Annotated in this window: 495 protein-coding genes, 8 tRNA genes, 1 other RNA gene, 38 pseudogenes and 1 riboswitch (1 of these 543 running past the window's edge); of the genes and pseudogenes, 388 read left to right on the forward strand and 154 right to left on the reverse strand. The window is 49.6% G+C overall.

Annotated elements, in window-relative coordinates:
- Both MKQ70_RS34515 and MKQ70_RS34520 read left to right on the forward strand, forming a co-directional pair.
- Window positions 1-467, forward strand: the final stretch of a protein-coding gene (locus MKQ70_RS34515; protein ID WP_248081842.1) for a thiamine pyrophosphate-dependent enzyme. Its footprint begins 1,204 nt before the window's first position; the window shows 467 of its 1,671 coding nt (coding positions 1,205-1,671); the start codon falls outside the window, past its left edge; the stop codon is at window positions 465-467.
- Window positions 468-476: 9 nt separating this feature from the next.
- Window positions 477-550 (forward strand) — tRNA-Met (locus MKQ70_RS34520).
- Between the two features lie 33 nt (window positions 551-583).
- On the opposite strand, the gene MKQ70_RS34525 is transcribed toward MKQ70_RS34520, so the two are convergent.
- The 5 genes from MKQ70_RS34525 to MKQ70_RS34545 all read right to left on the reverse strand — a co-directional run bounded on the left by MKQ70_RS34525 (window position 584) and on the right by MKQ70_RS34545 (window position 5,689).
- Complete coding sequence (locus MKQ70_RS34525; protein WP_248079847.1) at window positions 584-1,576, reverse strand: virulence RhuM family protein/type II toxin-antitoxin system death-on-curing family toxin; 993 nt, start codon at window positions 1,574-1,576, stop codon at window positions 584-586.
- Between the two features lie 211 nt (window positions 1,577-1,787).
- A complete protein-coding gene (locus MKQ70_RS34530; protein ID WP_248079849.1) occupies window positions 1,788-2,468 on the reverse strand; it encodes a hypothetical protein in 681 nt (226 codons plus the stop codon).
- Between the two features lie 537 nt (window positions 2,469-3,005).
- Window positions 3,006-3,665 (reverse strand): response regulator, encoded by a 660-nt coding sequence (locus MKQ70_RS34535; RefSeq protein WP_248079851.1) that lies wholly within the window; start codon window positions 3,663-3,665, stop codon window positions 3,006-3,008.
- Window positions 3,662-4,462, reverse strand: coding sequence for a sensor histidine kinase (locus MKQ70_RS34540; protein ID WP_248079853.1), 801 nt, complete (start codon window positions 4,460-4,462; stop codon window positions 3,662-3,664). Before MKQ70_RS34540 ends, MKQ70_RS34535 begins: the two co-directional genes overlap by 4 nt.
- 681 nt (window positions 4,463-5,143) lie before the next feature.
- On the reverse strand, window positions 5,144-5,689 hold the full coding sequence (locus MKQ70_RS34545; protein WP_248079855.1) for a hypothetical protein: 546 nt from the start codon (window positions 5,687-5,689) through the stop codon (window positions 5,144-5,146).
- Window positions 5,690-5,936: 247 nt separating this feature from the next.
- Here MKQ70_RS34545 and MKQ70_RS34550 point away from each other — a divergent pair, with 247 nt between their 5' ends.
- From MKQ70_RS34550 to MKQ70_RS34595, 10 genes are all read left to right on the forward strand, one after another.
- A complete protein-coding gene (locus MKQ70_RS34550) occupies window positions 5,937-6,512 on the forward strand; it encodes a caspase family protein (protein ID WP_248079857.1) in 576 nt (191 codons plus the stop codon).
- A 58-nt stretch (window positions 6,513-6,570) separates the two neighbouring features.
- Entirely contained in the window at window positions 6,571-6,876 is a 306-nt protein-coding gene (locus tag MKQ70_RS34555) for a hypothetical protein (RefSeq protein WP_248079859.1), read from the forward strand.
- 180 nt (window positions 6,877-7,056) lie between these two features.
- Window positions 7,057-7,491, forward strand: coding sequence for a toll/interleukin-1 receptor domain-containing protein (locus MKQ70_RS34560; protein ID WP_248079861.1), 435 nt, complete (start codon window positions 7,057-7,059; stop codon window positions 7,489-7,491).
- Between the two features lie 58 nt (window positions 7,492-7,549).
- Window positions 7,550-7,987 (forward strand): formylglycine-generating enzyme family protein, encoded by a 438-nt coding sequence (locus MKQ70_RS34565; protein WP_248081847.1) that lies wholly within the window; start codon window positions 7,550-7,552, stop codon window positions 7,985-7,987.
- Window positions 7,988-7,997: 10 nt separating this feature from the next.
- On the forward strand, window positions 7,998-8,240 hold the full coding sequence (locus MKQ70_RS34570; protein WP_248081900.1) for a YegP family protein: 243 nt from the start codon (window positions 7,998-8,000) through the stop codon (window positions 8,238-8,240).
- A complete protein-coding gene (locus MKQ70_RS34575) occupies window positions 8,167-8,328 on the forward strand; it encodes a YegP family protein (protein ID WP_248081849.1) in 162 nt (53 codons plus the stop codon). Before MKQ70_RS34570 ends, MKQ70_RS34575 begins: the two co-directional genes overlap by 74 nt.
- Window positions 8,329-8,431: 103 nt before the next feature.
- Window positions 8,432-8,815: a tellurite resistance TerB family protein gene (locus MKQ70_RS34580; RefSeq protein ID WP_248079863.1), complete on the forward strand. Its 384-nt coding sequence runs from the start codon at window positions 8,432-8,434 to the stop codon at window positions 8,813-8,815.
- Between the two features lie 134 nt (window positions 8,816-8,949).
- Entirely contained in the window at window positions 8,950-10,077 is a 1,128-nt protein-coding gene (locus MKQ70_RS34585; protein ID WP_248079865.1) for a hypothetical protein, read from the forward strand.
- The gene (locus tag MKQ70_RS34590; RefSeq protein ID WP_248079867.1) at window positions 10,077-10,976 is read left to right on the forward strand and encodes a hypothetical protein; all 900 of its coding nucleotides are present in this window, start codon (window positions 10,077-10,079) and stop codon (window positions 10,974-10,976) included. Before MKQ70_RS34585 ends, MKQ70_RS34590 begins: the two co-directional genes overlap by 1 nt.
- A gap of 27 nt (window positions 10,977-11,003) precedes the next feature.
- A complete protein-coding gene (locus MKQ70_RS34595) occupies window positions 11,004-11,183 on the forward strand; it encodes a hypothetical protein (protein ID WP_248079869.1) in 180 nt (59 codons plus the stop codon).
- Between the two features lie 36 nt (window positions 11,184-11,219).
- On the opposite strand, the gene MKQ70_RS34600 is transcribed toward MKQ70_RS34595, so the two are convergent.
- Both MKQ70_RS34600 and MKQ70_RS34605 read right to left on the reverse strand, forming a co-directional pair.
- Complete coding sequence (locus MKQ70_RS34600; protein ID WP_248079871.1) at window positions 11,220-11,426, reverse strand: helix-turn-helix transcriptional regulator; 207 nt, start codon at window positions 11,424-11,426, stop codon at window positions 11,220-11,222.
- 52 nt (window positions 11,427-11,478) lie between these two features.
- Complete coding sequence (locus MKQ70_RS34605; RefSeq protein ID WP_248079873.1) at window positions 11,479-11,820, reverse strand: hypothetical protein; 342 nt, start codon at window positions 11,818-11,820, stop codon at window positions 11,479-11,481.
- A 496-nt stretch (window positions 11,821-12,316) separates the two neighbouring features.
- Here MKQ70_RS34605 and MKQ70_RS34610 point away from each other — a divergent pair, with 496 nt between their 5' ends.
- Complete coding sequence (locus MKQ70_RS34610; RefSeq protein ID WP_248079875.1) at window positions 12,317-12,592, forward strand: hypothetical protein; 276 nt, start codon at window positions 12,317-12,319, stop codon at window positions 12,590-12,592.
- Here MKQ70_RS34610 and MKQ70_RS34620 read toward each other — a convergent pair.
- Window positions 12,589-13,016, reverse strand: a pseudogene (locus MKQ70_RS34620) (YqgE/AlgH family protein). The gene MKQ70_RS34610 and the pseudogene MKQ70_RS34620 overlap by 4 nt on opposite strands.
- A gap of 335 nt (window positions 13,017-13,351) precedes the next feature.
- On the opposite strand from MKQ70_RS34620, the pseudogene MKQ70_RS34625 reads away from it, so the two are divergent.
- A pseudogene (locus MKQ70_RS34625) lies at window positions 13,352-14,623 on the forward strand (IPT/TIG domain-containing protein); the annotation flags it as partial.
- Here MKQ70_RS34625 and MKQ70_RS34630 read toward each other — a convergent pair.
- From MKQ70_RS34630 to MKQ70_RS40525, 3 genes are read right to left on the reverse strand one after another with little or no spacing between them, the layout of a single operon-like run.
- Complete coding sequence (locus MKQ70_RS34630; RefSeq protein ID WP_248079883.1) at window positions 14,613-15,407, reverse strand: AraC family transcriptional regulator; 795 nt, start codon at window positions 15,405-15,407, stop codon at window positions 14,613-14,615. The pseudogene MKQ70_RS34625 and the gene MKQ70_RS34630 overlap by 11 nt on opposite strands.
- A gap of 24 nt (window positions 15,408-15,431) precedes the next feature.
- Window positions 15,432-16,394: an aldehyde dehydrogenase family protein gene (locus tag MKQ70_RS40520; RefSeq protein ID WP_308199593.1), complete on the reverse strand. Its 963-nt coding sequence runs from the start codon at window positions 16,392-16,394 to the stop codon at window positions 15,432-15,434.
- The gene (locus tag MKQ70_RS40525) at window positions 16,346-16,846 is read right to left on the reverse strand and encodes an aldehyde dehydrogenase family protein (protein ID WP_282456956.1); all 501 of its coding nucleotides are present in this window, start codon (window positions 16,844-16,846) and stop codon (window positions 16,346-16,348) included. The genes MKQ70_RS40520 and MKQ70_RS40525 overlap by 49 nt, the downstream gene beginning before the upstream one ends.
- 149 nt (window positions 16,847-16,995) lie before the next feature.
- On the opposite strand from MKQ70_RS40525, the gene MKQ70_RS34640 reads away from it, so the two are divergent.
- The 8 genes from MKQ70_RS34640 to MKQ70_RS34670 all read left to right on the forward strand — a co-directional run bounded on the left by MKQ70_RS34640 (window position 16,996) and on the right by MKQ70_RS34670 (window position 24,509).
- Window positions 16,996-17,415 (forward strand): DinB family protein, encoded by a 420-nt coding sequence (locus MKQ70_RS34640; RefSeq protein WP_282456957.1) that lies wholly within the window; start codon window positions 16,996-16,998, stop codon window positions 17,413-17,415.
- Window positions 17,409-17,522, forward strand: coding sequence for a DinB family protein (locus MKQ70_RS41760; protein WP_308199345.1), 114 nt, complete (start codon window positions 17,409-17,411; stop codon window positions 17,520-17,522). Before MKQ70_RS34640 ends, MKQ70_RS41760 begins: the two co-directional genes overlap by 7 nt.
- Before the next feature lie 190 nt (window positions 17,523-17,712).
- On the forward strand, window positions 17,713-18,237 hold the full coding sequence (locus MKQ70_RS34645) for a sigma-70 family RNA polymerase sigma factor (protein WP_248079885.1): 525 nt from the start codon (window positions 17,713-17,715) through the stop codon (window positions 18,235-18,237).
- Between the two features lie 54 nt (window positions 18,238-18,291).
- On the forward strand, window positions 18,292-19,257 hold the full coding sequence (locus MKQ70_RS34650) for a FecR family protein (RefSeq protein ID WP_248079887.1): 966 nt from the start codon (window positions 18,292-18,294) through the stop codon (window positions 19,255-19,257).
- Window positions 19,258-19,301: 44 nt separating this feature from the next.
- The gene (locus tag MKQ70_RS34655; RefSeq protein WP_248079889.1) at window positions 19,302-20,399 is read left to right on the forward strand and encodes a TonB-dependent receptor plug domain-containing protein; all 1,098 of its coding nucleotides are present in this window, start codon (window positions 19,302-19,304) and stop codon (window positions 20,397-20,399) included.
- Complete coding sequence (locus MKQ70_RS34660) at window positions 20,392-22,692, forward strand: SusC/RagA family TonB-linked outer membrane protein (RefSeq protein ID WP_248081851.1); 2,301 nt, start codon at window positions 20,392-20,394, stop codon at window positions 22,690-22,692. The genes MKQ70_RS34655 and MKQ70_RS34660 overlap by 8 nt, the downstream gene beginning before the upstream one ends.
- Before the next feature lie 12 nt (window positions 22,693-22,704).
- Window positions 22,705-23,724 carry a RagB/SusD family nutrient uptake outer membrane protein gene (locus MKQ70_RS34665; RefSeq protein ID WP_248079891.1) on the forward strand — a complete coding sequence of 340 codons (1,020 nt, stop codon included), beginning with the start codon at window positions 22,705-22,707 and terminating at the stop codon, window positions 23,722-23,724.
- Between the two features lie 14 nt (window positions 23,725-23,738).
- Window positions 23,739-24,509: a RagB/SusD family nutrient uptake outer membrane protein gene (locus tag MKQ70_RS34670; protein ID WP_248079893.1), complete on the forward strand. Its 771-nt coding sequence runs from the start codon at window positions 23,739-23,741 to the stop codon at window positions 24,507-24,509.
- 117 nt (window positions 24,510-24,626) lie between these two features.
- Here MKQ70_RS34670 and MKQ70_RS34675 read toward each other — a convergent pair whose 3' ends face one another.
- From MKQ70_RS34675 to MKQ70_RS34710, 8 genes are all read right to left on the reverse strand, one after another.
- The gene (locus MKQ70_RS34675) at window positions 24,627-25,598 is read right to left on the reverse strand and encodes a hypothetical protein (RefSeq protein ID WP_248079895.1); all 972 of its coding nucleotides are present in this window, start codon (window positions 25,596-25,598) and stop codon (window positions 24,627-24,629) included.
- Window positions 25,541-26,833 carry a hypothetical protein gene (locus tag MKQ70_RS34680; protein WP_248079897.1) on the reverse strand — a complete coding sequence of 431 codons (1,293 nt, stop codon included), beginning with the start codon at window positions 26,831-26,833 and terminating at the stop codon, window positions 25,541-25,543. The genes MKQ70_RS34675 and MKQ70_RS34680 overlap by 58 nt, the downstream gene beginning before the upstream one ends.
- Window positions 26,834-27,158: 325 nt before the next feature.
- The gene (locus MKQ70_RS34685) at window positions 27,159-28,094 is read right to left on the reverse strand and encodes an alpha/beta hydrolase family protein (protein WP_248079900.1); all 936 of its coding nucleotides are present in this window, start codon (window positions 28,092-28,094) and stop codon (window positions 27,159-27,161) included.
- On the reverse strand, window positions 28,076-28,975 hold the full coding sequence (locus tag MKQ70_RS34690; protein ID WP_248079902.1) for a TolB family protein: 900 nt from the start codon (window positions 28,973-28,975) through the stop codon (window positions 28,076-28,078). The genes MKQ70_RS34685 and MKQ70_RS34690 overlap by 19 nt, the downstream gene beginning before the upstream one ends.
- Window positions 28,976-29,100: 125 nt before the next feature.
- A complete protein-coding gene (locus MKQ70_RS34695; protein WP_248079905.1) occupies window positions 29,101-29,259 on the reverse strand; it encodes a hypothetical protein in 159 nt (52 codons plus the stop codon).
- A gap of 14 nt (window positions 29,260-29,273) precedes the next feature.
- Window positions 29,274-29,723: a hypothetical protein gene (locus MKQ70_RS34700; RefSeq protein WP_248079908.1), complete on the reverse strand. Its 450-nt coding sequence runs from the start codon at window positions 29,721-29,723 to the stop codon at window positions 29,274-29,276.
- Between the two features lie 58 nt (window positions 29,724-29,781).
- Window positions 29,782-30,123: a hypothetical protein gene (locus MKQ70_RS34705; RefSeq protein ID WP_248079911.1), complete on the reverse strand. Its 342-nt coding sequence runs from the start codon at window positions 30,121-30,123 to the stop codon at window positions 29,782-29,784.
- Window positions 30,124-30,172: 49 nt separating this feature from the next.
- Entirely contained in the window at window positions 30,173-30,442 is a 270-nt protein-coding gene (locus MKQ70_RS34710) for a hypothetical protein (protein WP_248079913.1), read from the reverse strand.
- Window positions 30,443-30,537: 95 nt separating this feature from the next.
- Here MKQ70_RS34710 and MKQ70_RS34715 point away from each other — a divergent pair, with 95 nt between their 5' ends.
- Entirely contained in the window at window positions 30,538-31,314 is a 777-nt protein-coding gene (locus MKQ70_RS34715) for an NIPSNAP family protein (RefSeq protein ID WP_248079915.1), read from the forward strand.
- Between the two features lie 282 nt (window positions 31,315-31,596).
- Here the strand turns inward: MKQ70_RS34715 and MKQ70_RS34720 are convergent, their stop codons facing one another.
- The 5 genes and pseudogenes from MKQ70_RS34720 to MKQ70_RS34740 all read right to left on the reverse strand — a co-directional run.
- Window positions 31,597-31,980 carry an RNA polymerase sigma factor gene (locus MKQ70_RS34720; protein ID WP_248079918.1) on the reverse strand — a complete coding sequence of 128 codons (384 nt, stop codon included), beginning with the start codon at window positions 31,978-31,980 and terminating at the stop codon, window positions 31,597-31,599.
- 369 nt (window positions 31,981-32,349) lie between these two features.
- Window positions 32,350-32,952 carry a DUF6250 domain-containing protein gene (locus MKQ70_RS34725; protein WP_248079920.1) on the reverse strand — a complete coding sequence of 201 codons (603 nt, stop codon included), beginning with the start codon at window positions 32,950-32,952 and terminating at the stop codon, window positions 32,350-32,352.
- 574 nt (window positions 32,953-33,526) lie between these two features.
- The gene (locus MKQ70_RS43070) at window positions 33,527-33,616 is read right to left on the reverse strand and encodes a hypothetical protein (RefSeq protein WP_372490059.1); all 90 of its coding nucleotides are present in this window, start codon (window positions 33,614-33,616) and stop codon (window positions 33,527-33,529) included.
- A gap of 31 nt (window positions 33,617-33,647) precedes the next feature.
- Window positions 33,648-34,741 (reverse strand): annotated as a pseudogene (locus MKQ70_RS40535) (exo-rhamnogalacturonan lyase family protein).
- 50 nt (window positions 34,742-34,791) lie between these two features.
- A pseudogene (locus tag MKQ70_RS34740) lies at window positions 34,792-36,206 on the reverse strand (exo-rhamnogalacturonan lyase family protein); the annotation flags it as partial.
- Between the two features lie 107 nt (window positions 36,207-36,313).
- Here MKQ70_RS34740 and MKQ70_RS34750 point away from each other — a divergent pair.
- Together MKQ70_RS34750 and MKQ70_RS34755 are read left to right on the forward strand one after the other, a co-directional pair.
- Complete coding sequence (locus MKQ70_RS34750; protein WP_248079928.1) at window positions 36,314-36,814, forward strand: DMP19 family protein; 501 nt, start codon at window positions 36,314-36,316, stop codon at window positions 36,812-36,814.
- A 16-nt stretch (window positions 36,815-36,830) separates the two neighbouring features.
- Window positions 36,831-37,208, forward strand: a complete 378-nt coding sequence (locus tag MKQ70_RS34755; protein ID WP_248079930.1) for a VOC family protein — start codon at window positions 36,831-36,833, stop codon at window positions 37,206-37,208.
- Window positions 37,209-37,218: 10 nt separating this feature from the next.
- Here MKQ70_RS34755 and MKQ70_RS34760 read toward each other — a convergent pair whose 3' ends face one another.
- The 4 genes from MKQ70_RS34760 to MKQ70_RS34775 form a co-directional block, all read right to left on the reverse strand.
- Window positions 37,219-38,298 (reverse strand): ABC1 kinase family protein, encoded by a 1,080-nt coding sequence (locus MKQ70_RS34760; protein ID WP_248079932.1) that lies wholly within the window; start codon window positions 38,296-38,298, stop codon window positions 37,219-37,221.
- A gap of 26 nt (window positions 38,299-38,324) precedes the next feature.
- The gene (locus MKQ70_RS34765; RefSeq protein ID WP_248079934.1) at window positions 38,325-38,516 is read right to left on the reverse strand and encodes a hypothetical protein; all 192 of its coding nucleotides are present in this window, start codon (window positions 38,514-38,516) and stop codon (window positions 38,325-38,327) included.
- Between the two features lie 5 nt (window positions 38,517-38,521).
- Entirely contained in the window at window positions 38,522-39,148 is a 627-nt protein-coding gene (locus MKQ70_RS34770; protein WP_248079936.1) for a TetR/AcrR family transcriptional regulator, read from the reverse strand.
- 338 nt (window positions 39,149-39,486) lie between these two features.
- Complete coding sequence (locus tag MKQ70_RS34775; RefSeq protein WP_248079938.1) at window positions 39,487-39,792, reverse strand: winged helix-turn-helix transcriptional regulator; 306 nt, start codon at window positions 39,790-39,792, stop codon at window positions 39,487-39,489.
- 150 nt (window positions 39,793-39,942) lie between these two features.
- Here MKQ70_RS34775 and MKQ70_RS34780 point away from each other — a divergent pair, with 150 nt between their 5' ends.
- From MKQ70_RS34780 to MKQ70_RS40540, 3 genes are all read left to right on the forward strand, one after another.
- Window positions 39,943-40,311: a DoxX family protein gene (locus MKQ70_RS34780; protein ID WP_248079940.1), complete on the forward strand. Its 369-nt coding sequence runs from the start codon at window positions 39,943-39,945 to the stop codon at window positions 40,309-40,311.
- 134 nt (window positions 40,312-40,445) lie between these two features.
- The gene (locus tag MKQ70_RS34785) at window positions 40,446-40,949 is read left to right on the forward strand and encodes a hemerythrin domain-containing protein (RefSeq protein ID WP_248079942.1); all 504 of its coding nucleotides are present in this window, start codon (window positions 40,446-40,448) and stop codon (window positions 40,947-40,949) included.
- Entirely contained in the window at window positions 40,946-41,077 is a 132-nt protein-coding gene (locus tag MKQ70_RS40540; protein WP_282456958.1) for a hypothetical protein, read from the forward strand. Before MKQ70_RS34785 ends, MKQ70_RS40540 begins: the two co-directional genes overlap by 4 nt.
- Window positions 41,078-41,150: 73 nt before the next feature.
- Here MKQ70_RS40540 and MKQ70_RS41765 read toward each other — a convergent pair whose 3' ends face one another.
- Complete coding sequence (locus MKQ70_RS41765; RefSeq protein WP_248079944.1) at window positions 41,151-42,371, reverse strand: DUF5074 domain-containing protein; 1,221 nt, start codon at window positions 42,369-42,371, stop codon at window positions 41,151-41,153.
- A gap of 253 nt (window positions 42,372-42,624) precedes the next feature.
- Window positions 42,625-42,846: riboswitch (cobalamin riboswitch) on the reverse strand.
- A 113-nt stretch (window positions 42,847-42,959) separates the two neighbouring features.
- On the opposite strand from MKQ70_RS41765, the gene MKQ70_RS34795 reads away from it, so the two are divergent.
- The 5 genes from MKQ70_RS34795 to MKQ70_RS34805 all read left to right on the forward strand — a co-directional run bounded on the left by MKQ70_RS34795 (window position 42,960) and on the right by MKQ70_RS34805 (window position 46,510).
- On the forward strand, window positions 42,960-43,385 hold the full coding sequence (locus MKQ70_RS34795) for a carboxypeptidase-like regulatory domain-containing protein (protein WP_248079946.1): 426 nt from the start codon (window positions 42,960-42,962) through the stop codon (window positions 43,383-43,385).
- Window positions 43,385-44,938: a TonB-dependent siderophore receptor gene (locus MKQ70_RS34800; protein WP_372490060.1), complete on the forward strand. Its 1,554-nt coding sequence runs from the start codon at window positions 43,385-43,387 to the stop codon at window positions 44,936-44,938. Before MKQ70_RS34795 ends, MKQ70_RS34800 begins: the two co-directional genes overlap by 1 nt.
- A 65-nt stretch (window positions 44,939-45,003) precedes the next feature.
- Window positions 45,004-45,348: a hypothetical protein gene (locus MKQ70_RS43075; RefSeq protein WP_372490061.1), complete on the forward strand. Its 345-nt coding sequence runs from the start codon at window positions 45,004-45,006 to the stop codon at window positions 45,346-45,348.
- Window positions 45,349-45,353: 5 nt separating this feature from the next.
- Window positions 45,354-45,689 (forward strand): PepSY domain-containing protein, encoded by a 336-nt coding sequence (locus MKQ70_RS40555; protein WP_282456959.1) that lies wholly within the window; start codon window positions 45,354-45,356, stop codon window positions 45,687-45,689.
- Window positions 45,659-46,510 (forward strand): PepSY-associated TM helix domain-containing protein, encoded by an 852-nt coding sequence (locus tag MKQ70_RS34805; RefSeq protein WP_308199347.1) that lies wholly within the window; start codon window positions 45,659-45,661, stop codon window positions 46,508-46,510. Before MKQ70_RS40555 ends, MKQ70_RS34805 begins: the two co-directional genes overlap by 31 nt.
- A gap of 36 nt (window positions 46,511-46,546) precedes the next feature.
- Here the strand turns inward: MKQ70_RS34805 and MKQ70_RS34810 are convergent, their stop codons facing one another.
- Together MKQ70_RS34810 and MKQ70_RS34815 are read right to left on the reverse strand one after the other, a co-directional pair.
- Window positions 46,547-46,729 carry a hypothetical protein gene (locus MKQ70_RS34810; protein WP_248079948.1) on the reverse strand — a complete coding sequence of 61 codons (183 nt, stop codon included), beginning with the start codon at window positions 46,727-46,729 and terminating at the stop codon, window positions 46,547-46,549.
- Window positions 46,730-47,115, reverse strand: a pseudogene (locus tag MKQ70_RS34815) (NADPH-dependent FMN reductase); the annotation flags it as partial. It abuts the gene before it with no gap.
- A gap of 113 nt (window positions 47,116-47,228) precedes the next feature.
- Between MKQ70_RS34815 and MKQ70_RS34820 the strand changes: the two are divergent.
- The gene (locus MKQ70_RS34820; RefSeq protein WP_248079951.1) at window positions 47,229-47,720 is read left to right on the forward strand and encodes a cupin domain-containing protein; all 492 of its coding nucleotides are present in this window, start codon (window positions 47,229-47,231) and stop codon (window positions 47,718-47,720) included.
- Here MKQ70_RS34820 and MKQ70_RS34825 read toward each other — a convergent pair whose 3' ends face one another.
- Complete coding sequence (locus MKQ70_RS34825; RefSeq protein WP_248079953.1) at window positions 47,721-48,200, reverse strand: glycosyltransferase family 4 protein; 480 nt, start codon at window positions 48,198-48,200, stop codon at window positions 47,721-47,723.
- 13 nt (window positions 48,201-48,213) lie between these two features.
- Window positions 48,214-48,783, reverse strand: coding sequence for a glycosyltransferase (locus MKQ70_RS34830; RefSeq protein ID WP_248079955.1), 570 nt, complete (start codon window positions 48,781-48,783; stop codon window positions 48,214-48,216).
- A gap of 158 nt (window positions 48,784-48,941) precedes the next feature.
- On the opposite strand from MKQ70_RS34830, the gene MKQ70_RS34835 reads away from it, so the two are divergent.
- Window positions 48,942-50,006: a glycosyltransferase gene (locus MKQ70_RS34835; protein ID WP_248079956.1), complete on the forward strand. Its 1,065-nt coding sequence runs from the start codon at window positions 48,942-48,944 to the stop codon at window positions 50,004-50,006.
- Between the two features lie 53 nt (window positions 50,007-50,059).
- Here the strand turns inward: MKQ70_RS34835 and MKQ70_RS34840 are convergent, their stop codons facing one another.
- The 4 genes from MKQ70_RS34840 to MKQ70_RS34855 all read right to left on the reverse strand — a co-directional run bounded on the left by MKQ70_RS34840 (window position 50,060) and on the right by MKQ70_RS34855 (window position 52,574).
- Window positions 50,060-50,236 carry a hypothetical protein gene (locus MKQ70_RS34840; RefSeq protein WP_248079958.1) on the reverse strand — a complete coding sequence of 59 codons (177 nt, stop codon included), beginning with the start codon at window positions 50,234-50,236 and terminating at the stop codon, window positions 50,060-50,062.
- Window positions 50,194-50,907 carry a ferritin-like domain-containing protein gene (locus MKQ70_RS34845; protein ID WP_248079960.1) on the reverse strand — a complete coding sequence of 238 codons (714 nt, stop codon included), beginning with the start codon at window positions 50,905-50,907 and terminating at the stop codon, window positions 50,194-50,196. The genes MKQ70_RS34840 and MKQ70_RS34845 overlap by 43 nt, the downstream gene beginning before the upstream one ends.
- A gap of 17 nt (window positions 50,908-50,924) precedes the next feature.
- Entirely contained in the window at window positions 50,925-51,623 is a 699-nt protein-coding gene (locus MKQ70_RS34850; protein WP_248079962.1) for a ferritin-like domain-containing protein, read from the reverse strand.
- A 261-nt stretch (window positions 51,624-51,884) separates the two neighbouring features.
- A complete protein-coding gene (locus MKQ70_RS34855) occupies window positions 51,885-52,574 on the reverse strand; it encodes a DsbA family oxidoreductase (RefSeq protein ID WP_248079964.1) in 690 nt (229 codons plus the stop codon).
- A gap of 216 nt (window positions 52,575-52,790) precedes the next feature.
- Here MKQ70_RS34855 and MKQ70_RS34860 point away from each other — a divergent pair, with 216 nt between their 5' ends.
- The 4 genes from MKQ70_RS34860 (at window position 52,791) to MKQ70_RS40560 (ending at window position 54,774) form a co-directional block, all read left to right on the forward strand.
- The gene (locus MKQ70_RS34860; RefSeq protein WP_248079966.1) at window positions 52,791-53,099 is read left to right on the forward strand and encodes a winged helix-turn-helix transcriptional regulator; all 309 of its coding nucleotides are present in this window, start codon (window positions 52,791-52,793) and stop codon (window positions 53,097-53,099) included.
- Window positions 53,100-53,107: 8 nt separating this feature from the next.
- Window positions 53,108-53,464 carry a PadR family transcriptional regulator gene (locus MKQ70_RS34865; RefSeq protein WP_248079968.1) on the forward strand — a complete coding sequence of 119 codons (357 nt, stop codon included), beginning with the start codon at window positions 53,108-53,110 and terminating at the stop codon, window positions 53,462-53,464.
- A gap of 5 nt (window positions 53,465-53,469) precedes the next feature.
- Window positions 53,470-54,252 carry an FGGY family carbohydrate kinase gene (locus tag MKQ70_RS34870; protein ID WP_248079970.1) on the forward strand — a complete coding sequence of 261 codons (783 nt, stop codon included), beginning with the start codon at window positions 53,470-53,472 and terminating at the stop codon, window positions 54,250-54,252.
- 243 nt (window positions 54,253-54,495) lie between these two features.
- Window positions 54,496-54,774, forward strand: coding sequence for an FGGY-family carbohydrate kinase (locus tag MKQ70_RS40560; protein WP_282456960.1), 279 nt, complete (start codon window positions 54,496-54,498; stop codon window positions 54,772-54,774).
- Between the two features lie 75 nt (window positions 54,775-54,849).
- Here MKQ70_RS40560 and MKQ70_RS34880 read toward each other — a convergent pair whose 3' ends face one another.
- On the reverse strand, window positions 54,850-55,410 hold the full coding sequence (locus MKQ70_RS34880; RefSeq protein WP_248079972.1) for an SRPBCC domain-containing protein: 561 nt from the start codon (window positions 55,408-55,410) through the stop codon (window positions 54,850-54,852).
- 430 nt (window positions 55,411-55,840) lie between these two features.
- On the opposite strand from MKQ70_RS34880, the gene MKQ70_RS34885 reads away from it, so the two are divergent.
- The 16 genes and pseudogenes from MKQ70_RS34885 to MKQ70_RS34955 all read left to right on the forward strand — a co-directional run bounded on the left by MKQ70_RS34885 (window position 55,841) and on the right by MKQ70_RS34955 (window position 70,492).
- Window positions 55,841-56,644, forward strand: a complete 804-nt coding sequence (locus tag MKQ70_RS34885; protein ID WP_248079973.1) for a glycerol-3-phosphate dehydrogenase/oxidase — start codon at window positions 55,841-55,843, stop codon at window positions 56,642-56,644.
- Window positions 56,605-57,414, forward strand: a complete 810-nt coding sequence (locus tag MKQ70_RS34890) for a glycerol-3-phosphate dehydrogenase/oxidase (protein ID WP_248079975.1) — start codon at window positions 56,605-56,607, stop codon at window positions 57,412-57,414. Before MKQ70_RS34885 ends, MKQ70_RS34890 begins: the two co-directional genes overlap by 40 nt.
- A gap of 206 nt (window positions 57,415-57,620) precedes the next feature.
- Complete coding sequence (locus MKQ70_RS34895; protein ID WP_248079977.1) at window positions 57,621-58,811, forward strand: carboxypeptidase-like regulatory domain-containing protein; 1,191 nt, start codon at window positions 57,621-57,623, stop codon at window positions 58,809-58,811.
- Window positions 58,812-58,834: 23 nt separating this feature from the next.
- The gene (locus MKQ70_RS34900) at window positions 58,835-59,440 is read left to right on the forward strand and encodes a hypothetical protein (protein WP_248079979.1); all 606 of its coding nucleotides are present in this window, start codon (window positions 58,835-58,837) and stop codon (window positions 59,438-59,440) included.
- A complete protein-coding gene (locus MKQ70_RS34905) occupies window positions 59,395-60,291 on the forward strand; it encodes a TonB-dependent receptor domain-containing protein (RefSeq protein WP_248079980.1) in 897 nt (298 codons plus the stop codon). The genes MKQ70_RS34900 and MKQ70_RS34905 overlap by 46 nt, the downstream gene beginning before the upstream one ends.
- Window positions 60,195-60,848, forward strand: a complete 654-nt coding sequence (locus tag MKQ70_RS34910) for a hypothetical protein (protein WP_248079982.1) — start codon at window positions 60,195-60,197, stop codon at window positions 60,846-60,848. The genes MKQ70_RS34905 and MKQ70_RS34910 overlap by 97 nt, the downstream gene beginning before the upstream one ends.
- Window positions 60,849-60,859: 11 nt before the next feature.
- Window positions 60,860-62,380: a SusD/RagB family nutrient-binding outer membrane lipoprotein gene (locus tag MKQ70_RS34915; RefSeq protein ID WP_248079984.1), complete on the forward strand. Its 1,521-nt coding sequence runs from the start codon at window positions 60,860-60,862 to the stop codon at window positions 62,378-62,380.
- A gap of 22 nt (window positions 62,381-62,402) precedes the next feature.
- The gene (locus tag MKQ70_RS34920; protein WP_248079986.1) at window positions 62,403-63,929 is read left to right on the forward strand and encodes a DUF5689 domain-containing protein; all 1,527 of its coding nucleotides are present in this window, start codon (window positions 62,403-62,405) and stop codon (window positions 63,927-63,929) included.
- A gap of 207 nt (window positions 63,930-64,136) precedes the next feature.
- Window positions 64,137-65,317, forward strand: a pseudogene (gene pgtP, locus MKQ70_RS34925) (phosphoglycerate transporter protein PgtP).
- 60 nt (window positions 65,318-65,377) lie between these two features.
- Window positions 65,378-66,880 (forward strand): calcineurin-like phosphoesterase C-terminal domain-containing protein, encoded by a 1,503-nt coding sequence (locus tag MKQ70_RS34930; RefSeq protein ID WP_248079988.1) that lies wholly within the window; start codon window positions 65,378-65,380, stop codon window positions 66,878-66,880.
- Window positions 66,877-67,209, forward strand: coding sequence for a glycerophosphodiester phosphodiesterase family protein (locus MKQ70_RS40565; RefSeq protein WP_282456961.1), 333 nt, complete (start codon window positions 66,877-66,879; stop codon window positions 67,207-67,209). Before MKQ70_RS34930 ends, MKQ70_RS40565 begins: the two co-directional genes overlap by 4 nt.
- A complete protein-coding gene (locus MKQ70_RS34935; protein WP_282456962.1) occupies window positions 67,206-67,796 on the forward strand; it encodes a glycerophosphodiester phosphodiesterase family protein in 591 nt (196 codons plus the stop codon). The genes MKQ70_RS40565 and MKQ70_RS34935 overlap by 4 nt, the downstream gene beginning before the upstream one ends.
- A gap of 446 nt (window positions 67,797-68,242) precedes the next feature.
- Window positions 68,243-68,389 carry a DUF4172 domain-containing protein gene (locus MKQ70_RS34940; protein ID WP_282457900.1) on the forward strand — a complete coding sequence of 49 codons (147 nt, stop codon included), beginning with the start codon at window positions 68,243-68,245 and terminating at the stop codon, window positions 68,387-68,389.
- Between the two features lie 52 nt (window positions 68,390-68,441).
- Complete coding sequence (locus MKQ70_RS34945; protein ID WP_248081855.1) at window positions 68,442-69,347, forward strand: Fic family protein; 906 nt, start codon at window positions 68,442-68,444, stop codon at window positions 69,345-69,347.
- 105 nt (window positions 69,348-69,452) lie between these two features.
- Window positions 69,453-70,097: a hypothetical protein gene (locus tag MKQ70_RS34950; RefSeq protein WP_248079989.1), complete on the forward strand. Its 645-nt coding sequence runs from the start codon at window positions 69,453-69,455 to the stop codon at window positions 70,095-70,097.
- Complete coding sequence (locus MKQ70_RS34955) at window positions 70,094-70,492, forward strand: hypothetical protein (protein ID WP_248079991.1); 399 nt, start codon at window positions 70,094-70,096, stop codon at window positions 70,490-70,492. Before MKQ70_RS34950 ends, MKQ70_RS34955 begins: the two co-directional genes overlap by 4 nt.
- On the opposite strand, the gene MKQ70_RS34960 is transcribed toward MKQ70_RS34955, so the two are convergent.
- Genes MKQ70_RS34960 through MKQ70_RS34975 form a run of 4 tightly spaced genes read right to left on the reverse strand, consistent with a single transcriptional unit; the run spans window position 70,423 to window position 72,534 of the window.
- Complete coding sequence (locus MKQ70_RS34960) at window positions 70,423-71,013, reverse strand: nitroreductase family protein (RefSeq protein ID WP_248079993.1); 591 nt, start codon at window positions 71,011-71,013, stop codon at window positions 70,423-70,425. The two genes, MKQ70_RS34955 and MKQ70_RS34960, sit on opposite strands and share 70 nt — an antisense overlap.
- A gap of 1 nt (window position 71,014) precedes the next feature.
- The gene (locus MKQ70_RS34965; protein ID WP_248079995.1) at window positions 71,015-71,446 is read right to left on the reverse strand and encodes an acyl-CoA thioesterase; all 432 of its coding nucleotides are present in this window, start codon (window positions 71,444-71,446) and stop codon (window positions 71,015-71,017) included.
- A 9-nt stretch (window positions 71,447-71,455) separates the two neighbouring features.
- Window positions 71,456-72,034, reverse strand: a complete 579-nt coding sequence (gene rdgB, locus MKQ70_RS34970; RefSeq protein WP_248079997.1) for an RdgB/HAM1 family non-canonical purine NTP pyrophosphatase — start codon at window positions 72,032-72,034, stop codon at window positions 71,456-71,458.
- A 2-nt stretch (window positions 72,035-72,036) separates the two neighbouring features.
- A complete protein-coding gene (locus tag MKQ70_RS34975) occupies window positions 72,037-72,534 on the reverse strand; it encodes a hypothetical protein (RefSeq protein WP_248079999.1) in 498 nt (165 codons plus the stop codon).
- Between the two features lie 121 nt (window positions 72,535-72,655).
- Between MKQ70_RS34975 and MKQ70_RS34980 the strand changes: the two genes are divergently transcribed.
- From MKQ70_RS34980 to rpsG, 4 genes and pseudogenes are all read left to right on the forward strand, one after another.
- On the forward strand, window positions 72,656-73,771 hold the full coding sequence (locus MKQ70_RS34980) for a branched-chain amino acid aminotransferase (protein ID WP_248080001.1): 1,116 nt from the start codon (window positions 72,656-72,658) through the stop codon (window positions 73,769-73,771).
- Window positions 73,772-74,086: 315 nt separating this feature from the next.
- Window positions 74,087-74,350 carry a hypothetical protein gene (locus tag MKQ70_RS34985; protein ID WP_248080003.1) on the forward strand — a complete coding sequence of 88 codons (264 nt, stop codon included), beginning with the start codon at window positions 74,087-74,089 and terminating at the stop codon, window positions 74,348-74,350.
- A gap of 148 nt (window positions 74,351-74,498) precedes the next feature.
- Entirely contained in the window at window positions 74,499-74,879 is a 381-nt protein-coding gene (rpsL, locus tag MKQ70_RS34990) for a 30S ribosomal protein S12 (RefSeq protein ID WP_248080005.1), read from the forward strand.
- 31 nt (window positions 74,880-74,910) lie between these two features.
- Window positions 74,911-75,377 (forward strand): annotated as a pseudogene (rpsG, locus tag MKQ70_RS34995) (30S ribosomal protein S7).
- Between the two features lie 256 nt (window positions 75,378-75,633).
- Here the strand turns inward: rpsG and MKQ70_RS35000 are convergent.
- From MKQ70_RS35000 to MKQ70_RS35015, 4 genes and pseudogenes are all read right to left on the reverse strand, one after another.
- Window positions 75,634-78,456, reverse strand: a pseudogene (locus MKQ70_RS35000) (beta strand repeat-containing protein); the annotation flags it as partial.
- A gap of 113 nt (window positions 78,457-78,569) precedes the next feature.
- Window positions 78,570-78,974, reverse strand: a complete 405-nt coding sequence (locus tag MKQ70_RS35005) for a hypothetical protein (RefSeq protein ID WP_248080009.1) — start codon at window positions 78,972-78,974, stop codon at window positions 78,570-78,572.
- A 28-nt stretch (window positions 78,975-79,002) separates the two neighbouring features.
- Complete coding sequence (gene porV / locus MKQ70_RS35010; RefSeq protein WP_248080011.1) at window positions 79,003-80,175, reverse strand: type IX secretion system outer membrane channel protein PorV; 1,173 nt, start codon at window positions 80,173-80,175, stop codon at window positions 79,003-79,005.
- Between the two features lie 19 nt (window positions 80,176-80,194).
- A complete protein-coding gene (locus MKQ70_RS35015) occupies window positions 80,195-80,695 on the reverse strand; it encodes a T9SS type A sorting domain-containing protein (RefSeq protein ID WP_248080013.1) in 501 nt (166 codons plus the stop codon).
- Between the two features lie 661 nt (window positions 80,696-81,356).
- Here MKQ70_RS35015 and fusA point away from each other — a divergent pair.
- The 9 genes from fusA to MKQ70_RS35055 all read left to right on the forward strand — a co-directional run bounded on the left by fusA (window position 81,357) and on the right by MKQ70_RS35055 (window position 87,066).
- On the forward strand, window positions 81,357-82,808 hold the full coding sequence (gene fusA, locus MKQ70_RS35020; RefSeq protein ID WP_443657866.1) for an elongation factor G: 1,452 nt from the start codon (window positions 81,357-81,359) through the stop codon (window positions 82,806-82,808).
- A 15-nt stretch (window positions 82,809-82,823) separates the two neighbouring features.
- Entirely contained in the window at window positions 82,824-83,501 is a 678-nt protein-coding gene (locus tag MKQ70_RS43565) for a translation factor GTPase family protein (RefSeq protein WP_443657867.1), read from the forward strand.
- 275 nt (window positions 83,502-83,776) lie between these two features.
- Window positions 83,777-84,088: a hypothetical protein gene (locus tag MKQ70_RS35025; RefSeq protein ID WP_248080015.1), complete on the forward strand. Its 312-nt coding sequence runs from the start codon at window positions 83,777-83,779 to the stop codon at window positions 84,086-84,088.
- Window positions 84,089-84,090: 2 nt separating this feature from the next.
- Window positions 84,091-84,309, forward strand: coding sequence for a hypothetical protein (locus MKQ70_RS35030; protein ID WP_248080016.1), 219 nt, complete (start codon window positions 84,091-84,093; stop codon window positions 84,307-84,309).
- 26 nt (window positions 84,310-84,335) lie between these two features.
- Window positions 84,336-84,695, forward strand: a complete 360-nt coding sequence (locus tag MKQ70_RS35035) for a hypothetical protein (protein ID WP_248080018.1) — start codon at window positions 84,336-84,338, stop codon at window positions 84,693-84,695.
- A gap of 116 nt (window positions 84,696-84,811) precedes the next feature.
- A complete protein-coding gene (locus MKQ70_RS35040; protein WP_248080020.1) occupies window positions 84,812-85,099 on the forward strand; it encodes a hypothetical protein in 288 nt (95 codons plus the stop codon).
- Window positions 85,080-85,388, forward strand: coding sequence for a hypothetical protein (locus tag MKQ70_RS35045; RefSeq protein ID WP_248080022.1), 309 nt, complete (start codon window positions 85,080-85,082; stop codon window positions 85,386-85,388). Before MKQ70_RS35040 ends, MKQ70_RS35045 begins: the two co-directional genes overlap by 20 nt.
- A gap of 43 nt (window positions 85,389-85,431) precedes the next feature.
- Window positions 85,432-85,830 (forward strand): hypothetical protein, encoded by a 399-nt coding sequence (locus MKQ70_RS35050; protein WP_248080023.1) that lies wholly within the window; start codon window positions 85,432-85,434, stop codon window positions 85,828-85,830.
- A 420-nt stretch (window positions 85,831-86,250) separates the two neighbouring features.
- Complete coding sequence (locus MKQ70_RS35055; protein ID WP_248080025.1) at window positions 86,251-87,066, forward strand: hypothetical protein; 816 nt, start codon at window positions 86,251-86,253, stop codon at window positions 87,064-87,066.
- A 75-nt stretch (window positions 87,067-87,141) separates the two neighbouring features.
- Here MKQ70_RS35055 and MKQ70_RS35060 read toward each other — a convergent pair whose 3' ends face one another.
- Window positions 87,142-88,275 carry a PQQ-dependent sugar dehydrogenase gene (locus tag MKQ70_RS35060; protein WP_248080027.1) on the reverse strand — a complete coding sequence of 378 codons (1,134 nt, stop codon included), beginning with the start codon at window positions 88,273-88,275 and terminating at the stop codon, window positions 87,142-87,144.
- A 209-nt stretch (window positions 88,276-88,484) separates the two neighbouring features.
- Between MKQ70_RS35060 and MKQ70_RS35065 the strand changes: the two genes are divergently transcribed.
- The 38 genes and pseudogenes from MKQ70_RS35065 to carA all read left to right on the forward strand — a co-directional run bounded on the left by MKQ70_RS35065 (window position 88,485) and on the right by carA (window position 108,633).
- Window positions 88,485-89,024, forward strand: coding sequence for an outer membrane beta-barrel protein (locus tag MKQ70_RS35065; RefSeq protein ID WP_248080029.1), 540 nt, complete (start codon window positions 88,485-88,487; stop codon window positions 89,022-89,024).
- 448 nt (window positions 89,025-89,472) lie between these two features.
- A complete protein-coding gene (rpsJ, locus tag MKQ70_RS35070) occupies window positions 89,473-89,778 on the forward strand; it encodes a 30S ribosomal protein S10 (RefSeq protein WP_248080031.1) in 306 nt (101 codons plus the stop codon).
- A gap of 163 nt (window positions 89,779-89,941) precedes the next feature.
- Complete coding sequence (locus MKQ70_RS43570) at window positions 89,942-90,178, forward strand: hypothetical protein (RefSeq protein WP_248080033.1); 237 nt, start codon at window positions 89,942-89,944, stop codon at window positions 90,176-90,178.
- A gap of 169 nt (window positions 90,179-90,347) precedes the next feature.
- Window positions 90,348-90,557 (forward strand): annotated as a pseudogene (locus tag MKQ70_RS43575) (50S ribosomal protein L3); the annotation flags it as partial.
- Between the two features lies 1 nt (window position 90,558).
- Window positions 90,559-91,164 carry a 50S ribosomal protein L4 gene (gene rplD / locus MKQ70_RS35085; protein ID WP_248080035.1) on the forward strand — a complete coding sequence of 202 codons (606 nt, stop codon included), beginning with the start codon at window positions 90,559-90,561 and terminating at the stop codon, window positions 91,162-91,164.
- Between the two features lie 222 nt (window positions 91,165-91,386).
- The gene (locus MKQ70_RS35090; protein WP_248080037.1) at window positions 91,387-91,560 is read left to right on the forward strand and encodes a 50S ribosomal protein L23; all 174 of its coding nucleotides are present in this window, start codon (window positions 91,387-91,389) and stop codon (window positions 91,558-91,560) included.
- Between the two features lie 93 nt (window positions 91,561-91,653).
- Window positions 91,654-92,484, forward strand: a complete 831-nt coding sequence (gene rplB / locus MKQ70_RS35095; protein WP_248080039.1) for a 50S ribosomal protein L2 — start codon at window positions 91,654-91,656, stop codon at window positions 92,482-92,484.
- A 78-nt stretch (window positions 92,485-92,562) separates the two neighbouring features.
- Window positions 92,563-92,829: a 30S ribosomal protein S19 gene (rpsS, locus tag MKQ70_RS35100; protein WP_248080041.1), complete on the forward strand. Its 267-nt coding sequence runs from the start codon at window positions 92,563-92,565 to the stop codon at window positions 92,827-92,829.
- A gap of 107 nt (window positions 92,830-92,936) precedes the next feature.
- Window positions 92,937-93,281, forward strand: coding sequence for a 50S ribosomal protein L22 (rplV, locus tag MKQ70_RS35105; protein WP_248080044.1), 345 nt, complete (start codon window positions 92,937-92,939; stop codon window positions 93,279-93,281).
- 187 nt (window positions 93,282-93,468) lie between these two features.
- A complete protein-coding gene (gene rpsC / locus MKQ70_RS35110) occupies window positions 93,469-94,131 on the forward strand; it encodes a 30S ribosomal protein S3 (RefSeq protein ID WP_248081857.1) in 663 nt (220 codons plus the stop codon).
- Window positions 94,132-94,212: 81 nt separating this feature from the next.
- Window positions 94,213-94,632, forward strand: a complete 420-nt coding sequence (gene rplP, locus MKQ70_RS35115; RefSeq protein ID WP_244837286.1) for a 50S ribosomal protein L16 — start codon at window positions 94,213-94,215, stop codon at window positions 94,630-94,632.
- 50 nt (window positions 94,633-94,682) lie between these two features.
- Window positions 94,683-94,883 carry a 50S ribosomal protein L29 gene (rpmC, locus tag MKQ70_RS35120; RefSeq protein ID WP_248080046.1) on the forward strand — a complete coding sequence of 67 codons (201 nt, stop codon included), beginning with the start codon at window positions 94,683-94,685 and terminating at the stop codon, window positions 94,881-94,883.
- 92 nt (window positions 94,884-94,975) lie between these two features.
- A complete protein-coding gene (gene rpsQ / locus MKQ70_RS35125; protein ID WP_248080048.1) occupies window positions 94,976-95,284 on the forward strand; it encodes a 30S ribosomal protein S17 in 309 nt (102 codons plus the stop codon).
- A 21-nt stretch (window positions 95,285-95,305) separates the two neighbouring features.
- Entirely contained in the window at window positions 95,306-95,674 is a 369-nt protein-coding gene (gene rplN, locus MKQ70_RS35130) for a 50S ribosomal protein L14 (protein WP_248080051.1), read from the forward strand.
- A 133-nt stretch (window positions 95,675-95,807) separates the two neighbouring features.
- Window positions 95,808-96,146 (forward strand): 50S ribosomal protein L24, encoded by a 339-nt coding sequence (rplX, locus tag MKQ70_RS35135; RefSeq protein WP_248080054.1) that lies wholly within the window; start codon window positions 95,808-95,810, stop codon window positions 96,144-96,146.
- A complete protein-coding gene (locus MKQ70_RS43580; protein WP_443657868.1) occupies window positions 96,146-96,313 on the forward strand; it encodes a hypothetical protein in 168 nt (55 codons plus the stop codon). Before rplX ends, MKQ70_RS43580 begins: the two co-directional genes overlap by 1 nt.
- Before the next feature lie 17 nt (window positions 96,314-96,330).
- Window positions 96,331-96,471, forward strand: coding sequence for a hypothetical protein (locus MKQ70_RS43585; RefSeq protein ID WP_443657869.1), 141 nt, complete (start codon window positions 96,331-96,333; stop codon window positions 96,469-96,471).
- Between the two features lie 38 nt (window positions 96,472-96,509).
- On the forward strand, window positions 96,510-96,719 hold the full coding sequence (locus tag MKQ70_RS43590) for a hypothetical protein (RefSeq protein WP_443657987.1): 210 nt from the start codon (window positions 96,510-96,512) through the stop codon (window positions 96,717-96,719).
- Between the two features lie 78 nt (window positions 96,720-96,797).
- Complete coding sequence (rpsN, locus tag MKQ70_RS35145) at window positions 96,798-97,067, forward strand: 30S ribosomal protein S14 (RefSeq protein ID WP_244837282.1); 270 nt, start codon at window positions 96,798-96,800, stop codon at window positions 97,065-97,067.
- 99 nt (window positions 97,068-97,166) lie between these two features.
- Window positions 97,167-97,565, forward strand: a complete 399-nt coding sequence (gene rpsH, locus MKQ70_RS35150; protein WP_248080056.1) for a 30S ribosomal protein S8 — start codon at window positions 97,167-97,169, stop codon at window positions 97,563-97,565.
- A 114-nt stretch (window positions 97,566-97,679) separates the two neighbouring features.
- Window positions 97,680-98,234 (forward strand): 50S ribosomal protein L6, encoded by a 555-nt coding sequence (gene rplF, locus MKQ70_RS35155; RefSeq protein ID WP_248080058.1) that lies wholly within the window; start codon window positions 97,680-97,682, stop codon window positions 98,232-98,234.
- Window positions 98,235-98,358: 124 nt separating this feature from the next.
- On the forward strand, window positions 98,359-98,712 hold the full coding sequence (gene rplR, locus MKQ70_RS35160) for a 50S ribosomal protein L18 (RefSeq protein WP_248080061.1): 354 nt from the start codon (window positions 98,359-98,361) through the stop codon (window positions 98,710-98,712).
- Between the two features lie 135 nt (window positions 98,713-98,847).
- Window positions 98,848-99,018, forward strand: coding sequence for an uS5 family small ribosomal subunit protein (locus tag MKQ70_RS43595; RefSeq protein WP_443657870.1), 171 nt, complete (start codon window positions 98,848-98,850; stop codon window positions 99,016-99,018).
- 14 nt (window positions 99,019-99,032) lie between these two features.
- On the forward strand, window positions 99,033-99,287 hold the full coding sequence (locus tag MKQ70_RS43600) for an uS5 family small ribosomal subunit protein (RefSeq protein WP_443657871.1): 255 nt from the start codon (window positions 99,033-99,035) through the stop codon (window positions 99,285-99,287).
- A gap of 98 nt (window positions 99,288-99,385) precedes the next feature.
- The gene (gene rpmD / locus MKQ70_RS35170; RefSeq protein ID WP_248080063.1) at window positions 99,386-99,571 is read left to right on the forward strand and encodes a 50S ribosomal protein L30; all 186 of its coding nucleotides are present in this window, start codon (window positions 99,386-99,388) and stop codon (window positions 99,569-99,571) included.
- A 120-nt stretch (window positions 99,572-99,691) separates the two neighbouring features.
- A complete protein-coding gene (gene rplO / locus MKQ70_RS35175) occupies window positions 99,692-100,138 on the forward strand; it encodes a 50S ribosomal protein L15 (protein WP_248080065.1) in 447 nt (148 codons plus the stop codon).
- Between the two features lie 78 nt (window positions 100,139-100,216).
- A complete protein-coding gene (gene secY / locus MKQ70_RS35180) occupies window positions 100,217-101,491 on the forward strand; it encodes a preprotein translocase subunit SecY (protein ID WP_248080068.1) in 1,275 nt (424 codons plus the stop codon).
- Between the two features lie 209 nt (window positions 101,492-101,700).
- Window positions 101,701-101,952, forward strand: coding sequence for a M24 family metallopeptidase (locus tag MKQ70_RS43080; RefSeq protein WP_372490062.1), 252 nt, complete (start codon window positions 101,701-101,703; stop codon window positions 101,950-101,952).
- Window positions 101,949-102,497 (forward strand): type I methionyl aminopeptidase, encoded by a 549-nt coding sequence (gene map, locus MKQ70_RS35185; protein ID WP_372490063.1) that lies wholly within the window; start codon window positions 101,949-101,951, stop codon window positions 102,495-102,497. Before MKQ70_RS43080 ends, map begins: the two co-directional genes overlap by 4 nt.
- A gap of 158 nt (window positions 102,498-102,655) precedes the next feature.
- Window positions 102,656-102,874: a translation initiation factor IF-1 gene (gene infA / locus MKQ70_RS35190; protein ID WP_248080070.1), complete on the forward strand. Its 219-nt coding sequence runs from the start codon at window positions 102,656-102,658 to the stop codon at window positions 102,872-102,874.
- A 67-nt stretch (window positions 102,875-102,941) separates the two neighbouring features.
- The gene (rpmJ, locus tag MKQ70_RS35195; RefSeq protein ID WP_072360626.1) at window positions 102,942-103,058 is read left to right on the forward strand and encodes a 50S ribosomal protein L36; all 117 of its coding nucleotides are present in this window, start codon (window positions 102,942-102,944) and stop codon (window positions 103,056-103,058) included.
- A gap of 66 nt (window positions 103,059-103,124) precedes the next feature.
- Window positions 103,125-103,505, forward strand: coding sequence for a 30S ribosomal protein S13 (gene rpsM / locus MKQ70_RS35200; RefSeq protein ID WP_248080073.1), 381 nt, complete (start codon window positions 103,125-103,127; stop codon window positions 103,503-103,505).
- A gap of 106 nt (window positions 103,506-103,611) precedes the next feature.
- Window positions 103,612-104,009 (forward strand): annotated as a pseudogene (gene rpsK / locus MKQ70_RS35205) (30S ribosomal protein S11).
- 174 nt (window positions 104,010-104,183) lie between these two features.
- A complete protein-coding gene (gene rpsD / locus MKQ70_RS35210) occupies window positions 104,184-104,789 on the forward strand; it encodes a 30S ribosomal protein S4 (RefSeq protein ID WP_248080075.1) in 606 nt (201 codons plus the stop codon).
- A 105-nt stretch (window positions 104,790-104,894) separates the two neighbouring features.
- Window positions 104,895-105,890 carry a DNA-directed RNA polymerase subunit alpha gene (locus MKQ70_RS35215; RefSeq protein ID WP_248080077.1) on the forward strand — a complete coding sequence of 332 codons (996 nt, stop codon included), beginning with the start codon at window positions 104,895-104,897 and terminating at the stop codon, window positions 105,888-105,890.
- A 155-nt stretch (window positions 105,891-106,045) separates the two neighbouring features.
- Window positions 106,046-106,416, forward strand: a pseudogene (gene rplQ, locus MKQ70_RS43960) (50S ribosomal protein L17).
- 256 nt (window positions 106,417-106,672) lie between these two features.
- Window positions 106,673-107,416, forward strand: coding sequence for a hypothetical protein (locus MKQ70_RS35230; protein ID WP_248080079.1), 744 nt, complete (start codon window positions 106,673-106,675; stop codon window positions 107,414-107,416).
- 148 nt (window positions 107,417-107,564) lie between these two features.
- Window positions 107,565-108,633, forward strand: a pseudogene (gene carA, locus MKQ70_RS35235) (glutamine-hydrolyzing carbamoyl-phosphate synthase small subunit).
- Between the two features lie 740 nt (window positions 108,634-109,373).
- On the opposite strand, the gene MKQ70_RS35245 reads toward carA, so the two are convergent.
- The 3 genes from MKQ70_RS35245 to MKQ70_RS35255 form a co-directional block, all read right to left on the reverse strand.
- The gene (locus MKQ70_RS35245) at window positions 109,374-110,321 is read right to left on the reverse strand and encodes a pyridoxal phosphate-dependent aminotransferase (RefSeq protein ID WP_308199595.1); all 948 of its coding nucleotides are present in this window, start codon (window positions 110,319-110,321) and stop codon (window positions 109,374-109,376) included.
- Entirely contained in the window at window positions 110,312-110,572 is a 261-nt protein-coding gene (locus MKQ70_RS35250) for a hypothetical protein (RefSeq protein WP_248080083.1), read from the reverse strand. Before MKQ70_RS35250 ends, MKQ70_RS35245 begins: the two co-directional genes overlap by 10 nt.
- Window positions 110,573-110,677: 105 nt before the next feature.
- The gene (locus MKQ70_RS35255) at window positions 110,678-111,079 is read right to left on the reverse strand and encodes a DUF1573 domain-containing protein (protein WP_248080085.1); all 402 of its coding nucleotides are present in this window, start codon (window positions 111,077-111,079) and stop codon (window positions 110,678-110,680) included.
- Between the two features lie 230 nt (window positions 111,080-111,309).
- Between MKQ70_RS35255 and MKQ70_RS35260 the strand changes: the two genes are divergently transcribed.
- The 4 genes from MKQ70_RS35260 to MKQ70_RS35275 all read left to right on the forward strand — a co-directional run bounded on the left by MKQ70_RS35260 (window position 111,310) and on the right by MKQ70_RS35275 (window position 115,493).
- A complete protein-coding gene (locus MKQ70_RS35260) occupies window positions 111,310-112,542 on the forward strand; it encodes a thiamine pyrophosphate-dependent dehydrogenase E1 component subunit alpha (protein ID WP_248080087.1) in 1,233 nt (410 codons plus the stop codon).
- A complete protein-coding gene (locus MKQ70_RS41770; protein ID WP_248080089.1) occupies window positions 112,482-113,006 on the forward strand; it encodes a hypothetical protein in 525 nt (174 codons plus the stop codon). Before MKQ70_RS35260 ends, MKQ70_RS41770 begins: the two co-directional genes overlap by 61 nt.
- The gene (locus MKQ70_RS35270) at window positions 113,003-113,590 is read left to right on the forward strand and encodes a transketolase C-terminal domain-containing protein (RefSeq protein ID WP_248080091.1); all 588 of its coding nucleotides are present in this window, start codon (window positions 113,003-113,005) and stop codon (window positions 113,588-113,590) included. Before MKQ70_RS41770 ends, MKQ70_RS35270 begins: the two co-directional genes overlap by 4 nt.
- A 949-nt stretch (window positions 113,591-114,539) precedes the next feature.
- Complete coding sequence (locus MKQ70_RS35275) at window positions 114,540-115,493, forward strand: D-2-hydroxyacid dehydrogenase (RefSeq protein ID WP_248080093.1); 954 nt, start codon at window positions 114,540-114,542, stop codon at window positions 115,491-115,493.
- A 68-nt stretch (window positions 115,494-115,561) separates the two neighbouring features.
- Here the strand turns inward: MKQ70_RS35275 and MKQ70_RS35280 are convergent, their stop codons facing one another.
- Window positions 115,562-116,275 carry a YebC/PmpR family DNA-binding transcriptional regulator gene (locus MKQ70_RS35280; protein ID WP_248080095.1) on the reverse strand — a complete coding sequence of 238 codons (714 nt, stop codon included), beginning with the start codon at window positions 116,273-116,275 and terminating at the stop codon, window positions 115,562-115,564.
- A 149-nt stretch (window positions 116,276-116,424) separates the two neighbouring features.
- The gene (locus MKQ70_RS35285; protein ID WP_248080097.1) at window positions 116,425-117,876 is read right to left on the reverse strand and encodes an amino acid permease; all 1,452 of its coding nucleotides are present in this window, start codon (window positions 117,874-117,876) and stop codon (window positions 116,425-116,427) included.
- A 283-nt stretch (window positions 117,877-118,159) separates the two neighbouring features.
- Here MKQ70_RS35285 and MKQ70_RS35290 point away from each other — a divergent pair.
- The 6 genes and pseudogenes from MKQ70_RS35290 to MKQ70_RS35315 all read left to right on the forward strand — a co-directional run bounded on the left by MKQ70_RS35290 (window position 118,160) and on the right by MKQ70_RS35315 (window position 121,486).
- Window positions 118,160-119,406: pseudogene (locus MKQ70_RS35290) on the forward strand (dicarboxylate/amino acid:cation symporter).
- Window positions 119,407-119,476: 70 nt separating this feature from the next.
- Entirely contained in the window at window positions 119,477-119,875 is a 399-nt protein-coding gene (locus MKQ70_RS35295; protein WP_248080099.1) for a DedA family protein, read from the forward strand.
- Window positions 119,848-119,976 carry a DedA family protein gene (locus MKQ70_RS35300; RefSeq protein WP_248080101.1) on the forward strand — a complete coding sequence of 43 codons (129 nt, stop codon included), beginning with the start codon at window positions 119,848-119,850 and terminating at the stop codon, window positions 119,974-119,976. Before MKQ70_RS35295 ends, MKQ70_RS35300 begins: the two co-directional genes overlap by 28 nt.
- On the forward strand, window positions 119,973-120,179 hold the full coding sequence (locus MKQ70_RS35305; RefSeq protein WP_248080103.1) for a hypothetical protein: 207 nt from the start codon (window positions 119,973-119,975) through the stop codon (window positions 120,177-120,179). The genes MKQ70_RS35300 and MKQ70_RS35305 overlap by 4 nt, the downstream gene beginning before the upstream one ends.
- Window positions 120,180-120,204: 25 nt before the next feature.
- Window positions 120,205-120,387 (forward strand): hypothetical protein, encoded by a 183-nt coding sequence (locus MKQ70_RS35310; protein WP_248080105.1) that lies wholly within the window; start codon window positions 120,205-120,207, stop codon window positions 120,385-120,387.
- Between the two features lie 115 nt (window positions 120,388-120,502).
- Window positions 120,503-121,486 (forward strand): MFS transporter, encoded by a 984-nt coding sequence (locus tag MKQ70_RS35315; protein ID WP_248080107.1) that lies wholly within the window; start codon window positions 120,503-120,505, stop codon window positions 121,484-121,486.
- Here the strand turns inward: MKQ70_RS35315 and MKQ70_RS35320 are convergent.
- The 6 genes and pseudogenes from MKQ70_RS35320 to MKQ70_RS35350 all read right to left on the reverse strand — a co-directional run bounded on the left by MKQ70_RS35320 (window position 121,483) and on the right by MKQ70_RS35350 (window position 124,564).
- Window positions 121,483-122,007: a MarR family winged helix-turn-helix transcriptional regulator gene (locus tag MKQ70_RS35320; protein WP_248080109.1), complete on the reverse strand. Its 525-nt coding sequence runs from the start codon at window positions 122,005-122,007 to the stop codon at window positions 121,483-121,485. The two genes, MKQ70_RS35315 and MKQ70_RS35320, sit on opposite strands and share 4 nt — an antisense overlap.
- A 41-nt stretch (window positions 122,008-122,048) precedes the next feature.
- A pseudogene (locus MKQ70_RS43095) lies at window positions 122,049-122,635 on the reverse strand (YceI family protein).
- A gap of 401 nt (window positions 122,636-123,036) precedes the next feature.
- Window positions 123,037-123,513 carry a Rossmann-fold NAD(P)-binding domain-containing protein gene (locus tag MKQ70_RS35335; RefSeq protein WP_248081860.1) on the reverse strand — a complete coding sequence of 159 codons (477 nt, stop codon included), beginning with the start codon at window positions 123,511-123,513 and terminating at the stop codon, window positions 123,037-123,039.
- Entirely contained in the window at window positions 123,465-123,977 is a 513-nt protein-coding gene (locus MKQ70_RS35340; protein WP_248080115.1) for a lactate/malate family dehydrogenase, read from the reverse strand. The genes MKQ70_RS35335 and MKQ70_RS35340 overlap by 49 nt, the downstream gene beginning before the upstream one ends.
- A 99-nt stretch (window positions 123,978-124,076) precedes the next feature.
- A complete protein-coding gene (locus MKQ70_RS35345) occupies window positions 124,077-124,394 on the reverse strand; it encodes a peroxiredoxin family protein (protein WP_248080117.1) in 318 nt (105 codons plus the stop codon).
- Window positions 124,385-124,564, reverse strand: a complete 180-nt coding sequence (locus tag MKQ70_RS35350) for a hypothetical protein (protein WP_248080119.1) — start codon at window positions 124,562-124,564, stop codon at window positions 124,385-124,387. The genes MKQ70_RS35345 and MKQ70_RS35350 overlap by 10 nt, the downstream gene beginning before the upstream one ends.
- Window positions 124,565-124,814: 250 nt before the next feature.
- Here MKQ70_RS35350 and MKQ70_RS35355 point away from each other — a divergent pair, with 250 nt between their 5' ends.
- From MKQ70_RS35355 to accC, 4 genes are all read left to right on the forward strand, one after another.
- On the forward strand, window positions 124,815-125,009 hold the full coding sequence (locus MKQ70_RS35355) for a hypothetical protein (protein WP_248080121.1): 195 nt from the start codon (window positions 124,815-124,817) through the stop codon (window positions 125,007-125,009).
- Window positions 125,010-125,059: 50 nt separating this feature from the next.
- Window positions 125,060-125,377 carry a hypothetical protein gene (locus MKQ70_RS35360; protein ID WP_248080123.1) on the forward strand — a complete coding sequence of 106 codons (318 nt, stop codon included), beginning with the start codon at window positions 125,060-125,062 and terminating at the stop codon, window positions 125,375-125,377.
- 68 nt (window positions 125,378-125,445) lie between these two features.
- Window positions 125,446-125,931 (forward strand): acetyl-CoA carboxylase biotin carboxyl carrier protein, encoded by a 486-nt coding sequence (accB, locus tag MKQ70_RS35365; RefSeq protein WP_248080124.1) that lies wholly within the window; start codon window positions 125,446-125,448, stop codon window positions 125,929-125,931.
- A gap of 84 nt (window positions 125,932-126,015) precedes the next feature.
- Window positions 126,016-127,353, forward strand: coding sequence for an acetyl-CoA carboxylase biotin carboxylase subunit (gene accC, locus MKQ70_RS35370; RefSeq protein ID WP_248080126.1), 1,338 nt, complete (start codon window positions 126,016-126,018; stop codon window positions 127,351-127,353).
- Window positions 127,354-127,559: 206 nt separating this feature from the next.
- Here accC and MKQ70_RS35375 read toward each other — a convergent pair whose 3' ends face one another.
- Window positions 127,560-127,733, reverse strand: a complete 174-nt coding sequence (locus MKQ70_RS35375; protein ID WP_248080128.1) for a hypothetical protein — start codon at window positions 127,731-127,733, stop codon at window positions 127,560-127,562.
- Window positions 127,734-127,759: 26 nt separating this feature from the next.
- On the opposite strand from MKQ70_RS35375, the gene MKQ70_RS35380 reads away from it, so the two are divergent.
- Window positions 127,760-128,479, forward strand: coding sequence for an AI-2E family transporter (locus tag MKQ70_RS35380; RefSeq protein WP_248080130.1), 720 nt, complete (start codon window positions 127,760-127,762; stop codon window positions 128,477-128,479).
- Between the two features lie 170 nt (window positions 128,480-128,649).
- Here the strand turns inward: MKQ70_RS35380 and MKQ70_RS35385 are convergent, their stop codons facing one another.
- From MKQ70_RS35385 to MKQ70_RS35400, 4 genes and pseudogenes are all read right to left on the reverse strand, one after another.
- Complete coding sequence (locus MKQ70_RS35385) at window positions 128,650-129,315, reverse strand: hypothetical protein (protein ID WP_248080132.1); 666 nt, start codon at window positions 129,313-129,315, stop codon at window positions 128,650-128,652.
- Window positions 129,316-129,696: 381 nt separating this feature from the next.
- Window positions 129,697-130,038, reverse strand: a complete 342-nt coding sequence (locus tag MKQ70_RS35390) for a hypothetical protein (protein ID WP_248080134.1) — start codon at window positions 130,036-130,038, stop codon at window positions 129,697-129,699.
- Window positions 130,039-130,324, reverse strand: a pseudogene (locus MKQ70_RS43100) (glutamine synthetase type III); the annotation flags it as partial.
- Window positions 130,296-131,888, reverse strand: coding sequence for a glutamine synthetase III domain-containing protein (locus MKQ70_RS35400; protein ID WP_248080136.1), 1,593 nt, complete (start codon window positions 131,886-131,888; stop codon window positions 130,296-130,298). The pseudogene MKQ70_RS43100 and the gene MKQ70_RS35400, both read right to left, overlap by 29 nt.
- 357 nt (window positions 131,889-132,245) lie before the next feature.
- Between MKQ70_RS35400 and purL the strand changes: the two genes are divergently transcribed.
- A complete protein-coding gene (gene purL, locus MKQ70_RS35405; RefSeq protein WP_248080138.1) occupies window positions 132,246-134,471 on the forward strand; it encodes a phosphoribosylformylglycinamidine synthase subunit PurL in 2,226 nt (741 codons plus the stop codon).
- A gap of 946 nt (window positions 134,472-135,417) precedes the next feature.
- Here the strand turns inward: purL and MKQ70_RS35410 are convergent.
- Window positions 135,418-136,444, reverse strand: a pseudogene (locus MKQ70_RS35410) (aminotransferase class I/II-fold pyridoxal phosphate-dependent enzyme).
- Window positions 136,445-136,800: 356 nt separating this feature from the next.
- On the opposite strand from MKQ70_RS35410, the gene MKQ70_RS35415 reads away from it, so the two are divergent.
- From MKQ70_RS35415 to MKQ70_RS35430, 4 genes are all read left to right on the forward strand, one after another.
- Window positions 136,801-138,183 carry an alkaline phosphatase family protein gene (locus MKQ70_RS35415; RefSeq protein WP_248080141.1) on the forward strand — a complete coding sequence of 461 codons (1,383 nt, stop codon included), beginning with the start codon at window positions 136,801-136,803 and terminating at the stop codon, window positions 138,181-138,183.
- Entirely contained in the window at window positions 138,177-138,452 is a 276-nt protein-coding gene (locus MKQ70_RS35420; RefSeq protein ID WP_248080143.1) for a hypothetical protein, read from the forward strand. Before MKQ70_RS35415 ends, MKQ70_RS35420 begins: the two co-directional genes overlap by 7 nt.
- Before the next feature lie 221 nt (window positions 138,453-138,673).
- Window positions 138,674-139,453, forward strand: coding sequence for an enoyl-CoA hydratase/isomerase family protein (locus MKQ70_RS35425; protein ID WP_248080145.1), 780 nt, complete (start codon window positions 138,674-138,676; stop codon window positions 139,451-139,453).
- Window positions 139,454-139,498: 45 nt separating this feature from the next.
- Window positions 139,499-140,155 carry a DUF4412 domain-containing protein gene (locus MKQ70_RS35430; protein ID WP_248080147.1) on the forward strand — a complete coding sequence of 219 codons (657 nt, stop codon included), beginning with the start codon at window positions 139,499-139,501 and terminating at the stop codon, window positions 140,153-140,155.
- 224 nt (window positions 140,156-140,379) lie between these two features.
- On the opposite strand, the gene MKQ70_RS35435 is transcribed toward MKQ70_RS35430, so the two are convergent.
- Window positions 140,380-140,703 carry a hypothetical protein gene (locus tag MKQ70_RS35435; protein WP_248080149.1) on the reverse strand — a complete coding sequence of 108 codons (324 nt, stop codon included), beginning with the start codon at window positions 140,701-140,703 and terminating at the stop codon, window positions 140,380-140,382.
- 222 nt (window positions 140,704-140,925) lie between these two features.
- Here MKQ70_RS35435 and MKQ70_RS35440 point away from each other — a divergent pair, with 222 nt between their 5' ends.
- From MKQ70_RS35440 to MKQ70_RS35450, 4 genes are all read left to right on the forward strand, one after another.
- The gene (locus MKQ70_RS35440) at window positions 140,926-142,356 is read left to right on the forward strand and encodes a tetratricopeptide repeat protein (RefSeq protein WP_248080151.1); all 1,431 of its coding nucleotides are present in this window, start codon (window positions 140,926-140,928) and stop codon (window positions 142,354-142,356) included.
- A gap of 159 nt (window positions 142,357-142,515) precedes the next feature.
- On the forward strand, window positions 142,516-143,181 hold the full coding sequence (locus tag MKQ70_RS35445; protein WP_308199355.1) for a phosphosulfolactate synthase: 666 nt from the start codon (window positions 142,516-142,518) through the stop codon (window positions 143,179-143,181).
- Entirely contained in the window at window positions 143,163-143,282 is a 120-nt protein-coding gene (locus tag MKQ70_RS41780; RefSeq protein WP_308199596.1) for a phosphosulfolactate synthase, read from the forward strand. The genes MKQ70_RS35445 and MKQ70_RS41780 overlap by 19 nt, the downstream gene beginning before the upstream one ends.
- A 201-nt stretch (window positions 143,283-143,483) precedes the next feature.
- Entirely contained in the window at window positions 143,484-144,095 is a 612-nt protein-coding gene (locus MKQ70_RS35450) for a shikimate dehydrogenase family protein (RefSeq protein ID WP_248081862.1), read from the forward strand.
- Here MKQ70_RS35450 and MKQ70_RS35455 read toward each other — a convergent pair.
- The 3 genes from MKQ70_RS35455 to MKQ70_RS35465 are packed head-to-tail and all read right to left on the reverse strand — an operon-like array spanning window position 144,092 to window position 144,890.
- On the reverse strand, window positions 144,092-144,313 hold the full coding sequence (locus MKQ70_RS35455) for a hypothetical protein (protein ID WP_248080153.1): 222 nt from the start codon (window positions 144,311-144,313) through the stop codon (window positions 144,092-144,094). The two genes, MKQ70_RS35450 and MKQ70_RS35455, sit on opposite strands and share 4 nt — an antisense overlap.
- Window positions 144,313-144,594, reverse strand: coding sequence for a class I SAM-dependent methyltransferase (locus MKQ70_RS35460; protein ID WP_248080155.1), 282 nt, complete (start codon window positions 144,592-144,594; stop codon window positions 144,313-144,315). The genes MKQ70_RS35455 and MKQ70_RS35460 overlap by 1 nt, the downstream gene beginning before the upstream one ends.
- 26 nt (window positions 144,595-144,620) lie before the next feature.
- Window positions 144,621-144,890, reverse strand: a complete 270-nt coding sequence (locus tag MKQ70_RS35465) for a class I SAM-dependent methyltransferase (protein ID WP_248080157.1) — start codon at window positions 144,888-144,890, stop codon at window positions 144,621-144,623.
- An 88-nt stretch (window positions 144,891-144,978) separates the two neighbouring features.
- Here MKQ70_RS35465 and MKQ70_RS35470 point away from each other — a divergent pair, with 88 nt between their 5' ends.
- From MKQ70_RS35470 to MKQ70_RS35495, 8 genes are all read left to right on the forward strand, one after another.
- Entirely contained in the window at window positions 144,979-145,683 is a 705-nt protein-coding gene (locus MKQ70_RS35470) for a hypothetical protein (RefSeq protein ID WP_248080159.1), read from the forward strand.
- Between the two features lie 96 nt (window positions 145,684-145,779).
- An RNA gene (gene ffs, locus MKQ70_RS35475) (signal recognition particle sRNA small type) lies at window positions 145,780-145,878 on the forward strand.
- A 152-nt stretch (window positions 145,879-146,030) separates the two neighbouring features.
- Window positions 146,031-146,744, forward strand: coding sequence for a fructose-6-phosphate aldolase (fsa, locus tag MKQ70_RS35480; RefSeq protein WP_248080161.1), 714 nt, complete (start codon window positions 146,031-146,033; stop codon window positions 146,742-146,744).
- A 202-nt stretch (window positions 146,745-146,946) separates the two neighbouring features.
- Entirely contained in the window at window positions 146,947-147,477 is a 531-nt protein-coding gene (locus MKQ70_RS43605) for an FGGY family carbohydrate kinase (RefSeq protein WP_282456963.1), read from the forward strand.
- The gene (locus tag MKQ70_RS43610; RefSeq protein ID WP_282456964.1) at window positions 147,387-147,707 is read left to right on the forward strand and encodes an FGGY family carbohydrate kinase; all 321 of its coding nucleotides are present in this window, start codon (window positions 147,387-147,389) and stop codon (window positions 147,705-147,707) included. Before MKQ70_RS43605 ends, MKQ70_RS43610 begins: the two co-directional genes overlap by 91 nt.
- 32 nt (window positions 147,708-147,739) lie before the next feature.
- The gene (locus MKQ70_RS43615) at window positions 147,740-148,432 is read left to right on the forward strand and encodes an FGGY family carbohydrate kinase (RefSeq protein ID WP_282457910.1); all 693 of its coding nucleotides are present in this window, start codon (window positions 147,740-147,742) and stop codon (window positions 148,430-148,432) included.
- Between the two features lie 14 nt (window positions 148,433-148,446).
- Window positions 148,447-149,154 (forward strand): MIP/aquaporin family protein, encoded by a 708-nt coding sequence (locus MKQ70_RS35490; protein WP_248080163.1) that lies wholly within the window; start codon window positions 148,447-148,449, stop codon window positions 149,152-149,154.
- 676 nt (window positions 149,155-149,830) lie between these two features.
- Window positions 149,831-151,081 carry an NAD(P)/FAD-dependent oxidoreductase gene (locus MKQ70_RS35495; protein WP_248080165.1) on the forward strand — a complete coding sequence of 417 codons (1,251 nt, stop codon included), beginning with the start codon at window positions 149,831-149,833 and terminating at the stop codon, window positions 151,079-151,081.
- 35 nt (window positions 151,082-151,116) lie between these two features.
- On the opposite strand, the gene MKQ70_RS35500 is transcribed toward MKQ70_RS35495, so the two are convergent.
- Together MKQ70_RS35500 and MKQ70_RS35505 are read right to left on the reverse strand one after the other, a co-directional pair.
- Window positions 151,117-152,403, reverse strand: a complete 1,287-nt coding sequence (locus MKQ70_RS35500) for a type IX secretion system plug protein (protein ID WP_248080172.1) — start codon at window positions 152,401-152,403, stop codon at window positions 151,117-151,119.
- Between the two features lie 77 nt (window positions 152,404-152,480).
- Complete coding sequence (locus MKQ70_RS35505; RefSeq protein ID WP_248080174.1) at window positions 152,481-154,019, reverse strand: serine hydrolase domain-containing protein; 1,539 nt, start codon at window positions 154,017-154,019, stop codon at window positions 152,481-152,483.
- A 45-nt stretch (window positions 154,020-154,064) separates the two neighbouring features.
- On the opposite strand from MKQ70_RS35505, the gene MKQ70_RS35510 reads away from it, so the two are divergent.
- Together MKQ70_RS35510 and MKQ70_RS35515 are read left to right on the forward strand one after the other, a co-directional pair.
- The gene (locus tag MKQ70_RS35510) at window positions 154,065-154,385 is read left to right on the forward strand and encodes a hypothetical protein (protein WP_248080176.1); all 321 of its coding nucleotides are present in this window, start codon (window positions 154,065-154,067) and stop codon (window positions 154,383-154,385) included.
- Window positions 154,336-155,316 (forward strand): ABC transporter permease, encoded by a 981-nt coding sequence (locus MKQ70_RS35515; RefSeq protein WP_248080178.1) that lies wholly within the window; start codon window positions 154,336-154,338, stop codon window positions 155,314-155,316. Before MKQ70_RS35510 ends, MKQ70_RS35515 begins: the two co-directional genes overlap by 50 nt.
- Here MKQ70_RS35515 and MKQ70_RS35520 read toward each other — a convergent pair.
- The gene (locus MKQ70_RS35520) at window positions 155,309-156,040 is read right to left on the reverse strand and encodes a TrmH family RNA methyltransferase (protein WP_282456965.1); all 732 of its coding nucleotides are present in this window, start codon (window positions 156,038-156,040) and stop codon (window positions 155,309-155,311) included. The two genes, MKQ70_RS35515 and MKQ70_RS35520, sit on opposite strands and share 8 nt — an antisense overlap.
- A gap of 91 nt (window positions 156,041-156,131) precedes the next feature.
- Here MKQ70_RS35520 and MKQ70_RS35525 point away from each other — a divergent pair, with 91 nt between their 5' ends.
- The 3 genes from MKQ70_RS35525 (at window position 156,132) to MKQ70_RS35535 (ending at window position 158,567) form a co-directional block, all read left to right on the forward strand.
- Window positions 156,132-157,406, forward strand: coding sequence for a POTRA domain-containing protein (locus MKQ70_RS35525; protein ID WP_248080182.1), 1,275 nt, complete (start codon window positions 156,132-156,134; stop codon window positions 157,404-157,406).
- A gap of 14 nt (window positions 157,407-157,420) precedes the next feature.
- Window positions 157,421-158,311, forward strand: coding sequence for a BamA/TamA family outer membrane protein (locus tag MKQ70_RS41785; RefSeq protein WP_248080184.1), 891 nt, complete (start codon window positions 157,421-157,423; stop codon window positions 158,309-158,311).
- 106 nt (window positions 158,312-158,417) lie between these two features.
- Window positions 158,418-158,567, forward strand: a complete 150-nt coding sequence (locus tag MKQ70_RS35535) for a hypothetical protein (protein WP_248080186.1) — start codon at window positions 158,418-158,420, stop codon at window positions 158,565-158,567.
- Window positions 158,568-158,594: 27 nt separating this feature from the next.
- On the opposite strand, the gene truB is transcribed toward MKQ70_RS35535, so the two are convergent.
- The 6 genes from truB to MKQ70_RS35565 all read right to left on the reverse strand — a co-directional run bounded on the left by truB (window position 158,595) and on the right by MKQ70_RS35565 (window position 162,350).
- Window positions 158,595-159,272: a tRNA pseudouridine(55) synthase TruB gene (gene truB, locus MKQ70_RS35540; RefSeq protein WP_248080188.1), complete on the reverse strand. Its 678-nt coding sequence runs from the start codon at window positions 159,270-159,272 to the stop codon at window positions 158,595-158,597.
- A 344-nt stretch (window positions 159,273-159,616) separates the two neighbouring features.
- Window positions 159,617-160,642 (reverse strand): MFS transporter, encoded by a 1,026-nt coding sequence (locus tag MKQ70_RS35545; protein ID WP_248080190.1) that lies wholly within the window; start codon window positions 160,640-160,642, stop codon window positions 159,617-159,619.
- 78 nt (window positions 160,643-160,720) lie between these two features.
- Window positions 160,721-160,906: a hypothetical protein gene (locus MKQ70_RS35550; RefSeq protein ID WP_248080192.1), complete on the reverse strand. Its 186-nt coding sequence runs from the start codon at window positions 160,904-160,906 to the stop codon at window positions 160,721-160,723.
- Window positions 160,882-161,430: an NAD(P)H-dependent flavin oxidoreductase gene (locus MKQ70_RS35555; RefSeq protein WP_248080200.1), complete on the reverse strand. Its 549-nt coding sequence runs from the start codon at window positions 161,428-161,430 to the stop codon at window positions 160,882-160,884. Before MKQ70_RS35555 ends, MKQ70_RS35550 begins: the two co-directional genes overlap by 25 nt.
- The gene (locus MKQ70_RS35560; protein ID WP_248080202.1) at window positions 161,388-161,714 is read right to left on the reverse strand and encodes a nitronate monooxygenase family protein; all 327 of its coding nucleotides are present in this window, start codon (window positions 161,712-161,714) and stop codon (window positions 161,388-161,390) included. Before MKQ70_RS35560 ends, MKQ70_RS35555 begins: the two co-directional genes overlap by 43 nt.
- Window positions 161,715-161,732: 18 nt before the next feature.
- A complete protein-coding gene (locus MKQ70_RS35565) occupies window positions 161,733-162,350 on the reverse strand; it encodes a riboflavin synthase (protein WP_248080204.1) in 618 nt (205 codons plus the stop codon).
- A 149-nt stretch (window positions 162,351-162,499) separates the two neighbouring features.
- On the opposite strand from MKQ70_RS35565, the gene rpsU reads away from it, so the two are divergent.
- The 35 genes and pseudogenes from rpsU (at window position 162,500) to MKQ70_RS40620 (ending at window position 186,324) form a co-directional block, all read left to right on the forward strand.
- Window positions 162,500-162,697: a 30S ribosomal protein S21 gene (gene rpsU, locus MKQ70_RS35570; RefSeq protein ID WP_248080206.1), complete on the forward strand. Its 198-nt coding sequence runs from the start codon at window positions 162,500-162,502 to the stop codon at window positions 162,695-162,697.
- Window positions 162,698-162,772: 75 nt separating this feature from the next.
- Window positions 162,773-163,705: a tyrosine-type recombinase/integrase gene (locus tag MKQ70_RS35575; RefSeq protein ID WP_248080208.1), complete on the forward strand. Its 933-nt coding sequence runs from the start codon at window positions 162,773-162,775 to the stop codon at window positions 163,703-163,705.
- A gap of 221 nt (window positions 163,706-163,926) precedes the next feature.
- On the forward strand, window positions 163,927-164,226 hold the full coding sequence (locus MKQ70_RS35580) for an HPF/RaiA family ribosome-associated protein (RefSeq protein ID WP_248080210.1): 300 nt from the start codon (window positions 163,927-163,929) through the stop codon (window positions 164,224-164,226).
- A 248-nt stretch (window positions 164,227-164,474) separates the two neighbouring features.
- Window positions 164,475-164,548, forward strand: a tRNA-Thr gene (locus MKQ70_RS35585).
- A gap of 84 nt (window positions 164,549-164,632) precedes the next feature.
- A tRNA-Tyr gene (locus tag MKQ70_RS35590) sits at window positions 164,633-164,715 on the forward strand.
- 111 nt (window positions 164,716-164,826) lie between these two features.
- Window positions 164,827-164,899: transfer RNA gene (locus tag MKQ70_RS35595), tRNA-Gly, on the forward strand.
- A 66-nt stretch (window positions 164,900-164,965) separates the two neighbouring features.
- Window positions 164,966-165,037, forward strand: a tRNA-Thr gene (locus MKQ70_RS35600).
- Between the two features lie 223 nt (window positions 165,038-165,260).
- Window positions 165,261-166,448 carry an elongation factor Tu gene (gene tuf, locus MKQ70_RS35605; protein WP_248080212.1) on the forward strand — a complete coding sequence of 396 codons (1,188 nt, stop codon included), beginning with the start codon at window positions 165,261-165,263 and terminating at the stop codon, window positions 166,446-166,448.
- 103 nt (window positions 166,449-166,551) lie between these two features.
- Window positions 166,552-166,622, forward strand: a tRNA-Trp gene (locus tag MKQ70_RS35610).
- 41 nt (window positions 166,623-166,663) lie between these two features.
- Window positions 166,664-166,855, forward strand: a complete 192-nt coding sequence (gene secE, locus MKQ70_RS35615) for a preprotein translocase subunit SecE (RefSeq protein WP_248080214.1) — start codon at window positions 166,664-166,666, stop codon at window positions 166,853-166,855.
- A 2-nt stretch (window positions 166,856-166,857) separates the two neighbouring features.
- Window positions 166,858-167,427, forward strand: coding sequence for a transcription termination/antitermination protein NusG (gene nusG / locus MKQ70_RS35620; RefSeq protein ID WP_248080215.1), 570 nt, complete (start codon window positions 166,858-166,860; stop codon window positions 167,425-167,427).
- Window positions 167,428-167,433: 6 nt separating this feature from the next.
- Window positions 167,434-167,691: a hypothetical protein gene (locus MKQ70_RS35625; protein ID WP_248080216.1), complete on the forward strand. Its 258-nt coding sequence runs from the start codon at window positions 167,434-167,436 to the stop codon at window positions 167,689-167,691.
- Window positions 167,692-167,747: 56 nt separating this feature from the next.
- The gene (locus tag MKQ70_RS35630; RefSeq protein WP_248080217.1) at window positions 167,748-168,365 is read left to right on the forward strand and encodes a hypothetical protein; all 618 of its coding nucleotides are present in this window, start codon (window positions 167,748-167,750) and stop codon (window positions 168,363-168,365) included.
- 82 nt (window positions 168,366-168,447) lie between these two features.
- Complete coding sequence (locus MKQ70_RS35635; RefSeq protein ID WP_248080218.1) at window positions 168,448-170,481, forward strand: hypothetical protein; 2,034 nt, start codon at window positions 168,448-168,450, stop codon at window positions 170,479-170,481.
- Window positions 170,478-170,957, forward strand: coding sequence for a hypothetical protein (locus MKQ70_RS35640; RefSeq protein WP_248080220.1), 480 nt, complete (start codon window positions 170,478-170,480; stop codon window positions 170,955-170,957). The genes MKQ70_RS35635 and MKQ70_RS35640 overlap by 4 nt, the downstream gene beginning before the upstream one ends.
- Window positions 170,951-171,862, forward strand: coding sequence for a hypothetical protein (locus MKQ70_RS35645; protein WP_248080222.1), 912 nt, complete (start codon window positions 170,951-170,953; stop codon window positions 171,860-171,862). Before MKQ70_RS35640 ends, MKQ70_RS35645 begins: the two co-directional genes overlap by 7 nt.
- A gap of 262 nt (window positions 171,863-172,124) precedes the next feature.
- A pseudogene (gene rplK, locus MKQ70_RS35650) lies at window positions 172,125-172,567 on the forward strand (50S ribosomal protein L11).
- A 28-nt stretch (window positions 172,568-172,595) separates the two neighbouring features.
- Window positions 172,596-173,285 (forward strand): 50S ribosomal protein L1, encoded by a 690-nt coding sequence (rplA, locus tag MKQ70_RS35655; RefSeq protein ID WP_248080224.1) that lies wholly within the window; start codon window positions 172,596-172,598, stop codon window positions 173,283-173,285.
- 77 nt (window positions 173,286-173,362) lie between these two features.
- A complete protein-coding gene (rplJ, locus tag MKQ70_RS35660) occupies window positions 173,363-173,902 on the forward strand; it encodes a 50S ribosomal protein L10 (RefSeq protein ID WP_248080226.1) in 540 nt (179 codons plus the stop codon).
- A gap of 112 nt (window positions 173,903-174,014) precedes the next feature.
- Window positions 174,015-174,389, forward strand: a complete 375-nt coding sequence (gene rplL, locus MKQ70_RS35665; protein WP_248080228.1) for a 50S ribosomal protein L7/L12 — start codon at window positions 174,015-174,017, stop codon at window positions 174,387-174,389.
- 299 nt (window positions 174,390-174,688) lie between these two features.
- Complete coding sequence (locus tag MKQ70_RS43620; protein ID WP_248080230.1) at window positions 174,689-175,486, forward strand: DNA-directed RNA polymerase subunit beta family protein; 798 nt, start codon at window positions 174,689-174,691, stop codon at window positions 175,484-175,486.
- Window positions 175,477-175,923, forward strand: a complete 447-nt coding sequence (locus MKQ70_RS43625) for a hypothetical protein (RefSeq protein ID WP_248080232.1) — start codon at window positions 175,477-175,479, stop codon at window positions 175,921-175,923. The genes MKQ70_RS43620 and MKQ70_RS43625 overlap by 10 nt, the downstream gene beginning before the upstream one ends.
- A complete protein-coding gene (locus MKQ70_RS43630) occupies window positions 175,889-176,107 on the forward strand; it encodes a hypothetical protein (protein ID WP_248080234.1) in 219 nt (72 codons plus the stop codon). The genes MKQ70_RS43625 and MKQ70_RS43630 overlap by 35 nt, the downstream gene beginning before the upstream one ends.
- Entirely contained in the window at window positions 176,080-176,853 is a 774-nt protein-coding gene (locus MKQ70_RS43635) for an RNA polymerDNA-directed RNA polymerase subunit B (RefSeq protein WP_248081863.1), read from the forward strand. The genes MKQ70_RS43630 and MKQ70_RS43635 overlap by 28 nt, the downstream gene beginning before the upstream one ends.
- A 62-nt stretch (window positions 176,854-176,915) precedes the next feature.
- A complete protein-coding gene (locus MKQ70_RS43640; protein ID WP_443657872.1) occupies window positions 176,916-177,287 on the forward strand; it encodes a hypothetical protein in 372 nt (123 codons plus the stop codon).
- Window positions 177,281-178,414 (forward strand): DNA-directed RNA polymerase subunit beta, encoded by a 1,134-nt coding sequence (locus MKQ70_RS43645; protein WP_443657873.1) that lies wholly within the window; start codon window positions 177,281-177,283, stop codon window positions 178,412-178,414. The genes MKQ70_RS43640 and MKQ70_RS43645 overlap by 7 nt, the downstream gene beginning before the upstream one ends.
- A 94-nt stretch (window positions 178,415-178,508) precedes the next feature.
- A complete protein-coding gene (locus MKQ70_RS43650; RefSeq protein WP_282456966.1) occupies window positions 178,509-178,931 on the forward strand; it encodes a hypothetical protein in 423 nt (140 codons plus the stop codon).
- A 103-nt stretch (window positions 178,932-179,034) separates the two neighbouring features.
- Entirely contained in the window at window positions 179,035-179,520 is a 486-nt protein-coding gene (locus MKQ70_RS43655) for a hypothetical protein (RefSeq protein ID WP_248080236.1), read from the forward strand.
- Between the two features lie 17 nt (window positions 179,521-179,537).
- The gene (rpoC, locus tag MKQ70_RS43660) at window positions 179,538-182,258 is read left to right on the forward strand and encodes a DNA-directed RNA polymerase subunit beta' (protein WP_308199597.1); all 2,721 of its coding nucleotides are present in this window, start codon (window positions 179,538-179,540) and stop codon (window positions 182,256-182,258) included.
- Complete coding sequence (locus MKQ70_RS43665) at window positions 182,209-182,802, forward strand: hypothetical protein (RefSeq protein ID WP_308199358.1); 594 nt, start codon at window positions 182,209-182,211, stop codon at window positions 182,800-182,802. Before rpoC ends, MKQ70_RS43665 begins: the two co-directional genes overlap by 50 nt.
- A 232-nt stretch (window positions 182,803-183,034) precedes the next feature.
- Window positions 183,035-183,757 carry a glycerophosphodiester phosphodiesterase gene (locus MKQ70_RS35715; RefSeq protein ID WP_282456968.1) on the forward strand — a complete coding sequence of 241 codons (723 nt, stop codon included), beginning with the start codon at window positions 183,035-183,037 and terminating at the stop codon, window positions 183,755-183,757.
- A complete protein-coding gene (locus MKQ70_RS40610) occupies window positions 183,727-183,993 on the forward strand; it encodes a glycerophosphodiester phosphodiesterase (RefSeq protein WP_282456969.1) in 267 nt (88 codons plus the stop codon). The genes MKQ70_RS35715 and MKQ70_RS40610 overlap by 31 nt, the downstream gene beginning before the upstream one ends.
- 177 nt (window positions 183,994-184,170) lie before the next feature.
- The gene (locus MKQ70_RS35725) at window positions 184,171-184,764 is read left to right on the forward strand and encodes an OmpH/Skp family outer membrane protein (RefSeq protein WP_248080238.1); all 594 of its coding nucleotides are present in this window, start codon (window positions 184,171-184,173) and stop codon (window positions 184,762-184,764) included.
- Window positions 184,765-184,895: 131 nt separating this feature from the next.
- Complete coding sequence (locus tag MKQ70_RS40615) at window positions 184,896-185,675, forward strand: amino acid permease (RefSeq protein WP_282456970.1); 780 nt, start codon at window positions 184,896-184,898, stop codon at window positions 185,673-185,675.
- Window positions 185,650-186,324, forward strand: coding sequence for an APC family permease (locus MKQ70_RS40620; RefSeq protein WP_308199359.1), 675 nt, complete (start codon window positions 185,650-185,652; stop codon window positions 186,322-186,324). The genes MKQ70_RS40615 and MKQ70_RS40620 overlap by 26 nt, the downstream gene beginning before the upstream one ends.
- Before the next feature lie 444 nt (window positions 186,325-186,768).
- On the opposite strand, the gene MKQ70_RS35735 is transcribed toward MKQ70_RS40620, so the two are convergent.
- Entirely contained in the window at window positions 186,769-187,383 is a 615-nt protein-coding gene (locus MKQ70_RS35735; protein WP_248080240.1) for a hypothetical protein, read from the reverse strand.
- A gap of 255 nt (window positions 187,384-187,638) precedes the next feature.
- On the opposite strand from MKQ70_RS35735, the gene MKQ70_RS35740 reads away from it, so the two are divergent.
- The 4 genes from MKQ70_RS35740 (at window position 187,639) to MKQ70_RS35755 (ending at window position 189,394) form a co-directional block, all read left to right on the forward strand.
- Window positions 187,639-188,241: a DUF4254 domain-containing protein gene (locus MKQ70_RS35740; protein WP_248080242.1), complete on the forward strand. Its 603-nt coding sequence runs from the start codon at window positions 187,639-187,641 to the stop codon at window positions 188,239-188,241.
- Window positions 188,241-188,648, forward strand: coding sequence for a glycosyltransferase family 9 protein (locus MKQ70_RS35745; RefSeq protein ID WP_248080250.1), 408 nt, complete (start codon window positions 188,241-188,243; stop codon window positions 188,646-188,648). The genes MKQ70_RS35740 and MKQ70_RS35745 overlap by 1 nt, the downstream gene beginning before the upstream one ends.
- Window positions 188,636-189,112: a glycosyltransferase family 9 protein gene (locus MKQ70_RS35750; RefSeq protein ID WP_248080252.1), complete on the forward strand. Its 477-nt coding sequence runs from the start codon at window positions 188,636-188,638 to the stop codon at window positions 189,110-189,112. Before MKQ70_RS35745 ends, MKQ70_RS35750 begins: the two co-directional genes overlap by 13 nt.
- Before the next feature lie 211 nt (window positions 189,113-189,323).
- Window positions 189,324-189,394 (forward strand) — tRNA-Gln (locus tag MKQ70_RS35755).
- Between the two features lie 64 nt (window positions 189,395-189,458).
- On the opposite strand, the gene MKQ70_RS35760 is transcribed toward MKQ70_RS35755, so the two are convergent.
- Entirely contained in the window at window positions 189,459-189,827 is a 369-nt protein-coding gene (locus tag MKQ70_RS35760; protein WP_248080254.1) for a hypothetical protein, read from the reverse strand.
- Window positions 189,828-190,172: 345 nt separating this feature from the next.
- Between MKQ70_RS35760 and MKQ70_RS35765 the strand changes: the two genes are divergently transcribed.
- The 5 genes from MKQ70_RS35765 to MKQ70_RS35785 all read left to right on the forward strand — a co-directional run bounded on the left by MKQ70_RS35765 (window position 190,173) and on the right by MKQ70_RS35785 (window position 193,430).
- On the forward strand, window positions 190,173-190,592 hold the full coding sequence (locus MKQ70_RS35765; RefSeq protein WP_248080256.1) for a hypothetical protein: 420 nt from the start codon (window positions 190,173-190,175) through the stop codon (window positions 190,590-190,592).
- The gene (locus MKQ70_RS35770) at window positions 190,571-191,110 is read left to right on the forward strand and encodes a helix-turn-helix domain-containing protein (RefSeq protein ID WP_248080258.1); all 540 of its coding nucleotides are present in this window, start codon (window positions 190,571-190,573) and stop codon (window positions 191,108-191,110) included. Before MKQ70_RS35765 ends, MKQ70_RS35770 begins: the two co-directional genes overlap by 22 nt.
- Window positions 191,111-191,423: 313 nt before the next feature.
- On the forward strand, window positions 191,424-191,771 hold the full coding sequence (locus MKQ70_RS35775) for a hypothetical protein (RefSeq protein WP_248080266.1): 348 nt from the start codon (window positions 191,424-191,426) through the stop codon (window positions 191,769-191,771).
- 36 nt (window positions 191,772-191,807) lie between these two features.
- Entirely contained in the window at window positions 191,808-193,163 is a 1,356-nt protein-coding gene (locus MKQ70_RS35780; protein ID WP_248080268.1) for a hypothetical protein, read from the forward strand.
- Window positions 193,164-193,178: 15 nt separating this feature from the next.
- On the forward strand, window positions 193,179-193,430 hold the full coding sequence (locus MKQ70_RS35785; RefSeq protein ID WP_248080270.1) for a hypothetical protein: 252 nt from the start codon (window positions 193,179-193,181) through the stop codon (window positions 193,428-193,430).
- A 273-nt stretch (window positions 193,431-193,703) separates the two neighbouring features.
- Here MKQ70_RS35785 and MKQ70_RS35790 read toward each other — a convergent pair whose 3' ends face one another.
- From MKQ70_RS35790 to MKQ70_RS40635, 8 genes and pseudogenes are all read right to left on the reverse strand, one after another.
- Complete coding sequence (locus tag MKQ70_RS35790; RefSeq protein ID WP_248080272.1) at window positions 193,704-194,033, reverse strand: hypothetical protein; 330 nt, start codon at window positions 194,031-194,033, stop codon at window positions 193,704-193,706.
- Window positions 194,020-194,241, reverse strand: coding sequence for a hypothetical protein (locus MKQ70_RS35795; RefSeq protein WP_248080274.1), 222 nt, complete (start codon window positions 194,239-194,241; stop codon window positions 194,020-194,022). Before MKQ70_RS35795 ends, MKQ70_RS35790 begins: the two co-directional genes overlap by 14 nt.
- Before the next feature lie 170 nt (window positions 194,242-194,411).
- Window positions 194,412-194,660 (reverse strand): DUF4861 family protein, encoded by a 249-nt coding sequence (locus MKQ70_RS35800; protein ID WP_308199362.1) that lies wholly within the window; start codon window positions 194,658-194,660, stop codon window positions 194,412-194,414.
- Complete coding sequence (locus MKQ70_RS35805) at window positions 194,606-194,767, reverse strand: hypothetical protein (RefSeq protein ID WP_248080278.1); 162 nt, start codon at window positions 194,765-194,767, stop codon at window positions 194,606-194,608. Before MKQ70_RS35805 ends, MKQ70_RS35800 begins: the two co-directional genes overlap by 55 nt.
- A pseudogene (locus tag MKQ70_RS43120) lies at window positions 194,764-196,151 on the reverse strand (DUF4861 family protein). The gene MKQ70_RS35805 and the pseudogene MKQ70_RS43120 overlap by 4 nt, the downstream one beginning before the upstream one ends.
- Before the next feature lie 44 nt (window positions 196,152-196,195).
- Window positions 196,196-197,017, reverse strand: coding sequence for a TolB-like translocation protein (locus MKQ70_RS35820; RefSeq protein ID WP_248080284.1), 822 nt, complete (start codon window positions 197,015-197,017; stop codon window positions 196,196-196,198).
- Window positions 197,018-197,022: 5 nt separating this feature from the next.
- Window positions 197,023-197,370 (reverse strand): glycoside hydrolase family 88 protein, encoded by a 348-nt coding sequence (locus MKQ70_RS40630; RefSeq protein ID WP_282456971.1) that lies wholly within the window; start codon window positions 197,368-197,370, stop codon window positions 197,023-197,025.
- Window positions 197,364-198,356, reverse strand: coding sequence for a glycoside hydrolase family 88/105 protein (locus tag MKQ70_RS40635; protein ID WP_282456972.1), 993 nt, complete (start codon window positions 198,354-198,356; stop codon window positions 197,364-197,366). The genes MKQ70_RS40630 and MKQ70_RS40635 overlap by 7 nt, the downstream gene beginning before the upstream one ends.
- Window positions 198,357-198,589: 233 nt before the next feature.
- Between MKQ70_RS40635 and MKQ70_RS35830 the strand changes: the two genes are divergently transcribed.
- The 6 genes from MKQ70_RS35830 to MKQ70_RS43965 all read left to right on the forward strand — a co-directional run bounded on the left by MKQ70_RS35830 (window position 198,590) and on the right by MKQ70_RS43965 (window position 203,847).
- Window positions 198,590-198,820: a carboxypeptidase-like regulatory domain-containing protein gene (locus MKQ70_RS35830; protein WP_248080286.1), complete on the forward strand. Its 231-nt coding sequence runs from the start codon at window positions 198,590-198,592 to the stop codon at window positions 198,818-198,820.
- Between the two features lie 59 nt (window positions 198,821-198,879).
- Window positions 198,880-199,272, forward strand: coding sequence for a TonB-dependent receptor plug domain-containing protein (locus MKQ70_RS35835; RefSeq protein ID WP_248080288.1), 393 nt, complete (start codon window positions 198,880-198,882; stop codon window positions 199,270-199,272).
- Window positions 199,273-199,382: 110 nt separating this feature from the next.
- Complete coding sequence (locus MKQ70_RS35840; RefSeq protein ID WP_248080290.1) at window positions 199,383-200,636, forward strand: SusC/RagA family TonB-linked outer membrane protein; 1,254 nt, start codon at window positions 199,383-199,385, stop codon at window positions 200,634-200,636.
- On the forward strand, window positions 200,521-201,798 hold the full coding sequence (locus MKQ70_RS35845) for a TonB-dependent receptor domain-containing protein (RefSeq protein ID WP_248080292.1): 1,278 nt from the start codon (window positions 200,521-200,523) through the stop codon (window positions 201,796-201,798). The genes MKQ70_RS35840 and MKQ70_RS35845 overlap by 116 nt, the downstream gene beginning before the upstream one ends.
- A 22-nt stretch (window positions 201,799-201,820) precedes the next feature.
- On the forward strand, window positions 201,821-203,503 hold the full coding sequence (locus MKQ70_RS35850; protein ID WP_504909642.1) for a RagB/SusD family nutrient uptake outer membrane protein: 1,683 nt from the start codon (window positions 201,821-201,823) through the stop codon (window positions 203,501-203,503).
- On the forward strand, window positions 203,419-203,847 hold the full coding sequence (locus tag MKQ70_RS43965) for a RagB/SusD family nutrient uptake outer membrane protein (protein ID WP_504909644.1): 429 nt from the start codon (window positions 203,419-203,421) through the stop codon (window positions 203,845-203,847). The genes MKQ70_RS35850 and MKQ70_RS43965 overlap by 85 nt, the downstream gene beginning before the upstream one ends.
- Before the next feature lie 56 nt (window positions 203,848-203,903).
- On the opposite strand, the gene MKQ70_RS35855 is transcribed toward MKQ70_RS43965, so the two are convergent.
- The 5 genes from MKQ70_RS35855 to MKQ70_RS35870 form a co-directional block, all read right to left on the reverse strand.
- Window positions 203,904-204,356, reverse strand: a complete 453-nt coding sequence (locus MKQ70_RS35855; RefSeq protein ID WP_308199598.1) for a TlpA family protein disulfide reductase — start codon at window positions 204,354-204,356, stop codon at window positions 203,904-203,906.
- Complete coding sequence (locus tag MKQ70_RS35860; protein WP_504909646.1) at window positions 204,329-204,757, reverse strand: hypothetical protein; 429 nt, start codon at window positions 204,755-204,757, stop codon at window positions 204,329-204,331. The genes MKQ70_RS35855 and MKQ70_RS35860 overlap by 28 nt, the downstream gene beginning before the upstream one ends.
- Window positions 204,758-204,836: 79 nt before the next feature.
- Entirely contained in the window at window positions 204,837-205,070 is a 234-nt protein-coding gene (locus MKQ70_RS43970; RefSeq protein ID WP_504909648.1) for a DUF4369 domain-containing protein, read from the reverse strand.
- 132 nt (window positions 205,071-205,202) lie between these two features.
- Window positions 205,203-206,573: an alkaline phosphatase family protein gene (locus MKQ70_RS35865; protein ID WP_308199599.1), complete on the reverse strand. Its 1,371-nt coding sequence runs from the start codon at window positions 206,571-206,573 to the stop codon at window positions 205,203-205,205.
- A 547-nt stretch (window positions 206,574-207,120) separates the two neighbouring features.
- A complete protein-coding gene (locus MKQ70_RS35870) occupies window positions 207,121-207,924 on the reverse strand; it encodes a hypothetical protein (protein WP_248080298.1) in 804 nt (267 codons plus the stop codon).
- 146 nt (window positions 207,925-208,070) lie between these two features.
- Between MKQ70_RS35870 and MKQ70_RS35875 the strand changes: the two genes are divergently transcribed.
- On the forward strand, window positions 208,071-208,484 hold the full coding sequence (locus MKQ70_RS35875; RefSeq protein ID WP_248080300.1) for a contact-dependent growth inhibition system immunity protein: 414 nt from the start codon (window positions 208,071-208,073) through the stop codon (window positions 208,482-208,484).
- Here the strand turns inward: MKQ70_RS35875 and MKQ70_RS35880 are convergent.
- A complete protein-coding gene (locus MKQ70_RS35880) occupies window positions 208,476-209,129 on the reverse strand; it encodes a hypothetical protein (RefSeq protein ID WP_248080302.1) in 654 nt (217 codons plus the stop codon). The genes MKQ70_RS35875 and MKQ70_RS35880 overlap by 9 nt on opposite strands.
- Window positions 209,130-209,163: 34 nt before the next feature.
- Entirely contained in the window at window positions 209,164-209,817 is a 654-nt protein-coding gene (locus tag MKQ70_RS35885) for an FAD-binding oxidoreductase (protein WP_248080304.1), read from the reverse strand.
- Window positions 209,818-209,950: 133 nt separating this feature from the next.
- Between MKQ70_RS35885 and MKQ70_RS35890 the strand changes: the two genes are divergently transcribed.
- The 6 genes from MKQ70_RS35890 to MKQ70_RS35910 all read left to right on the forward strand — a co-directional run bounded on the left by MKQ70_RS35890 (window position 209,951) and on the right by MKQ70_RS35910 (window position 212,687).
- A complete protein-coding gene (locus MKQ70_RS35890; protein ID WP_248080307.1) occupies window positions 209,951-210,352 on the forward strand; it encodes a response regulator in 402 nt (133 codons plus the stop codon).
- A 154-nt stretch (window positions 210,353-210,506) separates the two neighbouring features.
- Window positions 210,507-210,959 carry a hypothetical protein gene (locus tag MKQ70_RS35895; protein ID WP_248080309.1) on the forward strand — a complete coding sequence of 151 codons (453 nt, stop codon included), beginning with the start codon at window positions 210,507-210,509 and terminating at the stop codon, window positions 210,957-210,959.
- Between the two features lie 2 nt (window positions 210,960-210,961).
- Window positions 210,962-211,153: a hypothetical protein gene (locus MKQ70_RS35900; protein ID WP_248080311.1), complete on the forward strand. Its 192-nt coding sequence runs from the start codon at window positions 210,962-210,964 to the stop codon at window positions 211,151-211,153.
- A gap of 38 nt (window positions 211,154-211,191) precedes the next feature.
- Window positions 211,192-211,347: a helix-turn-helix domain-containing protein gene (locus MKQ70_RS43125; RefSeq protein WP_372490169.1), complete on the forward strand. Its 156-nt coding sequence runs from the start codon at window positions 211,192-211,194 to the stop codon at window positions 211,345-211,347.
- Window positions 211,348-211,371: 24 nt separating this feature from the next.
- A complete protein-coding gene (locus MKQ70_RS35905; protein WP_248080313.1) occupies window positions 211,372-212,187 on the forward strand; it encodes an AraC family transcriptional regulator in 816 nt (271 codons plus the stop codon).
- 122 nt (window positions 212,188-212,309) lie between these two features.
- A complete protein-coding gene (locus MKQ70_RS35910) occupies window positions 212,310-212,687 on the forward strand; it encodes a VOC family protein (protein WP_248080315.1) in 378 nt (125 codons plus the stop codon).
- Between the two features lie 35 nt (window positions 212,688-212,722).
- On the opposite strand, the gene MKQ70_RS35915 is transcribed toward MKQ70_RS35910, so the two are convergent.
- From MKQ70_RS35915 to MKQ70_RS35945, 8 genes are read right to left on the reverse strand one after another with little or no spacing between them, the layout of a single operon-like run.
- Window positions 212,723-213,397 (reverse strand): YoaK family protein, encoded by a 675-nt coding sequence (locus MKQ70_RS35915; RefSeq protein WP_248080317.1) that lies wholly within the window; start codon window positions 213,395-213,397, stop codon window positions 212,723-212,725.
- 6 nt (window positions 213,398-213,403) lie between these two features.
- Complete coding sequence (locus MKQ70_RS35920; protein WP_248080319.1) at window positions 213,404-213,877, reverse strand: Dps family protein; 474 nt, start codon at window positions 213,875-213,877, stop codon at window positions 213,404-213,406.
- A 12-nt stretch (window positions 213,878-213,889) separates the two neighbouring features.
- Entirely contained in the window at window positions 213,890-214,306 is a 417-nt protein-coding gene (locus tag MKQ70_RS35925; RefSeq protein WP_248080321.1) for a DoxX family protein, read from the reverse strand.
- A gap of 9 nt (window positions 214,307-214,315) precedes the next feature.
- Window positions 214,316-214,891, reverse strand: a complete 576-nt coding sequence (locus MKQ70_RS40645; RefSeq protein WP_308199364.1) for an amidohydrolase family protein — start codon at window positions 214,889-214,891, stop codon at window positions 214,316-214,318.
- A gap of 47 nt (window positions 214,892-214,938) precedes the next feature.
- A complete protein-coding gene (locus MKQ70_RS40650) occupies window positions 214,939-216,111 on the reverse strand; it encodes an amidohydrolase (protein ID WP_282456974.1) in 1,173 nt (390 codons plus the stop codon).
- Window positions 216,112-216,159: 48 nt separating this feature from the next.
- Window positions 216,160-216,852, reverse strand: a complete 693-nt coding sequence (locus tag MKQ70_RS35935) for a M17 family peptidase N-terminal domain-containing protein (RefSeq protein ID WP_248080323.1) — start codon at window positions 216,850-216,852, stop codon at window positions 216,160-216,162.
- A 9-nt stretch (window positions 216,853-216,861) separates the two neighbouring features.
- Complete coding sequence (locus tag MKQ70_RS35940; protein WP_248080325.1) at window positions 216,862-218,223, reverse strand: alginate export family protein; 1,362 nt, start codon at window positions 218,221-218,223, stop codon at window positions 216,862-216,864.
- Window positions 218,224-218,856, reverse strand: coding sequence for a hydrolase (locus tag MKQ70_RS35945; RefSeq protein WP_248080327.1), 633 nt, complete (start codon window positions 218,854-218,856; stop codon window positions 218,224-218,226).
- Window positions 218,857-219,069: 213 nt separating this feature from the next.
- Between MKQ70_RS35945 and MKQ70_RS35950 the strand changes: the two genes are divergently transcribed.
- From MKQ70_RS35950 to MKQ70_RS36000, 11 genes and pseudogenes are all read left to right on the forward strand, one after another.
- Window positions 219,070-219,552, forward strand: a complete 483-nt coding sequence (locus MKQ70_RS35950; protein ID WP_248080329.1) for a hypothetical protein — start codon at window positions 219,070-219,072, stop codon at window positions 219,550-219,552.
- 197 nt (window positions 219,553-219,749) lie between these two features.
- A tRNA-Gln gene (locus MKQ70_RS35955) sits at window positions 219,750-219,820 on the forward strand.
- Between the two features lie 591 nt (window positions 219,821-220,411).
- Entirely contained in the window at window positions 220,412-221,527 is a 1,116-nt protein-coding gene (locus tag MKQ70_RS35960; RefSeq protein ID WP_248080331.1) for a TonB-dependent receptor, read from the forward strand.
- The gene (locus MKQ70_RS35965; protein WP_248080333.1) at window positions 221,524-222,063 is read left to right on the forward strand and encodes a TonB-dependent receptor domain-containing protein; all 540 of its coding nucleotides are present in this window, start codon (window positions 221,524-221,526) and stop codon (window positions 222,061-222,063) included. The genes MKQ70_RS35960 and MKQ70_RS35965 overlap by 4 nt, the downstream gene beginning before the upstream one ends.
- Window positions 221,990-222,748, forward strand: coding sequence for a TonB-dependent siderophore receptor (locus MKQ70_RS35970; protein WP_248080335.1), 759 nt, complete (start codon window positions 221,990-221,992; stop codon window positions 222,746-222,748). Before MKQ70_RS35965 ends, MKQ70_RS35970 begins: the two co-directional genes overlap by 74 nt.
- Window positions 222,749-222,823: 75 nt before the next feature.
- Window positions 222,824-223,126 (forward strand): PepSY domain-containing protein, encoded by a 303-nt coding sequence (locus MKQ70_RS35975; RefSeq protein ID WP_248080337.1) that lies wholly within the window; start codon window positions 222,824-222,826, stop codon window positions 223,124-223,126.
- A gap of 17 nt (window positions 223,127-223,143) precedes the next feature.
- Window positions 223,144-223,976, forward strand: a pseudogene (locus tag MKQ70_RS35980) (PepSY-associated TM helix domain-containing protein).
- Window positions 223,977-224,256: 280 nt separating this feature from the next.
- Window positions 224,257-226,101 carry a beta-L-arabinofuranosidase domain-containing protein gene (locus MKQ70_RS35985; protein WP_248080339.1) on the forward strand — a complete coding sequence of 615 codons (1,845 nt, stop codon included), beginning with the start codon at window positions 224,257-224,259 and terminating at the stop codon, window positions 226,099-226,101.
- Window positions 226,102-226,333: 232 nt separating this feature from the next.
- Entirely contained in the window at window positions 226,334-226,846 is a 513-nt protein-coding gene (locus MKQ70_RS35990; RefSeq protein WP_248080341.1) for a hypothetical protein, read from the forward strand.
- A gap of 135 nt (window positions 226,847-226,981) precedes the next feature.
- The gene (locus MKQ70_RS35995; RefSeq protein ID WP_248080343.1) at window positions 226,982-227,443 is read left to right on the forward strand and encodes a hypothetical protein; all 462 of its coding nucleotides are present in this window, start codon (window positions 226,982-226,984) and stop codon (window positions 227,441-227,443) included.
- 219 nt (window positions 227,444-227,662) lie between these two features.
- Window positions 227,663-228,733: a S41 family peptidase gene (locus MKQ70_RS36000; RefSeq protein WP_248080345.1), complete on the forward strand. Its 1,071-nt coding sequence runs from the start codon at window positions 227,663-227,665 to the stop codon at window positions 228,731-228,733.
- A gap of 4 nt (window positions 228,734-228,737) precedes the next feature.
- Here MKQ70_RS36000 and MKQ70_RS36005 read toward each other — a convergent pair whose 3' ends face one another.
- The 3 genes from MKQ70_RS36005 to MKQ70_RS36015 all read right to left on the reverse strand — a co-directional run bounded on the left by MKQ70_RS36005 (window position 228,738) and on the right by MKQ70_RS36015 (window position 230,320).
- Window positions 228,738-229,271 (reverse strand): dihydrofolate reductase family protein, encoded by a 534-nt coding sequence (locus tag MKQ70_RS36005; protein ID WP_248080347.1) that lies wholly within the window; start codon window positions 229,269-229,271, stop codon window positions 228,738-228,740.
- Window positions 229,272-229,343: 72 nt separating this feature from the next.
- On the reverse strand, window positions 229,344-229,559 hold the full coding sequence (locus MKQ70_RS36010) for a helix-turn-helix domain-containing protein (protein WP_248080349.1): 216 nt from the start codon (window positions 229,557-229,559) through the stop codon (window positions 229,344-229,346).
- Window positions 229,463-230,320 (reverse strand): DUF6597 domain-containing transcriptional factor, encoded by an 858-nt coding sequence (locus MKQ70_RS36015; protein WP_248081902.1) that lies wholly within the window; start codon window positions 230,318-230,320, stop codon window positions 229,463-229,465. The genes MKQ70_RS36010 and MKQ70_RS36015 overlap by 97 nt, the downstream gene beginning before the upstream one ends.
- Window positions 230,321-230,384: 64 nt before the next feature.
- On the opposite strand from MKQ70_RS36015, the gene MKQ70_RS36020 reads away from it, so the two are divergent.
- Both MKQ70_RS36020 and MKQ70_RS36025 read left to right on the forward strand, forming a co-directional pair.
- Window positions 230,385-230,684: a hypothetical protein gene (locus tag MKQ70_RS36020; protein ID WP_248081903.1), complete on the forward strand. Its 300-nt coding sequence runs from the start codon at window positions 230,385-230,387 to the stop codon at window positions 230,682-230,684.
- 44 nt (window positions 230,685-230,728) lie between these two features.
- On the forward strand, window positions 230,729-231,466 hold the full coding sequence (locus tag MKQ70_RS36025; RefSeq protein WP_248080351.1) for a hypothetical protein: 738 nt from the start codon (window positions 230,729-230,731) through the stop codon (window positions 231,464-231,466).
- A 143-nt stretch (window positions 231,467-231,609) separates the two neighbouring features.
- Here MKQ70_RS36025 and MKQ70_RS36030 read toward each other — a convergent pair whose 3' ends face one another.
- Window positions 231,610-232,761, reverse strand: coding sequence for a metal-dependent hydrolase family protein (locus MKQ70_RS36030; protein ID WP_308199600.1), 1,152 nt, complete (start codon window positions 232,759-232,761; stop codon window positions 231,610-231,612).
- Window positions 232,762-233,595: 834 nt separating this feature from the next.
- Here MKQ70_RS36030 and MKQ70_RS36035 point away from each other — a divergent pair.
- The 4 genes from MKQ70_RS36035 to MKQ70_RS36050 are packed head-to-tail and all read left to right on the forward strand — an operon-like array spanning window position 233,596 to window position 238,301.
- Window positions 233,596-234,498: a carboxypeptidase-like regulatory domain-containing protein gene (locus MKQ70_RS36035; protein ID WP_248080355.1), complete on the forward strand. Its 903-nt coding sequence runs from the start codon at window positions 233,596-233,598 to the stop codon at window positions 234,496-234,498.
- A gap of 20 nt (window positions 234,499-234,518) precedes the next feature.
- The gene (locus tag MKQ70_RS36040) at window positions 234,519-236,591 is read left to right on the forward strand and encodes a TonB-dependent receptor domain-containing protein (protein ID WP_248080357.1); all 2,073 of its coding nucleotides are present in this window, start codon (window positions 234,519-234,521) and stop codon (window positions 236,589-236,591) included.
- 22 nt (window positions 236,592-236,613) lie between these two features.
- Complete coding sequence (locus MKQ70_RS36045; protein ID WP_248080359.1) at window positions 236,614-237,570, forward strand: RagB/SusD family nutrient uptake outer membrane protein; 957 nt, start codon at window positions 236,614-236,616, stop codon at window positions 237,568-237,570.
- The gene (locus tag MKQ70_RS36050) at window positions 237,474-238,301 is read left to right on the forward strand and encodes a RagB/SusD family nutrient uptake outer membrane protein (protein ID WP_248080361.1); all 828 of its coding nucleotides are present in this window, start codon (window positions 237,474-237,476) and stop codon (window positions 238,299-238,301) included. Before MKQ70_RS36045 ends, MKQ70_RS36050 begins: the two co-directional genes overlap by 97 nt.
- A gap of 143 nt (window positions 238,302-238,444) precedes the next feature.
- Here the strand turns inward: MKQ70_RS36050 and MKQ70_RS36055 are convergent.
- From MKQ70_RS36055 to MKQ70_RS36070, 4 genes and pseudogenes are all read right to left on the reverse strand, one after another.
- Window positions 238,445-238,831 (reverse strand): annotated as a pseudogene (locus MKQ70_RS36055) (sulfatase/phosphatase domain-containing protein); the annotation flags it as partial.
- A 102-nt stretch (window positions 238,832-238,933) separates the two neighbouring features.
- A complete protein-coding gene (locus MKQ70_RS43130) occupies window positions 238,934-239,110 on the reverse strand; it encodes a sulfatase-like hydrolase/transferase (RefSeq protein WP_372490069.1) in 177 nt (58 codons plus the stop codon).
- On the reverse strand, window positions 239,092-239,748 hold the full coding sequence (locus MKQ70_RS36065; RefSeq protein WP_248080364.1) for a sulfatase-like hydrolase/transferase: 657 nt from the start codon (window positions 239,746-239,748) through the stop codon (window positions 239,092-239,094). The genes MKQ70_RS43130 and MKQ70_RS36065 overlap by 19 nt, the downstream gene beginning before the upstream one ends.
- 9 nt (window positions 239,749-239,757) lie before the next feature.
- Window positions 239,758-240,177 carry a hypothetical protein gene (locus MKQ70_RS36070; protein WP_248080366.1) on the reverse strand — a complete coding sequence of 140 codons (420 nt, stop codon included), beginning with the start codon at window positions 240,175-240,177 and terminating at the stop codon, window positions 239,758-239,760.
- 561 nt (window positions 240,178-240,738) lie between these two features.
- On the opposite strand from MKQ70_RS36070, the gene MKQ70_RS36075 reads away from it, so the two are divergent.
- From MKQ70_RS36075 to MKQ70_RS36210, 29 genes and pseudogenes are all read left to right on the forward strand, one after another.
- On the forward strand, window positions 240,739-241,227 hold the full coding sequence (locus MKQ70_RS36075) for a sigma-70 family RNA polymerase sigma factor (RefSeq protein WP_248080368.1): 489 nt from the start codon (window positions 240,739-240,741) through the stop codon (window positions 241,225-241,227).
- A gap of 257 nt (window positions 241,228-241,484) precedes the next feature.
- Complete coding sequence (gene hisG / locus MKQ70_RS36080; RefSeq protein ID WP_248080370.1) at window positions 241,485-242,189, forward strand: ATP phosphoribosyltransferase; 705 nt, start codon at window positions 241,485-241,487, stop codon at window positions 242,187-242,189.
- Complete coding sequence (gene hisG, locus MKQ70_RS36085; RefSeq protein ID WP_248080372.1) at window positions 242,129-242,341, forward strand: ATP phosphoribosyltransferase; 213 nt, start codon at window positions 242,129-242,131, stop codon at window positions 242,339-242,341. Before hisG (MKQ70_RS36080) ends, hisG (MKQ70_RS36085) begins: the two co-directional genes overlap by 61 nt.
- Before the next feature lie 105 nt (window positions 242,342-242,446).
- Window positions 242,447-243,641 (forward strand): annotated as a pseudogene (hisD, locus tag MKQ70_RS36090) (histidinol dehydrogenase).
- A 10-nt stretch (window positions 243,642-243,651) separates the two neighbouring features.
- The gene (hisC, locus tag MKQ70_RS36095) at window positions 243,652-244,692 is read left to right on the forward strand and encodes a histidinol-phosphate transaminase (protein WP_248080374.1); all 1,041 of its coding nucleotides are present in this window, start codon (window positions 243,652-243,654) and stop codon (window positions 244,690-244,692) included.
- Window positions 244,689-245,825 carry a bifunctional histidinol-phosphatase/imidazoleglycerol-phosphate dehydratase HisB gene (hisB, locus tag MKQ70_RS36100; RefSeq protein ID WP_248080375.1) on the forward strand — a complete coding sequence of 379 codons (1,137 nt, stop codon included), beginning with the start codon at window positions 244,689-244,691 and terminating at the stop codon, window positions 245,823-245,825. The genes hisC and hisB overlap by 4 nt, the downstream gene beginning before the upstream one ends.
- 270 nt (window positions 245,826-246,095) lie before the next feature.
- Entirely contained in the window at window positions 246,096-247,505 is a 1,410-nt protein-coding gene (locus MKQ70_RS36105) for an anthranilate synthase component I family protein (protein ID WP_248080377.1), read from the forward strand.
- Window positions 247,506-247,507: 2 nt separating this feature from the next.
- A complete protein-coding gene (locus tag MKQ70_RS36110; RefSeq protein ID WP_248080378.1) occupies window positions 247,508-248,077 on the forward strand; it encodes an anthranilate synthase component II in 570 nt (189 codons plus the stop codon).
- A gap of 36 nt (window positions 248,078-248,113) precedes the next feature.
- Window positions 248,114-249,090 (forward strand): annotated as a pseudogene (trpD, locus tag MKQ70_RS36115) (anthranilate phosphoribosyltransferase).
- A gap of 23 nt (window positions 249,091-249,113) precedes the next feature.
- Complete coding sequence (trpC, locus tag MKQ70_RS36120) at window positions 249,114-249,917, forward strand: indole-3-glycerol phosphate synthase TrpC (protein ID WP_248080380.1); 804 nt, start codon at window positions 249,114-249,116, stop codon at window positions 249,915-249,917.
- On the forward strand, window positions 249,914-250,081 hold the full coding sequence (locus MKQ70_RS36125; protein ID WP_248080382.1) for a hypothetical protein: 168 nt from the start codon (window positions 249,914-249,916) through the stop codon (window positions 250,079-250,081). Before trpC ends, MKQ70_RS36125 begins: the two co-directional genes overlap by 4 nt.
- 29 nt (window positions 250,082-250,110) lie before the next feature.
- On the forward strand, window positions 250,111-250,548 hold the full coding sequence (locus MKQ70_RS36130; RefSeq protein ID WP_248080384.1) for a phosphoribosylanthranilate isomerase: 438 nt from the start codon (window positions 250,111-250,113) through the stop codon (window positions 250,546-250,548).
- Window positions 250,549-250,556: 8 nt separating this feature from the next.
- Window positions 250,557-251,681, forward strand: a complete 1,125-nt coding sequence (trpB, locus tag MKQ70_RS36135) for a tryptophan synthase subunit beta (RefSeq protein ID WP_248080386.1) — start codon at window positions 250,557-250,559, stop codon at window positions 251,679-251,681.
- A gap of 89 nt (window positions 251,682-251,770) precedes the next feature.
- Window positions 251,771-252,220 carry a tryptophan synthase subunit alpha gene (gene trpA, locus MKQ70_RS40655; protein ID WP_282456977.1) on the forward strand — a complete coding sequence of 150 codons (450 nt, stop codon included), beginning with the start codon at window positions 251,771-251,773 and terminating at the stop codon, window positions 252,218-252,220.
- 35 nt (window positions 252,221-252,255) lie between these two features.
- Complete coding sequence (locus tag MKQ70_RS40660) at window positions 252,256-252,540, forward strand: tryptophan synthase subunit alpha (protein ID WP_308199601.1); 285 nt, start codon at window positions 252,256-252,258, stop codon at window positions 252,538-252,540.
- Between the two features lie 7 nt (window positions 252,541-252,547).
- Window positions 252,548-253,141: an imidazole glycerol phosphate synthase subunit HisH gene (hisH, locus tag MKQ70_RS36145; protein WP_248080393.1), complete on the forward strand. Its 594-nt coding sequence runs from the start codon at window positions 252,548-252,550 to the stop codon at window positions 253,139-253,141.
- 1 nt (window position 253,142) lies between these two features.
- Complete coding sequence (hisA, locus tag MKQ70_RS36150) at window positions 253,143-253,868, forward strand: 1-(5-phosphoribosyl)-5-[(5-phosphoribosylamino)methylideneamino]imidazole-4-carboxamide isomerase (RefSeq protein ID WP_248080395.1); 726 nt, start codon at window positions 253,143-253,145, stop codon at window positions 253,866-253,868.
- A gap of 6 nt (window positions 253,869-253,874) precedes the next feature.
- Window positions 253,875-254,629, forward strand: a pseudogene (gene hisF / locus MKQ70_RS36155) (imidazole glycerol phosphate synthase subunit HisF).
- A 29-nt stretch (window positions 254,630-254,658) separates the two neighbouring features.
- Window positions 254,659-255,003, forward strand: a complete 345-nt coding sequence (gene hisI / locus MKQ70_RS36160; protein WP_248080405.1) for a phosphoribosyl-AMP cyclohydrolase — start codon at window positions 254,659-254,661, stop codon at window positions 255,001-255,003.
- Window positions 254,928-255,251, forward strand: a complete 324-nt coding sequence (hisE, locus tag MKQ70_RS36165; protein WP_248080407.1) for a phosphoribosyl-ATP diphosphatase — start codon at window positions 254,928-254,930, stop codon at window positions 255,249-255,251. The genes hisI and hisE overlap by 76 nt, the downstream gene beginning before the upstream one ends.
- A 7-nt stretch (window positions 255,252-255,258) precedes the next feature.
- Entirely contained in the window at window positions 255,259-256,344 is a 1,086-nt protein-coding gene (locus MKQ70_RS36170) for a TlpA disulfide reductase family protein (protein ID WP_248080409.1), read from the forward strand.
- A gap of 69 nt (window positions 256,345-256,413) precedes the next feature.
- Window positions 256,414-257,352 carry a TlpA disulfide reductase family protein gene (locus MKQ70_RS36175; protein ID WP_248080410.1) on the forward strand — a complete coding sequence of 313 codons (939 nt, stop codon included), beginning with the start codon at window positions 256,414-256,416 and terminating at the stop codon, window positions 257,350-257,352.
- A gap of 44 nt (window positions 257,353-257,396) precedes the next feature.
- Window positions 257,397-257,546, forward strand: a complete 150-nt coding sequence (locus MKQ70_RS36180; RefSeq protein ID WP_248080412.1) for a TlpA family protein disulfide reductase — start codon at window positions 257,397-257,399, stop codon at window positions 257,544-257,546.
- 218 nt (window positions 257,547-257,764) lie between these two features.
- On the forward strand, window positions 257,765-258,499 hold the full coding sequence (locus MKQ70_RS36185) for a carboxypeptidase-like regulatory domain-containing protein (RefSeq protein WP_248080414.1): 735 nt from the start codon (window positions 257,765-257,767) through the stop codon (window positions 258,497-258,499).
- Window positions 258,496-258,930, forward strand: coding sequence for a hypothetical protein (locus MKQ70_RS36190; protein WP_248080415.1), 435 nt, complete (start codon window positions 258,496-258,498; stop codon window positions 258,928-258,930). The genes MKQ70_RS36185 and MKQ70_RS36190 overlap by 4 nt, the downstream gene beginning before the upstream one ends.
- A gap of 266 nt (window positions 258,931-259,196) precedes the next feature.
- Entirely contained in the window at window positions 259,197-259,373 is a 177-nt protein-coding gene (locus MKQ70_RS36195; protein ID WP_248080423.1) for a BlaI/MecI/CopY family transcriptional regulator, read from the forward strand.
- 180 nt (window positions 259,374-259,553) lie between these two features.
- The gene (locus MKQ70_RS36200; RefSeq protein WP_248080425.1) at window positions 259,554-260,402 is read left to right on the forward strand and encodes a M56 family metallopeptidase; all 849 of its coding nucleotides are present in this window, start codon (window positions 259,554-259,556) and stop codon (window positions 260,400-260,402) included.
- Complete coding sequence (locus MKQ70_RS36205) at window positions 260,371-260,997, forward strand: hypothetical protein (protein ID WP_248080427.1); 627 nt, start codon at window positions 260,371-260,373, stop codon at window positions 260,995-260,997. The genes MKQ70_RS36200 and MKQ70_RS36205 overlap by 32 nt, the downstream gene beginning before the upstream one ends.
- Entirely contained in the window at window positions 260,997-261,722 is a 726-nt protein-coding gene (locus MKQ70_RS36210; RefSeq protein ID WP_248080428.1) for a T9SS type A sorting domain-containing protein, read from the forward strand. The genes MKQ70_RS36205 and MKQ70_RS36210 overlap by 1 nt, the downstream gene beginning before the upstream one ends.
- Here MKQ70_RS36210 and MKQ70_RS43135 read toward each other — a convergent pair.
- Window positions 261,607-262,712, reverse strand: a pseudogene (locus MKQ70_RS43135) (formylglycine-generating enzyme family protein). The gene MKQ70_RS36210 and the pseudogene MKQ70_RS43135 overlap by 116 nt on opposite strands.
- Window positions 262,713-262,797: 85 nt before the next feature.
- On the opposite strand from MKQ70_RS43135, the gene MKQ70_RS40665 reads away from it, so the two are divergent.
- Together MKQ70_RS40665 and MKQ70_RS36225 are read left to right on the forward strand one after the other, a co-directional pair.
- On the forward strand, window positions 262,798-263,256 hold the full coding sequence (locus MKQ70_RS40665) for a family 1 glycosylhydrolase (protein ID WP_282456979.1): 459 nt from the start codon (window positions 262,798-262,800) through the stop codon (window positions 263,254-263,256).
- The gene (locus MKQ70_RS36225; RefSeq protein WP_308199367.1) at window positions 263,217-264,251 is read left to right on the forward strand and encodes a glycoside hydrolase family 1 protein; all 1,035 of its coding nucleotides are present in this window, start codon (window positions 263,217-263,219) and stop codon (window positions 264,249-264,251) included. Before MKQ70_RS40665 ends, MKQ70_RS36225 begins: the two co-directional genes overlap by 40 nt.
- Here MKQ70_RS36225 and MKQ70_RS43975 read toward each other — a convergent pair.
- Genes MKQ70_RS43975 through MKQ70_RS36240 form a run of 4 tightly spaced genes read right to left on the reverse strand, consistent with a single transcriptional unit; the run spans window position 264,248 to window position 266,803 of the window.
- Window positions 264,248-264,358 carry a BamG-related protein gene (locus MKQ70_RS43975; protein WP_504909659.1) on the reverse strand — a complete coding sequence of 37 codons (111 nt, stop codon included), beginning with the start codon at window positions 264,356-264,358 and terminating at the stop codon, window positions 264,248-264,250. The genes MKQ70_RS36225 and MKQ70_RS43975 overlap by 4 nt on opposite strands.
- Window positions 264,325-265,326 carry a BamG family beta-barrel-assembly machinery protein gene (gene bamG, locus MKQ70_RS36230; protein WP_504909820.1) on the reverse strand — a complete coding sequence of 334 codons (1,002 nt, stop codon included), beginning with the start codon at window positions 265,324-265,326 and terminating at the stop codon, window positions 264,325-264,327. Before bamG ends, MKQ70_RS43975 begins: the two co-directional genes overlap by 34 nt.
- Window positions 265,327-265,337: 11 nt before the next feature.
- Window positions 265,338-265,490, reverse strand: coding sequence for a hypothetical protein (locus MKQ70_RS36235; RefSeq protein WP_248080436.1), 153 nt, complete (start codon window positions 265,488-265,490; stop codon window positions 265,338-265,340).
- A gap of 11 nt (window positions 265,491-265,501) precedes the next feature.
- On the reverse strand, window positions 265,502-266,803 hold the full coding sequence (locus MKQ70_RS36240) for a DUF4270 family protein (RefSeq protein WP_248080438.1): 1,302 nt from the start codon (window positions 266,801-266,803) through the stop codon (window positions 265,502-265,504).
- Between the two features lie 272 nt (window positions 266,804-267,075).
- Here MKQ70_RS36240 and MKQ70_RS36245 point away from each other — a divergent pair, with 272 nt between their 5' ends.
- From MKQ70_RS36245 to MKQ70_RS36260, 5 genes are all read left to right on the forward strand, one after another.
- The gene (locus MKQ70_RS36245) at window positions 267,076-268,107 is read left to right on the forward strand and encodes a Kelch repeat-containing protein (protein WP_248080440.1); all 1,032 of its coding nucleotides are present in this window, start codon (window positions 267,076-267,078) and stop codon (window positions 268,105-268,107) included.
- Window positions 268,094-268,447 carry a DUF4907 domain-containing protein gene (locus tag MKQ70_RS36250; RefSeq protein ID WP_248080442.1) on the forward strand — a complete coding sequence of 118 codons (354 nt, stop codon included), beginning with the start codon at window positions 268,094-268,096 and terminating at the stop codon, window positions 268,445-268,447. Before MKQ70_RS36245 ends, MKQ70_RS36250 begins: the two co-directional genes overlap by 14 nt.
- Before the next feature lie 438 nt (window positions 268,448-268,885).
- Entirely contained in the window at window positions 268,886-269,473 is a 588-nt protein-coding gene (locus MKQ70_RS40670) for a histidine kinase (RefSeq protein ID WP_308199369.1), read from the forward strand.
- The gene (locus MKQ70_RS36255; RefSeq protein ID WP_308199370.1) at window positions 269,427-269,900 is read left to right on the forward strand and encodes a sensor histidine kinase; all 474 of its coding nucleotides are present in this window, start codon (window positions 269,427-269,429) and stop codon (window positions 269,898-269,900) included. Before MKQ70_RS40670 ends, MKQ70_RS36255 begins: the two co-directional genes overlap by 47 nt.
- The gene (locus MKQ70_RS36260; RefSeq protein ID WP_248080444.1) at window positions 269,878-270,579 is read left to right on the forward strand and encodes a LytR/AlgR family response regulator transcription factor; all 702 of its coding nucleotides are present in this window, start codon (window positions 269,878-269,880) and stop codon (window positions 270,577-270,579) included. Before MKQ70_RS36255 ends, MKQ70_RS36260 begins: the two co-directional genes overlap by 23 nt.
- A gap of 34 nt (window positions 270,580-270,613) precedes the next feature.
- Here MKQ70_RS36260 and MKQ70_RS36265 read toward each other — a convergent pair whose 3' ends face one another.
- Entirely contained in the window at window positions 270,614-270,979 is a 366-nt protein-coding gene (locus tag MKQ70_RS36265) for a winged helix-turn-helix transcriptional regulator (protein ID WP_248080446.1), read from the reverse strand.
- 76 nt (window positions 270,980-271,055) lie between these two features.
- Between MKQ70_RS36265 and MKQ70_RS36270 the strand changes: the two genes are divergently transcribed.
- Window positions 271,056-271,934, forward strand: coding sequence for an NmrA family NAD(P)-binding protein (locus MKQ70_RS36270; protein WP_248080449.1), 879 nt, complete (start codon window positions 271,056-271,058; stop codon window positions 271,932-271,934).
- Window positions 271,935-271,967: 33 nt separating this feature from the next.
- Here the strand turns inward: MKQ70_RS36270 and MKQ70_RS36275 are convergent, their stop codons facing one another.
- The 6 genes from MKQ70_RS36275 to MKQ70_RS36300 form a co-directional block, all read right to left on the reverse strand.
- Window positions 271,968-272,249, reverse strand: a complete 282-nt coding sequence (locus MKQ70_RS36275) for an SGNH/GDSL hydrolase family protein (protein WP_248080451.1) — start codon at window positions 272,247-272,249, stop codon at window positions 271,968-271,970.
- Complete coding sequence (locus MKQ70_RS36280) at window positions 272,158-273,051, reverse strand: SGNH/GDSL hydrolase family protein (protein WP_248080455.1); 894 nt, start codon at window positions 273,049-273,051, stop codon at window positions 272,158-272,160. Before MKQ70_RS36280 ends, MKQ70_RS36275 begins: the two co-directional genes overlap by 92 nt.
- A gap of 202 nt (window positions 273,052-273,253) precedes the next feature.
- Entirely contained in the window at window positions 273,254-274,306 is a 1,053-nt protein-coding gene (locus MKQ70_RS36285) for a cysteine desulfurase family protein (protein WP_308199372.1), read from the reverse strand.
- Between the two features lie 594 nt (window positions 274,307-274,900).
- A complete protein-coding gene (gene glmM / locus MKQ70_RS36290; RefSeq protein ID WP_248080475.1) occupies window positions 274,901-276,145 on the reverse strand; it encodes a phosphoglucosamine mutase in 1,245 nt (414 codons plus the stop codon).
- Window positions 276,139-276,285 carry a hypothetical protein gene (locus MKQ70_RS36295; RefSeq protein WP_248080478.1) on the reverse strand — a complete coding sequence of 49 codons (147 nt, stop codon included), beginning with the start codon at window positions 276,283-276,285 and terminating at the stop codon, window positions 276,139-276,141. Before MKQ70_RS36295 ends, glmM begins: the two co-directional genes overlap by 7 nt.
- A 232-nt stretch (window positions 276,286-276,517) precedes the next feature.
- Window positions 276,518-276,850, reverse strand: coding sequence for a hypothetical protein (locus tag MKQ70_RS36300; protein WP_248080481.1), 333 nt, complete (start codon window positions 276,848-276,850; stop codon window positions 276,518-276,520).
- On the opposite strand from MKQ70_RS36300, the gene MKQ70_RS36305 reads away from it, so the two are divergent.
- The 47 genes and pseudogenes from MKQ70_RS36305 to flxY all read left to right on the forward strand — a co-directional run bounded on the left by MKQ70_RS36305 (window position 276,849) and on the right by flxY (window position 307,453).
- A complete protein-coding gene (locus MKQ70_RS36305; protein ID WP_248080483.1) occupies window positions 276,849-278,456 on the forward strand; it encodes an LTA synthase family protein in 1,608 nt (535 codons plus the stop codon). The two genes, MKQ70_RS36300 and MKQ70_RS36305, sit on opposite strands and share 2 nt — an antisense overlap.
- Window positions 278,453-278,803: a class I SAM-dependent methyltransferase gene (locus MKQ70_RS36310; protein WP_248080487.1), complete on the forward strand. Its 351-nt coding sequence runs from the start codon at window positions 278,453-278,455 to the stop codon at window positions 278,801-278,803. Before MKQ70_RS36305 ends, MKQ70_RS36310 begins: the two co-directional genes overlap by 4 nt.
- Before the next feature lie 115 nt (window positions 278,804-278,918).
- Entirely contained in the window at window positions 278,919-279,236 is a 318-nt protein-coding gene (locus tag MKQ70_RS36315) for a hypothetical protein (protein WP_248080489.1), read from the forward strand.
- A 10-nt stretch (window positions 279,237-279,246) separates the two neighbouring features.
- Window positions 279,247-279,825 carry a phosphatase PAP2 family protein gene (locus MKQ70_RS36320; RefSeq protein WP_248080493.1) on the forward strand — a complete coding sequence of 193 codons (579 nt, stop codon included), beginning with the start codon at window positions 279,247-279,249 and terminating at the stop codon, window positions 279,823-279,825.
- Window positions 279,822-280,121: a ZIP family transporter gene (locus tag MKQ70_RS36325; RefSeq protein ID WP_248080496.1), complete on the forward strand. Its 300-nt coding sequence runs from the start codon at window positions 279,822-279,824 to the stop codon at window positions 280,119-280,121. The genes MKQ70_RS36320 and MKQ70_RS36325 overlap by 4 nt, the downstream gene beginning before the upstream one ends.
- Window positions 280,067-280,558, forward strand: a complete 492-nt coding sequence (locus MKQ70_RS36330; RefSeq protein ID WP_248080499.1) for a ZIP family metal transporter — start codon at window positions 280,067-280,069, stop codon at window positions 280,556-280,558. The genes MKQ70_RS36325 and MKQ70_RS36330 overlap by 55 nt, the downstream gene beginning before the upstream one ends.
- A gap of 23 nt (window positions 280,559-280,581) precedes the next feature.
- The gene (locus MKQ70_RS40675) at window positions 280,582-280,881 is read left to right on the forward strand and encodes a CNNM domain-containing protein (RefSeq protein WP_282456981.1); all 300 of its coding nucleotides are present in this window, start codon (window positions 280,582-280,584) and stop codon (window positions 280,879-280,881) included.
- A 38-nt stretch (window positions 280,882-280,919) separates the two neighbouring features.
- Window positions 280,920-281,879 (forward strand): hemolysin family protein, encoded by a 960-nt coding sequence (locus MKQ70_RS40680; protein WP_282456982.1) that lies wholly within the window; start codon window positions 280,920-280,922, stop codon window positions 281,877-281,879.
- Window positions 281,880-282,061: 182 nt separating this feature from the next.
- Window positions 282,062-283,579, forward strand: a complete 1,518-nt coding sequence (gene flxA, locus MKQ70_RS36345) for a flexirubin biosynthesis tyrosine ammonia-lyase FlxA (RefSeq protein WP_248080501.1) — start codon at window positions 282,062-282,064, stop codon at window positions 283,577-283,579.
- Between the two features lie 26 nt (window positions 283,580-283,605).
- Entirely contained in the window at window positions 283,606-284,334 is a 729-nt protein-coding gene (gene flxB / locus MKQ70_RS36350) for a flexirubin biosynthesis SDR family reductase FlxB (protein WP_248080505.1), read from the forward strand.
- A gap of 171 nt (window positions 284,335-284,505) precedes the next feature.
- Window positions 284,506-284,709 carry a hypothetical protein gene (locus MKQ70_RS36355; RefSeq protein WP_248080508.1) on the forward strand — a complete coding sequence of 68 codons (204 nt, stop codon included), beginning with the start codon at window positions 284,506-284,508 and terminating at the stop codon, window positions 284,707-284,709.
- Window positions 284,666-285,661 carry a beta-ketoacyl-[acyl-carrier-protein] synthase family protein gene (locus tag MKQ70_RS36360; RefSeq protein WP_248080511.1) on the forward strand — a complete coding sequence of 332 codons (996 nt, stop codon included), beginning with the start codon at window positions 284,666-284,668 and terminating at the stop codon, window positions 285,659-285,661. Before MKQ70_RS36355 ends, MKQ70_RS36360 begins: the two co-directional genes overlap by 44 nt.
- Before the next feature lie 102 nt (window positions 285,662-285,763).
- On the forward strand, window positions 285,764-286,021 hold the full coding sequence (locus MKQ70_RS36365; RefSeq protein WP_248080514.1) for an acyl carrier protein: 258 nt from the start codon (window positions 285,764-285,766) through the stop codon (window positions 286,019-286,021).
- Window positions 286,021-286,929 (forward strand): lysophospholipid acyltransferase family protein, encoded by a 909-nt coding sequence (locus tag MKQ70_RS36370; RefSeq protein WP_248080517.1) that lies wholly within the window; start codon window positions 286,021-286,023, stop codon window positions 286,927-286,929. The genes MKQ70_RS36365 and MKQ70_RS36370 overlap by 1 nt, the downstream gene beginning before the upstream one ends.
- Before the next feature lie 101 nt (window positions 286,930-287,030).
- Window positions 287,031-287,453, forward strand: a complete 423-nt coding sequence (locus tag MKQ70_RS36375) for a hotdog family protein (RefSeq protein WP_248080520.1) — start codon at window positions 287,031-287,033, stop codon at window positions 287,451-287,453.
- A 12-nt stretch (window positions 287,454-287,465) separates the two neighbouring features.
- On the forward strand, window positions 287,466-288,116 hold the full coding sequence (locus MKQ70_RS36380; protein ID WP_248080523.1) for a hypothetical protein: 651 nt from the start codon (window positions 287,466-287,468) through the stop codon (window positions 288,114-288,116).
- A 221-nt stretch (window positions 288,117-288,337) separates the two neighbouring features.
- Window positions 288,338-288,565, forward strand: a complete 228-nt coding sequence (locus MKQ70_RS36385; RefSeq protein ID WP_372490171.1) for an acyl-CoA thioesterase — start codon at window positions 288,338-288,340, stop codon at window positions 288,563-288,565.
- A 78-nt stretch (window positions 288,566-288,643) separates the two neighbouring features.
- On the forward strand, window positions 288,644-289,726 hold the full coding sequence (locus MKQ70_RS36390; protein ID WP_248080529.1) for a beta-ketoacyl-[acyl-carrier-protein] synthase family protein: 1,083 nt from the start codon (window positions 288,644-288,646) through the stop codon (window positions 289,724-289,726).
- 7 nt (window positions 289,727-289,733) lie between these two features.
- Window positions 289,734-289,979 (forward strand): annotated as a pseudogene (locus tag MKQ70_RS43140) (SAM-dependent methyltransferase); the annotation flags it as partial.
- Between the two features lie 338 nt (window positions 289,980-290,317).
- Window positions 290,318-290,566 (forward strand): methyltransferase, encoded by a 249-nt coding sequence (locus MKQ70_RS36395; RefSeq protein WP_248080532.1) that lies wholly within the window; start codon window positions 290,318-290,320, stop codon window positions 290,564-290,566.
- Between the two features lie 47 nt (window positions 290,567-290,613).
- Complete coding sequence (locus MKQ70_RS40685; protein ID WP_282456983.1) at window positions 290,614-290,745, forward strand: hypothetical protein; 132 nt, start codon at window positions 290,614-290,616, stop codon at window positions 290,743-290,745.
- A 92-nt stretch (window positions 290,746-290,837) separates the two neighbouring features.
- Window positions 290,838-291,281: pseudogene (locus MKQ70_RS40690) on the forward strand (NAD(P)/FAD-dependent oxidoreductase); the annotation flags it as partial.
- Window positions 291,282-291,487: 206 nt separating this feature from the next.
- Window positions 291,488-291,808 carry an NAD(P)/FAD-dependent oxidoreductase gene (locus MKQ70_RS40695; RefSeq protein WP_308199602.1) on the forward strand — a complete coding sequence of 107 codons (321 nt, stop codon included), beginning with the start codon at window positions 291,488-291,490 and terminating at the stop codon, window positions 291,806-291,808.
- Between the two features lie 32 nt (window positions 291,809-291,840).
- A complete protein-coding gene (locus tag MKQ70_RS36405; protein ID WP_248080535.1) occupies window positions 291,841-292,092 on the forward strand; it encodes a hypothetical protein in 252 nt (83 codons plus the stop codon).
- A 72-nt stretch (window positions 292,093-292,164) separates the two neighbouring features.
- Window positions 292,165-292,506 carry a beta-ketoacyl-[acyl-carrier-protein] synthase family protein gene (locus MKQ70_RS36410; RefSeq protein ID WP_248080538.1) on the forward strand — a complete coding sequence of 114 codons (342 nt, stop codon included), beginning with the start codon at window positions 292,165-292,167 and terminating at the stop codon, window positions 292,504-292,506.
- Entirely contained in the window at window positions 292,503-292,682 is a 180-nt protein-coding gene (locus tag MKQ70_RS36415) for a hypothetical protein (protein WP_248080541.1), read from the forward strand. The genes MKQ70_RS36410 and MKQ70_RS36415 overlap by 4 nt, the downstream gene beginning before the upstream one ends.
- Window position 292,683: 1 nt before the next feature.
- A complete protein-coding gene (locus MKQ70_RS36420; protein WP_248080544.1) occupies window positions 292,684-292,941 on the forward strand; it encodes a phosphopantetheine-binding protein in 258 nt (85 codons plus the stop codon).
- Complete coding sequence (locus MKQ70_RS36425; protein WP_248080546.1) at window positions 292,941-293,759, forward strand: beta-ketoacyl synthase N-terminal-like domain-containing protein; 819 nt, start codon at window positions 292,941-292,943, stop codon at window positions 293,757-293,759. Before MKQ70_RS36420 ends, MKQ70_RS36425 begins: the two co-directional genes overlap by 1 nt.
- 14 nt (window positions 293,760-293,773) lie before the next feature.
- Window positions 293,774-293,869, forward strand: a pseudogene (locus tag MKQ70_RS36430) (hypothetical protein); the annotation flags it as partial.
- Window positions 293,870-293,873: 4 nt separating this feature from the next.
- The gene (locus tag MKQ70_RS36435) at window positions 293,874-294,137 is read left to right on the forward strand and encodes a hypothetical protein (RefSeq protein WP_248081908.1); all 264 of its coding nucleotides are present in this window, start codon (window positions 293,874-293,876) and stop codon (window positions 294,135-294,137) included.
- 5 nt (window positions 294,138-294,142) lie between these two features.
- Complete coding sequence (locus MKQ70_RS36440) at window positions 294,143-294,781, forward strand: beta-ketoacyl synthase N-terminal-like domain-containing protein (protein WP_248080549.1); 639 nt, start codon at window positions 294,143-294,145, stop codon at window positions 294,779-294,781.
- Window positions 294,775-295,188 (forward strand): hypothetical protein, encoded by a 414-nt coding sequence (locus MKQ70_RS36445; protein ID WP_248080552.1) that lies wholly within the window; start codon window positions 294,775-294,777, stop codon window positions 295,186-295,188. Before MKQ70_RS36440 ends, MKQ70_RS36445 begins: the two co-directional genes overlap by 7 nt.
- The gene (locus MKQ70_RS36450) at window positions 295,182-295,958 is read left to right on the forward strand and encodes a polysaccharide deacetylase family protein (protein ID WP_248080555.1); all 777 of its coding nucleotides are present in this window, start codon (window positions 295,182-295,184) and stop codon (window positions 295,956-295,958) included. Before MKQ70_RS36445 ends, MKQ70_RS36450 begins: the two co-directional genes overlap by 7 nt.
- Window positions 295,951-296,583 (forward strand): flexirubin biosynthesis/transport protein LolA2, encoded by a 633-nt coding sequence (gene lolA2 / locus MKQ70_RS36455; protein WP_248080558.1) that lies wholly within the window; start codon window positions 295,951-295,953, stop codon window positions 296,581-296,583. Before MKQ70_RS36450 ends, lolA2 begins: the two co-directional genes overlap by 8 nt.
- Window positions 296,561-297,174: pseudogene (gene lolB2 / locus MKQ70_RS36460) on the forward strand (flexirubin biosynthesis protein LolB2). The gene lolA2 and the pseudogene lolB2 overlap by 23 nt, the downstream one beginning before the upstream one ends.
- Window positions 297,174-297,545 (forward strand): ApeI family dehydratase, encoded by a 372-nt coding sequence (locus MKQ70_RS36465; RefSeq protein ID WP_248080563.1) that lies wholly within the window; start codon window positions 297,174-297,176, stop codon window positions 297,543-297,545. Before lolB2 ends, MKQ70_RS36465 begins: the two are co-directional and overlap by 1 nt.
- Entirely contained in the window at window positions 297,545-297,910 is a 366-nt protein-coding gene (locus tag MKQ70_RS36470) for a glycosyltransferase family 2 protein (RefSeq protein ID WP_248080566.1), read from the forward strand. The genes MKQ70_RS36465 and MKQ70_RS36470 overlap by 1 nt, the downstream gene beginning before the upstream one ends.
- A 32-nt stretch (window positions 297,911-297,942) precedes the next feature.
- Window positions 297,943-298,746: a DUF2062 domain-containing protein gene (locus tag MKQ70_RS36475; RefSeq protein ID WP_248080568.1), complete on the forward strand. Its 804-nt coding sequence runs from the start codon at window positions 297,943-297,945 to the stop codon at window positions 298,744-298,746.
- Between the two features lie 58 nt (window positions 298,747-298,804).
- Entirely contained in the window at window positions 298,805-299,302 is a 498-nt protein-coding gene (locus MKQ70_RS36480) for a hypothetical protein (protein WP_248080571.1), read from the forward strand.
- Window positions 299,299-302,604: a 1-acyl-sn-glycerol-3-phosphate acyltransferase gene (locus MKQ70_RS36485; RefSeq protein ID WP_248080574.1), complete on the forward strand. Its 3,306-nt coding sequence runs from the start codon at window positions 299,299-299,301 to the stop codon at window positions 302,602-302,604. The genes MKQ70_RS36480 and MKQ70_RS36485 overlap by 4 nt, the downstream gene beginning before the upstream one ends.
- Window positions 302,591-304,216 carry a phytoene desaturase family protein gene (locus tag MKQ70_RS36490; RefSeq protein ID WP_248080577.1) on the forward strand — a complete coding sequence of 542 codons (1,626 nt, stop codon included), beginning with the start codon at window positions 302,591-302,593 and terminating at the stop codon, window positions 304,214-304,216. The genes MKQ70_RS36485 and MKQ70_RS36490 overlap by 14 nt, the downstream gene beginning before the upstream one ends.
- On the forward strand, window positions 304,107-304,715 hold the full coding sequence (locus MKQ70_RS36495; protein WP_248080580.1) for a C45 family peptidase: 609 nt from the start codon (window positions 304,107-304,109) through the stop codon (window positions 304,713-304,715). Before MKQ70_RS36490 ends, MKQ70_RS36495 begins: the two co-directional genes overlap by 110 nt.
- Window positions 304,667-305,515, forward strand: a complete 849-nt coding sequence (locus tag MKQ70_RS36500) for a C45 family autoproteolytic acyltransferase/hydrolase (RefSeq protein WP_248080583.1) — start codon at window positions 304,667-304,669, stop codon at window positions 305,513-305,515. The genes MKQ70_RS36495 and MKQ70_RS36500 overlap by 49 nt, the downstream gene beginning before the upstream one ends.
- Window positions 305,509-305,775 (forward strand): hypothetical protein, encoded by a 267-nt coding sequence (locus tag MKQ70_RS36505; protein ID WP_248080586.1) that lies wholly within the window; start codon window positions 305,509-305,511, stop codon window positions 305,773-305,775. The genes MKQ70_RS36500 and MKQ70_RS36505 overlap by 7 nt, the downstream gene beginning before the upstream one ends.
- Complete coding sequence (locus tag MKQ70_RS36510) at window positions 305,772-306,152, forward strand: holo-ACP synthase (RefSeq protein ID WP_248080589.1); 381 nt, start codon at window positions 305,772-305,774, stop codon at window positions 306,150-306,152. The genes MKQ70_RS36505 and MKQ70_RS36510 overlap by 4 nt, the downstream gene beginning before the upstream one ends.
- Before the next feature lie 9 nt (window positions 306,153-306,161).
- The gene (locus tag MKQ70_RS36515; RefSeq protein ID WP_248080592.1) at window positions 306,162-306,449 is read left to right on the forward strand and encodes a hypothetical protein; all 288 of its coding nucleotides are present in this window, start codon (window positions 306,162-306,164) and stop codon (window positions 306,447-306,449) included.
- Window positions 306,404-307,453: a flexirubin biosynthesis putative acyl-CoA ligase FlxY gene (flxY, locus tag MKQ70_RS36520; protein WP_504909823.1), complete on the forward strand. Its 1,050-nt coding sequence runs from the start codon at window positions 306,404-306,406 to the stop codon at window positions 307,451-307,453. The genes MKQ70_RS36515 and flxY overlap by 46 nt, the downstream gene beginning before the upstream one ends.
- Before the next feature lie 68 nt (window positions 307,454-307,521).
- Here the strand turns inward: flxY and MKQ70_RS36525 are convergent.
- Window positions 307,522-308,000: pseudogene (locus MKQ70_RS36525) on the reverse strand (DUF6702 family protein).
- 67 nt (window positions 308,001-308,067) lie between these two features.
- On the opposite strand from MKQ70_RS36525, the gene MKQ70_RS36530 reads away from it, so the two are divergent.
- On the forward strand, window positions 308,068-308,658 hold the full coding sequence (locus tag MKQ70_RS36530) for a HupE/UreJ family protein (RefSeq protein ID WP_248080601.1): 591 nt from the start codon (window positions 308,068-308,070) through the stop codon (window positions 308,656-308,658).
- A 31-nt stretch (window positions 308,659-308,689) separates the two neighbouring features.
- The gene (locus MKQ70_RS36535; RefSeq protein WP_248080604.1) at window positions 308,690-311,011 is read left to right on the forward strand and encodes a M1 family metallopeptidase; all 2,322 of its coding nucleotides are present in this window, start codon (window positions 308,690-308,692) and stop codon (window positions 311,009-311,011) included.
- A gap of 181 nt (window positions 311,012-311,192) precedes the next feature.
- On the opposite strand, the gene MKQ70_RS36540 is transcribed toward MKQ70_RS36535, so the two are convergent.
- Both MKQ70_RS36540 and MKQ70_RS36545 read right to left on the reverse strand, forming a co-directional pair.
- Entirely contained in the window at window positions 311,193-311,369 is a 177-nt protein-coding gene (locus MKQ70_RS36540) for a type II toxin-antitoxin system antitoxin (protein ID WP_248080617.1), read from the reverse strand.
- 193 nt (window positions 311,370-311,562) lie between these two features.
- On the reverse strand, window positions 311,563-312,249 hold the full coding sequence (locus MKQ70_RS36545) for an SPFH domain-containing protein (RefSeq protein WP_248080619.1): 687 nt from the start codon (window positions 312,247-312,249) through the stop codon (window positions 311,563-311,565).
- Between the two features lie 266 nt (window positions 312,250-312,515).
- Between MKQ70_RS36545 and MKQ70_RS36550 the strand changes: the two genes are divergently transcribed.
- Window positions 312,516-312,851 (forward strand): alpha/beta hydrolase, encoded by a 336-nt coding sequence (locus MKQ70_RS36550; RefSeq protein ID WP_372490070.1) that lies wholly within the window; start codon window positions 312,516-312,518, stop codon window positions 312,849-312,851.
- 403 nt (window positions 312,852-313,254) lie between these two features.
- Here MKQ70_RS36550 and MKQ70_RS36555 read toward each other — a convergent pair whose 3' ends face one another.
- Together MKQ70_RS36555 and MKQ70_RS36560 are read right to left on the reverse strand one after the other, a co-directional pair.
- Window positions 313,255-313,566, reverse strand: a complete 312-nt coding sequence (locus tag MKQ70_RS36555; protein ID WP_248080622.1) for a helix-turn-helix domain-containing protein — start codon at window positions 313,564-313,566, stop codon at window positions 313,255-313,257.
- 92 nt (window positions 313,567-313,658) lie between these two features.
- A complete protein-coding gene (locus MKQ70_RS36560; RefSeq protein ID WP_248080625.1) occupies window positions 313,659-314,129 on the reverse strand; it encodes a cupin domain-containing protein in 471 nt (156 codons plus the stop codon).
- A gap of 370 nt (window positions 314,130-314,499) precedes the next feature.
- On the opposite strand from MKQ70_RS36560, the gene MKQ70_RS36565 reads away from it, so the two are divergent.
- The 10 genes from MKQ70_RS36565 (at window position 314,500) to MKQ70_RS36610 (ending at window position 323,200) form a co-directional block, all read left to right on the forward strand.
- Window positions 314,500-315,534, forward strand: a complete 1,035-nt coding sequence (locus tag MKQ70_RS36565) for a LacI family DNA-binding transcriptional regulator (RefSeq protein ID WP_248080628.1) — start codon at window positions 314,500-314,502, stop codon at window positions 315,532-315,534.
- A 633-nt stretch (window positions 315,535-316,167) separates the two neighbouring features.
- Window positions 316,168-316,545, forward strand: coding sequence for a carboxypeptidase-like regulatory domain-containing protein (locus MKQ70_RS36570; protein WP_248080631.1), 378 nt, complete (start codon window positions 316,168-316,170; stop codon window positions 316,543-316,545).
- The gene (locus MKQ70_RS36575) at window positions 316,542-316,931 is read left to right on the forward strand and encodes a TonB-dependent receptor plug domain-containing protein (RefSeq protein WP_248080634.1); all 390 of its coding nucleotides are present in this window, start codon (window positions 316,542-316,544) and stop codon (window positions 316,929-316,931) included. Before MKQ70_RS36570 ends, MKQ70_RS36575 begins: the two co-directional genes overlap by 4 nt.
- 113 nt (window positions 316,932-317,044) lie before the next feature.
- Complete coding sequence (locus MKQ70_RS36580) at window positions 317,045-317,623, forward strand: hypothetical protein (protein WP_248080637.1); 579 nt, start codon at window positions 317,045-317,047, stop codon at window positions 317,621-317,623.
- Window positions 317,620-317,910 (forward strand): hypothetical protein, encoded by a 291-nt coding sequence (locus tag MKQ70_RS36585; RefSeq protein WP_248080640.1) that lies wholly within the window; start codon window positions 317,620-317,622, stop codon window positions 317,908-317,910. Before MKQ70_RS36580 ends, MKQ70_RS36585 begins: the two co-directional genes overlap by 4 nt.
- 137 nt (window positions 317,911-318,047) lie before the next feature.
- Entirely contained in the window at window positions 318,048-319,511 is a 1,464-nt protein-coding gene (locus MKQ70_RS36590; RefSeq protein WP_248080643.1) for a SusC/RagA family TonB-linked outer membrane protein, read from the forward strand.
- Window positions 319,512-319,536: 25 nt separating this feature from the next.
- A complete protein-coding gene (locus tag MKQ70_RS36595) occupies window positions 319,537-321,261 on the forward strand; it encodes a SusD/RagB family nutrient-binding outer membrane lipoprotein (protein WP_248080646.1) in 1,725 nt (574 codons plus the stop codon).
- Window positions 321,262-321,333: 72 nt separating this feature from the next.
- Entirely contained in the window at window positions 321,334-321,669 is a 336-nt protein-coding gene (locus tag MKQ70_RS36600) for a hypothetical protein (protein WP_248080648.1), read from the forward strand.
- Window positions 321,657-321,890: a thioredoxin domain-containing protein gene (locus MKQ70_RS36605; protein WP_248080651.1), complete on the forward strand. Its 234-nt coding sequence runs from the start codon at window positions 321,657-321,659 to the stop codon at window positions 321,888-321,890. The genes MKQ70_RS36600 and MKQ70_RS36605 overlap by 13 nt, the downstream gene beginning before the upstream one ends.
- A 5-nt stretch (window positions 321,891-321,895) precedes the next feature.
- Window positions 321,896-323,200: a cytochrome c gene (locus tag MKQ70_RS36610; protein ID WP_248080654.1), complete on the forward strand. Its 1,305-nt coding sequence runs from the start codon at window positions 321,896-321,898 to the stop codon at window positions 323,198-323,200.
- Window positions 323,201-323,233: 33 nt separating this feature from the next.
- Here MKQ70_RS36610 and MKQ70_RS36615 read toward each other — a convergent pair whose 3' ends face one another.
- From MKQ70_RS36615 to MKQ70_RS43145, 3 genes and pseudogenes are all read right to left on the reverse strand, one after another.
- Window positions 323,234-323,983 carry a MutS-related protein gene (locus tag MKQ70_RS36615; RefSeq protein WP_248080657.1) on the reverse strand — a complete coding sequence of 250 codons (750 nt, stop codon included), beginning with the start codon at window positions 323,981-323,983 and terminating at the stop codon, window positions 323,234-323,236.
- Between the two features lie 20 nt (window positions 323,984-324,003).
- Complete coding sequence (locus MKQ70_RS36620; RefSeq protein ID WP_248080658.1) at window positions 324,004-325,488, reverse strand: MutS family DNA mismatch repair protein; 1,485 nt, start codon at window positions 325,486-325,488, stop codon at window positions 324,004-324,006.
- Window positions 325,489-325,543: 55 nt separating this feature from the next.
- Window positions 325,544-325,842: pseudogene (locus tag MKQ70_RS43145) on the reverse strand (MutS N-terminal domain-containing protein); the annotation flags it as partial.
- A gap of 56 nt (window positions 325,843-325,898) precedes the next feature.
- Here MKQ70_RS43145 and MKQ70_RS40700 point away from each other — a divergent pair.
- The 10 genes from MKQ70_RS40700 to MKQ70_RS36665 all read left to right on the forward strand — a co-directional run bounded on the left by MKQ70_RS40700 (window position 325,899) and on the right by MKQ70_RS36665 (window position 331,441).
- Window positions 325,899-326,177: a TrmH family RNA methyltransferase gene (locus tag MKQ70_RS40700; protein WP_282456984.1), complete on the forward strand. Its 279-nt coding sequence runs from the start codon at window positions 325,899-325,901 to the stop codon at window positions 326,175-326,177.
- Window positions 326,111-326,437, forward strand: coding sequence for a TrmH family RNA methyltransferase (locus MKQ70_RS40705; RefSeq protein ID WP_282456985.1), 327 nt, complete (start codon window positions 326,111-326,113; stop codon window positions 326,435-326,437). Before MKQ70_RS40700 ends, MKQ70_RS40705 begins: the two co-directional genes overlap by 67 nt.
- An 18-nt stretch (window positions 326,438-326,455) precedes the next feature.
- Window positions 326,456-327,334 carry a UbiA-like polyprenyltransferase gene (locus MKQ70_RS36635; RefSeq protein WP_248080661.1) on the forward strand — a complete coding sequence of 293 codons (879 nt, stop codon included), beginning with the start codon at window positions 326,456-326,458 and terminating at the stop codon, window positions 327,332-327,334.
- 28 nt (window positions 327,335-327,362) lie between these two features.
- Window positions 327,363-327,815 (forward strand): Holliday junction resolvase RuvX, encoded by a 453-nt coding sequence (gene ruvX / locus MKQ70_RS36640; protein ID WP_248080664.1) that lies wholly within the window; start codon window positions 327,363-327,365, stop codon window positions 327,813-327,815.
- 26 nt (window positions 327,816-327,841) lie between these two features.
- A complete protein-coding gene (locus MKQ70_RS40710) occupies window positions 327,842-328,135 on the forward strand; it encodes a peptide deformylase (protein WP_282456986.1) in 294 nt (97 codons plus the stop codon).
- On the forward strand, window positions 328,107-328,418 hold the full coding sequence (locus MKQ70_RS40715; RefSeq protein ID WP_282456987.1) for a peptide deformylase: 312 nt from the start codon (window positions 328,107-328,109) through the stop codon (window positions 328,416-328,418). The genes MKQ70_RS40710 and MKQ70_RS40715 overlap by 29 nt, the downstream gene beginning before the upstream one ends.
- A gap of 298 nt (window positions 328,419-328,716) precedes the next feature.
- Complete coding sequence (locus MKQ70_RS36650) at window positions 328,717-329,034, forward strand: sigma-70 family RNA polymerase sigma factor (RefSeq protein WP_248080667.1); 318 nt, start codon at window positions 328,717-328,719, stop codon at window positions 329,032-329,034.
- Between the two features lie 8 nt (window positions 329,035-329,042).
- Window positions 329,043-329,924 (forward strand): anti-sigma factor, encoded by an 882-nt coding sequence (locus MKQ70_RS36655; protein ID WP_248080670.1) that lies wholly within the window; start codon window positions 329,043-329,045, stop codon window positions 329,922-329,924.
- Between the two features lie 132 nt (window positions 329,925-330,056).
- On the forward strand, window positions 330,057-330,977 hold the full coding sequence (locus tag MKQ70_RS36660) for a hypothetical protein (RefSeq protein WP_248080672.1): 921 nt from the start codon (window positions 330,057-330,059) through the stop codon (window positions 330,975-330,977).
- An 8-nt stretch (window positions 330,978-330,985) separates the two neighbouring features.
- Window positions 330,986-331,441, forward strand: coding sequence for a hypothetical protein (locus MKQ70_RS36665; RefSeq protein WP_248080675.1), 456 nt, complete (start codon window positions 330,986-330,988; stop codon window positions 331,439-331,441).
- 30 nt (window positions 331,442-331,471) lie between these two features.
- On the opposite strand, the gene MKQ70_RS36670 is transcribed toward MKQ70_RS36665, so the two are convergent.
- The 4 genes from MKQ70_RS36670 to MKQ70_RS40720 form a co-directional block, all read right to left on the reverse strand.
- Window positions 331,472-332,353: a T9SS type B sorting domain-containing protein gene (locus MKQ70_RS36670; protein ID WP_248080678.1), complete on the reverse strand. Its 882-nt coding sequence runs from the start codon at window positions 332,351-332,353 to the stop codon at window positions 331,472-331,474.
- Entirely contained in the window at window positions 332,332-333,162 is an 831-nt protein-coding gene (locus tag MKQ70_RS36675; protein ID WP_248080691.1) for a PKD domain-containing protein, read from the reverse strand. Before MKQ70_RS36675 ends, MKQ70_RS36670 begins: the two co-directional genes overlap by 22 nt.
- A 177-nt stretch (window positions 333,163-333,339) precedes the next feature.
- Window positions 333,340-334,290, reverse strand: coding sequence for an RluA family pseudouridine synthase (locus MKQ70_RS36680; protein ID WP_248080694.1), 951 nt, complete (start codon window positions 334,288-334,290; stop codon window positions 333,340-333,342).
- A complete protein-coding gene (locus MKQ70_RS40720) occupies window positions 334,266-334,394 on the reverse strand; it encodes a hypothetical protein (protein ID WP_282456988.1) in 129 nt (42 codons plus the stop codon). The genes MKQ70_RS36680 and MKQ70_RS40720 overlap by 25 nt, the downstream gene beginning before the upstream one ends.
- 73 nt (window positions 334,395-334,467) lie before the next feature.
- On the opposite strand from MKQ70_RS40720, the gene MKQ70_RS36685 reads away from it, so the two are divergent.
- The 3 genes from MKQ70_RS36685 to MKQ70_RS36695 all read left to right on the forward strand — a co-directional run bounded on the left by MKQ70_RS36685 (window position 334,468) and on the right by MKQ70_RS36695 (window position 336,006).
- Window positions 334,468-334,605 (forward strand): hypothetical protein, encoded by a 138-nt coding sequence (locus tag MKQ70_RS36685; RefSeq protein ID WP_248080696.1) that lies wholly within the window; start codon window positions 334,468-334,470, stop codon window positions 334,603-334,605.
- A gap of 28 nt (window positions 334,606-334,633) precedes the next feature.
- On the forward strand, window positions 334,634-335,167 hold the full coding sequence (lipB, locus tag MKQ70_RS36690) for a lipoyl(octanoyl) transferase LipB (protein WP_248080698.1): 534 nt from the start codon (window positions 334,634-334,636) through the stop codon (window positions 335,165-335,167).
- 491 nt (window positions 335,168-335,658) lie between these two features.
- Complete coding sequence (locus MKQ70_RS36695) at window positions 335,659-336,006, forward strand: hypothetical protein (protein ID WP_248080700.1); 348 nt, start codon at window positions 335,659-335,661, stop codon at window positions 336,004-336,006.
- Between the two features lie 175 nt (window positions 336,007-336,181).
- Here the strand turns inward: MKQ70_RS36695 and MKQ70_RS36700 are convergent, their stop codons facing one another.
- The 6 genes from MKQ70_RS36700 to MKQ70_RS40740 all read right to left on the reverse strand — a co-directional run bounded on the left by MKQ70_RS36700 (window position 336,182) and on the right by MKQ70_RS40740 (window position 340,832).
- Window positions 336,182-337,252, reverse strand: coding sequence for a 1-aminocyclopropane-1-carboxylate deaminase/D-cysteine desulfhydrase (locus tag MKQ70_RS36700; RefSeq protein WP_248080703.1), 1,071 nt, complete (start codon window positions 337,250-337,252; stop codon window positions 336,182-336,184).
- 6 nt (window positions 337,253-337,258) lie between these two features.
- Complete coding sequence (locus MKQ70_RS41800; protein ID WP_248080706.1) at window positions 337,259-338,896, reverse strand: family 20 glycosylhydrolase; 1,638 nt, start codon at window positions 338,894-338,896, stop codon at window positions 337,259-337,261.
- On the reverse strand, window positions 338,853-339,497 hold the full coding sequence (locus tag MKQ70_RS36710; protein WP_248080709.1) for a glycoside hydrolase family 20 zincin-like fold domain-containing protein: 645 nt from the start codon (window positions 339,495-339,497) through the stop codon (window positions 338,853-338,855). The genes MKQ70_RS41800 and MKQ70_RS36710 overlap by 44 nt, the downstream gene beginning before the upstream one ends.
- 5 nt (window positions 339,498-339,502) lie before the next feature.
- On the reverse strand, window positions 339,503-339,880 hold the full coding sequence (locus MKQ70_RS36715) for a hypothetical protein (protein WP_248080722.1): 378 nt from the start codon (window positions 339,878-339,880) through the stop codon (window positions 339,503-339,505).
- A 2-nt stretch (window positions 339,881-339,882) separates the two neighbouring features.
- A complete protein-coding gene (locus MKQ70_RS40735; RefSeq protein WP_372490072.1) occupies window positions 339,883-340,263 on the reverse strand; it encodes an alpha-L-fucosidase in 381 nt (126 codons plus the stop codon).
- A 74-nt stretch (window positions 340,264-340,337) separates the two neighbouring features.
- Complete coding sequence (locus tag MKQ70_RS40740) at window positions 340,338-340,832, reverse strand: alpha-L-fucosidase (protein ID WP_282456991.1); 495 nt, start codon at window positions 340,830-340,832, stop codon at window positions 340,338-340,340.
- Between the two features lie 126 nt (window positions 340,833-340,958).
- Here MKQ70_RS40740 and MKQ70_RS36725 point away from each other — a divergent pair, with 126 nt between their 5' ends.
- From MKQ70_RS36725 to ilvA, 12 genes and pseudogenes are all read left to right on the forward strand, one after another.
- Window positions 340,959-341,861: a sugar phosphate nucleotidyltransferase gene (locus tag MKQ70_RS36725; RefSeq protein WP_248080726.1), complete on the forward strand. Its 903-nt coding sequence runs from the start codon at window positions 340,959-340,961 to the stop codon at window positions 341,859-341,861.
- A 15-nt stretch (window positions 341,862-341,876) separates the two neighbouring features.
- Window positions 341,877-342,581 carry a phosphotransferase enzyme family protein gene (locus MKQ70_RS36730; RefSeq protein WP_248080729.1) on the forward strand — a complete coding sequence of 235 codons (705 nt, stop codon included), beginning with the start codon at window positions 341,877-341,879 and terminating at the stop codon, window positions 342,579-342,581.
- Entirely contained in the window at window positions 342,548-342,940 is a 393-nt protein-coding gene (locus MKQ70_RS36735; RefSeq protein ID WP_248080732.1) for a hypothetical protein, read from the forward strand. Before MKQ70_RS36730 ends, MKQ70_RS36735 begins: the two co-directional genes overlap by 34 nt.
- Window positions 342,941-343,392: 452 nt before the next feature.
- Window positions 343,393-344,298: a branched-chain-amino-acid transaminase gene (ilvE, locus tag MKQ70_RS36740; RefSeq protein WP_248080735.1), complete on the forward strand. Its 906-nt coding sequence runs from the start codon at window positions 343,393-343,395 to the stop codon at window positions 344,296-344,298.
- Between the two features lie 321 nt (window positions 344,299-344,619).
- Window positions 344,620-345,378: a dihydroxy-acid dehydratase domain-containing protein gene (locus MKQ70_RS43980; RefSeq protein ID WP_504909680.1), complete on the forward strand. Its 759-nt coding sequence runs from the start codon at window positions 344,620-344,622 to the stop codon at window positions 345,376-345,378.
- Window positions 345,375-346,297, forward strand: a pseudogene (locus MKQ70_RS43985) (dihydroxy-acid dehydratase domain-containing protein). The gene MKQ70_RS43980 and the pseudogene MKQ70_RS43985 overlap by 4 nt, the downstream one beginning before the upstream one ends.
- Window positions 346,287-346,589 (forward strand): thiamine pyrophosphate-binding protein, encoded by a 303-nt coding sequence (locus MKQ70_RS41805; RefSeq protein WP_308199603.1) that lies wholly within the window; start codon window positions 346,287-346,289, stop codon window positions 346,587-346,589. The pseudogene MKQ70_RS43985 and the gene MKQ70_RS41805 overlap by 11 nt, the downstream one beginning before the upstream one ends.
- Entirely contained in the window at window positions 346,478-347,920 is a 1,443-nt protein-coding gene (gene ilvB / locus MKQ70_RS36750; RefSeq protein ID WP_308199375.1) for a biosynthetic-type acetolactate synthase large subunit, read from the forward strand. The genes MKQ70_RS41805 and ilvB overlap by 112 nt, the downstream gene beginning before the upstream one ends.
- A 141-nt stretch (window positions 347,921-348,061) precedes the next feature.
- On the forward strand, window positions 348,062-348,646 hold the full coding sequence (ilvN, locus tag MKQ70_RS36755; protein WP_248080737.1) for an acetolactate synthase small subunit: 585 nt from the start codon (window positions 348,062-348,064) through the stop codon (window positions 348,644-348,646).
- A gap of 143 nt (window positions 348,647-348,789) precedes the next feature.
- Window positions 348,790-349,376, forward strand: a pseudogene (locus MKQ70_RS40745) (NAD(P)-binding domain-containing protein).
- Complete coding sequence (locus MKQ70_RS40750; protein ID WP_282456992.1) at window positions 349,376-349,771, forward strand: ketol-acid reductoisomerase; 396 nt, start codon at window positions 349,376-349,378, stop codon at window positions 349,769-349,771. Before MKQ70_RS40745 ends, MKQ70_RS40750 begins: the two are co-directional and overlap by 1 nt.
- A gap of 67 nt (window positions 349,772-349,838) precedes the next feature.
- Complete coding sequence (gene ilvA, locus MKQ70_RS36765; RefSeq protein WP_248080739.1) at window positions 349,839-351,092, forward strand: threonine ammonia-lyase IlvA; 1,254 nt, start codon at window positions 349,839-349,841, stop codon at window positions 351,090-351,092.
- A gap of 32 nt (window positions 351,093-351,124) precedes the next feature.
- On the opposite strand, the gene MKQ70_RS36770 is transcribed toward ilvA, so the two are convergent.
- Together MKQ70_RS36770 and MKQ70_RS36775 are read right to left on the reverse strand one after the other, a co-directional pair.
- Entirely contained in the window at window positions 351,125-351,805 is a 681-nt protein-coding gene (locus MKQ70_RS36770; RefSeq protein ID WP_248080741.1) for a glycosyltransferase family protein, read from the reverse strand.
- Window positions 351,721-352,122 carry a glycosyltransferase gene (locus MKQ70_RS36775; RefSeq protein ID WP_248080743.1) on the reverse strand — a complete coding sequence of 134 codons (402 nt, stop codon included), beginning with the start codon at window positions 352,120-352,122 and terminating at the stop codon, window positions 351,721-351,723. The genes MKQ70_RS36770 and MKQ70_RS36775 overlap by 85 nt, the downstream gene beginning before the upstream one ends.
- A gap of 330 nt (window positions 352,123-352,452) precedes the next feature.
- Here MKQ70_RS36775 and MKQ70_RS40755 point away from each other — a divergent pair, with 330 nt between their 5' ends.
- The 19 genes and pseudogenes from MKQ70_RS40755 to MKQ70_RS36840 all read left to right on the forward strand — a co-directional run bounded on the left by MKQ70_RS40755 (window position 352,453) and on the right by MKQ70_RS36840 (window position 364,600).
- Window positions 352,453-352,578 (forward strand): hypothetical protein, encoded by a 126-nt coding sequence (locus MKQ70_RS40755; RefSeq protein ID WP_282456993.1) that lies wholly within the window; start codon window positions 352,453-352,455, stop codon window positions 352,576-352,578.
- Entirely contained in the window at window positions 352,536-353,600 is a 1,065-nt protein-coding gene (locus MKQ70_RS36780; RefSeq protein WP_248081871.1) for an NAD(P)/FAD-dependent oxidoreductase, read from the forward strand. Before MKQ70_RS40755 ends, MKQ70_RS36780 begins: the two co-directional genes overlap by 43 nt.
- Window positions 353,601-353,784: 184 nt before the next feature.
- Window positions 353,785-354,554 (forward strand): annotated as a pseudogene (locus MKQ70_RS36785) (glycoside hydrolase family 95 protein).
- Window positions 354,506-355,102, forward strand: a complete 597-nt coding sequence (locus tag MKQ70_RS36790; RefSeq protein WP_248081910.1) for a glycosyl hydrolase family 95 catalytic domain-containing protein — start codon at window positions 354,506-354,508, stop codon at window positions 355,100-355,102. Before MKQ70_RS36785 ends, MKQ70_RS36790 begins: the two are co-directional and overlap by 49 nt.
- A gap of 25 nt (window positions 355,103-355,127) precedes the next feature.
- Window positions 355,128-355,382, forward strand: coding sequence for a glycosyl hydrolase family 95 catalytic domain-containing protein (locus tag MKQ70_RS36795; protein WP_248080745.1), 255 nt, complete (start codon window positions 355,128-355,130; stop codon window positions 355,380-355,382).
- A complete protein-coding gene (locus MKQ70_RS36800) occupies window positions 355,358-356,035 on the forward strand; it encodes a glycosyl hydrolase family 95 catalytic domain-containing protein (protein WP_372490173.1) in 678 nt (225 codons plus the stop codon). The genes MKQ70_RS36795 and MKQ70_RS36800 overlap by 25 nt, the downstream gene beginning before the upstream one ends.
- 9 nt (window positions 356,036-356,044) lie before the next feature.
- Window positions 356,045-356,344: pseudogene (locus MKQ70_RS40760) on the forward strand (alpha-L-fucosidase); the annotation flags it as partial.
- Between the two features lie 95 nt (window positions 356,345-356,439).
- Window positions 356,440-357,063: an alpha-L-fucosidase gene (locus tag MKQ70_RS40765; RefSeq protein ID WP_308199376.1), complete on the forward strand. Its 624-nt coding sequence runs from the start codon at window positions 356,440-356,442 to the stop codon at window positions 357,061-357,063.
- Window positions 357,005-357,628, forward strand: coding sequence for an alpha-L-fucosidase (locus MKQ70_RS43670; protein WP_282456994.1), 624 nt, complete (start codon window positions 357,005-357,007; stop codon window positions 357,626-357,628). The genes MKQ70_RS40765 and MKQ70_RS43670 overlap by 59 nt, the downstream gene beginning before the upstream one ends.
- Before the next feature lie 39 nt (window positions 357,629-357,667).
- Window positions 357,668-358,243: a sodium:solute symporter family transporter gene (locus MKQ70_RS41810; protein WP_308199377.1), complete on the forward strand. Its 576-nt coding sequence runs from the start codon at window positions 357,668-357,670 to the stop codon at window positions 358,241-358,243.
- Window positions 358,231-359,025 carry a sodium:solute symporter family transporter gene (locus tag MKQ70_RS41815; RefSeq protein WP_308199378.1) on the forward strand — a complete coding sequence of 265 codons (795 nt, stop codon included), beginning with the start codon at window positions 358,231-358,233 and terminating at the stop codon, window positions 359,023-359,025. Before MKQ70_RS41810 ends, MKQ70_RS41815 begins: the two co-directional genes overlap by 13 nt.
- Entirely contained in the window at window positions 359,022-359,312 is a 291-nt protein-coding gene (locus MKQ70_RS41820) for a hypothetical protein (protein ID WP_308199379.1), read from the forward strand. The genes MKQ70_RS41815 and MKQ70_RS41820 overlap by 4 nt, the downstream gene beginning before the upstream one ends.
- Before the next feature lie 248 nt (window positions 359,313-359,560).
- Complete coding sequence (locus MKQ70_RS36815; protein WP_248081875.1) at window positions 359,561-360,928, forward strand: xylulokinase; 1,368 nt, start codon at window positions 359,561-359,563, stop codon at window positions 360,926-360,928.
- Window positions 360,929-360,974: 46 nt separating this feature from the next.
- Window positions 360,975-361,685: an apurinic/apyrimidinic endonuclease family protein gene (locus MKQ70_RS43160; RefSeq protein WP_248080749.1), complete on the forward strand. Its 711-nt coding sequence runs from the start codon at window positions 360,975-360,977 to the stop codon at window positions 361,683-361,685.
- A 109-nt stretch (window positions 361,686-361,794) separates the two neighbouring features.
- Window positions 361,795-362,199: an apurinic/apyrimidinic endonuclease family protein gene (locus MKQ70_RS43165; protein WP_248080751.1), complete on the forward strand. Its 405-nt coding sequence runs from the start codon at window positions 361,795-361,797 to the stop codon at window positions 362,197-362,199.
- Entirely contained in the window at window positions 362,196-362,300 is a 105-nt protein-coding gene (locus tag MKQ70_RS43990; protein WP_504909825.1) for a hypothetical protein, read from the forward strand. The genes MKQ70_RS43165 and MKQ70_RS43990 overlap by 4 nt, the downstream gene beginning before the upstream one ends.
- Window positions 362,301-362,549: 249 nt before the next feature.
- Complete coding sequence (locus tag MKQ70_RS36830) at window positions 362,550-363,482, forward strand: aldose 1-epimerase (protein ID WP_248080753.1); 933 nt, start codon at window positions 362,550-362,552, stop codon at window positions 363,480-363,482.
- Window positions 363,483-363,555: 73 nt separating this feature from the next.
- Complete coding sequence (locus tag MKQ70_RS36835) at window positions 363,556-363,741, forward strand: CsbD family protein (protein ID WP_248080755.1); 186 nt, start codon at window positions 363,556-363,558, stop codon at window positions 363,739-363,741.
- A 136-nt stretch (window positions 363,742-363,877) separates the two neighbouring features.
- Window positions 363,878-364,600 carry a peptidase associated/transthyretin-like domain-containing protein gene (locus MKQ70_RS36840; protein ID WP_248080758.1) on the forward strand — a complete coding sequence of 241 codons (723 nt, stop codon included), beginning with the start codon at window positions 363,878-363,880 and terminating at the stop codon, window positions 364,598-364,600.
- A gap of 276 nt (window positions 364,601-364,876) precedes the next feature.
- On the opposite strand, the gene MKQ70_RS36845 is transcribed toward MKQ70_RS36840, so the two are convergent.
- From MKQ70_RS36845 to MKQ70_RS36855, 4 genes and pseudogenes are all read right to left on the reverse strand, one after another.
- Complete coding sequence (locus MKQ70_RS36845; RefSeq protein ID WP_248080761.1) at window positions 364,877-365,017, reverse strand: hypothetical protein; 141 nt, start codon at window positions 365,015-365,017, stop codon at window positions 364,877-364,879.
- 138 nt (window positions 365,018-365,155) lie between these two features.
- Window positions 365,156-365,254: pseudogene (locus MKQ70_RS43170) on the reverse strand (hypothetical protein); the annotation flags it as partial.
- Window positions 365,255-365,313: 59 nt separating this feature from the next.
- Window positions 365,314-365,973: pseudogene (locus tag MKQ70_RS36850) on the reverse strand (trypsin-like peptidase domain-containing protein); the annotation flags it as partial.
- 20 nt (window positions 365,974-365,993) lie between these two features.
- Window positions 365,994-366,560, reverse strand: coding sequence for an RNA polymerase sigma factor (locus MKQ70_RS36855; protein WP_308199380.1), 567 nt, complete (start codon window positions 366,558-366,560; stop codon window positions 365,994-365,996).
- A 133-nt stretch (window positions 366,561-366,693) separates the two neighbouring features.
- On the opposite strand from MKQ70_RS36855, the gene MKQ70_RS36860 reads away from it, so the two are divergent.
- From MKQ70_RS36860 to MKQ70_RS40790, 12 genes and pseudogenes are all read left to right on the forward strand, one after another.
- Window positions 366,694-366,912, forward strand: coding sequence for a hypothetical protein (locus MKQ70_RS36860; RefSeq protein ID WP_248080767.1), 219 nt, complete (start codon window positions 366,694-366,696; stop codon window positions 366,910-366,912).
- Between the two features lie 635 nt (window positions 366,913-367,547).
- Complete coding sequence (locus MKQ70_RS36865) at window positions 367,548-368,363, forward strand: prephenate dehydratase (protein WP_248080769.1); 816 nt, start codon at window positions 367,548-367,550, stop codon at window positions 368,361-368,363.
- A 21-nt stretch (window positions 368,364-368,384) separates the two neighbouring features.
- Complete coding sequence (locus MKQ70_RS36870) at window positions 368,385-368,534, forward strand: hypothetical protein (protein ID WP_248080772.1); 150 nt, start codon at window positions 368,385-368,387, stop codon at window positions 368,532-368,534.
- Complete coding sequence (locus MKQ70_RS36875) at window positions 368,513-369,544, forward strand: pyridoxal phosphate-dependent aminotransferase (protein WP_372490175.1); 1,032 nt, start codon at window positions 368,513-368,515, stop codon at window positions 369,542-369,544. The genes MKQ70_RS36870 and MKQ70_RS36875 overlap by 22 nt, the downstream gene beginning before the upstream one ends.
- Window positions 369,545-369,555: 11 nt before the next feature.
- The gene (locus tag MKQ70_RS36880) at window positions 369,556-370,398 is read left to right on the forward strand and encodes a prephenate dehydrogenase (RefSeq protein WP_248080778.1); all 843 of its coding nucleotides are present in this window, start codon (window positions 369,556-369,558) and stop codon (window positions 370,396-370,398) included.
- 55 nt (window positions 370,399-370,453) lie between these two features.
- Window positions 370,454-371,154, forward strand: a pseudogene (locus MKQ70_RS36885) (3-deoxy-7-phosphoheptulonate synthase); the annotation flags it as partial.
- A 183-nt stretch (window positions 371,155-371,337) separates the two neighbouring features.
- Entirely contained in the window at window positions 371,338-371,541 is a 204-nt protein-coding gene (locus tag MKQ70_RS36890) for a chorismate mutase (RefSeq protein ID WP_248081878.1), read from the forward strand.
- A 6-nt stretch (window positions 371,542-371,547) separates the two neighbouring features.
- Window positions 371,548-372,573 carry a 3-dehydroquinate synthase gene (gene aroB / locus MKQ70_RS36895; RefSeq protein ID WP_248080780.1) on the forward strand — a complete coding sequence of 342 codons (1,026 nt, stop codon included), beginning with the start codon at window positions 371,548-371,550 and terminating at the stop codon, window positions 372,571-372,573.
- A gap of 24 nt (window positions 372,574-372,597) precedes the next feature.
- Complete coding sequence (locus tag MKQ70_RS41825) at window positions 372,598-372,915, forward strand: carboxyvinyltransferase (RefSeq protein WP_308199381.1); 318 nt, start codon at window positions 372,598-372,600, stop codon at window positions 372,913-372,915.
- The gene (gene aroA / locus MKQ70_RS36900; protein ID WP_308199382.1) at window positions 372,831-373,883 is read left to right on the forward strand and encodes a 3-phosphoshikimate 1-carboxyvinyltransferase; all 1,053 of its coding nucleotides are present in this window, start codon (window positions 372,831-372,833) and stop codon (window positions 373,881-373,883) included. The genes MKQ70_RS41825 and aroA overlap by 85 nt, the downstream gene beginning before the upstream one ends.
- 14 nt (window positions 373,884-373,897) lie before the next feature.
- Window positions 373,898-374,344, forward strand: coding sequence for a chorismate synthase (locus MKQ70_RS40785; RefSeq protein ID WP_282456995.1), 447 nt, complete (start codon window positions 373,898-373,900; stop codon window positions 374,342-374,344).
- Window positions 374,341-374,892, forward strand: a complete 552-nt coding sequence (locus MKQ70_RS40790; RefSeq protein ID WP_308199383.1) for a chorismate synthase — start codon at window positions 374,341-374,343, stop codon at window positions 374,890-374,892. The genes MKQ70_RS40785 and MKQ70_RS40790 overlap by 4 nt, the downstream gene beginning before the upstream one ends.
- A gap of 177 nt (window positions 374,893-375,069) precedes the next feature.
- On the opposite strand, the gene bamJ is transcribed toward MKQ70_RS40790, so the two are convergent.
- The 4 genes from bamJ to MKQ70_RS36930 form a co-directional block, all read right to left on the reverse strand.
- On the reverse strand, window positions 375,070-375,603 hold the full coding sequence (bamJ, locus tag MKQ70_RS36910; protein WP_372490073.1) for a BamJ family beta-barrel-assembly machinery protein: 534 nt from the start codon (window positions 375,601-375,603) through the stop codon (window positions 375,070-375,072).
- A 235-nt stretch (window positions 375,604-375,838) separates the two neighbouring features.
- Window positions 375,839-376,405, reverse strand: coding sequence for a DUF4488 domain-containing protein (locus MKQ70_RS36920; RefSeq protein ID WP_248080783.1), 567 nt, complete (start codon window positions 376,403-376,405; stop codon window positions 375,839-375,841).
- A complete protein-coding gene (locus MKQ70_RS36925) occupies window positions 376,377-376,559 on the reverse strand; it encodes a hypothetical protein (RefSeq protein WP_248080786.1) in 183 nt (60 codons plus the stop codon). Before MKQ70_RS36925 ends, MKQ70_RS36920 begins: the two co-directional genes overlap by 29 nt.
- A gap of 102 nt (window positions 376,560-376,661) precedes the next feature.
- Window positions 376,662-378,551: a CocE/NonD family hydrolase gene (locus MKQ70_RS36930; protein ID WP_248080800.1), complete on the reverse strand. Its 1,890-nt coding sequence runs from the start codon at window positions 378,549-378,551 to the stop codon at window positions 376,662-376,664.
- Window positions 378,552-378,678: 127 nt separating this feature from the next.
- Between MKQ70_RS36930 and MKQ70_RS36935 the strand changes: the two genes are divergently transcribed.
- Complete coding sequence (locus tag MKQ70_RS36935) at window positions 378,679-379,188, forward strand: DinB family protein (protein ID WP_248080803.1); 510 nt, start codon at window positions 378,679-378,681, stop codon at window positions 379,186-379,188.
- Window positions 379,189-379,252: 64 nt separating this feature from the next.
- Here MKQ70_RS36935 and MKQ70_RS36940 read toward each other — a convergent pair whose 3' ends face one another.
- Genes MKQ70_RS36940 through MKQ70_RS36950 form a run of 3 tightly spaced genes read right to left on the reverse strand, consistent with a single transcriptional unit; the run spans window position 379,253 to window position 382,100 of the window.
- A complete protein-coding gene (locus tag MKQ70_RS36940) occupies window positions 379,253-379,741 on the reverse strand; it encodes an outer membrane beta-barrel protein (protein WP_248080807.1) in 489 nt (162 codons plus the stop codon).
- Window positions 379,742-379,797: 56 nt separating this feature from the next.
- Window positions 379,798-380,937, reverse strand: coding sequence for an outer membrane beta-barrel protein (locus tag MKQ70_RS36945; RefSeq protein ID WP_248080810.1), 1,140 nt, complete (start codon window positions 380,935-380,937; stop codon window positions 379,798-379,800).
- Window positions 380,910-382,100, reverse strand: a complete 1,191-nt coding sequence (locus MKQ70_RS36950; protein WP_248080814.1) for a carboxypeptidase-like regulatory domain-containing protein — start codon at window positions 382,098-382,100, stop codon at window positions 380,910-380,912. Before MKQ70_RS36950 ends, MKQ70_RS36945 begins: the two co-directional genes overlap by 28 nt.
- A gap of 231 nt (window positions 382,101-382,331) precedes the next feature.
- Here MKQ70_RS36950 and MKQ70_RS36955 point away from each other — a divergent pair, with 231 nt between their 5' ends.
- The 8 genes from MKQ70_RS36955 to MKQ70_RS36990 all read left to right on the forward strand — a co-directional run bounded on the left by MKQ70_RS36955 (window position 382,332) and on the right by MKQ70_RS36990 (window position 391,642).
- A complete protein-coding gene (locus tag MKQ70_RS36955) occupies window positions 382,332-382,763 on the forward strand; it encodes a hypothetical protein (RefSeq protein ID WP_248080817.1) in 432 nt (143 codons plus the stop codon).
- Window positions 382,764-383,513 carry a hypothetical protein gene (locus MKQ70_RS36960; RefSeq protein WP_248080820.1) on the forward strand — a complete coding sequence of 250 codons (750 nt, stop codon included), beginning with the start codon at window positions 382,764-382,766 and terminating at the stop codon, window positions 383,511-383,513.
- A 362-nt stretch (window positions 383,514-383,875) separates the two neighbouring features.
- Window positions 383,876-384,838 (forward strand): hypothetical protein, encoded by a 963-nt coding sequence (locus MKQ70_RS36965; RefSeq protein WP_248080822.1) that lies wholly within the window; start codon window positions 383,876-383,878, stop codon window positions 384,836-384,838.
- A gap of 59 nt (window positions 384,839-384,897) precedes the next feature.
- Complete coding sequence (locus MKQ70_RS36970) at window positions 384,898-387,003, forward strand: hypothetical protein (RefSeq protein ID WP_248080825.1); 2,106 nt, start codon at window positions 384,898-384,900, stop codon at window positions 387,001-387,003.
- Window positions 387,004-387,022: 19 nt separating this feature from the next.
- Entirely contained in the window at window positions 387,023-390,082 is a 3,060-nt protein-coding gene (locus tag MKQ70_RS36975) for a DUF6443 domain-containing protein (RefSeq protein ID WP_248080828.1), read from the forward strand.
- Window positions 390,067-390,363: a hypothetical protein gene (locus tag MKQ70_RS36980; RefSeq protein WP_248080831.1), complete on the forward strand. Its 297-nt coding sequence runs from the start codon at window positions 390,067-390,069 to the stop codon at window positions 390,361-390,363. The genes MKQ70_RS36975 and MKQ70_RS36980 overlap by 16 nt, the downstream gene beginning before the upstream one ends.
- Window positions 390,354-390,716, forward strand: a complete 363-nt coding sequence (locus MKQ70_RS36985; protein ID WP_248080835.1) for an RHS repeat domain-containing protein — start codon at window positions 390,354-390,356, stop codon at window positions 390,714-390,716. The genes MKQ70_RS36980 and MKQ70_RS36985 overlap by 10 nt, the downstream gene beginning before the upstream one ends.
- Window positions 390,717-391,354: 638 nt before the next feature.
- Window positions 391,355-391,642, forward strand: coding sequence for a DUF1493 family protein (locus MKQ70_RS36990; RefSeq protein WP_248080839.1), 288 nt, complete (start codon window positions 391,355-391,357; stop codon window positions 391,640-391,642).
- A gap of 6 nt (window positions 391,643-391,648) precedes the next feature.
- Here MKQ70_RS36990 and MKQ70_RS36995 read toward each other — a convergent pair whose 3' ends face one another.
- Window positions 391,649-392,056 carry a helix-turn-helix domain-containing protein gene (locus tag MKQ70_RS36995; protein WP_248080842.1) on the reverse strand — a complete coding sequence of 136 codons (408 nt, stop codon included), beginning with the start codon at window positions 392,054-392,056 and terminating at the stop codon, window positions 391,649-391,651.
- A 156-nt stretch (window positions 392,057-392,212) separates the two neighbouring features.
- Here MKQ70_RS36995 and MKQ70_RS37000 point away from each other — a divergent pair, with 156 nt between their 5' ends.
- The 9 genes and pseudogenes from MKQ70_RS37000 (at window position 392,213) to MKQ70_RS37030 (ending at window position 396,659) form a co-directional block, all read left to right on the forward strand.
- On the forward strand, window positions 392,213-392,650 hold the full coding sequence (locus MKQ70_RS37000; RefSeq protein WP_248080846.1) for a hypothetical protein: 438 nt from the start codon (window positions 392,213-392,215) through the stop codon (window positions 392,648-392,650).
- Window positions 392,651-392,718: 68 nt separating this feature from the next.
- Complete coding sequence (locus tag MKQ70_RS37005) at window positions 392,719-393,825, forward strand: MTBMA_p00010-related P-loop-containing protein (RefSeq protein WP_248080849.1); 1,107 nt, start codon at window positions 392,719-392,721, stop codon at window positions 393,823-393,825.
- A gap of 62 nt (window positions 393,826-393,887) precedes the next feature.
- Entirely contained in the window at window positions 393,888-394,598 is a 711-nt protein-coding gene (locus tag MKQ70_RS40795) for a tyrosine-type recombinase/integrase (protein ID WP_282456996.1), read from the forward strand.
- On the forward strand, window positions 394,595-394,777 hold the full coding sequence (locus MKQ70_RS40800; protein ID WP_308199387.1) for a tyrosine-type recombinase/integrase: 183 nt from the start codon (window positions 394,595-394,597) through the stop codon (window positions 394,775-394,777). Before MKQ70_RS40795 ends, MKQ70_RS40800 begins: the two co-directional genes overlap by 4 nt.
- 12 nt (window positions 394,778-394,789) lie before the next feature.
- The gene (locus MKQ70_RS37015) at window positions 394,790-395,059 is read left to right on the forward strand and encodes a hypothetical protein (RefSeq protein WP_248080851.1); all 270 of its coding nucleotides are present in this window, start codon (window positions 394,790-394,792) and stop codon (window positions 395,057-395,059) included.
- A complete protein-coding gene (locus MKQ70_RS37020; RefSeq protein WP_248080853.1) occupies window positions 395,044-395,769 on the forward strand; it encodes a tyrosine-type recombinase/integrase in 726 nt (241 codons plus the stop codon). The genes MKQ70_RS37015 and MKQ70_RS37020 overlap by 16 nt, the downstream gene beginning before the upstream one ends.
- A gap of 16 nt (window positions 395,770-395,785) precedes the next feature.
- Window positions 395,786-396,187, forward strand: a pseudogene (locus tag MKQ70_RS37025) (JAB domain-containing protein); the annotation flags it as partial.
- Window positions 396,188-396,326: 139 nt separating this feature from the next.
- Window positions 396,327-396,410, forward strand: a complete 84-nt coding sequence (locus MKQ70_RS43995; protein WP_504909827.1) for a hypothetical protein — start codon at window positions 396,327-396,329, stop codon at window positions 396,408-396,410.
- A gap of 57 nt (window positions 396,411-396,467) precedes the next feature.
- Window positions 396,468-396,659, forward strand: a complete 192-nt coding sequence (locus tag MKQ70_RS37030) for a hypothetical protein (RefSeq protein ID WP_248080857.1) — start codon at window positions 396,468-396,470, stop codon at window positions 396,657-396,659.
- Window positions 396,660-396,958 lie beyond the last annotated feature (299 nt).

Consider the following 396,958-nt stretch of genomic DNA (forward strand, 5'->3'; position numbering starts at 1 on the left):
ACCTATTGCCACTAGGCAAAGGCGCCGTGGTGCAGGAAGGCGATGCGATGTGCATCATCACATACGGGATGGGCGTTTACTGGGCAAAAGCTGCGGCTGCGAAGTTCCCGGGAAAGGTGGAGATCATTGATTTGCGCACTTTATTTCCGCTGGATGAAGAACTTGTTTTCGCCACTGTCCGCAAATTCGGGAAGTGCCTGGTACTTACAGAAGAGCAGTTGAATAACTCGTTTGTGCAGGCGTTGGCGGCGCGAATTCAACAGCAGTGTTTCCGCTGGTTGGATGCGCCGGTGTATACATTTGGTGCGCTGGATCTACCGGCGGTACCATTGAATATGGAACTGGAGAAAGAGATGTTGCCGAATGCGGAGAAATTGGCGGCATTGATTGCAGAAATACTGAATTATTATTTTTTGAAAATCTCTTTTGGATTTAAAGAATTTGCCGTTATCTTTGCACTCCCTTAACAGGGAAATGGCGAGGTAGCTCAGGTGGTTAGAGCGTTGGATTCATAACCCAAAGGTCTCGGGTTCAACTCCCGATCTCGCTACTAAAAAAGGCTTTCAAAAATCTGAAAGCCTTTTTAATTATACCCATTAATAAGATTCACTACCACCTGCACAATAACATCCTTCTCATCCGGTTTGCTTTCTGCGATCATCAACGTCAAAGCAACCAACGCATTATCCGCAATGCGCTTTGATCCATCTTCCCGGTAAAGAATATTATTCTTTTCAAGGAACCAAACGAACAGAAACGCAGCAATCCGCTTGTTCCCATCCGAGAAGGAATGATTTTTAACAACGAAATACAAAAAATTGGCAGCTTTTTCCTCTATGCTGGGATAAAGTTCCTGTCCGCCAAACGACTGATAGATGGTAGCGATGGAACTTTGGAATGATTCATCCTTTTCATTTCCGAAAAGCCTGCTTCCTCCAAATTTGTCTTTCAATCCCTGGATAGCTTTCATAGATTCCTCATAAGTAGCAATGAAAGATTGTTCCGTATGAATGGCCTCTATTGTAAGTGTTCGATGATCATATTTATCCAGAATGTCCAACGCATAGGTATAATCGGTAATTACTTTTAACAGTCCATCTCTTTCATCGGAGGAAAGTGATGTAGCGTTAATCACATTACTCATTATTCGAACGGTCTGTTTGAGTGCATCAAACTGTTGGCTTTTTTCCTGCAGGCGTTTTTCGTTCAGGGAGTATCCCTGAGTGAGGTATTCTTTTAGAATCTTGTTTGCCCAGATACGGAACTGGGTACCGCGTTTTGATTTTACCCGGTACCCCACAGATATGATCACGTCAAGAGAGTACTGCTCTGCCTTGCGTTTAACCGTTCTTTTACCTTCTTTTTGAACTGTCAAGGATTCCTTGACAGTTGTTTCCCGGTCAAGCTCACCTTCTTTAAATATATTATTTAAGTGTAAACTGATGTTTTGTTTAGTACTTTTAAATAGTGCTGTCATCTGACTTTGCGTTAGCCAAACAGTATCCTGCTCAAGTGTAACATCTATCAATGTTTCACCATCTGGTGTCTGATAAATAACGATCTGATTATTTTCCATCTTGTTTTCTTATCGTTATAAAGTTAACGAATCAATACAGAGCAAATCGTTAAATGCTAGCAAACTATGTAATGATTGGTTCCAATTTTCTCCCGGTCCCGCTACGAAGGGGGAATCTCCAAAGATTTTGAGGACTGTTCAATCATAAGCAGCCCTGTTTTCTTTGAGTGCCATTTCGTTATGTATGAAAGCAGGATGTAGCCGGGGATTATTACAGAATGCTATTCATTTCCTCAACGTTCATCACCACTTTAAGCCCGAAGAGACGTTGGATTTCGTCTTTCGCTAACATAAAATCATGATCGAACGTTAAAAAGTTTTTGCATTCCAAATGTTTTGCTACCAGCAAATGCATAATGTCCGCAAGTCCGATTTGATACTGAGACAATGTAGTTATTGATCTCAGGTAACTGGAAGGTACGATGGAAAAGTTCTCAATAGCGCAGAGCGTTGTACCGCTTATCTCCAAGCTCCCGTTGTAATAATTGGGGTGAGGGTCGAATAAATCGTATTTTAGTTCATGCAACGGTGTTCCGAAATCACTCTCCATATTCCATATTTCATCAAAATCAAGTGAAATCGCTTTTAGAATTTTTCCTAGGTCTTTATTGCTGACTTTTCTAAGTGCACTTGCACCGATTGCCCGCCCAAGTAAATCTAATAGTTTGCCTCTGGTTATGACTTCAACGTATTCCATCACACATAAGGGGCTGTAAACCAAATTAAGACATTCTTCTTCGTAAATTCTGCGACTAAGGCTTAATAGTTTCCCGCTTTTAGAATTACTTTCAAAGTATTTTCTAAGTAACGCAAGCGTTTGATCCTCATTGTAATCTTCAGTCGCACAATAGTTAGCATAATATTCCATTTCAGACATCTGTAATTCTACCAAGAAGGATGTGTCGCAATACGACAAGGGGTATGCATCTAATATCATAACTATATTGGAAAAACGGCTTTTAACTTAGTTGAAAGCCGTTTTTTTTTCATAATAATTTTACAGAGTTGACCAAAATGACTGATGGTTTGCCTCTATCCATTCTTTGATCTTTATTTGTGACCGGATATCGCTTGGAACCTTTGTCCTAATTGCTTTTTCCAGTTTTCTGTAGCTTTCGGTTGAATTGCCGCTCCAATTCCATTTTTCTCCACATTTGTTTATAAAGTAAAGTATTTCCCATCCTTCTGTTCGATTCAAGAGCGTGCTGTCGGGTTCTCCAGTTATCTTAGGGTCGTCGTTCGTATACTTGGTACTCCAGGAGTAATCGTTGTATACCATTTGATTTTTTGCAAAACTCATATTTTATGTTTTAGAGGTTATCAAATACATGTAATTGTGTTTGTCCTATTAGAGCATATTGGAAATTTTTGTTTGACAATTTTTTCTCTTTTCTGATGAGAAGTATACTAATGATGGGAGACTTCTCCCTCACCCCGCAATCCCCTCCCTCACCGCCCACAACGCCAACGTCACCCGCGTTTTCACATTCAGCCGCTTAAATAAATCCTCCCGATACCCATCAATCGTCTTCACACTCAAATGCATCTTATCCGCAATCTGCTGATAGGTTAATTCCGTAGCCGCCAGCTTCAGAAATTCCCGCTCGTTCTCCGAAAGGCGAATGGTCGCACTTTTCTTGTTTGGGTTGGCCAGGTGCTCGTTCAGCACGCCCGTCACCACGTCCGAATAGTAAAATCCGTTGTTGGCTAACGCTTCCAACGCCATATGCATGTCCTCCACTTCAATGTCTTTCGATAGGTAGCCTTTTACGCCGAGTCGCAACATCCGCAGGATGGAATTCTCCAATTCCATCATCGTTATGACCAGTACCTTAATGTCTGCATGCGTGCGTTGCAGCCACTCTACGGCTTCAAATCCATCGCCGTCGGGCATATCAATATCCATCAGGATGATGTCCGGGAAGGGCGGTTGCTTCATTTTTTCTTTGAGGTCCAGGCCGTTTTCTGCTTCAAACAGGATGTTGTATTTATTGGCGACGTCGCCGAGCATAATAAGTTTAATCAGGCCTTTGCGGAAAAGGTTGTGATCGTCGACGAGCGCAATGTTTAGTTGGGTACTTGTTTTCATAATTGAGTAGGATGGGGAATGTTAATGTTAACGGCTGTACCTCTTCCTGGCTGACTGTTAATACCAAATTTAGCATGGATGAGGGATGCCCGCTTCCGGATATTCAGCAAGCCGGTGCTTTGTTTTTCTCCGCTCTGGTCCAGGGCTTCATCTACATTAAAACCCACACCATCATCGGCAACAGAAAGCAAAAGCTGGTTAGGCAAAAACGACAGTTGGGCCACAATAGAAGAGGCTTTCGAATATTTTACAACGTTATTAAGCACTTCCTGGCATAGTCGGAAAAGAATGATCTCATGTTCGGCCGAGAGCCTGTAGGCGTCGCCGGTTTGTGAAAAGGTTATCTTGAACTTTTTTCCCAATCGGTTTAATTCGTTTTCGAAGGCTTTGGCAAAGCCGATGTGTATAATATGATCGGTATTAAGGTTGGCGCTCAGCGCCTTCAGATCGGCCATGAGTTGTTTAGCCAATGATTTGGTTTCGAGTACATTGTCGCGCTGACTGTCCGGGATTTGCGGTAATATTTCAGAAAGGTTGATGTTGATCAGAGAAACAAGGTGACTGAAATTAGCGTGCAACTCCTTTGATATATGATCGAGCGTTTGCTCCTGGATGGCAAGTTTAGATTGAAATAGTGCCTGGTTGTAGGCTTCGCGTACTTCCATCAGTTCCTGTTGATGTCGGAATCGTTTTCGCTGGTAAAAGAATAAAAAGCAGATAATGGCCACACAAAGCGCGAACAATGTAAGGGTAGATACAACGATGGTTAATGCGGTAGCGTCGGTTGTGGGTTGCATATTGAGCTTATTAGGTAGAAAGAACACATTATAAGATTAAGGGTGTCGTTGATAGGTAAATACAATATCGATAAGTTAGAGTTTTGCATATTCAGGAAATTCAGCATAATCAAAAACGGTAATGATGCTGAATGATAAATGAACGTCCCGAGTATAAGCCATACCATCGGTTCTTTATGCAGCGCTATCATTTTGTCGGTGCCGAGCAACTGTCCGAAATAGCAAAGGCATAAGATGATAATAGGGACATGCGCAAAAATCACACTATAGGTATTGTATTGATGTGGCCCCTGTATAATGCTGTAGTTTATCAGGCCAAATACGAGCAGCAAAGGGCCTCCGTATAATATCATTTTCCGCACCCGTGTTGCCTCTATCAGCTGGTAAAAAAGGACTAACAGAATTCCCAGCCTGATGGTAACATATACGTTGTAAATCCAGAAGTTGTTTTTTTGATAAGCAGGATGAAACATTTCGAATAGGTACCATTTCCAGGCAATTGCAAAAAATTCTGTTATAAAGGAAGTGATCACCAGCAGGGCTAAAGTCCTGTATTGCTTAGGCCATTTCTGCCGCAACATACGCAGGCAAAAAATGGCGCTAAGCAACAAGGGCAGAAGATATACATATTCATATCCCAGGAGATAATGCAGCATCTTCTAATTTACAAAATGTTATTTACTAATTACCGCCGCCGCCTTCACCGCCTTCACCTCCTTCTCCACCTTCGCCGCCGGGGTCTCCACCACCATCATCATCGGGGTCGCCGCCGCCTTCGCAACGGGGCGGACAGGGAGAGCCAAGGTTAAAGTCGCGGATGTCAACGGTAGTGCCGTCACCGGGGAACAGGATGATTTCACGGGGCAGGGAGGAGCGGTCAATGAAATCGGGTTCGTTTTCCAGCACCACATCTTTGTGCGTAACTGTAGTACCTACGGTTTCTTCGCGGGTACTGTTGAACAGGAGGCACAACTGGCCGGCAAATTCATGTCCTTCTTCATACATGCCAAAGGATACGCGGATACCATCGCCGCCGGCAAATTCAATTTCTTCTACCAGTTTAACAAAGTGTTCTTTGGAGTACCAGATAGATCTGGTGTCGGGGCGGCCAAGGGACTGGCTGAGCAGGTTGTGTTTCTGGTTTTTAAAACGGCTGATACGGTCGGCCGATAATTGTTTTCCTACATAGAAAAAGGGAAGTGGTTTTACTGTAACATAACGTTGCATAATGCGTAAAGTTTTGTTGAAAAAATTGAGGTTTGAAATGTTTTACGCAGCGAAACTATCGATGTTTTTTCCTTTAAAAATCAAGCCAGATCAAATACCGGAAAAATCCCCCTTCGCGGAAAGGATATCTCCTGTGTGATGAAAAAGGGGATTTTTCCCCCTGGCTACAGGTTTTTTCCTTCAACATACCTTCTCATCTTTGTTGCGTAAACAGTAAACGCCGACACGTTCCCTAAAACAGTTTTTAATGAAAAAAGCACTCGTTGTAGGTATTAACAATTATCCCGGTGGCGCCCGATTGATGGGCTGTGTAAATGATGCGACCAAAGTAGCCGAGCTGCTAAACAGCAATGAAGATGGTTCCCCCAATTTTGATGTGATGTTATGTACTGATGTTAAGACCAAAACAGAGCTGCGTTCGCTGATCCTCGATGTATTTAAGATGGATGATGAAGTGAGTCTTTTTTATTTTTCCGGACATGGTTGTATTACCGATGCGGGCGGCTATATCGTTACGCCTGACTTCGCGAAGTATGATGAAGGCATTGCCATGGACGATGTGCTCAAGATGGTGAGTCTGTCTCCTGCGCGCCACAAGATCGTCATCCTCGATTGCTGCCATTCCGGCGCGATGGGTACACCGGCAATGACACAATACGGCCGCATACCTGGAGAAAGGGGTGATCGTACTGGCTTCCAGCAGAAGTACGGAGGCTGCGCTAGAAGTAGGCGGATATGGAGTGTTTACGAGTTTGTTGCTGGAAGCGCTCAGAGGCGGGGCTGCCGATATTGCGGGCGATGTAACAGCCGGCAGCATCTATAGCTATATAGAAAAAGCGTTAGGCGGATGGGCGCAGCGCCCGGTCTTCAAAGCGAATATTGTGCGGTCCGTCAGCCTGCGGAAAGTAATGCCGATTGTACCGCTGACGGGGCTTCGCCGTTTGACGAGTTTCTTCCCGACGGCGGATGCGGTGTTCGCGCTGGACCCCAGTTATGAATATACGGCCGACCAGCCCAACGAGACAAACATCAACATATTTAAGGTGCTGCGGCGTTTGCAGTTAATAGGGCTGGTAGAGCCGGTGGGGCAGGAGTATATGTACTGGGCGGCTGTACGCAATGGCTGTTGCCGGTTAACGCCGCTTGGAATGTATTACTGGAAACTGGTAGCGGGAGGCAGAATTTAGTTCACCCCAAACAACCATCAATATGTTTTATTATCCCTATAAGTATGATGTAGCAATTTCGGTGGCGGAGGAGGACCGACTTGTCGCGGAGCAAATTGTTGAGGAGCTGGATAAACGTAAAATCCGCTGCTATTATTATAAAAAGGAAGCCGCAAAAAACTGGGGCGAATATCTTTTCGTTTGTCGGCCGATGCCTACGGTATTCACTCCCGGTTCGTACTGGTAATTACCAGTAAAATATATATGGAAAAGTATTGGTCGGGCATTGAAAGGCAGATCGCATTGTCGGAGCTGGTGAAAACGCAGCGCATTTTACAGTTACGCCTCGATCATACGCCGGTAGATGGTATCTCGAAACATAGAGTGGCGGTAGACTGGCATAATAACCCCGCAGTAATTGCAGCGCTGCTGGAGCAGAAGTTAGCACCGTATCGCAGGGCGAAACGTGGCAGGCAATTGACGGCCTTTTGCGCCGCTGCGCTGTTGGCCGGTGTTCTCGCATGGAACTTTTGGCAATCGCCGGTGCTGGGTGCGTTTAGCGGGCATGTACCGCCCTTGACCAAGGTGGCAATTGCCACGCCCGTTGATTCTTTTATATCAGCAGTACAGAAGTAACGGTGGCGCAGTTCAAAGCGTTCTGTGAAAATCAGCATCGGCCGTTTCCCCGCAACCTATTCCCTCCCGCGAAGGCGGGCCCGTAAGAAACGTCACCTGGGAAGAAGCCGACGCATTCTGCAAATGGTCTGAAGGCCGTTTGCCAACCGAAAAGGAATGGGAGTATGCCGCGGCGGGTGGTGCTGCGACCACGTACAGCGGCGGGAATAATGCTTCGAAAGTAGCTATCTACAACCGTAAGAAGCCCGATAACGTAGCACGGCGAAGCCCCAACCAGTATGGATTATATGATATGACAGGCAATGTAGCCGAATGGTGCGACGACTGGTACGATAGCGCTCAAACAGGTAAGGTCGTGCGGGGAGGCGCGTATAACAGCACTATCAACCCTATAAACGAATTAGATATGAGCCTGCGCAGAAAAGAGCGGCCGGAGAGCAGGTCGCCGGCTATTGGCTTCCGCGTGGCCTGGAGTAAAAAGATTTTATCACCCTAAATATATCAATATGAGTAATCCCAAATTTGAGATTAAAAAAGCCACAAACGGCGAGTTCTATTTTAATCTGAAAGCCGGCAACGGTGAAAAGATTTTAACTAGCGAAATGTACAAGAGCAATCAGGGATGCCGCAGCGGCATTGCATCTGTTAGAGTAAATGCACCGCATGATGTACGTTATGAACGTAAGGGAACTTCTGGTAATTATCGTTTCAACCTCGGCAGTAGGCGGCGAGGTTATCGGCGTCAGTGAAGGCTACAGCACCGCCGATGCACGCGACCGCGGGATCGAATCTGTGAAGCGGAACGCTCCGATCGCCGAAATCGTCGACCTTACCTAACCCCAAAGGGGAACAATCCCCAGGTCTGTTCCTGTTTGTCCCTGACCTTGATTGTTCCCCCTCTTTTCTATCTAAAAATCCTAATTGTAAAAACTGATATGTTATGGCGCTCACACCCGAGTTAAAAAATCACTTCCTTCATTTTTATCAGATGGCGCTTTCCGATTCCGAAATTGATGTTAAAGAGCTGGAAGCCCTGTATCTCATCGGGCAGGACCGTGGCATCAGCCGGGAAGAGATAGACAACCTGTTGCTGCAATCCGGCTCCGTTGACATTTTACCTCCGCAATCTGTCTTAGAGAAAATTGATTGCCTTTATGACCTGAGCCTTATCGCCTGGTCGGATGGACAGCTCGACCCTGAAGAACGTGAAACCCTGGAACGGTTCTGCGCCCGCTTTGGTTTCGAAGATCAGAATGTAGGCCCCATCTGCGATTACCTGCTGGAAGAGGCCTTCAAAAAACACCTAAAGAAGCAATCCTGTTAACTGTATCTCAAAATCTTTAAGGGGGGAGTTTAACGAAAATAACGAAGGGACTCTTCGCCCTGAAAGAGCTGTTACCAGCAGCCCCGTCCCCGAAAAAGCCTGTAAAGGCTGCTAATCCGCAGGAAGAAGGGCATATGCAGGCCGGTAACTTAGGCGGCAGCCTGGCTGGTTTAAAAGTCTGTCTTCAAAAATTGTATTTCACTTTTAAAGACCAGATTAAAGACGATCATGGCAAACAGGAAGAACTGAAAAAGCCGATAAGAGTATCGTTGGAAGAGCAAAAGGGACACATCGCCCGCTGGGAAAACCGCATCAAAAGTATATTGGAGGAAAAGGTGCCAACGCTAAAGCAACGCATCGAGACCTGTAAAGAAGAAGCCGCGCACATCCGGAAAAATCCGCAGGAAATTATCGGCGATTCCGGGGCCAAACCTAGTTTTTATATTGGGTTGATCATCCTGCTTTTTCTGACAGTATACCTGTTTACTTTTTATAGTTCCGCTTCTTATTCCGCCTTCTTTAAAGAATTTTCCCTGAGCGCGATTGGCGTGGCCAACGCCATATTTGATCCACAGGCGTTGTCCAAAGGCGTGAAAGACGGTGTAATGGAATTGGTATTAATCCTCACCATTCCTTTCGTGTTCCCGGGACTGGGATACCTGATTCATAAAATACAGGAAGGGAAAGGCTTTTCGAAGTTTTTTAAGATTGCGATGCTGGTCATTGTCACCTTCCTTTTTGATGCATTGCTGGCTTACGACATCACCGAAAAAATTTACGACATCAAGGCGCGTAACAGTTTTGGCGCCGAAATGCCCGAATTCTCTATAAGCATTGCACTCAAGTCCATTAATTTCTGGATCATCATTTTCGCTGGTTTTATCGTGTACCTGATATGGGGATTTGTGCTCGATTTTGTATTGGCAGCCTTCGGAAAGCTTGATAAAGTGAAAGTGGTATTGCGGGAAAAAGAAATTCTCACACAGGACCTGAACGCTGAAATCCTCCAGCTGAACCAGGATGTGGATAAGATGACGCACCAGATCGACATCACTAAAACGAAAGTTAAGAAGATGATGGAATCGATCAACAGCACCATTATACCAAGAGAGTTCGAGCAGGTGGCATATGCCTTTATGGCCGGATGGCTGGCATGGATGAGAGAGAACGGTGCTGGTCCCGACAGGATGGATGCCGCTTCTGAAACGGTACACCAGTTTGTACGTGATGCTATTTACAATTATCCTGAAATCTATAACTGATGAAATATCTTTTTGTACTCATCCTTTGGATGCTGGGCTGCGCCTGCGGACAGGCAGCTCATGAAGAATCTGCGGAAAAGCAACCGGAGCAGGCCCCTGCATCAGAGAAACAACTGAACCTCACGATCCTGCTGGATCTGTCAGACAGGATCGACCCGGTACTGAATCCCGCCGTTCCTGAACATCTCGATCGCGATAGTATCCTTATCAGCTATTTGTCCAAATACTTTTTAGACCAGATGGATGAGAAGGGTGGTTTTATGGCCAAAGGGAAGATGCGCATTATTTTCCATCCTAATCCCCCTGATGCGGGCATTAACCAGGCCGTGAAAAATCTGAACATAGATCTTTCTACGATGGATACTAAAGCGAAGAAGGCGGTGTATGATAACCTGCGCCATACCGTTACCGAAAACATCAGCAATATTTACCGCACCGCCGTACGCCAGGCTAACTGGCCCGGCTCGGATATCTGGCGGTTTTTTAAGAATGATGTAAAAGAGATCGCTGTGGAAGACGATCCCACATATCGGAATGTGCTGGTCATTTTCACCGATGGCTACATTTACCACCAGGACTCAAAAGATGTGGAGAATAACCGGTACGCCTATCTTTTACCCGACCTGTTCGATAAGTATAAATTCCGTAAAATTCAGAGCTGGGCTGCGGAGATGGATAAGCTGGATTTTGGCCTGATCAGTAAACGCTCGGACCTGCAACAGCTGGAGGTGCTGGTGCTGGAAGTAACGCCATCTGCCAAAAACAAAAATGATGAAGATATGATCCGGAAGGTTATGGAAAAGTGGTTTGGAGAAATGAACGTGGCCAGGTTTAAGGTGCTGAATAGTGATATTCCGGAAATGACGAAGCAGAAGGTAGAGCGGTTTCTGAAAGGGTAGTTCTTAAAACGAAAAAACAATCATAACATGAATGCTGATAAAAGAAGAATGCTGTTAATCCTCTATTTTTACGCCTTTCGGCGCAGGATCTTCGTGCGATTGGCATTGGATACTATTGCCGCGCGCGAGAAGGCGCAGCTGTTGCCAACGGGCGCGGAGCAGGCGGTGGATGTAATCCGCGGAATGTTAAGAATGAAGAAGGTATGATGAAAGAAGCGGCAACGAAAGGTCGCCGCTTCCTTTTTACGACCAATCCCCCTCCTCCAACTCAAACACCTCATCCACCCTACACCCCAACACTTTCGCAATTTTAAACGCCAACACCGTCGACGGTATAAACTTCCCCGACTCAATCGCAATAATCGTCTGCCTCGATACCTTCACTTTATCCGCCAGCTCCGCCTGCGTTAGGTCATGCCTCGCCCGTTCTACCTTTATGAGATTTTTCATACTGTTGCGCGATGTTTCAGGTAATAAAAGTACCCTGTCGCCATCATCAATGTTAAGGTAAAAACTGGTACGCCGAAACGGATAGGATCACATCTTGCTGCCGCTCGAAATGCCAGTTCAGGAATAGGTAATTAAACAGGTGCGTGGCCGAAAAGGATACGATCACCGACCTCGCCAGGGCCTTAAACTTCAGGCTTTGTATCATTTCGTCATCCGTTTTTTCCTTCGAAAAGAAAATGAAAACAAAGCCCCAGCTAAGGCCCACCGCCAGGTCGTTAAAATCGTAAATGCCTCGTGTATAGTGTCGCTGGAAAAAGCTGATGATGCCGGCAGCGATAATCAATACCCCCAGTATTTTAGTCCAATTGGCATAAGGGAAGGCGTTTTGTCGCATAGTTTGTAATTTATTCTTTACTAAAAGTAATGTATACTTTACATTACGGCAAATTTATTTCATCCTGTAGGGATCCTGTATGCATCCTATATGCTCGTTCGCTGAAACCCACGCTGGTAGTGATGGGGGATAAAGGATGCATACAGGATCCATATACCTGGTGTATGTTAATCATCCGCTTACGGCTGATAATTTAATGGGTACAAGTTTTATTCCTTACTGGTCAAGGGTTTCAGGGGGCTCATCCACCGTTCATGACATCAAAATAGGGGTTTCGTTACAGCGTTTATGCAGCTTCGTTACATCGTTCCCGATACCGGGGGTGAGCAGGTGTAATTTTGTAAATCGATTACCGCCGTCGTAAGACGCCGGAACTGTGAAAAGGGGCGAGGAAGTTCTTTGACATATTGGTTAACAAAATCCGGGTTGCAGGAGGTAATATATCCGGCAAGGGGGACTTAGTTCTCCTTGCCATTTTTTTATTATCTTCAGCAGCATGAATACAAGCCTGCGTATTAAATTGATCCTGTTATTCATTCCCATCCTGATACTGGTATACGTGTTCCTGATCCGTGACCGGGTGGGGGCACCGTCCATCGGCGGGGGATCGTATGATCTTACGAAGATGTTTACGCTGATGGGAACCGGGGCTTACCTGCTGGTGTATAATATTGCACTGGCGTTAATGGGCGGTCATCTTAATAGGATGTGTTTACTTGGCGGTATTGTTACGCTCATCATTGTGGTGATTATGGCCTCGCGTAGTTTCTAGAAAAGCGTCATGTCATCCACAACCACCCAGCTTCCTTCTTCCATTTCCGCATCCAGTTCCGCTTTGTCCCAACCACAATAACCGAGAAATACTTTCATGTCGCTGGTGCGTAATGCCTGCTGAACGGCTATGTTAAAATCGCCGCCGTAACACACATCACCTGCCACTGGTGTGCCGCCCGGAATAATATCGGGACGCCGGTGAATGAAAACAGGTGCTCCTGGTCCACTGGTCCGCCCACGTGAATAGGGAATGGCGGAAGATGTTTGAACTCCTCCAATTCATTCAGGCTGCGCGAAAAGGGTTGATTCACCACAAAGCCTGTTGCGCCATTGTCGTTGTATTCCGTAATGTAGATGAGCGTGTTTTGAAAAACAGTATCATCCAGTGCGGAAGTGCTTTTGATAAAGATGCCTGGTTTCATATTGTAAAGTTAAAAACATTTAATTGCTGCGTCGCGTCACTTCACCTGCATTTTTTTGCATCTCACGCAAATACATGTTAGGTGCCGCAATATGATCTACTACTTTCGCCCCGGAACCATGCATCTGCAAATCCCGCAAAGCACCTCAAACAAAAAGTACCCCAATATGAGAAGACTAGCAACAACTATGCTGTTCATCCCGGCTATTGCCTGCAAAAAGACGACAAACCCGGCAACAAGCCCGAACCCGTAAAAACACCGGAAATCACCGCATTTACGCCCGCCCATGGTCTGCCCGGTACAGAAGTTACCATTACGGGTAAAACTTCAGTACCCAGCCAAATGGTAACCGCGTCACTTTCAATGTTACGGTAGCCGATGTTATTTCCTTCTCCGCTACGCAGCTGAAAGTGAAAGTACCCGCAGGCGCCACCACCGGTAAACTTAAAGTCACGGTTGGACAGCAAACCGGAACATCCGCAACGGATTTCGTAGTGGACCAACCCGGCCCTGCGATCACTGATTTTACACCGAAAGAAGGACCCTGGGGAACAGTAGTTACGATCACCGGGAAGCAATTCGGGAACAATCCCATCGTGCGCGTCGACAATCAAGTAATGCCGCTGATCAGTCATTCTGATACGGAAATCAAATTTAAAACGCCGTCGTTTGCCGCGCCGCTGTCATATAAGATAGCAGTAGAGGCGGATAATTTGTCTACACAAACCGCTACGGCCTTCACGGTATCGTCTGCCGGTAAAATGGCCGAGTGGGTGGAGAAAACGATCAACGCGGCGCCGGGCGGCATTTTCATCAACGGCACTTCATTCGCTTACAATAACAAGTTATACTGGGGCTTCACCAAACTCACCCAGGGTGAAACCAAAGCCGGCTTCATGACCTGCAATCCCAAAGCCGCCGCACCGCAATGGATTTTTGACTTTTTACCCGATGGTATGCTGGGACCCGATCAAACGCATGCCACGGCAAAAACTTACAATGGTAAAGTATATATCGGGTCTGCGCTCGGCAGCAACGGTGTTGCGAGTGGCAAGTGGTGGCGCTTTAATCCCGATAATAATACTGCCGAAAACCTGCCCGACATACCCGAGACTACCACCTTCTCACTTTCTTTCGTGTTGAATAACACCTTATACGCAGGCTTCGGCAGCGGCAGTAAAAGTTTATATAAATTCAATGCAAATGGTGCCTGGGAACATATACTCACCGGCGATTTCTCCGAAATGTCGCGCGCAAATGCGGTAGTCATCGGCAACGATGTGTACATCGGTCGCGCTTTGATGGAAGTGCTTGGCACCCGCAAAGCATTGTTCCGTTTCACAGCGCCTAACCAGTTCGTGCGCATGGCCGATATGCCCGATGATCTTGTGGGCTTGTCTACCCCGGCTTTCGCGCTCAATGGTAAGGCTTATTTCTTGGCAGGACCACGGGTTTGGGAATACACCCCCGACGCAAACGGCGGTACCTGGCGTGTGGTAGTGGAACCGGCGAATGCCCCGACAATGTCGTTTGTAGAAGTGGTAGATGGTGTACCGTATGGCTGGACCGGCTCCGGACGCCTGTTCGAGTTCAGGTTTAAGCCGTAAGCATCGAAGGCGCCACGCCGAATTGTTTCTTAAAAGCAAAGGAAAAATGGGAGAGGTCCTCGAAACCAAGATCGAGGTAAATATCCGATGCCATTTTTCCCTTTTCTTTGATAAGATGATAAGCTGCCTGCAGGCGGCGGCTTACCAGCCAGCGGCTGGGCGTATCGTGAAAGATCTTTTCAAAATCTCTTTTAAAAGTAGACAGGCTGCGGCCGGTAAGGTACGCAAACCGCTTTATCTCTAAGTTGAATTGATAGTTTTGTTGCATAAACGCTTCCAGGTCTATTTTACCCGGTTCGGAAAAATCGAACAACACGTCTTTCAGGGAAGGTTGCGATTGCAACAGCAGCAATAATGCTTCCTTCCGTTTGATGTCCAGCAACGGTGCATTCAATACCGATTCGTAGGCGCGCAGTCCTTGCATGAATTGTCCCAGCACCGACTGCCCGTCTAACTGTAAAAAGCTGATGGGTGCCGGATGCCCGGCTGCATTGTATTGATATTCCACGCTGAAGCTGCGCAGCATCTCCTGTTCAAAATAAATAGAAAGGGAACGGAACTCACCACTGGCCCCCGGTTGCTTGGCGAAACGGGCCAGGCTGTTGCGTTTGCAGAAGTACAAATCACCTTCGTTAAATGCGTAGGTATGCACGCCGTCGTCCACCTCCAGGCTGCCCGACAGTACATACCCGATGGTGTGTTCCTCCACCCAGTTCTCGCCCGACCTGCTACGGGTAAAGTAGCAGGAAAAATGGATCGGCAGGCGTTTGTCGTTTGTATTCATATCAACCTATCGAAATTAAGCATTTTACACCAGTATGGTTTTGGGTTCCAGGTAAGCCTCCAGTCCATATACGCCAAACTCCCGGCCAATGCCCGATTGCTTGAAACCGCCGAACGGCGCCTGGGGATCATGTTTAAATCCATTTACCATCACACGGCCGGCATTCAATTGCGCGGCAATGTGTAAAGCGCGGGTTTCATCTGTGGAACTTACGTAAGCAGAAAGGCCATAGTCAGTATCATTTGCAATCGCCACTGCATCTGCTTCATCCTTATAGGCAATCACAGATAATACGGGCCCGAAGATTTCTTCCCTGGCGATGCGCATCTGGTTGTGCACATTTACGAAAACAGTTGGTTTAACAAAGTTACCGGCTTCCAGTCCAGCGGGATGGCCGGCGCCACCGGTGAGCAGTTCCGCACCTTCTGCCAACCCCAGTTGAATGTACTGCTGCACGCGTTCATATTGTTTTTTGTTGACCATAGGGCCTACCGCGGTGTCTTCCTGCGCGGGATCGCCAACTTTCACCTGTTCCACGGCGGCCTTTACCAGGGCTTTTACTTCATCAAGCCGGCTCTCGGGTACAAGGAGCCGCGTGGCAGCGATGCAGGCTTGTCCGCTGTTGTTATATGCAGCGGCGATGGCCAGTGGAATAGCGACGGCCAGGTCGGCATCGTCCAGCAGGATATTGGGCGATTTGCCGCCAAGTTCCAGCGTTACCCGCTTCATGGTAGCGGCGGCGTCGCGGGCAATGGTTTTGCCCACTGCTGTAGAGCCGGTAAAGGATATCTTGGCTATATCGGGATGGCGGGTAATTTCCGCCCCCACTACGGTGCCCAGGCCGTTCACGAGGTTTACGACACCAGCGGGTAAATTAGCTTCATGCAGGGCTTCCAGCACGATCTGCGTTTGCAGTGCGCTCATTTCGCTGGGTTTAATTACGGTGGTAACACCGGCAGCGATGGCAGAAGATAACTTACTGGTGATAAAACCGGCATTGCTGTTCCGGGCGTAATGATGCCGGCAACTCCTACCGGTTCCAGTCTTACACGCGACTGTCCCACGGTCCGTTCAAACTCAAAATGTTTTAATACCTGTATGGTGTCCAGCGGATTGTTGATGGCCATACCCACTGCTGCGCGGCTAAAGCGCAGGGTGCCGCCGTACTCCAGTACCATCGTGTTGACCAGTTCCTCCCGGCGTTTGGCCAGCGCTTCGTGTATGCGCTGTAAATACATGATGCGCTGCTCCCGGGTGCTGCGGTTAAAGGCAGGCAGTGCGGCTTTGGCGGCAGCGATGGCCGACTGCGTATCAGCTTCGTTGCCCAGCACTACCGTGCCTATCTGCTGGTTATTAGTTGGGTTGATGAGTGCGAAGGTATCGGTGCCCAGGGGCGTTACAAATTGCCCGTTGATGTAGATTTTATGGATCGTTTTCATATGTCAAAGGTACCGCGGCAGGCCACCACACTGGTTTGCTGTAAGGGTCAATTTTACTTTGCTGTAAAGTTCAAAAAAGACAAAATGCTGCTGACATACTGTTGTCACCAACCGGCGTTTTCTTTGTATCAGATTAAAACACACACATCATGATACATGCTATGCAAACACCCGCAACTGCCCCGGCATCCATTGCCACCGCCATGAAAAACTACGCGAACTACAACTTCTGGGCGGCCAGTACGCTGGTAAAATGGTTGCGTACCAAGCCGGCGGAGCTGCTGGAACAGGAAATGGATTCCAGCTTCCCCAGCATCAAATTAACGCTGGTGCACATGTGGCAAACCCAATGTTACTGGCTGGCCATGATTAAAGGTATAGAAGCGCCGGCACCGCAGGAGTTTACCGGCGGCGTGGCAGCTATCATGGAGTTGCTGGTAGATCAGTCGGAGGAGATGGCCGATTACATCACTTCGTTATCTACCCAAAGAATAGAGGAGAATACTTTAATTGTAAACCCCTGGTTTGAATGCGACTTCGCCAATTTTGAATACATCATCCGGTGGTGAACCACAGTACGTATCACCGCGGACAGGTGATCACCATTGGCAGGCAGCTCGGCTTTACTGATGCCCCGATGACCGATTACAACTTTTACAACGTATATGGCAGATGATAAATAGTTGCCTCCGCCCGGCCGGCAGAGCGGCCGGGCGCCATCGTAATAAATTATTCAAAAACTGATGTTTTTTTGCGCCCCCAAGCTATAATAATATAACCGGCTTTATTATATTTGATTAGGCTTGTCGGAAGAACAAGTCGCCACGTTACGCATCAATAGCGCCTGATCAATCGAAAAACTGAGTATGTCGTATTCCCCTGAAGAGCATCCCCATGGCCATGCCCAAGCAGCAGGACTATTCCGGCTTCACTACGCGGAGCTGGTGCGTTATGCCTGTAAGTTCGTGGAGCTGCATACGGCAGAAGATATGGTGCAGGATGTGTTTATCCAGCTGCATGGCAAAATCCCCGATAACGCCCGCAGTTACCTGTTCCGCAGTGTTTATAATAAATGTCTCGATCATCTTCGCCGCCAGGAGGTACATAAAAAGTTCCTGGCCAGCCAGGAGATGGAATTTTTTCATCCCGACACCGGGCAAAAGAGTTTGCTGGAAGACGCCACCGCCGGTATCTGGCAGGCTATTGAGCAATTGCCTCCCAAATGCCGCGAGATCGTGAAGCTGCGCTACCAGCAGGGATTAAAACCAACCGAAATTTCTGACGCCATGGGCATCTCCAGCCGTACGGTGGAAACGCAATTATATAAAGGCATCCGCACCCTGCGGGGGCTTGTCCGCAAGTTGAATTATTGCTTCTCCTTTTTATTTTAAAAATATTTTTTCCCCGCGTACGTAAAAATGCGCACCTCTTCGTCTTAATACTACATGGAACCAATTTCCCATTCGGACAATATTGATTACCAGCTGCTCGTGAATGTACTGGACGGTGTGGCCACACCCGCGGAAGCCGCCGAGGTGGAAGAGTGGCTGAAGCGGTCTGCCGCTAACCGGGAATTATATTTTAAAATCAAAGATATCCTGGACTACCAGCGCCTGTCGGGCCAGGAAGTGGATACTGCGGCAGGTTGGGAGTTGGTACAAGTTAAAATGGCCGCCCAAAGGCGCCGGAAACGGAACGTGTTGATGAAGTACGCCGCCGCTGCGGCCGTGCTGCTGGTGCTGGCGGGGGCATGGTATTTCAGTAAGGACCGGCAGCCGGCCACCGGACTGCAGGAAGTAGTGCGCTACGCGGAAGCCGTGCAGAAGGCTACATTGCCCGATGGTACCAACGTATGGGTAAATAAAGGCGGCAGCCTGCGTTACCGCCCGGATTTCGGGCAGCAGGACCGGGAGATATGGGTTACCGGTACGGTTTATTTTGAAGTGGCAAAAGGGGCACAGCCTTTTTTAGTGCATGCAGATTCTGTGAACGTGCAGGTGTTGGGTACCTCGTTTACCGTACAGGCAAACCGCACGGAGGCCAGTGTTACGGTGAACAGCGGTAAGGTGAAAGCCGGTTATGGCAGCGAGGAAATGGTGGTCAACCCGAACGAAAGGGTGTTGATGGCCGGCAGGCATATGCAAAAACAGCGCGTAAACGCCCGGCTGTTTTCCGCCTGGCGCGATGGAGAATACTTTTTTGAAAAGACAGATATAGATGAACTAGAAACAGTGATCAGAAGCAACTATGGCCTGGAAGTAACCGTGAAGAACAAAACCAAATTCAAAGGCTCCGCCCTCAGTGGTCAACTGAAAATAGAAGGGGAGGACGCCCTGATGCTTGTACTCGAAAGCACGCTGGATGCCAATGTAACCATCCGGCAAGGCAAAATTATCATTCAACCAAAATAGCACAAACTCGCTTTAACTGAACCGTTAATCTAAATTACATCGTTATGAAATCAGCACCGCTGAAGCAATGTCTTCAGACGGCAGTGTTATGCCTGTTCCTCCAGGCAGTCACTGTCGTATCCTATGCACAGGGCGTATTTGCCAATGCCGGCGCCATCACCGGGGAGCAGGATGCCGACAAAGAAACCGGACGCAGAACCAGCCGCAAAGTGCCGCTGAAAGATGTGCTTGACATGCTTTACGCCCGCCACAAACTGCGCGTTACTCACAATGAAAAATATACCCGCGATGTACGGATAGACGCCCAGGTAGCCAAAGAAAATGGCGAGCGCGCAGTTATCCTGCTACGCGAAGCCCTGGCCGAAAATCGCCTGCAACTGAACCGCATTACTGACAACCAATATGTAATCGTTCCTGAACCGGCGGCGCCTAAACCGGAAAAGTCAGCCGCTGTTAAAATGCGCGTGGTCGGACTGGTAAAGGATAAACTGGGCGCACCCATTATCGGTGTAACGGTACGGGTAACAGGTACCTCCAACGGTACCGTGACCAGCGAAACCGGTGGTTATGCACTGGAAGTAGAACCTACGGATTCGCTGGAGTTCTCGTTTATCGGTTATATTTCGCAAACGTTAGCAGTACGAAATCGTGTAGACCTTAACGTGATCCTTGAAGCCAAAGAAGGCGGCCTGAACGAGGTGGTAGTCGTTGGTTTTGGCGCGCAGAAGAAAGTTAGTCTTGTAGGCGCGCAAAGCACCGTGCGCCCACAGGAACTGAAACTGCCTTCCCGCAGCCTGACCAACGCCCTCGGCGGCCGCCTGGCAGGTATCGTCGCCATTCAAAAGAGCGGCGAGCCGGGGTACGACGGATCGGATATTTATATTCGCGGTATTTCTACTTTTAGCTCCAGCCCGCAAGGGCCACTCATTATTGTAGATGGTGTGCCTGACAGGCCTATTAACGACCTCGACCCCGAAGATGTGGAGAGCTTTACCATCCTGAAAGATGCCTCCGCCACCGCCGTATACGGTACACGCGGTGCTAATGGTGTAATCATCGTGAACACAAAAATGGGTAAGCCCGCAACCCAATGTAAACCTGGAACTGAACCAGGCTTATACCCGTTTTACACAACTGCCTAAGTTCGTTGGCGCCGGTGATTTCATGCGTTTGTATAACGAGGGACTGGTCGCGCGCGGCAGAACACCGGCTTACGAAGAGGCGCAGATCGCTAAACACATCAGCCAGGAAGATCCCGATCTGTACCCGGATGTTGACTGGTATAAAGTACTGTTCAATGAATGGGGTAGCAACCGCAAAGCGTTGCTGAACGTACGCGGCGGCTCTGAGTTCGCTACTTATTACATCTCCGCAGGTTATTATTCTGAAGTGGGTATGCTCAAGCGCGATGATGTACAGTCGTACAACTCTTCCCTGAAGCTGGACCGCTACAACTTTACCACGAACGTAGACGCGAACATTACGAAAACCACCAAGCTCGAACTGGGCATCAAAGGATATATTATTAACGGCAACTATCCGGGCATTGGTACCGGCGCGCTGTTCGATATGGCGAGCCAGGTGCCGCCTTACCTGATCCCGCCGCGTTATTCCAACGGACAATGGCCGAAGATCCCCAATGGCAGCTTCGCCAGCCCGTACCGCGATCTCACGCAAAGCGGCTTCGCTACGGAGTATCGTAACAACATTACGTCTAACATCCGTTTCCGCCAGGAACTGCCCTTTATTGTAAAGGGTTTGTCCCTTACTTCCATGTTCGCGTTTGACAGTTACAACTGGAATAACCTGAACCGTAAACGCAGCGTGCAAACATACTATGCCAGTGGCCGCGATGCGAACGGAGAGCTGATCACATCTATTGTTGATCCGGGTTCCAACGTGCTGGGCTTCGAGATCAGCCGCGGTGGCAACCGCCGTTTTTATACTGAAACAGCACTGAACTACAGTAATACTTTTAATAAGAAACATGATGTGTCCGGCCTGTTACTGTTTAATCAGTCCGACTACGTGAACGGCGACGCAGGCGACCTCGTAGCGTCCATTCCCTTCCGCCTTCGCGGTATGAGCGGCAGGGCAACTTATGGGTACGATAATCGTTATTTCGGAGAGGTGAACTTCGGTTACAATGGTTCCGAGAACTTCACTCCCAAAAGGCGTTATGGTTTCTTTCCCTCCGCCGGTGTGGGTTGGGTAATATCCAACGAACCATTTTTCGCACGCGCCACACAGGTGTTGAATCACTTTAAACTGCGTTACACCTATGGTTTAACGGGTAACAGTAATACCAACTCCCGCTTCCTGTTCCTTACACGCATCAATGGCGGCGATGGTTACACCTTTGGCGTACCGGGTACCACCACTGGTTTCAGCGGTTATGAGGAAGGACAGGTGGGCTCCGATGTGAGCTGGGAAACCGGCCGCAGGCAAAACCTGGGTGTTGAGGTGAAAACGTTTAATAACAAGTTATCGATCATTGCAGATGTATTCCACGAACGACGCACCGGCATCCTCTTAAAACAACTCGACGTGCCTTATGCGTCCGGTTATACCTCCGGCAACCTGCCGTTTGGCAACGTGGGCATTACTTCCAACGGGGGTGTTGATTTTACCATCGAGTATAATCAGCAGTTTGGTAAGGACTACTCCGTGGGCTTCCGCGGTAACTTCAACTATAATAAGAATGAGAATATTGCAGACGGGTTGCCGGCCTGGCAATATCCCTGGTTGAACCGTACCGGCCATGCTATTTCGCAGCGCTTTGGTTACGTCGCACTGGGCCTGTTTAAAGATTCAGCAGAAATTCTCAAATCGCCCACCCAGGCAGGTGATGTGCGCCCGGGCGATATCAAGTACAAAGACCTGAACGAAGATGGAACTATCAATAGTTTTGACCAGAAAGCCATTGGTTATGGCGATGTGCCGCGCATTCTTTATGGCCTCAACCTCAGCCTGTCCATTAAAAGGTTCGATGTGTTTATGTTCTGGCAAGGCGCGGCTTTGGTAGATTTCTCGTACGCTAGCGGATATGGCACCAATCCTTTTTATGATGGTCCTACACGCGGTAACCTTTATACGCAGGCGCTGGATCGCTGGACGCCTGACAATCCAAATGAACGGCCTTTTTATCCACGTATGTCAACCCGCCAGGACGTGACCACCAACTACTACACCAGTACCTGGTGGGTGAAGCGCGCCGATTACATCCGCCTGAAAGAACTCATGGTCGGCTACAACTTCGGTGTGGAACGCCTGAAACGTCTCGGTATCAAAAACCTGCGCGCCTATGCACAGGGCACCAACCTCTTTACGATATCCAAATGGAAGGTGTGGGACCCGGAACTAACGAACGGTCGCGGTATTGTATACCCGCAGCTGTCTGTGTTTAACGTGGGCCTTCGTATCAACTTCCTTTAAAATTTGCGACAGATGAAAAACATGCTATTTAAAAGCCTTGTGATCGTAATAGCGGCATGCGCCTTTTCCGCCTGTAAAAAGGGATACCCGGATACGGTGCCGGATAATATTACCACGCTGAAAGATATTTTCACCAACCGCGCCATGACCGAGCAATGGCTGGCACGCTGCTACAATAATATTCCCGATCTGTGGGACCAACCCTATAACAACACACCGGAGCGGTCAGACAGACGAACTGGATTATGCCTGGGTAACACCGGCATCAACTCCGGCGCCATCACGGCCGATAATGCGAGCCCCAATACTTGGAACTCGTATTATCAAACGATCCGCTATTGCGCCATCTTCTTAAAAAATGCAGATCAGAATAAAGAGATACTGGACCAGCCCGAAGGTGCACAGCTGCTTACCCAGTACAAAGCCGAAGCCCGTTTCCTGCGCGCTTATTATTACTGGCTGCTGATGAAACAATATGGTCCGGTGGTGCTCATGGGCGAGGAGCCCAAGGAAAGCAGCGACAATTTCCAGCTGCCGCGTAGCCCCTGGGACGAATGTGTAGCCTATGTGATTGCCGAAATGGATAAAGCCTACCCCGACGTACCCGTAGTACACCTGGCGCCGAATACGGGTGCGGAAGATATGAGCCAGACCGGTCGTATTACCAAACCGGTTATTGCCGCCGTGAAATCGCAGGTGCTGCTGTTCCACGCCAGCCCGTTGTTTAACGGCAATACCGATATGTCCGATTTCAAAAACAAAGACGGTGCACAGCTTTTTAACCAGACCTATGACAAGGAACGCTGGAAACGCGCAGCCGATGCAGCCATGGACGTGATAAAAATGAACCGCTGGGAATTGTACAAGGTGGCGGATGCGAATCCTTTTACGGCCGCCTATCTCGCCTGCCGCAATGTGTATTTCGACGGGTACCTGAAAGAAGGCATCTGGCTGCGCACCAACACTGCCTATGGCACCTGGGAGCGCCACGTATGTCCCCGTTCCTCCAATGGTAATGCCGGAACGGTATAGCCGTACCGCAGGAAATGGTTGACCGCTACCGCATGGCCGACGGTTCATCTATCACCGCGGGTGGCAACGGTTATGACGAGAATACTTACGCAACTGCTGCCACCACGTATTACGCAGCGGGTACCAACAATATGTATGTAAACCGCGAACCGCGTTTTTATGTAAACGTCACCTTTAATGGTGCTACCATCCCGGTGGTAGCGGCCTCCGGCCAGTCAAGGGTCGAGTTTTTCTACACGGGAAATTCCGGTAAAAAGGGCATCGCACGCGACTTCCCCACTACCGGGTATACGGCGCGTAAAAACGTGCATCCTACTACTAATTTTTCCAGCGGAAAGTATGTAAATCGCCCCGCGATGATGATACGGCTCGCTGAAATTTACCTGAACTACGCCGAGGCGATGATCGAATATGGTAATATCACGGAGGGGTTAACGTACCTGAACCTGGTGCGTAACCGCGCTGGTTTGCCTTCGCTGGCAGGTGGCACGGTGGAAGAGTTACGCAAACAGGTGCGCCTCGAAAGAACGATAGAGCTGATGTACGAAGGGCATCGCTACTGGGACGTGCGCCGCTGGAAAGTGGCCGATGATCCCGAATCGCACCAGACCGGTGAATTTCATGGCATGAACATGGAAGGCGGCGCTTCGCTGAGCGATCCTGTTTTTCACCAGCGAAAAGTGGCGTTTAAACGGGCGGAGTGGCAGGATAAATATTACTTCTACCCGGTCCCGCAAAGCGAAATCGACCGGAATAAAGTATTGGTACAATCACGTGGTTACTAGCCAGGTTTTTACCCTGGCTGGTAGCAGGCCTCCCGTTCGCGGGGGCCTTTTTATTAATGGTGAATCAAAAAAGGCCGGTCCAAACAGACCGGCCCCCAGGGGTATGCAGTTCACAGGTTACGCAGTTAATGGGCATTTATCCGTTACAGAGAAGCCTACCGCCTTCACGCCGTACCAGGGGAAGGTGGTGTTGCTGTTCAGGATCACGCGGCTGTGGGCTGCCAGGCTAACGGTGTATCCGCAATTGTCCATCGCGCTAACATCCACACTCCATGGTGCATTTTCGTCGCCATTGTCGGTAATGTCGCCCAGGTTACCCACATCGCCGGCATTTGGCAATGCATCATAGTAACGGCTCGCCGGGTTCGGTATGGTGCCGTGTGTATGCGATGACGGTTGCAGGTTCAGCGACCAAACGGCAAAGTAAGGGTGTACCGCCCGCAGGTGGCCGCTCACCGTATGATTGGTCGCCGTTTTGTCGTAACAATGACAATCCCCGCCGTCGATCACCAGGTCCAGGTCTTTGGTGATATCTACGGCCACATTCGCGGTGGCGCTGATACTCATTGGCTGGTTGTTGATGATCACCGAAAAGGTATCGGCCACCACTTCAAAGCCCAGTGCATCCGTGTGGGTAAAGCGGATGGTGTAGGCGCCGTCGGTTAAACCGGCTGTGCTCCAGCCCGCCAGGTAATGCGTTTCATTATACAGCCCGATAGCAGGATTTTCTTTGTAGATAAACCAACCGTCGGCCGGTGTTTGCGTGTCGGTGAATTCCAGGTTCGGATCGGGTGCAAAATCGATCATCTGGAAGTTTTCAGCAGTGGATACAGAAGCGTACGTGCTGTCTGCCGCGCCCAGTTTCTTGAATTCGATTTTGTATTTAATAATGCCGTTAAAGCCATTCCGGTTGATGATGCCGTTGAAGCTCACCCAGCCACCGTACGGACGGTTGTTGTGCATGGTCGGGTTGCTGGTATCACCGTTTACGAGGTAACTCACCGGGTCAATAAGGTCGCGGTCCACGCTGCCTACATGGGTAAGTTCCGCTTCCACTTTTGCAGCCTGCGCGGGGCGGATCTGCACCACCGAATCGAGGCGGTTGCCCCAGGTGTTAAGGGCGTTGGGGTCGGTAGTGGAGGGCAGCGACTGCCGGAGAGCACCGCTCTCACCCGGATCACATTCGGCGTTATACAACTTTTAATCCGGTTCGTGAGGTTTACGGGGAGGTCTACGTTGTAATACAGGCCATCCGCGGGAATATTGGCGATGTCGTGTACCCGGATGCTGGCAGTGCCGAGGTATTGATCAAAGCTGCCGTTGTTGTCCCAATCGGCCCAGAAAGCCACGTGCTCCTGCGAGCCCTGCGTACACAGGTCGCCGCTGAAGCCGCTGTTCTTTTTGAGTTTGATAACGGCGCCCGGGGTGTCCAGCGGTGTGTTTAAGCCTACGCATACCAGTTCCTCAAAGGTTACATCGGCCTGACCAGCAGGTTTCAGCAGCGCGTCGGCAATCGCTTTTACATCGATCTGCAGCTTTTGCAGTTCGAATAAATTATAAGAAGTAAGCGATTTAAACTTTGCCCCGTTTTTGATCGATGGCGCTACCGCAGAAAAGAAGGTGCGGTGATCGGGCACCTTCGCTTTCTGGTAGGCAGCATGTAATTGTTGAATGGGCGGAAGGGGAGGAACAGGCAGTTTTACTTCCTCTTTTAAGTTGATGCTCTTCAGCCAGTCGGGTAGTTCTTTGACCTGCAGCGCGTCAAAAATATCTTTCCAGATGATGAGCCGTTTACGTTTCAGCTGGATGTTCGCATTTACCACGTTGCCGTAATGCGGTACATCATTGGGGTTGGTAGACGGAATGCTGTTCCACGACAATACGGCGCGCACGGTGGGGATGACGGCGTTGTCGCAGCTCAGGAAACGGCGGTATTTTTCATCATCTATGAACAGATGGGTCATGTATTTCAATGGATGTTGCGGGCCCGGCGGCACTTCGGAAATGTCAGCTACTTTAAAACTGGTGTAACCCATGTCCCGGAAGCCGCTGCCGTCTTTAAAATCCACGAAAAAGCGCACATACTCTTTGGAACCGTTGCTGCACAATCCGCCGCTGTAGCCAATGGATTGCTTAACGCTCACGATCGCTTCCAGTTTGCTTTTGTCGGGGTTAAAACCTACGCAGGTAATCTCTTCCCAGTGCGTGATGCTCTGGGCGGCAGCCGCCTTTAGAAAGAAACGGTTGAGTAAAAAAGTCTGCCGGGTGTTCAGCAGTTCGGATAATTGTCCTGCCGAAAGATTCGGGATCTTCAGTTTTTCCATGGTGTTGGAGTTTTGAGGTTATCTTAATAAAACAAGCGCCCCTGTCCGGAAAGTTTTTGGGGTGGACAGGCAAAGAATATAAGTGCTAAATAAGGAGTCGAAATCTGGGGTGTTGTGCTACGCTGTTACTGCTGTTAAAATCTATGCTCTCGCGCAACAAAGGTAGGAATTAATTATAATCCGCAAAGCGTATAATTACGTGATTTTGAAGGGAGTATTTCCCGCCTGTGGTTTATCGCAGGTCAAACGCAACCCACCATTGGCCTGCCCACGGCATAAAAAAGAGCAGACCCGAAGGCCTGCCCCTAACAATATAGCCTACGGACTAGAATTTCCTTTCTTCCAGCTCTTCGTCGAGCTTCAACATATCGATGCCCTTATCCAGCCACGCAGGAGCGGGTTTTCCTTTCAGGTGATAGTCGAAAAACTCCATCATACGCACGGAGTAGTCCTTCCGGTTTTCCATTTTAGCAATGCCGTGGTTCTCCCCTTTATACTGTACCATTACCACCGGTTTTTTCAAACGGCGTAATGCACTGTAAAACTCAATACCCTGGGTGAAGTCTACCGCGCCATCTTTATCATTATGCAAAATCAGCAAAGGCGTATTTACTTTCTTCACATGGTAAATAGGAGAGTTGCGCAGGTAAGCATCCCAGTTTTCCCAGGGAGCGCCTTTAAAACGACCCTGTGATGCTTCAAATATAGCCATGTTACCACCACCACTGTTCCAGTAGATGAGGTCGTACATGCTTACCATGTTGGTGAGCGCTGCACCGGCGGCGGCTGCTTTAAACATATTGGTTTGGGTAGACAGAAAGGCCGTCTGGTAACCGCCCCAGCTGTGGCCATGAATGCCGATATGCTCTTCGTCGATCACACCGGTTTTGATAGCGGCTTTTACGGCAGGCAATACACACCATACAGCGCTCATGCCGGGATCATCCAGTTTGTACACGATATCGGGGATGAATACGGCGTAACCAGCACTGGTATACATGGTCGGGCTCCAGCCAGTACCCGAGAAGTTCGGGTCAACATAGGAGTGGCGCGTCTGAGAAAGTTTCTCATAATAATATACCACGGTCGGGTATTTCTTACCGGGCTGGTAACCAGCCGGCAGAAACAGTGCGCCCTGCAACGTATCGCCTTTGTCAGACACATAGTCCACCAGTTGCGTGCCCGCACTCCAGGTATATTTGTTGCGGTCTGGTGTGTTTTTAGTAATCTGCCCGGGCGATTTCAATGTAGCATCCCCCACAAAAACTCGGTGGGAGTGGTGAAGGTGCCCTTTGCAAACATGTATACATCGGCATTTTTAGCTTTAGAAAGACCGGAAATATCTGCATCTTCCCAATTCAATACCGTTACACCTGTTTTGCCCGCCTGCACGCGTACCAGGCCGCTTTTCTTGGTCCATTCGCCATATTGGCGCAGGTAGATCGGCTTCCGGGTATCGATGCCCTTTTCTTCCGGATCCAGCTGGTAGCGTTCCTGGTAGCGGATCTTCTCTTTAGCACCGTTGCCTGTAAGGTTTACCGCCCCGCCTTTGCCATTCACCGGCAGCTGCCACACGTCCCACAAATCCTGCACAAAAAGATATTTGTTGTCCGCACTCCAGGCAAACACCTGCGTCATCGGTTTCACCACGTTGTGATCGTCTTCGGTGTTTACAAAAGAGGTGGGCACATTGGCCGTAATATTTGTGTGGGTTTTGGAGGAAATATCATACACATAAAATTGTCCGTTCTTACCATAGCTGAATTTCAGCCCATCGGGTGATGGCTGCGGCATGCTATAGTACCCGGGGATGTAAAACTTCTCGAACAGTTTTTCGCGGCTGCCCGTTTTCAGGTCCACGATGTAAATATCTGCGTAGTTCTGTCCGTCGAGGTTCTGGTCCAGCTCGTAGGCGCGTGCGTCTGCCGCCCAGGCATATAACTGTTTCGGTAACACGTTGATGGCCCGGATCGAACTATCATTATACTGCATGAATTTTTTAGCGTTAACATCGTACCCGGCGAGTGAAGTATAGTTTTTATCCTGGGCAGACATTACCTGCTGGCGGCTTTGCAGACGTTTGTCGCTGCCATGCCAGATCACCATATCCGGTTTGGTGATGTCATCTTTATTAGCTGCCATGCCGGGTGCCGACGGTTTGGTCGTATCCAGTTTCGCGATCGCTTTTTTAAGATCGTCGATAGATTTGATGCTGGTGTCGGCTTTCAGTTTGTCGATGCGCGCGAGTTCAGCAGCGGCAGATGGTTTTACCGGTGCTTTCTTTGCTGTATCGCCTTTGGGCGCTTCCTTTTTGCCAGCTCCAGCGGCGCAATGCCGAACAGGATGCGGTCCAGCGCCTCCGTGTAATAAGGCCTGCGGTTCGCACTGATGGTCATTCCTTTGGGGAAAGACAGGGAATCTTTCAACGGATCGTAAATAGTTATGCTGGGTGTGCCGGCAACGTTTTTACGCCGATGACGGCGCCTTTGTCCGATTTATATTTTTCGTCTTTCACCATTTTCAGGAGGGTAAAGCCGTCGCCCTGCTCCGTCCAGCCCAGTGATTTATAAGATGCCTTGTCATTGTCCAGCACAGCGGTGCTGCGGTTGGCCACGGTGTAAAGGTATACACCGTTGCCCGCCTGTCCGGCCGCGTCGATCGTATACGCCAGCAGGTTGCCTGCTTTGTTGAAGCTATATTCGCTCACGTTACCAATGTTCTGGCTTTTGCCGGACGAGAGTTCCACGATCAGCAGATCACTGCCAGCGGGCGCATCCGGGCCGCCACGCTCTTTCGCCATGGATAATGCAATATGTGTAGCCGCTTTACCATTGAAGTTGGTGCCTGCTACCTTTTCGTACGTTGTTTTTTTGCGGGTCGCTAATTCCACGATGTGCAGCTTTTCATACAAAGGTTTGCCCGGCGCTTTTGCCGCGGCGCGCTTTTCTTTAAAGGTCGGCGCCTCTTTGTAAGCGAGCCATTTGCCATCTTCCGAAAAAAAAGAAGGGCGCGGGTGAGTTGGGACTACCCAGCGCGTATTGCTGCTGCGCGGTATCTTTCACTGCTTTTACGAACAATTCGCCCTCACCTTCACGCGCAGTCAGGGCGTAGGCCACCCATTTGCCGTCGGGCGACATCATTACAGCATTGGGACTAAACGACCGCCAGGCGGGGATGTCTTTCCAGGTGATCGCTCTCGGGGATTGGGCAGTATCGGCCTTGGATTGGGCCATAACCGACAATTGCGCCAGCAGTGCCAGCGCAAGGGTAATGGTAAATTTTTTCATCATAAATAGATTAGATAATGCGGTTGGATGTTAGCATATTCACTGAAGATAATTAAATATATCCGTTCTGGTATAGAAAGATAGGCGCCATGCCGCACACAGCGCCGATCATGGAGGCTACTGCATCCATAAATTCATAGTGGCCGTGGCCAGTATACAGCGAATACAATTCAAACCCGTAACTGATCACGAAGGATGCTACAAAAGCAGCTATGGTGGCTAATAAGGCGCCCGGGAGCAGCCAGCCGGCCCCCATCTGCAGTACGGCCCCCATCGCAATGCCTACATAAAAATGCCTCCATTTATCCGGTGCTATCTTCAAGTTTTTTCTTTTCAGGTGGAAGAAGTAAGACCCGCAAAATAAGAATTCACGGTTTTTTTACGCTATTTTCAACCCAGCTTATTTTTATCAAGATTATGAAAAGAACAATCTCCACGCTCATGTTATGCCTGGTATGCGTGCTGGGCGCAGTGGCGGCCAAGGCGCCTGCCCGTCAGTACTACCAGATCAAAATTTATCACCTTAAAACCGCCGCGCAGCAACAACGGGTAACCGCGTTCCTGAAAGATGCCTGGCTCCCGGCCCTGCACCGCGCCGGCATTCCACAGGTAGGTGTGTTTACGCCGGTGACGCAGGATACGGCAGACCTTCGGGTATATGTATTGATGCCTTTCCGCGACCTCGATCAGTTTTCCAAGCTGGAAAGCAAGCTGGCGGCCGACAAAACCTTCCAGGCAGATGGAAAGGAGTATCTCGACGCAGTATACAACAACACGCCCTTTGCCCGGCTCGAAAGCATCTTCCTGCGGGCGTTTGAAGGTATGCCCATGCTCGCAGCGCCGCAGCTGACTTCGCCCAAAAGCGAAAGAGTGTATGAATTGCGCAGCTACGAAGGGCCTACGGAAAAATACTTCCGCAATAAAGTGCAGATGTTTAACCAGGGAGATGAAATCGGCATCTTCAAAAAACTGGGATTCAATGCGGTGTTTTATGGCGAGGTGATTGCCGGCAGCCATATGCCGAATCTCATGTACATGACAACTTTTAACAACAACGAAGAGCGCGAGGCGCACTGGAAAGCGTTCGGCGCAGACCCTGACTGGAAAAAACTGTCGGGCATCGAGTCTTACAAAAACAACGTATCACATATCGATAAATTCCTGCTGCGGCCGGAAAGTTTCTCCGATCTGTAAAAGAACAAAGCCGGGCAGAGGCCCGGCTTTTGTGTCTGTTAATAGCTGCCGCATTTATCGCGGCTCATATCTTTGTCTTCAAAACTAACGACGTTGTTATAGGCGATGCTGATTTTTCGCTAACTCAGTGTTATCCGTCGCATAGCTGCCACCACCTCTCCTGTGGCCAACGATAACTGGAAACGCACCACCGGTCATTCACCTGCATCAATTGCGCAATTTCCCGGCTGCTTAACCCGCGCAGGTAACGGTGTTCAAACATCAGCCACCGCCTTGGCGGCATCAGGGCCGGAATATTATACCGGTGTAACTGCCGGAACAGGAGCGGAATGGTTTCAAGATCCGGTCGAGGATCATGATAGGTTCGCGGGTATCGGCGATGTAGCGTTCCAATTTGATGGCGGCGCGTTCACAACTGCGCAGGTGACTGATCGCTTTCCATCGGGCGGCATTACGGAAAAAGCCCAGCCTGTTGCCGATCGCGGCATACTGCGGCGTGTCAAAAATGCGCACCATCAATAACATTACGTCCTGGGTTACGTCGTCTACATCACAATGATCAAAACCTAAAATTCTTTTTACCGCATGGCGTACAATGGGATGGATTTTCTCATAGGCTTCGCTAAACGAATCTCCGCTACCCACCTGGTCGAAAACTTTGGGCATAGCTAGCTTTTTATAGTTAAGGCTTTTAGAGGTGGCTTATTTCGGGTAATAGTGAAATAAAAAAGTGATGGTTTGGGATACTGATATATACGGGAATTGTTAATGCACGGATTCAAACATTTGCATAAATATTTATTTAATGTATAGAAGATATGTAGATGAAAGCAATAAAAAAGAGCATTGTAAGCAGGCGCCGTGATGAATTATCCCTAACCATTCACTTTTAACCTGATACAATGCCCGTAAATTGGAGTCAGAAGGAGCCCTCCCTTGGGGGAATCTGCAGCCACTTTTCTCAAAATGCGGCTGATGGTTTCATTATAACTGTCGACCAGGCGGCGAACAGTGTTATAGTTTGTTGAAAATATTTTAAAGACGGTATACTTTGAAGCCGCTGATCTCCTGCCTCGACCAGGTACTCCGGAACCCAAAGTAACCCGGTCCGGCTATCCGTTTGTCCCTGAGGTAAAACACCCGTTCGCCATCTACCCAAAAGCTGGTTTTCCCCTTTCGCACTTCAATGGCTATATGGTAAGTAACGTTTGCCCGCAGCAAATGCGCACTATCGTTCCGGGAAGCCAACAGCGTTTTGCGACCGGTGCCATCGTAATACCGGAACCGGGTGGTGCTGTTGTAATTGCCGCCCATACCCACGTACAGCAGCCGCAGCGAATCGTACTCCTCGAATACCCCGCCGCGGGTAAACAGGCTGGGATGGCGGGGATCGCTGGCCAGCCAGAATTGGTTGAGGTCGGAGATTCGGTCGTTTTCACCGCCGGCCATCACTACAGTGCGGTCGTATTCGATGCGGTAGTTGCCCGCCAGTGGTTGCTTAAACCACACCGTTACCCCACCACGGGTGTCCAATATCAATTTACCATTGCCGGAAAATACCCTGGATTGGCCTTCCGAAGCTACCTCTGCCACCCAATTGGCTGTATCTATGGGCGCAGTAAATTCATCGGCATACAAAAATTTTTTTTTCGTTGTTGTGCTGCTGATGTTAGTATTACGAATTGTAGTAAAAAAATAAAAGTTGTTTCATGATGCTTTCCCAAACGGATGATATAATAATGTAACTTTGTGCTGTGCAGATGACTAACCCTATTTTGTGGAACGATTTCCACTCCGAAAGTAACAGACCGGCCATATTGAACGCACATTATGTAAGTTTTACCCAAAGAAATTACCACTTTCAGAAGTGGCTCCAATTTTGTACTTATTTAAGTAAAGTGAATGGTTAATATAGTTTCAGTTTTTAAAAACCTTATTTTTTTATGCAAACATTGAATGTCCCCGGTCAGGCTCAGACCATTAAGCCAGTTGGCAGAAAATTAGCAGTTGTAACGGTAAATGTGTCCGGGACAAACAGTGTTGGTACCACCGAAAAGTTCGCAACTGAAGCCTTTAATTCCCACGTTTCAGAAAAAACAAGGGTTTCCCCGCGGAAACCGGCGCGCAGAAGAGGTTATAGCGGCCTTTAACTGTCGTATTTGATATAAAATATAAAGAAGCAGGACGAACTTACCATCGTCCTGCTTTTTATTTATGGCGCCTGCAGGTACTCCAACATAAATACAGCCGTTAATCCCCATTGTGCTACAGCATTGGTTGATACGCCTTCGGCTTCATCCACCGGGTTTAATACGGTGGGCGGTTGAAGCTTTTTACTGCGGGCAACGCATTGCGCAGATCGCCTGGCGCCACCCGGAACTCCTGCCAGGCGCGAGCTGCCAGCTTCGGATCTTTTTACGGTTGGCGGCGAAGGCCGTCAGCCGGGCATGTCCCTGCCGCAGGTTTAATTTCCCAAGGCTGCGGCCGAGAACGGCCTGCTGTTCTTCCCCACTTGCGTTGTAGAGTTCACAGTATTGCAGCCAGGCCTTTTCGAAAGCCGGCATTTTCACCACGTCGATCAATTCCAGGCATATTTCCGGCAGACCGAAGGCTGCGCTCAGGTGCGATACAGAAAAGGCTTTGCTGACTGGAACTTGCCGGTGGCCAGGTCCATCTGCGAACCGCCAGTAAAAAAGCCATTGGGTTGGGCGGCGATGGTCTGCATGCTGTTCAGCAACCTGTCCTTCGCTGTTTTGCTGCCAAAGCGTTCCCACTCCGTAAGCCAGGCGGCCGCCAGTGAACCCCAGTCCGTGCCGAACGATACCGTGGCCGCGCCGCCGTCCGGGTTGCCTTCGGGTGCGCCGATCTTACGTCCGGGTACAATGTCGCGAAGGGTTTTAGCGGCATCTACCTGCTCGCGCATCAGTTCGCCCACGCGCTCGTCGGCGGTGAGGTAATAGTAAAAGCGGCGGTTGGTGGCAGTGCTGATGCGCAGTTGTTTGGCGCTGCAGCCCCAGTGCTGCACATTGTGCCGCGACCCCAACGGTGCAAAACGCCCGAGGTGATGCACGTCCACTTCGCCGGTATGCCGGGTCATCGCCTCTGCCATGCGGAATACATCCGCGCGGCCGCTGCGCAGGAAATAATACCAGAGCCACATATCGGTGCTCAGCTCGGAATTGTCCCAGGCAAAGCCGCCTACGTCGTAGCGCCATACGTGCCGGTCCTCATCGTAACTGTGCATCACGTCGCCATAGTTCCAGAAGCCGTACCAGTGGCGCTGTTCCACCTGGCTATGATAATAGTTGAAGAAGAAGTCGAGTTCTTTTTCCACCTGCTGCGTTTTTGCAGACGGGGCAGGGGGTAAACTCCAGCAGCTGCCAAACACGCCCGCCTTGCGCCAGTGTTCCGGCGAAAAGCTGAGCATGGCCGGTGTTTGAATTGCATTGGCGATAGCCGCCAGTTCCGTGTTGGAGGGGTGGTGGCCAGTACGTGCAGTTGTAGCTCGCTGGTGCGGGCCACACCCATGGCAGTACCAAAGCCGGGTTCGTAATCTTCATACGTGATTTCCAATCCCTCGCGCTGTTTGGCAAAAGTATCCTGCCCCATGCCATCATGGTAAAAGCGCAGGTCCATGGCAGGGGCGGAGGGCGCCCACAACCAGGCGGTCAGTTCACCGGCAGCACTGCCGGCATTCCGGATATCCAGCTGAGCCGGATAGCTTTGCCAGAAGTTGCGGATACCAATAGCCAACCCGCCTTTAGGCGTGCCCAGGTAGGCCAGTCCGGCCGAACGTTTGCCGGCATCCGACTGCACCCAGCCAAACCCTCTACGCGTGCGTTTCTGAATGCTGAATCCATTTGCCGATGTTTGCGCCAGCGTATAATCGCCGAACACCGGTATATAATCCATCCTGTTTTTAACGGCGTCCGGAAAGGTGGAAGCGTCGGGTGTTGGTTCGCCTGCCACCTGTGCCTGGCGAACAGCTTTGCCCGGGTCGCGGCGAAGGCCTGTAAGCCCCTGTATTGCTTCCGCAAAAATGCCATTGTTTTCGCCGGCAAATCGTACGTAGCGGTTATAGGCCGCAGCTTCCAGCGGAACGGAGAAGCGGATGCCGAGGCCGCTGATGAAGTCTTTTTCTTCGTCGCCATCGAATACGATGGTATGCATGACGCGGATGGCGGCACTCTGTCGGTAAAAATAGCAGCGCAAGACGAAAGGCAGCCAGCTGCGGTTTTTATGTTGATGTTTACCTTCAATTTTTACGACAGCCCGCAATGGGCCGTTCTGTTCCAGTACTATCTTTTCTATCTGCCCTTCAAAATCTTCCCGGACAACGGTATCGCTATCCGGATCGCTGCTGCGTTGTAATACGAGTTTGCCGTCTACGGCAACGTTGCGCCCGGCAGTAGAAAGCTGCCTGATTAAAACAATGCCCGATTTCGCAAACTCGCATTGTATAACGCCCGTGTCTACACGAATCACTTCCGCGGTCTCGTACGCTAGCGAACGTGGCGCGGCGGCAGGTTTCCCGGGTTTCAGGATAAACTTGTCGCTCATGCCGGCCGGGGCGTACATAGCGTGTGCGCTCCATTTCAGGGAGCCGTCGGGCCACCAGGCGAGCGGCCAGCTTTGTTGCGGAATAACTTTACCCGCGCCATCTTCTAAAATGAATTCGTCTTTTTAATTACCCCGCGCGGCCATGGAACGCCCCAGGTTACACCGGCGCCGGTAGCAGGAGCCGTACCATCGAGCCAGTGCAAAGGAACTGCAGGGACGGCAGACGCGGTAAATGCATTGGCGCCGAAGGCGGATACTACCGGAAGTCCGGCCGACAGTACCAGCGAATTTTTTACGAATGCGCGGCGGGATAAAGGATTCTGTTTTTCCATCCTCTTTACATTTTTTTATATCAGGCTGATGTGGAATCTTAGCGGGTATCGTTTAAATGTAGTCGAAAAGGCAGATAAATCAAAGCTTCGGACCCGAAAAAGTGTCAATGCTACAATCATTAATACCGGCGGATGTGTATCTTCAGTCTAAAAATAAAGAGATGGAAACGCCGGAACAATCGCTGTACGCCACGGCCGATAAATTGAGGACTTATATGCAGACCCGTAAGCCGGAGAAAGTGCCGGAAGAATTCAATCAACTGATGCTGGCTGATTTTTTCGTGTATAATCTGAACCAGGGCGGGTTTGCGCAGCTGCTTTATAATTCCGGCGGACAATACCTCGCCGAAATGGAAGACCTGCTACTGGCCTCGGAAGCGCCTGTTACGCACAGTTTTTACCTGCGCGCCATCGAATGTTGCACGAAAGATATTCCGCGCTACCACGCGTTCCTGGAAAGTGATTATATGTCCGACAATGAACTGAAAAATGAATTGCAGCTGATCAGCATTGAATATTTTCAGTCGGGTACCGCGTTTATGCAGGAAGCCGGCCAGTATGTGGGTAAATTGGCGTACGATTTGTCCTGTTACCTCGATCGTCCATAACTAAAATCAAATTGATATGAGCAGCCCTTTTCTCGGACTGCGCACGGTAATTTACCGCGTGGCCGAAATGACAAAAGCCAAAGAATGGTATAGCCTCGTCTTTAATACCCAACCTTATTTCGATGAACCTTTTTACATCGGCTTCAATATCGGTGGTTACGAACTGGGGCTGCAACCCGCGCCGGCAGATGAAGAAACCCTGGCGCAGGGCGGTGTGGAAACGTATTGGGGCGTTCCGGACATCGATGAAGCCTATAATAAACTGATTAATCACGGCGCTATACCTTACGATCCGCCACGCGATGTGGGCGGCGACATTATGGTAGCCATGGTGAAAGATCCTTGGGGAAACATCCTCGGTATTATATATAATCCACATTTTAAAGTGGAATAAGCGGGGTGTTTTACCACCCCGTTTTTATATCTGCTTTTAAATCGCTCAAAATAGAATACAGGCCGAAGTAAGTACGGTTCACGTACAGCGAATGCCTGCTGCCGCGCGCCACCTTGGAGTCGCGTACCTCTTTCAGGTTATAGAGATAATCCATGTACGCGTAGATTTCCGTAAAGTACGCCTCGTCGCCGAAGTCAAACCGGTCAACGGTAAACGGCAATGTAAGCAGCGAAATCATTTTCTGGAAAAGTCCGGAGAAGAATTCAATTTCTTTCTCGGAGTCACTCGGGTGAATCATTTCCAGGTTGGTGTAAATTTCGCGGCGGCGCTGCTCGTCCTTCAACACTTCCTGATTGGTCAGCAGGAAATAGTTAACATAAAAATCCTCCGGAATCTCCTTCACGCAGCCGAAATCGAAAATGCCCACGGTACCGTCTTCACGCAGTAAAAAGTTACCCGGATGCGGATCGGCATGCACCTTCCGCAGTTTATGCATCTGGAACTGGTAAAAATCCCACAGCGCCTGGCCTATTCTATTCCGCACATCCTGTGTAGGATTAGTTTCCAGGAACTCCTTCAGGTGTTTGCCCTGCAGCCAGTCCATGGTAATAATACGGTCCGACGACATGTTCGCATAATACCTGGGGAACACGAGGTTGGGGATATGTGCGCATAACTCGGATAGTTCCACGGAGCGCCGGAGTTCCAGTTTGTAATCCGTTTCTTCCAGCAGCTTCGTTTCAATCTCCTCAAAATACTTGTCCATGTCCACCTCGTTCATGCCCACAATGCGCACGGCAAAGGGTTTCACGATGCGAAGGTCAGACTTCACACTGTTGGCCACGCCGGGGTACTGGATTTTCACTGCCAGTTGTTTCCCGTCTTTCGATGCCTTGTGTACCTGCCCGATAGAGGCGGCATTGCTGGCTTTCATGTCGAAAGCGTCGTACAGTTGCGCGGGTGTTTTGCCCAGCGTTTTTACGAAAGTGTTCACCACCAGCGGTCCCGAAAGTGGAGGGGCGCTGTACTGCGACATGGTAAACTTTTCGGTGTACGCCTTGGGCAGCATGCCCTTGTCCATACTCAGCATCTGCGCCACTTTAAGCGCACTGCCTTTCAGGTTACTGAGCGTTTCGTAATAATATCTTCCGCATTGTCCTGGTGCAGCTCTTCTTTGGTGGTAGAGGGATCCAGCAGTTTACGGGTATAGTGTTTAATATAGTTGGTGCCCACCTTTAAACCAGTGGTCACGAATTTCCCCGCCCTTTCCACTTTACCGGTAGGGATATTATTTTGTTCCTTCATCACATTCACTATTTGCGGGTCAGCATGAATTTTCCGAAGTCGATCAGACTGTCGAGCGTGTTGCTGCGAATAAGCTGGAAGCTCAGGTTCACGGCCTTTTCAATGGCGGCGTCCGTCATTTCGAAGCGTTCGCTGGTATCTTTCACCCAATAACGGAGCACAAATAAGGCCTGCAGCCAGAAGCCGTGCACATATTGGTCAGACACGTACTTTCTTTCTTTTATTTGTTGATGCAGATAACCTTCTTTAATCACGTCCGATGCATACTCATAAAAAGCATGGCGGAATGTTTCCAGCTGCCGCAGTTCCGAGCCCGGTACCACGAAGCGGCTTTTTTGCAGCAGGATGTAGGAGCGATGGGCTTTGAGGTCCTGCACCCACATAAAGTAAAACGCGAGCAGTTTCTCCTGTGCGTCGTATTGCTGGTAAGTTTCGTCGGGCTGTAATTTAGCCAGGGATTCCTGGAAAATGCCCAGCCATATATCGTTTTCGAGGGCGTCGAAAGAGCTGTAACGCTCGTAAAAATCAGCTTCCGTAATGTTCAGGGGCTGACAGAAGGCATATACCGAAACGGGTTGTTTGCCGTTTTCGAGCCAGTATTGTTCGTACGCTTTTCGGATGTCACTTTTCTCCATGGTAGATGCGGTTTTAGAATGAACGGGTACGGGATTTTGGGCCAAATTTCTAATACTATACAAATTTACGGACTAGCGGGTCAAGTAGCGCAGGCGGGGGCAGGAATTGCTGGAAAGGGCTGTTAAAGTATTGTCAAAGTACGTATGTGGTGAATATCATATCAGATTCCCCCAAATTTCGCCAATGTTCGCCATGCACTATTCGTGCACTCCTCAAGCACTATGCATGCACTGTTCGTGCACTGTTCAAGCACTCCCCAAGCACTATGAGTTATAAGAGCATGATTATCAATGCCTCCAAAACGGGGTAAAATTGGGCTAAAAGTATGGGTCTGGTATTATTTTACCTTATTCACGGGTAACTGGCCGGTTATTATCCCCCAGTCCGATAATTGCTGCAGCAAACCTTCCATCGACCTGCCAAGCGGCGTTAGCTCATATTCCACCCGCGGCGGCACCTCCGGGAACACGAAGCGCTCGATCAGTCCATGTTCCTCCAGCTCACGAAGCTGGGCGCTGAGCATGCGCTCCGATATCTGTTGAATCGTTTTCTTTAATTCACTATACCGCATCCGGCCGCGAAGCAGCGCCCAAAGTATGGCGGGCTTCCAGCGACCGCCGATTAACGACAGTGTAAAAGCCATCCCGCAGCTGGCATTTATTTCTTTTTATTGAAGGAATTGGTGGAAGTGGCTTTGGGTGGCATTACTTACATTTTTGTGCGTTCCGGATAATTTTTGCTGGTCTTGTAAAGGTACGCGCACCCGTCTACTTTTGAAAAAAAATGACAGGAAATGGATTTCAGAATTATCGTACACTACGCTGCCCTGGCTTATTTTAGCTATATTTTTGGTTATGCGGGATTATTTAAAGTGATTCAAAAAACATCGATGATGAACAGTATGCAGTCGCTGGGTTTTAACAGGGCGTGGACGCTGGTCATCGGCTATGCGGAAGTGTTGGGGGTGTTGGGCATCGTGGCGGGATTATTTATACCACACCTGAAAAATGCATCGGTACTATATTTGTGGCCCTTTGCCATTGCGGCTTTCGCCACGCATATGGCGCACCATGAATTTTCGCACTATTTTAATTCGCTGGCGGTGACGGTATTGCCGGTGTTGATACTTTGTTCGGACAGGCACTTCAGGTTATCGCTGTAACCGGCAATTCGGCCCGCTAATTTTGCAGTTGATTCGCGCTGTATTTTGCGCCACGGTGCCCACGGCCGAATTTTGTTCATTATGGAAAATGAGCGTTATAATCTTTTAACCAACTACATAAAGGCCTGCGGGCCATGTTGTATCATCTTGCGGCACTGATACAGCAAACCGATTTTTGCCGCGATGAACAGGTGGCGCCGGTGTTGACGGGCATTGAGGCATTGCTGCAACGTTTGCGTAAACACAACGAGCTGGAAGACCGCTTTGTATTGCCGGCAATAAAGTCGTTTCATCCACATTTATCGGCCGATTTTTTACAGGAACATGAAACCGCGGAGGCGCAGCAGTCGGATCTTTCGGCCTTGCTGGCAGCATGGCGTATTGCACGCGATGATGCCGCGCGTATGCGGGCGGGACAACGCATCTTATACACCTTCAATGAACTGATTGCCTTCACGCTTTATCATCAGAATAAAGAAGAAAGTGTATTGAATAAATCGTTGTGGGCGCATTATCCCGATGCGTCGATCGTGCAATTGGAAACAGCGATGTTCAGCGCGTTGTCGCCGGGTTGTTTGCTGGAAGAAAGCCGCTGGATGTTGCGTGCGTTAAACGACGCGGAGGTAATCACCGGATGAGCGGCATCCGTAATAATGCCCCTCATGAAGTGTTTAACGCATTTATGGGACTAACGGAACAGGAATTACCCTACCATCGCTGGCGCGCGGTACAAACCGCCTTGTCGGACGGAATGTTGGTCGCCTGATGGATCAAGGCATCTAAATCTGATGTAAAAGGAGGGACGCATGCCCCTCCTTCTTTTTGGTTTTTCGGGAGGATTACTGGAAAAGCGTCATCGCCGGGAAATAGTACCCTTTGTATTCAATCAGTTTATCGGTAGCCGCCGTTTCCGGGTTTACGAACATCAGCTGGTTAAACGCCGCCGCTGTACCAAAACCATTGAGGCTGGTTACGATCAGTTGTTTCAGTTTGGTATCGTACGCAATCGCGCGGTACAAAATTTTACCGGGGTAAGTAGCGAATGTTGCCGGAGCGGCGCCGCCGATCGTGTATTTAAAGATCTCGTTACCATCCTGGCCGTAAGCCTTCATTTTTACAAGGTAGATGGCGTTGTTATCCGGTGAATAAGCAATAGAACCTTTCTGCCATGCACCCCACGAAGCATACGCCGTGAATGGCAGCGTAGTATTGGTGGTGTCGAGGGTCGTAGGATGGATGCTTACCAGTTTGGTACCGCCGGCAGCCCATATCCTGCCATCATTCGATTTTACAAAACCGATGTTGATGCCGGTAATATTTTTAGCCACGCTGTAGTCGGAAGCGTTCAGGATCATAAGTCCCTTGGTGGAACTGATCACGTACACATAGTTACCGTTTACCAGGATGTCGCCGGTTTGGCCGGTAACATCGGCTACGGTGGTGCCCAGCGTGTTGGTGCTGAGGTCGAAGCGGTACAGGCCGCTGTTGGCGGTCATCAGGCCACGCGTAGCGTCCACCCCGGCAAAGGCACGGCCATCAGAAGGCAGGTCGGCGATCTGGGCCACTTCTTTCAAACTGTATGCATCAACCACCGCCAGGTTGGCGCGGCCGGCATAACCTTGTTTGGAGATGAGGTACATCTTCCCATTGTGAATATGACCGTACTGCGTAGTGTTACCCAGGTCCAGGCCCGGATTAGCGCGTTTGTTGGCCCATGTTTGTACGGTGTCGGCGCCGTAAGGGTAAAACGTAACGCTGCCCGCTTCGTGGCCAAACCAACCTTCGTTGATCAGGAAGAAACCATTTTCATAAGTGCCGTTAACAAACAGCTCATAAACGGCGGAATCGATTTTACCCTGGTTGTCCGCTTTAAATACTACGCGGTAGTCGCCACGGGTTTCGGGTGTAAAAGAAAACCTGTTTTCGGTGGTGGTTTGCGCCTGGCCGTTTACCGTCCAGCTGTAAGTCAGTTTGGACCAGTCGCCATTAATTTGTGTGGTCGGTTTAAATACGATGGTTTCACCCACGGTCACCGTTTCCGGGATGTCGCCTGCTACCACGGTTGGGGTGGGAACAGGAGCGTCTTCCTTTTACAGGATACCATGGCGGTTAATCCCGCGAAAAGAAGCGCTAAATGTAGTTTTTGTTTCATATAAGGGTATTTGTTTTTACCTGTTATGACAACGAAAACCAGTAAACAGCCAATGCTGATAAAGCACAGGCGGTACCGGGCCCTAAGGCCGGGAATGGAAACGAATATGATGTGACTACCGCTGATGGCGCCTGCATTCATTGCTTTTCTCCCGAAAACGTCGAATGATAATGTACCTGGCAGGTCTTCTGGCTCTCCTGCTTTTCCTGACGCCTTCCCGCCCCGATATCGTTCGGGACAGTGGCAGTAGCAAGTCGGAAAAACGTACCCATCTGTCGATGGGTGCAGGATTACAGCTACGGGGATAGCTCCGGTATTGCACCGGATTCCCTTTTAATGCAACTCCCCGGAGGGGAGCAACAACCAAATGCGGCTGCAAACTTAAGGAAAACTGGAAGATAAAATTTCCGCCTTGCGTAAGTCGTTTTCCGGATTCGATTAATTCTCCAGTGTTTTAGCGCAGACCTTTGCAGGTATACATGCCTTATAACTACAGATGAAAGCTACATTACTCTCGACCATTCTTTTACTGATAACGCTCGCAGCAGCGGCGCAAACCGGCACTATCAAGGGCCGCGTACTTACTTCCGACGGAAAACCCGCAGCCTTCGTAACCGTTGGCCTGGAGGGCAGCAAGATCGGCGCTATCACCGGCGAAAACGGCACTTACCAGCTCGAACGCATCAAACCAGGCTCTTATACGGTGAAAGTAACGGCCGTGGGTGTATTGCCGCAGGAGAAATCCGTGAATGTGGTAGCCGGGCAGGTAATTAATGTGGATGACATACAACTGGAAGAATCTGCCTCCCGCCTGAGCGAAGTGGTGGTAGCCGGCGAACGCAACGCGTATAAATCGAATGATGTGTCCAACACGCTCCGCATCAAACCGCTATCCCGGAAACACCGCAGAACATCCAGGTGATGAGCAACAGGCTGCTGGCCGATCAGCAGATTACCGACATGCTCGAAGGGGTAACCCGTAACGTCAGCGGCATGAGCCGTGGTGAGCACTGGGACAACTACGCCAGGATTTACATGCGCGGTTCCAATATTCCTGCTTTCCGTAACGGTATGAACGTTTCGATGCCCTTCGGTCCGCTGACGGAAGATATGTCGATGGTAGAGCGCATCGAAGTAATTAAAGGCCCTGCCGGCTTCATGGCCTCCAGCGGCGAGCCTGGCGGGATGTATAATGTGGTTACTAAAAAGCCGACCGGTGTGAACAAAGGTGAAGTAAGCCTCACACTTGGCAGCTATGATCTTTACCGTGCCACCCTAGACCTCGATGGTAAATTGAACAAATCCGGTACCCTGCTCGGCCGCATCAACGTGATGGGGCAGAACAAAAACTCCTTCCGGGACCTGGACTATAATAACCGTTACTCCATTGCTCCTGTGCTGTCCTACAAGTTAGATGACCGTACCACGCTGACCGCCGAGTACAATTTCCAGTATGTGAAAGCACAGATGATTGGCGCCAATTACCAGTTTTCCCGCAACGGATGGGCCGATCCTAAAATTCCGCGCGGGCAGACGACTTCAGCGCCCAGCCTCGAGCCTACCAAAACCAACGACCACAACCTGTTCCTGAACCTGAACCACCAGATCAACAAAGACTGGAGTGTAACCGCACAGGTGCTGTTCGAAGATTATAAACAACGTGGCGCGAGCGCCTGGCCGGTTGTGCCACCGGATGCCGCCGGCTTCATGCAGCGCGGTATCTCTATCTGGGACACCGACGCCCGCAACAAACTCGGCCAGATCTTCATCAATGGGGAAGTTAAAACCGGGCCGGTAGTACATCGCCTGCTGGGTGGCATCGATGTCGGTGATAAAGAGCAGTATGCCGACTATGGCGCTTATGCCAACGTGGACACTTCCGCCAGCTTTAATATTTACGCACCGGTATACACTGCTACCGCCAACCCGCCCGCCTTTGACCACAGCCTGCCTGTGAGCGAGCGCACCGGCGATCCTAACCGCTATGTTGACCAGAACTTCCAGTCTTATAAGTCTGTTTTTGTACAGGATGAGCTGCGCTTCTGGCAGGAAAAAATCCGTTTGACCCTGGCCGGCCGTTATACTTACTCGGTAGATCGGAATGTGAATCCATACGCCAATACGGCTATTGAGTCTAAGAAATTCTCTCCCCGCGTAGGTTTGAGCGTTTCGGTAGATAGGAATACGGCTGTGTACGGCCTGTTCGACCAGTCGTTTATTCCAACACCGGGGTACGATCACCAGAAGGAGCGCCCGTTCATTCCGGTAACCGGTAACAACTATGAAGTAGGTATTAAGAGAGATTGGTTTGATGGTCGCTGGAGAAGCACTGTTGCCGCCTACACGATCCTGCGTAACAACGTAGCTACGGCCGATCCTCAGAACCCCACGCAGTGGCAGGTGCAGCTGGGGCAAACCAAAACCCGCGGGGTGGAAGTGGATATCACCGGTCAGCTGGCCCGCGGCTGGACCTGACGGCGAACTACGCCTTCACCGAATCACAGATCTCCAAAGATGAAACCAAGAGCAATATTGGCCAGATGACGCCGGGTACGATTAAAAACCTGGCGAACGCATGGCTGTCTTACCGCCTTATCGAAACCAAACTCAAAGGTGTAGGCATTTCCCTTGGCGCGCAATACCAGGGCGGCCGTTATGCATGGTATTCCTTTAGCGGCGAAACGCCGTTGGAGGATTATTTCCGCATGGATGGCGCTATTTCTTACCAGGGACCAAAATACACCATCAGCTTTAACGTAAATAACCTGCTGGATAAATATCTTTACAGCGGTTCTACCTTACTGGACGGTAACAGCCAGGCGTATTACTTCTGGATTCCCGAAGCGCCGCGCAACTTCCGTCTTAATGTAGCATACAGGTTCTGATATATATGAGTGTAAAGAAAATCATTGGAAAAATTCACCTCTGGCTCGGATTCGCATCCGGGCTGGTTGTTTTTATAGTAGCGCTTTCGGGCTGCGTACTGGCGTTTGAACAGGAGATAAAACGGGCGATATTCCCCTACCTGACTTCCGAAACGCCTGCCACGGGTAAGCCGCTGCCACCGTCGAAACTGATAGAAATCGCCTCGCCGCATGTACCGGGTAAAAAGCCGAACTACATTGTATACCCGGGTCCGGACAGGAGCGCTTCGGTGATGTTTTATGGTGCAGAGCCGGTGGAATACTACTACCGGTGTTTATCGATCCCTATACGGGAGAAGTGAAAAAGGTGTGGAATGAGGACGAAGATTTTTTCCATACCATCGTGCACCTGCACTACAACCTGCTGTTGCCGATGGAAATAGGACAGCCGATCGTGGCCAGCGCCACGCTGATCTTTGTGATCATGCTCATCTCCGGCCTGGTGCTATGGTGGCCTAAAAATAAAAGTGCCGCCAAACAGCGCTTCTCCATTAAATGGAAAGCCCGGTGGCGCCGCCTCAATTACGACCTGCACAACGTCCTCGGTTTTTACATGATGGGCATCGGCCTGTTGCTGGCCTTAACAGGCCTGGTTTGGGGTTTTCAGTGGTTCAATAATTCCTTGTACTATGTAACCGGCGGCAGGGAAACGCAAATGGTAATGCCGTTCTCCGAAGTAAACATGCAATCCGCGAAGATCGATAAGCCGATGGATGTGTTGTTCAATGACCTGTATGCGAAGGCCGGAAAGGATGAGGGCCTCTCTTTCTCACCGCCACTTACAGATTCGGCATACATTTCCGCAGGTATCAATCACCGCCCGGGTACTTACTATAACCAGGATACTTACAACTATGATCAGTACACCCTGAAGCCTTTGCCCGCCACCAGTTCGTACGAAGGCGCGTATGCCGATGCAAAGTTTGCTGACAAACTGCGCCGCATGAACTATGACCTGCATGTAGGCGCCATAGCGGGCCTGCCGGGGAAAATCATCATGTTCCTGGCCAGTCTCATCTGCGCCACGATGCCGGTTACCGGTATCTACATCTGGTATGGCAGAAAATTCAAATCGAAGAAAAAGCCGGTCACTCAAAAAGTGCCGAAACTGGCCGAAGCATAAAACAAAAAAGCCGCCTGGTTGGGCGGCTTTTTTGTTTTATGCTTCGGTTCTGCCGGCTTTGAGGACTTTGCCCCATTTGGCCAGCGCCTGCAACATCTGTGTAGTAGTTCGTTCAATTTGCTCGGTTGGTTGGAAATGCAGTTCCTCATCGATGAACTGGGTGAACATCGGAATGGTTACCGCTTCGTTCAATACCATCACGTTCAGTGAAGACAACACCAGTCGTACCGCCTGTTGTGCGCGGGTGCCGGCAGAAATACCGCCATAGCTGAAAATGCCCGCAGGTTTATGTTTCCATTCAAAGTGCAGGTAGTCGATCGCGTTTTTGAAGGCGGCAGTAAGCTGTAGTTATATTCCGGCGTTACAAAAATAAAAGCGTCGGCTTCTTCGATTTTAGCGCTCCAGTCGCGGGTGTGCTGATGCTCATATTTGCGCATGGCGGGGTGGTTAGCCTCGTTCATGAACGGCAGGTTGATCTCCGCCAGGTCCAGCAGCTCCACGTTAAACTCAGGCAGGGCTTTGGAAAACTCCGCCAGCCAATTGCCCAACACAATGCCTTTGCGGCCGGGACGTGTACTCGTTACAATGATTTTCAGATTGAGCATAAGTAAATTTTGAAGATGTAAAAATAGGGCTTGTTCGTACAGTTGCCACCTCCAGTTTCCTTTTGGATACCGGGAGCCGTCATTTCATCAATATAAAGCAGGATATTTACAGTATGGAACAACGTAACGCCGCCTATTGGATCAATACCTTGCAATTACAGCGCCATGTGGAAGGAGGCGCTTTCCGCGAAACCTATCGCGCATCGCTTACCCTGCCCCAATCTACACTGCCGGACACTTTTCAGGGGGACCGTAACGCTGCCACGGCTATCTATTTCCTCCTGGAAAGAGGTGATTTCTCAGCCTTTCACCGCATTGCCGCGGACGAAATGTGGCATTTTTATGCCGGTGATCCCCTGCATATTTACGAAATCACACCGGACGGCGCGTTAATTGTGCACGAGTTGGGTGAGGGAACATTCCAGGCCTTGATACCAGCGGGCAGTTGGTTCGGCTCGAGGGTAAATGTGCCGGGCAGTTATGCATTGGTGGGTTGTACGGTGGCGCCGGGTTTCGACTTTGCGGATTTTGAGCTGGCGGATAGGGAGGTGTTGTCGAAGGAGTATCCGGCGCATGCTGCGTTGATCGGGGAGCTGACGAGGTAGTTATCCCAGCATCCCATCAAACATTGCTAAATACTTTTGCGTGATATGGTCAATGTTATGCTCCGTGACCGCGTACCGGTAAGCCTTTTCCGTCAGCTGTGTCCTTAATTCCGGCGACTCCAGCAGCGCCTGCATGCCTTCCGCAAGTTTGCCGGCATCGCGCACAGCACACATGATGCCACGGCCTTCGCCCACGAGGTCAACGAGCCCGCCGGCGTTTGTGGATACGGTGGGCACCTTGTACAGGAATGCGTCCAGCACGCTGCTGCCCAACCCTTCTTCCTCGGAACTCATGGCGAATACATCGAGTACGGAGAATACGTCTTCTACCTCGCTGTAAAAACCCATCAGGCGGTACTGTTCCTGCAAGCCGTATTCCGCGATCTTTTCCCGCACCGCGGTTTCGAGGTTGCCCTTGCCGAAATGTACGAATACGAAGTCCTGCCGGATAGCGGCGAGCTGGCGAACAGCTTCCACCATGGTGAGCGGGTCTTTATGTTGGACCAGGGCAGCGGTGGTACCTATTATCTTTTATTCCGGGGATGTGATGCGCTGCCAGTATCTGCTCCGCCCGTTCCTTGTTCAGCGTTTTGCCCACGATAGCACTGGAAATCAGCGGCACTTCCTTCCCACTAAAATGCTCTACGATCTTTTTAATAGCGGAGCTGATAGCGACGATCTTATCGGTGCGTTTGTATTTTAACAGCGTCATGCGGCCTTTGGGTACAAAGTCTACCCGCCGCGTAAATACAATTTTCGCGCGGTGAAACGGCTTGGATAGTACGCAATATGTCAGGAAATGCGAGGTCTGTGTATGCAGGATATCGTATTTGTGCCCGTTAAAGATAAGGTAGAGTAGCGCTCCAAGGACGTTTTTGAACCCGTGTACCGGCACACCTTCCGCAGCGGCGCGTTGTGCCATGGGAAAGTCTTTCCGGGCAAGCATGCTTACCTGAAGACCGGCTTTGCGAAACCCCTGCAGGGTGTACAGTGTTTGCCTTTCGCCGCCACGCCAGCCGCGTTCAAAGTTCATTTCCAATACTCGTAGGGGCCGATTCGCCATAGGTTCGCACGTTTAAACGGCACAAAGAAAGGCTATTTTTTCAGCTCCTGATATAGCCGAATAAAAATGTAACCTATCTTGTGCACTGATTCGTCCTATAACTGACAAGAATTTACGCACGGAGGAATATTTGCGCATAACCAATCTGCAACTGACACATGAAAATCCTTTTCGCGGGTAAATTCGACCGCGCCTACAACCGCACCCAGGTACTGCTCGATGGTCTCCGGACCATCCCGGGAGTGGAGTTGTCTTTCTACAATTACAAAGAAGAGGCTTTCCGTATCGGTAAGTTGAAAAAGGCAATTCAGGCTGCAGATGTAGTGTTCCTGCCCTCCTTCACGCACGGCAACGTAGCGCTGGTGAAGTTGCTGGCGGGCAAAAAGCCGGTCATCTTCGATCCCCTGATCTCGCGTTATCTCACCAAGGTTTTCGATTATAAACAAGTAAGCAGATACTCGATCCGGGCTTACAAAAACTACCTGAAGGACCGCATTTCCATGAAAATGGCAGACCTGGTGGTATGCGATACCGAATCGCACCGGCAGTATTTTCACGAGGCTATTGGTATTCCTTTAGCGAAAATGCGGGTGCTTGAAGTGGGTGTTAACACGGACGAATTCCGTCCCATGCCGGCGCCACACGAAGCTGGTAAATTCGTGGTGGGTTTTTACGGCGGATTTATCCCATTGCAGGGCGCACAGCACATTGTAATGGCCGCCAAAGAACTGGTGGGTCATGCAGACATAGAGTTCCGGCTGATCGGTAACGGTTTTGAGTTCGAGAAGATCAAAAAGATAATAGCGGACCATCACCTGCATAACGTGCAACTGCTTGGCTGGGTAGCCTATAAGGACCTGTCGCAGGCGATCAACGAATTTGATATCTGCCTTGGTATTTTCGGCGATACCCATAAAGCTGACCTGGTGGTGCCGAACAAAGTGTACCACTACGCCGCCATTCAAAAGGCGATCATCTCTAAAGACACGCCTGCCATACGCAGCATCTTTACCCAGAACGAAAGCATGCTGCTGACCAGTACTGCCGCAGCGGACATCGCCGCCGCTATCCTCCGGTTGAAGCAGGATGCGGCACTGCGCGAAAAGATCGCTGCCAATGGTTATCACATCATCACAACCCAATACAATCACCGCATAATGGCGCAAAAACTGGTGGATATGGCAGAAGGATTATTAGCCAGTCCGCGGTTTACAACAGCATAAAAAACCAGGCTCCTGAAGGAACCTGGTTCTGTTTTCTACACTACTTATACGTCTTAACCAGCGATAAAGGGATCTACAATAGCTAACACCTGCGCTTTATTCAGTGGTTCGTCGAATGCTTCAGAAGCCGCATCGGCGCTGATGGTAAAGCCGTTCAGGTTTACAATATTGATCGTTGCCTGTGTGGTCAGTTCTTCTCCGTCATACACAGCCTGCACACCGGCGCCCACGCCAGCGGTGCTTTTTGTGTAATCCATGGTTTAATGGTCATGTCGTTAGCTGCCGCCCGGCGCATGCTGCGGATATGCGAGGCATGGCGTGCTTCCACGGAATGGATATTTAGGGCCGCCGTTAACACGTCGTTATTGGAAATGAGGTTGCCCGCCTGGCCCTTATATGCCCGCACCCCGGTATCCTCAAAGGCTTGCGCCACGGCGAGGAAAACGGCATAGTTCGAAAATGCCGTAGCATAAGGACCGTTGTTGTTACCGTTGCCACCCGTAAAATCGAAGGTAGGAGAGGCCACCGGCGTGGCGCCCAGCGATGAAATCGCCGTTTTCAGGAAGTTCACGTGCGCGGTTTCATGATCGCGTATAGTCGTGATAGCTGCTGTGGGTGCGCCTGCGGGAATAAGATTCGCCGTAGCCACCGCCTTTGTGTAAAACGCGGCCTCCGGGTATTCCAGCGTCAGCGCAAATTGCAGCGTATCTACGATCGACGTACTGCCGGTTTGCCCGTATGCTTTCTTAAACATGCCGCCCAATGCAATGGGAACTGCTGCCAGCGCCAGTTTGCCGCCAATGTTGGCAAACTGTTTCATTACACTGCGACGGTTATCCAGCCGGTCATACACCTCCGGATCTACTTTTTCTATATCATCAAATAATTGAAACAGGTTCATAACTCAGTTTTTAAGGGTCAGGAAGTGGGCAGATTATTCGCATTCAGTTTCGATTTAAGAAACTGTGAAGCCGTACTCAGTACTTGTTTTGGCGTGAGCGCTTTATCCAGCCCGTTAGCGTCGATTACCGTATTGTCAGCAAAGCTGCCGTTGCTGATCAGGTCGCGGATGTAGGCGGCATGACGTGCTTCTACCGACACAATTTTACCGGCTAACAGCAGGTAATTCGGGTCAGTAATCAGTTTACCGGCGCCGTTGTAAGCCTGCACACCGAGGTCTTCAAAAGCCTTGGCGGTAGCAAGTACGCTGGCCCTGCTTGTAAAATCAATACTGGCGAAATTCACTTCCAGCGCTACAATCGCTTTAGAACCCAACGCGGTTTTAAAGAACTCACGGTGTGCAATTTCATGATCGCGGATGTCTGCCAGTAATTGCGTTTCGCTAGCCGTAATGCCGGTGAAGGGCATATCGGTTACTTGTTTGTAAAACGCTGCTTCCAGCTGCTCCAGCGCATACGCGTAATTCAGGATGCCGATATCGCCGGTGCCGAGGTTAATGCCACCGCCTTCGTTTTTATCCTGGTCTTTACAGCTGGCGATTAAACCCGCTACAGCCGCGCCTCCGGCCATTTTGCCGAGAAATTGTCTGCGTTGTAGGCCTTTTGAGGACAAAGCATCCCCTTCCCCGTTGCCGGGAGGCACATGGAATTTGTTCATAAATGAGAGTTTTCGTTTGTACGTTCTTGTTATACTGCATGGCTTCGCCGAACCCCTATGAGGTGCGCGTTTCCATGGTGCTGATACTTGTTAATGAAAAATTAAATTGTGCAGAATGGTTACATCTTCATCTACGGCAAACAGTTGCGTGATGGATTTCAAATTGAAAAAATAAGCTGGCATGATTTTGACGATGGGGGAAACCTTGCACAGTGTGGGGCTACAAGAAAACGGCGGGAAGGTTCCCGCCGTATATATTCTTTAACAATCACCGTCCGGGGTACAAACGGCCCCTTCGGCGTATTCGCCGGACGATTTTTCGTCTTCCAGCACTTTCTGGAAAGTCTGGGTAAATACTTCCAGCGGTTGAGCGCCGGAAATAGCGTACTGGCGGTTAAATACAAAGAAGGGTACGCCCCGCACACCGATGGATACACCTTCGGAAATGTCTTTGTTAACGTCGGCGCGATAAGTATCGCTGCCGAGTATCTGCTCAATTTCCGCGGCATCCAGGCCGGCTTCCCGGCCGATTTGCACTAAAGTTTGACGGTCGCTTACGTTTTTACCTTCGGTGAAGTAAGCCGCGAACAATTTCTCTTCGAGTTCGTTTTGCACACCATGTTTGGCGGCGAGATGCAGCAGGCGGTGCGCGTCCATGGTATTGGCGGGAATAGCCGTATCGAAGTTATATTCGAGGCCCAGTTGCGCCGCCATATTGCTAACCTGGTCGCCTACCTGTTTGGCATAATCCAACGTCCAGCCTTTCTTTTCAGCAAGCATTTCGTGCGTGCTGCGGCCGGCTACATATTCCATTTGCGGGTCCAGCTGAAAGCTTTTCCACACGATTTCTACCGGCGCTGTTGTTTTCACCTGCTCCAAAGCCTGCTCAAACCGGCGTTTACCGATGTAGCAGAATGGGCACATGATATCGGACCATATTTCAACTTTCATCTTTTTTCGTTTTTTTAGGTTGATGAAATGCCCAATCAGGGCAATATACCATCTACTGCAAAAATATTGTAAGTTTGCTATACTTTGGTAACCACTATACTTTAGGATACCGCTTTCCATTAAAGCTGTTTTTATGTCCAGAACCAAACACGCGGAGGCTTATCCCTCCAATGCTTCAGAAATCTGCAAAAAGGTCTTGACGCTATCCGCGACGCCATGTACGTAATGGGAGGCAAATGGAAGCTGCCGATCATCCTGGCCCTGCTGGAAGGCGGGCCCCAGCGGTTTAAGGAGCTGCAACGCTCCGTACAGGGCATTACGCCAAAAGTATTGTCAAAAGAATTGAAGGAACTGGAGCTTAACGAATTTGTAACCCGCACCGTGTACGACTCTATGCCTATTGCCGTGGAATACAAGGCCACGGCTTATAGTCGCTCGCTCGACAAAGTGATTGCTGAAATGAAAGAATGGGGCGAACAACACCGCAGGCGTATCATGTCTAAAAATAAACTTAAAAAAGCCTGAGCCGCGTTATGGAGAACGAAAACAAGCAAAACGCCTATTTCATCACCCGATGGCAGTCACAGATTAAAAAGGGGCTTTTCGAATATATTATCATGCTGTTGCTGCAAAATAAGGAGCGTTACGGTTATGAACTGATCAGCGAGATAAAAAAGCTCGCAGATATGGACATCGCCGAGGGCACTATTTATCCTTTACTCAGCAGGCTGAAAAAAGAAAAGCTCCTCGACAGCCGCTGGGTAGAAATGGAAGAGGGGGTGCCCCGTAAATATTATAAACTGACCGAACAGGGAAATGAATACCTGGAGGCCATGTACCAATACCTCGGTGAACTGATGCAGGCCATCAGTGACATCAAGAAAATTTAAACGTTATGAGCGCAAAAAAATATATCCTTTCGCTGGATCTGGGCTCTGCCGCCGCAGGCGTGGCGCTGTTCGACCGTGAAGGGAACGTGGTGACCCAGTTACAGAAGGAATACGAAAAGTATTACCCGCAACCCGGCTGGATAGAAGTAGATCCCAACGAAATCTGGTTCACCATGCTGTCCGTGATCGAAGAGTTGTGGGAGGAGAGTGGCGTGAAACCTTCCGCTATCGCGGGTATTGGTATCGCCAATCAACGCGAGACCACTGTGATATGGGATAAAGCGACCGGACAGCCAATATACAACGCCATTGCGTGGCAAGACCGCCGCACTTCCAAGCTGTGCGATGAGTTCCGCTACCAGGGCTTTTCGGAACTCATCCGTGAAAAAACCGGGTTAATCCTCGACGCTTATTTCTCCGCCAGCAAAATCAGCTGGATACTGGATAATGTGGAAGGCGCCCGGATCCGCGCGGAGCAGGGACAACTGGCCTTTGGTACCATTGACTCATGGCTGATCTGGAAACTGACCGGTGGCAAGAAACATGTAACCGATGTGACCAATGCCTCGCGCACCATGTTGTTCAATATTCATTCGCTGCAGTGGGATCCCGAGTTGTTACGGCTTTTCGGTATACCTTTCCAGCTGTTGCCGGAAATTTGCAGCAATAGCGAAATCATTGCGCACACCGCACCGCTGTTATTCGAAACTGCCATTCCCATTGCAGGTGTGGCGGGTGATCAGCAGGCGGCACTGTTCGGGCAAATGTGCCGGAGCCGGGCATGGTGAAAAATACTTATGGCAGCGGATGTTTCGCACTGATGAACATCGGTGGTGAACCGATCATCTCGCGTCACAACCTGTTAACCACGGTTGCCTGGAAGATAGGCGGCGATGTCACCTACGCGCTGGAGGGCAGCGTATTCGGCGGCAGCTCTGTATTCCGCTGGATCCGCGATGGCCTGGGTTTAATAGAATCCACTGCTGAAATCGAGGCCCCTGGCACAAACAGAACCCGACAACGGCGGCGTATTGTTCGTTCCCGCGCTCAGCGGTCTGGGTGCGCCTTACTGGGACCCCTACGCACGCGGTATGATCATCGGCATTACCCGCGGCACTTCTGCCGGCCATATTGCCCGTGCGGCGCTGGAAGGCGTGGCGCTCGGTATTTATGACGCCTTGCAGGCGATGGAAAAAGACAGCGGCCGTTCTATTACGGCATTGCGTGTAGATGGTACGTCTGCTGCATATGATTTCTTTATGCAGATGCAGACAGATATCTGGAGTACCCGATCATGCGACCGGAAGTAATGCCGGTAGGCGCGGTAGGTGTAGCTTACCTGGCGGGCCTGGCTACTGGCTTCTGGACACTGGACGAAGTGAAAGTCAATACCGCATCCGGAAAACCTTCGCGCCGGATGAGCGCAATAATGCGGCGGCCGTAAAGCAGAAATGGCAGAAAGCCATTGCACGCGTTAAGAATTGGGATTTATAACCCCGGTACTCCTGCAGGTTTTCTAACGAAGATCGCATCCCCGCTTCATGATCTTCCGCACTGATGCCCGGCGGCACGTTTTCACAGACGAATGTGACCAATGTGCCGCCGGTTTTCGGTTCCAGCGTGGTGGTAATCGTCATTTCCCCCGCGAAGCCCGGATCGTCCGATTCAAAAGCGACTACTTCTACAATGCGTTTGTCGGGTTCTATGGTTGCAAAGTGGCCATGGAACACATCTTCGTGCTCGCTCGTTTTGCCATGGGCATCCGCTGCATCGTCATAGCGGTAAGCTATGCGGAAACGGCCGCCGGGCGCCGCCTCAAATTGATAGATGTGGCAGCTCATGCCTTTCGGTGGCCGCCACCGGCATATGGCCTCCGGGTTGGTAAAGGCCCGGAAAACAGCCCCGGGGCTGGCGGTAATGAGTTGAGCGTAGGTGTCGGTGCGCATAGTAGAAACGGTGCAAGAATGAGGCCGGAAGCGGTGGACGGAGACGCTTGCCGCACCATCATCGTGCGTCGTTATCCCGCAATGACATTGAGCGTCGTTACTCCGCACCGTCATCGTGCGCCGTTATCTCACACGTCATCGTGCGTCATTATCCTGCACCCTCATCGCGGGCGTGATCGAAGCCATCCTCTCCGCATCAGTCGTGATTATTAGCAGCGTCTGTTTACCGGCCGGTACGAAGCACGAGGCGTCCTTCAAACCGTTATATCCGCCGCACTGCCCCAAGTCTAGTATTTTATTCACTCTATTTTAATCTAATCTAATATAGATTGATAATTATGTACCTTTCGCTTTGAAGTATCGTTTTCCGATGTACCTTGTATTGGAATGTGAGTATCTTTACAATGTATTTGTATAAATCTATCATGGTATGACCGGGGACGCGGCTATTGGCGAACTGAAAAAGAAAGTGAAGGCGGGCGAAGAATGGGATGTAGTGATCATCGGCGGCGGGGCTACCGGTCTGGGTGCAGCATTGGAAGCAGCGACACGCGGTTATAAAACGCTGCTGGTGGAGCAGGCGGATTTTGCAAAATCCACATCCAGTAAAAGCACCAAACTCGTACACGGAGGCGTGCGTTACCTGGCGCAGGGCGATGTGGCCCTCGTGCGGGAAGCCAGTATCGAGCGCGGGCTGCTTACCAAAAATGCGCCGCACCTCGTACACAACACTTCGTTCGTGATCCCGGCGTATTCCTTGTGGGACAGTATCATGTATACCGTAGGCCTTAAACTGTACGACTGGATGGCGGGTCGCCTCAGTCTTGGCCGCTCGCGCCATATTTCGAAACGCGAAACTTTAAAACGATTACCAACGTTATCGCCTGCGCGTTTATCGGCCGGCATTCTTTACCACGACGGTCAGTTCGACGACTCGCGACTGGCGATCAATCTCGTGCAAACGATCGCTGAACAGGGTGGACTGGTATTGAACTATATGAAAGTGACCGGGCTGGAGAAAAACAGCAAGGGTAAAATCATCAAAGTAAAGTTGCAGGATGTGGAAAACAACGACACGCATCATGTAATGACCCGTGGCGTCATCAATGCCACTGGCGTGTTTGCGGATGATGTACTGCGCATGGATAACCCGGGAGCGCGCCACAGCATTGCAGCGAGCCAGGGCGTGCACTGGTGCTGGACCGCGACTTTTTACCCGGCGACGATGCGTTGATGATCCCGAAAACGAGTGATGGCCGCGTATTATTTGCAGTGCCCCGGCACAATAAGATCGTAGTAGGTACGACGGATACACCGGTAAACAGCATCAGCCTGGACCCGAAAGCGCTGGAGCAGGAAATCAATTTCATCCTGAATACAGCAGGTGCCTACCTCTCCAGGCCGCCGCAGCGCAACGATGTGCGCAGCGTTTGGGCGGGGTTGCGTCCACTGGCGGCGCCGACAGGTACCAACGAAAAAACAAAAGAGATTTCGAGAAGTCATAAAATAACGGTTTCGCCGGCTGGTCTGGTTACGATCATCGGCGGCAAATGGACAACCTTCCGTAAAATGGCGGAAGATGTGATCGACAAACTGGAAGAATCGCATGGATGGCCGGCTACAAAGTCGGTAACGCATCACCTGCCATTGCATGGCGCTGTTGCGAAGGTAGATTTTCATCACCCGATGTATTTCTATGGCGCGGATGCCCAGCGGGTGGAAGCGCTGGCAAAACAGGAGCCTGCGTTGGCAGAGGTGCTGAGCAGCGGATTAGGCATTATTAAAGCCCGGGTGATCTGGGCAGCCAGGGAAGAGATGGCGCGCACCGTGGAAGATGTGCTGGCGCGCCGTATCCGTGCGCTATTCCCGGATGCAAAAGAAGCCGTGCGTATTGCACCACAGGTGGCCACCATTCTTGCGAACGAACTGGGTTATGATAAAACATGGGAGCAACAACAACTGGAAGAATTCCGCGAACTGGCAAAGACGTATATGTTGAACTAGACTGATCCACGAAAAACTGATTGATTCCAACGAAAAATTGAAAGGGAGAAAGAACAACCAATAATCGGGCTTTACATGCCCTGGCAGCGCCATTGCGCTCCGGGGCACATACTGTTTTGACGGCGCGCATCCGGTAAAACGGTCAACTTTTTACATCACACGTTAAAATTGTTTCCACAGGAACCATTACAAAAATCAATTGTTGAATGAAACACTTTTTACTATTTATCACCAGTCTGCAACTGTGTGTGTGCGGCCTGGCACGCGCCAATGCGGCGAAGCTCCCGGTGGCGATCACGGCCGGCTGGCAGGACGGTAACGTTGTCGTACGCGGCAACGTTACGGACGAAAAGGGCGAAGCGCTCATCGGCGTGTCTATACACGTGAAAAACTCCACCCAGGGCGTTTCGTCTGATAAAGACGGCAACTACCTCGTTACGTTACCCGCTTCCGGCGGTGTACTGGTGTTTTCGTACATGGGGTATATTTCCCGCGAAGTAACTGTGAAAGCCACACAGCGGCTGAACATCAGTTTAAAACAGGATCCCAAGTCACTGAACGAAGTAGTCGTAACAGCGCTCGGCATCAAACGCGATGAAAAAGCACTGGGTTATGCTACAACCGTGGTAAAAGGCGACCAGCTCACAGAAGCACTGCCCAGCAACTGGACAGATGCCCTGTCCGGCAAAGTGGCCGGTCTTAACCTGGTACGCTCGAACGGCGGTCCCACTGGTTCTATTAAAATTATCCTGCGCGGCGAAAACAACCTTACCGGTAATAACGAAGCGTTGGTGGTGGTAGACGGTGTGATCGTAAGCGGCGGCGGTATTGGCGGCAGCGGCCGGCGTACGGCAGTGGCAGGCGAAGTGCCTTACGGTACCGGCAGCGATAATATGCCCGCCGACTACGGCAGCGGCCTGAACGACATTAACCCCGAGGATATTGAAAATATTACGGTACTGAAAGGTCCCGGTGCGGCTGCGTTGTACGGACAGAACGGTGCTAACGGCGCTATCATCATCACCACCAAATCCGGCGGCAGTAAAAAGAAAGGGTTGGGCATTACCTTCAACTCCAACGGCTCCATGGAAACGGTGAACCGCTGGCCCGACCTGCAATACGAGTACGGTCAGGGTACAGGTGGCAGTAATTATTACTCGTATGGCGCTTCGGCAGATGGCGCCAGTACGTCAGCTACCAGCTCTGCATACGGTCCGCGCTTTAACGGACAAATGTTTTTCCAGTATGATCCCACCATCCAGGACCCTGCCAAGGAAAGATCATTGTGGAAGCCGTATGTAAATTCTACCCGCAACTACTTTGAACCGGCTAAAACACTCACCAACTCCATCAGCATCGATGGGGAAATGATAAAACATCTGCTCGCTTCTCTGTAACCAATGTGCAAAACACACGGATCATGCCGAATACCGGCTACAAACGCACTACCGTGGCGCTGTCCGTGAATTCAAAAGTGAGCGATAAATTGCAGATATCCACCAAAGTCAATTATACCAACAAGAACAGTGATAACCTGCCCGGCACCGGTTACGGTAATCAGTCGATCATGTACTGGTACATTTTCTGGCAGCCGAATGCAGACCTGAACTGGCTGCGGAATTACTGGCAGCTGGGTAAGGAGAAACGTGCGATCGAGTTCCCGTTCAGCTCTTTCCCGGAAAACCCTTATGCTATTGCGTATGAGTTCCTGAACCAGTCGGACAGGAACGCGGTAACTGCTAATGCTACGGCCACCTACGCGTTCACAAAGTCATTGAGTTTACAAGTAAGGGCATCCACCGACCTGAGTTATGAACGCCGCGCGCAGCTGCGGCCTTATGATGCGGGCAGCAGGTACCAGAAGGGCAGCTACCGTACGCAAAATATCTTTTCCCAGGAAATGACGGCGGACTGGTTGTTGAAGTACAATAAGAAACTGAACAAAGATTTCGACATCTCGGCTACTCTCGGGGAAGCGCGATGCGCAACTTCTACAACAGGGATGAAGTGCGGGCGGATTCACTGACGGTACCGGGCGTATACAATATGTCTAACTCCAAAGGGCCAAAAGTAACGCTGCCTTACAAATCGCAGTTGGGCATGAACAGCTTCTACGGTTTGCTTTCCACTTCTTATAAAGACTTCCTTTTTGTAGACGTAACGGGCCGCCAGGACTGGAACAGCACCCTGGCTACCCCAACACGTACTGCAAATGCCGGCTTCTTCTATACCTCCGCGAACCTCAGCTTCGTATTGTCGGAAGTAACCAAACTGCCTGAAATGTTTGATTTCGCGAAGCTGCGATTCTCTGCATCCAGTGTAGGTAGCGGCGGAACTACGCCCTACTATACTTCGTATGGTTACGAAAGCCCGGTGAATTTTGATGGTTATGTGCAGAACCCCACGCTTGTTACCAATCCAAACCTGAAACCACTGCGCACTACTACCTATGAAGTGGGGGCGGCCGCCAAGTTGCTGAAGGGCAGGGCGGGTATCGATGTGGCTTACTACATCGGTACCACGAAAGACCAGATCCTTACCCGCGTACTCGACCGCTCCTCCGGCTGGGGTAGCGCGGTGATCAATACCGGTACCGTGCGTAACAAGGGCTTCGAGTTGTCGCTGAATGGCACGCCGGTATCTACCAAAGATTTTAAATGGAATACTAATATCAATTATTCCACTAACCGCAACCGCATCGTGGCGCTGCCCGATACATCGGTGGTACTGCGCACCGGTCCTGTTGGCGGCGGACAGATCGTAGCGAAAGTGGGGGCAGCATGGGCGACCTGTATGGCCGTGGTTACCTGCGCGCACCGGACGGTCAGATTGTATACGATCCTTCCAATGGCTTTGCCCTGCTCGCCGACGATGTAGTGTACCTTGGCAATACGATGCCGAAAGGTAAATTAGGTTTCGGGAACGATTTCAGTTACCGGTCGTTCCGCCTGAGCGTATTGTTCGATGCGCAATGGGGCGCGGTAGCACACTCGCTGATGCATTATAAATTAGCAGAACAGGGGAAAACCACGAATACACTACCTGGCCGCGCCAGTGGCCTGATTGGCAATGGTGTGGTCATCGACGCCGACGGCAAGTATGTGAAAAACACCACTGTTGCTACCGATGTTGACTATTACTACCGTTCACACTGGGGCATTGATAACGCGGAGGGTAATACTTTTTCTACTGATTTCATCAAATTTAGAGAAGCACGCCTGGATTATACCATAAAACCGGCCGTACTGAAGAAGACGGGATTACAGCGTGTAACCGTGGGCGTTTACGGCCGTAACCTGTTCATCTGGTCGCCCTGGCCGATGTTCGACCCGGAATTCGGCACCATCAGCGGTACAGATATCGTGCAGGGATTTGAGATCGCGCAGTTCCCTTCCACCCGCACCTTTGGCTTTAACGTAGTTATCGGACTTTAATCTGCATCAACATGAAAAAAGGAATGTATAAGATATCGATGATGCTGGCCATGGCAGTGCTCCTGCTCACCGGCTGCACCAAAGATTTCAAAGAACTAAATACCAATCCAAACACTACCACCGATGTGTTGCCGTCACAAATGCTGGCGCCAGCGCTGGTAAACGTATTGCAGTACAACCTGGTGCGCAATCGCAACTTCAACAACGAGTTGATGCAGGTAACGGTAGATATGAACGATGGCGAGGGCCGCGTGTTCCGTTATGATTTTAACAATACCTGGGCGGACTACCTCTACAACAACTGGTACTTACAGCTCACGAACTTCAAAGACCTGTACAAGTTTGCATCAGATACCACCAGCGCCGATTACAGCGAAACCTATATGGCGATATCGCTCGTTTGCCAGTCGTGGATATATTCGTTGCTGACCGATGCTTATGGCGACGTACCCTTTACCCGCTCTAACCTTGGCCGCGACAGCGTGGTATACGAGCCACAGTTCAACACGCAGCAGGAAATTTACGCCGGCATCTTCGCTAACCTGGAACGCGCCAATACACTGCTCACCAATGCGAAGAATGTAGATGCCGCGAGCGATCCGCTGTTTAAAGGCATCGCGTCTAACTGGCAGAAGTTCAGTAACTCTCTTTACTTAAGATGCCTGATGCGCATCTCCGGTAAACAAGAAGTATCGCAGCAGGCCATTGCAAAGTTTGCGGAGATCGTGAACAACCCTTCCACATACCCGATTATTACAACTACGGCAGAATCGGCCATCCTGCGATATACTGGTGTGGCGCCTTATGCTAACCCGCTGAACGTATCGGTGCGCGAACAGGACTTCCGTGCGCCGGGTATCGCCAGCTTCTTTATCGATAACCTGGTGGCCTGGAGCGATCCGCGCCTGAATATATCACTGGGCGCCAACGGTATTAACCGCTGGGGCATTGCACAGTCGGCCGAAGGTTTTAAAGGCGTACCCAGTGGCTATTTGCCCGGTCAGGGTGGTGTGAAAAAGTCGTACTTCCTGTCTAATACCTCCACTACCTCCATGCAAACAGATCCCCTGGCCGGCATGATACTGAACGTAGCAGAAGTGAAATTCATGCTCGCAGAAGCGACCGTTAAAGGCTGGATATCCTCCACCCCTGCGGCCACGTACTACAACGACGGCGCCAGGGCCAGCATTCAACAATGGATGCCCACCTGGAACAATGACATCGTTGTATACCTGACCAATGCGGATATGGAGTGGGACGACGCGGCCACACTGGATCAGAAAATGGAAAAGATCCATCTCCAGAAATATTACGCACTGTTTATGACCGATCTGCAGCAATGGTTCGAGTACCGCCGCACCGGCCATCCGAACCTGCCCAAAGGTCCGGGTCTCGCCAACGGCGGCGTAATGCCCGCGCGCTTTAACTATCCCGTGTATGTGCAGTCGGCCAACCCGACCAACTACAAACTGGCGATAGCGGCACAGGGGCCGGATGTTATTACGACACACGTATGGTGGCAGAAACCGTAATCAAAACCAGAAAAAAATTGTTATGAAGCATTTGCTGAAATATATCGCTGTACTGGCCCTGGTTACCGGCTGGTGGGCTTGTCAGAAAGAAGGGAACTACCCTGGTTCACAAATTAATCCTTACCTGCCGATGTTCGATTTACGCGGTGTGTACCAGGGGAAAGATGTGAAGCTCTCAAAAGAAACGATGTTTGGCTGTGATAAAATCACCGGCGTTGTTATATCTGATCATGCAGGAATGAACCTGCCCGAAGGATTACTGATCATACAGGACTATCGCCGGCTCAACCTGCTGCGCGGCATGTCGATAGATCTGGGCGCGGATGCGGCCAGCTACGCGGTAGGCGACTCAGTGGTGGTCGACGTGAACGGCGGTACGCTCACCCGTAAAAACGGCATCCTGCAGATTACCGGTCTTACCAAAAACAATATCACCAAAGTATCTTCCAATAACACCATTCCGAGAATAAGAGTGAACAGCGACCTGATCCTCAACAAGCCAGGCGATTACGAAAGTGTATTGTCGGTAGTGGTGAAGGGTACATTTGTACCGGTGCCTGCTGCGGGCGAAACCTTCGCAGGTACGCGGGTATTGAACGACGGATTTGGCAACCTGCCGCTGGTAACCAATACCGGCGCCACTTTCGCGGGAGCCACCTTGCCCGGCATGGCGAACTACACGGGCATTGTGTTCCGTAAAGAAGATGATACACCGGAGCTGCGCATGCGCACAGGCAGCGATTATGAAGTGTTTAACGCGTCGCTCACCTTGCAGCCTATCCTCATCACCGGTTTCCTGAACGATCCTACCGCTAACCCGACTTCGGATGCGAACTATGAATATGTGCAGTTTAAAGCTACGCAGGATATCAATTTTGCTGTAACGCCCTACTCAATGGTCGTAAGCAATAACGCCGGCGCTTCTAACCCAACAGGCGCACCTGCACAGGGTTGGGCAACGGGTGTACAGCGTACCTACAAAATAAACATCGCATCGGGTACGGTACAGAAAGGGCAATTCTTTTATGTAGGCGGCCGTTTTAAACTCATTAACGGCCCTAATTCTACCGATATCGCAGCCGCCAACTGGGTTGTCAACTACGACTACGCTGCCAAAGCGGGCGAAGGTTTCGGTAGCGCCAAAACCAACCTGATGGCCAATAGCGGTAACGCCTTTGGTATCGCGGTGTTCGCAGGTGTGACCGTTACAGCGGCTTCTGTTCCGGTAGATGTGATCCATGTAGGTGGTGGCGGCTCGCTGTATGCGGCGCCCTCTTCCGGATACCGCATCTGTAATAATGACTGGTACGATATACAGAACCCACTGGAACCCAGTGTACAGCAGCCTTTCTTCCGCATGGGGACCAATAACATCTTCCTGGGCTACAACGCAGACGATGCCGGCGCCTTCGTAATGCTCGGCGGCGAGTACAGTACCAGTCTCCGGAAATGGACCAAGGTACGCACACAACGCAATATCTTCCCGGGCAAAACAGGTTTGCTCACGGATATTCAGAGCGACTCTCTCTCTACTAAAATTGTTGAATAATCATCTACGTGTAGCCGGTCCCGTAAAAGACCGGCTACATTTTATCTATATTATTGCATGAATTGGTTACAACCGCCGGTACACCAACCGTTGAAACCCGCCGACAACATTGACCGCGATTATAAGCTTTTACGCTGGCAGGTATTTATCGGCATCTTCCTGGGTTATGCAGGTTATTATTTAGTAAGAAAGAATTTCACACTGGCAATGCCCGATCTGATAGAGAAAGGTTTCTCTAAAAAAGAACTCGGTGTGGCCTTATCCGGTGTGGCCGTGGCTTACGGTATCAGCAAATTTATCATGGGGAATGTGAGCGATCGCAGCGATGCGCGTAAATTCATTACCCTCGGATTAGTATTGTCTGCCTTTACCATGGCATTGATGGGCTTCTTCCCATGGGCTACCAGTTCCATTCCCATCATGTTTGCTTTACTGTTTTTAAACGGTTGGTTCCGGGCATGGGGTGGCCGCCGAGCGGCAGGGTAGTGGTACACTGGTTTTCGCAAAAGGAGCGGGGTACGATGATGTCTGTCTGGAACGTAGCGCATAATGTCGGCGGTGGTCTTATCGGGCCGCTGACCATACTCGGCATGCATTTGTTCGGCGTGTGGCAAAGTAAATTTTACTTTCCGGCTGCGGTGGCGCTGGGAGTGGCGGCGATTGCTTACTGGCTGGTGCGCGATACTCCGCAATCATGCGGGCTGCCGCCGGTAGAACAGTACAAAAATGATTATCCCGCCGATTATGGTGCGGCGCATGAAAAGGAACTGTCTGCCAAAACGATATTTAAAGATTATATCCTGCCGAACCGGTTGCTCTGGTACATTGCCGTGGCAAACGTGTTTGTATACCTGCTGCGGTATGGGGTGCTCGACTGGGCGCCCACTTATCTTAAAGAAGTGAAGGGTTTTTCAGTCAGTGATACCGGCTGGGCGTACTTCCTGTACGAGTACGCCGGCATTCCCGGCACACTGCTTTGTGGATGGATCAGTGATAAAGTATTCCGTGGCCGCCGTGCGCCGGCTACCGTGATCTACATGTTGCTTGTATTGATAGCCGTTATCGTTTACTGGCAAAACCCCGCGGGCAGACCATGGGTAGATAATGCCGCCCTCATCGCGATCGGCTTCCTGATATATGGTCCGGTAATGCTCATCGGCGTGCAGGCTTTGGATTTAGTACCCAAGAAGGCCGCCGGTACAGCCGCAGGATTCACCGGCCTGTTTGGATACTTTGGCGGCACGCTGTTCGCAAACGCTGCTATCGGTTACATTACCGACGAATGGGGGTGGGACAGTTATTTCATCGTGATGTGCGTGGCATGCCTGCTCGCTGTGCTGTTCACCGCACTTACCTGGCGGCACGAAAAACAAAAGTTAGTGATTTGATAACACAAGGCTATAACGCCGCTGCTTTACCTTGCGGCCAAATTTTCAGAAACATCAGATATGCACAGGCGTAATTTTCTCTACCTCACCTCTTTACTCGGTGCAGGTATGCTTACAGGAGCGAACAAAGCTTATTCAGCAATTGTGGGTGGCAAAGCCACCAAAGTATCCGGTAAAGTAACCGGTAAGGGTAAAGCCCTCAAAGATGTAGTCGTAAGCGATGGCTTCTCCGTAGTGAAAACCGATAGTAAAGGACGGTTCGAATTTACCGCCAGCGAAAAAGCCGGCTTCGTATTCGTGAGCGTGCCCGCCGGTTACCACATCCCCGTAAGCAAAGAAGGACTGGCGGCCTACTACCAGCCGCTGGAGCCCAAAGATGCGCAGTCTTTCAACTTCGAACTCGCTCCGCTCGGCAAAGACGATAACGAACATAACTTCATTATATGGGCCGATCCGCAGATCAAAAACGAGCAGGACGCACAGCAGCTGCTCACCGAATCGGCGCCCGATACCAAAGCCCTGATCCAGAGTTATCCGAAAGATACGCTGTGGCACGGCGTCGGCTGTGGCGACCTCAGCTGGGACGAGTATGACATGTACGATGACTATATCGCTGCCGCCGGTATGACCGGCGTGCCCTTTTTCCAGGTGATTGGCAACCACGATCAGGACTACCGCCTAGGTGGCGACGAAACCAGCGACCGCACTTTCAAGAAATTATTTGGTCCTACTTACTACTCCTTTAACCGCGGTAAGGCGCACTATGTGGTGCTCGACAATGTGTACTATCTTGGTAAAGAAAGAGAATACAAAGGCATGATCACCGATGAGCAGCTGGCCTGGCTGGCAAAAGACCTGGCGAACGTGAAACCCGGCAGCCTGGTGATCCTCTGCATGCACATTCCCGCTTATACCGAAGCATGGAAACGCCGGGGCTACGAAGCGCCCAATATAGGCTCCGTAACCGACAACCGTGATCAGTTGTACGCCCTGCTGAAAAACTTTAAGGCGCACATCATGACCGGTCATACCCACTTTAACGAAAACGTGCAGCACGAAGGTGTTTATGAACACATCCATGGCACGGTATGCGGCGCCTGGTGGACCGGCTCCATCTGCGAAGATGGTACCCCCAGCGGCTACGGCGTATACGAAGTGAAAGGTGATGAGCTGAAATGGTATTACAAAGGTGTTGGTAAACCGAAAGAATACCAGGTTGCGCTGTACCAGGACGAAATCGATCCGGCCAACATTATTGCCAACGTGTGGAACTACGATCCGCAGTGGAAAGTTGAATTTGCGGCCGATGGTAAAACACTTGGCAGCATGACGCGCTTCAACGGCTTTGATCCGCTGGCAGTTAAGCTGTACAAGGGGCCGGGCATGCCGGTGAAGCGTAAGTTCGTGGAGCCTAATGCTACCGATCACCTGTTTAAAGGTGCTGTTCCATTGAATACAAAACTAGTAACGGTTACTGCGACCGACCGTTTCGGTGCTGTGTATACACAAACGCTGGAGCTGGGCGCTCAGGGGCAAGCAGCCGAAAAAATAAATAACTTATGAAAAACGTATTACCATCTTTGCTGGCAGCCTCCCTGTTGTGGAGCGCCTGCGCCTCGCAGAAGCAAACGGGCGGCAGCGCTGCAGCGTTTCCCGCGTTCGATAAAGAAGGGCACCGCGGTGCACGCGGACTGATGCCGGAAAACACCATTCCAGCCATGAAGAAGTGCATCGATGTGGGCGCTACTACGTTGGAAATGGATGCTTCCATTACCAAAGACAAACAGGTGATCGTATCGCATGACCCCTGGTTTAACCACGACATTGCTACGACGCCCGATGGGCAGCCTGTGACGAAAGAGAACGAAAAAAATATGCGCTTTACACCATGACCTACGACGAGATCAAACGTTTCGACGTGGGGCAGCGTGGTAACCCGGGCTTCCCGCAGCAGCAGCAGATGGCCGTACAGAAGCCCCTGCTTGCCGAGCTGATTGCCGCTTCCGAAGCATACGCCAAAGAAAAAGGTGTGAGGCCAATGTGGTACAACATCGAAACAAAATGTAAACCGGCTACCGATAACAAGTTGCATCCCGAACCCAAAGAATTCGTGGACCTGCTGATGAAGGTGGTAAAGGAGCAGGGCATCGCCGACCGCACGGTGGTCCAGTCGTTCGATCCACGTACATTGAAAATCATGCACGCGGATTACAAAAACGTAAAGACAAGTTTCCTCATTGAGGCTTCAAATAAGAAGAGCCTCGCAGAAAACATCGCGTTCCTCGGTTTCAAACCTTTCGCCCTCAGTCCTCACCACACACTCGTTACCCCCGAGTTGGTAAAAGCCTGTAAAGCCGCCGGCATTAAACTCGTACCTTGGACCGTAAACGACAAAGCGGACATCATCCGCCTGAAGAACATGGGCGTAGACGGCATCATTTCCGACTACCCGAATCTGTTCGCCGAAGCCGGTTTTTAATACAACTATACTATATCTGAAACAAGAGGCTGGTAATTATTGCCAGCCTTTTTTATGCTTCTTCCCGGTCGCTGGTCCCCCGTCATCGGCATGGTATCTTTCGACCATCCTTGCTGCATCCTTCGCTGATCCTTCGCTCATCTTAGGTTCAATTGGCTCTGGTGGCGGTTTTAGCGTAGGATGAGCGAAGGATCAGCGAAGGATGGTCTTACGATCCTCTTATTATTGGGGGATTTACCTGCGTTGAACCGCTCCGAAACCATAGTATTTACTAGGGTTTAGCTCGAATAGCGCCTCCTGAAAGCTTGCTGGGAGGGTGGTGAGCCCTTTGCCTGCCCTTTCACTGCCCTTTGGTTGCCCTTTCGTTGGGTCTGAACGGTGGTTTGGGCGTTGGTAGATGATGATGCGGTGAATAATTAGTATATTCGATGCACAAAATGCGTAGAATGTATATTCACCAACGACAAAACTGGCCGGAATTCAACTGGGACGACGCTGAAATACTGCCCTTACTGGCAAATGTCAGGTATAGGCAGGGCAGGTTACTGGGAGAAATGGCGGCCCCTGGGCTTCAAGCTTCGGGAGGAGGCTAGTTTGCAAACGTTAACGGCGGATGTATTAAAATCCAGTGAAATAGAGGGGGAGATGCTGGATCACGACCAAGTTCGATCCTCGATAGCACGCCGGTTAGGAATGGATATAGGAGGGTTGGTGCCGGCAGACAGGAATGTGGAAGGCGTGGTGGAAATGATGCTGGATGCTACCCAGCGTTATGAAAAGCCATTAACCGCCGAAAGGTTGTTTGGCTGGCAGGCGTCGCTGTTCCCCACGGGCTGGAGCGGTATGCATCGCGTAGAAGTGGGTGGCTGGCGCACAGATAAAGATGGACCGATGCAGGTTATTTCCGGGGCTATGGGGCCGGAGACCGTACATTTCCAGGCCCCCTCCGTCGCTTTGCTGCATGCAGAAATGGACGCTTTTATTACTTGGTTCAACAATGCCCATACGATCGATCCGGTGCTAAAAGCGGCTATTGCGCATTTATGGTTTGTAACCATACACCCGTTTGATGATGGCAATGGGCGGGTAGCCCGGGCGCTAATGGATATGCAGCTGGCGCGGGCAGAAGAAACGCAGCAGCGTTTCTATAGCATGTCCGCACAAATCCGGCAGGAGCGAAAAGATTATTATAAGATATTAGAATCTACACAAAGAGATACGCTGGATATCACGGCGTGGCTCACCTGGTTCCTCCAGTGTTTGGAGCGGGCTATCGCAGCTACAGATCAAACCCTGTCTGTGGTAAAGATGAAGGCACGCTTTTGGGGTTTGCCCGGCGCAGAACAGGTGAGTGAAAGGCAGAAGTTGATGTTGAACGAACTGCTGGAAGGATTCAAGGGAAAATTGACGTCCTCTAAATGGGCGTTGATGACTAAAACTTCCCAAGATACAGCCGTACGTGATATCCAGGACCTGATAGACCGGGGCTTACTGTTGAAAGAGGATGCCGGGGGCAGGAGTACGAGTTATGTGCTCAATTTGCCCGGGTGAAAAACTGCGGCCGAAGTGAGGGGCAACGGCAGCCGAATAGCGAAGAAAATGTTGGCTAAAAAAGTGTATATTGGATTGATTTTATTAATTATCAACCCTTTACCAATGAAGTTAACTCACTTTCTCCGCGCGGTTTCCGCACCGATTTTATTGTTGTTTGTAAAAACCAGCCATGCCCAGCTGGATTACATTGGCCATTTTAATAACGCCACTATGGGCGGTTCTGCCTGGGTGAAGGCAGGGACCTTAGCCATTCCGCAGGCCGGGTTTAGCGCGACTATTACATTTTATGGCGGTTCGGGGTTTAACGCGCAAACAGCCCAGAATGCGCAGGTAGAACTGAACATCCGTACGAGTAACGGTGGATCGCTGGCGGACGGGGCTTACCCGGTGTCTGCCGTGGCTACTATTCTCGGGGAAAACACCGGCTTTGCCAACATCATCCGACTGGTGCCTAATGTGGCAGGCGTTAGTCCCGCCTCGTACGACGTGTATTTTTCCACCGGCTCCTACATTGGGGTTGGCTACTACCGCGTAACCAGCGTATCCGGCATCACCTGGACGCATGCCATGGTACAGGCCACGCCACCGGCAGGTTACAACGTACGCCTCGAGTTCCGTACCCAAACTGATACCTGGCTGGCCCGCAACGCGCTCTTTGCCTCCGCGGCCACCGGTAACGTAGGTATCGGTACGCTTACACCCGACGAAAAGCTCACCGTAAACGGTGTTGTGCGCGCCAAAAAGTGAAAGTAACACAAACCGGCTGGCCCGACTACGTGTTCGACTCCGCGTACGTGCTGCCATCACTGCAACACACGGCCGATTTCATTAAACAGCACAAACATCTGCCTGGCGTAACACCTGCGGCCGAGGTAGAAAAACAGGGGCTGGACATCGGGGCCACGCAGGCACAGCTGCTGGAGAAAATCGAACAGCTTACGTTATACTTGATTGAACAGGAGAAGAAGCTCGCCACGCAGCAATCGCGTATCGACGAGCTGGAAAAAAGATCAGGTAAAACAAAAGCGCCGGGTACTGTGGTACCCGGCTTTTTTAATATCGTGTGTGGCTGTTACATCCACTTCACTTTCTGCTCCAGGGGAATGGTGCGTTTGCCCGGCGCCAGGGTTACATCGGAATAACCGAGGTAGATTACGCCCAGCACTTTGTCTTCTTCCCGCAGTCCCGGGAACTCCTTCATCGAAGGGTGGTAGGCCATACCGCCAGAACCCCAGTAAGCGGAAATGCCTTCTGCGGCAGCGCCCAGCAGCAGGTTCTGCGTAGCGGCGGCAGCGGAAGCAATTTCTTCCAGCTCGGGAATGTTCGGGTTGGCGCCGCGGCGCATGCAGGAAATAATAACATGCGATGCTTTGTCGCCCATGGTAGCCAGTTTGTCGTACGTACCGGGAATGTATGCTTCGCCGCGTACTTTCTTGTACAACTCTGCATGGTCGTGGCAGAACTGTTTCATTTTTTCGCCGCCGTATACATAAAAGAACCAGGGTTCAGTATAAGCGTGCGTTGGCGCCCAATCGGCCAGTTGCAGCAGCTCCTGCACTTTCTCGTCAGGAATCTGCTCACCGTTCATGCTCGTGGGTTTCACGGTGCGGCGGTGGGTAATCACGTGCTTCAGATAAGCAGGTTGCTCGGTAAATGTTGTCATCTTATCCTATCAATTTATCTTTTAAAGGTTCGGGCAGGCGGGTAACTTTCCGCTGGCCATAATCGAAACACACCATGCCGGTTTTGCCTTCGGCGATGGGATGCTTTTTGCCTTCGCGTTCGGTGCTCAGGCGGTATACGAGGTCAAAGCCAAAGGGGGTAAGCTCGTCGGCGGTCACTTCCACATGAAATACATCGCCGCGGAACCCTTCGCCCTTATATACGATTGCTACATCGCTCATGATCATGCCCACGCCAAAGGCGTCCAGCTCGGTGCAGCCTATGCTGTCGAGGAACTGCAGGCGGGCTTCGTGCATAATGGAAAGAATGGCATCGTTGCCAACGTGGCCACCATAGTTTACGTCCTGTATGCGTACAGGGATCTTTGTCTCGAACTTAAATACTTCCGGTAAGCTGATTTTTACTCTGGCCATGTGTCCTTTTTATTGTTGCGCCTGCAGAAAGGCCACCAGCTTTTTAAAAGCCTTCGCGCGGTGACTGTAGGCATTCTTTTCATTCGTGTCCATCTGGGCAAAGGAGCGGGTGTCGCCGGTGGGCTGAAAGATCGGGTCATATCCGAAACCCTTGCCGCCCGTTACATTTTCGAGTATCGTGCCTTCGCAGATGCCTTCGAACTGGTGCTCCTGTCCATCTATAATTAAAGAAATCACAGTGCGGAAGCGGGCCTGCCGGTCGGTGATGCCCAGCATGTTCTCGAGTACCTTCACGATGTTGTCGGCGGGCTCCTTTTGTTCACCGGCATAGCGGGCGCTTAACACACCCGGTTCGCCGTTGAGGGCGGCTATTTCCAGGCCGGTATCTTCCGAAAAGCAGTTTTTACCGGTCATATTATAAATGACGGTCGACTTTTCGCGGGCGTTGTCTTCCAGCGTATCGTGCGGCTCGGGAATATCGATATCGATCCCCGACTCCTTTAACGTGATGATGTCGAAGGCATCGCCCAGCATGGCGCGTATCTCTTTTACCTTATTGTCGTTATTCGTTGCAAAAACCAATACCATGCTTATACTAAGTTGAATAATTTCTGTAATCCCATCCACAGGCGGCCTTTCAATTGTTTGTCGCTGCCAATAAGACCAAGGTCGTGCGAAAACAGGGCAGTAGTGCCGCCGATGGTCACCAGTTGGTAAACGGGAGCTTCCACACCCAGCTGATCGGGGCCAATACCGAACACCACGCAGCGATTAAAGTTCACCACCTGTTGCCATTCTGCCATGGTTAACGCAGTGTACTGTGTTATATTTGCCAATGCCACATCCTGCATGCCCAGTTTGCACGCATTTAAAATATTTGCGAGCAGATTAAACGATTCGTCATTTAAGTACGCTTCATTTTCATTTTGTATGAGCAGCAGTATGTTTTTTTGATTTTCGCCTAAATATTTCACTTTAGGCAGCTCTTTTTGCACCGCCGGCCCTGCCTGCTTTTCTTCCGGAATAATAGGCTGGGTATACATTTTAGCTAGTAAGTACGGATCCAGTTTCACTTCGGAAAGACTCATATATATATTGTTATAACTTTATACGAACGCCCCGGCTGGGGAAAAATCATTTTATTTGCAGATCATTTAAACGGGTAGTGATCCGGAAAGTGTAAAAATATTGAGATAAAATCGATAAACCATGATGATTGCAGATTACCCCGTAAAATCGACAGTAATGGAAGAAGCGTTAACGAAGATTAAAGTAACCAGGACGACACAGAGCCGCGTTGGTGAGGTGGATTTTAACAACCTGGTTTTCGGTAAAAAGTACGCCGACCACATGCTGGTGGCTGATTTCGACGGGAAGGAGTGGCATAATGCAGAGATTTTGCCTTTCGGACATATTTCTGTTAGTCCGTCTAATGCCGCCTGGCACTACGGGCAGGCCATTTTTGAGGGCATCAAGGCTTACAAAGACCAGGAAGGTAATCCGATGATCTTCCGCCCTTATGATAATTATAACCGCTTTAATATATCTGCCGACAGGATGGGAATGCCCGACGTACCCGAGTGGCTGTTTATTGGCGGGATGTCTATGCTCATTGACCTGGACCGCGACTGGGTACCTGCCAACGAAGGCTGTTCGTTCTACCTGCGTCCGTTCATGATCGCCGCAGATGAGTTCATTGGTGTACGACCTTCCGATACTTACCGCTTTATGATCATCAACAGTCCTTCGGGCCCGTACTTCAACAAACCTATTCACCTGCTGGTGCAGGATAAATATATACGTGCGTTCCCGGGCGGGGTAGGGTATGCCAAAGCGGCCGGTAACTATGGCGGCACCATGCAGCCGACCATGCAGGCCCGTAAACAGGGCTACGACCAGATTCTTTGGGTGGATGGCTATGAGCACAAATACCTGCAGGAGTGTGGTACCATGAACGTATTTACCATTATCGGCAACACCGCCATTACCCCCGACCTGACCCAGGGTACTATCCTCGCCGGTGTCACCCGCGCCAGTGTCATGGACATCCTGGCGGACATGGGGCTGACCGTGGAGGAGCGCCCGATTTCCATCGAGGAAGTGGTGGCTGCTTACGAGGCAGGCACCCTGCGCGAGGTATTCGGCACCGGTACGGCGTCGAGCGTTGCGTACGTGGAAAAACTGGATTACAAGGACAAGAGCATTCGCCTCGACACTACGAAATATGATGTGGGCAGCGAGGTGATCAGGCGATTGGATGCGATACGCACAGGTAAAGCCGAAGATACCCGGAAGTGGAATTTCCATGTTCCCCGGCATTTCTAGGTCTTCCTTTAATATATAACCAAGCCCGCAGGTAATGCCTGCGGGCTTTTTTACGCTCCTAATATAAGCGTCCGCTGCCATTCCTGTATCTATATAATATATAACACGGCGATGCGGTTAATTTTCGCTATATTAGCTATAACTCGATGACGTTCAAGTCTTCGGTTTGTTTCGGGGCATTGCCCTGTCACAATTTAGTTGTTATGTGTTTTAGCTATACAAAGGTCGGGCTGCAATGCCCGGCCTTGTTTTTTATATTAAAAATCAGAACTTTCCTATCTTTCGCCCATGACTTTACCAGAATTTATCGCATCTTTGCAATCCGCTGAACCACCGTACGGCTTAACGCCGGCTTTGACCGCCATGTGGTGGGACGGAAAAGGGGACTGGGATGCGGCGCACGACATCGCGCAGGAAATAACAGGCAGTACAGGGTCTTACATACATGCCTACCTGCACCGAAAAGAGGGTGACCCGGGCAATGCAGCCTACTGGTACGCCAGGGCCGGCCGGAAGATTCCCAAAAGCAGTCTGGACGAGGAGTGGAACGACATTGTAATGGAATTGCTGCGAAGCTGAGCCTGATGCCAACGACCCCTGACAGAAAAAAAAAAATATCGAACAATTTTGTAATTATAAACATATAGTCTTACCTTTGCCCTCCCAAAATCCCTATATGGGGAATTTGGAAGTAATTGTAAACAGACTGAAAAAAACATAGGTAAGAATGCCTACTATACAACAATTAGTAAGAAAAGGAAGAGAAATTATCCGGGCCAAATCCAAATCCAGAGCGTTGGATAGCTGCCCTCAGCGTCGTGGTGTATGTACCCGTGTGTACACAACCACGCCTAAGAAGCCTAACTCCGCACTGCGTAAGGTGGCCAAGGTTCGTTTGACCAACAAAATCGAGGTGATTGCTTATATCCCCGGTGAAGGTCACAACCTGCAGGAGCACTCTATCGTACTGATCCGTGGTGGTAGGGTAAAAGACCTTCCGGGTGTACGTTACCACATCGTACGTGGTTCCCTGGATACTGCCGGTGTAAAAGACCGTAAGCAGAGCCGTTCCAAATATGGTACTAAGAGGGAAAAGGCAAAAAAATAATTAATAATAACTAGTTGAAATTTTTCAATAAATGAGAAAGCAAGCTGCGAAAAAATTACCGCTGGCTCCAGATCCTAAATTTGGCGACAAACAGGTAACCCGTTTCGTGAACAACATCATGGAGCAGGGCAAAAAAGCATCGCCTACAGAATTTTCTACGATGCAATTGACCGCGTTAGCCAAATTACTAACGAAAATGGTTACGAAATTTGGAAAAGAGCGTTAGTGAACGTAACTCCCGCTGTTGAAGTTAGAAGCCGTCGTATCGGTGGTGCAACTTTCCAGATTCCTGCCGAGGTTCGTGCTGATAGAAAAATTTCTCTGTCTATGAAATGGTTGATCCGTTTCGCTGGCGAAAGAAATGGTAAGAGCATGGCTGAGAAACTGGCGAACGAGATCGTAGCTGCAAGCAAAGGTGAAGGTGCCGCTTTCAAAAAGAAAGAAGATACTCACCGTATGGCTGAGGCGAACAAAGCCTTCTCTCACTTCAGGGTATAGTAGAAAGGACGCAAGTCCTACAGCATATAATTATGGCAAACGTTTCCGATTGGAAGCGTTTGCCTTTTTATTTGGGCCGTCCAGGTAATCGCTTCTTCAGCCGCCGGGTTTCTTCATTGCCACTGAATTACATGCTTATCCTCACCCGGATAAAAAGCAGAAGCCCGCTGGAAAGCGGGCTTCGCTAAGTTACAACCATAATTAAACGTCGAAACCGTACTGCATTTAGTGCCGTGCAGTACCTATACTTAGATCATTATTTCACGTTTACCAGCACTTTGATCTTCCCTTCACCAGTCGTCAGCTCCTGCAAAGCCTTGCCGATCACCTGGCCGGGTTTCACCTTGTTGATATCGGCCTTCATCGCATAACCCGGTTTGCTGGAAGTAACCAGCAGGTCGCCGCGTTTGATCGCGCCACCTTCCAGGCAAACTTTCGTCGGGATTACACCTACCACGCCCATAGGCGCTTTATCGTCGATGTTGGTATCAATGTTCTCTTCTGTTAACAGTACACCTGGTTTAGTAGCATAAACGCCAGCTACGAGGGTTGAGTAAGCCTCGGCTGATTTTTCAACCATCCTGTCGGTAGTGGTGGAAATTACCAGTACGTCGCCGGGTTCGTAGGCGGAGATATGACCTTCTACGTCGAAGGCTTCCGCAACGTCAGCGCCACTGTTCTGGGTGCCACCGTTGAAGAAACCCATACCCGTTTTGTTGATGCGTGCCACATTTACACCAGCGTTCTGGAGAACGGCAAGATTACCACCTGAGCCTGTATGGTTTACTAACAAAGCATTGCCTGTACCGGCATTATTAACCTGCACTACCGGCTGGCCGTTACTGACATTAAAATTCGCGAAACGGGCAGCTTTACCTGTACCAAAGTTGGGAATCCAGCCAAAGATCGCATTACCGTTTCCGTCACAGGTAGCTTCTACACCATCCCCGTTACCGCCTGCATTGGCTGTGATGCCATTACCATTACCATCCGCGAGTGCTATTAACGCCGGACCGTTACCGGCTGCGTTAGAAGCGTGAAACAGGCCTGCATATCCACCTGTTCCGGATGATACGCCATAGATGCCAGCCGTACCGAAGTTGGCGAACTGGGAGTTTACTTCACCTTTTACAGCGGGTGATGTTCCTGTAACACGGTCTACGATAAAGTTACCTGCAATGCCATTGCCGATCGTTTTCACGTTGATTACGCCGGTCGTGTTATCTTCATTAAAGTTCTCGAAACGGGCCGCACGACCTGTGGCAAAGGAGGGCACCCAGGCATACAGCGCATTGCCTGCCCCGTCGATGTTGGCTTCTACAGCGTTACCATTTTTGCTGGCGTTGGCGGTAATGGCATTGCCGTTTCCGTCCGCAATAGCTACCAGTGCCGGGCCGTTACCTGACGGGTTCGACTGGTGGAACAAACCCGCAAAACCGCCGGTACCGGAAGACACGCCGAAAATACCCGCCGCACCGAAGTTGCCGAAAATGGTTTTCACTTCCGAACGTACCCCCGCAGCAACGCTATTGGTATTGTCTACCAGGAAGGATGCGGCATTACCCTGCGTGTTGTCCGGGATATTACCATTGCTATTGGTTTCTACTTCAAAGGTGTTCACTTCGTTGTTCTGGTTTGCGTTCAGGAAACGACCCGCTCGGCCGGTGCTGCCGTTGATACCTACCTGTCCGAATACACCAATACCGGAACCGCTGGTGCTGGTGGCAATAAAGCCTCTTACACCATAACCGCCGCCATCGTTACGGCCTACTACCGCACCGGCAATATCAGAAGTAGTGCGGCCCACGATGGCTTCACCTGCTCCGTTGTTGTCGCCAACGATGCCTGCACTGGTTTGCTGGCTGGTAATACCATGCACGCCAAATCCCGCGCCGGCCGACGACAGCACACCTGCGCCGTTGCCGGTTGTGCTAACGTTCACCACTGTTCCATTACCCACGCTGTTCACGACTAAAGCGTTGTTATTGTTGGCGTTGTTGAAGATGGAAATACTGGCGGGAATGCCGTTCACGCTTGTAGCCGTAAGACCGGTCCCGCTGTTGCTGTTCGCATAAACGCCCGTACCATTGGCACTTGAGTTACCATATACACCCAGGCCGTTCGGTGTTACGCCGTATACGCCCCAGCCGCTGCCAGCCTGCGATCCCCAAACACCGATGCCCAGACCGCCCGTGCCGTTGTTGATACCACGTACTGCGGAGGAGAAACCACCCGGGGCCGTGCTGTTCACAATGCCTCGTACCGCCGCAATGCTGGACGTAGTGGTATTATTAACACCTTCAATAGAAGTACCGTCGCCATCGTTGGTGATGGAGAACAGCGTGGATGGATTGTTCTCTGTTTTAATGAAGGGGAGAACAAGTCCTGCGGAAAGCGTGGAAGGTACCCAGTTGGTACCGTTGTATTTCAGTACCTGGTCCAGCACAGGCGCCGCAGCACCTACTTCTATACCGCGAATTTTAGCTACAGTTGGATTGGGGTAGTTGCCGCTCAGGTCACCGCCTGCAGCAGCTGCGTTCATGTCACCTACAGGACCTTGAGGACCGGCAGGGCCAACGGGACCAACCGGGCCAACAGGGCCGGCAGGACCAACAGGGCCTGCGGCGCCAGTAGCGCCAATCGGGCCTACAGGGCCACCGGGACCAACAGGGCCCACAGCGCCGGTAGCGCCAACCGGGCCGGCGGGGCCAACGGGGCCGGTAGCACCAACAGGACCGGCAGGACCTACAGGACCAACAGGGCCGGGGTTACCGGATGCTGCATACAATGCGAAAGGTACGCTCATTAACTGGCTGGTGCCCAATTCTGTAAAAGCGCCACCGCCAATTGCTACTTCCACTTTCAGGTACTGGTTAGCGTTAGCCCAGGGAACGCCTGCATAGGTGCCGGTTACCGGTGTACCACGACCGATCTGCAGGCTGAAAAGGCCCAGCTGGTTGGTCGTTGTATTATGTGTTTCCCGGTATTGTACGGGGCCGTTGGCCGCGCCGCCTAATACAGAAAATCTTACTTGAACGGCCTGGTTGGAATACACGGTACCGTTGGCGTTGCGCGCTACTGCCTGGTAGTTCGTGCCCGTAAGGCCGCTTTGTGCGCTGGTGTATTTAGATGCCGGGAGAAGGCAAAAGAGGTAGAGTACTTTTTCATGGTGATGTTCGGTTTACGGTTGTTTTACGATTTTTTGTCCTTTGGCAGGCAGTTTGAAGCTGCTGGTTCGTCCACCCCCTGCGTAGGGATTTCCGGTTTTTTAAGCTCCTTATGCATCTGATCTACCTGCTCTTTGGTAGGAGCTACAGTGGCAGAGGATAATTTGTCCTCACCCTGACGTTTCGCAGCTATCTGCCTTTTGGGCGTAGTTTTCTGCGGATTGTAATTGGTGAAGATCTGCTGGCGGGTAGCCTGATGATTTTCAGGCGCCTTACGGGCGTTTTTCTCTTTATCCGCGTTCAGTTTCTGGATGTCTCTGTCGTAATCCGGGAACAGTACGTATTTAGTCGACTGGCGACCGTTCTGTTGTGCATGCACGCTCAGGGTGCCGAATGCGATCAGGCCCACGAGCAATAGTATCATTTTCATATCTCGGTTGTTTTTCAGGTTAGTAGGATTATTTTTCAGGAGAAAGAGTGTATAGTAAACTGAATTTTAGTGATTTGCGACGGAATTGACTGTTGTCGGTAGGCATCACGTAAGCCATATCAAACTGGAACATTTTGACCCTGGCCCCGATACCTGCCGCAAAATGCTGCCGGAATCCTTTGTTGGGATGTTCGCGGAAGTAGCCGGCCCGCACGAAGAACTGGTGCTGGTAGGCATATTCTATCCCGCCGGCGGCGGTAAACTCCCTTATTTCTTCCCTGAAACCATCCGGCGCGTCCCATAGTGAGCTGAACAATGCTGCGGCCACGCCCCTGTTGGGATCTTTACCTTTCGCGATTTCGCTGGTAGGCACGCCATTGTTGTCTTCCACGTAAATAGGCGGGGTGGGCACTAGCAGCTTATTCACTTCTGCCGCCAGCGTAAAGGTGTGCTCCGTGGTATGCACGAAACTGTACCCGCCGCCAATACGCAGGTTCATGGGCAAAAAGGTTTTGCGGTTCGCATCGTCGGTGTATTTCAGCTTGTTGCCAATATTGGTAAAGCTGACGCCCCAGCTGTAGCGGTTGCCAAAATCAATATGGTCCACATTGTTCTGGTAATACAGGCCGATGTCGCCCGCGCCTGCCTGCGCCGGTTTTTGCTGTAACCCATTAAAGGTGCCGTTACCGAGATCGCTCCGGATGTAACGCAGCGAAATGGCCAGGGCCAGGCGGTTGCCCAGTTTGCGGGCATAACTTGCGTCGACGGCAAACTCCTTGGGTTTGTACTGCTGCAGCACGGCGCCGTTATCGTCGCGGAAGGTTACGTCGCCATGGTGGAAGTATTTCATCGATAAGCCGATACCTTCTTTATCGTCGAAGTTTTTAAAGCCGGCTACATAGAACAGTGCCGTGTTGCCGCTGCCGTTGTTATTGAGTTCCCACATCCGGGGAGCGTAGGAGGCGCTTACGCCCCAATCGCCCGCAAACACGATTTTGGCCGCGTTGTGGAACAGGGCGTTGGCGTCCGGCTCTACGCCGGTAGGCGCATCGCCCATGCCGCTCGTACGTGCGTCGGGGTTAATTTGCAGAAACGACGCACCCACGCTCGGCGGTTTTTGCTCCTGCTTTTGCGCCAGTACATGCTCGCCGGCAAGCAGCGCACAACTACAAAGCGCTAAGGGTATAATGTACTTTTTCATAAACTTTGGTTTGAGAGGTTTACTGGACAATGAGTTTATCCATGAACACGTGGCCGCCTGCCTTGATCATTACCGTGTAAATGCCCGCTGCAAAGCGGTTTACCGGTACGGTCATTAGTACTTTGCCCGGCCCGTACTTACGTGTTTCCTGGTACACTACCTGTCCCGCCGTGTTGAATAGCTGCATGTTCACGTTGGCGTCTGTTAGCAGGTCAAACTGGATTTTGACGTTAGCAACGGCGGGGTTCGGAAAGATCATCGTATTGACGATGGGGTTCGCGCCCTGCCCCGGGTAGGGAATTACTTCCGGCTGATTAAATCCCTGGGTTAGCATGTCGCCGTTTGCGAGCGTTGTTACCGCGGTTTCGCCGATGGTGTATTCGAACAATACGTTGCCCACGGTGCCGCTACCGCCCGCCGTGCTGGTAACCTGCCGCACGAGAATCTGCGACCGGGCGGGCAGACTAAGCAACAGGGCAAAGGCTGCGAATAGAAGATACCTGGTAGAGGTTTTTTTCATGATGATTGAATTGATGGAATAACAATAGAGGTGTTCCCGTATGGGCATAACATAACCATTACGGATCCGGATGGTCCGCGTAAAAGCACGGTTATAAATGCTTGAAAAAGGGAGTTGTAGCTATAAGGGTGGAGCCTTACGCTGGTGTAATACGGTTAGTAGATCTGGTTTCATAATATACTTTGGTTTATGGTTGCAATGATTGATACAGTTACCGCGGGTAAGGGCATAGTTTGTCCATGCTCCCTTCGGGGAAAAAAAGGTTAAAAAGGGTGGCTGAAATCGAAAAGATTAAATACTCAAACTTCGCTGGTTACACAGGTGTACTCGACTGGCTTCACATCTCTGGGCTATACATACCTGGGGCTGCTCATGCTGCACGTTTCCTATATGGTAGTGACTACTAACTACCGGGAATAAAATTACTATTTTCGATAAATTACAACTATTTAGATTTGCGAACGGCGGTTTTTTTTTAATTCCCGGCTTTATTTTGACTTTTTCGGAGACATATGGCGGTATCTGGTCAATTTTGAGGGAGTATCAGGCTTTAAAAAGATGGCGGGGAATTAACATTTCGGCAAAGCGTACATACTTTATTTATTGTTAAAAATAGTTTACCTTTGCGCCCTGAATTGCATTATTTATAGCATTTAATTTTATGGCAGACTTAAGATTTCAACGAAACTTTGGTATTGCGGCGCACATCGATGCCGGTAAAACCACTACCACAGAGCGTATCCTGTATTACACAGGTAAAACCCACAAAATAGGTGAGGTTCACGAAGGTGCAGCTACCATGGACTGGATGGCGCAGGAGCAGGAGAGAGGTATTACCATCACATCCGCTGCGACTACCTGTTTCTGGAACTTCCCTACTTTGCAGGGTAAAGCTACGCCAGATAGCAAACAATATAAATTCAACATCATCGATACCCCTGGTCACGTGGACTTCACTGTAGAAGTAGAACGTTCCCTGCGTGTACTCGACGGTCTGGTTGCCCTGTTTTGCGCCGTATCCGGTGTAGAGCCTCAGTCTGAAACTGTTTGGCGCCAGGCTAACCGTTACCGCGTACCCCGTATCGGTTTCGTTAATAAAATGGACCGTTCCGGTGCAGACTTCCTGAACGTGGTAAAGCAGATCCGCGAAATGCTGGGTGCTAACCCCGTTCCCCTGACACTGCCTATCGGTGCGGAAGATACTTTCAAAGGTGTGGTTGACCTGATCACCATGAAAGGTATCATCTGGGACGAAGAAGGTAAAGGTGCAACTTACCAGGAGATCGACATCCCTGCCGACATGGTAGACGAAGCGAACGAATGGAGAGGTAAACTCGTTGAGGCAGTAGCTGACTACGACGATAAACTGCTCGAGAAATTCTTCGAAGATCCGAACTCTATCTCTGAAGCTGAGATCCATGAAGCGATCCGCAAAGCAACCATCGATATGGCGATCATCCCGATGATGTGCGGTTCTTCCTTCAAAAACAAAGGTGTTCAGAAAATGCTGGACGCGGTTTGCCGCTACCTGCCTTCTCCAATGGACATTGAGGCGGTATCTGGTACTAACCCCGACACTGGCGAAGAACTGGTGCGTAAACCGGATGCAAAAGAGCCATTCGCGGCCCTGGCGTTCAAAATCGCTACCGATCCTTTCGTAGGCCGTCTGGCGTTCTTCCGGGCTTATTCTGGCCGTCTGGACGCAGGTTCTTACGTACTGAACACCCGTACCGGTAAAAACGAGCGTATCAGCCGTATCATGCAGATGCACGCTAACAAGCAGAACCCTATCGATTTCATCGAAGCTGGTGATATCGGAGCTGCTGTTGGTTTTAAAGATATCAAAACAGGCGACACCCTGTGTGATGAGAAAAACCCGATCGTTCTTGAGTCTATGACCTTCCCTGAGCCGGTAATCGCTGTTGCGATCGAGCCTAAAACTCAGGCAGACGTAGATAAAATGGGTATGGCGATCGCTAAACTGGTAGAAGAAGATCCTACCCTGAAAGTTAAGACTGACGAGGAAACTGGTCAGACTGTACTGAGCGGTATGGGCGAGCTTCACGGAGATCATCATCGACCGTATGAAACGCGAGTTCAAAGTGGAAGTTAACCAGGGTAACCCCAGGTGGCTTACAAAGAAGCGTTCACCAACAAAGTTGAGCACCGCGAAGTGTTCAAAAAACAAACGGGTGGTCGCGGTAAATTCGCCGACATCCAGATCGAAATCGGACCCGCTGATGCTGAATGGCTGAAAGAAAACGATGGTAAACACTTCCAGTTTATCAACGATATCTTCGGTGGTTCCATCCCGAAAGAGTTCATCCCCGCTATTCAGAAAGGTTTTGAAGCCTCTATGAACCAGGGTGTACTGGCTAACTATCCGCTGGACAACCTGAAAGTGCGTCTGTTCGACGGTTCTTTCCACCAGGTTGACTCCGACGCCATGTCCTTCGAGCTTTGCGCTAAATCCGCATTCCGTGAGGCTGGCCGTAAAGCGAAACCAGTGCTGCTCGAGCCGATCATGAAAGTTGAAGTAACCACTCCTGACCAGTACATGGGTGACGTAACAGGTGACCTGAACCGTCGTCGTGGTATGCTCGAAGGTATGGAAGCGAAAAACAACGCACAGGTAATCAAAGCTAAAGTTCCGTTGAGCGAAATGTTCGGTTACGTAACGCAGCTGCGTTCCCTGTCTTCCGGTCGTGCAACTTCTATCATGGAGTTCTCTCACTACTCTCCTGCACCTAACAACATCGCCGAAGAGGTGATCGCGAAAGTGAAAGGCAAAGTGAAAGCCGACTAATTCCGACTGATCCAATTGGTCTATATAAAAGGCCCTGCTGTAAAGCGGGGCCTTTTCTTTTTTATGCTTATCAAGTAAGTACGAATTTATATTTTTATTTATATTTTGATATCTTTACCCCGGAAGCCTTTGTGTAACCCGGCGGATCAACGCCGAAAACCATCATCCTTAAAACCTTTTAGAGCACCTATGAAACGCTATGTTTTGCTTTCCCTGCTGGCTGTAGCCGGCTTCCTGTCTTGCGGCAAAGACGATGACAAAAAGACAATGTAAATGTGGGTAACCCCGACGCAGTAACGGCTGCGGCCAAAGTGTACTATGGTACTACCGTACAGGGCCAGCTGCCCGCGGTGACAGCCGGTGCGCCCGTCGTGGAGCTTTATACCGGCGACGCCGCCGCTTTTGCACTGGCAGGCGGTTTTATCGTACTCGAACCCAGCAGCACCGCCGGCGAAGCCGTGAAAGGTTACCTTGTACAGATCAACGGCGCAAAGTCTTATTTCAAAATTGATTATTCCCAAACCCGTGGCGCCCGCAGGGCACCAGCACCGGATTATTCAAAGAACAGGGCGCAAGCGATTCCCTGATCGTGGTGAAACTGCCGGAAAACATCACCAGCGGCGAATTGTGTGTGAACGTCGCCGCTTACAACGACGCCGGCCAGATCGGTAACGTAGTGAAGCGCTGTATAACCGTCACCAGAACGGCCAATGAAACAACCCTGAACGGCACTGGAACCGCAGCCGTTCCTATGACAAGGAAAAAAACAAATGGAGCGACCGTTACGACTCCAGCCGCGCGGAGTTAATGTGCAGCATCAACAAACTTGGCTGGTTGTGCGAGCCCGGCCTGAATTGCACGCCGGTAAATGTACTCACCGATCTGAAAATCGACTCCAGCTACATGGCTTTCAATGCCAATGGCAGCTTTGTATATGTAGAAAAACGCACCCTGCTAAACATCAACCTGGAAACATCCAGCTGTTCCGCATTCAAATACAATACATCCGTCGTAGAAGAGGACCCGAGCAACGCTTTTTGGGCGTACGACAAAGCATCTAAGCGTTTGATCCTCACGGATAATACCGCCGACGATAACGGTGCTTCCTTCGAATCTTATCAGCTGGAAATCGACGGAAAGAAATTTGTGATCACGTTCGAGAATGGTGATAAAGAGGAATATACTAAGAAATAGTTGGCTATCAGGCTAATGCGAAGGCTGCCCTTACCGGGGCAGCCTTTTTAACGTAATGGCAGAACTAATTATTAATTATCGTTATATATTTGTATATATAAACCTATTTATCTCCTATGAAAAAGTATGTATTTCTGTCTGTGCTCGCCATAGCCGGATGTTTATCCTGCGGTAAGGATGCAGCGAAGCCGCAGGTGGATCCCTCCGATGCAGTCTCACTGGCGAAGAGCGTAAAAGTTTATTACAGTGAGCGCATTACAGGAAAGGTTCCCGCTTACACCTACAGCGGTTTGTACCTCAATGACAACCAGTCTGATGTAATCGCTATTTCCGGTCGTTATGTGATCATTGACCCGCAGGTGTCCGCCAACGATGTGGGGGTACATGGTGCAGGTAGAAGGTGACACAACCGGTTATTTTAAGGTGGACTATAGCCGTACCCGCAACGCCCGGCTGGTGGTAGGGGAGAGTGGCCCATATAAAACCCAGGACGCTTCCTACCGCGATTCCGTGGTGATGATTAAACTGCCGGAAGGTATTAAGTCCGGTAATTTCACCCTGAATCTTACGGCTTATGGCAACGACGGCAGCGTGAGCAACACCGTTACCTACAACGTGCAGCTGATACAGCCGGCCGGACTATCAACGCTGAACGGTTCCCTGGAAAAAGACGGGTATTTCCGACGGTGTTGAATGGAACAAAGACATTTACCGTGGCGATTCTGCTTATTCCACCGTGTACTGCGTAAACAACACACCGACTACCAACTGTCCCAACGGCCAGTTCTGCGATGGTCAGCGCATGTTGCTGTACGTGTATAAGCTGGAAACCGACGAGCTGGTGTTATCTTCCAACGGTACGTTTACCCGTACCGAGTCGTACAAGTATGCACCGGTAGACTGGGCGGCATCCGCCTGCGGCGCGCTGGCATATAAGAACAGTAATACTACCCGCCAGGAAACAGGCGGCTGGTCGTACGACGCTACCACTAAATCGCTTTACACCATCATCGATAACAATGGCGGGCCGGGCCTGGAAACGTTTACATATCGTAAAAACGAGGTACTGGAAACGAAAGGCAACCAGTTCATCTTGAAAGACGAATACAACACATTCGAATACACGAAGAAATAGTCGCAATGCTTAAGTAGCCGGCTTTATGTCCTGCGGTAGATACTGACGCTAAAAACGTTACAGGTGTAACTAACCCGGATACTCTCGCTGAAGGGCCGTAGGCGCAACTTCGCAGGAGAAGGTGGCTGGCAGGAAGAATTCCTGAAGGACGGGATTTCCCCGTCCTTTTCTATTGCTACGAACAGGTAACAATTGTATGCTCAGGTTGATATCATAGTGTTCACTTCACTTTTAGGAATTGTTAACTTAAATCCGCTATGAAGAAGTACCTGTTGATGGTCTGCCTGGCAGTAGCCGGCATCATGTCCTGCGCCAAAGAGAGCAGGCAACGGTAGGAGCCGACGCTCTTTCCGATAGTATCAAAGTTTTTACGGACAGCGCCACGAAGGGACGTTTCCCTCAACTTCAGCCAATGCGCCGGTGCTGGCAGACACGGCTAACGTGGTCGTGATGGGCCGCTATGTGGTGGTCCTGCCCATGGTCATTTCCGGTAAAGCGGCTGGTTACTATGTGCGTATCGATGGGGCTAACAGCTACTTTAAAGTAGACTACACCCAACCGCGTGGTGCGCGCAAATCCAATGTGCTGGCCAAAACGGCCGAAACCGGTATGCCGAATGCAGGCGATTCTGCTATCGTACTGCAGCTGCCCGAAGGTTTTGACACCACCTTTTGCATTTCTTACGCCGCGTACGACAGTGCGGGGCACACCAGCGGGCCTGTGCAGCTGTGTGTGACCGATCTGCAGCCCGGGGCAGGAAGTGCATTGACCGGCACATGGCGTAAAATCGCCGATTCCAGCGCAGCCGGCTGGAAAGAAGATTTCTACAGCCCGGACAGTACCTTCCGGCTGTTTTACTGCGACAACGATACCCTGCGCGGGTATTGCCCGGAAGGCCAAAGATGCCCTACAGACAGCATTATGACAGAGGCCAGCCTGGTCACGAAGCTGGACCTGACATTGGGCAGTGGTGGCGCCGCAGTATTCGAGTTTGCAAGGAATTACAGTACGGCGGTATTGCCGCAATTCTGTTCCGGCCAGGTAACGTACAATGCCGGCAGCCAGCAAGTGCAAACACATTATCTATGGGCCTTTGTGTCTACCGGTAAACTGATTCTCATAAGGGAACAAACACCTGCCGGCGGCCCGGAAATTAACGTGTACCATGTGCGCCTTAACGGCAATTCCTTAACACTGTCGCAGTCCGGCGGTATTACGCAGTACACGAAAAACTAATGAACTTCAGTACTAAATAAAAAGGGGGCCTAAGCCCCCTTTTTGTCGTCGATTATATAGAACAAATACGCGTCGTTATTCTGGCTTACTGATCTCAATCACCTTATCATTATTGCCGTTGCCGGTGCAAAGGTATACGCGGCCCGCAGGCGACACACATACATCGCGTAATCTGCCGAAAGCGCCGGTGAAATAAGTTTGTGTTGCGGTTACCGTAGCGCCGTCGCTGCTCAATTGTAGTTGGTACAAACGGGTATTTTTCAGGCTGGCAACCAGTAACGAGTTTTTCCATTTAGGAATGCGGTCATTGTTGTAGTAGTCCATGCCCGAAATGGCAAAAGTGCCCTGTGTGCCGGATGACCATAGCGGTGCTTTTACATTGTTGGCTGCACAAAAGGTGTTTTCGCTGTTGGTATTGCAGGGGCCTTCGACATTTGGCCAACCATAATTGCGTTGCTTTTCAATGATGTTTACCTCATCTTCGATATTAGCGCCATGTTCCGAGGTGTACAGGGTGTTATTTACCCTTACCATTCCCTGTGGATTTCTGTGCCCATAACTCCACAACGGATTGTTAGCGATGGGATTATCGGCCGGAATGCTGCCATCAAGATTAATACGCAACACCTTGCCGTTTGGATTGGCAGTGTTTTGAGCATTGTCGCCCGCCGCGGCATCGCCGGTGGTGATAAACAACTTATCGTCCGCAATGAGTAATCGCGAGCCATTATGAATGCCGGCGGCGCCAATGTTATCCAACAGCGTGACAGGGGAGGAGAGGGCGCTGTCTTTATACGTATAACGCACCACTTTTTCTGTGTACGTGTTGCCTTTATTGTAGTTGTACACGATATATAGATAGCCGTTGGATGTGAAATTGGGGTGGAGGGTCATGCCGAGCAGGCCGCCTTCGCCGTTCTGCACAGCATCGGGAACCGTGAGCAGCGGCTTCAGCGTACCTGTTCTGGGTTCCAGGCGGCTGATGCGGCCACCTCTTTCTGTTAACCAAATGTGGTTGTCTGGTCCCCACAAAATTTCCCAGGGTTGTGTAAGCCCCTGTGCCACAGTGCGTACGCTGTCGGTAGGCCAGCCTGGTTCTTCGGGTCCCGGGGTATCACCATCCTTACCGTTGTTTTTGCCGCAACCCGCCATCAGCAGGCCTGCGGATACTACCAGGGCGCACCCGAAAAAGAATATCGTTGTTTTCATAGAAGATCGGTTATAACCGATTACAGACAATTTTTATGCCTGTGCAGTATAACGGCACAATAGTTGGTCGAACCTTTTTGACGGGAATTATGTTATAGGTTCATTATCAGTATTTTGTTTGGCAAAGCAATTACATGGTTAATCTAATTACCCCGGATGCATTTATTAACCTTCAATAAAAATCGTCATTAAAACCAAAACATGATTTTATGAAAAAACTGCACTTTCTGACCGCGGCACTGATATCCCTGAGCTCTGCAGCCATGGCCCAGACCCAAAGAGGCAATGTAATGGTGGGCGCCAACCTCCTCAACGTAACGGGTACCTTCCAGGACGGCTCTAACAGGTTCCAGCTGGGTATTTCACCAAAAGCTGCCTGGTTCATCAGGGACGGTCTCGCTATTGGTGCGGACGTGAGCCTGGGACTGGACCACAACAAAGTGGATATTTCCAAAACGACGGCGGTAAATTATGGTATCGGCGCCTTCGGTCGTTACTACATTAACGATAAGAATGTAGAGTTTTCGAAACGGAGCAAGTTCTTCCCGGAAGGTAACGTGGGTTTTACCGGCAACAACACCAAGACTAAAATTGAGGGCGCTGGGGAGAACTCAGTGGAAACTAATGGCTTAGGTATTGGTTTTGGTCCGGGTCTGGCTTATTTCATTACCCCTAACGTAGCCCCGGAGGCGCTGGTGAAGTATGACCGGGGGTTGGCTTCGGTAGCTCTACCACCAGTCACCGGGTAGGATTGAACCTGGGTTTCCAGATTTACCTGCCTTCTTCAAAAGCGAAAGAGATCTATCGCGAAGAGAAGGGAAAAATGTAATTTTTTCCAGTTTGATATAGGTTACAGGGAGGCCGGTCGTGTACCGGCCTCTTTTATTTTTACCACATCAATGTAAAAAAGATGATTGGGCTGCGCGCTGCAAGGGGGACGAATATTTTGCGAAAACGTGGGGATAAAGTGAGCGGGACATTGTGGATAACTAAAAAAGCGGTTGGAGGACGGAATTACCTGTAAATGTGTAAATTAGCATGCTTCTCATCGGGATGGTTTGTTAGCACCGGCAGATAATTTTATATTATTTTGCTATTAATCTCAATTTTCCCTCAAAAATATTTGTCCCGATTAAAAAATTGGCTACCTTTGCCCTCCCAAATTGTAAGGGGTAAATTAGAAGAAGTTCATTGCATATGTCTCAGAGAATTAGAATCAAGCTGAAGTCCTACGATCATAATTTGGTGGATAAATCCGCTGAGAAGATCGTTAAAACCGTGCGTAACACGGGTGCCGTGGTAACAGGTCCTATACCTTTGCCTACAGAAAAGAAAATTTTTACGGTACTGCGTTCTCCGCACGTTAACAAAAAGGCGCGCGAACAGTTCCAGCTTTGCACGCACAAGCGTTTGTTGGACATTTATACTTCCTCTTCCGGGACAGTGGACGCGTTGAGCAAGCTCGACCTCCCTTCTGGTGTAGAAGTAGAAATCAAGGCGTAAGGACATCGGCAGGCGGGCGAAAGGTCCGCTTGAGGTATTTGTAACGTTATACAAGAGATTTAGGTCACGCCTTCTGGGTGGCCACCAATAAAACGAGTATTTAAACCGCTCATCCTGAGGATAGCTTTGACATCCCTCAGGCGCTGGGCATAATATATCATCAATGAAAGGTATTATTGGCAAAAAGATTGGGATGACCAGCATCTTCGAAGCTAATGGCAAGCAGACTGCCTGCACCATCATCGAAGCGGGTCCCAACGTTGTAACACAGGTGAAGTCTGAAGAAACAGACGGTTACAACGCAATTCAGGTAGCATTCGGCGACAAAAAGAGAAGCACGCTACCAAAGCAGAAACTAATCACTTCGCGAAAGCACAGACCTCCCCTAAACGCTTCGTAAAAGAGTTCCGTAACCCAGACGTACAGAAAGCCCTTGGAGAAACCATCACCTGCGAAATTTTCGCTGAAGGTGAGAAAGTAGATGTAGTTGGTACATCTAAAGGTAAAGGTTTCAGGGTGTTGTTAAACGTCACGGCTTTAGCGGTGTTGGTGAAGCAACGCACGGTCAGCACGATCGTAGCAGGGCTCCCGGTTCCGTAGGCGGTTCTTCTTATCCTTCCCGCGTATTTAAAGGCATGCGTATGGCTGGCCAAACTGGTAACGAACGAGTGAAAGTTAAAGGTCTTAAGGTTCTGAAGGTATTCCCTGACAAGAATTATATCCTGGTAAGTGGTTCCGTTCCGGGCCACAATGGTTCAATCGTTTTAATCCAGAAGTAACATGACACTCGACATTTTAAATATAGAAGGTAAGAAAACAGGCCGTTCAGTAGAACTTCCTGAGGAGATTTTCGGTGTGGAGCCTAACAACCACGTTATTTACCTGGCTGTGAAACAGTATCTGGCCGCTCAGCGTCAGGGTACACACAAGGTAAAAACCCGTGCTGAAGTGAAAGGTGCTTCCCGCAAACTGCACAAACAAAAAGGTACTGGTGGTTCCCGTAAAGGTAACATCCGTAACCCACTGTATAAAGGTGGTGGTACCATCTTCGGTCCAAAACCTCACCGTTACGACATCAAACTGAACAGGAAAGTGAAAGATCTGGCTAAGATCTCCGCACTGTCTGCAAAAGCTAAAGAAAACGGCATCATCATCGTTGAAGATGTAAACTTCGAGGCTCCAAAGACAAAACAGTTCATGAGCATTCTCAAAAACCTGAGCATCAACGTAGAAGGAAAGAAAACCCTGCTCGTACTGCCTGAGTACAATGACAATGTTTACCTGTCTCTGCGTAACATTCCTACAGTTGGTGGTACTGTACTGAGCGACATCAACACTTATGACATCGTTAATACCAACTACCGGTGTTTACTGAGAGTGCTGTAAAGATCTTCACTGAAGAGCCTGCAGTAGTAGCATAAGTTGAACCGATAACTATATAATAAACAAGCTGCCGGCTGGCCGGCAGCGAAAAGCGATAAAAGATGAAACCTTCTGATGTTTTAATCAAACCGGTGGTATCTGAAAAGGTGAATAAGGCTACCGATAAATTCAACCGCTACTACTTCATTGTTGACAAAAAGCCAACAAACTGGAGATCAAAAAGCAGTGGAAGAATTTTACGGCGTAACTGTGGCCGAAGTAAACACCGCAGTAATGCCCGGCAAGAGCAAATTCCGTTTCACTAAAGCGGGATTCATTTCTGGCCGCAAGCCTTCTTACAAAAAAGCAGTAGTAACCCTCGCACAGGGTGAATCCATAGATCTGTATGCTAACATGTAATGTGCCCTATAACGGTTGAAACAACCGATATATATGGATGTATATACAGATCGACTTAATAAACTGAATTTTAAAATTCTTAGATTTTAGAAAATGGCACTGAAAAAGTACAAACCGATTACAGCCGGTACCCGTTGGAAAATCGGCAATGCGTATGCAGAGCTGACTACTGACCAACCTGAAAAGAGCCTGCTGGAGCCTATCTCCAAAACTGGTGGTAGGAACGCGCAAGGCCGCAGGTCTATGCGTTATATCGGTGGTGGTCACAAAAAACATTACCGTATCATTGATTTCAAACGTAACAAGGAAAACATCCCTGCTACTGTTAAATCGATCGAATACGATCCGAACCGTAGCGCGTTTATCGCATTGTTGTCTTATACAGATGGTGAAAAACGTTACATCCTCGCACCGCAGGGTCTGCAGGTTGGCGCTACTGTAATCGCAGGCACCGACGTTGCTCCTGAACTGGGTAACTCACTGCCGCTGAAAAACATGCCGCTGGGTACTGTTGTTCACAACATTGAACTGCAGCCTGGTAAAGGTGGCGCGATCGCAAGAAGCGCTGGTACTTATGCTCAGCTCTCGAACAAGGAAGAAAGATACGCTGTATTGAAAATGCCTTCTGGTGAGCTCCGCAAAGTACTGAACACTTGTAAAGCTACTGTAGGTACCGTTTCTAACTCCGACCACGCATTGCAATCCATCGGTAAAGCTGGTGCTAACCGTTGGAGAGGTATCCGCCCAAGAAACCGCGGTGTTGCAATGAACCCTGTGGATCACCCGATGGGTGGTGGTGAAGGTAAATCAAGCGGTGGCCATCCGCGTTCAAGGACCGGCAAATATGCTAAGGGCCTGAAAACAAGGAAGCCGCATAAGAGCTCTGATAAACTGATCATCAGCAGGAAAGGTAAAAACAAATAATATTTAAAATCCTGGTCCGGTTCCCGGATGTAACATTTGGGAACCGGTATCTGATAAACGGAATTTAAACATAATATCATGGGTCGTTCCATTAGAAAAGGTCCTTACGTAGACCAGAAATTAGAGAAGAAGGTAGATAAAATGAATGAAGGCACTAAACGTACTGTTATCAAGACGTGGAGCCGCCGTTCAACTATCACTCCTGATTTTGTGGGCCATACTTTCGCAGTACACAACGGTAACAAATTTATCCCTGTGTATGTAACAGAGTTCATGGTAGGTCATAAACTGGGTGAGTTTGCGCCTACGCGTAACTTCAAAGGACACGCCAACAAGAAAATGTAATTAGTGTAAGGTTTTAGTTTTTCGGTTTCCGGTAATATTGGATGAAACCTGAAATACAGAACCGGAACTGAATTGAAACAATTAACACGAATCCGAAACATATAACAATGGAAGCAGTAGCTAAGCTCAATAATAATCCTACATCTCCCCGCAAAATGCGTTTGCTGGCAGACCTGATCCGCGGACTGGATGTAGAGAAAGCGCTGAACATTTTGAAGTTCCATACCAAGCACCCTAGCGTACCCCTGGAGAAATTGCTGTTGTCAGCAGTTGCCAACTGGAAAGTGAAGAATGAAGGTGTTAGGGCAGAAGATGCGAACCTGATTGTAAAAACGATCTTCGTAGATGGTGGCCGCCAACTGAAAAGAATGCGTCCGGCTCCTCAGGGTCGTGGTTACCGTATCCGTAAAAGGAGCAACCACGTAACTATCGTAGTTGACAGCCGCGCATAAGCTTAAAGGAAACAAATAGTATTAAACTCATAGACAAATAAAACCAGAACATGGGTCAGAAAACAAATCCTATTGGTAACAGGTTAGGTATCATCAGAGGATGGGACTCAAATTGGTATGGTAGCAAAAAGATTTCTCTACCAAACTGATCGAGGATAACAAGATCAGGACATACCTGAATGCCCGTATCAACAAAGGCGGTATTTCTCGCGTAGTGATCGAAAGAACACTGGGTAAACTCATCATCACCATTCATACTTCCAAACCTGGTATCATCATAGGTAAAGGCGGTAACGAAGTGGATCGTATCAAGGAAGAACTGAAAAAGTTGACCAGCAAGGAAGACGTTCAGATCAACATCCTCGAGATCCGTCGTCCGGAAATCGACGCCAATATCGTAGGTGAAACAATCGCAAAACAAATTGAAAGCCGTATCAACTACAAACGTGCTATCAAAATGGCGATTGCAACTGCTCTGAGAATGGGCGCCGAAGGTATCAAGGTAAAAGTTGGCGGTCGTTTGGGCGGTGCAGAAATCGCACGTTCTGAGGAAATGAAGCAAGGTCGTGTACCTTTGCACACTTTCCGTATGGACATCGATTATGCTTCTTTGTTTGCACAGACTGTTTATGGTAAAATCGGTATCAAAGTATGGATCTGTAAAGGTGAAGTACTTGGTAAACGCGATCTGAACCCGAACGCAATCAGCGGTAAAGACGGTGAAGTTCGTGGCGGTGGTGACCGTGGCCCTCGTGGTGGCGGCGACCGTGGCGATCGCGGTGGTGACCGTGGCCCTCGTGGCGGCGGCGGCGATAGAAGAGGTGGTGGCGACCGTGGTCCCCGCAGATAGTCTTCTTCTGATTCGAAGGAAATAAACAGGGCGGTGCAAGCTGCCGATGAATTATAAATAAACTTTTTAATAACATAAACGATGTTACAGCCAAAAAGAACGAAACACAGGAAGATGCACAAAGGCCGCATCAAGGGTAACGCAAAGAGGGGTGCAACCCTTTCCTTTGGTACTTTCGGCCTCAAAGCATTGGAACCTAAGTGGATCACTGACCGCCAGATTGAAGCGGCCAGGGTGGCTCTGACCAGGCATATGAAGCGTGAAGGTAACGTGTGGATCCGTATATTCCCCGACAAACCTATCACTGCTAAACCTTTGGAAGTGAGGATGGGTAAAGGTAAAGGTGCTCCTGATCACTGGGCTGCTGTAGTAAAACCAGGCAGAATCCTTTTCGAAGCAGACGGCGTACCCTTACAGGTAGCGAAAGAAGCTATGGAACTGGCCGCACAGAAATTACCGATCGCAGTGAAATTCGTAGTACGCCGCGATTACGTAGCATAAGCCACGGGTAATTATTACTACTGACTAACAAAACAGAAAAAGATAATACAATGGCAAAAGCTAAACTGGATGTTAAGGGCTTAAGCGAGCAGGAACTGAAAGAGAAAATCTCTGAAGAAACCCTGCGCCTGAAAAAGGTTTCATTCGGCCACGCAATTACTCCCATCGAAAACCCGATGAGCATTCGCGGTATCAGAAGGGATATTGCGCGCATGAAAACTGAACTGCGCAAAAGAGAGCTGGGCTTCTAAATCCAACTGGGTAGACGCCCAGTCATGGGCCGCCCGCATAAAATATATTTTTAACCTCCCGTAAGGGAGCACGGTGGTAAAATACTTTCAAAATGACCGAAAGAAAATTAAGAAAAACCAGGGTTGGCGTGGTATCCAGCAATAAGGCGGATAAAACCATCTCCGTTGCTGTTGAACGTAAAGTGAAACACCCAATTTATGGTAAGTTCATTAAAAAAACTACCAAGTTCATGGCTCACGACGAAAAGAACGAGTGCAGCATCGGCGATACCGTAAAAATTATGGAAACACGCCCGTTGAGCAAGAACAAGTCCACGGAGACTGGTAGAAATTATCGAAAAAGTAAAATAATCAATCAACTTGTTTCAAGCTGTATGCGGATTGCCCGGTACAGCCGCTGATTAAACAACAAAAGTATTACGATGATACAACAAGAATCAAGGCTGAACGTAGCTGATAACTCTGGTGCTAAAGAAGTACTTTGCATCCGCGTGTTGGGTAACTCTGGCCAGGACTACGCAAAGGTAGGCGACAAGATTGTAGTAACTGTAAAGGACGCAATCCCCGCTGGTGGCGTTAAAAAAGGTACTGTTACCAAAGCAGTTATCGTGAGGACCAAGAACAAATTGCGCCGTAAAGACGGATCTTATATCCGCTTCGACGACAACGCAGTTGTATTGCTGAACAACGCCGACGAGCCCCGCGGTACCCGTATTTTCGGTCCGGTTGCCCGTGAGCTCAGGGATAAAGGATACATGAAGATTATCTCTCTCGCTCCTGAAGTACTCTAAGATATTAGTTGCGAAAAGGCTTATTTGGCCTTTTCGCTTTTTATTTATATCTTTGCAGCCCGTTTCTAAAAGCGAGAAAACTTATTAATCAAGCGAAACCAGCGTTTCGCTTGGCGTTTTAAACAAACAAATAATGAAAACTAGATTTAAGCCTAAGTTCAACATTAAGAAAGGCGACATGGTAGTTGTAATTGCCGGCGACGACAAAGACAGGACCAAAGCCCGTAAAGTGTTGGAAGTACTTCCCGAGAAGGCTCGTGTATTGGTTGAAGGTGTTAACATCATCACCAAACACACCAAACCTACTGCTCAAAATACCAAAGGTGGTATCGTAAAGCAGGAAGCGCCTATCGCAATCTCTAACGTTATGCTCTGGGATGCTAAAACCAGCAAACCAACCAAAGTGAGCCGTCAGAGAGAGAATGGTAAATTAGTTCGTATAGCTAAAAAATCAGGGGAGGTAATTAAATAATGGCAAATACTACATATACACCCAGGCTGGCTACCAAATACCGCGAAGAAGTGGTAAACGCGCTGATGAAAAAATTCGGCTACAAAACTGTTATGCAGGTACCCCGCCTCACCAAAATATGCCTGAACCAGGGTATTAACGGTGCGGTTAGCGATAAAAACTGGTAGATATTGCTGTTGACGAGATGACGCGCATCTCTGGTCAGAAAGCAATTGCTACTTTATCTAAGAAAGATATCTCCAACTTCAAGTTGAGGAAACATATGCCAATCGGCGCCCGTGTTACCCTGCGTGGAGTTAACATGTACGAGTTCCGGACAGGCTGATCGCTGTATCCCTGCCTCGCGTACGTGACTTTAAAGGTATCAACGACAAGGCGTTCGACGGTCGTGGTAACTACACACTGGGTGTTACCGAGCAGATCATCTTCCCTGAGATCGATATCGATAAAGTAACGAAGATCTCCGGTATGGATATCACTTTTGTAACGACTGCCCAAACCAACGAAGAGGCTTACGAGCTGCTGAAAGAACTGGGTATGCCGTTCAAAAACATCAAAAGAGATAATCAATAATATATTCGAAATAACAAGTCCCGGGCTTTGAAGAGCACGGGATTTGGGATTTTAAAACTGGAATATCAACAATTTAATATGGCAAGAGAATCCGTAAAAGCCAGAGAAAGAAAGAGACAAGCCCTGGTAGACAAATTTGCTGAAAAACGCGCTGAGCTGAAAGCCGCAGGCGATTATGCAGCACTTGACAAACTGCCCAGGAATGCTTCTCCCGTTCGTCTGCACAACAGATGCCAGTTAAGCGGTCGTCCTAAAGGTTACATGCGCCAGTTTGGCCTGTGCCGTAACATGTTCCGCGACATGGCCCTGGCAGGTAAAATCCCAGGCGTAAGAAAAGCTAGCTGGTAAGCCCAAGAGTAAAGTCCGGTGCCAGCATGCCGGCAACTAACTGATTCCTTTCCTTATCGGTTGGATATCGCATTGTAAATTTTTAACTTTTTTGAAACAATGGTTACTGATCCAATTTCAGACTTTTTAACGCGCATCCGTAACGCGCAGATGGCTAACCACAGGATCGTGGAAATTCCGGCCTCTAAACTGAAAAAACGCATCACTGAAATTCTGTACGACAAAGGCTACATCCTGAAGTACAAATTTGAAGAGGACAACAAACAAGGTTTGATCAAGATCGCATTGAAATACGATCCTCAGACTAAAGTACCAGCTATCACCGACCTGCAGCGTATCAGCCGTCCGGGTCTGCGTCAATACGCCAGCCCTTCGGAATTTAAACGCGTGAAAAACGGTCTGGGTATCTCCATCATCTCTACCTCTAAAGGTGTGATGACCGACAAAGAAGCCAAAGCGCAGAATGTTGGTGGCGAGGTAGTTTGCTACGTTTACTAAGATAATCCGGCGGCCTGAGGGCCGCTAAAAGTGCATCTGACAATTAAGCTTTCTATACGGCGCTGAACACGGATCACTTTGAACTCAACATATAACATTATAAACTGAAAAGTTATGTCACGTATAGGAAAGAGTCCTATCAAATTAGCAAGCGGTGTTACAGTTACTGTTTCTCCTGCTAATGAAATCTCTGTAAAAGGTCCTAAAGGCGAACTGAAACAGGTGCTCGACAGGGATATCAAAGTGGAAGTTGCTGACGGTACCGTTACCATCTCTCGTCCTACTGACCAGATCCGTCACCGCGCACTGCACGGTTTATACCGCGCGCTGCTGCAGAACATGGTTACCGGTGTAACTGAAGGCTTCAAAAAGCAACTCGAACTGGTAGGTGTAGGTTACAAAGCCGCCAACCAGGGTCAGCTGCTCGACCTGTCGCTCGGTTACTCTCACAATATCATCGTTGAAATTCCTAAAGAACTGAAGGTTGCGACCCTGACAGAAAAAGGTCAGAACCCTAAGATCATGCTGGAAGGTATCGACAAACAATTACTTGGTCAGGTTGCTGCTAAAATCCGCAGCCTGCGTAAACCTGAGCCGTACAAAGGTAAAGGTGTTCGCTACAGCGACGAAGTGGTTCGCAAGAAAGCCGGTAAATCTGCTGGTAAATAAGGCTACTTCTTTTCCTGAATGGGTAAAAAGAGTAATTGCATCATTTTTTAACAGTCCCCCTGCCTCGTTCTTACGGGGCAGGACACTGATCCCGGCAGCATCGGGATCTTAAATAAATAATCAAATGAATACTAAAGTAATCAGAAGGCAAAAGATCCGCTACCGTATTCGCAAGAAGGTAGGCGGTACTGCGCAAACACCAAGACTGTCTGTATTCCGTAGCAATAAAGACATCTATGTGCAGCTGATCGACGATACCAACGGTACTACCCTGGCATCAGCTTCTTCCCGCGATAAAGATATCGTAGCGCAGAAAGGCACTAAAACCGATAAATCTAAAATGGTGGGCGCTGCATTGGCTGCTAAAGCAACTGCACTGGGTCTGACCAAAGCGATTTTCGACAGAAGCGGTTATCTGTACCATGGTCGTATCAAGGCTGTAGCTGAAGGCGCCCGTGAGGGAGGTCTGCAACTCTAAATCAAGCTCCGCACCGGTTGACGTAAGGAGGCCGGGTGTTTAAAGCATAATTCTGACATCGTAATTCTTATTAAAACAAATGGCAAAGAATTCATTCAATAAAGTAAAAGCTGGAGACCGGAGCTGAAGGAAAAGGTGGTAGCTATCAATAGGGTTACCAAAACTACCAAAGGCGGTCGTACTTTCAGCTTTTCTGCCCTGGTGGTTGTAGGCAACGAGAACGGGGTGGTTGGTCACGGCCTGGGTAAAGCCAAAGAGGTTCAGGAAGCAATTACCAAAGGCATCGATGATGCTAAAAGAACCTGATTAAAATACCGGTAATGCACGGTACTATTCCTCACGATCAGCTGGCTAAAGAAGGCGCTGCGAAAGTGCTGATCAAACCTGCTGCTCATGGTACAGGTGTGATCGCTGGTGGTTCTATGCGTGCCGTTCTGGAAAGCGCTGGTATCACCGACGTGTTGGCGAAATCTCTGGGTTCTGCTAATCCTCACAACGTGGTAAAAGCTACCTTCAAAGCACTGGGCCTGCTCCGCGAGCCGGTTGCTATTGCTAAAACCAGAAGCGTATCTTGAAAAAAGTATTTAACGGATAATCCGGTTCGTTTGTAATGTCCTGTAACGGTGCATACCAGTTGCAGTCGTTGTATCGAACTTCAAACTTTTGAATAAAAATGGCAAAGATCAAGATCACTCAGGTAAAAAGCGGCATCGACCGTCCCGAAAGGCAGAAGCTGACGCTGCAAGCCCTCGGCCTGAGAAAAATGAACCAGTCTGTAGAAGTAGAAGCTACTCCTCAGATCCTCGGCATGGTGCGTAAAGTAAATCACCTGGTAACCGTAGTAGAAGTTAACGGTTAATTTTTAATCGTTTCTATAAACTTATTACCTAACTTTACTATTATTGCACTCCGCGATAGTACACAATTAATTACAATACGCGAGCGGTTTGATTTCCGCGTAAGTAAAAAAATTAGAGCAATGAATCTGCATAACTTGAAGCCTGCACAAGGCGCTGTACATAAAGAGAAACGTTTGGGTCGTGGTGAAGCTTCCGGTAAAGGTGGCACCGCTACGAAAGGTAACAAAGGCGCACAGTCTAACACCGGTTACTCTTCCAAAAGAGGTCACGAAGGTGGTCAGATGCCTATCCAACGCCGTCTTCCTAAGCGTGGCTTTATCAATAACAACCGTGTGGAATATAAAGTGTTCAACATCGGTCAGATTGAGCAGATCATCGAGAAATACGGTCTTCAGGAGTTCTCTCTCGAAACACTGTACATCAACGGTCTGATCAACAAAACCGCCCAGGTGAAAGTGCTGGGTCATGGTGAGTTGAAAAGCAAAGTATCTCTGAAAGTGAATGCCATCAGCGAAAAAGCTAAACAAGCTATTGAAGCTGCCGGTGGTTCAGTTGAACTGGTATAAGTTTTTACGATAGAGAAGACGCCTACGGAGTAGTGCGTCTTCTCGTATTTTGCAAGCGCTATTAAACCTTGTCTTCCTGTGAAGAAATTTATCGAAACTATCAAGAATATCTGGAGTATCGAAGACCTGCGCAACCGCATCCTGACGACGTTGCTCCTGGTCCTGATTTACCGTGTGGGTTCCTACATTGCCCTTCCGGGTATTGACCCTAACCGTCTGGCAGCATTTGCCGAAAGTTCCAGCAAAGGCATCCTGGGCCTGTTTAATATGTTCGCAGGTGGCTCGTTCTCCCGCGCTTCTATTTTCGCCCTGGGTATCATGCCCTACATTTCGGCATCTATCGCTATCCAGCTGTTAACCATTGCAGTACCCTACTTCCAGAAACTGCAGAAAGAAGGTGAAAGCGGTAGAAAGAAAATCAACCAATACACTCGCTTATTAACTGTCGTTGTAACTGCATTCCAGGCGAGCGCTTATGTTGCTTACCTGAGACAACAATCCGGTAACGCGATTATCCCCGACTACGGTACTTTCATGTTCTGGCTGTCTACCACTGTGGTACTGACTGCCGGCACCATGTTCGTAATGTGGCTGGGCGAGAAAATCACTGACAAAGGCATCGGTAACGGTACTTCTATCATCATCATGGTGGGTATCCTTGCCCGTCTCCCGCAATCTTTGCTGCAGGAATTCGCTTCCAGAACAGCTGAAGGCGGTGGTGGTCTGCTGAAGTTCCTGATAGAGATCGCTTTCTTCATCCTGATCACCGTAGGTCTGATCCTGCTGGTGCAAGGTACCAGGAAGATTCCGGTGAACTATGCGAAACGTATCGTTGGTAATAAACAATATGGAGGCGTACGCCAGTTTATTCCGCTGAAAGTGAACGCTGCCGGTGTAATGCCGATCATCTTCGCCCAGGCGATCATGTTCATCCCGGCTACTGTAATCGGTTTTGCCACCAACCAGGACAGTGCTTCCGGTTTTGTGCGCATCTTCAGCGACCATACCAATGGTTACTATAACCTGATTTACTGTGTGCTGGTAGTGGTATTCACCTACTTCTACACCGCCCTGATCTTCAACCCGAAGCAAATGGCGGAAGAAATGAAGCGGAACAATGGTTTCATCCCCGGTGTTAAACCCGGCGACGCAACTGCTGATTATATCGGTGCAGTAATGGACCGTATCACCCTGCCCGGCGCCTTCTTCTTGGCTGCTGTAGGTATTCTTCCAGGTGTTGCCGCTGCGCTGCAGATCAACACTAACTTCGCTACCTTCTTCGGCGGTACATCTCTGCTGATCATGGTGGGCGTAATCCGGATACCCTGCAACAGATCGAAAGCCAGCTGCTGATGCGCCACTACGATGGCCTCATGAGCTCGGGCCGCATCAAAGGCAGGAGTACTCCCGCAAACGTATAAGCTGTTGGCTTACCACATATTTTAGCCACCAGGCAGGACACGAAGCCCTTTACCGGTCTTTAAGTCCTGCCCGGTGGCTAAAGTCTTTAATTACCACCAGGCGCCCCGACGGTAGCCTGTTTTTTCGTAATTTTGCAAGCTATGATTCATTATAAGACGAAAGAAGAGATAGAGTTGATCAGGAAAAGCGCCCAACTGGTGAGCGCCACCCTGGAAGAAGTAGCCAAATCTATTAAACCGGGCATGACTACGCTTGAGGTAGATGAGTTAGCAGAGACGTTTATCCGTGATCACGGCGCCGTACCGGCTTTCAAAAATTATAAAGGATTTCCTGCCAGCTGCTGTATTTCCGTAAACGAGGCGGTAGTACACGGTATTCTAATAAACATGTGATTAAAGATGGCGACATCGTTTCTGTAGATACAGGCACGCTGATGAACGGTTACTACGGCGACAGCGCCTATACATTCGGCATCGGTAATGTAGCCCCCGAGGTACTGCAGTTGCTGCGGGCTACCAAAACCTCTCTTGCGAAAGGCGTGGAAAAGGCGGTAGCGGGTAATCGTATCGGCGACATCGCTTTTGCTATCCAGGAATATATAGAAAAGGAGAAGGGATACGGCATTGTGCGCGAGATGGTGGGCCATGGTATTGGCAAACATCTGCACGAGGATCCGCAGGTACCTAACTATGGTCGCCGCGGCAGTGGTTCCATGATGAAAGAGGGACTTGTGATTTGTATTGAGCCGATGATTAACCTGGGCACCCGTGAAATCGTGTGGTTGGAAGATGGCTGGACAGTGAACACGGCGGACAGCAAGCCGTCTGTGCATTTTGAGCACACGGTAGCGGTGATGAAGGGGAAAGCGGACGTACTTTCTACCTTTGCGGGCATCGAGGCCGCAGAGAAGAATAATCCTGAACTTTGCGCAATATAATTGCACGATTTGTATTTATCTGATTATCAATATAATAAAACGCGCAAAAACGAGTGTAAAGATGCTATAGATGCAATAGCAGCGCGGGAAAGAATTATTTTTCGATTTTTTTCTATTTCAGAAACTTTTATGGTATCTTTGCATTCCTAAAATTTTTTATGGCTAAACAGGCACTTATTAAACAGGATGGAGTTATTTTAGAAGCCTTATCAAATGCAATGTTCCGGGTAAAACTGGAAAACGGGCATGAGATACTGGCGACCATTTCTGGGAAAATGAGAATGCACTACATCAGAATTCTGCCGGGTGATAAGGTCGGAGTGGAGATGAGCCCATATGATTTATCGAGAGGTAGGATCATTTTTAGGTACAAGTAATCGGCAACGGTTCGCACGTAGTGCAGTAAAAACACAACTTTTAATATTTATCTTATAATTTAAACATATGAAGGTTAGAGCTTCAATTAAGAAAAGAAGTGCGGATTGCAAGATTGTGCGCAGAAAAGGAAAACTGCTTGTGATCAACAAAAAGAATCCTCGCTTTAAACAACGCCAGGGATAATTTGGCAGCGGTGGGTATATTCCTGTCGCTTATTACAACACTGACATTATAAATTAAACAAGTGATATGGCACGTATAGCCGGTATAGATCTTCCTAAAAACAAAAGAGGCGAAATTGGCCTGACCTATATTTTTGGTATTGGTCGTTCTACCGCCCAATATATCCTGAACAAAGCAGAAATTGACGTCAACAAAAAAGTGAAAGATTGGAATGACGACGAGCAGGCTGCAATCCGTAACATCATCAACGGTGAGTTGAAGGTGGAAGGTCAGCTGCGTTCCGAAGTTCAGATGAACATCAAACGTCTGCTGGATATTGCTTGCTACCGCGGGCTGCGCCACAGGAAAGGTCTGCCGCTGCGTGGTCAGCGTACTCGTACCAACAGCCGTACACGTAAAGGTAAACGTAAGACAGTTGCTGGTAAGAAGAAAGCACCTAAGAAATAGTAAATAGGGCCCGAGGCTGATATTCTATCCAGATCCGGAATGTCAGGCAACGAATGGGTTTTTAACATAACGGATTCGGAAAGTCATATTCGGAATTAAATTAATTATGGCAAAAGCAACCAATACCAAAGCTGCTGCGAAGAAAAGGGTAGTAAAGGTAGATAACTACGGAGACGTACATATCTCTGCTAGCTTTAACAATATCATTGTTAGCATCACCAATAAATTTGGTCAGGTAATTTCCTGGTCTTCTGCGGGTAAAATGGGTTTCAAAGGTTCTAAAAAGAACACTCCATACGCTGCACAGCTGGCCGCTAGCGACGCTGCTAAAGTAGCTATCGACGCTGGTTGAAAAGAGCTGACGTGTTTGTAAAAGGTCCTGGTGCTGGTCGTGAGAGCGCAATCCGTGCTATCGCTAACTCAGGTATCGAAGTAAACATGATCAAAGACGTGACGCCTTTACCGCACAACGGTTGCCGTCCTCCCAAGAAACGTAGGGTATAGTCTCTAAACATTTTCCAGGATACAGTTCTTTTCGGTATATTTAGAAATCTACCGGAAGGATTACTGAATCCTGGAATTTGGAATTTATATTTGCACTTCACAGTGGGTGCGCGATCAGGTTTTAGATTTTTTGAAGAGCGCGCATCGTAACTAAAAAATCTAACAAATTAAAACATGGCAAGGTACACAGGACCAAAGACCAAGATTTCAAGAATCTTCGGCGAGCCCATTCTCGGTAATGGCAAGTATTTAGGTAAAAACAGCAACCCTCCGGGTCAGCACGGTGCAACCAGAAAGCGTAAACAGCTTGGTGAATATGCCCTGCAGCTGCGTGAGAAACAGAAGGCAAAATACACTTATGGTGTATTGGAGCGCCAGTTCCGCAACCTGTTCGAAGAAGCTAACCGTAGAAAAGGCGTTACCGGTGAGGTATTGATCAAACTGCTGGAAGCACGTCTTGACAACACCGTATTCCGTTTGGGTATCGCTCCCAGCCGCCCCGCTGCACGTCAGCTGGTGTCTCACAAGCACATCACCGTTAACGGTCACGTGATGAATATCCCTTCTTATCAGCTGAAACCAGGTGATATCGTTGGTCTGAAAGATAAGACTGCCGGTAACACTGCACTGACCAGCGTAATTCGCGGTAAAAACCCGAAATTCTCCTGGTTGGACTGGAACGAGAAAGAAAACAAAGGTACATTCATCGCATACCCTGAAAGGGAAAGCGTTCCTGAAAACATCAAGGAACAGCTGATCGTAGAGTTGTACTCTAAATAATGATACTTTTTTAGTCCATGGCGCATGGTCCTGTATAAGGTCTATGTGTCATGGACATTTACGATATTATATATCATACATTCAAATCTTAAAACTATCATATCAATGGCAATTTTAAATTTCCAAAAGCCTGACAAGATCGTTTTGCAGAAGTCTACCGACTTCGAAGCTCAATTCGAGTTCCGTCCGTTAGAACCAGGTTATGGCGTGACCATCGGTAACGCACTTCGTCGTGTGTTGCTGTCGTCTTTGGAGGGCTATGCCATTGTGGGTATAAAGATTGAAGGCGCCGATCACGAATTTGGTACACTGAAAGGTATTACCGAAGACGTAACAGAGATCATCCTGAACCTGAAACAGGTGCGCTTCAAGAAGATCGTTGAGAATGAAGTGAGTAACGAAAAAGTGCAGATTTCTATTAAAGGTAAAACGGAGTTCCGCGCCGATATGATAGAGAAAGCCACCAACTCATTCCAGATCATGAACCCCGAGCTGCTGATCTGCACACTCGATCCGTCCGCTAAACTGGACATCGAACTGACCATTGGTAAAGGCCGTGGTTATGTGCCTGCAGAGGAAAACAAACCCAAAGATGCTATTTTCGGTTATATCGCTATCGACTCTGTTTTCACGCCGATCAAAAACGTGAAATACAGCATCGAAAACACCCGTGTGGAGCAGAAAACCGACTACGAAAAACTGATCATGGAGGTTGTTACCGATGGTACCATCCACCCGGAGGAAGCAGTTAAACAGGCATCACGCATCCTGATCCAACACCTGATGATCATCACCGATGAAAACATCAGCTTCGATACAAAAGATACAGAGAAAGAAGACGTTGTGGACGAGCAAACACTGCAACTCCGCAAAATCCTGAAAACTCCGCTGGAAGATCTGGACCTGAGCGTACGTGCGTTCAACTGTCTGAAAGCTGCGAAAATCAACTCACTGAGCGAACTGGTACAGTATGAGCAGGAAGAGCTGATGAAATTCAGGAACTTCGGTCAGAAATCGCTGAGCGAAATCGAACAGGTGCTGGGCGAAAGAGGCCTTCACTTCGGTATGGATCTTTCTAAACTGAAACTGGACGAAGAGTAGTAGTAATACTGCTTGTCAATAATTTACATCAGTACCCCGTAATTCCTGACACGGTACGGGGGAATTAAAACAACAATGTCATGCGTCACGGAGTTAAATTAAACAGACTGAGCCGCAAGTCGGCCCATCGTAAAAGCCTGATGAGTAATCTGGCTATGGAACTGATCTCGCACAAGCGTATCACTACCACTCTTGCTAAAGCTAAAGCACTGCGCGTATACGTAGAGCCCCTGCTGACAAGAGCGAAAGAAGATAACACGCACAACCGCAGGATCGTGTTCAGCTACCTCCAGGATAAAGAGTCTATCAAAGAACTGTTCGGTGTTATCAGCGAGAAAATCGCTAACCGTCCGGTGGTTACACTCGTATCATTAAACTGGGTAAACGTATGGGCGACGCCGCAGAAGTTGCGATGATTGAACTGGTTGATTTCAACGAAATCTACGGTAAAACCGCTGCTCAGGAAGCTGCTCCTGCCAAGAAGACCCGTCGTGCCGGCGGTGCTAAGAAAGGCAGATGCTACTGAAGCTCCGGCTACAGAAGCAACAGAAGAAAAAGCAGCTGAATAGTTGTTGTAAAAACATTCTTCTTATAAAGGACAAAGCATTATGCTTTGTCCTTTTTTATATATGGCAAGATATTTGTAATTTAGGGGTGATGATTCTGCTATCCTTATCAGAAAGCCCATTACACCTATGCATTATTTAAAATGTGATAACTGCGGGCATTTGAATCCGCTCAAATCGGAATACGTCACTTTTTGCGACCATTGCGGCAAAAAATTGAGTAACAATTTCGGTTCCTGGAAAGGCGAACGCCCCGACGGCACTTTTGAACAGTTTCGCGACGAGTTTGCTATCTCCGGCAACGACGCTGAAGTAGCGAAACGTAATTTCAGGCGGAAAAATTCAAACATCAAAAAGATAGTAGTAATATCGGTGGCAATAGTCGCAGGTTTGGTGGTGGCTGCATTTGCCGGCCGCCTGGGGGAAAAAGTGGCCCGGTCGTTCAAGGAGACCCGGGCACCAAAAGAGTGGCTCACAAGTTCCTGGAAAACATTTTCTCCTTTCCCCGGCCGAGAGACGGTGATGGAAACGCCGGTTACCCTTCTTCCCCGGAAGCGACCAATGGCGCCTGAAATGAGAACCTACCTGGCATCGATGGTGTATTACGAGAATAACGAATCCGATGGCATGCGCATCAGTGTGGCGGCCAGCACCTATAAGGAAGGTATTGTTCCCAACCTGGAAAATGCCGCGAAAGGCGCAGTAGCTGCCATCGAGGGCCGACCTGAAACTTCGCAGTTCGATCATGATACCCAGGAAATAACGTTGGAGGGCGGACAGAAGGCGATCTTGCAAAAGGGGAGTTATGTTTATAAATCCAGTTTCGCGGCGCAGTTTGCTATGCTTACTACGGTAAAAGGCGGCGAAATGTACCAGGTAATCATTGCATACGGGGCGGCAGACGATACTGGAGGCGAGATTGCAGACCGTATTATCCGCTCGATAAAAATGAAGTCCTGATCAATAAAAAAATTATGTCAATCGTCTCCTGATTTCGTACCTTTGCGGAGTTTTTTTAATCGATACTTTCGGACCGGCCCGGAAGTACCACAAAAGTAAGACAGTAAGAAGAATGCCTCAGTCAAGATCCACCCAGCCTGCCATGCTGATGTTAGAAGATGGCACTGTTTATCATGGTAAAGCATTTGGTAAGATCGGCACTGCGTCCGGTGAACTTTGTTTTAACACAGGTATGACGGGTTACCAGGAAGTATTCACCGATCCTTCCTATAAGGGACAGGTGTTGATCATGAACAATTGCTACGTTGGTAATTATGGCGCTAAAAAGGAGGACGTAGAAAGTGAGTCTGTAAAGATCGCGGGCCTTATCTGCAAAAATATTTCTTACAATTACTCCCGCAAACAGGCAGACGAATCACTGGAGCAATTCCTGGCAGAAAACAACCTGGTAGCCATTTATGATGTAGATACCCGCGCGCTGGTAACGCATGTTCGGAGCAAGGGTGCAATGAACTGCATTATTTCTTCCGAAATATTGGACGAAGCACAGCTGAAAGCTGAACTGGCGAAGGTTCCTTCTATGGAAGGACAGGCGCTTTGCTCCGAGGTTTCTACTAAAGAGGCCTATACAGTAGGCGATCCTAACGCAGAAATCAGAATTGCGGTGATGGACAATGGTGTTAAACGCAATATGCTGAAATGCCTCTCTGACCGCGCTTACCTGAAAGTATTCCCGACAGAAACGCCGTTTGAGGTATGCGAAGAGTTTAAGCCACACGCTTACTTTGTGTCTAACGGTCCTGGCGATCCGGCTCCGCTGGATTACGCCGTAAAAAACATCAAAAAATTCTGGAAGCCGAGCGCCCGATGTTTGGTATTTGCCTGGGTCACCAGCTGCTGGCCATCGCGAACGGTATCCCAACTTATAAAATGCACCACGGTCACCGCGGTTTGAACCATCCGGTTAAAAACCTGCAGACCGGCCGTTGTGAAATCACTACCCAAAACCATGGCTTCGCGATCGATGCCGAGGCGGTAGCTAAATCCGAAAACGTTGAGGTAACACACGTAAACCTGAACGATAACTCGGTAGAAGGCATCCGTATAAAAACAAACCTGCGTTCTCTGTGCAGTATCACCCGGAATCAACTCCAGGCCCGCACGATTCAAGGTACTTGTTTGATGACTTCTTTACGATGATCAAAGCAAATATGTAGGAGAGGCATATCGTCTTTTTCCACTGAAGATAGTAGACGATGTATGTAGAAAAAAGAAAAGGCCCCGAAGAGTCGGGGCCTTATTATTTTATAAATTCCACGTTATGAAAACTGTCGCAAAGGTAAGTTGTCCTTCACTTATATCATTTTATCTAATTGTTACTTGATGTGCTATAGCTTGCAGTAGGGCATTGAGGTTTTTAACGAAAAAATTTCAGGGGAAAGATTTGAATAATTAAATATTACTGATATCTTGAGAGCCCGATACAAAAAAAATACGGCCCCGAGAACGGAGCCGTTTGCCTTTATAAATTCCACGTTATGAAAAACTGATACAAAATATGTTGAAGTGATTTGCTAAAACGTTTTAGTTAGCCACACTCTTTTGTTTGTTTGTTATACTGCAAATTTCCATCCTTTTTTCACTTGTCAAAATTATATTAGTTAAATTTTTGTAAAAGCCGGAAGGAAACTAAAGAAATTGTATTAAAATATATTCTATCTGTAGATTTTGGCAGATTTATCTTCGTTTTCTCTCTTTCACGATGTAAACTTAGAACTAAATCGAATAAAAAACAAATTTTATCGTCTAAAAACTCTTAATTCAGCTTAAAATATTCATATAGAACTATTTTTAATTCAAAATATTATATCTGAAAGTGTAGATTTTACACCAAGTTTTTAAAATGACTAAACAAATATTTAATCCTATTTTAACACTCACCGGCAAAAATCAACATTTAGCTGTTGGTTCTACCCGGATAAACCGCTAATGCCTTTTCCAAACAAATCATTGCGTTACTGATATCTTCTCTATTCAAAACATAGGCCAATCTGATTTCGTTTTTCCCTAAGCCCGGAGTAGCGTAGAAGCCTGTAGCCGGAGAAACCATAACTGTTTGCTGTTCATAGGAAAATGATTCCAGAATCCACTGGCAGAATTTATCTGCGTCGTCGATTGGTAACTTAGCCATCGCGTAAAATGCGCCGCCCGGATTAGGGCAGAATACGCCGGGGATTTTGTTCAGCAGTTCAACTAACAAATCGCGGCGACTTTGGTACTCAGCTTTAATCTCGTTAAAGTAGTCGTCCGGGAGGTCTACAGCGGCTTCACCGGCAATCTGTGCAAAGCTGGGAGGGCTCAGGCGCGCCTGTGCAAATTTCATCACGGCATCCAGCACCTGCTGGTTTTTAGTTACCAGGGCGCCGATACGGCCACCACACGCGCTGTAGCGCTTGGAAATGGTGTCCATCAGGATCACATTATTTTCCAGTCCTTCGAGATTAGCGGCGGAAATATGCTTACCGGTATAGCAAAATTCGCGGTAGGCTTCGTCGGAGAACAGGAACAGGTTGTATTTCAGGCAGAGTTGCTTCAACACTTCCATTTCCTCTCGGCTGTACAGGTAGCCGGTAGGATTGTTCGGGTTACAGATGAGGATAGCCTTGGTTTTAGGCGTGATCAGCTGTTCGAACTGTTCAATGGGAGGGAGGGCAAAACCGGTGTCAATAGAAGAAGTAATCGGCTTTACATGTACATTGGCAGCCACTGCGAAACCATTGTAGTTGGCATAAAAAGGCTCAGGTATAATTACTTCGTCGCCCGGATCGAGGCAGGCCATAAAGCCGAACAGGATGGCTTCGGAGCCACCGGTGGTTACAATGATCTGGTTGTGATTTACATCGATATCAAACTTTTGTAGTAACCGGTCAGTTTACGGCGGTAGCTTTCGTTACCCGCACTGTGGCTGTATTCCAGGATTTTGAAATCGGAATGACGCACGGCATCCAACACGGCTTTGGGTGTTTCGATATCGGGCTGGCCGATGTTAAGGTGGTATACTTTAACTCCTTTTTTCTTGGCTGCTTCGGCAAAAGGCACCAGCTTCCTGATAGGGGATGGTGGCATCTGTTCGCCTCTCTGGCTAATGGTAGGCATGATTTTGTGAAAGTTTTTGAAGTGCAAAGGTAGCGCCCTTTGATGAAACACATAAAAAAGCTGCCCTGTTGGGAGCAGCTTTTCAAGATCTTATAAAACTGAATATTAGTTTTCTACGACGCCTTCGAGGTGAAGTTCTTTATCGCTATCAACGCCTTTCAGCTTTACCCAAACTGTCTTCTGTTGCTTTCCTACTGCATTAGCACTGTAATTGGCGGTAATCTTACCCTTTTTACCAGGCAGGATCGGTTCTTTGGTCCAGGTAGGCGTGGTGCAACCACAGCTAGGGCGGGCGTTCTCAATGATCACTGGCTCTTTGCTGATGTTAACAAATTCAAATTCAGCACTAACGGGTTTGTTGAGTTTGGTTTTGCCAAAGTCAACAGTTTCTTTAGTGAATTTGATTTTCGTGTCAACCGGATTAGCGGGTGCACCTGTCTGAGCCTGAGCCCAAAGCGCTGTGGATAACAGCATGCTTGCAAATAGGGATAAGATAAATTTTTTCATCTTTTTTAGTGGTTTTTAAAAACGATTGGTTAAAAACAAAATCGGTTTCAATTTCTATTTAAACAAATTTACGGCCAAAAACATTGCGATCCGTCAGAAATTATTAAAATCTTCTTAAAAAAATAAATAATTTGAGTGAAAAGTGGCTGTGGTAAAGGATGTATCATTAACGTCTAAAGCATTAGCGAACAAACTATTATTCCTTACATTTGTGTTTTAACCGGACAGGCATGATAGAAAACAATGAACTATTAGCTATGAATAAGGAAAGCCAGTTATCATTCGAACAGTTCCGCAAGGAAGTATTAAATGATTACCGGCTCGCCTGCGAAAGCAGGGAAGTAAGCCTTTTGGCGAGGAAGGAGGTGTTGACGGGTAAGGCTAAGTTTGGCATTTTTGGCGACGGGAAAGAGGTTGCCCAGATTGCCATGGCAAAATATTTCAATCCTGGTGATTTCCGCTCGGGTTATTATCGTGACCAGACCTTCGCGTTTGCAAGCGGTATTGCGGATATGGAGCAATTCTTTTCGCAGTTATATGCGGATCCGGATATTGAGAACGATCCGTTTTCGGCCGGCCGGCAGATGAATTCGCATTTTGCCACGCCTAATATTGATGAGGACGGAAACTGGCTGCCCTTAACAGCCATGAAAAATACCGCTACTGATATGGCGCCTACTGCCGCCCAGATGCCGCGCGCATTGGGTTTAGCGTATGCATCCAAGCTGTTCCGCGAAGTGGAAGACCTGAAAGGGTTGACCCACTTGTCGCAGAACGGCAACGAAGTATGCTTTGCCACTATCGGTGATGCCTCTACTTCGGAAGGTCATTTTTGGGAAACCATTAATGCCGCCGGTGTATTGCAGGTGCCGTTAGCGGTTTTCGTTTGGGATGATGGCTATGGCATTTCAGTTCCACGCAAACACCAAACAACCAAAGGTTCTATCAGCACCGTGCTGGAAGGTTTCCGTAAATCGGAAGATTCAAACGGATGGGATATATATAATGTAAAGGGCTGGGATTACGCCGGAATGTGCGAAGCTTTTGAAGAAGGTATCCGTAAAGCACGCGAAACCCACGTTCCCGTATTGTTCCACGTAGAAGAGATCACACAGCCGCAAGGCCACTCTACTTCCGGCTCTCATGAAAGATATAAAAGCAAGGAGCGCCTGGCCTGGGAAAAAGATTTCGACTGTAACCTGAAATTCCGTCAATGGCTGATCAGTAATGCGCTGGCAGATGAAGCTATTTTGCATGAAATTGAGCTGACAGCCAAAGCGGTGGTGCTGGAAGCGAAAAAACGGGCGTGGGATAAATATATTACGCCAATTAAAGGCCAGTGTCGCAAATTACCGGACTGTTACAGGCGGTTATTAAAGAGGGTAATGCCGGGGCCGATTTTGTGGCACGTACCCGCCAGGAACTGGTGGCCAACCGTGAACCGCTTCGCCGCGATGTATTGAAAGCGGCCGCCAGCGTGCTGGTGCGCCATCGTAAGTTGCAAACGCCAGCCCTGCAAAACCTGCAGGCGTTTTACGACGCGCAACTGGCAACAGAAAAAGATAATTACAATACTTACCTGCACGCAACCGGCGCGAATTCCGCGTTGAATGTGCCCGTGGTACCTGCGGTGTATGGCGACAACCCAACCGTCATCAATGGGTACGAAGTATTGAACCGATATTTTGACGAACTGTTTTCCAACAATGCTGATGTTTTTGCTTTTGGCGAAGACGTAGGTAAAATTGGCGACGTGAACCAGGGCTTCGCCGGCCTGCAACAAAAACATGGCAAACTGCGGATTTCCGATACAGGTATCCGTGAGCTGACGATCATGGGGCAGGGTATTGGCATGGCTTTGCGCGGATTGCGTCCTATCGCGGAAATTCAGTACCGGATTACCTGCTGTATGGTCTGCAGCCGTTGAGCGACGATGTAGCTTCGCTGCAATACCGTACCAAAGGAAAGCAGTTTTGCCCGATCATCGTGCGCACGCGCGGCCACAGGCTGGAAGGCATCTGGCACTCCGGGTCCCCGATGGGAATGATCATAAACTCCCTGCGTGGGTTCCATGTGTGTGTGCCACGTAATATGGTGCAGGCGGCGGGTATGTATAATACATTGCTGCAGGCGCACGAGCCGGCGCTGATGATTGAATCACTGAACGGTTATCGTTTGAAAGAAACGATGCCGGAAAACCTGGGCGAATTTACCGTACCGTTGGGTGTAGTGGATGTCATTAAAGAAGGTAGCGATATCACGATCGTATCTTATGGTTCTACATTACGCGTGGTGGAAGAAGCCATGCACACGCTGGATGAACTGGGTATTTCCGTGGAGTTGCTTGATATCCAGACGCTGCTGCCTTTTGATATCAACCAGACAATAATTGCATCGTTGAAGAAGACGAACCGCATTCTGTTTGTTGATGAAGATGTACCTGGTGGCGGCACTGCGTTCATGTTCCAGCAGGTGATTGAGGAGCAGGGTGGTTACCGGTACCGGATGTAGCGCCCCGGACGTTGGCCGCACAGGCACACCGCCCGGCTTACGGATCTGATGGCGACTACTTCTCTAAACCTAATGTGGAAGATATAGTTGCCGTAGTTGTATCGATGATGGAAGAGTAAAACTAATCGTAATAATTCATTTAATGCACTCCCCTGAGGTCTTTGTACTTCAGGGGAGTTTGCTTTTTTTTTAACAATCCATTCACGTTGTCACATTCATAAAATGCCTTTTTATAGTGTTGATAAATAGATAATTATAAAAATACTTATCCTCGTTCACTTTTGTTCGTTTTGCTGTTAACTATTCATTACCATACAAACCCCGTTTGTCACTTTTTGAACGATTGCGCTGCTTTTTACTTTCTATACCTTCGATATCGTACTACACAGTACTCAACTTTTGACATTGCTTAGACGGTTTAAATAGGCTGAAATCAGGGGCTATCTTTAAAGGTGGCCCCCTTTTAAACTAACCATTGCAGCAGCGTTCTGTCTTTTCCCAATTGTAGCTTGAATGTTATACCCTGATGAATCCCCTGGCTATATAAAATTAACATTCAACAGTAATAAAACCATTGACTATGGACATGAGATGTTTACGTTGCGACAACATAGTAACTTCACACAAACGACTCGCAGAAATCAAGTGTACAAAATGTGGCGGCCAAGTACAGCGGATGCGCTTTGTACGGTTAATTGAGGGACTCCATCCGCTTGGCAAAGAACACAATCTTTCTTTGGATGGAAAGTATTGCTACGGTACTTACAAATCTGCTTATGGAACTTTTATTATTGATAAGCTGAATAACCGATTTAAGAAACTAAGTTATTGTTAGTGTTTGTTGGTTAATTAGATTTCATAAAAATAAGGTGACCGGGCTGTGCTTCCTGCACGGCCCGTTGTTTTTGGTGGAAGTTGCTTATTTTGAGGTAGACAAAAGTAAATAAGCATGCACATTGTAGTATTGGACGGGCAAACGTTGAATCCCGGCGACCTGAGCTGGGCGCCGCTGGAAGCATTGGGTAAAGTAACTGTTTATGAGCGCACGCCCGAAGAGAACGTGGTAGAACGTTGTAAGGATGCAGCCGTTATTTTAACGAATAAAGCCATTGTGAACGCGACGGCAATCAATGCGTTACCGCAGCTGAAATATATAGGCGTGACCGCCACGGGTTTTAATGTCGTGGATGTACAGGCGGCACGGGAGCGAAATGTGATCGTAACGAATGTACCGGCGTACAGCACGGCATCTGTTGCACAGCTTACCTTTTCGTTGATACTGGAGTATTGTTTTAATGTAGGCCGTCATGCAGCAACGGTGCGTGACGGGGAATGGGCAAGCAGTAAGGATTTCAGTTACTGGAAAGCGCCACTGACGGAATTAAGCGGCAAAACGATGGGCATTGTAGGATTGGGGCAGATTGGTCAGGCGGTGGCACGGTTGGCGTTAGCGTTTGGAATGGAGGTGATTGCATCGCACAAACATCCGGAGCGCGATAAGATGGTCGGTGTTCGGTTTACGGATTTGGAAACATGCTTCCGTGAGGCGGATGTGGTGTCGTTGCACTGCCCGCTGAATGATCAGAACAAAGGCTTTGTAAATAAAGATTTGTTGGCAGTAATGAAACCCACTGCATTGCTGATTAATACGAGCCGCGGACCGCTGGTTAACGAGGCAGACCTGGCAGAGGCGTTAAATAGTGCGCGTATTGCGGGAGCGGGGCTGGATGTGCTGTCAAAAGAACCGCCTGCTGCGGATAATCCGCTGTTAAAAGCCAAGAACTGTTTTGTTACGCCGCATATTGCCCGGGCAACGACGGAGGCGCGCCGGCGGTTAATGGGTGTGACAGTTGAGAATGTGAAGGCGTTTTTGGAGGGAAAGGCTATGAACGTGGTGAGTTAGCCAACTTCTTCATCAAAATAAAAAAGGAGCGGCACCAACCGCTCCTTTCCTTTATATCGCCGTGGCAACTACTTCATGTTATGAAACACCTGCTGCACATCATCATCCTGCTCCAGTCGGTCAATCAGTTCGAACACTTCTTTCGCCTGCTCTTCATTCAGCTCTACGGTATTTAACGGAATACGCTGCAACTCTGAAGAAATCGGCGTAATGCCTTTTTCCTCCAGCGCCTTCGCCATGTTGCCAAACTCGGTGAAAGTTGTGCGCAGGATAATATTACCTTCGCTGTCTTCACCAATTTCTTCCAGGCCAAAGTCGATCAGCTCCAGCTCCGGGTCTTCCAGGTTTAACCCCTCATTCTTCACTTTGAAAACGCCCAGGCGGTTGAACATAAAGCCCACCGAGCCACTGTTACCAAGGCTGCCACCACCTTTATTAAAGTGCATACGTACATTGGCTACCGTACGGGTGGTGTTGTCGGTAGTGGTATCTACCATCACCGCCACACCATGAGGTGCATAACCTTCGTATACTACTTCCTCGTAGTTAGTTTTGTCTTTTCCTTCCACCGCGCGTTTGATCGCAGCTTCTACACGGTCTTTAGGCATGTTAACGCCACGGGCGTTCTGAAGGCACCTGCGCAGGGCGGGGTTGTTATCGGGATCTCCGCCGCCGTTTTTCACAGCAATAGCGATATCTTTTCCGATACGGGTAAATTGTTTGGCCATCCTGTCCCAACGGGCGAACATGGTGGACTTTCTTACTTCAAATATTCTTCCCATGATAATGATGTATATGCTTTTTGCAGGGACCGTTGCCCCTGTTAGGAGCATACGGGTAATTAGCGTTTGCAAAAATAAAGTTTTAGGGCATATAAAAGAAAAAACCGCTTCCCGGGAAGGAAGCGGTTTTCTCAATATGATAAGATTACTTAACCTTTCTGGTTGATTTTGCTGTTTTTCACGCCATAAGTGAAGTAAATCACCAGGCCGATAGCCAACCAGGCCGCCAGGCGCAGCCAGCTTTCACCGGGTAGGGAGTACATCAGGTAGCCACATACCACGATGCCCAGGACCGGTACTACCGGTACCAGCGGGGTTCTGAAAGAACGTTGAACATCCGGCATTGTTTTGCGCATAATCATCACACCGATACATACCAGTACGAATGCAAACAGGGTACCGATGCTCACCATGTGGCCAAGGTCGCTCACCGGTACCAGGCCAGCAAACAGGCATACGAACACCATGAAGAACAGGTTAGTTTTCCAGGGAGTGCGGAATTTAGGATGAACGTCGCTAAAGAATTTCGGCAGCAGACCGTCGCGGCTCATGGAGTAGAACACGCGGCTTTGTCCCATTAACATTACCAGCATTACAGAGGTATAACCAGCAAGTATAGCCAGGATCAGGCCGTTCTGCAGGAAGTCGTAACCGGTTTTCGCGAAGGCAGTTGCTACAGGTTTAGCATCGTTAGCGAACAGTTTATAGTTGAGCAAGCCCGTCATCACGTGCGCAAATAGTACGTACAGAATTGTACAAACTACCAGCGAGCCAAGAATACCGATAGGCATGCCTTTAGCAGGATTTTTAGCTTCCTGGGCGGCTGTGGACACCGCATCGAACCCGATGAAGGCGAAGAATACTACCGCAGCGCCGGTGGCAACGCCAGTCCAGCCGAAGTGTTCGTATTTACCCGTGTTTTCAGGAATGTAAGGAGTGTAGTTAGCCGGATCGATGTGGCTCCAGCCTAATGCGATGAATACCAATACTACGGCCACTTTCAGGATAACCAGGGCGTTATTGAGGGTAGCGGATTCTTTGGTGCCGCGAATCAGCAGCAGGGAGAGCAGGACCACGATGATTACCGCAGGCAGGTTGAACATGCCGCCGTTAATTACCGTACCGTCGCTCAGTTTCAGGGTTTCCCAGGGGGAACATACCAGGTTCTGCGGAAGGTGAATACCAAATTTATGCAGGAACTCCAGCAGGTAACGCGACCAGCTAACGGCCACAGTTGCCGCGCCCAGCGCGTATTCCAGTACCAGGTCCCAACCGATGATCCAGGCTACGAATTCGCCCATCGTGGCGTAAGAATATGTATAAGCACTGCCCGCCACAGGAATCATGGAGGCAAATTCAGCATAACAAAGTCCGGCGAAAGCACAGCCAACGGCGGCCAGTATGAAGGAAATGGTTACAGCGGGGCCGGCATTTTCAGCAGCTGCGATCCCGGTGAGAGAAAACAGGCCGGCGCCAATGATCGCTCCAATACCCAAAGCCACCAGCGCACCGGAGCCAAGCGTTCTTTTTAAACCCTTCTCCGACTCGGTCGCATCTGATAATAATAAGGAAAGAGATTTTTTAGCAAAAATCTTGCTCATAAGAATTTTGTTGTGTGGTTGATGTTGATATTAGGTTTATTTTTATCTGTCTCGTGTTGCCAAATATAGCATCTAAATTGAAAAATGGTGTTTTTATTTTACGGACTGTGGCGGGATTGACAGTGTTTAAACATTTGGTTTACCTGTGCAATTTTCAGGACGTTTAGTTTGTAAACCCATTGTCAGCCAATATTTCAGCGGATATTTCGGACAGAACCTTATTTTTGGGAAATTTTGCGGGTATCAATATCCGCTAATAATTAGATAATTAAAGTGTAACTGTATGAAGAAATCGAACCGTTTAACGGTTTTTATTATCGTGGCTTTATTCGTGGGTATTGCGGCAGGTCTGATATACAGAGAAGTGTACCCGGACGAAGCATCTATTAAATCGTTTTCGGATGGGATCTCTATTGTTACTACTATCTTCCTTCGATTGATCAAAATGATCATCGCACCACTGGTATTTTCCACGTTGGTGGTGGGCGTGGCTAAATTGGGCGATCTCAAATCCGTTGGCCGCATCGGTGGCCGTACTATGATTTGGTTTATTTCTGCCACGTTTGTTTCTCTCTTCTGGGGATGATATTGGTGAATGTGATGCAGCCCGGCGTGGCGCTTGAGCTGCCGTTACCGGATACGCACGCCACCCTGGGACTGGAAAAAAGTAAAATGACGCTCCAGAACTTCATGGTGCACGTGTTTCCCGATAGTCTTATCCGCGCTATGGCCGAAAATGAAATATTACAGATCGTGGTGTTCTCCTTATTCTTCGGCGTGGCTACGGCCGCAATAGGCGAAAAAGGCGAGCCGGTGGTGAAGCTGATGGATAGTGTAGCGCACATCATGTTGAAGCTGACCGGTTATGTGATGAACTTCGCGCCCTTCGCTGTGTTCGCGGCGGTTGCGGCCATCACGGCCAAATTGGGGGCAGATATATTATTTACCTATGCCAAATTCATTGCGCAGTTTTATACCGGGTTGATTATTCTCTGGCTGATATTATGTTTTGCAGGTTTCCTCGTGATCGGGAAAAGGGTATTTCCGCTGATCAAAAGCCTGGTGGAGCCGATCCTGATGGCTTTTAGTACCGCAAGCAGCGAAGCCGCTTACCCGCGTACCATGGAGCAACTCGAAAAGTTTGGCTGCGACAACCGCATCGTAAGTTTCGTACTGCCGCTCGGTTATTCCTTTAACCTCGATGGCTCCATGATGTACATGACCTTCGCAAGTCTGTTTATCGCACAGGCATATGGTATTCATCTTGATTTCGGTCAGCAGATGTCGATGCTGCTCGTCCTCATGGTAACCAGTAAAGGCGTGGCCGGTGTGCCCCGTGCTTCGCTGGTGGTAATTGCCGGTACCCTGGCCATGTTCGATATTCCGGAAGCCGGCCTGTTCCTGCTCCCGGGCATCGACCACTTCACGGATATGGGCCGCTCGGCTACAAACGTGATCGGCAACGCCATGGCAACAACCGTGGTTTCCAAATGGGAAGGCAAGCTGGCCGCGCCCGCAACGGAAAAATAACGGCTGTTTAACATTTAAAAGTGTATTTTTCGTCATTCAAATAAATTACGCGGGATTATAACCGATTAGCATGGATCAGATCATTGACTTTTTTAAACACATTCTTAACCCCGAATGGATTATTGATAATGGGGGATTGTATTTTCTGCTGGCCATCGTGTTCGCAGAAACAGGGCTTTTCGTGGGCTTCTTTCTGCCCGGCGACTCCCTGTTGTTCGTAGCTGGCATTTACGGCGAGCGCCTTTGCCAGAGCTTTTACGACATTCCTTTCTTTTTGCTGATGACGATGATCGCCGTTACCGGTGTAATCGGCAATATGGTGGGTTTCTGGTTTGGTCAAAAATCCGGCCCGCTGTTGTTCAAACGTAAAGACACTTTCCTTTTAAGAAGAAACACCTTTACCAGGCACAGGACTTCTACCACAAACATGGTGGCGGAGCGGTGTTCTGGGCGCGTTTCCTGCCGGTAGTTCGCACCTTTGCCCCGATTATTGCGGGCGTGGTAGGAATGGAGCGTAAGAAGTTCATGTTCTATAATATTATTGGTTCCTTCTCCGGGTATTTTCTATGATGATGGCCGGTCATTATCTCGATAAGGTATGGCCTAATCTGAAAGACCACACGGAGCTGATCATCATCGTGATTATCGTGGTAACCACCGCACCGGTGATCATTAAACTGGTGTTCGGCAAGCCCAAAGCAAAAGGTCAGCAGCATCCTGAAGATAATTTTGTGGGGCCGGACGGACAAGCGCCATCCGACCCGGGCGTCTAAGCAAGAAATTTTTTAGCATCCACATATGAAAACTGATACAAAACCTTTCATTCCGCCGGCTGGTGAAAAGGCGCCAGCCGTATCCCTATTGAACGCGGCCGTAATCGTGGCCTCTCTTGGGTACTTCGTAGACATTTACGACCTGTTATTGTTCGGCATTATTCGCGTTAAAAGTCTTACCTCGCTGGGACTTTCCCCGAACAGGTAGAAAGCGTGGGCCTGCAGCTCATTAATGTACAAATGCTCGGCCTCCTCGTGGGCGGCATTGTCTGGGGCGTTCTCGGCGACAAAAAGGCCGCCTCTCCGTACTCTTCGGCTCTATTTTGTTGTATTCCGTAGCCAACATCGCTAATGGCCTTATCGGCGGCGACAACGCGGTCATGTGGTACATGATCTGGCGCTTTGTAGCTGGTTTAGGTCTGGCAGGGGAGTTGGGCGCCGGTATTACCCTGGTGTCCGAAATTCTGCCGAAGGAAAAACGCGGCCTGGGCACTATGATCGTTGCCAGTGTAGGAATTTCCGGCGCAGTGGTGGCCTATTTCGTTTCTGAAGCGCTGGGCGAAAACTGGCGGGTATGTTACTTCATCGGCGGCGGTCTCGGGTTGGCGCTGCTCGTACTGCGCGTGAGCGTGGTAGAATCGGGTATGTATAAAAACGTAGAGCACCAGTCGGGCGTCAGCCGGGGTAACTATTTTAAGTTCTTTACCAACAAAGAGCGGTTCTTACGCTATCTCAAATGTATCATGATAGGCTTGCCGACCTGGTATGTAGTGGGAATCCTGGTATCGTTCTCCGACCGCTTCGCCGAAAAAATGGGCGTGCAGGGCAGCATCGATCCGGGTAAGGCGATTATGATCTGTTACGCCTGTCTCACGTTGGGCGACTTTGCCAGCGGGTACATCAGCCAGCTGATGAAGAGCCGTAAAAAAGTACTGTACATCTTTTACAGCCTCACGCTGATCAGTGTCCTGCTGTATTTCAGTGCTGCCGGCACCAGCGCTACCGGTTTTTACAGTATTATCGGTTTCATGGGCTTCAGCGTAGGGTTCTGGGCTATTTTCGTGACCGTATCTGCCGAGCAGTTTGGCACTAACATGCGCGCCACAGCGGCTACCACGGTACCGAACTTCGCACGCGGTATGCTGAACGTGATCTCGATCATGTTTTTGTCGATGCAAAGCACTTTTGGTATGTCGTACCTGCGCAGTGGTCTTGTAACAGGGCTTATCTGCATTGCTATCGCATTCATTGCAGCGATACTGATCAAAGAAACTTTCGGAAAAGACCTGAATTACGTAGAAGACTAGTAAGCGTTCAACACTTTATCCAGTAATTTATTCAGCTGCACTACTTCCTTTTCGTTGAGGGAGGATTTAAGGCAGTCATCCAACTTTTCAATTTCACCGTCAATAGTTTTCAGCAACTGAAGGCCTTTGGCGGTGATTTTTACGTCTACGGCACGGCGGTCCACTTCGCAGCTTTTACGTTCCACCAGGTCCGATTTACGCAGCCTTTCCACCAGGCGCGACACGTCGCTCATTTTATCGAGCATTCTTTCCTTTAAAGTATTGATGTTGGCGGCTTTGGGATGCTGTCCCCGAAGGATGCGCAATATGTTGTATTGCTGCATGGTAATATCATACTGCTTGAAAAACGTCTGATGCCGGCTTACGATCCAGTTGCCGACGAAAATGAGGCCTACCAGGCCACGGTGATGTTCGCTAGTGAAATTTTTGGTAGCAATAAGCTTTTCAATGTTAGACATACTCAGCAAAAATAATATGGCGCAATTTAAGTTATAAGGCGACAAACGCGTGTTATTCAACACGTTTGCAGGTTTTTCCCAAATCAAAATGAATGGCGGGGGCCTCAGGGCTGTTTTATAAATTCCAGGTTGAGCGTAACATTTACCATTTTGTCTACCACCATACCTCCCGATTCTGTTTTTTTATCCCATTTCAGGTTATAATCGAACCTGTTTATATAAGCATTAGCCTTAAAGCCGGCGTGCACGCGTCCCTGGCTGTCGGTCGTTTGCCCGCCCAATATGACGTTGAAATTGGTTCGTTTGGTAATTCCCCGGATGGTCAGGTCGCCCTCGAGCAAATATCTGTTGTCGTCCTGCTTTGTAAACTTTGTGCTCTTAAACTGCATCTGCGGATAATCTTCCGCGTTAAAAAGTCGGCCGATTTCAAGTGTTTGTCCCGGTTATCGTCATCTGTGTCAATACTCAGCACATCTACCGTAAAATGGATAACTGCATCCGTAAAGTCGGGACGGGCGCTCTTCAAAGATCCGTCGAAGGTCGAAAATTTACCTTCCACTTCTGAAATAAGCATGTGCGTAACGGCAAACTTCACCGATGAATGCACCCTGTCCAGTTTCCAGGTTTTGACCGGCTGTCCGGCCAATTGTAGCTGGCTGCAGGCAAACAACATCAACAGTATTTGTTTCATAACAAATGCTTTGGGTGTGTCTGGCCTTCTAAGCGCTGGAACGAACGGCGAAAATTGACCTTCATGGGGAAAGATCAAACGTTCATCCCCAAACGCTTGAGTAAAGTTAGGGCATTTCTATAAATTAAAATACGGAGGATTACGGTAAAGATCGGGGTATCATTGCCCTGGGTGGCAAAAAGACAAAGGCAGCCTTTGAAGCTGCCCTTGATCGCCTAACCTTAAACCTATATTGCGCCTTTTTACGCCTTGTTTCGTTATACAAATTTACGCCGTAATTAAATGCATGTTGCAACATCTATCCTAATGTTCTGTTAAAGTAAGCCCTTTTCAGTGGCCGATCGGCATAAAAAAGAGGGACTGCTAAGCCCCTCTTCGGATAAGTTTGTATTGTATCAGTTTTAAGCGTTTACAACGGCCATTTTGTCCAGCACGTCCATTACTTCTTTTACGTGTTGCGCAGAAGTGTTCAGCAGTGCTTTTTCATCACTGTTCAGTTGCAGTTCGATAATTTTTTCGATGCCTTTTTTGCCCAGCACTACGGGTACGCCGAGGTAAATATCCTTCAGCCCGTATTCGCCCGTAAGCCACGCGCAGCAAGGGAAGATGCGTTTTTCGTCTTTTACGATCGCTTCTACCATTTGCGCCGCCGCCGCGCCGGGGGCATACCAGGCCGAAGTGCCGAGCAGGTTTACGATTTCACCGCCGCCCACTTTAGTGCGCTGAATGATGGCATCCAGCTTATCGCCTGCTACCAGTTCTGTTACAGGAATACCTGCAACCGTGGTGTAACGGGGGAGTGGCACCATTGTATCGCCGTGGCCGCCCATCAGGATAGCCTGGATATCTTTGGGAGAACAGCCAATCTCATCCGCCAGGAAAGCCCGGTACCGGGCGGTGTCGAGATGCCGGCCATGCCGAAAACCTTGTTGCTGTCCTTTTTCGCTGTCAGGAACGCGCAATAAGTCATCACGTCCAGTGGGTTGGATACCACGATGATGATCGCGTCCGGCGAGTGTTTGGTAATATTTTCCGTTACTGATTTTACAATGTTGGCATTGGTGGAAATCAGATCATCGCGGCTCATACCGGGTTTGCGCGGCAGACCGGATGTGATCACCACCACATCGCTGTTGGCGGTTTTTGTGTAATCATTCGTTACGCCGGTTACCTTGGTGCTGTAATAATCGATCGGTGCCTGTTGCCATGTGTCGAGTGCCTTTCCTTCCGCTGTACCTTCCTTAATATCTAGCAACACGACTTCCTGTAAAAAATCTCTGTGGGCGAGTACATTAGCGCAAGTGGCGCCAACGTTACCTGCTCCTACAACTGTTACTTTCATCTTGAAAATTTAAAAGTGAGGGAATAATTCAATCAAATTTAATGATTAATAACCGGGGACGAACGCGGGCGGAAAATAAAAAAGCGGCAGTGAGGCCGTTTATTTCAGCAGATCTGCCGCAGTTACGCCGCCTTCAAAATGTTTTTCGATAAGATTCCCTTTTTTATCGTAGAAATATACACCGGGAAACTCCTTCAGGTTATAAAAATACATGATCTGACGGGTAGGCTCGCTGGCCATGGTAATCGTCGGATAGTTGGCGATTTTGAAGTCGCTGTAGTACTGTGCCATCGGCTGGGGGCCAAACGGCGTAATCATTAGTACCTGCTTATTTTTGAATTTATCGATGTTTTTAATGATATCCGTCGTCAGGTGTTTACAGTGATCGCAGTCCACGCTGAAAACTATTACCACCATTTCCTTGTTCTTTTAAGCTCCCGGGCGGTGGTCACCTGTCCGTTTGGCAATGTGAGCTTAAGGGCGGGCGGCTGCGGATATTGTTGATAAGCAGCTTTGTCGGAGGCTGCCTGGGCCATGGCGAAAGCCGGAAAGAGGAAACTCAGTAAAAAGAAGCGCAAAAATCTCATAATTCAACCTGTTTAGTCTAACTCTATTGCAATATAAGGTATCGCGACCGAACCGGCGATAAAAAAACGGCATTTGCGGGGGCATTGTGTTCCTCCTTATCTTTGCAGGATGAGCAGCCATTTTTGGCCCGTTTTGACCCAAAATGTGGTGATTTCGTGCTAATTCTGGCAAATTTGTTTGTTCATATTCAGAAATTTTTACTTTTGCAATCCTAATGTAAATTTTTAACTTTAAATCAGTATCCGTTTTATGGCTACCACTGCAGATATCAGAACAGGATTAATCATCAAGCTGGAAAACAGTTTGTATTCTGTTGTAGAGTTTGGTCAGAACAAAACCGCCCGCGCTGCCGCGAAAGTTTGGGCTAAATTAAAGGGCGTAGATAATAGCCGTACGATCGAGCATACCGGAACTCCGGGGATACCATCTTCCCGGTTCGCGTAGAAAAGAAAGCCTTCCAATTCCTTTACAAGGACGATTCAGGATATAACTTCATGGACAATGAAACATTTGAGCAGATTGCGCTGCCTGAGAACATGATCGATGCGCCGCAATTTCTTAAAGACGGTCAGGAAGTAGCCATTTCTATCAATACTGAAACCGAGCAACACATGTCGGTAGAACTACCCGACAAAATTGTTATGCTGGTAACTTATTCCGAGCCTGGCATGAAAGGCGATACTGCTACCCGTACATTGAAACCAGCCACTGTTGAAACCGGCGCTACCGTTATGGTGCCCCTGTTCGTGGAAGAAGGTGAGATGATCCGCGTGAACGCCAAAACCGGTGAATATATCGAGAGAGTAAAATAATCTTACCATATCAAGTATTCATTTTCCAATCAGAACTATCTCATTACTAAAAACCAAAAACTGCCTACATGGATTTTAAACAGATTCAGGAGCTGATCAAGATGGTAAACAAATCTAACATCAGCGAGCTGAGCATCGAGCAGGACACGTTTAAGATTACGATAAAACAAAAAGAAGAAGGACAACAAATAGTAGCGGTTCCGGCGGTTGCGCCTGTACAGGCTTATGCACCACCCGTTGCACAGGTTGCAGCAGCTACTGCTCCGGCAGCCCAGGCGGCGCCCGCAGCAGCAGGTGCACCGGCAGCAAAAGATAACCTGATCACTATCAAGTCGCCCATGATCGGTACCTTCTACCGTAGCGCGGGTCCTGATAAACCTCCTTTCGTAAACGTAGGCGACGATGTAAGCGCTGGCAAAGTGGTTTGCATCATCGAGGCCATGAAATTGTTCAATGAAATTGAAAGTGAAGTAAGTGGTAAAATCGTGAAAATCCTGGTGGACGACGCTTCACCGGTAGAATACGATCAGCCGTTGTTCCTGGTAGAACCATAAAATTTCGGATAAAGTTGGAAGGTTGTAAGGTTTGGCCCTTACAACCTTCCAACTTTTAGCTTTTTTAACCTATTACGAAAAACAATGTTTAAAAAGATACTGATCGCTAACCGTGGCGAAATTGCCCTGCGCATTATCCGCACCTGTAAGGAAATGGGCATTAGAACGGTAGCTGTTTATTCAACTGCAGACAAAGACAGCCTGCACGTGAAATTTGCGGACGAAGCCGTTTGTATCGGCAAGCCGCAAAGCAGCGAATCCTACCTGAACATTCCTCACCTGATGGCTGCGGCGGAAATTACCAACGCGGACGCTATTCACCCGGGTTACGGCTTTTTGGCGGAGAACGCCAAATTCGCTGAGATCTGCGGTGAGCACGGCATCAAGTTCATTGGCCCCACGCCGGACATGATCCGCAAAATGGGTGATAAAATGACGGCCAAAGAAACCATGATCGCGGCCGGCGTTCCTGTAATCCCGGGTTCCGAAGGACTGCTGGAAAGCGTGGAAGAAGCGAAAACAGTAGCAAAGGCAATGGGGTACCCCGTTATTATCAAAGCTACTGCAGGCGGTGGTGGTAAAGGCATGCGCGTAGTGTGGGCCGAGGAAGACCTCGAGAACAACTACAACATGGCAAAAAACGAGGCCCGCGCATCTTTCAATAACGATGGCATCTACATGGAGAAATTCGTGGAAGAGCCCCGTCACATTGAAATCCAGGTGGCTGGCGACCAATATGGTAAGGTCTGTCACCTCTCCGAGCGCGACTGCTCTATCCAGCGCCGTCACCAGAAACTGGTTGAAGAATCGCCCTCTCCGTTCATGACACCCGAACTGCGCGAGAAAATGGGTGATGCCGCTATCAAAGCAGCTTCCGCCATTAATTACGAAAGCGTGGGTACCATCGAGTTTCTGGTAGACAAGCACCGCAACTTCTACTTCATGGAAATGAACACCCGTATCCAGGTAGAACACGGCGTTACGGAGGAAGTAATCAACTTCGACCTGATCAAAGAGCAAATCAAGATCGCAGCAGGCATCCCTATTTCCGGAAAAAATTATACGCCACAGATGCACGCCATCGAGTGCCGTATTAACGCGGAAGATCCGTACAACGACTTCCGTCCTTCGCCCGGTAAAATCACCGTATTGCACACGCCGGGCGGACATGGCGTGCGCGTAGACTCTCACATTTACGCCGGTTATGTTATTCCTCCTTACTACGATTCCATGGTGGCCAAAATCATCACCATCGCGCAAACCCGCGAAGAGGCCATCAACTCTATGGAACGCGCACTTAGCGAGTTTGTGATCGAAGGTGTGAAAACCACCATTCCTTTTCACCAGCAGCTGATGCGCAACGAGGACTTCCGGAAAGGTAATTTCACCACCAAATTTACCGAAAGTTTTAAACTGGTATAAGCCGGTTAACGAGATACATTAATAGGGGAGAACGATTCGTTCTCCTTTTTTATTGGAAATACGGTACGCCTGGTACCGGCTTTTAGCGCCGAAGCCTCAGGTAACCAATCTCAGCGATCGTGGCAAAGTTGTTGCGATTACAGATTGCAACTAAAGGAATCCCCTTATATTTAAGATATGAAACCCGCTGTACGCAAACCACCTTTCTACACGAAACTTAGCCTTGTGCTGCTCAGCCTTGTGCTGATCGTACTCATTTTGCAGGTCACCAAAGAAGTGCTGGCCCCCGTGGCTTTCGCCTTCCTGTTCTCTCTTTTGCTATTGCCGGTGGCGCAGCTGATGGAGCGCATCCGGTTCTCAAGGGGGCCTGCCGCACTCATTTCGGTATTCTTTTTTATCCACGGTAATGAGTGGCATTCTCTATTTTGTGTCCATGCAAATGGCGGGTTTCCTGGCAGATATTCCGCTGCTCGAACAACGCCTGATGGCTGAGGCAGATGTGCTCACCAGCTGGGTAGACAAACGCTTCAACATCAGCTCCGAAAGCCAGATGGGATATCTGAACGACCTGGCGGACCGCAGCATTTCCGGTGGCGCGCAGATGGTGATCAATACCTTTTCGTCTGTATCGGCTACCGTGTTATTTATCGTGTTCATTCCCATTTATACTTTCTTTTTATTGTACTACCGCCGTACGCTCGTTGCCTTCCTGGTAAAGCTTTTCCGTCGCGAACATGTGACAGAGGTGTATGGCGCCATTGAAGATACCCGCCGCATTATCAAAAGTTACGTGGTAGGACTGTTCATCGAAATGATTGTAGTGGCAGTGCTCAATTGCAGTGTGCTGGCCATCATCGGCGTAAAGTACGCTATGCTGCTCGGCACGATTGGGGCACTGCTTAACGTAATACCTTACATCGGTTTTATCGTGACCGTCATCTTTACAGTAATCGTTACTTTCACCACCAACACGGGCATCATGGCCTTTTGGGCAGCGTTGTCGCTATTCATCATTCACCTGTTGGACAGTAATATATTGCTGCCGCGCATCGTGGGCTCCAAAGTAAAGATCAATGCGCTGGTAACCATACTGGGCGTATTTATCGGCAACATGGTGTGGGGGTAAGCGGGATGTTTATTTCCATTCCCGCACTGGCCCTGCTCAAAATTATTTTTGACCGCATGCCTACCATGCGCGCCTGGGCTATTTTATTGGGTACGGAGGAATAAAAAACGGCTTACGCGAAGTAAGCCGTCGTTGAGCTAAAACACTTTTTATCTATCAAAAACTGTCAGTTAATTATTTGTTGACGCTGCGTCCTTCGGGGCGGGGGCGCCTTTCGGATGATGCTGCTTTTTGCCCTGCTGGCGCAACTTCTCGTATTGCTCGCTGCTCAGGGTTGCTTTCACTTTGCTGTCGCGGTCGTCGCGCAGTTGCTTAAACTGGCTTTTGCGATCGGCATCGGAAAGGTCTTTATTGTTGCGCAACGCCACCGCTTTATCACGGAATTCGCTGTTGATGCTTTTCATTTGTTTGCTTTGCTCCTCGTTCAGTCCTAAATCCAGGCGACTTTTATCCGGGCGTTTACCGCGTCCGTCGGCCATTTTACGATCGTGTTTGGCACGCATGCCGTCCATTTTCTCGCGGGTGGCTTTTTGGTAACTTTCCCATTTACTGTACTGCTCGTCATTCAGTACTGTCCTGAATTTCTCGCTGCGTTGTTTGCTCACCTCGGCCATCTTTGCGCGTTTTTCACCCTTGGTCAGCTGATCGTCTTTCTGAATAGCTTTTGCGCTGGTCATAAAATCCTTATTGATCGCTTTCACCTTTTCCGTTTGCGATTCGTCCAGTTTCAGGTCCTGCTGAATGGGCGCGCGCTTGATGTGTTTGCGGGCGCTGTCCTGCGCGAAAGCTGCTGTGCTGGCGGATGCAATGAGTAACGTAATCAGTATCTTCTTCATGTTGTTATCGTTTTTGTAGAAGTAAGACGGGCCTTAAAAGCGAAGTTTAATCCATTAACATACTTTAACAGTTCTGCTGGGCCAACATTGCCACCCGCCTGGCCGGCTTCCCCTGATCGACTGCTACAGAGGCGGAAAATTGGCCAGGAGGAAGATGAAGTGGCCCGGGACCGTCATAACACGCATGTTGACATCCTAAGAGAATTGTAAGAGGAGCGTAACTAACTGTAACTAAAATATAGCTGAATAGCGCTAAAACACTGGGGTTTCAGTTAGGTTTTAGTTAGGATCCTGTTAGGATGGTCTTAGGATCCCGGTTGTATAAAGAAACCCCCGGTGAAAACCGGGGGCCATCATACACCAAAACAATCTTACGGTTTTTTATCGCAAGAAAAGCAGCTCTCTGTATTTGGGCAGTGCCCAGATCTTGTCATCTACCAGGAACTCGAGTTTGTCTGCGTGGTAGCGGATCGTGTCAAAGTACGGGCCTTTGATTTTCTCACAGTAATCGATCGCTTTCTCACGGCTGTCGGACAATTTGTTCGCAACTTTGCGAGCCTCGATCATCGCCTGCACGTTTTCGCTGATGACATTGATATGTTCAGAAATTTTTTCGGCAATTTGTTTCTGTGCTTTGTACGCAGATTCAGGGAAACCTGCAGCCTTCATTCCATTGATGTTGGTAAGGAGGGTGTTCAGGTAAGTAATTGCGCAGGGCAGCACGGTGTTGGTCGCCAGGTCGCCGATTACACGGGCTTCGATCTGTACTTTTTCACGTAGTCTTCCAGCAGGATTTCGTAACGTGCGTGCAGTTCTTTCTCGTTGTAAACGCCGGTTTCGATGAACAGTTTAGTGTTCTTTTCGGTCACGTAAGCATCCAGTGCGCGAGGCGTGGTTTTTACGTTAGGCAAACCTCTTTTTCAGCTTCAGCAGCCCACTCTTCGCTATAACCGTCGCCTTCGAACAGGATTTTCTCAGAGTCAACGATGTATTTGCGCAGGGTTTGCATGATAGCGATTTCTTTCTTCTCGCCTTTCGATCAGACCGTCTACTTCAGTTTTGAAAGTAGCCAGTGTTTTCGCCATGATGGTGTTCATCACGGTCATGGCAGAAGCACAGTTGGCAGAAGAACCTACCGCGCGGAACTCGAACTTGTTGCCGGTGAAAGCGAACGGAGAAGTACGGTTACGGTCGGTGTTATCGAGCAGCAGTTCAGGAATGTGACGGTGCAGGTCCAGTTTCAGGATCGCTTCATCTTGTTCGTCGAACTTGTTGTTTACGCGGGTTTTAACGGCTTCCAGTACTTCAGCGAGGTATTTACCTACGAATACGGAAATGATAGCGGGAGGAGCTTCGTTGGCGCCGAGACGGAAGTCGTTGCTCGGAGACGCGATAGCAGCACGCATCAGGTCGTTATAGTCGTGTACGGCTTTGATAGTGTTTACAAAGAAAGTGAGGAACATCAGGTTGGTCTTAGGCGTTTTGCCAGGAGCCAGCAGGTTCACACCGGTATCTGTAGCAAGGCTCCAGTTGTTGTGTTTACCTGAACCGTTGATGCCTGCGAATGGTTTCTCGTGCAGCAATACGCGCAGTTTGTGGCGTTTGCCCACTTTAGCCATTACATCCATCAGCAGGGAGTTGTGGTCTACCGCGATGTTTACTTCTTCGAAGATAGGCGCACACTCAAACTGAGCGGGAGCAACTTCGTTGTGGCGGGTTCTCAGGGGAATACCCAGTTTGTAAGATTCTTCTTCGAAATCGCGCATGAAAGCGTAAGCACGCTCAGGGATGGCGCCGAAGTAGTGGTCTTCCAGCTGCTGACCTTTGGCAGGAGCGTGGCCTACTACGGTACGGCCGCACATTACCAGGTCAGGACGGGCGTTAGCCAGACCCTCGTCTACCAGGAAGTATTCCTGCTCCCAACCGAGGGTTGCAGTTACTTTGGAAACGTTTTTATCGAAATAGTTACAAACGTCCACTGCAGATTTGTCCAGTGCAGCCAGTGCTTTCAGCAGGGGCGCCTTGTAATCCAGTGATTCGCCTGTATAAGCTACGAAAATTGTAGGGATGCAGAGGGTTTTACCAGCACCCTGCTCAATAATGAAAGCTGGGGAAGAAGGATCCCATGCAGTGTAACCACGTGCTTCGAAAGTTGCACGGATACCACCGTTCGGGAAGCTGGACGCATCCGGCTCCTGTTGAACCAGGGCATCTCCATCGAAAGTTTCAATGGAAGTACCATCGCTTTTCAGGGTAAAGAAGGAGTCATGTTTTTCAGCTGTGGTGCCGGTCAGGGGTTGGAACCAGTGTGTATAGTGGGTTACACCTTTTTTCATAGCCCAGGACTTCATACCTGATGAAATCTGTTCCGCCATCTTGCGCTCGATCTTAGCTCCAGCCTTAATTGAGTTCATCAGGCTTTTGTAGGCCTCGTCACTCAGGTGCTCGCGCATTGTTCTGCCCGAAAACACATTACTACCGAAAACATCTGTGATCTTGCCGTTGAGTTCTGGTTTGATTTTAACATCCACGCCGGTTAAGCCTTCCAGCGCAGTAAAACGTAAAGATTGCATGCTGTGAATAATTTTCTACAAAAAAACGCTTCTTATCCTGAAAATGCAAGAATTAAACTTTTTTAACCGAAATATTGCAGTTTAATGGTAAAAGGCTGCTTTTTTGAAATTTGGCCAAAAAACCGAGGAGTGCATTCCTCAAAACTGATACATTAAAAAATTGCTAATGTATATATGATGTATTTGATTTTCAAGCATTTCTGAAAGACTTGAAAATCGACGGGTTTTGTGGGCTATCGGCATAAAAAATGAAGGGAATTTCTCCTTTCATTAGATTCTTGTCACAAATGCCCTGTTTCTTGTCTATTGGAATAAAAGCATGTAGATTTGCATCTTCTTTTAAAATCGTATACATACATGCAAACCACTACCGTAGAAACGGCTGAACAGCTGGGACTTACCGCAGATGAATTTGAGAGAATAAAATCCGTTTTAGGCCGTACGCCCAATTTCACAGAACTGAGCATGTACTCTGTAATGTGGAGTGAACACTGTAGCTATAAGAACTCTATCGTCTGGTTAAAGACGTTGCCCCGCGATGGCAACCGTTTGCTCGTAAAGGCCGGCGAAGAGAATGCGGGTCTGGTAGACATCGGCGATGGTTACGCCGTTGTATTTAAAATTGAATCACATAACCACCCTTCGGCGATCGAGCCCTTCCAGGGCGCCGCAACCGGCGTAGGTGGTATTCACCGCGATATTTTCACCATGGGCGCGCGCCCTATTGCCACGCTGAATTCCCTGCGTTTTGGTAATATTAAAGATAAGAAAACACAGCACCTGGTAAAAGGTGTGGTAGACGGCATCAGCCACTATGGTAACTGCTTCGGCGTACCGACCGTGGGTGGTGAGGTTTATTTTGAAGACTGTTATAGCACCAACCCGCTGGTTAACGCTATGAGCGTTGGTATCGTAAAAGTTGGTCAAACTGTTTCCGCTACCTCTTTCGGTGAAGGCAACCCGGTATTTATCGTGGGTTCCGCTACCGGTAAAGACGGTATCGGTGGCGCCTCTTTCGCTTCTGCGGACATTACAGAAGAAAGCGCGCAGGACCTGCCGGCAGTACAGGTGGGCGATCCGTTCCAGGAAAAGAAACTGCTGGAGGCCTGCCTGGAAATTATCCCGACCGGCGCACTGGTAGGTATGCAGGACATGGGCGCAGCAGGCATCACCTGCTCCACCGCGGAAATGAGCGCTAAAGGCGAACATGGTATGAAAATCCAGCTGGATAAAGTACCTACCCGCCAGGAGAACATGAAAGGTTGGGAAATGCTGCTGAGCGAAAGCCAGGAGCGTATGCTCATCGTTATTAAGAAAGGCCGCGAAGCAGAAGTGCTGCGCATCTTCGATAAGTGGGACCTCCACTGTGTACAGATCGGTGAAGTAACCAAAGATCCATCCCTGAAGTTCTATATGAACGGAGAGCTGGAAGCAGATCTGCCCGCAGAGAGCATGGTGCTCGGCGGCGGTGCACCCCAGTACCACAGAGCCTATGTAGAGCCTACGTACTTCGAAAAAATCAAAGCGTTCAATATCCTGAACGTACCCGATGTCACTAATCTGAAATATACGGCCGAAAAGCTGATCCAGCTGCCTAACATCGCATCTAAACGTTGGGTTTATACGCAGTACGACAGCATGGTAGGTACGGCGAATGCTTCTACCAACTCGCCCAGCGATGCGGCTATCGTAGTGATAAAAGGTACTAAAAAGGCGCTGGCGATGACGACCGATTGTAACAGCCGTTATGTGTACGCTGATCCGCAGAAAGGCGGGCAGATCGCAGTAGCGGAAGCAGCACGTAACATCGTTTGTTCCGGCGGCGAGCCAGTTGGGGTTACCAACTGCCTGAACTTCGGTAACCCTTACGATCCGGAAGTATACTACCAGTTCGTATACGCCCTGAAAGGTATGGGCGAGGCCTGCCGCAAGTTCGATGCGCCCGTTACCGGCGGTAACGTGAGCTTCTATAACCAGAGCCCCGACGGTCCCGTTTACCCAACCCCGACCATCGGGATGGTGGGCGTGCTGAACTTCGAAAACCGCATGACCCTCGATTTTAAAAATGAAGGCGACCTGATTTACCTGGTAGGCCGTTCTTATAATGATATTAACAGCTCTGAGTACCTGCACAAAATCATTGGTGAGGAATTTAGCCCGGCGCCGCACTTCGACCTGGAACAGGAATTCCAGCTGCAGCAGGCAATCGCCAAGCTGATTAAAGGAAACCTGATACAGTCTGCCCACGACGTAAGCGAAGGCGGTCTGTTCACCACCGTACTGGAAAGCGGCATGCACCGTGGACTTGGTTTCGAAATCAAAACCAACGACCACTTCCGTAAAGACGCTTACCTGTTCGGCGAATCTCAAAGCCGCGTGGTAGTAACGGTTAGTCCTGCCGACCGCGAGAAATTCGAGGCATTGCTGCACACCCTGGTAGACGCATCTGAAAACAGCGTGCGTTACGAGAAAATCGGTGTAGTGAAAGGCGACAGCATTGTCGTAAACGAGCAGAACTGGGGTACGGTTAACGAATGGAAGAAGAAATACGATACTGCGATAGAGCAACACCCGGAGCACTAGCATTCTAACTTTAAAACGCAAAAAGGGCCGGTATTCCGGCCCTTTTTGCGTTTTAAAGTATCAGTTGCATACTTCGGTTTTTTAGCGGTTTTAAGGGTATCTGCGCCAATTAAATATGGAACCCGGTTTTCGATCTTACCGTTTACCTCATATTATCTTCTTTTTCTCATTATCCGTATCTTCCATCCATACCCCATTTGAACAATACGTGTTATACATTCCTTAACAAATTACCCCGTCATCCAGCAAACCAATCCCTGCAAATAGGCGTTAATTTGTTAATAGCGAATAACAATTGCGGGTTTCGCGGGAGATATCCACGTAAAAAATGCATAAACGGGCTCAAGGCCTTATCTGGCTTAGCTTTGATGGGGTTATCCACAGATTGTTAATAACGCAAATCATTCAAAAAAACGCCTTAATTCACCCGGTTTTTTCGTGATTTTCAAATCAAAAGCTACTTATTGTGTAGGATGTTAATGATCGCTTAACAACTTATTAACAAAATACAACGTTGGTGTTATTGTTATACGAGAGAAGTGATCTATTTTTGAATAGTGCGAGAGAGACAAGTGCTGATGCATAATGTAGGGAGTTGGAGTTGAGAATTTTCCAATCAGAAATACATAGAAAATATTTATACATTATTTATTTGGAGTACTTGGTATTCCTACTTTCTATGAAGTCCTATATTAAGATATTTACCATGTCCTAATGAACGACGTTTTATACCGTATCCTAAATATGAAGACGTTTACCATGTCCTAATGAAAAGAAAAAGTACCAATCCTAATGAGAAGCTAGTATTACACCTAGTGAAAGAACGATTTGTTTGCCAGGGCTGAATTTATTCAGCCCTTTTTTTATGCATAAACTAACGCTCCTCATCCACAAAAAAAAGAGGGAAGCCATAGCCCCCTCTCATTTATTTGCAGGTATTGCTGTTTTATACGACAGGAATTTCCGCTACCTGGTAAACTTTCGCGTCCAGCTTCTTTTTAGTTTCGCTGAAAGCGTTCAGGGTTTCCTCGATATCCTGGTCGGTATGGGTAGCCGTAGGGATAATGCGGTAGATGATTTGTCCTTTAGGTATTACAGGGTACACCACGATAGAACAGAAGATGTTGTAGTTCTCGCGCAGGTCCAGGCACATGGCAGTGGCCTCGGGAATATCACCTTTCAGGTAGATGGGCGTAACGGGAGAATCAGTATGACCGATGTCGAAACCTCTGTCGCGCAGACCCTGCTGGATCTTCGCTACGTTTTCCCACAGTTTCGCTTTCAGTTCCGGACGGTTACGCAGCATTTCCAGGCGTTTCAGGTTGCCCAGTACCAGCGGCATCGGGAGTGATTTCGCGAAGATCTGCGAACGCATATTGTAACGCAGGTAGTTGATGATGTTGCGGTCGCCGCTGATGAACGCACCGATGGAGGCCATTGATTTAGCGAAAGTGGAGAAGTACAGATCGATCTCGTCCTGCACGCCCTGCGCTTCGCCGGTGCCTGCACCGGTTTTGCCCATTGTGCCGAAGCCATGTGCATCGTCTACCAGCAAACGGAATTCATAATCTTTTTTCAGTGCAGCGATCTCTTTCAGTTTGCCCCTGGTCGCCGCCCATGCCGAACACGCCTTCGGTAATCACAAGGATACCTCCGTTGTTGCCGTTCTCTTTAATACGCTCAGTGGCACGTTTCAGCTGTTTTTCGCAATCGGCAACGTCGTTGTGTTTGTACACATACCGGTGGCCGGGGTGCAGGCGCAGGCCATCGATAATACAAGCATGGCTTTCCGCGTCATAAACAATAATATCGTGACGGCCGCAAAGTGCGTCAATAGCACTCATGATGCCCTGGTAACCGAAGTTAACAAGAACCGTATCTTCTTTCTTTTCGAACTCGGAAAGTTCTTTTTCCAGCTGCTCGTGGTAGTTGGAGTTACCGCTCATCATGCGGGCGCCCATCGGGTAACCCATGCCAAATTCCTGCGCCGCTTTAGCGTCCACTTCACGAATCTCAGGGTGGTTGGCAAGGCCCGGTAGTTATTCAGACTCCAGACAATTTTCTCCTTCCCCGGAATTTCATACGATTCCCAATCTCACCTTCCAGTTTGGGGAAAGCGAAGTACCCATGTGCTCTGTCCGAGTGTTGGCCGATAGGACCGAGATTTCTAGTTAGTTTCTCGAATATATCCATGATATGACGTTAATGAATTTTTAATTGAATATGATCAATCGCCCTGCAAAGGTATTAAAATATTATTTTTTGTAAACTTAGGTTACTTTTGTTTGATAAACCTTTTTTTACAAAGCAGTCATTTTTATTGGTAATCATGAGATCAAACATTTTTTGGGCGGCCTCACTGCTGCTACTCAGCAGTACCGGCTTTGCCCAGAAGGCCACGTCGCCCAGTACAATCAATCACGTCAGTTCGAAGAGCCCGAAATCTGTAGCAAGACCCAAACTCGTTGTTGGCATGGTGGTGGACCAAATGCGTTGGGACTACCTTTATCGGTACTACGACCGTTACAATAACGACGGATTTAAAAGATTATTGAGAGAAGGGTTTACCTGCGAGAATACTTTAATTCCTTATACACCCACCATCACAGCCTGTGGCCATACCTGCGTATACACGGGCTCGGTTCCTGCAGTACATGGTATCATCGGAAACGGCTGGTACGACCGTAAATTGAACCGCGAAATGTATTGCGCCGAAGATACTACGGTGACTACAGTAGGCAGCAACTCCAAAGCGGGACAAATGAGCCCGAACAACATGCTTGTAACCACCGTAGCGGATGAGTTGCGTATTGCGACCAACTACAAAAGTCGCACGGTAGGCATCGCTATTAAAGACCGTGGCGCCATTTTGCCCGCGGGGCATACCGCGAACGCTGCCTACTGGTACGACGGCAGCGCTGGTAAGTTTATTACCTCTACTTTTTACATGAACGCCCTGCCGGAGTGGGTAAATCAGTTCAACGATAAGAAACTGCCTGAGCAATATACCGCACAACCCTGGAATACGTTGTATCCCATTAACAGCTACGTATTGAGCACCGCCGACGATAAGCCCTACGAAGGCAAATTCAAAGGCGAGCCGACCAGCGCTTTCCCTCATAAGGTAGCCGGTCCTGGTCAACTGGCCAGCCTGCCTTTTGGTAATACTTATACGCTCAACTTCGCAAAAGCTGCTATAGAAGCAGATAAGCTGGGTAATGGCGAAGTAACCGACTTCCTGGCCGTAAGTCTTTCTTCTACCGACTATGTAGGCCACCAGTTTGGGCCTAACTCCATTGAGGCAGAAGACACTTACCTGCGCCTGGATAAAGACCTGGCCGATTTCTTTAATTATCTTGATAAGAAAGTAGGTAAAGGACAGTGGCTGTATTTCATTACGGCCGATCATGGGGTAGCGCATGTTCCGGCCTACAGCACCGAGAATAAAATGCACGGCGGTACCGTAAGCACCGGCGAGTTTGTAAGAACGCTGAATGCGGGTATCCAGAAGGAGTTTGGCATTGCCAAAGCCATCCTGGACTGCGACAACTATGAAGTATACCTGGATCATGCAGCCATCACCAGAGCGAAAATGGCCGATGTAAAAGATTATATCATCACCGGGCTGAAAAAATGCCGGGTGTACAAACGGCCTTCGACCTCACCAGTATTGGTGCAGGCAGCCTGCCGCAGCCAATTAAGGATATGGTGACGAACGGTTACAATGAACAGCGTAGCGGCGATGTGATGTTTACCCCGGAGCCAGGCTTCATCGCAGGCGGTAAAACCGGCACTACACACGGTGTATGGAACCCGTACGATGCACATATTCCGCTGGTATGGATGGGCTGGGGTGTTAAGCCCGGTAAAACCAATCGTACCACGCATATGACGGATATTGCCCCCACTGTTGCAGCCATGCTGCGCATCCAGATGCCGAGTGGCACCGTGGGACAGGTAATTACCGAGGTAGCCCATTAATTTTCAGGCTGATAAAATCGTTGAAACTCCGTGGTGGCAGGTGCTTCCACGGAGTTTTTTTATGCGGCAGTTATTTAATAACACTTAAGTTTTTTGCCGCGCTGAACCATCAAAGTGCCTGCCATGGCGCCTTCCCAGGTTCCGGTTATTTCCGCGTGCCTCCTTTACACCAGCGGCCATTGTTATATGCATAATTCCCTTATTTTTGGTTAAAACAACCCATGTCCTGGTCGTTCATTACTTACGAAGTGGTTAACCGGATCGCCACCATCACGCTCAACCGGCCCGATAAGCGCAATGCGCTGAACGATGGTGTGGTAAAAGAGCTGATAGCGGCATTTACGGAAGCCGGCAAAGACAGTGCGGTAAAAGTGATCGTATTGGCTGCAAACGGTGAGGCGTTTTGTGTGGGGGCCGACCTGGAGTACCTGCAACAACTACAGCGGAATACCTACGAGGAGAACCTGGCCGATTCGCGGCAACTGATGGAGTTGATGCAACTCATTTATTCCCACGAAAAAACGGTGATCGCCAGGATAGAAGGGCATGCGATTGCAGGCGGTTGTGGCCTGGCGACGGTGTGCGATCTGAGTTATGCGGTACCCGACGCCAAGTTCGGATATACAGAAGTTAAGATAGGATTTGTACCGGCGCTCGTGTCGGTATTCCTGGTAAGAAAGATAGGAGAGGGAAGGGCCAGAGCGTTGATGCTGACAGGTAAGTTGATCAGTGCGGAACAGGCGGTGCAGATGGGGCTGATCAACGGTGTGGCGGCCCCGGGGCAGATACATGACCTGGTGCAGCAGTTGGCGGAGGATTTATGTACAGGGGCTTCGGCCAATTCGTTATCACTCACCAAAAAACTGGTCGCGAATGCTTTGGACCTCCCGATGCAACAGGCACTGGAAGAGGCGGCAAAGATCAACGCGCTTACAAGGGAACATCCCGATTGCCGCGAGGGCATCAGGGCGTTTCTTCATAAAGAAAAACCGGGTTGGTAAACCCGGTTGCATTTTTCACCTGAATCCCTATGAAACTGACGCACCATGAAAAAACATGTACTACAACTGTTAATGGCGATCGGGTTGATCGTGCCGACGGCGTTGCGCGCCCAGCGTACGTTCTCGGACGCGCGTATCAACTATAGGATCGATTTGCCACCCGAACAGCTGCAAATGGATGCATTGCTGGCCAACAGCACCTTAACCCAGTACATCCGCGGCGAATCCAGTCGTATCGATATGAACCTGAATATCGTGAATTATACCTACCTGCTGGATAGTAAAAAGCGAACGATGATTACGCTGGTAGACCGGCATGGCGATAAATACAAGATCGTGGGAGATAAGACCGCCTACGAGAAAGAAACGCGTCATTACGAAAGTATCAAGTTTACGGATCAGCAAGAAGTGAAGGAGATACTGGGATACAAGTGCCGCCGCTCGATCGGCAAAATGGAAGATGGTACTACGTTCGAAGTGTATTACTCGCCCGACCTGCTGCCTGAAAACCGCCTGTATAACCGCCGCTTTATGAACCTGCAGGGTATTCCGCTCGAGTTTGAAATCATCTCCGGCCCCTCTACCAGGATGAAGGTGATCGCGACTAAAATAGATCTTAGTCCGGTACCAGCATCGGTGTTTGATGTGCCTGCCGGGTATAAGGAGATCAGTCCCGATGAATTGAAAAAATTAAGAGAATAATATGGAGGGGCTGACCAAAAAGTAAAATGAAGGCTTGGAGAAGGTGTCCATGAGGTCCCGAATAAAATTAGGGCTGACCATTACTTTTTGGTCAGCCTCTTTACTTAAAATGAGGTCTCGCAGCTTTTCTCCGGAGTTATTATTTATCCTTCGCGTTTTAACACAAAAAAGAAAGCTGCCGGGTCCCGGCAGCTTTTCTCTTAAAATATTATTTTCTAACACTATTATCCTCTGCGTAATGGCAGGTTAATCTGCAGCTGATGGTATTTATTGCCACCCGATTGCTGCGGTACCTGGAAAGAGTAAGGCACTACGTAAGTAACATTACCTTTCTTATAAGTCATGATCGATTTAACATTTACGGTGTTATTGTCGATCAGTTTAAACTCGGAATTGAGGATGCCGCTGTATTTAAACCCGGCATCGAGGCTCAGGCCTTTTTTCGCAGCCGTAAAGCTCAGGTTGACCTCGGTTTTCTTGGCCGCCTTGCTCTTATCGTCATCCGAAATAAAGCCTTCATCATTGGCAGATGCCTTCAACGCACCCAAAATAAGAAGGGTGGAGAGAACACAAGACAATGTGAACGTTTGCGTTATGTATAGAATCCTTTTCATTGCAACACTAATTGCTACACAAATATACGACTTTTTCGGATTCGTAACATATCCTTAACGGAAATCCACAAAAATCCTTAAAAAATGTTAAAAACTTTTCGGGTGATTGCTTTGACAGTTTTGGTGGCAGGTTGATTTTGCCCTATATTTACGTTAATGAATCACGATTTCCCATCATTTAACGAGTTTAACGAGGATTTTGAAGACTTGAGGGACCTGCTTCAGCAGTATGAAAATCTGGTGGCGGGCCGGGCTCACTCTTTTCTGGATGAGGATTCGTTTGAACAGATCATCGACTATTACGATGAGCATGATGAGCTGATTAACGCTATTCATGCGGCCGAACTGGCCATCGAGCAGTTTCCCTACTCTTCTACGCTGCTCCTGAAAAAATCCGGGCTTTTAATCGAAACCAAAAAATATAAAGAGGCACTGGCATTGCTGGACAAAGCGGAAGTGCTGGACAGTAACGACATCAACCTGTATATTCTGAAAACGGACGTGTACCTGGCCATGAACCAGCACGAAAAGGCGGCCCGTGTGCTGGAGGAACAGATCGACCACTTCGATGGGGAAGACCGTACGGAATTGCTGCTGGAACTGGCGGATGTATACGACGACTGGGAAGAATTCGAAAAGGTATTCGATTGCCTGAAAATATTACTGGAACACGATCCCAATAACGAGGAGGCGCTGCATAAAATCTGTTTCTGGACGGAGTTTACCGGCAGGAACGAGGAAAGCATCCGCCTGCACAATGGTATCATCAACGAGCACCCTTACAACCAGCTGGCCTGGTTTAACCTGGGAACGGCCTACCAGGGCCTGAAGCTGTATGAAAAAGCTATTGATGCTTATCAGTATGCGGTAGCCATCGACGAAAAGTTCGACTACGCGTACCGCAACATGGGCGACGCGTTTATTCGCCTGCGTAAGTACAACGAAGCTATCGAGGTATTGTCCAAACACACGGAAATTGCCAAGCCGGAAGATGTGATCTATGAAGCCATTGGTCACTGTTACGAAAGGCAGCGCAAGTATACCCAGGCCCGTTATTACTACCGCAAAGCCTCTCATTTAAGCCCGAACGACGATAAGCTGTATTATAAGATAGCGGTGGCTTACATGACAGAGGCTAACTGGGACAATGCGATCAAATCCCTGCAAACGGCTATCAAAATAAATAAACAAAGCGCTGAATATAATATGGCACTTGGCGAGTGTTATCTCGAACAAGGCCGTACCAAGGACGCGCTGATCCACTTCGTAAACGCGGTACGCATCCGTCCCAGCAGTCCCCACGCCTGGCAGGAGCTGATCCGCGGCCTGTACGTGGCTGGCTTCTACGAGGAAGCGCTGTCACAGCTTGAAGCAGCGGAAGCGAAACTGGGCCGTAAACCTGTGTTTGCCTACTATCGCGCCGGCATCCTCATCGCCGAAGGCAAAACAAAAGAAGGGCTGCTGCAGCTGGAAAACGCGCTGCAACTCGCGCCCCGCCAGGTGAAGAAGCTGGTGGAACTGGACCCGTCCATCCTCCAGCATACCGCTGTGGTCGACCTTATTTCCCGGTACCGTAAAAAACGTTGATCGCAGGATTTTAAGCCCTCGTCTAATTTCTTCCCTCACAATTCGGTTTACTTCTTATTTTTGCGGCGGTTTTCTGGAAAAACCTATTTTGGATTTAACGGCCGACGCTCTTTAATGATGGGTTACGACTGACCATTAAGAAGATAAACTATGTTGCAAATGAATTTTAATCTTACACAAATCCCGGAAAGAACGGCTAAGCCACGTAATTTCGGTCTTACAATGGTAATGGACAAGGGCCTTAGCCTCGAGGAAGCAAAGAACTTCATCTCAGCAGCTGCCCCTCATGTGGATATTGTGAAGCTCGGGTTCGGGACGTCATTCGTAACGCCTAACCTTCGTCAAAAAATTGAACTGTACCAAGCTGCAGGCATCCCTGTATATTTTGGCGGCACGCTGTTCGAAGCGTTCCTCATCCGCAACCAGTTTGATGATTATGTGAAAGTGCTGAACGACTATAATATCAGTTACGTAGAGGTGTCTGATGGCTCCATCACTATCCCCCACACCGAAAAATGCGGTTATATCGAGAAGCTGGCGAAGAAATTCACCGTGCTGAGCGAAGTAGGTTCCAAAGATGCTGAACACATTATTCCTCCTTATAAATGGATCGAATTGATGCGCGCGGAACTGGAAGCCGGCGCCACTTACGTGATTGCCGAAGCCCGCGAAAGCGGTAACGTAGGTATCTACCGCGGCTCGGGTGAAGTACGTGAAGGACTGGTTCAGGAAATCCTGACACAGATCCGCGCTGAAAAGATCATCTGGGAAGCACCTCAGAAAGCGCAACAACTGTACTTCCGGAGCTGTGCGGCTGCAACGTAAACCTCGGTAACCTCGCGCCTCACGAAATGATCTCCCTCGAAGCCATGCGTATTGGTTTAAGGGGCGATACTTTCCATCTCTTCCTCGATAACAAGGACTAATTAAGATACTATTCGTTTTATCGTGTCCGCTGTAGTAGCTTTACGCTTACTATAGCGGACATTCTTTTAATTGCACATTATGAAAGTTTACGGATTGATCGGTTTCCCTTTAAGCCACTCGTTCTCCAAAGGTTTTTCGCGGAGAAATTCAGCAGGGAAAATATCCAGGGATGCGTTTATGATAACTTTCCACTGGAAAATATTTCGGCCTTTACCAGCCTGTGGCAGCAACAGCCCGAGCTTAAAGGTATTAATGTGACCATTCCTTACAAGCAGGAAGTGATTCCTTTTTTAGACGATGTAAGCGATGCCGTGAAAGCCATTGGCGCCGTTAATTGCATCCGTTTGGGAGAAGATGGAAAATTGAAGGGCTATAACACCGATGTAATCGGCTTCCGGCGCTCGCTGGAACCCTTGCTGCAACCACAGCACAATAAAGCGTTGGTGTTAGGTACCGGCGGCGCTGCCAAAGCAGTGAAGTTTGTGTTAAAGGAGCTGCACATCGGCTTTACAGAAGTAAGCCGTACCGCCTCCGACACCGCGATCGCTTACGAATCGCTTACTCCGGAGATGATGAATGAATATAAGTTGATCATCAATACCACGCCGCTCGGCATGTATCCAAAAGTAGATGCCGCACCGCCCATTCCATATGAGCATATCACCGCCGGCCATCTTTTATATGACCTGGTGTACAACCCCGCCATACCATTGTTCCTGCAAAAGGGCGCGGATAAAGGCGCCACCATCAAAAATGGTCACGAAATGTTGATCCTGCAGGCAGAAGCCAGCTGGGAAATATGGAATAGTTAGTGATTAGGTTTGATCAGGTAATACATGCAGGTAGTGAAGAAGTTCCGTACAAACGGGATGCCCTTCATAAAGCCGAATTGCTCGCGCGGTTTTAAGTTGAATTTATACTTGTAGATAGGATTGATCAGGTAGTATTTTTTCTGCGTGATGCGAAAATCTGCCTGCTTCGAAATCTTCTCGAACCGTTCGATGGTAATGCCGGTATCCACCAGCTCCATCAGTTCCGGATAGTGGAAGGATGCTCGCCGAACATGCGCAGCAGTCCACGGTATACCGGCCGGGGTAACACATGTATCCATGGCAGGAAACTTAACACCTTGCTCTGGCAAATCTGCTGGTGACCGCCATGTGGCATGTACCAGGGAGGGAAACCGAAATATACCTGTCCGCGTACGGAAAGCAGGTCTTTGAGGTAAGCAATGAGTTTATGTTGATCGGGAATGTGTTCGATAGCGTCTTTCAGGATGATGAGGTCAAAAGCGTTTTTGAACTCGCCCATAAAATCAACATCATATATGTTTTTCGCTATGAGCTGCAGCTGGCCGTTATCCGGTATTGCTGCAAAAATCCTTTCGCTAATTCAATGCGTTCGGGAAAGAGGTCTACCCCCACACACTGGCAGCCCATTTCCGGGAACGGCGTGAGTACGCCACCCTCGCCGCAGCCGATTTCCATGACGCGGAGACCTTTCAGGTCGGGCATCTCCTGTTGAATGAAAGGCAATACATAGTTGCGGGAATTGTCCACCTGTTGCTGGTAGCGTAAGTTTGCGTCGGTATGTTGCGGTAGCGCCATTATTTTTGAATAATTGCGTGAAAATAAAATAAAAATCCGGAGCATCAAGCAGCAGGAAAATTGGAATGATTTTAGATTTTAATTGCATATGATCAGCAAACTCCTGAATGTACTGGCCCTGCTGGCTTTGCCGGCGCTTGTGAAATCGCAGCAGCGGATAGAAAAAGTGATCGCATATTACGATTCGTCCGCGGTGGCCGAATTATATGATATGGCGCGGGTGGGTTTTGAAGTGTTTTATCAGAACGGGCAGAGCAAGGCTACAGTGGGACTTTCCGGCGGCACCATCCGCTGGAACCAGATCAATGTGCAAACGGACGATGGTACATTCCGGAACGGGCAGTTCAATTTTAACCGTGCATCATTACGCCCAAAGCGTTACCTGGCGCAGTTTACCGTGAGTTTGAGAGAAGCGCCGGGACAACAGTTCAAAGTGGAGTTGCAGTTGCCTTATCTTACCGGCATTCGCTTTCGTCAATATACAGACAGCCTCAAGCGTGGTGAATATTTTTACGTGAATGTGGAGGGTATTTACAGCAGCGGACGCATCTTCCCGCTGGACACGGCTCGTGTGCGCTTTGCCGTACGGGGCGCGGAGTTGCACGGACAAGACATCCTGCTCGACCGCAATGATTTTACCACGAAAGAGATTTATGTGGATGCAGTGTATCGCCTGAACTCCGATATGAAAATCAGCACTGCCATTCCCGTAAAACAAGGGCCGGAAGACCTTTCCGGGCTCATCAAAAGTGAAAAGGATATGCAGCAACCCACTAAGAAGAAGAAACAGTGATCGGTTGAAACTCTTTGCTGTCGTACGTTCTGGAAAATAATTCTCAAAACGCACGTTTTAAATTTGCTTATTGTTAACTAATACTTACCTTTGCATCGGCAAGTCTTATACGACCAGCTCCTGCTGAATCCCCCAGGACAGGAATGTAGCAAGGGTAGGCGGTTGAAGCGGTGCGATGTAAGTAACTTGCCACTTTTTTTTCCTTTTAGTGGCATTCGCCCGCTTACAGTAGCATCCTCGCTCTAAATAATTAAATCTACAACGGTACTCCACGTGAAACAGCTGAAATAACAGTTTAGCAATTTTATCTTTATTCTTACATTTGGAAACATATAACCAATTTAATCATGAAATTTTTTATTGATACCGCTAACCTGGCACAGATAAAAGAAGCAAACGATCTGGGCATTCTCGACGGCGTAACCACTAACCCGTCTCTGATGGCTAAAGAAGGCATCAGCGGCGCGGACAACATCCTGAAGCACTACGAAGCAATCTGCGAAATCGTGGACGGTGACGTGAGCGCAGAAGTACTGTCTACCGACTTCGCAACCATTGTTGAAGAAGGTAAAAAGCTGGCTGCCATTCACCCGAACATCGTGGTGAAAGTGCCGATGATCAAAGACGGTGTGAAAGCCATCAAATGGTTTACAGACAACGGTATTAAAACTAACTGTACGCTGGTATTCTCGGCCGGTCAGGCGATCCTGGCGGCTAAAGCCGGCGCTTCTTACGTATCCCCGTTCATCGGTCGTATCGACGATAGCAGCTGGGATGGCGTTGAACTCATTGCGCAGATTTCACAGATCTATACCCTGCAGGGCTTTAAAACAGAGATACTGGCCGCTTCTATCCGTAACGCCCTCCATATTGTGAAATGTGCGGAAGTTGGCGCTGACGTGTGCACCTGCCCGCTGGATTCTATCCTCGGCCTGCTGAAACACCCGCTGACAGACATCGGTTTGGCTAAATTCCTGGAAGACGCTAAAAACTCTAGTAGATTCCTTTGTTATGATAATGGACCCGGCAGCTTCGGCGCGCCGGGTTTTTTTTCGGGTTGATGGGAAGGCGAGCATTGCCTATATATCCAGCCACTTCGGTTAGCCGGTTTTTTTCCGGGTTGATGCGAAGGACTTGTTTTACTTAAATAAATTTTAGTACCTTGATACCTCGTAAACCTAGGTGCCACGTTATGCAATACTACTTATCCAATTCCACCTTAAAAGATTTTACCGCAATCACCATATGAAGCAACAGTATATTATGGCCCTAGATCAGGGCACTACCAGTTCGCGCGCCATCATTTTTGATAAAGGGGGCAATACCATAGCCGTGGCGCAGAAAGAGTTTCCGCAAATTTATCCCGAGCCGGGATGGGTGGAGCACGATGCTATGGAAATATGGACCACACAGGCGAGCGTAGCCGCGGAAGTGCTGCTGAAGGCTGGGATTGATGGCGACCAGATTTGTTCCATCGGCATCACCAACCAGCGTGAAACCACGGTGGTTTGGGACCGCGAAACCGGTAAGCCCCTGTACCACGCCATCGTATGGCAGGACCGCCGTACGGCAGGTTACTGCGACGAACTGCGCCAGCAGGGCCTGGCCGATAAGTTCCGGGAAAAGACGGGGCTGATCATTGACGCCTATTTCTCCGGCACCAAAACCGCTGGATACTCGAGAACGTGGAAGGCGCCCGTCAAATGGCGGAAGAAGGCCGCCTGGCGTTCGGAACGATCGATAGCTGGCTGGTCTGGAACTTCAGTAAAGGACAACTGCATATTACCGATGTGAGCAACGCCTCGCGTACGTTGTTATATAATATTCACACCATGAGCTGGGACCGGGAACTGCTGGACATCCGGGCGTACCGGCATCAATGCTGCCCGAAGTGCGCCAGAGCAGCGAGATGTATGGTTATACCGAAGCCACGCTTACCCCGTATCGCATTCCGATCGGCGGTATTGCCGGCGACCAGCAGGCAGCACTGTTCGGACAGATGTGCACAGAGCCGGGCATGGTGAAAAACACCTATGGTACGGGCTGTTTCATGGTGATGAACACCGGCGATAAAATCATTGAATCGAAAAACAACCTGCTGGCCACGGTAGCCTGGCAGGTAAACGGTAAAGTGCAATACGCGCTGGAAGGATCCATTTTCATTGGTGGCGCGGTGGTGCAGTGGCTCCGCGACGGGCTGGGCATCATCCGTCATTCTGCGGAAGTGGAGCAGCTGGCTAACTCCGTAACCGATACCGATGGCGTGTACCTGGTGCCGGCATTTGCCGGGTTGGGCGCACCGCACTGGAATCAATATGCCCGCGGTACCGCAGTGGGCCTTACCCGTGGCACCACGGCGGCGCATTTGTCGCGCGCCGCGCTGGAAAGCATCGGTTACCAGACGATGGACGTATTAAAAGCCATGGAGGCCGATGCAGGCATTGATATTACCGAACTGCGCGTAGATGGCGGCGCAACCGCGAACGACCTGCTGATGCAGTTCCAGAGCGATGTGCTGGACGCCGCCGTGGTTCGTCCGAAAATTACAGAAACAACGGCGCTGGGCGCGGCCTATCTGGCGGGACTGGCCTGCGGTTTCTGGAAAGACATGGACGAAGTGCGCAGCCAGTGGCAGCAGGACCACCGCTTTGAGCCGCAGATGGAAGAGGCGAAGCGCAAACCACTGATTAAAGGCTGGAAGCGTGCCGTGAACGCCGCCAAAGCCTGGGCTAATGATACCAATGATTAAAAATAACCACAGTTATGAGTCCCTTTTTAGCAGAGTTTTTAGGCACCGCCTTATTGATCATATTAGGTAACGGAGTAGTGGCCAACGTGCTGCTCACCAAAAGTAAAGGCCAGAACGGCGGCTGGATCGTGATCACGTTCGGCTGGGCGATGGCCGTTTTCGTTGGGGTGTATACGGTCGGTTCCGTGAGCGGCGCCCACCTAAGCCCGGCAGTAACGCTGGCGCTGGCAGTAGCCGGCAAATTTCCCTGGGCGGACGTTCCCATGTATTTCCTGGCGCAATTGCTGGGCGCCATCACCGGCTCGGTTTCCATGTGGGTGGCTTATAAGCAGCACTTTGATCAAACAGCAGATGCGGACCTGAAAATGGCCGTGTTCTGCACCTCGCCGGCCATCAGGAATCCATTTTATAATTTGCTGACAGAGATCATCGGCACATTTGTGTTGATCCTGGGCGTGTTTTACATCGCGAAACCCGGTGTGGGACTGGGTGCGCTGGATGCGCTGCCGGTTGCGCTGCTCGTCCTCGCCATCGGCCTTTCGTTAGGCGGCCCAACCGGTTATGCCATTAACCCTGCCCGCGATCTCGGCCCCCGTATTGCCCATTTCCTGCTGCCCATCCCGAACAAGCGCAACAGCGATTGGGGGTATGCCTGGGTGCCCATTATGGGGCCATTTATCGGGGCGGCGCTGGCGGCTTTGTTATACATGCAGCTGCAATAAATAATTTTAGAGATTGAATAGGGAGGTACACGCCGGTCACGGCGTGTACCTTTTTTGTCCATGCTTACCTGGGGTGTAAGTGTAAACATTAATCCGGATTAGTAACCTGGGTGTCAACCTTTTTCAGGACGTGACAACCCAAAATGCTTTGTCAATTTAAAACAGGAATTAATCCACACCTGACAAGCTACTTAGTACGCTTCCCATAAACTGTCAGTTTTTTCTAGTATAAGACAAACCTTAGTCCGGATTATAGCATCATTCGTTCATCCTAGGTTCATCCTAGGTTCATCCTAGGTTCAAGGTAGGTTCATGAACCTATTTTAAACGTAGCTTCAACGAATGATCAACCTACTATTAACGAAGGATCTTTAAAAGCGCACGCAAGGATTTGCTATGTCGCCGGAGGGCGTGACCAGCAACGGCCGATAGTAGCAGATCAGCCGGCTCCATGATCAAATCGGGAAAAAGATCGGATTAACTTTCAAAGTTTTCTGAAAGTTTAGTAACTTTGTGAATGCTTATGTGATGGTATGGCTTTTGCCGCCATCCGCTAATGAATAATAGACTAATCAGTGAAACATCGGAACTTTAAAACTTGAGATATGTTACAGCCCAACATCCCGGAAACCAGTCAACCCCGCGTCGTTATTGTGGGGGAGGGTTCGGAGGCATCATGCTAGCCAAATCTTTACGAAAAGCACCTGTACAGGTAGTATTGCTTGACCGCAACAACTACCACCTGTTTCAACCCCTTCTCTACCAGGTGGCTACCGCAGGATTGGAACCAGACAGCATCGCCTTCCCACTCCGGGGAATTTTTAAGCGGCAAAAGAATTTTCACTTCCGTATGGCCGAGGTAGAGTCGGTGAACGCCGCTGCCAACATCCTCGAAACTAATATCGGCCCCATCCAATATGATCACCTGGTACTCGCGACCGGTAGTAACACCAACTTTTTCGGCAATAAAGAGATAGAGCAGCACGCTATCGGCATGAAATCGCTGATAGAGGCCGTGCAGATCCGTAATTACGTACTGAAACAGTTCGAAGAAAGTCTGCTGATGACAGATGAAGCCCTCATTCGTCCCAAATTGAGTTTTGTGATGGTGGGTGGTGGTCCTACAGGGGTAGAGCTGGCAGGTGCTTTCGCGGAACTGCGCGAATACATTTTGCCGAAAGATTATCCTGAACTGCCTGTGCACATGATGGAGGTATACCTCATAGAGGCCGGGCCCAGGCTGCTCGCGGCGATGAGCGAAAAGTCATCCAGGAAAACGGAAGAAGGCCTGCGTAAACTCGGGGTGAAGGTAATGACGAATACGGCGGTTAAGAATTATGACGGTACGGTGTTAACGCTGGGTAACGGCGAAACGCTGCGGTCACAGTCGCTGTTATGGTCGGCGGGTGTAAAAGGCGTGCCGGTAGGCGGTTTGGCCCCGGATACCATGATCCCGAACGGGCGTATCATCGTGAACGAATTTAACCAGGTGCAGGGATTGCAGAACGTGTATGCGATCGGTGATGCCGCACAGCTGGCGAACGATGAGCGTTTCCCGAAAGGCTACCCGATGGTGGCGCAGGTAGCGTCGCAGCAGGGCAAAAACCTGGGACATAACATCATCAGGCAGATAAAGGGGAAGGCGATGCAGCCTTTTAAATACAAAGACCTTGGCAGCATGGCTACGATCGGTCGTCACCGGGCGGTGGCGGAGTTCCTGGGATTAAAGCTGGGCGGTTACTTTGCCTGGATCGTTTGGATGATCGTGCACCTGTTAAACCTGATGGGCTTCCGTAACAAGATGGTGGTGTTCATCAACTGGGCGTACCGTTACCTCACGTATGACCGCGGTACCCGCATTATCATTAAACGCGGGGCGGCGAACATCGTAAAACTAAGGCAGTCGATAGACACGCCGGTACAATAAAAAAGGAGGGCCGATACATCATCGGCCCTCCTTTTTTATTTCCTGTTTTTTAAAGAATTCATTTGCATGACCCCGACCAGCTCATCGGCCCGCCCGCCAAGGGAGCGGTAATACACCAACACGGTGTAGTTGTTCTCTGCCTCCCACCAGTTGCCTTCTGTATTTTCTGTATCGAGTTTACCATTGGTGGTACGGTCAATGAGGCCGTAGATGTAATTATAAAAGCCTTGTTTAAGGAACAGGCTGCCTTCGTATGCGCGGCGTTCACCGTTATATTTCAGGCGGTTTTCTTCGTTGCATTCGTAGTTCGTTAGTTCGCCGAACAGGTACAAGTCGTACCCGGCGTACGGTTCCGGCGATGGATAAGTAAACTTCACGGTCGCGTAATCACCTTCGGTATTTACATCATAGTTATCCAGCATAATGGGCTGAAAGCGGCCGTTGATATCGCCAATGTAGAAGTAGCGGCCGTTGCCCCGTTCGGGATCGGGTTGCGCGTATACTACGGTACCGGTTTTCATGTAATCGGTATGCGCCACCCGCTCTGTCTGCAGGCGAAGGCTGCGCAGGTCGATCCAGCGCCATTCTTTGCCGGCGGGGAACTGCACGTCGTTTTCTGCGTTGTATTCCAGTACATCTCCCTTAATGAACATCGGCTTGATACCAGTGATGGCATTATCCCAACGATAATTCTGCATCACCACGACCTTTACCTGGTTAAACGGGTTGTTTACGTTCAGGGCCTTTACGTTAATGGTGAAGTTTATCTTCTGGTGTGTTTTATATGTTTTGGGATTGATGGGCGTGGAGATGAAACCACCGGTGGAGGCTTTCATGTCTACCACCATAAACCGCCGCGTAAACGCCATTTGCGTGGTGTCGCTGTTAAGATAAACACGCAGGATGTAGTTGCCCGATTTCACCGGCGTACAGTTACTGTTCGGCAGGTCGAGCGTGTAGTGCGTATACCGTTGCAGCGTCATGCGGGAGAACGTGGAGTTCTGTATCCTGCTTTCCGAGAAACCGCGCAGGTAGTCGAACGTATTGTAGTTGGAGCGGGTCCAGTCGGCATTGCAATGCACGATGGTGTAGTTGTATGTTTTCACATCAGCGTCCAGGTCATCGAAACTGAGCTGCAGCCTTTCGCCGCTGTTCAGGGTAATGATGGGCATGGAAAGCAGATCGCCGGCACGGGTGAATTTCACCGTACGGATGTTTTTCATATATACGTGATCGGGCGTTTGCACGTCTGCCTGGGCTTTTACGGCCTGGGAACAAAACAGCAGCGCGCTAATGCATATGTTCAGCAAAGTTGTTCTCATAAGCTAATTAACGCGCTTAAGGTACGATTATTTGAGCAGTTTGTCCAGCGCCTGGCGGCCCTCTTCGTTTTTAGGGTTCAGTTCCAGGAGCGGCGGTACATGCTGATGGCATCGTCGCGGCGGCCACTTTCGCGCAATGCTTCGCCGTAGCTGTCGTACGTGTTAAAATCATCGGGGGCAATGAAAGTATTCAACTTAAACGTTTCCAGCGATAACTGCTGATGATCTTTGAACGAAGCGAAGTAAAGAAAATCATATCCCAGCCGGTTCATCTCCCGGTAGTTGAAAAAATAATTCGCTGTATCGGCCCTTGCCGCCTGCAATACCGCCGCTGCATGGTTGGCATCGCCCTGCTGCAGGGCGCGGGCATAAGCCCTTACGGCAGATCGCTTATGTTCCAGCGGCATCGTAGCCCGGCCGTTCAGCAGGTAAAAGGCGGACGTCACAATATCGCCAAAGCGGCTTTCGCCGTTGATAAAGGCAACAATGGTCTGCGAGGGTTGCAGGTGATGGAAGTAGAAGGTCGCCATACCGAACTTAAACCCGCCATGGCCCACGCTTTTACCAAAACCGGGTTGTTCAAATATCTCCCAGCCCATGCCGTAGTGTCCTTCTCCCTCGCCCAACATGGTATCCATGTGTTCCGTGTGTACTTTACCGTTATTTAATTTGATGGGTGTAAGCGCCTCTTCCATGCTGCTTTTGCGGAGCAGGCGGCCGCCGAAGAAGGCGGCATCGAATAGCAACATATCGGCCGTGGTGCTGATGATATTGCTGGAGCCGTAAGCTGCCTGGTTGTTGTACTCCGAGTACCGGAAACGTTTTACTTCACTTGCGGGGATGTAATCTTCGTTATACATCACCGGCAGCACCTGGTGCACCGCGCGGGCAGTATCGTTCCAGTTGCTGCTGCCATAAATGGCGAGGTAGGTGTTTTGCATCCCGGCGGGACGAAAAATATGTTGTTCCAGGTAGCGGGCAAATGGCTGGCGCGTGATCTTTTCCACGATCATCGCGGCCAGCATATACCCGGTGTTGCAGTAGCGGAATTCCTCGCCCGGCTTAAAGTACAGCGGTTTGTTCCATTGCTGCAACAAGGGGAGCAGGATCGCATTGGTGATGACGGTGTCGGGGTTTAAGCGGATGGCTGCATCGGTGAGTTCTAAATTAGGAAGGCCGGAAGTATGCGTCAGCAAATGGCGGATGCTGACGCCCTGGAAAGGGAACTCCGGCAGATATTTTTGTACGGCGTCGTCCAGCTGCAATTTGCCTTTATCACGCAATTGCAGGATGGCGGTAGACGTAAATATTTTAGATATGGAAGCAAGGTTGAAGCGGGTTTGCGGGTGGTTGCGCTTTTGCAGCCGGTAATCTGCAAAACCGCCGCTGAACTGGTACACCATTTTACTGTTCATCGCCATTGCGAGGTTGCCGGGGTACAACTGGTAACGGGCAACCGAATCAAAATAGGCCGGCGGAAGCAGTTCTGGGCTTTTAATTGCGTGGTGGCCACGAATAACAAAGCAAGGGAAAGTGTTTTCATACCGCAATATTACCCGCTTTAGCAGCAGCCTGCGGGCGGAAGTGACTAACCGGGACAAAGGTGGGACGAGCATCGGGAACAATGTTACGGGCCGTAATCCCCGAAATTTTCTTTAGGTTTGGTGCGTGTAAATATTATTCATGCAGGTTTCGTTTTTATCGCCCGGCGTATTGCGTTTAACAAGGCTTCGTCTTTTTCACGGTTCATTATTACCATTGCGATGGTGGCCACCGCCATCAGCGTAGCCGTGATGATACTGGCCACAGCGCTGGTCAGCGGTTTTCAGCAAACCATCCAGGATAAGATTTTCAGCTTCTGGGGCCACCTGCACGTAAACCAGTATCAGCCCAATGCGAGTCCGCTTACGGACCAGGTACCCATCTTCAACGATGGCAACTTCCGGAAAAGGTACTGGCCATGCCGGGGTGGCAGCCATTAATTCTTTCGCCACCAAATCTGTACTGGTAAAGGCCGGCGCCGATATCGAGGGCATGATTTTTAAGGGGGTGGATAAAGATTATAACTGGAAAACGATCCAGTCCTTTTTACTCGAAGGCCGCCTGATCCGCTATACCGACAGCGCCTATGCGCCCGAAGTGCTCATATCGGCCACCACTGCCAGTTTGCTTAAATTAAAACTCAACGACGCCATCGTGGTCTATTTCGTGCGTGGCGACGGATTACCGCCCCGGGCGCGTAAACTCACCATATGCGGTATTTATAAAACGGGTATCGAAGAATACGATAAAACCTATTTTCTCGGAGATCTGCAACTGATCCGCAAACTGAACGATTGGGACGGCGACCAGATTGGTGGTTATGAAGTATTCCTGAAGGATTATAAAAATATGGATGCTACCAGCGATGCTATCCTGGATATGTTGCCGCAGGAGCAGACCGTGCGTTCCATGCGCGAAGTATATCCCAACATCTTCGACTGGCTGGCGTTGCAGAATAAAAACGAGATCATTATCCTCATCATCATGACCATCGTGGCCGTGATCAATATGGTCACCGCCATCCTTATCCTCATCCTGGAAAGGACAAATATGGTGGGCATCCTGAAAGCGCTGGGCATGCGCAATACGTCGCTGCAACAGATTTTCGTGTTCCAGAGCGGTTACATTGTACTGGTAGGTGTGTTGCTGGGTAATATATTGGGGCTGGGACTCGCGTTCCTTCAACTGCAAACAGGCTTCTTCAAACTCCCGGAGGAGTCGTATTACATGACAACAGCGCCGATCTCCCTGCACTGGGGAAAGATCGTATTTATCAACCTGGCCACCATCCTGATTTGCGTGGCGATACTGTTTATTCCCTCTGTATTGATACGGAAGATTGTACCGGTGAAGGCGATCCAGTTTAAATAAGCAACCTGCCGCAGATAATCCCCGTGGCCACGCCCGCATTCAATGACTCGGCGCCGCCGAGCCGGGGGATCGTGATCTTATGGCTGCATAGAGCAATGATCTCGTCGCTCAGTCCGCGCGATTCATTACCGATAAGAATAACACCCTCTGAAATTTTGCCGAAGCCGGCGATATTGTCGCCATGCAGTGTAGCGGCATAAGAGGGCACTTTGCCCAGCAGTGGGGCCAGTTCGGCGGTCATCACTTTTACGCGGCTGATACTACCCATGGTGGATTGTACGGTTTTGGCGTTATAAGCGTCTACACAGTCGGGCGAGCAAATGACCTGTGGAATGCCAAACCAGTCGGCTATACGAATAATGGTGCCCAGGTTGCCCGGGTCCTGCACGGTTTCCAGCATCAGGCTGATGCGGCCTTCCAGTACGGGTGTTTCGGCCACGGGTATCTTAACAATGGCCAAAGCGCCATTGGGGGTGGAGAGGGAAGAAAGTTGTTTCAGCGTGGCTTCGTCTACCTCGTTTATATCGGCGCCGGTAGCCTGTTCTGCCAGTGCACGGTGTTCGCTGAGCCAATTACGGGTGGCATATACGGCTAATACGGGTTGTTTGGCCTGTAGTAGCTCCTGCACGATTTTATCGCCTTCCGCTACAAAGTGGCCGAATTTTTGACGGTTTTTTTTTAGCTGTAATGATTGAATATATTTAATTTGCGCCTTTGACAACATAGGGTCAAACCTACATGAATTACTTCATTCGGCCAAGCCGGGGAGTTATTGCCGGACAGGAAACTACAAACTAAGCTAATATTGATTGCAAGTGCAGAAAACGTTCAACTCCGCATACCACCTTTTTACTTCATGCCTGTTGATCTGTGCCTGCCTGTTTATCAGCGCCTGTTCCAATACCAAATATCTCCAAAAAGACCAGCAGCTGTTTGTAGGCAGCGAGGTTAAAATAAACGGAGATATCACCTCCGCAGAAAAGCAGGATATAAAAAGCGCCCTATCTTCCAAATCACTCATGATGCAGCAGCCCAATACGAAGTTTTTGGGCATGCGCACCCGTGTGTGGCTGTACAACCAGAAATACAACGAAAAGAAATCTAACTGGTTCTGGAACCTCGTACTGGCGCCCCGTAACCTGGAGGAGCCTGCGATTTACGACTCTTCCAAAACCCGGGAAGCCACGGACCGTATGGCTACCTACCTGCACAACCAGGGTTTCTTTTACGCGCAGGTGAGTTCAGAAGAAGAAGTGAAGAACCGCAAAGTGACCCTTAAATACAACGTGAATACCGGGCGCAATTTCGTGATCGATAAAGTAACGTTCGTGATCCCCGACACGGCGGTACGGGAAGTGGTGCTACAAAACCAGGCGCTTTCGCTTGTAAAGAAGAACACGGTGTACAAAGGTGAAACCTTGAACGCCGAACGCGAACGGCTTACCAGGGTGCTGCGCAATGCAGGTTACTACAAGTTTCAGCGCGACCTCATTGAGTTCGAAGTAGACACGCTTAACAAGTCGCTTTTCAAAAACGCCCTCAATCCCTTTGAGAACCTTACCGGTATTTTCAATAGCAGCCGCGGACAGAATAAACTCACGCTGGACGTGGAAGTGCGGGTAAATAAACCGCTGGATTCCAACAGCACCGCCGATAAATTGTATTTCATCGACAGCATTTACGTATACCCCGACCTGCCGCTGAACGGTAACCTGAACGACACGGCCCTCAAAGAAACCCAGCGCCGCTCCTTCACCGTGCGTTCCTACAGCGATAACCTTCGTCCCGGTGTACTGGCTCGTTCTATTTTGCTCAGGCCTGGTAACAAGTACTCGATCGACAACTACAACGGCACTATCAATAAACTGTACGACCTGAACCTGTTCCAGTTCATCACCCTGCAATACCGCGAGCGGCAGGACAGCCTTCACAAACTCGACGTATACCTGCAAATGACGCAGAAGAAGAAACAGGAGCTGGGAGTAAATGCGGATGTAACCACGAGTTCCGATTACTTTGTAGGTAGCAGCTTATCTCGCTCAACTACCGCAATTATAACATTAACCGTGCAGCGAATGAGCTGCAGGTAAGCCTTAAGGGTGGTGTGGAAGTCGTGCGTAACAATGGCCAGTTCGCGTTGCAGACGAGGGAATACGGTATTGAAGGCAACTTTACTTTTCCTCGTTTCATCACGCCGTTCTTTACGGTGCGGCCGAGCAATCGTTCTACCGCCAAAACCAGGGTGAGTGCGGGTTTTAGCTCCATTTCCCGTGTAGAGAAGTTTGTGATTTCGACTTTGTCGTCCAGCTTCGGGTACGATTGGAACGAATCTATTTACAAGCGCTGGCTGGTGCGCCCGATCACGTTAAACTATGTTGGGACGGAGCTGACGAAGGTGTTCCGCGATTCGGTGGTGAACCTGAGCCCTTACCTGGTACGCAGCTTTGAGCCGGCATTTATCGGCGGTGAGTCGTTCACTTTCTTATACACCAATAACGACGCATTGCACACCCGCCGCAACTCTTTCCTGCGGGTGAATTTCGAGGAATCGGGTTTGTGGTTAAAGGGACTGAACAGCTTGATCTACGAGGTGTCCAGCAAGCGCACAAGCCTTGAAAAGGGCACCAACGTAAAAATATCGCAGTTCGTGAAACTGGATGCCGACTACCGCATTTACTGGAATCGCCCGAGAGCCTCCACGGTGGCGCGGGCGTATGTGGGGGTGGGTTTGCCTTACGGGAAGTCCGATGTATTACCTTACATCCGCCAGTATACGTCGGGTGGACCTAACAGCATCCGTGCCTGGCGTTTGCGTACGCTTGGGCCGGGCTCTTATGTAGATACTTCTGCCACGGCAGCGATTTTCCCCGATCAAACGGGCGACATGAAACTGGAGGCCAACCTCGAATACCGCTTCGATATCTTACGCCTGTTCGGGGGCACCATCAACCTGAAAGGTGCTACCTTCCGGATATGGGTAATATCTGGATGCTGAAAAAAGACACCGTGCGTACCGGGGCGGAATTCAAATTCAATAAACTGTACAATGACCGGCAATAGGCACCGGCGCCGGTTTACGCCTCGATTTCTCCTTCTTTATTGTGCGGTTCGACTGGGGACTGCCACTTAAAAAGCCGTTTAGGGCCGATGCGGCAGACAAGAGCTGGTACATCACTAAATGGGACCTTGGCAGCGGCAGCTGGCGCAAGGAAAACGTGATCTGGAACGTGGCGATCGGCTATCCGTTCTAGCCAAAAAAGCAGGCACTGTGGCCTGCGCTATCCTTTCATCTTTGTAATAAAATCCTGCATGTCATAAGCGTCTGATAACCTGAACTCGCCAATCCGCGTGCGGACCAGGGAGCTCATATATCCCCCGCAACCGACGGCTGCGCCAAAATCATTGGCCAGTGAGCGGATGTAGGTGCCGGTGCTGCATACCACCCGGAAACTTACCACTGGCAATGCTACTGCCGTGATCTCAAACTCCTTGATGAACACTTTGCGCGGTTCCACCTTTACTTCTACACCCTTACGCGCCAGTTCGTAGATCGGTTTGCCGTTTTGCTTAATGGCAGAATGAATCGGCGGCAACTGTTGCTGTTCGCCGGTAAAGCGGTTCGCTATTTCCTGTAAAGCGGCCTGGTCCAGTTCCGGCACCGGCTTAAAATCGGTGGGTTCAGATTCCAGGTCAAAGGTAGGCGTAGTGGCGCCCAGCGTAAATGTGCCGGTATATTCCTTTTCCTGCGCCTGGTATTCGTTGATTTTCTTGGTCATTTTACCGGTGCAGCAGATCAAAAGGCCCGTTGCCAGCGGATCCAGCGTGCCGGCATGGCCGGTTTTAGCCCTGGTGGTATTCCGCACCTTGGCCACCACGTCGAAAGAAGTCCAGTTCAGCGGTTTGTTAATCAGTACCACCTGTCCCTCCTGAAAAATATTCTTTTCGGTTTGTTCCATCGCGCAAAGATATTGGGAAAAAATAAGAATGGAGCCAGCTTTGAGGTGCTATTGGACCGCCGTCACTTACTTCAGGCCGGCTTATCGCTGTTGAGCTTTTTTGTGTGTGCTGTTTCGAAAGCATTTTTTCTTCACGGAAAGGGCAGGGAAAGGGCAGTTAAAGGGCAGGCAAAGGGCCTGGGTGGCTTCCACCTTGCTTTTGAGTGGCCTCATTCTTTGGAGATGCCTGGTTTTACTGTGGTTTCGGGAAGGTTCAATTCGCCAAAAGCGGCCAGGATGCATAAAGGATCCTTATTGCTTCCGCCGCCTGGCCATTACAGTGATCATCAATCCGAGCAATGCTATCAACCCGAAGGAAATCCGAAGGCCAAATGCATGGGCGATAAAACCGATAACCGGGGGCCTAACAAGAAGCCCGGGAAGCCAATGCTGGACACAGCCGCAATGGCCATACTCGGGCTCATCGTTTTAGAACGGCCCGCTTCGCTGTACAACAGGGGCACCACGGCAGAAACGCCGAGTCCTACTAAAAAGAAGCCGATAATGCCCATCATCACCGTTGGGAAAATGGCAGACAATAACAAGCCCGAGGCGGTGATGATGCCGCTTAAACTTAAAATGCCCATGATCCCGATGCGGCGCGATAGCCAATCGCCGGTAAAGCGCCCGGTGGTGGTGGCTACCGTAAATGCGGAAAAGCCGAGCGCTACCTGTTCCGGCGCGCTTTGAATGGTTTTGGCGAAGTATACCGTACTCCAGTCGTACATCGTGCCTTCACTGATCATACAGCAAAAGGCGATAACACCCAGGCCGAGCAGTGATTTATCGGGTTTTACGAAAATGGGTTGTTTGCCAGATACCGGCGCTTCGGGCGGGAGGGTGGAACTGGCATTGGTAGCCCAGAGCAAAACGCCGGCGCCGGCTACAAAAAGGAAGTGATATAACGGGTCGACATGAAATTTGATCATCAGGCTGCCTACGTTGGCGCCCACCAGCCCCGCCAGGCTCCAGATGCCGTGAAACGACGACATGATCGTTTGCCCGAACATCCGCTCTACGCTTACAGCACGGGTGTTTACGGCAATGTTGCCCAGGTTGCCCACAAACCCGAAGATGAACAGCGCCAGGACCAGCAGTGCGATGTTCGGCGCAAGGCCCAACATCGGCAGCATTAACGCATAGCCGAGGCATGCGATGGACAGGAGTCGCTGGCTGCCCAGGCGGTTAGTGAGCCAGCCGGCAATCACTAACGAAAGGCCCAGTCCACACGGAATGGCGAGGAAAATAAGGCCCAATGCTCCTTCCCCTACGTCCATTTTACGTTGGATATCTGCCACACGGGAGCCCCAGCTTGAAAAGCAGAGCCCCATAAAAAGAAGAATGCGCTTACGGCGATCCGTGCACGCCATTTTCCGGTAGATGGTAGAACAGTTTGTGTCATGCGTTATTTAAAACCGGGCCGATATGGCGCCGAGACTCTGGCGGTATTCTGTAATCAATCTGTCAATAATTTCCTTTACACTTGTAATGTCTTCGACAAAAGCCACGCTTTGCCCCGCACTCCACAATTGATGATAGGAGCCGGGTTTCACGGCTTTTTCCAGTCCCTTCATACCCCGCACCTGTACGAGCATCTTGAAATACTTGCGGGTACGGGGTTCTTCGATAAATAGCGTTCGAACCAGTTTTGCTTATAACCCATCTTTTGGGCCACGGGCGTGTTGATGATATTGCAGGGCGTGCCGGAAATACGTTCCGTAAGCACAATGTCTTCCATCCCGTAGTCGACGATCGCATTTTTATATTCGTTGCTGACGGTTGCCTCCGTGCTGGCGATGAAGCGGGTACCGATAGATACACCCGCCGCACCCAGTACCATAGCGCTGGCCATTTGCTGCCCGGTAGCGATGCCGCCGGCGGCGATCACCATCTTATCGGGGAACGCGCGCTGCAACATGGGTACCAGCACGTGCATAGGATAGGGGCCCGCGTGGCCGCCCGCCCCCGAAGATACCGCGATGAAACCGTCGCATCCCATATCCGCGGCCTTTTGGGCATGCACCAGGTTGGTTACGTCGCATAAAACCGTGGCGCCGTAGGTGCGTGCTGCGTCGATCACCGGTTTCGGATTCCCGAGGGAGGTGATGTACAGGGGCACCTTTGCAGCTGTACAAACTGCCGGTGTTGCTGGAACAAGGGATTCGTTTTTTGTACAATGATGTTTACACCATAGGTACCGCCGGGATGTTGCGCCAGGTGTTGGTTCAGGCGTGCCAGTACTGCTGCCAGTTCGCCTTCCTTCCGGAAGTTGAGGGTGGGGAAGGTGGCAGCTACCCCGCAGGCTATCCCGGCTTTGGTCATGGCCTCATTGCTCACCAGGAACATGGGCGCCATGATTAGCGGATGCTGTATGTTCAGTTTCGCGGTTAGTTGGGTTTGCATATATATATGACGTTGCGGCTATTTCCGTACTTCCAGCTGCCGGGCAACATATTTGCCCAGGATGTCGAATTCCAGGTTCACGATATCGGAAACTTCCGGGTGCTGCATATTGGTGTGTTCGTAAGTATAGGGAATGATGGCTACGGAGAACTCACTTTCCGTAACATCAAACACCGTAAGACTGATACCGTTGAGACAGATGGAACCCTTTTCGACCATTAATCCGGCGAAAGCGTCGGGGTATCCGATGCGGTACAGCCAGCTGCCGTTTTGTGCTGTTACGGCCAGGCAGGAGCCGGTGCCATCAACATGGCCCTGTACAATGTGCCCGTCTATCCGCTGGTTCAGGACCATGGCGCGCTCCAGGTTTACCTGGTGGCCCACCTTCAGCAGGGCGAGGTTTGTTTTCTGCAGCGTTTCCTTAACAGCAATGATGGTATAGGCATCTGCTGTTACCGAAGTTACCGTAAGGCACACCCCGTTATGCGACACGCTCTGATCTATCTTTAACTCGGTGGCCAGCGTGCTCTGGATGGTAAATTCCAGGTTGTCTCCCTGTTTGTCGATCGCCGTTACTTGTCCTAATGTTTCTATAATACCGGTAAACATATGCCGTGATAGCTTAAATTTGTCCACGAATTTCGGATATAATTTCAATTAATGCAGCCGTGGGCGGGCGGACAGGCGAGGGGGAAGGAGGTGAGAATATTTTTTTAAGACGTTTTGTGAATATTGAAATTAATCCTATCTTTGCCATCCTTAAAAACACAAAATTGGAGTAATTTATGTTAATTATCGATAGCAAAGACTGCGAAAACATAGACAAAGCGCTTAAAAAGTACAAGAAGAAATTTGAGAAAGCCCGTGTTCTGCTGCAACTCAGAACTCGTCAGTCTTTCACGAAGCCGTCTGTGAAACGTCGCAACGAAATGCTGAAAGCTGTATACAAACAACAGCTTGCAAGCGGTAAATTTGACGTTTAATCAGAACTGATTCACTTCTTATATAGAAATTGATGATTGTAAGGTTTTTATAACTTTGCAGTCATCAATTTTTTTGTGTTGACCGGATCATATTCATCTTACACCGAATCCTTTCTTTCCTGGCTGGCGCTGGAGAAGCGGTATTCTCCTCATACCGTTACCGCTTACGAAGAAGATCTTCGCCAGTTTTTCACTTTCCTGGAACAAACGTACGGTAACATACCCCTCACCGACATTCACCACAGCTATATCCGCTCGTGGCTGGCCGGCGCTATACAGGGCCGCGAAGGCAAGCCCGCGTCGGCGCGTACCGTAACCCGTAAAATATCTTCCCTTAAATCATTTTTCAAGTTTGCACTAAAGCAGCAGTGGGTGCGGCAGAGTGTGATGGTAAAAATTACTGCGCCGAAAGTCAACAAAAGGCTGCCCCTTTTTGTAGAGGAAAGAGGTATGCAGGCCATTGCGCAGGAAGGCACTACAGCGGCGCCGCTATTTACACCCGACCTGGAGGGAGATATGTGCCGGTTGATGATTGATATATTGTACCAGACGGGCATCCGGTTATCGGAGCTCATTTCACTGAAAGACAGGCAGGTAGATGCGTACCAGCGAACCATTAAAGTGCTTGGTAAAGGCAATAAGGAGCGGATCATTCCGATCAGCCCGCAGTTGCTGGAGCGGGTAAAAGCCTACCGCGAACGTAAGGCGCGGGAGCTGGAAACGTACGACAGTGATGTTTTACTCGTAAATGCGAAAGGAAAGAAGTTATACCCGAAGTATGTTTACAATGTAGTTAAAGCGGTTTTAAGCCAGGTTACCACGATTGAAAAGCGGAGTCCTCACATTTTACGTCACACGTTCGCCACTCACCTCACCAATGCCGGCGCCGACCTGAACGCGGTAAAGGAGCTGCTGGGGCATAGTAGCCTGGCCGCAACGCAGGTGTATACCCACAATACTATCGATCGATTAAAGGAGATACACAGCAAGGCACATCCCAAGGCATAGATAAATAGCGTAAACCTTTACTGACGTCGGTCAATAAAAGACTGGTCTGCTTCAGTAACTGCTGATTCCTATCAGTTTTAACAAAATATTTTACCTAAAAGGTGCGAATGATATCAAAGTTTCATAAATTAGTAATGAAGTTCTTTTGATAAAAAATACGCCTATGATATGAGCACTACACACTCGTAATTAGATTTTTAAATATTTTAAAAAAAAGTGCTATGAATCTTCAAATCCAAACAGTGCGTTTCGATGCTGACGCAAAACTTGTAGATCATGTGAATAAGAAAGTACAGAAATTAGCCACCTTTTACGACCGTATAGTTAGTGTGGAGGTTTACCTGAAACTGGATAATATAGCGCACCAGATCAAGGATAAGATTGCAGAAATTAAAGTGCATGTTCCCCGTCATGATTTCTTTGTAAAACACGAGTCTAAATCATTTGAAGAATCGTTCGATCTCGCCTTTGCTTCTCTCGTTAATCAGTTGAAAAAACAAAAAGAGAAGAATTTTCATTAATTCCTGAAAAATATTTTGAAGTTAAAAATCACTTTACTACCTTTGCCATCCCATCCGAAAAAGGGGTGGGTAAAGGTAGTAAAGTTCTTTGCTGTAGGGCGTTTTAGCCGAAATTATCGGACTAAAACAAGCGCAAAAAAAGTAAAAAAATATTTGTTTCTTAACGAGATTAACTTTTACTTTGCGCTCTCTTTCAGAAACAAAGTATTACACTTTGCATCTTTTAGAAATAAGATTAAAATGAGACTGCCAGCATAGCTCAGTTGGCCAGAGCTACTGATTTGTAATCAGTGGGTCGGGGGTTCGAATCCCTCTGCTGGCTCATTAATTTTCCGGGTAAGGGCACTGCTTGAAGAAACAGGGTTGATAGACGGGGAGATAACGAGTAACAAGGTTAAGATTTTAGGGGCAGGTTCCAGAGCGGCCAAATGGGGCGGACTGTAAATCCGCTGTCTTTCGACTTCAGAGGTTCGAATCCTCTCCTGCCCACATCTGCTTTTTGTTCCGCTTTTGTCAACAGGGGCGGAACTTACTTGTGTAACGAATTGTTCTTTGTACATGTTTATAAGTTTACGGATGTAAACAAAATAAACGAAACATGCGGGAGTAGCTCAGTTGGTAGAGCGACAGCCTTCCAAGCTGTAGGTCGCGGGTTCGAACCTCGTCTCCCGCTCTGTAAGAATTTGGAATGCGGGTTTGGATGAGTGTTATCAGTTATTGCATTAAGCTTCCTTTTCATGCTGTTGTAGCTCAGGGGTAGAGCACTTCCTTGGTAAGGAAGAGGTCGTGAGTTCAATTCTCATCAACAGCTCATTTTGTCTATAGGTTAGTCGGAAAACGGTTACAATAAATAAATCATTCTCCTTCTCTATTAAGACTTTAACTAAGCGGTTGTAGCTCAATGGAAGAGCAGAAAGGGGGAAGAGCCCTCTTTAGGTCGTGAGTTCAATTCTCACCAGGCGCTCAAGTTTGTAAAACAGTTTCAAAACAACTATCAATACAATCTTTACAAACCATCTTAAAAAGAAAATACAATGGCAAAAGAAACCTTTAAGCGGGATAAACCCCACGTAAACATTGGTACCATCGGCCACGTGGACCACGGTAAAACTACCTTGACTGCTGCCATTACCACGATTCTGGCAAACAGAGGCCTGGCTGAGAAGAAAGGCTATGACGAGATCGACGCGGCTCCTGAAGAAAAAGAAAGAGGTATTACCATCAATACAGCACACGTAGAGTACCAGACTGCAAACCGTCACTACGCTCACGTTGACTGTCCGGGCCACGCTGACTATGTGAAAAACATGATCACCGGTGCTGCACAAATGGACGGTGCTATCCTCGTGGTAGCAGCTACAGATGGTCCTATGCCACAGACTCGCGAGCACATCCTGCTGGCCCGTCAGGTAGGTGTACCCCGTATCGTTGTTTTCATGAACAAAGTTGACCTGGTAGACGACGCTGAACTGCTGGAACTGGTTGAGATCGAGATCCGTGACCTGCTGACTAAAAACGGCTTTGACGGTGACAACACCCCGATCATCAAAGGTTCTGCAACAGGCGCACTGGCTGGCGATGACAAATGGCTGGCTGCAATCGACGAACTGATGGAAGCTGTAGATACTTACATTCCGCTGCCTCCCCGTCCAGTTGATCTGCCGTTCCTGATGTCTGTAGAAGACGTATTCTCGATCACTGGTCGTGGTACTGTAGCTACAGGTCGTATCGAGCGCGGTCGTATCAAAGTTGGCGAAAACGTTGAGATCGTAGGTCTGGCTGAAGAAGCACTGAAATCTACTTGTACTGGCGTTGAGATGTTCAAAAAACTGCTCGATCAGGGTGAAGCTGGTGACAACGCCGGTATCCTGCTCCGTGGTATTGAGAAAACTCAGATCCGTCGTGGTCAGGTTATCTGCGCACCGGGTTCTATCACTCCGCACACTGAATTCAAATGTGAAGTATACGTACTGAGCAAAGATGAAGGTGGCCGTCACACTCCATTCTTCAACAAATACCGTCCTCAGTTCTACTTCCGTACAACTGACGTAACTGGTGAAGTTGTTCTGGGTGAAGGTGTTGAAATGGTTATGCCTGGTGATAACGTATCTCTCACTGTAAAACTGATTCAGCCTATCGCAATGGAGAAAGGTCTGAAATTCGCTATCCGCGAAGGTGGTCGTACAGTAGGTGCTGGTCAGGTTACTGAAATCATCAAATAATCAACCTTTTCTGCTCTTACAAGAAGAGACTGACAGAAAAAGTTTGAAAAATATAGTTGCAAAGTACTTTAGTATTCATACTTTGAGTACTTTGCAACTTTCTACGGGCATAGTTCAATGGTAGAATAGAGGTCTCCAAAACCTTTGATCAGGGTTCGAATCCTTGTGCCCGTGCAACCTAACGGAATTGTAGATAAAACAAAATTTATCCGGCAATGAACAAAATCAGAACTTATTTCCGCGAATCGTATCATGAGCTGGTACACAAGGTGTCCTGGCCTACCTGGCAGGAACTGCAGTCATCTACGATGATCGTACTCATTGCTACAATTCTTATTACTTTATTAGTTTGGGGTATGGACAGTGCTGCGCACGTTGTACTCACCCAGTACTATAAATTATTCTAAAAATGGATGCAGTAAATACCCCTTCTTCCCCGGAAACAAAATGGTACGTGCTGCGTGTAGTTAGTGGCAAAGAAAAAAAGGTAAAAGAATATCTGGATATCGAAGTACGCCGGTCTGACTGGGGCAACGTTATCTCACAGATTTTCCTTCCCGTTGAAAAGGTTTACAAAGTGCAGGCTGGTAAAAAGGTGATGCGCGAAAAGAACTTCTACCCGGGTTATGTCATGATCGAAGCGATAGACGGCAAAATGACCGATGAGGTAATTCAGTCGATCCGCAACGTTTCCGGTGTTATTCACTTCCTGGGTAAAGAAAAACCCATCGCATTGCGTAAATCGGAAGTCAATAAAATGCTTGGTAAAGTAGATGAACTGTCCGACCAGGGGCTGACCATGAGCGAACCTTTCATCGTAGGCGAAACGATCAAAATCATCGACGGCCCGTTCAACGATTTCAACGGTGTTATCGAAGAGGTGATCGAAGACAAGAAGAAACTGAAAGTAACAGTAAAGATCTTCGGTCGTGCTACACCAGTAGAGCTGAACTTCATGCAAGTAGAAAAGATTGCTTAACTTTTTTTGAGATATGTTTGGAGGGCTGTCCGCAAGGATGGCCCTTTTGTTTTATTGAGAATTTTAGTTGCATTGAATGTTGTAAATTCGGATATGATTACAAAAGCGAGTTATGAACGAATAATGAAGGCGCTGGAGGAGCAACGGAAGTTGATCCGGAAGTCGCCTGAGTATAGACGGCAATTGCTTGAGGAACTTGGTATTGCCGATCTGTTTTACGATGATGCGCCTGCACCAAAAAAGAAGAACACAAAAAAACGTTAACCCGTTAGTAAGAAAGCCTAGCCCCTTCTCCTGCTCCGGACCATTAAAGTTTGTTAATGGCTATGCTTTATTCTGCAGATCCCGGATTAATACTCGGTTTTCATGGATGTGATGCACGCGTGATGCGGGCGGTCGCATTGCGCAACATACAGCTCCGATCCAGCAGCAATGACTGGGATTGGCTGGGACATGGTATCTACTTTTGGCAGAACAATTATGAGCGGGCGTTGGATTATGCCCGCCACCCACCCCCAGGTGTAAGTGTTCATGAACCAGCCGCAATAGGTGCAGTGATTAGTCTGGGACATTGTCTCGATTTGTCGGACAAACGATGGATAGACCTCGTCAGGGATTCTTATAATAATCTGCGCACCGAAAAGCGCGATGCAGGAGCGCATTTACCTGTTAACCTGAATCCTCGGGGATCACGCTGGCAAAGCGACAGGATTATCCGCCGCCTCGACTGCGCCGTCATCAGTAACATCCACCGCCTGATATCGCTGGCCGGCGAACAACCCTTCGACTCCGTCCGCGGCATCTTTCATGAAGGTCGCCGCCTGTACAAAGGTGCTGGCTTTCACGACAAAACCCACGTACAGTTATGCATCCGAAATCCTAATTGTATTAAAGGCTATTTTGTACCACGCGAAGAAGAACCCTGGTCGCCACCATAATTCAGTTAACTGCTCATTTTCAGGCAGATAGCAAAATTTTACTTATTTTAGTATAAATTATTGCTTACCCCAAAACGCTTTTATGCTAACCCCGGTATCCTTCATGCGGAAGCGGAGCGCCATTGTGTTGATGGTGATTTTGTGTATCCTGGGCGCCGCATTTTCCATCTATTATTTCCACTACGTGCCTGGAAACAGGCAACGGTTACACCGCTATGGGTTTACCACACTGGAACGTATCAGTGAAAATATCATAGCGCGTAATAAAGACCTGGCGCAGTTATTCAGCAATGAGCGGCTTGTTACGCGTGCACTCGCGAATATTGGCGGAGAGTGTGTGGCAGACAATACAACAACGCCCGGACTTACAGCAGACCATCGCTTTAGCTACCGACGTGATAAAGATAGTTTGTGCAAAGTGAATACAAAGGCGGTATTGTCGCCCATTCTCAGCTTCCGGCACGAGTTGTTTAGTCACTACCTGCTGTTGTATAAAACAGGCAGCAGTACTACGCTGGCCTATGCAGATGATGGGCTGGGCGCCGATGCACAGGTGGCGGCGGATAGTCTCGGGGCATTAACCAACAGGCATCCGTTTGCCCAGATCTCCACGGTATCACTGAACGGCGAAACCTATCAACTGTTTACGCATCCCTTTTTACTCGGCGAGCAGCAAATGGTGTTATGTGGATTGGTGCCCAACAGCAATTACGACAGCCGCCTGCGCGATATCCCCATATCATTTATATACCCGTTGGTAATCTTATTGATTTTCGTGCTGATCTGCCTGCCCTTTGCCCGCGTGTACCTCATTGGCCGCGGCGAGCGTACCGGGTTTGGCGACGCACTCGGCATCGCGGTATCTGTATTCATCGGGATGGCACTCACCGCCACCATCGTTATACAGGTGCTGTTACTGTCCAGCGGCAACCAGCGCGCGGAAGCACAAATGGCTACACTGTCGGACAGTATTAAACATGACTTCCATGCAGAATTGCAGTTGATGTATAATAAGCTAAAGGCGATCGACCAGTTGCCGGATTCGCTGTTGCGGAGCCAGCGCGGTACGGCGCCTTACACGATTACCGTGGCAAACAAGGGAACACTCCGCCATTACCGCGATCCGTTGCCCGGCTTTTTTAATTACGACCGGGTATTCTGGGGCGACAGGGAAGGACGGCAGGCGATTTTTGCGAACAGTGGTTGGGGAGCAAATGTGTCGTCTAATGTAAATCTGAACGACCGGCAATACTATCGCTACTTCCGTTTACGGGAACCTTCATCTGAAGAAGCCGACTTTTGGGTAGAAACCGTGAACAGCTGGGCGCTGGGCGACTTCCGTCTGAACATGGCTATACGCAGCAGGCGCCCGGATATGGTTACCGCCGTAATGTCATCACGCATGTACTCAGTTACCAATGTGATCATGCCACCCGGTTACCAGTTCTGCCTGATCAATGCGGAAGGGGATGTGATCCTCCATTCGCAGGAGGCCCGCAGCCTGAAGGAAAATATCCTGGAAGAATCGGGCAACAGCCGTGAACTGCGGGAAGCCATCTCCAGCCGGCAGAACGCGAAGATCCGCAACATACAATGTTATGGTGCTAATCATACCTTGTTCATTCATGCGCTCAGCGGACTCCCTTACTATCTCGTTATTTTGCACGACAGCAATTATATAGTACCACTGAACATGCGCATCCTGCTATTCGCGCTGATGTTTACCACTTTGTTATGTGCGTTCATCCTCGGTATGCTGTTCTTATTGCGTTCAGGTACCCTGCGTATTTCCTGGCTGTTCCCGGTGATGCGGTATTTCTCATGGGCAGTGCCGCGGCCCTCCATGTTGCGGTTGTACGATTTCGGGAGCATTTTCCTGCTGATTTATATGCTGCTGTTATTGTTCCCGAATATTCATTCCGATCCCGGCCGGCAGTTCAGTAATGACCACACCACGTTAGTGCTGGTGATGCTGGCGCCCATCAATGCCATGCTGGTACTGCACGTGTACCGGCTGCGTTACTGGAGCCGGAGAGCCGCTGTCCCGGCGAACGCCGCCGCCGCCGCCGTTATATTTTATGGCCGCTGGTTCTTGGTGTCCTGTGTGCATGCATGATGGTGCGTCTGACCGGTTTGCCCGGCGGCGTACCTGCAGGGCGGGTGGGCCTGTACCAGCTCGGGATCAGCTTATTGATGTTATGGCTGTGGAAAGACCGGTTAAAGAAAAACTGGGTGGAAAACCCGGAAGCGCATGTCATCAAAAGGGCGCCAGCCTCCTGGCTATACCGTTACTCCATGTTTGTGATGCTGCTCGCGCTGTTCTTTTCCGCTATGCCGGTGAGCATTTTCACCTGGTTTGCACATAGCCATGAATTAACGCAGGCGGTAAAAAAACAGCAGTTGTTTATGGCAAAACGATTTAACGAACGTCTGCCTGCCGTGATGGAGCAGGTTAAAAATACGTATAACGGCCGCCTGGATACGATTAACAGGGCGTACAACAGCTGGTTATACCGGCAAGGCATATACGGTGTTTGTGAAGATCAGTTTACCGGGGTGAGGCTATCGCCCGGGCAGGTAAAAAAATGCTAGGCCGCGGCAGCGCTACCGTATTGAACCGGCGTATCTCGCAGGACTTTTACCTTTCAGTAGCCGATCTGCTCAGTTCCGCTTATTACGATCCGATCAAGTTTCCCGCGCTGAAGGCGGAGTCGTCCGATGGGGCCTGGTTCTGGCTGATGGACGATAAACAGCGGCGTATCGATTTCTATATGAAGGAAAAGCCCGTTATTGCCGATTCCACCACGGCCAGCCGTATGCTGTACATCAATTCCACGCCGGGGCCTCGTTACTATGTGATCGGCCGGCAGGGTCCCGCGCTGATACTTATCCTGATCGTACTTTGTATACTGGGCGGTATGTTCAGCCTGTTCAGCAGCACGGTGTCACGCCTTTTCCTTTTGCGCTTTATCAGGGTGGAGGATTTTAAGGCCAGTAACAGCCTGGCCGAAAACCCCAACATCTATAAAATGGAGAAAGAAGTGCTGGACGAGCTGGAAGCGCGCCGTGGCGAGTTTGAGGCCGACTGGGAACTGTGCTCCCGTGAAGAATGCCTGGTGCTGATGGATTTGGCGCATGACGGATTGGTGAATTACAACAATACCCGCGAGTTGAAATCGCTGATAGCGAGGCAACTGGTTATATATGAAGATGAGCAGTTCATGATCGTCGACTATGCGTTCCGCCGCTTCCTGGTGGAAAAGCGCCGTGCGGGAGAAGAAGCTGCGTTGCGCAAGAAAGTGAAATCCACCAGCGTATGGGAAGCGCTGCGCACGCCGCTGCTGATTACCGTGATGGCCATTGCCATTTTTATATTCCTGACGCAGGACGAAGTATCGCGCAAGATCGGTGCACTGATAACAACGGCGAGCACGGCGCTACCGTTACTTACGCGCTTATTATGGGCGCGCGCGGATAAGCCGGCGGGGGATGCGTGAAAAAAAAGGAGATGATACCCTTCAGCGGCGGAATGGGTATTAAACCAAGCGCGTACTTGGAAAATGTTGGGTATTTCCGTAAATTTGCAATGCTATTGTAAAAATCCACCCATTTAGCAAAAAGGATGCCGGGACACAAAATCTTTTTGTGAATTTATTAAATATACCTACCTTTGCATCCCCGTAAAAGGTCTTTTGAAGACTTTTTCGACTTGGGAGTGGCCGTTAAAAGCCACGTTTTCACCAAATTAAAACTCAAATAATGGCAAAAGAGATCGCAACGTACGTGAAATTGCAGGTTAAAGGCGGCCAGGCCAACCCTGCACCTCCGATTGGTCCTGCATTAGGTTCCAAAGGTGTGAACATCATGGAGTTCTGCAAACAGTTCAATGCCCGCACCCAGGATAAAATGGGTAAAGTGTTGCCTGTTGTGCTGACTGTTTACACTGACAAATCTTTCGACTTCGTAATCAAAACTCCTCCGGCTGCCGTACAGCTGCTGGAAGTCGCCAAAATTCAGTCTGGTTCTAAAGAACCTAACCGTAGCAAGGTGGGCAAAGTTTCTGGACTAACATCGAAGCTATTGCAAAAGACAAAATGCCCGATCTGAACTGCTTCACACTGGAAAGCGCTATGAAAATGGTAGCTGGTACAGCTCGCAGCATGGGTATCACTGTTGATGGTAAAGCTCCCTGGGAGAACTAATTGTCTAATCCTTTAAAAAACAGAAAAAATGGCAACGAAGAAAAGAAAGATTGCTGACGCGAAGGTGGACAAAAACAAACAATACAGCCTGAAAGAAGCTGCCACCCTTGTTAAAGACATCAACACTACTAAATTCGACAGCTCTGTCGATTTACATATCCGCTTAGGCGTTGATCCTAAGAAAGCTGACCAGGCTATCCGTGGTTCCGTAACGCTTCCCCACGGTACTGGTAAAACCAAACGCGTACTGGTACTGTGTACTCCTGACAAGGAGGCCGATGCTAAAGGCGCTGGTGCAGATTTCGTAGGTCTGGATGAGTTTATTTCCAAAATCGAGTCTGGCTGGACCGATGTAGACGTTATCGTTGCTACACCGTCTGTAATGCCTAAGATCGGTAAACTGGGTAAAATTCTCGGTCCCCGCAACCTGATGCCGAACCCTAAAACAGGTACTGTAACGAACGATGTTGCAGCTGCTGTTAACGAGGTTAAAGGCGGTAAAATCACCTTTAAAGTGGATAAAGCTGGTATCATTCACGCTTCTATCGGTCGTGTTTCCTTCACTGCAGAGAAAATCGAGCAGAACTCACAGGAACTGATCAACGCGCTGATCCGCCTGAAACCTTCTACTGCTAAAGGTACTTACCTGAAAGGTTTGTCCATGGCTGCTACAATGAGCCCTGGTATTGCAATTGACACTAAATCTGTTCAAAACTAATTGATTAGGTCAGTATCGGAACGAGCGCTGGAAACAGTAGAGTAGGACCGACGATCATCAATACCAAACAAAAAGCTATGAACAAAGAACAAAAAAATGATGTGATCGAGCTGCTGAAAAGCAAGTTCACTCAATATAACAACTTCTACATCACCAATACCGAGTCGCTGAGCGTTGAGCAGATCAACAACCTGCGCAGGACTTGTTTCGACAAACAGGTGGAAATGAAGGTGGCTAAAAACACCCTCATTAAGAAAGCCCCGGAGTCACTGGACAGCGAAAAATACACTGGCGTTTACGAAGCGCTGCATGGTGTAACTGCCCTGATGTTCTCTGACAGCCCGAAAGAGCCTGCATTGATCATCTCTGCATTCCGCAAAGCAAATGCTAAACTGGAAAAACCTGTACTGAAAGCTGCATTCGTAGCTGACGAGGTTTACCTGGGCGACAACCAGCTGGTGGCGCTGACCAACATCAAAACCAAGAACGAGCTCATTGGCGAAGTACTGGGTCTGTTGCAATCTCCTGCAAAACGCGTTATCGCTGCCCTGCTCGAGAAAGGCAAGAAAGAAGAAGGTGGCGCCGTTGCAGAAGCAGAAGCTCCTGCAGCCGAGTAGTTACCGGGGCCGCGGCCTGATGAGGGCAACGGCTTACAACATTGGCTTCCAAGTCAAAATATAAATTTTCGTTTTTAACAACATTTACAAAACATTACAAAAAATACATAAAATGGCAGACGTAAAATCTTTAGCCGAACAATTAGTAGGCCTGACTGTTAAGGAAGTGCAGGAACTCGCAGACGTTCTGAAGAACGAATATGGTATTGAACCTGCTGCTGCTGCAGTTGTTGTAGCTGCTGGTGGTGGCGACGGCGGTGCTGCTGCTGAAGAAAAAACTTCTTTCAACGTTATCCTGAAAGCTGCTGGTGCTAGCAAACTGAACGTTGTGAAAGTGGTAAAAGATCTGACTGGCCTCGGTCTGAAAGAAGCTAAAGAACTGGTAGACGGTGCTCCGAAAGCAGTTAAAGAAGGCGTAAACAAGGCAGAAGCAGAAGATCTGAAAGCCAAGCTCACAGAAGCTGGTGCTGAAGTAGAAATTCAGTAATTCTTTGCTTAACGAGATACATCTTATAAAGGTCAAAAGTGCTTCTGGCACTTTTGGCCTTATTCCCTTTGGGAATGTGTCTTTTTCGAGGGTCAAAAGGGGGAATTTACACATCGTGAATTGACGTTCGAGGGTTGGAAACACATCTTTGGATGTATTTTGGCAAAGAATCCTTAATTTCCCCTAATCTTACAAGTCATATTAACTGCTAACTACGAATATGTCTCTAAAAAAAAGCCCAAACTAGCGAAAGAGTAAATTTTGGAAAGATCAAACAAGTTGCTGAGACACCGGATCTGTTGGCTATCCAAATCCAATCTTTCAAGGATTTCTTCCAATTAGAAACCACACCAGACAAGCGTAACAACGAAGGCCTTTTCAAAGTATTTAAAGAGAATTTCCCGATTACTGATACCAGAAATATCTTTAACCTGGAGTTCCTTGACTATTTCGTAGATCCTCCGCGTTACACGATCGAAGAGTGTATCGAACGTGGTCTTACATATTCCGTGCCGTTGAAAGCCAAACTGCGTTTGAGCTGTAACGACGAAGAGCACGTGGATTTCCAGACTATCGTACAGGATGTGTTTCTGGGCAATATTCCATACATGACCCCAAGGGGTACCTTCGTGATCAATGGCGCTGAGCGTGTAGTTGTTTCCCAGCTGCATCGTTCTCCTGGTGTATTCTTTGGTCAATCCGTGCATCCTAACGGCACCAAGATCTACTCTGCAAGGGTGATCCCTTTCAAAGGCGCCTGGATGGAGTTTGCGACAGACATCAACAACGTGATGTACGCGTACATCGACCGTAAGAAGAAATTCCCGGTTACCACGTTGCTGAGGGCTATTGGCTACGAAACCGATAAAGACATCCTCCAGCTCTTCGGCATGGCGGATGAGGTGAAGGCAGACAAGAAAAGCCTTGAGAAATATGCCGGCAAAAAGCTGGCTGCCCGTGTGTTGAGAAGCTGGGTAGAAGATTTCGTGGATGAAGACACCGGCGAGGTGGTGAGCATCGAAAGGAATGAAATCATGCTGGAGCGCGATTCCATCTGGACGAAGCCAACATCGAAACCATCGTGGATATGGACGTGAAATCTGTTTTCGTGCAGAAAGAAGAAGTGAGCGGCGATTTCTCCATCATCTACAACACATTAAATAAGGATACATCGAACTCCGAGCTGGAAGCCGTTCAGCACATCTACCGCCAGCTGCGCGGTGCCGATGCGCCGGATGATGAAACAGCAAGGGGCATCATTGATAAATTGTTCTTCTCCGACAAGCGTTATGACCTCGGTGATGTAGGCCGTTATAAGATCAACAGGAAACTGGGTCTGCCTACGCCGCTGGACATGAAAGTGCTGACGAAAGACGACATCATTTCCATCATCAAATACCGGTACAACTCACCAACGGTAAGGCCGAGATCGACGATATCGATCACCTGTCTAACCGCCGGGTACGTACGTGGGCGAACAGCTGTACGCTCAGTTTGGTGTGGGCCTGGCCCGTATGGCGCGTACCATCCGTGAAAGGATGAACGTAAGGGATAACGAGGTGTTTACACCGGTAGACCTGATTAACGCGAGAACACTGTCTTCCGTAATCAACTCCTTCTTCGGTACTTCACAGTTGTCTCAGTTCTGGACCAGACCAACCCGCTGTCGGAAATCACGCACAAACGTCGTATCTCCGCACTCGGACCCGGTGGTCTGAGCCGTGAGCGTGCAGGCTTTGAGGTGCGTGACGTACACTACTCCCACTACGGTCGTTTGTGTACCATCGAAACACCGGAAGGTCCGAACATCGGTCTGATCTCCACCCTGTGCGTACACGCGATGGTAAATGAGATGGGCTTTATCGAAACTCCATACCGCAAGGTAAAAGACGGTAAAGTAGACATGCATAAAGTGGAATACCTGAGCGCCGAGGAAGAGGACAGCGTGAAAATCGCACAGGCCAACGCTCCCCTGGACGAAAAAGGTTTATTCGTAAATGATAAAGTGAAATCCCGCGAAACCGGTGATTTCCCGATCCTCGATAAAGACGAAGTTGAATACATGGACGTTGCTCCGAACCAGATCGTAGGTTTGAGCGCATCCCTGATTCCGTTCCTCGAGCACGATGACGCCAACCGTGCGTTGATGGGATCGAACATGCAACGCCAGGCAGTTCCGCTGATCGCACCGCAGGTGCCGATCGTAGGTACAGGTCTGGAAGCGAAAGCTGCCCGCGACAGCCGTCTGCAGATCACTGCTGAAGGTAAAGGTGTGGTAGAATTCGTAGATGCAAACGAAATTCACGTTCGCTACGAGCGCGACGAGATGCAGAAGCTGGTAAGCTTCGAGGACGATCTGAAGATCTACCGACTCACCAAATTCGTGAAAACGAACCAGAGCACCTGTATCAACTTACGTCCCGCAGTGAAGAAAGGACAGCGCCGGAATTTGGTGACTTCCTGACCGAAGGTTATGCTACCCGTGGTGGTGAGCTGGCCCTGGGCCGTAACCTGAAAGTGGCGTTCATGCCATGGAAGGGGTACAACTTCGAGGATGCGATCGTAATCTCTGAGCGTGTTGCTAAAGAAGACTGGTTTACTTCTATTCATATCGATGAGTATGAACTGGAAGTACGCGATACTAAACTGGGTGAAGAAGAACTGACCCCGGATATCCCGAACGTGAGCGAAGAGGCTACCAAAGACCTCGACCAGAACGGTATCATCCGTGTTGGTGCGCACATTAAAGAAGGTGATATCCTGATCGGTAAAATCACTCCGCGTGGTGAGTCTGATCCTTCTCCGGAAGAAAAACTGTTAAGAGCAATCTTCGGTGATAAAGCTTCCGATGCGAAAGATGCTTCCCTGAAGGCGCCCCCTCTACTGAAGGTGTGGTGATCGACAAGAAACTGTTCTCTCGTGCCAAGAAAGATAAGAACTCTAAAACACGTGAAAAAGCATCGCTGGAAAAACTGGAAAAAGTTCACCAGAAGAACGAAGAAGACCTGATGGAAGTGTTGATGGGTAAACTGTTAACGCTGCTGAAAGATAAAACTTCACAGGGTGTGAGCAACACTTACGGTGAGGTGATCATCTCCAAGGGCTCTAAGTTCTCTCAGAAGAACCTGACCAACATCGATTTCCAGAATGTGCATCCGCTGGGCTGGACAACAGACGACCAGACGAATGAGCAGATCAACATCCTGCTGCATAACTACAATATCAAGTATAACGAAGAGCTGGGCCGTTACAAACGTGAGAAATTCAACATTTCTATCGGTGACGAGTTACCTGCAGGTGTACTGAAACTGGCGAAGGTTTACCTGGCCAGCAAACGTAAACTGAAAGTAGGTGATAAGATGGCGGGCCGCCACGGTAACAAGGGTATTGTTGCGAAAATTGTGCGTGATGAAGACATGCCGTTCCTGGAAGATGGTTCACCGGTAGATATCGTACTGAACCCGCTGGGTGTACCTTCGCGTATGAACCTCGGTCAGATTTACGAAACTGTACTGGGTTGGGCTGGTCAGAAACTGGGTGTGCGTTTCGCTACACCGATTTTCGACGGTGCTACTACCGAGGAAATTGCAGATTACATTACAGAGGCTAAATTGCCTAGCTTCGGCCATACTTACCTGAGCGACGGTGAAACCGGCGAGCGCTTCCACCAGAAGGCTACCGTAGGTATCATCTACATGCTCAAACTGAGCCACATGGTGGACGACAAAATGCACGCCCGTTCAATCGGACCCTACTCTCTCATCACGCAACAGCCGCTGGGTGGTAAAGCCCAATTCGGTGGTCAGCGTTTCGGTGAGATGGAAGTATGGGCACTGGAAGCGTACGGTGCATCCAACATCCTCCAGGAGTTGCTCACTATCAAGTCCGATGACATTGTTGGACGTGCAAAAGCATACGAATCTATCGTTAAAGGCGATAACATTCCGAAAGCCGGCGTACCTGAGTCCTTCAACGTATTGATCCACGAGCTGCGTGGTCTCGGTCTTGATCTGAAATTCGAATAGTTGAATTATAACGGCCGGCGGAAGTAACATTCCGCTGGCTGTCTATATAATCGTTCAACTATTTCTTCCTAGAATTTTCTTTAAATAATATACAATGGCCATTAAGAAAGAAAATCGTCCTAAATCAAATTTTAGCAGCATTACCATTAGTCTCGCTTCCCCGGATACCATCCTGGAGCGTTCTTATGGAGAGGTGCTGAAACCTGAAACCATCAACTACCGTACTTACAAGCCGGAGCGTGATGGTTTGTTCTGTGAGAGGATATTCGGCCCTGTAAAGGATTACGAATGCTATTGCGGAAAGTACAAGCGTATCCGTTATAAAGGCATCGTGTGCGACCGCTGTGGTGTGGAGGTAACCGAGAAGAAAGTACGTCGCGAGCGTATGGGCCACATCCGTCTGGTAGTGCCCGTTGTACATATCTGGTATTTCAAATCACTTCCCAATAAAATCGGCTACCTCCGGGTATGTCATCCAAAAAACTGGAAACGATCGTGTACTATGAAAGGTACGTGATTATCCAGGCGGGTATTAAACAGGAGAAAGGCATGAACTATGGCGATCTGCTGACTGAAGAAGAGTACCGGACATCCCGGATACCCTTCCGAAAGACAACCAGATGTTGCCGGATGAAGATCCGAACAAGTTCATCGCTAAAATGGGTGCTGAAGCTGTAGAAATGATGCTGGCAAGGATCGACCTGGACAGCCTTTCTTACGCACTTCGCAACCAGGCCGCTACTGAAACTTCACAACAGCGTAAAGCTGAAGCCCTGAAACGCCTGAGCGTTGTAGAGGCTTTCCGTGAAGCTAACGTTCGCGTAGAAAACCGTCCTGAGTGGATGGTAATGCAATATATCCCGGTAGTACCGCCTGAACTGCGCCCGCTGGTGCCGTTGGACGGTGGCCGTTTCGCGTCTTCCGACCTGAACGACCTGTACCGCCGCGTAATTATCCGTAACAACCGTCTCAAACGCCTGATCGAGATCAAGGCGCCTGAGGTGATCCTGCGTAACGAAAAACGTATGCTGCAGGAAGCGGTGGATTCCCTGTTCGATAACTCCGGAAATCCAACGCCGTTAAAGCAGAAGGTGGCCGCGCCCTGAAATCCCTCTCAGACGTTCTGAAAGGTAAACAAGGTCGTTTCCGTCAGAACCTGTTGGGTAAACGTGTGGATTATTCCGGTCGTTCCGTAATCGTGGTAGGCCCCGAGCTGAAACTGCACGAATGTGGTCTTCCGAAAGATATGGCGGCTGAACTGTTCAAACCGTTCATCATCCGTAAACTGATCGAAAGGGGTATTGTAAAAACTGTTAAGTCTGCGAAGAAACTGGTTGATAGAAAAGAAGCAGTGGTTTGGGACATCCTGGAGAATGTACTGAAAGGTCATCCGGTGATGCTTAACCGTGCTCCGACCCTGCACCGTTTGTCTATCCAGGCCTTCCAGCCTAAACTGGTAGAAGGTAAAGCGATTCAGCTGCACCCGCTCGTGTGTTCTGCGTTCAACGCGGACTTTGACGGTGACCAGATGGCGGTACACGTGCCATTGAGCAATGCCGCGATCCTGGAAGCACAGTTGCTGATGCTTTCTTCACATAACATTCTTAACCCGCAGAACGGTACGCCGATCACCCTGCCTTCCCAGGACATGGTTCTCGGTCTGTACTACATCTCTAAGGGCAAGAAGAGCACTGCTACCGAAATCGTAAAAGGTGAAGGTAAAGCGTTCTACTCTGCTGAAGAGGTGATCATCGCTCACAACGAAGGCCGTGTAGATTTGCACGCGCACATCAGGGTGAAAGCGGAAGTGAAGAATGATAAAGGTGAACTTGAATTCAAACTGATCGAAACTACTGTTGGCCGCGTACTGTTCAACCAGTTCGTACCAAGAGACGCCGGTTATGTGAACGCGCTGCTGACCAAAAAATCACTGCGTGAGATCATCGGTGACATCATCAAGGCGACCGACATTCCTAAAACTGCGAAATTCCTGGACGATATCAAGCAACTTGGTTTCCGTACAGCGTTCCGTGGTGGTCTGTCGTTCAACATCAATGACCTGATCATCCCAGAGGTGAAACAGCAAATGATCGATGGCGCTTCCGGTGAAGTGGACGAGGTTTGGGACAACTATAACATGGGTCTGATCACGAATAACGAACGTTATAACCAGATTATCGATATCTGGTCCCGTGTGGATACCAAAGTAACAGAAACACTGATCCGTGAACTGGCAAATGATAAACAGGGCTTCAACTCTGTGTACATGATGCTTGACTCTGGTGCACGTGGTTCTAAACAGCAGATCAAACAGCTGGCAGGTTTAAGGGGTCTGATGGCGAAACCGCGTAAGAGTGGATCTACCGGTTCCGAGATCATTGAAAACCCGATCCTGTCCAACTTTAAAGATGGTCTGAACGTATTGGAATACTTCATCTCTACGCACGGTGCCCGTAAGGGTCTTGCGGATACGGCACTGAAAACGGCGGATGCAGGTTACCTGACCCGTCGTCTGGTAGACGTTGCGCAGGACGTGGTAATCACCGAAGAAGATTGTGGCACCCTCCGTGGTATTGCAACTTCTGCGCTGAAAGACAACGAAGAGGTAGTAGAGCCGCTGTACGACCGTATCCTGGGCCGTACTTCCCTGCACGATGTATTCGATCCTCACACTGAGGAGCTGATCATCGCAGGTGGCGAGCAGATCACTGAAGAAGTGGCCAAACGCATCGAAGACAGCACCATTGAAACGGTGGAAATCCGTTCGGTACTGACTTGCGAAAGCCGCAGGGGTGTTTGTGTAAGGTGTTATGGTAAAAACCTGGCAACTGGTTATACTGCACAACGTGGTGATGCTGTAGGTATCATCGCTGCACAGTCGATCGGTGAGCCTGGTACACAGCTGACACTGCGTACCTTCCACGTGGGTGGTGTTGCGGGTTCTACTTCGGTTGAATCTACGCTCACCGCTAAGTTCGATGGTACTATCCAGTTCGATGGTCTGCGTACGACTACTTACGAAAACAATGAAGGCGATAAAGTACAGGTGGTAATCGGCCGTACTGGTGAGCTCAGGATCATGGACGTGAAAAACGACCGCCTGCTGATCACCAACAACATCCCTTATGGTTCTACCCTGGTTGTTAAAGACGGCCAGAAAGTAGCGAAAGGGGATCCGATCTGCTCATGGGACCCGTATAACGCCGTTATCGTTTCCGAAATCGCTGGTAAGATCCGTTTCGAAAGCATCATCGAAGGTATCACCTTCCGTGAAGAAGCTGACGAGCAGACAGGTCACCGCGAGAAAGTGGTTATCGAAACCAAAGACAAAAACAAAATTCCTTCACTCTATGTTGATGGCAACAAAGAAGTGAAATCATACAACCTTCCGGTTGGCTCACACATCGTAATTGAAGAAGCGGAAGCTGTAAAAGCAGGCCAGGTAATCGTTAAGATTCCGCGCGTGCTGGGTAAACTCCGCGACATCACCGGTGGTCTGCCACGTGTAACCGAGCTGTTTGAAGCACGTAACCCGAGCAACCCTGCTATCGTATCTGAGATCGATGGTGTGGTAACCTTTGGTAACATCAAACGTGGTAACCGTGAGATCATCATCGAAAGCCGCGAGCAACATGTGAAGAAATACCTGGTGCCGTTAACACGTCACATCCTGGTACAGGATGGTGACTTTGTGAAAGCTGGTCACCCGTTGTCCGATGGTTCTACCACTCCGGCAGATATCCTCTCAATTAAAGGTCCGTTCGCCGTACAGGAATACACGGTGAACGAGATCCGTGGAGGTTTATCGCTTACAGGGTGTAAAAATCAACGACAAACACATTGAGGTGATCGTTCGTCAGATGATGCGTAAAGTAACCATTGAAGATCCGGGAGATACCCGCTTCCTCGAAGGTGATACTACCGATAAATTTGAATTCTTCGAAGAGAATGACAACATTTTCGATAAGAAAGTAGTAACGGAAGCTGGTGAGTCCGCAAGCCTGAAAGCTGGTCAGATCGTGACCCTGCGCCAGGTTCGTGAAGAAAACTCCCTGCTGCGCCGCGCCGACAAAAAACTGGTAGAATTCCGCGATGCAAATCCGGCTACTTCCAGCCCGCTGTTGCTTGGTATCACCAAAGCATCGCTCGGTACGCACAGCTGGATCTCCGCAGCGTCCTTCCAGGAAACCACCAAAGTACTGTCTTCTGCAGCCATCAACGGCAAAACGGACGACATGCTGGGCCTGAAAGAAAACGTTATTACCGGTCACCTGATTCCTGCCGGTACTGGTCTGCGCGAATTCGAGAACATGATCGTAGGTTCGAAAGAAGAATACGATATCCTGTCCTCTTCGAAAGAAGTGTTCCAGTTCGACGAAGAAGAATAGTGTTTTTTCCGACTCAAACGAGTAATGATAGAGAAGAAAAGGGAAGCGTTCAGCTTCTTTTTTTTATTTTACGATATCAAGAAGTATCATAGCGGTAATAAATATCGCGACTTAACCCTCATTTATCCCAAAACATTTTTTGCTATACTATCAAATGGCTATTTTTCGAAAAATTTATAGCAACGTCATGAAAAAAAGCCTTTTACTGGCCACTGTATTAATGCCTTTAGCGATGCAGACACAAGCGCAGTTAAAACTGGACAACTATCTTATCCCGACCGGCAAAGCCGGCGCCACGGTGGGTAAAGTTATCGCGGGCGGAAAAGCCTCCATCAGCAGCGATACTTCCGGTTTGTTCACCATTGAGAAGAATGTGCTCAAACTGAAAAAGAATAAAGCCCTTCCCCCAGGCGCGTTTAAGTTCGATGTGGCGATTGCTGCCGGCAGCGAAAAAGGTACATTCACGCTGGTAAAGGATGAATTCCATCAAAATAAAGTAGTAGCACACCGTGGCGCGTGGAAAAATCAGCCAGGCAGCCAGAACTCTTTATCATCTCTGAAAGATGCGATCAAACTGGGTTGCGCGGGTTCTGAATTTGATGTTTGGTTGTCATCAGATGAAAAACTGGTATTATCGCACGATCCGGAAATTGGTGGTAAAGTGGTGGAGAAAACACCGCTGGCCGAACTGCAAACCATTCAGCTGGATAACGGTGACCGCGTACCTACGTTGGAGGAATACCTGAATGAAGGCATGCAGCAGAACGGTACTAAGCTGGTTTTGGAATTGAAGCCGTCTAAAATAAGCAAAGAGCGCGGACAGCAGCTGGCTGCCGCTGCGGTGGAAATGGTGCGTGCTAAAAAGGCGCAGGGCTGGATTTTGTATATCAGCTTCGATTATGATATTCTGAAAAAGTACTGGAATTGGATCCCTATGCAAAGGTGGCTTACCTGAACGGTGAAAAATCGCCCGCACAGCTGAAAGCTGATAAAATGTGGGGATTTGACTACCAATTCGGCGTGGTGAGCAAAGACCTTAACATGATAAAAGATGCGCACAGTAAAGGCATTACCGTAAACGTATGGACCGTCAATAAACCCGAGCAAATGGACGAATTTCTGGCTGCCGGCGTGGATTTCCTGACGACCGACGAGCCTGAACTGGCGTTGGAAAAAGTAAAAAACAAGTAAGCATAAATGCCAGCAACGGTTAAGATGCCGCGCTTGAAAAGATTGTTAATAACGCTCTTTTCAAGCCCTAAGCGGCATTTTAACCTTTTTTATTATTTCAAAAACCTTATTTTAGCCACTCAAAATATTTTTCAGGGTCAAAACCTACCTCTTAACATGATTATTCATCAACAAATTGTGAAAAACGGACTTTTACTGGTGGCTATTGCCGGCTTCATGGCATCGTGCCAGCCGAAGAACAACGCTGCTACTCCCGCTGCTGGTTCAGATAAAGCGGCTAATGGCGCTGAAGGCGGTGCTGGTTTTAAGATTGCGTACGTAGACCTTGACTCCACGGAAGCGCATTACGAATATTTTAAAGAGAAGAAGTCAGAACTGGAAAAACAGCAGGAACTCATAGAGAACGAACTGAAGGCGAAAGCGAGGGTTTTACAGAACGAAGTAGCCGCACTGCAACAACGTGCGCAAAGCGGCCAATTGAGCCAGGTAGAAGGCCAGAATGCAGAACGAGACCTGATGCAGAAAAACCAGCAACTGGAGCTTACCCGCCAGCAGAAGCAACAGGCTTACATGCAGCAGGAAGCGCAGTTTAACGACGATCTGCAGAAAAGACTGGACGACTTTTTACAGACTATCAACAAAGGTCGTTACGCGTACATCTTCTCTTACCGCAAAGGTGCGAGCAACATTCTTTATAAAGATACCCAGTACGATATTACCGCTGAAGTGATCAAAGGCCTGAACGAATTAGGCACTGGCGCTAAGAAATAACCAATAACGCACTGAAAAATACGGTCCCGGTACAGAAATGTGCCGGGATTTTTCTTTTTTAGCCTGATAGGATATATTTGATTTTTTATGCCTACTTTGAATCCCAATCATACCTTTTTCAATCAACATTCATGTCTTCTATCAACCAGAACGAAACCGCATCCTTTAAGCCCAGTTTAGGCCTGCTGGATGCAACCATGATCGTGGCCGGCTCCATGATCGGCTCCGGTATCTTCATTGTATCTTCCGAAATAGCGCGTAGCGTTGGCTCCGCAGGTTGGCTGATGGCCATGTGGGTACTTACCGGTGTGGTAACGCTCATCGCAGCCCTCAGTTACGGCGAGTTATCGGGTATGTTCCCTAAAGCGGGCGGACAGTACGTATACCTGCGCGAAGCTTACAATCCTTTTATCGCTTTCCTGTTCGGCTGGACCCAGTTCGGCGTGATTCAGGCAGGCACTATTGCCGCCGTGGCCGTGGCGTTTGCAAAATACACCGCGTACTTGTGGCCGGGTGTGAGCGAAAACAATATCCTGTTGGACTTTGGCTGGCTGAAGATTACCGGCGCACAATTGCTGGCTGTTGCATCGGTGATCCTGCTTACGTTTATCAATACACGCGGTGTTAAAGGCGGAAAGATCATCCAGACCGTTTTCACTATAACCAAACTTGCTTCCCTTTTCGGGTTGATCATATTCGGCCTGTTGCTGGGTGCAAAAGCGGAGATATGGAACGCAAACTGGCAGAACGCCTGGACTGCACAATCGCTCAGCCTCGACGCAGCCGGCGGCCTTACCACGGCGGCTTTAGGCGGCCTTGCACTGATGGGCGCCATTTCTGTATCCATGAAAGGCTCCCTGTTCAGCAGCGACGCCACGGAACAACGTGACCTTCATCGCCGCGGAAATTAAAAATCCGAATAAGAACATTGGTCGCGCGCTGTTTCTCGGTACATTGATCGTTACCATTATTTACGTGGCGGCGAATATCATGTACCTGGCGGTGGTGCCATTTAACGAAATCGCCTTCGCACCGCTGGATCGTGTTGGTGTGGTGGCTGCTGAGAAAATATTCGGTGGTATTGGACCCCATGTGATTGCGATCATGATTATGATCTCCACCTTCGGTTGCAATAACGGCCTGATCTTAGCCGGTGCACGTATCTATTACACCATGGCGGAAGACAAATTGTTTTTCAAGAAAGCAGGGGAGTTGAATAAACACAGCGTTCCGGCATTTGGCCTGTGGGTACAATGTATCTGGACCTGTGTACTGTGTTTGACCGGCCGTTATGGCGATCTGCTGGCGATGGTAATATTCGGCGTACTGGTGTTTTACATCCTGACGATTGCAGGCATCTTTATCCTCCGTAAAAAACAACCCGATGCGCCACGTCCGTACAAGGCATTCGGTTACCCGGTATTGCCCGCGCTGTATATCGTGGTGGCATTTTCGCTGGCGGTACTGCTGCTCATTTTCGAAAGCAGCTTTGCGGTGGCCGGTTTGGGCATTATCTTGCTGGGAATTCCTTTGTATTACCTTGCGAAGAAAGCGGCTTAAAGCCACTGCTATAAATAATTTAAAGGCCTGCCGCAACATAACGGCAGGCCTTTTTTATGCGCGTCTTTTCATGACAAAAAAATATCCGGACTGCATGACCGCCGCAGTAAGCTTTCCGAAATTTGGGCAAGAACCCTGAATGAATAGTGAATGAATTGATCGGAAAAGACACTATGTTAACTTTAAAAAGAGCGAGGACACAGCTATGAATGCTTAACCCGAAATTCTTCTGAAAGGACTTGTTTTTCTATATATATACTTGTTTCGCAACTATTTAGCCAATGGCGGCGAAACCCAGGTTATAGGAGGGCCGTTTCTCTTAAATTTTCCTATAAAAATTTTTGGGAAAGCCCTCTTTAGAGAACCATTAAAAGCCTACACAATTGCATTCTCGAACATTCACATGATTTTACAATAAGCGCAAGGTTTCCACTTTGCGCTTTTTTATTCATTGTGTTTCGCGATGTTGTCATGCACCCACTGGGTCAGGGCTTCCGGGCTTAATGGCTCGCCGTTGTCATCCGGGCGGCTGTAGGTGGCGCGGCCGAGGTCGTAAGGCTTACTATCGCTCGTAAAAGGGCCCACTACGCCGAGTATCCAGCCTGCCTGCGATCCTTTTTTAGGTGGATGTACACGGTATTTAAACACCTCGTAATAAATAATGTCTGTCTGGCTGGCATCACTCACGGGCACCCGTTCGAGATAGGTGATTTCATCGGGTGCGGCACCGAGCGCCATCGGGAATTCGAGCCAGGTGGCGAGCTGGCTTTCGGCCGAATACCTGATCGTATTATAGGCCGCCGGAAATAGCGAAAGCCGGCCGGTATCGCGCAGCAGTTCGTATAAAGCCTGCCGCGTCGCAATATTTTCCGCGTAGGGGAGTACATCCTGTTCGGCGATCGGTTCGTTGTTTTTCAGCTTGTCGAGCAGCGGGGCAAATCGCTCCAGCTGGCGTTGAATGTAATCGGTGCCTTCTTCCTGATGATGCCTTTTACGGATAACGTAAAGGATGATGAACAGCAGGATGACGGATGCGGCGATGCCTAAATACAATAACATAAAAATCGATGGATTAAGAGTGTGAAAGTAAGATTTTTATATGGGGTGGGAGAGATGAGGTTATCCAATGTAAATGAATTATTACCGTGCCGGGTACTGAATTTAATATATCCACCGGCAACCGCGCCGATAGTGTTATCGAGGTAAGTCTGCCCAATATTAATGATCCCGTGGTGTAGGGTTATCAGACATATTGAAGGGCATGTTATCCCAGCGCGAAGGTAAATGTTACCTTTTTGTGGTTACATTTGCTGCATGTTTACAGAACTGTGTTACCAGACATTTGTCCGCAGCATTGCGGATTATCACCTGACCAACGACGTTTACAGTCAGGTAGCCAATCCTTTTGAAAAATCCACTATTGAGCACCTTTTGTACGCCAAAAACTGGATCGATACTGTACAGTGGCACCTGGAAGACATTATCCGCGATCCGAAAATAGACCCGGTAAAAGCGCTCGAAATCAAACGCTGGATCGACCGTTCCAACCAGGAGCGTACGGATATGGTGGAGTACACTGACAGCTATTTCCTGGAAAAATATAAAAATGTAATTCCGCAGCCCGACGCCAGCATTAATACGGAGAGCCCGGCCTGGGCAATTGACCGCCTGTCGATCCTCGCGCTCAAAATATACCATATGCAGGAAGAGGCCACCCGCGCAGATGCTACGGAAGAGCACCGGGCTGCCTGTCAGCGTAAGCTCGACGTACTCCTGGAGCAACGCCGCGACCTGTCGACTGCTATCGAAGAACTGTTGAACGACATTCAGCTGGGCCGTAAATACATGAAAGTGTATAAGCAGATGAAAATGTACAACGATCCATCCCTGAACCCGGTATTGTACGCGCAGAAATAATGCCTGGAAAGATAAAAACCATACTGGCCATACGGTTTTCCGCCCTCGGCGATGCTGCCATGACCATCCCGGTAATGCAGCAGGTGCTGGCGGCGCAGCCGGACCTGGAAATCGTATTTGTGAGCAATCGCAACTGGGAAGCGCTTTGCCGCGATATACCCCGTCTGCACTTTTATCCCGCCGAACTGAAAGGGGCGCACAAAGGCCTAAAAGGCCTGTACCGCCTGTTCCGTGAAATTCGGAAAGTCCACCGTATTGACGCGGTGGCCGACTTACACAACGTATTACGCTCAAAAGTGGTACGTACGCTGTTTCGCTTAACGGGCGTGCCGGTGCGCAGCATCGACAAGGGCCGGGACGAAAAAAGGCGCTCACACGGAAAGAAAACAAAGAATTGCGGCAGCTGACGACCACCGTGGAGCGGTATGCCACCGTTTTCAGGCAGCTGGGGCTACATTGCACATTGGATGCTGTGGGGGAGAAGCGCCCGCATGAAGGCAAAAAACGTATCGGCATTGCTCCTTTTGCTACTTACCGCGAAAAAATGTACCCGATTGAAAAGATGGAGCGGGTCATTGCTGCTTTATCCGGAAAAGCGGAAGTGCTGTTGTTTGGCGGTGGAAAGAACGAAGTAGCCATGTTAAACGACATTGGCGCCCGTTACCCCGGCGTACAGGTGATCGCCGGAAAATACGGCCTTAAAGACGAATTAACGGTGATCCGCGACACGGATGTGATGGTGAGCATGGATTCGGCGAATATGCACCTTGCGTCGTTGTTTGCGGTGCCTGTGGTATCTGTATGGGGGCTACCCATCCATATGCAGGATTTATGGGATATGGACAGCGCGAATCGAATGCGGTGCAGGTAGATTTGTATTGCAGGCCCTGTTCGGTGTTCGGAAATAAACCCTGTTACCGCGGCGATCATGCATGCATGGAAAACATCAGTCCGGACGTAATTGTGCGGCAGGTGGAAAAGATTTGTGGGTTATAATCCTTTGTGGTGGCGGATTTGAAAACTTCTTAAAAGTTTTTTTTGTAGAAATGAAAAAAGTATAATTTTGCCATCCCGTTAAACGATGTCCTATAGTATAATGGTAGTACGACAGATTTTGGTTCTGTTTGTCTTGGTTCGAATCCAGGTAGGACAACAAACGACGTAAGGCCCGCTCTTAGAGCGGGTCTTTTTATTTGGTTTGAATCCAGTCCGCTGCGTTAATAAACATCACGATCCTCCCACCCCCGCATCCGGGCGGCGCCTGCCCCAAAACGACCTTTTACAAGGAAGAACGTACCGGTCACGATCACCATATAAGTGATGAATAGCCAGCTATAGTCGGTATAGAACGTTCGGGCTACGTAACCAATGTGCGGCCTGCGGCTGAGCGGATGCTCGGTTTGCCCGTAATCCGTACCCCGCACATAGATATCATAACGGTCGTTCAGGATATTGGTGAAACTTACTTCTACGCTTGACATAAGGCCGGTTGCCGTAACATCTTTCGGGACGTAACTCAAACCAACAAAACAGGCCATGAAAAACAGGGAGGACGAAATCAGCAATAATAAAATACTCCTCAGCATATATTTTTCTTTACTGATAAAGTTAATTCATTGGCCGAACTTTTGAACCCGGATTATTGTACCAGCGCCTCCGCATCGCTAGTACAGGATTTTAGGATATTTTTCTATTTTTAAGCGGGTAAATTGAACTTCTATAAATTTGGGGGCAAACATGTTCGCGTTAAATATCTGTCTGGCGATTAATCTGATTATTTTATTTATTGCTTTCTTCTTCCGAAAAAACAATACGCTTCCTAATAAAGTACTAGCGCTTATTTTGCTGGATACGGCCATCTCGTTTCTTGGCAATGCCTCCATTACAGGCGGTTTCTTTAAGGAGTTTCCCTACCTGTTTTTCCTTTCCTGGTGCACTTCCTCTTTTTTGGCCCCTTGTTTTTTACTTATACCTGCCTGTTAACAGGTGCTCATATCAGTCTGAAACATCCGATTTGGATCAGCGGACTGCTGATTTGTGCTTTCGGGATATCCTTCCCGGTAACCTACCTGATGCTGCCCGTCGCAGACCGGGCTGATTTTGCCTTGTCCCTGCTGCGGGAGCCATTGCCCTGGCAAATGACGGTCATTAATATTACTGGAATGCTGACGATCTGGGCGGGAACGGTGGCGTCGGCGGTTAAAATCGTGCGGTACAAAAAGCGCCTGGTCACCACGTTATCCAATCTGGAGAAAACCAAGCTGACCTACGTCACCCGGTTCGCGATCCCGGGGATTGTTCTTACTGCGGCTACTACGGTGTTGTACTGGTGTTGCCGCAATACCAGGTAGAGTATTTGTACCTGCCGTGTCTCATCACTTTTATCTATTTTTTTATCCTGTTCTATACTTTTCGGCATCATGCGATCTTTACCACAGAAACCTATGGGCAATTTCTGAGGGACACGCTGCCGGCCAGCGAGGAGATGGTCGTTAGCGAAGAGCAACTGGCCGAGGTGCCGAAAACGGAGTTGGAGCTGCTGGCGCAGGATATCGAAGTCTTTCTCAGGCAATCCGGGATCTACACTAATCCCGATCTTTCGATTAATATATTGGCCAGGGAAATGGGAAAGAAAACCGAGGAGGTATCTGCCGCGATCAACAAGGTGATCAATAAAAGCTTTTTTGATCTGGTCAATGAAAAAAGGGTGGAGAAGGCCAAGGAACTTTTAGACAGCAAAGTGAATGAATTGACCATTGAAGCCATCGCTTATGAGGCCGGATTTAATAGCCGGGCATCTTTTTACCGGGCCTTTAAGAAATATACCTCCCTTACTCCGTCCGCTTACGTGGAGCAGTCGCACAGTTAGTTAAGTAGTTATTTATCAGTTAGTTAGTGTTTTTGTGAGACAGGTTTACTGCCCGTTGAGACAACGTTTATTCTTTCCTGTGATGTTTTTGCAGTTGTTTTGGCGGCAGACTAAATGCAGCTTACTCTATGAAGTGCGAACGATTTTTAATACTTGTCGTATCCCTTACCTGCCTGTTCGTATCATGTAAAAAAGACGACGATGGTAACAAAAAGACGCCGGCCAGGAATACCGGCATGTAACGCCCAACGACAATCTCGGCCCCGAAGTTTACCGGTTAAAAACGCTGGGGCTCCGGACAAACGTACAACAGGTGCTCGAGGCTCAAAGCGAAGATAATCCCGCCGGAGGAATGCGCGGCATCAGTAGTGCCATCACCCTGTATTTTACAACAATAGGACCGCCGCCAACCGGTACTTACAAGGTAACGTCGCTGGATAAACTAAAGAATGCTGACCAGGTTGCCGTGTATGTCCAAACATATGGCGATCCCCGAACAGGTGGCAATATCACCGGCTGGCTATCGCAGGAGGGCAGTAGGCAAACGATCTCCTATACATTCGAGAACGGCAAAGCAGGCGCCATATTTAAAGACATTGTTATCAAACAGGGTGGAAGCGGCGCCACCATGGGCACCGTATCAGCCAACATCAGCCAGTAATTAGACTATCTATTTATCTTATAACCTTCATGTAACATGAAAAGGATTACCTATGCCCTGTTTTCGCTGCTGGTCGTAGCAACGGGGGCCTGTACCAAAACAAAAGACGCGGACAAAAAAGGAGAAGGTGCATCGGGCCCGCTTATCAGCGCATCGTCCGGCTGGAAAAAGGTGGGCGCCATTCCCTTCATCGGCGCGGTTACGGGGTTCGAAGGCTCGCAGGCCATTACGCCTTATGACCTGTCTGTGGTCGATAATCAGCTGGCGTTATTGTACAGCGAAGACTATAAATTGACGGCGGTGCAGGGTACAAAGCCCTATAAGGTCAGGTTTACACCCGGATCGGCTATTCCGGCCAGCACGCCTTTGCAGAGAGGCGGTTATTCATTTTGTTATAGTTCAAGGTTCATTCCCGGTAGTTTTAACACGGTTTATATGAAACTGGAAGGCAGTTCTTATTCGTGTTTTATTTATACTGATGACGCGGGACCGATAGCCGGCAGCAATACGGGGTGGATAACGCCTGCGATTAGACCGATCAACTGGTATCCCGATGGTGGATTGACGATGACCGTCGCCGGCGGAAATAAGCAGGCTTATGTGATTTCTTACAAGTTTCCTAATACAGGAAATTTTGCAGTGGCCGAAAACGTGTGGCGCCTCGATCCGGCCACCTGGAGAGCGTACGATGGCCTGCGGCTTTCGGACGGTACTACAAACCAGTTTCTCGTTTCGGTCGAGGGGTCTAAAGTGTATTTCTCAATATTGAAGAATAACCCCGACTTTGTATCTACAACAGGCATGGACCCGAGTTTTTTTACCGTGATGAAACAGGAGATGCCCGGACTGGATGCTGCTAATTTTACCAGTGCGAACATGATTATCGCGAGTACGGTGGTCAACGATAAATATACGGTACTGGTAGGCGAAAATGCGCCCGGAAACTACCTCGGTTTCAATAAGGTGCATTGTTACCAATGGCAGAAAGGGGCTACGCAGTTTACTAAACTCTATGGTAATATCGCCCTTCCTGAAGATGTGGGACGCAATTTTATGAGCAGGGATGCTATCGGCACGAGGCCCCTGGAAGGTTCGGGAGCTGCCGTTAAGTTCACCCCGGATGGCACTGCCTATATGTTGTATGATTATTCCCCCTCCAATTATGTTCAAAACGACAAGTACACCGCATTGGCCATCATTAATGCAGGCGGTGTAAAAATAACAGGTAAATATTCGGCCTCCGATCCCGGTGGTCTGTATGACCAGATCGGCCTGGCCGTTTGCCAATACTTCGACGGCGCTTATTACGCGGTGGTCTACCAGAAAAGAGAGATTGTGTTTACGATTAAAGATCCGCGGTTCAGGCTGGAAATTGTAAAACTTGTGCCTTAACGTTAAAATTTATTTATGAGCAAATTGATATTTACGGCGCTGACAGCTGTTATTGTCACGTGCATGGTATCCTGCGCAAAGGAGACGGAAGAGCGTCCATCGAAAACGTCCATCAATAATACTACCTGGCAGGCCGAGGTTACGGTTACCGGTAATGTAGTTACGCAAAACATATTTGAGTTCTCTAATAACGGCGCTTATTTTGCCTGGCGGCCGGCTGGTGCGCCCAGTTTTACCGGCACTGGGCGCAGAACGGAACAACGGTAAATTTCATTTTTAAGGAAACAACTGCCAGCGGGAATTATTTCTGGGATAATACAGGAACCCTGAGTGCTGATGGTACTGCATTTACCGGCACCATGCAACGAAGGGGACAACAGGGATCAGGTACTTTTACAGCAAAAAAATTATAACCCGTGTGTGCTGGCCCCAGGACTGACCCGGAAACTTGTTTTACGGGTCGGTCCTTTTGCTTTTGATCTTCTATGCATGCCGGGCATCTGACTAAAAAAGGCGCCCCGTCCGGAGCGCCCTTCTTATTTATGATTTCAGCTCTTCGGCTTGTTCTTTAATCTCCTGTTTCAGGTCTGCCAGTTCTTCCTTCATATCGTCCTCCAGTTCTTTGATCCCGGCTTTCAGCTCTTTCCGGGCCTGTTTACGCTCTTTTTTGGTTTCGTATTCTTCAGCAGCATAGTCCTTTTTCAGGTCACTTACCTCCAGTTCAAACTCCATACGTTTGGCGATTGCCTGCATATCGTAGCTGCCCAGCACTGCTTTTCTTGCAAACGCAAGGGCATCCTGGTTCGGATCTTTCAGGTAATCTTTGATGATAACCATGTAGTCCACCATAGCTTTCTTAAAAGCTTTCATGGTTTTTCGGATACCCCGGTACTGCCAGCGGGAAATTCGCTTTATCCAGGTTTTCGAGTGCCAGCAAGGCTGTGTCCAGCTGCGCTTTCGGCATATCTTTCAGCCTGGAAACAAGGGCGGTCGGATTGGTGGGGTCAAAAGAGAAGTTCTGGGCAAAGGCAGTCAGGCTCATGCAGGCCATTAACAAGAAGGAGAGAAACGTTTTCATCTGGGTTGATAAATTTAGTGTGATAAGTGTTGTTTATAAGGAAGACGACGCTGCTCAGGATTTGTTACAGAATTTTTCAAAAAAACACAAGGCCGGGAAAAGGAGAAGGCATAGTCCACTGATTAATGCCAAATATCCTTCTACCAGCCTTGCGGGGAAGTTGGATAATTTTATTCTTCGATGGTTACTTTCACCTCTGCAGATACCTGTTTGCCCAGGTTTAACACATACTGGCGGAAGTACGCCGAGTCGGCAAACTTCTCACTCAGTTCCCAGGCGGCAACTGCATAATATTCCACCGGCTTATCGGTAATACTCATTTTTGCAAGGTAACAGCTGGTCAGCTGCCTGCCCGCCGGCGCCTTTATGAAGCCTGGTAGCGGTCGTTCGGCAGCAGTAATGCTAGTCCGATCAGCCACTCTTTATTATAACCATGTCTTTCATGAGAGATCAGCGCCGTCCATTTGTCGTTCACCTTTACTTCACGGGGCTCATTTACTGCGTTGATGTTAGGGATGCTGATCACCAGTTGCTCGCCCTTTTTGCATTGCTCACTTTTACTTCATTATGATAGGCGTACATACCCGGCCAGATGCTCACGTTCTCTTCCAGACCATATCCCTGCCAGTTTTCGTAACGGAGGCGCAGCGCGGATTTCACCGGTCCTTCGGCAGTTATCTTTAAAGTTGTTTTCTCTATATTATTGATGCTGTCGTTCGCGGTAATCCCCAAACGCAATGCGCCGGTGTCGGTCAGTAAGCCTACGCCGCCAATGCCGGCAGAATTGCCTACTGCCAGGGGATCGCGGCCCCAGGCGGCCATGGTGTGGTAGTTGTCTTCCACCGCGCCGTCGGCATTTATGCCCACGTTTTCCGGTGTAATGCCTGGCGTGAGTTTACCGAAGAGGTCTTTCGCGTTGCGGCCATCGAGGTAATGGCGGAAGCCTACTTTATCATTTTCCCAGGAAGGGCCATCTGTCTGGTATTTCTGGAAGCCCTGCGCTTTGGGCATGTCCTGCCTTTCCACCGTTTCGCTGAGTGCGGGCTTTACCGGGCTGGTCGCCGATTCTCTTTTCCCAAACCTTACACTGGTGCGGGTAAGGTAGGCTGGCTGATCTTTTATCCATCCCAACGTATAATCAGCAGTCGCGTTCGCAGGAAGGTTCACTACGAAAAAAGTTCGTCCCACTGCCCGTCTCCGTCCATATCATTCAGCTGCGAAGCCACCGTATCGCCGGTAGGGGATATCACCAGCGGGAATTGTTCGCCCAAAGGCTGCGTTTTAATGCTGCTCCCGGCGATGCTGATGGGTTTATCGGTCAGTTCAACGGGCGAAGTGTTCTCGAGCTTAATATGCGCCTGTTTCGCAGTATTACAGGAAGCCGCCGCCAGGGTTGCCAGCAGCAGGGGCAGGGTATATTTCATGAGTGGAACGTTTAGGTAAGTAAGATAGTTATTTTTATACCGTTTCAGCCAGGCTTCTGGTACGGGAATAATGCAGATGTTCATCGAGCGGCCGTCTGCCGAAAGCATGGCCGACTGTATCTGTATCTTTGTCCCATCCGGGCTCATCGTAGGATGAGGATGATCTGCCGCCGTGGTTTTGTGACCTGTTGAGAGCAACAGCATTTCCCGGGTATGGCGGTCTATCAGGTAGATGTTCCTGCCAAAGTCATCGCCCACGGCCCAGTGACCGTCCGGCGAACCGCTCACGTGCCAAAGGCCGCTGCCGCTTTTGGTCTGCCCCGCTATCTCCACCTCGCGTGTGCGGATGTTAACGATCGCCAGTCCTGTCGGTTTTTCCCGCGTGCCCGAAGGGCCCCATGCGGCTTCCTGTCCCGGGTTGGCGCCTTCCACGGCAGTACCTTCCCCTACTTCTTTATTACCGGAAGGAATTTTACGATGTCCCATGATGGCAAAAGCCACTTCGTCTTTCGTGATCACCGCCTCATGCGTTACCCACTCGTACGGCGCTTCGGGATACAACGGGCGCAGGCCGCTGCCGTCGCGCTGAACGATCCAGGTACGCTGCGGCGACTTACCGCCGGTTTCCCAGCAGAACACGATCTCCCCGCCCGCCAGGGATTGGTCTGGATATGTCCTACCTGGAACGGCACGGCCACCACGTGTTTTACCTCTCCGGTGTGCACGTTCATGGCGGCAATACCCGATGGACCTGCGCCCATATTCCGCGGGCCGAAAGCCGCTTCTATTTTCGTACCCGGCGTAATGCGGCGGGCCGCTTCTTCTTTACCAATACGGAAATACACCCAGTCTTCATCACCATCCAGCGCAAGGTCGCCGCTGGCGCCTATTTCCGGGGGCGGCGAACCGCATACACGCTGATAGGCTCCGGTGGGTTGCAGTTTACCGGCTTTGCTGTCTTTGAACAAACGCGCCAAATCTACTTCTACAATTTCTACCAGCTTTTCCTTGTTGCGCATGAAATAGAGTTTCATGCTGTTGCGGGCTACGTTCAGCATGCCGGTGTAACCGCCTTCGGTTACCTGCACAAGGTCGCCTGTTTTTTCATGTACCGCCATGGCCTCGCCTTTTACGCGGTTCGAACGGAAAATGAGCCATTGGCCGTCGGACGTCCATTGGTTGTGGGTTTGATAGATTTTGGAATCGCCGGCGGGCGTGCTGGTTAAAAACGTGAGCGTGGTGCCGGTCACCGGGTCTTTCATCACTTTCCGTTCCGGCGGGAAACGCCGTCCGATCTGCGCCTGCGCAGTCATGGCCAGCAGCAGCAACGCGAGGGTGGAGGTAGCTTTCATACCGTTTATTTTTTCATTTGTACGGAACTGTCATTGATCTCGAAGGGATGTAAGCCCAGCATGCGGTAGATTTCCGCACCGGCTAACAACACCGGGCCATAACCATGCGCCGCGAAATTGCTGATCGGGCGGTAATAGTAAAACGCCGGATCGAAGCCCATGCCGGTGCCCACGCAGGTACCTTCTACCTGTCCGTTAGCGGCTACCTTGGAGCTTACGGCGTTCCAGGCCAGCAGGGCCATAGGACCATAGGCTTTCGGGTGCAGCCAGCCTTTATTGATGGCGCGGGCGATGCAGTAGGCGTAAATAGCAGTAGCGGAGGTTTCGAGGTAACTGTCGTTGCGGTCTAACAACTGGTGCCAGAAGCCTGTTTTGTCCGGCGCTCGGCCAGTCCGGCGGCATGGCGGGCCAGGGTATTTAAAATCTCGGTGCGGCCTTCATGGTTTTCCGGAAGGGCATCGAGTATTTCGATCATGGTCATAATGGCCCAGCCGTTCGCACGGGCCCAGTGGAATTGCGGATGCGGCTCCATGTCCTGCACCCAGCCGTGCATGAACAGGCCACGTTCTTTGTTGAACATGCGGGCGCTGAACTGGCGGAACTGCTTCACGGCTTCATCGTAATATTTCTTATCGCCCGTCAGCTGGCCCATTTGCATAATAGCTGGCAGGCTCATATACAGGTCGTCCAGCCAGAGGGTGTTGGGCTGGGGACGGTTGCGCGCCAGGGTGCCGTCTGTTAAACGGAACTCTTTTGTCATGATGTAATGCAGGAAATTATCGACCATCGGGCGCACCGTAGCATTATCGGCGCCTGCGCGGATCGCTTTGATCATGGAGGCGGCGAGGGAACCGGCGTCGTCCAGTGCATGGGGTTCCATTACAGAACGAACTGGCGTACTGTTAGCGGGCTGTCCCTTGTACTTTTTCACTACATCTCCCAGGAAATTGACGCGCTTAATCGTATAAGCAGTATACCGTTTATCACCAGTGGCGGCGCCTGCTTCGAGCATGCCGGTGTAGGTAACACCCCATTCATAGCTGGTAAGCCGGAAGTCACCGGGCTGAAATATAGTATTAGGCCCGGCTTTGGCGATGTCTACTTTCTCTTTGCTCGTTTTGTCCGTGAGCTGTGCGGGGGTAACCCCGTCGAGGTAAGTGTATACCCGGTCCAGTACGGCTTTCACTTTCTCCGGGGTTGTTTCGCCGTAGGGCGTTACATAATCGGGTTTAGTGAGGTGCAGGGGAGCCGTGACGTCGTTGCCTTTTCCGCTTACATACTGGGCTTGCGCCGGTAGTGCGAATGCCACTAAAATCAAAGGCAGGAAGCTATTTTTCATATCGATGGAAATTGGAAATTATGTTGATGTGTTTTATTTCATAACGCGATATAATGGCAATATATTCATTCTTTCTCTTCCGGCATCCTGTACTTACATGTACCAGTAAACTCAACGTAATTGTCATGGCTACACTTAATCGTTAAGCAGGATGGAGCAGGACACTCGGTAATTTTATCGTAGCTAATTTACCAGTACGAATTCCAAAGTTCTTTATTTAAACTCCACGCTATATGACTCCCAAACTGATACGGTGGCGGAACAAGTTATTGTTGCTTGTACTGGCCATCCTTACCACTCATTCCATATTTGCGCAGACCACAGTAACCGGCAAAGTAACCGACGAAAGAGGCGCTCCCCTTGAAGGCGCCACGATTCAACAGAAAGGAACTCCACTAAACACAGTGACAAAAAAGACGGTACATTTTCACTCGCAGGCGTTACTGCATCTTCCGTCATTGTAACGTTTGTTGGCTACGAAACAAAAGAAGTAACATTAACAGGACAAGCATTAAGTATTTCCATGGAACTCAGTGCCAGCGCGCTGCAGGACGTAGTAGTCGTTGGGTATGGCAGTCGCCGTAAAGGCGATGTAACCGGCGCGGTAGCTTCCGTTAGTGAAGTAAAAATCCGCGAGGTGCCTACGACCAACATTACACAGGCATTACAGGGCCGTATTCCGGGCCTGGTGGCCACACCATCGTCGTTCCGTCCCGGTTCCGGCGGCACCATCCGTATTCGCGGTAACCGCTCACTGGTGGCTACGAACGATCCGCTCGTGGTGGTGGATGGTATTCCTATTGCCTCCAGCATCAACGACCTGAACCCGCTCGATATTGAAAGCATCGATGTGCTGAAAGATGCTTCGGCCACCGCCATTTATGGCTCGCGTGGCGCCAACGGCGTTATCCGGTAACGACTAAAAAGGGGAAGGCCGGCAAGGTAACAGTCGAATACGATGGAAAGGTATCGTTTGATAACCTTATTCGTCCGCTGACGGTATTTAATCCCGGCGAGTTTGCAGACATGCGTCGCCAGGCTTACTTCGCGTCACGGTCTTACAACACTTCGCTAAGTGCGGCCACACCCGCCAATCCAAATTACTATTTCCCGGACCCGCGCATCGACTCGGTACTGTTTGGCGCGCGGCTGGACTATTATACCTGGCAGAACGTAGCTAATGGCTATACGTGGATCGACCGTTCGCGCAACATTGCGGCCAAGCGCGCTACCACGGAAGAGGAGAAAACGCAGCTCAAAAACCTGGGACTGGCGATCTTAGACAGTGTGGCGATTTATGATCCATCTAAAGTAACCGGTTACAACTGGCAGAACAATGGCCTGGAAACCGGCATCACCAATAACCACAACATTACCGTACGCGGTGGTACCGATAAGTTCAAAGGCTCGTTCAGCGGTGGTTATTTCAGCCAGAAGGGCATTGAAACGGGCCAGGACTATACCCGTTATTCCTTCAACCTGAGTACAGATGTAAAACCGCATGAGTACGTGAACTTTGGTGGTGGTGTCCTGTATTCGTTCGCCATCCAGAATACCGGCGCTACGGTGTACCGCGGCGCATCGGGGCAGCTGCCGATCGCACAGCCTTACGATTCTACGGGTACGTTTCTATTGACACCCGGCAACGATGCCAACATCGTTAACCCGCTGAACGATGTAAATACGATCATCAACGAAACCCGCATCAACCGCGTGATCCCGAACGTATTCGGGGAAGTGCAGCTGCTGAAAGGCCTGAAGCTGCGCGCTGCGGCGAATATTGATATGTCCAGTGTAATCATTGGTGGATTTAGTGGTTCGGTGTCATCGTCACGGGCGGGCGGCACGGCTACGGCCTCGTACACGACGCGTAATTATTTTACCTGGTCGGCACAAAACTTCCTGACCTATGATACGCGCATTGGTGCGAAACATTCGCTGAATGCCATGGTGGGACAGGAGTTCGTAAAGAACCGGTTCGAAGAACAGGCGGTGTCGGCAGATCAGTTGATTTACGAAAGCCAGAAATGGCATTCGTTGCAGAATAATTCGGCTACCACCCCTAACCAGGCGCAGGGCCAGTTTACGGAGTCACAGAACTGGTCGTATTTCGGGAGGATCAACTATGGTTATGACGACCGTTACCTGGTTACCTTCAACGTACGTGACGACTGGTCATCTGTATTACCGGCGGGCAACCAGCACCGGTATTCCCATCGGGAGCGGTTTCCTGGCGCATCAACCAGGAGAAGTTTATGGCTTCCGTTTCTGGATCGATAACCTGAAGCTGCGGCTGGGGTATGGGCAGGTAGGCAATGCCGGTATTAGTCCTTACCTGGCAGGCGGTACACTCACGCGTACGCCTTATAACTACGGTCCCGGCGCTGCGCAGGGATATGCGCCAAGTACTTTACCACTTGATATTACCTGGGAAAAAACGAACTCGGCTAACCTCGGTATCGACTTCGGGTTCCTGAAGAATAGAATTAATGGTACGATCGATCTGTATCAGACCAAAAGCAACCAGATATTGAGCAAACGGTTGCCCTCCACCAGTGGCTTTTCAAGCGTACAGGTAAATGTAGGGGAGGTGGAAAATAAAGGGATCGAACTGAGTTTATCCACTTTAAATATTGCGAAGCCAGATTTCAGCTGGAGCACCGATATCATTTTTGGTGTGAACGAAGAATCGATCAACCGCCTGGAAACAAAGGCAGATAACATTGCAAGCCAGTGGTTTATCGGGCAGCCGTTGAGCGTTTATTATGACTACAAATTTATGGGCGTGTTCCAGTATGCGGATACGGTGAAAGGTGGCATCCTGAAAGACTATTTCTGGACCAAGCCAGGTAACCGCACTAATGCCGCTTACCAACCGGGACGCGCGTATGTGGCGGACCTCAATGGGGATACGGCCATTACGGAGCTGGACAAAATAGTGTTGGGTTCACATAACCCGAAGTGGACGGCGAGCATCAGCAACACGTTTACCTACAAAGACTTTGAGCTGAATGTATTCATTTACGCCCGCCAGGGATCGCTGATCCGCGAGATGCGCCCGAACCTGAACGGTCGTTATCAATCTTATAAAGTGGATTACTGGTCGCCCACCAATCCATCTAACCAGTACGCACAACCCAATAACACGATCGACATCCAGCAATATTGGCAGGCGATGGGCTTCCGCGACGGTTCGTTCGTACGTGTGCGCAACATTTCGCTCACGTACCGGTTACCGCGTAAACTGCTGGATCACTGGAAGATACCCAGTTTATCGGCCTACGTAAATGTGTTGAACCCTTTCCTGTTCAGCGAATACAAAACCGCCGACCCGGAAACCGTGCCGTACCTGAGTTCTTACCCGACCAGTTCTACGAGTGGCCCCGGCCCCAGCTCGTTTAACTACCGCAGTTTCCTGGTTGGTGTGCGTTTAGGACTTTAATCCATCTTTTAAAAAATCAGTTATGAAAACATATTTCCTGTTGATGCTTTGCGTGGTAAGCGTGCTGTGTGGCTGCAAACAGTTCGTGGAAGAGAAGTTAACGAGTACCCTTACTTACGACTATTATAAAACGGACCAGGGGCTCGAAGACCTGGTGAAATCGGCTTATCAGAATACGCGTTACAAATATGAAAACGAACAGGCGTACGCGTTATGGAACTTTGGTACAGATGAATTCCGGCTCGGAGATCAGTTCAACTATAGCTTTTATAATACTTACGATCCCTCGTTCCTGAACCCGGCGCAAGGCTTGCTGGACGGGCTGTGGACGAATAACTACTACGGCATTAACCGCTGTAACCTGGGCATCCAGTACATTCCGCTGTATAACAATCCTGCTTCGCGCACGCTGGCAACGGAGCAGGCGAAAACCCAGCGTATTGCGGAGTTGCGGTTTCTGCGTGCATATTATTATTTCCAGATGGTGCAGCAGTTTGGTGGTATTCCGCTGGTAACGCAGGGCTCTACCACGGCAAACAGTGACTTCCCGAAGTCGAGTGTGGCGGATGTGTACAAGCTGATTATATCCGACCTGCGGTTCGCGGCTGAGAACCTTGCTCCGCTTACCTCTGATTTAGGACGGGCAACGAGAGGCGCGGCACAACACTTCCTTGCCAAAGCTTATTTAACACGCGGCAGCGCGGTAACCGAGCAACGTGGCCAGCTGCCGACGGATATGGACAGTGCGGCTTATTACGCCGACCTCGTGATTAACTCCGGCAACTACATCCTCGAACCCGACTATATGAACCTCTGGCGCGGCGTGTATCCCAAAGGATACCCGAACGTAGTAACGCCGCCTGTGGGTGTTAACGGCGATCCTCCCTACAATACGAACTACGCGAGCGGTGTGAACGCGGTAGACTACGCGGAGTTCACGATTCAGCAGGCGAGTAAAGAGATTATTTTTGCGGCGCAGTTCAGCAACATTTCCAGTTTGAACAGCAGCAGCGGTAACCGTGCGCACCTGTTTTATGTGATGCAGTATGACGGTGGTATTGCCGGACTGGTAAGGAACGTGGATAACTTTAACATGCGGCCCTACAGGCGTTTGCGTCCAACCGATTACACGATCGACCTGTATGATAGAAAAAATGATTCGCGTTTTTATAAGAGCTTTCGAACGGTGTATTACCGCAACAACGGTTCCTCTACCGCGGCAGACAATGCAATTCCGAAGTTTACAGCAACGGATGCGCCCACGCCGGCGCTTGTAGGTAAGCCAAGATATGGCAATGGCGACACGGCCGCCCTGTTCATCGTCAACGATAAAAATACCACGCTGACTGCGGCGGAACTGGCCAATACCAGGCGTTTCCGCTTTAACACCTATGCACGGTATTACCGCAACGCGGGTGGTACACTGGTAGAAGGTACCGGTAATAACAAGTATCTCTCGCTTGTAAAGCATCTTGATCCCGTGCGGCAAACGCCGAACTATAACGAGGAGCGTGGCGTGCGTAACGGCACCCTGGCGCGGCTCGGCGAAACGTACCTCATCGCGGCCGAAGCGTATGGCCGTAAAGGTGATTATGCTAAAGCACTTTTTATATTAATGAAGTGCGTAAGCGTGCGGCCTATCGCAACGGGGAGTTTAAGAACCCTGCGTTCTGGCAGGTGCATGGCGGCACACCCGGCGACGTGAATAATACGATTGCTGAGATGACGGCCACCGATATATTGTTCACGACGAATGCGCCGAGCGAGCAGTATCCTGCAGGCGTGGCCAGTACGGCCGACCGGTTCATTCACTTTATGCTGAATGAGCGTACCCGTGAACTGTGTGGTGAGTTTTACCGTTGGGAAGATTTAGTGCGGACAGAAACGCTGCTTTCGCGTACGGTCCTGTTTAATGCCGATGCTACCAATATTGAACCGTACCATAAACTGCGCCCTATTCCATCGTTGCAGATCGACGCGACAACGGTGAACGGGAAGCCGATGACGGCAGAGGAGAAGGCTGCATACCAGAATCCTGGCTATAATTAGTAGTTTGGTTGATAACGTAAGGATAAACGCCGCGGCTTCGTGCCGCGGCGTTTTTATTAGCGTTGAACGAACTTCGAGATTTTCTTTTCCAGGTCGCCTTCGCTGTAACCCACCCATGATTCGAGCAGTACACCTTCGGGCGAAATAATGATGTAGTGGGGGATACCGGTTACGCCGTAATTGGCGGCGAGGCCCGCCATGCCTTTACCGTCACTGAGGTTGGTCCAGTCCATTTTAACATGGGCGGTTGCTGCTTTCCAGGTTTCCTCACTCTGGTCCAGGCTCAGGCTGATCACGGCAAGATTGGCGGGGGCGCTTTCGTGGAGCTTTTTCAGTTCGGGCATAGCGGCGATGCAGGGGCCGCAGCCAATGCTCCAGAAATCGATGAGCAGGTATTTGCCTTTAAAGTCGGCCAGTTGATGTTTCTTGCCGGCAAGGTCTTTCAGCTCTGTGTCGGCCATCTTTTCACCTACCTTTACAACTACCGGCGGGTAAAGATATGACGCGATCTCTTGCCCTTAACGCTGCTCTTTTCGGCAGCGGGTAATGCATCGTACAGTTGCTTTGTGCGAACGAGCAATGTGGTGTCTTTACTATATTTTGAGAAGCGTGCGCGTTCATACAACACCCCCATCCAGTAATCGCTGTGTTGTTTGGCGGCTGCGAGTTGCGTGAGCTGGTCGCGTGCGATGATATCATTAATCGAATCCTGCAGGCCGCGCAGGGAATCGAGGCTTTTCTTAAGTGCGGGGCGTGTCTCTTTGTCTGCCTGGCGTATCTTTTCAAACAGTATACGGTCCTGCACTGAAAGCTCCCGGTACACGTCTATATGGCGGCGGCTGTAGTTCATGAATCGCTGCTGATCTTTCTGTTGCGGAATATCGCTCTTTACTGTCCATGATTTCAGCAAAGGGCCTTTGCCGGAAATGAGGATACGGCTGCCGGGTTTCGCCCATATTTCGAGCCACTGCGAAGGAAAACCTTCGCCCTCACCGGTGATGGCGAGTGCCGTACGCTTCTGCAGTACCGGTGAACCGGAACTTGCCGTTACGCACGGTGTCTGTGCCGATACCTTTAAGCAGGCTGCCTTCGTTTTGCAGGAGGCGGATGACGGCACTGTCGGGCAGGCCGCTTACGTGTCCTTCGATGATATATGATTGCTGGCAGAATGCAGCGGGACTAACGCTGCATAACAGGAGCAGCAGGAAAGTAATAGATTTCATGCACGGAAATTAATAGCATTAAAGCTAATCATTCGACCGATATAATAACTTTCCGAGTTAAAAATCGTTCTTCCGGATAAAGCAAAGCCGCGCTGTGCAACAGTGCGGCTTTGCTTTATCAACATAAAAATACTATTTACCAAGTACGCCGCCCAGCAGCACACCGTCGCCGGCGGGCATATCGAGTTTCAGCAACTGGCTGATCAGTGGGGCGATGTCTACCAGGCCCATTTGCGGAACTACTGCGCCTTTCTTAATGCCTTTACCGAAAGCAACGAAGCCGGTCTGGATTTCCTTAAAGTCGGGGAAGAAGCCGTGTGTTCCGCCTTTGCCTGCACGCAGGAATTCGCCGCTAGTTGCGCCGGTGAACGCATACCCCTGTTCGCTGGCCAGGCCAAGCGTTGCGGTGGGATCGGCGCCGATAGCGTCCATCTCTTCGCGGGTTTTGATTTTAAAAGTAGCCTGTTGTGCGGCTGGCAGGCTTTTCAGTAGCTGCAATACCTTTTCTTTCGTTTTGATATCGTTTTTATCCTTCAGTTGGAGGAAAGCGCCGCCGCCACAAGGGTGAAAGTAGGCCTTCCATTCATTGGGCTTTTCGGGATTGTACAGGCCGGCCTTTACCAGCAGTACGTTCGGCGCCAGGTTGCCGTGAATGTCTACGAAGCCATGATCGCCGGTAACAATAAAGGTGGTGTTTTCTGCAATACCCGCTTTCATGGCCGCCTCTCGGATTACTTTCACTGCATTGTCTACATTGGCTACCGCTGCGCGTACCTTGTCGCCATCGCGGCCCTGCTCGTGTTCGAAGTGGTCTACCATTACCAGGTGAACCGCCAGCAGGTTGGGCTTGTATTTGCGGATCATATAACTGCTGATGCGCGCGAGGTTCTGGTCGATCGTCAGGTAGTTGTCGTTCCAGTCGTCTTCGCTGAGTTTGCCCACCGCATTTTGTTCCAGCTCTTCGAAGAGGCTGGCGGGTGTGGTGTTTTCTTTTAACGCCTGGTTGGTGATGCGCTTCGCACCTTTAGCGGCGGGCAGGTACCAATATTCCGGGAAATTATAGGTAGCGGGACTGTTAAAAGAGACCGGCCAGTAAATAGAAGCGGAGGTTAACCCTTTTAACTTCGCCTGGCTGAAAATGGTGGGTACCTTGATGGTATTATAGTCCCATATCCATTTACCGGTTACGCCGGTTGGCTCTGAGGGCGTGTTATAGAAAATACCATGTTTCAGTGGTTTTACACCGGTAATGATGGAGGTGTGCGAGGGATAGGTAACGGTCGGGAATACGCCGTTTACACCATCTGCGTATGCACCTTCGGCCATGGCCTGGCGGAGGTTTACCATGTTCCGGGAGGCATCTTTGTAAAATTCTGGTCTTAAACCATCAATACTGATCAGGATGACGTGTTGTTCTGGGCGTTGGCTGCTTGCAGCAGTACGAGCGCGCCGAGGGCGAGGATAAGCTTTTTCATTCTTGAAAACATTTGTCGAGGCGCGAATGTCCGTATTTCGTGGGCGGGATGTATGGGGAGGGGCGTGAAGTTTAGGTTAAGTTTCGGGGGAAGTGTATGTATACATGGTTTTGGATGGATGTGTGGTAGGTGTATACATGGCGAAGGACGGCCTTGTTGTGGTTGGGACGTAGGTGCATACAAGGTCCAGGGTGACTATCTCTTTATCGGTTGGCTGGTGTGTACATGTCCCAGGGTGACTATGTCCATCTTATTAGTCAGGTGGGTAGCAGGTAGATAAGAGGTAGATAGTATTAATATAGCAGGTAGATCACCTCATACTCCGCTCATGACGTGGACTTACTCCCCATGTGCCACGGAGTCTCCGCGGACGCAACGCGGAAGCGTCGCGGCAGTGCAGTTCATGCAAGACGGAGGCACTGTTCACGCAAAACGGAGGCATTATACTTTTTAAACGGGGAAAACGCGGACGCAAACATCAACGAAAACGGGAGAGAAACGACATTTCGGAAGGTATATACACGACGATGCAGCCCAAAGCGTCGCTGCGATGGGCAAAAAAATCAGGAGCTCAGCTAACCGGGATTACTACTCACGAAGCCGTTAAAAGGCCTTGGCGCCGGTACATAGTTATACACCACTTCAGAGGTATAACCTGTAGCCCTTATCCTGCCTTCTTTTTTCGCAGGTACTACAGCAATGATATCCACCGCATTGAGTTGGCGGAAGCCTGTGGGGCGTAGTTTGTTTTCAAACAGTTTGCAGGCGCTGGCTTCGAGCAGTACAATAGCCGTAGCACCGTTGCGGGAGGGGATGGTAAGGCATAAGGGCTGTGCAGCCTCTTCGCGGGTAAGCGTCACTGTTTCACTGCACTCGGTTTTGCAGATACCCAGCCCGAAGTCAGGGAATAGGGCAATAGCGCGGAAGCGTACATGTTGTATGTCGTCGCCGAATTGTTTCAGGGGATCGATTACCGTCACAGACAGGCTGCCGTCAAAGCAGCGTTGTACGGCAGTCTGGGGCCGCACCTCCGCATACTTATTAAAACGCATGCGCGTAAGCTGTTGCAGGTTACCGGTCTTCACCACACGCCTGCCAGCCTTGTGGTCCCAGTCTGCCCGGATAACCGACAGCATAGCGCTGGTCAGCCTGTTGCCGAAGGTGCCGTCTTTACGAAGCGATACTTCGCCCTCAATAGCCTGCCTGATTATACGCGCCGAAGCGCTGGCCGTTCCAAAGTCTTTGGCGGCATGCCGGGTAGCCGGCGTCTGGTCTACGAATGCTGGGGCGGTCCTGGTATAATACTTTCCTTTCATGTAGTAGCCAATCACACCGCCCATCTTTCCCGTAAACTGGAAAAGTCCGTGTTGAATAGCCATAATTTGCTGGTTTTAGTGTGTAGTATATTAACAAACAGCCATTTATAAAGTTTAAAGGAGATAATATATTTTTACGTGAATATATTATAGGCTGATTCGTTCGCTTGGCAGGAACATTTTTATATATTTGTCTTAACCTGATGCCTATGAGTACCTACATCGATAACACCATCGAAACTTTAGAGAACAAAATATGGGAATACAAGAAGTTCCCGACTATCCTCATCGAAACCTGCCACAACGCCCGTAAAAAGAAGATTAAGGATTTGTCGCTCAACGAACTGCGCACCCTGTTGCAGCAGGACATCGGTGTGCCCTACATCCTGCCCTCTGTGATGGAAATACTGGAAAAAGACCTCCTGGCCGACTCCCGCTTTTACCCGGGCGACCTCCTCCTGGCCGCTATATCTATGTCTGACCGCACCTGGAAGCAGCACACTGAAACGGGCATGCGTTTAAAAGCCCTGCTCGACGATGCCGTGCAGCGGGAAGACTGGCGGGTGAACAGTAAAATCCAGGATGCGGTAGAACGCTTCCGGAACGCGCGGGTATTAGCTTAAACCCAGCCTGCGCCCGATATTGGAGCTGAATTTCGTGTAAGGATCATACTTGTGCTTTACCTCCAGCCACTCGGTGTACTGGGGGTACATCGCTTTAAACATACCTTCGGCCAGCAGTGCATCTTTACCCAGGTACAGCCTGCCGCCCGCTGCCAGTACTCTCGCATCGAGCTTGGGCGTAAATTCAAACAGTTTTTTGGTTACCGGGAAGTCGATCGCCGTGGTATAACCTTTAAAGGGGAACGATAACAGTCCCTGCCCATCGCCCATTTTCTTAAACACGTTCAGGAACGGAGTACAACCACTGTCGGCAATCATGTGCAGGATCTCTGTGAGCACCTGTTTGCCATTGGTTTCGGGAATCACGAACTGGTACTGCACAAATCCTCTTTTACCATAACCCCTGTTCCAATTATTGATCGCATCCAACGGGAAAAAGAATTTCTCGTAGTGGATAAACTCTTTGGGAGAGTTCTGTACAAATGCGATCACGCGGTTCAGTACGCGTACGGTGAGGTTGTTCAGTGTAAAGTTAGGCATGAAAAACGGCACCGACAGTTTACTGGCTGGGTGCAGCTTCAGGGGATCATTTTTTAATTTCTCAGGGAGATCGGCCAGTTTGGCGGCGTTACCCAATGTAAGCACGCCGCTGCCGGTTTTGCTGCCTTTCGCCGGGCATCTATCCAGGCCACGGAGTAGTTATACTCGTGGTCGTAAGTGTCCAGGGCCTCCAGCATGTGGTCCAGGTTTTTATTTTGATCGACTTCTGTTTAAAGTAAGTCGTTTCTATTTTTCTCAGTTTGATGCGGGCAGTGAGGATCACGCCGAGCAATCCCAGTCCGCCGAAGTTAGCCCAGAACAGGTCCGGGTGTTCATCGCGCGAAGCCGTAACAATACGGCCATCCGCGAGCAGGATGTTAAACGACAATACACAGTTTACAAACGAGCCATCGGTATGGTGCGCTTTACCGTGAATATCGTTGGCAATGGCGCCGCCAATGGTCACGAACTTTGTACCGGGACAAATCATCGGCAGCCAGCCTTTGGGGGCAAAGGCGGTAATGATTTCCTCGAGGCTGGCGCCCGCACCGCATTCAAGGATGCCTTCCTGCTCATTCCAGTCCATGAAATAGTTCATATGCGTGCAATCGCCCACGAAGTTGTGGTCGTTGATGGCCTGATCGCCATAACTGCGACCCAGGCCGCGGGGCACCAGGTTGTACTGCTCAAGCGCCTGCTGCACGTCGCCCGCGCTGCGGATGGAGCCTGTGAAAGATTCAACTACCGGGTAATTCCCCCAACCTGTAACTTTTTCCGTTTTATGAACTGGCATAGCGATATCGCAAAAATTTCTCAAATATACTGTGAGTTAGGCGTAAAACACAACATGCGCACATGATGTTTGTCATATCGCTTGGCACGGTCTTTCGGATACAGTAGACCTGTAACCTTTAAACAATCAGAATATGCCAAACAATACAACCACCACCGAAGTAGCACAGAAACTGTTGATAATAGAGGATGAAGGCGAGATGTGCCTGCTTATTAACCTGCTGCTCGATGGCCGCAAAATGGAGGTAGAACACGTAAAAACCATTGCCGATGCTGTAGAATATTTTCAACAGAAAACGCCTTCGGTAGTACTGCTCGATAACCGCCTGCCAGATGGTTACGGGCTCGATTTTATCGGGTATATCAATGATAATTCCCCCGAAACCCGCATTATCATGATTTCGGGTATGGACGCGGCGGCGAAAGACGTAGCGCTGGAAAACGGGGCCGACATCTTCCTGGAAAAACCGTTTACCCGTACGCAGCTTTGCCAGGCTATTAACGACCTGATGGAAGCAGAAATTTTTCCTTGCTAAATAGATTAGCGAAATATCGCTAAACCCCTTCCGAGGTTGGTGATATTTCGCTAATTATTCCCTCTTGATTCTTCTCTTTTAGTTTGATAATCAGATGCTTATAAACCCGGCATCTGAATTGCAAAAGGCTATGCGATCTATACAAGGAAAGCATATGCATTACGAGACCATTCATCAGCAATTTCAATTATTTTCCCTGGAGAGCAATGGCGCGCTGCCGTTGCTGGACGACCATGAACCCCGGCGGCTCGAACACTTTGAGTTGCTATGGTGCAAGTCTGCCGGCGGCCAGGTGCAGGCCGATGCCTGGACGGGCGACGTAACCGCACAGCAATTGTTTGTACTGGCGCCCGGTCAGCTCCGTCGTTTTCAGCTGGCGCCCGGCGCTACGGGTTACTACATCAGCTTTTCCCCCGACTTTTTATACGTCAGCAATCACCTCAAAGAAATAGCGGGACTGCTGGAACAACACCACATGAACATGCGCGCGCTGACGCTGCCGGTAACCGAAGCGCTCGGTGAAGACCTGGAAGATGTGGTCCGCAAGATGAAAAAGAGTACTACAGCAACAACCGCCTGCGCACAGAATTACTCACCGAGCTGCTGAGCATGATGATGATTTACCTGTCGCGCGGCACGGATGCCGTAACCCCATCGGCCGTAGTAACCCGCGATGGCGAACTGACGATTCGCTTCCGGCAATTGCTGAAAAAGCAATTCCTGACGAAAAAGAAAGTGGCCGATTATGCGTCGGCGTTACTTGTTACCCCTAACTACCTGAACACCTCCGTAAAAAAGTAACGGGTTTTACGGCCAGCCACCACATACAACAGCAGATCATTAACGAAGCAAAGCGGCAGCTGTTATCTTCCAACGGAAGTATGAAGGAGATTGCTTTCTACCTGGGGTTTGATAACATCGCGCACTTTTCGAAATACTTCAAAACGAAGACGGGGATTAATTTTACGAGTTTCAGGAATGGAGCGGTCGGGTAGTTGCCGGCATATTATCTTCGGGTCATGAACGCACCTGCCGCCCTGCGAGCCCTTTACATGCCCGTACAACCAACCGTCACCGCTTCCGATAACGCCGTGTCCTACATGGAGGTGGCGCCGGATAGGCACCTGTGCAATTACATCTATTGTTACTGGCAATTAAAAACCACGCAGCCGCTGGATACGCCGTTCGTGTACCGTGTCGTAGCAGACGGGTGCATCGATGTATTCTTTGAACCGGGACATACAAGCGAGCAGTTCGTCATGGGCTTCTGCCGGCAGTACACCGAGTTTATACTGGAACCGCAGTTCCATTATGCCGGTATCCGTTTTCTGCCTACCATCTTCCCGCAATTATTCCAGGTAGATGCGGCCCTGCTGAGTAACAAAGCGACGCCGCTTGAATCGCTCCTGCCGCACATGGCAGCGTTTATCCGGGAGCGTATCGCACCCTCCGCCACACTGCCCGATATCAAATCGGTGCTAGATCATTATTTCCTGCTGATGTTAAAAGATGTCCGCTTCAACGACGATCCCCGCCTGTATGAAGCCCTCTCGCGCATCCTCGAAACCTGCGGCGTGCTCGACGTGGAAAAGGACACGGATACCGGCATCAGTGCCCGGCAGTTGCGGCGGCTGTTCCGGTTCTATGTAGGCGATTCGCCGAAGATCTTCAGCAAAGTAGTACGTTTTCAACATATCCTCCGGGCAAAACCTTCCAGCCAGAGCCTGCGGCAGAATAAGCTGTTTTTTGATGCGGGCTATTATGACCAGGCGCACTTCATTAAAGAGTTCCGGAACTTTTACGGCGTCACTCCTTCAAAGGCATTCGGGCGTTAAAGTTGTCCGATTTTTACAATGTTCCGCGGCGGCATTGGCCGACCTTTGAAGGATGAAATCCATATGCTTCCACTGCCTGCTGCTGCTGATCGTTACCGCAGCGCAGGCGCAAAAAAAGGACCATGAAACTGAATGCAGGCATCATTACCCGCGAGATAGCGGCTACTAAAAAGTTCTATACAGAAGTACTTCAATTCGGCGTTACGTTCGAAAATGAATTCTATTTACTGCTCCATACACCGGACAAATCGGCGGAGCTGAGCTTCCTGCTGCCCGGGCATCCTTCACAGCAACCGCTGTTTCACAAAGCGTTTAAGGGCGAAGGTGTGTATCTTACCATCGAGGTAGAAGCGGTAGATAAGCTGTACGCGGAGATCAAAAAGAAAGGTATTCCCATCGCCATTGAACTGCGCGATGAACCCTGGGGCGACCGCCACTTCGCGATCGTTGATCCTAACGGGGTGGGTATTGATATAGTGCGGTATCAGCCGCAATCATAACAAAGCGGCTGCCCGGACGGGGCAGCCGCTTTGTTTTATTCTTTTCTTCCCAGCGGAAAGAAGGCTACGCACATTAAGAGGAGCAACACGCCGGGTGCGGCTACTGCGCCCAGTCCCACACGTTGGGCGAGCAGGCCGCCGCACAGGCAGCCCCCGAGAAAGCCGCCGAGGGTGAACGATTGTTTCTTCACGGCCGCTATCACGCCGGTATCGAACTTAGTACGCAGTCCTGTTTCCAGGTCCAGCGCCAGCTGCGTTACGTTGCCCGTCATAATGGTGGTGGGACCATAGGTTTCCTTTGTAAATAACCTGCTGAATGCGTTCTGCAGGCCCATGGCGAATACCAGTACCATGGCAATGCTGAACAGCGCGGCAGGATGCATGGCGGCTGCCTGTTCCAGCGCGAGTACTGCCAGGCCGCAGGCGAGCATCAACACTCCTTCCACGATAAGAACCGTGTAGCGGTTGGCCGCGTGCGCAATAATGCGCCCGCCCGTCACCACGGCTAAAATGAACACGGGAAACGATAACAGTTTGATCCACGCGCTGCTTTCGGCCCGGTGCACCACATCGTACGCAAATACAATGAAGTTGCCGGTTACATGCGCCGAAAACAATTCATCCGCCGCCACGAAGGTGGCGGTATCGCAAAAGCCCGCACAAAAAGTCAGCAGCACGGTGATATACCGGATGGTGTTTGACTGTTCCATACGCCGCTATTTTAAATGGGCCCTTAACATCCAGGCCATTTTCTCATGCGCTTCCATCAGTCCGGTGATGAAATCGCTGGTACCAGTATCTTTCAGATCATTCGCAAAACGATTGATGTTTTCGCGCAGCTTGATGATAAGTGCCTCATGGTCTTCCAGCAGGTGGCGGATAAAAGCCTCTGAAGTGTTACCATCGGGGAATCTTTCTGAAAAGTGCGTCAGGCGAAGGTATTCGTGCAGCGTAGCGGGCGCATAGTGACCAAGGAAACGGATGCGTTCTGCTACGGAATCCATGATCTCATCCAGCTCTTCGTACTGTTTTTCGAAGAAAAGGTGTTTGTTGTAAAAGTCCGCTCCTTCAATATTCCAGTGTGCTGCGCGGGTTTTCGCATACAGCATGAATTCGTCGGCCAGGATGGCGTTGAGGGTGTGCGACACCGCCGCCAGGTTTTCTTCCGAAATGCCAATGTGTGGTTGCATATGTTTATTGATTTAATAGATTGAAAAATATTCATCGAAGGAGCGCGCGCCCGGTCCCAGTACGGCTACCAGTAAAAAACAGAGGGTGTACACGTAAGGTACATCGCGCACCTCAACCGGATCGTTACGATGCACCACGAAATAGCCAACCGCTGTTACCCCAATAGTGGGCCACACCACGAGGCGTGTACCCAAACCCAGTATCACGAACAGTGGCACCACGGTATCCGCGAACGTGGCCATCAGCTGGTTAAGCGCGGGAGGAAGACCCAGGGGGTTCGGTACAACCTCTTTCTCTCCCTTAAATTTCTTTAATCCGTGCACGCGGAACAGCTCCACGGCCAGCAGTACGCGGAACACGAGCATGGCCCAGTTATTCGCGTTATTACCGAGATCGGAATGCAACAGCGTCTTTATCAGCTCCATCATCTTATTGATTTAGAAGGCGAAACAGGAGCAGCCTAAAGCGCCCCAGAACGCCGTGTAATTATTGACCGCGATATCGCTATTACGCGCCACGTCGTGGTTGTGGCCGTGTACGTCGCAGCTGCCCTGGCATACATGCATGCCGGCTACTTTTTCTTTCGCGTTGTAATACCCGTTCTGTACTTTAATGGGCGACCAGTCCGGCAATACCGGTGGGGTGGGCGGGGCAAAGGAGGAGAACGCTCCTTTGGCATACACGATCTTTCCACCTACCACGGTTAATTCCGCTTCTATGTGTTTAATGTCATCGTCCGGCACGGTAAAGTAGTTGCTGTCCAGTACCGCGATATCGGCCAGCATGCCACGTTTGATCATGCCTTTCTGATCCTGCTCGCTGGAAAACCACGCGCTGCCTTTGGTATAAAGCTCCAGGGCTGTTTCGCGGGAAAGACGGGTGTCATCGTCGTACAACTGCATACCGCCTAATGTTTTACCCGCACTAAGCCAGTAAAGGCCCACCCACGGGTTGTAGGAAGATACCCGGGTAGCGTCGGTGCCGGCGCCGACCGGTACGCCCATCGCCAGCATCTGCTTTACGGGCGGCGTTTTGCCTCCTGCATGTTTCCCATACCTGTCTACAAAAACTCACCCTGGAAAGCCATGCGCGATTGTATCGCTATACCGCCGCCGAGTTTACGCACCCGCTCAATGTTGCGCTGATCAATGGTTTCCGCATGATCGATAATAAAATGCAGGCCATCGAAAGGGATGTCCCTGTTCACTTTTTCAAACACATCGAGAAAGCGGGTGATGCTTTCGTTGTACGTGGCATGCAGGCGGAACGGCCAGCGATTAGTGACCAGCAGGCGTACTACCTTTTCCAGCTCCACTTCCATATCAGGGCCTAAGTCCGGCCGCGGCTGGAGGAAATCTTCGAAGTCGGCAGCCGAGAATATGAGCATTTCGCCTGCACCGTTGTGCCGGTACATATCGTCGCCCTGGTGCAGTTTCACGGACTTCACCCAATTGTCGAAGTCTTCATATTCCTGTTTGGGCCGCTGTGTAAAAAGATTGTAGGCGATGCGGACGGTGAGTTCCTTTTTCTCGTGCAGTTCGGCAATGATCTTATAATCGTCCGGGTAATTCTGAAAACCGCCGCCCGCATCGATCACGCTGGTAATGCCAAAGCGGTTCAGCTCACGCATATAGTGCCGGGTAGAATTCAACTGGTGTTCGTACGACAGCTTGGGGCCTTTAGCCAGGGTGGAGTAGAGGATGAGCGCATTGGGCGCGGCCAGCAGCAGTCCCGAAGGTTCGCCGTTTGCATCTTTCTCTATCACACTGCCGGGTGGGGCGGGCGTATCTTTTGTATAACCCACGGCCTTTAACGCCGCACGATTCAGCAGCGCTCGATCATACAGGTGCATGATAAACACCGGGGTATCTGGCGCCACTTCGTTCAGCTCCGCCAGCGTAGGCATGCGGCGTTCCGCAAACTGGTGCAGCGACCATCCACCTATCACCCGTACCCATTGCGGCGACGGTGTGCGGTATACCTGCTGTTTTAACATGCGCATCGCATCAGCCAGGGAAGGCACACCATCCCAGCGCAGTTCCAGGTTATAGTTCAGTCCCCCGCGAATCAAATGCGTATGCGAGTCATTAATACCGGGTATCACACATTTCCTTTTCAGGTCGATGATTTCCGTGTTTTCACCGGTCATTTGCATGACGCTGAAGTCGTCGCCCACGGCGATGAAGCGCCCGTCCTTAATGGCCACGGCAGTGGCGGGGGTTGTTGCTGTCAACGGTATGTATAGTACCGTTGTATAAAATCATGTCCGCTTTCATGCTGATTAATTATGGTAAGTAGCAATCACGTTTTTAATAGCTTCGCCGGAAGGTGCATAAAAGGCCGGCCCTGCAAGCAGCGTAAACCGCTTGATCGGTTTTACATCCGACATCTTTTTCCCTTTCAGGAAGATTTGCGTGCGATAGGCGTTCAGCGCGCCCTTAACTACGTTCTCCGCCACCTGCGCGGTGGGGGAATCAATACCCGCATCTTTCAGGTCACTGGCGTGCGAGTAAGAAGAAACGCCGAGTCGCAGCGCCTCGCGCATGCCAATAGCGCCAACTGTTTCCATAATACCTGCATCGAACTTGTTGCGGTCGCCCAGACCAACGAGCAGCAGTTGCTTTGCGGGAATCGTGCCTGGGGGCGGTGTGATCAGCAACGTTTCAAAAGCATGCCCTGTAAACCTGCCGCTCTTGCGTAGTTCAGTGATGATGCCGTGGAGGGCTTCATCGAGATGCAGCATGCCATTGAGTTGCGCCGGCAGGGCAGGCGGATTGGTGAGGTCATTCTCCGTGTACTCGAATACGCAGGCGATTTGCAAAGGTGTGGCCTGTGCGGAGGGGCTCTGCACCTTGGCTGCGATCTCGATGCCGTCTACTTTACCGAGGACGGTGCTGGTACCCACTGCGGGCAATGTTTGCGCCGTCAACCGGAGGGCCGGCAGCAGCAAGAGGGTGAGGATCCATTTTCTCATATACATCGATTAGAATTTAAAGGTGAGCTGAGTGTTGAAAAAATATGAGTCGGCGGGTGTGCTGATGATGTCGTGAACGAAGGCGCCCGTTTGAAAATACTGCGCACCGCAACTTAGTTTGACGAAAGGAGAGAACGTATAATCGGCGCTCAGCAGCCAGGCTGCGCCGATGTAGCTTTTGTGCGACCCGGAACCAGCTGTGTTAAAGTTGCCGCTGGGCCGGTAAATACCGTCGTTCAATGAATACCGCCAGTTGAAAACCGCATCTGCCTGGAAAGAGAACTTTTCACCCGGCGAAAGGACAGCGTAAGGATGCAGGTCGATAAGGTTGGCCGGCCCCACGCGCGGATTAAAACCGAAGTAACCGCCCTTTGGATACAATGGAGAAAACGTGCCCAACCGGTGATCACCGGTGCGACGGTCGCCGGAGATATAATCGTTGCGCAGGTTCAGTGACGGCTTCCAGGGCAGGTGATCGAAAACATATCCCAGGTCAATGGCGAGCGTCCACGCCCTGATGCTGCGGGTGCCGAAGCGGCCGAACTGCCAGGCGGCTTCGAGATTATAAATAAATCCGCGTCCATACTTCCAGTACCTTGTGGCGAGCGTATGGCGGTCTTCGCGGTCAATGCCTTCTTCGTATACCGCTTCGTCGCGGTGGGCCCCCAGGTAATAAAAGTCGACGTTCCCGCTGGCGGGAATGGCCCACCAGGCATAAGCGCCCCAAAGATTAACCTCGCGGGTAGGCTGGTTGTCGAAGATGCCGGGCCGCACATCATCATTCATCATCACAAACCCGTCGACCCCGAAATGTGGTGCGCTATACATGATTTTGGCGCCGGTAAAGTACTTGCGCACGTTGGTGCCTTCCCTTACGGAAATAAGTCTGCCGGTGCCATAATCTAATTCCTGGCGGCCTGCGCGGAATACGAGGCGTTTACTAAGCCGCACGTCCGCAAACAAATTCTGGACATTCAGCTGGTCTTCATTTAAGGGGCCCGGTTCAAAGTGGCCACCCAACTGCGTACCGCTGGAAAGCTGTGCAAATACCCGCACGCGCTGACCCAAATGCAGATCGGCATGCAGCAGGTAGCGCTGCAGGGCATACTGGTCGGTACCCACGCCTGTTTTGCTCCAGTCTTCGTTTTGCGTCAGCACATACTCATACCGCGCCTCGCCGCCGAAGGAAGCATACCACCCGGAATCGCGCAATGGCGCATATTTCAGCTGGTGATACCAGTTGCGGGCTGTGTCGGCAGACAGGTTCGTGTAGTCCTCGTTGTATCTCATCAACTTAAAAGACTGGGCGGATAAAGGTTGTTGCGCCAGCAGGCCCAGCGCAACAAGGAAGTATATAAAAACGATTTTCACTTAGTGCGCGAGCATATTATGTGCGTACTGGATACCGATGCCATAGGCGCCACCAAAGCGTTTCATAAGAGCAGTAACCGCTGCATACGTTTCCTGGCGTGCCCAGTCGCGTTGTAGTTCCAGCAGGTACTGGATAGACGACATGGGTTGTGCACCGGCCTGTATCATGCGTTGCATGGCGCGGTCGTGTGCTTCGGCGCTTACATCGCCGCATGCATCTGCAATGATATATACCTCGTATCCTTCCGCCAGTGCACAAAGCGCCGGGCCTACGATGCACACGCTGGTCCACAGACCGGCGAGTACGATCTTCTTTTTACCGGTATTGGTGATGGCCTCGTAAGCAGGTTTATCTTCCCAGGTATTCATCGTGGTGCGGTCGATGTACCCGGAAGTTGCCTGTGGATAAAACTCTTCCACCTCGGGAAATACGGGGCCGGAGAAGGTGTGTTCCGCCACGGTGGTAACGATGGTGGGGACATTAAAAATCCTGGAAGCACCCGCGATCACCGCTGTATTGTTGCGAAGCACGGTGATGTCGATATTGCTCACGGCAAAGCCCATCTGGCTTTCGAAGTCGATGAGCACCAGTGTGTGATTGGAGGGATGAAGGAGTCGTGCAGAAATTGTCATGATTTATACTTTAGATTTAAGATTTGTTGCGAGGCATGGCGATGATGTAAAAGTAGACCCATAGCGGAAGTGCGGCAATGGACAAACAATAGCTTTGCTTATACATTTATTCGAAAATGGGAGGGGCGGTGAAAATTGCCCATTTTCTTGTAATTTGAGCCCAGGAAACGCCCTCTCATTAAAAATTCCAATAATTGAATTAAATTGTTGCCGATGGAAAAATTTACCGGAGAAACATTACAGGACCCCGTGTTGGGTAAACTGGAGCTGTACAGCGGCCCCGAGGATATATATTTGTGGAAAGGCAGAACGGACGGCAAAGTGCCAGTAAACATTATGCTGGAGGGCAGTAGCGATCTGGCGGTGATTAATATGGACCATTGCCGCAGCGTGGTGGGTGATGAAGATAAATGGCTGGATCGCGGTATCATATTTTTGCAGGAGCAGATGAAAGCTGATCCTGGATTTTTCGGGCTGGACAAAGAAGCGAGTGATGAATTAATTTCTATGCCACCGGACCATTTCCCGGTATATACGCCGACGTTTATATTTTATCCCGGTGAAGAATGGCTGCTGCACTTTTCTGAAGGTGACCTGCCTATATGTGAGCCATATGGCGTATCGGTGCTGTTTAACGGTGAGACGCCGGTATCAGTAGATGACTTGTCGGAAGGCGAGTTTGACGATGAGGAATAAAAATTCCCTTCTGATTTTGAAATTCCAAAAGCATACGTATATTTGCACCCCGGTTTGCGGGACGGTAGCTGCTGAATGTTGCTGCTGAAACGTATACAGCGGAGGTAAAAGGAAAAAATGATTTGGGGTGAATAGCCTGCGTTTTGTAACTTTGTACTTCTGATGGATGAGGCGGAAACGCTGATCCGGAGTGAAATTGCCCGATAGTATAATGGTAGTACCGCAGATTCTGGTTCTGCTTGTCTTGGTTCGAATCCAGGTCGGGTAACAGGTATTACAACGAAACCCTTTTCCGCGGGTTTCAAAAGTCTCTAAAACCGCTACAGGTCTACTCTGTAGCGGTTTTTTAAATTTTACCTCCATTCAAGGCCACCTCCGCCGAAACTCGCCGAAAATCGCGGGTTGTTTTACCATTGGTGCTGCCCAAAGCTCAATCATTTTTACCCTTCCACAAGACTTCCCGCCTCCACAAAAAATACGCTCAAGATTAAACTAAGAGGCAATGTTTTACCCCTTCATTTGCGCCCATTTTAAACTGGCGAAGAAGACGCAATAAAAGCGATCGTTGCCCTGTCCACATCCGTATCAAATTAAAGAGAAGAAACAAGTATTGGCCGGTTGAAATACGCCTGACATCAAACCCTAATCCATACATTGTTTCAATACCAAGCACAGCAAACGTTAAGGTTTGTTATGCTTTTTATTATGCCTGTTAGTCGCCCTTCTGGTAATTGATTACGAAAGATTTCCCGTTAGCGTAAATCAAATTCCGCATTTGATCTACCCCCACTTTGCCCTTCTTCTAACTTTGCGCCTCGATTACTGAATCCTCTAATCAGCCTAACCTTAACATCTTTCCATGAGAGTAATTACCATCATAAGCTTCTTCATGCTCGTCATGATCAGGGCAACGACTGCACAGACAATTAACTACGGCACGATCAAAGGCCGCGTTACGGCGGAAGACGGTACGGAAGTACCAGGCGTAGGCGTTCGCCTGAAAGACGCTCGTAAGCAAACCGTTACCAACGAAAACGGCGCTTATGTTATCCGGAACGTGGCGCCCGGCACCTACCTGGCAGAAGCATTCGTGGCAGGGCATGATATGATCAGTTTTACGGTTAACATCACAGCCGGTCAAACCGTGGAGCAAAACTTCCAGCTGAAAGCTTCGCAGCAAACGCTCCAGGAAGTGATCATCGCCAGCGGCAAAAATAAATTCGCTAAAAAAGAGAGTGACTACGTGGCCCGTATGCCACTGAAAAACCTGGAAAACCCGCAGGTATACAACATCGTCACCTCCGAGATCATTAAAGAACAGGGCATCCTTGAATATAAAGACGCGATCAAAAACGTGGCCGGCGTCAACTCTACCGAAACGGTGAGTAACGGCCGTACGTCTACCATCATCCGTGGTTTCCGTACTGCTAATTACATCCGCAACGGCATGGTGGCCAACCAGCTGATTACGGTAGACATGGCCAACCTGGAGCGCATCGAAGTGATGAAAGGCCCTTCCGGTACTTTGTTTGGTAGCGGTGCGGTATCTTACGGCGGCCTGGTAAACAGGGTGACCAAAAAACCTTTCGAAACCTTCCGGACAGACCTAAACTTCACGGCCGGCAGCTGGGGATTGAACCGCATCACAGCAGATATCAACGCACCGCTGAACGAAGACAAAACCGCGCTGCTGCGTGTAAACCTTGGTCGCTGGGGACAGGAGAGCTTCCGGGAAGCAGGTTTCAGGCGTAACTACTTCCTGGCAACCTCTTTCGCTTATAAAGCGAGCGACCGCCTTTCGTTCCTCATAGATGTGGAAATGTTCCGCAACGCTGGTACACAGGCTATCGCCTACATCAACCCGTTGGGTACTCCGGCCGACTATAAAGCCGCGATGGCGAAATACTACAAACGTACGTTCTATTCCAACGACCGGAGTCCGTATTCCCCGGTTATAACCTGTTTGCTACCATGAACTATAAGATCAACAGCAATTGGAATACGACCACCGTATTTTCTACCGGCGGCGTAAATGCCCGCCAGCAGTACCAGTTCAACGGTACGCTGTTAGGCACCGGCGAAACCCTGTCCAGGCGCGTACAAAAGTACAGTCATAACTACAACACCATCCAGATCCAGCAGAACCTGAATGGTGAGTTCCACACCGGTGCTGTCAAACACCGCGTACTGGTGGGCGCCGACTACCTGGCGGATATTACCCAGCCCACTTACATCCTGAACTACATTCACGATACAATATCTACCACCGGAACAACGCCTATCTTAATGAGAGAAGATGTAGACAGGCGTCTGGCAGGTATGAAACCCACGAACTACTTCAAAAGCCATACAGACCGTTACGGCATTTACGTGTCCGACGTAGTGAACCTTACCGATCAGTTACTCGTTATGGCAAGTGTGCGCTGGGATAGAGTAGATGCTAAAGGAACTTATTCCCACGGCTACCGGCAAAACGACCGGCAACTACGACAAGTCTTCTTTCTCCCCTAAATTCGGTGCAGTGTACCAGGTGGTGAAAGATCAGTTGTCTGTATTCGCGAATTACCAGAACGGCTTTAGCTATTCCGCACAGGTAGACCGTAACGGCAATGTGTTTAAGCCGGAGCAGGCGAATCAGTGGGAAGGTGGTATTAAAGCCGACCTGCTGAAAAGTAAATTAAGCGTAACGCTGAGTGCTTACGACATTGCAGTAAAAGACAAAATCCGTCAGGATAATACCGACCTTACCATCTATTATCAGGATGGCACCTGGAAAAGTAAGGGTTTTGAAGCGGAGGTGATTGCCAATCCCATTTCCGGCCTCAACATCCTGGCTGGTTATGGTTTCAATGACATAGAGATCACCAAGGCGAAAGATTTTGTAGGCAAGCGTCCCCCGGCATCGGGTGCAAAACACACGGCCAACACGTGGATCAGCTACCGCATCAACAGCGGAAAAGTATCCGGGTTGGGTATTGGCGCCGGTGCGGTGTACAACGGAGACATCGTATTCGACAATAACAATCTCACCTACTTCCCCGCCTATACGGTGTTTAACGGCACGATCTTCTACGACCGTCCGGGTTACCGCGTAGGGGTGAAGCTGGACAATATTACCAACGAGATGTACTGGGGTCCCTGGGGCGAGCCACAGCCGCCACGTAACTGGGCAGTGAATCTCACCATCAAATTCTAAGCATTGGCCAACCGGCGTAAATGAAGATACCAGGCAGGTATCTTCATTTTACGTTACTGCATATCGCGTATGAACATGAAAAAGATCTTCGCCTGGCTGCACCTGTGGCTGGGCCTTATTTCAGGAATCGTTGTATTTATTATTTCCATTACCGGCGCTATTTATGCCTGGCAACCCGAAATATCCGAATTTACGCAGCCCTATCGTTTCGTAACGGTGGAAAACAAACCGTATAAATCGGTGACGGATATACGCGCCGCCGCAGAAAAGGCCATGAACGGCAAAAAGGCGTTCCGAATCCTGTATGAAGAGGCAGGCAAAGCGCCCGTAGTGCAGTTCTATCAAAAAAGCCTTACTATTATTTCAACGTATATGTGAATCCATACTCCGGTAACGTGGAAAAGGTGCTTGACCGGAAGGACGAGTTCTTCCGCTTTATCATCGATGGACATATGTACGTCTGGCTGCCCCAAGATATCGGCCATCTAGTAGTCGGCTACGGCACCCTTGTGTTCTGGTCATCCTGGTTAGCGGGATCGTACTTTGGTGGCCCCGCAACAAGGCGCGTAGAAAAACAAGCTTCCGCATTAAATGGGACGCGTCCCCTAAACGCCTCAACTATGACCTGCATAATGTGTTAGGCTTCTATGCCAGCTGGATCGTATTGTTCGCCGCCTTAACGGGCCTGGTGTGGAGCTTCCAGTGGGTGGTGCAGGCAGAATTTTGGGTGTTCAGCGGTGGGAAAACCAGGCCCGGTGCCGTCGCCGTCAATTCTGACGGGCATGCGCCTGCAAAAGACAGCACCACCATCAACCAGGTGTTTGATCAGTTCAGGCAGCGCTACCACGATGCTGCCGTTCTTACCCTATCCCTGCCCGTCAATGACTCAGCTCCCATAGTGGCCCGTGCCTATCCCAGCAGCCAACAGTCCCACAACGCGGACTATTGCTACTTCGATCAGTATACCGGTAAAGAGATACCAGTGCCGTACCTGGGCAAATATGCCGATGCAACCCTTGCGGAAAAAGTGGTGCGGATGAACTACGACATCCATGTAGGCGCCATTGCGGGGTTGCCGGGGCGTATTGCGATGTTCTTTGCGTCGCTTATCTCGGCATCGTTGCCGGTTACCGGTTTTATGGTATGGTGGGGCAGAAAGAAGAAGAAGAAAAAGCCGGCGAACAAATTGTCATCTGCAAACCCACTCAGGCTCTTTTCCACTCGTTGAATGTTCAACCAAACATTCAATCATGGCGCTTGAAATGCAATACTAGCCTGCTTGGTTCGAAAATGCTCCAGGTCGGGTAACAGAAGGTAGGGGCCGACCTTTGTGGTCAGCCCCCTTTTTTTTGCTATTGTAGCTCCCCTAGTTAATTGTTGATTTGCAATTGTTTGTTAGTTCGAATCCATATATGTTAGGTTCAAGAAGCTTTTATAAAGTGTACCGTTATTTGTAGCACTAACATCAGCATATTTCCGTAAATAGCACGTGATTAATCTGATAGCGCATGAAGTCGATCATTACAACCATTGTATTACTGGTGTTTCATTCGATTATTTACGGTCAGCAGCTCCAGGCGACGCGGGTGGAGCCAATAGTTCCGTTTGAGCGGAAGACCGTAGTGCTGTCGCCCTCCCGGATACAGCAACGTGAAATGCTAAATATACAATACTTAAAGTCGCTCGATCCCGACCGGCTACTGCATAATTTCAGAATTAATGTAAAGTTACCCTCCACCGCCAGGCCGCTTGATGGGTGGGAGTCCCCGAATATTGGCTTAAGGGGACATTTCACAGGTCATTACCTGTCGGCAATAGCGAGCGTTGTAGAGCGATACGGAGACTCCCTTTTATCAACAAGGCTGCAGTATATGGTCGACGAACTATATAGATGCCAGATGGTCAGTAACAACGGTTATCTCAGCGCTTTTCCGGAAACGGAGTTCGACATATTAGAGTCCAGATTTGGCGGGGTTTGGGCGCCCTACTACACCTACCACAAAATTATGCAGGGATTATTGGACGCGCATCTGCGTACTCGAAATCAAAGAGCTTACGAAATGGTCCTACATATGGCGGACTATGTTGAAAAGCGGATGGCCAGGTTAAGTGATGAAACAATTAATAAGGTGCTTTACAGCGTCGGCGCAAATCCGGCGAATGAAGCAGGGGCAATGAACGAAGTGCTTTATAGGTTGTATAATGTATCAAAGAATCCCAGGCATCTTGCCTTAGCCAGGATATTTGACAGGGACTGGTTCGCGGTGCCATTGTCTAAAAACCAGGATATTTTATCCGGCTTACATTCAAATACTCATTTAGTACTTGTAAACGGCTTTGCACAGCGCTATAACATCACTAAAGAGAAGAAATATCATGATGCGGTAACTAATTTTTGGAATATGCTCATGAAATCTCATGCCTACGCGAACGGATCAAGCAGTGGACCGAGGCCCAATGTCACGGCCCCCACATCGCTTTCGGCCGAACATTGGGGTATTCCGGGCCATCTTGCCGGCACTATGACCAGGGAAACCTCGGAATCGTGCGTTTCACACAATACGCAAAAACTTAGTTCCACACTTTTTACCTGGACCGGCAGTCCGGTCTTGGCGGAAGCATACATGAATACATTTTATAATTCTACGCTGGCATTACAAAGTGGAAAGTCGGGTAGATGTGTTTATCATTTGCCTTTAGGGTCGCCGCGAAAGAAGGAATTTTTGAAGGAAGACGATTTTCGTTGTTGTAATGGTACGACGATTGAAGCTTTCGCGTCACTAAACGAGGGTATTTATTATCATGACAACGCAAATGTTTGGGTCAATTTATATATACCCTCATCTTTCACCTGGGAAGAAAAAGGAATGACGTTAAAACAGGCCGGTAACTTTCCGGAGGATGGAAATGTAGCATTTACTGTGTTGACAGATAAAAGCACGTCGCTCACGCTTAATTTTTTAGCGCCGTCCTGGGCAAAGAAGGTGGATGTATATATCAATGGTACAAAGCAAGCCCTTAAGGTTCTGCCAGGCAGCTATATTTCTTTGAGGCGCGAATGGAAAAAGAATGATAAGGTAAGGTTGAACTTCCACTACGATTTCTGCATTAGTGCTATGCCGGACGACAGCAACGTGATAGCTGTATTTTATGGCCCGACTTTACTGGCATTCCAGGATGATTCGGAGTTGATACTTAAGGGTACTCCTGCAGAAATATTGAAGCACCTTTCAAAGGATCATGATGGTAAGCGTTTTCGTCTGGTTAACAATGGTAAGACTTACCTTTTGAGACCTTTATATGATGTAGAAGACGAAAGTTATGGTGTTTATGCAACGATAAGGAATTACTAGCGTTTGTTGCCGGTATGATTTGAAAAGGCAGGAGATTTTTTCCTGCCTTTTATTTTTTACAGCAGATATTTTTCACCGCGTAGATACATCGCGTAGCAACTATCTATCTTTGTATTGTTATCAAATCAGTATAGAGAATGCAATGAAAATGTTTGTTTTTTTACGCTGTTTTCCCCCTTTTTTAATATAACGTGCACGTCATAATTGTTAACCATTTTAAACACTTATTCTCATGATTATTTCAACCAATGGCGCAGGTTTCAGAAACCCGGGCGGTACATCCGGATTATTACTTGCCGACGGTATGGCCTTCCACGAAGATTACATGGTTTTTAAACCAGCTGCTGTCGTTAAAAAACGCGGTTTCCTGAAGGTGGCTATTACCGGATCTGTTTACGGTTACGCAGGTATAAACTTTACGTTAACCACCCGTATTTTTCAAGGCGCTACACCAATGTTCGATGCCAACCATTTTCTGAGTGTGCCGATGACCACCGGTGAGCATTATTTCTCGAGCGAAATGCACATTCCTGTAGGTACAGCCAGTATGGAGAGCGGCAATTACATTATTACAAGTCACATCGACAGCAATACGCATCAATACCAACGTGCAGGATCGCTGCCTGCCGGCCCGGACGATATGTACCGTGCAGCGTTGCTATGGACGATGGAAAATACCGAAAATGGCTATGGCCCCAATGGAATTGATGTGAAATCCATTGTTGTTACTTACCTGGAGAACTAGCGGCTGTCCTTACTTATCCCTTACCCAAAGCCGGCTGAACCTTCATGTTCAGCCGGCTATGCCGGTAGAAAAGCCGAATTATACTTGCATGAGACCGTCAAAAAGATATATTCGCACTTAGTAATACCATCCACGATGAAGATATTAACCCGATTGATTGCCTCATTTCTCCTCTTGGCCGCATTCATGCAAGCATTGCATGGGGCTCCCATCACGAATACCCGCGACACCGCCGACCTGGTGCTGCTGGCACGTGTGTGGGGATATCTGAAGTATTTTGCACCTGGTATCAGCCAGCGAAATGTGGATTGGGATAAGGTGCTGGTTACCCAGTTGCAATACCTCGATGAAAACCCCGGTGCTGGCATTGGTCACTCAATCCGAACGATGATGGACTCAGCGGCCGCTGTTGCACCCTCGGGTAAGAAGGCCGGCGCGCTGCAATTGGCCGGCGCCAAATCGTTCGAAAAGATAAATATTGATCATAGCTGGATCATGAAATCTCCCGGCTCAGTGCTGCTGACAAACAGCGGCTTACTGCGCTGGCGGATTATTTTGTACCCTTTCCCAACAAGTATATTGAAACACCCGATGTAACTGGGCGTCCGTCCCCGGTTTTCAAAGAGGATACTTATACGGCCGACTATCTGCCCGAGAAAAATTACCGGTTGCTTGCCCTGTTCCGCTATTGGAATATCATAGAGTACTACCTGCCGGCCAAATACCAGCAAAAAGGCACATGGCCGCAAACATTGGCAAGGTTTATTCCTGAGTTTACTGAAGCCAATACGAACCGTAAATATGCGCTTGCCCCTGGTGAAACTGAATGCTGCCATCACCGATGGTCATTCGGTGATGCCCAATGTTGGCAAGTACCCCGAGACAGTATTGTCAGGGAGATTGATACGCGTTCCTTTTACTACGGGCGTGGTGGATGATACAGTCGTTGTGATGCACACGGATTCCGGCTTTGCAGAACGGAGCGGCATTCATAAAGGCAGCCGCATCCTCGCTGTGAATGGTGTGCCGGTTCGTCGTTTGGTCGATTCGCTGACAGCCTGGATGAGCGATCCGCGGGAAGTGATGAAGCAATATTACATCACAAGGTCCGGCATGCTGAGCCTTGTGCTCGCGAAAGGAGATTCGCTGGCGGTGACATTCGAAAGTGCGGGTAAGCCGAAAACTTTTGCTATGCAGTACGGAAATAAGGAAATGATGGATTATCTGCAGGTAGCCGGGAGAGCCTGGAGAGCGCAGGCAGAACTGGCGAAACAACGGCCGGCTGATCCCGCTATGCGAATGCTGGAAGGTGATATATTGTTAATTGATCCGTCAAAATGGACGGGTACGATGGCGGATAGTACACGCAGGCTGTTATCAAAAGCGAAAGCGTTGATAATAGAATGCCGCACCTATCCTAATTTCGATTTCATCAATTTTAGCGATATCCTGTTTGAGAACAAAACAACATGTATTCTTTGGAACGGCTCGGTAAGTTATCCGGGTCTCACCCGGGCCGTTGCTTATTCCCGTGGCCCGGACCCTGAGATGCATTTTAAAGGTCCGGTAATAGCACTTATTTCTGAGCGTTCGCTTAGCCGGCCGGAAATGTTGACCATGATCGTGAAAGCACGCGGCGGCAATACAAAACTGATTGGCCGTACCACCGCCGGTGCTGATGGTGATGTTACGCAGATTCCTATGGTGGGTAACCAGTCTATGCGTTTCGTGATATCCGGACTGGGCGTGCTTTATCCCGATGGAGGTTACACACAGGGTGTGGGCATCGCGCCGGATATTGAAGTGCCTAACAGCATTGATGAGCTGATAAGCGAAAAGGACGTCATACTTGACAGGGCATTACAATATCTTGGTACGCTACGGTAATATTTTATCGTGGAACGTAAGTTAATTCTACCACGCCCGACTTAAAAACCCTGGTGTCGGTCAGTTGTAATGCAATACGATCCGTCAGCGCTTCGAACAATGGTTTGCCGCTACCCAATGCAACCGGGTGTACAGATATCTTATAAACATCTATCAACTCCAGTTTGATGAATGTTTTAATAAGATTGGCGCCGCCATACAGCCAGATGTCCTTACCGCCCTGTTGTTTAATAGCGGCTACTTTATCCGCAATATCAGTAGCAACAAATGTGGCATTTGCGTCGGTCCTCGGTTGATGGGAGAACACAAACTTGGTTTTGGAGTGAATACCTTTCCACATGCTTTTTTCTGCTTTCCCTGCATTTTCTTCCGGTTGATAATTTCCCCAGGCGTCGTAGCTTACCCGTCCGTACAGCATAGTGTCAATACCGTCGATAAACGCATCAAATTGCATGTCGTCGTCCATGATGCACCAGTCAATTTCTCCATTAGGTCCTTCTATAAATCCGTCTAAGCTGACCGCCAGGTTCAGGATCACTTTTTCATATCGTTATCTTTTTTACAAAATTAAAACGTGTTTCCGCTGATGCTTTGGAAAAATGCGACATTCTTAGAGTTGGGAAGGCGCGTACCCGGTATTTTTCCGGAGGTCGTTAGTAAGATGCGCGTGGTCGTAGTAACCGCATTCGAAAGCAATATCCAGTAAACTGCTCTTGTGTGCCTGCATTTTTATTTTAGACAGGGCATGTTGAAAACGAATAATATTCGAGTATTCTTTTGGAGTGATACCAATATGTGTGTTAAAATGCCGCTCCAGTTGCCGCACGGTGATGAAGTTTCTCTGGCAATCTCCTTGATGCTCAGTTGTCCGTTGGATTGATGAATGGCGTCAATAATAGGTTGAAGAGGGAGGTTTTGTTTTTGTGATCGATCCTGTAAAAATGAATTCAGGTAGTAAAAGGGATTTTGTATGCATTTGTCAACATTGAAAGCGTGTGCCTTTTCAAGTTGAACAGTTTGGTCGGTGAGCTCATTCAGCGGGGCGTACTGATAAAAATTGGAGAAAACGCCGGGCTTCAGGCATACGCCGACTAAATGGGTATGGGCGGTGATAAAGCTCTCTTTAAAGGAAGTCATGGCGCCCACCACGTAGCTTTTACCGGGTTCCATGCTCACTGCCCCATTATCCGTAACACATTTATCTCCCAGGTTAACAATCAAACCGGGACAACCATCAGGGAATATACGGTCCCATTGGTTATCGTCCACTCCGCCTTTCAGTTCCCAGAAGGAATGTATATATGGAGTAAGTGTGATGCAGGGTTCGATTGCCTTGTGTTCCATGGAGGGCAAAAATACGACGATTTCCGGTCGTTCGTCTTCATAATCGATACATCTGTCTACGGCGACAGACAACACATCATGATAAACGAAGCTGCTATTAGCTTTGCCGTATGAAATACTGTTACCTGCTGTTACTGCTCGGCATCCTGAGCTGCAGCAAAAGAATGACCCCGGTAAAACCGAAACACCCGCGATCCCTTTTCCCCAGGGCTTTCCCGTCGCCGCCGCCGTTACCAAAACCATTGGTCCCGCAGGGGGCGATATTGCGATTAGTGGAGAAATCAAAGTGACTATACCTCCCGGAGCGGTGTCGGCCGATACCGAATTTAAAATTACACCGGTAAGCAGTACGCTGCCAATGGGTTCGGGCAACTGTTTCCGCCTGGAGCCGGAAAATATTGAATTTAATAAGGCGGTAGAGGTTTCCATTCCTTACACGGATGAGGATACGGACGGGAGTGCTGCTGAAATGCTGTACCTCGCGTACCAGGATAAAGATGGCTACTGGACCGGGCTGCTGGGCAGTACATTGGACAAAACAAATAAGCAGGTAAAGGTGAATACCGGCACTTTAGCGACTGGGGCCTTTTTCGTCGTTTTATCGTGATTGTGGAACCTGCGCCGGTTGAACCCAGAGAAAAGGCAAAAGTAATGTTGCAGATCGAGGATCACCGTAAGGCCCGTTACCGGAACGAGAAGGAGGAGGCTGCCGCACCAGTTGTGCTTGTACAGCCGCATCAATATAAATCCACGGAGAACATCACGGGCTGGAAGGTGTTGGGAACAGGGAAGCTGGATGTTGCGCCTGAAAAATATTATGCAGATTATACTGCGCCGGACAAGGTTACCGAAGAGACAAGAGAGTATGTAGAAATATCACTTAAAAACGTGGTGAACAGCCAGCATCCTGATCGCGCGGGCACTTCAGGACAAGTGATTACGCGTACCCGTATACCGCTAAAGGTGGAAGATTTTAATCTTTATGTAAACGGTGCGAAAATGGACGTTCAATATGCCTATGCTACGGTAGGAGCTGGTTTTATCCGTATACAGGGCATGCAGGACCCGAACCATACGTTCGAGCTCTCGATTAGCGCGGGCAGTAAAGGTACTTACGGTTATGGTATGGCAGGGGAGTCAGGTAAGGCAATTATTTATAACAGCTTCGTGAGCGGCCGCCCGTCACGCATAACAACAAAACAGGATTGCAATACCAATCAGTATATTTTTTCTGGAGGTAGTGTAACGATTTCTGAACTCGATGTAGCGGGCGGTATCGCTGCCGGCAGTTTTACAGCAACGACCTGGTGGCCGGACGTTTCCAACCCGTCTGTTTGCCAGTACCACGAGCAAAAACTTTCGGGCGATTTCCGGATAACAATACTTTGATGAGGACCGATGGGCGTCGCTCTGTGGAGGGCGCCCTTTTTTTATCAGACAGCAAGCGCCCGGGGTAACGGGTGCTTGCGGTTTTGGTACAATTGCTGAAGTGTGCGACGCAACGGCTGTATGGTAGCGGTTTGCTGCTGGTTTCAAAAGAAATTATTTGCTTTTAGAAACAACCTTCCCGTCTTTAAATACTGCATGTACATCGAACAATACTTTCGAAAAGTCTTTTCGAGGTCGCCGTTAAAAATGACAATATCTGCTGCCACGCCGGGTTTGATGACGCCTGTTCTTCCTTCCTGTCCCAATGCTTTTGCGGCATTCCAGGTAGAAGTGCGTAACGCATCTTTCACTGAAAAGCCTTGCTCTACATAAGATGCGATCGTTTCTTTCGCATAATCACCACGGGTAACAGAAAGTTCTATATACGCGTCCGAGCCGCCGACAATCATGACGCCGGCCTTCTGAGCGCGGCGGAGCCGGTCGCCTAACGGTTGCAGTTCGGCCTTTACAGTAGCGGAATCGGCGGGCATATTGCGTGCTTTCATCATTTCAATGCCCTGCCTGATAGATACATCTGTAGGTACGAGATATACTTTTCGTTTAGCCATCAGTGCGAGTGTGCTGTCTGATATATCATACCCGTGCTCGACACCGTCAACACCCGCCAGCACGGCATCGCGAATGACGCCATCAAAATTGGCGTGGGCTGTAACAGTCAGATGGTATTCATGGGCAGTTTTTACAATGGCTTCCGTTTCGGCTTTGCTGAGCCCAAGCCGCTCACCCCATGATGCTATTTTAATAACACCCGCAGAATGATTCACGTGCTCTTTTACAGCCAGTATGGCGTCGTCCACACTTTTTACTACCCGATATTCGGCAGCAGTGATGCGATCGTAATCCTTAAAAGGCAACTGGTAAAATTGGCCGTCTATCGCGCTGATAATCGGGCCTGAGCATATCATGCGCGGACCTGGAATATACCCTCTGCCAATCGCGGAGGATACTTCCCTGTCGAGGTAGTATCCGGAATTGCCGAGGTCGCGAATGGTGGTGAAACCTGCGTCCAGGTATGACTGTGCGAACCCCGCGGCCCGCAAAACCCTGCGCTCCGGCGAATTAATAAGCCCATCCACCGCAAGGTTTTCTGAATGCAAACCCTGCAGCGTCAGCAGGTGTGTATGCATGTCGATCAGTCCCGGCGTAACAGTGGCGTTGGGTAAATCGAGTATCCTGGCGCCTTCGGGCGCTTTCAGCTGGGGGCCTACGGCTTTAATTTTGCCGCCTTCTATCAGGACATCCTGTTTGTCGAGAAAAGTATTTTTTCAGCGTCATAAAATCGTCCCGCCCGTATGAGGGTTGTCTGCGCGGAAGTTTGCAGGGTTAAACACAAGGTGCATAACGCGATCAGTAATGTCAGTTTGTTTGTCATAAAGAGGATAAATTGCTGCGCCTTAAAATAGAACGGAAATTCAATATATGCAAACTGACGCGATGGAAACTACAGCGCAGTTCCGTTCACACTAAAAGGCCTTTGAAGTTTCAACATAATAGCGTAACTTAATTGAGAACAGGAAACCGGTATCCACGGAAAAAATTACGCATCCTTTGATTATCTGAATTAATTTACGATATTCACGTTTGTAAGAATTCCACATTCAGACCAAAAGCACAGACAAACTTTTACCAAAATAAATATCGAATCAAGTACAAAAGAAAAGTCAACGCCCAGTACGCACATTTTTTTTGAAACAGTGAAAAACCGGTTTAGCCAGTCGTTTATGAGTAAAAAGGAGCCCCCGATGAGGTATAGCGGCTAAACTCCGGAAAGACTTTGTGAGAAAGTATTTCGACTAAACTTATTGCATTCACGTATGAAACAGACAGTGTATCAATGCGCAGGCGATTCACGCCATTCACGCCTGCAGCCCTGGTTTCGCCGATGCCGGGGTCCGGTTATAGTTAATGCGCGGCACTTAACGCCGCATTAAATGTATTGCCACGCGCGTATTTCGCCTGTACGCCGCCATGGTAGCTTATTGTCTTGTCCCAACACACGGTGCCGCCGCGTGAACATCGGGCTATTGCCTTTTAAATCCTTCATTCCATTCAACCAAAAATAGATCATCATGAAACAAACATTCTACTTTTACACGCAAGCTGGTGGTTGTTTGCTAAAACGTTTTACAAGAGGCGTTACAGGCAAATTTACCTGGCTGGCCCTGTTGCTTTCTGTCTGCTGGCAGTTTAGTTATGCACAATCGCGGCAGGTTTCCGGTACGGTGACCGGTTCAAAAAGTGAAGCGCTTTTTAATGTGAGCGTTCGCCTGAAAGGTACTACTACCGGTACTTTCACCGATGCGCAGGGCAAATTTAAATTAAATGTGCCGGACAATGCCGCGGTGCTTGTGATTACTTATCTTGGTTATGAAACAAAGGAAGTGCCTGTGGGCGAGGCTTCCAACGTGAACATCGATCTTAAAGAATCGATATCGCAACTCACCGAAACGGTGGTAATTGGTTATGGTTCCGTACAAAAGAAGAACCTGACGAATGCGGTAACATCGGTAAACAGTAAAGACTTTTTACAGGGTGGGTTTAACAGTCCGCTCGCGCAGATCGAAGGTAAGGTAGCGGGTGTGGCCGTGTCCAGCACGGCTGCTGCCGACCCCAACAACGGCGCAACCATCCAGGTGCGTGGTGTGGGGTCAATCGGCGCTGGTTTTGAACCGTTGATTGTTATCGACGGTATGCCCGGCGGCGATCTCCGCAATATAGCACAGCAGGACATTGAATCCATCAACGTATTGAAAGATGCATCTGCCGCCGCGATTTATGGATCGCGCGGCGCTAATGGCGTGGTGCTTATTCAAACTAAAAAGGGCAGAGCAGGTAAAGTATCACTGACCTACGACAGCTTCGTTGAGCATGATGCGGTTGCGGCAAAGCCGGATATTCTTTCTGCTACCGAGTTCCTCGCCAAACAACGCGATACAGATCGGGGGCACGTACCGACTGGTACGAGGAACTGATCAGAAAAGACAATTTTGGGGTGAACCATTACATCACTGTTGGTGGTGGTAGCGAAAACAGCATCTTCCGGTTATCGGGTAACTTCCGCAACAAAAGCGCGATCGACATTGCGACAGAGCGCAGGGAATACGGCTACCGTGCTAATTTCCAGCAGCGTGTGCTGGACGGGCTGCTCGAGTTTTCCGGTAATTTATCGCAAAGGGTTACCCGTGAGGAATACACCAACTACGACGCCTTTAAAATGGCGGTGAAGCTCAATCCCACGTTGCCTATCATGGATCCCAATGATCCGCTGTACTACAACACGCTCCAGGGTTATGATACCTACAACCCGGTACAGAACCTGAAAGCCCGCGAGAACGGCGCCGATCAGAAGTATTCCATCATGGACCTCAACATCAGATTAAATCTTACTAAGAATCTCAACACTGAGTTAAAGCTGGCCCGCCAGGGACACGAGCGGCTGGGTCGCGAGTATTACACCTCAAAATCCGCGGAATCTATTCAAAACAACCGCACCGGCCGTGGCCGCCTGCAAAGTGAAAACTGGACGGATTATACACTGGAGTGGGTCGGCAATTACAACGCCCGCTTCGATAAACACGATCTCGGCGTGATGGGCGGCTACAGCTACCAGGAATTCAATACACAGGGATTCTGGGCGGAGAATATGGACTTCCTGTCCGACGCATTCCGCTACAACAACACGGATGCCGGCGCATGGAACCTCGAAGACGGCCGCCTTGGCATGGATTCATGGAAGAGTAAAGAAAAGCTCGCCGCCTTTTTGGGTCGCGTGAACTACAATTATGATAACACTTACTTCCTTGCAGCGTCGTTCCGTTACGAAGGAAACAGTAAGTTCGGGGTAGACAATCGCTGGGGTTTTTTTCCCGCTGCATCTGCCGCCTGGCGTATATCTAACATGGGTTTCCTGAAAGGCAGCAGCGCGGTAAATGATCTGAAACTGCGCTTCTCGTACGGCTCCGCCGGTCGCTCCGGTTTTGCGCGTTACACTTCCCTGGCGCGTTACACCGCCTATGGCAAGTATCGCGACGACGCCGGCAGCTGGATACAGGTGTATGGTCCGGGTAACAACTACAACCCAAACCTGCATTGGGAAAGGGCTATCGCATATAACCTGGGTGTTGATTTCGCTTTCTTCCGTAACCGTCTTACAGGTAGCTTCGACCTGTTCGACCGCGAGAGCAAGGATATCCTCGACAACTACGACGTACCGGTGGGTGCTTTCCTGCACGAGCAGATGTACGTGAACGTGGGTACGATCAGTACGAAAGGTGTGGAACTCACCGTGAACTACAATGTGCTGGAGGGTAAAAAGTTTACCTGGACCACCAACGTTACCGGTTCCTATCTTAAATCGAAGTTGAAATCATGGTCGAATTCGGAATTTACCGGCAACATCCGTTATCTGCAAGACCTGCCATCGCCGGGTAACCCTGGTCCCGCCTACCGCCTGGAACCGGGCGTAGAGCTGGGTAGCTTTTACGGTTATAAATATGCCGGTGTAAACGACGAGGGTAAAATCATGGTTTGGAAAGGCGGGATTGTTGGTAAAGAAAAAATCCTCGGTTCTACTTCAAGCTCCGGCACGGACCGCACCTATCTCGGACACGGCGCGCCGCACTACGAGCTGTCATGGGGCAACACGTTTGCGTACGGTCCGTTCGACCTGAGCCTGTTTTTCCGTGGCCGTTTCGACTACAAAATCCTGAACCTGTACCAGATGTACTATGGTTTACAGGCAGAGCCAGGCATCAACCTGCTGAAAGATGCGTACGGCCGGAACGCGCAGATCACGTCTACGAAACTAATTACCGATTATTTCCTGGAGAAAGGCGATTACTTCAAGCTGGACAACCTTGTACTGGGATGGGCGCCTAAAATCCCGATTAAACAGGTGAACAGTTTCCGGTTGTATGGCGCGGTGCGCAATGTATTTACCATGACTAAGTTTACCGGGCTGGATCCAACGCAGGTGGGCATTACCGGCTTAACGCCCGGTTACGGTAACCTCGACGTATACCCGGTAACCCGTACGTTCACTTTTGGCGCACAGGTAAACTTTTAACATCCACTTAAAAATGAAGAACATGAACCTAAAGAAAATATGCGGCCTGTTCCTTTGCTCCATCGTGTTTTCGACGGGGTGTACGAATCTGGACGAGGAACCATTTGATGTAATGCCGGCCGGCACGTATTACCAGGATAAAAACTCAATCGTTGCCGCAGTGCTCCGGCCATATGAACATGGACATTGGTGTGGCTGGGACGGCGATCGCTGGTTGCTCAGCGAGCTCACTGCCGACAATTTCGTCTGGACGCAAAAAGGTAAACACGGTTACGATGGCGGCGACTGGATCCGCCTGCATGGTCATAACTGGAACGTGGACGATGGCCACATCAATGGTGGCTGGGTGGGCCCGTACCAGGGCATTGGCCAGTGTAATGTGATTATCGGCGATATCGAAAAACTGGATTATCCGCGTTTCGGTTTCACCGAGGCCGACAAAGCCGCGCACGTGGCCGAGTTGCGCACCTTACGCGCCTGGTTTTATTTATTTCTGATCGACTTTTTCCGCACCGTGCCTATCTATAAGGAGCCTCAGAAAGTAGAAGCGCAAAGCACCCCCGCGGAGGTATTCGCTTACATTGAAACGGAGCTCAAAGAGTCCCTGCCCGGTTTACCGAAAAACGGCGCTGCCGGACGTTGGGACCAGGGTGGTGCGGCGGCTTTGCTGGTGCGGCTTTACCTGAATGCAGAAAAATGGACAGGCACAGCGCGATATACTGATTGCGCCGCGATAGCCCAGGAAATAATCGATGGTAAATACGGCACTTATTCCATTGATACCGATTACCGGGGCCCTTCCGTTCAGGTATCAAAGGTTATCGTTCACCAGAGAACATTTTTGAATTCCCGCATGCGAAGAATATTTATGAAGCCGGTTGGATGTACAACGCCACCATGCACTACCAGGCGCGTTATTCGCTGGATAACGATTGGGGCGGTTGGAACGGTATTCACCTTACACCTTCACGCGATGTAGACGGCAACCTGTTGCCTTATAAACTGGGTATGCCTTATGAGCGTTACGAGGCCACCGATTTGCGTAAGGCGCCGTTTAAAACGATTAATGCAAACGGCGATTACGAGGGCTTTTTCCTGATCGGGCAGCAGTATGAGTACAATTATGCACGTGGTTACGGCTATGATAGTACGAAAACGGTAAAAGGCTCCGAAGAGTATAATGGTAAGCCTTTGGCGTATGTTGATATGGTGGGACGTTTTTCCGAAAAGCCAGGCGGGCGCTGGCCGGAAGGATCGCATGTAAACACGGGTGAAGAAAATTCCGGTGTGCGCCTGCTTAAATTCCCCTGGCTGCCGATGACGAAAGAACTGTTCCAGTTCAACTCCCTGCCGGAAATCCGCCTGGCCGAAGTGTATTATGCATTGGCAGAATGTAAGTACCGGGCGAATGATAAACCCGGCGCCGCCGCCGCGCTGGACGCGGTGCGCAAACGTAACTTCCCCGACGCAGCCTGGGCGGCAAGCGCTTATGTAACAAACATTGCGAAACTTACCGACGATGAATTCGTGATTGAATTAGGCCGCGAATTCATTGGCGAACGCCATCGCCGCACAGACCTCGTGCGCTGGAACCGCTTCGGCGCCGAGTGGTGGGACAAACCTGTGGATGCGAAAGACCGCAGCGTATTCCCGATTCCGCAACGTGCGCTTAACTCCAACCCACTGCTCAAACCCAACGGTTTTGAGTGATGATTAGGTTGGTTGATAAAGGAAGAGCGGCTGGTTTATACCGGCCGCTTCTCAGCTTGATCAACTTGACTTACTGGACAGCCGTTACGAAGGCTTTATTCATAAAGACCGGATCATTGCATGGGAGCCCTTACGAAATACTGTTACTCTTTCGGGTAAGCCGCCATCAACCTTTGCAATTCCTTTACTTTAGTCGCTTCCCGTTCGGCCAGGTTATGCCGCTCCGATATATCATTTTTCAGATCAAATAGTTCTGTAATCGTAGTTACGCGCAATTTCCAATCACCTTTGCGCACCGCTTCCAGTTTGCCCTGGGCGCTCAGGTAATACAACACCCGCTCCGGCATCACCTTCTGTTGGCCGCTCAGATGCGCCCACATATCGATTCCTTCGATGTTAGCGGGGAGTGATTGTTTATCACCCGCCACATGTGCAAGCGTAGGCAGCATATCGTTAATAATGAAAGGCGACAGCGAGTACTGTCCGGCCGGGATATGCCCCGGCCAGCGTGCGATGAAGGGTACGCGGTGGCCGCCCTCGTAGGTATTGGCTACCGCCGTTGAGTGGTCCTACCGAACCGTGCCCGTAAGGTTTCACGATATCGCGGCCGAACATGCGCGCGGGCATGTTGTTCAGGGGCCGTTGTCACTGGTGAATATGACGATCGTATTGTTGTCTATTTTGTTTTGTTTGAGTGCTGCCAATACTTTGCCTACGCAGTCGTCCAGCTGCTCGATCACATCGCCGTACAGGCCTGCTGCGGAATGTCCTGTCCATTTTGGCGTGGTGGCTACGGGGGCGTGTGGCATGGGGTAGGGGAGATAGAGAAAAACGGTTGTTTGCTCTGTGCGGCGCGGCGGATGTACGCGGTGGCGCTGTCGGTGTACAGGTCCATGAGCTTACTGTAGTCCGGTTTTTCAATCACCCGTTGTTGATCATAAAACACGGCCAGCGCGGTATCTGTTTTTACGAAAGGATCCTGGTAATCGTGGCTGTACAACATGCCAAAGAAGTGTTGAAACCCATGATCGAGTGGTTTAGTATTGGGTTGGTCGCCCAGGTGCCATTTGCCGATCATCATGGTCTGATATTGATTTCGGCGAAACATTTTTGCTACGGTGAGCAGGCTGTCATTCAATCCGAACGGAGTGCCGGGCGCAATGGCGTAGGGCATTTTTACATGATCGGGATAACGCCCGGTCATGAATGAGGCACGCGAGGGGGTGCAGGACGGGGCCGACACCATGAACGAGCCGCCACGGAAACCTTCGGCAGCCATTCTGTCAAGGAAAGGTGTGCGGATTTGCGGATGGCCGTAGCAACTGAGATCCGCGTAACCCATATCATCGGCCAGGATAAAGATTACATTTGGTTTTTGCGGGGATTGCGCCATTGCGCTGATGCCCGTGCACAGGAGGCCCAGCACGGAACATAGATACTTTTTCATACTAAATAATTATTTGCCCGTATTGGAATAATGCGGCACGGGCGGTTTGGCAGGCGTACGTGTAGCGCCTTGCCGTGGAAGAGAGGATTTGTTAATGTATTGCTTTATATATAACGCCGACGAGTAAACGATTAATGCTGCCATAGATGTGAGCACTACACCGAAGCGTAGTTTACGCCGGCGTGCACGGCGTTTATTTTCGTGTATACGTTGGGTGACGAGCAGCCAGTCGGCCCCTGCGTCCAGGTTTCGTTTAAAAACCTGTGCGTCGGCACTGTTCAGGCGGTCCTCGAGTTTCGTCCAGAGCGTCCTTACTTCCGGATGTTCGTCCGCAAACCGCTGTAGTGCAGCAGTTTCGGTGGAGGAGAGATTGCCTGAAACCTGGCGCAATAAAAGTGTATCAATCTTTTCGCGTTTGTCCGGTCTCATATGATGACGGTACTGCTGTTTCCTGTTTTTCTTTCGCTCAGGGCCTTCTTGTCCTATAGATCGTCTGTCCTATATGCCCTTTCAGTAACTTCTGGCTTACAAAATACAAAATCCGGCAAAATATAACAGCGGAATTTATGGCTTGAACAGCTTTGATTCCAGCCGGGAAACACTTTATCATATTAAATATGTTAAGATATTTTATGCGCCATTCACCCGCTGCCAGTTTTTAGCGGTCTTCTAAGTACATCGGTACAATTTAATGTGCATCGATGGCATTTATTAAGTGTCTATAGTAGTGGAGGCCATTCCTGGCCTCCAATCTTTCTTTCTGCCATGCGTTTAACCACACATTAACAACCCAACGCTTTTAAAGTACTCCCATCATTCTTAAATTTGCGGCGTGAATTGTTTGGAATCGTTTGTCAACTTGAGCGCCCCGGTTGGGCTTTACTTTCATCGTCGCATTGTGTAACCTGTTATTTTCCAGTCCGTTTATTATTAGCTTAAGACCCGGTTCTCGTGTTTTCTAATACGAGGAGAGGGCAATGTTTTGAAAAAATGGAAGCAGCTACATTTGAAACAGTTTACCGGCAGAAGTATGAAGTATTTTGCATTGCGGCATATGCCATCCTGGGCAACAAGGAGGATGCGAAAGACGTCGTTATCAACCTCTTTGCCGATATTTGGGAAAAGCGGGAGTACTACCAGATTGCAGACATGGAGAGTTATATGTGGAGGGCTGTAAAAAACCGGTGTTTCAACCACCTGAGCAAACGTGCGTTCCAGGAAACCCGCGAACTGGATTACCAGCAGGGACTTCGCGATTATGTACTGCCCGAAGTTTACGCCAGCGAAGTAAAGGAGATGCTTGCGCACGCCGTTAATGAAATGCCACCCCAGCGTATGCAGGTGTTTACGTCTATTTATCTTGATGAGCAGAAATATCATGAAACGGCCACCAGCTTAGGCATTTCCATCAACTCTGTAAAAACGCACATGAAACTTGCCCTAAAACACCTAAGGGTACGGCTTTCCGAAAATTTTTAGTGTAGAACGCCCATCCGGCGCAGGTTTCCCATCTTTCTAAAAAAATAGTTGCATTTTCGGTATTACTGATTACTTTTGTACCCGAATATGAAATTCAACGCAGTATATATCCATCATCATCATTTTTACCGCGCCGGTAGGCTGGGATGATTTTATGTACGCTTAAACGATATAAAAACATCATCAAAGGCTTACCGGATCCGGTAAGCCTTTTTATTTTCCGGCTGCCGGGCTGACGCCTGCCAAAAACAGATACAATGCAAAAGCTAAGAATTGCGATCCAGAAATCAGGCCGTTTACACGACGATTCAATGAAACTGCTGAAAGAGTGCGGTATTGACATGAACAACGGTGTTAACAAGCTAAAAACCGAAGCCAGCAACTTTCCGCTGGAGCTATTTTTCCTGCGCGATGACGATATTCCGCAGTACGTAGAAGACGGTGTGGCCGACATCGGCATCGTGGGCGAAAATGTAGTGCTGGAAAAGGCGCGCACAGTAGACGCTATCGAGAAACTGGGCTTCGGCAAATGCCGCCTGTCGCTTGCAGTTCCCAAGTCAATGGAATACAGCTCCGTCCAGGAAATGCAGAACATGCGCATCGCTACCAGCTACCCCGTAATCCGGCAGGCGTTCCTTGACAAAAACAACATCAAGGCCGAAATCCACGAGATCAGCGGTTCCGTTGAAATTGCTCCTGGCATTGGTTTGGCAGAGGCGATCTGTGACCTGGTGAGCAGCGGTTCCACTTTATTCATGAACGGTTTGAAGGAAGTGGAAACGATCCTCAAATCGGAAGCCGTACTCATCGCCAATAAGGGGTTAACCGCCGAACAGGTGGCCATCTGGACAAATTGCTGTTCCGCATCAAAGCCGTTAAGAAAGCGAAGAACAATAAGTACGTGCTGCTCAACGCGCCTAACAGCAACCTGGCACAGATCATCAGCCTGCTGCCCGGTATGAAAAGTCCCACCGTTCTGCCTTTGGCCGAAGAAGGATGGAGCTCCGTACACTCTGTACTCAACGAAAATGATTTCTGGGATATCATCGAGAGCCTGAAAGCCGCCGGTGCGCAAGGCATCCTGGTAGTACCGATCGAAAAAATGGTGATATAAACGTTAAACGAAAGGAGAGATGCAATACATCCGTTACCCGGAAAAAAGCACTGGAGCAATATCCTGCAACGCCCCGCCATCGATACTCGTGAGCTGGAAAGCCGCGTGGCAGCGATTCTCGACGAGGTTAAAACAGGAGGCGACGCAGCCATCCGCAAATTCGCATGGCAATTTGATAAAGCGGAACTCAATACACTGAGCGTGAGCAACGCGGAATTTGACGCCGCTGCCGCGAATGTAAGCGACGAACTGAAAGCTGCAATTCAACAGGCGAAAAGCAATATTGAGTTTTTTCATAAGAGACAGGCGGAACAAACGCAGGTGGTGGAAACAATGCCCGGTGTACAATGCTGGCGCCGCGCTACCGCTATTGAAAAAGTGGGATTGTACATCCCCGGCGGTTCTGCCCCGCTTTTCTCAACTATATTGATGTTGGGTATTCCTGCGAAACTGGCCGGTTGTAAAGAAATAGTGCTTTGTTCGCCGGCAGGGAAAGACGGGATTCATCCGGCTATCCTGTATACCGCGCAGCTGGTAGGAATCACGCAGGTGTTTAAGATCGGTGGTGTGCAGGCCATTGGCGCCATGGCGTATGGCACGGAAAGTGTGCCCCGCGTGTTCAAGATTTTTGGTCCGGGTAACCAGTATGTCACCTGCGCAAAGCAACTGGTAAGTAAAGCTGGTCTTGCGATCGATATGCCTGCCGGTCCTTCCGAAGTGGCGGTGCTGGCCGATGATACTTGTGTGCCCGATTTTGTGGCGGCGGATTTATTGTCACAGGCCGAGCACGGGCCAGATAGCCGGTGGTACTTGTCACCACCTCTGAAAAGGTAATTGAGGATGTGAAAGTCGCTGTGGAAAAGCAACTTGCCGAACTGCCCCGTCGCGATATTGCCGAAAAGGCCCTGCAAAACAGTAAACTGCTGCTGGTGAAAAATACAGATGAAGCCATGGAGTTGCTGAACGCATATGCCCCCGAGCACCTCATCGTGGCCTGCGAAAATGACCAGGATATTGCCGATCGCGTCGTGAACGCCGGCTCTGTATTCCTGGGCAATTACTCGCCAGAAAGCGCCGGGGATTACGCTTCCGGCACCAATCACACGCTGCCGACCAATGGCTATGCTACAGCATATAGCGGTGTGTCGCTCGACAGCTTCGTGAAAAAATTACTTTCCAGCGACTGACCGCAGCGGGCTTACAGCAATTGGGGCCCGTGATCGAAACCATGGCCGCAGCAGAAGGACTGGATGCCCACAAACTGGCTGTTACCGTACGTTTAAAAGCACTCAACAGTTAAACTTTACATCATGTTCGACTTAAATAACTTACTCCGCGATAATATAAAAAGGCTGGTGCCTTATTCTTCCGCAAGGGATGAATTTAAAGGAGAGGCAAGCGTTTTTCTCGATGCTAATGAGAACAGCTTCGGCTCCCCGCTGGAAAAGGATTACAACCGTTATCCGGATCCCATGCAGTGGAAAATAAAATACAAACTGGCCGATATCAAAGGCGTGCCGCCGCAGAATATTTTTCTCGGTAACGGCAGCGATGAATGTATAGACGTGCTGTACCGCGCATTCTGCCGCCCCGGCGTAGATAACGTGGTGCTTTGTCCACCGACATACGGCATGTACGAAGTAAGCGCCAACATCAACGATACTGTTATCCGCAAAGTGAGTCTCACCGAAGATTTCCAGCTGGACCTGCCCGCAATGGAAGAGGCGATCGACGGAAACACCAAACTGATTTTTATCTGTTCCCCCAATAACCCCACAGGTAACTCTATTAACCGGGAGGATATTGAAATGATCCTGAACAATTTTGACGGGATTGTGGTGATCGATGAAGCATACATCAACTTCGCAAAGCAGAAAACATTTATCCAGGAACTGACCGAATACCCGAATCTTGTTGTGCTGCAGACATTATCGAAAGCATGGGGACTGGCTGGTTTGCGCCTGGGAATGGCCTATGCAGGTGAACCGATCATCGATGTGATGAACAAGATCAAACCGCCTTATAACATCAACCAGGCAACGCAGGAGCTGGTGGAAGAGGCGCTGAACAACACGCAGAAAATAAACGACTGGATTAAAGAAACGGTAATTGAGCGAGATAAACTGGTAGCGGGATTGGTGAAACTGCCCGCAGTATTGAAAGTATATCCCAGCGATGCCAACTTTGTGCTGGCTAAAACCACGGATGCTAAAGCCTTGTACAATAAACTGGTAGAGCAGGGCATCATCGTCCGCGATCGCTCCAAAGTGGAGCTCTGCGCCGGTTGCCTTCGTATTACAGTAGGCACGCCCGAAGAAAACGTTCAACTGTTAAACGCATTACAAGCATGAAAAGAGTACTGTTCGTCGACCGCGACGGCACCATGATCAAAGAAAAGCCGCCGACCTACCAGATCGATAGCCTGGATAAAGTGGAGTTTTACCCGAAAGTATTTACCTATCTCGCTAAAATAGCCGCTGAACTGGATTTTGAGCTGGTGATGGTGAGCAACCAGGACGGCATGGGTACAGATGCTTTCCCCGAAGATACCTTCTGGCCTGCGCAAAACCATATCCTGCGCTCGTTTGAGAACGAAGGAGTGGTGTTTTCCAATATTTGTATCGACTGTAGTTTTCCGCACGAGAACAAGCCGACCCGTAAACCCGGTACCGGCATGCTGACCCAGTATATGACCGATGCGTACGATATGGCCAACAGCTTCGTGATCGGTGATCGTATTACGGATGTGCAGCTGGCGATGAACCTCGGCGCCAAAGCTATCTGGATGAAGGAAGACGCGGCTTTAGGCGCGTCGGAAGTGAATGATGACGCGGCTAAGTTACAGGCGGTGGTGGCGCTGGAAAGCACCGACTGGCAAAAAATATACGAATTCCTGAAAATTGGCATCCGGGAAGTGGAGCACGTGCGCACCACCAAGGAAACCGACATCCGCATCAAACTGAACCTGGATGGCACCGGTAAAGCGAACATCAGCACAGGTCTGCACTTTTTCGACCATATGCTGGACCAGATTGCCCGCCACGGCAGTATTGACCTGGAAATTATCGCGAAGGGCGATTTGCATATAGATGAGCATCATACCATAGAGGATACCGGTATCGCCCTGGGAGAAGCCATCGCAGCAGCTTTAGGTGATAAAAAAGGGATGGAACGATACGGATATTGTTTGCCGATGGACGACTGCCTGGCCCAGGTAGCGCTCGATTTCGGCGGCCGCAACTGGATCGTGTGGGATGCTGAATTCAAACGGGAGAAAGTGGGCGATATGCCCACCGAGATGTTCTTTCACTTCTTCAAATCCTTTTCAGACGCGGCGAAAGCCAATCTGAACGTGAAAGCGGAGGGAGAAAACGAACATCATAAAATAGAGGCGATCTTCAAGGCATTTGCAAAAGCCATTAAAATGGCGGTAAAACGCAATCCCGACAAGATGCAGCTGCCCAGTACAAAGGGCGTGCTCTAAAAATTAATTTGTAATTCTGGAAATTCTTTGCATATTTGTTCCCGATATGACAAAGACTTTCACATACAAATATTGGTGGCACAACAACAGAGCTCTCGCTGTGTAACAGTGCCATGTTTGTATTACAAATATTTGAAGGCTCGCTGTACACAGCGGGCCTTCTGCTTTTTAGGCCGGTTCCGGAACGGAGTCAGAAGCAAAATATCCGAAAGTATTATTCAGCCATCCCCGGGCAGGTAGCCCGGTACAAAGTTTATACTGCGTTCTGTCATGAAACAAATTGAAGTACGGACGAAATACAAACAAATGCTCGCCGATGTGTACACGCCGGTTAGTATTTACCTGCGCATCAGGGATAAATTCCCCGGCTCGATCCTGCTGGAAAGTACGGACAGCCATGCCAGCGAAAACAGTTATTCTTTTATTGCCATCAAACCGATTGCCGGTATTGAGGTAACTTCCACGGATATTTTCGAATTCAAGTACCCGAACCGCGAACCGGAACGCAGGCAGTTGAACAGTCCTGCCGAAGTGTTGAAGGAAATGGATACCTTCCTGCAGCGTTTTAAATTTGTAGAGAAGTCGCCTGTTCCCTTTACAGAAGGACTTTACGGCTACAGCACTTTCGACGCCGTACAATTTTTCGAAACGATCAGGTTCCAGCAACGCGCCACCAATGGTAATACGATCCCATTAATGCGTTATCGCTTTTACCAGTATGTGATCGTCATCAACCACTTTAAAGATGAAATGTACCTGGTGGAAAATGCGATCGACGGTGTGGAAAGCGAATTTGACCAGATTGAATCGCTGATACGCATTAAAGATTTCCCGGCATATCCTTTCGCGGCCAAAGGGGAGGAGTTCAGCAATATGACGGGCGAACAGTACATGCAAATGGTAGAAAAGGGCCGCGAACACTGTTTCCGCGGCGACGTATTCCAGATCGTACTTTCCCGTTCCTTCCACCAACAGTTTTCCGGCGACGAATTCAATGTATACCGCGCCCTCCGCTCCATTAACCCTTCTCCTTATCTCTTTTATTTTGATTACGGTGATTATAAACTGATGGGTTCGTCGCCTGAAGCGCAACTCATTGTACGCAATGGTAAAGCCGTAATTCACCCGATTGCCGGTACTTTCAGGAGAACCGGCAACGATGAGCAGGATAAAAAGCTGGCCGCACAATTGCTCGAAGATCCGAAGGAAAACGCTGAACACGTGATGCTGGTCGACTTAGCGCGTAATGACCTGAGCCGCCACGCTACTGAAGTAGAAGTAACTTCCTACAGGCAGATACATTTTTACTCTCACGTAATTCACCTGGTGAGTGAAGTGACCGGAAAGATCAACGGTGAAACACCTCCTTTCAGCATCCTCGCCGATACGTTCCCTGCAGGCACTTTGTCCGGCGCGCCGAAATTTAAAGCGATGGAGTTGATCGATAAATACGAACCGACTTCCCGCGGCTTCTACGGCGGATGTGTGGGTTTCGTGGGCTTTAACGGCGATTTTAATCACGCGATCATGATCCGCTCGATGCTGAGCAAGAACAACACATTATACTACCAGGCGGGAGCCGGCGTGGTGGCCAAATCCGTGGCCGCTTCCGAACTGGAAGAAGTGAACAATAAATTGAATGCACTGAAACAGGCCATCATAAAGGCGCAAAACATCTGACAATGAATATCCTCGTTTTCGATAACTACGATTCTTTCACATACAACCTGGTGCATCTTGTAGAAAAGATCATCAACGGAAAAGTAACCGTGCACCGCAACGACAAGATCAAACTGGAAGATGTGAAAGCATTTGATAAGATTATTTTGTCGCCCGGCCCGGGTATTCCGGAAGAAGCAGGTTTACTGCTGCCTTTGATCAGGGAATACGCCGCCACCAAATCGATCTTCGGTGTGTGTTTAGGTCAGCAAGCCATTGGCGAAGCTTTTGGCGGTAAACTGATCAATCTTTCAGAAGTATATCATGGTGTGGCTACGCCCGTGCAGATCATTTCCCGCAACGGCAGGCTGTTCAACCATCTGCCCGATGAGCTGGAAGTAGGCCGTTACCACTCCTGGGTAGTAGACGAAAAATCACTGCCAGCCGAACTGGAGGTGACCGCCAGAGATGCACATGGTTATGTAATGGCGCTGCAGCATAAAACATATGATGTAAGCGGCGTACAGTTCCATCCCGAAAGCGTATTGACGCCCAAAGGAGAGCAGATACTCAGGAACTGGCTGGAGAAATAGGCAATACTTTTTTCTCACCATTAACATCAAACCGACATGAAAAAAATACTGAATTATCTTTTTGAACATAAAACTTTTACCCGCGAAGGAGCCAAAGAAATCCTGACCGGTATTGGCAAAGGCCAGTACAATGAAAGTGAGCTTGCGGCATTTATGACCGTATTCCTGATGCGTACCATTACGATCGACGAGCTGCTCGGCTTCCGTGATGCCCTGCTCGAAATGTGCGTGCCTGTTGATTTGAACGGCCACGACGTACTCGACATCGTGGGTACCGGCGGCGATCAGAAAAACACGTTTAACATTTCCACCCTGTCTTGTTTCATTGTAGCCGGCGCAGGTGGAAAAGTGGCGAAGCATGGTAACTATGGTGTGTCTTCCGTAAGCGGCGCCTCCAACGTCATGGAGTTGGTTGGGTACAAATTCAAAAACGACCAGGGCGCGCTGAACAGGGAACTGGAAGAAGCGGGCATCTGCTTCTTACACGCACCGCTGTTCCACCCCGCATTAAAAACGTAGCGCCGATCCGCAGGCAACTGGGTGTTCGCACGTTCTTTAACATGCTGGGCCCCCTGGTAAATCCCGCTTTTGCGAAATCGCAGCTGATTGGCGTATACAGCCTTGAAATGGCCAGAATTTATAACTATCTTTTCCAGCAGACCGATAAACGCTTCGTGATCGTGCACAGCCCGGATGGTTACGATGAAATATCGCTTACAGGCGACACCAAAGTGATTTCCAACATAGGAGAACATAACTGGACGCCGGAAGCGCTGGGCAAACGTAAAGTAACCCCGCAGGATATTTACGGCGGTGCTACGACCGAAGAAGCGGCGAAGATATTTGTGAAAGTCCTGAAAGGCGAAGGCACCTGGGCGCAACATTCCGTAGTACTGGCTAACGCCGCTATGGGATTGAATTGCCTTGGTACTTACAAAGATTACGACAGCTGCTTCCAGGCGGCCGTGGAGTCATTAGAATCGGGCAAAGCATACCAGTCGTTCAAAAATTGATCAGTCTCCAATAAACACCGGGCATGAAAAACATTTTAACAGCAATCGTTGAAACGAAGAAGGTTGAAGTAGCGGAGCGTAAAAAACTGCGCAGCATTGATGATTTAAATAAATCTCCGCTGTACAGGTGTAACCCGTTTTCCCTTCGTGAGTTTTTGCGGATGCCCGAAAAAACGGGCATTATCGCCGAGTTCAAACGGAAGTCGCCGTCCAAAGGTATTATCAACGACCGGTATTCGGTGAAAGATATTACCTGCGCGTATTCCAGGTTTGGAGCGTCCGGTTTGTCGGTTTTAACAGACGGTCCCTACTTCGGCGGCTCGGTGGAAGACCTGAAAGAAGCCCGCGCGATTAACCGCATTCCCATTTTGCGCAAGGATTTCGTGATCGATCAATACCAAATTGCGGAAGCAAAGGCAATCGGCGCAGATGTGATCCTCCTGATCGCGGAATGTTTGACGAAAGAAGAAGTAGCCCATCTATCAAAATATGCGGAGGACACGGGACTGGAAGTACTGCTGGAAGTAAACAGTCTGCCGCAGGTTGATAAAGTAGCACCTTCAGTACACCTGGTGGGCGTGAATAACCGCGACCTCACTACTTTTACGGTAGATATCAACCGCTCATTCGAACTGGCGGAACATATTCCATCTGATAAACTGAAAGTGGCGGAAAGCGGCATTAATGATGTGAACAGTATTGTATCACTGAAAAAGGCCGGCTTCGACGGATTTTTGATCGGCGAGCATTTCATGAAGCAGGAGAACCCGCCTGCGGCATTCGAAACATTCGCCAATTACCTGAAGGAGCAATTGAAGGCTATATGAAAGTAAAAGTATGCGGCATCACGAGGGCGGAGCAGCTCGTCGCCCTGGAACAGGGCGGCGCGGATTATGCTGGCTTCATATTTTACGAACGCTCGCCGCGCTTTATGGGTAACAAACTGGATGCGCGTACGGTACGCGAAACAGCGGCAAACATAAAAAAGTAGGAGTATTCGTAAACGCCCCGTTGCAGCAGGTGTTGCAAATCATTAAAGACTACGGCCTGGACGCGGCACAGTTGCATGGCGATGAAACGCCGGAGTACTGCAGTGCAGTGCGGCAGGCAGCGATCGTTATCAAAGCATTCCGCATTGGTGACGGTAAAACGGTAGAAGACGTTGCCATTGCTTACGAAGGTGTGTGCGATTATTTTTTGTTTGATACCGCAGGCAAAGAATATGGCGGCAACGGGCAACTGTTCGACTGGGCGCTGCTTGCGCAGTACCCATTTAAAACACCTTTCTTTTTAAGCGGCGGTATTGGTCCCGCACAGGCGCAGGCCTTGCTGGAACTGCAATTGCCCGGACTCTACGCGGTAGACGTTAACAGTAAATTTGAAACCTTACCCGGCATTAAAGACATGCGACAGGTACAGGATTTCATCAACAACATTAAACAATCACCTGTAAAATAAACAGTACGATGAATATTGCGGTTAGCACGAGGGGCTCTAAGTATCATGTAAATGAGAAAGGCTATTACGGCAAATTCGGCGGTGCTTACATCCCGGAAATGTTGTACCCGAACGTAGAAGAGCTGCGCACTCAATATATGGAGATCATGAAAGATCCCGCATTTCAGCAGGAGTTCGAAGAACTGTTGCGCGATTATGTGGGCCGTCCGTCTCCACTCTATTTTGCAAAAAGGTTGTCCGAAAAATACGGCGCTAACATTTACCTCAAACGTGAAGACCTGAACCACACCGGCGCACATAAAATCAATAATACGATTGGGCAGATCCTACTGGCGAAACGCCTCGGCAAGAAACGCATCATCGCGGAAACAGGCGCCGGGCAGCACGGCGTGGCTACGGCTACGGTTTGCGCCCTGATGGGATTGCAGTGCATTGTGTATATGGGCAGCGTAGACATCCAGCGCCAGGCGCCGAACGTGGCCCGCATGAAAATGCTCGGTGCGGAAGTGATCGCGGCAACCAGCGGCAGCCAAACCCTGAAAGACGCTACTAATGAGGCGATCCGCGACTGGATCAATAATCCGGTGGATACGCATTACATCATTGGTTCTGTAGTGGGACCGCATCCTTATCCGGATATGGTGGCGCGTTTTCAGTCGGTAATCAGCGAAGAGATCCGTGCACAGCTGAAAGAAAAGACCGGTAAAGAAACACCGGATTATGTGATCGCCTGTGTAGGCGGCGGCAGCAATGCGGCGGGTGCTTTCTTTCATTTTACAGAAGACGAGAAAGTACAGCTCATCGCCGTGGAAGCGGCAGGACAGGGTGTGCATAGTGGCTATTCGGCCGCTACTTCTCAATTGGGAAAGATAGGGGTGATCCACGCGAGCAAAACCCTCCTCATGCAAACCGAAGACGGACAGATTGTTGAGCCACACTCGATTTCAGCGGGACTTGACTATCCCGGTGTAGGACCGATGCACGCGAATTTGTACGATACCGGTCGCGGTGTGTTCCTGAATGCCACGGATGAAGAATCGCTGCAGGCGGCTTATGAGCTGTGTCGCCTCGAAGGTATCATCCCTGCCCTCGAAAGCGCGCACGCACTGGCCAAGCTGAAGGACCGGAGCTGAAACCTACCGATACCGTAGTGGTGTGCCTCTCCGGCCGCGGCGATAAAGACACGGAAACTTATATCAAAAATCTTCAAAAATAAATGGCAATGAACCGCATTGACCAACTGTTCAGCAAGAAACAGCAAAATGTGCTCAACATCTATTGTACCGCGGGTTATCCCAACCTGGCGGATACTTTGCCGGTGATCAAGGCCACGGAGGCTGCCGGCGCCGATATGGTGGAACTGGGCATGCCTTTTTCCGATCCATTGGCAGATGGGCCTGTGATCCAGGCAAGCAGCACAAAAGCGATCGCCAACGGCATGAGCATCAAAACGTTGTTCGAACAACTGAAGGAAATGAGAAGTTCTTTTAATCTTCCCTTGATCCTGATGGGCTATATTAACCCCGTATTGCAGTTTGGCATGGAGAATTTCCTGCAACACTGCGCAGCTGTGGGGGTGGATGGCATCATTCTGCCCGACCTGCCGATGCAGGAGTACGAGGAGGACTACAAACCACTGTTCGAAAAATATGGCCAGCACTGGTATTCCTGATCACACCGGAAACCAGCGATGAGCGCATCCGCAAGATCGATAGTGTGAGCAGAGGTTTCGTGTACGCGGTATCCTCTTCCTCCACAACCGGTAAGGACAAGAGTTTTGAGGGACAGCAGGCATATTTCGAGCGCATCAAAAAATTACAACTGAAAAACCCCGTGTTGATTGGGTTTGGTATAAAAGATAAAGCTACTTTTGAGGCGGCAAGTGCGTACAGCAACGGTGCCATCATCGGCACCGCGTTCGTAAAGGCGCTGGAAGCGGGTGGAGAGGTGTCGCAAACCGTGGACAGGTTCGTGAAAGCCATTATCAACTAAGCTATTTATGAAAACAGTCATTATAAAATACAACGCCGGCAATATCCGCTCCGTGCTGTTCGCCCTGGAGCGGCAGAACGTGGAAGGCGTGGTAACCGACGATCCCGCTGAAATCCGCGCGGCGGACAAAGTGATTTTTCCCGGTGTGGGCGAGGCCAGCACGGCCATGCGTTACCTGCGGGAAAAGGGGCTGGACAAAGTAATCAAAAACCTGGAGCAGCCTACGTTGGGTATTTGCCTGGGCATGCAGTTGATGTGCAAACATTCTGAAGAGAATAATACCGACTGCCTTGGCATCTTTGATCTGAACGTCAGGAAATTTACCTCGCCGGTGGAAAACCTGCTGAAGATCCCGCAAATTGGCTGGAACAATATCACAGGGTTGCACAGCAAGATTTTTGAACACGTGCCGCAAAACGCTTACATGTACTTTGTGCATAGCTATTACGCGGAGCTTGGCCCGGAAACTACGGCCATCGCGAATTACGTGATCAACTACAGCGCTGCGCTGCAGAAGAATAACTTTTACGCCGCCCAGTTCCACCCCGAAAAATCGGCGGAGCATGGCGAGAAACTGATTGAGAGCTTTTTGAACTTATAGCATGTCTTTTGAAATTATACCCGCCATCGACATCATCGGCGGAAAATGTGTTCGGCTCACGCAGGGCGATTATGCACAAAAAACGGTGTACAACGAACATCCGCTGGAAGTAGCGAAGGAATTTGAAGATGCGGGCATTACCCGGCTGCATCTTGTAGACCTGGATGGCGCAAAGAAAGGTGCGGTCGTAAACTGGAAAGTGCTGGAAGATATTGCCGGCAAAACCAGTATGGTCATCGATTTCGGCGGTGGTATCAAAACGGATAAAGACATCAGCATCGTATTCGAAAGCGGCGCGGCCATGGCTACCATCGGCAGCGTGGCAGTAAAGCAGCCGGAGGTATTTTTTAGCTGGGTGGATCAATATGGCCCGGAAAAAATATTTCTCGGTGCGGACGTAAAGGGTGAGAACATTGCCGTAGGCGGCTGGCTCGAAACTACGGAGCTGAGTGTGTACGACTTCCTGCAATCCAATGTGGATAAGGGTGTACGCAATATATTTTGTACAGATATTTCTAAAGATGGCCTTTTACAGGGACCATCTACGGAGCTTTATAAGAAGATACTGGAACGTTTTAAGAACATCCATTTCATTGCCAGTGGCGGTGTGAGCAATATTAAAGATGTGGAAGCCCTGCGGGAAGCGGGTTGCGCGGGTGCGATCATCGGCAAGGCCATTTATGAAAACAGGATTTCGATAAACGAACTCAAACAATTCAACGCTTAACAAGTTATGCTTACAAAACGCATCATTCCCTGCCTGGACATTAAAGACGGCAGGACCGTAAAGGGCGTAAACTTCGAAAATATCCGCGATGCGGGCGATCCCATTGAACTGGGCGCTTTGTACGCACAGCAGGGCGCCGATGAACTGGTGTTCTGGACATTACCGCGACCGTGGAACGCCGCAAAACGTTGGCAGAACTGGTAACGCGGATCGCACATCATATCAACATTCCATTTACAGTAGGCGGTGGCATCAGTTCGGTAGAAGATGTTAGCGTGTTGCTGAACGCAGGTGCAGACAAGGTTTCCGTGAACTCGGCAGCTTTTCGCCGGCCTGAATTACTGAATGAGCTTTCGTTGGAATTCGGCAGCCAGTGCATCGTGCTCGCCATCGACACAAAATTTGAAGATGGTGACTGGTATGTATACCTGAATGGCGGCCGCGTGAAAACGGAAGCCAAAACGGCGGATTGGGCGAAAGAAGCGGTGGATCGTGGCGCCGGTGAAATTTTGCTCACCTCCATGAATAACGACGGTACTAAACAGGGCTTTGCACTGGACATTACCGGTAAACTCGCGCAGGAGCTGCCTGTTCCTGTAATTGCCTCCGGCGGTGCGGGTACCATGCAGCATTTTGCAGATGTGTTTGAAGTTGCACAGGCAGATGCGGCACTGGCGGCCAGCATCTTCCATTATAAAGAAATGGAAATTCAGGAACTCAAGAAATACCTTTACCAACGAAACCTCTCGATTCGCTTTTAAGCAAATCAATATAGAATATTTTTATATTTATGCAGATAGATTTTAAAAAATCACCGGACGGCCTGGTGCCCGCCATTATCCAGGATGCAAATACGGATAAAGTATTGATGCTCGGTTACATGGACCAGGCGGCCTTCGATAAAACCATGCAGGAAGGAAAAGTAACGTTTTACAGTCGCTCGAAACAACGGCTGTGGACAAAAGGAGAGGAGAGCGGCAATTTCCTGCACCTGAAAGACGTTAAAGTAGACTGTGATCACGATACTTTGCTGATCAAAGCCGAACCCGTAGGCCCTGTATGTCACACCGGTGCAGACACCTGCTGGAACGAAAAAATGAAAGCAACGATTTCCTGTTCAAGCTGGAGCAGGTAATTGCAGATAGAATCGCCAACCCGAGCGAGGCCTCCTATACCGCCAAACTGTTTGCCAGGGGCATTAATAAAATGGCGCAAAAGGTGGGAGAAGAAGCTGTGGAGCTGGTGATAGAAGCCAAAGATAATAACGATCACCTGTTCCTGAGCGAAGGCGCCGATCTGCTGTTCCATTACCTGATATTGTTACAGGCCAAAGGTTTTAAGCTGTCGGACATCATTAACGTGTTGAAGGAAAGGCATAAATAAACCAGTAATGAAGAACCTGTTTTTATCCGTAGCAATACTGACTTCCGCCCTGGCGGCCCATGCCCAGCAAACCATCAGCGGCACATTTAAGGGCGCCAACAGCAAAACGCTTTACCTGTTCGATGACACGTCCGACGGGCCGCGCGATTCCGTAATTGTAAAAGACGAAAAATTCAGGTTTACGCTGAAACCAGGTGGAGACGCGGAAATTTACGCGCTGTTGCTGCAGGATGCCGATAATTTTATGTTCGTGGTGCCGCGCAAAGACGCGTCGCTCGAATTTACACTGGATACCGGCCATTTCCCGCTGGCCAACGATATGAAGGTGAACGACGATACGAAATACATGCAGTTGTACCAACGTACGTTCACCAGCTTCTCCAAACAAGCGGCGAAACTGAACGAAGAGGCACAGCACATTGGTCCCAACGACCAGGCCGCCTACGAGGCGTTCAAGAAAAAGGCAGATACTTATAATAAAGGGGTAGTCGCCGCCGGCCGCGACTTTATCACCCAATACCCCGATAAACTGGCAAGCCTCTGGATGCTGGGCAATGAACTGGCCAAACGCTGGAAATTTCGGAGCTGGAGGCCTTGTACTACATTGACCCCGGCAGTCCGTAAATCCAAACACGCCGCCCGCATATCCGGTTATCTCGCTTCGCAGAAAGCACAGGCGCTGAATGTAGCGGCCGACGATTTTACGCAGAACGATACTAAGGGCAAACCGGTGAAACTGTCATCTTTCCGCGGAAAATATGTGTTGGTCGATTTCTGGGCCAGCTGGTGCGGACCCTGCAGGCAGGAGAATCCCAACGTGGTAGCCGCTTATAACAAGTATAAGGATAAAAACTTCACGGTACTGGGCGTTTCGCTGGATGAGGACCGGAACGACTGGCTGAAGGCGATTGCGGCCGATAAACTCCAGTGGACACAGGTTTCCGACCTCCGCGGCTGGCAAAACAAAGTGGCGCAGCAGTATGGCGTTCGCTCCATTCCAGCTAACTTCCTGGTTGATCCCCAGGGAAAAATAGTAGCCCGCAATCTCCGCGGTATGGACCTGGACGCTAAACTGGACGAATTGCTGCAATAGCCGTTTATCAAAATAGCGTTGGATTTACCTCCTCAAAGCGAGATTTTTGCAGAGAACAAAACAGTGAGTATGAAACGAATAGTTCTAGTAGCAGCACTATTCCTTCCCTGGGCACTCGCAGCCCAGCCCAAAACGAAACCGCTTCATTATGATATAAAGGGCACTACCACCATTGAACAGCCCGGCAAGGTGTATATCAGCTTCAGAAAGGCCGATAGAAACCAGCTGGACAGCGCCGAAGTGGTGAACGGACAGTTTGTTTTCAAAGGGAAGCTGGACGAACCCGTGTATGCCTCCATTTTCATGTACCTTGACTTGCCCGAAAGACCCGGCAGCAAAAGCCGCAAAGAAATAGCAAAGTTTTTCGTGGACAAAGGCACTACCACCGTTGACATTAAAGATGTAAGCGGCAATGCAGCGGTGCAGGGTGGGCGGGCCCAACAGGACCTGGAACGCCTGAACGAGCTGGAATCGTCTATCGGCAAACAATGGGAAGAGTTGCAGCAACAATATCGCAAATATTACGCGGCGAAGGATGAGGAAGGGATGAAGAAAACGGAATCCATGTTCGCAGAGCTGGATGCCAAACGCAGCGCCACCCAACGCGCTTACCTCAAACAACACCCCGCCACACCCATCGGCATTTACGTAATCAATACACTGGCGGGTTACGATATTAATATTCCTGAAATAGAACCCGTTTTTAATAATCTGTCGGAAGAGGTGCGGCAATCACCATCGGGACAGGCGTTTTACCGCCGCACGGATATTGCCCGCAAAACGCAGGTGGGACAACCTTCCATCGACTTCGTACAGCGTGCGCCGGACAGTACAGCGGTCAGCTTATCATCGCTGCGCGGTAAGTACGTGCTGGTCGATTTCTGGGCCAGCTGGTGCGGTCCCTGCAGGGCAGAGAACCCCAACGTCGTAAAAGCTTACAATCGTTTTAAAGATAAAAACTTTACGATACTGGGTATTTCGCTGGACGACTCCGCGATAAATGGCTAAAGGCCATCGAGAAAGATCAGCTGAACTGGCAACAGGTAAGTGACTTGAAAGGCTGGCAGAACGAAGTGGCCCGGTTGTATGGCATCCGCGCCATCCCGCAAAATTACCTGCTGGACCCGAAAGGCAAAATCATCGGTAAAAATCTGCGTGGCGACGCGTTGGAAAAGAGACTGGAAGAATTGATGGGCGAGTAAGCTTATCTTTCTATATAAAAGAGACGAAAAATGGGGCTGTGCGGGATGTGCAGTCCCTTTTTTATGCAGTAAAAAAGGGACCATGTAGTACACAGTCCCTTGATATAAAGAGGTTAATTGGCCTAAGGATGAATGGCGGAAGGAGATAAAGTTGTTGCTATGAATCACAACGAACTTTTCGTAAATTTACGAATGTTTCGTAATTAATGACTGTCCGGATGAAATTTAACATTTTCACAAGTTTTGTTTTTTTCACGTTGATGTGCCTGCAGGTATCCGCCCAAAGCGTAATCAGGGGAAGCATTCGCAGCGAGAAAGATAATGCACTATTACCCTTTGCCAGCGTGTTTCTCAGCCAGACGACCCTCGGCGATCGTACAACTGAGCAGGGCACTTTTGAAGTGCGTAACGTCCCGAATGGCCGGTACGAACTGATCGTTTCCTACCTTGGATATGAACCACTCGTGGTGCCGTTGTCGTTACAGGACACCACGCTTACACTGCATCTGAAACTGAAACCGAAAGCGGGGCAATTAAGTGAAGTAGTGATCCGGAAAAATCCAAACCGCGACCGCTGGCTGACAACATTTAAGGAGACATTCCTGGGCATGAGTAGTGCCGCAAAGGCCTGCCGCATTTTGAACGAGGACGCGATCGATATTTATTATGATGAACAAAAAGGACAACTGATCGCCAGTTCCGACGGACTGCTGGTAATAGAAAACCCGCAACTGGGATATCGTATTAAATATGTGTTACAGGGCTACATTAATGATTATGCGATGCACTATGTGTTGTACTATGGCTTTCCCCAGTTTGAAGAAATGAAATCGAAAAACAGGCGGCAGCAGTCGCGCTGGGAAGCGAGGCGGCTGGAAGCTTACCGCGGTTCGTCATTGCATTTTATGCGCAGCCTGATCGAGCGCCGGTTGAAGGAAGACGGTTTCAGGTGAACAAGATCGTGCGCGTGGAACGGAAGAATGGAGAGCAGCGTGCAGCGGGCGATACGGCGCAACGTAAACTGATCGGGCAACGGGGATTTTCGATGTCGCGGTATGCGGATTACTTATATACCGGCGCCGTTCCTTACGACAGCATTTACCGGGCGCCTGACAAAGGAGAAGGCATCGTTCTGCATTTCGGTAACTACCTGCAGGTAGTTTATCAACACGAAAGAGAAACCCGGGAATACCTGCGCTACCGCGGCCGCCCGGACGATAAGCGATATCCGCAGACGTCCACCCTCCATTTATTTGTGCCGGAAGTGGGCGTTGATGGCAATGGAAATGTGGATTCGCCGGCAGACCTGGTATACGAAGGCTACTGGGGCTGGGAAAAAGTAGCGGAAATGGTGCCTTTAGGTTTCAAGGATGTGAGGAAATGATTGAAAATCAATAAAGAAAAAAATATCTACGAAAAGTTCGTAGAATTACGGAATGTCCGTATATTCGTACTGTTAATTACATTTTTTTATGGAAAAACTAACCAAACAGGAAGAGGCGGCCATGCAGGCCATCTGGAAAGTGGGAAAAGGTTTTGTGAAAGATTTCCGGAAGCGCACGCCGAACCAATGCCGCCGTACACCACCTTGGCGTCTACCATTAAGAACCTCGAAAAAAAGGCTATCTGACAAGTACCAAAATGGGTAACGTGTATGAGTATACGCCATCCATAGAGGAGGGTGATTATACCCGCAAATTCATGAATGGCTTTGTGAAAGATTATTTCGAGAATTCTTATAAAGAACTGGTGACCTTTTTCGCCAAAGAGAAAAATATTAGTCCGGATGAACTGAAAGAGATCATTCGCATGATAGAAAAGAAATAGCGCTGTTTCTTCACCGTCCAAGTAGACCTGTATGCCCGAACTGTTCATATATCTGTTGAAGGCGAACGTATCGCTCAGCCTGTTTTACCTGGCTTACCGCCTGGGGCTCAGAAGGCTGACCTTTTACACGCTGAACCGGTTTTTCCTGTTAACAGGAATTGTTTTTCGTCGGTATTCCCGTTGGTTGACGTCAACGATTTTTTTAACCGTAACGAAAAGACGTTAGGTACGGTTGTTTACTATGTGCCCGACCTGGGTGCGTTGAAACCTGCGGCGGAAGCGGTAGAAGTATTTACCGTATGGACCGCCCTCACCTGGGTGTTCTGGATCGGTGTAGGCATTATGTCTGTCCGCCTGCTGTTGCAGATGATATCGCTGATGCGCTTTCATATGATGTCAGATGCGGCGAAGCTGCGCAACCGCCAGGTACGGGTGGTGCAAAGGGAAGTGGCCCCTTTTTCTTTCTTCAAAAATATATACCTGAACCCTCAATTACATTCGAATGATGAACTGGACGCGGTGATCCGCCACGAGCAGGTGCACGTGGAAGAGTGGCATTCGGCGGATGTAATGATGGGTGAAATAAATAACGTGTTTTACTGGTTCAACCCGGGGGCGTGGCTGATGAAAACGGCCATCCGCGAGAACCTTGAATTTATAACAGACCGCAAAATGCTGCGGGCTGGGGTAGATGCGAAAGCCTACCAGTACAGTCTTCTGAAAGTTAGTGGAGCTCCATACGCGACGGCCATCGCAAACAATTTCAATTTTTCACATCTCAAAAACCGCATTATGATGATGAATAAAGAGCGATCATCGCGATACCAGATCGTCCGGTACGTTGTACTGGGCTGTATGGTCAGCATGCTCGTGCTCACACTAAACTTTAGCCGTGCGGGCGTAAAACTGGCGCCGGTAGGGCAGGGAACCATCCCTCAATTATTATTACAAGATCAAACTGAAAAAACTGAACCACAGCCCGAAAAAAAGGGATACCGTGGCGCCGGAAGTAATAGTAACCGGCTATAAGCTCAAAAAAGACACGGGTGTTAAGATATTCGTGACGCGCAGCCAGGGTTCGGCAGATACCGCCCATCGTCCGGTAACCTTTGTAGCAAAAAGCGGCTTTACCATGTCGTCAGACACTTTGTTGCTTTCTTACCTGCAGAAAACGGCCGGTTCCCGTGTAAATGAAAACGGAGAAGTGGTGGTAAGAGGTTATGCGCTCCGTCCCGATTCGGCGAAGAGCGGCAAAGTGGAAAATATTTTCATCACCAGTTCCAACGATAAGTTCATCCTGGTAGGTGCTGCAAAAGGTAGCAAACCCGTAAGAATTACCCGTTCACCCGACGAAAACTATACGTTTTTCCTGAACGGGTCGCCAGTAAGTGAATCTGCACTGTATCGCCTGGAACGCGCGGATATCAGCGAGGTGACCACCAACGTAAAAGAGGAAGGTCCGACTAAGATAGAGGTGTTTACGAAATCCGGTAGTAAACCTATAACGCTCCAGGTGCGTAACAGCCCGCGTGTAGTAACCGGAAACGGCATCGTTTTCCGCGGCGATACCAGCCGCCGGGCTTACGTCCCGGCTTTGCCACTGCCAGTGCAAATAATGTGTTGATGTTGATAGATGGCAAGCCCGATTCCACGATCTCCCACCTTAATTCCGACCAGATTGAATCTGTAACCGTGTTGAAAGATCAGGCTGCGCTGGCCATTTATGGTTCCAGGGCGGCGAATGGTGTAATACTCGTGCAAACCAAAAAAGGCAAAACGGTAAAAGACACTGTTGTTACCAATCTGATAAGAAGAGTGCAGGACCCATCGCTGGAAGAAATTGTGGTTACCGGCATGGCTTCACCAGCGCCGAGAACTGAGACCATAGCAATCCGCGAGAAAGCCAAAGCAGAAACGGCGGCGCATCAGAAACTTTTCCGTGTATTCCCGAACCCTTCCAGCACCGGCAGCTTTAACGCGCAGTTCCAGCTGGCTGGCGATGGTAAATATGAAGCGCGGTTGTACAACAGCAAAGGAGTAGAGGTATCCCGCATGGCGGGTGACGGTACGCCCGGCAGTTTTAAAACACTGGACTTCGTGGTAACGGGTGCTCCCGGCGTGTATTACCTGCACGTGTTCACCGGCGGGCATCGCGCAGCAAAAAGCTCATTAAACAATAAGTTTTTATACTCACGCAGATACAAAAAGGGAAGGAAGCATCCGCTACCCTCCCTTATTTTTTTATATCCATCACACAACGGAAACCAAGGTTTTCCAGGCCCGATTCCGGCGAGGTTTTCATTCTTGCCGATACACGGTAACCTTTGCAATATTCATCGCTGCACATAAAGGAGCCGCCGCGGATCACGTGTTTAATACTGCCCGGATCTTCGGCATCGTAACTTTGATCGGGACCTTTAGGATTAATGCTGGTGGTGTTAGCCACCGATTTGTAGTAGTCGCTATGAAACCAGTCGGCACATAACTCCCACACGTTGCCGCTCATGTCGTAGAGTCCATAACCGTTAGGTGTAAACGATTTAACCGGGGCCAGGCCGGAAAAGCCGTCTGTTTGGGTATTCTCGTACGGAAAGTGTCCATTCCAGGTATTGGCTTTGGGCTTGCCTTCGGTAAGCAGTTCCCGGCCCCATGGATATGGCTCGTTGCTGCGGCCACCACGGGCGGCGTATTCCCATTCAGCTTCGGTGGGCAGGCGTTTGCCGGCCCATTTAGCGTAGGCCAGCGCATCTTCGTAAGCGATATGCGTTACCGGGTAATTTTCTTTTCCGGAGATATTGCTCTCCGGCCCCTGGGGTGCTGCCAATCGGCGCCCCGGATAAAGCTCCACCATTGCGATACATCATCAAGCGGAACGGCCTGGCTGGGCGGCGTGAATACGAGCGAGCCGGGTTCGAGCATGCTGCTGTCGGGCTGTGGCGTGCCCGGCGGCAGTTCCCGCATAATTTCTTCCATGGTAACGGGTTTTTCCGCCACGGTTTTATAGCCGGTAGCTTTTACGAACTGTGCAAACTCGCCATTCGTCACTTCGTGCTCGTCCATCCAAAAGGAGTCGAGTTGCACGGTGTGTTTCGGATATTCATCGGGTTGACCATCGTTGTCGTCGGCGCCCATGCTGAAAGTACCGGCAGGGATGAGTACCATTTTGTTGAGGTTGCCGACCGGACTTAAAGCCAGTCCCTGCTGCGGTGCCGGCGATGTTCCGCAGGCGGTCAGGCAGGCCATAGCGGCGGCTGCCAGGGTAATGTGGATGCGATTCGTCATTACGTCAAATGTAGTAAAACAATGGGAGGATGAAAAGTGCGATGGGGTAGAAGACATGGGGCAATGGCGGCCTGAAAGTTGGTTACATATTCACAAAATTTAATACAGGGTTAACCTGTTAAGCATTAATTTCGAGGATAATATGACATTGCCTGCTTCATTTTCGCGTAAAGATTTCGGGGACGACTTTTCCTGGGGAGTAGTGATTTCTGCTTTTCAGAACGAAGGCGCCTGCGATGCGGACGGCAAAGGTGCGTCTATCTGGGATGCTTTCAGTGCACGGCGCGGCAAGATCAAAGACGGTACCCACGCACAACAGGCCTGCGATTTTTATGTGCGTTACCGTGAGGATATACTTTTGGCAAAGCAATTGGGCTTTACCGTGTTCCGCTTTTCTATTTCGTGGCCACGCATACTGCCACATGGTACCGGCGCGGTAAATCAGCAGGGTATCGACTTTTATCACAAAGTAATCGACACCTGCCTGGAACTGGGACTCACGCCCTACGTAACGCTGTATCATTGGGATTTACCGCAGGCGCTGGAGCAGAAAGGGGGCTGGTGCCACCGGGGATTGTGTTTGCGTTCGAAAACTATGTGAATATTTGTGCGCGGGCGTTCGGCGATAAAGTGAAACATTGGATCGTGCTGAATGAACCATTCGGATTTACCTCACTGGGGTACATGTTAGGCGTACATGCGCCGGGCAAATTCGGCCTGTCGTACTTTTTGCCTGCCGTACACCACACGGCGCTGGCACAGGCCGAGGGCGGCCGCGTTGTACGTAACGAAGTGCGCGATGCACAGGTGGGGACTACTTTTTCCTGTTCGCATATTATTCCCTACACACAAAGCGAAGCCGATATCAAAGCGGCGCGCCGTGCAGATGCTTTGTTCAATCGCTTATTTATAGAACCTTCGCTGGGTATGCGTTACCCGGCAGATGATTTTCCTTTGCTGAACCGTATCGAACGCCGTTACGCGATGTGGCGCGATTGGGAGAAATTGCCGTTTGAATTCGATTTTATCGGTGTGCAGAATTACTTTCCGCTGGTGGTGAAGCACAATGCTTTTATGCCTTACGTGAATGTGAGCGAGGTGAAACCGCGCACGCGTAATGTGCCTACCACTGCGCTGGGATGGGAAATCAGCGGAGAAGGCATGTATAATATCCTGAAACAGTTTGCGGCGTATAAGGGCATCAAAAATATTATTGTATCTGAAAGCGGCGCAGCGTTTAACGATACGCTGGAAAACGGCGTGGTGAACGATGCACAGCGCATTAAATACTTCCGCGAATACATGGCCGGCGCTTTGCAGGCCAAGCGCGAAGGCGTGCCGCTAACAGGCTATTTCGCGTGGACGCTCACCGATAATTTTGAATGGGCGGAAGGTTACCGGGCGCGCTTCGGGCTGGTACATGTGGACCATGCCACGCAGCAGCGAACGATGAAAGCATCGGGGAAATGGTTTTCGGATTTCCTGCATTTTGAGCATGCGGTGAAGGAGGTGAGTGTTTTTAGCAGAAACGCAGGCCGGCCTTTCAGCCTGCACCTGCGCCTCTTAACGTACACCGTCTTACATATCTTTCTTTAGTATTCCACTCGTTTAAAGAACCAAAGGTCCCGCATCGACAGGCTGAATACCACGTTCACAAAGTTTTCCCGGATCAGGCTGCGTTGCTGCGTTCCGCGCTGGCCCACTTCAGGCCAATGTAATAACGCAGCGTACTGCCCGCAGGCATCGATACGCCGGCGGTGACACCAAAGTCACGGATGTCCTGTCCCTTTATTTTCATATACGAATTCTGATAGTTGGCGCCCAGTTGTAACGACATGCCCTCTACGCGGCTGGCCATGTAATACTTGTAAAAACTGTATTCCAGGCCGCCCGCCACGCGCTGCGATTTTGTATATACATAGTCCCCCTGGTTGGCGTTGGAGCCGCTCCAGTCGCTCATGCGGTAGTCGGCCAGTGCGGTAAAACGCCCGTTGGTGAGCGACAAGCCAGCACCGTATTGCGCCGGAAGGGTATACCTGCCGGTTTTTACATCTTCCTCGTAATAGGTATTGCTGTTATTATCTTTTATGCTGAAGGTTTCGTCCGATCTGAGTTTGGTCTGCAGCCGGTACGTAACACCTGCGCCTAGTACCATATCGCCTACCTTACCGCTGTATTGCAGGCCGGAGGTGAGCTGGAAGTTGTTTAGACTACGCACATTCTCTGTGAACACATCGGTGCTCTGTCCCGTGCCGCCGGTACTGTCGGTCGTTGTTGCGTTGCCAAATAGAAAAGCTCCGGATAACCCCACTGAAAAGTGTTTGCCCAGTTGTACCGCATTGGAAAGATACGCACGGGTCAGGCCACCGGAACCTTCTATGGCACTTCTAACACCGGTGGGTGTGCCGGTGATATATTTTGTATTTAATACTTTGTAATCGATGTTGGAGTAGGGTGTAGCTCCAAAGCTTACGCCCCAGGTCTTTGCTGCTTTAAAGCCGATCGCTATTTTCTTGAAGTTGATATCGCCCGCGCTTTGCGTGATGGTAGAAGAGTTGTACTGTGCCATTTTACCAGCGCCCGATACTTCGAAAAAGAAACGCTGAGTAGGTAAAGCGCTGTAGCTGGCCGGGTTTTGTTCATTCAGGAAGTTGCCTGTTCTACGTCCGATACCCGCACTGCCTACGCCAAATTGCGGCTGTAGTCCCTTTCTTCCAGGTCGCCGATGCCGTAGGCGGAATACAGCGAATTAAGGCCTTTTTGTGCACTGGCCTGCAAATTGACCAGCAACATCAGGCTGCAACCGCAAATAGTAAGGTATAGTTTGTTTTGCATTCGTATCGCGCTTATTTATACAACAGGTAATAAATTTTGAAAGTCAGTTTGTTCTTGGTATTCACCTTGTTACCCGTGACCAGCCTGTCCATTTTCGTAAGGTAGTCGCCATGCGTAGGGGTGAGCAGCAATCCGCGGGTAGTTACGTTATTCGATACCAGTTCGGCGTTGCAGTACGAAGTAAGATCATAGGTGTATGCGGTGTTTTCGTTGTACAGATTGTCGATCGTCAGGTCGCCGTACTGGTAACCGCCGGTGGTGGTACTCACGAGTGTATCGTAAGTGTTTTGCTTTGCATCTGCCTCTACGAGCGCCAGCCTCGCGGGCAGGTTGTATTTAGTGTAGGTGTTGCGGATGGGTTGTACCACCATGGTGGCGCTTACTATTTTTCCGAAGCGCCCCAGCTCCTGCAGATTTTTAATGCTGGGCAGGTCGATGCGGGTAACAACGCCCGTGAGCCCTTGCAGGTACGCAGCGTTATCCAGGTTCTCGGCCGGGATGCTGTTGTTCGCGTGCGTTAAGCCTGCGATGGCTGTGCCTGTCCGGTCTGCATCGATATGATTGAACTGGTAAGTACTGTTCGATAAAGGAAATTCAAAGTAAGCGGTTTCCCGCTCCGGGCTGTTGATGTGGTAGTGAATACGCATCACGGCGGTGGCAGCATCGTAACCGTAAATCACATTGGTGGTACCGGTGTTAATGTAGAAGCCCTTAAAGTAGTCGAGCCACTGTGCCGCGCCGGATACCTCGTTGCTATAATTGGCAAAATGGTTCCATATTTCCTGTCCCTTGCCGTCTGCCAGGCGTACGCTCACCGTATCTTTCAGCAGCGGGTGGAGGTACATGGTTTTGGAACCCAGGGCAACCGGCTGGTGGGCAAACGAATGATGGGTATATATATAGGAGCTGCCATCGTTCATTTTGATGTTTTCGGCCAGCTGGTACACCTGGAGGTTCAGGGGCGCCATGGTGTCTCCATAATAATAACCATTGCTGCGTAATACGATCTCGGTAGAGTCATATACCATATTGGTCTCGATTTTGTGCACATCCGGCATGCTCACTTCAAAATAAGAACCGGCGGTAATTTTTCCGAAGATCGGGTCAGCGTAAGTGCCGTTCAGTATCACGTTCTGCCCCGAACTGGGTACGGAATCCAGTTGAACGGTTTTGACATCCACCGAAAAAGTATCCAGTAATATATAACCGGCACCGTTTTCCGTAGTCACGTTCTCGTAACTGAAACCACTCTTTTCGCAGGACGCCAGGTATAAGGCCGAAACTGCCAGTAATAAGCATGATATTTTGCGCATAAATAAAAAGACAACGCGCAAGTTTATAACGCGATGCCGCGAAAGAAATGTTTAAATATGCCAATGCCGGTTATTTATCGATGAATCTATCAACTTTACCGCCGTTCGCCGCAATGCGCGAGATGGGCCTCCAGGGCGCTTAACGGGGCATTTGACGCGATTGGCAGATAAAATAAGGGTATTCGTCTGCCAGAAGAAGGTTATTAGTCTATTTTATATCCACCCTAACACTTCCCCGGATAATTTTGGCGCTGTTAAAAAAGTAATTGCTTATGTTCAATGTTAGACATTCCTGGGTGCTGCTGGCTGCTGCGGGCTGTTTTATGGCCGCCTGTAACAAATCCAACAGCGATGATGAAGAGGTGGGTAACTGGATCCGCCGTTCTACGCTGGAAGGCCCTGCCCGGGGAGAAGCCGTTTCGTTCGTGATTGGAGATAGGGCCTATATAGGCACTGGTTACGACGGCACCTATCGCCTGAAAGATTTCTGGTACTACAATCAAACCAGCAACTCCCGGACGCAGGTAGCCGATTTACCCGGCTCCGCCCGCAACAACGCAGTAGGCTTTGCCGTAGGCGCCAAAGGTATTGTGGCAACAGGCTACGATGGTGTAAATAGATTAAATGATACGTGGGTGTACGACGCAGATAAGGATGTGTGGACCGCAGGCGCAGCATTTACCGGTACCGCCCGTTACGGTGCTACGGCCTTCGCCATCGGCCCTAAAGGTTACGTAACCTGCGGCTACGACGGCAACTACCTGAAAGATTTTTACGCCTACGATACCTCGTCTACCGGCGGCGCCTGGACCAAACTGGAAGCCTTTGGCGGTGAAAAACGTGCTTATGCGGCAGCCTTCGTGATCGATAGCAAAGCATACGTGGTAACGGGCGCTAATCCTAATACCGGCCAAACGCTGAGTGTAAATGACATATGGATGTTCGACCCGGCCAGCACTTTGGCGAATAAATGGACGGAGAAGCGTAAAATCTCCAACGTAAGCACCGAGGATTATGATAACGATTATGATATCGTATCCAGCAAGTGCGCCGCCTTTGTAATGAATAACAAAGGTTACCTGGCCACAGGCTCTAAAAGTGGTTTAACCACCAATGTATGGGAATACGATCCGATCAGCGACCTGTGGGACCAGAAGCGCAGCTTTGAAGGACTGGCGCGTAGCGGGGCTGTTGGTTTCAGCATCAACAACCGTGGTTATGTAGCGCTGGGAACCAGCTCCAGCCTGCCTTTTGAAGATTTGTGGGAATTTGATCCAAGTGCAGAATACAATGAAAATGACTAAGCCGGCTATTACCAGATGGATAAGCGCGGCGATACTTGTTACGCTCTTACTTTTTGCCGCAGCGAAGGTGTTTGAAACGCCTTCGCCCGCCGCTGCTTCCGATATGGTAAAACTGGAAGTGGCGCCCTTTGAAACGGAAGGTGGCTGGGGATATAAAATCCTGGCAGGCGGTGAAACTTATATCATCCAGGACAGGATTCCTGTACTGGCCGGAAAGCAATCTTTCCACACCAAAGAAGACGCCGTAAGTGTTGGCGACCTCATGGTCAAAAAACTGATGGCGCGCCAGTCTCCCGCAATTACAGCAGCGGAGCTCCCGGCATTGCACATACAGCACTAGCTACTAAATATTATTTGACCTGACTAAATACTGTTACATGCATGTAATAACATGCGTGTAACAGTATTTAACGTTTGGTTAACTCCCTGCCAGGCGCTGCGGTTAATTTTAACTTTTACTTAACCGGCAAACACAATGCAGGGAGGCTTTTTAACAAGAACTTAACCCTCTTTCGGCTAAGTTTACCGCGATTATTTCATGAAGCCTATCAAGCATATTTTCCGGAACAAACTTGTCGTCGTATTGCACATTGTTGCATGGCTGTGCTTTATGTTGTTCCCGTTTTTTGCTTACCGCATACAGGTGAGCGACAATGCCTTTTTATCAAGGAGTGTGTAAATACACTGATACTGATAGGACTTTTTACCTGAACATGTATGTGCTGATACCACGGTTTTTACGTTAAAGAAGATCAGTTTATATATCGCTTCGGTACTCGTGCTGATCATTGTGATTACACTACAGCAGGCAATTGTGGAGTATCAGTTCATGGGGCATATGATGAAGCGGCCGAGAGTGGGGGTATCGCTCACTGCGGGTCCCGGCGGTGCCGTATTAGTGCATGCGGCAGATAGTGTCCAGGGCGGCGAAACCTTCTTTCACCGGCGCGACAGTGGCCGGCGCTTTCATCGCACACAGCGGTTCGGCTGGCGTAATGGTCCGCCACCGCCCGATTCCATGATGAACCTGCGGCTATTTCCGGCAGAAGGCGACAATGTGTTTGTAGAGTTTATCGTTCCGCAGGTATTACGGCGAACAGTCATGTTTACTTTTCTTATGCTCTTCATGAGCGGGTTTATCAAAATAGGAATAGAATGGTTTAAAAGCGAAAAGCAGCGTGAGGAATTAAAGGTCGCCAACCTGAACGCGGAACTTAAATTCCTGAAGAACCAGATCAACCCACATTTTTTATTTAATTGCCTGAATACCATTTATTCGCTGGCGCATAAACAATCGCCGGAAACCGAACATGCCCCTGGTGAAACTGTCTACCATCATGCGTTACATGATTTACCAGGCGAATGAAGACAAGGTGCTGCTGGCCAATGAACTGCGGTATTTGCAGGACTATATCGACATACAGAAACTGCGCCTGCCGCAATCTATTTCGGTAGACTACCAGGTAGCAGGCGAGGCGGGCATCCTTAAAATTCCGCCGATGTTGCTGATCCCTTTCGTGGAGAACGCATTTAAACACGGCATTAGTTATTCCGAAGCATCTTATATCATCGTTAAACTGGTAATACACAATGGTACATTAAGTATGATCGTGCGCAATAAGCTCATCCGCCAGAAAACAGCGGAACCGGGCGGCGTAGGACTTACCAATGCACGTAAACGGCTCGACATGTTATATGCCGGAGCGCATGAGCTAACTGTTAAAGAAAACGGAAACGAATTTATTGCTGACTTAAAAATTGTGTTGAACAATGATGAAGTGTATCGCAGTTGACGATGAACCACTGGCGTTGGAAATAATAGAGGACTTCGCCCGCAAGGCGCCCTTTCCAATGCATCTGAAAAAGTTTGAGGATGCGGCCCTTGCCCTGCGTTATTTGCAGGAGGAGCCGGTAGACCTGCTTTTCCTGGACATTAAAATGCCGGACATTAACGGCATCCAGTTTTTGAAGGCGCTTAAAAATCCGCCTGCCGTGATATTTACCACCGCTTACCAGGAATATGCGCTGGATGGGTTTAATATGGATGTGGTGGATTACCTCCTGAAACCCATTCCCTTCGAGCGTTTCATTAAGGCGGTAACCAAAGTACACGAGTACCTGCAGGTACAGCAGAAGAACGGAGAGGTGGCCACTTCGGCCGATTACATCTTCGTAAAAACAGAATACAAGATCATCAAGGTTAACTTTGAAGATATTCTTTACATAGAAGCATTGAAAGACTATATCAAGATTTATACACGCAATCAACCTGTGCTCACCTTAAAAAGCCTGAAATCGTTCGAAAGCAGGCTGCCGAAGGATAAATTTATCCGGGTGCATCGTTCGTACCTGGTATCGCTGGATAAGATCAATTCAGTGGAGAAAAATTCTGTGGTGATCGCGAACCAGTATATCCCGATCAGTGAGGGGTACAGGGATAAGTTTTATGAGTTGATTACGAAGAACTCTTAAATATAGAAAACCGCCGTAACAGGCGGCTTTTTCATTACGCGCCAAAGGCGCCTTCCATATCTTTAAACGCCCATGTCGCCATCGCGCTGATAACGGGCATTAACCCCGTTCCCGCGGCACTGAGGCGGTAGGTCACAAAGGGTGGTACCACCGGTTTGGCCTCGCGAATAATGAGCCCGTCCAGCTCCAGTTGCTTCAGGTGCTGGATCAATACCTTCTCCGTAACGGCAGGTATCGCCCGTTTTATTTCGCTGTAACGTTTGTCACCACCCGAAAGGTGGTACAGGATGATGGGCTTCCAATAGCCGCCTATTTTCTGCATCGCGTAGGTCACCGGGCAGGTGTCCAGCGCATACTGCTTATTTTCCTGTATAGTAGAGTTTTCTTTGATCGCTGTCATGGCACATACTTTAGGGTAAGTACTTGTCAAAAAGTTAGTACGAAGATACCTTTGTTCCAACAAAAAACAAGCAACAATGAAAATCATCGTAACAGGTTCTTTAGGAAATATAGGTTTGCCCCTCACGCAAAAATTGGTTGCAGCGGGCCATGATGTAACGGTGGTGAGCAGCCAGTCATCCAAAAGCGATGCGATTACCGCATTAGGTGCCACACCGGCCATTGGCTCCGTAAGCGATGCTGCCTTCCTGCAAACACTCTTTACCGGCGCAGACGCCGTTTGGGCTATGACCCCGCCGAATATGGGCGGCAGCAATGTGGTAGATAATACCGTGAACGCCGGTAAGGCTTATGCCACGGCTATCGCTGCCTCGGGGGTAAAGCGGGTGGTGATGCTCAGCAGCATTGGTGCCGACCTGCCAGCCGGCACCGGCCCCATTAAAGCGATTCACCAGATAGAAAACATTTATCGCGAACTGGAGGGCGTGAACGTAACGTTTCTCCGCGCCGGTTACTTCTACATCAACTTTTATAATGATGTGCCGCTGATCCAGCATGCAAATATCATTGGCGGCAACTTCCCGGCCGATGTGCTGATGCCGCTGGTACACCCGGAGGACATTGCCACCGCCGCTGCTGCTGCACTTCAACAGCCGGGTAATGGTAAAGACGTACAATACATTGTCAGTGACGTGCGCACGCCCGCAGATGTGGCCAGGGTGTTTGGAGCAGCGATCGGCAAGCCGGGTTTGCCATGGGTCGAGTTTACTGATGCGCAGGCGTTCGAAGGTATGACCGGCGCTGGTGTTCCGAAAGAAATTGCGGAGTTGTATACTGAAATGGGGGCAGCGTTTCATGGCGACCGGCTGGCCGGCGATTTTGTGCAGACAGGTTCGCCCGTGAATGGTAAAGTAAAACTGGAGGCATTTGCCGTTGAGTTTGCAGGCAGGTTCTGATATAAAAGGAGGAGCACCGCGCTCCTCCTTTTTCTATTTTATCTTTTTGATGGCCTTTTCATATGCCTCCGCATACCGCATCATCCCGAGGTCGTTCGGGTGTGTGCCATCTACAGTATCTTCCATATCCTGACCGATGGCTTCTTTCGTCAGCAGGTAAATACCCTTCACTCCCTTTGCCTTCATCGAGGCAAATGTTTCCCGCAATACTTTATTCACGCGTTCATAGTAACCTTTCCTGTCGGTATTCAGGGCGCCATCTGTATATCCATCGTGCTCGGTCAGCAGTATCGGTATGCCAGGCTTTTTCTCCACGGAGATGATTCACCGTTTCGATGATCCGTTGCCGGATGATCTCATTCGTGAAGGCCTGCCGCGTGAGGTTAGGCATACAGTCCAGCACGTATAACGAGGCGTCTATTTCAGGAAGCAGTTCTACTATTGCTGGTTCCAGCTGGCCGTTACCCGAAAAAGCCAGGTTAATTACCGGGCGGTCAAGTTTGCGGCTGAGGATGTTGGTCCAGGCAAGCCCGGGCCGGCTGGCGCAGGCGCCTTGTGCGATGGAGGTGCCGTAAACAACGATCGGTTTCGGGGCCGGGGCGAGTGGCTTCAACTGGCTGCCCTCGGGATAACTCACTTCCAACCATTTGACAGAATTATATAGCGGCAGGTACAGCGTGTAGGTGCGGTCTGCCTCACCGGTGCTTTGCAGCTTTGCGAAGCGGTATTCGATCGTGTCTTTAAATGAGTATTTACCGGCGATCCAGTGCCTGGGCTGCTCGGAATAGAGGTCTACCCCGCTTACACCGGTAGCCGCCATGTGCGGCATTTGTACGGCGCCGGTTACCTGGTACCGTACAACGATTTCGTCTGCATTGGAAACGAAGCGGAGGTGCAGGCCGGCGCTGTTGTGAGAGAGGTTCCATACCGGTGGACGGGCTGTTTTTTCGGCTTTAGCGGGCAGCCGGTCGTAAAAGGCGCCGATGCCGGTGTGCCAGCCTTGTCCGCCTACCATGCTTTGCGCATCGTTTGCGGGGTTCCAGGTCCGGTAGGTGTTGTTTTGAGCGAAGAGGCCTGTGGACAGGGCCATCAGGCTAAGAGAGAAAATTACTTTCATGACGTTGTGGATGTGGGTGTAAGATATAAAATCCTATCAAAGAAGGTGTATACGTGACCCAACAACGCCATGTTTGCAAATTACGTAGCCCAACAATGCCATGTAGACTTGTCCCGCCGATCGGCATGTGCCGGTGTATACATACACCCAAAGAAAAGACCGCCCAGACAGGCGGCCTCTCTCAAAAATATAGCGAACGATTTTACATCAGTTCTTTCAACTTCGCCACTACGCTATCTACTTCCTCTTTCGTGTTCTGTTTCGAAAAAGAAAAACGCACCGCGATCTTGTTCGGGTCGTTGTTAATTGAACGAATTACGTGCGAACCCGCGTCTGCGCCGGAAGTACAGGCACTTCCGCCGGAGGCACAGATACCGTTGATGTCCATGTTGAAGAGGATCATCTCGGTTTTCTCATTTTTCGGGAACGACACGTTCAGCACGGTATAAAGGCTGCGGCCCTTCAGGTCGCCGTTAAATCCAACGCCCGGAATATGCTGCTCCAGCTGTTCTGCCATGTACATACGCAGGCCGTTTATGTAAGCGCTATGTTCTTCGTAGTGCTCGGTCGCCAGTTCCAGCGCTTTCGCAAAACCTACGATGCCATACAGGTTTTCTGTACCTGCACGCATGTTGCGCTCCTGTGAGCCGCCATGTATAAACGGATCGATTTTCACGTTCTCGTTAATGTACAGGATGCCCACGCCTTTCGGACCGTGAAACTTGTGGCCCGCGCCGTTAATGAAGTGAACGGGTGTGTTACGCAGGTCAAAAGGATAGTGACCCACGGTTTGCACGGTATCAGAGTGGAAAATCGCGTCAAACTCTTTACAAAGGTTACCTACGGCGTGGATGTCCAGCAGGTTGCCGATCTCGTTGTTGGCATGCATCAGGGTAACCAGGCAGCGCTCTGTCGACTCCGACAGCAGGCGGCGGAGGTCGTCCATGTCTACATGGCCGTTCGGCAGTAGTTTAACGTGGGAGAGCTTGATGCCTTCCTTGCAGTGGAGGTGGTCCGTAGCGTGCAGGGTAGCGTGGTGCTCGATCGGGGATGTAATGATGTGACGGCAGCCCAGGTTATGCACCGCGGCATTGATCGCCGTGTTGCTGCTTTCGGTACCTCCTGAAGTAAAGAAAATCTCGCCCGGATGCGCACCCAGGATCTTTGCTACGCTTTTGCGCGCAGTCTCGATACCCAATTTGGATTCGCGGCCGTAAGAGTAAATGGAGGAGGGGTTCCCGAACTTTTCTGTCATGTACGGCAGCATCACGTCCAATACCGGCTGTCCAGCGGCGTGGTGGCTGCGTTGTCAAAATAAATTCTTTCCAAGGTGGTGGTGGTTTTTGATATTCAATTAATGGTGCTTCAATGAGCGTAGCAAATTTCCTAAAAAAGGGGCAGATTTGGAAACATAAAAAGGAACAACGGTGGAAATCAGGCTTTTTTCCCTCCCCGGTCGCCGTTGGTCACTCCCGTCGCCGGCATGGCATCCTTCGACCATCGTTACTGCATCTTTCGCTGATCCTCGCTCATCCTAGGTTAAAACCGCCACCACAGCCAATTGAACGTAGGATGAGCGAGGATCAGCGAAGGATGGTCTTAAGATCCTCCTGGAATGACCGAATTGAAGCGCTCCGAAACCATAGTGTTTACTGGGGTTTAGCTCAAATGAAGCGTCCTGAATGCTTGCTGAGAGAGACCTGGGCCCTTTGCCTGCCCTTTAACCGCCCTTTGCCTGCCCTTTCGCTAAAGAAAAACATGCTACAGCCCCCGCGCCGGGCATAAAAAAAAACGGCCCGGCTTATGCCGGACCGTCTTCTCATCAAATATTTTCTCTTAAAAAGCCGCCTTAGAGCATGAACTCCCTGATATCCTGCATAATACGCTTTGCAATATTATCAGCAGTAGTTTCATTCTGGCTCTCGGAATAAATCCTGATAATCGGCTCGGTGTTAGATGTGCGCAGGTGCACCCAGTCCTTATCGAACTCGATCTTCAGGCCATCTTCCGTATTGATGGGCTGGTTTTTATACTTGCCTTTGATCTTTTCAAAGATGGTTTTTACGTCCACACCTTTGTCCAGCTCAATTTTGTTCTTGGAAATGAAATAGTCCGGGTAGGAATTGCGGACTGCCTTCATGTTTTTGCCCAAAGTAGCCATGTGGCTCAGGAACAGACCAATACCGATGAGCGCGTCGCGGCCATAGTGGAAGTCGGGGACAATGATGCCGCCGTTGCCTTCACCACCGATCACGGCGTTCACCTCTTTCATCTTGCGCACCACATTTACTTCGCCTACGGCAGAAGGATGGTATTCGCCGCCATGTTTCAGGGTAACGTCTTTCAGCGCCTGGGTAGAAGACAGGTTGCTTACTGTATTGCCTTTACGGTGCTTCAGGATGTAATCGGCCACGGCCACCAGGGTGTACTCCTCGCCAAACATGCCGCCATCTTCGCAAACGAAGCAAAGACGGTCCACGTCCGGGTCTACGGCAATACCAAAGTCAGCCTTGGACTTGTCCACCTCGTTGGAAAGGGCGGTCAGGTTTTCCGGCAGCGGCTCGGGGTTGTGGGAGAATTTACCATTTACTTCACCGAACAATACCACCACATCGTCAACGCCCAGTGCTTTCAGCAGGGCAGGAACGAAGATGGCGCCGGTTGAGTTAACGGCATCCACCACAATTTTGAAATTGCGTGCTTTAATAGCGGCTACGTCTACCAGCGGGTAGTTCACCACCATGTCAATGTGCTTCTGAAGGTAAGTGTCGTCGGTTGTGTATGTGCCGAGTTTGTTTACGTCCGCGAAAGAGAAGTCTTCGTTGGCCGCAATGTCCAGCAGGGTGGCGCCGTCTTCACCTGAAATGAACTCGCCTGTACTGTTGAGCAGCTTCAGTGCGTTCCATTCCCTGGGATTGTGGCTTGCAGTCAGAATAATACCGCCAGCCGCCTGTTCCAGCGGAACGGCAATTTCCACGGTAGGAGTGGTGGATAAACCAAGGTCTACCACGTCAATACCCACTCCCACCAGCGTGGAGGCTACCAGGTTCTTCACCATCTCTCCGGAAATACGTCCATCCCGGCCGATCACCACTTTTTGTTCTCACTGTTCTGACGGAGCAACCAGGTACCGTACGCCGCGGTGAATTTCACCACGTCAAGAGGGGATAAGCCCTCTCCCGGTTTACCACCAATTGTTCCGCGAATGCCAGAGATAGATTTAATCAGTGCCAAAATTGTTGGATTTTTTTAGGAAGGCAAAGATAACTAAAACGCCATCAGAAAACCTAGAATTGATTAGCAGGTATTTAGCAACTCCGCCATGGTGTGAGTTTTTAGTCTATATTTGCAGCTTAGCTAAAAATAAACAGCTGTATATATTAAGATGAAGGACATTTGGCTCCGCATTCCCAGGTACATCCGATATGTGATTGTCCAATCCCTGATTTTGTTCCTGTTCCTGGCACTATTCAGGGTAGTTTTTTACTTCTTTTTCTTTAAATCCACGCTTCACAGCTCCTCCGCCGTCGCCAAAGCCTGGTATCTCGGGCTGAAGTTCGATTTGCGCCTGGCCCTGATCATCATGGTCCCGCTGGCGCTTATCGCCGTTATTGCGCGTCACCGCCTGTTCGGCAACACCCTCCTGAAAAAGATCAACTATTACTACCTGTTCCTGGTATACCTCAGTCTCATTTTCTTTTACGCCATCGACCTGGGCCACTATGCCTACCTGGGCCTGCGTATCGACCCCTCGATCAAACGTTTCGGCATCGGGCGAAAAACTGGACAACGCCCGCATGGTATGGCAGAGTTACCCCGTCATAAAAGGACTCATTGGTGTGGGTTTGCTCATGGCATTGCTTGTATTCTGCTACCGCCGCGTGTTCATCAACTACGCCGGGCAGGAAGACCGCCGCAATGGCCGTGCCGCCCTGGCTGGCTGGATCGCCACCCTGGTATTGCTCTTTGCCGCCGGCATCTACGGAAACTTCGCCTACTTCCCCCTGCGCTGGAGCCAGGCCATGTTTACCCGCGATAACGGGATTACGAGCCTGGCCCTCAACCCCGTACTGTATTTCTATTCTAATCTCGATACCAGCCGCGATACCCGGGAACTGGATAAAACGCAGCAAACATATGGTGTGGTGGCGAACTACCTGGGGGTAGACCAGCCCGATAGTGTAAAACTCAGTTATGTACGCCGGCAACCGGGCGACAGTACCAAACCGCGGCTGAACGTGGTGGTGGTGATGATGGAGTCCACAGGCGCGTCCATTACCAGCATGTTCAACAACCCGATGATGGCTACGCCTAACCTGAAGCAGCTGGCGGACAGTGGCATCCTGTTCCGGAACTTTTACATTCCCAACATGAGCACCGCCCGTTCGGTGTTCGGTGTTACCACCGGCCTGGCCGATATCTGCATCGATCAAACGGCTTCCCGTCACCCCGCCATCGTGGACCAGCGGGTGATCCTGGACCAGTTCGAGGGGTATGAAAAGTATTATTTATTGGGCGGCAATACCAACTGGGCCAACATCCGGGCGGTATTCACCAATAACGTGGACGGCATCAAAATATATGAAGAAGGATATTTTAAATCGCCAAAGGCCGATGTGTGGGGAGTTTCCGACTACGACCTGATCACCGAGTCCAGCGAGATATTTAAGGCGGCAAACGACCGCAAGCAGCCCTTTATCGCCTTCCTGCAAACCGCCGATAATCACGAACCTTTTACTACCACGCCCGGCGCGGGAGATTTTAAAAGGGTGACGGAGAAAGATATCGATATGGTGAAGTTCAGGGAGTCGGGTTTTCTTTCTGTTGATCAATTTAACGGCATCCGGTACCTCGACTACAATATTGGTCACCTGATGAAAAAGGCAAAGGAAGACGGGTACCTCGACAATACGATTTTCCTGTTCTTCGGCGATCATAACATCAAACTGAATCCTTACCACTTTATGGAAAAGCCCGAAGTGGAAATGGCTACCTGGGGTCACCATGTACCGTTCATTATTTATGCACCGGGCCATATAAAGCCGCAGGTAATAAACGAAACAGGCAGCCTGGTAGATGTATATCCCACCGTGGCGGGACTTGTAGGCATGCCGGTGAAGAATTACACGATGGGGGTGAACCTGCTCGACAGTAGCCGGCAGCAAGGCCGGTATGCATTTTTAGTGTATCATAAAAACCTGCAGCCTTACCATGCACTGATCGGAGATCGTTATCTTTATGAAATTAACCCGAAAACGGGGGAAACGGCTTTGTTCGACTTGGAGGGTGATCCGTTGAAAGATGTAAAAAAGGATCATGTGGATACGGCGCAGGCACTGGATAAATTAACGCGTGGATATTACGAAAGCACACGATATTTGATGTTCAACAATAAAAAAGGGTGATAGCATTTGACGAAGAGGTGCTGACACCAGAAATGGATATGGAAGCAGCAAAGCATTGGTACAAAGACTGGTTCAATTCACCTTATTATCACCTGTTGTATAGCAACCGGGATGAGAAGGAAGCCGCGTCGTTCATCGACAAGTTGCTGGAATACCTGCGCCCAGCGCCCGGCGCACTGATGCTGGACGTGGCCTGTGGCCGCGGCAGGCATGCAAAGTACCTGGCGGATAAAGGGTTTAAGGTAACGGGCATCGACTTATCGGAAGAAAGTATTGTGGCGGCACGCAAAATGGAAAACGACCATCTCAGCTTTTTCAGCATGATATGCGTTTACCTTTTATGGTGAACTACTTCGACGTGGTATTTAACTTTTTACCAGCTTCGGCTATTTTGATACCCGCCGCGAAAACGACAATGCGCTCCGTACTATCAAAAACGCCTTAAAACCCGGCGGCCGCGTAGTGCTCGACTACCTGAACAGCATATACGTAATGGAACACACGGTTCCCAGCGAAGTAAAAACCGTAGACGACGTGGTGTTCGATATTCACCGCGAAGTAAACGAACACAAATTCCTGAAAGAGATCAATATCCTGGATAAAAAACGGTTGAAGCGCCTGACCTTTACAGAAAGCGTGAACGCCTTCCGCAAGGCGGACTTTGAGGCGATGTTCGCGAGGCAGGGGCTGCAAATCAACGACATCTTCGGCGATTATCATTTTAACCCGTACGACGAGCGGCATTCAACCCGGTTGATCATCGTGGCCACAAAACAATAATATGGAAAGCGTGTTAAGATTCGACCTCCGGTTATTTTTTCAGATTAACGGCCAGTGGACCAACCCGTTCCTGGACTTCCTGTTGCCATGGCTGCGGGAGCCGCATTTGTGGGCGCCGTTATACCTGTTTCTCATGGTATTTGCCATTTACAACTTTGGCTGGAAAGGATTTTTCTGGATCGTATTATATATAGTTACGTTCGCCATTGCCGACCAGGCGAGCGGATTCTTTAAAAGCGCCGTAGGCCGCGCGCGCCCGTTCAATGATCCGGTACTGGCCCCGTATGTGCGGGTGCTGGTAGGCTATTACCCGCGCAGCGGCAGCTTTACTTCTTCACATGCCGCCAACCACTTTGCCCTGGCCACTTTCAGTTACATCACCCTGCGCAGTGTATGGGGCCGCTGGGCGCTGCTGTTTTTCGTATGGGCCCTCGCCATCGGGTACTCCCAGGTATATGTGGGGGTACACTTCCCGCTGGACATCCTCGGCGGAGCATTCCTGGGGGTGCTGATCGGTACTTTAAGCGGCAGCTTTTTCCAACGCAGAATAAGGCTGGAAGACGAGCCGGAACCTGAAAAAACAACATGAACTGGATCTACCTGATATTGATTTTACTGGCCACAGTTGCGGGCGGCATGATTCCCATGCTGGTGCGCAACCTGCGTCCTAATTTGCCAATTTACATGCTGGCGTTTACCGGCGCCTTCCTGTTCGGCATCACAATTATGCACCTGCTGCCCGAAGTGTACCATGAACTGGGCCACGAAGCAGGCATTTACATTGTAATCGGCTTTTTTGTCCGGTGGCGCTGCAGCAGTTGTCGCACGGCATGGAACACGGCCATACGCACCTGCCTGCAGCAGGCGAACACCAGCATAACGTAGCGGTGTTCCCGTTACTGGTGGGCTTGTCGCTGCACGCTTTTATGGAAGGTATTCCGCTGGGCTTCCAATATACGGACGCTTCCGCATTGCCTTCGCTGATGGCGGGGGTGATGGCGCATAAGGTACCCGAAGCGCTGACGCTTATTACGGTGATGATGCATGCGCATCAACCGAAAGCCAAACTGTGGCGCATACTGATTATTTTCGCCTGTGTAACACCGTTGTCAGCAATATTGGCGGCGCAACTGGGCAACCATTTTGAAATAGTAACGAAATCGCTGATATACATGGTGGCCATGGTGGTGGGAGCATTCCTGCACATCTCTACCACTATCTTTTATGAAAGCGGCACAAAACACCATGAACTGAGCAGGAAAAAGGTGGTGGCTATTACATTTGGGTTATTACTTGCATTTCTCACACTAATATTTGAATAATTTTTTATTTTTAGGCTTATTTTATGGAAGTCGTCATAATCCTCGTCCTCATTCTGTTGAACGGCATATTCTCCATGTCAGAGATTGCCCTTGTTTCGGCCCGTAAGGCCAGACTCGAAAATGCAGCCAACAAGGGGGACGAAAAAGCAAAAGCTGCATTAAAGCTTGCAAACAATCCGGATACATTCTTATCCACCGTACAGATAGGCATCACGCTCATCGGCATCTTAACCGGTTTATACTCCGGAGAGAACCTGAAAGCGGATATCCGGGGCTTTATCTGGAAAATATTCCCTCGCTTCATAAGTATAGCAGCGCTGTAGCCACCTCCGTTATCGTTATTATCATCACTTACCTGTCGTTGGTACTGGGCGAACTGGTACCCAAACGTATTGGTCTGGCCCGCCCCGAATCGATCGCCAAGACCATGGCAACGCCGATGAACTTTTTGTCGAAAGTAACCTTCCCCTTTATCTGGTTGCTGAGTAAATCGTCGAACGTGCTGGTTAAGTTCTTTAACCTCAAAGCTACTTCCAGCGACAGCCTGGTAACGGAAGAAGAGATAAAGGCAATTATTAATGAGGGCACAACGTCGGGCGCCATCGAAGAAACCGAGCAGGAGATCATCGAGCGCGTGTTTCACCTGGGCGACCGAAACATCACCTCGCTGATGAGCCACCGTACCGATATCATCTGGCTCGATATCGAGGAACCGATCGAGAGCTATCAGCAGAAGATAAAAAGCAGCCCGCATTCGATATATCCTGTTTGCCTGGGACAAATCGATAATGTAAAAGGGCTCATCAATATTAAAGATTTATACTGCGCCGGTAAAAACGCACAGTTGAAAGACGTGATGAAGAAACCGCTCTTTATCCCGGACAACAACTCGGCTTACCAGGTACTCGAAAAGTTCAAGGAAACCCAGATTCATGCCGCGTTTATCGTGGACGAATACGGTACTTTCCTGGGTATGATCACGCTGAACGATATCTTAGAAGCAATAGTGGGCGATATGCCCGAAACCGGCCAGGACGATTACACGATGTTGCGCCGGGAAGACGGCTCTTATCTTGTGGATGCCCAGATTCCTTTTTACGACTTCCTGTCGGAGTTTGATAAAGAGGACTGGATGGCGGAATTTGAGCAGGAATTCGATACCCTGGCGGGTTTTATCCTCCATCACCTGGAGCATATACCCCATACCGGCGAGAAGTTCGAGTGGCGCAAATTCACGTTCGAGATCGTGGATATGGACGCGCACCGCATCGATAAAATACTGGTTACAGCCCCCGAGGAAACCGAAACTGAAGAAGCATAATACCAACGAGTAATGCAAATGTGCCTGTATGCGAGAAAATCTGCTGACCTTCAGCAGGTTGTTGTATGTTTGCGCCCCGGGAAATATTTTAGTGGGATAAAGCCAGCTTTATACTAATTTTGAGCACTTTTTTACATAATCAAATAATTTAATTTAAGATAATGGTTGTAATAGGAAGTAAGTTGCTTTCTCTGCAAGAGGTGCAGCAGGTGTTGTTAGAAGGCGCGAAGGTGGAACTGGATGCTGCCGCAGTGGCGAACGTGAAGGCCAGCTTTGAGTTTCTGAAAACATTTTCTGCCAAAAAACTGATTTACGGTATTAATACCGGTTTTGGTCCAATGGCTCAATACCGCATCAGTGATGAGGATACACACCAGCTTCAGTACAACCTGATCCGCAGTCACAGTTCCGGCGCCGGCAAAATACTGCCCCCGCTGGCTACCAAAGGTTTGATGATCGCCCGCCTCAGCAGCTTTATGCAGGGTTTTTCCGGCATTCATCCCGAAGTAGTGGAACTGCTGCGCGACATGATCAATCACAACATCTACCCTTGTGTATATGAGCACGGAGGCGTGGGCGCTTCCGGCGACCTCGTACAGCTGGCGCACCTTGCGCATACGCTCATCGGCGAAGGAGAAGTGGTTTATGAGGATAAAATTCAGATTTCGGGAGATGTGTTCGCCAAACTGGGCCTCAAACCCATCGGCGTACACGTGCGCGAAGGACTGGCCATCATCAACGGTACATCGGCTATGACCGGTGTGAGCCTGGTAAACATCATTTACGCCAAACAGCTGCTCGCCTGGAGCGCCGTATTGTCGGCTATCGTAAACGAAGTCGTGGAAGCATTCGACGATCACCTGAGCGCCGAACTGAACGCCGTGAAAAAGCACGTTGGCCAGAACCGCATCGCGGAAATCATGCGCGGAGTGCTGAAAGACAGCAAAATGGTGCGCCACCGCCCGGACCACCTCTATAAAGAACTGGAAGAAGAGATTTTTAAAGATAAAGTACAGGAATATTACTCCCTCCGCTGCGTGCCCCAGGTACTGGGTCCCGTGTACGACACGCTGCTGCATGCAGAACGCGTGGTAGTGGAGGAACTTAACTCTGTGAGCGATAATCCCGTTGTAGACCACCACCAGAAGAACGTCTTCCACGGCGGTAACTTCCACGGCGACTACATTTCCCTGGAAATGGACAAAGTAAAAATCGCGATCACGAAACTGAGCATGCTTTCTGAGCGCCAGCTTAACTACCTGATGAACGATAAGCTGAACCACAAGTTCCCGCCGTTCATGAACCTGGGTAAACTGGGCTTTAACTTCGGCATGCAGGGCGTACAGTTTACCGCTACCTCCACGGTGGCCGAAAACCAGACGCTGAGCTTCCCGATGAGTGTACACAGCATTCCCAACAATAACGACAACCAGGATATTGTTAGCATGGGTTGCAACTCCGCCGTAATGACCAACAGGGTGATAGAGAACACTTTTGAGGTGCTGGCGGTACAAACCATGACACTTTTGCAGGCGGTGGATTACCTGAATTGCCAGGAAAGATTGTCGCCCGCATCACACAAGATATATCAGGATGTAAGGGCAATTTTCCCTAAATTTATTGATGATGCGCCGCGGTTCAATGATGTGAAAAACATCAAAACATACCTGATGGCTACGGAGCCTGTCCACATTTTTTAAGCTAAAACATCTAATAACATTACACTATGAAGTGTGCATTAGTAACAGGCGGATCCAGGGGTATTGGCAGGGCAGTGTGTTTGAAAATGGCGGAGTTAGGCTACCATGTGGTGATCAATTATAAAGGTAACCAGGCTGCGGCGGAAGAAACACTGGCGGCGGTGCGCGCGAAAGGCGCCGACGGTGAGCTGCTGCAGTTCAACGTGGGCGATGCCGACGAAGTGCAGCGCGTACTGGGCGGCTGGGTAGAAGGTAATAAAGAGAAACATATAGAGGTGCTGGTAAACAATGCCGGTATCCGCGAAGATGTACTGATGTTCTGGATGAACACAGATCAATGGCGTAATGTGTTAGGCCCCAGCCTCGACGGTTTTTATTATGTAACCAAACAGGTATTGAATGGGATGCTGCTGAAGCGTTACGGCCGTATTATCAACATGGTAAGTTTAAGTGGACTGAAAGGTACGCCCGGACAGGTAAACTATTCTGCCGCCAAGGCCGGTATTATCGGCGCTACAAAAGCACTGGCGCAGGAAGTGGCCAAACGTGGCATTACGGTTAACGCGGTGGCCCCGGGTTTTATCCGTACAGATATGACCGCAGAGCTGAACGAAAAGGAGTTGTCGGCCCAGGTACCGATGAACAGGTTCGGGACCCCGGAAGAAGTAGCCGAAGCAGTGGCTTTCTTCGCCTCCAAAGGCGCGTCCTATATTACCGGTGAGGTGCTTTCCATTAATGGCGGCATCTATTCTTAAGCCTATAACTTTTGTCATAATATTGAACAGCTTGTAATACGGCCCGGGTTTTGCATATGCCGGGGAAGATTACAACGCAACGTTGCGCCTTACTAACTATTGAGTGATTATGAATAGAGTCGTGATTACAGGCCTCGGCGTTTATTCCTGCATCGGGAAGAACCTGGGGAAGTGAAAGATTCATTATATCATGGCCGTTCCGGGATCATATACGACCAGGAACGGAAAAACTTCGGCTACAGGTCGGCACTCACCGGCTTTGTAGAACGTCCCGATCTGAAGGGGCTGCTGGACCGCCGTGCCCGGCTCATGATGCCCGAGCAGGCGGAATTTGCGTATATGTCTACCCGCGAAGCCCGGCGAAGGCCGGTTTAGATCAGGATTACATCGAGAAAAAGAGGTAGGCATCCTGTTCGGCAATGATAGTTCTGCCAGACCTACGGTAGAAGCGAACGACATTATACGCGAAAAGCACGATACGATGCTCGTAGGTTCAGGTTCTGTGTTCCAGACGATGAACTCTACCGTTAACATGAACCTCGCCACTATCTTCCGTTTAAAAGGGATCAATTTCAGCGTAAGCGCAGCCTGTGCGAGCGGTTCCCACGCCATTGGGCTGGGATACATGTTCATCAAAAACGGCATGCAGGATACTGTGGTATGCGGCGGCGCGCAGGAGATCAATATTTACGCCATGGGTAACTTTGACGCGATCGCTGCTTTTTCTGTGCGCGAAAGCGATCCGGCAAAAGCTTCCCGCCCGTTTGACCGCGACCGCGACGGCCTGGTGCCCAGCGGGGGAGCGGCCACCGTGGTGCTCGAAAGCCTGGAAAGCGCACAACGACGTGGCGCAAAGATCCTGGGAGAAGTGTTGGGATACGGATTTTCCAGCAATGGCGCCCATATCTCCAACCCCAGTGTCGACGGCCCGGTACGTTCGCTGGAAATATCACTGAAAGATGCGGGACTAAAACCGTCTGATATTCAATATATTAATGCACATGCCACCTCTACACCCGCCGGCGATGCCAGCGAAGCGAGGGCTTTGCACGAAGTATTCGGCAGCAGCAGGCCGTACGTGAGCAGCACAAAGGGCATGACCGGCCATGAGTGCTGGATGGCGGGCGCCAGCGAGATCGTATACTCCATGCTGATGATGGAAAACGGTTTTATCGCGCCTAATATCAATTTCGAAAATCCGGATGAGGATTCGGCTAAACTTAACATCGTTACCAGTACTATTAATAAGAATTTTAATATATTTTTGTCCAATTCTTTTGGCTTTGGAGGAACTAATTCTTCCCTGGTGATAAAGAAGTGGGATTGAGTTATTCTTATTAATTTTGCAGTGTGATGATTCATTTCCCGGTTGTAAGCGGCCGGGAGCATTGTTTAACTCTTTTCAACCTATATCTGGAACTAAATAATTATGGAAGTTAACGAGATCATAGCGAGGACGAATGAATTCCTGGTAGAGGAATTTGAAGTTGCGCCTGAAAGTATTACACCTGCAGCGAACCTGAAAGCGACACTGGAGCTTGACAGCCTGGATTATATTGACCTGGTGGTAGTGATCGAAAGCAATTTCGGTTTTAAGGTAAAACCCGAGGATTTCCAGGGTATTGTTACCTTCCAGGACTTCTACGACTACGTAATTGCCCGTCTTAAACAAAAAGCGCTGGTATAATGCCTTCCTGGCAGGGTAAATCCAAAGGGAACAAGCTGGGGTACAGTATATTCATTGGTGTGTTGCGGTATGGAGGTGTGCGCCCGGCATATTTACTCCTTTATTTCGTTGCAGGCTACTATTTCCTGTTTTCCCTCAGCTCTTCACGACCCATATTCCAATATTTTCGTACGAAACTCGGATATAGCAGGTGGCGTAGTTTACGCTGCCTGTACCTTAACTACTACGTGTTTGGCCAAACGCTGATCGATAAGATCGTGGTGATGGCCAATATCCCCAATCCCTTCACCTTCGAATTCGATGGCGAAAGGCACCTGCACGACATGGTCGCCGGTGGTAAAGGCGGCATCCTGCTCAGCGCGCACCTGGGTAACTGGGAAGTGGCAGGCCACCTGTTCACCCGCCTTCAAACAAAAATCAACATCGTGATGTTCGACGGAGAGCACGAACGGATCAAGAAATACCTGTCGTCCGTGACCGGCGAGCGGGTGATCAACGTTATCGTGATCAAAGACGATCTTTCCCATATTTACGCCATCAGCGACGCACTGCAGCACCGGGAACTGATATGCATGCACGCCGACCGCTTTATGCCCGGTAACAAAACCCTGGCAGCCCCATTCCTGGGCGAAGAAGCCCTGTTCCCGCTGGGCCCTTTCCAGCTGGCCGCCACCTTTAAGGTGCCCGTATCGCTTGTTTTTGCATTTAAAGAAACCAGTACCCACTACCATTTGTACGCTACCCCACCCCGCGGGTACCATGGCCGCCGCCGTGAGGGCATACAGGAGGCCATCAACGATTTCGCTGCCGCTATGGAACAAAAGGTGAGGCAGTACCCCGTACAATGGTTCAACTATTACGACTTCTGGGACAAGTCGCAGGCGGCCCCGGCCGGGGATAAAGCCTGAAACTTCCGTAAATTGCAGTCCAGCCAACGATAATCACCGCCCAACTTTAGGAAAAGGTGTATTACATTTGCGCGTGCGGTTTTAAAACTGAACTATTAGCCATGTTAGTTACGAAAGAAGAAATTACGCAATACATTCCCCAGCGACCTCCGATAGTGATGGTGCACCGGCTGTTAAGCGCTGACGATACGGGTTTACGTACCGGTTTTGATGTGGAGCCGGACAATGTATTTATCGAAAAAGGCGTTCTGATGCCACCGGGACTGGTAGAGAACATCGCCCAGTCGGCGGCGGTACGCGTTGGCTACCTGGCCAAACAACGTAACGAACCCGTGCCCATCGGTTATATTGGCGGGATCAGCAACCTCGAAGTACTGGAACTGCCTGCAGCCGGCACCAGCATCGAAACCACCATCGCCATCGAAAGAGAAGTAATGGGCGCCACTATTGCCAAAGGGAGTGTGTTCCAGGACGGAAGGCTACTGGCGGAGTGCGAAATGAAGATTTTTGTCCCTCAAAAATAAAGATAGATAAACATGAACCTGAAACACGTATTTTTTGCAGCAGCGGCAAGCCTGGTACTGAGCGTAAACGCGAAAGCCAGTGGTATTAAAGACTTGTTCAACGCAGACAAGCAATTGACTTATTTTGGCATCGATTTTACCCAGGCGCGCCTTATCGGTGACGAAGCAGCGAACCAGGACGATATCATTGAAAAACAATTTCCTTCCCTGAACGACCCGGTGGTGAACGAGCCGAAGAAATTCAAACTGGCAGATGCATTTCACAGAAGCCGCATCGATACCGACCTGGAAGAAAGCCACAAGAAAAACAGCAAGATCAACGCCGATAAACTGAAGTCTTCCAAATCGGCTGATTTCCACCGCCTCACACCGGCCGATATCGACGCAGTAGTAAAAACTTATAGCTTTGCTGATTACAAAGGACTGGGTGTACTGTTCGTATGCGAAGCCTTCTCTAAAACCGAGAAAGCGGCATCTTACTATGTAACCGTAATCGACCTGGCAACTAAAAAAGTGCTGCTTACAGAACGTATGACCGGTGAAGTAGGTCGTTTTGGCGGCTTTGGTTTCCGTAACTACTGGGCTAACCCGGTAAAAGAAATCATCGACGCGATCGATAAATCTAAATACAAAGCACGGAGGTCCAAATACGGCGGCGAATAATTCAGTTTAAACAAGAGAGATAACATTTCATGCAAGTATTGAGTGACCGCGCAGAGATCCTGGTTAAATTTAATGAAGCCGACCCGCTCGGCATCGTGTGGCACGGCCACTATGTACGTTATTTTGAGGACGGGAGGGAAGCTTTCGGCAACAAATACGGTCTTCGCTACCGGACATCTATGCCCACGGGTATACGGTGCCGGTGGTGAGCGTGGAATGTAATTACAAAATCGCTCCGGTACGGCGACAGCGTGATCGTGGAAACACGGTATGTAAACACGGCTGCTGCCAAGCTCCGGTTCGAATATACTTTATACAACGCAGCTACCAGGGATGTTGTGGCTACAGGCAGCACCGTACAGGTGTTTCTTGATAAAGACAAAGCCGAGTTGCAGTTGGTGGCCCCGGACTTTTTCCTGAATTGGAAAAAGGAACATGGTTTGATATAATCTGGTGAATGATGAAACAGGTGTTTGTAGCAGCAGATAATATTATTTCCCCTCTTGGGAACACCACGGCGACCAATTTTGACGCGGTCCGCCGCGGCGATAGCGGCATTCGTCGGCACAGCGATACCTCCCTGGCGGCTGCGCTTTTTATGGGGCGTTGATAGACGGGGGCAACTGGCGTCCTTTAACGGATCGGGGTATACGAAGTTCGAGCAGCTGTGTGTATTGTCCATACAAAATGCCTTATCGCAAACTTCGATTCCGGTCGGGGATCAGCGTACCGCTTTTATCCTATCCACCACCAAAGGCAACATTGAAAGAATTGCCGATAAAACGGCGCCTCCTTCTGCGCTGCAGTTATTTCCTGCTGCGCAGAAGATCGCCGCACACGTTGGCATCACCACGCAGCCTTTGGTGATCAGCAACGCCTGTATTTCGGGCTTGCTCGCCCTTATTGTGGGACAACGGCTCATCCGCTCCGGCCAATACGACCAGGTGATCGTTACCGGCGCAGATGTGTTTACGCAGTTTGTATTATCGGGCTTCCAGTCGTTCCTTGCGGTAAGCAATGAACCCTGCAGGCCCTTCGACGCGGCCCGCAATGGCATTAGTCTGGGCGAAGCCGCGGCCACGGTCATTTTAACGGCTGATGAACGTTTGTCGCGCGGTATTGTACTGGGCGAGGGCGCTTCCAGCAACGACGCCAACCATATTTCCGGTCCCTCGCGTACCGGTGAAGAACTGGCCGGCGCTGTGTTGAAAGCCATTCAACTATCGAAACTTACAACTAACGATATCGGCTTCGTTTCTGCGCATGGTACGGCCACGCTGTATAACGATGAAATGGAGGCCAAAGCATTTAACTTCGCAGGGTTGCAGGAAACGCCCGTTAACAGCCTGAAAGGCTATTACGGACATACCCTGGGCGCGGCCGGACTGGTAGAAGCGATCATCGGGATGCAGGCTTTACAGCAGGACGTAGTACTACCTACGAAAGGCTATAGCGAACATGGCGTACCTGTGCCATTGAACGTGAGCCACGGTGAGCCACAAACGCGCAACATGCGTCATTTTTTGAAAACCACCTCCGGTTTTGGTGGCTGCAATGCCGCGATGGTATTCAGCAAAACCGGCAATATGTCAACTTTAAACCGAACTTAATAACAGCATGCAATTCTTTAACAAGGAAACGAAAACCGCTTTGCAGGCCAAGGAGCAGGCGCTCTGGATAGCATTTGCCCCCATTGTGTTTCAGGCGTCCAAAGCGTTACGCGACCTGGGTATCTTAAAAGCTATTGCCGACAATGGCATGAAAGGCGTAACCATTGAAGAAATTATCGATAAAACCGGCCTTAGCCGCTATGGCGTTCGCGTACTGCTCGAAGCCGGCCTGGGCATGGAAATGCTGATTGTCAACGAAGAGAAAAAATATGTGCTCACCAAAACCGGCCACTTTATTGAGCACGACCAGCTGACCCGCATCAATATGGACTTTAGCCACGACATCTGTTACAAAGGCATGTTCCATTTGCAGGAAGCAATCACCGAGGGCAAACCCGCCGGTCTGAAAGAACTGGGCCCCTGGGAAACCATCTACGAAGGACTTACCATCCTGCCGCCGAAAGAGGGCAAAAGCTGGTACGACTTTGACCACTATTACTCCGACCTCGCATTTCCGCAGGTACTGCCGATCGTATTCAGGACAAACCGAAAAAGCTGCTGGACATCGGCGGCAACACCGGTAAGTTTACCATGGCTTGCGTCGCGTACGATCCGGAAGTGCAGATCACTATATTCGACTTGCCGGGACAGGTGGCGCGCGCTACCAAAAATATTACCGAAGCAGGTTATATCGATCGTGTATCCTTTCACGTGAATAACATCCTGGACGAAAGCATTCCTTTCCCGAAAGATTTTGATGCCATCTGGATGAGCCAGTTCTGGACTGTTTCTCCGAAGCGGAGATCATTTCTATCCTCAGCCGCTGCCGCGAGGCACTGAGCGATAATGGCAGTGTATACATCCCGGAACCGTTCTGGGACAAGCAGGTGTTTAAAGCCGCGGCGTTCAGCCTGCAGCAAACATCGCTGTATTTTACCGCCATGGCGAATGGTAACAGCCAGATGTACTATTCAGAAGTGTTTTACGAGTGCGTGAAAAAGCGGGACTTCAGATTGTAATGGAGAATCACAGCATGGGGCTGAGCTATACGCTGCTCCAATGTAAAAAGGCTTAAGCCCAACTAACAATAACATCCAATTTGCACGCCTTTATGAAAACAGAAAAAGTCGACGTACTGGTAATAGGTGCAGGCCCCGCGGGAACGGTTGCCGCATCCATTATTCACCAGGCCGGGTATTCGGTTAAAATTGTGGAGAAACTTAAGTTCCCGCGTTTTGTAATCGGAGAAAGCCTGCTGCCCCGTTGTATGGAGGCGTTGTCCGAAGCCAAATTCGTGGACGCCCCGGAACAACGCGGCTATCAGAAGAAGTACGGCGCCAAGTTCGTGAAAGGAGAAGCCATCTGTGATTTTACCTTTCAGAACCAGTTTACGGACGGCTGGAAGTGGACCTGGCAGGTTCCCCGCGCTGATTTTGATACCACGCTGGCGAACACGGTGCAGGAGATGGGTGTGCCCGTTGAATTTGAAACTACGGTCACAGCGATCCGGTTTAATGGGTCGGATTCTGTAACAACCGTAGAAGATATCAACGGTAATCAGAAAGAAATTGAAGCGCGTTTTATTGTAGACGGCAGCGGATATGGCAGGGTAATTCCGAAGCTTTTCAACCTGGAAAAGGAATCGGTATTGCAGCCGCGCAAAGCGTTGTTCGCGCATACGGTAGACGTGAACCGCCATATGGATGCAGAGCCGAACCGTATTACCGCGGTGGTGCACAAAAAGGCACCTGGATCTGGATCATCCCATTCTCTACGGGTATTACATCACTTGGTTTCGTCAGCGATCCTTCTTTCTTTGAAGGATTTGAAGGTACCAATGAAGAAAAGTACCGTGCGATGCTCGAGGCCGAACCTTTTACCGCGGAACGTTTCCGTGGTGTAGACCTGGCCTTCGAACCCAGGATACTGGAATCCCGGAGCGCTACGACCGATAAGTTTTACGGAGAGGGTTATGTACTCACCGGCAACGTAACCGAGTTCCTGGACCCGATCTTCTCGTCCGGGGTAACATTGGCTACGGTATCCAGCCAGACAGCCGCCAAACTGGTGATTAAAAACTGAAGGGCGAGGCAGTAGACTGGGAAAAGGAATACATGGAACCGACCATGCAGGGCGTAAACGTATTCCGTTCCTATGTGATGGCCTGGTACGAAGGCACGCTGGACACCATCTTCTTCCGTCCGAACCCGGATGAGGAGATTAAAAAACAGATATGTTCCGTACTGGCGGGATATGTGTGGGATACGAGCAATCCATTCGTGGCGAATCACGATACAGCGCCGAAACGTTTGGCGCGTACCATTATCGCTACTGATAAAATAAGCAGTTTTGGAAATAAACATTAACGCATATACGCTTATCCGCCCGTTTGAGGTAGTGAAGAACGGCGAACAGCTGGTTTCCGGGGAGCCGGCCCATTGCCCGATTTTCTCCGCAGCCTGTACGACCGCTTTGCCGGCCAGTATCAGAAGTTTCATAAAATGGACTTACTGAGCAAACTGGGCTGGCTGAGTACGGAGGTGTTGTTGCAGGATATATCTTTATCGCAATATGCGCCCGAAGATATCGCCCTGGTGTTCGCCAACCGCAGCGCCAGCCTGGATACCGACGAGCGTTATTACGAAACGGTAAGCGATATTGCCAGTCCGGCATTGTTCGTGTATACGTTGCCGAATATCGTTATCGGTGAAATCAGCATCCGGCACAAGTTGAAAGGGGAGAACGCCTTTTTGTGCAGGATACATTCGATACCGGGATGATGACTGCCTACGTTGAACAATTACTGGCCACTGGCGCGGCGAAGGCCTGTGTCTGCGGCTGGATAGAACAATACCACGAGGATTTTGAAGCAGCGATATTTTTAGTTGAAGGAGATGCCCGTGGTGTGGCTTTGCCCTTTACCGCGGAACAAGTTGAAAAATTGTATCAATCATAATATGGAAAAGTTGATGTCAGATCTGAAAGCCCAGATCATCGAACAATTGAATTTGCAGGAAGTGAAGCCCGAAGACATCGGCGATGATCAGCCGTTGTTTAAAGACGGACTGGGGCTCGATTCGATCGATGCGCTGGAGCTGATCGTGTTGCTGCAACAGCACTACAACATTCGCATGGCCAACCCGGAAGATGGTCCTAAAATCTTCCAGTCGGTGCGTACCATGGCCGAGTTCATTACCGCAAATCAAAAAGCGTAATGAGCGGCAAGGTGCTGGTAGCCGGCGGCGGCGTGATTTGCGGCATCGGGCATTCGCTGGAGGCCTGCCTGCAAGCGTTTGCTCATATGCAACCGGGCATGGGGCCCATGCAATACCTGCGCTCCATCCATAAAAACACATTTCCTGTTGCGGAAGTAAAGGCTGATAACGCAGCGCTGGCGAAAATGACTGGTCTGCCCGAAAGTACCACCCGCACGGCTTTGCTCAGTATGGTTGCCGCAAAGGCAGCGTGGGAGAGCACCGGTTTGGGGGATATCGCCCAATACCGCACCGCGTTTGTTTCTGCCAACACGGTTGGTGGTATGGACAAAACGGAAGACTTCATGGAAGACTTCCTGCCGGACAATACCAAAGGTCGCCTGAGAGGCGTAGTGAACCACGAATGTGGCGCCATTACCGAAGTGGTGGGCGACGCACTGGGTATTACGCATCATATGTCCACTATTTCCACGGCCTGTTCTTCCGGCGCCAATGCCATGATGTATGGCGCGCGCCTGATCAAAAACGGCATTGTAGACGTGGTGATCGCCGGTGGCACTGATGCGCTCACCCGCTTTACCCTCAACGGTTTTAATACCCTCATGATCCTTGATCAGCAAAAGTGCCGTCCGTTCGACGATACGCGCACCGGCCTGAACCTGGGTGAAGGCGCCGGATACGTGGTATTGGTATCGGAGGAGATCGCGGCAAAGCTGCCGGACGGGCCCTGGTGTAGTTTAAGCGGTTACGCCAATGCGAACGATGCTTATCACCAAACGGCCTCTTCGCCAGACGGTACCGGTAACTACCGGCGATGAAGGGTGCCCCGGAGATGGCTGGAATTAAGCCTTCCGAGGTGGCTTACATCAACCTGCACGGTACTGGTACGCAGAACAATGACGTGTCGGAAGGCACGGCTATAGTAAGGCTCTTTGGGGAAGATGCGCCTCCCGCGAGTTCCACCAAATCGTTCACCGGGCACACCCCTGGGCGCGAGCGGTGGTATAGAAGCGGTGTTCAGCGCACTGGCGGTGAAAGAGGGCATCATTTATCCGAATGCGCAGTTTACCACGCAGATGAAGGAACTGCCGTTTTCGCCCGTCACCACTATTTCCAAAGGCAATAACCTGCCGCATGTGATGTCCAATTCGTTTGGCTTTGGCGGCAACTGTTCGAGTGTAATTTTTTCAAGATAAAAGGAATGAAAGCATACATACAAGGCGCTGGTTGTATTTCTCCGCAGAACACTGCGGCGGACGAACCGTTCCTGGAAAGTGTGAGGTCGTACGAAGGCAATCGCCTGTCTGTAGCCGATCCTGACTACAAGCAGTGGATCGATATTAAACTGATCCGCCGGATGAGCCGGGTGATCAAAATGGGGGTAGGCGCTTCACAGCGCTGTTTACAGGATGCCGGTATTACCATGCCCGATGCGATCATTACCGGCACTGCGTACGGTTGTTTGGCCGATACGAGCGTGTTCCTTTCCAAAATGGTGAGTCAGCAGGAAGAAATGCTGACGCCGACCGCATTCATTCAAAGCACACACAATACCGTAGCGGGACAAATCGCGCTGATGCTCGGTTGCCACGCTTACAACAATACATTCGTGCACCGCGCCTTTTCATTCGAAAACGCGCTGCTCGACAGTCTGATGATTCTCCGGGAAGGTCAGGCGAAAAATATACTCGCCGGCGGTCTCGATGAAATTACCGATCACAGTCACGCTATTCTCCAACGTTTCGGTTTGTTCCGTACTAACAGCAATGACAGTACGCAATTGCTGGCTCATACCGGCGAAGGCACGATCAATGGGGAAGGAGCAGGGTTTTTATGCTGAGCAGTGAGAAGGGCAATGCTGTTGCGGAATTGCAGGTGCCTGCCACGCTGTACAAACCAGCTGATCAAGCCGCCATTGGAACATTTGTTCAAACTTACCTGGGAGATGCAACGCCGGATGTCATTATTACCGGCCGCAGCGGCGACGCTGCAAACGATGCCGCATTGAACGCTTTGGAGGATGAACTTTTCGCCGGTAAGCCGGTGGTCGGGTTCAAACACCTGAGCGGCGAATTTCCAACGGCTTCTGCCTTTGCAATGTGGATGGCGGTGCAGCTGCTGCGTACGCAACAAATACCGGAGGTGGTATTGCTGAAAGGCGCGGCTGCCACATCTTTCAAAAATATATTAATCGTAAACCAGTACCGGGGCACGCACTACTCGGCAATGCTCGTAAAAGCATGTTAAAATACAGCACCATACGCATCCTCTTCGCGGCGGCCTTTTGCGGGTCGCTGGTATTCCATTTTATGAATGGGCCGGTGGCATGGTGGGTATGGATGATGATGGGCGTTTGCTTTGCAGCAGTACTGGCCTGGGGCGCGACCGACATCTCCCTCAGCTTTTTTACACCGGTGCACAACCGGGCGGTCACCACGGAGAAACAGGTGGCCATCTCGTTCGATGACGGGCCGGCCCGATCGCACACCCCGGAAATACTCGATATTTTAAAGGAGCATCAGGTGCCTGGTGCTTTTTTCTGTATAGGGGAGCGTGCCGCGCAGGAGCCGGGTTTACTGCAACGGATACACGCGGAAGGACATGTAATTGGCAACCACAGCTATTCACACGCCTTCTGGTTCGATATGTACGGGGCGGCCAAAATGCTGGAAGAGCTGCGCATGGCCGATGCGGCTATTGCAGCAGCGATTTCCCATCAACCTAAACTATTCCGGCCACCTTATGGCGTAACGAACCCTAACCTGGCGAAAGCCATCCGCAGCGGCGGTTACAGCACCATCGGCTGGAGCATCCGTTCATTGGATACCGTGGCTAAAGACACGCAGTTGTTGTTGCAGCGGGTGTTAAAGAATGTTCGCCCCGGCGATATATTCCTGTTCCACGACACCTGCCGGATTACGGTACAAATATTGCCTGAATTGATCGAAACGCTGCGTCAACGCGGCTTTTCCATTGTGCGGGTAGATAAACTATTAAATGTGAAGGCATATGCGTAAATGGATATGGATCATTGCCTGCCTGGCCACCACGGCGGTGCGGGCACAGAGTCCCGGTTTTAAACCGGCGGCCAATCTCGAACAGTTTAAACAACAGTTCGCGAAAACGGCGCAGCAGACGAAATCGATTAAAAGCGATTTCGTGCAGGAAAAGAACTTGAGCATGCTGAGCGAGAAAATCACCAGTAAGGGAAAATTCTGGTTCAAGAAAGAAGATAAGGTGAAAATGGAATACCAGACGCCTTCTTACTACCTGGTGATCATCAACGGAAAAGATATCAAAACAAAAGACAGCCAGAAGGAAAACCGCATTTCCGCGAAATCGAGCAAGGTGTTTCAGCAGGTAAGCCGTATTACGGCCGATTGTGTGCAGGGTAATGTGTTGAACAACGCCGACTTCTCCACCAAAGTATTTGAGAACGCACAGTTCTACCAATTGGAGATGACACCGGTAGCCAAAGGCATTAAAGACTATTTTAAGAAGATCGTGTTGTGGGTAGATAAAAAGGATTACGCGGTAACGAAGCTACAGATGCAGGAACAGAGCGGGGATGATACCGTGATGAGTTTCGTGAATAAGGAAACGAACGTAAACATTCCCGATGAGGTATTTGCTGTTAAGTAGTCTGTTTTTACTAGGCGCCTGTACCTCCGCGTACAAAGGCCTGCAGCCGAAAGCCGGCGATGCGGCCTGCGTAGAGCGCTTCCTGCCGCAGTACAGCAACACGGTGATGTACAACACAACCGTGGATGTGGTGGGCAATCACTTTTCGGGCCTGCTGCTTTTCAAAAAATGGAAGACAGCAGCATGCGCATCGTGTTCACCAACGAAATGGGGTTTAAGTTCTTTGATTTTGAATTTGATAAAGACGGCGGCTTTACCAAACATTACATGATGGCCAAAATGGATAAAAAGGCCGTGGTAAAGACATTGCGCAAGGACTTTGAAATGCTGCTGCTGCGCTACGACTTTTCGAAGGCCACTGTGCTGGAAAAAGATGCGCTGCAGTACGTTAAAGTAAAACTGGATAAAGGGGACGTATACTATATTACATCCCCCGATTGCCGGGAGCTCGTGAAAATACAAAACGGTTCTAAACGCAAGCCGGTCGTAGATATCTGGATGAAGGACTATAAAGCAGGTATTCCCGATTCTCTTTACATTGAACACAAGAAATTCACATTTAATATTTCATCACAACGCGTGAAAAAATAATGTTAGCAGGAAAATTTTACACCGTCACACAGCAGGAAAACACCGGCGAAGTAGTAAATGCGACGATCGCATTTAACGCCGGCCACCCGATTTTTGAAGGCCACTTTCCCGGTCAGCCCGTTGTCCCTGGTGTTTGCATGATGCAAACGATCCAGGAAATTCTGGGCGATAACCTGCAAAAGGAAGTCATGGTGCGCAAAGCGTCCAACATGAAATTCCTGAACATGATCGATCCGAACGTGCAGCCGCAGGTAGATGTGGAAATCAAGTATGCCGCACTGGAAACAGCTGAATTAAAAGTAACCGCGCAGATTAAAAGCGCCGAACTGGTGTTCCTGAAGTTCCGGGGACTTTTTACCGTTAAACAGTAATGCAGACGCCCGCTCCATACGATGCCCGCTTCGAGGCGCACAAGGCTTGTGTGCTGATTCCCACGTACAATAACGCCGGCACCCTTGGCGATGTGATCCGTTCTGTGCTTGCCCTCACGCGCCACCTCATCGTGGTAAGCGATGGCGCTACCGATGCTACGGCCAGAGTGCTGGAAGATTTCCCGGAACTGCAGGTAGTGGCCTACACGCCGAACGGCGGTAAGGGACATGCGCTGCGCCAGGGCTTTCGTTATGCATTGTCGCAGGGCTACGAGCATGCCATTACGATGGATAGCGACGGGCAGCACTTTGCCAGCGACCTGCCTGTCTTCCGGATAAACTGGACGAAGGTCAGGACGCATTAGTCATTGGTGCCCGCAACCTGCAACAGGAGAACATGCCGGGTAAAAACACCTTTGCCAACAAGTTTTCGAACTTCTGGTTTTACGTGGAAACCGGCATCAGGGCGCCGGATACGCAGAGCGGTTTTCGCCTGTACCCGATTCACCGCATGGGCCGCATCCGTTCCATCTGCAACAAATATGAATTTGAAGTAGAGGTGATCGTGCGTTCGGCGTGGAAGGGCATTAAAATAGACTGGGCGCCAATCAAAGTATATTATCCGCCGAAGGAGGAAAGAATTTCGCATTTCCGTCCGGGGCCGGACTTCACGCGTATCAGTGTGCTCAACACCGTGTTGGTGACGATCGCTTTCCTGTACATCAAGCCGCGCGATTTTATCCGCGCCATGATGAAGGCAGAGGGCAGAAGGGCTTTTATTGAGCAGCATATCGTTAACCGTGAGGAGTCGAATATGAAAAAGGCATTGTCGGTGGGATTCGGCGTATTTATGGGCATTGTTCCCATCTGGGGCTTCCAGATGATCGTAGCCCTCGCACTGGCCGCCTGGCTGCGGTTAAATAAAGGATTGGTGATCATCGCCGCCAATATCAGCATTCCGCCAATGGTGCCGCCGATCATTTTCCTGAGTTTTTTGATGGGAAAGGTGTGGGTTGGAAGGGATGCCACCGATCTATTTTTCAGCAAAGGGTTGTCGCTGGACAATATCCAGCAAAACCTGGTGCAGTATATTTTAGGCGCTGTTACACTCGCTGTGGTGGCGGGTGTAGTGTGCTGGCTGGTAACCTGGCTGCTCCTGAGCATTTTCCGCCGGAACGTGGTAAAGCAGGCTAATTCGTAATTATGGGTAACTTTTTTATAGCGATTTACAACTTCTTCGAAAAGCGTAAAACCCTCCTGTGGCTTTTCACTGCGCTGAGTTTTGCGCTGGTGGCCTTTTTGCCTCACGCATCCGGCTGGAAGAAGATATTACCCGTATACTTCCCCGTGATCCTAAAATAGATCGTTTACAGCAATTCCTGCAAAGCTCACGCTTCGCGGACAAGCTGGTGCTTACTTTTTCCCAGGTTGATACCAGCGGGGAAGCGCAACCCGACAGCCTGACCGCCTTCGCCGCCGCATTTACCGAACAGGCCGGGGTAAGGCTGCAACCCTACATTAAAACGATGCAGGCGCAAACGGACGATGCAACCATGCTGGAACTGATGGGAACTATCCGCGATCACCTGCCCATCTTCCCGGAAGAAAAAGATTATGCCCGTATCGATACGCTGATACAACCCGCCACCCTGCAACAAACGCTGTCTTCCAACTATAATACGCTGCTGTCGCCCGCCGGCATGGTCATGAAACAGATGATCCAAAAGGATCCTGTAGGTATTTCCTGGCTGGGGTGAAAAAACTGCAACAGTTGCAGGTAGACGGGAATTTTGAATTGTACGATAACTATGTGGTGACGAAAGACCTTCGTCACTTAATGATATTTATTACACCTTTGAATCCGCCGGGCGCCACCGGTAGAAATGCCGTTTTCTTAAAAGAACTGGATGCGCAGCTGGACAGTCTCCGGCAACATTTCCCCGGCGTGGAAGCGTCGTACTTCGGCGCTACTGCTGTATCGGTGGGCAATGCGCAGCAATTACGGCAGGATACCATATTTACACAAGGTATTACGGTGCTGCTGCTCGTAGTGCTCATCGCCCTGTTCTTCCGGCGCAAACGTGCACCGTTAGTGGTGATGTTGCCCGTAGCATTCGGCGGACTGTTCTCCCTTGCAATGATATACCTCGTGCAGGGCAGCATTTCCGTGATCGCGCTGGGCGGGGGCTGCGTGGTGTTGGGCATTGCGGTGAACTATTCGCTGCATGTATTTAACCACTACAGGCATTTGCCGGATATCCGCCTCGTGATCAAAGACCTCGCGATGCCGATGACCATTGGCGGCTTCACGACAATTGGCGGTTTCCTCTGCCTGCAGTTCGTGAAATCGCCGATGTTGCAGGATACGGGCCTGTTCGCGGCATTCAGCCTGGTAGGCGCTGCGCTGTTCTCGCTCATCTTTTTACCTCATTTTATTGTGCTGGGCAGACGGTCTGAAACGCCGCCGGCCTCGCACAACATCATTGATAAACTGGCTGAATACCGCCCGGAACGTAACAAGTACCTGGTGTACGGCATCCTTGCCCTTACGATCGTGTTCTTTTTCACGATGCGTAATGTTGGTTTCGAAAGCGACATGATGCGGATGAACTTCATGTCCGGTAAGCTGAAAGTGGCGGAGGACAAGCTGAACCGTATTAACCAGTACGCCGCACAAAACATATACCTGTTATCGGAAGGCAATACACTGGACGAAGCCTTACAACACCGCGAAGCCCCGGAGCCGCAGCTGGCGAAGCTCACCGGCGATGAGGCAATCAGGAAATCTGCCGGTGTAGCGGGGTTATTGCTCTCCGAAAAGGAACAACGCGCCCGCATTGCCCGCTGGAACGCTTACTGGACGGCGGAAAAGAAACAACAGTTATTGGCGGCGCTGAAGAGCGAAGCAGCGCAATATAAGTTCAAAGCCGATGCCTTTGCGCCATTCGAAGAGTTGCTCAATAAGCAACACGAAGTATTGCCGCCCGAAGCATCCGGACTACTGGGCGCTGGTCTCCTGGCCGATTTTGTGACAGCGGAGCAGAACAAAACATCGGTCGTCACGATCTTAAAAGTGGATCCCGCTAAAAAGAAAGAAGTGTATGCTTTGCTCGACGGCCGCGACCATACCGTTATTTTCGATAAACAATACACCGCTAACCGTCTTGCAGAAGTCATACAGGAGGAGTTTAATTCCATTGCACGGATGACGGGGCTACTCGTATTCGTAGCCCTGCTGATTTCCTACGGCCGCATCGAACTGGCGCTGATCACCTTTATTCCAATGTTGCTCAGCTGGGTGTGGATCTTAGGCATCATGGGCATGTTCGACATCAAGTTTAACATCGTAAACATCATCCTTTCTACTTTCATTTTTGGTTTGGGGGATGATTACAGCATCTTCACGATGGACGGCCTGCTACAGGAGTACCGTGTTGGTGGCAAGCACCTGCCGTCTTTCAAGTCTTCCATCTTTTTCTCCGCGATTACGACCATACTGGGTTTAGGCGTGTTAATATTCGCAAAACATCCTTCGTTGCGCTCCATCGCCTTGATTTCGATCATTGGTATCGGCTGTGTGGTGTTGATTTCGCAGGTAATGATCCCTTTCCTGTTTAACTGGATGATCACGAACCGTGTGAAGAAAGGCAAGTTTCCCTGGACGCTGCACGGCTGGTTGAAATCGGTGTTTTCACTGACGTATTTCGCGGTAGGCAGCTGGATACTCACCCTGCTGGGCTGGATTTTTATCAAACTGAACCCGATTAAAAGCGAGCGGATAAAGTATATCTATCACGTGCTGCTGTCCAAATATACCTGGTCGGTATTGCACATCATGGGTAACGTGAAGAAGAAGATTATAAATGATGTGGGCGAAACGTACGACAGGCCTGCGGTCATCATCAGTAATCACCAGTCGTTCCTCGATATCCTGGTATCCACCATGATGTATCCGAAAGTGATTTTGCTCACTAATGACTGGGTGTGGAAATCACCTGTTTTTGGCGCCGTGGTGCGGATGGCCGATTATTACCCCGTAGCGGACGGCGCGGAGGGAAGCGTGGACAAGGTACGGGCAAAGGTAGCACAGGGTTATTCGGTGGTGGTGTACCCCGAAGGTACACGTTCGCCGGATGGCAACATGAAACGCTTTCATAAGGGCGCGTTTTATCTTGCCGAGCAACTGGGGCTGGATGTATTGCCTATGATCATTCATGGTACCGCTTATACGATGTCAAAAAGCGATTTCTTGCTGAAAGACGGGTATGTGACCATAAAGTACCTGCCGAGAATTAAGCAGGATGATCCAAGCTGGGGTGAAGGTTATGCGGCGCGAACAAAGTCGATCAGCCGCTATTTCAAAAAGGAATATGAGCAACTGCGCGCCGAATGTGAGGTGCCGAAGTTTTACCGCGAGCAGCTGATCTACAATTATATTTACAAAGGGCCGGTGCTGGAATGGTACATGCGCATCAAAACAAAACTGGAAAATAATTACGAGCTTTTTAACCAGCTGGTACCCAAACGGGGAAAGGTGCTGGATATCGGCTGCGGATACGGTTTCCTGAGTTACATGCTGAACTGGGTAGAACCGGGTCGCGACGTTACCGGGGTGGATTATGACGAAGACAAGATCGCTACGGCCAGCCATGGTTTCCTGCGGAATGACCATATCAATTTTGTTCATGCTGACGTTACACAATATGCGTTCGGCCACTATGATACGTTCATCATCAGCGATGTGCTGCACTACCTGCGGCCCGAGGCCCAGGAGCAGCTGATCACCCGCTGCATCGAACACCTGAACCCGGGTGGCAGTATCATCATCCGCGATGGTGATGCCGAACTGGAAGAACGCCACCAGGGTACAAAATTGACAGAGGTGTTTTCAACGAAAATCCTCGGCTTTAATAAAACGGGTAATGAACTGTCGTTCCTGAAAGCCAGCACCATTAAAGCGCTGGCCGCCAAACACGGCATTGCCCTGCAACAGATCGATCATACGAAATTTACTTCCAATATCATTTTTGTACTGAAACACGAACATGCGCACATTTGACGTAGTCATCATCGGTAGCGGCCTTGGCGGCCTGGTTTGCGGAGCCATCCTCAGCAAACACGGCTACCGTGTGTGTATATTAGAAAAGAACCAGCAAACAGGTGGCTGCCTGCAAACTTTCAGCCGTGATAAGGTACTGTTCGACAGTGGCGTGCACTATATCGGCAGCCTGGATAAAGGGCAATCGCTGTATAAGATATTCAGCTACCTCGGTATTATGGACAAGCTGAAAGTCCAGCGCCTGGACGATGCTTTTGACCGCATCATCTTCGACGGCGATCCGGTGGAGTATACGCTGGAACAGGGTTACGATAAATTTATCGCCGGCCTGGTGTCACAATTTCCGCAGGAAGAAAAGGCGATACTGCAATATTGTGCGGCCATAAAAGATACCTGTGCGTGTTTTCCGCTGTACAACCTGCGCTGCGGCACCGCGGAGGAGAAGCAATCTGTATTGGGTATCAACGCAAAGGATTTTATTGATAAGCTTACCGATAACCCGCGACTGCGGCAGGTGTTGGCAGGCAATAACCTGTTATACGCCGGTGTACCGGATAAAACGCCTTTTTACGTCCATGCGCTGATTACGAATAGTTATATCGAAAGCTCCCGGCGTTGCGTGAACGGCGGTTCGCAGCTCGCGAAACAGCTGGGGCGTGTAATAACGGACAATGGCGGGGTGATAGAACGGCATAAGGAAGTCATCAAAATAACCGAAGAAAACCGTGTGGTGAGCCATGTTACGATTGCAGGCGGGGAGCAGATCGGTGGCAAACATTTCATTTCGAATGTGCACCCGGTGAAAACACTGGAGCTGCTCGATAGCGATATGATCCGCGGGGCTTACCGCACAAGGCTCACGGGTTTAGAAAACTCTATTTCCTCGTTGATGCTCAATATTGCATTGAAGCCGGGCAGCTTCCCTTATTACAATTACAACCTGTACCTGCACGAGTCATCGGACGTGTGGGCTGCGGTAAATTATACGGAAGATACATGGCCGGGTTCACTGGGCGTGTATTTCCAGCATAACACCCATAATGAAGGGTTTTCTGATGGCATTTCCGTGGTGGCTTACATGCGGTACGAAGAGGTCGCGAAATGGGCGGACACTTATAACGTTGTGTCGCACGAAACGGCGCGCGGTGCGGATTATGAGGCGTTTAAACAGGCGAAGGCGGAAAAGATTATCAGCATCCTGGAACGGCGGTTCCCGGAACTGCGGTCGGCCATGCGCTCGTACACCGTGGCGACGCCGCTTACGTTCCGCGACTATATGGGCACGGGCGACGGCTCCATATACGGCATTTTAAAAGATAGTGAAGATCCTATGCGGACGCTGGTTTCGCCGCGTACAAGGATCCCGAATTTGTATCTTACCGGGCAAAACCTGAACTTGCACGGTATCCGGGCGTTACCATCAGTTCGGTGCTCACAAGCGGGGAACTGGTTGGCCTGGAGCAATTACTGGAAGCGATTAACAAGGCATAAAATTGGAAAAGATGAAAAAGCGCAGCGGATGGAGAATATTTGGAAAGATCGTTCTGTGGACGATCGGCGTGTTGTTGGTACTCATCATCGCGTTGGGTATTTACGTGGTGCAGGCAGGTAAAATGAACCCGCCGGTGGTGGCCGATACAACGTCGCTGCAATGGGAACGTAAGCAGATTAGTCCGACCGCCTACACCCCGGGCAACAGCTGGTTCCGCAAAAGCCAGAGCGGTTTGTACGAAATGTACGTCGAAGGCAAGCCTTTCGAAAGAGGCGTGGTGTACGGGAAACTTGCATCGGAGCTCGTAAAGCGCCAGGAAGATGCGTTTACCGACCAGATCAAAAAAATGATTCCATCAGAGAGTTACCTGAAATTCCTTAAATACTTTATTGGCTTCTTCAACCGCCATTTGCTGGCGCATGTGATCGAAGAGTATCAGCAGGAAATTTATGGCGTATCCTTTTCGGCTTCGGATAAATATGATTTTATCGGTACCAACTTCGGCCGCATCATGAACTATCATGCCGCGCACGATATTGGTCACGCCCTGCAAAGCATGGCCCTGGTGGGTTGTACGTCGTTCGGTACTGGAATGGCCGCTCTGCCGACAGCAGTCTGATCATCGGCCGCAATTTCGATTTTTATGTGGGAGATAAATTTGCGGAAGATAAGATCGTTGCGTTTTATCGTCCCGAGGCCGGGCATAAATTTATGATGGTGACCTGGGGAGGCTTTACTGGCGTAGTTTCCGGGATGAATGACCGGGGACTTACCGTAACGATCAATGCCGCGAAAACAGATTACCCGACTGGGTCTGCCACCCCGGTGTCGCTGGTGGCGCGGGAAATACTGCAATATGCGGGCAACATTAAAGAGGCATATGCCATCGCGCAGAAACGTAAAATGTTTGTTGCCGAATCGTTCCTGGTAGGTTCTGCTGCAGATAACCGCGCTGCACTGATCGAGAAAACGCCCGACACTATTGCGCTTTACGATCCGAAAGGAGATGAGATCACCTGTGCAAACCATTTCCAGAGTCCCGAGTTATCGAAACTGGAATCGAACGGGGTGCAGATGAAAGAAAGTGCATCACCTTACCGGTACGAGCGTTTGCATGAGTTGTTACAGCGTAACGGTCCCAATACGGTGCAGAAAACGATCGATATCCTCCGCGACCAGCGTGGGTTACACGATAAGAACATTGGTATGGGGAACGAGAAAGCCGTGAACCAGCTGATCGCGCATCACGCTATTGTGTTTGAGCCGAAGCAGCTTAAAGTGTGGGTGTCTGCCGCGCCCCGGCAGCTGGGCGAGTTTGTGGCGTACGATCTGAATAAAATATTTGCCATGAATGGCCTGTCGTCTGATCACGAGGTGTGCGACAGTGCGAATATTATTCCGGCCGATACTTTTTGCTGACGCCGGATTACAAACGGTTTGTAGACTTCAGGCACCTGAAAGCCGCCATCAGCGATGGCAAAGAAGTAGACGTGAAAAGGCTGGTGGCAGATAATCCGGAATACTACCACGCATACGTGCTGGCGGGTGATTACCTGTTTAAACGCGCACGTTACCGGGAGGCGCTGCCTTACTACAAGGCCGCCCTTACCAAAGTGATCGCTACCAAACCGGAGGAAAATCACATCCGCAAACGCATTGAAGAAATCAATAAAAAATGATTATTGGAATAGGAACAGATATCGTGGAAGTAGACCGCGTAGCCGCCAAAATAGAGAAGGGCAAAGGCTTCCGCGAGCTGGTGTTTACACCGCACGAAATCGCCTATTGTGAAGAGCAGACGAATAAGTACGAAAGCTATGCCGCCCGTTTTGCCGCCAAAGAGTCGTTTCTGAAAGCGCTGGGAACGGGGTACGGATATGGTGGCGTACATTTTTACGAGATAGAAATACGGAACGACGCGGCCGGCAAACCCGAAGTTCACTTGCTGGGCGCGGCGGAGCAACTGTATAAAGAACGAAACATCCGCCAGGTATCCGTTTCGCTTTCGCATGTAAAAGCAATGGCCACGGCTGTTGTGATCATCGAAGGACTTTAAACTGACACTATGTATATACCCGATATAGAATTACAACCTAAAAACAGGATCAAACAGTTCCAGGAAATGGAGCTGCAGCATTTACTGGGCTATCTGCGCCAGTTTTCGCCGTTTTACAAAGAATGGTTCGATAAGCATGGCGTGGAAGTGAGCAGCATTCGTACGCTGGAAGACCTGGTAAAAATTCCCGCCGTGGGCAAGGAGGACTTGCAGCAGCGGAACTGGGATTTTTATGCGTTGATAAAAGTAAGATCGCGGAATATACAACCACTTCCGGCACGCTGGGCAAGCCCGTAGTGCTGCCATTGACAGAGAAAGATTTGCAGCGCCTGAGTTACAACGAATACATTTCTTTTTCCTGTGCTAACGGCACAGATAGTGATGTTTTTCAGCTGATGCTGACGCTGGACAGGCAGTTTATGGCCGGAATGGCTTACTACCAGGGCATCCGCAGGTTGGGTGCCGGTGTATTGCGCGTGGGGCCCGGCGTTCCGTCGCTGCAATGGGAAAACATCCAGCGCATACAGCCCACCACGATTGTGGCGGTGCCTTCATTTATTTTAAAGTTGATCGCTTACGCCGAAGAACATAACATAGATATCAATGCCAGTTCTGTGAAAAAGGCCGTATGCATCGGCGAAAATATCCGCAATGTGGACTTTTCGCTGAACGTGCTGGGCCGCATGATCACGGACAAATGGAATATCCAGCTGTTCTCTACTTACGCTTCCACGGAAATGCAGACGGCCTTTACCGAATGTAATGCCGGCAGGGGAGGGCATCATCATCCCGAACTGCTGATCGTGGAGTTGTTGGATGAGCATGATCAGCCGGTAGGTCCCGGCCAACCCGGCGAGGTGACCATTACCACACTCGGCGTGGAAGCTATGCCACTGCTGCGTTACAAGACCGGCGACATTTGCCAGTACGACGAAATACCCTGCAGTTGCGGCCGGCAGACAGTTCGGTTATCGCCTGTAATTGGCCGCCGGAAGCAGATGATCAAGTATAAAGGTACTACGCTGTATCCGCCTGCGCTGTTCGATTTGCTGAGTGGCATGGAAGGGGTGAAGGAGTTTGTGGTGGAAGTGTTTTCCAACGAAATTGGTACCGATGAAATTTTGCTGCACCTGAACGCCGCCGACGAGTCGGAAGATATGGAGCGCAAGGTGCGGTCGTACCTGCAGGGCAAGCTGCGTGTGATCCCGCAGTTGCGGTATTGCAGCATGCAGGAAATTTTAAAAATGCAGTTTCCGGAAGGCAGCCGGAAGCCGGTGAAGTTTATTGATAATAGAAAATAGCTGATAGTAGTGCCGCCGTTGAAGTGAGCGACGCAACGGCGGCTGAAATAAGTTCTCCCGCTGGTGCACTAAAAATTAAACTCCGCATCCATCTTTGGGTTATCGAGCTTCGTACTTTTCCTTTCTTCATTCACGATCACGTGCACCATATTGATCTGGGAATCATGCGATTCGTACAGCAAGTCATCTTTTAAGCTCAGTTTCTTAACAGCGGGGCCTACATGGGCCTCAAGATAACACCAGGCCGCTTCTTCCGGATCTCGTAACCCAGGTACTTGAACGTGACCGGTTTACCGTCTACCTGCACCCGTAAATGCTTTTTGATATAATCGCCGGCAAGAGAATCTACCAGCTTGCGGTTGTTCGGCTTTATAATATCGAAAGAAGTGTTATATGTCTTTTTTAACGTGTTTTCGAAATCGTCCGCAAATATTTTACAGCTTACTTCCAGCGACTGGCTGGACTTGTTATGCCTTATCTCCGTCATGCTTACATAAAACGGATGCAGGTAAAGTGGCCAAAGCCATTTACAAAATAATAGCCCCATTTCTCCCAAATATTTTAAAAATTGCCCTATTAGAGGTATAATTACCAAAATTAGATAAAATTACGCGATGAGTGAGTTTGGGATGTATTTTCAATTAGGTTGGCAACATATCGCAGACCTGGAGGGTTACGACCATATACTTTTTATAGCCGCTCTTTGTGCTGTATACCTGCTGCGGGACTGGAAAAGTGTACTGATCCTGGTGACTGCCTTTACGGTGGGCCACTCTATCACCCTGGCCCTCAGCGTGCTCAACTTCATCAGGGTGCCCTCGGCGCTGATCGAGTTCCTGATACCTGTTACCATCGTGATAACCGCTATGGCCAACATTTTCCGGAAAAATAAAGCTGCGCCCGGCCGGATGCAGCTGAACTATTTCCTGGCCTTGTTTTTCGGCCTGGTGCACGGCATGGGCTTTTCCAATTATTTGAAAAGCCTGCTGGGTACCGACGGGCTTACCGTTCCGCTGCTCGCCTTTAACATCGGGCTGGAATTTGGACAGTTATTGATCGTAGCGGCTATTTTGCTGATAGCAGGCATCGTTGTAAATATTTCCGGGGTGAAACGCCGCGACTGGAGCCTGTTTCTGTCGTCGGCTATTTTCGGAATTGCTTTAATTATGACAGTGGAACGTTTTAACAGCCTGATTAAACCTTAACTCAACCAAACAAAATCTATAGCCATCTTTTATGTTGATGAAGAAACACTTTGCTTTACTGGGAATGCTGATGGCGGGTGGCCTCGCTGCGATGGCGCAGAATCCGGGCTCTAACCACGGCAACAAATTTGAGCAGCTGGGCACCATGCTGCAGGATCCCAATATGTATCGCTCCGCATCCGGCGCCCCTGGCCCGAAATACTGGCAGCAGCGCGCGGATTACGACATCAGTGCTACATTGGACGATGAGAAACAAAAGCTCACGGGCTCCGAAACTATCACGTACTACAACAATTCTCCCGATCCGCTGACCTACATCTGGCTGCAGCTCGATGAAAACGAGCACAAGGCCACCAGCGACAACCAGAAGTTCGACGGCAGCAAAATGGGCGAACGGATGACTATGAAACAGGTGAATGGTATTCTCGGTTCTACGGACGACGTGGGCCTGCATATCGTTAAACTGACCGATGCGAATGGTAATGCGCTCCCCTATACGATCAATCAGACGATGATGCGTGTGGACCTGCCTAAAACCCTGATGCCCGGCGAAAAGCTGAAACTCAAGATAGACTGGTGGTACAACATCACCGACCGTATGACGGTTGGCGGTCGCGGCGGTTATGAATATTTTAAGGAAGATGGTAACTACCTGTATACGATGGCGCAATGGTATCCGAGGTTAGCAGTGTATTCCGATTTCCAGGGTTGGCAGAACAAGCAGTTTACCGGTCGTGGTGAATTTGCACTGACTTTCGGTAATTTCCATGTAAGCCTGAATGTACCTGCCGATCACGTAATCGGTGCTACCGGGGAATGCCGTAACTACAAAGAAGTGCTTTCGCCCGCACAGTTCCAGCGCTGGCAGCAGGCGCAATCCGCCAGGGAGCCTTTGGAGATCGTAACGCTCGACGAAGCCAATAAGGCTGCTCAAAGCAAAGCCAGTGGCCGTAAAACCTGGGTGTACGACGCTGAAAACGTACGCGACTTCGCCTGGGTAGCGAGCCGTCGTATAGTGTGGGATGCATTGGCAACCAATATAGAAGGCAAGAAAACAATGGCGATGTCGTACTACGGTCCGGAGGCTTACCCGCTGTACCGCAAGTACTCTACCAAAGCCGTGGCGCATACGCTGAAAGTATATTCGAAACATACGATCCCATATCCGTACCCCGTGGCTATTTCCGTGGAAGCGGCCAACGGTATGGAATACCCGATGATTTGCTTCAACTACGGCCGCGCGGAAAAAGATGGTACTTACTCCGAAGGTACCAAATACGGTATGATCGGTGTGATCATCCACGAAGTGGGCCACAACTTTTTCCCGATGATCGTGAACTCCGACGAGCGCCAGTGGACGTGGATGGATGAAGGTTTGAACACCTTCTGCCAGTTCCTCGCAGAGCAGGAGTGGGATAACAACTATCCTTCTTCCCGCGGTCCCGCGCATAAAATCGTGGATTACATGAAAATGCCGAAAGACCAGCTGGAGCCGATCATGACCAACTCGGAAAATATTATTCAATTTGGTCCGAATGCTTACGCAAAACCCGCTACTGCGCTGAATATCCTGCGCGAAACAGTAATGGGCCGTGAGCTGTTCGACTTTGCCTTTAAAGAATATGCACGCCGCTGGGCGTTTAAACACCCTACACCGGCAGACCTGTTCCGTACGATGGAAGACGCTTCTGCCGTGGACCTGGACTGGTTCTGGCGCGGTTGGTTCTTTGGGACCGATGCCGTCGATATTTCGCTGGATAGCGTGAAATGGTACCGCATGGATTCGAAAAATCCCGCGATAGAAAACAAGCTTACTGCCGAAAATGCTAACCGCGACGCGGATCATATTGCAAAAAAGCGCAATCGTGAAGCCGGTATTAAGTTCGCGATCGACCGGGACACAAGCCTGCAGGATTTTTACAATAAGTGGGACCGTTACGCCGTAACACCGGAGCAGGAGGCGGCATTCGGTAAATTTACCGGCAGCCTTTCTCCCGAAGAGAAGAAACTGTACGACAGCAAAAAGAATTTTTACGAATTGAGCTTCAGCAACGTGGGTGGACTGGTAATGCCCGTGATCATCGAATGGACGTTTGTCGATGGCACGAAAGAAGTGGAAACGCTGCCTGCTTACATCTGGCGCAAAAACGAATACAAGTTCACGAAAGTGTTCGGGAAAGATAAAATGGTAAAATCCATCCTGGTGGACCCTTACCGCGAAACGGCGGATATCAATGAGGGGAATAATATGTGGCCCCGTACGGCTGTGCCTTCCAAGTTCGAATTATTCAAAATGGAAGCGCCTGTGCGCGGTGCATCTACTGGTGGCAACCCGATGCAGCGGGCACGGTAATAGCATGAAATTTTTATAGATTGAAGGGGCTGCCGGTAGGTGGCTCCTTTTTTATGGGCACTACGCTTCCAATGCCTGCGACAAAAGCGCCAAAAACGACAAAAACGTTATTTGAATTGTCGGCTTCCTCTTTTACCGTATTGATACAATTAAAAAAGCCGCCCGGACAGGCGGCTTTCACTTATTTTTTATCTTTCTTGGGGATTGATTTCGGTAGTCGTCCGGCTTCCTTCAGTGCTTTGGCAATGAGCCATTCCATCTGTCCGTTTACACTGCGGAATTCGTCGGCGGCCCACTTCTCCAACGAATTGTAGGTCGCTTCATCAATTCTTATCACAAAAGATTTCTTATCCTTCATACCTTTTTATTGATAGATGGTGCCGGCATTTACGATAGGCGTTGCTGCTTTTTCACCGCAAAGCACCACCATTAAATTGCTCACCATGGCGGCTTTCTTCTCCTCATCCAGTTCCACGATCTGTTTTTAGACAGCATTTCCAGTGCCATTTCTACCATGCCTACGGCGCCTTCCACGATTTTTGCGCGGGCGGCTACGATGGCGGTGGCCTGCTGGCGTTGCAACATGGCGCCGGCAATTTCCGGGGCATAGGCCAGGTGGCTGATCCGGCTTCCAGTACCACAAGGCCGGCAGGGGCGAGGCGTTCGTTCAACTCCGCTTCCAACAAGCTATTTACTTTTTCACCACCGTCGCGTAAAGTGATGTCGGCGTTTTCGTCTTCCATGCGGTCGTACGGACAAGTAGATGCCGGGTGCCGTACGGCTGCCTCGCTCTGGATCTGCACATACTGCACATATTGGGCCACGTCAAAAGCTGCTTTATAAGTGTCATTCACCTGCCATACGATTACCGCGGCAATTTCGATAGGGTTGCCCATCCGGTCGTTCACCTTCAGTTGCTGGCCGTTCAGGTTTTCAGCGCGCAGTGAAATGCCCTGCCTTTTAAAGAACGGATTTACCCACAGCAGGCCGTTTTCTTTTACTGATCCTACATAATCGCCAAACAGCGTAAGTACGCGCGAGTGATTGGGTGGGATGATCAGGATACCTTTTGCGGTGAATATAAACAGGAGCATCAGTATAACGCCCACTATCTGCAGAACGGCCCCACTGGCGCCCATCTTGGCGCCTCCTGCCAGGCAGCCTATGGCGCCCAGAAAGAACACAATAGCCAGTACAGCGGCAGCATAACCGGAGGCGGGTTTAATAACTTTTTCCATAGCGGTCAACAATTTTAAAGTGATATCAAAATGATATCAAATTTATATAAAAGAATTTGGCGGGAAAAATTTTATTTTGGGGCGATAAATCAAGGATAAAGGATGAAAAAACGCTTTTACGCCAGCCTGTTGCTGCTGTTGCCAGTACTTACTTTTGCCGCGAAGGTCGATACCATTGCCGTGCAAAGCACCGCGATGCGGAAAGATATCAGGTGTGTGGTGATTACACCGGCCAGTTATAAAAAGCGAAGAAACAGCGCTTCCCGGTGGTGTACCTGTTGCACGGTTATAGTGGAAATCAGTCTGACTGGATCAAGAAGGTACCCGTTATCAAAAACATCGCCGACCGCGATTCGATTATCATTGTATGCCCCGACGGCGGCTTTGGCAGCTGGTATTTCGACAGTCCTATTGATAAGGGTTTTCAGTATGAAACGTTTGTGGGCAGCGAGGTGCCCGCCTATGTAGATAAGAATTACCGCACCCTCGCCGATCCGGCTCACCGGGCTATTGCGGGACTGAGTATGGGGGCACGGCGCGTTATACCTTGCGATTCGCCACACCGATGTATTCGGTGCTGCGGGCAGCATGAGCGGGGGTAGATATCCGTCCGTTCCCTAAAAACTGGGACATCGCCAAACGCATCGGCGACAGTACAAACCACGCCCGAAACTGGGATTATTACACGGTCATCAACCAGATAAAAAGCATTAAGAATGGTGATCTGCAGCTGGTTATCGATTGCGGTGTGAAGGATTTTTTCATCGGCGTCAATCGTTCGCTGCATCAGCAACTCGTGGCGGATGGAATTTCGCACGATTACACGGAACGGCCGGGGAGCACAACTGGACTTATTGGGAGAATGCGGTGGTGTACCAGTTGACGTTCTTTAAACGGTATTTCAATGGCTACAGGCAGTAGGTCATCAGCCTGGAAAGAGCAACGCTGCATCACGGTCGCAGTTACCGGAGATGCAGCGTTGCCAATACATTTATAGTGCCCGGATCAGTCTTCTTTGATTCTTAGTTCGTTCTTATATTCTTTGGGCGTTTTGCCTACGATTTCCTTGAAGAAGCGGTTGAAGTTTGAGAGGTTCTTAAACCCGCAGGAGTAGGCAATTTCAGCGATCGACCAGTCTTCTTCCGTAAGCCGTTTACAGGCGTGGCCGATGCGGACTTCGTTGAGGAACTGTACAAAAGATTTCTTTGTACGGTTTTTAAAGAACCGGCAAAACGACTGCGGCGATAAATTGGTGATGCCTGCTACATCCTGCAGCGATATCTCTTTAGAGAAGTTGTTCATCACGTATTTAAACACGTCGTCGATCTTGTGGTTGTCTTTGGCGTTGTAGGCGTGCGAGTACCCGGTACTGGCCAGGTAGTAACAGTCTTTCGTTTCCGAAAGCGTTTTTAAGATCTGCAGCAGGGAGATGATCCTTTCCAGGCCGTCTTTTTAGGCAGGGATAAAATTTCGTCTCTGAGCAATTCATGGGTGTCGCCGATCACTTTCATGCCGCGTTGCGCGCGATGGAATAAATCGGTGAGGGCCTTGGTTTCGGGGAGACCGTAAAATTTGTCCCCGAAAATGTCCTTTGGGAAATAAATCACTACCGACCGGGCTTTCAGTTCCTCCTGTCCTTTATAATACTCCTCGTCGTTATACCAAACGTGCGGAATATTCGGACCGAGGAACACCATGTCTCCTACGTCGAAACTTTCGATACTGTCGCCCACGATCCTTTTGCCATGGCTTTCTGTAACATACACCAACTCGCATTCGGGATGAAAGTGGAACGGTGTATTAAAGTGCGGGTCGGCCCGCTCGATAATTGTGATTTGGTTGTCGGCAAAGGCCCCCACTTTAATAAGAATGGGTTTCATGTTTGCTTCCTTATTGTTTAAGTCCTATGAATATAAAATGCACTATTCCTCGTATCAGTGATCCGCTATTCAGCGGATTGTTTGCCAAAGTATGTAAATTAAGTTAAAAAACTACAAGTCTGAAATAAAACTTATAGTGGATTGTCAGTTTTTTGAAATTTTGTCGGGCTGATATAAATAAAAAGTTTTATTCCACTCTTTTTCGGGTGATGGAATCATGGTTTCTAAACCATCTTGTGGAATGGTTAGCGTAAAAGCGCTAAACTCCGGAAAATATTTAGCAAAAAATGCCATAAAAATGTGTAATAGTTAGATTTTTGTGTATCTTACTTATCGCTAAATCGATTGAGCAACAACTGTCAACATCAGCATGAAAGGAGTTTCCATTAAAGATATTGCAAAGCAAGCGGGCGTGTCGCCCACCACGGTTTCCTTTGTACTTAACGGCAAAGCTAAAGAAAAACGGATCAGTGAGCAGGTGAGCAAAAAAATATTAAAGCTCGCTGCTAAGTTAAAATACAAACCTAACCAGCTGGCCCGCGGTTTACGCACCGGCAAAACAAAAACCATCGGCCTTATCGTGGAAGATATCGCCAACCACTTTTTCGCGAACGTAGCTAAAATCGTGGAGGAAGAAGCGGATAAATATGGATACAAGGTGCTGTACGGCAGTACAGAGGATAATCTGCAAAAAGCCAAGGGATTGCTCGAAGTGCTGGAATACCGCCAGGTGGATGGTTATATTATTACCCCAACCGTAAACCTGGACAAAGACATTGAAGCCCTGAAACATGCACGCAAACCCATGGTGCTGCTCGACCGTTACCTGCCCAATATCCCTACCAACTACGTAATGGTAAACAACTTCCAGGGCGCATACGACGCGGCGGAATACCTGATGCAACAGGGTTTTGAAAAAATTGCGGTGGTGACCATCACCTCCGAACAAATACAAATGAAGGAGCGCCTCGACGGTTTCCTGGCGGCCATGAAGGCGCACCGGTCGGGTTTTCCACGTAAAATGCTCAAGAAATTATCATTCGCGGCAACCAAAGAGGAAGCGATCGAGGAAATCAAGTCCTTTATTAAATCGATCCCCAACCTGGATGCGATCTTCTTCACCACCAACTACCTCGGCATTTATGGCATTGAAGCGGTGAAAGAGCTGCAAATGCAAATAGGGGAGGACATAGCCTTCATCAGCTTTGATGATCACGACCTGTTCCGCCTGTACAGCCCGGGAATTACCTGTGTGTCGCAACCTATCCACGATATTGCGCGGAATGTTATACAGGTATTAATGAATGAACTGAACAATAACACCAACCAGATCAACCAGGTAGTGCTGCCCGCGACGCTCTTGAAACGCGGTTCCTGCTCAAAAGGGACGAACGCCAGAATCTGAGATTAGATGGCGGAGCTTGTGGGAAAATGGCATTTTCTGATGCTTTATTATTACTTATTTGTATTAAATTAATCTAGTTCGAATTCGAACAAAAAAATAATTGTTAACTTTGGTGAATGAGAAAAGTTTGTCTATGTTTATGACGGCTTAACGTTAAAGTTTTGCCAATTTATAAATGTAATGCCGACTTTGCTTTTACAGTGAACGATAAGTGGTACCGGCCATGCAACAGTGAATAAATAAGGGCGCATCTCCAACGGTGTGTTCCGGGTCAAATAAATCAGGTCAGAATTCCGGTAGATTCTGGAAGTTTATAGTGAAAAAATGCAATTAGAAAAGGTCAACAACATGTAGTCAACCAGATCTTTTTCGTCAACTAAGTTAAAATCCCGGTGAAGAAGTTATGAAGATGGGCTGGTGAAGCCGGATCGTCGTTGCAACAGAAAGATGAGCATTTAAACTAAACAGAAAACAGTAAAACAGTGAACGGCTGGGAAATGTACAAGTTTCCACATGCTTAAATTATTCCCGTGTATTAATTAATGAAATAAGGAAAACAACAGGTATGTAGTTTACCCGACGTATGGAACTATACTTATAAATCTGTATTCATCAAACAAAAAACAGTAAACAATGAAAAGATCGCTGCTTCTAATTGCGGTCCTTATTGGCATGTGTATGCAATTTGCTATTGCGCAGGACAAGAAGGCCGTATCTGGTACGGTGCAGGACGAAAAGGGTAATGCCCTGCCTGGTGTGACCGTAGCTGAAAAGGGCACTACCAATGGCGGTATTACCGACGCAAACGGTAACTTCAGTATCCGGGTAAATCCCAATGCCACTCTAACTTTTTCCTTCCTGGGATTTTTACCCAAAGAAATTTCTGTTGCCAATGCTAAAACGTTTACCGTTGTGCTGGCAGAGGATTCCAAAAACCTGAACGAGTTTGTTGTAACAGGCTTTGGTACTAAAAAGAAACACGCAAGCTGGGTTACTCTATCACCGAGGTGAAAGGTGACGAACTGACCAGGGCTTCCACAGCTAACGTAACGAACGCGCTTACCGGTAAAGTGGCAGGCGTGTTTATCAATGCTGGTAACGGTGGTCCGATGTCTTCTACCCGTATCCGTATTCGCGGTAACTCTTCGCTGGCGAGTAACACTCAGCCCCTGGTCGTTATTGATGGTGTGATTCTGGAGCCAAGTACTACTGGTTCGGACAGCTGGGGTAGTGGTCAGGACTTCGGTAACCAGTTCAAAAACCTGAACTCAGACGACTATGAAAGCGTAACCGTATTGAAAGGTTCTGCAGCGAGTGCGCTGTATGGCTCGCAGGCAGCTGGTGGGGTCCTCTTGATCACCACTAAAAAGGTCGCGCGAGAAAAGGACTGGGTGTAACCCTGAGTCACTCCGAAACTTTTGATAAGGCTTATAAAAGCATCGATCTGCAAAATGAATTTGGTGCCGGTATTAACCCGACCTTCGGTAAAGATTCGGACGGTAATGATATCGTGGACCCGAACAACTTCTTCTGGAGCTTTGGTCCCCAGTTCAAAGGCCAGACCGTTAAAGATATTGACGGCAGGATGATTCAGTGGAATGCAAAACCGAACAACGTGCTTGACGCGTTCCAGGTTGGTCGTTTCGTAAACACAAACGTTTCAGTGGAAGGTGGTAATGAAAATGGTACTTTCAGGGCTTCTTACTCTAACCTGTATAATACCAATATCACCAATAATAAATCTTACCTGAAACGCGACAACTTCGCGATCCGCGCTACCCAGAAAGTTACTTCTTTCATCAACCTTGATGCGAGCATTAACTATTCGATGTCCAGCTCAAGGAACCCGATTGCTCAGGGCGGCAACAGTAGCCCCGTATTTGCGCTGGCTTATTTTAATCCGCGTAACTACGATACCAAGTACTGGAAGCAACGTGAAAACTGGCTGGATCCACGCGGTGGCATCATCGAGAACGATCCGTACGGGCTGGCTTCTATATGGTTCGCACAGGAATACAACAACACTGTTCAGAACGAGAAAACTTTGATCGCTAACTGGACATTACTACTAACATCACTCCATGGTTGACATTGTTATTAAGAGGTAATATCAATGATGCGAACGTCGATAAGACTACAGAAAACTGGGGTACCGATGTTAACTTTGGTGGTGGCGCTTACAGCCTGCGTACTTCTACCCGTCGTAACACTCGTTTACAGGCTTTGTTAACTGCAGACCGTAAACTGAGCAGAGACCTGAATCTCTCTGTGAGTGCAGGTGGTGAGTCTCAACGCTACCAGCCTGAAAGATTCAGTGAGTCAGCCACTGCAGGTGGTCTGAAAGTTCTGGCAAATTTTTCCTTGGTAACTCTGTAAACGTTGCTAGTGCAAATGCTGGTTATCTTTATGGATCAAACAAAGCTCTGGACGCAATTTACCTTTACGGCGATCTGACCTGGAGGGACCAATTAACATTGAACTTCAGTGCAAGGAACGATTGGAACTCTACCCTGATGTATCCTCGTGATGGTCATGGTACTCCATATTACTTCTATCCCGGCGCCAGCTTGTCCTGGTTGTTCTCCGAAGCATTGAAAGACAAAGAAGGGTTTGACTTCCTCTCATTTGGTAAACTGCGTATGAGTTACGCCGTAACCGGTAAAGGAGCAGAGTCCTGGTTAACCGGTCGTGGTAATTACAAGTACATTGGTAACTACACTTTCATAGACGAGACAATTGCCCGTTATGGTTTTGATGGTAGTCAGATGGTTGACTTTAACCTGAAAAACGAAAATACCTACGAGTTTGAATTGGGTGCTGATGTACGTTTCCTCGACAACCGCCTGGGTATCGACGTAGCGTATTACAAAAAGAACTCTAAAAATCAGATCCTGCCCTTCAGCATACCAGTTGAAGCAGGTATGTCTTCCCTAGTTGTAAACTCTGGTAACCTTCAGAATCAGGGCGTTGAATTATTGCTGACCGCTAACCCGATCAGGAGCAAAGACTTCAACTGGGACTTCACTATCAACTTTACCCGTAACAAAAACAAAGTTATCTCCCTCGCTCCGGGTGTAACAGGTTATAACCTGGACCAGGCTTTCGGTGCGGACATGTACTCTGTTGCTATGCCAGGTAAAGAATTTGGTACAATCGTAACCGGCTATGCTTACGCTACTTACCAGGCGAAAGATGCTTCCGGCGCACCAGTAGCTCACGCTAACAATGGTCAGAAAGTACTGAAACAAAATGGTAGTTACTTCCGTAGCGTTGACTACGGCCAGGGTCAGAAAGAACTGGGCACGATGATGGAGAAATTTATGGCGAGCACTTCACAGACGCTCCGTTATAAAAACTTCAACCTTGGTGTGCAGGTAGACGCAAAAATCGGTGGTAAAATGGCTTCTGCCACTCACCAGTATGGTTCTAACGGTGGTACACTCGCAAGCACGCTGTTTGGCCGGTCCAAAGAATTTGGTGGTCTTACCCGCAGAACGTTCGACGCTACCGGTAACGTAACAGGCACCTTCGATGACGGTATCATCCCTGAAGGCGTGTTCGATAACGGCATCAATATTAAAGCACCAAATGGTACTACTTATGATGTAAGCGGTATGTCTTACGCAGATGCGGTGAAACAAGGTATTGTTGAACCAGTGAGCGCAAGGATCTACTACGCAAGGTTGACGCAGTGGTCTACCGGTATCCGCGAGTACTCTACATTCGAAAACAGCTGGGTGGCCGTAAGGGAAGTATCCCTGGGTTACACGATGCCTGCTAAAACAGCTTCGATGATGAAATTGAATAGTCTCCGCGTGAGCCTGATAGGTCGTAACCTTGGTTACCTGTACAACACAACGAAAGATGGCATCAACCCTGAAGCTGGCTTCCTGAGCAACCGCGCAGGTACTTTCGCTGAGTATGGCGGTATGCCTTACATCCGTAATCTCGGTTTCAAAATAGATGCATCCTTCTAGTCTGTTTCAATTTAAAAGAAGAATCATGAAAATATTATCAAATAAGAAGAGCCTGATAGTGCTGGCGATGAGCGGGGTTCTTGCCTTGTCTTCCTGCGGAAAGGAGCTCTACACAGAATATAACACCGATCCGGCTATTTTATACGGCATCAAGCCGGAAGAGCAGTTTACCAACGCTTGTATCGCGATGTTCGATGCAGACTTTGAATACTACTATGACTATTATCGTATCATGATGCCCCGGATGCAATATCAAACAGGCGTTGCAGGCAACGGTAAAACCTTTATGTCTGAGGTAGGTAACTTCAATCAGCGCAGGAACTACTTCTATAGCCGTACAGGTAACGTACTGTCGGATATTAGCTACCTGGCTTCCCTGCAGTCCGATCCCACCAAGTATAAAAACGAGATCGCGATAGCGGATATCCTCAAAGTGTATTACGCTTTCTATACGACTGAAATTAATGGTAGCCTGCCCTATAAAGAGGCTTTCCAGGCTCGTTACAACGGTACGCTGACACCGAAGTATGATAAGCAGGAGGAGTTGTTCAACACATTTGACGAATCACTGAAAGCAGATATCGCGCAGCTGAAATCCGGCGATGCTACTCAGGTGAACTTTGGTACAGCCGACCTGTATTACAAAGGTGTTGAGGCCAGCTGGGTAAAAGCTGCTAATGCACTGCGTATCAGGATCGCTATGCGTCTGCTGAAGCGCAATCCAGAAAAATTGAAAACCATCGCTACTGAGGTTTTTGCAAACGAAACAGATTTGTTCGCCAGCAATGCAGACAACCCGGAGTTCGTTACTTCATTCCAGCATACAGGCGTGGGCAGCAACTGGGATCCTACCGGCAACGGCGGTATCTGGCATGCTTCCAAAGCAGTGGCAGACCTTATGTATGAAACTAACGACCCGAGGATGCGTATGATCTTCCAGAAAAACGGTTATTCACAAGCTAACATCAATCTGGGTATTGCGCAGGGTAAACTGCCAGCTGGTACGGTAGAAAATCCCCGTCGTTATTTCGGTAGCTTTGCTAGCCCTGATGCAGCCGTTGCCACTGGTAACGTACGCTGGTATACCAGGCCGCAAATCACTAAAAACGGTGGTAACTACCTGATGGACACCTTGTCTCAAATTCAATATCGTCTTTTCTGTCCGGGTTTAACAAATCCAGAGGTGGCGAACGGTACCCCCGGCACCGGTGCGGTTACTTTCCCGATGCTTACTTATTCTGAACTTAACTTCCATCGCGCTGAGCTCATAGCTCGTGGCATACTGACCACAGGTAGCGCAGAAACCTATTACAAATTAGGTGTGGTAAATTCTGTTCTGTATTATAGCACTGTTGCAGGTAGAGCAGCTGTTTATGATTATGTTGCCGCTGACGAAACAGAAGCGAACAACTACTACGAGAATAATCCTAAGGTGAAATATAATGCTGCTAAAGCTTTGGATCAGATCGCTTCCCAGGAATATCTGCACTACTTTAAGCAAGCAAATGAGGGATGGTCTCTGTACAAACGTACTGGCATGCCCAACGCTACCACTACGCTTGCTTTTGAGCGTGTGTATGCTGATGGTGTAGAACAGCAGATGCCCAGGAGAGCGTTGATCGCAACACCTGCTATCACCGATCGTAACTTCACTAATGCGCAGGGAGCTATCGACGCCATGGCACAGGATCCCGACTTCGGTCAGGGCCCTTCCGATATCTTCGGTCGTGTATGGTGGGATAAAAAATAGTCTCCATCTTTTATCGCAATAAAAAAGCTCCAGGCCCTCCACAGCCTGGAGTTTTTTTTGTAAATTGGTACAGTGAGAAAACGCGCTTTGCTACTGGTTTTAATAGCTTTTATCAGCACCCCGGGATGGGCGCAGATAAAGTCTTTTCCAAAGCTCACAGACACACTCGGACAACCGGCTGCAATAGTGCCGGGCAAAGCCGGTACCGCTATTATTTTTCTTTCCCCTGAATGCCCGTTGTGTAAAAATTATGGTCCCGCATTGCAGGAGATCCGCGCTAAATTTCCTGACATAAAATATTACGGCGTGGTGCCCGGAAAGGCTTATACCACTCAGCAGATTTCGAATTACGCACGTCAGTATGTAACTGGATACACGATATTGACGGATAAAAAATGCAGCTGGTAAGACAACTCAAAGCCACCACCACACCGGAAGTAGTGCTGCTCGACAAACACGGCAATATTTATTACCGCGGATTAATCGACAACTGGGTAAGCGCCCTGGGCAAAAAACGCGCCCGCGCCACCGAACTATATTTCTCCGATGCACTGTCGGGCCTCGTAGCCGGAAGCCTTATCAAACCAACTTTTACGGCGCCTATCGGTTGCCTGATCAACGAATACTGACCAATATGTTTTATCGCCTTTTGTGCCTGTTTTCACTCCTGTTTTTTGCTGATGCGCTGCTTGCGCAGGAGGTAACTTTTAATAGTGATATTGCGCCTATTATCCATAAGAACTGCACGCCATGCCACCGTTCCGGAGAGGCGGCCCCCTTTGAACTGATTACTTACAACGATGTAGCTAAACGCGCCTCGTTTATTAAGGAAGTGGTAACCACCGGCTACATGCCGCCATGGAAGCCGGACCCGCACTACACGGAATTTGCGAACGAGCGTAAGTTGTCGGCCGCCGACATCAACCTGATAAGGAAATGGGTAGATGCAAAAGCACCCGAAGGAAAAGGCAAAGCGCCGAAGCCACCGGTGTTCATCGCCGGTACGCAGTACAACCGCAAACCCGACCTGGTGCTGAGTATCGATAAGCCTTATCTGGTAAAAGGGGATAACCAGGAGCGCTTCCTTGTATTTAAAATCCCGTTCGAACTGGCAGATTCCATGAACGTGGAAGCCATCGAATTTGTATCGAGCAATAAGCAAACGATTCACCACGCCAACTTTGCCTTCCACCCCGTGGAAGAGGATATTGATATAAAAACGCCCGCGCCGTTCGTGAACCTGACCGAGGACTCGCGCACGAACTATGATCAGTATCTTCCTTTTAAAAAGAAGATGACCTATTATGGTGGCTGGATTCCCGGCACTACGTATGAGTCATACCCGAAAGATATGGGCTGGGTAATGCCCAAACGCGGTGTGGTGCTGCTTACGATTCACTACGCACCCATCGCGAAGGACGATGATAACCTGTCGTCTATCAACGTGTTCTTCAAAAAAACACCGATCAAACGGCCGGTAAAAGTGATCAGTATTGGCTCCGGGGGTATAGGTGAGAAGGAGATAGATCCGTTTTTCTTTATTCCGGCCGGACAGGTGAAAACGTTTAAAGTAAAGGTCACTACGCCCGTGATGGACCAGTCGCTCATGTACGTTTGGCCACACATGCACCTGCTGGGCAAATCGTTCCGTGCATACGCGGTAACGCCAACAGGTGATACGATCAAGCTGGTCAGTATTCCCGACTGGGACTTCCGCTGGCAGGAGATTTACCGGTTTAAAAACCTGGTCAAAATACCGGAGAAAAGTGTGCTGATCGTGGAGGGTACGTACGACAATACGGCGAACAACCCGGATAATCCAAACAATCCGCCTAAGATGGTTTTTTCTTCGGGCGATATGAAATCGACAGACGAAATGATGACGCTACTGATGGTGTTCCTGCCGTATCAGCCGGGGGATGAAACGCTGGAGTTATAAACAAAAAGGATGGCCAATCGCCATCCTTTTTTATCAACTTAATAAGCTCTTTATTTCATTTAATTTGATGAGTGCCTCCACTGGTGTGAGGCGGTTCACATCCACCGCTTCCAGCATTTCGCGCATTACTTTGAACGTATCGCTGTGTGCATCAAAAATACTGAGCTGCATTTTAGGCGGCGCGGAAGCAATCTCCTTCACAGTTTGCTCGAGGGGCGCATCAATGTGCTGTGATTCGAGCTGCGAAAGTATTTCGTTGGCGCGCTGGATCAGTTGCGGCGGCATACCCGCAATTTTAGCCACGTGAATACCAAAGCTATGGCGACTTCCACCCGAAGCGAGTTTGCGCAGGAAGATGATTTTATTCCCAACTTCTTTATTCGTGATGTGGAAGTTTTTCACACGATTGTGCTTATTCTCCAATTCGTTCAGCTCATGATAGTGCGTGGCGAAAAGGGTTTTGGGCCGGTGTGTGGTCATATCATGCAAATACTCCACGATGCTCCACGCAATGGATATACCGTCGTACGTGCTCGTACCACGACCAATTTCATCTAATATAATGAGGCTGCGCGGCGTAATATTATTGATGATGCTCGCCGTTTCATTCATCTCTACCATGAACGTAGATTCGCCGCCACTGAGGTTGTCGGAGGCGCCAACACGCGTAAATATCTTATCCGTTAAGCCGATTTCGGCCTGGCTGGCCGGTACAAAACTGCCCATGTGCGCCATAAGCGTAATGATCGCCGTTTGGCGCAGCAGCGCCGATTTACCGGACATGTTCGGGCCGGTCAGGATGATTACCTGCTGCGTATCTTTATTAAGCAGCAGATCGTTGGAAACGTACGATTCTCCCGGGGCAAACCACGCTCGATCACCGGGTGGCGACCCTCCTGGATATCCAGCACTTCGCTGTCGGTAACATGGGGGCGACGATATTTAAACTGCAGCGCGTTATTTGCAAAGCACAGCAGGCAGTCCAGCTTACCCATCACCTGTGCATTGATCTGTATAGGCTGGATATATTCCTGCAATTGCGACAGCAGCTGTTCGAATAATTGTACCTCGAGTGTCAGTATCTTCTCTTCCGCACCGGTAATTTTTTCTTCATACTCCTTCAGCTCCGGCGTAATATAACGCTCTGCATTGGCCAAAGTCTGTTTACGGATCCACTCGGCGGGCACTTTGTTTTTGTGCGCATTGGTTACTTCCAGGTAATAGCCAAATACATTGTTGAACGCTATCTTCAGGGAAGGAATGCCGGTGGCTTCACTTTCTTTCTGCTGAATCTGTAACAGGTATTCTTTACCCGAATTCGCGATCTTGCGGAGTTTATCCAGTTCTTCGTGTACCCCATCCCGTATGGCGCCGCCTTTATTGGCCAGCACCGGCGGGTTATCCGAGATCGTATGCAGGATCGATTCCAGGATAATATTACAGGGGTTCAACTGTTCGCTCAGGCGTTCAAGATAACTGTTGCCGTTTTTATCGAGCAGTTCGCGGATGGCGCCCACTTGCTGCAATGCCCGTGCGAGCTGCATGACTTCGCGCGGGTTAATTTTTTTCAGGGGGATTTTGGATACCAGTCTTTCGAGGTCACCTACCTGTTTCAGGTGATGGTGCAGCGATTTGTTCAGGTCCGATTGTTTAATAAAGAACTCCACCGCGTCGAGGCGCTCATGGATTAAGCCGATATCGCGGAGCGGAAATACGATCCAGCGCTTCAGCAGGCGGGCGCCCATGGGCGACACCGTATTGTCCAGCACGGAGAGCAGCGATTTGCCATTCTCCACAGTGCTGTGCAGCAGTTCCAGGTTGCGGATGGTGAAACGGTCCATCCACAGGAAGTCATCCTGGTCGATGCGCTGAATATTCGCGATATGCTGCAGGTTCGGATGCTCCGTATCCTTCAGGTAGTGAAGCGTTGCGCCGGCGGCAATCACCGCTTCGTCGAGTCCCTCGATACCAAAGCCTTTCAGCGAATGCGTTTCAAAATGGCGGAGCAGGATCTCATTGGCGTAAGTGGTCGTGAAAATCCACTCCTCCAGCGTATACGTGTAAAACCGGGTACCATACAGGTTCCGGAAGTCTTTCTGTTTTTGTTTGGCAAACACGACTTCGGCGGGACGAAAACTTTGCAGCAGTTTGTCGATATACTCGGTGTTTCCCTGCGCCACGAAGAACTCGCCGGTGGAAATGTCCGGGGAACGATACGCCGGTAGCGTGCTCGCCGATATGTACCGCGGCCAGGAAGTTATTGGTGGAGTTATCGAGCAGTTTATCATTGACGGCCACACCGGGCGTCACCATTTCTGTTACGCCGCGTTTAACGATGCCTTTGGCGGTTTTGGGGTCTTCGAGCTGGTCGCACACCGCTACGCGGTAACCGGCTTTGACGAGTTTATGGAGGTAAGTGTCGAGCGAGTGATGGGGAAATCCGGCCAGGTCGATGAAAGCTGCGGAGCCATTGGCCCTTTTGGTAAGCACAATGCCCAGCACTTTGGCTGCAATCACCGCATCCTGATTAAATGTTTCATAAAGTCGCCGACCCTGAACAGCAGCACGGCATCAGGATATTTAGCCTTGATAGCGTTATGCTGCTGCATAAGGGGTGTTTCTTCCGATTTACTTTTTGCCATGGCGCAAATATAGGGATGGCGAGGCGGTCAATCAACTATTAACTATCTTTGCATTTATGCGAAAATTAAGTATGGAGGAGTTGGGCCGGAAAACGGTGGCCGAATTTAAGGCGGCCGACAAAACGCCCGTGGTGCTGGTGCTCGATAATGTACGCAGCATGCACAATGTTGGTTCCGTGTTCCGCACGGCCGACGCGTTCCTGGTACAGGGGATCGTGCTTTGCGGTTATACACCGGTCCCCCGCACCGCGATATCCAGAAAACCGCGTTGGGCGCTACCGACACTGTGGAATGGCAGTATTTTCCCACCACCATGGAGGCCGTTAACGAATTGAAGGCGAATGGTTATGATATTTTTACCATCGAGCAGGCCCAGGGCAGCCATATGCTGGACGCTTTCCGTCCCTCGGCGGAAAAACCGCTGGCACTGGTGTTCGGCAACGAGGTGAGCGGGGTAGATGCCGAAGTGATGAAAATTGCCGACGGATGTATAGAAATACCGCAGTCTGGCATGAAACATTCTTTAAACATATCCGTGAGCACCGGTATAGTGGTGTGGGACATATTTTGCAAATTGAAGGCGCAGCAAGCCTGAGAAACCTAAAAACATTAGATGATGCCTGCTAAAGCAACCGTAAATAATTATTTATCACTGGTGAAGTTCAGCCACACCATTTTCGCCATGCCGTTCGCCATGATCGGCTTTTTCCTGGCGACCACCACCGGTGCCGCTTCGCTGGACTGGCTCCTGTTCCTGAAGGTGGTGATGTGTATGGTATTTGCGCGCAGCGCCGCCATGGCCTTTAACCGCTGGTTGGACGTGGAGATCGACAAACGTAACCCGCGCACGGCGAAGCGGGAGATTCCCGCCGGCATTATATCTGCCAACAGTGCGCTCATTTTCGTGATCGTGAACGTATTGCTGTTTATGGCGACCACCTTTTTCATTAACCGGCTTTGCTTTTTCCTGTCGCCGGTAGCGTTGCTGGTGGTGCTGGGGTACAGCTATACCAAGAAATTTACCGCCCTTTGTCACCTGGTACTCGGTTTGGGCCTGTCGCTGGCGCCGATCGGGGCATATTTGTCAGTAACAGGACAGTTTGCCGTACTGCCGGTGTTGCTGTCGGTGCTGGTATTGTGCTGGGTATCGGGGTTTGATATCATTTATTCTTTGCAGGACGAGGATTTTGACCGTTCGCAGCACCTGCACTCTATCCCGGCCTGGCTGGGCAAAGCAGGCGCACTGCGCTTTTCGGAAGGTTTGCATATGGTGGCGGGCGCTTTGGTGCTCACGATCGGGCTGCTGGGCGGTTTCCACTGGCTGTACTGGATCGGGGCCGCGGTATTTGTGGGTATGCTGGTGATGCAGCACCGCCTGGTAAAACCGGATGACCTGAGCCGCGTAAACATTGCATTTATGACCACGAACGGCATTGCCAGTGTCGTGTTTGGCGTATTTGCGATTGCTGATATGCTGATCATCGGCTGGTAATCCATCAACCTAAAAAGAAAAAGAAAATATGCCGCGTATACTGGCGATTGATTATGGTAAAAAGCGCACCGGGCTGGCGGTGACCGACCCTTTGCAGATTATAGCCAGTGGTTTGGACACCGTGCCCTCGCACGAACTGATTCCTTACTTAAAAAAATATTTTGCAGCAGAGGAAGTTGCCTTAATAGTAATAGGAGAGCCGAAGAACCTGGATGGCTCCGCGACACACGGCACGCCCCTTGTAGAAGAATGTATCCGGATATTGAAAAAACACTTCCCCGATAAACCCATCAAAAAAATGGACGAGCGCTTTACCTCTAAAATGGCCTTCCAGAGTATGATAGACAGCGGTTTAAAGAAAAAAGACCGCCAGCAGAAAGGCCTGGTGGACGAAATTGCAGCCACGATATTGCTGCAGGAGTACCTGCGGGCGCAGGGGGCGGATTTTAATTCCCTGCAAATATTTACATTTGCGGTTTAATACCTTAAATACAACAACTTTTTATAATGATATTACCTATCGTGGCTTACGGTCACCCCGTTTTAAGAGAAGTAGCAAAAGACATTACCCCGGATTACCCGGAACTGGAAAAGCTGATCTCCAACATGTGGGAAACCATGTACGCATCCAGCGGCGTGGGCCTGGCAGCGCCCCAGATCAACAAGTCCATTCGTTTATTCGTGATCGACAGTGAGCAGATATTCGATAACATGGATGAAGAGGAGAAGAAAGAATATCCGGCGGAAAAAGGTGTTAAAAAAGCGTTTATCAATGCACATATCGTGGAAACCGGGGGATGACTGGGCGTACAACGAAGGTTGCCTGAGCATTCCAAAGGTTCGGGAAGATGTATATCGCCCGGAAACGGTGACGATCCGTTACGTGGACGAGCAGTTTCAACCGCATGAAGACACCTATTCAGGCATTACTGCCAGGGTGATTTTCCATGAGTATGACCATATCGATGGAAAACTGTTCATCGATCACCTGAAACCTTTGAAGAAAAGAATGTTGAAAAGCAAGCTGGATGACATTTCTAAAGGAAAAGTGCGGGTAGATTACAAGATGAGTTTTCCGAAGTAAGGAAAAAAAAATATTTCATATTGTAATTTATTTCTTTATTTTAGTGACACTAAATTATTGACTTTTTAATTGGGATCCGCTCTAACATATACTGAATCCGAACTGGTAGCTGGCTTAAGGGCCCGGGACCAGCAGATTTTCGGCTATTTGTACGATCACTACTCTCCGGCATTGTATGGGGTGGTCCTGAAAGTCATTAATGAAGAGAATATTGCCGGCGACATCCTCCGGAGGTCTTTGTTAAAATCTGGCGCAGCATCGAGAAATATGACGCTGAAAAGGGCCGCCTTTTCACCGGATGCTGAACATCGCACGCAACACTGCCATTGATGCATTACGCTCTAAAGCATACAAGCTGGAACAGAAAATCCAGGACATTGATAGCGACGTATATCATAATGCGAGTCAATTAACCGTCAACCCGTCAGTGGATCATCTTGGACTTGTTAAGGTGTTAGAGAAGCTTAACAAGGAGCAACGTGTAATTATAGATCTGGCCTACTTTAAAGGGTGTACCCAGGAAGAAATTTCCAAGGTGCTGGATATCCCGTTGGGTACCGTGAAAACTAGAATGCGAAACGCTATTATACAGTTAAGAAATATATTAAAACAATAGTAAGCAAAGTGGACGTTCAACGTTACATATCATCCGGTATTATTGAGAGCTACGTAGTAGGCTCCGCTTCCGTTCAGGAAGCGCAGGAGCTGAGGGCTGCGATGGCGCAATACCCGGAAGTCAAAGCCGCGGTGGAAGCCTGCGAGCGGGATATGGACGGGTACCTGGAAATGGTGGCGACCGCACAGGCGAAGCCTGTTCCTACAGAATTAAGGAGCAGGATTTTCCGGCTTATTGAAGATGACACTACCGACAGTACGTTGCAGACAGTTGTAACGGATGAACCCCGCTACATTTACGACGAATCCCCTGAAAATACAGGTGGTGGTGCATCGGTGCGGAAACTGCGTTTCTGGCAGATAGGTACTGCGGCAGCCGTCGTATTGTTCCTTGCCAGCGCCGCTGCGAATGTGTTTTACCTGAATCAATACAACGAGTATAAAGATAAATATGTAGCCCTGCTCGAAGATAACCACTCGCTGCAGGCCCAGAACGAATTGTTCCAGGCAAGGTTCCAGGAATCCGACCGCATGCTGGCGATGGTAAAAAATCCCGGTACGCGCATGGTGAAAATGGGCGACGTATCTAAGTCGCACCCCGAGCGCCAGGCAACCGTGTTCTGGAATGCTGCTTCGCAGGAAGTAATGATCTCCATCAACAACCTGCCCGAACCACAGGCAGATCAGCAATACCAACTGTGGGCCATCATCGACGGTAAACCCGTGGATGCCGGTGTATTTGAAATGGGCGACCTGTCCAAAAATCTGCAGAAAATGAAAGCCGTATCCGGCGACGCGCAAATGTTTGCCGTTACGTTGGAAAAGAAAGGCGGCAGTCCCACACCCACCCTCACACAAATGTATGTGGCCGGCAAGGTAACCGGTTCCTGAATTTAACATTTCTTTTTTCCCGTTCGCTCTTCTTCGTCATCGCCCTGTCTACGGGCGTTTCGCCGCGCTGGCCTGGAATTTGAATGATAGTGCCGGACCAGGCAGGTCTTTATTATTTCTTAAATTTGCGCGATGCGAAAAATTCTTTTCTTCCTGTTATTGTTACACTGTTGCCTTCCGATGTTTGCGCAGGATACCGCCCGCTATAAAGGCATGACGGTCAACCTGGACGAAGTGGTGGTGAAAGCCAAGCGCTTCGGATTCGATGTGGCGGGCTTCATCAAAAGGGTAGAAGAAGACACGACTTTCTACATGGCTTTCAAACACCTGCGCCAGGTGAGCTTTACCGCGGATAACGACATCAAAATATTCTCTAAAAAGAAAGAGGTAAAAGCTTCGCTGAAAAGCCATACCCGCCAGGTGGTAGAAGGGATCTGCCGCCATATGGAGGTAGTGGACGAAAAAACGACCGGCGACTTCTACACCGCGAAGAAGAATTATAATTATTATACGGCGGAACTCTACGCCAATCTCTTTTTTACAACGGGGAAAATATGCGATAACGGCCAGGATACAGAGAAGGGGCGTGGCAGCATGGAGAAACATAAAGGCCAGCTGAAGCAATTGATCTTTAATCCCGGCAAACCGATATCCGGTGTGCCTATCGTAGGACAAAAAGTAGCGATCTTTACACCGGACGTAATGAAGTTGTATAACTTTTCGATTACATCGCAGTCGTACATCGGCAAAGATTGTTACGTGTTTTCCGCCATTCCGCGCGATAACCTGAACCGGCTGGACCGCTCGGAAATTGTCATTAATGAGCTGGTCACCTATTTCGATAAAGAAACCTGGGAGATCGTGGGCCGTAAATATTCCCTCTCTTACAAAACTGCGCTGTTCGACTTTAACGTTCGCATGGTGGTGCAGATGACCAAGGTGAACGACCTGCTGGTACCCGCGCTGATCACGTATTCCGGCACGTGGGACGTGGCATTTAAAAAACGGGAGACTGCAGACTTCACCGCTAAATTCTTCGACTTTAAGCAATAGATATATATATGAAATCCCTGTTCCCTTGTTTTCTTTTCCTGGGCCTGATCGCGTGCGGCGGACCGGCTTCCGACAACAAAACAGATACGCCGTTATCTGCCGGCATACAGATGGTAGATACCACGCACCTGGCAGCGCCACCGCCTGAAGAGTTAACCTGTCCGCAGTTGTTGGATACGCTTATTAAAACCAGCTCTTTCGATTTCAAGAAATTACCGCTGGCGCAGTGCAAAGTAGTGGTAGATGAGGTGCGCGACAGCACCGTTATTATTAAAGTGACGCACGCGACCGACGGTACGATTAATCCTTTCCCGGTGGGGTGGATACACTGGCATTTGAAAACGAATGTGTTTGATGATGTGACGCTGGGGTTTGAGGAAGATGAGCGGAAAACGGTGACGGTGGATATGGCGTTTGTGAAGCGGACGTTGCGGAGTTGTAAGTTTGAAAATACACAGGAATAAAAAACGCCCGGCTAACCCCGGGCGTTCCAATTATCTGATTAAAGTAACCGTTCCCCGCTGGTTATACACTTTCCCGGTCGTCGCATCTTTATAATCCGAGATCCACACATACGTCGATGCCGCCGCAGCCTTCCCGTTCACTGTGCCCGTCCACGCCACCGTGGGATCAGTGGTGAAGAAAATCAGGTTACCCCAGCGATCATAAATCCACAGTTTGTAATCCGCGAACGTACACCGGTACACCGGCCGGAAGTAATCATTCAATCCATCATTATTCGGACTAAATCCTGTTGGGAAATAGAACGTACAATCGCATTGCTGGAAATTCACTTCCACCGAATCCACCGCGCGGTTGCAGGTATTGCTGGCCACCACGGCGTAAATGCCGGGTGCTGTTACGGCGTAGGTGGGCGACGAGGTGCTGTCCTGCCACTTAAACTGCAGGCCCGCGCCGTTAGGATATAATACGAACCTGTCGAGCCGGCAAATAGTCGTATCCGGACCGAGGTTCACTTTCAGCGTGTCGTCGTAATTCACGCGGATCGTATCTGTGGAAACACAGCGGCCGATCTGCGCACGCACATAATAATAACCGGGCGAATCAACATAAAAGGTAGCCTGTTTAGAGCCATCTTGCCAGAGGTAACTGCCCGTGCCGTAGTTGGCGGTGAGCACCAGTGCTTCGCCCACACAAACCGTGGTGTCGTTACCGAGATTTACGTCGCGGAGCGGATTATAATTAACGTTGATGGTATCTACCACATCGCATACACCCATGGGCGTGCTGGTCGTAACCAATGCCCAGTAAGCATTGCGTGTCCGTACATCAATGGTCTGCGTTCTGGCGCCGGTGTTCCAGCGATAGCCTGTGGCATTGTTTACCTGTGCCCTTAAGGTAATCGTTTCCCCCACAGCAGTGTATCGGGGCCGAGGTCAAATGTTTGCGGCATGCCGCTGAAGTTGACGATGATCGTATCGCGATATATGCCGCAACCGGTAATGGTAGCCTCCACGGTATACATGCCGCTCCGGTTGCCGTCTACCAGGATCGTAGGCGTGGTTTCGCCGGTGCTCCAGAGATAGTCTGCGTTCTGCGCGGTGGCGTCCAGTGTGATGCGTTCGTCCGTACAGAGGTTCAGGTTCTGGCCGAGATCAAAGTCGGGGATGGGAGAGTAGAAAACGTTCACGGAGTCGTCGGGCTGGCAGCCGTCGAACTGTATGCGGTAGGTGGCCATTTCAGTCACATCGTAAGTGAGGCCGCCGGGAATAGTATCCTGCCAGGTAATGACTTCGAGGCCGGTAAGCGGTGTGGACGGGTCCACATTTACGGTGATGACATAAGGCGCCGCATTTTCACAGAGCGTCACGTCCGGCCCCATATCCACTATTTTCTTCGGTACGATCGTGATTACCTGCGTGCTTGTATCTGCCACGCCCCCACGAAAAGCGATCAGGGTAACGGTGTACGATCCTGCAGCCCTGTACCGGTGGCCTGCGCCCTCTTCCCGCTTCGAGGAATCCAGCGCCAGCGATGCCGGGTCGCCAAAGTTCCATTTCACAGAGTCAATCTGGTCTATATCGTCGGTAATCCTGAAGCTGATCGAATCGTTCAGACAAGTAGAATTCCATTTGAAATTCGTGAGGAGTGGGGCTGCTTTGCTGGCAGTAACACCGCACAGCAATGGCAGTAGGCATAGCAGGTATTTCAAAAGGCTTTTCATTGACAGAATGGTTCCACTAAATTAGCAGAATATTTGATATATGGAATGTTTTCTATAAAATAATTACTCGATACAGTTGCTGTGCGCTTGGGGAAAACCCGCTATTAAACGGCGTTTCATGCAAAATAGTGTACAAAAAGAAGGCCCCGCGATAATTTTATCCACGGGGCCTTTTTATCAGGTGCGGGCGTTTGAGTACCGCCTCCATTTTTCTAATACAGCGGTGAAATCTTCCGGCAATTCACTCTCAAAGTGTACCGGCTTGCGGGTGCGGGGGTGAATAAATCCAAGGGTCCGGGCGTGCAGGGCATGCCGCGGCATCACCTCGAAACAGTTGTCTACAAATTGTTTATACTTTGTGAACACGGTACCTTTTGCAATGCGGTTGCCGCCATAGCTATCGTCGTTAAACAGCGAATGGCCGATATGCTGCATATGCACCCTTATCTGGTGGGTACGACCGGTTTCCAGCCTGCATTCCACCAGGGTCACATAATTGAAACGCTCCAGCACCTTGTAATGCGTGATCGCCTCTTTGCCGTATTCCCCATCCGGGTAGGCCGTCATGATCTTCCGGAAGCGTTGGTGCCTGCCTACGTGGGCTTCTACGGTACCTTCGTCTTCATCGAAATTGCCCCATACCAGTGCCATGTACCGGCGTTGTACGGTATGCGCCGCAAACTGTTTGGCCAGGTCCGTCATCGCCTTTTCGGTTTTGGCGATCGCCAGCAGTCCCGTGGTATTTTTATCGATGCGGTGTACCAGGCCAAACCGGGGAATATCCGGGATGGGCTGGGTTTTATCTTCGTTCAGGTAATAGGCCAGGCCGTTTACCAGGGTGCCGGTATAGTTGCCGCTGCCCGGATGCACCACCAATCCCGCCGGTTTGTTGATGATCATGATGTCCTCATCCTCATAAACGATGTTCAGGGGCATGTCTTCGGGCAAAATCTCCGTATGCTCGGGGCTTTTGTTGGAGAGTACGATGATTCTGTCCAGCGGGCGGATTTTATAGTTGGACTTCACCGTTTTGTCGTTTACGGTGACCATCTCATTTTCTATAGCCTGCTGAATTTTATTGCGGGTAGCGTGCTGAATGCGGGTCAGCAGGAACTTGTCGATGCGCAAAGGTTCTGGCCTTTGTCCACCACCATATTGATGCGCTCATATATTTCCTCGCTGCCTTCCCCGTTATCCAGTTCGTCTTCCAGCTCCAGCATTTCGTCGGTCATGTAGTCTAAATTTTTGCAAAGGTACGTAATGCGGATTATTAGTTAATTTTGATGCCTCAAATTGAGCATGGTTATGACGCAGATAAGGGTAAAGGACCTCGGGACAATAGCTTACGATACAGCCCGGGGTTACCAGGAGTCGCTGTTACAGGATAATGTACGCATTAAAACCGCCCGCCGGAACGAGCGTGATAACGGGGAAAAACCCTAAATCACCTGCTTTTTGCGAGCATCCGCCCGTGTATACCCTTGGCAAAAGCGGTCATATCGAAAACCTGCTCATCTCCGACGCCCAGCTCGAAGCCCGGGGGATCCGCTTCATTAATACCAACCGCGGCGGCGATATCACCTTTCATGGCCCGGGCCAGGTGGTGGGCTACCCGGTTATCGACCTCGAATACTTTTTCACCGATATCGGCAAATACCTCCGTTTCCTCGAGGAGGTGATTATCCGCACCCTGGCGGATTATGGTATCGTGGCCGGCCGTTCACCCGGGGAGACCGGTGTATGGCTGGATCCAGATGTGCCCGGTAAAGCCCGGAAAATATGCGCGATGGGTATCCGCTGCAGCCGCTGGGTAACGATGCACGGCTTCGCTTTAAACGTTAACACCGATCTGGGCTATTTCGGCAACATCGTGGCATGCGGTATTGCGGACAAACAGGTGGCCTCCCTCGATAAAGAATTGGGCCGCCCTGTGGATGAAAATGAAGTAAAATCGCTGATCGTCAAGTACTTCGGCGAAATTTTCGGCGCCGATATGGTTATGTAGCCGGCTTTTACCCTTTCTTCAGCCGCCGTTGCGTCGCACACTTCAGCGACAGCGCATCCATATACCATCCTTACTACCTCTTTCGCTGATCCTTCGCTCATCCTACGTTAAAACCGCCACCACAGCCTTTTGAGCATAGGATGAGCGAAGGATCAGCGAAGGATCCTCTTAGAATGGTCTAAGGGCTTACTATTTTGAACATGCCCGAAACCATAGTATTTACACGGGTTTTGCCCCAATGAAGCCTCCTGAAAGCTTGCTGAGAGCCACCTGGGCCCTTTGCCTGCCCTTTAACTGCCCTTTACCTGCCCTTTGCCTGGGCTTGTAATGCTGTGGAAGTGTGCGATGCAACGGCGGTTGAATGGAAAAGAAAAAGCCGGGACCATGATCCCGGCTCTGCCGTATTAAGATTTGTAGTTAAGCGGGATGTAGAAATTCCATTTTTCGAGGAGTTTGCCTTCTTCGGTAATTTCGAAGTTGAACCAGCCGGCGTGCAGGAAAATGGCCTTTTCGATGATAAGGAACGGTTCGGTTACGTCTTCTATTTCAAACAGCGGGGCGCCGTTGGCCTCGAAGAATTTAACCTTGTATTTCTTTTTGGGTGCTTCCGGCAGTTTGATGTTGATGTTGCCGTCGGCAGTGGTATATATATAGTTGGAAGGCTTCCAGGGAATAACCGGCTCCTTTTTTCACCCGCGGCAGGGTTGCCGGTTTTTGTCATCGCCTGTATATCGGTGGCCGACAGTTTCGTGTTGGCATTGATGGTGCTGTCTTCTACGGCCAGGATCGTTTTGGTGTACAGGAAACGGCCGGTGGTGAAGGTCACGAGCAGGCGGTAATAGTTTTTACCGGGCAGGGGTTTGTTATCCGTATAACTGCCGCGGAACCCGTTGGGGTCGGCAATGTAGCCTATTGTATTGAAGTTCAGGACACTATCGAGCGAGCGTTGTACGCCGATTTGTTGTACGCCCCGGAAACCCGAGATAAAGTCCAGCTGGATTTTGCCGGTTTTGATCAGGGCCTGAAATTGGGCAATACCGGCGGGTTGGCGATCTGGGCCTTTACCGTCGTGTTACTTAAAATTAGGATTCCCGCAGCGAATAGTAATCTGACAATCTGCTTCATACAATTAAAACCATTCAATCTATAAGTTGGCAAAAATACATACAGTTGTTCAAATATAGTGAACACCGTGCTAAAAGCATAGAACGCCGGGGGCCAGCGAAAGATTGCCCTGCAAGCCCCCGTATGCACCAGCCTCACTACCGACCCTGCCGGGAAATACATGTCCAGCGCCAGTTTTCTGAAGGCCAGCATCATTTTGGCGGTATATACAACGTCGAGCGGAATACTTGTTTCTGTATAAAATGCATTCATAAAATCGATCACGGCAGGCGTAATTTTTCCGTACCCGCCTTCGTGAAAGTTATGAAAGATGCGCCAGTTAGGGTTATGGCCGGGTTTTAACAGCGCCTGCACGTCGTCATCCAGCGAGGTAGCGCCTTTGAGTGCGCTGATGCCGATTACTTCCGCGCCCTGCGTGGCGTTAATGATGCCGGCCAGGGTGGTACCGGTGCCCACCGGGCAAAGCAGGTGGGTATAATCAGCAGCGGGCGTTTGCGGACCAGGATTCAGGCTGGCGGCAATTTCTTCACAGCCTAATGCGCCTAATACGTTGTGGCCGCCTTCCGGAATGATGTAATGATCGGGGTACAGCGTTTCCCAGCCCACCTGTGTTTTGTGGCGGTACGCTTCTCTTGAAATAAATTGCAACTCCATGCCATCTGCCTCCGCTTGGATCAGCGTATGACTCAGCACCGGCGGCCGCTCGCCGCGGATCACCCCGATACAGGGCCAGCCTATCATCCTGCAGGCCGCGGCAGTAGCGGCGATGTGATTGGAATATGCGCCGCCGAACGTGAGCAGTTGCTTTTTACCTGTCCGCTCCGCTGCCTGTAAGTTGTACTTCAGCTTAAACCATTTGTTGCCCTGTATTTCAGGATGCACCCGGTCTAAACGTAACATGGCTGCCGAAATCATATCCGGCAGCCATGTTGTATGAAATGTTTGAATCAGCTTGCTCATCTTAACTTACTGCGCCATAAACAGCACATTGCGCAAGTTAATACTTTGTTTGCCTTTCACACCGGCGGTAACGATCAGTTGTTGTGCGCCGCCCGCATTAAAGAACTGCACTTTTATTTTATGATAGCCCTTCTTCAAGGGTACCAGTCCTGCTTTTTCGATCGTGCCATGTTCGCCGTCGTTGTCTACGATCAGCTCGTCATCAATATAGAGCAGGGAACCGTCGTCGCTGGACGTTTTAAATTCGTACAGCGCATCGGTTTCCGCGTTAAAGAGGCCGGAGAACGTAACGCCGTAAACATCTTTTGCACTAAACGGACGGATGTCGAAGGTGGGCACAGCAGCTACGGAATCAGCGGTTTTGTTGTTCAAATCTGCCGCCTTGCGCACGCGGGTGTTGAACAGTTCGCGTTTCACACCTTTGGCCCCGGGCGTTACCGTCAACGCCGGTTGATAAGCCCTGCGCAGGAACGTAGCCGTATAGGCCGCGCTCTTTCTGCCGGTGGCCGTGACGGTCGTTACTTTCAGCGTTTTGCTTTCTTTATCCGCTAAAGGGATTTTCACCGCGCCGGTGTAAGGGATCGAAGGCTCGCTGCCATCTATGCTGTACAACAGTTTCGCGCCGGCTACCATGGGGTGTAAAGTAACGGTGGCTTCCGGTTTGTCGGTGACGCCGTTTTCCAGTCCCAGTGGTTCAGGAATACGGAAGTTAACGCCTTGTTTGTCGAGCCGCGCCAGCTGGGCGGGCAGGGCGGCGAGGAACGCATCGTAGTTCTTTTTACCGGCGGGCGACCAGGCAATTTCCGCCACGGCCAGTGCACGCGGATAGGTCATGTAGTCGGCGAACTGGCCGTCTTTGATGTATTCCGTCCAGATGTTTCCCTGTATGCCGATGATGTGTTTTTGTTCTTCCGGTGTAAGGTCTTTCGGCAGCGGCTCGTAACCATATACGGTTTTGAGCGGCAGGTAACCGCCGATGTTCAGCGGTTCCGCAGCTGGATTGCCCTGGTAGTAATCGAGGTACAGGTAAGTGTTCGGCGTCATGATCACATCATGTTTTTGTTTCGCGGCCTCGATACCACCCGCTTCGCCTCTCCAGCTCATGACAGTGGCATTCGGGGCCAGGCCGCCTTCCAGTATTTCGTCCCAGCCAATGATGCTGCGGCCTTTGCTGTTCAGGTACTTTTCCATGCGGTTGATAAAGTAGCTTTGCAGTTCATGCTCGTCTTTTAAGCCCAGCGCTTTCATGCGCCCCTGGCATTTGGGACAGGTTTTCCAGCGGTCTTTCGGACATTCGTCGCCACCAATGTGAATGTACTTGCTGGGGAACAGTGGCAGTACCTCGTCCAGCACGTTTTCCAGGAAGGCGTATACACTATCGTTACCCGCGCAATACACTTCGCGCATCACGCCAAAGGTAGTACCTACTTCATATGGACCGCCCGTGCAACCCAGGTAAGGATAAGCCGCCAGTGCAGCCGTAGCGTGACCGGGCATTTCAATTTCCGGTACCACGGTGATAAAGCGGTCGGCCGCGTATTTCACGATATCTTTCACCTCTTCCTGGGTGTAGTAGCCGCCATGCGGCACGCCATCGTACTCACGGCTGCGGCCGGCGTGGCCTACCACTGTTTGTTTGCGCACTGATGCCACAGATTGGAGGCGCGGATACCTTTTTATTTCGATACGCCAGCCCCTGGTCTTCCGTGAGGTGCCAGTGAAAGCGGTTGAATTTATACTGCGCCATCACATCGATGTACTGTTTAATGTACGATGCGGGGAAAAAGTGACGGCCCACATCCAGCATCAGTCCGCGGTGTGTAAAGCGGGGCGCGTCTTTGATCGTAATGGCAGGAACCGTTGCTTTGCCGGCGGGGAACAATTGCTGTAAAGTTTGTAATCCGTAGAAAAGCCCGGCACCGTTGCCTTTCAGGCTGATGCCCTTACTGGTCACTTTCAGTTCATAGCCTTCCTCCGGCAAACTTTTATCCTCTTCAAAAGAAACACTGCCAACAGCTTTTGCCCTGGGCAATTTAAAGTTATAGTTCGCCTTCAGGAATTCGTTGAACATATCGCCGAACGGTACGGTGGCGGCGGTTAGCCCGATGTGGGATGCCGCATTCAGGGTAAAACTGCCGGTCTGCATCTCCACCGATTGTGGTTGTGGCATCAGCGACGGCTGTTGCTGGGAGTAGGCGTTAAAGCCTAATAACAACGCCACTAACGGCGCAAAAATCTTCTTCATATAGATTAATTTAATCCGCCTTTTCCGCGGTATAACTTAACGGGTTTGTCCAGTTTTACTTCCAGTACGGTCATGTACTTATCCTGCACGTTAGCCGGGATGTCGATGTACACCAGTCCTGGTACGGGGCTCCAGGAAATTTTACCCACGATCTTAGGTGTTAAAGCCGCACCATTGCCTACTACCGTTACACGTTGGATCTTGTTGTCGAGCCCTTTGATCATTACCGGGCCGGTGGTATTACCTGCGATGAATAAATATAAAGTGGCAGAATCTTTAGCCATCGTTGACGGCCCGTAGAAATGTCCCTGTGGCAGGCCGGCAATGGTGCCGAAGATCGCTTTATCGTGCTTCTTGTTCCAGGCGCCGAGTTCTTTGAGCACATTTACCTGTTGCGGGGGATGGTGCCGTCTTCTTTGGGACCAATGTCCAGCAACATATTACCGCCATTGCTGATCGCATCCGCAAAAATAGTAATCACTTCGTAAGGTGTTTTCCAGTTGGTGTCCTGCGGCTGGTATCCCCAGTTGTTGTTGATGGTCATGCACAGTTCCCACCAGTGAAATTGCGGGCGCACTACGGGGAAGTTCTGTTCCGGCGTATCGTAATCACCGTAACCGGTAAGGCGCCCGTTGATGATCGTGTTCGGGTTATGGCCCAGCAGCATTTTGCGGATGCCGGGGGCGTTCCATTCATCTGCGCTGCGTTCCCAGTCGCCATCGAACCACCACAGGTCGGGATTAAATTTCGTGGCGATCTCGTTCATCTGCCCGTTATTAAAGGCCATGAACTTCTGCCAGCGGACCGGGTCCTTTTTAATATCATAACGGCTGCTGTCCTTTAGGAAGCGGGATAGTCGTTGTTTGTCCAGTCCAGCAGCGAATAATACGCCCCTGCCTTGATACCGTTTTTGCGGATGGCGGCAAAAAAGGGGGTAAGCAGATCGCGTTTGGCGGGTGTGGCCTTTACCACGTCGAGCTTCCCAAACTTCGTATTCCACAGGGCTACGCCATCGTGATGCTTGGTAGTAATAACTGCATACCGGGCACCCGATTCTTTGATCAGATCGGCCCATGCCTGCGGGTCGTAATTCTTTGCAGTAAAGCCTTTGAGTTGTTTCATGTATTCCGGGTGACTGATTTTCCGGTTGTGGAATGACCATGACTCGTCTATCCCGTTCACTGCATAAATGCCCCAATGGATAAAGATGCCGAGTTTAGCGTCGGCGAACCATTGCATTTTATCGTGGATTTCTTTCGGGTCCGTTTTTTGTTGTGCATACGCGGGCGCTACCAGCTGAAGTAGCAGGGCTCCGGTCACGATTAATTTGTTCATCTGTTATATTATGGTTATAATAAATAATGTCGTCCTGGAAAAAGAAATAGATCAAAAAGTTTTAATGATTAAATTTAGCCCCCGATATTCAAAGAAAGCGTGAAAATTATAAACTAATATCAACAAATGCAACCTACGTTATTAATCCTTGCTGCCGGTATGGCAAGCCGTTACGGCAGTTTGAAGCAAATCCAGAAGTTTGGCCCCAGTGGAGAAACGATCGTTGATTATTCTATCTACGACGCTATCCGCGCGGGTTTTGGCAAAATCGTATTCATCATACGTAAGGAGTTTGCAGCAGAATTTAAAGAGATTTTTGAGCCTAAGCTGAAAGGTAAAGTGGCTACTGACTACGTTTTCCAGGAAATGGGCGCGTACATGCAGGGCTTCGAAGTACCTGCCGACAGGACTAAACCCTGGGGTACCGCTCACGCTGTTCTTTGCGCTAAAGACGCGATCAACGAGCCTTTTGCGGTGATCAACGCCGATGACTTCTACGGTCGCGATGCGTTCGAGAAGGCAGCAGCTTTCCTGAAAAACGATGTAAACACTAATACATATGCCCTGATCGGTTACGAACTGGGTAAAACTGTAAGCGAGCACGGTTCTGTATCCCGTGGCGTTTGCGAGGTAGATGCGAACAGCAACCTGGCTTCCATCAACGAGCGGACGAAGATCGCGGTAGAAGATGGTAAAATCCAGTTCGAAGACGCCGAAGGCGCCAAGCATGAGCTGTCGCCCAACACCATCGTATCCATGAACTTCTTCGCGTTCCATCCTTCTGTATTCCCGCTGAGCGAGAAATTGTTCCAGAACTTTCTGGAGAAGCACCGCAACGAAGCGAAATCTGAGTTCTTCATCCCGCTGGTGGTTGACCAGTTCATCGGCGCCGGTGGTGGTGTAGTAAACGTGATCCCGACTACTGCACAGTGGTTTGGCGTTACTTACAAAGAAGATGCGCCGGGTGTGCAGGCTTCCCTGAACACACTGGTACAGGCAGGCGAATACCCTGACAATCTCTGGAAGTAAGAACCCGCAAATAAGATGGTGAATATTGTGATCATTAAAGCCTTTGGGCTGGATGCCGCCGATTTTGAGATGCAACGTTTCGGATCGGGCCATATTAACAACACATTCCTGTTAAGTGGCAAAAACGGCGAAAAATATGTTCTGCAGAAGATCAACACAAATGTGTTCAAAGAACCCTGGGTAATTGCGCGTAACCAGCGACTGGCGGCTGATTACCTGGCGCAAAAGGCGCCGGACTATCTTTTTATCACGCCGATAAAAACGACGGCAGGCGAAGAACTGTTTGTGTTCGAAGACGAATACTGGCGACTGATCCCATTCATAGCGGGTTCTATGAGTGTGGACCAGGCCGACAATCCGAAGCAGGCTTACGAAGCGGCGAAGGAATTTGGTAAGATGGCGCGCCTGCTGGCGGGCATCGATATGAGCGGCTTTAAAGCCACCATTCCCAATTTTCACAACCTTACCCTTCGTTACAGCGCCTTCCAGGATGCGATCCGCACAGCGTCTGAAGAAAGAAAACGTTTTTCGGAAGCATTGGTTGAAGCATTCCTGGGTTACTCCGACATCGCGGTAACCTTCGAGAAACTGAAGACCAGCAGCGATTTCGGCGACCGCGTGATGCACCACGATACGAAGATCAACAACGTATTGCTGCAACAAGGTACTTTCGAAGGACTGTGTGTATGCGACCGGATACGCTCATGCCCGGTAAGCTGATATCTGACCTGGGCGATATGGTGCGTACTTATGTATGTCCCGTATCCGAAGAAGAGCAGGACTTCAGCAAGATCGCGGTACGGAGCGAGTACTATGAGGCGCTGATGAAAGGTTACCTCTCCGAAGTAGGCCCCACGCTTACTCAAACGGAAAAGGAACACCTGTTTTATGCGGGTAAATTCATGATTTACATGCAGGGCATCCGGTTCTTAACCGATTACCTGAATGGCGACGTGTACTACCCGATTAAATACCCGGAGCACAACTTCAACCGCGCCAAAAACCAACTTACCCTGTTACAGGCACTGGTGGCGAAGGAAGAGGAGCTTCAGGGCGTCATTGACGCCTGTTTGCAGTAACATTTTGCAACTTTTCATATGGCCGGTCACGTAAGTGGCCGGCTTTTTTGTGTTTATGACAACCGATGTCATTAAATAATCCCTATCGGATTGCTATACTTATTTAAAAAATGATAAAGAAGTCACGTTTTATTTCGTTTTTGTCAAAAAACGGAAGTCTGGTTGATATATTTCAAAATATTTGGGTCTGTATTGTTTTTTCTGGTGAAGAAAAATACATTTGTAGTGTTCGTAAAAAAGAACATATAACCTCCCATGTGGTTAAACAAAGACAATAACAAAATGAATCACATCGTGCCGAAGCTCAACTGGGCTATTACGCTCGTCGTGATCGTCATTGTCATTATTAGCCACCAGCACATTGGAGGATAAGCGCGCGTATATAATGACCAACGATATTAAACGCCTTCCTCCACAAGAGGAAGGCGTTTTTATGACAAATTCCAATTTCTATGTATAGCTATTACAACGAGAACACGATTCTGTACTTCAACGGCGAGTATTTGAAGGCGTCGGAGACCAAAACTGACCTGTATGGCCAGTCGCTCCACTATGGTTACGCAGTATTTGAAGGTATCCGCTGTTACAAAACGGCAAGTGGTGAAATCAAGATTTTTAAGGCCGAAGAACATTTCGACCGTTTCCGTCGCAGCTGTGAGCTGATCCACATCCCTTACAAGTGGACCAACCAGGAGCTGATCGATGCCTGTTACAAGGTGATGGAGCTGAACGGTTTTGAAGAAGCCTACATCCGCCCGCTGGTGTTCTGTCCCCCGAACATGACGCTGAAAGCTGCCCGGGATTCCAACGTGCTGATCTGTGCATGGGAGTGGCCCGCTTACCTCGGCGACAAGCTGATCCGCGTGATGACTTCTTCTTACCAGCGTCCGAACCCCAAAGCGTTCAAGATCGAGTCTAAGTCTGCCGGTCTGTACATCAACTCCATTCTTTCTTCTGAAGAAGCCCGTGCAAAAGGTTTTGACGAAGCGCTGCTGTTAGACGCCGCCGGTTTTGTTGCCGAAGGTTCCAGTGCGAACGTTTTCTTCGAGAAAGAAGGTAAGATCTACACCCCGCCTCCCGGTGCTATCCTGCCGGGCATTACCCGCGCTACTGTGATCGAAATCTGCGCCGAACTGGGTATTCCGCTGGAAGAAAAACTGTTCACAGTGGAAGAACTGAAAACTGCTGAAGCTGCGTTCTACTGCGGTACAGCTGCTGAGATCATCGGATGGGAATCCCTCGATGGTCACAAACTCTCCAAACCATTCGCCGAATCTCTCTGCAAAGTCATTCAACAGGCTTACAAGGCGAAAGTCATCGAAAAAGCATTCAAACGCGAAGAAGCACAGGTAGCTTAACTTATTAAGCTAATTGGGTTTTCCACGATAATAGTTACCAGACCGCTCCCTCTACGGGAAGCGGTATTGATACTATTTTCCCTTTGGAACTGATATTATTTTAATAAATCCACGGGTGAAAATAGCCCCCTTAAACCCTTGAATGGTGTAAAATCGAAATCATCATTTCTACTGCTGTAAAGGGTTTCAGCCGAAAAGGAACCCTTTGACGACCGGGAGCGGGGGAATTACAGTTTTGGAATTTGGTCGCTTCTGCGGCTATTTTGTAGTCATTATATAGATTTAGAATAGGTCAATAAGGAACTTACTTAAGATAATAAGATGGAATTAAATAAATACAGCAAAGTACTCACACAGGATCCCACGCAGCCCGCTGCGCAGGCGATGCTGTACGGCATTGGTCTTACAGAAGCAGATCTTGCAAAAGCCCAGGTAGGCGTGGCCAGCATGGGTTACGATGGCAACACCTGTAACATGCACCTGAACGAACTGGCACAGATCGTTAAAAAGGGTGTATGGGCCAACGATCTCGTAGGTCTTACTTTTCATACGATCGGTGTGAGCGATGGCATGAGCAACGGTACCGAGGGTATGCGTTATTCGCTCGTAAGCCGCGACCTGATTGCTGATTCTATCGAAACCGTGTGCGGCGCCCAGTATTATGACGGGCTGATCACCGTACCGGGTTGTGATAAAAATATGCCTGGTTCCATTATCGCCATGGCCCGCCTGGACCGCCCCTCTATTATGGTGTACGGTGGTTCTATTGCACCGGGTAAATGGAAGGGCCAGGACCTCAATATCATCTCCTCTTTCGAAGCGCTGGGTCAGCGTATCGCCGGCCAGCTCGATGAAGGCGATTTCAAAGGCATCGTGATGAACTCCTGTCCCGGTATGGGCGCCTGCGGCGGCATGTACACGGCGAACACGATGAGCTCTGCGATTGAAGCGCTGGGAATGAGCTTACCTTACAGCTCCAGCAACCCCGCACGGAGCGAGGAAAAACGCGCCGAGTGCCTGGAAGCGGGTAAATACATCCGCATCCTGCTGGAAAAGATATCAAACCAAGCGATATCATGACCTACAAGGCGTTTGAGAACGCTATCACGGTGGTGATCGCACTGGGTGGCAGTACCAACGCGGTATTGCACTTCCTGGCTATCGCCAAGGCGGTAAATGTGAAATTCACTTTGGAAGATTTCCAGCGCATCAGCGACAAAACGCCGCTGATCGGTGACCTGAAGCCTTCCGGTAAATATATGATGGAAGACCTCCACAACATCGGTGGTGTTCCTTTAGTGATGAAGTACCTGCTGAAGAAGGGGTACCTGCATGGCGATTGTTTGACTGTTACCGGCAAAACCATCGCAGAAAACCTGGAAAGCATTCCGGATATCGATTTCGAAAAACAGGACGTGATCCTGCCGCTGGAAACCCCGCTCAAACCGAACGGCCACATCCAGATGCTGTTTGGCAACATCGCGGAAAAAGGTTCTGTAGCCAAGATCACCGGTAAGGAAGGGGAACGTTTCACGGGTCCCGCCCGTGTATTCGACGGCGAGTTTGAACTGATCGCCGGCATCTCTTCCGGGAAAGTAAAAAAGGCGACGTGGTGGTGATCCGCAACGTAGGTCCGAAAGGCGCTCCCGGTATGCCCGAAATGCTGAAACCTACTTCCGCCATCATCGGCGCAGGCTTGGGTAAAAGCGTAGCCCTCATCACCGACGGCCGTTTCTCCGGCGGTACACATGGTTTCGTGGTAGGCCACATTGTACCGGAAGCGGTAGAAGGCGGCGCAATCGGCCTGGTACAGGATGATGACATTATTGAAATAGACGCAGTTAACAATACGATCAATGTGAAGTTGACACCCGAAGAACTGGCTGCCCGCAAATCGAAATGGGTGAAGCCGGCCCTGAAGGTAACGAAGGGGATATTATTCAAGTACGCAAAACATGTTAAAGATGCAACAGAAGGATGTGTTACCGATGAAGACTGAGAAGTCTGACAAGCGGCCCGCACCGGCCCCGGTGTTAGAACCGATTACCGGCGCAGAAGCGGTGATCCGTTCGCTGATCGCAGAAGGCGTGGAAACCATTTTCGGTTATCCTGGAGGAGCCATCATGCCTATTTATGACGCTTTATACGACTTCCGGTCACTGGCCAGGTCAATCATATTTTGGTCCGTCACGAGCAGGGTGCTACGCATGCCGCACAAGGTTATGCGCGCAGCTCCGGCAAAACAGGCGTGGTATTCGCAACTTCAGGTCCCGGCGCTACCAACCTGGTAACAGGTCTGGCAGATGCTTACATGGATTCTACCCCAATGGTAGCTATTACCGGCCAGGTAGCAGCTGCATTGCTCGGTACCGATGCGTTCCAGGAAACGGATGTGATAGGCATCACCATGCCCATTACCAAGTGGAACATCCGGGTAACCCGCCCGGAAGACATCCCGGGCGCCATTGCCAAAGCATTTTATATCGCGAAGAGCGGCCGTCCCGGACCGGTGTTGGTAGACATTACCAAGAACGCCCAGTTCGGCAAGCTCGACTTCCAATACGAACCCTGCGAATACATCCGCAGCTACCGTCCAAAACCAACGCTGGACATGGAACAGGTAGCAGCTGCTGCGGCATTGATCAATGCTTCCAAAAGACCTTACATCCTGTGTGGTCATGGTGTACTGATCTCCGATGCACAGAAGGAACTGATCGCGTTCGCAGAAAAAGCAGGTATTCCCATCGCTTCCACTTTACTTGGTTTGAGCGCCGTTCCGGTAGATCATCCGTTGTATGTTGGTTACGTGGGCATGCACGGCAACTACAGCCCGAACATCAACACCAACGAGTGTGATGTATTGATCGCTGTGGGTATGCGTTTCGACGACCGCATTACCGGCGATGTAAGCACTTACGCCAGCCAGGCCAAAGTGGTGCACATCGAGATCGATGAGGCGGAAATCCACAAGATCATCAAAGCCGATGCACCGGTACATGCCGATGCGAAAGAAGCATTGCAGGCACTGATCGGCAAAATAGAGGCGAAGGATACGAAAGCGTGGATACAGTCCTTCAAAGAACTGGACAAACAGGAAGACGAAAAAGTACGCCATAAAGAGCTGTATCCTTCTGAAGGAGAGCTGAAAATGGCGGAAGTAATCCGGTTGATCTCTGAAAAAACAAGCGGCGAAGCTATTCTCGTTACCGACGTAGGGCAGCACCAGATGATCGCTTCGCGTTACTACGGCTTTAAATCACCCAATACAAATATTACTTCCGGCGGGATGGGCACGATGGGCTTTGCGCTGCCGGCAGCAATGGGGGCCAAAGTAGGTAAAGAAGAAAGAGAAGTGGTGGCCATCATCGGCGACGGCTGTTTCCAGATGACGTTGCAGGAACTGGGTACGATCTATCAGTCTAAAATAGGGGTGAAGATCGTGATCCTGAACAACAACTTCCCGGGCATGGTACGCCAGTGGCAGCAACTGTTCTTCGACCGCCGTTACTCCTCTACCGAAATGACCAATCCCGATTTCGTACAGATCGCGAAAGGATTTTTCATCCCAGGAAAAAAGTATCAGAACGCTCCGAGATCGGTGCAGCTATCGACGAGATGCTGAACACTCCGGGTGCATATCTGCTGGAAGTGGTGGTGGAAAAAGAAGACAACGTATTCCCGATGGTGCCTGCAGGCGCGCCTATTTCAACGATCAGGCTCGACTAGTATCATCAACCTAAACCACTTAACAGAACACAGTAAAATGCAAAAGGAATATACAATAACGGTGTACACGGAAGATCGCATAGGGATCACCAACCGTATCACTATTATCTTTACAAGGAGACGCATCAACATCACCAGCCTCACCACCTCCGAAACGGAGATCCCCGGTGTGTATAAGTTCGTGATTACCGTACTGGCTACCCGCGAGCTGTTGGACAAAGTAGTGCTGCAGATCGAACGCCTCATCGAAATTCACCGCGCCTTTGTGCATGAGGAAGACGAGGTGGTGTACCAGGAACTGGCCCTGTACAAAGTATCTACCAAGGCATTGGCCAACGGCAATATCGAAAGGCTGATACGCGATAACCATGCACGCATTCTCACGATCGCGGAAGACTATTTCGTGATCGAGAAAACGGGGCACCAGCAGGAGTTGCTCGATTTGCTGAAAAAGCTGGAGCCATATGGGCTGATCGAGTATACCAAAAGCGGCAGGGTGGCAATCGTGAAATGGAGCCGCAGGTTCCATGAACACCTGAAAAACCTGGGCCAGAAACAAATGGATAACTTACCTCCCGGTGTTACGCACCCAGAAGCTAACCGGTCAGGTATATCTTTATAACTACTACATTTAATCACAAGTAAATTTTCAAACAGCCACTGCCTTCTCTCACGTTGGAGGCAGCGGGTAAACAAACAAAACACATGGCAACTATCAATTTTGGCGGTGTACAGGAAGAAGTGGTAACCAGGGAAGAATTCCCAATGGAAAAAGCTAGAGAAGTCCTGAAAGACGAAGTAATTGCAGTTATCGGTTACGGCGTTCAGGGTCCTGGACAGGCGCTCAACCTGAAAGACAATGGTTTTAATGTAATCGTTGGTCAAGGAAAAACTCCAAAACATGGGATAAAGCAGTTGCTGACGGCTGGGTTCCAGGCGAAACACTGTTCGAAATTGAAGAAGCTGCCCAGAAAGGCACTATCATTCAGTTCCTGCTGTCTGACGCCGGTCAGATTACCCTGTGGCCTACACTGAAACAATACCTGACACCTGGTAAAGCATTGTACTTCTCCCATGGTTTTGGTATCACTTATAAAGAGCAGACGGGTATCATCCCTGCTGCTGATATCGATGTAATCCTGGTAGCTCCTAAAGGCTCCGGTACTTCCCTGCGCCGCCTGTTCCTGGCTGGTCAGGGTCTGAACTCCAGCTTCGCTATCTTCCAGGATGCAACCGGCAAAGCCCGCCAGCGCGCTATCGCACTGGGTATCGGCGTTGGTTCCGGTTACCTGTTCGAAACAGACTTCAAAAAGAAGTATTCTCTGACCTCACCGGCGAGCGTGGCTCCCTGATGGGCGCTATCCAGGGTATCTTCGCCGCTCAGTACCAGACACTGCGCAGCAACGGTCACTCACCTTCTGAAGCATTCAACGAAACTGTTGAAGAGCTGACACAGTCGCTGATGCCGCTGGTAGCAGAAAACGGTATGGACTGGATGTATGCTAACTGTTCTACTACCGCTCAGCGTGGTGCGCTCGACTGGTGGAAGAAATTTAAAGATGCTACCCAGCCTGTGTTCGACGAGCTGTACGCCAGCGTTGCTGCAGGTAAAGAAGCTGCCCGTTCCATCGCCTCGAACAGCACTGCTGACTACCGCGAGAAACTGGACGCAGAACTGAAAGAACTGCGCGAAAGCGAAATGTGGCAGGCCGGCGCCGCAGTTAGAAAACTGAGGCCTGGTAAATAAACCATAAATTTGTGTCAACCGGCTGCTTTTGCAGCCGGTTGATTTTTTAAAGCCAACCATCAATACAATGCCCGGACTGACCCTTGTAGATGCACGAAATATACTGGAGGCAGCGCGTTCGCTGAAGCCGGTGGTCCGTCGCACGGAACTCACATACAGCGCAAGCCTTTCGAGAAAATACCAGTGCGATGTGTACCTGAAAAGAGAAGACACACAGATTGTACGTTCCTATAAATTACGTGGCGCTTTCCACCTGATCAGCAGCCTGCCCATGGAGCAGCTGAAAAAAGGCGTAACCTGCGCCAGCGCCGGTAACCATGCACAGGGGTTTGCCTACAGCTGCAAACAGCTTGGCATTCGCGGCGTGGTATTTATGCCGATTATTACACCAAAGCAAAAAGTAAATCAAACCCGGATGTTTGGTGGCGAGTTCATCGAGATCCGTTTAATCGGCGATACGTTCGACGATTGCGCGGCGGAGGCCCAGGCGTATACGCAAGAGCAGGGAATGACCTTTATCCCTCCTTTTGATAACCTGAAGATTATTGAAGGGCAGGGAACGGTAGCCGTAGAAATTCTTGAAGACCAGCAGGGAATCGATTATCTATTCGTACCGGTTGGCGGTGGCGGACTGGCATCCGGCGTGGGCGCGTACTTTAAAACGTACAGTCCGCAAACGAAAATTGTGGGGGTAGAGCCTGAAGGTGCGCCCAGCATGCGTAAAGCACTGGATAACGGCGGGCCTGTTACCCTGCCGGCGATTGAGCGGTTTGTGGACGGAGCGGCTGTTAAGCGCGTGGGGCAGATCACCTATGAAATTTGTAAAGAAGTACTGGACGAAATGCGCCTCGTACCCGAAGGCCGTATTTGCAGCACCATTCTTCGTTTATATAATGAAGACGCTATCGTGGTAGAACCAGCTGGCGCCTTATCCATCGCGGCACTCGACGATTTTGCCGGCGAAATCAAAGGGAAAAAAGTAGTGTGCGTAGTGAGCGGCAGCAATAATGATATCGACCGCATGCAGGAGATAAAGGAACGTTCGTTATTGTACGAGGGTTTAAAGCATTACTTCCTGGTGCGCTTCGCCCAGCGTCCCGGTGCTTTGAAGGAGTTTGTGAGTCACGTACTGAGCCCGGACGATGATATTACGCGATTCGAATACATCCAGAAGCATAACAAAGAAACGGGGCCGGCGTTAATCGGTGTGGAGTTGAGAGTGAAGGAGGATTACGATAAGCTGATCTCTAACATGAATAAATACAATATTGATTACACAGAGTTGAAGAATGATGATAAGTTGTTTGGATACTTAGTCTAACAGAAAAGGCCGCTCACTGCGGCCTTTTCTGTTTATAATGCTTTTGCGGCCTGCGGCCATTTGTTGAACATCTTTACTTCCGGGGTTTCCTTCCATCTTCTCCAGAAGGAGAATTGATGGGCAAACGCCGTTTCTGCATGATATTGCTCCGTTCGCAGCTCCGCTGTTATCGACGGATTTATTGGTAAAAAGCGTCCCAGCCGGCGGCATTGTTTCACGCGTTTCCTGCGCGTGTGTACCAGTGCAACCAGGTCATCGTGTGTAAGCGCACTGCGCAGTTCACGGCGCATAACGGGAGAGATCATGTCTTCGCCCGACTGCATGCGCTCGAGTTTGGCGCCGTTACAGCCTACCTGCTGGCTGGCATGGATGCGGTAGCAGATGAGCTGTTCGTCCACATAGTTCAATGCCCCATGACTGGCTGCTGCAAACGCAATCCAGGCGTCGTGCCACATGCGGTTCATCATCCTGAATGGAAGCAGCTGTGCTACGAAATCTTTGCTGATAGCCAGCGTGGCGCCGGTTACCATTCTTTCGTGCCGAAGCAGGTAACGGAACAGGTCTTCCCTGCAACCCGCAAAACTGCGCGACTCTGCCGTAAAGCGGTTCACGGTCCACAGGCAGCCTTTCAGCTCTTCACCTGCATCATTAATGAGTTTTGCATTGCTGAACAGTACCTTGTCCTCCGGATGCGTATTAAAATGAGCCAGCATACGCGACACTTTTGCGGCGCCCATATGTCGTCATGATCGCTGAGGAAAATAGCATCCCCCTGGCATTCCGCCAGCAGGCGCTCGAAGTTCTTTTTCGCACCCTGGTTAACGCTGTTGAATTCCAGCCGGAAAATGCCCGGATAACGCGTTGCGTAATCGTTCAGAAGGTCCTGCGTCCCGTCGGTCGATACATCGTCAATCACAACAATTTCTGCTACGGGGTGGGTTTGTTGCAGGATGCTGTCCAGTTGTTTGGCCAGGTGACGTTGTGCGTTGTAGGTGCACAAGCCTACCGAAGCCGACATGAGCTTAAGCATCAAATAAGGTTTTTCACGCCATAAAAATGAATATTGGTTTTCTCGGAACACGGCAGGCATGGCACTGCCGATTCACAGTTGGGGGCGGGTTAAGCCCTTAGTGTTTCATCTTCTGGTCTTTTTTGGTTTTAGTTCTTATGCAATCAGTTATAGTTCCGTCTGCCGGTGTGTAACTACCGTCAGGTCATTCTCTATTGTGTGCGATCAGTTGTAGTATGTCCGTGGTGCGTAAATACCACCGGAGTTTCCACAAGATAGTAAATCTTTCCGTTATACGGCAGTAGGTCAAAAATAGCTGCCTTTGCTAAAACTTTATTATCTTTCTCAGGCATGATAAGCTACTGGGAACAGCAAAGTCTGCTGCAATACGACGATATCATCCTGGGGGCGGCATTACGGGCCTGTCCACCGCCATCACGCTCAAAGAGCGGCATCCCCGCCGCCGCATTGCAGTGATGGAGCGGGGTGTACTGCCTACGGGGGCGAGTACACGAAACGCCGGTTTCGCCTGTATTGGCAGTCTTACCGAAATACTGGCCGACCTCCAATTCATGCCCGCAGCCGATATCGTAAACCTCGTAGCCCTGCGCAAAGCAGGTCTTCACCTGCTTCGCGAACGCCTTGGTGACGAACGGATTGGTTACCGGGAAAATGGCAGTTATGAACTGCTCTCCGATAAAGAATTGCCGGCCCTCGACCGTATAGATGAAGTGAATCAAATGCTGTGGCCTATCCCGGGTGTGCCGGCCTACCTGCGTGCCGATGAAAAGATCAAACCTTTCGGATTCAATACCAAAGCCTTAATCGAAAATAACTGCGAAGGAGAACTGCATACCGGTAAAATGATGCGTGCGCTCATCGACCTGGCCATTGAAAAAGGCGTAGAGATCAAAACCGGCTGTGAGGTCCTGGGGTACGAAGAAACAGGCGATGGGGCAGAAGTGGTGGTACAACGTTCATGGTTGCACGAAACAATAAGTTTTAATGCCGGGAGACTGGCCATTTGTACGAATGCTTTCGCCAAACAGTTGCTGCCGGCGGAAGATGTTACACCGGGCCGCGGGCAGGTGTTGATTACCAAGCCTATACCCGGCCTGCCTTTCAGAGGTGTATATCATTTTGATGAGGGGTACTACTATTTCCGCGAACTGGATGGCCGCATCCTTTTTGGTGGCGGCCGCAACCTCGATTTTGCCGGCGAAACCACCACGGAACTGGCGCTTAATGCGCGCATTCAGTCCCAGTTGGAGGAAAAACTTCGTACCGTGATTATTCCCTGGTATTCCCTTTACTGTAGATATGCGCTGGTCGGGTATTATGGCCTTCGGCGCAACGAAAAGACCAATCGTAAAGCGGCTGTCAGACCACTTGTTCGTGGCTGCCCGCATGGGTGGCATGGGCGTAGCAATCGGCTCCGCTGTAGCAAAGCAGCTGGCCGACCTGATGGACTAAATTCACAAATACTGATTGGTTATTAACAGCGACTTGTAAGCGTGGAGGGGATCGATTAAATTTAGCTAATTCCTTTCCCATATGAAAAAGATCTATGCCGTGCTGGTGGCCATCGCCAGCACTTTCCCAGTAAGTGCGCAAACGAATAAGCTGTGGTACAAACAGCCGGCGGCCGACTGGCTGCAGGCACTTCCCGTTGGCAATGGCCGCATGGGGGCCATGGTATATGGGCGGCCGGATAGAGAAATCATCCAGTTGAACGAAGAAAGCGTATGGGGCGGATTGAAGTTTAACGATGCCAATCCCAATGCATACAAGGTGTTGGATAGTCTTCGTCAGCTCCTGTTTGCGGAAAAAATAAAGAAGCACAGGACCTGGCGCAGGCGAATTTTGTGGCCGTTACCAGCGAAAATGGGAGTGAGGTGGCGCGCAACTTCCGCTCCATGCAAACCCTGATGAACCTCAATATTGATTATGGGTTCACTGACTTTACGAACTACCGCCGCGAACTCGATATTATCAATGGCGTGGCGACGGCGACTTTCACACATAATGGTGTACAATACACGGAGGAAGTAATTGCGTCTGCTCCTGATAATGTGATCGCTGTACGCATTTCCGCCAGCAAACCCGGCGCACTGAACGCTACGCTGTACCTCGACCGGCCCGATACGAAAGACACATCACGGCATTATGTGGATTGCACCACGCGCAGCCTGAGTAATAACCTGCTGCTGTTGTCCGGGCAGATCAATGATAAAAATACCACGACCAAACGCGGCCCGGAAGGTTTGCACATGAAATTTGCGGGGGCGGTGCAGGTGGTGAATACCGGTGGTAAAATGAGCCGGACGAAGGATGCGCTGAAGGCCGAGGGCGCCGAAGCGCTCGTGTTGTACATCAGGGCGCCACGAACTATGACTTTGCGAAGTTGGATATTAACCGTGGCGTGGATCCCGTGGCGAAAGTGCTGCAACTGATCAATCTATCTAAAATAAAACCCTATGCGGCGTTAAGAGCGAAGCACATCGCCGATCATGCACCGATCATGCAAAGGGTGCAACTTTCTTTGGGCGATAATAAAACAGAAGTGCCGACCGACGAGCGCCTCGCCAATGTAAAAAATGGGGTGGAAGACCGGGAGCTCATCACCCTTTATTATCAATATGGAAGATACCTGCTGCTGGGTAGTTCGCGCCGTCCCGGCCTGTTGCCGGCCAACCTGCAGGGCGTCTGGAACAATCATATAGATGCGCCGTGGAATGCGGACTTTCATACCAACATCAACCTGCAGATGAATTACTGGCCCGCGGAAATGTGTAACCTTACCGAAACCACCGCTCCGCTGTTTGCGTTCATGAACAACCTGCGCGAACAGGGCCGCATCACGGCAAAGAAAATGTACAATGCCCGCGGCTGGGTGGTACATCATTGCACCGACGCTTTCGGCAAAACCGGGGTACAGGCCAATGCGGCCTTCGGCACGTTCCCGCTGGCCAGCGCCACGGATGTGCCTGCATTTTTATGATCACTTCGCGTTTACCCAGGACTATATGTTCCTGAAACAAAACGCCTATCCCATCATGAAAGAGCATGCACTGTTCATCGAAGATTACCTGGTGAAAAGTCCGGAAGGTTACCTGGTAACCGCTCCCGGATCATCCCCCGAAAACAAATACAAACACCCGGTAACCGGCGAGCCTACCGGTATTTCATACGGCCCTACCATGGATAACCAGATCGTGCGTGAGTTCCGGGCAAGTGCATCGAAGCGGCCACGATCCTGCGCACCGATTCCGCATCGGTAGCCAAATGGAAAGATATCATATCGCAGTTGCCCCCGACGAAACTCACCACCGACGGGCGTATCATGGAATGGATAAAGGATTATGCGGAAGTGGACCCCGGCCACCGGCACATCTCGCATTTGTTTGGGCTGCATCCGGGTACACAGATTTCAGAACAAACACCATCGTTGTTTGAAGGCGCACGGCGCACGCTGGCGACCCGTTTAAGCAGCGGCGGCGGACATACAGGCTGGAGCCGCGCTTGGATCATCAACTTTTATGCACGGTTGAAAGATGGCGCCAAAGTGAGCGAGCACCTGCAACTGTTGTTCACGAAATCAACCTTAACTAACTTGTTTGATACGCACCCACCGTTCCAGATCGATGGGAACTTTGGCAGCACGGCAGGCATTACGGAGGCGCTGTTACAAAGCCATACCAATTTCCCGGAGTTATTACCCGCACTGCCACCATCATGGAAAGAGGGAAAGGTGAGTGGTTTGCGCGCCCGCGGTGGCTTTGAAGTAACCATGGAATGGAAGGACGGGGAACTGCAGAAGGCGAAGATCACCGCGATGACAGGCAACAATACCATTATCAAGTATAAAGACAAACTCTTCCCCGTGTCGCTGCCTAAAGGACAGTCGATAGAACTGGGAGATCAACTGAAATAAACACCACGCATGAAGACAACGATCCGGAACATTTTGCTTGGCCTGGCCCTGTTACCCGCCACTGCCGAAGCCCAGAAGCGCTATGAGCCTACCTGGGAATCTATTGACAGCCGCCCCGTGCCGGCCTGGTTTGAGAATGCCAAGTTCGGCATCTTCATTCACTGGGGTGTATACTCCGTGCCCGCCTGGGCGCCGAAAGGCGTGTATTCCGAATGGTACCAGTACTGGTTGCAGAACAGGCAGGTATTCGGGAATAACAATCCCAACAAGGATGTGGTATACAATTATCACAAGAAACGTTTTGGCGAAAACTACTCCTATTACAATTTTGCCGATGAATTTAAGGTAGAAGACTATGATCCCAACGCCGGGCAAAACTGCTGGAGAAATCCGGCGCCAAATACGTGGTGCTCACTTCCAAACACCACGACGGGTTCGCGTTATGGCCCAGCAAAGAGGCCAGCAAGGCATTTGGCCGTCCGTGGAATGCCATGGAGTCTGCCGCCAAACGCGATGTGCTGGGCGAATTGACCAGCGCCGTGAAGAAAACCGGTGTGAAGATGGGCTATTACTATTCCCTGTACGAATGGTACAATCCCGTTTATAAATCAGGCAATTATAATAAATATGTGGATGAACATATGTTCCCGCAGATCAGGGAATTGGTGAACAACTACCACCCCGATATCATCTGGACCGACGGGGAATGGGACCAGAGCGATACCACCTGGAAAGCCCGCGACATTATCGCCTGGATGTATAACGACAGTCCCGTGAAAGACAACATTGTGATCAATGACCGCTGGGGTAAAGGTATCCGCCAGAAGCACGGCGGCTTTTACACCACCGAGTATGAAGCCGGAGCCAGCTTTTCGCGCCCCTGGGAAGAGTGCCGCGGTATGGGCTTTTCATTCGGATATAACAGGAATGAAGACATAGAGGACTATAACTCTGCGCAGGCCCCTGGTATTGCTGCTCACCGACATCGTAAGCAGTGGCGGCAACCTGCTCCCGGACATCGGTCCTGACGCACACGGTAAAATTCCGCCCATCATGCAGGAGCGCCTGTTACAGATTGGCAAATGGCTGGACGTGAACGGAGAAGCCATTTACGGCACGCGCAAATGGAAAAACACCGTACAGTGGTCGGCCGGTGACCGTAACTGGAAGCAGAAACCCGGATATGCAAGCGGGGAGTATATCTTAAAACAGACAACCAACCCGGATCCCGGGTTCGCTGTGAAACAGGCCTTCTTTACCACGAAAGACAATAACCTGTACGCCATTACACCACTGCTGCCCGAAGGCAAATTTCCTGAAAGCGGTACAACCGGCAGCCAATACCACGGTAACTTTGCTCGGTTCCACCAAAAAAATAGGCTGGAAGAGGGTAAAGGACGGTATCGAGCTGGACGTGCCGAAGATGACGGCCAAGGAGCTCCCCGGGGAATACGCTTACACATTCAAAATAACGAACGCGAAATAACGAAAAAGGGAGCCTGGCTCCCTTTTTCATTCCATCCATGGAAAAAGAATAAAAAAACAATAAGGGTATATTGTACGTTTAAAATTTATACTATCTTGAAAGCCTAAAAATCTATTCCAATTACCACGTTCAATGAAAAAATAAACATGAACAGCTCTTTGCACTTCTACGACTACCTGGTTTTTCTATTTTATTTTATTGTGGTGGCGGGTTACGGTTTCTTCATCTATAGAAGGAAGAAAAAAGCCACTGCCGATACCAAAGACTTTTTCCTTGCCGAGGGCTCCCTTACCTGGTGGGCCATTGGCGCGTCACTGATCGCCTCCAACATTTCCGCGGAGCAGTTCATCGGCATGTCCGGCAACGGCTTTTCCATTGGTCTGGCGATTTCCACTTATGAGTGGATGGCAGCGGCTACACTGATCGTGGTAGCTGTTTTCTTTCTGCCCATCTACCTGAAAAACAAGATTTACACGATGCCGCAATTCCTATCGAAGCGGTATAACGAAACGGTAAGTTTGATCATGGCTGCGTTCTGGCTGGTATTGTACGTGGTGGTGAACCTCACGTCTATCCTGTACCTGGGCGCGCTGGCGATTACGACCATTTCGGGTATCAACTTTTATGTGTGTATGACGCTGCTGGCGGTGTTCGCCATTTTCATCACGCTGGGCGGTATGAAGGTAATTGGATATACAGATGTAATCCGGTGTTTTTCCTGATCCTGGGCGGTTTGGCCACAACTTACCTCGCGTTGAACCTGGTAGGCGATTCGTTTGGTACGCCTGGTACGGTGAACGGTTTTAACCAGATCATGTCGCAGGCGCCCGATCATTTCCATATGATTTTGGGTAAGGAGGATAAGAATTTCCTGTCGCTGCCGGGACTATCGGTGCTTATTGGCGGTATGTGGATTATTAACCTGAACTATTGGGGCTGTAACCAGTACATCACACAGCGTGCGCTGGGCGCGGACCTGAAGACCGCCCGCAACGGCCTGCTGTTCGCCGGTTTCCTGAAACTGCTGATGCCAATCATCGTGGTACTCCCCGGTATCGCCGCTTATGTGCTGCACCAGAAAGGTTTATTGCAGGCTGAAATGCTGAAAGATGGCAAACTGAACCAGGATAATGCCTATCCCGTGTTATTGAACATGTTGCCCATCGGTCTGAAAGGTTTGTCCTTCGCTGCCCTCACGGCCGCGGTAGTGGCTTCGCTGGCCGGTAAAGCCAATTCAATCGCGACCATCTACTCGTTAGATATCTACCAGAAATTAATCAAGAAAGATGCTTCAGAACAGGATGTAGTGAAGATGGGCCGTATCGTGGTGATCGTAACCATGATATTCGCCATCGTGATCTCTAACTTCACGGGCATCGATAAAGAAGGTGGTTTCCAGTTTATCCAGGAGTACACCGGCTTTGTGTCGCCGGGTGTGTTCGCGATGTTTATCCGGGCTTCTTCTGGAAGAGAACTACTTCAAGAGCCGCGCTGTTCGCTATGATTGGCGGCCTGGCCCTTTCCTTTATCCTGAAATTCTTACCAGGATGGATCGATCTTGCTCCTTTATACGACATTGCCCTCGCTGCTCCGAATAAAGCAGGCGTGTACGAAATTCCGTTTATCGACCGTATGGGTATCGTGTTTGTGTTCTGTGTGCTGGGTATGGTGATTATTTCACTGGCCGATCCGAAGAGCAAAAACAACCCGAAAGGCTGGAAGTGGATGCTTCGATGTTCAAAACATCACCGGCATTTACGTTTGGGGCCATTGTCACGGCTTGTATCCTGATCGCGCTCTACACCATATTTTGGTAATTTTAACGGTATGATTCGTTAAATAGTTTCTTAGTCTGCGTGTCCCTTTGTATTTTTTCAACCGGAAATACAAAGGGACACGTTTTTTATTTCGGTTTGATAAATTCTGCGATATGTATTTTTAGGACTCGACATCGGTTCTTCCTCTATTAAAGCCGCGCTGCTGGATGCTGTTTCCGGCAAAGCCCGGCCTCGGCCGCCAGCACCGATAAGGAACTGCCTATTCATGCGCCGCATGCCGACTGGGCCGAACAGGACCCGGAATCGTGGTGGCAGGAAGTACAGAAGGCCGTGGCGCTACTCAGAAAACAACATTCCTTTGCACCGGCCGATGTAAAAGCCATCGGCATCGCTTACCAGATGCATGGCCTGGTGTGCGTGGATAAAAACCAGCAACCGCTGCGACCGTCGATTATATGGTGCGACAGCCGCGCCGTTGGCGTGGGCGACAAGGCCTTGCAACACCTGGGCGAGGAGTATGCCCTGCAACATTTACTGAACGCGCCGGGAAACTTTACGGCCTCTAAACTCCGTTGGGTACGGGAAAACGAGCCGGAAACCTATGCGCTGATCGATAAAATTATGCTCCCGGGCGATTTCATCGCCATGCGCCTCACCGGAGAAGCCTGTACCACACTTTCGGGCCTTTCCGAAGGCATCTTCTGGGATTTTAAAGAACAAACGCTTTCCCAGCAGCTGCTCGACTTCTACGGCATCGATCAGAGCATCCTGTCCAAAGTAGTGCCCACATTCGGTGAGCAGGGACGGGTAACGAAGCAGGCCGCTGCATTACTGGGCATCGCCGAAGGCACGCCGGTAACCTACCGCGCCGGTGATCAGCCCAATAACGCCTTTTCCTTAAACGTGCTGCAACCTGGCGAAGCTGCCACTACTGCGGGTACGTCCGGCGTGGTATACGCGGTGGGCGACCAGCCTGCTTATGATGCGCAAAGCCGCGTGAATTCCTTTATACACGTGAACCATACGAAAGAGCAACCCCGAAATGGCGTGCTGATGTGCCTCAACGGAACCGGTATACTTAACAGCTGGTTGAAACACCAGGTGAGCGGGGCATCGTACGAAGAAATGAATAATCGTGCCGCCAAAGCGCCACTGGGCGCGGCCGGATTGCAGGTATATCCGTTTGGTAACGGAGTGGAGCGTATCCTGGCAAACAAGCCTTTCGGTGGCATGATCCGTCATCTGAATTTTAACGTTCACCAGCAGGAACACCTGCTGCGCGCGGGACAGGAAGGTATCGTGTATGCACTGACGTATGGGATGGACATTATGCGCGAAATGGGACTGAAGATCGAGCGGGTGCGGGCCGGTAAGGCGAACATGTTTTTGAGTCCCCTGTTCCGCGAGGCTTTTGCGAATACAGGCAACGTCACCATTGAACTGTACAACACCGACGGGGCATTGGGTGCTGCACGGGCCGCGGGCGTAGGTTTGGGCTATTATAAAGAGATGCGTGAAGCCTTTAACGGCATGGAGTGCCTGTCGACCATTACCCCCGATCCGGCATTACGCGATGCTTACGCACACGTTTACGCAGATTGGAAAGCCGGTCTGCAGGAAATGCTGTAATTTGAAGTTTGATTGTCAATAGAACACTTTAAAATTATAACATATCATGAGTATCACGTTAGGAAACACAGAATACTTTAAAGGTATTGGGCAGGTAAAGTACGAAGGCCCGCAATCCGACAACCCGTTTGCTTATAAATGGTACAACCCGGAACATAAGATCAACGGTAAAACCATGAAGGAGCTGTTTAAATTCGCGGTTTCTTACTGGCATACCTTCTGCGGCACCGGCGGCGATCCTTTTGGTCCAGGTACCAAGGCCTTTCCCTGGTTAATTTCCCCCGATCCTGCGCAGAGTGCAAAAGACAAGATGGATGCAGCTTTTGAGTTTATCACCAAACTGGACGTGCCGTACTACTGCTTTCACGACATTGACCTGGTGGACGAAGGCGATAGCCTGGCGGAGTACGAAGCCCGCCTGCAGATGATCGTAGAGTACGCCAAACAGAAGCAGGCGGCCAGTGGCGTAAAGCTGCTCTGGGGAACCGCGAATGTGTTCAGCAACCCACGTTACATGAACGGCGCCTCCACCAATCCCGACTTTTCGGTGGTAGCCTACGCCGGCACGCAGATTAAAAATGCCATGGACGCTACGATAGCGCTGGGCGGTGAAAACTATGTGTTCTGGGGCGGCCGCGAGGGGTACATGACCCTCCTGAACACCGACATGAAACGCGAACAGGAGCACCTGGCGCGCTTCCGGCTATGGGCCGCGATTACGCCCGCAAACAGGGCTTTAAAGGCACGTTTTCATTGAGCCGAAGCCCTGCGAGCCAACCAAACATCAGTACGATTACGATTGCGCTACGGTAATCGGCTTCCTGCGTCATTATGGCCTAGATAAAGACTTCAAAATAAATATAGAAGTGAATCACGCGACCCTGGCCGGCCATACCTTCCAGCATGAGCTGCAGACCGCTGCGGATGCCGGTATGCTGGGAAGCATCGACGCCAACCGCGGCGATTACCAGAATGGATGGGATACCGACCAGTTCCCCAATAACCTGAACGAAATGGTGGAAACCATGCTCGTGATCCTGGAGGCTGGCGGCTTCGCCGGCGGCGGTGTAAACTTTGATGCGAAGGCGCGCCGAAACTCTACCGACCTGGAAGACCTGTTCCATGCGCACATCGGGGGATCGACAACTTCGCCCGCTCGGCCATTATTGCTGATAAAATACTGCGTGAGTCACCATACAGGCAGTTCCGTAAGGATCGTTACGCTTCGTTCGATAGTGGCCAGGGTAAAGCGTTTGAGGATGGTAAGCTGACCCTTGAAGACCTCCGCGAGTTTGCGGTAGCTACCGGGGAGCCCAGGCAGATCAGTGGTCGACAGGAATGGCTGGAAAACCTCGTGAACAAGTATATTTAAATTAGTAGCATATGGCTAAAAGCGGGGGAGGGGCAACCTTTCCCCGCTTTTTTGTTGTGTTTTTCAAAACATGGACCAAAGAGAAATATTTATCCGTAAACTTTGTTAACGCGTGGAAACTCAATGCTGTATTGCCTTTGGTCGAAGTTTTGGGGTAATTGAATGCATTATCTTTTACAGAATTATTGGAGCAATTACCAAAACTTTCTAAAACACTTCGTAATTTAACCGCACAATTCAGGAAAGACAATGGGCTTTAGCATTAATCGAAATGAAGAAAACGGTTTCTATGTTATCACGTTAAAGGATAATGTTAACAACACACAAGTAGATATCGTTCCGAATTATGGCGCCATGTTGCATGGTTTTAAAATACAGCACGACGGCAAACCGCTTAACCTGATAGATAACTACGAAAGTCTCGATCAATACACAGAAGAAGTTACCACCAGTTTTAAAAGCGTAAAACTCAGTCCCTTCGCCTGCCGCCTGAAAGACAGCAGTTACACCTGGGACGGAATAGAATATAACATCGAAAAATCGCCTATCCACGGCCTCTTGTTCGATGCCAATTTCGAAGTAATTGAAGAGGAGATTACCGCCCGTTACGTATCGATTACCCTCGAGTACGAATACAATGCTGAAGATCCCGGTTATCCGTTCCCTTTTACTGTGCATGTGCATTACAAACTGATGCCCCGGAACGAGCTGAAAGTGATAACCCGCGTTACAAACCGCCACACAGGCCCCATTCCTGTAATGGACGGCTGGCATCCTTACTTCACAACAGGTACGCCTGTAGATCAGCTGGAACTGCAGTTCGCATCCAATGAAATCGTTGAGTTCGACAACAGCCTGATCCCAACCGGCCGCCTGGTACGCTACAATACATTTAAAAAGCTGACCTCCCTGACCGGGGTAAATATGGATAACTCCTATACCCTCAACTTTATTCAGCCTCAGCCGCTGTGCCGCCTGTACGATCCGGTCAAGGGCATTACCATCGCGTTGTCGCCGGAGGAAAGCTACCCGATATTACAAGTTTATATACCGCCTCACCGCAACAGCATTGCCATTGAGAACCTAAGTGCGCCTCCGGACGCCTTTAACAATGGGATGATGTTAAAACGCCTGGGCGCCGGTAAAAGCACCGATTTCGTGACCACTGTTAAGGTGAACTGATCCGTTTTGGCACGGATTTGGCCTTTGAGAGGGAAGATTACCCCTGATTGTTCACGCTAAAACCTGTGCAGTTATGGACACTTTAATCATCAAAGGCAGTTGGAACGAAATTAAAGGCAAGCTGAAACAGCTGTACGCCGAATTAACAGACGACGATCTTCTTTTCGAAGAAGGAAAAGAGGATCGGCTTATCGGGCGCATCCAGATTAAACTTGGTTATTCGCGCGATGAAGTTATTTCACTACTGCGCTCCTTTTAAAAAATTCCATGAATCCGGCCAACTTGAATAAAGTTGGCCGGATTTTTTTGTGATACATTTAACAGCAGGCATTATAACCCCGGCTGCCCTTTAACTATTTTGTAACGAATTTGTTTTGTTTCATATGAAATCCTGCTTGTCTTTATTTATCGCAGCGGCCGGCCTCTTTTGCTGCATTTCCGGCGCATCCGCTCAGCAGCTGAATCCGGTAGCCGTTCGCGGGCAAATGGTGGACAAAAACACCCGCCTTGTACTCTATCCGGCATCTGCCCGTAACCTGGCCAACCGCCAGAGCGTGTTTACTGATAAAGGTGGTTATTACAGACTGAATGCGAAGCAAAACGATACCATCGTGCTTTCGTACATCGGTTACAGGGCCGATACCTTTGTGGTACGACAATTAAGCGGCACCGAAGTGCACAACGCCGAATTGGGCGTGGAAGAACACTTCTTGCAGGGCGTGGAAATCACCTCCAAATACAATGCATACCAGCTCGACTCAATCGATCGTGCCAACGAGTTTCGCCACATCCTGAGTGTGGAAAACAAAGACCTGGTCGATAAATCCAAGCGTGCAGAGGGGTTCGGTATTATTTTCAGTCCCTTTACCCGGTATTCGCAGCGGGAGAAAGATAAGCGCAAGTTTAAACAACAGTTTGCCCAGAACGAGCTGGATGAATACGTGGAGTTCCGCTATTCCAAGCAGTTTGTGCACAAGGTGACCGGTCTTACCGGCGATTCGCTGCTTAACTTTATGAACAAGAACACCCCGAGCTATAACCAGCTGCGCGAAATGCCCAATGAGGACCTGATTTACTGGACAACCGAACGGTATCGGACCTGGATCAATAAGAAATAAACAATAGTAGATATGAGACCGCCTGTTTTTATGCCTTACTGGCTGCGGTTTTATGGCGCTGCACCCAACGCGTCCGCGCGCAGGTGTTGCGTCCTGTATCCGTCCGCGGCCAGGTAAGCGACGGGGAACCGTGGCTAGTCCTGTGTCTTTTGAAGAGCTGCGCGACATGAGCAATGCCGAGCTTACGACCTGGACAACGCAGCGTTATCATAGCTGAATCCAACAATAAAAAAGCATCCCGGAAGGATGTTTTTCTCTTATGTAGTAGTAGTGTATTTATCTCGCTTTGTATACTTTAACCATGTATACATAGTCTTCCAACTTCTTCAGCTGGTCTTCGCGGCTCAGCCCTTCCAGGCTGTTTACGTTAGACTTGATCTCTTTTTTAGCTTTCCGGTTGATGCTTTCTTTAGGCATCTCGTCCAGCAGGCGTTTCAGGTTCGTCGATTTTACAGCAAAAGCAATGTCGCCGCTGCTGCTTTGTTTGCCGGTAATAATACCGATGATCTGGCCTTTGTTGTCGAGCAGCGGTGCGCCGCTGTTACCCGGACTAACGGGGATAGACACCTGGTATGCGATGGTATCGCCGGCGAAGCCGGTTTGTGCGCTGATATAACCTTTCCCATACACCACTTCATCGCGGGGGTAACCCATGGTGAACACTTCTTCGCCAAGGCGGGAAGCACCCGGTTTAAGGGAGTAGGGAAGGGGGCGGTGCGGTAGGTGGAATCGGCCAGACGCAGTACAGCAAGGTCGCTGGACGCATCTTCGAATACGCTGTAGGCTTTAAATACTTCGCCTTTATTATTTTGAATATAGATAGAATCGGCTCCATCGATTACGTGCCTGTTGGTAAGCATGTAACCGTAACGGTTAATAGCGAAACAGGTACCGCCGAAATTACCGGGCGCCATGGGCGCGGGTTTGGCTTCGCCAACATTGAGTTTGCGTACCTGTGTTTTGATCTGTACCATTTCCCGGCGTACACTTTCGTACTGGGCGGCATTGTTTTTCCTGGCAGCCTTCTGCATCACCGCTATGGTGCTCAGGGAGGTAACCAGCGCCACACAGGCCGCGGCAGCAACGGCCGTTAACGTACGGCGGTTCAGGAAACGGAGCTTGGACGGTTTGGGCGCCATTTCTGCTCTCAGTGCGGTGAGATCAGTTTTTTCGTGGATGGCATTGAGCTTGCTCATCAGCTGTTTACGCCGACCAAACGCTTCCAGCTGCTGAACGAGCTGCTGTTGCTGCACCACCTGCTGGTCCAGCAAGGCGTCGGCGCGGCGTTTGGCCTCGAAGGCGGCAGCTTCCAGCGTGCTCATCTCGCCTGCGAGGTATCGCTCAATTTCCTGTATGTTATGGATATCATTCATCACTAATGACCCTCTGTATCTTATTTATATTGTGCAAAAAATAGTTTCTTAAGTCGCATCAGGCACTTGTACTTCTGATTTTTGGCATTTTCGGCGTTCGTGTACCCGAATTTCTCCGAAATCTCCTGCATCGACTTCTTCCGCAGGTAATAATCTTCCAGGATCGTGCGGCAGGGTTCGCCCATGCTGCCCATTGCCTTTTCCATTATATTGAACTGTTCGTCCCGCCGTGCATGCTCTTCTATCGTATCCTCCATGGGCGTAACGTCTTCCAGCTCCTCGGTAATGGTGCCCTGCCAGGCCTGCCCCTGTAACTTTTTCAACCACAGCCGCCTGCACACGGCATAGATGTATGTTTTCAGCCTGCTGGTCAATACAAAACCGCCTTCCTGCACCTTTTCATATAAGATGATCACCGATTCCCGGAACAGGTCTTTGGCGTCATCTTCCGAGCCGTTGTTTTGTAAAACCATTCTGTAAATCATCGGAAAATTATCTGAGTAAATGATTTCCAATGACTTATCATCGCTGTTAGCTAAGCCTTGCAATAATTCCTGGTCCCTTTCTATGTGCTGAATGTTATTCACTTATTAATACCGTTTACTGCATTTAGTAACCCAAAGTAACCGAAAAAATTTTTTTTTCAAATTGTGGGTTACCTTTCTTTTGATCCAGTATAAAGAGTAAATATTATAATTCTAAAACACTAAAATTATTATCATGAAAAACGTACTGAAAGTTTCTTTCTTTGCTCTGGCTCTGGGTCTGTTCGCTGCTTCTTGCAACAACGCTTCTACAACTTCTGGTGATACTACTAACGTAGCTATCGACTCTCCAGTTGCTGCACCGGTTGACACTAACACCGTAGCTCCTATCGATACTAACGCTATCGCTCCGGTTGATACTACCACTGCTGCTCCTGCTCCTGCTGCTCACTAATTATCGGCAAAGCAATATAAAGGTTTTACAAGGCCGCTTCCTTCCGGGAAGCGGCCTTCCTGTTTTTTAACCTTTTTTACTTAAGATTGCTGCAAATAGTTGAAAAGATGTAATTAGTTGCTGCAACAACTAATGTATGGTTATCAATTTTAATTTAATGAAGCACCTTTAATTTGATTCTTTTTTAAAAGAAATCTATCAAAAGAATAGAACGTTTGAATAAAAGTTAATTTTTGATGGAGGTAGTGGAAGATTTCAAATGGTAACTTACATTTGTGTCACAATAATAACGAGCAACACATCATGCAAACGCAAACAACCTTTGGTTACTTTTACGGTTTCTACTTTTTCTGGTATCAGAAATAGCCGGGTTCCTTTGCGATAAGCAGATAAAAATATAAAAAAGGGCCTCGGGTAAACCGGAGGCCTTTTTTAATGTCTTTAGCCAATTAGTTTTATGTTACACAAGAGCCATTACTTCTTTTACTTTTTTATTACTTCTTTTATCCAAGGAAGCAGGGGACTCTTTTGTAAATATGAAGCTGACATAAAGCCGAAATAGTTAAAAGGGTCCCACCTAAGGGGCCCTTTTTCTTTTATCCAATACCTATCATTAAAAACAACAACAACGAACAATGCGTATCGCAATTCAGGGATTTGAAGGATGTTTCCATCAGCAGGCCGCCCAGCGGTATTATGGTAAGCAAACCGAAATTGAAGCCTGCTCCTCTTTTTCCGAGCTTGTAAAAAAGGTAAAAGTGGGAAAAGAGGCGGATGCCGGTATGATGGCCATCGAAAATTCTATTGCCGGCAGCATTTTACCGAACTACAGCCTGTTGAAAAACTCCGGCCTGCATGTTACCGGCGAAGTGTACCTGCAAATCAACCAGCACCTGATGGCTTTGCCCGGCCAGCGCATTGAAGATATAAAAGAGGTGCACTCCCATCCCATGGCGCTGTTGCAATGCATGGCCTTCCTGGAAAAATACCCACACATCAAACTGGTAGAGTCGGAAGATACTGCGCTCAGTGCCAAACACGTTCACCAGAAGAAATCGAAAACTATTGCGGCCATTGCCTCTAAACTGGCTTCCGAAATTTATGAGCTGGATGTGATCGCCCCCAACATTCATACAGCGAAAAACAACTACACGCGCTTCCTGGCGATTTCGCGCAACGGCGTGGAGCCCGCAGCAGACGCCAATAAATCTTCCGTATATTTCCAGACGCCCAACGAAAGTGGCAGCCTCGCCAAAGTACTGAGCATGATCGCGGCCGAAGGTATCGGTCTTTCCAAGATACAGTCGTTCCCGATACCGGCGAAGGAGTGGACGTATTACTTTCACGCGGATATGGAGTTCGAAGATTTATCACACTTCCGCAAGGCATTAAAAAGGATTGAACCGTTAACAGATCAACTGACGATTTTAGGCATCTACAAAAAGGATTAACACACGCATAAAGCATACACCATGCAAATATCAGTAGCCAGCAGATTACAGCATACCGAAGAATACTACTTCTCGAAAAAGCTGCGGGAAATAGAGTTGATGAACAAGGCAGGCGCCAATGTCATTAACCGGGCATCGGCAGTCCCGACCTGCCGCCGCATCCCGCTGTAGTAGCGGCGCTTAATGAACATGCACAATTGCCTAACACGCATGCTTATATGGGTTACAAAGGCATTCCCGCACTGCGTCAGGCCATTGCCAATTGGTATAAAAAGTTTTATGACGTGCAGCTGGATCCTGAAACGGAAGTGCTGCCACTGATCGGCTCCAAAGAAGGCATCATGCACATTTGCATGACCTTCCTCGAGAAAGGTGACGAAGCGCTGATCCCGGATCCGGGTTACCCGACGTACCGTTCGGCAGTACAGTTGAGCGGCGCCACCCCGGTAACGTATCAGCTTAAAGAAGAAAATAACTGGCAGCCCGACCTGGCGGCTCTGGAGCAAACAGACCTCAGCAAGGTAAAACTGATGTGGGTGAATTACCCGCATATGCCCACCGGCGCACAGGCTACGCCCGGCTTTTTCGAAAAGCTGATCGCGTTTGCCGCCAAACACAACATCCTGCTGTGCCATGATAATCCGTACAGTTTTATTTTGAACGACCATCCGCAAAGTTTGCTCTCCGTGCCAGGCGCCCGCGAAGTGGTGCTGGAGTTAAACTCATTGAGCAAATCGTCTAACATGGCAGGCTGGCGCGTGGGTATGCTGGCTGGCAAAGCGGAGTGGATCAATGAAGTGCTGCGCTTCAAAAGCAATATGGACAGCGGTATGTTCCAACCCGTACAAATGGCTGCGGTAAAGGCTTTGGAGCTGGATAAAGACTGGTACGACAACCTGAACAAGATATACAGCGGCCGCCGTGCGAAAGTGTTTGAACTGTTAGACCTGATCGGTGCTGTTTATGATACCAACCAGGTGGGCATGTTCGTGTGGGCGAAAATTCCTGCCGGTTATGCCGATGGTTATGCAGTGAGTGACGAAGTACTGCAGCAGGCGAAAGTGTTTATTACGCCGGGCGGCATTTTCGGAGAGAATGGTAAAGGCTACATACGCGTGAGTCTTTGTAAGGATGAAAAAGTTTTTGCTGAGGCCATTGACCGGATAAAGCAATCAAAATAAAAGAAAGAAAAATGATCGCAACCGTAGTAGGAGTAGGTTTAATAGGCGGCTCGCTGGCCCTCAGTCTGAAAGAAAAAGGACTGGCCAACTGGATCATTGGGGTAGACAATAGCGAGGAGAACCTGCTGAAAGCACGCGAATTAAACATCATCGATGAAACGGCGAAACTGGAAGATGCGATGAACCGCTCGCAGCTGATCATCCTGGCTATTCCCGTAGATGCTGTGCTGAAGCTGCTGCCCTCCATGCTCGATAAAGTAAAGCACGACCATGTAATCATGGACGTGGGATCTACCAAAGAAAAAATATTACAGCTCGTTGCCGGTCATATCAACCGAGGTCGCTTTGTTGCTGCCCACCCGATGGCCGGCACCGAGTATAGCGGTCCGGAAGCTGCGTTGAGAAACCTCTTTACGAATAAAACCATGGTGTTGTGCGATGTGAAAAACAGCGCGGAAGATGCCCTGGAAATCGTGGAGAATATGGTGGATAAAATAGGGATGCGCCTGGTATACATGAATGCTGAAGAGCACGACCTGCACACGGCTTATATCTCCCACATCTCGCACATTACCTCTTTTGCCCCGGCGCTGACGGTACTGGAAAAAGAAAAAGAGCATGGCCGCATCTTCGAGCTGGCGGCGGGCGGTTTTGAAAGCACTGTACGTCTTGCGAAAAGCTCGCCGGATATGTGGGTGCCTATCTTTAAACACAACCGCAGCAATGTACTGGACGTACTGGACGAGCACATTAACCAACTGCAACAGATGAAAGGATTGCTCGAAAACGAAGACTATGACGCGTTTTACAAGTTGATCCAGAAGTCGAACAAGATAAAAAAGATACTGAAGTAAGCATAAATCATTAATTAACAAACACTTTTCTTAATTTACACGTACACTTTTTCATATGGAACAGATCTTAGCTAACACGAAATTCGGCGATCCTACTTCTGATAAAAAACCATTGATCATTTCTGGTCCATGCAGCGCAGAAACGGAGGAACAAACACTGGCCACGATGCAGGCCCTCGCCAAAACCGGTAAAGTAGATGTATTACGTGCCGGTATCTGGAAACCCCGTACCCGCCCGGGTTCTTTCGAAGGTATTGGTACCAAAGGTTTACCCCGGCTGCAGAAAGCAAAAGAACTGACTGGCTTACCGGTTACTGTTGAAGTTGCGACTGCGAAACAAGTAGAAGACGCCCTGCACTTCGGTGTAGACATCCTCTGGATTGGGGCCCGTACTACGGTAAACCCTTTCTCTGTACAGGATATCGCTGATGCACTTAAAGGTGTGGACGTGCCCGTACTGATTAAAAACCCCATTAACCCCGACCTGGAACTGTGGATTGGCGCAGTAGAAAGGATTCAGAAAGCGGGTATCAAAAAGTAGGTTTGATTCACCGCGGCTTCTCCAGCTACGGTAATACCGAATACCGCAACGCTCCCATGTGGCACCTGGCGATCGAACTGAAACGCCGTCACCCTGAGTTACCGATGATCTGCGATCCGAGCCACATCAGCGGCCGCCGCGACATCCTGCAAGCTGTGTCACAAGAGGCGATCGACCTGGATTACGATGGTCTGATGGTAGAAACCCATTGCGATCCGGACGCTGCCTGGAGCGACGCGAAACAACAAATCACCCCTGAGAAATTTGCGGAACTGCTGGACGGCATCGTATGGCGCCGCGAGCATACTGACCGTAACGAGTTCAACTCCGCACTGGATAAGCTGCGCGCGCAGATTAACCAGATCGATGATGAGATCATGCTGCTGCTCGGCAACCGTATGAAAATCGCGGAGAAAATCGGTGCATATAAAAAAGAGAACAACATTACCATTCTGCAGACCAACCGTTGGAACGAGATCCTGGAGCGCAACATCGTGAAAGGCGACAAACTGGGCCTGAGCAAAGATTTCATCCAGAAATACTTTGACGCGGTTCACCTGGAATCCATCAACCGCCAGAATAAGGTGATGAACGAACAATAAGCAAATATGACGACGTTAACATACAAGTTCCAGACACAACAGACCGACTACCATTTAAACGCTGATTTACTGCAATTGGACAAATTCGTGGATAAAACCCGTTGTATTCTTTTGCTGGATGAAAACGTGGACGAACATTACGGCGAAACGCTGAAAGGCTGGCGCAAGCTGGTCATTCCCGATGGCGAGGAGCACAAGTCGATGGAAGTAGTGGAGCAGGTGATTAACGGGCTGATAGAATTGGAAGCCGACCGCAAAACCATGCTGATAGGCATCGGTGGCGGTATGGTGACCGACCTTACCGGGTTTGCCGCCAGCATTTATATGCGCGGCATTCCTTTCGGTTTTGTGCCTACCACGCTGCTGGCGCAGGTAGACGCGGCTATCGGTGGAAAAAACGGCGTGAGCCACGGCATGCATAAAAACATGCTGGGTACCATCAATCAACCGAAGTTCATTTTATTCGATTACTCCCTACCTTCTACCATGCCGGATGCGGAATGGCACAATGGTTTTGCGGAGATCATCAAGTACGCGGCGATACAGGACGCGGAGCTTTTCGACTACCTGGAAACTAACAGGGAAGCGGCGCTCAGCCGGTCGGTAGAAGTGCTGCAGTTCCTGGTAGAACGTTCGGTTCAGATCAAAACAAAAATCGTTTTGGAAGATGAGTTTGAGAACGGATCGCGCCGCTGGCTGAACTTCGGGCATACGTTGGGCCATGCAGTGGAAAAGATAGAGGGGATTGCGCATGGACAGGCAGTAGCGATCGGGATGGTAGCTGCCGCGAAGCTTTCCGAGAAACTGAAGGGCCTGCCCACCGAGCAGACTAACCGGCTGATAAGGTTGATCAATGATTACCATTTGCCGGTCACTTTAACATCGGACAAGGAGCAGGTGTTTAACATCTTTAAGCTGGACAAAAAGCGGGAGAAGGATTTTATACATTTCATCCTGCTGGAAGAGATCGGGAAGGCGGTTACGCACCCTATTCCGATTGAAGAGCTGAAGCAGCTCATGGACGAATTGTAAAGCGTAGCACAAACAATAATAAGCATGAAAGTAAAAGTATCACCCGGCGCCATCAAAGGCATAGTGACCGCCAACCCGTCTAAAAGCGCCATGCAACGCGCGGTAGCGGCGGCTTTGCTGGCAAAGGGCACCAGCATCATCCGCAACCCGGGCCTCAGCAACGACTGTCTGGCCGCGCTGGACGTGGCGGGAAGGCTGGGCGCCACAGTGGTGAAAAAGACGATCATTACGAGATTACGAGCAACGGTGTGGCCCCGGTGTCTGCAGAAATTAACTGCGGCGAATCCGGTTTGGGCATCCGTATGTTTACGCCGATTGCAGCACTCGCATCACAACCACTGACCATTGTTGGTCATGGCAGCCTGGTAACACGCCCTATGGATTTTTTCCAGGAGGTATTTCCGAAGCTGAGCGTGGAATGCAGCACCAACGGTGGTAAACTCCCGCTCCATATTAAAGGCCCGTTACAGGCCAATAATGTGGAGATTGATGGTTCACTCAGCTCCCAGTTCCTCACCGGTTTGCTGATGGCATTCGGCAGTGTGGCAGAAAAAGCAACCATCACTGTAAAAGACCTGAAAAGCAAACCTTATATCGCACTTACCTTGCAGCTGATGGAACACTTTGGCGTGCAGGTGGAGAACGACAACTTCGAACGCTTCCACTTTACCAAAAAGCAGTCGTACAAAGCGGTTGAATATACGGTAGAAGGCGATTGGAGTGGCGCGGCTTTCCTGCTGGTAGCAGCGGCGGTGTCCGGTAAAGCGGAAGTGAAGCACCTGAACACGCAATCTGCCCAATCCGATAAAGCGATCCTCCAGGCGCTGGAAAGCGCGGGCGCACAAATACTGCCCGGATTGTACACCGTGATCATCGGCAACAATGGTGAATTAAAACCATTCGAGTTTGATGCAACCGACTGCCCGGACCTGTTCCCGCCGCTGGTGGCGCTGGCCGCCAACTGCAAAGGCGTTACGAAAATACTCGGCGTAAGCCGGTTGGCGCACAAAGAAAGCGACCGTGGTATTACATTGCAGGAGGAGTTTGGTAAAATGGGCATCCGCATAGACCTTGATGGCGACGTGATGTATGTACACGGCGGCACCGGCATTAAAGGAGCAGCCGTTCATTCCCGCAACGACCACCGCATTGCGATGGCTTGCGCGGTGGCAGCGTTAACCGCCGATGGTGATGTGGAAATTGAGAATGCAGAAGCGATCAATAAATCGTATCCCGAGTTCTATGATCACATTGCATCACTGGGTGCTACCGTAACTGTTACCAGTGCGGAAAAGGCATTGAACCACTAAACTAACTAGAACGTATGAACAGCTTTGGCAGAATATTCAGGGTGAATGTATTTGGCGAATCGCACGGCGAATGTGTGGGGGTAAATATCGATGGCGTACCGGCAGGTTTACCGTTAACGCAGGCCGACTTTTTACCTGACCTCGAACGTCGCAAAGCCGGCGCCAAAGGCACTACACCGCGTAAGGAGGATGACCTGCCTTTCCTGAAATCCGGGGTGTTTAAAGAACATACCACCGGCGCGCCGATTACGATTTTGTTCGAGAACAACAATACCCGCAGCACCGATTACGACAAACTGCGCGAGTTTCCTCGTCCCGGCCATGCAGATTTCGTGGCATCGCATAAGTATGGCGGCTTCGAGGATTTCCGTGGCGGTGGCCACTTCAGCGGTCGTTTAACGCTGAACCTGGTAGCAGCCGGTGTGATCGCCAAAAAGATCCTGGGCGATAACATCCGGTGAAGGCACACATCAAGGAAATTGGCGGTATTGCTGATCCGGAGAAAGGTCTGGAGTCGGCGATTGCCGCGAAGGATTCTGTGGGTGGGATCGTGGAGTGTGTAGTAGACGGCTTGCCGATCGGCCTGGGCGAACCTTTCTTTGATTCGATCGAGTCGAATATTGCACATGCGGTGTTTGCGATCCCGGCGATCAAAGGCGTGGAGTTCGGTGCAGGTTTTGCCGCCGCGAAAATGAAGGGCGTGGAACATAACGACGCCATTGTTGATATGAGCGGTAAAACTGCGACAAACAATGCGGGCGGTGTAGTAGGCGGCATCACGAACGGTAACCAGCTGGTATTTCGTGTGGCGGTGAAACCTACGTCCAGCACGCCGAAAGATCAGCAAACGCTGAACATCACCACCGGGGAGGTAGGCACTTTCAGTGTGAAAGGCCGCCACGACCTCTGCATCGCGTTGCGTGTGCCGGTGGTGTTGGAAGCAGTAACGGCGATGGTGCTGGCAGATTTCTTTTTGCTGGAGCAGCATCGTGGTAAAATCTGGAAATAGTAGAAAGTGTATAAAAGTGAAGGGCGCCCGGTGTTGACCGGGCGCCTTTTTTTTATGTTGATAGAAGAGAAGTGGTTGAAGGGAGTGATACAACGGCGGCTGAACAGCCTGGGGGAGTTGGCGCCATAAAAAAGCCGCACCTTAACGATGCGGCTTCCCTATTTACAATAATCTCAATTACTTAACGATCTCCAGCAGTTCTACCTCGAATACGAGTGCGCTACCTGGCTGAATTTTAGCGCCGGCCTGGCGTTCGCCATAGGCGAGGTCGGCGGGCAGGAACAGTTTCCATTTAGAACCAACGGGCATCAGTTGCAGGGCTTCGGTCCAGCCGGAGATTACACCATTTACCGGGAAGGTGGCGGGCTCGCCTCTTTCCACGGAGCTGTCGAATACGGTGCCATCAATCAGCGTACCTACGTAATGCGTTTTTACGCGGTCGGTCGCTTTCGGGATCAGGCCGGTGCCGTGGTTGATGATCTGGTATTGCAAGCCGCTGGGCAGCGTGATAATACCAGCCTTGGTTTTGTTTTCAGCGAGGAACTTTTCGCCGTCAGCCTTGTTTTTGGCCAGCTTCTCGGCCTTCATTTTCTGCAAATAATCGGATATAGACATAGATACTTGTTGTTGCGTGAGTAATGTGTCTACGCCGGCCATGCTGAGTTTCACCGCTTTGATGAACACCTCGATATTCAGGCTGTCGAGTCCCACGGGACTTGATAGAGTTGCCAATGTCCTTGCCCAGTGCAAAACTTAATGTGTCAATTCCGTTTTCCAACATGGGTTTAGGAGGCGGAGGCGGCGTTGTAGCCACGGTTGTCGCGGTTTTTGGAGTGCAGGCTTGCAGGGATAGTATACCTATTGCGCCGATAATCAGGCTCTTTTTGATCATGATATTCAAAAATTTGCGTGCAATATAAGCGCAAAAATCAATATACAACATGCATTATTTGCTGCGGGTCCAGATTTCCGAGATTTTTTCTCCCTTGGAACTCAATCCACTATGATGCCAGTTGTCGCCGTCCACCTTGCCATCGAAGCTGAGCGACATGCCCACACGGCTGGTGTCGCGGGAAAAGAATTCGATGTTTTCGGTGTATTTACCGTCTTTAAAGGAGTACGTGCCGCCGCCTGTACCGAAGAACTCGCCGGTTTCTGTATTGATAGCCGCCCACTGGAAGCGGGTGCCCGAAAGGATTTTCAGCGTTCTGCGCGGGCCGGGATTGATGGGATTCATTTTACCTTCCTGCTCGCGCTGGGAAATACGCCATACGCCGGCCAGGGCAGCGTTGCCATCGTCGATGCGCTGCCATTCCGTGGCGTCGTCGCCGGCGTTGATCTGCAGTTCGTTGCCGTTCACTTTGTACGATACCGGGAAGCTCTGGCCTACCTGGTCCTTATCGTCCGTATGGAACTGCATGGTGGCGTCCAGCGAGCCGGCACCGGTTTCCTTGTATGTGCCGCCGAAGCTGCCGATAAAGGTTTTAGCGTCTTTGTTGTAGCCGGTCTGCATAAAGTAACCGTCTGCAATAACCGGGGGTAATGGAGGCTCCTGAGGGCGCGTTTTTCATTTGCCAGGCGCCTTCGATAGTGGATTGAGCGTTTGCGGCACGGGCGAATACCAAGGTAAACAGCGCCATGCACAGCATGGAGAAAATGCGTTTCATGCGTTTCTGGGTTTTAACGTGAATAGACTTAAAGATACACTAAAGGGCAAAACAAAGCCCTTTACCCGGCGGTAAAGGGCTGCATTTCACAAATATTTATCGTCATTTCAGTATCGGAAGCAAAATCCGGGAGGGATGGGACGCTTCGTGCAGGATGCGGATCTGTGCTTTGCGGAAGTCGCTGTCCTTCGCCGTATAGATGTCCATAAACTGCTGCGGGTTGCGGTCGGCGATCGGGAACCAGCTGCTCTGTATCTGCACCATGATGCGATGGCCTTTGGTGAAGGTATGCGCTACATCCGGCAGGGTGAACTTCACTTCCGACGCTACGTTTGGCACAAAAGGAACCGGTTTCTCGAAGCTGTTGCGGAACTTACCACGCATGATCTCGCCGCGGACGAGCATCTGGAAGCCACCCATGGGGTAAGTAATAGAAGGTACGCGCCGGTGCTCGCTCTCCACATCTTCGGTGTAACGGAAATTATCCGGGAACACGTCGATGATCTTTACCACGAAATCTGCATCCGTACTGCTGATGGACGCGAACAGGTCGGCCACTACCGGGCCTGCCAGCGTTACATCTTCACTTAAAACATCGGTCTGGAATACCAGCACATCCGGACGGCGCGACGCGAAGCGCTGGTCGTCGGTCATGTAGTTAATGGTGCGGCTGAAGTGTACGTCTTCTGTATAAGGAACGGGTTTGGCAGGGTCGCTGGTATATTCGGTAGCGCTCTTTGCCGCAGTGGGCTTGCTGAAACTGAGTTGCCCGTTAGCGCCCAGGTATATTGCCTGTGTTGCCTCGGCCATCGGCCATTTGGGCAGCTGCCGCCATTGATTTTCCCCGGTGAAGAAGATGGTGGCTTCCGCGATAGCGGGCTCCTTTCCTTTTCCTTTCAAATAATAATTGAAGAAAGGGATCTCTATGTTTTGCTGATACCATGCTGCAGTATTGCTGCCGAATTGCACGTTGCCAAGATGCGTACCATCTAATGAAGCCCATTGACCGTGGTACCACGGGCCCATTACCAGGCGGTTGTTCGTACCGGGACTCAAATGCTCGATCGCTTTATAGGTGCTCCATGCGCCGAAGCAGTCTTCCGCATCGAAAGTACCGCCAACGGTGAGGATCACGGGTTTTACATTTTTGGTGAAGTTGCGGACATTGCGTGCGCGCCACCAGCCGTCGTAGTTGCCGTGCGTCATCAGGTCTTTCCAGAACAGGATGCTGTCGCCCATAATGCGGGTGAAGTTGCTCAGTGCGCCTGTCTCCAGGTAAAACTTGTAGTTGTCGCGGTTCGGGAACTCGAAGCCGGTAGGCCCAACCGTAGTAGGTTTCGGCCTGGGTTTACCGAACGAGGTGTAGAAGCTGAATGCATCTGCCAGCATAAACGCGCCGTTATGGTGGAAGTCGTCGCCCTGGAACCAGTCGGTCACCGGCGCCTGCGGACTCACTGCCTTTAATGCGGGGTGATTGCTCAACGCCGCCATGGTAGAGTAGAAGCCAGGGTAGGAGATACCGAACACGCCTACATTACCATTGTTACCATGGAGATTTTTAACGAGCCAGTCGATGGTATCGTACGTATCGCTGGCTTCATCAATATCCTTATCTGTCTTCTTATTCGGGTTAAAGGGCCGAACATCTTCAAACACGCCTTCGCTCATCCAGCGGCCGCGTACATCCTGTGTGACGATGATATAGTTTTCGCGAAGGTAAGCATTGAGGTAACGGCGGTACAGCGGTGAGTATTCCTGTTCCCCGTAGGGCGCACAGGAATACGGTGTGCGCGTCATGAGCACCGGGTGTTTTTCACTTTGATCTTTCGGCAGGTAAACGGATGTAAACAACCGCACGCCATCGCGCATCGGGATATATACTTCCTTTTTCGTGTAATGTTCCCTGAACCAGAGGGAGTCGGCATTGATTTGCCCGGCAAAGGCAGGGGCGAGAAAGAACAATCCCGCCAGCAGCAGCAGCCACTTCTTCATAAGCTAAATGATGTTTAGATGTTGCGTACACAAAATAGCTAAAAGTGCAGGCAGGACGCTTTGAATTTATATGAATGGCGGTTTATGCCCAGCGGAAATGCCGTAATTTCATATCAAACTAACTGTTATGGCAAAACCAGTAGAAGGCGAATTTAACCCCTACGCCGGTACCTACATCAATTATGTACCGGAAGATGATGTGGTGACGGCGCTCGCCGCCAATACGCGCATTATGATTGATTTCTTCAGATCGATACCGGTGGATAAACGTGACTATGCGTATGCGCCCGGCAAGTGGACGATTAAGCAGGTGTTGCAGCACGTAACGGATGCGGAGCGCATTTTTGCTTACCGGGCATTGCGTTTTGCGCGTGCCGATAAAACGGAACTTCCCGGCTGGGAAGAGAACGAGTATGGCGAACAGGCCCGTGTGGACCATTTACAATGGGATGATATGCTCGATGAATTTATCGTGGTGCGGAAGTCGTCGGAGTACCTTTTCAAGAGCTTAAATGAGGCCGAACTGCAACGTGGCGGCATTGCTAACGGCAGGTTTAATACCGTGAACAGCATTGGATTTGTGATTGCCGGGCATGCCTATCATCATCATAAAATAACTCAAGAAAGATACCTGTAAAACCAAACCGCCTCCTTAACAGGAGGCGGCGTTTCATACGGTCTATAATACAAAGATTTGATCATCAGAAACGTTGCTGACGCATGCTGCCCGCTTTACGCGCCGGTGCGGCGCCACCGCCGAAGCTGCTGATGTTGTAGGTGAACGAGAGCATGAAGTACTGCTGCACGATCATCGTTTGTACATCTTCGATGTAGTCCTGCTGGATGACCCTGCGGGAAGAAATATTCCGGTTCAGCAAATCGTATACGCTCAGCTTCAGCATACCCCGGTCATTTTTCAGGAACATACGTGATACGGCCATATTCCACAGTGTTACGTCTTTCCGGTAACCAGGCGCCATATTGGTGTTATAACTATAGTTGATATCATTTTCCCACACGAATTTCTTAGGCCAGTAGAGTGCGGTACTCAGCGTGCCGGAGTGCACGGTGGCATCGGTAGAGCGCATCGTGCTGATGGAGTAATCCGTTTTGCGATAGTTGATGCGGTAACCCGGTGCGATATCGAATAACTCTTTGTACACATATGTCACGTTGCCATTTCCGCCCACACTGATGGTTTTGGTTTCGTTGCGTTGTATGCCCGTTTCCGGACGGCTGGAAAAGCTCAGACTTTGCCCGTAGTTACCGTTAAAGTTGCCATTAAAGCGCCAGGAATAATTTTCTTTTTGATAGACTTGGAGATGTAACTGTACGTATTGATGTTATAGTTGCCGCTTACGTTTATCGGTCGTGTAGTTTGTACAAAATTCTTATCGTACGACACTTCATTCACAATGGCATTGGCTATTGGCGAGTAACCAATGTTGACCGCGTAGTTGAATCCCTTTTGAGGAACGAAACCATCCATACGCAGGTTGATGTTGTGGTTAAAGGCCGTTTTCAGATCGGGGTTACCAACGCGTTTAAACAAGGTGTTGGTATTATCCGGCACCGGCTGTAACTGGTCTGTGGTCGGCTGATTGGCGTAGAAGTAGTAGTCGGCCGACACGCGCAGTTGCTGCGATACATTATAGCTGATGCGGGAAGTAGGAACGAAGGAAGTTTGATACAGGTTGATGGAGTCGTCCTGCGTATACGAATAGTTCTTAAGCGTATTCATTTGTATGCCGCCGCCAAGGGCTACGTTAAATTTCTGGGTGTTGTAGTTGAATACGAGCTGTGGTTTCTGCATCACATTCACGGAGCGGAACTTATTACTGTAGGCCGAATCAATGTCTTCATATTTACCGGTGCCGCTGTTGAGATTGTACGTTTGGCGATCGGAGTTGCTCAGTGCATAATTGAAGTTATAGCTGGCTTCCATTCTCCAGGCTTTGCCGAGTGGCTCTATGTAGGTCAATGAACCGCTCAACCCGCGTGTGTCGCCATTGCTGCGGGTGTGCTGGTCGGTGAGCTCTTCGCGATCCACCCCATCTTCCACGAAATGATTTTCGGAATTCACAAACAGGTTGACCTTGTTACGACTGTACTGCTGGCCAAACTCCATTGAAATACTGCGCCCTTCGCGGTTTAACAAACGTACCAGACTGAAGTTATTACGGAAGTTCAGGTTTTTCATGGCAGAGCGATTGAACATATCTGACGAGTTTACCATGTCGCCATCCGGTGTGCGGGTAATACCGTGGGTTTCGGACAGGCTGCTGGTGGCGCTGTAATCGAGGTTAGGCGCAACAATGAGCGTGGTGAATGAATCGATCTGGTAGTTAAACGACATGTTCATGCGGTGGTTGTTGTTATACGCCACACCGGTGCGGTCTTCGTCGTATACATTCGCGGTATCAGTGTTGGTAAATTCGCGATGCCGGAAGTCTGGATGCGCGTATCCGCATAGTTGTAAAAATAACTGCCGTTCACCTGTAATTTCCTATTGATCTGTTCATTGTAGTTAACACCGCCGGTGGCTATTTTACGAATGCCTTCGCCACCTACGCCGCCAATCGTTAACCCGTTCATAGATATCATGCCCGGCCCTGCGCCGCCGCCCATCATGCCGCCGCCAACGGTGACAGACATGCCGCCACGTCCGCCGCCACCGGACTGTATACCCTGCAGGTCGGAGAAGGTAAAGCCGGTATTATTCAGATTGTTGAGTGCACCGATAATACTGATCTGGCGTTTCTTATTAAAGAAGTTCACCAGTGCGCTGGCGTCGTAACGTTCCTGTGTGCCAATGCCGCCGGTGATACGGCCAAACACCCCTTTCTTCTTATCTTCCTTTAAAGTGATATTAATGGTTTTATCCTGCCCGTCCGTTTTTTGCCCGGTGATCTCCTGCACTTTTGTTTTTGTATCTACCACCTGTATCTTATCAACAATTTCTTTAGGCAGATTTTTAGTAGCGATTTTCGGATCATTACCGAAGAACTCTTTACCATCCACCAGTATGCGGCTCACTGTTTTTCCATTCACTTTGATCGACCCGTCTTCTTCCACTTCCACGCCGGGTAGTTTTTTCAGAAGGTCTTCTACTACCGCATTGGGCTTGGTTTTAAACGATGATGCATTAAACTCCAGCGTGTCGTTCTTAATGGAGATAGGTGGCTTTTCGCCTTCGATCACTACTTCGTTCAGTGCCCCGGAACTCGGCGCAAGGATGATGGCGCCGAAGTCGTGGTCGGCGTCTGCTTTCAGTACCTTACGATATTGTTTGTAGCCTGTGTAAGATACCAGCAGCACAAAAGTTTGTCCGGAGGGCAGCGGGTCCAGTTTAAACTGGCCTTTTTTGTCGGTGAGGGTATAGGTGTATAGTGTACTGTCTTTCGCATCGTTCACCGCAACGGTGGCGAGTTCAAGAATTTCTTTTGTCGTGGAATCAACGACCTTGCCGGTCCAGTTGACTTTACTTTGGGCGCTTGCCCGTGCGGAGGCCAACAGGGCAATAGACGCGATGATCAGGTAACGAAACATAGTGTGTAGAATGGTGACGGTACAATATTACGAACTTTTCGTAATAATCCTACTAGTTTAGTTTTTAAGTTGTTTTTTGTGGGATGAGTGGTGGAATTTGTCTTCTGTTAGGAACGGATTAGGTAGGAGGTATTTTGTTAGATGTGAAAAGTTTTTTGGTACTAAAATAATTAGTATAATTGCTACAGTAAATAATAGACACTTAACCCGATTGAATAAATCCCTTTTACCGTGAAAGCAATATTTCCATTGCTGCTGTTAACCGGCATGTTCGCCACTTCAGCTGCGTACGCACAAACAAACTATTATCCTGCATCAGGCAATGTTGGCATCAATACGGGCGGTAGTCCGCAGGCGCCGTTGCATGTGTTGGAGAATGGTCGCAATTATTTCGTGAACAAACCCATTGGTGGGCAGCCCCAGTCGGAAGATACGCAGGGGCATAACTACATCCTGTTGCATCCGGCGTATGTGAGTACACCGTTGGTGGATTACCATGTAATGGGCAAAATCGTAGCTGCCCGAGGGTCGGAGGGCGCCTGGAACCGCAAATTTACTGTGGAGGTAAACACTGCAAGTTCTTTCCAATCTAACCGCGGTAGCATCATTGCTTACAACGAACCGGCGCGGCTGGTATTCTGTACTTACAATGGTGTGCGTTAGGTGGCGGTGGAAGTTGAGAATAACTCCTCCATGTATTCGTTTTCCTTTACGGGCTATATCGGCTATCACACGCTGGAGTTGCGGTATGACCGGGAAGTGTCGAACGTGGTAGCTTTCGAAGGGCTTGATCCTGTTTCTATACAGGGACAACTAAGTATCGGGCTGGCGCCTGCAGAGCCGTATGGTAAGCTAGTGGTGCAGGAGAGCAAGGCAGTGGACGCAAATGACTGGTCGGCTTTGATTAGGAGTACTAATGCCATTGCAGATCGTGATGTATTTCTCGGGGTTTACAACCAGAATGCGGTAGTGGCTGCGCATAACTATGCTCGTTCGCTATGGAAAGATTTGTATGTAAATACTGCCAATGGTGTTGGTGACGGCGGCAATGTGTTTATCGGCGGCCCTGGCAACGTAGGCATTGGTACTACAGATGTAGGGTCTAACAAACTGACGGTGGAGGGTACTATTGGTGCGCGCAAAGTAAAAGTGACGGCATTGTCGCCGTGGCCGGATTATGTATTCGCGCCGGCGTATGAATTGCCTTCTATTGCGAAAGTGGAGCAGTATATTCATGAGCATCAGCATTTACCGGGGATTCCGGCGGCGGCGGAAGTGAAGGAGCGTGGTGTGGATCTGGGGGAGATGAATGCAAAATTGTTGGAGAAGATTGAGGAGTTGACGTTGTATTTGATTGAGCAGAATAAGCGGATGGATCTGATGGAGAAGGAGTTGAAGGCCATGCAGAAGTAAGAACGGACGTTTATTATCTATCTGTGAAGCCGAAGTATTTTAAAAGTTGGTGGAGAAAAATGAGTATAATTGTGAAGCGGTTGATATGTTAACCTATTTCTACCGTGTATCCATATAAACAACAATAATCCAATACCTGATGAAGTAAGCAATTGTGAGTATTTGCTGAGATGTTTATATATATGCCCCGTCCGGCATCTTCCTTAATATTAATCCCTGTAAGAATGAAGAAACAAACGCTATGATGTACGTCCACCAAAGGATGATTCCTGACTGCAACAGACACTTAATTCAAGCGGATAGCAAATAATACCGGGCCCGCTGTTCCGATAATTAAATAAATTCTAAGTATACCTAAGACCATGAAAACATTATTACTGCTATTGCTCACCATTGGATGGGTGGGAGTATTACAGGCGCAAACGTTGGAGCCGGGAAAACAGGCTTTGCCACGTTTTATATCCGCCTCCCCGGATGCAGCTGCAATCGCAACTTACCAGCACTATCCCATTGACCACGTTTCCGGTGCACCCTCGATTGAGATTCCGCTCTTTGACGTACCCACGCGCGCGGGAGTATTACCCTTTAAATTGAGTTATCATATCGGATCGCTCAAGCCCTCGGAGAAGACCAGCGTAGCGGGTTGGGGTTGGACGCTTACGCCCAATATCGGGGTGACTCGTTCCGTAAGGGGGTTATCTGATGGTGCCACAAGTGGTTACCCTGTAAATACAATGATCGGTAATACAAGCTGGACCTATCGCATTTCACTTTCTCAAAATGCCGTAGATGAGCAACCTGATGACTTTTTCTTTTCGCTACTGTCAAAAAGCGGGCGATTTATTTACGATACCTCGGGTAAATTCGTGACCCTGCCACATGAAGCGGTCAAAATCTCGCGCCCGAACGATAATAGCTTTGTTGTCACAGATGACGACGGTACTATATATAAGTTTGGTCGATATACGCTCGGGAATACTCTCGCAACAGAGTGGGCGGGGTCTTACTCAACCCTTACTGCCTGGCGTGTAACAGAGATTATTCCTTTCGATAAGTCGGATACGGTTCGGTTTAACTATGGGCCCTCCATTTATTATGATATTCCTTATTATAACATCCAGATGAAGATTATTGAATATCCGGATGTAACGGGACTTAACTATAACTTTCCAACGCAGATTTACGCTACCAACTACGGCCACTATACCGACCAAAACATCCTTATTAACGCAGGCGACCAGGTAGTCTACCCCGAAACAATACGGTTAGCCTATGATCAGTTTGATTATGATTTTACACCCCTAATATCGATGCCAATGATCTGATCGTAGAGCTGACGCGTTCCAAAGGTGGTAGTCCGCTTCACGATGCTGCTCACCAGATTGTGAACTATGGATCAAATAGGGCCACAAGTAGTGCGATGTCCGAGTCTCATGATGAGCTGCTACCCTTAAAGAGTGTGACTTTTAAGGGAGGTAAAGTGGAATTGACGTATAACTCAAGCAATTACCTCACCTCAGTGGCCTATTACAGCCAGGAAGGTGTTGCCTATACAAAACAGCATGAGGCGATACTTTACCAGCGGCTATTGCAACACGATGGCAACCAGCCTTCCATTTATTATGACTCATTTAAAAGAAACGGTCTCGATTCCGTAAAGATCGACGGTTACAAAACATATGCGTTGCAGTATCAGCGTGACAGTTATCATGAAAGTGTAGGGATTTTTGGCGGATATAACACGGATTTCTGGGGATTCTTCAATGGGAAAAAAGATGTGTTCCCGAGATTGTATTACAAAGCAGAGGGTTATTCTTATTTCACGGGCTTGCAAGGTACAGATCCTAGTAGTCCTGCTGGATCCGGAACAAGAGGTCCTGTTTGGCTTGCCATTGGTGAAAAAATGGAAAAGTCTGAGCCAACGATCATTGTCCCCGGTATTATCAAGCGTGTTACTTACCCAACAGGTGGTTTTGCTGAGTATTCTTTTGAACCAAATCAATACTTGTCTTCATACGATTCCAGGGCCGTATATGGTGGTGGCGCCCGTATCCGCAGTATCAAGTACGCTACCGGCGATGGGCGCGATTCCATCATTAAAGTATATAAATATGGGATGAATGAAGATGGTACCGGTCGTACCAAATACCAGAACTATGATCGCAACTTTATGTCACAGCAGATAATGATCAGTTACATGGATTACGATGGCGTAAGTGTCGCTTTTTCTACGAAAACGACTACTATCAATAATAAACCCTTTCTGGACATGTCATTCTCGTCAGGAGCTGCAGTGCTTTATCCATCGGTGTCTGAATATACGATATCATTGCCGGACAGTATGCCCCTCGGCAGGACTACCTATGAATATACTATCGACTCAAAGAATGAAAGCTGGCTGCACATGACGCCACTGCAGCCGGAGTTCCGTACAGACTGGAAGGTGATATCATTGCGGAATGTAGCAAACTACCGGTATAAAAATGGCATCTATAATATTGTTAATAGAACCGCTTATGAATATCAGGACTACAATACAGTAGCGGTTCCTGCCGGACAAACATATCTGCGGTTTTTCAATTCGACAAATATTGATCCGACATTCAACTATGCAGGGTATCTGACCGATCCCATTGCTCATGCCGCTTACTCGATCACAGCTGGTGCGCGAAGGCAAACTGCTGTATTGGATACGCTATTCAATCCTGATAATCAAAGCGAATTTATCGCCAGCAGAACGGATATGGAGTTTGAACCCAGTTATTTTTATAAAAGTAAAGAAACAAAAACAGATAGTAAGAATGCAGTGTTGAATGCGCAGTTCAACTATCCATTCCAGGTGAGCAGCCTGACTAATCTGCCAACAGCGCAGCAATCGCTGATGTCAGCGCTGCAGACGCAGAACCGTATTGTCCAGCCAGTGGAAGTGAGGCGATATAATGAAGGGGCGCTAATGGAAACAGTACAGCAACGGTACGGAACATTTTCAGATGGACGTATTTATCCGGCAGCAGTATATACTGCTGCACGTACCAATCCTTTGGAGAAAGTATTAGAAATGCTGGAATATGATAGCTACGGTAATGTGCTGGAACAGCGTCGTGCCGACGATGTGAAGGAGGTTTATTTGTGGGGATACAATGGTCGTTATCCGGTAGCGAAAGTAGTGGGAAGCGACTATAACACGGTAAAGTCTTTCGTCGATCTCAATATGCTGGATAATGCGCAATCATACACAGAGGCGCAAATAAGGACAGAGCTGAACAAGATTCGAACGGGGCTGGCAAATACTGTAGCTCAGGTATTCTCCTATACTTATAAACCTATAGTGGGTATGACAAGTGAAACGGATCCGAATAACGTGTCACGTTACTACGTCTACGACAGCAAGAACCGGCTGGCACTTATTAAGGACCAGCATGGTAACATCCTAAAGATGATTTGCTACAATTACAGCGGCACTCCGCAGGATTGTGGTACCGGACTCTAAGCCTCAAAAAAGTAACAACATGAAACATCGTTATATACTGTTTGCCTTTCCTTTACTCGCGGCACACACGCTCTTGGCCCAAACACCGCAGGTGGCAACGGTACCTTTGCCTACCAGGCCATCGGCAGAATTGCCGTCGACGCCAGGTAATTATCAAAGTGGTACAAAACTAAACTTCGTAAAAACGTACGAACCTTCAAAGCCCTATACGACCGCGGCGTCGGTGCTGGCGGCTACCAATGTGGCCGATGTAAAACAGGCCACTCAATACCTGGATGGGTTAGGACGCCCTTTGCAGGTGGTAAATAAAGGTATTACCCCTAATAATAAAGACCTGGTTAGTCCTGTTCGATATGATCGCTATGGACGGCAGCCCTACAACTATCTGCCCTATGTATCTCCATCCGCTTCCGGCGCCTTTAAAACGCGCGCGTTTGCCGAACAGGATTCGATGCTTCGCACGGCGCATCCCGGAGAAACTATTTTCTTCGAAGAAACGCAGTTTGAGGCTTCTCCGCTGAACAGGGTGCTGAAAACAATGGCGCCTGGTAACAGCTGGGCGGGCAGTGGCCGTGGCGTAGGGATTGAATATCTTGCCAATACTGCAACGGATGTAGTAAGAATCTGGACGATCACTTTTGCGCCTGATGCTTTTCCTACTTCGGCTGGTACATATCCTGCCGGTGAGCTGTTTAAAAACGTTACAGCAGACGAGCATGGTAATAAGGTAGTGGAGTTTAAAGATAAAGCAGGCCTCGTCATACTGAAGAAAGTGCAGTTGTCGGCTACGGCCGGCAGCAATCATGATGGCTGGCTTTGTACCTACTATGTGTATGATGCACTCAATAACCTCCGGTACGTAATACAACCGAAAGCAGTACAGGAAATGGCCCGGACGCAAAACTGGAGCATTGATGCTGCCATTAGCCGTGAGCTTTGTTTCCGCTACGAGTACGATGCCCGTAACCGTATGGTGTTAAAACAGGTGCCGGGGTCGGATCCCGTATTGATGGTGTACGACAAGCGCGATCGGCTTGTATTCTCACAAGATGGTAATCAGCGTACCGCCGGTAAATGGCTGCTAACGCTGTATGACGACCTGAACCGGCCGGTGATGACCGCGTTGTACGCTACATCTGAATTGGCCGCCACCTTACAGCAATCGTTGAACAGCAGCGCGGGCACGCAGACTATTACTACCGAAACAAAGGTGCCAGCCTCTCTCGCTGTAAACGTTCATGACAACAGACTGGTGTATCAGGCGGGAAAAGAAATAATCTTTAATGCCGGATTTGATAGTGAGAATACGGTTTTCGAATCGATTATTGACGAAAATGGTATCGTTACCACAGAAACGCTCACGGCGTCGTTAAGTCCCGCGTTAAATACGGCACAGCTGGAGCCGCTGACTTATTCTTATTATGATAATTATAATTATCCCGGCGCGAAGGCGTATCGTGATACAACGATGACGGCTTCCGCTAATAACAGCGATAATCAACCTAAAGCAACCCTGGTAAAGGGGATGGTTACTGGTAGTAAGGTGAGATTGCTGGGAGAGGAGAGCGGTTGGCTGACGACGACTATCCACTACGACATAAAGGGGCGTGTAAAGCAGTCCCTGTCCGATAATGCGGTGAGTGGTCAGGATTTGTCGAACAACCTCTATGACTTTACAGGTAAGTTACTGGTTACACATCTCTCGCACGGGAACCCTCGCAGTAGGCTTACACCGCGTACGAATATAGCCACCTTTATGGAGTATGATCACGGAGGCCGTTTGGTAAAATTGAGCAAAAAACTGAATGATGCGGAGGTCGTGGATGTTGCTACGCATGAATATGATGCTCTCGGTTTGCTAAAAGAAAAAACCTTCAAACGCACCGATGGCTCAGCGCTGGAAAGCCTGGAGTATGCCTATAACGTGCGAGGTTGGCTTAATGGCATCAATAAAGAATATATCCAAAATGGCGGCAGCCATTTCTTCGGCCAGGAGTTGAGTTATGACTATGGCTTCGACAGCCAGGCTTACAATGGTAACATTGCCGGTATGAAATGGCGTGGTGCGGGATCGGAACAGCGGGCTTATGGATTTGCCTATGATAGGGCTAATCGCCTGCTCAGCGCACAGTTCACTCAGCGGGTAGGCAGTTCCATTGTTTGGGACCTTTCTGCGGGTGTGGATTATAACGTGAAGATGGGGAATGGTATTACACCCGATTCTGCCTATGACGCCAACGGCAACATTCTCCGTATGCAGCAATGGGGGTACGCCGGCGCCAGCAGTCGTAAGATAGATGATCTGCGATATAGTTATCTCTCTGGTGGTAATCGTCTCGCCGGTGTGAAAGATTCCATCAACAGCACGGGACCAACGCTAGGTGATTTTAAAGAGATGGTTCCCGGTGGCACGGATGATTACACTTACGATGTAAACGGCAACATGATAACGGATGCCAACAAAGGATTAAGCAACGTTATTTATAATCACCTTAACCTGCCACAGCGGATTGCGGTACATGGTAAAGGCGTTATTCGCTACCAATACGACGCTGCAGGCAACAAGCATGCAAAGTTTGTAACTGACAGCACCGGCGGCACTATAAATACTGCCCGCACGGATTATGTTGGTGGCATGGTTTACCAGAATGATACCCTTCAGCTGGTCAATCATGAAGAAGGACGTATCCGTTTTGATTATGCGACCGGAACACCGGCTTTCAGTTACGACTATTTTGTAAAAGATCACCTCGGTAATGTGCGCATGGTACTCACTGAGGGTTCCAGCAGTAATGTTTACCTTGCCAGTATGGAGGTCAGCGCTGCACCGGTAGAAAATGCATTGTTCGCTAATGTAGATGCAACTCGTACTGACGCGCCATCCGGTTACACTGAACCCAACAGCCAATATGTAGCTAAATTGAATGGCAGTGATCCGGCCAAACGAATAGGTCCGTCACTGGTATTGCGGGTAACGGCCGGTGATACTATTTCACTGGGTGCCAGGGCGTTTTATAAATCTCAGGGCCCTAAGCAACCGAAAAACAGGTTGCAGGACATGATATGGCATCTGCGCTGATGAGTGCCTTCGGTGGTTCGCCGGGCCAGTCGGGCCGACATGCTGGTGCGGCAGGTGTTGTTGGTAGTTCGCCGTTTAACGGTCAGTTTTATGACGGGCAGTATCAACGTTTGAAAGAGAAGGAGCCGAGCGGACAGGCGTCGGTTCAACGTCCCAATGCTTATTTGAACTTTGTTTTATTCAACGATCAGTTTAAATTAGTGGACGAAAACAGCGGTGTTAAGCAGGTACAGGCTATGCCGGATGAAGTACAGACGCTGGCTAAAGATGGATGGTGGTGAAGGAAAGCGGTTTCCTGTATGTGTATACCAGCAACGAAACGGCGCAGGATGTGTTCTTTGATAATGTGGTGGTGACGATGGCTACGGGGCCGGTGTTGGAGGAGACGCATTATTATCCGTTCGGGCTCGCGATGAGCGGGATCAGTTCGAAGGCAATATACAATCCAGAAAATCGCTATAAGTTTAATGGTATCGAGTTGAACAGTGATTTTGATCTGTATTCTTACGAGGCTCGCTATAGAAATCTTGATCCGCAGATCGGAAGATGGTGGCAAATAGATCCGAAGCCATCGGTTGGAATATCTCCATTTGCTTCAATGGATTTGAATCCGATTTTAAATAGTGATTTTTAGGTGATACGTCAGTTCCCGCTAAGCCAGTACCTGTTTGGTATCAGGTTAATAGAGATGCAGGTACAAATCAGTACCAACCAAGCCCATTAGTATCTAATTCATCTGGTTCTAATTCTTCTAGTACAGTTATGCCTAGTAGCAATACCACAAATGAGACGACTGCTAATACATCAAGTAATAGCCAGTCGAATTCTTCAGCAGCCACGCAAACCAATACTAGGACCACCTTAGAGAAAATACCGATTTTAGGCCCATCATTAATAGCGGCAGGCTCTCCGCTAGTGCCTAAAGTTATTGTACCTAATATACTATTTAGAAGTTTTGTTGCCAGGGGGCTAGTCCCATGACTTCCCTTTCTTCTGTAATATTCAGAAGTGTTATACCTTCAACAGCACCTCGTGCAGCCTTTTTACCCCAGGCAACGAGTTTAGGAGGACAGTTAGGAAGGGCAACGAGTGCGATAGGTGTTTATATTACAACCGGACAGTTAGTATGGAAAGGTTTTGAACATTTTCAAGCACAGCCAATAAATCAGCAATTTAACATGGTGAATTATCAGATGCACTCAGGTACTGCGGGGCTATCCACCATGCATGAAATGATGAGGGGGATAATTAATAATTTTTAAACTTAAATCTATGGAAGATACCTTGAATGTTTTGCGGGCATATTTACAGCAGAAATATAAGATTGATCCACTAAAAGTAACTTCAAGTACTTCGTTATTGCATGATTTTGGATTTAAAGGAGATGATGTGGATGAGTTTATGCATGATTTAATAAAAGAGTTTAGGATAGAAGTAAAGCGTTTGGATTTATCCGGGTTCTTTATAGGAAATGAGCCATTTGATTTTATTAGTCCTGTTATTCGTTTTTTAAGCATGAAAAGGTATCCGATAAGCCCACAATTACAGTCGGAGATTTAGAAGGTTTTATAAATACAGGAGTATTGTGCTGATACAGTGGTTTAAAACACAACTCCCGCGCGATCCGCGCGGGAGTTGTGTTTTATGCATTGTGTGCTTTTTTACTTTAAAGTCCCTTAGTGCCATATCGATGAGGTTGAGAACGAACTTCCTGTTTTCCTCTGGCAGCCGGGATATATCTTCGAGTCGTTTAAGCGCCTGTTTATCGAGTTCCATGTTTGTTTTACCGATGAGATAATCTACGGACACTTCGAGGGCGTCAGCAATTTTAGACACCACTTCAATAGAAGGGGTGATATCGCCGCGCTCATACCTGCCGATAACATCACCTGATGTGCCGATCATACGGCCGAGCTCAGCTTGCGAGAGTCCTTTCTTTTTGCGGATGAGCATCATATTGTCCCCTAAAACCATAACGATAAGTATTTAAAATGCCTGATAAACGGGTGTTTTATCAAAATTAGGTGAATGATGTGTCATAAACAATGGTAATAATGTTTGTTGGTTTAAGATGGATGTTTTAGATTTGTGACTGATAAGTCAGAAAATAAATCTTTAAACATTTTTTTTATGACGGCTACATCTTCACAAATCGATACCAGCCACCCGGAAGCGATCACCTACCAGCCAGGTGAGTTGATGTTCACGGTGCTGGGTGGCATCCGGCTGGAAGGGCTGGACCGGCTTCGGGTGACGCTGAAAGTGGAAGCCACCAACCGCGCGTTCCGGCATTACGCAGGTCATCCGGATACCTGCAATCTTGTGGTTCGTCAAAATCTTGATTTATACAATCATCATCAAACGGAGAAGTTTGCGCGGCTGGTATCCAGCCAGCTGGAAACCGACCTTGCTCAGGTAATGGAGGCATTAAGGCAGCTCACGGACCAATTGGAGCGCTACCGTTTACAGCAACAGGAGGCGCGGGGGCAGGCAACCCCGGCCAGGATATTGACGGACGTGGAACGTCAGCAAGCCATTGCGTTCCTGCAAGCGCCGGGCTTACTGTAACGTACCAACGAACTGATCGGGCAAAGCGGTATCGTGGGGGAAGAGTTGAACCGTTTGATCATGTACTGGTGTTTACGAGCCGCAAAGGATATCACCCGTTGCATGTGATCAGCTTCGGCAGCAGCGGTACCGGTAAAAGCCACCTGCAGGAGAAAGTGGGCGAGCTGGTACCGGAAGAAGATCGTATCGAGATCACGGCGCTGACGGAGAATGCTTTTTATTACTTCGATAAAGGAGAGCTGGGTCATAAACTGGTGCTGATAGAAGATATGGACGGTGCATGGTCAGCTTTATATCCATTGCGAGAACTGCAAAGCAAACAGCGGATCAGCAAGACGGTCACTGTCAAAGACCGCGATGGCCATACAAAGACGGTCCATTTAAAAGTGCATGGCCCGGTGAGCATCGCGGGCTGTACCACGCATGAAAGCCTGTACGAGGATAACGCTAACCGTTGCTTCCTGCTGCAACTGGATGAGAGCATCGAACAGGATGAACGGGTGATGGATTACCAACGCAAGCTCAGCGCGGGAAAGATCAACGTTGCAACGGAGCAGCAGGCCCGTACCCTGTTGCAGCATGTACAACGGGTATTACATCCTGTCATTGTCCGCAATCCCTATGCAGAGCAGTTGAAGATCCCGCGGGAAGTGTTCAGGCAGCGGCGCACCAATGCGCATTACCTGTCTTTTATAGAAGTGATCACTTTTTACAAGCAATACCAGCGGGCGTGCAAGACGGATGCGGTGACGGGAGAATCATATATCGAAACTGCGATAGAAGATATCGAGGAAGCCAACGCGCTGATGAAATCCGTGCTGCTGCGCAAGAGCGATGAGCTGAGCGGCGCTACGCGCGGGTACTTCGAGCAGTTAAAAGCCTACCTGCGATCCAGCGGCCAGGCCATCTTTACCAATAGCGGTATCCGCAGTGCTTTGCGCATCCCGCTCAGCACGGTCAAGCGCTATCACGCGGCGTTGCAACAGGCGGGTTATATCCGGCAGGTGAATGCTCGTGGTGACAAGGTATATCAATATGAAGTGTTGTCCTATGAAGAATATGCGCAGTTGCAGCAGCGGATCGGGACGGCGCTGGATGCAGCCACGCAGCGGCTCACCGGCCCGCCACCAGCCCATGTTAGCAGTGAGCCGGGCAAACGCCGGAAGGTGAAATAGTTAGCCCCTTCGGCTTACATCCTGCGGTGATTATATACAGGCAAATAAAATTAATGATCATTATGAAACAGCTTGGCTTGCAAAGTGAGGCGTACCGTTATATTGTCCAAAGTTACCGGCAGTGGTTGTCGGTGCATGGTTACCATGAACAGACCGTTTACCAGTTGCCGCATTATGTACAGGAGCTATTGTATTACGCGGAAAGTAAGGGTCGCCGCCGGTTACAGGAGCTGGACGTTCGCCTGTTCAAGGAACATTATCATCACCTGAAATCCCGGGCTAACCAGCGGCAGAATGGCGGTTTAAGTAACAACTACCTGAACAAGCACTTGCAGGCGCTGCACAAGTTTGGCGAGTACCTGCGCAGGAGTGGCCGGTTGCAGTTGCCGGTACTGGACATCCGCACGGAAAGCGATGAATGCATCGTTACGGATGTGCTGACGCAACCGGAGATACAATGCCTGTATGATGTAACGTATCGTCCTTATGAGCCGCAGCGCTACGATAAAGGCATTTTGTTCCATGAAGCGATGCAGCTGCGTGACCGGGCGATGCTGACGGTATATTACGGTTGCGGGTTAAGGCGCAGCGAAGGTTATCATCTTGATATCGGTGATGTTCACTTCCATCGTGGGCTGTTGCATGTGCGGCATGCCAAGGGTAACCGCGAACGGCTGGTGCCTGTTACCGGGCAAGGCATCCGTTACCTTGAACAATATTTACAGGAAGGGAGGGCTTACCTGTCATCCGGTAAGGAGACCGCTTTTTTGTGAGCCAGCATGGCCGGCGGCTGAGCGGGCAGATGTTGCTATTGCGGTTAAAGGAACTGGTGAGGCTGAGTGGTGATGCGGAACTGCAACGCAAGGACGTTCACCTGCATACGCTACGCCATAGCATTGCTACGCATTTTTACAGAACGGTATGGCGCTGGAACGCATCCGGGAATTTTTAGGGCATACCAGCCTTGAAAGCACGCAGCTCTACACCCATCTTTTATCACTTCAACATCATGGTCATGCACATGGATCACAGCAAGTTCCGGGAATACCTGTTACTGAAAGGCTACAGCACGGCTTCTATTGATACGACCGTTCGGGTGGTGGGTTACCTGTGGCGTTGGGCAAAAACGGAGAACATCGCAGCGTTATCGGAAACCAGTTACAGCGATATATTGGCGTTCGTGCGGTGGAGCAGCGAGGGTGGCGCATCGCAAAGACGGTGCGCGGTTACCTGACCCATTTGCGCAAATACTTTGACTGGCTGATCAGTGAAGGGGAGGTCGCGGATAACCCGGCCAGTTGCATCCAGCTGCAGGGTATCCGTCGGCAGTTGCAGCACGAGATATTGCCTGTGGCACATCTACAGGAGCTATATGCGCGTTACCCGGTGGAGATCGCTTATACAGCAGCGAAGCAAATGCCACCGCAGGACATGAACTTATTATCACGCAAAAGGAATAAAGTGATAACGGGGTTGCTAGTGTGCCAGGGCTTGCGGGTGGAGGAGATCGCGGCCTTGCAGTTACGTGACCTGCGGTTGCGGGAAGGGTTGATACAAGTCCATGCGCAGCGGCGGACAGCGGAACGGGTGCTGCAACTGGAAAGCTGGCAGGTCTGCGGGATCATGGAATACCTGCATGATGTGCGTACACAGATTTTACCGGCAGATGCTCAGCGTGATCATGTTTTTGTACAGCCTCAGGGCGGGAATAATTTTTATGGCGTTACACAGATCATTTTAAAACACCTGCGCAGGATCAATGGCCGCGTAAAAAATCTTGACCAGTTGCGTGCCAGCGTGATCGTGCATTGGCTGCGGAAATACGATCTGAGAACGGTGCAGTACATGGCCGGCCACAAATATGTAAGCTCTACGGAAGCCTACCGGAAATACCTGCTGGACGGGTTACAGGCCGATGTGATGAAATACCATCCAATTGTTTAACTTCAAATCTGATCAAATGGAAATACGCTTGAGCAAGCTACATAAAACGAAAATAGAGGTACATGCTGATGTTTACGAGATCATGCGGATGGTGTTGCAGCGGGAGCAGAAGATCGACCGCAACCGGGAGCATCTTTGGGTGATCGGTCTGGCGGCGGACAATACGATCCTGCTGGTGGAGCTGGTGAGTATGGGATCGGTGACGCGTACCATTGCAGAGCCGATGGAGATCTTCAGCCTTGCTTTACAGAAAAGATGCGTAAAGATCATCCTGGTGCATAACCACCCTAGCGGGTCGTTGAAACCCTCTGTTGCGGACAAGGATACGACGGACCGCATGATACAGGTAGGCCGCATCGTGGATGTGCCGGTACTGGATCATTGCATCATCAGCGATCAGGGGTATTTTAGCTTTGCAGAGGATGGGTTGATGGATGATCTGTCCAAAAGCCTGAAGTATGTAGCACCTTACGAACTGATGGCCCGCGGCCGGCAACTGGGTAAAGAAAAGACCGGCAGCGGGCGCACGGGAGCAGGCTCGCCAGATCGCGCGCCAGATGAAGGCCAAAGGGTATGCGATCACCGAGATCATGGCGCTGACGGGGCTTGACCGGGCGGCTGTCCGGCGGTTAAAGGTATGATAATCAGCGAGAATGGTATCTAATTTATAAATCTTAAATTTGTAGAAAATGAGTTTTATGGGAAAGGCTTTAGATCAGGAAATGCACGATTATTTTATGCGTCTTAATGAAGCGGAAAAGAAGTCTGTAGGCGTATTTTTTTATGCGTGGTATGGGGTAACGGATCTTCCTGTATTGCAGTGTACCCTTTATGCACGGGAGCGAAAAGCGGTCTCACTGCGGGCATGGGAAGGGGCAGTTACCTTATAGTCTTGTTCCCTTTTCCATCTTGTGTTCCCTTTGTTGCCGCCCCTTCCCATGCCCTCTCCGTTCGGGCAGCCCCTGGTCTGGCTATCGCCGTCCCTTCTCTGTTCATATACGTCCGCCACCTGCCAGCCCTACACACCCATGTGCTCTGCGCTGCGCCCGCCCCGTGGTGTGCAGGGCATGGCGGAGAGCAGGTGGCGGAAGCGGATGGGATCGAAGCGAAGGGCGGCAGGTCGTAAGGACTTTATTATTAAGTACATGACCTGCCGCAAACGGCATCTTCAGATCATTGCCCGGCGATA

This window comes from Chitinophaga sedimenti (assembly GCF_023156195.1).
Lineage (GTDB): Bacteria > Bacteroidota > Bacteroidia > Chitinophagales > Chitinophagaceae > Chitinophaga > Chitinophaga sedimenti.

Excerpts from the sequence above, each read along its gene's own strand:
- MKQ70_RS35580 (WP_248080210.1), top strand. The coding sequence starts at position 163,927 with ATGAATCTTCAAATCCAAACAGTGCGTTTCGATGCTGACGCAAAACTT.
- MKQ70_RS36445 (WP_248080552.1), top strand. The coding sequence starts at position 294,775 with ATGCTGAGCAGTGAGAAGGGCAATGCTGTTGCGGAATTGCAGGTGCCT.
- MKQ70_RS36930 (WP_248080800.1), bottom strand. The coding sequence starts at position 378,551 with ATGAAGAAGTGGCTGCTGCTGCTGGCGGGATTGTTCTTTCTCGCCCCT.
- rpsD (WP_248080075.1), top strand. The coding sequence starts at position 104,184 with ATGGCAAGGTACACAGGACCAAAGACCAAGATTTCAAGAATCTTCGGC.
- MKQ70_RS35415 (WP_248080141.1), top strand. The coding sequence starts at position 136,801 with ATGAGATCAAACATTTTTTGGGCGGCCTCACTGCTGCTACTCAGCAGT.
- MKQ70_RS35990 (WP_248080341.1), top strand. The coding sequence starts at position 226,334 with ATGATTATTTCAACCAATGGCGCAGGTTTCAGAAACCCGGGCGGTACA.
- MKQ70_RS36560 (WP_248080625.1), bottom strand. The coding sequence starts at position 314,129 with ATGAAACCCATTCTTATTAAAGTGGGGGCCTTTGCCGACAACCAAATC.
- MKQ70_RS36330 (WP_248080499.1), top strand. The coding sequence starts at position 280,067 with ATGGAACACGGCCATACGCACCTGCCTGCAGCAGGCGAACACCAGCAT.
- rpmC (WP_248080046.1), top strand. The coding sequence starts at position 94,683 with ATGGCAAAAGCTAAACTGGATGTTAAGGGCTTAAGCGAGCAGGAACTG.
- MKQ70_RS35495 (WP_248080165.1), top strand. The coding sequence starts at position 149,831 with ATGCTAGCCAAATCTTTACGAAAAGCACCTGTACAGGTAGTATTGCTT.
- MKQ70_RS36450 (WP_248080555.1), top strand. The coding sequence starts at position 295,182 with ATGTTAAAATACAGCACCATACGCATCCTCTTCGCGGCGGCCTTTTGC.
- MKQ70_RS34905 (WP_248079980.1), top strand. The coding sequence starts at position 59,395 with ATGCGCAACTTCTACAACAGGGATGAAGTGCGGGCGGATTCACTGACG.
- MKQ70_RS35060 (WP_248080027.1), bottom strand. The coding sequence starts at position 88,275 with ATGAAAACAACGATATTCTTTTTCGGGTGCGCCCTGGTAGTATCCGCA.
- MKQ70_RS37030 (WP_248080857.1), top strand. The coding sequence starts at position 396,468 with ATGGGAAAGGCTTTAGATCAGGAAATGCACGATTATTTTATGCGTCTT.
- MKQ70_RS36870 (WP_248080772.1), top strand. The coding sequence starts at position 368,385 with ATGCAAATATCAGTAGCCAGCAGATTACAGCATACCGAAGAATACTAC.
- MKQ70_RS36510 (WP_248080589.1), top strand. The coding sequence starts at position 305,772 with ATGATTATTGGAATAGGAACAGATATCGTGGAAGTAGACCGCGTAGCC.
- MKQ70_RS35275 (WP_248080093.1), top strand. The coding sequence starts at position 114,540 with ATGCACATTGTAGTATTGGACGGGCAAACGTTGAATCCCGGCGACCTG.
- MKQ70_RS35040 (WP_248080020.1), top strand. The coding sequence starts at position 84,812 with ATGAAAAAGTATGTATTTCTGTCTGTGCTCGCCATAGCCGGATGTTTA.
- hisC (WP_248080374.1), top strand. The coding sequence starts at position 243,652 with ATGTTCGACTTAAATAACTTACTCCGCGATAATATAAAAAGGCTGGTG.
- ilvN (WP_248080737.1), top strand. The coding sequence starts at position 348,062 with ATGCAAAAGGAATATACAATAACGGTGTACACGGAAGATCGCATAGGG.
- truB (WP_248080188.1), bottom strand. The coding sequence starts at position 159,272 with ATGGAACAAACCGAAAAGAATATTTTTCAGGAGGGACAGGTGGTACTG.
- tuf (WP_248080212.1), top strand. The coding sequence starts at position 165,261 with ATGGCAAAAGAAACCTTTAAGCGGGATAAACCCCACGTAAACATTGGT.
- MKQ70_RS43995 (WP_504909827.1), top strand. The coding sequence starts at position 396,327 with ATGAAGGCCAAAGGGTATGCGATCACCGAGATCATGGCGCTGACGGGG.
- MKQ70_RS34545 (WP_248079855.1), bottom strand. The coding sequence starts at position 5,689 with ATGCAACGTTATGTTACAGTAAAACCACTTCCCTTTTTCTATGTAGGA.
- MKQ70_RS35635 (WP_248080218.1), top strand. The coding sequence starts at position 168,448 with ATGCTAACCCCGGTATCCTTCATGCGGAAGCGGAGCGCCATTGTGTTG.
- MKQ70_RS36615 (WP_248080657.1), bottom strand. The coding sequence starts at position 323,983 with ATGTCCGGTAAATCGGCGCTGCTGCGCCAAACGGCGATCATTACGCTT.
- MKQ70_RS36170 (WP_248080409.1), top strand. The coding sequence starts at position 255,259 with ATGAAGAACCTGTTTTTATCCGTAGCAATACTGACTTCCGCCCTGGCG.
- MKQ70_RS36185 (WP_248080414.1), top strand. The coding sequence starts at position 257,765 with ATGAAATTTAACATTTTCACAAGTTTTGTTTTTTTCACGTTGATGTGC.
- MKQ70_RS36465 (WP_248080563.1), top strand. The coding sequence starts at position 297,174 with ATGTTAGCAGGAAAATTTTACACCGTCACACAGCAGGAAAACACCGGC.
- MKQ70_RS36065 (WP_248080364.1), bottom strand. The coding sequence starts at position 239,748 with ATGAAAAAGTATCTATGTTCCGTGCTGGGCCTCCTGTGCACGGGCATC.
- MKQ70_RS36545 (WP_248080619.1), bottom strand. The coding sequence starts at position 312,249 with ATGGAAAAAGTTATTAAACCCGCCTCCGGTTATGCTGCCGCTGTACTG.
- MKQ70_RS34655 (WP_248079889.1), top strand. The coding sequence starts at position 19,302 with ATGAAATCAGCACCGCTGAAGCAATGTCTTCAGACGGCAGTGTTATGC.
- rplX (WP_248080054.1), top strand. The coding sequence starts at position 95,808 with ATGAAAACTAGATTTAAGCCTAAGTTCAACATTAAGAAAGGCGACATG.
- MKQ70_RS36270 (WP_248080449.1), top strand. The coding sequence starts at position 271,056 with ATGAAAATCATCGTAACAGGTTCTTTAGGAAATATAGGTTTGCCCCTC.
- MKQ70_RS35420 (WP_248080143.1), top strand. The coding sequence starts at position 138,177 with ATGGTGACGAACGGTTACAATGAACAGCGTAGCGGCGATGTGATGTTT.
- MKQ70_RS34715 (WP_248079915.1), top strand. The coding sequence starts at position 30,538 with ATGAAAAGAACAATCTCCACGCTCATGTTATGCCTGGTATGCGTGCTG.
- MKQ70_RS34845 (WP_248079960.1), bottom strand. The coding sequence starts at position 50,907 with ATGAACCTGTTTCAATTATTTGATGATATAGAAAAAGTAGATCCGGAG.
- MKQ70_RS36925 (WP_248080786.1), bottom strand. The coding sequence starts at position 376,559 with ATGAAACGCATTTTCTCCATGCTGTGCATGGCGCTGTTTACCTTGGTA.
- MKQ70_RS36570 (WP_248080631.1), top strand. The coding sequence starts at position 316,168 with ATGAAAAGATCGCTGCTTCTAATTGCGGTCCTTATTGGCATGTGTATG.
- MKQ70_RS36665 (WP_248080675.1), top strand. The coding sequence starts at position 330,986 with ATGAAATCCCTGTTCCCTTGTTTTCTTTTCCTGGGCCTGATCGCGTGC.
- MKQ70_RS35280 (WP_248080095.1), bottom strand. The coding sequence starts at position 116,275 with ATGGGAAGAATATTTGAAGTAAGAAAGTCCACCATGTTCGCCCGTTGG.
- MKQ70_RS36260 (WP_248080444.1), top strand. The coding sequence starts at position 269,878 with ATGATGAAGTGTATCGCAGTTGACGATGAACCACTGGCGTTGGAAATA.
- MKQ70_RS36470 (WP_248080566.1), top strand. The coding sequence starts at position 297,545 with ATGCAGACGCCCGCTCCATACGATGCCCGCTTCGAGGCGCACAAGGCT.
- MKQ70_RS36920 (WP_248080783.1), bottom strand. The coding sequence starts at position 376,405 with ATGCAGACCGGCTACAACAAAGACGCTAAAACCTTTATCGGCAGCTTC.
- MKQ70_RS35445 (WP_308199355.1), top strand. The coding sequence starts at position 142,516 with ATGAATTTTAATCTTACACAAATCCCGGAAAGAACGGCTAAGCCACGT.
- MKQ70_RS35515 (WP_248080178.1), top strand. The coding sequence starts at position 154,336 with ATGGCAACTTCCGGAAAAGGTACTGGCCATGCCGGGGTGGCAGCCATT.
- MKQ70_RS36710 (WP_248080709.1), bottom strand. The coding sequence starts at position 339,497 with ATGAAGAAGATTTTTGCGCCGTTAGTGGCGTTGTTATTAGGCTTTAAC.
- MKQ70_RS43605 (WP_282456963.1), top strand. The coding sequence starts at position 146,947 with ATGGCCCTAGATCAGGGCACTACCAGTTCGCGCGCCATCATTTTTGAT.
- MKQ70_RS35835 (WP_248080288.1), top strand. The coding sequence starts at position 198,880 with ATGGAACTCAGTGCCAGCGCGCTGCAGGACGTAGTAGTCGTTGGGTAT.
- MKQ70_RS34930 (WP_248079988.1), top strand. The coding sequence starts at position 65,378 with ATGCACAGGCGTAATTTTCTCTACCTCACCTCTTTACTCGGTGCAGGT.
- MKQ70_RS36240 (WP_248080438.1), bottom strand. The coding sequence starts at position 266,803 with ATGCGCAAAATATCATGCTTATTACTGGCAGTTTCGGCCTTATACCTG.
- MKQ70_RS36365 (WP_248080514.1), top strand. The coding sequence starts at position 285,764 with ATGGAAGTTAACGAGATCATAGCGAGGACGAATGAATTCCTGGTAGAG.
- MKQ70_RS43655 (WP_248080236.1), top strand. The coding sequence starts at position 179,035 with ATGTTGCCGGATGAAGATCCGAACAAGTTCATCGCTAAAATGGGTGCT.
- MKQ70_RS35425 (WP_248080145.1), top strand. The coding sequence starts at position 138,674 with ATGTCCTGGTCGTTCATTACTTACGAAGTGGTTAACCGGATCGCCACC.
- MKQ70_RS35560 (WP_248080202.1), bottom strand. The coding sequence starts at position 161,714 with ATGCAAACCCAACTAACCGCGAAACTGAACATACAGCATCCGCTAATC.
- MKQ70_RS40750 (WP_282456992.1), top strand. The coding sequence starts at position 349,376 with ATGGGCGCTATCCAGGGTATCTTCGCCGCTCAGTACCAGACACTGCGC.
- MKQ70_RS34830 (WP_248079955.1), bottom strand. The coding sequence starts at position 48,783 with ATGGCGAATCGGCCCCTACGAGTATTGGAAATGAACTTTGAACGCGGC.
- MKQ70_RS35965 (WP_248080333.1), top strand. The coding sequence starts at position 221,524 with ATGAACTATAAGATCAACAGCAATTGGAATACGACCACCGTATTTTCT.
- MKQ70_RS36860 (WP_248080767.1), top strand. The coding sequence starts at position 366,694 with ATGAAAAACGTACTGAAAGTTTCTTTCTTTGCTCTGGCTCTGGGTCTG.
- MKQ70_RS35005 (WP_248080009.1), bottom strand. The coding sequence starts at position 78,974 with ATGAAAATGATACTATTGCTCGTGGGCCTGATCGCATTCGGCACCCTG.
- MKQ70_RS34825 (WP_248079953.1), bottom strand. The coding sequence starts at position 48,200 with ATGGTGGAAGCTGTTCGCCAGCTCGCCGCTATCCGGCAGGACTTCGTA.
- MKQ70_RS40675 (WP_282456981.1), top strand. The coding sequence starts at position 280,582 with ATGGAAGTCGTCATAATCCTCGTCCTCATTCTGTTGAACGGCATATTC.
- MKQ70_RS35505 (WP_248080174.1), bottom strand. The coding sequence starts at position 154,019 with ATGCTCGTCCCACCTTTGTCCCGGTTAGTCACTTCCGCCCGCAGGCTG.
- MKQ70_RS34630 (WP_248079883.1), bottom strand. The coding sequence starts at position 15,407 with ATGAATACAAACGACAAACGCCTGCCGATCCATTTTTCCTGCTACTTT.
- MKQ70_RS35215 (WP_248080077.1), top strand. The coding sequence starts at position 104,895 with ATGGCAATTTTAAATTTCCAAAAGCCTGACAAGATCGTTTTGCAGAAG.
- MKQ70_RS34945 (WP_248081855.1), top strand. The coding sequence starts at position 68,442 with ATGCTGGATCACGACCAAGTTCGATCCTCGATAGCACGCCGGTTAGGA.
- MKQ70_RS36530 (WP_248080601.1), top strand. The coding sequence starts at position 308,068 with ATGAGTGAGTTTGGGATGTATTTTCAATTAGGTTGGCAACATATCGCA.
- MKQ70_RS35500 (WP_248080172.1), bottom strand. The coding sequence starts at position 152,403 with ATGAGAACAACTTTGCTGAACATATGCATTAGCGCGCTGCTGTTTTGT.
- secE (WP_248080214.1), top strand. The coding sequence starts at position 166,664 with ATGAACAAAATCAGAACTTATTTCCGCGAATCGTATCATGAGCTGGTA.
- MKQ70_RS34960 (WP_248079993.1), bottom strand. The coding sequence starts at position 71,013 with ATGACAACATTTACCGAGCAACCTGCTTATCTGAAGCACGTGATTACC.
- MKQ70_RS35645 (WP_248080222.1), top strand. The coding sequence starts at position 170,951 with ATGCTAGGCCGCGGCAGCGCTACCGTATTGAACCGGCGTATCTCGCAG.
- MKQ70_RS35520 (WP_282456965.1), bottom strand. The coding sequence starts at position 156,040 with ATGTTGTCAAAGGCGCAAATTAAATATATTCAATCATTACAGCTAAAA.
- MKQ70_RS34850 (WP_248079962.1), bottom strand. The coding sequence starts at position 51,623 with ATGAACAAATTCCATGTGCCTCCCGGCAACGGGGAAGGGGATGCTTTG.
- MKQ70_RS43625 (WP_248080232.1), top strand. The coding sequence starts at position 175,477 with ATGGACGTGAAATCTGTTTTCGTGCAGAAAGAAGAAGTGAGCGGCGAT.
- MKQ70_RS35470 (WP_248080159.1), top strand. The coding sequence starts at position 144,979 with ATGATCAGCAAACTCCTGAATGTACTGGCCCTGCTGGCTTTGCCGGCG.
- MKQ70_RS35885 (WP_248080304.1), bottom strand. The coding sequence starts at position 209,817 with ATGCCAGTTCATAAAACGGAAAAAGTTACAGGTTGGGGGAATTACCCG.
- hisG (WP_248080370.1), top strand. The coding sequence starts at position 241,485 with ATGCAAAAGCTAAGAATTGCGATCCAGAAATCAGGCCGTTTACACGAC.
- MKQ70_RS34750 (WP_248079928.1), top strand. The coding sequence starts at position 36,314 with ATGCTACAATCATTAATACCGGCGGATGTGTATCTTCAGTCTAAAAAT.
- MKQ70_RS35305 (WP_248080103.1), top strand. The coding sequence starts at position 119,973 with ATGATGATGGCCGGTCATTATCTCGATAAGGTATGGCCTAATCTGAAA.
- MKQ70_RS35250 (WP_248080083.1), bottom strand. The coding sequence starts at position 110,572 with ATGCCTACCATTAGCCAGAGAGGCGAACAGATGCCACCATCCCCTATC.
- MKQ70_RS36025 (WP_248080351.1), top strand. The coding sequence starts at position 230,729 with ATGTTGCAGATCGAGGATCACCGTAAGGCCCGTTACCGGAACGAGAAG.
- MKQ70_RS35995 (WP_248080343.1), top strand. The coding sequence starts at position 226,982 with ATGAAGATATTAACCCGATTGATTGCCTCATTTCTCCTCTTGGCCGCA.
- rpmJ (WP_072360626.1), top strand. The coding sequence starts at position 102,942 with ATGAAGGTTAGAGCTTCAATTAAGAAAAGAAGTGCGGATTGCAAGATT.
- MKQ70_RS43615 (WP_282457910.1), top strand. The coding sequence starts at position 147,740 with ATGAACACCGGCGATAAAATCATTGAATCGAAAAACAACCTGCTGGCC.
- MKQ70_RS35975 (WP_248080337.1), top strand. The coding sequence starts at position 222,824 with ATGAAAAAGATCTTCGCCTGGCTGCACCTGTGGCTGGGCCTTATTTCA.
- MKQ70_RS36405 (WP_248080535.1), top strand. The coding sequence starts at position 291,841 with ATGGAACCGACCATGCAGGGCGTAAACGTATTCCGTTCCTATGTGATG.
- MKQ70_RS36605 (WP_248080651.1), top strand. The coding sequence starts at position 321,657 with ATGCAGCTGGTAAGACAACTCAAAGCCACCACCACACCGGAAGTAGTG.
- MKQ70_RS36280 (WP_248080455.1), bottom strand. The coding sequence starts at position 273,051 with ATGAAAGTAATTTTCTCTCTTAGCCTGATGGCCCTGTCCACAGGCCTC.
- MKQ70_RS35350 (WP_248080119.1), bottom strand. The coding sequence starts at position 124,564 with ATGAGATTTTTGCGCTTCTTTTTACTGAGTTTCCTCTTTCCGGCTTTC.
- MKQ70_RS35065 (WP_248080029.1), top strand. The coding sequence starts at position 88,485 with ATGAAAAAACTGCACTTTCTGACCGCGGCACTGATATCCCTGAGCTCT.
- rplN (WP_248080051.1), top strand. The coding sequence starts at position 95,306 with ATGATACAACAAGAATCAAGGCTGAACGTAGCTGATAACTCTGGTGCT.
- MKQ70_RS34780 (WP_248079940.1), top strand. The coding sequence starts at position 39,943 with ATGGATTTCAGAATTATCGTACACTACGCTGCCCTGGCTTATTTTAGC.
- MKQ70_RS36235 (WP_248080436.1), bottom strand. The coding sequence starts at position 265,490 with ATGCAAAACAAACTATACCTTACTATTTGCGGTTGCAGCCTGATGTTG.
- MKQ70_RS34910 (WP_248079982.1), top strand. The coding sequence starts at position 60,195 with ATGGGCGACCTGTATGGCCGTGGTTACCTGCGCGCACCGGACGGTCAG.
- rplV (WP_248080044.1), top strand. The coding sequence starts at position 92,937 with ATGGAAGCAGTAGCTAAGCTCAATAATAATCCTACATCTCCCCGCAAA.
- MKQ70_RS35735 (WP_248080240.1), bottom strand. The coding sequence starts at position 187,383 with ATGTTATTGTATTTAGGCATCGCCGCATCCGTCATCCTGCTGTTCATC.
- MKQ70_RS35045 (WP_248080022.1), top strand. The coding sequence starts at position 85,080 with ATGGTGCAGGTAGAAGGTGACACAACCGGTTATTTTAAGGTGGACTAT.
- aroB (WP_248080780.1), top strand. The coding sequence starts at position 371,548 with ATGACGACGTTAACATACAAGTTCCAGACACAACAGACCGACTACCAT.
- MKQ70_RS35430 (WP_248080147.1), top strand. The coding sequence starts at position 139,499 with ATGAAAAAACATGTACTACAACTGTTAATGGCGATCGGGTTGATCGTG.
- MKQ70_RS35745 (WP_248080250.1), top strand. The coding sequence starts at position 188,241 with ATGCCTGGAAAGATAAAAACCATACTGGCCATACGGTTTTCCGCCCTC.
- MKQ70_RS36770 (WP_248080741.1), bottom strand. The coding sequence starts at position 351,805 with ATGCTGGCTCATTTTAATACGCATCCGGAGGACAAGGTACTGTTCAGC.
- MKQ70_RS36995 (WP_248080842.1), bottom strand. The coding sequence starts at position 392,056 with ATGGTTTTAGGGGACAATATGATGCTCATCCGCAAAAAGAAAGGACTC.
- MKQ70_RS34570 (WP_248081900.1), top strand. The coding sequence starts at position 7,998 with ATGAGTAATCCCAAATTTGAGATTAAAAAAGCCACAAACGGCGAGTTC.
- MKQ70_RS40525 (WP_282456956.1), bottom strand. The coding sequence starts at position 16,846 with ATGAAAACGATCCATAAAATCTACATCAACGGGCAATTTGTAACGCCC.
- MKQ70_RS36985 (WP_248080835.1), top strand. The coding sequence starts at position 390,354 with ATGGTGGTGAAGGAAAGCGGTTTCCTGTATGTGTATACCAGCAACGAA.
- MKQ70_RS43580 (WP_443657868.1), top strand. The coding sequence starts at position 96,146 with ATGGCAAATACTACATATACACCCAGGCTGGCTACCAAATACCGCGAA.
- MKQ70_RS35340 (WP_248080115.1), bottom strand. The coding sequence starts at position 123,977 with ATGAAAGTAACAGTTGTAGGAGCAGGTAACGTTGGCGCCACTTGCGCT.
- MKQ70_RS36540 (WP_248080617.1), bottom strand. The coding sequence starts at position 311,369 with ATGAAGGATAAGAAATCTTTTGTGATAAGAATTGATGAAGCGACCTAC.
- MKQ70_RS36950 (WP_248080814.1), bottom strand. The coding sequence starts at position 382,100 with ATGTTTCGTTACCTGATCATCGCGTCTATTGCCCTGTTGGCCTCCGCA.
- MKQ70_RS43130 (WP_372490069.1), bottom strand. The coding sequence starts at position 239,110 with ATGCCACACGCCCCCGTAGCCACCACGCCAAAATGGACAGGACATTCC.
- MKQ70_RS36035 (WP_248080355.1), top strand. The coding sequence starts at position 233,596 with ATGAAACAAACATTCTACTTTTACACGCAAGCTGGTGGTTGTTTGCTA.
- MKQ70_RS35295 (WP_248080099.1), top strand. The coding sequence starts at position 119,477 with ATGGATCAGATCATTGACTTTTTTAAACACATTCTTAACCCCGAATGG.
- MKQ70_RS35785 (WP_248080270.1), top strand. The coding sequence starts at position 193,179 with ATGAGCAAATTGATATTTACGGCGCTGACAGCTGTTATTGTCACGTGC.
- MKQ70_RS35870 (WP_248080298.1), bottom strand. The coding sequence starts at position 207,924 with ATGGCTATTCAACACGGACTTTTCCAGTTTACGGGAAAGATGGGCGGT.
- MKQ70_RS40665 (WP_282456979.1), top strand. The coding sequence starts at position 262,798 with ATGACATTGCCTGCTTCATTTTCGCGTAAAGATTTCGGGGACGACTTT.
- MKQ70_RS40555 (WP_282456959.1), top strand. The coding sequence starts at position 45,354 with ATGAGTGTAAAGAAAATCATTGGAAAAATTCACCTCTGGCTCGGATTC.
- MKQ70_RS34670 (WP_248079893.1), top strand. The coding sequence starts at position 23,739 with ATGGTTGACCGCTACCGCATGGCCGACGGTTCATCTATCACCGCGGGT.
- rpsS (WP_248080041.1), top strand. The coding sequence starts at position 92,563 with ATGGGTCGTTCCATTAGAAAAGGTCCTTACGTAGACCAGAAATTAGAG.
- trpB (WP_248080386.1), top strand. The coding sequence starts at position 250,557 with ATGAATATTGCGGTTAGCACGAGGGGCTCTAAGTATCATGTAAATGAG.
- MKQ70_RS36050 (WP_248080361.1), top strand. The coding sequence starts at position 237,474 with ATGTACAACGCCACCATGCACTACCAGGCGCGTTATTCGCTGGATAAC.
- MKQ70_RS36965 (WP_248080822.1), top strand. The coding sequence starts at position 383,876 with ATGAAAACATTATTACTGCTATTGCTCACCATTGGATGGGTGGGAGTA.
- MKQ70_RS40785 (WP_282456995.1), top strand. The coding sequence starts at position 373,898 with ATGAACAGCTTTGGCAGAATATTCAGGGTGAATGTATTTGGCGAATCG.
- MKQ70_RS36650 (WP_248080667.1), top strand. The coding sequence starts at position 328,717 with ATGCTGAACATCGCACGCAACACTGCCATTGATGCATTACGCTCTAAA.
- MKQ70_RS35400 (WP_248080136.1), bottom strand. The coding sequence starts at position 131,888 with ATGCAATCTTTACGTTTTACTGCGCTGGAAGGCTTAACCGGCGTGGAT.
- MKQ70_RS36610 (WP_248080654.1), top strand. The coding sequence starts at position 321,896 with ATGTTTTATCGCCTTTTGTGCCTGTTTTCACTCCTGTTTTTTGCTGAT.
- MKQ70_RS35345 (WP_248080117.1), bottom strand. The coding sequence starts at position 124,394 with ATGGTGGTAATAGTTTTCAGCGTGGACTGCGATCACTGTAAACACCTG.
- MKQ70_RS35260 (WP_248080087.1), top strand. The coding sequence starts at position 111,310 with ATGATAGAAAACAATGAACTATTAGCTATGAATAAGGAAAGCCAGTTA.
- MKQ70_RS36660 (WP_248080672.1), top strand. The coding sequence starts at position 330,057 with ATGCGAAAAATTCTTTTCTTCCTGTTATTGTTACACTGTTGCCTTCCG.
- MKQ70_RS35760 (WP_248080254.1), bottom strand. The coding sequence starts at position 189,827 with ATGCTGAGGAGTATTTTATTATTGCTGATTTCGTCCTCCCTGTTTTTC.
- MKQ70_RS34820 (WP_248079951.1), top strand. The coding sequence starts at position 47,229 with ATGGAACAACGTAACGCCGCCTATTGGATCAATACCTTGCAATTACAG.
- MKQ70_RS35850 (WP_504909642.1), top strand. The coding sequence starts at position 201,821 with ATGAAAACATATTTCCTGTTGATGCTTTGCGTGGTAAGCGTGCTGTGT.
- MKQ70_RS36880 (WP_248080778.1), top strand. The coding sequence starts at position 369,556 with ATGATCGCAACCGTAGTAGGAGTAGGTTTAATAGGCGGCTCGCTGGCC.
- MKQ70_RS40700 (WP_282456984.1), top strand. The coding sequence starts at position 325,899 with ATGCGAAAATTAAGTATGGAGGAGTTGGGCCGGAAAACGGTGGCCGAA.
- porV (WP_248080011.1), bottom strand. The coding sequence starts at position 80,175 with ATGAAAAAGTACATTATACCCTTAGCGCTTTGTAGTTGTGCGCTGCTT.
- ilvE (WP_248080735.1), top strand. The coding sequence starts at position 343,393 with ATGTATAGCTATTACAACGAGAACACGATTCTGTACTTCAACGGCGAG.
- MKQ70_RS36835 (WP_248080755.1), top strand. The coding sequence starts at position 363,556 with ATGGACACTTTAATCATCAAAGGCAGTTGGAACGAAATTAAAGGCAAG.
- MKQ70_RS43980 (WP_504909680.1), top strand. The coding sequence starts at position 344,620 with ATGGAATTAAATAAATACAGCAAAGTACTCACACAGGATCCCACGCAG.
- hisA (WP_248080395.1), top strand. The coding sequence starts at position 253,143 with ATGTCTTTTGAAATTATACCCGCCATCGACATCATCGGCGGAAAATGT.
- MKQ70_RS36305 (WP_248080483.1), top strand. The coding sequence starts at position 276,849 with ATGGTATGGCAGAGTTACCCCGTCATAAAAGGACTCATTGGTGTGGGT.
- MKQ70_RS43610 (WP_282456964.1), top strand. The coding sequence starts at position 147,387 with ATGGCGGAAGAAGGCCGCCTGGCGTTCGGAACGATCGATAGCTGGCTG.
- MKQ70_RS40735 (WP_372490072.1), bottom strand. The coding sequence starts at position 340,263 with ATGAACGAGATCGCCACGAAATTTAATCCCGACCTGTGGTGGTTCGAT.
- ilvA (WP_248080739.1), top strand. The coding sequence starts at position 349,839 with ATGCCCGGACTGACCCTTGTAGATGCACGAAATATACTGGAGGCAGCG.
- MKQ70_RS35910 (WP_248080315.1), top strand. The coding sequence starts at position 212,310 with ATGAAACTGAATGCAGGCATCATTACCCGCGAGATAGCGGCTACTAAA.
- MKQ70_RS34770 (WP_248079936.1), bottom strand. The coding sequence starts at position 39,148 with ATGGAGAAAAGTGACATCCGAAAAGCGTACGAACAATACTGGCTCGAA.
- MKQ70_RS35550 (WP_248080192.1), bottom strand. The coding sequence starts at position 160,906 with ATGCTCGTACAGGTGCGGGGTATGAAGGGACTGGAAAAAGCCGTGAAA.
- MKQ70_RS34585 (WP_248079865.1), top strand. The coding sequence starts at position 8,950 with ATGCAGGCCGGTAACTTAGGCGGCAGCCTGGCTGGTTTAAAAGTCTGT.
- MKQ70_RS36675 (WP_248080691.1), bottom strand. The coding sequence starts at position 333,162 with ATGAAAAGCCTTTTGAAATACCTGCTATGCCTACTGCCATTGCTGTGC.
- flxB (WP_248080505.1), top strand. The coding sequence starts at position 283,606 with ATGAAGTGTGCATTAGTAACAGGCGGATCCAGGGGTATTGGCAGGGCA.
- MKQ70_RS41820 (WP_308199379.1), top strand. The coding sequence starts at position 359,022 with ATGATTGGCGGCCTGGCCCTTTCCTTTATCCTGAAATTCTTACCAGGA.
- MKQ70_RS36175 (WP_248080410.1), top strand. The coding sequence starts at position 256,414 with ATGAAACGAATAGTTCTAGTAGCAGCACTATTCCTTCCCTGGGCACTC.
- ruvX (WP_248080664.1), top strand. The coding sequence starts at position 327,363 with ATGCCGCGTATACTGGCGATTGATTATGGTAAAAAGCGCACCGGGCTG.
- nusG (WP_248080215.1), top strand. The coding sequence starts at position 166,858 with ATGGATGCAGTAAATACCCCTTCTTCCCCGGAAACAAAATGGTACGTG.
- MKQ70_RS36015 (WP_248081902.1), bottom strand. The coding sequence starts at position 230,320 with ATGGTTTTGGTAACGGCGGCGGCGACGGGAAAGCCCTGGGGAAAAGGG.
- MKQ70_RS40720 (WP_282456988.1), bottom strand. The coding sequence starts at position 334,394 with ATGACCGACGAAATGCTGGAGCTGGAAGACGAACTGGATAACGGGGAA.
- MKQ70_RS36045 (WP_248080359.1), top strand. The coding sequence starts at position 236,614 with ATGAACCTAAAGAAAATATGCGGCCTGTTCCTTTGCTCCATCGTGTTT.
- MKQ70_RS36980 (WP_248080831.1), top strand. The coding sequence starts at position 390,067 with ATGGCATCTGCGCTGATGAGTGCCTTCGGTGGTTCGCCGGGCCAGTCG.
- MKQ70_RS36795 (WP_248080745.1), top strand. The coding sequence starts at position 355,128 with ATGTTCCTGAAACAAAACGCCTATCCCATCATGAAAGAGCATGCACTG.
- MKQ70_RS36285 (WP_308199372.1), bottom strand. The coding sequence starts at position 274,306 with ATGACAGAAAAGTTCGGGAACCCCTCCTCCATTTACTCTTACGGCCGC.
- rpsH (WP_248080056.1), top strand. The coding sequence starts at position 97,167 with ATGGTTACTGATCCAATTTCAGACTTTTTAACGCGCATCCGTAACGCG.
- accC (WP_248080126.1), top strand. The coding sequence starts at position 126,016 with ATGTTTAAAAAGATACTGATCGCTAACCGTGGCGAAATTGCCCTGCGC.
- MKQ70_RS40645 (WP_308199364.1), bottom strand. The coding sequence starts at position 214,891 with ATGCTGGCGATGGGCGTACCGGTCGGCGCCGGCACCGACGCTACCCGG.
- MKQ70_RS36725 (WP_248080726.1), top strand. The coding sequence starts at position 340,959 with ATGCAACCTACGTTATTAATCCTTGCTGCCGGTATGGCAAGCCGTTAC.
- MKQ70_RS34915 (WP_248079984.1), top strand. The coding sequence starts at position 60,860 with ATGAAAAAAGGAATGTATAAGATATCGATGATGCTGGCCATGGCAGTG.
- MKQ70_RS34855 (WP_248079964.1), bottom strand. The coding sequence starts at position 52,574 with ATGAAAGTTGAAATATGGTCCGATATCATGTGCCCATTCTGCTACATC.
- MKQ70_RS36105 (WP_248080377.1), top strand. The coding sequence starts at position 246,096 with ATGAAACAAATTGAAGTACGGACGAAATACAAACAAATGCTCGCCGAT.
- MKQ70_RS41805 (WP_308199603.1), top strand. The coding sequence starts at position 346,287 with ATGAAGACTGAGAAGTCTGACAAGCGGCCCGCACCGGCCCCGGTGTTA.
- MKQ70_RS43585 (WP_443657869.1), top strand. The coding sequence starts at position 96,331 with ATGACGCGCATCTCTGGTCAGAAAGCAATTGCTACTTTATCTAAGAAA.
- MKQ70_RS34870 (WP_248079970.1), top strand. The coding sequence starts at position 53,470 with ATGAGCGCAAAAAAATATATCCTTTCGCTGGATCTGGGCTCTGCCGCC.
- MKQ70_RS40710 (WP_282456986.1), top strand. The coding sequence starts at position 327,842 with ATGATATTACCTATCGTGGCTTACGGTCACCCCGTTTTAAGAGAAGTA.
- MKQ70_RS35490 (WP_248080163.1), top strand. The coding sequence starts at position 148,447 with ATGAGTCCCTTTTTAGCAGAGTTTTTAGGCACCGCCTTATTGATCATA.
- MKQ70_RS37000 (WP_248080846.1), top strand. The coding sequence starts at position 392,213 with ATGACGGCTACATCTTCACAAATCGATACCAGCCACCCGGAAGCGATC.
- MKQ70_RS35950 (WP_248080329.1), top strand. The coding sequence starts at position 219,070 with ATGGAAAAATTTACCGGAGAAACATTACAGGACCCCGTGTTGGGTAAA.
- MKQ70_RS36830 (WP_248080753.1), top strand. The coding sequence starts at position 362,550 with ATGGGCTTTAGCATTAATCGAAATGAAGAAAACGGTTTCTATGTTATC.
- MKQ70_RS36245 (WP_248080440.1), top strand. The coding sequence starts at position 267,076 with ATGTTCAATGTTAGACATTCCTGGGTGCTGCTGGCTGCTGCGGGCTGT.
- MKQ70_RS34865 (WP_248079968.1), top strand. The coding sequence starts at position 53,108 with ATGGAGAACGAAAACAAGCAAAACGCCTATTTCATCACCCGATGGCAG.
- MKQ70_RS36735 (WP_248080732.1), top strand. The coding sequence starts at position 342,548 with ATGCGACCGGATACGCTCATGCCCGGTAAGCTGATATCTGACCTGGGC.
- MKQ70_RS34690 (WP_248079902.1), bottom strand. The coding sequence starts at position 28,975 with ATGGCAGCTAATAAAGATGACATCACCAAACCGGATATGGTGATCTGG.
- MKQ70_RS36425 (WP_248080546.1), top strand. The coding sequence starts at position 292,941 with ATGAGCGGCAAGGTGCTGGTAGCCGGCGGCGGCGTGATTTGCGGCATC.
- MKQ70_RS34680 (WP_248079897.1), bottom strand. The coding sequence starts at position 26,833 with ATGGAAAAACTGAAGATCCCGAATCTTTCGGCAGGACAATTATCCGAA.
- MKQ70_RS36515 (WP_248080592.1), top strand. The coding sequence starts at position 306,162 with ATGTATATACCCGATATAGAATTACAACCTAAAAACAGGATCAAACAG.
- MKQ70_RS35375 (WP_248080128.1), bottom strand. The coding sequence starts at position 127,733 with ATGAGTGCGGCAGGCCCCCTTGAGAACCGGATGCGCTCCATCAGCTGC.
- hisI (WP_248080405.1), top strand. The coding sequence starts at position 254,659 with ATGCAGATAGATTTTAAAAAATCACCGGACGGCCTGGTGCCCGCCATT.
- MKQ70_RS36300 (WP_248080481.1), bottom strand. The coding sequence starts at position 276,850 with ATGCGGGCGTTGTCCAGTTTTTCGCCCGATGCCGAAACGTTTGATCGA.
- rpsQ (WP_248080048.1), top strand. The coding sequence starts at position 94,976 with ATGACCGAAAGAAAATTAAGAAAAACCAGGGTTGGCGTGGTATCCAGC.
- MKQ70_RS43570 (WP_248080033.1), top strand. The coding sequence starts at position 89,942 with ATGAAAGGTATTATTGGCAAAAAGATTGGGATGACCAGCATCTTCGAA.
- infA (WP_248080070.1), top strand. The coding sequence starts at position 102,656 with ATGGCTAAACAGGCACTTATTAAACAGGATGGAGTTATTTTAGAAGCC.
- rpsU (WP_248080206.1), top strand. The coding sequence starts at position 162,500 with ATGTTAATTATCGATAGCAAAGACTGCGAAAACATAGACAAAGCGCTT.
- MKQ70_RS36685 (WP_248080696.1), top strand. The coding sequence starts at position 334,468 with ATGACGCAGATAAGGGTAAAGGACCTCGGGACAATAGCTTACGATACA.
- MKQ70_RS34860 (WP_248079966.1), top strand. The coding sequence starts at position 52,791 with ATGTACGTAATGGGAGGCAAATGGAAGCTGCCGATCATCCTGGCCCTG.
- MKQ70_RS43600 (WP_443657871.1), top strand. The coding sequence starts at position 99,033 with ATGCACGGTACTATTCCTCACGATCAGCTGGCTAAAGAAGGCGCTGCG.
- MKQ70_RS35715 (WP_282456968.1), top strand. The coding sequence starts at position 183,035 with ATGCAGACACAAGCGCAGTTAAAACTGGACAACTATCTTATCCCGACC.
- MKQ70_RS34705 (WP_248079911.1), bottom strand. The coding sequence starts at position 30,123 with ATGATGAAAAAATTTACCATTACCCTTGCGCTGGCACTGCTGGCGCAA.
- MKQ70_RS43160 (WP_248080749.1), top strand. The coding sequence starts at position 360,975 with ATGAGTATCACGTTAGGAAACACAGAATACTTTAAAGGTATTGGGCAG.
- MKQ70_RS40540 (WP_282456958.1), top strand. The coding sequence starts at position 40,946 with ATGAGCGGCATCCGTAATAATGCCCCTCATGAAGTGTTTAACGCATTT.
- MKQ70_RS34650 (WP_248079887.1), top strand. The coding sequence starts at position 18,292 with ATGGAACCAATTTCCCATTCGGACAATATTGATTACCAGCTGCTCGTG.
- MKQ70_RS35935 (WP_248080323.1), bottom strand. The coding sequence starts at position 216,852 with ATGAGAAAATGGATCCTCACCCTCTTGCTGCTGCCGGCCCTCCGGTTG.
- MKQ70_RS40615 (WP_282456970.1), top strand. The coding sequence starts at position 184,896 with ATGTCTTCTATCAACCAGAACGAAACCGCATCCTTTAAGCCCAGTTTA.
- MKQ70_RS36595 (WP_248080646.1), top strand. The coding sequence starts at position 319,537 with ATGAAAATATTATCAAATAAGAAGAGCCTGATAGTGCTGGCGATGAGC.
- MKQ70_RS36125 (WP_248080382.1), top strand. The coding sequence starts at position 249,914 with ATGAAAGTAAAAGTATGCGGCATCACGAGGGCGGAGCAGCTCGTCGCC.
- MKQ70_RS36395 (WP_248080532.1), top strand. The coding sequence starts at position 290,318 with ATGGCTTGCGTCGCGTACGATCCGGAAGTGCAGATCACTATATTCGAC.
- rplB (WP_248080039.1), top strand. The coding sequence starts at position 91,654 with ATGGCACTGAAAAAGTACAAACCGATTACAGCCGGTACCCGTTGGAAA.
- fusA (WP_443657866.1), top strand. The coding sequence starts at position 81,357 with ATGGCAGACTTAAGATTTCAACGAAACTTTGGTATTGCGGCGCACATC.
- rplP (WP_244837286.1), top strand. The coding sequence starts at position 94,213 with ATGTTACAGCCAAAAAGAACGAAACACAGGAAGATGCACAAAGGCCGC.
- MKQ70_RS35465 (WP_248080157.1), bottom strand. The coding sequence starts at position 144,890 with ATGGCGCTACCGCAACATACCGACGCAAACTTACGCTACCAGCAACAG.
- MKQ70_RS34940 (WP_282457900.1), top strand. The coding sequence starts at position 68,243 with ATGTATATTCACCAACGACAAAACTGGCCGGAATTCAACTGGGACGAC.
- MKQ70_RS36380 (WP_248080523.1), top strand. The coding sequence starts at position 287,466 with ATGAACCTGAAACACGTATTTTTTGCAGCAGCGGCAAGCCTGGTACTG.
- rplF (WP_248080058.1), top strand. The coding sequence starts at position 97,680 with ATGTCACGTATAGGAAAGAGTCCTATCAAATTAGCAAGCGGTGTTACA.
- rplD (WP_248080035.1), top strand. The coding sequence starts at position 90,559 with ATGACACTCGACATTTTAAATATAGAAGGTAAGAAAACAGGCCGTTCA.
- MKQ70_RS34640 (WP_282456957.1), top strand. The coding sequence starts at position 16,996 with ATGATACATGCTATGCAAACACCCGCAACTGCCCCGGCATCCATTGCC.
- MKQ70_RS36420 (WP_248080544.1), top strand. The coding sequence starts at position 292,684 with ATGGAAAAGTTGATGTCAGATCTGAAAGCCCAGATCATCGAACAATTG.
- fsa (WP_248080161.1), top strand. The coding sequence starts at position 146,031 with ATGAAATTTTTTATTGATACCGCTAACCTGGCACAGATAAAAGAAGCA.
- MKQ70_RS36265 (WP_248080446.1), bottom strand. The coding sequence starts at position 270,979 with ATGACAGCGATCAAAGAAAACTCTACTATACAGGAAAATAAGCAGTAT.
- MKQ70_RS35905 (WP_248080313.1), top strand. The coding sequence starts at position 211,372 with ATGAACGCACCTGCCGCCCTGCGAGCCCTTTACATGCCCGTACAACCA.
- MKQ70_RS35795 (WP_248080274.1), bottom strand. The coding sequence starts at position 194,241 with ATGAAAACGTTTCTCTCCTTCTTGTTAATGGCCTGCATGAGCCTGACT.
- MKQ70_RS34950 (WP_248079989.1), top strand. The coding sequence starts at position 69,453 with ATGAAGTTAACTCACTTTCTCCGCGCGGTTTCCGCACCGATTTTATTG.
- MKQ70_RS43075 (WP_372490061.1), top strand. The coding sequence starts at position 45,004 with ATGACGCCGGGTACGATTAAAAACCTGGCGAACGCATGGCTGTCTTAC.
- rpsM (WP_248080073.1), top strand. The coding sequence starts at position 103,125 with ATGGCACGTATAGCCGGTATAGATCTTCCTAAAAACAAAAGAGGCGAA.
- MKQ70_RS35385 (WP_248080132.1), bottom strand. The coding sequence starts at position 129,315 with ATGAAGAAGATACTGATTACGTTACTCATTGCATCCGCCAGCACAGCA.
- MKQ70_RS35740 (WP_248080242.1), top strand. The coding sequence starts at position 187,639 with ATGTTTACAGAACTGTGTTACCAGACATTTGTCCGCAGCATTGCGGAT.
- MKQ70_RS34785 (WP_248079942.1), top strand. The coding sequence starts at position 40,446 with ATGTTGTATCATCTTGCGGCACTGATACAGCAAACCGATTTTTGCCGC.
- MKQ70_RS40635 (WP_282456972.1), bottom strand. The coding sequence starts at position 198,356 with ATGAAAAATAGCTTCCTGCCTTTGATTTTAGTGGCATTCGCACTACCG.
- MKQ70_RS34975 (WP_248079999.1), bottom strand. The coding sequence starts at position 72,534 with ATGAGTCTTTCCGAAGTGAAACTGGATCCGTACTTACTAGCTAAAATG.
- MKQ70_RS34920 (WP_248079986.1), top strand. The coding sequence starts at position 62,403 with ATGAAGCATTTGCTGAAATATATCGCTGTACTGGCCCTGGTTACCGGC.
- MKQ70_RS35915 (WP_248080317.1), bottom strand. The coding sequence starts at position 213,397 with ATGGAACAGTCAAACACCATCCGGTATATCACCGTGCTGCTGACTTTT.
- MKQ70_RS35900 (WP_248080311.1), top strand. The coding sequence starts at position 210,962 with ATGATGATGATTTACCTGTCGCGCGGCACGGATGCCGTAACCCCATCG.
- MKQ70_RS43640 (WP_443657872.1), top strand. The coding sequence starts at position 176,916 with ATGCCATGGAAGGGGTACAACTTCGAGGATGCGATCGTAATCTCTGAG.
- MKQ70_RS36975 (WP_248080828.1), top strand. The coding sequence starts at position 387,023 with ATGAAACATCGTTATATACTGTTTGCCTTTCCTTTACTCGCGGCACAC.
- MKQ70_RS34540 (WP_248079853.1), bottom strand. The coding sequence starts at position 4,462 with ATGCAACCCACAACCGACGCTACCGCATTAACCATCGTTGTATCTACC.
- rpsJ (WP_248080031.1), top strand. The coding sequence starts at position 89,473 with ATGTCTCAGAGAATTAGAATCAAGCTGAAGTCCTACGATCATAATTTG.
- MKQ70_RS35630 (WP_248080217.1), top strand. The coding sequence starts at position 167,748 with ATGGCTATGCTTTATTCTGCAGATCCCGGATTAATACTCGGTTTTCAT.
- MKQ70_RS36075 (WP_248080368.1), top strand. The coding sequence starts at position 240,739 with ATGGAAGCAGCTACATTTGAAACAGTTTACCGGCAGAAGTATGAAGTA.
- hisH (WP_248080393.1), top strand. The coding sequence starts at position 252,548 with ATGAAAACAGTCATTATAAAATACAACGCCGGCAATATCCGCTCCGTG.
- MKQ70_RS35890 (WP_248080307.1), top strand. The coding sequence starts at position 209,951 with ATGCCAAACAATACAACCACCACCGAAGTAGCACAGAAACTGTTGATA.
- MKQ70_RS34605 (WP_248079873.1), bottom strand. The coding sequence starts at position 11,820 with ATGCGACAAAACGCCTTCCCTTATGCCAATTGGACTAAAATACTGGGG.
- MKQ70_RS34600 (WP_248079871.1), bottom strand. The coding sequence starts at position 11,426 with ATGAAAAATCTCATAAAGGTAGAACGGGCGAGGCATGACCTAACGCAG.
- MKQ70_RS35960 (WP_248080331.1), top strand. The coding sequence starts at position 220,412 with ATGAGAGTAATTACCATCATAAGCTTCTTCATGCTCGTCATGATCAGG.
- MKQ70_RS34665 (WP_248079891.1), top strand. The coding sequence starts at position 22,705 with ATGAAAAACATGCTATTTAAAAGCCTTGTGATCGTAATAGCGGCATGC.
- MKQ70_RS35875 (WP_248080300.1), top strand. The coding sequence starts at position 208,071 with ATGAGTACCTACATCGATAACACCATCGAAACTTTAGAGAACAAAATA.
- MKQ70_RS36865 (WP_248080769.1), top strand. The coding sequence starts at position 367,548 with ATGCGTATCGCAATTCAGGGATTTGAAGGATGTTTCCATCAGCAGGCC.
- rpmD (WP_248080063.1), top strand. The coding sequence starts at position 99,386 with ATGGCAAAGATCAAGATCACTCAGGTAAAAAGCGGCATCGACCGTCCC.
- MKQ70_RS36415 (WP_248080541.1), top strand. The coding sequence starts at position 292,503 with ATGATGACTGCCTACGTTGAACAATTACTGGCCACTGGCGCGGCGAAG.
- rpsN (WP_244837282.1), top strand. The coding sequence starts at position 96,798 with ATGGCAAGAGAATCCGTAAAAGCCAGAGAAAGAAAGAGACAAGCCCTG.
- MKQ70_RS35925 (WP_248080321.1), bottom strand. The coding sequence starts at position 214,306 with ATGATGGAGCTGATAAAGACGCTGTTGCATTCCGATCTCGGTAATAAC.
- MKQ70_RS34535 (WP_248079851.1), bottom strand. The coding sequence starts at position 3,665 with ATGAAAACAAGTACCCAACTAAACATTGCGCTCGTCGACGATCACAAC.
- MKQ70_RS40715 (WP_282456987.1), top strand. The coding sequence starts at position 328,107 with ATGCACATATCGTGGAAACCGGGGGATGACTGGGCGTACAACGAAGGT.
- MKQ70_RS34575 (WP_248081849.1), top strand. The coding sequence starts at position 8,167 with ATGAACGTAAGGGAACTTCTGGTAATTATCGTTTCAACCTCGGCAGTA.
- MKQ70_RS35985 (WP_248080339.1), top strand. The coding sequence starts at position 224,257 with ATGAAGTCGATCATTACAACCATTGTATTACTGGTGTTTCATTCGATT.
- trpA (WP_282456977.1), top strand. The coding sequence starts at position 251,771 with ATGAACCGCATTGACCAACTGTTCAGCAAGAAACAGCAAAATGTGCTC.
- MKQ70_RS35830 (WP_248080286.1), top strand. The coding sequence starts at position 198,590 with ATGACTCCCAAACTGATACGGTGGCGGAACAAGTTATTGTTGCTTGTA.
- MKQ70_RS36210 (WP_248080428.1), top strand. The coding sequence starts at position 260,997 with ATGTTGATAGATGGCAAGCCCGATTCCACGATCTCCCACCTTAATTCC.
- MKQ70_RS40795 (WP_282456996.1), top strand. The coding sequence starts at position 393,888 with ATGAAACAGCTTGGCTTGCAAAGTGAGGCGTACCGTTATATTGTCCAA.
- MKQ70_RS35015 (WP_248080013.1), bottom strand. The coding sequence starts at position 80,695 with ATGAAAAAAACCTCTACCAGGTATCTTCTATTCGCAGCCTTTGCCCTG.
- MKQ70_RS36730 (WP_248080729.1), top strand. The coding sequence starts at position 341,877 with ATGGTGAATATTGTGATCATTAAAGCCTTTGGGCTGGATGCCGCCGAT.
- MKQ70_RS43080 (WP_372490062.1), top strand. The coding sequence starts at position 101,701 with ATGATTCATTATAAGACGAAAGAAGAGATAGAGTTGATCAGGAAAAGC.
- MKQ70_RS41810 (WP_308199377.1), top strand. The coding sequence starts at position 357,668 with ATGAACAGCTCTTTGCACTTCTACGACTACCTGGTTTTTCTATTTTAT.
- hisE (WP_248080407.1), top strand. The coding sequence starts at position 254,928 with ATGTCACACCGGTGCAGACACCTGCTGGAACGAAAAAATGAAAGCAAC.
- MKQ70_RS35895 (WP_248080309.1), top strand. The coding sequence starts at position 210,507 with ATGCATTACGAGACCATTCATCAGCAATTTCAATTATTTTCCCTGGAG.
- rplL (WP_248080228.1), top strand. The coding sequence starts at position 174,015 with ATGGCAGACGTAAAATCTTTAGCCGAACAATTAGTAGGCCTGACTGTT.
- MKQ70_RS36070 (WP_248080366.1), bottom strand. The coding sequence starts at position 240,177 with ATGAGACCGGACAAACGCGAAAAGATTGATACACTTTTATTGCGCCAG.
- rdgB (WP_248079997.1), bottom strand. The coding sequence starts at position 72,034 with ATGGTATTGGTTTTTGCAACGAATAACGACAATAAGGTAAAAGAGATA.
- MKQ70_RS34720 (WP_248079918.1), bottom strand. The coding sequence starts at position 31,980 with ATGCCCAAAGTTTTCGACCAGGTGGGTAGCGGAGATTCGTTTAGCGAA.
- MKQ70_RS35355 (WP_248080121.1), top strand. The coding sequence starts at position 124,815 with ATGGCTACCACTGCAGATATCAGAACAGGATTAATCATCAAGCTGGAA.
- MKQ70_RS34965 (WP_248079995.1), bottom strand. The coding sequence starts at position 71,446 with ATGGCCAGAGTAAAAATCAGCTTACCGGAAGTATTTAAGTTCGAGACA.
- MKQ70_RS35920 (WP_248080319.1), bottom strand. The coding sequence starts at position 213,877 with ATGCAACCACACATTGGCATTTCGGAAGAAAACCTGGCGGCGGTGTCG.
- MKQ70_RS34900 (WP_248079979.1), top strand. The coding sequence starts at position 58,835 with ATGCCGAATACCGGCTACAAACGCACTACCGTGGCGCTGTCCGTGAAT.
- MKQ70_RS35790 (WP_248080272.1), bottom strand. The coding sequence starts at position 194,033 with ATGAAAGCTTTTAAGAAAGCTATGGTGGACTACATGGTTATCATCAAA.
- MKQ70_RS34595 (WP_248079869.1), top strand. The coding sequence starts at position 11,004 with ATGAATGCTGATAAAAGAAGAATGCTGTTAATCCTCTATTTTTACGCC.
- MKQ70_RS35820 (WP_248080284.1), bottom strand. The coding sequence starts at position 197,017 with ATGAAAGCTACCTCCACCCTCGCGTTGCTGCTGCTGGCCATGACTGCG.
- MKQ70_RS36535 (WP_248080604.1), top strand. The coding sequence starts at position 308,690 with ATGTTGATGAAGAAACACTTTGCTTTACTGGGAATGCTGATGGCGGGT.
- MKQ70_RS34590 (WP_248079867.1), top strand. The coding sequence starts at position 10,077 with ATGAAATATCTTTTTGTACTCATCCTTTGGATGCTGGGCTGCGCCTGC.
- rpsL (WP_248080005.1), top strand. The coding sequence starts at position 74,499 with ATGCCTACTATACAACAATTAGTAAGAAAAGGAAGAGAAATTATCCGG.
- MKQ70_RS36845 (WP_248080761.1), bottom strand. The coding sequence starts at position 365,017 with ATGCCTAAAGAAAGCATCAACCGGAAAGCTAAAAAAGAGATCAAGTCT.
- rplA (WP_248080224.1), top strand. The coding sequence starts at position 172,596 with ATGGCAACGAAGAAAAGAAAGATTGCTGACGCGAAGGTGGACAAAAAC.
- MKQ70_RS43650 (WP_282456966.1), top strand. The coding sequence starts at position 178,509 with ATGGCCATTAAGAAAGAAAATCGTCCTAAATCAAATTTTAGCAGCATT.
- MKQ70_RS34760 (WP_248079932.1), bottom strand. The coding sequence starts at position 38,298 with ATGCTGAGTATGGACAAGGGCATGCTGCCCAAGGCGTACACCGAAAAG.
- MKQ70_RS36250 (WP_248080442.1), top strand. The coding sequence starts at position 268,094 with ATGAAAATGACTAAGCCGGCTATTACCAGATGGATAAGCGCGGCGATA.
- MKQ70_RS36475 (WP_248080568.1), top strand. The coding sequence starts at position 297,943 with ATGCCGGGTAAAAACACCTTTGCCAACAAGTTTTCGAACTTCTGGTTT.
- MKQ70_RS35945 (WP_248080327.1), bottom strand. The coding sequence starts at position 218,856 with ATGACAATTTCTGCACGACTCCTTCATCCCTCCAATCACACACTGGTG.
- MKQ70_RS34835 (WP_248079956.1), top strand. The coding sequence starts at position 48,942 with ATGAAAATCCTTTTCGCGGGTAAATTCGACCGCGCCTACAACCGCACC.
- MKQ70_RS36990 (WP_248080839.1), top strand. The coding sequence starts at position 391,355 with ATGGAAGATACCTTGAATGTTTTGCGGGCATATTTACAGCAGAAATAT.
- MKQ70_RS40755 (WP_282456993.1), top strand. The coding sequence starts at position 352,453 with ATGATAAGCTACTGGGAACAGCAAAGTCTGCTGCAATACGACGATATC.
- MKQ70_RS34795 (WP_248079946.1), top strand. The coding sequence starts at position 42,960 with ATGAAAGCTACATTACTCTCGACCATTCTTTTACTGATAACGCTCGCA.
- MKQ70_RS35360 (WP_248080123.1), top strand. The coding sequence starts at position 125,060 with ATGGACAATGAAACATTTGAGCAGATTGCGCTGCCTGAGAACATGATC.
- trpC (WP_248080380.1), top strand. The coding sequence starts at position 249,114 with ATGAAAAACATTTTAACAGCAATCGTTGAAACGAAGAAGGTTGAAGTA.
- MKQ70_RS36110 (WP_248080378.1), top strand. The coding sequence starts at position 247,508 with ATGAATATCCTCGTTTTCGATAACTACGATTCTTTCACATACAACCTG.
- MKQ70_RS35460 (WP_248080155.1), bottom strand. The coding sequence starts at position 144,594 with ATGGGCGAGTTCAAAAACGCTTTTGACCTCATCATCCTGAAAGACGCT.
- lolA2 (WP_248080558.1), top strand. The coding sequence starts at position 295,951 with ATGCGTAAATGGATATGGATCATTGCCTGCCTGGCCACCACGGCGGTG.
- purL (WP_248080138.1), top strand. The coding sequence starts at position 132,246 with ATGCAAACCACTACCGTAGAAACGGCTGAACAGCTGGGACTTACCGCA.
- MKQ70_RS34525 (WP_248079847.1), bottom strand. The coding sequence starts at position 1,576 with ATGGAAAATAATCAGATCGTTATTTATCAGACACCAGATGGTGAAACA.
- MKQ70_RS43970 (WP_504909648.1), bottom strand. The coding sequence starts at position 205,070 with ATGAAATCTATTACTTTCCTGCTGCTCCTGTTATGCAGCGTTAGTCCC.
- rplJ (WP_248080226.1), top strand. The coding sequence starts at position 173,363 with ATGAACAAAGAACAAAAAAATGATGTGATCGAGCTGCTGAAAAGCAAG.
- MKQ70_RS36375 (WP_248080520.1), top strand. The coding sequence starts at position 287,031 with ATGTTAGTTACGAAAGAAGAAATTACGCAATACATTCCCCAGCGACCT.
- MKQ70_RS35840 (WP_248080290.1), top strand. The coding sequence starts at position 199,383 with ATGCGTCGCCAGGCTTACTTCGCGTCACGGTCTTACAACACTTCGCTA.
- MKQ70_RS40740 (WP_282456991.1), bottom strand. The coding sequence starts at position 340,832 with ATGAACAAATTAATCGTGACCGGAGCCCTGCTACTTCAGCTGGTAGCG.
- MKQ70_RS36890 (WP_248081878.1), top strand. The coding sequence starts at position 371,338 with ATGAAAATCGCGGAGAAAATCGGTGCATATAAAAAAGAGAACAACATT.
- MKQ70_RS35310 (WP_248080105.1), top strand. The coding sequence starts at position 120,205 with ATGAAAACTGATACAAAACCTTTCATTCCGCCGGCTGGTGAAAAGGCG.
- MKQ70_RS34775 (WP_248079938.1), bottom strand. The coding sequence starts at position 39,792 with ATGGCTTTTACACTGTCGTTAATCGGCGGTCGCTGGAAGCCCGCCATA.
- MKQ70_RS36775 (WP_248080743.1), bottom strand. The coding sequence starts at position 352,122 with ATGCTTAAGCTCATGTCGGCTTCGGTAGGCTTGTGCACCTACAACGCA.
- MKQ70_RS36590 (WP_248080643.1), top strand. The coding sequence starts at position 318,048 with ATGTATCCTCGTGATGGTCATGGTACTCCATATTACTTCTATCCCGGC.
- MKQ70_RS36370 (WP_248080517.1), top strand. The coding sequence starts at position 286,021 with ATGCCTTCCTGGCAGGGTAAATCCAAAGGGAACAAGCTGGGGTACAGT.
- MKQ70_RS36325 (WP_248080496.1), top strand. The coding sequence starts at position 279,822 with ATGAACTGGATCTACCTGATATTGATTTTACTGGCCACAGTTGCGGGC.
- MKQ70_RS40565 (WP_282456961.1), top strand. The coding sequence starts at position 66,877 with ATGAAAAACGTATTACCATCTTTGCTGGCAGCCTCCCTGTTGTGGAGC.
- rplR (WP_248080061.1), top strand. The coding sequence starts at position 98,359 with ATGAATACTAAAGTAATCAGAAGGCAAAAGATCCGCTACCGTATTCGC.
- MKQ70_RS34580 (WP_248079863.1), top strand. The coding sequence starts at position 8,432 with ATGGCGCTCACACCCGAGTTAAAAAATCACTTCCTTCATTTTTATCAG.
- MKQ70_RS35780 (WP_248080268.1), top strand. The coding sequence starts at position 191,808 with ATGAAAAGGATTACCTATGCCCTGTTTTCGCTGCTGGTCGTAGCAACG.
- MKQ70_RS35545 (WP_248080190.1), bottom strand. The coding sequence starts at position 160,642 with ATGGGGCTCTGCTTTTCAAGCTGGGGCTCCCGTGTGGCAGATATCCAA.
- MKQ70_RS36935 (WP_248080803.1), top strand. The coding sequence starts at position 378,679 with ATGGCAAAACCAGTAGAAGGCGAATTTAACCCCTACGCCGGTACCTAC.
- MKQ70_RS34885 (WP_248079973.1), top strand. The coding sequence starts at position 55,841 with ATGACCGGGGACGCGGCTATTGGCGAACTGAAAAAGAAAGTGAAGGCG.
- MKQ70_RS35455 (WP_248080153.1), bottom strand. The coding sequence starts at position 144,313 with ATGGAGCTGGTGGATACCGGCATTACCATCGAACGGTTCGAGAAGATT.
- MKQ70_RS35440 (WP_248080151.1), top strand. The coding sequence starts at position 140,926 with ATGAATCACGATTTCCCATCATTTAACGAGTTTAACGAGGATTTTGAA.
- MKQ70_RS35255 (WP_248080085.1), bottom strand. The coding sequence starts at position 111,079 with ATGAAAAAATTTATCTTATCCCTATTTGCAAGCATGCTGTTATCCACA.
- MKQ70_RS36635 (WP_248080661.1), top strand. The coding sequence starts at position 326,456 with ATGATGCCTGCTAAAGCAACCGTAAATAATTATTTATCACTGGTGAAG.
- MKQ70_RS36490 (WP_248080577.1), top strand. The coding sequence starts at position 302,591 with ATGCGCACATTTGACGTAGTCATCATCGGTAGCGGCCTTGGCGGCCTG.
- MKQ70_RS34755 (WP_248079930.1), top strand. The coding sequence starts at position 36,831 with ATGAGCAGCCCTTTTCTCGGACTGCGCACGGTAATTTACCGCGTGGCC.
- MKQ70_RS34980 (WP_248080001.1), top strand. The coding sequence starts at position 72,656 with ATGATGATTGCAGATTACCCCGTAAAATCGACAGTAATGGAAGAAGCG.
- MKQ70_RS34610 (WP_248079875.1), top strand. The coding sequence starts at position 12,317 with ATGAATACAAGCCTGCGTATTAAATTGATCCTGTTATTCATTCCCATC.
- MKQ70_RS35380 (WP_248080130.1), top strand. The coding sequence starts at position 127,760 with ATGAGTGGCATTCTCTATTTTGTGTCCATGCAAATGGCGGGTTTCCTG.
- MKQ70_RS36440 (WP_248080549.1), top strand. The coding sequence starts at position 294,143 with ATGAAAGCATACATACAAGGCGCTGGTTGTATTTCTCCGCAGAACACT.
- MKQ70_RS36495 (WP_248080580.1), top strand. The coding sequence starts at position 304,107 with ATGAAAAAGCGCAGCGGATGGAGAATATTTGGAAAGATCGTTCTGTGG.
- MKQ70_RS34800 (WP_372490060.1), top strand. The coding sequence starts at position 43,385 with ATGAGCAACAGGCTGCTGGCCGATCAGCAGATTACCGACATGCTCGAA.
- accB (WP_248080124.1), top strand. The coding sequence starts at position 125,446 with ATGGATTTTAAACAGATTCAGGAGCTGATCAAGATGGTAAACAAATCT.
- MKQ70_RS34935 (WP_282456962.1), top strand. The coding sequence starts at position 67,206 with ATGACCTACGACGAGATCAAACGTTTCGACGTGGGGCAGCGTGGTAAC.
- MKQ70_RS36700 (WP_248080703.1), bottom strand. The coding sequence starts at position 337,252 with ATGAGCAAGCTGATTCAAACATTTCATACAACATGGCTGCCGGATATG.
- MKQ70_RS41825 (WP_308199381.1), top strand. The coding sequence starts at position 372,598 with ATGAAAGTAAAAGTATCACCCGGCGCCATCAAAGGCATAGTGACCGCC.
- MKQ70_RS34550 (WP_248079857.1), top strand. The coding sequence starts at position 5,937 with ATGAAAAAAGCACTCGTTGTAGGTATTAACAATTATCCCGGTGGCGCC.
- MKQ70_RS34895 (WP_248079977.1), top strand. The coding sequence starts at position 57,621 with ATGAAACACTTTTTACTATTTATCACCAGTCTGCAACTGTGTGTGTGC.
- MKQ70_RS36620 (WP_248080658.1), bottom strand. The coding sequence starts at position 325,488 with ATGATAAACTGCTCGATAACTCCACCAATAACTTCCTGGCCGCGGTAC.
- MKQ70_RS34880 (WP_248079972.1), bottom strand. The coding sequence starts at position 55,410 with ATGCGCACCGACACCTACGCTCAACTCATTACCGCCAGCCCCGGGGCT.
- MKQ70_RS36565 (WP_248080628.1), top strand. The coding sequence starts at position 314,500 with ATGAAAGGAGTTTCCATTAAAGATATTGCAAAGCAAGCGGGCGTGTCG.
- MKQ70_RS35285 (WP_248080097.1), bottom strand. The coding sequence starts at position 117,876 with ATGAGCAAGATTTTTGCTAAAAAATCTCTTTCCTTATTATTATCAGAT.
- MKQ70_RS34645 (WP_248079885.1), top strand. The coding sequence starts at position 17,713 with ATGTCGTATTCCCCTGAAGAGCATCCCCATGGCCATGCCCAAGCAGCA.
- MKQ70_RS35970 (WP_248080335.1), top strand. The coding sequence starts at position 221,990 with ATGCTAAAGGAACTTATTCCCACGGCTACCGGCAAAACGACCGGCAAC.
- MKQ70_RS35640 (WP_248080220.1), top strand. The coding sequence starts at position 170,478 with ATGATGGTGCGTCTGACCGGTTTGCCCGGCGGCGTACCTGCAGGGCGG.
- hisB (WP_248080375.1), top strand. The coding sequence starts at position 244,689 with ATGAAAAGAGTACTGTTCGTCGACCGCGACGGCACCATGATCAAAGAA.
- rplO (WP_248080065.1), top strand. The coding sequence starts at position 99,692 with ATGAATCTGCATAACTTGAAGCCTGCACAAGGCGCTGTACATAAAGAG.